We start from the raw sequence: 461,373 nt of genomic DNA on the forward strand, positions 1-461,373 counted from the left end.
CCATTGTCGCGGGAGGCGCTCCAGAAAACAGGGGAGCGATGACCCGCGTGACACCCCGGTGCGGAGAGCGGTTCGCCGACATCCCTGACTTTCTTAGCACGCGAAGAATGCTCGCAGAATTCTTCGAAAAGTGAAGGGGAGACAACCTTTCGGGTTCGTCAGGATGGCGCACATTCGAGAGGACCGGCGGCTCAGCCCTGGACTCAAATTGCTCCCGACGGGAGACGGAAGCGGAGCGATGTCAAGAAGTTGTCACGAGCGGTTCCTCCGCCCCCCGACCGAACACATCAGTGGTTGGACATTGATTGCCATTCCTGTTCCCATAGGGACCGCGCCGCTGGTCTGTGCTGTTCGGAATGGTGCTCATGAGCTTGATGAACGACGCCCCTGCGCCCACGTGGTCGGGCGCAACCCGCGTCCGGTACGGGATTGTGGCGGTGGCGACACTGGCCGCGGTTCTCCTGTATCTGGAGCGGATCTGCCTCGCGATGGCGGGGACGTATATCCGTGAAGACCTGCGGCTCTCGATGTCGCAGCTTGGCGTCGCCCTCTCGGTCTTTTTCTGGGCCTATGCGATCGGGCAGGTCCCGACCGGCTGGTTCAGCGACCGCTACGGGCCGCGGCGGATGATGGTGGTCTACCTCGTCGTGTGGTCGATCTTCGGGATCGTGATCGCCATGGCGACGAACTTCTGGATGCTGGTTGCGGCCCGGCTGGCCCTGGGACTGTTTCAGGCGGGGGCCTATCCCACCCTCGCGATTCTGGTGAAGCGATGGGTGCCGGTCGAAAGCCGGGGGACGGCGAACAGCATCGTCGCTTTCGGCGGCCGCTTCGGCGGGACCGCCGCCAACCTGCTGACGGCGTTCCTGATCGTGTGGTTCGTTCCCCTCTCGGCACCGACGGAGATCCGCGAGGCCGATGTCCTCGACCCGACAGCGCTCGTCCGTGATATCCTCAATCCGAATCCCGACGGGCCCGCCAAGGCGATCCGGCCGCTTGTCTCGGAACACCTGACCGCCGACTTCCCGCCGGGAGCCTTCGACGCGATCCGGGCGGAAGCTCCGCCGGCGGTCGCCAGCGGCCCCGTTGCCGGACAACCCGCTTCGGCATCGGCTGCTCCCTGGATCCCGAAGCCAGAGACGGTCCAGGTCGTCCTCGGGGCGATGAACCGCTTCATCGAGACGCCGTCCGATATCGAGGCGATCCCACAGGATGTCCCGCTCTCCTCGGATGCCCGGGCGATCCTCGATGTGACGCCAAGATCCCGCACGGACGAGCAGTCGCGGCGGCTGAACCGGCTGCTGCTGGAGCGGGCGTACCCCGGCGACTTCGTCCAGCTGCACGTGCAGGGCTGGCGGCCGACGCTGCTGCTGTTCGGGTTCGCCGGAATCGCCGTGGGGGCGATCTTCTGGATCTTCGTCCGCGACTGGCCGTGGGAGCACCCCGGCGTGAACGAAGAGGAGATCGAGCTGATCCGCGGGGGGAATCCCGCTGCGCAGCCCGGGGCGGCGAACAAGGCGCCGCCGGTCCCGTGGGGACTGCTGATGGCGAGTCCCAACGTCTGGTACAGCTCGGTCATGCAGTTCGGCGTGAATGTCGGCTGGACGTTCATCATCACGCTCATGCCGGAGTACCTGGCTCAGCAGTTCAACGTGCCGATCGAGCAGCGGGGGCTGATGACGTCGATGCCACTCATCGGCGGCTGCGCGGGGATGCTTCTGGGGGGCTGGCTGACCGACCGGCTGACCCGCCAGTTCGGACTCCGCTGGGGGCGAGGGGTGTTCCTCGGACCGTCGAAGCTCGTCGGGGCGGCGCTGATCTTCCTGTGCCCCTTCCTCGGGACCGCCTGGGGGGTGACCTGGGCCCTCACGGTCTTTGCCTTTACGACCGACATGGGGATCCCGGCGACCTGGGGCTTTGCTCAGGACACGGGGGGCAAGCATGTCGGGTCGGTCCTCGGCTGGGGGAACATGTGGGGGAACATCGGGGCGGGCTTGGCTCCGCTGATCGCCGTCCAGATCCGGGAAAACTGGTCCTATGGCTGGGACGCGGTGTTCTTTGTCAACGCCGGAGCGTTTGTGCTGGCCGCCGTCTTTGGGTCCTGGATCGACTGCCGGATCCCGCTAGAACCCGAGCCGACGACCGACGAGACCCTGGAGCCGGAAGCGGCCTGAGGTGCGTCCGCGGCAGATGCGGGACAGCAACCTTACGCGTCGCCGGATCCGCGGGCGAGCCGTGCCTCGTCGATGACGGCCTGCGGAACGCCGATGTCGATGACGCGGACCTGGCCGAGAAACTCCGCGGCGGCGGGACGGTCGAAGCCGGGTTTGCGGGCGACGAATGTGGCGGTTGCCTTCGCTCGGACACAGGCTTCGGACGGTTCGCCGGTGTCGGCATCGAGGCCTGACGGGAGATCGACCGCGAGGATCGGCTTGCCGGAGGCGTTCATGAGGCCGATGGTCGTGGCGTAGGGTTCACGGACGGAGCCGGTGGCCCCGGTTCCGAGGAGGGCGTCGACGATCCAGTCTGCGTTGCTCAGCCGCGCGGTCAGTGTTGCGGGGTTGGCGACCGGGTCGAGGACTTCGAGAGGGAGTTGCATCGCCTGGACGATGCGGAGGTTCACGGCGGCGTCGCCGCGGATCTTGTCTGGTGAGACGACCAGGATGATCGAGACTTTTCGTCCGCGGTTCGCGAGGTGGCGGGCGATGACGAAGCCGTCGCCGCCGTTGTTGCCGGCTCCGCAGAGGATGACGATTCGCTGGCCGCAGCCCAGTTCGAGCAGCCAGTCGGTGGCGCCGCGGCCGGCGTTTTCCATGAGGACGATGCCAGGGATACCGAAGCGGTCGATGGCGATCTGGTCGACGGCGCGGACTTGGGTGCGGGTGAGGGGTGGGTTGTTCATGGAGGTCTCCTGAGCGGGGGCGTCTCCAGCATTCCTTGCGAGGCGCCGGTTCTCAAGCGACCCGTTCTCGTGGCAGCAGGATCCCTTCGTCCACCGGGTCCAGGGGCACCCTGGTGGGGAGTGCAGAGGGGCAACGCCCCTTTGCCCGCCGGAGGCCCTCTCGTCGGACACTGTCTGAAGGAAATCGTGTCCAAGCGCGGACGACGTGCCGGATGCCCCCTCACCAAACCGCGGGGAGCGCGAAGCAAGCTGTGTGATTTGAGGGAGTCCTCAACGCCGTTTCCACAAAGCGGACGTCCGTTGTGTCCCACGGTTCCTCATGGAAGCGCCTCCGGCGGCAAGGGGTTGCCCCCTTGACCCCGGCTGCCGTCGCACGTTGGGTGCGAGGTGGCATAGTCGTGCCGGCAAGGACGCGGTTTGAGGCAGCCACTTCGCCTCAAGGAACCGCCGTGGCAGCGGGCCCCTGCAACGCCTGCTCAGTAAAGAACGCCAGCGAAATCGGGGCCCCGTAAAACCCCGTCGCCAGAACAAGCAGTGTCAGCGCCGCCGCCACCACCGTCGCCACACCCTGGTAGATCCGCGGCGGCATCTCCGGTCGCCACAGCACCGCGGCGACCATCACCGGCAACATGAAGAACATCCCCGGAAACATCCACGTGAAGTCGACGAGCTGATGAACCGCCGTCCCGGCCAACACCGCGACCCACGCCCGCTGATCCGGTGCCGTCGCCCGCCGCGTCTGAATCGCAATGACCGCCGCCGCCGCCAGAAAGACCGCCAGTCCCACGAGACCGATCTCATAGGCGATATGGAGCGCAAAGTTGTGGGCCTCGAAGTGAACGCCACCAAACTGCGCATACCGGAACGTGAAGAGCCCATGCCCCAGCCACGGACGCTCCTGAATCCGCTCCAGTGCGTACTGGTAGATCGGGAGCCGTGACACCACGCTCTCCCAGCGGGCCAGAAGACCGACCGCGCCCACCGGAACACCGACGGCCACGATGGCGATCAGCAGCCGCCGCGGCGCGAACACCAGCAGGGCCCCCAGCAGCATGACCAGCGCCCCCCGGCTCCCCGACAGGAACAGGCCTCCACAGGAGAGCACAATGCAGACCCCGTAGAACCACCGGCCCAGCGCCCCGCGGCCAAGCCAGCGCGACATCGCCAGCGTGATCGCGATGACGGTCACCACCGCGTAGTGATTGGGATGCTCGAGAAGTCCGTAGGCCCGGTCGCCGGTCATCAACCCGTGGCGAAGGCCGACCAGAACCGCCGGGAGCGCCCCGATCAGGAAGGCGTCGGCCAGCTCGGCCAGAGTGATGCGGCGGTTCGCCAGCAGGTCATGAACGAGCAGGAACAGCAGCGAGGCAAAGCCGAGGAACCACCACGCCAGCCCCGCCTCCGCGATGCGGCCCGCGTTGGCGAAGGTCGAAGCCGCCCCCGCGGCGAGCGCCGGCAGCAGCAGGGGATCGAGCGGCGTGCGACGCCACACCGATCCGGTCGCGATCCGCGTGCTCCACCAGATCGCGCTCAGCAGACCAAGAAGGCCGAGCGTGATGCTCGCGGTGATGATGTGCGTCGCCGGACCCCAGCCCGCCGCCCAGAGCTCGATGTAGAGGAACGTCCACGAGGCAACGAAGAGCGGCAAGCCCCGGCCGATCCGCGTCAGGAGCGGGCTCGCCGGGCGGGACGCGGTCCGCGACAGGTCCGCATCCGCAGGCTCCGTCGGCGGAGGGGTCTGGCGGATCTCGGAGCTCTTCACGGGATCGGCAGACGAAACAGTTCCACGCATGTCTTGCGGCCTCCTCAGGAGGCTCTCTCCGTCTCACGTTGTCTTGTGTCGGCCCTGCCTGACGTCGGCTCGCGATTAACCGGCCGCCGTGACCTGATGCGCCGGTCCGCTGACGGGGAGCGGCTCAGGCTCGAGCACGGGCCCGCTCGGGCTGGCTGGTTGCGGCGACGTCCGCGACGGACCGAGCGGCCCGTACGCTTCCCACAGCGCGCCGCAGAAGAGCCACAGGTACCCCCCGAGAAACACGGACTCCATCAGGATCAGCACGTACGCCCGGTAGGTGATCGCCACCGACAGGCCGAAGGCCAGATAACAGATGATCGGGAGATCCAGCCAGAAGTACCACGGGATCGACATTTTCGTCCGCTTGCGGGGAGCTCCCGGGGTGGCGGCCGAAAAGCCCTTGGGTGTCACGATCCACTGGTTCCGCGTCCCGAACAGCGCCTCGAAAATCGCCACCGAGCACTGACACGAGAGCCCGACCATGAGGGCCAGGAACGCGAGCGCCCTGGGGATCATGAGCAGCCCCGTCCACCACAGCGGCTTCTTGTCGAACCGCAGCCGGGCGGAGCCGTACACAAGGAACATCAGCGGGAACCAGAACAGGCCCACGACCGAGAGCGCCATCAGCGGCTCGTACTGCGGCGCGAGATGCAGGACCAGCGGGAGGATCGCGGCCGACAGGACGTTCACGAGGCTGCTGACCGGGATGAACGGCGTCAGGAGCTGCAGGCTGGCATGGATCTTCTTGTGTACGGAGACCTTCTGCCGCCAGACCGTCGACAGGAACTTGATGCCGCTCTGCATGTTCCCCTTGAACCACCGGAACATCTGCAGACGGAAGCCGATGATCGAGTTCGGCAGCTCTCCGCGGGTGACGTAGTTCTCCAGGAACCGGATCCGGAAGCCAAGGACCTGAGCGCTGAAGCTCATGTCGATGTCTTCGATGACCGAATCGGTCCGCCAGCCGCCGACCGCCCGCAGGACGGACGTCCGCCACACGCCGGCGGAGCCGTTGTAGAAGAGGTACAGGTTGCCGGCCGAGCGGCCCCGCTGCTCCACGGAGTGGTGCCCGTCCAGGTAGAACTCCTGGGTCCGGGTCAGGACCGAGTCGCTGGCATTGAGATGCCCCCACCGGGTCTGGACCGTGCCGATCTGCGGATCGGTGAAGTAGGGGACCGTCTTCTCTAGAAAGTCCGGCTGCGGGACGAAGTCGGCGTCGAGGATCGCGACGAGGTCGCCGGTCACGTGCGGAAGCGCGGCGTTGAGGTTCCCCGCCTTGAAGCCGGCCCGGTCGAGGCGGTGCCGGTAGTCGATCACGAGGGTCGGATCGGCGCGGCGGAGCTCTTCGATCTTCCGCTCGATGATCTGCGTGCAGCCGTCCGTCGAGTCGTTCAGGACCTGGATCTGGAGCCGGTCCCGCGGATACCGGATGCGGGCCGCGTGATCGAGGATCCGTTCCGCGACCGCGGACTCGTTGTACATCGGGAGCTGGATCGTGACCGACGGGAGCGTGTCGGGGAGCGGCGGAGTCGGCGCACCGTCTCCGTGGCGGCGGACATCCTGCCAGTAGATGCGGAAGAGATCGAGCTGCGCCAGCTGGAACAGAAAGTTGAACAGGATCGTGCCGATGAACAGCGCAACAATGGCCAGCAGCATGACGTCGACTCTCGTTCCGTTGGCGGAGCGCTCTTGAGGTCGCGGGCTGATCGGAATCAGGCTCGCAAGACCTCGCCCGGAGGTCCGCCTCTCTCTTCACAACTTCTCGCCGGCAAACGCCGGACCGGACGGGAATGCGGAGTCCGCCTTCGGCAGCCGGCGGACTCATTCCCCGTTCTTCGACGATCCGTTCGACGTGGCGTCCCTGCTAGAACTCCGAGAGCTTCTCTCCGCCGGAAATGCTGTTCAGGGCCCGGTGGATCGTGAAGTCGATGCTCTCGCTCACGAACCGTCCGGCGCCGTCGCCCAGCAGCAGGTGGACCCCGCCCGGATGCATGCTCCGCGGCGCGGACTGACCGTCCCCGACGTTGTAAGAGCAGCCCATGCCGGAGAAGGAGGCGTTGACGCAGTCGTCCACGTCGTCCGCGAAGTCGGCTCTCGGGTTCAGGCCCAGGCAGTCGGTCATCCCGGTCGCCGGGTCAATGTCGCAACCGCCGACAAGACTGGTTCCGTACCGTCCCAGGGCCCAGGTGCCACGGGGGTCGGTCTCGGTCACACCGACGCGGATCTCCCACACCATCGCCGAATTGCTCGTCCCGTCGGTGAACTCTGCGATCCGGGCCGCCCCGCCGAAGCCCATCGCGCCGCGGAGCTTGGGATCGACCGACATGAACTGCTGCGACTTCCAGAGCTGCTCCCGCCCCAGGTTGGCTCCGTACGTTCCGCGCGTCCACGGGGCGCCGGGGCTGACGGTCGCGCCCGTGGCGTCGATCGTGTTGTAGTTCTGGAGCGGAGTCCGGGCCTGCGAGTCCGAGGGGCAGACATACACCGGGATCTGGGCGCTGCGGACGCGGGCATTGGTCCCCTTGGCGTCCGACATCGGAGCCCTGTCGTCCACGAGTCCGTAGACCGCCCCCTGATCGACGTAGGGGAGGAGGAAGACGAGCCAGCTCGGTCCCCAGTTGCCGTTGGCATGGAGGAACGAGGCCGACCGCGACGGGAGGTCCTGGGTGCCGTCCGACTTGTTCCGGACGACGACGCCCGGGGGAAGGATGCGGTGCGTCTCCAGGTAGTTGTGGAGCGCGATCCCGATCTGCTTGATGTTGCTCTTGCACTGCGCCGCCCGGGCCGCCTCGCGGGCCTGCTGCACCGCCGGGAGGAGGATCGAGACGAGGACGCCGATGATCGCGATGACGACCAGCAGCTCAATCAGCGTGAACCCCGTCTGACGGGATCGCCGCGACGGGAGAGGCCGGCTGCCGGCCGCGGGACAGACAGACGCGGAGCTTTGGAGACTTCGCGGATCGCACGCCATGAAACATCCTTCCGGTCGAGACCGATCCGCCTGATCGGAGTCGCGCGAGTCAGTTGGCACGGAGGAAAAAGACCCGCGGTTTCGGAGAAACCGCCAGCCGACGGGGCGCTCGCCCCAGGGTCCTGCCGGACCTTCAGAGACGTAGATACCCCGCCTCCGAGACCCGGCGGCGCGATTCTACCCCCGCAAAAAAACCAAACTCAATTGGCGATCTTCACGTTTCCCCCAGTTTTTCCACATTGCCCAAATGGGAAAATCCTGGAGGTCGACGGCAGAGGTTCGCTCGGAAGTCCATGGAACATCGATGCTTACCTTGTGCCGTTTCCGCCGGCACCCGGATCGCATCGGCAAACGTCAACGGGACGCCCCCGGATCGGCGGCCAGATCGACGGAGAGCAGCTCCTTGTCATTGCGGACGAAGATCCGGCGATTCGCGAAGGCCGGCGCGCACCACACGACTTCCCGTCCGAACGCAAAGTTCGTCGGTTCCAGGAGGTGCGTCCGGGAAAGCTCGGTGAAGCCCTGCGGGGTCAGACGCCCGAGGATGAGATCACCGGTCTCAGCGAACATCCAGAACCGGTCGGTCTCCCCCTGCCGGACCAGGAAGACCGTCCCGCTCCCCTGCTTCCGGCGACCGATCGGCTGCGGCGTGGCCCACAGAATGTTGCCGCTGGGGACCTCGATGCACCGCAGTTCGCCATCGGAATCGGAGCCGTAGATCCGCCCGTCCATCACGAACGGCTGGACGTTGACCGGCGAGAGAGCGTGCTTCGCCTTGTCTTTCCAGAGGGTCTTCGCCCCCGGCTTGTCGGTCGCGAGTTCCAGCATCAGGTTCCGGTTGTTGAACCCGCCGACGAAGAGATAGTTCCCGACCTTGACGGGGGTCATGATGATCGAGCCGTTGTCGGCATCGTACGGCTGGGACCAGAGCTCCTTGCCGGTCGCCGGGTCGACGGCGTAGATCGCCGCGGGCTGCATGAGGATCATCTGCCGGACGCCCGCCTGCTCGAAGATCACCGGGGGAGAATAGCCCTGCTCCTTTGCGCTTCCGACGCGCCAGACCTCCGCGCCGGTCTCCTTGTTGAGGGCGACGCAGTGGGTCCCCGGTCCGCCGGCGAGGACGATCAGCCGCTCGCCGTCAATGAGCGGCTGGCTGGCGTAGCCCCACAGGGCGGACTTGGTCATGTAGTCCGTCTTGAGGTCGCGGGACCAGATCACGCCTCCCTTGGCGGCATCGAAGCAGATCAGTTTCCCCTCGGCCCCCTGGGTGTAGACCTTCCCCTGGTGGACCAGCGGCGTCGACCGCGGGCCGGCGGGGTAGGAGATCGCGTACTCGGTCGGATACTCGTGCTTCCAGAGTTCGCGGCCGGTCGCCTCGTCGAGGCAGAGGACCCGCTCGATGCCGGTGGAACCCTTCCGGTCGAAGTTGTCGGTCTTGACGTTGTCTTTCGTCACGTAGTCGGTGACGTAGACCTTTCCGCCGGCGACCGCCGGTCCGGAATAGCCGCCGGCGACCGGGACCCGCCAGACGACCTTCGGTCCCTCCTTGGGGAAGGTCTCGAGGAGTCCGGTTTCCCGCCAGACGTTATCCCGCTTCGGCCCCATCCACTGCGGCCAGTCGTCGGCGGGGGCCGACGGGGGAGAGGCGAGCGAGACGAGACCGGCCAGGGTCAGACAGGCGAGCAGGCGAGGCATCATCCGGATCTCCTTATGCGGAAGCCGGGGTCGCCGAGAGCCAGGACGCCGGCCGTCTCCTGAAGTTTTACAAAGAGGCGTCCCCCAACGACCAGCGTTCCGCTGTTCAACCAAGCCGGGTCCAGGGTCCCCCTGGTGGGGGATGCAAGGGGGCCTGTGTTGTTTTTCTGGCCCTCTTGCCCGCCGGAGGCCCTCTCGTCGGGAGATGTCTGAAGGAGATCGTGTCCAGACGCGGACAACGTGCCGGATGCCCCTCGCGAAACCGCGGGGATTGGAAAGCCAGCGGTGTGGGCTGAGGGAGTCCCCGACGCTGGTAGGAGGATCCGGGGTCTGCTTCCCGGAATCACCGGAGGCGCCGCGGGCAGCCCCATGCACGTGAACATTTCAACACGTTGCGATTCGCTCCCGGGGACTGCCGGGAACCCGCCCCGCCGCGAGGATTCGGGCTGCGGCTGTCCACTCTCCGATCTCCATCCGGGCGGCCAACCGCGCTCCTTGACACCGGGAATGTCCGCCTGTACAAACGAGTTTCAACTCCTTACAGGGACGGAATTTAGCGATTCTCCCCCGGGAAACCGGCATTCCGAGAAACCGCCGCAAGTTCTTTCCCGGCATTGGGTTGGAGGTCATCAGCACCCACCCGAATTGCAGTCAGGGACTTGGTCGACGGGTTGCGCCGCGGTGAGCGGAGCGGAGCGAGATGGAGCTGGCCCGGGGTGTTGTCCCCCATTCGGTGAGCACGATCCGGATTTCCTCCCATGGCGAAGAAGAACCCGGGGCCCAAGAAGGGTTCCCTGCCCCGCACCAAGACCGTGGCCAAACCCTCTTCGGCCAGTGCCGCTCCCCCCGTCAAGGTGATCCGCAAGAAGACGGCGGCCTCGACGGAAAACGAAGTCAAGGCGGTTGATAAGGAGCTCGTCCGGCTGCTGAACCGCCGGATGGAACTGACGCTCGCCCAGCTCGAAGACCTCAAGGATCGCCACGAAGTCTGGTTCGATCCGAACATGGACCAGGAGCTGTGGGACCGGCTCGACCAGCTGAACCAGAACGGGTCCGTCGCGGTCTCGGTCCTCCGATCCTGTTTCCGCGAAGTGATTTGCGCCGCCCGGAACAAGGTCAAGGTGGTCCGGGTCGCTTACCTGGGCCCTCCGTTCAGCTTTACGCATCTCGCGGCCATCGAACGGTTTGGGAAGAGCGCGGACCTGGTCCCGGTCAACACGATCGCTTCGGTCTTTGAAGAAGTGAACCGCGGCCATGCCGACTACGGCGTCGTCCCGATCGAGAACAGCACTGACGGCCGGATCGTCGACACCCTCGACATGTTCACCCGCCTGCCGCTGCAGATCTGCGGGGAAGTCCAGCTCGCCGTCCACCACAACCTGCTCTCGCGGTCGCCGCGGAGCGAGATCGTCGAGATCTACAGCAAGCCGCAAGCGCTCTCGCAGTGCCGCGACTGGCTGGCCCGCAACATGCCCCGCGCCCGGCTGATCGAGGTCACCAGCACCTCGACCGCCGCCCAGCTGGCTCGCGACAAGCCGGGAGCCGCCGCCGTGGCGAGCAAGCAGGCGGCCGTGCAGTACGACCTGCAGATCGTCGCCGAGAAGATCGAGGACAACAGCCACAACGTCACCCGCTTCGCCATCATCGGCGATGAGGAGACGAAGCCGACGGGCAAGGACCGGACCGCCCTGCTGCTCCAGATCCCGCACGCCCCGGGAGCCCTGAGCGACGCCCTGACGGCGTTCAAGAACGCCAAGATCAACCTGACGTGGATCGAGTCGTTCCCGCTCCGCGGCCAGGAGGCCGGATACCTGTTCTTCCTGGACTTCGAAGGGCACTCCAAGGAGCAGCGGATCTCCAAGACGCTCGAACAGCTTGAGAAGAAAGCGGTTCGGATCAACGTCCTCGGTTCGTATCCCCGCGGCAAGCTGGTCGAGTAGTCGGGGGAGTTCCGGCGGCCTCGCTTCCACGAGATCGCCGGGACGGAGGCGGGGCGGTTCGCCCGTCGCTTCGACCGATCATTTCCTGTCGATGAGTCCCGGTTCTGCCACGACGGCCGCCGCACCCGGTCCGTCCCGGGTTCCCAAATCTGCGAGACAGATCACGAGCGAGGGATTGCTGGTGAAATCCCGGTCGTTTCGTGTCTAATCTTCCCTCCCCTATTCCGCGTCCCGACTCCCGTACCGAAACGGGTTCGCCCGGGAACGTCTCGCAGAGGTCTTTCGTGATTATCGTTTTGAAACCGGACGCTTCCGAAGCCCAGCTCGAGCACATCTGCGAGCGGATTCGCGAAATGGGCTTCCGGCATGAGATCAGCCGGGGGGTCAAGCGGACGCTCGTGGGGGTCCTGGGAGAAGAAGACCGGCTCCGCAACGCTCCGCTGCGGGCGATCCCGGGCGTCGAAGACGTGATGTCGGTCCTCAAGCCGTACAAGCTGGCGAGCAAGGAGTTCAAGGCGGAGCCTTCGGTCTTCGACCTCGGCCACGGGGTCAAGGTCGGCGGCGGAAACCTGATGCTGATCGCCGGGCCGTGCGCGATCGAAGGGGAAGACATCCTCCGCGAGATCGGCAAGAGCGTGAAGGCGGCGGGGGCCAACGTCCTCCGCGGTGGCGCGTTCAAGCCGCGGACGAGCCCCTACAGCTTCCAGGGGATGGGCGAAGACGGCCTCAAGGCGCTCCGCGCCGTCGGCGACGAGCTCAAGATGCCGGTCGTGACCGAGGTCATGGACCCGCGGCAGGTGGAGCTGGTCAACGAATATTCCGACATGTTCCAGATCGGCGCCCGGAACATGCAGAACTTCAACCTGCTGACGGAAGTCGGCCAGACGAAGCGCCCCGTGCTGCTCAAGCGCGGGATGAGCGCGACGGTCGAAGACCTGCTGATGTCCGCCGAGTACGTCCTCTCGAACGGGAACATGCAGGTGATCCTCTGCGAGCGGGGGATCCGGAGCTTCGACAAGTCGACGCGGAACCTGCTCGACCTGGCGGCGGTCCCGAACTGCAAGGGGCTCTCGCACCTGCCGATCATCGTTGACCCGAGCCACGCCACCGGCCGGCCGGACCTGATCCCCGCCATGGCCTATGCCTCCGTCGCCGCCGGTGCGGACGGGGTCCACATCGAAGTCCACAACTGTCCCGAGAAGGCGATGAGCGACGGTCCGCAGGCTCTCCTGCCGAACCAGTACGCCGACGTCGTGGCTCAGATCCAGAAGCTGGCCGCCGTCATGGGGATGAGCATTCCCCAGGCGGGCTGAGGTCTTCCGGAAGAGAATCTCCGGAAAAGAATCAAGGGGGCCGTCGCCGGAGGCCGGCCCCTGTTCCCTTTTCCGATCGTGCCTGATCCTTCAAGCTTTCCTCCGGTTCCGGCTTGCGGCACTCCGTGCTCGCCGGCTCTCCTCACTCCCCGCACTTAAATCCCAGCCCCTCGCATGCGTCGTTATCTCGTTGCCGGCAACTGGAAGATGAACCTCAAGCAGGAATCGGCCCTCGCGCTCGCCAAGGCGCTGGCGGCCGCCTGCCCGGGTGGCGACACCCGGATCGATGTCCTGGTCGCCCCGCCGTTCCCCTACCTCCTGCCGGTGAAGCAGGCGGTCGCGGGGTCGAACGTCACCGTTGGCGCTCAGAACGCTTACTTCGAGCAGCCGGGCGCGTTCACCGGCGAAACGTCGGTGGAGATGATCGCCGACTGCGGCTGCAAGGCGGTGATCCTGGGCCACAGCGAGCGGCGGCACGTCCTGGGCGAGACCGACGCCGTCATCAACAAGAAGGTCAAGGCGGTCCTGGCCAAGGGGCTCGATGTCATCCTGTGCGTCGGTGAGCTTCTGGCCGACCGCGACGCCGGGAACACCGAGGCGGTCCTGGACGAGCAGATGAAGGGGGGCCTCGCGGGGATCTCCGAAGAGCAGATGGCGAAGATCGTCATCGCCTACGAGCCCGTCTGGGCGATCGGCACCGGGCGGACGGCGTCGCCGGAGCAGGCTGAATCGGCCCATGCCCATCTTCGCAACTGGCTCAAGACGCACTACACTGCCGGGGTGGCGGACACAACCCGCATCCTCTACGGGGGAAGCGTCAAGCCGGACAATGCGGCCGAGTTGATGGGCCAGCCCGATGTCGACGGGGCTCTGGTGGGCGGCGCGAGCCTGAAGCCGGAGCAGTTCCTTCCGATCATCCAGGCGGCCCAGGGTCTGACCCGTTAGGCCGTGAGACGTGTTGCCGTGGGAAGTGGGCGATCCGACCAGGGATGGCGGATCGAAAGTGTCGCGGCGGTGGCGCCGGAAATTTTGTCCGTGTCGGTTCAGTCAGAGGAAGACCTGTGTCCTATCTCGTCGGTCTCGGAACATTCCTGTTGTTGTTCCTGTCGTTCTTCATGATCGTCCTGATCCTCCTCCAGCGGGGCCGCGGAGGGGGGCTGGCCGGGGCCTTCGGCGGGATGGGAAGCCAGAGCGCCTTCGGTACCAAGGCGGGTGATACGTTCACCCGGATCACGATCGTCGTGGCGATCATCTGGGTCGTCCTGGCGGGCGGCGTCGGGATGGCCATGCGGAAGGTCCAGGGGGACAACAACCTGGGTGCCGGCCTGCAGAGCGGCAATGCGGAACTGAAGAGCGCCGATCCGCTGAAGGACAGCGAAGGGGGACTCGGCGAGTCCGCTCCGTTCCCGGGTGGCTCCGCCAAGCCGTCCGACGAGACGAAGGCTCCTCCGGCCTCGGCGCCGGGCGCCTCGAAGCCGGCAGCGGGCAAGGACGAAGCCACGACGGACGAGAAGACCCCGCCCGCCGCCGCTCCTGCAGCGGGCGATGCATCCAAGGCTCCGGAGGCCACTCCGCCCGCCAAGCCGGCGGATCCGGCTGCGAAGCCGGCAGAACCGGCGGCCAAGCCCGCAGAACCGGCCGCGGACGCGAAGCCGGACGAAGCGAAGGCTCCGGCGGCTCCGGCCGCCGAATCGAAGCCGGCTGCGGAAGACAAGAAGTAGCGATTGCGAGGGGCTGCGGCCGGACGCACCGAAGCGAAGCGGGTCGCCGTAAGACCGCCGCAGTTCCGATCGTTGAGTGTCCACGTCAGGCGCGGGTCGTTCCTGTCGAGACGCCCGCAATGACGTTGACGACCCATTGGGGCGGAGAAACAGCGTCTTTCGCCGTGGATCGTGAGTCCTCCCCTCGAGACGTTCCCTGTCTCGCCCGCCCCAGCTCCTCTCCTCGAACTCGCCGCCGTCCCCTAGACTTTCCGACTTCCGAATGTCGAATCGGCCGATGTCAGATCGGCCCTCAGCCCTTGCCGGATCCTTGCGTTCATGGCCCGACTGTCCCAGGCCCGTCTTCAGAATCTCAACGAGACTTTCAACGAGCGATCGCCCGAAGAACTCCTGCGCTGGGCTCGTGAAACGTTCGGCAACCGGGTCGCGGCGATCTCGGCGATGCAGATGGCGGGGAGCGTCGTCTGTCACATGCTTCATCAGCACCGGATCGATATTCCGGTCCTGTTCGTCGACACCGGGGTGATGTTCCAGGAGACGCTGGACACCCGCGACCGGCTGGCAGGCGAATACGGTCTCGACATCCGGACGTTGAAGGCGGAGCTGACGATGGAGCAGCAGACCGCCAAGCACGGCGTGCTGTATCTGTCGGTCGAAGGGCAGCAGCAGTGCTGCCACATGCGGAAGGTGGAGCCGCTGCTGGGGATCAAGGGGCAGTATGACTGCCTGATCGGGAGTCTGCGGCGGTCCGAAGGGGGTCGCCGGGGGCATTGTCCGATCGTCGGGGTGGACCCGGAGCTGAATGCGATCCGGCTCAATCCGCTGGCGAACATGGATGACCCGACGCTCGACGGTTACATCGCCGAGCACAAGGTGATCGTGAACCCGCTGCATCATCAGGGGTTTTCGACGATTGGCTGTAACCGCTGCACGACGCCGGTGTTGCCGGGCGAGCCGAAGCGGGCGGGTCGGTGGCGTCATCTGGGTCCGTGGTCGCAGTATTGCGGGATCAATCCTTCGGACGTCGATGATGCGACGTCGCAGGCGGTGGATCTGCCGCAGGACCTGGTCGATCGAATTCTGGGCCAGAAGACCGACTTCATGATCTAGCCAGCGTCCCGCTGGACCGGGTTCCGTCGCACGATGGGATTGAGGTGGCGGGAGTCCGTTCGGGCGGGGTCGGTGTTCGAGCTTTCGGTGAGAGCCGGAGAATCGCGCTATGCCTCACCGGGTCCAGGGGCACCCTGGTGGGGAGTGCAGAGGGGCAACGCCCCTTTGCCCGCCGGAGGCCCTCTCGTAGGGGCCTACCTGAAGGAGCACATGTCCAAGCGCGGACAACGTGTCGTATGGCCCCTCACCAACCCGCTGCGATTGCAAAGCCAGCGGTGTAGTGTGGAGGACTCCTCGACGCTGGTACCACAAAGGGGACATCCGTTGTGTCCCACGGTTCCTCATGGAAGTGCCTCCGGCGGCAAGGGGGTGAGACCCCCTTGACCCCAGGCTGCCGTAGCACGTTGGGTTTGAGCGAGCATAACCGTGCCGGCAAGTACGCGATCCGCCAGCGCGCGGAACCCGCCTTGACTCGCAGAATCAAACGGCACGACACTAAATCCGTCCCCCCCGTCGACCGAGCCGTGCCATGAAATCGAGATTGCTGATCCTCCTGCTGTTCGTCGGCGGGCTATGGGCCGCATCCGAGGTCCTGGCCCAAGGCCCCAATCCGCAACCCGCCCCCGCTGCCGAAGCCGGACGCGTCGCCGCCCACGAACTGCAGATCGGCTGGCGACAGGTCGGAGCCCTCTTCCGCGGACTCGCCGGCATCCCCATGTGGGGACTCGTGGTCTGCGGGGTCATGGTCCTGACCTTCGCCGTCGACCGCCTCGTCGTCCTCCAGGCCCGCCGGGTCGCCCCCCCGGTCTTCACCAAGCGGTTCCTTCAGCACCTCCGCGAAGAAGACCTCAACAGCGAACTGGCCCGCGAACTCCTCGACGTCTGCCGCGACCACCCCAGCGTCATCGCCCGCCTCTACGGCATCGTGATCGAGAACTACGGCCGCACCAGCTTCGAGATCCGGACCGCCGTCAGCGACCTCGCCGAAGTCGAGCTGTACTACCTCCGCAAACACATCCGCGCCCTCGGGAGCCTGGCCGCGATCGCCCCCCTGCTCGGCCTCTTCGGAACGGTCATCGGGATGATCGAGGCCTTCCAGGCCCTCTCCGGCCAGACCGGAGCAGGCAAGACCGAAGCCCTCGCTGGCGGGATCGGACTGGCCCTCATCGCCACCGCGACCGGACTGGGAGTCGCGATCATGGCCTCCCTCGCCTACTACTTCATGCAGGGCCGCGTCGACAAACGGATTCACGAACTCGAGATGCTGACCAATCAGGCGATCGCCCTCGTGGCCTCGGACGGACCGGTCATCAAGGAGACCCCCGCCCGCCGCACGAAGTCCGCCGGCGAAACCGCCAAGTCCAAAGCGTGAGCACCGGAACGCTCATCACCCTCCGCACCCCGCCTCCGCTCCCATGCTCCAGCGCAGCCGACAGGTCGACGAACCGCTGTTCATCAACCTGACGCCGATGATCGACGTCATCCTGACGCTGCTGGTGTTCTTCATCACCGCGACGCGGCTCTACGACTGGGAAGAGGAGAAGCTCGACGTCGCGATCCCCGAAGTCCAGTACGCCCGCCCGCTGACCCAGGCTCCCGACGACCTCGTCGTCTCCGTCGCGATGGACGGGGCCGCCTCGCTCAATGGGGAAGAGGTCGACCTTCCGCAGATCCGGGCCAAGCTCCGCGAAGCGAAGGAGCGGTTTGCCGACCAGGGAGTCATCATCCGGGCCGACGGCCGGACGACGCACCAGCGAGTCGCCGACATCATGTCCGCCTGCCACGCCTCGGGGATCTCGCGGATCCTGTTCTCCGTCCGACAGGTCGAAGACAAGTAGCGGTTACGCCCGCAGAACTGCCAGGGCCACGTAGACCTTGGGGTCGATCAGGACGTTCTCCTCGGCCGCCCGCTTGCCGATCCACTCGCGCAGCACCGCCAGCGGAACGACGTGCGGGGCAATCTGCTCGCTTCCGTCTCCACCTCCCTGACCGGTCTGCTCCGCCCCGTAGCCGAGGAAGTAGTCGACCAGCTCGTTCGAGAGTCCGGGGGACGACGGACAGCGGAAGAGCCGCGCCAGAGACGGGACCGAGAAGCCGGTTTCCTCTTCCAGCTCCCGCCGGGCGGCCTCTTCGAGTTCTTCGTCCTCGGCCCCCTCGATATCCCCCGAGAGCCCCGCCGGGAGGTCGATCACCATCGCGTCGACCGCCGCCCGGTGCTGTTCTGTGAGGACGAGCTCCTGCTGCGGCGTGACGGCGACGATCGCCACGACCCCCGACGCGTTGGCCCGCTCGGCAAACTCCCACGTCCCCTGCCGGACGAGCCGGATGAACTTGCCGCTCGCCACGACCGACTTTCGCTTGGCCACGTTTCGAATCCGGGGAGAAGGCTGAGGGAGTTGGAGCGGGAAGCCGACGAGGATCGAAGTCCGCTACCCGCGGACGCCGGCCTGCGGCTTGAAGTTGCCGCGGATCGTGACCCGCAGGATCCCGGTCGCCTTGCTGCCGGGAGGGACGTTGACCTTGAAGTAGATGGGGCCGTCCGACTTCGGGGTGAATTCGAGCGACTTGCCGACCGCGACCGGCCGGATGTCTTCCGTCCGCTGCTGCCGGTTCCCCGTCCCCTGCCCCTGCTGGCGCGGAGGAGTCATGGCCAGCATCAGGGCTCCCATCGGGATGCCGGAGACGAGGTCCTTCGCCGGGTCGTCGTTCGAGTAGCCCTCGGGGCCCAGCGTCTCGTTGACGAAGACCTTGTAGTCCCCTTCGGCCTCGATGCGGATCGGCTGGTCCTTGGTCACGAAGATCCGGGCGTCCTGCCACGGGAGGCCCGTGTCGAACTTGAACTCGTAGTCGTTCTTCTTGAAGACCGCCTCGTCCAGCTCCTTGAGCTTCCGCTTGACGACTTCGTCGTCCGGATTCACCGCCAGGATCGCTTCCAGCATGCTCCGGGACTTCTCCGACAATCCCGCGTCGTCAAAGCTCTTGGCGAGATCGTGGAGCGACTTGAGGTATTCGGTCTTCGCCTTCTCGGCCTGGTTGTCGAGGGTCCGCAGGGCGGTGGCGCTGAGCTTCTTGGGAGCCTGGGCGGCGAGCGGAGCGATGGCCGCCGCGGCCAGAACGAGAGTGCCCCCGAGCAGGAGGCGAGACGAGCGCAGCATGACAGGATCCCGGGGCAAGCGAGCGATCAGCGAAGACAGTACCGGAAGTATCGGGAGCCACTGGTGCGACCGCAAGTTCGTGGCTGCAGCGGGCTCTCCTGACGGGCTCCACGCCAGGTCTTCAGCAAGGCTTCATGCCCGGGAGTCGGCCTCCGCGGGACCTTGCTCCCGATTCCCCAAAGTTTCTCGGCGATCCCCAAATTCTCGGGTTATTAACCTCCAGAGGCCGAGATCTTAACACGGGCTTCCAAAATGACGGCGGTCGTGGGTTCCAGAGCAGACGCTCCCCGCGACCTTTTTTGTTTGGCGCAGGATCGCATCCCGTCCGGCGGTGTTCGCCGGGCCTCCCGTCCGTTTCCGCAGCCGCGGGACGAGGGAGGGTGGCGTTATCGATCGGTCCGCGTCTCCAAAATTTCTTCTCCTGGAGACAAGAACACGATGCAGGCACGTATGCGTATCCGCGGCCTCGAGCAGGCCCGGGCTGGTTTCACGTTGATTGAGCTGCTGGTCGTTATTGCCATTATCGCCGTCCTCGTTGCCATCCTGCTCCCCGCGGTCCAGCAGGCCCGCGAGGCCGCTCGCCGCAGCCAGTGCCAGAACAACCTCCGCCAGATGGGTCTGGCGGTCCACAACTTCCACGAAGCCTTCGGCCAGATCCCGAACGCCGGCCGCGATGGCGACAAGCGGACGGGCGACTTCAAGTGCTGCAACTCCCGGACGCGTGCCGGCTGGGCCTGGAGCTACTGGCTGATGCCGTATCTCGACCAGATCAACACCTTCAATCTGGCGAGTGAAGGGAATGATCCGCCGCCGGTGCTCGACGGGACGGCCGTGAACACCGACCACAACAAGGTCGCGGCCAAGGGCGTTCCGACCTACTACTGTCCGACCCGCCGGGCCCCCAAGCTCGACAGCTCGTCGTCGTACAAGAACGACTATGCCGCCAACGCCGGCAATGAGGCGACCGACGACGGAACGCAGGGGATCTTCATCAAGACCGACATCGACACCCTGACGATCGAGAAGATCCGCGACGGGGCGTCGAACACGGTCATGATCGCCGAGAAGACGCTCAACCCGAACTCGTTCGGGATCGATGGCGGCGACAATGAGAAGTACATCAACGCCGGCTGGGATGTGGACATCATCCGTTTCGGTGGTACGGGGACCAAGCCGTATCCTCCGATCTCGGACTCCAAGGCTCCGCTCTCCTACACGACCCCGACCCCCGCGGTCACGATCTGGCCGAGCACGTTCGGTTCGTCCCACGCGGCGCTGAACGCTCTCTTCTCCGATGGCGCGGTCCGGGCTGTCAGCTTCGATATCGACGGCGAGACGTTCCGTCGGCTGTGCTACTCCAAGGATCTCTTGCCCGTCACTGTTCCCGAGTAATGTCTGAGCGGCGTGTTCGGGCTCCCCGGCGGAGCCCGGACCGATCCGGTTCCAGTCACCCGACACTACGTTCCTCCAGTTCGCGGATATCCATGTTTCGTACCAGTGGTTTGTTGATCCTCCTGTCGCTCGCACTTGTCAGTGGCTGCGGCGGCGGCGGGACTGCCAGCACGGAGTTGACGCCCGAGCTCGTTGAAGCGGCGAAGGTCCATGACGAGAAGGTCGCCAACGACGAGGCGGCGCACCAGAAGGCCCAGAAAGAGGCTCAGAAGGCCGAGGCGGCCGCGGCGAAGAAGTAGCCCGGCCGGCTGAGAGCCCTCTTTGGAAAGCAACACCCTGCCGGATCGGGATCACCGATCCGGCAGGGTGTTTTCGTTGAGTGATGATCGGGTGATGGTGGGGAGGCGGATCCCCTGGTCTCGGACCACGTCCTTGCCGGCACGACGTTGGTAGCTCAAACCCATCGTGCGACGGCGGCCGGGGTCAAGGGGGTACCCCTTTAAAGGTGAGCGAGTCAGTCCTTACCCTGTCTCTGTCTGGAGGTTGCGACGGACTCCTGGAGAGGACAACAGGGATGTTGCCAGCCGAAGTGTTGGAGCGTTTTGTCGAACGCTGTCCCGCCGCGGTCATGGTGCGGGCCGAGCGGCTGGATGAGGTCTTCCAGCGGGCCGCCCAGCGGCAATACAGCCGCCAGCTCCTGTTCTCGCAGCTCGTGGCGATCATGTCGGCTGTCGCCACCCGTTCGCAGCCGTCTGTCCATGCCGCCTATCTGGCGGCTCAGGACAAACTCGACATCTCACCCCAGGCCCTGTACGACAAACTTCGACGGCTTGAACCGGCCGTCACGGCCGCCCTGGTCCGCGAGACCGCCCGCGATGCCGCACGAGCCATCGATGCTCTGCCGGGCCTGCGGCCACCCGTGCTGACCGGGGGACTGAAGACGTACGACGTCTATTGTGTCGACGGGAATCACCTGACCAGCACGGAGCACCGGCTTGCCGAGTTGCGGACGACCCGCGAAGCGGCCCTCCCCGGACAGACGCTGGCCCTGCTGGACCTTCGTCGGGGGCTGATCACGGAACTTGTTCCCGGCGAGGATGGCCATGCCCAGGAACGCTCGCTCGTCCCGGAGCTGCTGGAGCGGTTGCGGAAGGGGATGGTGCTCGTCGCCGACCGGAACTTCTGCACGAGCCGGATCCTGTTCGGAATCGTGCAGCGTTCGGCCTTCTTTGTGATCCGTCAACATGGCTCGAACCTCTCCTGGGAGCGGGAGGGGAAGCGGCGGCGGATCGGCCGGACGGCGACGGGGATGATGTTCGAGCAGACTCTGGACCTGAACGATGAGGGCCAGACGCTGCCGGTCCGGCGGCTGACGATCGAACTGGACGGACCGACGAACCAAGGGGAGAGCGAAGTCCACATCCTGACGAATCTTCCGGCTGAAACGGTCCCGCCCGGCGAGGTGGTGGAGGCGTACCGCCTGCGGTGGACGATCGAAGAGGCGTTCCAGTGCCTGACGGACGTTCTGCGGTGCGAGGTGGAAACGCTGGGCTATCCGCGGGCGGCCCTGTTCTCGTTTGCCGTGGCGGTGGTGGCCTGGAACACGTATGCGGTGGTCAAGGGGGCACTGAAGTCGGTTCACGGCTGGGAGACGATCGAGGCGACGCTGTCCGACTATCACCTGATGCATGACGTGCTGCTGACGCACTGCGGCCTGGAGATCGCTGTGGAGGCTTCGGCGTGGTGCTGGCACCAGGGGTTGTGCCCCCAGGGGCTGGCGAAGGAGCTGGTTCGTCTGGCGAAGAGGGTGAAGTTGTCCCGGTATCCCAAGCGGAAGCGAGGTCCGAAACACCCGCCTCCCGCGAAAACAGGACGCCGCAACGATCACCTCTCGACCGCCAGACTCCTTGAGAAACGCAAACGCAAACGACCTTGAAAGGGGTAGCCCCTTGACCCCAGGCTGCCGTGGCACGTTGGGTTTGAGCTATGGGAGCCATGCCGGCGAGAATGCGGGTCAGCTCCAGTCCAGCCGCAGCACCTGCCCATTCGCAAACCCGACAATCACCCACTCACCCAACGGGTCGCAAGCCAGCGAATGTATGTCCGACGGCGCGCCCGTCGCCCACAACATCTCGCCATCCGAATCCAACCAGTACAGATACCGCTCGATCGTCGAGGCAACGATCCGCTGCGGCTCAAACGTCGCCGCCACCCGGTTGATCGTCCCCTCCAGCACATACGACCCGACATCCCCCCCATCACCGTCGTACGTCTGGATCCCGTGCGTGAAGCTCGCCAGATACAGCAAGTCGCCATCGCCCGTAATCACGAACGCCCCGACGTTGGCAAAGTGCTTCTCCTGCCAGAGCTGAGCCCCCGCCAGATTGTGGCAGCACAGGATGCCATGGTCCGCCGCCCCGAACAGCACCGGCTGAGCAGCCCCGAACTGCAGAAACGAAAGCGGCCGGACCGTCTCAAAGTGAGCCAGTCGCTTCTGCCGCTCGTTGTAAATCTGCACCCCCGCATCCGCGAGGCTCACCGCCATCTGGTTCCCGTACGGCGTAATCGCCACCGCCAGGCAGGCATCCGGAACCTCGGCCTCCCAGATCTGCTTGAGGGAGCGGTCGATCCGGCGGATCACGTTGTCGTTCGTGACAACTACCCCGGCGTCCCCGTGATCGCACCAGGCCATCCTCTGGACCGGCTGCCGGGTGCGGGTCATCGACAGGATCTTCCCGGCCCGGTCGATCCGCGTAATGGCTCCGGAGGAATCGGCGACGAACGTCTCCCCGGTTTCGCGAGCCAGGGCGAGGCCGACAAGATTGCCGTCGCACATCTGCCGCCACTTGAGCTTGGGCGCGATCCCCCGCCCTTCGCGTAGCCAGACATCGTCAGAGGCGGGAGTGGGCATGAAATCACGCAGCGGCGGAACGACTCTGTGATCGTAGGGGGCGGAACCACTTTGGGAAACGCAGGGAGCGGCTGCTTCGACTTCGCCCGTTTTCAAAACTCCGGGACTTCGACTTTCCCTCACGGACGCGGCCGGTGATAGAATGACGGGCCCTCCGGAAATGTCCCGCCTTCAGGCTCTTTCGATGGTTTTCCCGCCCTCCTTGCGTTCCTGCTTCGCCGCCGCGCTGCTCGCCGGATTCGCCGTCGTCCCCGCGACTGCCCGGGCCCAGGCCCCCAAGCCGGATCCCAGCGCGCAGCTCCGCTACGACCAGCACGTCGCGCCCTTCCTGAAGAAGTACTGCGGGGACTGCCACGCCGGCGACTCGGCCGAGGCGGGGGTCGCGGTCGACAAGCTGACCGAAAAGCTGGCGAAGACCCGCGACCGGAACCTCTGGAAGAAGATCGCAGTCCAGCTCGAAGGGGCGATCATGCCCCCGTCCGACTCGCCGCAGCCCAAGGCAGAGGAGCGGGACGCCGTGGCGGCCTGGATCCGCAACGTCGCCCTGCCGGTCGACTGCGGCCGGACGGTCGACGCGTTCCCCGGTCGGGTGACGCTCCGGCGGCTCAATCGGACCGAATACAACAACACGATCCGCGACCTTGTCGGTGTCGACTTCCAGCCGGCCGACCAGTTCCCGACCGACGACGTCGGCTACGGGTTCGATAACATCGGCGACGTGCTGACGATCCCGCCGGTGCTCTTCGAGCGATATTTGGAGGCGGCGGACGAGATCGCCGTGCGGGCCATCGCGGCGGGGGACGAGGAGTCCGCGCCGACGCACAAGTTCACCGCCGGAGCGCTCGGCTCGACCGACGGGGAAAAGGGAGGCGAAGTCGACGTCTCCGACAACAACCAGAAGTTCATCCTCCGGATCAAGGCCTATGGCGATCAGGCCGGGCCCGAGCCCTGCAAGATGGGCCTGCTGCTGAACGGGAAGCAGGGAAAGGTCGTCAACGTCACCGCCAAGCGGAGCGGCCCGCAGACCATCAACGAAGAAGTCACGTTGATGAAGGGGAAGCAGAAGCTGGCGGTCAAGTTCCTCAACGACTACTACAAGCCGGAAGATCCCGACCCCAAGATGAAGGGGGACCGGAACCTGCATATCGTCGAGCTGACCCTGATCGGGCCGCTCGGCGTCCTGCCGGATGAGCTGCCGGAATCGCACAAGCGGATCATCAAGAAGACCCCGCCCCCGAAGGCGACCCGCCCGCAGATGATCGCCGCCGCGAAAGCGAACGTGGAAGCATTCGCGACGAAGGCGTTCCGCCGCCCTGTCAAGCCGGAGGAAGTCGCCCGGCTGATGAAGTTCGTCGAGTCCGCCCTGGGGGACAAGCAGAACTTCGAGCAGGCGATGCGGCTGGCCGTCACCGCCACCCTCACGTCCCCGAGCTTCCTGTTCAAGATCGAGCAGGACCCGCTGAGCCAGCCGGTCCGTCCGCTGAACGACTACGAACTGGCGACGCGGCTTTCGTACTTCATCTGGAGCAGCTGTCCCGACGATGAGCTGCTCTCCCTGGCGGCGGCGAACAAGCTGGGGACGACCGAGGGCCTCAAGCAGCAGGTCCAGCGGATGCTGAAGGACCCGCGGTCGAAGTCGCTGTCGGAGAACTTTGCCGCGCAGTGGCTGCATCTGCGGCTGCTCGACCGGGCTTCGCCGGACCCGAAGCGGTTCCCGAGTTTTGACTCGAGCCTGCGGGAGGCGATGAAGACCGAGACGACGATGTTCTTCGACACGATCGTCCGGGAAGACCGGAGCATCCAGGAGTTCCTGACCGCCGACTACACCTTCGTGAACGGCAAGCTGGCCGGGCTGTACGGGATTCAGAACATCAGTGGCGACCAGTTCCAGAAGGTCTCGCTCGACACGACGCAGCGCGGCGGGCTGATGGGGCAGGCGAGCATCCTGACCGTCACCTCGAACCCGACCCGGACGTCACCGGTGAAACGCGGCAAGTGGATCCTCGAGAACCTGCTCGCCGCTCCGCCGCCGCCGGCTCCCGCCAACGTTCCGCCGCTCGAGGAGCCGGGCCGCAAGGAGATGAACGTGAAGTCGCTGCGGGAGCAGCTCGAGATCCATCGCTCGAACCCGTCTTGCGCGGCGTGTCACAAGATCATGGATCCGCTCGGCTTTGGCCTGGAGAACTATGACGCGATCGGCGCGTGGCGGACCAAGGATCGGGAGAACGCGATCGACTCCAGCGGGGAGCTTCCCGGGGGGAAGACGTTCAAAGGGCCGGCCGAGCTGCGCAAGGTCCTGGTGTCGCAGTTCAGCGACTTCCGGCGGTGCCTCGCGGAGAAGCTCCTGACTTACGCGCTGGGTCGCGGGCTGGAGTACTTTGACGAGTGCAGCGTTTCGGAGATCGCTGCCGCGGCTGAGAAGGGGGGAGACAAGTTCTCCGTCCTCGTGACCGCGATCGTCCAGAGCGACGCGTTCCGGAAGCGGGCCCGGAGTGCCATGCCGGAGTAGCGGATCGAGCTATTCGCCGCGGGCGTTCCGGACCTGGAGCATCGCCGCGAGCATCATCCGGCCGATGTCGTCGCGGCGTTCCTCGTACTTCTGTGTTTCGACGCTGCTGCCGTCGTAGTCCTTGGGGTCGAGGAACGGCGCCGGAATCCGGACGGCCGCTCCGGTGACGATGGGGCAGGCGGCGTCAGCTTCGCTGCAGACGAGGATGGCGGCGAAGTCTTCCCGGGGATTGGCCGCGTCGGAGTATTTCTTCGAGAACTCCACCGCCTCGGCGGCGGTGCCGGTTCCCCAGCGGATGCGGTAGCGGGGGTTGGGCTCGCCCGTCGTGCCGCGGGGGGCCTCGTCACCAAGGGGCATAACCTCGACGCCGAGGGAGGTGAGGGCTTTGATGGTCCGCGGGTTGAAGGCGGAGGGGGCGGTGCCGCCGCTGTGGAAGCGGATCTCGGGCATGCCGTAGTAGTCGGCCGCGAGGTTGCCGAGGGTGGAGCCGAGGATGCTGCGGCGGGAGTTCCCGGTGCAGACGACTGTGACGTGGATCGGCTGGCCGGCGGGGCGGGTGAGGATCCAGCGGGCGAGTTCGTTGGCGGCCTGCTGGTGGCGGGGCTTGAGCTGGTCGAGGCCGGTGGCGAGTGTCGCAAGAGCGTCGGCGGCGCCGGGGAGGAGTTCCTTGCGGGTGGAGGGGGTGTCGGTGTTCAGAGCGTTCTCCAGTTCGTCGGCGGAGAGGGCGGCGTCGGTGCCGGCGAGGCGTTGGAAGCGGGCCGGGGGGAAGAGTTCTTCCGCTTCGTCGGCGGTGATGGTGCGGTCCTTCTTGACGGCGTGGGAGAGGCGGGCTTTGAGGGCTTCGTCGTTTTCGGGGAGGGTCCAGCGGGGGAGACCCCAGCGATGGACGGCGGAGAGGGCGTCGACGTAGAGGCCGGGGCGCGGGTCGGCGGCGAAGGTGGCGGCCGGGGCGAAGAGAGAGAGGGCGAAGAGAGCGATGCCGGGACGGAGCATGGTTGGTTTCCTGGGGACCGCGCGATTCTGACGGTCGTACAACGGAGAGGCCAGTCAGAAGCGCTCTTGCCGGCACGGCGATGCTCGCTCAAACCCAACGTGCGACGGCAGCCTGGGGTCAAGGGGGCCACGCCCCCTTGCCGCCGGAGGCGCTTCCATGAGGAACCGTGGTAAACAACGGGCGTCCCCTTTGTGGAATCCGCGTGGAGGACGCCCTCAATTTGCACCGCTCCCTTTGCAATCCCCGCGTGTTGGTGAGGGGGCATACGGCACGTTGTTCGCGATTGGATACGCACGCCTTCCGACGGTGTCCGACGAGCCAGGCCTCCGGCGGGCAAGAGGGCGTTGCCCCCTTGCATCCCCCACCAGGGTGCCCCTGGACCCGGTGGGTTGTGAGGTCGCGCGAATCACCGCTCGCCGGCTAACAAAAAGTCCACATCAGCACGGGTTGATAATTGCCCCGGCATCGCCCCAGAATGGAACGTTGCGGCCCACATCCGCCGTTCAACCGACATCGTCATTGACCGTGACGGCAGGCCGACAGGAGGCCGCCCGCCAACACGGACCAAACCGGAATCCGCTGCGTTCATGTCGTTCGAGTCCTCCGCCTTCGACGTCCCCTTCCAGGTCCCCTTCGTCCATCGCCTCCGGGTGACCCGCGACGTCTTCGGCCCCGACCAGCAGATCCTCGCCGAACTCCTCGAACCGAGCGCCGCCGGACCCGCCCGGATCCAGTTCTGGCTCGACGAACAGATCGCGACCGCCCAGCCCCAGCTCAAGTCCCGGATCCGCAAGTTCGTCAGCGATCACGCCGACCGGGTCGTCATGCCCGGCAACATCCAGGTCGTCCCCGGCGGCGAAGCGGTCAAGAACGACATCCACCTCCTGGAGATGATGCTCAAGTGCATCAACGCCGCCGACCTCGACCGGCGGAGCTACATGGTGGTCATCGGCGGCGGAGCAGTCCTTGACGCCGTCGGCTTCGCGGCGGCCATCGCCCACCGCGGCATCCGCCTCATCCGCCTCCCCACCACGACCCTGTCCCAGGCGGACTCGGGCGTCGGCGTCAAGAACAGCGTCAACCTGTTCCAGAAGAAGAACTGGGTCGGCACCTTCGCCGTGCCGTGGGCGGTGATCAACGACGCCGTCCTGCTCTCGACCCTTCCCGATCGGGACTTCCGCTGCGGATTCTCCGAAGCGGTCAAGGTGACATTGCTCAAGGACGCCGAGGGCTTCGAAGAGGTGAGCCGCCTCGCGACGCGCATCCGGCAGCGCGACATGACCGCGGCGGCGCCGGTCATCCTCCGCTCCGCCCGGCTCCATCTCGACCACATCACCCGCGGCGGTGACCCGTTCGAAGCGCTCGAGGCCCGGCCGCTCGACTACGGCCACTGGTCGGCCCACAAGCTGGAAGTGATGTCGAACTTCGAGCTGCGGCACGGCGAGGCGGTTGGGATCGGCGTGGCGGTCGACACCGTCTACTCGTCACTCGTCCACGGCTTCCCGGAGGCAGACGCGCAGCGGGTCCTGGAGTGCCTCACGAACCTGGGTCTGCCGGTCGACCATCCGGTCCTGCACGACACGGACGTTCTGTTCCGCGGCCTGGAAGAATTCCGGCAGCACCTGGGCGGTCGGCTGACGCTGACGATGCTGCCGCGGATCGGGCAGAAGATCGACGTCCACGAGATCGACCGGGCGAAGATGAAAGAGGCGATCCGCCGGGTGCGGGACGCTCATCGCGTCTCGGTCGGTTGATCGTCGCCGATCGGCGTCCCTCTGCGGCGACAAGGGTTCAGCCGCAGAGGAGCCCGGAGCACAGATCCGAAGCAGGCCCGGGGCGAGAAAGCCCGGAGCGGGACGAAGCTCACTTCTTTTTCTTCTTCTTGGGCGCTTCTTCCTCTTCGAAGTCGTCCATCGGCAGTTCGTCGTCGCTGAGAGCGAGTTCGTCCTGGCTGAGGGCCAGGTCGTCGTCGATCGGCTCCATGTTGTCCATCGGTTCGCTGACGCCGCTGGCGACCGAGTCGTCATCCAGCTCGCCCGAGACGTTCGAGAGGCCCGAGCCGTCTTCCGCCGCTTCAACTTCCGCGCCGGAGACGTCCGCGTCCCCGGAGGGGATGGCGGCGGTCTTGGCGACCGAGCCCTTGTCTGCCGCCGGGGCGGACTTCATCAGGACCAGCGTTCCGACCGGGAAGAGGGCCATGATCACGGAGATCACGGCGGTCCCCCAGACAACCGCCATCATCATCGTCGGCATGCTCTCCGTGTGCTGCAGCCCGGCCATGATCGTGAGATAGGCCAGGAGACCCGCGGGGAGAGCCATCACGAGGGATGTGGCGGCGACTTGAGTCTTTCCCATGTCTGGCAACCGATGCTGGATCGACGGATATGAGGGGCAACAGAAGGCCGAGGGACGGACCGGCCACCCGAACAGCCTACCCTGGGCGCGCGACGGCACTCAAGACGCTGCTTTGCGGATGCCGTCATCCCATCGTCGAAACCCTACGGAAATCTCAGGCCATTGCGGGGTCCTGGAGGGATTGTCCGTTTTTGACGGCGGGCCGCCGCACGATCGGGATAACCGGCCCGCGGCGGGGGCGGCGCATTGCGGTGGGTCAGGTCCGGCCGCGGCGGAACTCTTCGAGGGGATAGTCGGGCAGCGCCGGGCGTTCGACCGCGAGTTCCTGAAGACGCTGCCAGCCGCGCGTCAGGAGCGTTTCCCGCTGGCGGACGAAGGCGGGATCGAGCTCTGCCTTCGAGAAGATTCCTTCCACGACGACGGGGGTGAAGGCGGGGTCGACGATGAACTGGGCGTTCGTGGGGTTACAGCGGATGTGCCGCTCTGGAGTGGCCAGGAGCGCCCGGCCGTCGAGTTCTCCCGTGACGTAGCGGAGGTAGAGATCGCTTTCGGTGATGTCCTCGACTTCGTCGCCGCAGACGTCGCAGAGGTAGCCTTGATCGCATTGAGCCATGGTGACGGCGGGGTGGCGGGGTGGCGGAGTGACGTGGAACCGGCAATCCCGCAGTGTACCAACCCGGCGTTTCGCGAGGGGAGATGCGAGCCCGACATCCAAGGCATTCGCCAATGGGGGCTCATTCACCGGGTCCAGGGGCACCCTGGTGGGGAGTGCAGAGGGGCAACGCCCCTTTGCCCGCCGGAGGCCTGGCCGTCGAGGGATGTCTGAAGGAGCACGTATCCAAGCGCGCACGCCGTATCGAATGCCCTCTCACCAACCCGCGGGGATCCAGATCGAGCGAGGAGTTCCCAGCGCCGCTCTCACAAAGGGGACGCCCGTTGTGTCCCACGGTTCAGCAAGGAAGAGGCCTCCGGCGGCAAGGGGGCGAGGCCCCCTTGACCCCAACGGCCGTCGCACGTTGGGTTTGAGCTATCGAGTCGTGCCGGCAAGGACGCCCTTCGAGACAAACAAAAAACCCCCGGCATTGAACCGGGGGCTCCTGTCAGGACATTCGATGGCAGACCGGGATTACCGGTAATTGACACCGTATTCCATCGGCAGGTCAGCGGCCCGTCCGCGGAACGGAGGAACGTAGGCCGGGTTCACGTTCGGGTTGGGGTTGGTCCAGACCGGCTGCGTGGCCGTCGGGCTGTAGATCGGCTGCGTCGTGTAGTTCACCGGCTGCGTCTGCGAGGTGTAGTACGGCGAGGTCGCGGCACCGGTCGGGGCGTAGTAGTTGCCGTTCGGAGCGTAGACCGGAGCCGTCACCGGGAAGCACTGGCCGTTGACGCAGTTCATGTTGCAGTTCCCGTTCGGGCAGGCCCCCGTCGGGCACTGACCGTTGACGCACTGGCCGGTCGGGCAGATACCGTTCGGACAGCTCGGGTTCACACCAACCGCGTTCGGGTAGGCGTTCACCGGCTGGACGTAGTTCGCCTGGTTGTAGGCCGGCTGCGAATAACCCTGCTGCGGGTAGTAGTAGGTATTCGCGACCGCCGGGGCGTAGTTCGTCTGGTAGCTGACAGGGCGGACGTTCGGGCACGTCCCCGTCGGGCAGGACTGAGTCGGACGATAGGTCGGCTGGTTGAACCACGTCAGCGGGTTCAGAAGCGACGGCTGCTGGGCGTGGGTCGCGGTGGCGCCGGCGGTACCAAGGACGAGAGTGGCGAGAGCGGACTTGAGGAAGAGGCGGGCGTTCATGGAGAGGTCCTTTCTGAGGGTCACCGGGAGTCACTCGGAGACTGCGATGTGCAGGTTGTCGAGTGCCGTCCGGATTGGTTGTCCCGAGTGGCGTTTGTCCCGGTGACGTGGAATCAGAAAAGCACCACCCATGCCAGATTTGTGGGATCACTTCGATGTTAAAGTTGAACGGCAGTTGTCGCCGGACGGATCGGAAGGTGGGAGGGTGGCGAAGACCTTGCGGGCGCGGTGCGACAATGGACTGGCGAATGTTGAAATCAAAATGAGAACAGGCCGTGTCCCGCCGAATGCAACTTTTTCAAGGACGGTTCCGCAAAACGACAGTTCGCGGTTGTGCGGTGTTTGACAGAGTGTCGCGACGTTCCGTGGCCGCCGGTCGGAACGGGCCGCACGAGAGCGCGGCCTCGCGAAGGGAGCAGGACAGCCGGGGCCCAAAAGAAGAACCGCGGCGAAGAGCCAAGCTCTCCGCCGCGGTTTGGGAAAGGCGTCCAGCACAGACGGTCGCAGGCCGGGATCAGCGGCCGCGGGGCGGGGTCTCAATCCGCCGGTCCGCGTGGAACGGGTGGTCCTGAGCGACCACCGGGCTCGATTGCGTCTGGTTCTGATTAACCACTGCAATCGTCATAATCGGACTAATCCGCACAAGGCGCGCCGTCGGCACAGGCCGGAGATTCTGCAGGCCAGTCTTCGCCGGGATCTGCCCTCCAAGATCAGGTATGCATGGCAGTTGCGGCGAGACCCGCAGTGGCACGCCGCTCGACGGCCGGGATTGGCGCAGAGGCGACTGTTTCGGACTGTTATCGTTTCGCGCTGTCGCTGTTTCGTCTCGTTGGCGCGCGATCATTGCCGGAAGCGGAGGCCCCACGTGAGCCGGTTCCCCTCTGTTGTCCGTCGGTCGCTGGCGGGGGCCGTCGCGGTCGTGCTCGCCGGCGCGCTGATCGGTCCCTCGGCCCACTCCCAGGTCGGACCGCTGCTCCCCCCTCCGCCAGGAGACCGGCGTCCGGATCCCGCTCCCGCCTTCGATCCACAGCCGACCCCGGCCCTCGCGCCGCTCCCCCCGCTGCCGGCCCCAAGGCCGGGACCTGCCGTTCCGGAGCCGGGTCCGGTCCTGCCGCCGCCGATCGACCCGAACCTGGGCCGTCCTGTCGCGCCGGATGTCGAGAGTCCGTCGTACGTCGCCTGGGAGGAGATTCTCCGGGCGCTCGCCCTCTCGCTGTTTCCGCCCAACTTCGAGCGGGAGATCGACTGGGGGAAGCAGAACCGGACCTTCAATGGCATCAACGCCGACATCCGCAACGGGCAGCTGCGGCTCGCCAAGCGGACCACCATGGTCAACCACGGCTTCTGGCGGAAGTACCGCGTCACGCCCGTCGATCCCGCCCGGAACTTCGTCCTGACGATCCGCGACCTGGGAGAGCGCGATGATCGGCAGTACCTCTACATCTCCGCGCAGTTCAAGGCGGACGTCGAGGCCCGCTTCGAGTTCTGGACCCTCGGCGTCAAAGGGCTCAACGGGAGCCTGTGGGGCGTCGGGACGATGCGGATCGACGTCGCCTGCAGCTACAAGATCGAGCCCGCGGTCGACAACGGCCTCCCGGCGATCCGACTCGTCCCGCAGATCGACGGCGTGAACCTGACGCTCGTCGAGTACACGGCGCGGAAGATCGGCCCGCTCCGGGGCGAGATGGCCGATGCGATCGGCGACGGCAGCCGCGCGATCCTGCGGGAGATCGTCAACGGCCAGGAGGACAAGCTGCTCGTGAAGCTGCGGGCCGCGGTGGAGAAAGAGAAGGGGCGGCTGACCGTTTCCCCCGGCGCCTGGCTGTTTGCGAAGTAGGGACCTGGGAGCGACCGATGCGCTGGTGGAGCTGGCTGCTGGGAGGGAGTGCCGGGAAGAACGTCCCGCAGTCCGAGCAGATCTGGATGACCGGACGGGTCCGGGACGAGCAGGTCGTCGCGCGGCTGAAGGGGGCGGCCCCCGAGGCCCGCGTCATCTTGGTCGTCCACTTTCGCGAGGACTTCGACTCCCTGCAGGATCGTCTCGGGCGGGATCGCGTCGACTTGGAGGAGATCGAGCCCCGCTCCCCGGACCACTTCGAAGACCTGGTCCGCAGCCCGGGGCGGTACCTCGTCTACTCGGACGCCCTGAAGCCGCAGGGAGTGGCCTCCACCCGTCCGGTGGCCAACGCGCCGCTGGAGCTGCTGATGGTGTCGCGGCCGATGCGACATGCGGTTGACGAGCAGATCCTGGCCTTCGCTCGCGAACTCGCCTCGCCGGTTCATCTGCAGGTCTTCAGCTCGCTGGACGACCTGCTGGTCCGGGCCTTCTCCGGCGATCGTGTCCTCGAGTTGCTCAAGACGCTCGGGATGGCGGAGGAGGAGGCGATCGAGAGCGCGATGGTGACGCGGCAGATCCGGAAGGCTCAGAAGGCGTTCGAGAAGGAGTGCTCCGTCCCCGCCGACGTCCGTTCGCTCCGGGACTGGATCGATCGGAACGATCGCCTTCGGCCGTCGTGAGCCATCCCGCTGGCGCGAGATAAACGCGGAAACGATGGTCGCGAAGGAGCCGGCTCAGGCAGCGCGGCGGGTCTCGGTCGGCATCGCCGAGGCAGGCCACATCTCGACGTTCTCGCCGGCCGCCAGCCTCTGAGCGGCGGCGTTGACGCGGTCCATCTCGGCCTGGAGCGAGTCGCGGTGGACCGTCAGCTGGTCGCGGCTCAGGTTCGGCGGGACGGTGCGGGGCCAGCTTCCGACGACGTAGACGGTGCTGAAGGGACGCGGAATCGCGAGGTCGGTCCACTTGCCGGGGATCCGCCACATCTTCGACGCGGCGAACGCGTAGGGAATGATCGACCGTCCGGTCTGCGAGGCGAGAAACACGATCCCGTCCTTCACGACCCGCCGCGGGCCGCGGGGGCCGTCGGTCGCGATGCAGATGTGATGGCTCTTCGCATCGTCCATCATCTGCCGCAGGGCGGCTGCCCCGCCGTGGTGGCTCGAGCCGCGGACCGCCTTCATGCCGAGCGCTTCAACGATGTCGGACACGTAGGAGCCGTCGGCGTGGCGGCTCACGAGGGCTGCGCAGCAGGTCGTCGGTCCGCTGAAGATGGCCCCGACGATCTCGTCGTGCCAGATGCAGTAGAGGTAGTTGACACCCTTCGTGTCGGCAAACGGACTGATGTCCGGCACCGGGGTGACGAGCTTCTTGCGGGTCGTGGCGAAGATAGCCAGGAACACCAGCCGCAGGCACCAGGTCGCCATGCGGATCAGGAATCGACTGCGAATCTTCACGGCATCCCTTCCGGAAGGTTGAGGAAGTGGTCGAGGGACCAGGGTCTAGGGGCAAGAGAAAGGAGGCTGACGCGACCGGAGGTTCTTTGAAGCGACCGATCGCGATTCCTGTCCCTAGTCTCCAGTCCCTCGACCCTCGTACCCCCTAGGGCATCACCATCATCGCGCTCGACGTGCTGCCGGCGGCCGGCACATAGGTCTGCTGAACGTAGTCCATGACCATCCGGTCGGCGTTGAACCGCCAGCCGAGCGTCCGGACGGCGCGCTTCATCCGGGCGATCCATTCCAGCGGCAGGCCGTCCTGGTCGCGGCGGTAGTACATCGGGATCACGTCCTTCTGCAGGACCGTCATGAGCGACTCGGCGTCCCGCTCGTCCTGGATCTCGGAGTTGACGTGGATCAGGCCGTTGCCGATCCCGAACCCGTTGCGGCCGTCGAACGCCTCCGCCCACCAGCCGTCGAGGACCGACAGGTTGAGGCCCCCGTTGAGGACCACCTTCTGGCCGCTGGTTCCCGAGGCTTCCAGCGGACGCCGCGGGTTGTTGAGCCACACGTCGACCCCCTGGACGAGGTGCCGGGCGAGGTTGATGTCGTAGTCCTCGAGGAACACGACGCGGCCGGCAAAACGGGCGTCGTGCGCCAGGTTGTGGATCCGCTTCAGGATCTCCTTGCCGTGGTTGTCGGCCGGGTGGGCTTTCCCCGCGAAGACGAACTGCACCGGCTGCTCGGCGTCGGCGATGATCTGCGCGAGTTGCTCGAGGTCCCGCAGGATCAGGTCGGCCCGCTTGTAGGGGGCGAACCGCCGGGCGAAGCCGATCAGGAGATGCTGCGGATCGAGGATCTGCTGGAGCTTGGCGATCTCTTTGGCGGTCGCCTTGTGCCGCTCCGCCTGCCGGACGAGCCGCAGCCGGGCGTGGTTGATCAGGCGGTTCTTGAGCGCCTCGTGGGTCTCCCAGATTTCCCCGGCCGAGAGGGATTCGATCCCGGCCCAGACCTCCGGGGTCCCGCTCTTGACGTGCCAGTTCAGGGGCAGGACGCGGTCGTACAGGACCCGCATCTGCGGGGCGAGCCACGTGTTGACGTGGACGCCGTTCGTGATGTGGCCGATCGGAATCTCTTCTTCGCTCCGCCACGGCCAGAGGTTCCGCCACATCCGGCGGCTGACGACGCCGTGGAGGTTCGAGACCGCGTTCGCCCGCCGCGACGTCTTGAACGCCAGGACGGTCATGCAGAACGGCTCGCCGTGGTTGTGGGGATCGACCCGCCCCATCCCCATGATGCCGTCGTGATTGAGTCCGAGCTCATCGGCGGTCGGCCCGAGGTGTTCGCCGATCAGGCCGCCGTCGAAGCGGTCGTGTCCGGCTTCGACGGGAGTGTGGGTCGTGAAGACTCCCATCGCCGCGACTTCGCGGAGGGCGGCGGAGAAGTCGAGGCCGTCGTTCCGGACCCGCATGCGAATCAGTTCCAGCGATGCGAAGGCGGAGTGCCCTTCGTTCATGTGGAACACGCGGGGATGGATCCCGAGGGCGTCGAGCGCCTTGACCCCGCCGATCCCGAGGAGCATCTCCTGGCGGATGCGGGTCCGCTGGTCGCCGCCGTACAGGCGGGCAGTCAGGCGGCGATCCTCTTCCTTGTTCTCGGGGACGTTCGAGTCGAGGAGGTACAGCGGAATCCGTCCGACGTTGACCGTCCAGACGCGGGCGAAGATCGGTCCGCTGCGGGTCGGGACCGAGATCAGGAGTTTCGATCCGTCGGGAGCGAGGGTCTCGGAGATCGGCAGGTCCTGGGGCTGCGCGAGGTTGTAGGCCTCCTGCTGCCAGCCTTCGGGGCTGATCGTCTGGCTGAAGTAGCCTTCGTAGTAGAAGAGGCCGACGGCGACGAGCGGCACGCCGAGGTCCGAAGCGCTCTTGAGATGGTCCCCCGCCAGGAGACCGAGGCCGCCGGAGTAGATCCGCAGCGATTCGTGGAGACCGAACTCGGCCGAGAAGTAGGCGGCCGGCCGGTGCCCGAGGACGCCGGTGTGGGTCGAGGCCCACGTATCGTCCGAGGTCATGTACTCCCGCCAGCGGCGGTACGCCTCGTGGATGCGGGCGTGGAGGACTTCTTCGCGGGCGCGGATCTCGAGCTCGTCGGGACCGTACTCCTTCAGGAGCAGGATCGGGTTGTGCTGCAGCATCGACCAGCTGACGGGGTCGATTTCGCGGAAGACCGAGACGACCTCCGGTTGCCAGCTCCACCACAGATTGCGGGCGAGTTCGGAGAGCTTTTCGTGGATCGTCTTCTGCGTGCTGAGCTTCTTGATGGGCATGTTCGCCTGGTCCTTCCGTGACCCGGAGCGCAACCGCGCGACCCCATTCCGCAAATGAGCCAAGCCGCGCGATACCGGGAGCGGGAGCCGGTTCGGTCCCCCCGCGGGGCGGGATAATAGGCAGTTTGGCCGCCGGGGGTCGAGACTACCCCGATTCGCGGGAAATTCGCAATTCCCCGCGCGGGTTGATGTTCGGCGGGGACCGGGCTGCCGGCTGGTGGTCCGCCGGCGGTCAGGAAGCGGCTCCGGGGCGCGGACCGGAGTCCCGTGTCAGCGGGGGGCGGCGTCGAGGCCGGGGCAGAGAAGCATCGGAAAACTGGTCGGGGAGAGCTCCGCCTCCGCGGAGGCGCCGGCCTGTGTCAGGGCGTCGACCAGCCGGGTTGCGACCGCTTCCTCGACCCCCGCGACGAGCAGGCAGGGGACGTGCGCGGCAACGTAGTCGGCCAGTTCCCACGCGGCGGTCGGCGGACAGGTAACCATGTGCGAGAGGGCCGGGAGCCAGTCTCCGGGCTGTTCCGGAAGCGAATGAATGCGGACCTGGAAGCGTGACATGGGATCCTCCGGAGGTGAATCAGATGCTGTTTCCCGATGCGAGGGCTGACGCCGCCCCTTCAGGAGCGCGGGACGGCCGCGGTCGGACGAGTCCTCTGAGCGAATTCTACGCCGTTTCGCCGCGGCGTAAGCGTCGTGAGGCCAGGAGGATCGGCTTCGAAAAAAACTCCGGTTGACCTAATCCGCCCGGCGCAGACAATCCGGCAGTTTCTGCCGTGGGCGGGGAGTCTTCCCGTCCGGACGGCGGAATCGGCCGAATGCTCACCGGTCCCCGGTGGGTTCCGTCCCGCGGACAAGGATGTCCTGTGAATACTGCCACTCTGATTTTCACCTGGCTCATGGCGGCGACTCCGGTCGTTCCGGAGCAAGGTCATTCGTTCGCGATCGCTCCGGCTGCTTCGGTCTTTGCCGCCGCTCTCGAAACGTCGGATGAGACGATCATCCGCGGCCAGAGCCCGACGTACCCGCCGGCCGGTGCTCCGATGGGCCAGCCGGTCCCCTCGTATGGGCAGCCGATGCCGGGCTACGGTCAGCCGATGATGGGAGCGCCGGGAGCGGCCCCGTTCTCGAACGATCCCTGGCTGCAGCAGAATCCGTACGGCGGTTCCCCCGTCTATCCCTCGCCGCAGTCCGCCCCGATGTACAGCTACGGGGCCAACGGTCCCGCGCCCGTGCAGTACGGGATGCAGGAGCGGATCGACTTCACCTACATGCCGAGTGAAGGGACGAGCGGCGTGGGGACGATGGGGATCTTCGCCATCGACCTGGAGAAGGAGTTCGCTCACCAGCTCGGTGGCGGCTGGTCGTTCGGAGCGCTCCCGCACATCGGGATCCGGTCCTGGGACGGTCCGACGAACGGTGGGAACTCATCGCTGCCGGGATCGGCGTATTCGTTCGGCGTGGGGATGAAGCTGCACTCGCCGGAAGTGAACCGGTGGAGTGTGGAGTTCGGGTTCGATCCGACGATCGCGACGGACTTCAAGTCCGGTCTGGAGAGCGAGGCGTTCCTGTTCGACGGGTACGGCGTGGCGTTCTGGCGGGCGAGTCCGCAGTTCATGGTCGCCCTCGGGGTCGCTTACTGGGACCGGGTCGACAACATCATCCTGCCGTATGCCGGGGTGGTTTATACGCCGAACGACCTGTGGGAGTTCCGGCTGCTCTTCCCGAAGCCGCGGGTGAGCTACTTCCTGGGGACGCCGAACGGTGTGGCGACGTGGGCTTATGTCGGAGCCGAGTATCACGTGGAGGCGTACCAGGTGGACGCTTTTCCGGGGGCCCGGGTGGACCGTGTGCAGATTCAGGACTGGCGGGTCGTGGGTGGTTTGCGGTTCGAGGCGGGTTGGCTGACCAGCTATATCGAGGCGGGCTGGGTATTTGACCGGAATGTCGACTTTGAGAAGGTCGGCACGGACTTCAGCATCAACAATGGCTTTATTACGCGTGTCGGGCTGCGGTTCTAAAGAGCCGGGTCCAGGGGAACCCTGGTGGGGAGTGCAGAGGGGCAACGCCCCTTTGCCCGCCGGAGGCCTGACCGTCGAGGGATGTCTGAAGGAGGGCGTGTCCAAACGCGGACACCGTGTCGTATGCCCCCTCACCAACCCGCGGGGATTGCGACGCGAGCGGTGAGGATTGAGGGAGTCCTCATCGCTGGTACCACAAAGGGGACATCCGTTGTGTACCACGGTTCCTCACGGAAGTGCCTCCGGCGGCAAGGGGGCGTGGCCCCCTTGACCCCAAGCTGCCGTCGCACGTTGGGTTTGAGCGAGCAGAGCCGTGCCGGCAAGTGCGCTGGTTGAGCAACTCACTAGCGCGGCGGCGGCGGGACCTCCGGCTCCGGCTTCGAAGCCTTCTCCTCCGGCGCACCAAACGACTCAATAAACGGCAGTCCAAAACTCTTCTGCGTCCCCTTACTCGTATCACTCGTCAACCACTGCATCGCGTAAACGACCTTCCCCACCAGGATGTCCCGGCGAACCATCACCCGCCCATCCTTCAGGTTCATCATCGTCACCCGCCCCGGATGCCCGTTCCAGTTCGCCGGATCGGTGTCGACGATCTTCCCCTGGAACGAGTCCGGCAACGACCCGTCCAGCCCCTCAAAGAACCCCTTCGGATCCCCCTCGATATTGTCGTCGAACTTCAGAATGTGGACCGAGTACAGCGCCGAGGGAGTCTGAGTGTCGAGGCGGTACAGGATGTGCCCCCCCTCGTCGACCGACCGCGTCGGATCGCCGGGCATCGAGAAACGAAGGCCATCCTCCACCGATGAAACGACCTTCCAACCCTTCGCCGGGACACCGGCCGGAGCGGACGTCGTCGTCGGAGCTGCCTCGAACGGCTTCGATGACAGACCGACGAAATGCGCCTTCAGTCCGATGAACTGGAGCTTGTGCGTCACCGCCTGCGTCCCGGCCGAACCCTTCACAAGGTGCGTGACGCTCAGGAACTCCCCCTTCTTGTTCGCGTCCAGCTCCACGGCGGCCGCCTCCAGGGTGATCGCGGCGTCCCTTCCGACCCCCTGCAGCAGGTAGTCGAACACACCCTGGAACGCCTCCCGCCCGATCGACTGCTGGATCTCGGGATGGATCATGGCAAAGGCGTCGTCCCCCTGCTTCGCCAGGACGCTGCGGATCATCTGCTGGCACGGGACGGAGTAGAACTCGGCAAACCGCTTGAGAACCCCGTCGCTGTTTTCCTGAAGGTCCAGGAAGAGCCGGTCGTTGAGCTGGTCGACCTGCGGCGATTCGAACGAGAACGAGCTGATCGCTCCGCGGGTCAGACCGACCCGCAGCGTCAGTTTCCCGCGGGCGCACTGGACCGGAACACTCGCCGTCACCGTGCCGTCGACTTCCGACGACTCGATCCCCTTCCCCCGCGGCAGCGCGATCTTTCCGTGGCTGCGGGCGATGTGCTCAAGCGTGTACCGCAGCATCGGCTCGTCGACGAGCCCCCGCAGCTCCGGCAGGAACCCGGCATACATTGCCGTCGAACTCTTTCCGTTCACCGCCTCCACGACCGTCGTGACGGCGGAATCGATCGTCAGCGGCGCCGACGGCGGCGCAGGAGCGGGGGCGGGCGCCGGGACCGGAGCGGGCGGCGAGCCCTCACTCACGGCGGTTACGGTGTCGAGGACCATCGCGGTCAGGAACTCGTCGGCCGGCACGCGGCGGTCGCCGTTCAAGTCGAAGGTCGTTCCGTCCGCCAGCTCCGTCCCGCTGAGCCGGCCATCCTCGTTCTGATCGAGGGCCTTGAAACGGCGGACCGCTTCCTCGCGGAGTTCGTCGACGTTGAGCTTCTTGAGGTCCCCCCGCTGCTGCCGGAGGCCGGCGAGGAACTCCTCCAGCGGCACCCGCTTGTCGCCGTTGAGATCGGTGAACTCGTAGCCGCTCAGCTCCGTCCCGGAGAGGCGTCCATCCTCATTGCCATCGCGGACCGTGAACAGCGCCTGATCGACCCGATCCAGCCGGCGGCGATGCTCGGCCACGGCGGTGTCGAACTCCGAACGGCTGATCTCGCCATCTCCGTCGGCGTCGAGCGGTTTGACGAGGGCCGCTTCCTTGCCGCTGAGGACCTCATCCTCGTTGGCGTCGAGATGCCGGAAGAGGTCCTGGGCGGCGGCGGGGGCCGCCAGCAGCAGGAGAGCGGTCGCGGAGACCAGGGAGGAGCGACCGATCCACGCCGCACGCATCCGAAGCCGAAGGTTCATCACTCGGGTTCCAGGGGGAGGGAGGAACACGCGGCGGAAGATTCAGTCCCCGGCCGCACGGGAGTCGAGAACAGGGAGTCCAAGCCCGGCAGCCGTTGTCCCATCCGCGAGCCTCTCGCGTTGTACCCGCCGTGAATCGCATCGACAATCCGACCTTCCGGCGAACCGGGTCCAGGGGCACCCTGGTGGGGGATGCAAGGGGGCAACGCCCTCTTGCCCGCCGGAGGCCTGGCCGTCGGAAGATATCTGAAGGAGAGCGTATCCAGGCGCGGACAACGTGTCGGATGCCCCCTCACCAACCCGCGGGGATTGCAACGCGAGCGTTCTGGATTGGGGGAGTCCTCATGGCCGGTTCCACAAAGGGGACATCCGTTACTTACCACGGTTCCTCATGGAAGTGCCTCCGGCGGCAAGGGGGCGTGGCCCCCTTGACCCCAGGCTGCCGTCGCACATTGGGTGTGAGCTGACAGAGCCGCGCCGGCAAGCACGCGTTTAGACCACCATCCAGCGAATGCACCCCGGACCGACAGGCCGCTGCCGCTGAAGGCCGGAAGCAGTCTTGGGCGAAAGCCGTCCGGCGATCAGTCGGCGAGGATCGGCTCGGCAAAGACGAAGCCATCCCGCTCGGTCACCGCTCCCGTCCGGAGCGCCAGCGGGACCGGGTTGGCCTGATGCGGGCCGGACCAGCAGAACGTGTGAAACTCTCCCCGCTCGCCGCAGGGATCGACCGTCGGCGGCAGGTCGCGGAGCAGATTGGCGTCGAACGGCCGCCCGACGAACGCCGGATCGAGCTGCCGGGAGTCCACGCACGTCAGCGTCGCCCGAAGGCCGCCCTCGATCATCCGCCGCGCCAGATCCGCCGTCCCCTCCGGGCCGCACCAGATCGGAAAAAGCGGCTCCAGCCCCGTCCCGGCGAGCTGGCCGATTCGGTAGTCGCGGATTTCCTCGAGGAACAGGTCCCCGAAGGCAATGTGCGTCACGCCGTCGGCCACCGCCTCCCGGAACAGCTTCGACATCCGCGCCTCGTACTCTGCATTGGGACAGGGCCACGGGAGAAACACGGAACGCAGCGGCAATCCCGCGGCGGTCGCCTGCCGTTCGACGAGCGATCGCGGCACGCCGTGCATCGCGACCCGGTCCGTCGCCTCCGCGAACGTCGTGACCAGCCCCACGACTTCGACCTCCGGATCCTGCCGGAGGACGTGCAGCATCCACGCGCTGTCCTTGCCGCTGCTCCACGAGGCAAGCACCCGCCGGCCGGGCGAAGAACTCACGGGGCGCTCACAGTCCGGGCGTCCGCCGCTGCCGGGGCTCCGACCCGGAGCGCGGGGGTCAGGTGAGACGGGAGCGGGTGGATCTCGGGATGAAGCGTGTGGGCCAGGATCTCCAGGCTGTCGACGAGCCGCGGCCCCGGGCGGCTGAAGTAGGCCGAACCGTCGACGACATAGACCTCGCCGGACCGGACGCACCGCAGCGAGGACCAGCCGGGATAAGAGGTGAGGAGCGGAACGTCCTCGAGCGTCCGGTCGACGCCGAAGCCGCAGCAGGCAATGAACAGGACCTCCGGATCGGCCGCGACGATGTCGCTCCAGGCAGTCGTCCGCGACGGCTGCCCCTCGAGCCCCACCTGCTCGACGCCCCCCGCCAGCCGGACGAGCTCCGGACTCCAATGGCCGCAGCCGAACGGCGGATCGATCCACTCCAGCAGCACGACGCTCGGGCGCTGGGCAAGACCCTCGGACCGCCGCGCAACGGCCGCCACCCGCTCCTGGAGGCTCGCGACCTGCCGGGTGGCTTCGTCGGGACAGCCCGCCGCCTCGCCGACGAGCGTGATGCAGTCGAAGACCTCGCGGAGGCACATCGGCTCCAGGTTCACGACCCGCGGCTGGCCGGGGAGGGCGCAAGCGGCGGCCCGGACTTCTTCGTCCGCCACGGCGCAGACGTCGCACAGCGCCTGGGTCACGATCAGGTCGGGCCGGAGACGCTCCAGCACCGGCATGTCGAGCGAATAGAGCGCCTTCTGCGTCGCCAGCCGATCCCGGACGAGCGCGTCGATCTCGCCGCTCGCCGCGTCGTGCGGGATCAGGGTCCGGGTCACCTTGGGGAGCCCCGCCACGTCTACCGGGTAGTCGCACTCGTGTGTCACGCCGACGAGCTGCTCCCGCAGGCCGAGCAGGCAGACGATCTCGGTGGCGCTCGGAAGGAGAGAGACGATCCGCATGGCGAAGAGGCAACGGCTGGATTCGGACGTGCGATCGCCGGCGGTCCGCCGGACGCTGTCAGAACAACAGGGAATCAGGCGGCCGCAGGAGCGGCGGCGGCGGACGGCAGGGGACGGAGGACGGGAAAGCGTCCTTCGGCCAGCGACAACGCTCCGAAGAGCAGGCCGCTGAAGAACAGGTCCCCGGCGATCGTGTTCACGAAGTCCGGCAGACCGCGGAGATAACAGGTCGCGAGTCCGGCGGCAGTCGGCTCATAGAACGCCAGCCACGTCGCGAAGTTCGTGACGACGAAGAAGACCACCGAGCCGATCAGCGTCCCCCCGGCGATCCGGACGGGACCGGGCTTCGCTCCCAGACGCCGTCCGAGCCAGACGTTGAACAGGAAGCAGGCGTAGACCGGCAGCATCAGGAAGTGCAGGCCGACGAACAGGTCGCTGACGAACAACGCCGTCAGCGTGACCCCGAGCGCGGCGACCGGCGAAGCGAGCGTGGCGCCGCCGAAGAGCGCCACGGCTCCGATCGGCGTGACGTTCCGCGGATGCGGCAGGAGCCGGACGGCGACCGTCACGATCACGAGGACCGTCAGAAACGCGAACCGCTGCCAGTTCGGTCCCTCGGCGCGGGTCGGGGCCGAAACCGGGACAGAGGTGTCGGAACGGAGAGAGGAGACGTCGGAGCTCATGGGCGAACGGGCAGGGTGAGCCGGACCGGAACCGGTCGAAACAGGACGGACCGAACAGTACGGCATCCGGAACGGCCACGCCACCGGGATCGGAGTGGAGGGGGCACGGAAAGGGGGCGGTTGCAGGATTCGAGGCCGGGTGCGAGAGTGGCGTCCTAACCGCCCCTGTCGCACCACACTGTTGCATCAAGCTGTCACACCACACCGTCGCATCAAACTGTCGCCCCGCGCTCTCCGAGGTTGATATGCACGCCAGTCGTCGAGACTTCCTGAAGCAGTTCGGCCTGACCGCAACATCAATGGCCCTGGCCGGGATGCCCCTGCAGCTCTGGGGTGAGGAACGCGCGGTCGCCGGTCTGCTCCCCCGCTCGCAGCCCGAAGCGCAGGGGATCCAGTCGGCGGCTCTCCTGGCCTTTGTGAAGGCGATCGAAGCCGGGAAGCACAATCTCCACAGCGTCATGGTCGTGCGGCACGGACATGTCGTGGCTGAGGGGTGGTGGGCTCCCTATGCGCCGCAGCTCCGGCACACGCTGTACTCGCTGAGCAAGAGCTTCTGCTCGACGGCGGTCGGACTCGCCGCGGACGAGGGGAAGCTGCGGCTTGACGACAAGGTGACCTCCTTCTTCCCGAAGGAGCTCCCCGAGTCGGTCAGCCCGAACCTGGCGGCGATGCAGGTCAAGCACCTGCTCATGATGGGCTCCGGACACTCGGACGACTGTCTCTTCAGCGGCGGCTATTCCGTGGCGGCGAAGGACTGGGTCCGCTCGGCCCTCTCGCGGAAGGTCGATCACGAGCCGGGGACCTTCTTCCGATACAACAGCGGCGCCACGTTCCTGCTCTCGGCCATCGTCGAGACCGTGACCGGCGAACACCTCATCGACTACCTGAAGCCGCGGCTCTTCGCTCCGCTGGGGATCGAAGGGGCGGACTGGGAGACGAGCCCGACCGGGATCGCGACGGGGGGCTGGGGACTGCGGGTCCGGACGGAGGACATCGCCCGCTTCGGTCAGCTCTATCTCCAGAAGGGGATGTGGGACGGCAAGCGGCTGCTGTCGGAAGCCTGGGTCGGCGAGGCGACGAGCCGGCAGATCGACAACGCCATGGGCCAGGACGACGCCAAGAAGAACACGAGCGACTGGGCGCAGGGATACGGCTATCAGTTCTGGCGGTGCCGGAACGACGGCTACCGCGGCGACGGGGCGTTCGGCCAGTTCTGCGTCGTCCTGCCGGAGCAGGACGCGGTCGTAGCGATCACGAGCGAAACGGGGGACATGCAGGGTGTCCTCAATCTGTTCTGGGAGCACGTTCTGCCGGCCATGAAGTCCGCGCCGCTCGCCGCCGACGCTTCGTCGGCCGGGGCGCTGGCGGACAAGATGAAGTCGCTCGCTCTCCCGCTGCCCCCGGGGGAGAAGACCTCCCCGACCGCCGCGGCGGTGAGCGGCAAGTCGTTCGCGATCGCCGACAACCCGCTCGGGATCTCGAAGGTCTCGCTCAACTTTGAAGATGGCCGGTGCCGGTTCGCGATGACGGATGGCCAGGGTGAGCACAGGATCGACTGCGGCCTCGGCCAGTGGGCGCTGGGCCAGACCGACCTCCCGACGGTCCCGCTCAAGCTCGTCCCGACTGCGGTCCCGGGCGAGACGACGTCGAAGCTCGCCGCGGCCGGCGCGTGGTCGGACGAGAAGACGTTCGCGATGCAGTGGCGGTTTATCGAAACGGCCCACTACGACACGCTCACCTGCCGCTTCGACGGAGACGACGCGAAGTTCCAGTTCCGCCGCAGCCTCTCTGTGCTGAACCCGACGAGTATGGATTCGCGTCCGACGTTGTCGGGCCGCATCGCCTGAGAAGCCGCGCCGCCCGCCTCAAGGTCCTGCTCTTCCCACGCTCGAACCGGGCTCTCTCCGGCCCGTGTCGACGCGCCCGATCCCGTCGTGCAGCAGCCATGACGGGCGTCCCTTTGTGGTACCGGCGGTGACGACTCAATGCTCGCTTTGCAGTCCCCGCGGGTTGGTGAGGGGGCATCCGGCACGGGGGCCGCGCTTGGATACTCACTCCTTCAGACATCTCTCGACGGCCAGGCCTCCGGCGGGCAAGAGGGGCGTTGCCCCCCTTGCATCCCCCCACCAGGGTGCCCCTGGACCCGGTTGGGGCTTACTTCGTGGGGATTGGTTCGTTCAGCATGAGGGCCTTCACGTACTTCGCCGGCGGTGAACCGAACGAGACCACCTTGTCGTGATACGCCTTCACCCGGAACTTCTCACCCTGCGCCGCTTCAGCCGCCTTCCGCAAATCGCGGTGCTCCTGATAACCCACAAAATACGTCGACAACTGACACGACGTCAGCTGCGCCCGAACCCACTTCCCCGCCGCCTCCCGCTCCTCTTGGAACGTGTCCCGCGTCATCAGCCGCATCGCCTCCTCACGCGTGATCCCGTCCACATGCAGCCGCTGGTCCAGAATCGCATTGGCAATCGCCCGCAGATTCCACTTCAGCGTCACCAGCCGCATCAGCGGGTCCTCCTTGAGAAATCCCTCCTCCGACATCATCTGCTCGGTGTAACAGGCCCACCCTTCAACGAACGACCCCGACGACAACAGCGACCGCAGCCGCGACGGGTTCCGGTTCGACACCGCAATCTGGACAAAGTGCCCCGGCATCGCCTCGTGCACCGTCAGGTTATGAATCGACCGGATGTTGTACTCGCGCAGGAACGAGCGGCACTGCTCGTCGGTCCAGTCCTCCGGCAGCGGAGCGACGGCATAAAACGTCTTCTGCCCGACTTCGAGCGCCCCCGGCGAATCGCAGTAGGCGACCGACACCCCCCGCTGGAACTCCGGCATAATGATGATCCGCAGCGGGTCGGGCGGGATCGTCATCAGGTCACGTTCCTTCACGAACCGCGTCGTGATGTCGAGCGACGTCTCCGCCGCCTCGACCACCTTGTCCCGTGGCGGAACATCCGCCGCCGCGAGCGCGATTCCCTGCTCGATGATCCGCTGCTCGTCGTCCGGAGTCGGCGACTCGGGAAGCTGGAAACTCTTGTCGCGGGCCGCCAGCGCCTGACCGGCGAGTCGGTACATCTCCCGGCGGACCCGCTGCAGCTCAAACTCCGCCCGCTCCCGGATCTCCTGCCGGCTCAGCGACGAATCGAGCGTGCGGGCCAGCTTCTCATCGAACAGCTTCAGGCCGATCCGGGCATTCCCGCGGGCCTTCGGAACGAGCTCCTTTTCGAGCCAGGTCTGGTGCTCTTCAACACCTTCGGTGGCGGTCACGATCGCCTGCTCCAGCCGCTTGCGATCCGCTTCGGGGAGCGAGGCCATCGCGGGCCGGACCAGTTCTTTGATCGTGCTCAGGACGCCGCGGTTCTGCTTCACCGCCGTCTCGGCGTGGATCGGCGGGACCTTCTCCGGGATCAGCGTCTCGCGGACCTGCCGGTAGAGCCGCGGCAGGGCTTCCAGGCGGGCGGTCACGCCGGCCAGCCGCTCGTTGACCGGCGCATAATCGCGGGCCATGAGGCTGTAGACCGCACCCCCGGCGATCTGGGTGTAAACGGTGGGGTTCCATTCCCATTCGCGGAGCTCAGTCAGGAACCACAGGTCGTTCCGGAGCTTGCGGGTCAGGAGTGTCAGGTCGACCTGGTTGTCGCGGCTGAGCTGGGCGGGGTCGACCGCCTCGAGGGTCCGGATCCAGCGCTCGTAGAACTCCCGTTCCCGGCGGCGGGCCTCCTCGCTGACCTCGTCGAGCTGGCGGTCAAAGCGGTGGTCCCCCAGGCCGGTCGCCCCGACCGGCGAGAGGGCGGGGTATTCGTCGAGGAACTGCTTCGACAACTCGGCAAACCGCGGATCCATGGGAGCGGCCTGGGGCTGGGCGTGGAGGAGAGTAGGGGGCACGGCGGCGAGAAAGCAGACCGCCGCCAGAAGACATCGAAGACCTGAGAACATCGAGTCGCTTCCGTGTTCGAGGCGTGCGCAAGCCGGAGCGGAACTCCGGGACGGGACCGCATGTTAGTCCGTTCGCGATGCGGGCGGAGGGCTGGGGCGAGCGAAATCGCTCACTGGGCGGTTTTCGCGCCGCTTCCCGCGGTTGGAATTCGTCTTGCCCAATTCCGGCGATTGGCAGATAACGCCGGTTGTCCGCCCGGGACGGAACGGTCCGTCCTTGCGCAGCGGACGATCGGCATGGAGGCCGAGCATGCGGCGCATCGGACGCTATCTGTTTATCTTCGGCTACCTGGCGGTTCTGGGGTTCGGGCTGGCCCGGCATACCCTCGGGCACCGCGCGCACGATCACGTGGGCATGTACTTCATCGTCTGGGACATGTACTGCGGCTGGACCGCCTGGGAAACGCGGAACCACATCGTCGGCCAGGGTGAGAGCGGAGAGTGGTACGACCTCGCTCCGCCGTGGGGGGAGATGGTCCCCTTCGGATCGGCCCACCGCCGGGACTATGACGTCTTCCATCTCCACTCGGGCAAGATCGCCCGCATGACGCTGGAGAACACCGATCACGAGCCGATCCACCGGATCATGGTGGTCGAAGAGGCGTGGCCCAAGCGCTATAACCTGCCCGACGAAGTCTGGAAGCGGCGGACCCCCGATCCCAAGATCCCCCATTCTTACTACCACATCGTTGCCACCTACGGGCTGGACGGGGTGATGGAAGCGAAGCACGCCGGCTGGACGAACGTGCTGGCTCACAACGCGCTGGTCAACAACCCGCGGCTGCGGGACGAGATTGCCCGCGCCAAGCCGTTCCTGACGATCGAGAACCTGACCGGAAGCCAGCGGGCCATCCAGCAGACGTCGTTTCAGGAACCCGCGCCGTTCCGCTGAGCGTAGCGATCGGCTCGCGGCCGTCGGCAAGAGGACGAGACCGCCACGGATACTTGATACCAGATACTTGTGACTCCCCAGACTGCCATGTCCCAGCCGACCATTCTCCGCCGGTTCGACCAGTTCTTCAGCCGCGAGGAAGTTCCCTTCGGACTGGCGGTGGCGCGGATCCTGCTCCCGCTCCTCCTGCTCCTGCCGCTGGGGCCCCGGGCGTTCCACATCCGGGAGATCTACTCCAGCGACGGCGCCGCCTCGCCGATCTGGGAGAACTTCCAGCACAAGGACCTGCTCCCGATCCCCGACGGATCGATGGCGGTCGTCCTGTTTGTCCTGTACGCCGCCAGCCTCGTCACCTCATCGCTCGGCCTGTTCACGCGGCTCTCACTGATCGCGGCGACGGTCTTCAACGCCTACTTCGGTCTGCTCGACTGCCTGAGCACGATGACGAAGTACACGATCATCTCCAGCCACGTGCTGCTGCTCCTTTCACTCTCGGACTGCGGAGCGCTCTGGTCGGTCGACGAATGGCTCCGCCGCCGCAAGGGGAAGAAGGCCGGTGTGGCGATCCCCACGCTTCCCCGCTCGTCCCCGGTCTGGCCGCGGCGACTGATCCAGCTGTTCATCGGCATCGTCTATCTGGGAGCGGCGGCGACGAAGGTCCACACGACCGGCTTCTTCAGCGGCGACCAGATGGCCTACTGGATGATGACGAACACGAACTTCTCAAATCCGGTGGGCGAATACCTGTCGCTGTTTCCCGGGCTGGTCGTGGCGATGGCTTACGTCGCGATCTTCTGGGAGATGACCTTCCTGTTTGTCTGCTGGAAAGGGACCGCGCGGGCGTTCTCCCTGAGTGTCGGGGCGATCTTCCACGTGATGACTTACTTCACGCTCGGGCTGATTCTGTTCCCGATGCTTTACATCCCGTTCTATGCCACCTTCTTTGATGAAGAGGATTACCTGGCGGCGCGGGCGTGGCTCAGCCGGGTGGTCCCGAACGCTTACGGACGGCTCCGGGACGCGGCGATGTGGCCGTGGCGGACGCTCGACGCCGTTCGGCCGCAGTGGTTCGGTCTGCCGCATGCGGCCGCGGCGTTCGCCGTCGTGACGTCGACCTGTGCCGTCGTGGCGGTTGAGGTCGAGAAGCGGGCGGATGTGTTTGGTGTTGCCCGGGCGGAGGGACGGTTTGTTCTGGAGCCGATGTCGGTCCAGCAGACGGAGCGGGTGCTGCGGAATGACCAGGGGATTCGCCCGGTCGATGCCGTGGCCGGGTTTGATATCGGGTCGGAGCGGTTTGGTGAGACGTTGATTGACCGCCGCGCAACGTTCCGCGCGGGGGAAACGGCGATCGTGCAGTGCAGCCTGGAGCCGCCGCATCATGACTTGTGGGTCGAGATCGACATGCACGACGCGGACGACCACATCGTGGCCCGGGACGGAGTGATCATTGCCCGTGAGAATCTTCGCGGGAGTATCGGCTACAAGTTTGATGGCCGGTTCCCGCCGGGCGCGTACTTTTTTGTTCTCAAGATTGATGGCCGCGAGATCACTCGCCGCGAAGTGACGCTCAAGGCGGAATAGCCTCATCAGCTTAACCGGGTCCAGGGGCCCCCTGGTGGGGGATGCAAGGGGGCAACGCCCTCTTGCCCGCCGGAGGCCTGGCCGTCGAGAGATGTCTGAAGGAGTGCGTATTCAGGCGCGGACACCGTGCCGTATGCCCCTTCACCAACCCGCGGGGATTCCGGGGCGAGCTTTGAGTTCTCAACGCCGGTTCCACAAAGCGGGCGTCCGTTGTGTCCCACGGTTCCACATGGAAGTGCCTCCGGCGGCAAGGGGGCGAGGCCCCCTTGACCCCAGGCTGCCGTCGTACGTTGGGTTTGAGCTACCAGCACTGTCCCGGCAAGGACGGTGTTTGACTTGTTGACGGGACCGGAGTCGTTCCTGAGCGTATAGTTGAGGGGAATCGATCTTACTCTCCCTGCCGGCGAATCGGCGGTCCCGACCTCTTCCCGCCCCCCATGCCCTCTGACTCCTCCTCCGGCAACCCGTACGAGACCGGTTTCCGGATCGAGGGGCTTCCCCGGCCGCATCAGGGGCCCGACGGTCAGGCTGACCCCCTGGAGCCGATCCTCGAACGGTTCACAGACGAACTCCGCCGCGGACGGAATCCCTCCGTCGACATGTACTGCGCCCGCCACCCGGACCAGTCGGGCGAACTGCGGGAACTCCTTCCCGTCATCGCCTCGATGGAGCGGTGGAAGCAGTGGCGGGAACTCCCCGGCCCCAACAGCGAGCTCGAACTGGAGCAGCTCGAGGAACTGGGGGAGTGCGATCTGATCCGCGAAGTCGGACGGGGCGGGATGGGGATCGTCTTCGAAGCCCTGGAACGGCGGATCGGGCGAAAGGTCGCCGTGAAGGTCCTGCTCAAGAAGTCGTTCATCGAAGCGGACTGGCGGGAGCGCTTCCAGCGGGAGGCCCGGATCGTCGCCCGGCTGCAGCACGCCAACATCGTTCCGGTCTACCGCTACGGCGAGGAACGGGGCTACTGCTACTACATCATGCCGCTCGTCGACGGGATCAGCCTGTCGGAGGTCATCGGTACGCTCCTTCGGGAAGGCGGCGTCGAAGCCCACGCGATCCGGCGGATCCACCTTGTCGATACGCCGCTGGCGGCCCCGACTCCCTCGCGGCCCATCACGGGGGACACGCTGCCGCCGGCCGGGTCGGGAGCCCGGTGGCTGCGGAAGAACTCCTGGGCCGCGTTTGTGCGGATCCTGCTGCAGGTCACCAAGGGGCTGCGGTACGCGCATGGCGAAGGGGTGCTGCACCGCGACATCAAGCCGGCCAATATCCTGCTCGATTCGCAGGGGACGGTGCGGATCACGGACTTCGGGCTGGCGCTTCAGGCGGACCCGGTGATTGCGGAGCAGGGGGTCGCGCCGGCCGGGACGCTGCGGTTCATGGCGCCGGAGCTATTTGTGGCGGAGCCGGTGATGGATATCCGGTGTGATATCTATTCGCTGGGGATGACGCTTTATGAGCTGTGTACGCTGCGGCAGTGTTATGACGCGGACAACAAGTCGGCCCTGATCCGCCAGATCCAGAAGGGGCCGCCGCCGCATCCGCGGAGGGTGAACCGGGAGATCCCGACGGCTCTTGAGCGGATCATCCTGAAGGCGACGCGTCGCGATCCGCGGTCGCGGTATCAGTCGACGGATGGGTTTATGGTGGATCTTCGCCGGGTGTTGCCGCTGGTCGACCGGTTGCAGACGGCGACGGGTCTGCGGCGGTGGTGGCTGAAGCGTTTCGGGCGATGAGGCGGAAGCAGCGTCCTCGCCGGCACGACACCCATAGCTCAAACCCAACGTGCCACGGCAGCCTGGGGTCAAGGGGCCAAAAAAACGACACAGGCCCCCTTGCCGCCGGAGGCGCTTCCATGAGGAACCGTGGTAAGCAGCGGATGTCCCCTTTGTGGTCCCGGCTATGAGGACTCCCTCAATGCACACAGCTGGCTTTGCAAACCTCGCGGGTTAGGTGAGGGGGCATACGGCACGCTGTCCGCGCTTGGACACGTACTCCTTCAGACATCACTCGAAGGCCAGGCCTCCGGCGGGCAAAGGGCATTCTGCCCCCTGCACCCCCTGACCAGGGTGCCCCTGGACCCGGTCAGGCCAATCGCACCGGATACCCATCAACGCAGGAGCATGTCACAATCCCCTCCGGCTCGCTGAGGACTCCTTCCTGCCGGAGAAATGCAATGCCGGAATCGAATCGACGCGACTTTCTCAGGACCGCCACCATGACCGTCACAGGCTCCCTGGCCGCGGCATCGGCCTCGGCGGCCGAGACCAAGGATGGCAGTGCCACACCCGAACCGACATTCCGCGACCATCTCCTCCGATGCCTCGGCGGCCCCTGGCCAGAACCGGGACCGCTCGAAGCCCGCGTCCTCAAGACGGAACAGAAGGACGGCTACCGGCTCGAATGGGTCAACTACCTCGCCGAACCCGAAGACCGCATCCCGGCGATCCTCCTCGTCCCCGACGGCGTCAGCGACAAGTCGCCCGCACCGGGAATCTGCCTGTGGCATGAACACGCCGGCCGCTGGAACGTCGGCAAGATCGAGCCCGCCGGACTCGGCGGCGACCCGATGCATTACACCGGCGTCGCACTGGCCAAGCTCGGCTACGTCGTCCTCTGTCCCGACGCGCTCGCCTTCGGCGAACGGCGGGACGCGACCGGGAAGCTCGATGGACCGGCGTTCGAGCGGTTCGAGTTCCTGCGGTACGTCGTCGCCGGGAAATGCATGGCGTGGAAAAACATCCTCGATATGCGGCGGGCGGTCGATTACATCGTCTCCCGCCCCGAAGTCGTCGGCGAGAAGCTCGGATGCTACGGACACTCGATGGGCTCGACCCACACCTGGCTCGTCGGCCCCTGGGAGCCGCGCCTCAAGTGCCTCGTCGGAAACTGCTGCCTCCCGACCTACAAGGCGATCCACCGCACCCACCTGCTGCACTGCTTTCCGAACTTCATCCCCGGGATCTACCAGTACGGCGACACGCCCGACATCGCCGGCCTGATCGCCCCCCGGCCGCTGCATCTCAACATCGGCGAGACCGACGGCGGATCACCGATCGAGGAGGTCCGCGAAGGGATCGAGACGATCGCGAAGGCCTATGCGAAGCAGAACGCGTCCGACCGCTTCACGGCGTTCATCGAGCCCGACACCGGACACGTTCTTTCACCGGCGATGTGGGATCTGACAAAGGCCTTCTTCGCGAAGCATCTCGCGTAAGGAGGTCAAAGCACGCCCTGAAAAGCATCCCGGGGCGAGTCACCCACCGCGCAAAAAAAATGTCCAACGCCAGGAACTTGAGATGGAGGCGGGCCAGCACTCGATCCCCGCTCAACCGGCGTTGGACGGGTGAATGGTAGCGCCCTATGGAAAGAAAGCAACCCGCGCTTCGCGGAATTTTCATCACCGGGAAGGGGTCCCCTTCATGATGCCATTCGCACGGAAAATTCCTCAGTTTCGGCTCAATCTACAAGCGATGTTCACACCATCTTGAGGAGGGTCGGAGGGGACATCTGCGGGCATCGATAAAACGTCCGCTTGACCGTCGGTTCCGGGAGGGATTACGCATCGATTGCCGCCGATGGTATTGTGCATTGGAGAGGCGAAGAGGCACCTCTGCGGAAGACGGGATGAGGAGGCGTGACCGGCATGCGTGAGATGAATCGCCGCGCGATGTTGAGCCAGGTCGGGGGCGGGTTCGGCGGACTCGCGCTCGCTTCGATGCTTTTTCGCGACGGCTTGCTGCAGGCTGCCCCTTCCGGCTCTCCGACGTTCCCGCAGGATGCCCCGAAGGCAAAGCGCGTCGTCCAGATGTTCATGGCCGGCGCGGCGAGCGCGGTCGACCTCTTCGACTTCAAGCCGGAGCTCGTGAAGCGGGACGGCCAGCCCTCGGACTTCGGAGAGCCGGTCGAGACGTTCCAGAACGGTCTCGGTCCGTGGCTGCGGCCGCAGTGGGAGTTTCGTCCTTATGGTGAGTGCGGCAAGCTCCTGAGCGATGCCGTGGCGGACCTTGGGGCGTGCGTCGACGAGATGGCGTTCGTCCACAACGTCGTCGGCAAGACCGGCGTCCACAGCCAGGCGACCTACCTCCAGGCGACCGGCTTTCAAAGCCCCGGCTTCCCGGGCATGGGGACGTGGGTCAGCTACGGTCTCGGCAGCCTCAACGAGAACCTGCCGACGTTCGTCGTTCTCCCGGACCATCGCGGCTTCGCCTCCAACGGTCCCAAGAACTGGGACTCGGCCTTCCTCCCCGCGCAGCACGCCGGGACGACAATCTTCCCCGGCCGCGAGCCGCCGATCGCCGACCTCGTTCCGGGAAAGCGAGGCGGGTTCGTTTCAGCCGAGAGCGAAGCAGCCGCGCACGATGTCATGGCGGCGCTGAACCGGCGACACGCCGAGCAGCACCCGGGCGACGGACGACTCGAAGCCCGGATCCGCAGCTACGAGCTGGCGGCCCGCATGCAGCTGGCCGCCCCCGAGGCCCTCGACCTGGCCGGCGAGCCGCTCCACATCCTGCGGATGTACGGGCTCGACCACATCCCCACGGCGTTTCCGGCAGAGATCAACACCGAGGAAGAGACGATCGCCTTCGGCCGGAAGTGCCTCGTCGCCCGGAGGCTGCTGGAGCGGGGTGTCCGGTTCGTCCAGATCTGGAGCGGCAACGACAACGGCTTCCCCCGCCGCAACTGGGACTCGCACGAAGATGTCGCGCGGGACCACGGTCCGCTCGCCCGGGGAATGGCCCGCGGCGCGGCGGCCCTGATCCAGGACCTCCGGCAGCGGGGCCTCCTGGATGACACCCTGATCCTGTGGACGACCGAGTTCGGCCGGATGCCGTCAACGCAGGGGGGCAAGGGGCGGGACCACAACCCGTACTGCTTCACGAACTGGCTGTGCGGCGGCGGGATCAAAGGGGGCGTGACGGTCGGCGAGAGCGACCAGTGGGGCTACAAGCCGGCGGACCGTGAGCACCCGACCCTGGTCTACGACCTCCACGCCACGATCCTCCATCAGCTCGGCATCGACCACACCCAGCTGACCTTCCGCCACAACGGCATCGACCGCCGCCTGACGGACGTGCATGGGCATGTGATTCAGGACCTCATCGCGTAGGACGTCATCGGAAGTCTCGAACGCAGTTCGCGGGTACTCGGAAGAGCAAACATGACTTCTGTCCCCGTCAGAGATCCCTCCGCGTCGGTACCTCGCCAGGCGATCCCCGGCGACGAAGTTGGAGGGTCCCGGTCCATTCCGCTCAGTATCAGAACCGCCGTGGCCGGCGCGTTCTTCCACTTGAAGCGGTATGTCCTCGGGCTGCAGTTGCTGTTCATTCTGCTCGCCGTGGGATTGCTCTTCTGCTCCTTTCAGAATCCTCGCCCCATCCAACACTGGCTCCTTGTGATGGTGACGGTCCTGCTGATCGCGGCCAGCGAAGGAATGTTTCTTTCGCATTCTCCAGTCCGCACGCGCAGGAAATCTGGCGGTGCTGGACGCCCGGCCTCCGCGAGCCAATCTGATCATGCTGGGAATCGGGGGAGCCGCCTTTCTCTATGAGAGCGTTGAGAGGTTTCTCGCAGGGGCCCATCCTGGTGGCTCGCCGGCGCCGCCTGTTCACTCCTGTTGATGGTGACGTGCTTCCACGGCTGTCGATTCGTTTCCCTCGCCAACCGGGTGTTTCGACTTCTCGATGCGGAAGAGGACCGTCGGCAACAAACAGAAGAAAGCCAGGAGTCGGGGGCGGCGGAGGAGGATCCTCACAGCGCCGCCTCATCCGCAGTGACATGAATGACTCGCAAGCCCCGAGCAACGGAATGACTATCCGATCTTCCTCCCAGCCGGCCGAGTGGCGGACCTCTCTGAGCCGGTGGGCGGCCCGCATCGGCTACGGGCTCGCCAGCTGCCCCGTGATGTTCGTCTTGGGAGGCAGCTGGGCGCGTCTGTATCGGAACAGCGATCCCGGGATTCGAGATCTGATCCCAGTGTTCGTGTGGGTCGGAGTCGTGACGGCAGCCCTCTCACCCGACCTTCTGCGGGGATTCAATCGTCGAAACTGGTTCGTCGGAGAGTCGCCATTCGTCTTCTGGCTGGCGGTCGTCCTGCTCGTTCCGGGCTTCCTCGACACGCTCCTGATCGTGATGAACTCTGTCTGAACGGCTGACTGCGACGTGGGACGTTCAGCGACTCGGAGCGGGGGGCTCAGGTCCACGATGCGGCCCAGACCTGAAAGATCATCGCGAGGAGATTGCCGGCGGAGTGCAGCAGCAGCGGGACGGCGAGCGATCCGCTTCGGAGATACGCCCACGCCAGAAGGAATCCGCCAAGCAGGTTCTCCGGACTTGGATTCCCGTACACGACGTGCAGCGCCGCAAATGAGACCCCACTGACCGTGATGGCCAGCGCGGGGCTGTAGGCCGCCAGCGGGACGCAGAGGACGACACGGTAGAGCGTTTCTTCCAGCAAAGGGGAGAAGACGCACATGTGGAGGAATTGGACGTGGAGGCTCATCCAACGAGTCGGGACCGGAGGGAAAGGATGCCCGCTCCACTGCCAGAACGTCACGACCGCGGCCGAGACCGTTCCGACGAGCAGCCCCAGATAGACGCCAAGGCGAACCCACCGTCCCCAGCCCCCGGCGGGAGGCCGCAGTCCGATCGTCGCCAGATTCCCGCGACTCAGAGCGACAATCGCCAGCAGCCCGGACAGCGCAAGGGCCCACCGCCCGTCGCTGAACCAGATCGGCCTGGCGCGAACGACCTCCAGCTCTGCCGCCACGATCGCAACGGCGATTGCGACGCCGAGTCTCCGGTCACGCAGTCCCTCGCCAATCGTCGATGTCACAGTGGCCCCTGTTGATACGAAACTCGGTGCGAGCGTCTTCTCAGAAAACGTATCCGGAAGGTGTACAGGATTCATCTCGACGCTCGGCGCGGATCCCCCCTCCGTTGTTCGTTTTGCGCAGCGTCCTCCAGATCTCGAACGGGTGAGAAAACCGTAAGGTCGGATCGAACGCTCCGAGCGGAACCGTCCCGCCGCCGCGGAGCCCCGACCGGCCGAAAGCCGGCCCCGGGAGAAGCATCGCCGCCCCGCGGTCGCTATACTCTCGCCGCGCTCTGCGGCACCCGCCGCTTCGGCTTTCCCGGCCCTGACGTTTTTTTCCGCCCCCGTTCTCGTCACTCTCACAGGAATTGCGATGGCTCCCAGCACGGCATCCACCGCTCAGCAGTCGATCGAACAACTCGCCATCAACACCATCCGCACGCTCGCCATGGATGCCGTGCAGGCGGCGAATTCCGGCCATCCGGGATCGCCGATGGGGATGGCCCCCAACGCCTACGTCCTGTGGCAGCGGATCCTGCGGTACGACCCGGCTCACCCGGTGTGGCCGAACCGCGACCGGTTCGTCCTCTCGGCCGGCCATGCGTCGATGCTGATCTATTCCCTCCTGCACCTGACCGGCGTGAAGCGGGTCGAAGAGGAGATGACGGTCACCGGCGATCCGGCCGTCAGCATGGACGACATCAAGCGGTTCCGGCAGCTCCACAGCAAGACCCCCGGTCATCCGGAATACCGCTTCACCTCCGGCGTCGAGACGACGACCGGCCCGCTGGGCCAGGGGGTCGCCAACAGCGTCGGGATGGCGATCGCCGGCAAGTGGCTTGCCGCCCGCTACAACAAGCCGGGCTACGAGCTGTTCAACTTCAACGTCTACTCCTTCGCGGGGGACGGCTGCATGCAGGAGGGGATCTCCTCCGAAGCCGCCTCGATGGCCGGGCACCTGAAGCTCGCCAATCTGTGCTGGATGTACGACTCCAACCAGATCACGATCGAAGGGCACACCCACCTGTCGATGTCGGAAGACGTCGCCGCCCGCTTCAAGGCGTACGGCTGGCACGTTCTGCACGTCGAGGACGGCAACGATCTGGCGGCGATGGAAGCGGCCTACAAGACGTTCCTCAAGACCGACGACGCCCCGACGATGATCATCGTCAACAGCCACATCGGCTGGGGCTCGCCGAACAAGCAGGACACCCACAGCGCCCACGGCGAGCCGCTGGGTGACAAGGAAATCGAGCTGACGAAGGCGGTCTACGGCTGGCCGACCGACAAGAAGTTCTACGTGCCGGACGGCGTGTACGAGCACTGGCAGCAGGGGATCGGCGCCCGCGGCGAGAAGCTGCACGCCGAGTGGGTCGCCCTGTTCGGCAAGTACAAGGCCGAGTATCCGGAGCTCGCCAAGGAGCTCGAAGAGATCCAGACCTGGCAGCTTCCGGCCGGCTGGGACCAGGGCCTGCCGACCTATCCCGCCGACCCCAAGGGGAAGGCGAGCCGCGACGTCGGGGGGGAAGCCCAGAACGCGATCGCCAAGAACGTCCCGTGGCTGATCGGCGGTTCGGCCGACCTTGCCCCGTCGACCAAGACCCTCATCAAGGGGGCCGAGAGCTTCCAGGCCACCAGCTACGGCGGCCGGAACATGCACTACGGCATCCGCGAGCACGCGATGGCCGCGGTGGTCAACGGGATGGCGGTGACCCGCGTCCGTCCTTATGGCGCGACGTTCCTGGTCTTCAGCGACTACTGCCGCAACTCGATCCGCCTTGCGGCGATCATGGAAGTGCCGTCGATCTTCGTCTTCACGCACGATTCGCTCGGCGTCGGCGAAGACGGCCCGACGCACCAGCCGATCGAGCACCTCGCCTCGCTGCGGGCGATTCCGGGGCTGCTGGTGATCCGCCCGGGCGACGCGAACGAGACGGTCGAAGCGTGGAAGCACGCGATGCAGCAGACCAAGGAGCCGACGGCCCTGATCTTCTCCCGTCAGGCGATGCCGACGCTCGACCGGACGAAGTACGCCTCGGCCGACGGCCTGCACCGCGGGGCTTATGTCCTGGCGGACGCCCCGGGGGGCAAGCCGGACGTGATCCTGATCGGTACCGGGACCGAGCTCGGTCTGGCGGTTGAAGCCTATGAGAAGTTGACCGCGGAAGGGATCGCGGCCCGCGTCGTCAGCATGCCGTCGACCTCGGTCTTCGAGCACTACTGCAAGAAGCATCCGGAGTATCGCGAGCAGGTTCTGCCGTCGTCGGTGCGGGCACGCGTCTCGATCGAGATGGGCGCGGCCTACGGCTGGGAACGCTACGTCGGTCTTGATGGAACGGCGATCGGGATGCACTCCTTTGGGGCGTCGGCTCCGCTGAAGGACGTGATGGCGTTCTTCGGCTTCTCGTCGGCGGCCGTGATTGATGCGGCCAAGAAGCTGCTGAAGCGGTAATCCCGTTCGGCACGGTGACAGGCTTCCGAAGATCGCGGCGAAACCTTGCCGCGATCTTTTTTATTGGCCGCCCTTCAACCGGGTCCAGGGGCACCCTGGTGGGGGATGCAAGGGGGCAACGCCCCTTTGCCCGCCGGAGGCCTGGCCGTCGAGAGATGTCTGAAGGAGCGCGTGTCCGAGCGCGGACAACGTGCCGGATGCCCCTTCACCTCAAGACGCGGGGATTGCAAAGTAAGTGGTGTGTTTTGAGGGAGTCCTCAACGCCGGTACCACAAAGCGGCCGTCCGTTGTGTACCACGGTTCCTCATGGACGTGCCTCCGGCGGCAAGGGGTGACCCCCTTGACCCCGGTTGCCGTGGCACGTTGGGTTTGAGCTATGGACGCCGCGCCGGCGAGGACGCGGTCCGAGCCAGCGCTTCAGCGGGCCGCTGCAGCCGTGCGCGGCAGCCGGGAACCAGCACCCTCAAGCTCCCGCACCGCACGGAACCGCAACTCCGGATTCGGCGGAATCAGACCCCGCTGGGCCGCAAGCTGCGAGAAAAGACGCAGACCACTCCGCTCCGCCGAGCCCAGGCGGAAATGCAGGTTCTTCTCAAAGTAGTTGTACGCCGTCTCTTCCGAGATCTTGAGCAGCGGCGCCTCGCGCTCGGCGATCGAACGGAACCGGTCCAGCCCCAGGTCCCGGGCGGCTCCAAGACCCGCCTCGACTCGCCCCAGGTCGACCCCCTTCCGGGTCACCCACATGGCGAAAACGAAGGGCAGCCCCGTCCAGCGGAGCCACTCTTCGCCAAGGTCCCAGGTTGCCTGGAACGCCTCGGCGGGGGGCTCGATGGCCCGGTCGCCAATCAGGAGAATCGCATCGGCCGTCGTATCGGCAACGGTCTTCCCGAGCGGCAGACGATGCAGCTCCGGCTCCACGCCGTAACGCTCGGCCAGCATGATCTTCGTCAGCGCGGCGCTCGTCCGGGAGCCCTGGTCGAGCGCGAGAGTCTTGATCTCGCCAAGCGGGACGCGGCTGTAGAGCTTGACGCTCAGGACCTGCCCCCGCGTCGCCACACAGGCGTCGGAAACGATCTCGTAGTCCGGATCGGAAAACGCTTCGACAGACGGAATCAAAGCGACGTCGAGCGCCCCGCGGCTGAGCTGGTCGGCGAGACGGCTGGGGACGTCGAGGATCAGCCGGACGTCCGGGACAAGATCGGCCAGTCCCTCGATCAGCGGCTTGGAATTCAGGTAGCTGACAGCGCCGATCCGGATCGGCGCAGCCCCCCCTTCCGCCGCAGCGGGGAGGGCAGGCGTGGACGTGCAATCCTTTGCAGCGGATCGAGTTGTCGCAATCATCGCAGTCCTTCCTGGAGCATTGCCACAGAGTATGACGTGAGGGCGAATTCTTCGCAATTCGTTGTCACGCCGGGGGCTGGCTGTCATGCTCGCATGGTCGGCGGATGGCTCGGTCTGCGGCGCCGTCCCATACGGACGGCGGCCAACCGAAGCGGTCCGGCCCACCTCGATCCTTCCCGTCAGACTCCCGCGGACTTAACGGTCGGAATGTCGCTTTCCACGCTCCCGCTCAGCTATTGCACCAACGTCCACCCCGGCCTGACCGTGGCCGCCGTCCAAGACGGGCTCCAGACCTACACGGGGCCGGTCCGCCGGAAGCTGAACGCCCCCCTGGCGGCCGGACTGTGGCTCCCCGAACCGGTGATCCGTGAGCTGCGGAGCGAACCGGCACGGCTCGACGCCCTGCGAAAAACCCTCCGCGACGAGGGGCTCGTCTGCTACACGCTCAACGCCTTCCCGTACGGCAATTTCCACTCCGAGCGGGTCAAGGAGAACGTGTATCTGCCCGACTGGACCGACGATCGCCGGCGGCTGTACACGGAGGAGTGCGCCGTGGTCCTGGCGGAACTGATGCCCGAAGGAGTCGAGGGGAGCATCTCGACGGTCCCGCTCGGCTTCAAACCCCTCTCCGGACGTGACGGCTTTGAGGAGGCATGCATCGCGCAGCTCATCCGCCTGGCGCGGTTCCTCGACAACCTCCACGACGACACCGGCCAGGTGATCCGGCTGGCCATCGAGCCGGAGCCGTGCTGCGTCCTGGAGACGACCGCCGAGACGATCGCGTTCTTCGGGCGGCTGCGGGACGCCGCGGACAAGCAAGGGGCCGGAGAGGCAGTCCGGCGGCATCTCGGCGTCTGCTACGACGTCTGCCATCAGGCGGTCGAGTTCGAGGACGTTCCGGCGTCGATCCGGGATTTCACGCAGGCCGGGATCCGGATCAACAAGCTCCACATCACCTGCGCGATCGAGGTCGACGCGCCGCAGGAAGCGGACGTCCGGGCGGAGCTGGCGAACTTCGTCGAGCCCCGCTACCTCCACCAGACGTTCGCCCGCTCCTCGGACGGCCGCGTCGTGAACGTCGTCGACCTGACGCCGGAACTCTGCCGGAACCCGGACGGAGAGTTCGCCGCCGCGCCGCGCTGGCGGGTCCACTTCCACGTCCCGGTCAACGCCGTGAACGTCGGGCGGCTCAAGACGACCCGCCCGGACCTGGAACGGGCCCTCGGGGCGGTCGCCGCTCTCGAGTATGCGCCGCACCTGGAAGTCGAGACCTATACGTGGGGTGTTCTTCCCTCCGGTGAAAAGCCGGACCTCGTCGAAGGACTTCTCCGCGAGCTGACCGCAACCGGCGTCCTGCTGGGCAATCTGCGGCTCGGGGCATCGGGCTTGCTGGAAGTCTGAGGGTTCGCCGGCCGTTCCTCGCGTCGCCGGCGCCTGTTGATCCCGAAGCAATCGTCACGACCTGCACAACTCCAACGCGACGATGCGCGACGTTGCAATTTGACGCGAGTTGCCGAACCGCATCGTGCCGCGTGATGCCCGCAGGCTACGGTTGCGGTGATTTGCTCCATCCCGCCTCTTCGGCGCGTTTCCTCCGGGAAATGCGTGTGAAGCGGTTCTCCGTCACCGGTCCGCGCTATGAGTTCCTCTGATTCCTCCGTTTCCGATGTGGGGCTGGTCCAGAACCTCCTCCGGGAACAGACCGAAGAGATCCAGCGCCTCCACGGCGAGCTCGACGGCAAGGAGCAGCTCGTCCAGGCGATCACGGCCCGCCTTGAGGAGACCGTCGACCAGCTCGACCGTCTCCAGCGGCAGGGCAACTCCCGCGGGGGCGGGGGTGGCGCGTCTGCCGGCGGGATCAAGGAGATCCTCGATTCCCAGCAGGCGGTGGCGCAGCGGGTCGACGAGTCGCTTCAGTATTGGGAAGGGACCGCCGGCTACTTTGAACAGATCCTGGAGCGTCTCAACGAGATCGCCCGCTCCTCCACCGGCCCGGGCGTGAGTTCCAGCGCCGCTCCGGCCAGCGGCGGCTCCAGCTATGAACGGATGAAGGCCAACCTGCTGGCCCAGTCGCCCTCCAGCCCGGGCCAGTCGACCGCCGCTCCTTCACCGACACCCGCTCCTGCCGTTCCTGCGGCCGCAGCCCCGGCCCTTCCGCCGCTCCTCATGGCGGCGGCCGCCTCGCTCGAAACCAGCAGCCCGCCCCCCGTCCCCGTCGACACCGGTCTCGCGTCGCGGGAAGAGCTGGCCGAAGCGGTCCAGACCCGCGATGCCTACATCGCCTCCCTCGTCCAGGAAGCGCGGCGGCGGGACGACGCGATCTTCCACAACATCGAGTGGTCGAAGCTCTCCTCCGCTCCGGAAGACCTCCGGCCGCAGCTCGTGGAGCTGAGCAAGCGGCTCCGCGAGGCGGTCCAGCGGGAAGAACACGCCCAGTCGATGGAACGGGCGCGACTCGCCCGGGAACAGGCTCGGATCGACCTCGTCAAGCAGCAGCTCGAAGCGCAGATCCGCCGACTCGCGACTCCGGCCGGAGCGACGCCCACCCCGGCCCCCGAGCCCCCCTCCGGTAAGCCGGCCAAGGACAGCTGGCTGAACCGGCTCAAGCGGTAGGCCGAGCGGTTCAACACCAGGACACGAAGAAGGCACCAAGAGCACAAAGGTCTTGGTGCCTTCTTGCTTTCCCTGCCCCGCTCAGTGGGCCTGCCACGAGGGGGGACGGTGCTCCCGGAAGGCGGCGATTCCTTCCCGGGCTTCGTCACCTGTCCGAGCCCCTTCATGGGCCGCGAGCGCCCATCCGAGATCCCGCTTCACGTCAGCCCCCTGTGATGGTCGGAGGAGGGCTTTCGTGCTCTGAACCGCAACCGGCCCCCCCAGGAGCACCGTTGCGACCAAAGCCTGGGCCTCTTCCAGCAGCCGATCGCGCGGCACGACCCGATTGACGAGGCCGATGGCCTGCGCGCGGCGGGCGTCAACGGGCTCCGCCAGCAGAAAGAGCTCGCGCAGGTCGGAATCGCGGAGCCGGTTACGAAGGACAACAGAAATCAGCGCCGGGAGAAGCCCCCGGCGGACTTCCGGAAACGCGAAGCGGGCGTCCTCCGTCGTCACGGCAAAGTCGCAGGCGGCCATCAACCCTCCGCCGCCAGCGTAGGCCCCCCCCTGGACTGCCGCCACGGTCACCAGCGGTGAAGTCATGAGGAGCATGAAGAGAGCGGCGGTGCGGCCTGCACTTTTCCGAACGGCATCGACATCGTCCGCCTCCGCCAAGTCGAGCCCCGCGCAGAACACCGGCCCCGCGCCACGAAGAATCACGGCCCGCCGCGTCGGCTCGTCGGCCAGGGCCGCGAACGTCTGGCACAACGCTTCCAGCAACTCGACGGAGAGGGCGTTTCGACGGTCGGGGCGGTTCAGCGTGACGATCGCGAGGGCATCGCTGGGATGCTCGACGAGAAGCACAGGCTCTGTCATGACAGCGATCCTTCGAAAACGGCCGGAGCGGCCAGCGGCATCAGCAGGAGCTGCTGCCCGAGTGATTTCCCTTGGGCGTCCGTCCGGAGTGAGCTGGCGAGGATTCCGGCCACCACGAAGTTGAGGGCCTGGAGACGGGGAAGCTCGTATCGCTGGACCCGGACGGGCGGCACTCCGAAATAGTCCGCCACGCGGTCCGCCGTCAGTTCGGCCACGAGCCGCGGGTAGTGCTCGGCCGCGCGGGCGAGGACGCCGATGTTCGCTCCGGTCCCCTTGTCGCCACTCCGGGCGCAGGCGATGTCGCTGAGCCGGGGAGGCCGAGTGATGGGGGGCCGCGAAGTGGCCTTGGACTGGGAGGACACGGGATTGACCGGCGCAGGGACAGGCGCACTCGGCGGTCGATCAACCTCGATCTTCGGAGTCGCCGCGGCGAGGATCTCGATCCGGGGAACCACCCGCTCCCGCGGGATGAGGCAGGGCCAGTAGCGGAGGACGGGGTGAACCCGCGGACGTCCCTCGGCGTAGCCGGTCACGCCCGGCGGACCGGCGGTGATGAGCGGGGTCAGGCTGCGGGTGAACGCCTCGACCTTCCGCCGGTCGGGATCGGCTACCGCCATCCGCAGGACCGTCTCGATGGCGTCGCCTGACGGTTCTCCCTCTTCTGCAGTTGAACTGATTCCCCCGATACGGCAGGCCCCCGTGCCGAGGCACTCCACCAGCTGCTCCGCGAACGTGATCTTCCGGCGGCGGAGGGACTCGAATACCGCTTCGGCCGCGCGGCAGGCCTTGAGCGGGGCGGAGTCCCCCACGATCGTCAGCGTCCCCGCCGCCCGGAACCCGTCGCGGTAGGTGGCGCTGACCTTAAGCCGGTCCGGCGCGGGGCTTCCGCGGGCTCCCGTGACGAGAACACGATCGCCTCCCTGATCGGTGACGGTCAGGCCGAGAAACGACACCGTGACATCCGGCGACAGGTAGCGGCCCGGATCCCCGATCTCGTAGACGAGCTGCTCCTTGACGACCAGCTCCGTGACCCGGCCCCCGCTGCCGCGGGGCTTCGTGACGACGCAGCTTCCGTCCTCCGCGACCTCGACGATCGGGAACCCGATCGACGCGACGTCCGGAACCTCGAGCCAGTCGGTCGAGATCCCGCCGGTGGCCTGCGCGCCGCATTCAATGAGGTGTCCGGCGACCGTCCCCCCGGCGAGTCGGTCCCAGTCGTCCGCCCTCCAGCCGAAATGATGTCGGCAGGGACCGAGCGTCAGGCTGGGGTCCGCGACACGGCCGGTGATGACGATGTCGGCCCCGCGGGCCAGCGCGTCCACGATCGGCTCCGCTCCGACGTAAGCACTCGCCGTGATGAGTCGGTCCGCGACCGCGGAGATCGGTTGTTGCGTATCGAGATTGTCAGCCCAGTCGGATGCCGCGCTGGACGCGAGGTCGCTCCGCAGCATCGGCAGGACATCGTCGCCGGCGACGATCGCGATTGTTCGGTCGGTGACGCCCGCGGCTTCGAGCGCTTTCCGGCACGCTTCGGCGCAGCCCCGCGGGTTGAGTCCGCCGGCGTTCGTGACGACGCGGCAGCGGCCTCCCGCGGTCCAGTAGGGGGCGAGCGAGGCGACGACGTCCACGAAGTCCCGCGCGAACCCCGCCTCCGGGTCCCGCTCCCGCTGGACCGCCAGGATCGACATCGAGACTTCGGCGAGGAAGTCGAGCGTCAGGTAATCGAGCTCCGGCTCCCGCGCCAGCATCTCCGCCGCCGCCTCGATCCGGTCTCCCCAGAAACCGTGCGCGTTGCCGATGCGGAGGGGAGAGCGCGGGGCGGTCATCTCGTCATCTCCTGTGGATCAGACCTGAAACACACCCAGTCGAAAGTCGCGGCGGGGGCGGCTCGGGATCAGGCCGAGGGCGGTCCTCAGCCACAGCCGCGTCTCGTGCGGCGGGATTATGGCGTCGACCCAGCCGCGGGCCGCGCCGTAACGGATGTCGGTCTGCTCGATGTAGCGGCTGCGGATCTCCTCCCGCATCGCCTGCTTCTCGTCATCCGAGAGCGTCTTCCCCGAGCGTTCGGCCTCACGGACCCGCAGGCTCAGGAGCGTCTCGGCCGCCTGATCGCCCCCCATCACGGCGTACCGCGCGTTCGGCCAGGCCAGGACGAGCCACGGGTCGTAGGCCTTGCCGCACAGCGCATAGTTCCCCGCGCCGAACGAGCCCCCGACGATCACGGTCAGCTTGGGAACGACGGAGTTGCTCACCGCGCTGACGAGCTTGGCCCCCGAGCGGATGATCCCCGCCTGCTCCGACTCGCGGCCGACCATGAAGCCCTGGACGTCCTGAAAGAAGACCAGCGGAACGTCCTGCTGGTTGCACTCCATGACGAACCGGGCCGCTTTCTCGGCGCTGTCCTCGTACAGGACGCCGCCGATCTGGAGCCGATGGGCCGCCGTCTGCACCCGGATGTGCTGGTTGGCCACGATCCCGACGGGGCGGCCTCCGATCCGGGCGAAGGCGGTGACGACCGTCTTACCGTAGTCGGCGCGGAACTCTTCGAGCGTCTCCCGATCGACAACGCAGGCCAGCAGGTCGCGGGCGTCGTACTCCCCCTGAGAGGTGCCGGGGACGATGTCGTAAACGTCTTCGATGGGGCGGGCCGTCCCGACATCGCTGGCCGGTGGAGAGGCGGAGGGCATCAGGTCAACGAGCGACCGCAGCCGGCGGAGGCAGGTCGGATCGTCGGGCTCGCGGTAATCGACGGTACCGCTCACCTCGGCGTGCATCCGGGCGCCTCCCAGCTCCTCGGGATCGACGACCTGTCCGATCGCCGCCTTCACCAGCGCCGGCCCCGCGAGGCACATCTGGCTCCCTTCAGTCATCAGGACCGTGTCGCACAGGACCGGCAGATATGCCCCGCCGGCGACGCAGTTCCCCATCACGGCGGCGTACTGCGGGATCCCCATCGCGGAGATCACGGAGTTGTTCCGGAAGATCCGCCCGAAGTCGTCGTCGTCGGGGAAGATCTCATCCTGAAGCGGGAGGAACACCCCGGCGGAGTCGACGAGGTAGATCAGCGGCAGCCGGAACTCCATCGCGATCCGCTGGGCCCGCAGGACTTTTTTCACGGACTGCGGGAAGAAGGCCCCCGCCTTCACCGTGGCATCGTTGGCGACCACCAGGACCGACCGGCCCTGGACAGTCCCGATCGCGGCGACCACGCCGGCGGCCGGGACGTCGCCCCAGTCGGGGTACATCTGCCACGCCGCCCACAGGCCGAGCTCGAAGACCGGCGTCCCGGGATCGAGCAGCTCCCGGAGACGGTCGCGGGCCGTCAGCCGGCCGAGCCGGTTCTGCCGCTCACGCCCCGCCGCTCCGCCCCCTTCGCGGAGACGGTCCTCCTCCTGCCGAAAGCGGTCGACCAGCTCTCGAAGCGTCCCTGGCGAGGCGGGCGGCGATGGCTGTTGCGATCTCACGGCGGCGACCTCATGCGTACAGCGTCACGGCAGCGTGATCCCGATCAGGTCCGACACACTCAGGGCGTCGAGGCGGGCCGGGTCGTCCCACAGCGACACGAGTTGCGCGACGGCGGGCTCCGGCAGCCGCGACGCCATGTTCCGCTCGAATTTTCGGAGGAGCTCCGGCCGGGACTCCGCGCGGCGGCGGCGATGGCCGAGGGGGTACTCGACCTCGACCCGCTCGGTCGACGTGCCGTCGGTGAAGAACACCTGGACCGCATTGGCGATCGACCGCTTGCCCGGATCGAGATAGTCGCGGGAGAATGCGTGATTCTCGACAACGTCCATTCGCTCCCGTAGCCAGTCGATCCGCGGGTCGGCCGCCGCCTCGGCCTCGTAGTGCTCCGCCGTGACCGTCCCGTGCAGCAGGGCGACCGCGGCCATGTACTGCAGGCAGTGGTCCCGGTCGGCCGGGTTCCGCAGCGGGCCGCTCTTGGTGATGATCCGAACCCCCGGTTCCTGCGTCTCGATCGCGATTCGCTGAATCGCGTCGAGGCGGCCCCGGACGCCGGGCGAGAGCCGCACCGCCGCCTCGACGGCGGTCTGGGCGTGGAACTCCGCCGGGTAGGCGACTTTGAACAGGACGTGCTCCATCACGTAGCTGCCGAGCGGCTGGGCGAGTGTGATGGACTTGCCGCGGAACAGGCTGTCCTGAAAGCCCCAGGTCGGCGTCGTCAGCGGCGTGGCGTAACCGGGAGCGCCCGCCATCGTCCACAGGGCGAGCCGGACGGCGCGGCTCGTCGCGTCGCCGGCGGCCCAGCTCTTCCGCGGACCGGCATTCGGCGCGTGGCGGTAGGTCCGCAGGGCACCCCCGTCGAGCCATGCCTGACTCACCGCCGCGGCGATCTGGTCCCGCGTTCCGCCGAGCATCTTGGTGGCGACCGCCGTCGAGGCGATCCGGACCAGAAGGACGTGATCGAGGCCGACGCGGTTGAAGGCGTTGTCGAGAGCCAGGATCCCCTGGATCTCGTACGCCTGGATCATCGCCCCGAGGATGTCGCGGACGGTGATCGGCGGCTGGCCGCCGCGTTGCCGCTGGCGGCTGAGCCAGTCGGCGGTCATCAGGATCGCCCCCAGGTTGTCGGAGGGGTGGCCCCATTCGGCCGCCAGCCAGGTGTCGTTGTAGTCGAGCCAGCGGACCATCGTGCCGAAGTTCAGCGCCCCCTGAACCGGATCGAGCTCGAACTCCGTTCCGGGAACCCGGGCGCCGCCGGGCAGCGTTGCCCCGGGGACGACCGGGCCGACCATCCGCGCGCACGCTGGCGTATTCAGCGCCAGCAAGGCGCACCCCAGGCTGTCCATCAGGCACAGTCGCGCGGTGTCGTACGCCTCGCCGCTCTCGGGAGGGGCGGCGGCGGTGTAGTCCGCAATCTGCTGGATGACGCTGTCGGTCGGAAGCGAGGCCATGGTGTGACTCGAAGCCGCAGACATCAATGCTCCTATTGTACGGGTCACCCGCCAGCCGAGGCGGTCCGTTTCGCCAGCGGGACGAACGGCCGCGGGGGGGATCCGACGTAGTCGGCGTCGGGGCGGATGAGTCGGTTGTTTGCCCGTTGTTCCAGAATGTGCGCCCCCCATCCCGCGGTGCGGGCGAAAACAAAGAGGGGCGTGAACAGCGGGGCCGGGATCCCGAGGAAGTGATACGCCCCGGCCGAGTAGAAATCGAGGTTGGTGAAGATCTTCTTCTCGCGGCGCATCACCTCGTCGATCCGGACCGAGACCGGATAGAACCGCGTGTCCCCCGTCTCCCGCCCGAGCCGCTCGGCCCACCGCTGGATGATCGTCGAGCGGGGATCGGTGTGCCGGTAGACCCGGTGGCCGAACCCCATAATCTTCTCCTTCCGCCGGAGCTTTTCCATAACCCCCTGCTCGGCGGCCTCGGGGTCGGCGAACTCCTCGATCAGCGCGAAAGCGGCCTCATTCGCCCCCCCATGAAGCGGGCCACGAAGCGTCCCGATCGCGGCCGTGATCGCCGAGTAAACATCCGCCAGCGTCGAGGCGGCGATCCGGGCCGTGAAGGTCGACGCGTTGAACTCATGCTCGGCATAGAGAGTCAGCGAGACATCGAGCGCGCGGCGGGCGGTCTCCTCCGGAGGACGACCGTGCAGCAGCCGGAGAAAGTGTCCGGCGATCGTCCGGTCGTCGGTCTCGACGTCGAGTCGTTCGCCGGTCGCGTGAAACTGGTGCCAGTAGCAGAGCATCGAGGGGAACAAGCCCAGGAGCCTGTCGATGACATCGAGCGCGCTCCGGCCGTCTTCTTCGGGCTCGAGACATCCGAGAGCGGAGCATCCGGTCCGGAGGACATCCATCGGATGGGCCGTGGCGGGGAGCCGTTCCAGGATGTCCCGCAGGGGGCCCGGCAGGCCGCGCCGTTCCCGAAGCCGGGTCTGGTAGCCCTCCAGCTCCGCCGCGGTCGGCAGTTCCCCGCGGAGGAGGAGCCAGGCGACCTCTTCGAATCCGGCGTGCTCCGCGAGGTCCTCGATCGAGTACCCCCGGTAGGTCAGCCCGACCCCCTCCTTACCGACCGTGCTCAGGGCGGTCTGGCCGGCGACGATCCCTTCGAGACCGCCGGTACGTGTCGTACTCATCGTCGTCTCCTCGGATTGCGCGATCGACTGGTTCGAATACTGTGGGAGGACACTTTGGTGGCCGACCCGCCTACGGCCCGCTGTCGAGCTTCTGCTCCCAGGTGTGGTAGTCGAGTACCCGGTACAGCTCCTCGCGGGTCTGCATCCCGTCGACGACCGCTTTCTGCGTCCCGTCGCGGCGGAGCGTTTCGTAGACCCGCAGGGCGGCGGCGCTCATGGCGCGGAAGGCCGAGAGGGGATAAAGGGCCAGCCGGACCCCCGCGGCGCGGAGTTCGTCGGTCGTCAGCAGCGGCGTCTTCCCGAACTCGGTCATGTTGGCCAGGATCGGGACCGGGATCGCCGCCGCGAACTGCCGGAACTCGTCGGCGGTCCGCAGGGCCTCGGCGAAGATCATGTCCGCCCCGGCTTCGACGTACCGGCCCGCCCGGTCGATCGCTGCGGCGAGCCCTTCGCCCGCCGCGGCATCGGTCCGGGCCATGAGGACGAACGCGGGGTCAGTCTTGGCCTCGGCCGCGGATCGGACGCGGTCGATCATCTCTTCCGCCGGGACGAGCCGTTTCCCCGGGCGATGGCCGCACCGCTTGGCGTCGACCTGGTCTTCGAGATGGATCGCGGCGACTCCTGCCCGGATCATTTCGCGGACGGTCCGGCCGATCGTCAGCCGGCTTCCCCACCCGGTGTCGCAGTCGACGAGGAGCGGGAGCCGCGTCGTCGCCGTGATCCGCCGCGCGTCTTCGAGGACGTTGTCGAGCGAGGTCATTCCCAGATCGGGGAGCCCGAAGGAGGCATTCGCGACCCCCGCGCCCGAGAGGTAGAGCGCCCGGAACCCGGCCCCCTCGGCGAGCCGCGCACAGTAAGCGTTGATGACGCCGGCGACCTGCAATGGCCGCTCCTCCTCAACCGCACGGCGGAAGGCGGCCCCCGGTGACTCCCCCGCCGACGCGGACATGGCGGCTCCTGTGGTCTGGCTCAGATGGTGGATCGTCTCTTCGATCATATCGCTGCCACCGGACGTTGTCGCAGATCGGGTGTTGCGGGATCGCGGGAACTTGAGGTGCTTGCGGCCGGACAGTTGGTGCTACGTTCACCGGAACCGGGAGGGCGAAGCTCCTGCTGGGCCGCGCAGGTTCGAGACCGCGTTCAATCTGTCTCGCATGGATGCTCAAACGAGATCTCCGTGTCATGCCGAGAAGGCAATCGGTCGCTTCGCCCACCGCCGCGACTCGGCTGGAGCCTCGCCCTCCCGATCGCTGGCTTTCGGGGTGCAGACCTGAGCCGGGTGGTGCGTTCGCCGCGGTGATTGCCATGTGACAGACCAGACGGTGTACTACGGGAAGCCGGGACCGCGTCGCGCCGCCGCCAGGACCGCTGAACGTCCCCACGAAACTCCTTTCGGGAGGCCTCGACTTGCCGTCTCCTTTGCTGCTCCGCCTGGCACTGCTGGCCGCACTCTTTGCATCAAGTTCGGTTCGGGCCGATGACAAGGTCGACTACGCGAAGCAGATCAAGCCGGTCCTGCACGAGCGGTGTTACGCCTGCCACGGCGCGCTGAAGCAGGAAGGGGGCCTGCGGCTCGACACCGCGGCCCTGGCGATCCAGGGAGGAGACAGCGGTGCGGCGCTCGTGCCGGGGGACGCCGCTGAGAGCGTGCTGCTCCAGCGGGTCTCCGCCCGCGATGACTCCGAGCGGATGCCGCCGGAAGGAGAGCCGCTGACTCCCGCACAGATTGAGGTCCTCCGCCGCTGGATCGAGCAGAAAGCTCCCGCCCCCGCCGATGAGCAGCCGGAAGCCGATCCGCGCCGGCACTGGGCCTTTCAGTCCCCGGTCCGTCCACCGGTCCCCGTCGTCCGGAACGAAGCCTGGCAGCGGAACCCGATCGATGCCTTCCTGGCGGCCGAACACGAGCGGCACGGCCTCACTCCGCAGACACCGGCCGACCGGCTCGCGTGGCTGCGGCGGGTCACGCTCGACCTGACCGGGCTCCCGCCGTCGCGGGCCGAGATGGTGGCGTTCCAAGCGGACGACTCCGCCGAGGCGTACGACCGCGTTGTCGATCGGCTGCTTGCCAGTCCGCAGTATGGCGAGCGATGGGGGCGGCACTGGATGGATATCTGGCGGTACAGCGATTGGTGGGGGCTGGGGGCAGAGGTCCGGAACTCCCAGAAGCACATCTGGCACTGGCGGGACTGGATCATCGAGTCGCTGAACGCCGATGTCGGGTACGACCAGATGCTCCGTGAGATGCTGGCGGCCGACGAGCTTTACCCGGACGACCTGGACCGGCTGCGGGCGGGGGGCTTCCTGGCCCGGCAGTACTTCAAGTTCAACCGGACGACGTGGCTGGACGGCGTCGTCGAGCACACGGCGAAGGCGATGCTGGGCCTGACGGCGAACTGCGCGAAGTGCCACGACCACAAGTACGATCCGCTCTCGCAGCAGGAGTACTACCAGCTCCGGGCGTTCTTCGAGCCGTACCAGATCCGGACCGAGTTCGTTCTGGGCCAGACCACGCCGGAGAAGGACGGCATCCCGCGTCCTTTCGACTGCAATCTCGATCAGAAGACGTACCTCCACATCCGGGGGGACGAGAGCAAGCCGGACGAGGGCCGCGTCATTGTTCCGGGCGTCCCGAGTTTTCTCCCGCAGGAGACGCTGCGGATCGAATCCATCTCGCTCCCGCCTGTGGCCACCCGGCCGGGCCTCCGCGCGTTCGTTGTTGAGGCGCACCGCGCTGCCGCCGACAAGGCGATCGCGGCTGCGCGGACTGAGCTCGAGTCCGCGCGACGGCGGCTGAAGGAGTCCGAGCTCGCGGCGGCGAATGTCCCGGCGAAGGAGGAACCGCCCAGCGCCGAGCCGAAGACGTTGATCGAGGACCGCTTCACGGCGGACCGGCCTGATCTGCGGGAAGCGCGAAGCGGCGTCTGGAAGCAGGAAAGCGATCGCTTCGTCCAGACGCAGACCGGCGCGACCCGCGCGGCACTGCGGTGGAAGGTCGCGCCGCCACGGGACTTTGAAGCGCGGCTCCGCTACATCCCGCGCGGCGGGGAGACGTGGAAGTCGGTTGGAATCGCCTTCGATGTCGCGGGTCCGGAGCAGGAAGTCCTCGCGTACCTCAGTTCCTACGCCGGCGGTCCCAAGGCGCAGGTCTCCTATCGAGCCGGAGGCGGCTCGGTCTATCCGGCCGAGGGAGCGCAGGGGCGGCCGATCCCGCTCGATGAACCGCACGAGCTGGTCCTCCGGGTCCGGGATACGCTCGTCAACCTGACCGTCGATGGCCAGGAGTCGGTTGCCTACCACCTGCCGATTCCGCGGCAGGACGGGCCGCTTGAGCTCATCGCCTTCGACGCGCGGGCCGAGTTCCTCTCGTTCGAGCTGCGGACATTGCCGATGGGAGTTCCGCTCCGCGAGCCTGCTGCAAAAGGTTCCGCGAAGGGAAAGCCCACCGGGCCGCTGCCGGTCGACCAGGCGCAGCTCACCGTGGCGATCATCGAAAAAGCTCTTGTTGCTGCGGAGGCGGAACGAGCCTCGATCGATGCCCGGGCCGCAGCCGATGCCGCGCGCTTCCCGACCTCTGGGTCAGCCGATGCCGCCCCAGCGATTCGGGCGGCCGTCGAGGCCGAGCGCCGCGCCGCGATTGCCCGCGCCGATGAGGCGGTCAGCCGGGCTGAGCTCGCTCTGCTCCAGGCCCCGACGGAAGAGGCCGGAAAAGCCAAGCGGGAGGAAGCGGAGAAGGGACTCGCCAAGGCGAAGGAGGCGCTGGACGCCGCCCGCAAGGCCCTGGAGACTCCCGGAGTGGCCTACGCCGAACTGGCTGGGGCGTACAAGACGCTCGAGTCGAATGTCGAGACAGAAGAGTCCCGCTCGAAGCCGTTCCCGACGACGAGCAGCGGCCGCCGCGCCGCCCTGGCCCGGTGGATGACGGATTCGCGGCATCCGCTCACGCCGCGGGTCGCTGTCAATCACATCTGGAGCCGGCATATGGGCCGGCCGCTGGTCGCGACTGTTTTCGACTTTGGGCGTAAGGGGGCTGCGCCGACGCATCCCGAGTTGCTCGACTGGCTGGCGGTCGAGTTTGTCGAGTCGGGGTGGAGCATGAAGCATCTCCATCGGTTGATCGTCACTTCGCAGGCGTACCGGCTTTCGTCGTCGAGCGTGGGGGCCGAGGCGGCGAACCGCGTGGCGGATGCGGAGAACCGGTACTACTGGCGGGGGAATCCGGTCCGGATGGAGGCGCAGGTGGTTCGGGACAGTCTGCTTTCGCTGGCGGGTGAGTTGGACCTGACGCGGGGTGGGCCGTCGATCCCGGTGAAGGAGGAGTCGCGGCGGCGGAGTCTGTATTACGTGCATTCGCACAATGAGCATCAGACGTTCCTGTCGATCTTTGACGATGCGAATGTGCTGGACTGTTATCGGCGGGCGGAGAGCATTGTTCCGCAGCAGGCGCTGGCGCTGGAGAACAGCGAGGTCGCGCTGGCGATGGCGGAGAGGATTGCGGACCGGATTGCGAAGGAGGGGTGCGCGGAGGCTGATGACGAGTTTGTGCGGGAGGCGTTTCTGGTGACGCTGAACATTGAGCCGAGCGACGACGAGCGGACGCTGCTGCGGGCTGCGCTGGTTCAGTTGACGGCGACGTCTCGCGAGCAGAAGCGGCCAATGCCGGAGCGGCAGGCGCGCGTGAGCCTCGTCCACGCGCTACTGAACCACAACGACTTCGTGACAATCCGCTGAATCGGGTCCAGGGGCACCCTGGTGGGGGGATGCAAGGGGGGCAACGCCCCTCTTGCCCGCCGGAGGCCTGGCCGTCGAGAGATGTCTGAAGGAGAACCTGTCCAAGCGCGGACACCGTGTCGTATGCCCCCTCACCAACCCGCGGCGATTGCGAAGCAAGCGGTGTGGTGTAGAGGAGTCCTCAACGCCGGTTCCATAAAACGGACGTCCGTTGTTTACCACGGTTCCTCACCGGAATGCCTCCGGCGGCAAGGGGGCGTGGCCCCCTTGACCCCAGGCTGCCGTCGCACGTTGGGTTTGAGCTATCGCGTCCGTCCGGCAAGGACATCGTTCGAGCGACCGGACCTACGGAAAGCGTTGACGCTAGGGACCAGCCAGCCGACACTCGGTGTTTGCCGTCCCCAATTCAGGAGGCTCGCCTGTGGGAAGTCTGCGCTCGATCGTGCTCGGCTGCGTAGGAATGGGAGCCTCCCTGGCTTTCTTCAGCCCTTGTGACACTCTGGCCCAGACCCCGCCCAAAGTTCTCACAACGCTCCAGGGACACACCGGAGCCGTCAACGGCGCCGGCTTCACTCGCGACGGCAAACTCGTCGTCACCGTCAGCGCCGACGAGACCATCCGCATCTGGGACGCCACCACCGGCCAGGAAGTCCGCCGCCTCGAAGGACCCAAAGGACACCTCCTCAGCCTCGCGATCGCGCCCGACGACCGCTCCTTCATCACCGGCGGCCAGGACAACCAGATCCGCCACTGGGACCTTCCACAATCGGTCCCCCTCCGATCTCTCGCCGGCCACACCGCCGCCGCCTCCCGCTTCGCCGTCAGCCCCGACAACCAGGTCCTGGCCAGCGTCGGTGACGACCGTCAGCTTCGACTCTGGGAGACCAAGCTCGGCGCCGCCAGTGGAGCCTGGAAGGCCGACCAGAAAACTCCGACGGCCGTCGCCTACCGCTTCGACAACCAGGAACTCGCGATCGGCGACGAAGCGGGCCGCATCACCCTCTGGAACCCCGTCGAGAACCGGACCGTCGGCCTCCTCGGTGCCCACGCCGGCCCCGTCCGCGGCCTGCACTATCACCCCAACAACCAGCAGATCATCTCCGCCGGCCAGGACGGAGATGCCCGGATCTTCCAGCTCCCCCTCGTCCCCCCGCGGCTCATCCCCGGCCACTACTCAGCGGTCTCGGCCCTTGTCCTGGCACCGAACGGACAACACATCCTCGCCGGGGGCGAAGACAAGGTCGCGCGGCTCTTCCTCCTGCAGACCGGACAGCTTCAGCGGGAATTCCCGCCGCTTCCGGGACGAATTACGGCCGTCGCCGCTTCGTCCAACTCCGCTCACGCCGCGGCAGCCGACAGTGAAGGAAACATCCAGCTCTGGGGCTTCAACGACGGCAACCCGCAGCCCCTCCTACGGGGGCACGCCGGACCGGTCGAAGCCATGGCCTTCCACCCGGACAGCCAGCGGATCGCGACCGCCGGACGGGACGGGACGGTCCGCGTCTGGCGCGTCCCGCCGACACCGATTCAACTCCTGCACGGCCACCAGGCCCCGGTCCGGGCCATGGCGAGCACTCCCGATGGCCGGCAGTTCGCCTCCGCCGCGGCCGACAAGGTGGTCCACTTCTGGAACGCCAACGGTCAGTCCGCCCGACAGTACGGCGGACACCAGGCGGAAGTCCTGAGCCTCGCCTACCGCGGAGACGGCGGCCTCGTAGCGAGCGGCGACGCCGCCGGGACAGTCCACGTTCAGTCGAGCGACGGCAACCTCCAGGGGGTCCTGGGAGCCCATCCCGCTCCGGTGACTGCGATCGGCTTCCACCCGACGCTCCAGATCCTCTGCACGGCCGACGCCGAGGGGACGATCAAGCAGTGGCTCCTGCCGCTCAATCCGCCGCGGCAGCAGGCGGGACACCCGGAAGCGATCCGGGCCGTCGCGGTCACGGCCGATGGCCGGTTCACGCTCTCGACCTCCAACGACGGCGCGATCCGGGTGTGGGAGTCGTCGAGCGGCAACCACGTCCGCAACCTCGACGGACTCCCCGGCCCGATCCTCTCGGTCGCCGTCAGCCCGGACGGCAACCTCGTTGTCGCTGGCAACGAGGCGGGAACGATCCGCTTCTGGAACCTCAGCGATGGCCAGCACCGGGGCGAAGGGAAGGCTCCGGGAGGAGCGATCCCGACGATCGCGTTTCATCCGAGGGAGCTGGTCGTCGCCACCGGGAGCGCCGACGGCCACGTCCGCGTCTGGACGGTCCCGGCCCCCCCGAAGGATGGAACGCCCCCCGCCGCGCCGGAAGAGAAGACAAGCTATCGCGCCCACGAAGGGGAGATCACGTCGCTCGCGTACGCCGCCGACGGTCTGACGCTGGTTTCGGGCGGAGCGGACAAGCGGGTCCACCTTCAGACGCTCGCCAACCCGGACAGCGGCAAGTCGCTGACCGGCCCCCGCGATCGGATCCGGGCCCTCGCGATCTCCCCCGAAGGACTGGTCTATGCCACGTCGGGTGACCGGAAAATCTACGTCTGGACCACGGCGGGAGACGGAAAGCCCCTCCGGACGATGGCCGACACCGCGGTCACGACGAGCCTCGCGCTCTCGGCGGACGGTCGCCGGCTGGCCCTGGGTGGGGGAGCGGCTGGAGCGGGGGGCAACGATGACCGCATCGTCCGCGTCGTCGATCCGGCGACGCTGCTGGAACTCGAACGGTTCACCGGTCACTCCGGAGCGGTGACATCGGTCGCGATCTCGCACGACGGCAAGACCCTGGCGAGCGGCGGAGTCGACAAGCTGGTCCGGATCCAGAACGTCTCGAGCCTGCACACGATGTCGGTCGGCCAGGGACCGGTCACGGAAGTCGCCATCCTGCCGGGCTCGTTCCGGATGCTGGCGGCGGTTGGCGGCGAGCCGCAGGTCCGGCAGTGGCAGGCGGACGGCAAACCGCTCCCGCCGCTGGTCCTGTCGGCACCCATCTCGCAGTTCCGAACCCGCGATCAGGAACTCCTCACGACTGACTCCGAAGGCCGGATCCAGTTCTGGTCCCTCCCCGATCTCAAGCCGACGCGGTCGATCGAAGCCGCGGCGCCGCTCACGAGTCTGACGCTCAAAGGGGATGGCAGCCGTCTGGCGGTCGGAGACAGCCTCGGACAGGTCCGGGTCTACGCGGTCTCGGAGACCCCGGTCCTGCTGGAGCAGTTCCGGGTCGAGACGCCGGTGGCCGACCTCGTGTTCGCCGGCGACGCACAGAAGCCGACGGTCGTCGTCGGCTCGATCGCCCCGCAGCTCTCCCAGCGGGAGCTGGCGATCGAGCGGTTGATCCCGGCTCACGCGGGGGCGGCCCTGGGGGTCGCGTTCAACAACTCGGGCGAGCAGCTCCTCTCCTGCGGGGCCGACGGAAAGGTTCACGCCTGGAAGACCTCCACGGGCGAGCGGCTCCGGTCCTACGAGGGACCGACGGACGCCGTCACCTGCGTCACCTTCACCCGGGACAACGCCCGCGTCCTGGCAGGGGGGCTCGACAAAGCGGTCCGTATCTGGAGCGCGGGGGACGCCCAGCTTCAGAAGACCTTTGTTCATCCGGCCGCGGTTCGGTCTCTCAGCCCCAATCACGAGAACACTCGCGTCGCCACGACGGGGGACGACGAACGGGTCCACGTCTGGGACTTCGAGTCGGGTCGGGAGCTGGAGTTCTTTGAGGGACACGTCGGACCACCGACGGGAGTCGCCTTCGCCTCCGACAACCGGACGATCATCTCCGGCGGGGCCGACGCCGCGATCCGGATCTGGACGCTGGCAGCCCGGCGCGTCGTCGCCGCGCATCCGGGGCCGGTCGTCGACCTGCTCCAGACCAACGGCGGCGGACAGGTCGTCACGCTCGGACGGGACGGCCAGGCCCGCGCCTGGGACACGAACCTCCACCCCGGTCGGGAGTTCTCCATCGGGGAGTCGGTCCCGACCGCCACGGCGGTCCGGCAGGACAGCCAGCAGCTCGCGATCGGCGACGAAGAGGGGACGCTCCACGTCTTTCAGTACGGCTCCGGTCAGCTCCAGCAGAAGCTGGCCGCAGGAGCCCGCGTCACCGCGCTCGCCTACAGCCCCGACAACAAGCGGCTGGCTCTGGCGAGTGAAGTCCGGCAGCTCCGCGTTTACTCGACCGAGGACTGGTCGACGCTCCAGGAGACCACACTCCCCGCGGCGGCGACCGACCTCCGCTTCACCTCCGACGGTCAGCGGCTGTGGATCACCGACCGCGACGGCGGCGTCCGGGAATGGGCCGCGACGTCCTCGAAGGAAATCCGCTCCTTCGGCGGACACGGCGGCGCGATCTACGGCCTCACGTTCGCCGGCGATGGAACCACGATCGCCTCCTGCAGCGCCGACCAGACGCTCCGAACCTGGGAGCTCGCGACGGGGCGGCAGATCCATCAGCTCAACGGCCATCAGGCCCCGGTCTACAGCCTGACCCGCAGCGCGGATTCGACGCTGCTCGTCTCCGGAGCGGGAGACAAGTCGATCCGGTTGTGGAACGCCGCGAGCGGCGGCGGGCTCTCGCCGCTCCCCTGCGGCGACCAGACGGTCTACTCCGTCGCCCTCCATCCGAACGGCCGGACCCTCGCCGCCGCGGGGGCGGACAAGAAGCTCCGGCTGATCGACCTGCTCTCGGGGACCGTCCAGAAGACGCTGGAGGGGCACCCCGATTACGTCCACCGCGTCCTGTTCAATCCGGCGGGAACGAAGCTGCTCTCCTGCGGCTTCAGCGGTCGGATGTACTTCTGGAATCTCGACGGATCTCCCGCCGCGCGGCAGCGGCTGGGCGAGGCGATCCACGCCGCCGCGTTCCATCCCGACGGCACGCGGCTGGTCCTGGGGGGCTCCAGCGGAAAGTCCTATCTCGTCGAGACGCCCCCCGACGGTCGTTGACCTCCGGAACGTTCCGGTGGCCACTCAGGGAGTTGCTCACCATGAACGCCATCGAGTCCTCCGCCGCGGCGCGAATCGGCCGCGATCTGACCGCCGGGATCGTCGTCTTCCTGGTCGCCTTGCCGCTCTGCATGGGGATCGCCCTCGCCTCCGATGCGTCGGTCTTCTCGGGGCTGGTGTCCGGCGTGGTCGGCGGCATCGTGATCGGTTCGCTGAGCGGGTCGCACACGAGCGTCTCGGGGCCGGCGGCGGGCCTCACGGCGGTCGTGGCGGCGCAGATCGCGGCGCTCGGATCGTTCGAAGCGTTCCTGCTGGCGGTCGTGATCGCGGGGCTGCTCCAGATCGGACTCGGACTGCTGCAGATCGGGTCGATGCAGGCGTTCGTCCCCGGGAGCGTCATCAAGGGCCTGCTGGCGGCGATCGGGATCATCCTGATCCTGAAGCAGATCCCGCACCTCGTGGGGCACGACGACGATCTCGAAGGGGACCTGGCGTTTCTGCAGCCCGACGATGAGACGACCTTCAGCGCCCTGTGGTCCGCCCTCGGCGACTTCCACCTCGAGGCGGGACTCGTCGGTCTGGTCTCGCTGGGCTTCCTCTTCGCGTGGGACAGGATCCCCTGGTGCAAGAAGTCCGGCTGGCCGCCGCAGCTCCTCGTCGTGCTGCTCGGGATCGGACTCAGCCAGGCGCTCCGCGGCCTGGGCGAGGCGTGGGTCACGGCCCCCCAGCACCTCGTGCAGGTGCCGATTGCGGACTCGCTCGACACGTTCCGGACGTTCTTCCTGTTCCCCGCCTGGAGCCGCCTCGTCGATCCGGCGGTCGCTCTCGCGGGGGTGACGATCGCCCTCGTCGCCTCGCTGGAAACGCTCCTCAACGTCGAGGCGGCCGACAAGCTCGATCCGCGGCGGCGGAGCACGCCGGCGAATCGCGAGCTGGTTGCCCAGGGGGCCGGCAACCTCGTCTGCGGGTTGATCGGGGGGCTGCCGGTGACGTCGGTCATCGTCCGGAGCTCGGTCAACATCAACGCCGGGAGCCAGTCGCGGCTCTCGGCGATCGTTCACGGGATCCTGCTGGCTTTGTGCGTGGCGCTCGTGCCGACGTGGCTCAACCTGATCCCGCTCGCCTGCCTGGCGGCGATCCTGATCCACACCGGCTTCAAGCTCGCCAGCCCGCAGGTGATCCGGCGGCAGTGGCAGGCGGGGTTCAGTCAGTTCGTGCCGTTCCTGGTAACGGTCACGGCGATCGTCTTCACCGATCTCCTGATCGGCGTCGTCATCGGCATCCTGGTGAGCGCCGGGTTCATCCTGTACGCCGGCACGCTCCATCCGCTGAAGACGATCCGTGAGAGCCGCGAGGGGCGGGAGACCTTGCGGATCGAGCTGGCGCATCAGATGACGTTCCTGAACCGGGCGGCGCTGTCGCATGCGTTCGACAGGATCGCTCCCGGGAGCGATGTGACGATCGATGCCCGGCAGACCGACTACATCGATCCCGATGTCCTGGAGTTGATCCGGGACTTCGAATCGTCGATTGTGCCGGCCCGGAAGATTCACCTCGACCTCGTTGGCCTTCGCGACCGGTATCCTCTGGGAGGGGCGGCCGCCGCGGAGGAGGCTGAACGGGGATGGAAGGCGGAATCGCCGGCGTCCGGATCGGCTCCGGCCCCGCGCGGCGGCTGAGTGGAATTTGGTTCGCTTCCCCTTTGAGACTTGTGCCCACATCATGACGCCTCAAGAGCTCCGCACCCTTCAGGGTCCGATCAAGGCACAGTTCCGTGAGCATCCCGAGACCGCGCTCAAGCGGTTCGTGATCGAGGGGGAGTTGGACCAGTCCCGTCTTGTCTGCCGGCTGAAGACCGGACATGGCCCGGTGGTTGATGCGGGGCTGCACGAGCTGACGGGAGGGGACGGGACGTTTGCCTGCTCGGCCCAGATGCTTCTGGAGGCGATTGCCGGGTGTGCTGGGGTGACGGCCTGCGTGGTGGCGACGGCGCTGGGGGTCGAGTTCGGGATGGGGCGGATCTTTGTGGAGGCTCCACTCGACTTTCGGGGGACGCTGGGTGTGAGCCGGGATGTGCCGGTCGGTTTCACCGAGATTGCGATCCGGGTTGTGTTGCCGGTGGATGCGGCGGTGACGGAGGAGACGTTTGCGAAGATGGCGGAGTTGGTTGAGCGGTATTGTGTTGTGGCTCAGACGCTGCGGGCGTCGGTGAAGACGACGGTTGAGCGCGCGGCATAGGCCCGCGTCCTCGCCGAACGGACGCCCATAGCTCAAATCCAACGTGCGACGGCAGCCGGGGTCAAGGGGGCAACCCCTTGCCGCCGGAGGCGCTTCCATGAGGAACCGTGGGATACAACGGACGTCCGCTTTGTGGTACCGGGGTTGAGGAATCACCGCTCGCTCTGCAGTCCCCGCGGGTTGGTGAGGGGCATCCGGCATGTTGTCCGCGCTTGGACACGCACTCCTTCCGACAGTGTCCGACGAGACGGCCTCCGGCGGGCAAAGGGGCGTTGCCCCTCTGCACTCCCCACCAGGGTGCCCCTGGACCCGGTGAGGATCAGTCGCTCGATCCACCCGCCCCCGTCCGCAGCAGCGGCAACTTCCATCCGTAACGGATCCCGCCCATCCGCAACAGAAACACCAGAAGCCCCGCCACCACCGCCTGCAACGTCCGATCCAGATCCGACGACCGCATCACCACCAGCAACAACGCCCCCGCCCAGGCCGCCGTCGCATACAGCTCACTCCGAAAAACAATCGGGATCTCATTGCACAGGACGTCCCGCAGGATCCCGCCAAAAGCCCCCGTCATCACCCCCATCAGCGACGCCGCAAACCAGGGCGTCCCCACATCGAGCGCAATCCGTGTCCCGGAGACAGTGAACAGCGCCAGACCCACCGAATCGGCCAGCAGAAACAACCGCTGCGGCGGAGCCAACGTCTCCGCCAGGATCCCCGCCACCGTCGCCGAACCAATCGCCACCAGCAGGTAAGTCTGGTCGGCCAGCCAGAACACCGGCCGGTCCAGAAGCAGGTCCCGCAGCGATCCCCCGCCCACCGCCGCCGCCAACCCCACCACGATCCCGCCGAACAGATCGATGGCCGGCTTGCGCCCCGCCTCCAGCGCCCCCGAAGCCGCGGCACTCGCCACCGCCACCAGCCCGATCCAGTAAATGTACTCGCCCATAAGCTTCCAGATCGGCGCGGAACCACATCAACGGCTTGGCCCGCCGCGCTTCGACGAACCCCGGAACGAATCGGCCACGGCGGAATTGCATCGCGACCGACGTCCGATATAGTGGAAATTGCGTTCACTATAAAGCAAGTCCGTCGGAACGGGGATCGGGTGATGCGGAAGACGTTGGAACGCGCGGTGGTCGGTTGGGCAATTCTCTGGATGGGATTCGTGGTCCCCGCGGTCGAAGGAGCCAAGGCCGACAAGCCGACCCGGACCGCCAAAGCGGGCAAGGGTGAGAAGGCCACCGTCGACGTCGCCGCCCAGCGCGACGCGGACCGCGCGGCGGTGATCGACGGCGTGAAAGAGATCGTGTTCCCCGGCGTGCCGGGCGCACTCGCCCTCTTCGGCGAGACCGCGTTTCCGATCGCGGTGGCGGTCTCCGAGAAGACCCCCGCTCCCCTGATCGCCGGGGCGCGGCTCGGACAGGGACGGGTCGTCGCCTTCGGTCACGGCGGCTACTTCGGCAAGGAACTCGCCGGACAGGGAGACAGCCTCAAGCTCCTGAAGAACGCCATCGTCTGGGCCAGCGGAAAGCCGGAGTCCGAAGTCCGGGCCGCCGTCCATGAGAACCGCGAACTGGCCGAGACTCTCCGCGGGACGGGGCTCGCGATCGCCGAATACAAAGGCCACCGCATCGGCGGGCCGAAACAGACCAACGTGGCGCTCGTGAACCTCGACCGCGCGAGCGACTCCGAGATCAAGGCCCTGACGAAGTTCGTCGAAGACGGCGGCGGCCTCCTGACCGTCAGCGCCGGCTGGGTGTACACCGGCTACATCGCCAAGGCGGGCGAACCGCTCCGCGACGCCCCGCAGAACCGCCTCTTCAGCCGGGCCGGAATCGCCTGGGCGGCCGACACGGTCGACAACCCGGCCAGCGGCTCGCCGCTGCCGGTGGCGCAGGAGGTCTCCGCGTATCTCAACGCGTCGGTCGCCCTCGACGTAATCGAAAAGGCTCTCGAGAAGGAACGGCCGACGGGGACGAAAGACGCCCGCCCCGAAGATGACCGGATCGCGCTGCGGGCCCTGGAGCTCGCCGCCTCCTCCTGCCCGGCGGACGACACGCTCTTCATGCCCCGCGTGGAGACGATCGTCACGAAGCACGCGGCCGCGATCCCCAAGCTCGGGGAATCGAAGTCGATCCAGGCCCGGGACATCCTCCCGTGGTCGCTCATGACGCTCCAGACCGCGTACTACAACAACGTCCCGATCGACCGCCTCAAAGCCCCCGCGACCGCCGCAGCCTTTCCCGGCGCGGTCACCAGATCCCAGAAGCGCGAGACGGGCGAGCTCCAGATCGACCCTTCGATCCCCGGCTGGCACAGCACCGGCTTCTACGCGCCCCCCGGGGAGCCCGTGGAGGTACGGGTCACCGGCAAGACCGACGCGCAGCTTTCGGTCCGGATCGGGTGCCACAAGGACAGCCTGTGGGGGAAGGACAAGTGGTCCCGCCCACCGTCGATCGACCGGGTCTTCCCGATGACGGCAGCGCGGCTGACGGTCGGCAACGCCTACGGCGGCCTGATCTACATCGATGTCAAGCCGGCCAAGGAGAGTTCCGGCTCTAAGGCGACGCCGCTCAAGGTCGAGATCACCGGCGCGGCCCCGGCCCCCTACTTCGTCCTCGGCAAGACCACCGATCAGGAGTGGCGGGAGTCGATCCGCAACCGCCCCGCCCCCTGGGCCGAGCTGGCGACCGACCGCGTGATCATCACCGTCCCGTCAGAGACGATCCGCAAGCTCGACCTCCCGACCCAGCTCATGACGCAGTGGAACAGAATCCTCGACGGGGTCGCTGATCTCGCCGCCATCCCGCATGAGCGGACGCGTCCCGAACGCTACGTGGCGGACGTCCAGATCTCCGCCGGCTACATGCACTCCGGCTACCCGATCATGACGCACCTCGACGCCGCGCCGCGGATGGTCGATTACGGCCGTCTCTCGACGGTCGGTGAGTGGGGCCTCTACCACGAGGTGGGCCACAACCACCAGGACCCGATGTGGACCTTCGAAGGGACCGGGGAAGTCACCTGCAACCTGTTCGCCCTCTATCTCCTCGACACCCTGACTCCCGGCGCCCCGTATCACGACGCGATGGCGGCCGAGAAGCAGAAGGCGAACGAGGCCAAGTACATCGCGGGCGGCCGGAAGTTCGAAGACTGGAAGTCCGACCCGTTCCTGGCCCTCATCATGTACGGGCAGCTCGCCAAAGGCTTCGGATGGGAGCCCTACAAGAAGGTCTTCGCCGAGTACCAGACGATCCCGGCGTCGGAGCGACCGAAGACGGAAGAGCAGAAGCACGACCAGTGGATGGTCCGCTTCTCAAAAGCGGTGGGCAAGAACCTCGGCCCGTTCTTCCAGCACTGGGGAATCCCGACGTCACAAGCCGCGCGGGATGCGATCAAGGACCTCCCGGAGTGGATGCCGTAAGGGACTTCACGATGAACGGAGTCGTCGCGCGAGCCAACGCCCCCTGCTCGGGCCGAGCAGGGGACGACCGACTCGCGTGATGGCCTGGAGACCGTTCGCCCAAGCCCCATCTGGAACTGACGGGCGCGACGCGACTACTTGCCGGGGCTCGCGGCGATCTCGTTCATCTTGTTCTGGAGCTTGCCGAGCATCCCTTCCAGCTCCAGCTTGTTCTTAGCGTTCTTGACCTCCGGGACCATCGCCTTGGCCATGTCGCGGAGTTCGATGAAGCCTCCCCCGTACTCCTTGGCATACGCGTCCAGGGATTCGAGCAGGATGGTCAGCTGGTCGCCGGCCTGCTTGGGGTTCTTCAGTGCGGCTTCGACGAAACCGTCGAGACGCTCCTTAGCAGTCGTCGCCACCTGGCTGACGCTCGGAGGAGGGGACGACTCTCGGCCGCACCCAGCGAGCAGGATCAGGAGGAGCCCAGGAGCGATCCATCGCAAGGAGAGAAGTGACATCGCAAATCCTATTCAGAGCAGGCACCAGAGGGGACTTCTGGCAGTCCCGGCCCCGCACCAGATGAAGAAAGAGAATTGAAACAGAGAGGCCGCCTCCGCCCCAACGGTCCGGGAAGTCGACGACCTCCAGGACCGCGGGCGGTATCGGGACCAGGCACAGCGGGAAGCGGTGAAACCGCCAGGAAGAGTCGGCAGCTTCCCTGGGGACCGAGGCGTTCCAGGAGGCGCTCATAGGCCGCCGCCATCCGCCAACAGTCCTAGAACTCGCCGACGGATGCTCCGTCAGAGATGGCCAGGATCTTCAGCCAGGTCTGACCATCGACGCTGTCGCCGATGAAACGAACCGCTCCGTCACCCATGACGATGTTCGTTCCGCCAGCATGGAAACTCCGCGACCCAACCCCGCCGTCGTTCCCGGTCCGGTCCGGATCGTTGCGGTAGTTGAAGACGACATTGGTCGTGTCATTCGACGCGTACGGCGAGGAGTCCGTGTACTGCTTGGTGTTCGGAGTGAGAATCCAGTTCGAACCGGACACCACTCCCGAAAACGTCGGGCCGGTGGACCAGCCCCAGGCGCCGCGGTCGTCCGCCGTGTTGGCGGACTTGACGATCTCGCTGGCGAGGACGATGTTCGACGCGCCGTCCGTCATGTCCCCGAATGTAGCGCCCCACTGGCCGATGACGCTCAGGGGGCCCTTCTTGGCGTTGTTGGTGAAAGCGGCCCGCTCAAGCATCCGGCCTGCCCCCATGTTGGCGGCGTAGTTGGCCTTGGCGAATCCGTCGTAGTCCTGGTTGAGGAACGCCGTGACTTCCGGGTGCGAGGGGCAGTTCAGCGAGGGAACGATCTTCCGCGTGACCGCGTTGTTGCCGGTGCCGGTGGCAGTCGCCCCGTGCCGCGCCAGCTGAGAGAAATCGTACCGGTTGTAAAGTCCCTGCTGCTCCATGTACGGGAGGATCAGCAGGACCCAGGTCGCGCCCCACCCCGCATCGCGGCCGTTTTCCGGCGCGACGCCACCGACCATGTTGTTCCCTTGCCAGACCGCTCCGGGAGGAAACCGACCGACCGTCTCGCTGTAGTTGTGGAGGGCCAATCCGATCTGCTTGAGATTGTTCTTGCACTGACTTGCACGGGCGGCCTCGCGGGCCTGCTGGACGGCCGGCAGGAGGATGGCCACGAGGACGGCGATGATCGCAATCACCACCAGGAGCTCAATCAACGTAAATCCACGCGGCGCGCGGGACCAAGACTTCATCGACAACTTCAAACTCCTTCGAGACGCAGAAGACGAGTAAGCACCGTAGCCCATGCGACAGAACGCCGCCGCAAGTGAATCGACACGGAACCTTGAAGGCTACAAGGGGCGGCAATTTTCGTTCAAGTCCATTGACCGAAAACCGGTGAAGACCCACAGCGGTTCCGGCGACGCCAAGCCCGTTCATTCCCGATGCGCCGCGTTCTGCAGCGCCTCAAAGCGATCGATTCGCGGCAACCCTCTCCCCGCGTCTCATTGTCTTTACGCATTTGCGACGCGGCGATTCACCGCAGCCGAGTGGGCCCGTTCGGAATGCGATCTCGTTCCCGAGCCTTGCCGAGAAGCATTGCCGCTTCGACAGAAACCGTGCGACGTCAAAGCCAACCGCTTCGCACTCATGCCCACGCCGCGAATGCCAAGCGGGTCCGGCCGGCATCAGTCTTGTGACATCGTCTTCAGCTCTTCGATCTTGTCCTTGACCATCGAGAGAGCGGCTTCGAGGTCCCGGCCGTTCCGGGATCTCTTGACCTTCGGCGTCGCTTCCATGGCGAGGTAGTGGAGCTGCACGAACGGCCCGCCGTTCTGCTTGGCCTGCTCCTCGATCTCCTTGACGATCGCGTCCCACTCCTTGACCGCTTTCCGCGGATCCTTTTTGGCGGTCTCCACGAAGGCGTTGAATCGCGACTCCGCGGCGGCGGCCGATGGTCTCTGAATCTTCGGCAGCTTCGGCTCGCCGCAGCTGCTGGCGGAGAGGACCAGCGCCAAAACGGTCAGACGTCCAAGAGCGTGTCGCGACATACGAATCTTTCAGGCAGGCACGGAGACGGTCGTCCGCCCGCAACGACCACCGTCCCGCGCGGTCGACCGCGTCGAGAGAACCCCGGTCAGGCGACCCTCAACAAGCCTAGGAAAGTCGTTCGACCACTGACAAGAGCGGCGTCCTCCCCCCGTCGCCCCCTCCGACTCTCTGGAATTGCTCACGCCCGGTCCGCCGCGTACGCTGCACATAATGGAGAACGCCGATGGGTCTCCCGGCCGATCCGGATCGGAACCCCATCGCGCCCCCGATTCCGTTCCCTCCCCGCCCGCCGCTCAGCCTCCCTCCCGGGCCGCCGCCCGCCTCCTCGTACGGTCCAGCCCCCGACTCGCCCCCCCTGATTGGAGTCCTCCGATGCTGCGTGTCCTCGGCTCTCCGCTGCTGGGCGGTTCGTTTTCGCCGCGACACCAGCTCGGCCGTCGCGATCTGTTGCGGGCGGGAATGATGCTCCCCTTTGCCGGAGGGCTGGCGGCGGCAGCGGAATCGGCCCCGGCGGGCGACCTCGTTCCGCGGGCCAAGCGGATCCTGTTTCTCTATCTCTACGGCGCGGCGGCCCAGCACGAGACCTGGGACCCCAAGCCCGACGCGCCGGCCGAGATCCGGGGGGACTTCGCGCCGATCGCGACCGCCCTTCCGGGAGTCCGGATCTGCGAACACCTTCCGAAGATGGCGGAGCTCCTGGACCGGGTCACCGTGATCCGGTCGATGACGCACCCCTACAACATCCATTCCGCCGGCTATACGATGAGCGGGATCGACCATGTCGACATCCCGATGGAGACGAACGCGTTCGACAGCCGGCACTGGCCCTCGTTCCAGAGCGTCCTGAGCTATCTCAACCACCGGCGGAATCCGTCCGCGGCTCTTCCGCCCGTCCCCTACAGCGTCGGCCTTCCCTTTCCGCTGACGAACCGGCTCCCCGGCGGGCGCCGCGCGGGGCCGTACGGCGGGTTCCTGGGGCAGAACCACAACCCGATCTGGACCGACTTCGAAGGGACGGCGACGCGGACGATCCACCGCTGGCTGGGGGGAGATGGTCGGGATGTCGCCGACCCGTATGCCGGGATCACGCCCGACTCGCGGCTGACCGTCTCGTCCGCCGCGGTCCTGCCGCCGGAGGTGACGCTCGACCGGCTCGACCGTCGGCGGAGCCTGCTGACGCAGTTCGAGTCCGAGCTGCGGCAGCTCGACGAAGCTCCCTCGGGGCGGAGTCTGAGCCGTTATCAGCAGATGGCGTATTCGCTCCTGACGTCGACGCCGATGCGGGAGGCGCTCGACATCAGCCGCGAGCCGATGGAGTTGCGGCAGCGGTACGGGATGACGTTGTTCGGCCAGTCGACGCTCGCCGCGCGGCGGCTGCTGGAAGCGGGAGCGAAGGTCGTGACGGTCACGTGGGACGAGTTCGCCACGGTGAACTCATCCTGGGACACGCACTTCCACCACTACGACCGGCTGCGGACGGAACTGTTGCCGGGGCTCGACAGTGCCCTCAGTTCCGTGCTGGTCGACCTGGAGGAGCGGGGGATGCTGGATGACACGCTCGTCCTGTGTCTGACGGAGCATGGGCGGACGCCGAAACTCACGGCGAACGCGCCGGGTGTCGGCCGCGAGCACTGGTCGAACGTGTACAGCAACGTCCTGGCGGGGGCGGGGATCGCGAAGGGGCGGGTGATCGGGGCCTCGGACGAGCAGGGGGCGTTCGTTCATGAGAACCCGGTGAGCCCGAAGGACATTCTCTGCACGCTGTATCACCTGCTGGGTCTCGACCCGCACACGACGGTTCCGGACCGGTTCGGCCGTCCGTATCCTCTAGTGGCCCAGGGGAGAGTGCTGGCAGAAGTCCTCGCATGATCAACTCAAACCGCGTCCTTGCCGGCACGGCTCCCATAGCTCGAACCCAACGTGCCACGGCAGCCTGGGGTCAAGGGGGGCTGTGTTGTTTCTTGGCCCCCTTGCCGCCGGAGGCATTTCCATGAGGAACCGTGGTAAGCGACGGACATCCCCTTTGTGGTACCAGCTATGAGGACTCCCTCAGACTACACGGCTTGCTTTGCAATCCCCGCGGGTTGGTGAGGGGGCATCCGATACGTCGCCCGCGTCTGGACACGTGCTCCTTCAGACACTTCACGACGGCCAGGCCTCCGGCGGGCAAGAGGGCGTTGCCCCCTTGCATCCCCCACCAGGGTGCCCCTGGACCCGGTTCAGTTCACGATATTGGGTTGCCCACGTTCAACCTGCCCTGTGGGATGCCAACCGCAGCGATTGACAACAACCTCTCCTTCATCTGCGATCGCTCCACTCCCAAATCCTCATCAAACCGACACCCATGACCGCTCCCCTGCTGACCGTTCGACCGGCGACCGAAGCCGACGCGCCGACGATCCTGGCGCTGATCCGCGACCTGGCGGAGTACGAGAAGCTGTCTCACGAAGTCGTCGTCACGGAAGAGAACCTGCGCCGCGATCTCTTTGGTCCGCGGCCCTGGGCAGAGGCGCTGATCGGCGAGGTGAACGGAGAGGCGGCCGGCTTCGCTCTCTTCTTTCCGACCTATTCGACGTTCGCCGGAAGTCCGTGTCTGTATCTCGAAGACCTGTTTGTTCGGCCGGCGTTTCGAAAGCTCGGGCTCGGTCGTCGGTTGCTCCAGGCGGTGGCTCAGGTGGCGGTCGAGCGGGGGTGCGCCCGGTACGAGTGGTCGGTGCTGGACTGGAATGCTCCCGCGATCGCGTTCTATGAAAGCGTCGGGGCGCGGATGTCGCCGGACTGGCGGCGGATGCGTATGGAGGGGGCCTCGCTGGAGCGGTTCGGAGCCGGTCCCGCCGGGGCGTGATCGCGGGCAGCGGTGTTACCGCTCGCCGAATGCGAGGGCTTCGGCGGAGATGACGTCGATGTGGGTCAACAGGACCTTCTGTCCTTTATAGCCCGCCAGGCTCAGCGGCTTCTCGTCGAAGCAGATCTTGGCGACGGCCCGTTGCCATCCGGTTCCCCGGCAGAGGATCGAGTCGGTCATTTGAAGTGCCGCGTCGAAGGTGACGATCCCGAAGAACAGGATCAGAACCAGGAGCACTTCCGCGAGGGGAACGAAAGACTTCATTGGGAGCCCATTTCCGATGAGAGTGCGCCGAACTTAACACGTTCTACTCCCGCGACAAAGAAGATTTCTTGCGGTTCCAATGCTCATCGGAATGACGGAGAGACCCGAAAAGATCCGGGTCCAGGGGCACCCTGGTGGGGAGTGCAGAGGGGCAACGCCCCTTTGCCCGCCGGAGGCCTGGCCGTCGAGAGATGTCTGAAGGAGCGCGTGTCCAGGCGCGGACAACGTGCCGTATGCCCCCTCACCAACCCACGGGGATTACGACACGAGAGGTGAGTCCTCAACGCCGATACCACAAAGCGGTCGCCCGTTGCTGACCACGGTTCCTCATGGAAGCGCCTCCGGCGGCAAGGGGTGACCCCCTTGACCCCAGGCTGCCGTGGCACGTTGGGTTTGAGCTATGGGAGTCCGTTTGGCAAGGACACGGTTCACCGAGCCGCAGCCGACTTCGCGACGCTCTCCTGCACCACCCGCTCTCCCTCAACAACCTCGGTGCGGCCCACCTCGCGCCCCACATCACCCCGAGGCAGCGTCAGCTCCACGGTCGTTCCCCGACCCACCTCGCTCTCGATCCGGATCGCCCCGGCATGGGCATCCACGACCCCCTTGACGATCGACAGCCCCAGACCGCTCCCGCCATCCTGCCGCGACCGGGCGGGATCGACACGATAGAACCGGTCGAACAGCTTCGGGATCGACTCGGCCGGAATCCCTTCCCCCGTATCCTTCACCGCGAGCACGACCTCGTCCGGACTGGTCCGGAGCGACACGGACACCAGACCGTCTTCCCGGTTGTAACGGATCGCGTTCGACAACAGGTTCGTCACGAGCTGATCGAGCCGCTCCCGGTCCCCGCGGACCGTCCCCGGCTCAAGGGCCAGCTCGATCCGGATCCGCCGCTCCTCCGCCTTGGGAGCGAGCAGCGACGCGACGTCGCGGACCAGATCGTCGAGCGGCACCGGCCGCGGCGGGGGGGGATCTGCGGCGTCGAGCCGGGCCAGCGCCAGCAGCCCGTCAATAAGCCCCTTCATCCGCAGCGCCGACCGGCGGCACGCCTGCAGCGCCTCCCGGTACTCCTCAGGGCTCCGCGGCTTCAGGAGACTCGACTGCGTCTGAGCCAGGATCACCGAGACCGGCGTCCGAAGCTCATGGGAGGCGTCGGCCGTGAACTGCGTCTGCCGGGTGAACGCCGCCTGCAGCCGGTCGAACGTGTCGTTAAGGACCGCCGCCAGCTGACCCAGCTCCGAATCGGCCTCCTCCGTGCTGATCCGCCGCGAAAGGTTGCTGCCGGAGATCGAGGCGGCGGTCTCCGACATCTCCTGGATCGGCCGCAGCACGCGGGAGGCAAAGCCCCATCCGCCAAGCAGCCCCACCACCAGCACCGCACCGGCGGCGCCGATCAGGACCAGCCCGTGCCGCCGATGCGCGACGATATCGGTCTCGATCGACCGGCCGACGAGGACATTGATGTCGAAGTTCCGGACGAGGATCACTTCGCGGAGCAGCCCGCGCATCCGGACCGTGCGGATCAGGAACCCGTCGTCCGGGTTGCGGAGATTCGGAAAGGGGACGTCCGGTGCGGAAGCGGACTTCTCCAGGAGCCGCCCGTCCCGGTCCCAGATGAGGAAGTACATGGGAGAGCGGGACTCGTTGGAGTTCAGCACGTCCTCGGAAATCCCGACGGTCCCGAGCTGCCAAGGCCACGGCCACGGGGGCATGCCGCGGCGCTCGTTGTCCCGCCCGGCATTGTCGCGACCGTTACCGTCCCGCGCCGCGCTCTCCCGTCCCCCACCCTCGCGCCGCTCGCCATCCCGCCGGTTGCCCCCTTCGCCGGAGCGGTCGCGCCCGCGGCGCTCCCCCTCGGTCCGGGGCGGCTGGTCGACGGTCTGGGCCAGAGGGGGCGGAGGAGGCTGCGTCGGCTCGCGACGCGCGGATTCGCCGTTGCTGGAGGAGCCGTTCCGCTGCGGCGGCTGCGGCCCGCCGGGACCGCCGGGCCCGGGTGGCGGGGGAGGAATGAACAGCCGGCGGAGCCGGATCGAGATGATGTCCGCCGTGCGGTTGAGCTCCGCGTCGGTCTCCTGAAGGCGCGTCTGCCACTGCAGGTGATAGACGTAGGTCCCGAAGAGAACAAGGATCGCCACCAGCACGAGGGCGTGCCAGATCTGCAGCCGCCACCGCAGGGAGCGCGGCGCCAGACTCCAGGCGGGTCGAACCGCGGAGGGTGACGGGACAGACATGAGATGGGGACCGGACGCGAAGACGAGGTCGAAAGACGGGATGCAACGGCCGAGCCCGGCTCCGAACGATCAGCCTTCCGCCTTCTGCGAGGCCGGCTCGTCTTCGATCAGGTAGCCGAGACCGCGGCGGGTGGTGATGAAATCCTTGCCGAGCTTCCGTCGCACGTTGGAGACATGCACGTCGAGCAGGTTCGACATGCTGTCTTCGTACTCGTCAAACAGATGATTGTACAGCATCGGACGGGTGACGAGCTGCCCGCGGTGCAGGACAAGGAACTCGACGAGCGAATATTCCGTCGCCGTCAGGTTCGCGGACTCCCCCCCCTTGAGAACCTGCTTGGCCGCCAGGTCGATCCGCACATCGCCGATCTCGACCGTCGGCTTGGGGGTGTTGGCCGCCCGCCGGATGAGCGCCCGCAGCCGGGCCGAGAGCTCATCCATCTCGAACGGCTTGAGGACGTAGTCGTCCGCCCCGGCGTCGAGCCCCCGGACGCGATCCTGGAGCGCGTCGCGGGCGGTGAGCATCAGGACGGGGGTCTTCTTCTTCTGCCGCAGCTGGGCCAGCACGCTCCAGCCGTCGAGACGGGGGAGCATCACGTCGAGGACGATGGCGTCATAGTCCCAGGCCAGGGCCTTGGTCAGCCCCTCCTGCCCCTCCGTCGCCATGTCGACGGCGTAGCCATCATCGGTCAGGTACGACCAGATGGCTCGGAGCAGATCGGGTTCATCCTCGACAATCAGCAACCGCATGAAGGTCTCCAACGTTCATCAGGAATTGTGACGCCTCAAGGCGCCCGGGACACGCCCGGACCCTCAAGTCCTCCGCCGAACTCCTTGACTCCCAACAGTATGAATGAATTTCCCTACCTTCGACGACACCGCCGGCCCCGGGTTCATCCAGAATTGAAACACCGTCCGGGAGTGCTCCGGACCAACTTCATTCAGGTTAAAGGCTCCCTTGGGCCAACCGCAGAAAACAAGGAGAGCGGCCCACGGCAAATGACCGCTTCTCCCTGGAAACGGAAGGCGGGACGGATGTTTTTCCCTCCACGCGGCCCGCTCGAGGGCACGAGGCGATTCGTGCCCGGCAACACGGCGTGATCGGTGCTGTCGCCCCAGTTCGCCGGGACGAGTGGGCGACTTTCCCCCCAACCTCCGGTGCGGTCGATCATGCGTCCGCGCCGGGTGCGAGGGGACCGTAGGTGTTTCTCCTCCCTCCGGTTCTCGGCCCACACGTCTTCGACCACAGATTCCGACATGTTCGAGGGCCGGATCGAGAACGTGCGGGCGACGCTCGAGGAGTGCCGCTCCCCGATCACATGAGAGGCGTCACGCCACACCGGTCCGTCGATGCCGGCGCATGAGAAAAGATTGCCACCTTTCACATTCGTCACCGAAAAATGGCCCGTTGGGACGTCCACGGCAGCGGCATTTTCAATCCTGAGAACGCCTTCGTTGCCTGATCCTGACGTGGGCTGAACTTCCAGTGAATTGGTTCTTCTCGAACGCGTTGACACGCTGGAATCGCCCCGTAGGATGCCCGCCCCAGTTCGTCGGGTTCCGTCCGGTTCACGGACTTCTTCTCTTTCCCAATCTCACGTCCATGTCGTTCAAGTGCGAGACAGCTCTCGTGGCTCGTTGGCGGCTGCGCTCCCTTTGGATGTTGTGCTTTACCGTCGCATTGACGGCCCCGGGATGCGGCGGCAGCTCCGGCAAGAAGATTGACCGCCAGTCCATTTCAGGGAGCGTGACGCTCGACGGCGCACCGCTGGATCAGGGGACGATCCGCTTCGAGCCGATGAGCGACGTGAAGGAAAAGACCGCGGCGGGCAGTCTCATTCAGGCGGGACGCTATGCGATTTCCGCCGCCGAAGGACTCCCCCCCGGCAAGTACATCGTCTCGATCTCGGCCGTTGAGGGGGCCGCTTCGACGCCGGCCGCCGATCCCCAGGACGCGATGAACGCGGCGGCGAAGGAAACCCCCAAAGCGGATCGCATTCCCGCGAAGTACAACAAGAACTCGGAACTCGTCGTCGAGATCAAGAGCGGATCGAATCAACACGACTTTCCGCTGACATTGATGCAGCCCAAGTAGTCCGGAGCGCTCGCCGGATCATCTCGTCATCTCACTTCTTCTTTCGTCACTGCAAGGCGTCTGTCATGGCCACTCTCCGACGGCACGGGTTTACGCTGATTGAGCTTCTTGTCGTGATCGCCATCATCGCGGTCCTCGTGGCGATCCTCCTCCCCGCCGTTCAGCAGGCGCGAGAGGCGGCGCGGCGGAGCCAGTGCACCAACAACATGAAGCAGTTGGGCATCGCGATGCACAACTACCACGAGACGATGGGATCGCTCCCTATCGGCGCCGGGGGCGGCTTGGTTGCGCTGCCCGCCTCAGGGACTGTCGACGCGAGCCAGAGCGGTTATGTCTGGCTGCGGGCGATCCTTCCCTATATCGACCAGACCGCCAGTTACAACATGTGGGACGAGCGGTATCAGTACGCCGTCGGAAACAACAACAAGGTGATCCAGTCGCCGATTCCCGGGATGCGATGTCCCAGCGATACGGCCACGCAGCCTTGGAACAACACGCCGAACTACAACTACGCCGTCAACCTCGGGAACACGACCTACAACCGGACGAACCCGTTCAATGGCGTCGCTTTCGGGCAGTCGCCGTTTGACGCCACCACGGCGGCGGCGGTCCGATCCTACAAGTTTTCCGACATGGGGGACGGCGTTTCCAATGTCCTGCTGCTCGGGGAGATCCGCCAGGGACAGAACGGAACAGACCTTCGCGGCCTGATCTGGTATGTCCCTCACGTCGGCTTCACGGCCCACAATCCTCCCAATACGTCCGTCCCTGACCGGCTCAACGCGGGCTTCTGCGTCGCCGCCAACTCGGCCATTCAGCTCCCCTGTGCGGGCACGGATACGAACAACCCCACGATGTTCTCCGCCCGCAGCCGGCACGTCGGCGGGGTCAATGTTGTCCTCGGCGACGGCTCGGTTCGATTCGTTTCCGATGCCGTGAACCTCCAGACCTGGCGCGATCTGAGCACGATGTTCGACGGACGGGCCCTCGGCGAGTTCTAAGGTGCCGGGACGGGCAAACGAGGCTGGCCGCATGGAGCCGGCCTTGTTCCCGGAAGTCCCGGAGCCTCTGGCCCAGGTGATCGAGCGGGACTCGCGTTGCAGGCATCTCTGATGTGCTCTCGCTCTCGAAACCGCGGTGCGCTCCTGTGCATCGCGGTTTGCGTTTTGTCGCTGAGCCATTGCGGTCGCCCCTCCCGCCCGATGTCGCTCGACGAGATCCGGGCCGCCGTGGCTCGTGGCGACACGCGCGCTGCCGACGATGGCCTCGAACAGCTCCTGGCCCGGACCCCGGCTGATGCAGACGCCCGCCTCCTGGCCGCCAGGATGGCCGCCGCCCGCGGGTCGGCGGAGCGGTGCCGCGAACATCTGCAGCGCCTGCCGGATCGTCCCCCCGCGGAACAGGCCCCGCTGCTGACGGCGCTGGCGGCCGACCTGATTCCGCAGGGAGCCCTGACGGCCGCCGAAGCGGCGCTGACACGTGCGGTCGCGGCCGATCCCGCCTCCCTCCAGGCTCACGCCGATCTGGCGTACATCCTGGGGGTCGAAGGCCGCTGTTTCGAGGCGGCTCCGCACCTGCTCGCGGCGGTGCGCGGGGGAACCTACACGCCGCATCACCTCGTCCTGCTGGGAGCCAGCGATCCGGTCATTGACGATCCGGCACTCGTCGAGCGTTGCCTGAAGGCCTTCCCCCAGGATCCTCTCCCGCGGCTCGGGCAGGCGCGAACCGATCTCCGGCGCGAGCGGCTCGAAGCCGCCCGGGACACTCTCCAGCAGATCGTGGCGGTCTCACCCGACTGCGGCGAAGCCCAGGGACAGCTCGGCCGGGCGCTCTTCGCGATGGGCGCCCCGGACTTCCCGTCCTGGAGCGTCCGTGTCCCGACCGCGGCGGAGTTTCATCCCGAAGTCTGGGTCGCCCGGGGTCTCTGGCTCCAGCAGCACGACACCTCCGAGGCGGCCGCCCGCTGCTTCTGGGAAGCGGTTCGTCGCGATTCCGAACATCGACTGGCGCTCGCTCATCTGGCGCAGACTCTCTCGGCCCTCGGCCGGGACCAGGACGCAGCGACGTTTCGCCTGCGATCGGAGCGATTGAGGGAGCTGGCCCAGGTCGTCGATGACCTGTACGAAAAGCCCGACACCTCAGACCTCCTGCGCTCGGCGATGCGGCTGACGGAAGAACTGGGGCGCGACTGGGAGGCGAAGGGGTGGGCCGAACTGGCCGCCCGTTCCGGAGCCGACTGGGCGGCTCCAGCCGTTCAAAGAATTTCGGCCCGGATCGCGCCTCACATGGGACGCGTTGCGGAGGCGATGCTCCCCGCGGCTGCGGTCGACCTGTCTGGGTATCCCCTTCACGACTGGACCGCCGCGCCGTCCCGTGCTGTCGCCGAGGAGACCGGGGCGCCTCCGGACATCCGTTTCGTCGATCAGGCGACGAAGGCCGGGCTCATGATGGTCTACCGGTCGCGGGGCCCTCAGGACTCGGGCGAGATGCGGATGTACGAGACAACGGGCGGCGGCGTCGCCGTCCTCGACTACGACCGGGATGGACGCCCCGACCTGTACTTCACGCAAGGGGGAAGCCTGATCGCTTCGGACCAGCCTCCGGAGATGACGGATCGCCTGTTTCGGCTGTCGGACCGTTCGGCGTTTGCCGACGTCACATCGAAGGCCGGCGTTCACGAGACGTCCTACGGCCAGGGGGCCTCGGCCGGCGACGTCAACAACGACGGTTTTCCGGACCTGTATGTCGGCAACCTGGGAGGCAATCGACTGCTCGTCAGCAACGGAGACGGAACGTTCGACGATGTCACGGCGGCTGCCGGATTGAGCGGTGCCCACTGGACAACGAGCTGCCTGATGGCGGACCTGAACGGTGACGGAAACCCTGACCTCTACGACGTCAACTACGTCACGCCGGAGGATGCCGTGCGGGCCACGTGCCGGCATGGCGAGGAACTGCGGTGGTGCAGTCCCAGCTCCTTCACGGGCGATCCGGACGTTCTCTGGCTGAGCGACGGCGCCGGCGGATTCCGCGACGTCTCCAAAGAGGCGGGCATCGAAGTCCCCAACGGAAAGGGGCTCGGCATCGTGGCGGCCGATCTCGACCGATCGGGCCGCCTGAGCCTCTTCGTCGCCAACGACGCGGTGCCAAACTTCTTCTTCCAGAACGCGACCGCCTCTTCGGGCGACACGCCGCGGTTCGTTGAAGCAGCCATGGAGACCGGACTCGCGCTGGACGCGGACGGCATGCCCCAGGCCTGCATGGGGATCGCGTCCGGCGACCTGAACGAAGACCAGCTCCTCGATTTCTATGTGACCAACTTCTACGACGAGTCCAACACGGCGTACCTGCAGCAGTCCGGGGGCCTCTTCTCCGACGACACGCGGTCCACCGGGTTGCGGGAGCCCAGCCTGAAGATGCTGGGATTCGGAACGCAAGCGCTCGACGCCGACCTCGATGGCCGGCTGGACCTCGTCGTGACCAATGGACACGTTCTGGATCTGTCGGCTTCGGGGACGCCGTTCGAGATGCCGTCGCAGCTGTTCTGGAACCGGGGCCGCGGCCGGTTCCTGGAACTCAGCCGGTCGGCCGGGGAAGACTTTGCCCGGCCGGTCCTTGGACGAGGCCTGGCCCGGGTCGACTGGAACGGCGACGGCGCGGACGACTTCGTTGTCTCCCACATTCACTCGCCGGCAGCTCTGATGACGAATGCGAACGCCACCGGAAACGGAAGTGTGGGGTTCCGGTTTGTCAGCACCGGCGGCGCGCGAGACGCCATCGGCGCGACGATCCAGCTGAAGGTCGGAGGACGCGTTCTCACGCGGCAGCTCACCGGGGGGGATGGTTACCAGTGCACGAATGAGCGGCAGATTCTCGTTGGTCTCGGCAAGCAGAACCGGGCGGAGGAGGTCACGGTCCGCTGGATGTCCGGCGCGACGCAGCACCTGGGAGAGGTGCGGAGCGGCCAGACTCTTCTGATCGTCGAGAACCAGGGGGCGTGGCCGATTCCACGCTGAGATCCGAGCCCGCGCCTCGATGGGCGCTTCTGTCCAGAGGCTCGTGAAACACAGAGACACGAAGGACACAGCGACGCAGGCTCGGATGAGTCCGCGCGAGCGTCTCCGAGAGGCGACGGGCCTTCGCCGGGCGCGTCACCGCGTCGGGACCTCCAGCCACGTCCGCCAGGCGGGATCGATCGGGAGAGGGAGCCCGGGTGGCGGGAGCGCGGGGACCAGTCGATCACGAAGTCGAGCCAGAAGGTTCGGCACGCCCTCTCCCGTTCGGGCCGAGATCCTCTCGACTTCATTGAGCCGATCCGCCGGCCAGCGGATTTCGAGGTCCGACTTGTTGCCGATCCGCAGGGCGGATCGAGGGAGTTCACGCCAGAGCTGTTCGTCTTCGGGGGTCGGCGGCTCGCTCAGATCGAACAGGCCGATCACGAGGTCGGCCGCGGCGATCGCCGAATGCGTCCGCTGGACTCCTTGGCACTCCAGCGGATCGGCGGTCTCGCGGAGGCCGGCGGTGTCGGAGAACCGGACCGGCCAGCCGTCGATAGCCGTCTCGTAGGTCACGACGTCTCGCGTTGTCCCCGCGACGGCGTGGACGATGGACCTCGCGAAGCCGGCGATGACGTTCATCAGGCTCGACTTCCCGGCGTTGGGCCGCCCGCAGAGGACGACATTCCAGGGCTCGGTCAGATGGCGGGCGAACGACTCCCAGGCTGCGATCTCGGCGAGTCGCGACTGCCGGCGGTTGGGATCGGCTTGCTGCCGGAACCGCTCGATCTCGCGGGCCCACAGCTCCGCCTGGTCCACCAGAAGCAGAGCTGTCCGCTGTGTAGCGGCTCTCTGGAGGAGGGACTGACAGGCCGCGTCGACGGGCGAGTTCCAGAGCCATTCGGCCTGTGACGCGGGAACGACCTCGACCCCGATTGCGGCGAGGCTTTCGAGGATCCGGTCCACCGCGACGTTTCCGCCGTGGCAGTGGATCTCGAGCGAGTCCGGGCTCGTGCGGCAGACGACGACGTCCTCGCTCAAGAGAACCGCTTCGCTCGGCGAAGGGGTCTGCCAGTCTCCGTAGACGATCGCGTCGAGTGTCTGTTCCGTGAGCGGTCGTCCGTTTCGGGGGCGGAAGAAGCCGGCGGCGTCGAGCCGGGCCAGGTCTCCGTCGTAGCGGATCGATGCGACCGCCCCGCGTCCCGGAGCGGTGAGGCAGCAGGCACGGGAGGCGTTGGGAGTCGAGTGTGGAACGTTGAGCGACAGACGCGGGCCGAATGCTGAGGGCGGATGGAGCGGGGGTTCCGGGTCTTTGAACGCTAAACGCTCGACGGTCGGCCCTCAACGCTTCTTGAACTTGATGTCGCGGACTTTGAGGTGTGGGAAGTCGGTTTTGAGTTTGGCGAGGAGTTCGGTGCGGTGGAAGCCGACGAGTTCGCTGAGGAGGGCGGCGTTGGAGACGCCGACGTGGAGGACGCCGTTCTTGATGGCGGTGGCGCGGGTTCCGCGGCTGAGTTCGGGGCCGGCGACGGTTTGCCAGGCTTCCTGGAGTTGGCGGTCGCCCTGGATGCGGCCGTAGCCGCGGAGGGCGAAGAGGCGGGTGAGGATCGCCCCGATGTCCTGCGGTGGCGGGGACGGAGGGGGGGCGGGTCGTTCGGCGGCGGGGGTGGTTGGCGGGGCATGCCGGTTCCGGGGAGGGACATGGTCATTGGACGCCGGTGAAGTCGAGTCCGCAACCCCAACGTCCTGGCCGGACGGACTCCCATAGCTCAAACCCAACGTGCTACGGCCGCTGGGGTCAAGGGGGCCACGCCCCCTTGCCGCCGGAGGCACTTTCGATGAGGAACCGTCGTAAACAACGGATGTCCCCTTTGTGGAGCCGGGGTAGAGAACTCACCGCTCGCCCTGGAATCCCCGCGGGTTGGTGATGGGGCATCCGGCATGTGGTCCGCGCTTGGACACGCCTTCCTTCAGGCATCTCTCGACGGCCAGGCCTCCGGCGGGCAAAGGGCCAGAAACACAACACAGGCCCCTTGCATCCCCCACCAGGGGTACCCCCTGGACCCCGGTTGGGCTTTCATCTCGCGAGAAAACGCCGCCGCAGGTCCCGCCGCTACCACGGCTTACAGCGTCCTGATGCTTTCCTTACGCACCCCATCGCAGTCCTGACAGCATCCTTGCGCGGTCAGTCTTAGCATTCCGCCGATGACTTTGACCGACCCCGTTCTCCACCCCCAAGAATCCCTCAATGGACCTCCTCTATCTGGCGCTGACCTGCGGCTTCTTCCTCCTCACCGGCGGCCTCGTCATAGCCCTCGGGAAGCTCTGAAGCCCCCCTCTCCTCCCGTTTCCACGGAGCCGCTGTGATGTCCCCCCTCTATCTGATCAGTGTCGTGCTGGCGGTCGGCCTGATGGCCTACCTGCTCTTTGCGCTGCTCTTCCCGGAGCGTTTCTCGTGAATACCACCTCGTGGATGGAAATCGTCGCCTTCGTCGCCGCCCTCGTCCTACTGACGAAGCCGCTCGGCCACTTCATGGCCCTCGTCTATCAGGGAAGGCCCTGCGGCCTCGACAAGGTCCTGGGCCCCATCGAACGGCTCCTGTACCGCCTGTGCGGAATCGACCCGAAAGAAGAAATGGGCTGGAAGCCGTACGCCTTCGCGGCCCTCACGTTCAGCTTCGTCAGCACGCTGGCGGTCTACTTCCTCCAGCGGTTCCAGGCCTTCCTGCCGCTGAACCCGCAGGGGCTCGCGGCCCCGACGCCGGACCTGGCCTTCAACACCGCGACCAGCTTCGCAACGAACACGAACTGGCAGGCCTACAGCGGTGAATCGACGCTCAGCTACCTCACGCAGATGCTGGGGCTCAACGTCCAGAACTTCGTCTCGGCCGCGGCCGGGATGGCGGTCCTGGTCGCACTGATCCGCGGACTGACCCGCCGCAACGCGGAGACGATCGGCAACTTCTGGGTCGACCTGACTCGCAGCACGCTCTACATCCTCGTCCCGCTGTCGTTCGTCCTCGCGGTGGCGCTCGTCTCACAGGGCGTGGTCCAGTCCTTCTCGCCGGTCCGCGAGGTCGCGCTCGTCGAGAGCGTGCAGGATGCCGAAGGCAAGGAGGTCACGACCCAGAGCCTCCCGCTCGGACCGGCCGCGTCGCAAATCGCGATCAAGCAGCTCGGCACCAACGGCGGCGGGTTCTTCGGCGTCAACTCGGCCCACCCGTTTGAGAACTCGACCCCGCTCAGCAACTTCCTGCAGGTCCTGGCGATCCTGATCCTCCCCGCCGCTCTGTGCTACACGTTCGGCGAGATGGTCGGCGACACGCGGCAGGGCTGGGCTCTCTTCTCGGCGATGCTGCTGATCTTCGTTCCGTTCCTCCTCGTGTGCGTCTTCTCCGAAGCAGCCGGCAATCCCCGGATCGCCGCGCTCGGCGTCGACCAGACCTCTTCTGCCCTCCAGTGCGGAGGGAACATGGAAGGGAAGGAAGCCCGCTTCGGGATCGGCCCGTCAGCCCTGTGGGCGACGGTCACCACAGCCGCCTCGAACGGGAGCGTCAACGCGATGCACGACTCGTTTACGCCGCTCGGGGGACTCGTCCCGATGCTCCTGATGCAGCTCGGCGAAGTCGTGTACGGCGGAGCGGGAAGCGGACTGTACGGGATGCTGATGTTCGCCCTCGTGGCGGTCTTCGTCGCCGGCCTGATGGTCGGCCGAACGCCGGAGTACCTCGGTAAGAAGATCGAGGCCTACGAGATGAAGATGGCCTCGCTCGTGATCCTGTTCCCCTGCCTCGTGGTCCTGGTCGGGACCGCCGTCGCGGTCGTCCTGCCGGCGGGGACAGCAACGATCGCCAACCCCGGCCCGCACGGCTTCAGCGAAGTCCTGTACGCCTTCTCGTCCGCCGGAAACAACAACGGCAGCGCGTTCGGCGGCCTGGGGGTCAACAACCCCTTCTACAACGTCATGCTTGCCTTCGCGATGCTCATCTCCCGCTTCTGGCTGATGGTCCCGGCCCTGGCGATCGCCGGATCGCTCGCCCGCAAGAAACTCACCCCCGCCGGCTCCGGAACGCTCCCGACCCACACGCCGCTGTTCGTCGTGATGCTGGCGGGGATCGTCCTCCTCGTCGGCGCCCTGACCTTCGTTCCAGCCCTCGCCCTGGGCCCCGTCGTGGAGCATCTCCAGATGGTGCAGGGAGCGGGAGTCTAGGGACGAGCGTCTAGGGACTAGGGACCAGAGCGCTTCTCGGAATCGCGCGACAGGCAGTACCCCGAGGGTGCGGCCTCCCTCTGACTGAAAACTGATCACTGACGACTGAAAACTCACTCCTTCCAATCATGTCCACTCGAAAGAATCGTCCGCTGTTCGACCCGCCGATTGTCCGGCGGGCGCTTTGGGAATCGCTGCTGAAGCTCAACCCCCGGCATCAGCTCCGCAACCCGGTGATGTTCACCGTCCTCGTGGGGAGCGTCCTGACGACCGGCCTGTACGTGCAGGCCGTGGTCACACCCTCTTCCGCCGGCAACGACTCCCCCGGGTTCATCCTGGGTGTGTCGCTCTGGCTGTGGTTCACGGTCCTCTTCGCCAACTTCGCCGAGGCGATGGCCGAAGGCCGCGGCAAGGCCCAGGCGGACAACCTCCGCTCAGCCCGCCGGGACGTCATGGCCAAGAAGCTGAAGGAGCCGCGGCGCGATGCCCCGCACTCCGCCACCAGCGCTCCGGACCTCCGCAAGGGGGATGTGGTCCTGGTCGAGGCAGGGGACTTCATCCCCGCCGACGGCGAGGTTCTCGAAGGGATCGCCTCGGTCAACGAGAGCGCCATCACGGGCGAGAGCGCCCCGGTGATCCGCGAGAGCGGCGGCGACCGGAGCAGCGTGACCGGAGGGACGCAGGTCCTCTCCGATTGGCTGATCGTCCGCATCTCCGCCAACCCGGGCGAGACCTTCCTCGACCGGATGATCTCGCTCGTCGAAGGGGCCAAGCGGCAGAAGACCCCCAACGAGATCGCCCTCGACATCCTGCTGGCCGCGATGACGATCGTCTTCCTGCTGGCGTGTGCCACGCTCGTCCCGTTCTCGATCTACAGCGTCGCCGCCGCCGGCCAGGGACTGCCGATCAGCATCACGGTCGTGGTCGCTCTCCTGGTCTGCCTCATCCCGACGACCATTGGCGGCCTCCTCTCGGCGATCGGGATCGCCGGGATGGACCGGATGATCCAGGCAAACGTCATCGCCATGTCGGGCCGCGCCGTCGAGGCGGCGGGTGACGTCGACGTCCTGCTCCTCGACAAGACCGGGACGATCACGCTCGGCAACCGCCAGGCGGTCGAGTTCATCGCCACCGACGGCATGACGGTCGCGCAGCTGGCCGACGCCGCGCAACTCTCGTCGCTGGCGGACGAGACTCCCGAAGGCCGGAGCATCGTGGTCCTGGCGAAAGAGAAGTACGGCCTCCGCGGCCGCGAGCTCAACGACCACAACGCGATCTTCATTCCGTTCATGGCGCAGACCCGCATGAGTGGGGTGGACTTCGATGGCCGGCAGATCCGCAAAGGGTCCGCCGACGCCATCGAAGCCCATGTCACGCAGCGGGGCGGGACCTATCCCAAGATTCTGCGGGACCACGTGGAAGCGATCTCCAGGAAGGGAGGAACTCCCCTCGTCGTCGCCGAAGGGAACCGCCCGCTGGGAGTCATCTACCTCAAGGACATCGTGAAGGGAGGCATGAAGGAGCGGTTCGGTCAGCTCCGGACGATGGGGATTAAGACCGTGATGATCACGGGGGACAATCCCCTCACCGCCGCGGCGATCGCCGCCGAGGCGGGAGTCGACGACTACCTCGCCCAGGCGACCCCCGAGGCAAAGCTGAAGCTGATCCGCGAGTACCAGACTGGCGGCCGGCTCGTCGCCATGACCGGCGACGGAACCAACGACTCCCCGGCGCTCGCCCAGGCCGACGTCGCGGTCGCGATGAACAGCGGGACGCAGGCGGCCAAGGAGGCGGGGAACATGGTCGACCTCGACTCGAACCCGACGAAGCTGATCGAGATCGTCGAGATCGGCAAGCAGCTCCTGATGACCCGCGGGGCGCTGACGACGTTCAGCATCGCCAACGACGTCGCGAAGTACTTCGCGATCATCCCGGCGGCGTTCGCCACGACCTACCCGGTCCTGACGACGCTGAACGTGATGGGCCTCGCCACGCCCGCGAGCGCGATCCTCTCGGCGGTGATTTTCAACGCCCTGGTCATCATCTGCCTGATTCCGCTGGCCCTCCGCGGCGTGAAGTACCGCAGCGTCGGGGCGGCGACGCTGCTCCGCGACAACCTCCTGATCTACGGCGTCGGCGGCCTGATCGTGCCGTTCCTCGGCATCAAGCTGATCGACCTGGCGCTCGTCGCCGTCGGACTGGCCTGACGTCTGAGCTGGCAGCGTTCAGCTGTCAGCCGTCAGCGAGTTGACCTCCCCCGCGCTCAATCCTCGGCCGCCGCGGGAACGCGGCCCCCGAGACAGACCAAGAAAGCCTGATCATGCTCAAGACTCTTTGGAATGCCACCGCGATCCTGATCGGCCTGACGGTCGTGACCGGTTTCGTGTACCCCCTCTCCGTAACGGCGGTCGCCGCTGTCGTCTTCCCTCGCCAGGCGCAGGGGAGCGTGATCGAAGTCGACGGGAAGCCGGTCGGATCGGAGCTGATTGGCCAGCCGTTCGAGGATCCGAAGTACTTCTGGGGCCGCCCCTCCGCGACCGGACCGTTCCCGAACAACCCGATGGCGGGGAGCGGGACCAACCAGGGACCGACCAACCCCGTCCTCGTCGAGGCGGTCCAGGGACGGATCACCCGTCTCAAGGAGGCCGATCCGGGCAATGACAAGCCGGTCCCGGTCGATCTCGTGACCGCGTCGGGGAGCGGACTGGACCCGCACATCAGCCCGGCGGCCGCGGAGTATCAGGTATCGCGCGTCGCCCGCGTGCGGGGGATCGCTCCCGAAAAGGTCAAGGAGCTCGTCGCCGCCCACACCGAAGCTCCACAACTCGGCTTCCTGGGCCAGGCGCGGGTCCATGTGCTGAAGCTGAACCTGGCCCTGGACCGCCAGTAGCCCTCTCGCTCCGCGAGATGAGCTTCCGGGCGGCGTGTCCAAGTCACACCCGCGCTGCAATCTCCCCGCGAACTGAGGTCGCCGGAGCCGCATCGATAGCGCGGGCCGCGGGCTCATCTCGCGGAGCGAGATGGCTACCGACTTCACCTGTCACTCCCCAGCACCGCTTGGCTCCCGCAGCCGATGCCGAACCGCTCCGACCGCCTCACCATCCCGACCGCCAGCACCAACATCTCGCCCCCTCCTGTCGATCACTACGCCGCCTGGCGACGACCGTCAGGCCTCTGCCGCAGCCTCTTCGTCGGCCTCGCCCTGACCCTCCCCGGCGGACTGTTCGGCGCTCTGCTTGGCCTCGTCACCGGCACGTTCACTCTCGGCATCCTCGCCGGGGGATTGCTCGCCGCCGTCGCCGGGGCGACATTGGAAGCCCGATCGTCGGTCCCGCCGCTTTCACCGTCGCGCCGGTCCGACTCGAACACGAACACCCGATGACCCTCTCCTCTTCTCCCGCCGGCCGACCCGATCCCGACGCGCTGCTGGCCCGCGTCGCGGCCGAAGAGGCGAAGCAGGCCCGCGGCCGCCTCAAGATCTTCTTCGGCATGGCCCCCGGCGTCGGCAAGACGTATGCCATGCTCGAGGCCGCCCGAAAGGTCGCCAAGGAGGGAGTCGATGTCATCGTCGGCTACGTCGAACCCCACGCCCGGCCTGAGACTCAGGCCCTCGTCATGGGACTCGATCTCCTGCAGCGGCGGGAGATCACCCGCGGCGGCTCGACACTCTATGAGTTCGACCTCGAAGCCGCCCTGACCCGACACCCGCAGCTGATCCTCGTCGACGAACTCGCTCACACAAACGCCGAAGGCTCGACCCACGCCAAGCGCTGGCAGGACATCGAAGACCTCCTGGCCGCCGGGATCGACGTCTACACGACCGTCAACGTCCAGCACCTCGAAAGCCTCAACGACGTCGTGGCCCAGGTCACTTCGATCCCGGTCCGCGAGACCGTCCCCGATCACGTCTTCGAACAGGCCGACGAAGTCGAGCTGGTCGACCTCGCGCCGGACGACCTTATCGAGCGTTTGCGGGAGGGGAAGGTCTACGTCCCCGCCCAGGCGCGGCGGGCCATCGAAAACTTCTTCCGCAAGGGGAACCTGATCGCCCTGCGGGAGCTGTCGCTCCGCAAGACTGCCGACCGGGTCAACGCCCAGGCCCTCGACTACCGCAGCGAGAACGCCATCCAGCGGATCTGGCCGACTTCGGAACGGCTCCTCGTCTGCGTCAGCCCCAGCCCCTTCTCGGCCAAGCTCGTCCGCGGCGCGCGGCGGCTGGCCGGAAGCCTCCAGGCTCCGCTGACGGCGCTGCACGTCGTCTCCATCCGGAGTCCGCGGCTTTCCTCTGAAGACCGGCAGCGGCTCGACCAGAACCTTCGTCTCGCCGAAGAACTCGGGGCGAAGGTCGACACCATCACGGCCGACCGCTTCGCCGAAGGGGTCGTGGCCTACGCCCGCGAGCACAACGTCACCAAGATCGTCGTCGGCAAGCCGCAGGGGCGGAGCTTGCGGGACTGGTTCCGGGAATCGGCCATCGACGAGCTGATCCGCATCTCGGATGACATCGACATCTACGTCATCCGCGGCGAAGGAACCAGCCCGGCCCCGCCAGTGCGGAACCCCGTTTCGCGGCCGATCAACCACCGGGCCTATGCCCTGGCCCTCACGGCCGTGGCGGTCTGCACGGCGGTCGGCTGGCAACTGCGGACCATCCTCGCCCCGACCAATCTGGCGATGCTGTATCTGGCGACAGTCGTCGCCGTCTCGCTCGTTGGCGGCCGGGGACCGTCGATCGTCGCCACGATCGTCGGCGTGGCGGTCTTCGACATCGTTCTCGTCCCGCCCTACTGGACCTTCGCGGTCACGGACACCGAGTATCTCCTGACGTTCCTCGTCATGCTGACGACGGGCCTTGTCGTGAGCGAACTCAATGCCCGGATCCGTTCGCAGAACGTGCTTGTCCGGCAGCGCGAGCGACACACGGCGGCGCTCTACTCGCTGAGCCGCGAGCTGGCGAATCTCCCCACCGCGGACTCCGTCGCCGAAGCCGCCCGCCGCCGGATCCGGGAGGCTCTCGACATCGATGTGTGGATCGCCATCTCGGACGACGGCAAGACGCTCAAGGCTCCCGATCTCTCGCCCAGCCCGCTCCCCGCTCAGGACGAAGGGGTGGCGCGGTGGGTCCTCGAACATCGCCGTCCCGCCGGCCGCGGCACCGACACGCTGCCCGGGAATGCCGCGACCTATTTTCCCCTGCTCGTGACAGAGGGGATCGTCGGCGTCCTGGGGGTCCACTCCCGCCAGCCTGAGGGGCCGCTGCTGTCCGAGCCAATGCAGCTCCTGCAGGCGTTTGTCGGCCAGGTGGCGGGAGCGATCGAGCGATGCGGGCTCGCGCTCCAGGCGGAGAAAATCCGGCTCCAGATGGAAACCGAACGGATGCGGAACGCCCTCCTCAGCGCCGTCTCGCACGATCTGCGAACCCCGCTCGCCACGATCACGGGAGCGACGAGCCTCCTGGCCCAGTCCGATCCGCCGCTCCCACCCGAGACCCAGCGCGATCTGGCCCGGTCGGTCGTCGACGAAGCGGAGCGGCTGCACCGGCTCGTCACGAACCTCCTCGACCTGACGCGGCTCGAATCGGGGGCGATCCAGCTCAGCCGCGAACTGCAGCCGATCGAAGAGGTGATCGAAACCTCGCTGGCCCGGACCGAACGGCACTTTCCCGGACGGCCCGTCACGACCGAGATCGCGAGAAATCTCCCGCCCGTCTCGATCGACGCCATCCTGATCGAGCAGGTCCTCGTCAACCTGCTGGACAACGCCGACAAGTTCAGCCCGCCGGAGCTGCCGATTGTCCTGCGGGCCTTCGCCGAAGGGGACCGGCTTGTCGTCGAAGTCGAAGACCGCGGACCGGGCCTGCCGTCGGGCGAGGAGCAGCGAATCTTCGAGAAGTTCTACCGCGTCAGCCCGCAGGCCCACCGCGGCAGCGGGATCGGCCTCACGATCTGCCGCGGCATCGTCGAACTGCACGGAGGGACGATCGCCGCCCGGAATCGCGACGCCGGGACGGGAGCCGTCTTTCGTTTCACGATTCCGTTTGCGAAGCTGCCGGAGCCTCGGTACGCGGCCGAGTGAGTCGAGAGCCCCATGTCCCAGGACGCCCCCCGCATTCTCGTCGTCGAAGACGAACAGCCGATCCGGCGGTTCCTCAGCATCTCCCTGGAGTCGCAGAACTTTCGGGTGACCGAGGTCACGACCGCCGCGAAAGGACTCCAGAACGTCCTGGCCGAGCCGCCCGACGCGATCCTCCTCGATCTCGGCCTCCCTGACGGCGACGGCCTCGATCTCCTCCGCAAGATCCGCGAGTGGTCGCGGGTCCCGGTGATCGTCCTCTCGGCTCGCGGACACGAAGCGGACAAAGTGACGGCCCTCGACGCGGGTGCGGACGATTACCTGACGAAGCCCTTCGGAATCGGTGAGCTGACGGCCCGGATCCGGGTCGCCCTCCGGCACGCCGCCTCGCATGGCTCAACCGAGCCAGCCCCGGTCTTCCAGGTCGGCGGACTCAAGATCGACCTCACCCGCCGGCAGGTCCTCGTCGACGACGCCGAAGTCCATCTCACGCCGACGGAGTACCGGCTGCTCGTTGTCCTCTCGAAGAACGCCGGCAAAGTCGTGACGCACCGCCAGCTCCTCAAGGAGGTCTGGGGTCCCGACAGCGTCTACGAGCACCAGTACCTGCGGGTCTTCGTCGGCCAGCTCCGCCAGAAGATCGAAGCGGACCCCGCCCGGCCGCGGTACCTCAAGACGGAAACCGGGGTCGGGTACCGGCTGCTGGATACCTGACGGACTAAAAAGGATTAAACACCAAGACACCAAGGAGGCACAAAGAGCACGAAGAAGAGACGAGGCCATTCCCCTGCTTCTCCTCTTGGTGTCCTTGGTGCCTCCTTTGTGCATTGGTGTTTAACTCTTTCCGAGCAGGCCGACGACCCAGTAGCTGATCGCCGCCAGGAGCGCCCCGCAGGGGACGGTCGTGATCCAGGCCAGAAGGATCTCGCCGACTTTTCGCCAGTGGGCCTGGCGGGTCGTGATCCCGATGCCGAGGAGCGAGCCGACGCTGACGTGCGTCGTGCTGACCGGGAGGCTGTGGAAGCTGGCGGTCGTCACGAGACAGGCGGTCGAGAGGGAGGCGGCAAAGCCCTGGCCGGGGTTCATCGCCGTGACCTTCTTTCCCAGGGTCTCGGCCACCTTGTCGGCGTCGAGGAGTCCCCCGAGGGCGATCATGACCGCAACCGCCACGAAGCCCCATCGGACGTCGATCCCCGGCGCGACGAGCAGCAGGGCCACCATTTTCGGGGTGTCGTTGAGGCCGCGGGCGAAGCTGGCCGCGCCGGCGCTGAGAAAGTGGAGCGCGTCGAGCGTCGGAGTCCGGTGGTCGGGAGCGAGGCGGATCGCCCGCAGGATGAGGTAGATCAGACCGCCGAGGATCACGGCCACGACCGGACTGAAGAACAGCGGATAGAGGAAGAGTTTGCCCAGGGCCTCCAGATGGACTTCGCTCCCGCTGCCGGCGAAGCCTGCACCGGCGAGAGCTCCCGTCAGGGCGTGTGTGGTCGAGACCGGGAAGCCGAAGCGGGTCGCCAGGAAACTCGTCAGCGCCGCCCCGAGAGCCACGGCGCTGACGAACGACGGCGATTGCACGAGCGAGTCCGGGACGATCCCCCGGCCGCTGAAGGTCTTGAGCAGTCCGTGTCCCAGGAACGCCGCCGCGATCGAGCCGGCGAAGGTCATCGCCGTTCCCCAGTAGAGGGCCTGCCGCAGCGATGTCGTTCCGCTGCCGTAGAGCGACGCCACCCCTTTGAAGTTGGCGTTCGCCCCGTTCGTGAAGGCGACGAAGCAGACGGTCAGGATCAGGAACGCGGTGAACACGGCGACTCCGGCACGTGGGGACAATCACACCAGCCCGAAGCGCCAGCGAGGGAATCCGCCTTCGCCCCTCGCTTGCGCTTCTAGTATTGGACGGCCGTTCAAGACGGGCCTTCGCAGCCTACTGCGGCTTGTTCTCCTTCGTCTCGGCCGGGTGCTGCTTCATTGAGGCGTACTCCTTCCACGAGCCCTCGTAGAGCCGGACGTTCGGGTACTTGGCGACATGCCGCAGGTAGAACCGCAGCAGGCTCCCTTCGCGGGAGGTGCCGCAGTACACGAGAATCTCCTTGTCCGGCGTCAGACCGGCAGAGGCGAGTTCCGCCTTGACCTTCTCGAAGGGGAGGAACTTGTGGGTGTTGTCCTTCTCCATCAGGCGGGCCCAGTGGAAGCTGATCGCGCCCGGGATGTGCCCCTTACGGACCCAGATCTCATCATCGCCCAGATATTCGTTGTGCGGCCGGGCATCGACGAGGACGACGCCGGGCTTCCCTTTCCGCGACAGGACGTCTTCGACGTCGAGCGCGATCTCCGGCAGCATCTTCTCCGGAAGCGTTCCCGGAGCGTTGCCGAAGTACTCCTGCGTCACCGGCAGCTTTTCCTTCTTCCACTCGGGGAGGCCGCCGTCGACGATCCGGATGTCCTGCACGCCGAACTTCTCAAGGACATAGGCGACCATGCTGGCGCTGAGGATCTCGTCATTGGGGAGCTGCTCCCCGGTGGCGTAGATCAGATGCGTGCGGCTGCGGTCGACTCCCGCACGGATCAGCAGGGCCTTCGTGATGTCGTCCGGCAGATACTGGACCGGAACCCCGTGATCGGTTCCGCGGAGCGTGTCGAAGTTGATGTGATGGGCGGTCGGGAGATGGCCGCGGAAGTAGTCCTTGTAGCCGCCGCGGGTGTCGAGGACGATCGGCCGTTTGGCGGCGTCCGAGGCGTCGATGAGCTTCTTGGCCTCGACCGGGGAGATGATGTTGATCTCGGCGAAGGCGCTGTTCGCCAGCAGAAGGAAACCGATCGCGTAGACAAGCTGTTTCATGGGAAATCGATCGCAAACCGGGAGAATGAGAGCGACGCCGCGCCGACGCGCGACCAATCCGCGAAAGGACGCACCCCGAGGATGCGGTCCTCTCCAACAAATCGTGATTTGATGATAGTGACCCAGCCCCGCAGGGCAACGCGGGGAGGAAGAGGGAAACACCAAGACACCAAGGAGGCACAAAGGTTTGATTCCGGGGACGCGTGCCCCTTTGTGAACTTGGTGCGATCTTTGTGCCTTGGTGTTTCACCCCGGCCCCGCTGACGGACGTGGACGAAATGATGGAATCGACGATCAATCTCCTGCTGACCGGCTTCGGCCCGTTTCGGGACATTGCTGTCAATCCGTCGCAGCTCATGGCGGAACGGCTCGACGGTGCCCGGATCGGTGCTGTCCGGATCACGAGCCTGATTCTGCCGGTCGTCTTCGGGCAAGACCGCGATCTCGTCGGCGCGGCGATCGAGCGGCATCGACCCGCGATCGTCCTGTCCCTGGGAGTCGCGGCCCGCGAGCCGGGACTGCGGTGGGAGTCGATGGGCCGAAACCGGCGGCAGTCCGAAGAGGGGTTTCGGCCGATCCTCGCCGACGGGCCGGACGCCTATGCGTCCACGATCCCTCACGGTCCCGTCCTGGCCGCAGTGGAAGCAGCCGACGTCGCGATCCGGCTCAGTGACGACGCCGGAACGTACCTGTGCAACCACCTCCTCTACACAACACTGCATCTCGCGTCTCACGGGACGCATCGCTTTCGAGCCGCCTTCCTGCACATCCCCAGGGCGACCGAACACGCCCGGCCCGACGAGTCCTCGATGCCGCTCGACACGATCGAGCGCGGCATCCGGGCGGCGATCCAGGGACTCCAGCTGTCGCACCGGACAGCATGACTCGCACTCAGCAGCCGGGGGGATCGAGTCGCTTCCGCAGCCGGCGCCACCCGTGGACGCACTGTTCCAGATCTTCGGCCGGCGGCTCCAGTGCCTCGCCGTCGGTTGTGCTGTCCAGGCTATGCCGCGCCAGGATCTGCTGGTCGTTGAAGTCTCCGAGTGTCTGCAGGAGAGGACGGAGGGGCTTGGTCTTCTCGCCCATCCACTCCAGGGCGAAGCGGTAATCCCTCAGCTTCCGCCGCAGCCGGTGAGCCGACTCCGGGCTCGGACTGTTTCGAAGCTTCTTGCCGGCGGAGCGAACCTTGCGGAACAGACCGCACGCCGCGGCGCGGGCAGACTCGAAGTTGAGTGGCGGGACCTCTTCCAGATCCCGGACGAGGCGCTCCACGGCGGGGGACTGTAGCCGGCGAACGAGAAGAGTTCGTTGTCTCTCGATCTCCGCAACGAGTCCGACGGGGGTGGCCGATCCGAGTTGTTCGTGGACGACGTCCAGATCGCGAACCGCTCCGACTTCGCGGCGAAGGTCACGGAGGCGGGTTCGGAATCCGGTGTGGTCGGCGAGGCGGAGCCAGACCATGAGTCGACCGAGGGCACCGCGGAGTTCGTGGAGGCGCTCGGGCGAGGCGTCGTCGGGAATCGTCTTGAGCCACTGAGCGAAGCGGATCCGCCAGAAGTCATTCCGCAGCAGCAACGGATGAGGAGCGCGAGGCGGGATCATCCCGGAATCTTCGCAGATCGTGCCGGCCCCTGTCACGTCGTTGCCGGCGCGGCGTCCATTGCTCAAACCCGACGTGCCACGGCAGCCGGGGTCAAGGGGGTCTCACCCCCTTGCCGCCGGAGGCACTTCCATGAGGAACCGTGGTACGCAACGGACGACCGCTTTGTGGAACCGGCGTTGAGGAATCCCCCCTCGCTCTGGAATCCCCGCGGGTTGGTGAGGGGGCATCCGGCACCGCGTCCGCGTTTGGACACGACCTCCTTCAGAAATCTCTCGACGGCCAGGCCTCCGGCGGGCAAGAGGGCGTTGCCCCCTTGCATCCCCCACCAGGGTGCCCCTGGACCCGGTGATGACTCGCGGTGAGGGCCGGTTCCCCTTACCCTAATCAAGCGCTCGCTTCCCGGAGATCGGCCATGCGGATTCTTATGATCGTGGCGGCGCTCTGCGCCGCAGTGTCAGGGCTACATGCAGGCGAAACCTCCGCCTGGTCCACCAAAGCCCCCCGCGACGAAATCGCCCCCAAGTTCGAGCGGACAACCGCTCCGGACGGCGGCGACATCCTCGTCATCCAGTCCCTCGACTCCCCCGGGACCCACGGCTGGTGGACCCGGACCGAACCAGTCACCGGCGGCCAGTACTACCGCATCCAGGCGTTCTACCGCGGCCTCGAAGGGGACGCCGCCCGCCGCTCCGTCTCGGTCAAACTCCACTGGCGAAACGACGCCGGCCAGAAAGTCCGCCAGGACGCCGACGTCGTCACCTCCGAACTCAAGAACTACACCCCCAGCGCCGAAGCCGAACACCCCCCCACCCTGGGAACCGTCGACGGCTGGACTGAGATCAGCGCCGTCTACCGCGCCCCCGCCCAGGCGACCCAGGCCATCATCGAGCTCCACACCCTCTGGTCGCCCAAGGCCCGCGTCGAGTGGAGCCGCATCTCGCTCGTGAAGAGCGACCCGCCAGCCTCTCGGAAAGTCCGGCTGGCCGCGGTCCACTTCATCCCCAGCGGCAAGACCGCCAAGGCGAACTGCGAACAGTTCGCCCCCCTGATCGCCGACGCCGCCCGGCAGAAGGCGGACCTCGTCGTCCTCGGTGAAGTCGTCAACGGCGTCGGAACCGGCCCTGCGGATCAGACCGCCGAACCGATCCCCGGACCGAGCACAGACTACTTCGGTGAACTCGCCCGCCAGCACAAGACCCACATCGTCGTCGGCCTCTTCGAGAAGGCCGGAACGATCGTCTACAACTCGGCGGTCCTGATCGGGCCCGAGGGAAAGATCCTCGGCACCTATCGCAAGGTGACGCTCCCGCGGGAGGAGATCGAGCAGGGTGTCACGCCGGGGACGGAGTATCCGGTCTTCGACACCGCGCTCGGCAAGGTCGGGATGATGGTCTGCTACGACGGCTTCTATCCGGAGCCCGCGCGGGAGCTCTCGGCCAACGGCGCGGAGATCATCGCCTGGCCGGTCTGGGGCTGTAACCCGCTCCTCGCCGCCGCCCGGGCCTGTGAGAACCACGTCTACGTCGTCAGCAGCACCTACACCGACCGCAAGAGTGACTGGATGGTCTCCGCCGTCTTCGACCACACCGGCCACCAGCTCGCGACTGCCGAGACCTTCGGGACCGTCGCCGTCGCGGAAGTCGACCTCAGCCGCCCGACGCGGTGGCCGAGCCTCGGCGAATTCCGCGCCATGATCCCCCGCCACCGGCCGCTGCCCGTCGCAACCGGAAAGTGAACCGTAAGCAGCAAAGCCTCTTATCTGTGTGCATCTGCGTTCATCTGTGGCCCTTTCTCTTCCTTCGATTCGACGATCGCGACACAAGAGCGACTCAAGGAGCCTCCTTCGTTAGCCGGAGCTGAAACCGAGATCCGGGTCCGGACTTGGGCCGGCAATCGAGTTGTCCCCCCATCGCCTCCGCCATCCGGCGGGCGATCGGCAGCCCCAGTCCGGTTCCCGCTGCTCCCGTACGGCGGGCCTCCTCGGTGCGGACGAACGGCCGGAAGATCTCCTGCCGCTCGTCGTCCCGGACGCCGATCCCCTGGTCCTCGACGTCGATCGTGACCGAGGCGTCCTCGCCGGCGGCGCGAACAGTGACCGGCGTCCCCGGCTCGCTGTACTTGAAGGCGTTGCCGATCAGGTTGTCGACGATCTGCCGCACGTAGTCCGGCACCGCCCGGCAACGAAGCCCGCCGGCCGGCGGAATGATCGTGAGGTCGGCCGAGCGGGGAGAGGACTGCCAGCGCGCTCCAGCGGCCGCGAGCTGTTCTCCCAGGTCGACCTCCTGAAGATCGGCTTCGGCATCGCCAGTCGGCCGCGCCAGGAACAGCATCGACTCAATGATCTTCGACAGGTCGGCCGCCTGATTCCGGACCGTCTCGAGCGTCTCCGCGTACTCTTCGGCCGACCGCGGGCGGCGGAGGGCGACATCCGCGTGTCCCCGGAGGACGGTCACCGGTGTGCGGAGCTGATGAGCCGCCTCCCCCGCGAACCGCCGCTGCCGCTCGTAGGCGTCATAGAGCTGATCGAGGACGCCGTTGAACGTCTCTGCCAGGTCCGCCAGCTCATCCCGTGACGGGCCGACCGGCAGCCGCAGGTCGGTCGCCAGGGCATTGGTCTTCATCGTTCTCGCCGCGGAGGCCATCAGGCCGACCGGCGCCAGGGCCTTCCGGGTGAACCAGCGCCCCGCCAGCGCGGCGCCGGTCCAGCAGAGGACCGGCGCGGTGACGAGCAGCATCGCCAGCCAGGCCAGCGAGCGATGCAGATCATCCGTTGCGCGGGCGACGGTCACGATCAGCTCCGAACGTTCGAGGGGATCACGCAGCTCGCGGGCCTTGGGATGCGGCGCGGCGAGTCGGTACTGCAGGAACCGCCAGCGGCCATCGGGCGAGAGCCGCTCGGTCCCACGCCAGTCCCGGGCGAACTTCAGGATCGACTCGCTGTCGGCGGGGACGACCGTCGTCGGCGCGGCGGGGACCAGATTCCGCGAGGCATCCATCCGATCGCCCGCTTCGTCGACGACGACCCACCGGACATCCTCGACGCCCGTCTCGACACCGAGCGTCACCGTATGGTCGGACGGCTCCCACTTCACGTCGTCGTCCTCGACCTCGACCGCGGCCACGAGCGTGTTGAGCGAGGCCCGAAGCTGCTCATCGAACTGTCGGTCCAGGTAGGACTTCGCGGTGAGAAACAGCAGGACCGAATAGGTGGCCAACAGGACCGCCAGCGCGCCGAGGAAGAACGCCGAGACCCGCGAGACGAGCGTCACGATTCCCCGCCCTCCGCCTCGTCGGTTGCGGCCGCATCCAGGAGATAGCCCCGGCCCCGGCGGGTCTGGATCAGCCGCGGGCCCCAGGCTTCGAGCTTGCGGCGGATCTCCTTGATGTGGACTTCGAGGGTGTTCGAGAGCCCGTCGTAGTTCTCGTCCCACACGCTCTCGTAGATCCGGGTCCGCGACACGATCTTCCCGGCGTTCCGCATCAGGTACACGAGAAGTGAGAATTCCTTCGCGGTCAGGTCGATCGGATGCCCCGCGCGGGTCACCTTCTGCGTCGCGAGGTCGATCCGGATGTCCTGGAAGGTCAGCGCCGCCTCTTCCATCTTGGCGGGCCGGCGGAGCAGGGCCCGGACGCGGGCGAGGAGTTCTTCAAACGAGAAGGGCTTGCAGAGGTAGTCGTCCGCGCCGGCGTCGAGGCCGGTGACGCGGTCATGGATGCTGTCGCGGGCGGTCAGGAACAGAACGGGGGTGGCGCGGTCCTCTTCGCGGAATCGCCGCAGAACCTGGATGCCGTCTTCGCCGGGGAGCCACCAGTCGAGGAGGATGAGGTCCCACGGGCGGGACCGCAGCATCGCCGAGGCGGTCCGGCCGTCGGCGACGTGATCGACCGTGTAGCCCTCTTCCCGAAGGCCGCGGAGCAGGAAGTCGGCGATCCGCTGTTCATCCTCGACGACAAGCAGGTGGTGGCTCACTCAGGTCTCCTGTGACTCATGTCTCATTCTTCGAGGCGAAGCGGCGGGGCACAAGCGGTTGGCCGGTTCGTCTTCGGTCGATGGGGGACGACAGCCGGGCTCACGCGAACGTCCGGATGGCGAGGTCGGGCGTCCCGACCGTGCTGACGCACCACCGGACGATGACGACGACGAACGGGGCGAGCAGGATGGCGACGGCCGGCAGCCACAGGGCTCGTTCTTTCATGATGAGGCTCTTCAGGGCGGTCCGCGTTTCCAGGTCGCCAGTCAGTATCGAGGGGGGGCCTGAGACCTGACTGAAGCGAACCTGAAATCGGCTTTATCTTCGGCACGATGCCCGAAGCGTGTCCCCGCCGGCACGACTCCCATAGCTCAAACCCAATGTGCTACGGCCACTTGGGGTCAAGGGCCCAAAAAACAACACAGACCCCCTTGCCGCCGGAGGCGCTTCGATGAGGAACCGTGGTAAGCAACGGACGTCCCCTTTGTGAAACCCGCGGGTTGATGAGGGGGGCACCCGGCACGGTGTCCGCGCTTGGACACGTACTCCTTCAGACATCTCTCGACGGCCAGGCCTCCGGCGGGCAAAGGGCCAGAAAAACAACACAGGCCCCTCTGCACTCCCCACCAGGGGATCCCTGGACCCGGTGAAACAGCAACAACGGGTCGTGTACGAGACGCTCCGAACCCTTTCGATCGCACGTTTGTGAAGACTATGCTCCCCACGGCTTCAATCTCGTGAAATTCATCGAGAGGAAACGCAATGCGTTTGGTCGTGTTGGCAGCGGCACTCGCCGGACTCCTGGCCCCGGCTTCGAGTCCCGCTCAGGCCCCCACAGGAGACCTCCTCCCCGGAACGCAGAAACTCGAACTCGTCGAACCGCTCGACGTCGTCATGGTCCGCGGCATCGGCGTCTATGCCGAACGCGAGATCGCCGCCGCCCGCACCCGCCGCCCCACCCTCTGGAAACGGGACTACAGCTCCCAGGCCGCCTACGAACAGAGCGTGAATCCCAACCGGCTCAGGTTCCGGGAGATCATCGGCGCCGTCGACGAACGGGTCGCCGGCGAACTCCAGATCTCCTTCAACCCTGCCCTCGGTACAAACAAGACCGACCCCATTGCCCTCCGCCGCGAAGTCCTCGAAGGAGTCGCGCTCGAAGGACTCGTCAGCGGGCAGGGACCCTCCCACGTGATCCTGGTCCCCGATGCCGACTGGGTTCCCGAGCAGATGTACAGCGTCGCCCCGGGCATCCCGCAGGGGCTGCAGCTCGCCCACCGCTTCCCCGGCGAGACCCACACGGTCTTCACGATGTCGGTCGTCGACCGCAAGGACACCTGGTCCGGGAACCCGGACATCCGCTACACGAACGAACCGCACCGCGAATACCTGTACCGCTCCGCCTTCGAGATGGGCCGGCACATCATCGGCTACGAGGTCCAGAAGATCCGCGGCCTCGTCGACGACCTCGACGCCGAGCGGCGGATGTCCAAGGAGCCCCTGCCCATCACGGTCTGGGGGATCGGCGAGGGAGGACTCCTGGCCCTCTATGCCGCCGCCCTCGATCCGCGGATCGACACCTGCGTCGTCTCCGGCTACTTCCAGGAGCGGGACGCGGTCTGGAAAGAGCCGATCTACCGCAACGTCTGGCGGCTCCTGACGGAGTTCTCCGATGCCGACGTCGCCAGCCTGATCGCCCCCCGGCGGCTGATCATCGAAGCGTGCGCCGTCCCGCAGGTCGCCGGTCCCCCGGCCCCGCACGACGGCCGCGGGAAACAGGCGGCCCCCGGCGTCATCGTCAACGCACCGCTCGCCAGCGTCGAGCGGGAATTCGCCCGGGCCAGGGAGCACTACGACAAGCTCGGCGTTCCGGACAATATCGTCCTCGTCCGAACGGCCGACGGGGCCGAAGCCCCCGGTTCGCCCGAGCTCCGCGAACTGCTGGGAGCGACCGCCGACGTGCCACAGAAGGGGGCTGTCGATCCGGCCGGCGAAGAGCAGCGGATCCGGCCGCTGATCGAAGCCCGTCAGAAGCGGCAGATCGCGGAGATCGACCGCTTCACCCAGCGGCTCCTCAATCACAGCGACAAGGAGCGGGCCAAGCTGTGGGACAAGGTCGACCGCTCCTCACCCGAGGCATGGGCCAGGACCGTTGAGCCGTACCGGACGCTCGTCTATGAGGAAGTCATCGGCCGGATCCCGGACGCGCCTCTCGCGGCGAACCCGCGGAGCCGGAAGGTGATCGACGAGCCGACGCACGTCGGCTACGAGGTGGTCCTGGACCTCTTCCCGGACGTGATCGCCGGCGGCATTCTCCTCCTGCCGAAGGATCTCAAGGAAGGGGAGAAGCGGCCCGTCGTCGTCTGCCAGCACGGCCTCGAAGGGGTGCCGATGGACACGATCGCGACCGACCCCAAACATCCCGGCTACGGACCGTACAAGGGGTTCGCCACGCAGCTCGTGCGGCGCGGATTTGTCGTCTATGCCCCGCAGAATCCCTATCGCGGTCATGACGATTTCCGCGTCCTGCAGCGGAAGTCGAACGTCCTCGGCCGGAGCCTGTTCAGCTACATCATCCCGCAGCACCAGCAGACCCTGACCTGGCTGGCGACGCTGCCCTATGTCGACAAGGACCGGATCGGCTTCTACGGCCTCTCCTACGGCGGGAAGACGGCGGTCCGCGTTCCGCCGATGCTGCCGCCGTCCAAGGACCGGGTCGGCTACGCCCTCTCGATCTGCTCGGCGGACTTCAACGAATGGGTCCGGAAGAACACGTCGACGGACGACCGGTACAGCTATGTCTTCACGCCGGAGTACGAGATCTTCGAGTGGAACATGGGGCACCTCGCCAACTACGCCGAGCTGTCGAACCTCATGATCCCACGGCCGTTCATGGTCGAGCGGGGCCACAACGACGGCGTCGCCCCGGACGAATGGGTTGCCTGGGAGTTTTCGAAAGTCTTCCGGACGTACGACCAGATGGGGCTCGGCGACCGGGCGGAGATCGAAGTCTTCAACGGCCCCCACACGATCAACGGAAAGGGAACGTTCGAGTTCCTCGCCCGCCATCTGAAGTGGAAGCCCTGACCCACGTCTCCCTCGGGCGGGTCGCCATCGCGGGCCGGAAAAGAAAAACAGACCGGTCCCGGCGGGAACGGTCTGCGGGTGAATATCGATCGTGGGAGGGGGCGGTTCCGCCGGTCCTCCCGTCTGTTTACAGCGATGTCCGGAGCGTCGAGCAGTCGAGAAGCCGCCACTCCATCTGCTCTTCTTCTTCCTCCTCGGACGCGACCGGGATCGCGACATTGCGATCGTCGAGTTCGTAAATGTCGTCTTCGACAAAGCGGAAGAACTGCTTGAACCACAGCATCTTCATGACCCGTTCCTGCGGGCCGACGAGCCGGATTCCGACCCCCGCTTCGTACCAGTCGTAGAGCATCCCGAAGAAGCCGCTCGGGACGTACTTGACGGTCCGCATGTCGATCCCGATGGCCGGGTGTTTCTCCCGTTTGATCAGGACAACCAGCGAGTCCCGGAGCAGAGACAGGTCGGCCCCGTCCCAGATCTCCATGTCCCCGATGTCGATGATCTGCCATTCGCCCGCAGTCGAGACCCGCAGCCCATGGGTGTGTTTACGTTCGGCCATCTCGTCAACAACTCCGCGTTTACGTCGATTCCGCCAGTGAACGATTCAAAAAGGCAAACCCCGCGCCGCGTTGCATTACGGCAACAGGCGCGGCGTCATATCCTCTGACCGCTTAGAAACTTCCGGCAGAAAGCCTCGATGCCTCGCGCACCCCGATGTTGCCGAATGGCGACGCCGGTGAGGCGATCACGAAACAGGTCTGTCGAAGACTAGGTCAGGCGTCCGGCGGGGACTTGAGGAAATGTCGAAAGGTCCGGTTGCGGAGTCGGGGCGGACTCTGACCTCTCTGAGAAATCCGACTGGCGCTATTGGCCGGTCCGAAGGAGGACGCACGACTCGCAGGGGTTAACGACTGCGCCAACTGCACGGGATGCGATTGCGATTCTCTTTACGGAGTCGTAAGTCCTTCGGTTCCCTGCAATTTCCCGGGAGTTTCCGCGCCGATCAGAACAGAGGCTTTTCGTAATGCGAGTGAACCGCCTCTCCCCGCGTGGTGCTCCAACGAATCCCTCCGGATCGCCTATGTCCTCATCGTCCTGTCCGGCATCGACGACACCGACCACCTCGCGGGTGTGGATCGGCTTGGCGTGCGCGGCGGCCCTCGTGGCCGGAGGCGGACTCACGTGGTGGATGGAAGGGCGGGGGGACCGGCAGTTCGCCGGCTACCTGGAAGTCCGCAGCACCCAGATCTGCGCTACCCGCTCGGGACTCGTGACGCGACGGCTCGCTGCTGAGGGGATGGAAGTCACTCTCCGCAAGCCGATCGTCGAACTCTCCGACCCGATCCTCGAAGAGAAGATCGAAGACCAGACCGAGATCGTCGCCAGCCTGGAAGAGACCCTCAAGCAGGCGGTCGCCCAGGCTGAGGTCGAGTTCGACTGGCGGGAGAAGGAACTCCACGCCCAGATCTGCGACGCCCGGCTCAAGTCGGCGGACTTCCTCAAGGAGAAGTTCAACCACGAGCTCCGCAAGAACATGCTGGCGGACGTCCTCGCGACGAACGAGACGGCCCTCTGGGACGACAACGATCCGTTCTACCGGTCGATCATCCTCGAGCCCCGCATGCCCGAGATGGAGCGGATCAACACCGCCCTCCGGCTGGAGACCGCCTCGAACGCCGCCGACGTCTCGGCCGCCCAGGTCGAGATCTGCGACCGCCAGATCCAGCAGCTCCAGAAAGTGACGAACGACCTCCCTGCGCGGATCCGCCGCAAGGTCGGCGTCGACGCCTCGGAAGCGAACCTGGCCCGCGCCAAGGAGACGCTCACCCGCCTCACCGCCCGCCGCGAGCAGCTCACGATCGTCTCCCCGGCAATCGGCCGCGTCGGCGTCTATCGCGTCAGCGAAGGGGACCGGGTCGAGCCCGGGATGCCGATCGTCGAGCTCCTCGACAGCGCGAAGCGGTTCCTCAAGGTGGAAGTCCCTTCGACTTCGATCGCCGACTTCACGATCCAGCGGAACGTCCGCCTGACGTTCCCGGGCAACGTCGCCTGCGAGGGCCGGATCTACAGCATCGCTCCCCAGGCCTCGCCTCGGGCGGACGGCTCGATGAGCGATCCGGTGATCATCGCCTACGTCGAACCCGCCGGCCTCCCCTGGCCCGAGCTGCCGGTCGGAGCTCGCGTCGGCGTCCAGCTGTCCCGGTAGGTCCTCTGGCGGGCATCTCTTCTCTGCGGCCTCCGCGTCTCCGCACGAGTTTTCCCTCTTCTCGATCAGAAGAGGGGAGCCACAGATGAACGCCGATAAACACAGATCGGAAAGGGCCGTTCTGGCTCTCGTTCTGTTGTGATTCTGTTCAGGTGTCCCGGGCCTCTTCGGCTTGTTCGGGGTGTCGCGGTCTCTCCATCACGGGCTATCATGGTCCTGGAGATTTCCAGTTCTGCCCCGTGGCGCAAGGCGATGACGAATCTGGCCCACAAGCGAATGTCAGCCGCCGAGTATCTCGCCTTCGAGCGGGCTTCGGAGACGAAGCACCAGTTCTTCGACGGCGAAGTCTTCGCGATGGCGGGGGGAAGTTATGTGCACGCCCTGGTCTCCAACAACGTCGCCGCTGAGATCCGCTCTTGCTTGAAGGGGACGCCTTGCCAAGCCGTCGGGAGTGACCTTCGAGTGGCGACTCCCGGAGGCCTCTATACCTATCCCGATGTCACCGTGCACTGCGGTCCGCCGACGTTCGTTGATGAGCAGTCCGATACGCTGACAAACCCGCGGCTGCTCGTCGAAGTCCTCTCGCCGTCGACGGAGCGTTACGACCGCGGGCGAAAGTTTGAGCAGTATCGAGGGATTCGTTCGCTGACCGACTACCTGATCGTGTCGCAGGGACACGCGTCCGTCGACCACTTCTTCCGTCGCGAAGCTGACGGCGCCTGGCTCCTCATGGGTTATTCCGGAATGGAGGCCCAAGTGTCAGTCGACAACCTGGGGATCGTGCTCCCTCTGTCCGAGATCTACGCCGGAGTGGACTTCTCCGCCGCCGAGCCCGATCCGCTCCCACCGCTCCGGCCCGGCGCGACCTTCTGATCGATGCGAGTTCCTGCCACGGGCTCGCGCGGGCTTCCTAAGGACGAGAGACGTCTACATCTCATCGCAAATGTGGCCGCATCTCACGACGCCGGCATCTGCCACGCCTTGATCGCTTCGATCGGCCAGATCAGCATCAGGATGTTCAGGATCAATCCATCGCGGATCCAGAGAGCCAGGACGATCTCGGTCACCGCGAAGAGCGCGATTGACCACCGCCAGCCGATCCGCTGCGCGATCCAGAAACCGGCGAGGCAGGAGAGCAGGTCGCCGATCGAATTCAGGACTGTGTCCCCCAGGTAGCCTTGCGCCGCGGTCTCCTGCCGATATCGCTCGATGATGAACGGGGAGTTCTCCCACACTTCCCAGAGCGCTTCCAGCACCGCGGTGGCCAGGGACTGGCGCCAGACCGACCACCGCGCGGCGACGAGCCGGAGGATCCACCAGAACCCGACTCCGTGCAGGAGGTGCGTGAAGGCGTAAGGATCCACAAAGTGCTGCGAGTTGTGGGCGCCCCACACGTCGCTCGACCACAGGTTCCACCGTGCGCAGGCGCACCACCACAACCGGTCCTCCAGCCGCAGCGCCGCCACCATCGCGATGGCCACGGCGGCGTGGAGCCACAGGGACCAGGATCCGCGAACGGTCGACTGTCCTTCGCTGCTGGCAGGCAAGGCTCGCTCCTGGATTGGCCGGGGATGGCATCCGCAGCCAGTGAGTGTACTCCAGAACGGCCGGGAGTCCGGAGACCGTCGCTTCGCCGCCGCAAAGGTGCCTCCTCTCCGTCCGTGCTCTACAATCGGGCTCGCCTCGCGGGAAACAGCTTGTTGGAGTCTGTGGAATGCTGCTGCGCTGGTGTCTCGTCTTCTCCCTCTGCGCCTTCGCTTCGGGACGCCAGTCCCTCCGGGCGGCCGAACCGGTGAAAGGGCCGATCGAACCGGAAGCCTCGCTCCAGTACCTGGAAGTCGACCCCGGCCTGACGGTCGAACTCGTCGCCGCGGAGCCCGATGTCGTCGACCCGGTGGCCGCCGCCTTCGATGAACATGGCCAGCTCTGGGTCGTCGAAATGACCGACTACCCGAACGGCCCGCCCGAAGGGGGACCGCCTCTCTCGCGGATCCGCGTCCTGTCACCGCTCAAAGACCAGCCGGGTCGGTTCGGCAACGCCCGGACCTTTGCGGACAAGCTTCTGTTCGCCAATGGCCTCCTGCACTGGCAGGGGGGGGTGATCGTCACGATGGATGCCGGCATCCACTACCTCAAGGACGAAGACGGCGACGGCATTGCGGACCGGAAGGAGGCCTGGTTCACCGGCTTCGTGAAAGGGAACCCGCAGCTCCGCTGCAACCACCCGACACTGGGGCTCGACGGCAGGATTTACGTCGCCAACGGCCTGCGAGGGGGCTCGATCGCGGCCAACAAGGAGAAGTGGGGCAAGGAGTCCGCACCGATCTCGATCAGCGGTATGGATTTCTGCTTCGATCCCTACACCGGTGAAGGGGAAGCGGTTTCGGGGCTCGGCCAGTTCGGTCTCGCCTTCGACGACTACGGCAACCGCTTCGTCTGCAGCAACCGGAACCCCTGCCGGCACATCGTCCTGGAAGACCGGGACATCAAGCGGAATCCCAATCTCGTCGTGACGTCGGTCATGGAAGAGGTCTCCGCTCCCGCCGAGAAGTCTCACATCTACGCCATCAGCCGGCCCTGGACCACTTCGACGCAGCACGCCGGCCAGTTCACCGCGGCCTGCGGCCTGTCGATCTTCCGCGGCGACGCTCTCCCGGCCGCCTACTACGGCAACTCGTTCACCTGCGAGCCGACCGCCAACGTTGTCCACCGCGACATCCTCGAGCCCTGCGGAGCGACGTTCCGGGCGATCGAGTCGACCGAACAGCGGGAGTTCCTGGCCTCGCGGGACGAATGGTTCCGCCCCGTCTACACGTTCTCGGGGCCGGACGGCGCCCTGTATGTGTGCGACATGTACCGGGCGGTCATCGAGCATCCGGAGTACATGCCCGAGGAACTCAAGACCCGGCCTGACCTGACGCTGGGGAACGACCGCGGCCGGATCTACCGCGTCGTCGACACACGGGTCGTGAAGGCCCGCAAGCCGGGCAGCCGCGAGCCGGTCCTCAATCATCCCAGCGCCTGGCAGCGGGAGACCGCGCATCGGCAGATCGTGGAGAAGAGCCAGTCGATCGACCCCGCCTCGCTGCGGCTGATCGCCCTCGTCGACGATGTCATCCCCGCACGGCTCCCCGCCCTCGCGCTCCTGGCCGCTTCGGGATCGCTGCAGAAGAGCGACCTGCGTTCGGTGTTCCGGCTGAACAAGCCCGCAGTCCAGGCCTACGCGGCCAGGATTGCCGCGAAGTCTTTTGCCGATGACCCGGAGATCCACTCTCTGCTGATCGCGACCCCTCCGGCCGACTTGGACGGCGCCACGCGGATGAGCGTCGCGCTCGCTCTCGGGGCCTACCCGATCGATGACGCCTCCCTCGACTGGATGGCCGCGGCGCTGGCCGCCGTTCCGGACGACGCCTGGCTGACGACCGCCATTGCCACCTCGGTCCCGAAGGACGGTGCGAAGCTGGCCCTTCGCTACTGGAAGCACGCCTCCGAAAGCGGCGCAGACGTATCAGCTGACGAGAAACGGCAGATCCGCGAGCTCTTCTCGCTGGCGGCGACGCAGGCGGATCGGGAAGCGCTCAAGGCGCTCGTACAGCAGGTCGCCTCGTCCGCCGCGCGCCAGGACAAATCTGAGCGGCCTCCGGTCGCGCTCGAGGGAGTCGCCCGCGGTCTCAAGACTCGCGGCGAACGGATCGCGCCGCTTCTCGGCGAACTGTCGCCTGAGAGCGCGAAGGTCATTCGGAGCCTGTTCGAGGCGGCGGGCACGGTCGCTCAGTCTGACGCAGCGCCGCTGGCCCGCCGGATCGACGCGCTGAAGCTCGTGGGCTTCGCCCCGCCGGAGATGATCGCCCCGGCCGTCAGTCCGCTGCTCGTCGCGTCCGAGAACAGTCTCGTCGCTGCGGCGATTGAAGCCCTCGGGGCGAGTGACGACGCCAAGGTGCCTGAACTGCTCCTGACCGACTATGGCCGTCGCTCGCCTGCACTGCGGTCCGTGATTCTCGGCCAGCTCCTGACGTCCGAGCCGCGGGTCACCGCGCTCGTCACGGCGATGGAAGCGGGAACCGTCTCGCTTCGTGAACTCGACAGCGGCCGGCTCACGGTCCTGCAGCGGCAGAAGGCTCCGGCGCTCAAGGAGCGGATTGCGAAGCTGGTTCAAGCGGCCGCGCCGGCGGACCGATCGCAGGTGCTGGCGGAGTATCAACCGGTCCTCAAGATGAAGGGGGACCCGCTTGTGGGGCGGGAGGTGTTTGCCAAGAACTGTGTTACCTGCCACAAGATCGGTGATCTGGGCGTCAACGTGGCTCCGGACATTGCCGATTCCCGGGTGAAGACGCCGGTGCAGTTGTTGACCGACATCCTCGATCCCAACAAGGCGATCGACAACAACTACTTCAGTTACACGGTCATTGACCAGTCGGGGCAGATCTATACGGGGATCCTCTCGGCCGAGACGGCGTCGTCGGTGACTCTGAAGCAGCCGGAGAACAAGACGGTTTCGATTCTTCGTTCTGACATCGACGAGATCCGTTCGAACGGTGTGTCGTTGATGCCGGTGGGGTTGGAGAAGTCGATTCCGCCGGAGCGGATGGCCGATTTGATTTCGTTCATCAAGAACTGGCGTTATCTGGACGGTCAGGTCCCGAAAGACGTCATCCGATGACGAGCGGCGCGCCGTCAACCGGGTCCAGGGGGTACCCCTGGTGGGGGATGCAAGGGGGTCACACCCCCTTGCCCGCCGGAGGCCTGGCCGTCGAGAGATGTCTGAAGGAGAGCGTGTCCAAACGCGGACAGCGTGCCGGATGTCCCCTCACCAGCCAGCGGGGATTGCAAAGCGAGCTGTGTGGTTGGTGTAAGTCCTCAGCACTGGCACCACAAAGCGGACATCCGTTGTGTCCCACGGTTCCGCGACGAAAATGCCTCCGGCGGCAAGGGGGCGTGGCCCCCTTGACCCCAGGCTGCCGTGGCACGTTGGGTTTGAAGTGACATAGCCGTGCCGGCAAGGACGCGGTTCGAGCCAGGTCCGGAGCGGATGCTCCGGTGGCTTCCTGATAGAGTGAGGTCTGGAATCGAGGCCACAGGAAAAGTCCCATGAAACCAGACCGCGCCGGTCGCATCGCATCCTCAGGCCTGCCGCGCGGAGCCCGCTCGCTCCTCAGCGCAATCCTCCTCCTCGGCCTCCTCGCCCCCGCACGGGCAGACGACCCGTCACCTCTCAAACTCTTCGAGAAAGAACTCGTCGACGTCATCGCCCGGACCGAACGCTCAGTCGTCAGCATCGCCCGCGTCTCCACCAAAGCGGACGCCGGCGGAGAACGGAACTCCGACCAGCTCGACCCCTTCGGACCACGCCGCGACAACGATCCCACCAGCCCCGCCTACATCCCGGCCGACTTCGGCTCCGGCGTCATCCTGGCGCGGGAAAAGGACAAATCAGCCCGCTTCGTCCTCACCAATCGCCACGTCGTCGTCGGAACCCGCCGCGGCGAAGCCAAGGTCGACGAACGCACGCGGTTCTTCGTCCGGCTCGCGTCGCAGCGAGTCCTGGAAGCCCGCGTCATCGCCGCCGATCCCCGCAGCGACCTCGCCATGCTCCGCCTCGACTTCGACGGGACCGAGGTCAAACCCGACGAAGCCCCCCCGCTCGCGCTCGCGGAGCAGGAGGCCAAGAAGGGCCAGATGGTCATCGCGCTCGGCAACCCCTACGCCATCGCCCGCGACGGCAGCGCGAGCGCCAGCCTCGGGATCATCAGCAACATCTCCCGCCGTCCCGCGCCACGAACCACGGAAGCGTTCAACAAGGACGAGAACGCCACGATCCACGAGTACGGCACCCTCCTCCACGTCGACACCCGGCTCAGCCTGGGGACAAGCGGAGGAGCCCTCGTCGATCTCGACGGCAAACTGATCGGACTCACGACGTCGCTGGCGGCCCTCGAGGGCTACGAGAAGTCGGTCGGCTTCGCGATCCCGATGGACGCCGGGATGCGGCGGATCATCGAGTCGCTCCTCGACGGCTACGAGGTGGAATACGGCTTCCTGGGAGTCGCGCCGCACGACGCCCGCTTCGTCGACCTGGCGAACGTCCGCGGCCAGGCCCCCCAGCCCTCCGCCGCCATGGTCCGCTGGATCGCCCGGAACTCCCCCGCCCAGGCGGCCAACATCCACCCCGGCGACTGCATCCTGCGGGTCAACGACCGCCCGGTCTTCAGCAGCGCGGACCTGATGCGGGAAGTCGGCCTACTGGGCCCGGACACGATCGCCACGCTCACCCTGCTGCGGCCGGTGACCGAGGAAGTCTCGACCGTGCGGCTCCGGCTGGGAAAGTGGCCCGTCTACGACGACTCACAGATCATCGCCACGGCGCGGCGGTATCCCCCCTGGCGCGGCCTGAGCGTCGACTACCCCACGGGCCGCCGCCGCTTCATGCCGGGGGACCAGCCGGGAGCGTGGTTCACGCAGTCGGTGGCGGCGGTCGTGATCTCGGAGGTCGAACCGCAGGGGGAAGCGGCCCGGGCGGGACTCCAGGCGGGGCAGTTCATCACCCACGTCGACGGCGAGGCGGTAACCACCCCGGCCGAGTTCCACCGGCGGATCGGCAGCGGCACCTCTCCCGTCACTCTCGCGCTGAGCAACGGCCGCCGCATCGAGCTGGCCGCGAAGGCGCCGTAGCTCCGGATATCCGTGTTCCGGTCGGCTTCGGGTGCATTCGACGATGGGTGGTCGCCCAATACGGGCCGAATCGGGTCCAGGGGCACCCTGGTGGGGGATGCAAGGGGGCAACGCCCTCTTGCCCGCCGGAGGCTGTCTCGTCGGACACCATCGAAAGGAGCACGTGTCCAAGCGCGGACACCGTGCCGTATGCCCCCTCACCAACCCGCGGGGATTGCAAAGCCAGCGGTGTATTTTTAGGGAGTTCTCAACGCCGGTATCACACAGGGGACATCCGTCGTGTACCACGGTTCCTCATAGAAGCGCCTCCGGCGGCAAGGGGGCGTGGCCCCCTTGACCCCAGGCTGCCGTGGCACATTGGGTTTGACGTGGCATAGCCGCACCGGCAAGGACGCCGTTTGAGCGAGCGGAACAAGGCGTCTCGTTCTTCGTTGACCGACCGCCATCCACCGAATGCACCTGTCAGCTTCGAGCATCAGGACGCGGTACCCGTCGGTTGGCCCGCCGAGTACGATGGAGCCGTGATCGAAGCTGGCACTCAGACGAGGACGTTGTGATGGATCAACAGGAACTGCGGCAGACGCTGGACCGGCTCCGTGCCGAACTCGCGGCGCAGCCGGACCTGGACGAAGCCTCGCTCTCCGCGCTGCGGGCGTTCGTGACGGACCTGGAGCAGATCTCGCTGCAGCACGAGAAGAAGATCGAGGCCACCGAGCCTCGCGAGCCCTCCTCGCTCGGCGACCAGCTCCGCGACGCGATCTCGGAATTCGAAGCCCGCCACCCCACGCTGACCGGGGCCCTCTCGGGCTTCATCGACCGCCTCGTCGACATGGGGATCTGACGCCGGAGCCGCGCCGTCTCCGGCGCGGCGGCTCATCCCTCACTTGCCGCTGCCGACGAGCCTGGCGATGTCGGCAAAGTCCCCCTTCAGCGACCGATAGAGCCGGCCATAGAGCGGATAAGCGGCGTTGTAGGCCGCGACGGCGGTCGAGTTCGCATCGACGCTGTCGACGACCTTGATCGTCGCATCGCACGCTTCTTCGACCGACTTGTAGGCCCCGGTTCCGGTCGCGGCCAGCAGGGCGACGCCGAAGGCCGGGCCTTCGCTGGCGTTGATCGTGCAGACCTTCTGGCCGTAGATGTCGGCCTGAAGCTGCCGCCAGAACTTGCCCCGCGCTCCGCCGCCGGAGAGGCGGATCTCGTTCACCGGAATCTGCATCCCCTTGATGATCTCCAGGCAGTCCCGCATGGCGTAAGTCGCCCCCTCCATGACGGAGCGGACCAGATGTCCGCGGCCGTGCCGGAGGCTGAGACCGATCCACGCCCCGCGGGCGTGCGGATCGGCATGCGGCGTCCGCTCGCCGCTGAGGTACGGCAGGAAGTAGAGCCCCTCGCTCCCAGCCGGAGCCTGCCCCGCCTGGGCCGAGAGAACCTCGTAAGCGTCCTGCCCGATCGACTTGGCGACGGACGACTCCATCTGGCCCAGCTGGTTGCGGTACCACTGCAGGCTGCCGCCGGCCGAGAGAACCACTCCCATGACATGCCACTTGCCGCGAACCGCGTGGCAGAACGTATGCACTCGGCCGGCCGGGTCGACCTGAACCTCGTCGCTGTGGGCAAAGACGACGCCGCTCGTCCCCATCGTGGCCGAGATCGCCCCGCGGCGTACGATCCCGTTCCCGACCGCGCCCGCCGCCTGATCCCCGCCGCCGCCAACAACCGGAACTCCTTCGGGAAGTCCGAGCTGCGCGGCGACATCCTTCGTCAGCTTGCCGCTGACCTCTTCCGACTCATAGACCTTCGGCAGCAGCGCCGCGTCGAGCGACAGCTTCTCGAGGAGCGCCGTCGACCAGTTGCGCTTCCGCACATCGAGGAGCAGCGTCCCCGAGGCATCGCTGACTTCCGTGGCGAACTCGCCGGTGAGCCGGAACCGGACGTAGTCTTTGGGAAGGAGAACCTGCGTCAGCCGCTCGAAGTTCCGGGGCTCGTGATTGCGGAGCCACAGGATCTTCGGCGCGGTGAACCCGGTCAGGGCGGGGTTGGCGACCATCCCGATGAGCGCCTCGCGGCCCCCGGCGCGGGACTCAATCTCCGCGCACTCGGCGGTCGTCCGCTGGTCGTTCCAGAGGAGGGCGGGGCGGATGACCTTCTTGTCCCGGTCGAGGAACACACTGCCGTGCATCTGTCCGCTGAGGCCGATCCCCTTCACGTCGGCCGGCGCGATCTTCCCCGCGGCCAGGACCTCGCGGATGCTCTGGACGGTCGCCTGCCACCAGTGTTCGGGGTTCTGTTCCGACCAGCCGGGCTGGGGGGTGTCGAGCGGGTATTCGACGGTCGTCGAGGCGAGGATCGTTCCGTCCTGCCGGATGGCGAGGGTCTTGGTGCCGGAGGTCCCGATATCGATGCCGAGGTAGACGCTCATGAGGCGGAGATTTCCAGACGCGGGCGCAAAGAGGAAAAGAGCGCCGGGAATATAGTGGTGCGGCTCTCCGAGCCGCAAAGGCGAGACTCCCTCGTCGGGTCTACTCGTCCACCGAGCGAAGGATCGCGAGATCGGTCCTGCGCAAGAGAACGTCCGTCGCGTCGCCGCGGACACGAGCCCGGCGAAGGTCCAGCGTCCGGATGCTCGGCAGAGCGATGAACGGTTCCAGTTCGCTCGCGTCGATGTCACCGCTGATCTCGACGGCCTCGACCGGAGCCCCCTCGACCATCTCCTGAAACGACTTTCGCCACTCACCAATCTCCTGTCTCCAGACCGACTCGTCCGCTTTGAGATTGCCGAGGTCGACGATCAGCCGTGTCCGGTCTGGCGACAATGAGAACTGAGCCAAAGACCGCTGGTGCCCGCGGACCTGATAGAAATAGGTCCAACCAGGTGACGCGGGAATGTGGTACGGAACCTCACGTTGTGCGGTCAGGTCGAGCGCAGGCTCAGGAACTCCTGCCCCTGCCAGTTTACGATGGCGCTCTGCGTCGGCCGTGTTGGCCAGGAAATCGACCGAGCCATCCGCGAACAGAACATGGGTTCCGTCTCGCCGCTCCGGGGCGTTGTGGCCAAATCCTCTCGATGAGGTTCGAAAGGGAAGGGTCGCGTCCCGCCAGTTGATCGGATCGCCGAAGGCAGGCAAGTCTCCGTAGGCGTCGCTCACCATCAAGGTCTGACCCGGATGAGGAATGTCCTTCAGCCGTGATGAGCTGTTGCGATGGAACAGTCGCTGGTTGGGAGCGTAATGGACCGCCGGGAATCCCGCGGCAGTTCGGGACGGCCGCAGGCTGGGATCGTCCAGATCAGAGTGGCCGGTGCGAAACCGGTCGCGATTGACGGGGTCGTCCCAGGGATGGTTCTTGTCAATGAGATTGTAAAACGGGCTGGCGGCCATGTAGGGCTGGATGAAAAGAGTCCAGCTGTGGTGGGGCGTTCCATCCGCCGCGAATGTTCCGCCCGGCGGGAAGCAGTTGAATGCCTCGTGGTAGTTATGGAAGGCGACTCCGACCTGCTTCAGGTTATTCCTGGACTGACTGCGACGGGCCGACGCGCGCGACTCCTCGATGGCCGGAAGCAAATAGGCTGCCAGCAGCACCAGAACGAGGACTGCGACGCCGACCTCAAGGAGGGACAAGCGCCAACCGGAGCCGGTTTCAGACATCGATGCAGCCGTGAGGAGGACGAGACAACCCTTCGGGTCATCTACGCCGATCCTGTCCACAGCGTGAGCGGATTCCGGGCCGCATTCGGCAACATCCGAGGTTCAGCAGTGATCGTCCCCTGTTCGTGCCCGGAAACTATGGCTTGCCCGCTTTCACGAACTCCTCTTCGGACAGCACTCCGTCGCCGTTCGTGTCGAACCTGGGAAACCGGGCCGGGGCCTGGTCCGGGTCGGGCTGGTTGGCGAGGAACTCCTCCCGCGTCAGCTTGCCGTCGCCGTTCTTGTCCCGGCCGCGGAACATCGCGGCACGGTCCTGCTTGGGCTTGGCGGGGGTGGCCCCTGCGCCCATTGGCAGGACCTTGAGCCCCGCCGGGTGCGGCATCGCGAGCTGGTCGGCGATGAGCTTCGAGTGCCGGGCCACGACGTCCGCCTGTTCGGGCTTGTCGGCGATGTTCACCGTCTCGTCCGGATCGGACTCCATGTCGTACAGCTCGCGGGCCACGATCGCGCCCCCCTCCCGCTTCTGCCACTCGACGTACCGCCAGCGGTCGGTCCGGACCGCCTGACCGAGCATCGGGCCGTGGTCTTTGTCCGAACGGGGATAGACCTGGAACGCGACCTCGTGGGCCGGGGTCGTGGTCGTACCGCCCAGGAGCGGAACGAGGCTATCTCCCTGAAGATGCGCGGGCTTCTCGAGCCCGGTCAGATCGCACAGGGTCGGATAGACGTCGACGAACTCGGCGATCGCCTTGGTGCTGGAGCGGACCCCCTCCTTGTGCTGGGGGGCGACGACGATCAGCGGAGCCCGCGTTGCCTGCTCATAGTTCGTGTGTTTGCACCAGATCCCGTGATCGCCGAGGTGCCAGCCGTGGTCCCCCCAGAAGACGATGATCGTGTTCTTTGCGAGACCCGTCTCGTCGAGGGCATCCAGCACCTTGCCGAGCTGGGCATCCATGTAGCTCGCGGCGGCGTAGTAGCCGTGGATCAGCCGCCGCGTCGTCGCTTCGTCGATCGGGCCGGTCTTCGGCATGTTGGCGTAGTTCCGCAGCTCGCCGCCGGATTGCGGAGCGAACGCCGGCGCTCCCTCTGGAGGCGTCAGCCGCGTCGGCTGCGACAGCTTCGCCGGATCGTGCAGGTCCCAGTACTTCTGCGGAGCGCAGAACGGGAGATGCGGCTTGAGGAAGCCGACCGCGATGAAGAACGGCTGATCGGGGGTCTTGGCCGCCACCTTCAGACGCGTGACCGCTTCGTTCGCCAGCTTGCCGTCGCCGTACGCGTCGTCGGGAACGTCGGCGGCCTCGACTGCTGCGCCGCGGGGGAGCTGTTCGGGACGGAGGTTCTTGTTTTCGAACAGGGCTTCTTCGCGGGTCACTTCCGCCTTGTTCTCAGGAAGCGCGTAGCCGATCGACTTGGCCTGCCAGTGCGGGACGCTCCAGGACGCGGGGTCCTCGTGGTTCCCGTGGCCGACATGGAACAGTTTTCCCATCGCCTCCGTTTTGTAGCCGTGGTTCTTGAAGTGCTGCGGCAGGGTGACGACGTCGGGGACGCTCTTGCGGAAGTTGGTGCCGAGGTCGTAGATGCGGAGCGTCTGCGGGCGGAGGCCGGTCAGGATGGCGTTGCGGCTGGGGCTGCAGACTGCCTGCATGCAGTAGGCCCGGGTGAAGACCATGCCGCGGGCGGCGAGGCGGTCGATGTTGGGTGTTTTGGCGAGGGGGTCGCCGTAGCAGCCGATCCTCGGTTTGAGGTCATCGACGGCGATGAAGAGCACGTTCGGCCGGGCCGGTGTATCGGCGGCGGGGGCGAGCTGCGGGAGAGTGAGGCCGAGGAGGGCCACGATCGACAGCGGGAACCAGTGCGGGCGCATCGCAATCCTCTCCGGAGAGCCGTGGGGCAATTGAGGGAGAGGATATCGCGCCGTGGTGAGACTGTCGCTCAGAACCGTCCTTTCCGGCGCGACGTTGATAGCTCAAACCCAACGTGCGACGGCAGCCGGGGTCAAGGGGGCAACCCCAGTGCTGTGACGATGATTGGGTTTACGTAAGCGATTCTCGACAGGAGACTTAGGCCGTAAGGGGTGTTCGGAAACACGCTCGTTTTGAACAAGGAGGGAAGCATGGAGGGGTTTTGTCGCGAGGTCGCTGCGCGTCTTCCTCTAGCTCAGGCCGTCATGAGACTCTTCCGGTGGATCTGTGAGGAGGAGTTCCTGGCCGAGGTCTTTCGGCAGCACCGCGGCCGATCCTACGAGAAGCTCCTGACGTTTCCCCAGATGGTCCAGCTGGTCTGTGACGCGCTCCTGCAGCACCATGGAAGCGTGCGGCAGAGCTTTGCCCGAGCCAAGGAAGAAGGCGAGATCGATTGCGGGATCCACTCCGTCTATCGCAAGCTCGCCGACCTGCCGCTGTCACTCTCGATGGGCTTCTTCCATGAGACCACCAAGCGTCTCCAGCAGGTGTTCCCACAGGAGGTGAACTACTGCCCCATCCCCCCGTCCCTGGGAGAGTTCGAGATCCTGTGCCACGACGGCAAGACCATCAAGCACGTCCAGAAACGGCTGAAGGTGTTGCAGGGGATCTCCGGGAGTCTTCTCGGGGGCCGATTGGTCGTCAGTCAGTCCTATCGGACCGGCATGGCGGTGGCGCTCTCGGCCAGTGAAGACGGCGAGAGCGGAGAGACTCGCCTCTTGCCAGAAGCCTTGCGGCAAACCCGGGAAGTGATCGCCAGAACGCGGCTGCATGTGTGCGATCGGGGCTACTGCGGGTCGCCCCAGATGAACGCCTGCCAGGAACACGGGGACCATTTTTTCCTGCGATTTCACAAGCAGCGGCTGGCTTTTCACGAGAATGGCGACTGGGAACCCGCAGAGGGAATGGACCGTTATGGACGGTCCTACACGGAGGACTGGGGCTGGCTGGGCGGCCCCGATCATCCCGAGCGACGTCCCGTTCGGCGGATTCAGTTGCACCGCCCCGGGATCAAGGACGAACTGATCCTGCTGACGGATCTGGAAGATCCTGATCAGTACCCGGCCGACGACCTGCTGGAGGCCTATCTCAAGAGGTGGAACATCGAGCGGATGTTCCAGCAGGTGACGGAAGTCTTCTCCCTGGAGTCGCTGATCGGGAGCAGCCCGAAGGCGACGGTGTTCCAGGCCTCCTTCTGCTTCCTGCTCTACAACCTGATCCAGGTGCTGCGGGCGTATATTGCGGAGGGGCAGGAGATCGAGTCTGTGGAGACGATCTCATCGGAGTTGCTGTTCGTGGATGTGCACCGTCAGTTGAACGGGTGGACGGAGCTGCTGGACGTCTCTCAGACGGTGGATCAGCTCCCTCCACTGATGAGCGTATCGGATGTGATCGACCACCTGAGGGAGCTGCTGGGGACGCGGTGGACGGATCGCTGGTGGAAGTCACCGTCGAACACGCACCGGAGCGCCAAGGTCAAAGCCAAGAAGCCTGTTCGAGGAGGCCACGCCGCCGTGTTCCGCATCCTGCAGACCCAAAAGGTCAGGAGGAAAACATAGTCACAGCACTGGGGGCAACCCCTTGACCCCAGGCTGCCGTCGCACGTTGGGTTTGAGCTATCAAGCCGTGCCGGCAAGGACGAGGTTCGAGCCCAGCGGATACCAGCGCCCGGTGGCCTATGCCTTTCGCGGACGAGACTGCGCCGCGTCGCGCAAATGCGATTCGAACTCCCGCCAGCTGTAGAGCGACCGGCCGACGTTCCAGGTCGTATCAGTCACCTGCGTATCGATGTCAGCGAAGAAGAAATCCTCGGCATGCCGCCGGCTCCGGACCAGGATCTCGCCCTGAGGATCGACGATGTAGCTGTCGCCGTATCCGACACCGGTCGTGTTCTCGATGCACTCCTCGGGACCGATCGAGACGTTGTTGCCCCGGAGGAAGTAGACCCGGTTCTCGACCGCCCGCGCGACGTGATCCGCCCGGACGTGCATAAAGTGCCCGATCAACCCCTCCGCGCGGATGTAGTTGAAGTGCGGTGAGAAGATCACCTTCGCCCCCTTCATCGCCAGGATCCGCGTCGGTTCGATGAACCCTCCGTCCGAGCAGATCACGACGCCGAACGTCAGCCCGTTGTGCTCGAAGACCGGGAACGCCCGCCCCTGCCGGTGGAACTTCATGTAGGCGGTGCACTTGCTGTAGGTGCCGAGCAGGTGCCCCTTATGAACCACGGCGGCCGTGTTGTAGAGGTCCGCGCCGCGGGTCTCGTTGAACCCGACGATGAAGCAGGAGGGGAAGCGGCTCGTGGCGTCCAGGAGCCGCATCATCTGCGGCGAATCGACGGCGAACGCCCCTTCGCGGGCCCGGGCTTCGGTGTCGGGGTACCCCGTCAGAAAGCACTCGGGGAAGCAGAGGATCTCCACATGATCCCGCTCCGCCCGCTCCAGTCCTTCGACAACGCGAGCGAGGTTCCCCTCGAAGTCGGACAGCCGGGAATCGACCTGAAAGTGACCGATCCGCATCTCTACGCCCTCCCGAAGCCGCGTCTTGGGGAATGGAAACCGTGCTGGTCCCGTCTTAAGCAATTTTCATCGTTTCCGTGACGCGCCGAAAGTCCGGCGTCGCCCGCTCCCCAGGGAAAACCCTGGAGAATCGGGCTCGCGGGCCTTTCGGGAGTCCGCGAGCCCCACCGTTGGTTCGTCTTGTCGCAAATTCTGTGTATCGATACTTTTCCGCTGCTGGGCGCGTGGAGTCTTGTCTCTGGAGATGGGGCTTGGGCGCTGAGCGTGGAGGAGTGAGTTCACCGTCAACGCTGTCGCGGATCTGAGACAAGGAGGTCTCATGGGCCGGCCCGAGAATCAGTTCCCGCCTTCGGCGGGCCGCTCGGGCATCGTCCGTGATGGTGAGATCATTGTTTCCGTCACACCCGCTTCCGAGGACGGAACTCAAGCCAGTGCCTGGAGCCGGTTCTGGGCCAGCGTGGCACCGATTCCCGCCAACGTCGCTCCGCTGACCGGCATCACCGCGTTTCTGTACGGACTGCTCCCCGGCATCGGCGGAAGCGCCGTCACGGTCCTGAGCGTCTTCTCGGCCAGCTGGTGCCTGCTGTACCTCATCGTCAATCGCGGCGTCCCGCGCCCGGCTCTCTCCCGGCAGCACCGGCTGCTGATGGCCGGCTTCGCGAGCTTCGCCCTCATCACGCTCGTCTCGGGCCTGGTCCGCCGCAATCCGTGGGGCGGCTTCCTGCGGGCGGTCAACGACTTCCAGTTCCTCTACTCGCTGATTCCGCTGGCGGTCCTGGCGCGGATCGGGCCGGTCGATGTCCGGAGGCCCCTCGGCCGCGGAGCCGCGATCGGAGCGATGCTGAGCGTTCTCGTGGGACTGCTCCAGTTCACCGTCTTCGACGACCCGATGTTCCGCCCCTCCGGCGGCACGGGGAACTCGGCCCTGTTCGGACAGGCGTGCTTCGTCCAGGCGTTCTTCAGCATGCTCTGCTTCCCCCGCGAGACCGCCCGGTGGCGCGGAATCTGTCTCACGGGATGCGTCTGCGGGCTGGTCGCGATCGTCCTCTCGGGCTCGCGGGCCTCGGCCCTGGCGGCCTCTGTCTGTCTGATGGTCCTGGTCGGTTACTTCCTCGCGGCCGGGGAACGGGCGATCCTGCGGCGCGGGCTGGCGTTTGTGCTGGCGGGCCTCATCGGACTGACTGTGAGCTACCCGCTGTGGAAGAACTCCGAGCCGGCGGCCCGGTTCGGGAACCTCGTCCAGCGGCTCAACGTCAGCCGCCGGAGCGAGAAGGCGGTCGAGAGCATCGACACGCGGTTCATCCAGATCCGGGCGGCGACGCTCGCGGTCTGGCGGCGTCCGTGGCTCGGCTACGGGATGCAGCACCGGATGGAGGCGGCCCGCAAGCTGGAGCCCCCCGAGAACGCCTCGGTGTTCCAGTACACTCACATTCACTTCCTGTACCTCGACTACGCCACCGGTAACGGTGTGATCGGGCTGGCGGCGCTGTTCGTCGTTCTCGGCCTGCCGACCCTCGTGGCGTTCCCTCGCCGCAGCCCGGGCTCTACGGAGCGGATCTACGGCGGCCTCATCCTCTCGTGCGGGTTCGCGACCCTCGGCCTTGCCGGGGCCTGTATCGGCATGGACATCGGGAACACGATGTTCGCCTGCTTTACGACCTTCCTGGCGATGCCGGGCGATGCCGCGGCCCTGGCAGCCGCGCGGCCGGTCGACACGCCTGAGCTCGCTGCGCCGCAAGTTGAGATCCGCCGCGCCGCTTGAGTGCCGCTCGGACCTCGTCATCGGCTCCATCGTCATCTTTGAGATCGGACCGCTGCCGCGAAGGCGCGTGTCACTACGGCAGCATTCTTCCGCGAACCTCGGAGGGGCCGCGGTGTCCTGCGGTCTTGGGCATCGCGAGGGGAGTCGATGCGGTCATCGGAGGAGGCGGGAATGACGGGACCGATCGAGCTGACGGATGACCCGGTACCGACGATTCCGGTCGATGACGAGTTCTCCCTGACTCCGGCGCGGTGGGAGGATCGGGCGGCCCATCTGGAGCATCTCAACGTCAGTCCGCTGATTCACCACTATTTGGCGTCGATTCCCTATCCCTACACCGAGGCGGACGCGGACGAGTGGATGCGGGAGATCCTGACTCGCCCGTACACCGGATGTGACGAGGCGGACTGGACGATCCGGCTGGCGTCCGGCGAAGCCGTGGGAGAGTGCTGGCTGCTCAGCATCCTTCGCGGCAACCGGGCCGAGGTGGGTTACTGGATGGCGCCGGCGTACTGGGGCCGTGGGATTCCTGGGCGGGCGGTGCGGGCGCTGTCGCTGTTTGCGATGCGGGAGTTCGACTGCCGGAAGATCGTGGCCACGATTCGCGATGGCAACGGGCGGTCGCGGCGCGTGCTGGAGAAGGCGGGGTTTGCGTTTGAGGCGACGCTGCGGTCGCACACGGTCCATGAAGGGCGGTCGTACGACGTTCACTACTTCGGCTTGTGGCGAGAAAGCTGATCGCCGGAAGCTCAAACGTGCGATCGCCGGCACGGTGATGCCACGTCAAACCCAATGTGCCACGGCCGCTGGGGTCAAGGGGGCCACGCCCCCTTGCCGCCGGAGGCATTTTCGTCGCGGAACCGTGGGACACAACGGATGTCCCCTTTGTGGGACCGGCGTTGAGGACTCCCTCAGACTACACCGCTCGCTTTGCAATCCCCGCGGTTTGCTGAGGGGGGCATCCGACACGGCGTCCGCGCTTGGACACCCGCTCCTTCAGAGAGATCGACACCGGACGGGCCTCCGGCGGGCAAGAGGGCGTTGCCCCCTTGCATCCCCCACCAGGGTGCCCCTGGACCCGGTATTGGGTTGATGTCCTACTTCTTCCGCTTGGCGATTGCCCGCTGCATCGCTGCACCCATGTCGGCCGGGCCGTTGGCGATCTCCACGCCCACCGCCTTCAAAGCCTCCATCTTCTCCGCAGCCGTCCCCTTGCCCCCCGAAATGATCGCCCCCGCATGACCCATCCGCTTCCCCGGAGGAGCCGTCGCCCCGGCAATGAACGCCGCAACCGGCTTCTTCACATGACTCTTGATGTACTCCGCCGCCTGGATCTCCGCGTTCCCCCCGATCTCACCGATCATCAGGATCGCTTCCGTCCCCGGATCCTTCTCGAACATCTCCAGCAGATCGATATACATCGAGCCGATAATCGGGTCCCCGCCGATCCCGACCGCCGTCGACTGACCCAGCCCGAGATTCCCCAGCTGCCAGGTCGCCTCATAGGTCAGCGTCCCGCTCTTGCTGATCAGACCGACCGGACCGGGCTTCGAAATGTAACCCGGCATGATCCCGATCTTGGCGACGCCCGGCGTAATGACCCCGGGACAGTTCGGACCGATCAGCCGCGTCTTCGGATAGTCCTGCAGGAACCGCTTCGTCTTCGCCATGTCGATCACCGGGACACCCTCGGTGATGGCGACGATCAGCTCGATCCCCGCGTCCGCCGCTTCCATGATGGCGTCGGCACAGAACGGAGGCGGCACAAAGACCAGCGAGCAGTTCGCGCCGGTCTTCGCCATCGCGTCGGCCACCGAATCGAAGACCGGGAAGCCGTCGACTTCGGTCCCGCCCTTACCCGGCGTCACCCCCCCGACCATGACCGCCTCGCCAGGGCGATGCTCCTGGGCGTAGGCCCGGCACTGCTGGCTGTGGAACAGCCCCGCCTTGCCGGTGATCCCCTGGGTGATGATCTTCGTGTTGCGGTCGACAAGAATGCTCATGGTTTCCGAAGCTCGACCGGAGAGGGGTTAAACACCAAGACACCAAGGAGGCACGAAGAGCACCAAGTTGGAATCGAGAATGTCCAGCGGAAGCGGGGCAGGCGTCGAGTGCGGACTCCAGCCGGCCTTCCTTCCTCTCCTTTGTGTCCTTGGTGAGAAACTTAGTGTCTTGGTGTTTAAAGAACGCCTACTTCTTCAGCGTCCCGACGACCTTCTTGGCGGCGTCGGTCAGGTCGTTGGCCGAGATGATGTTCCGGCCGCTCTCGGCGAGCATTTTGCGGGCCTTCTCGACGTTCGTCCCTTCGAGACGAACCACGAGCGGCACATGGAAGCCGACGCTGTCGTAGGCGGCGAGCAGCGCCTCGACGATGATGTCGCACTTCATGATCCCGCCGAAGATGTTGACCAGGACCGCCTTGACGTTCTTGTCCGCCAGGATGATCCGGAACGCTTCTTTGACCTGCTCGACGTTCGCCCCGCCGCCGACGTCGAGGAAGTTCGCCGGCTCGCCGCCATGGATCTTGATGAGGTCCATCGTGCTCATCGCGAGCCCGGCCCCGTTGACGAGGCAGCCGATGTTCCCGTCGAGCTTCACGTAGCTGAGGCCCGCCGTCTGGGCCTGGACTTCCGTCGGCTCCTCTTCATTGAGGTCGCGGTAGCTGAGGAGGTCCTTGTGGCGGAACAGGGCGTTCTCGTCGAACGTCACCTTGGCATCGAGGGCCAGCATCTGACCCTCTTCGGTCACGATCAGCGGATTGATCTCCGCCATGCTGCAGTCGGAGTCGACGAAGAACTTGGCGACCTTTGGCAGGAAGCTCTGGGCCGAGTTGACCGCGTTGGCGTCGAGGCCCAGGGCGTAGGCGATCTTGCGGGCCTGGAACGGCATCAGCCCCAGACACGGGTCGTAGTGTTCGCGGAAGATCTTCTCCGGGGTGTGCTCGGCGACCTCTTCGATCTCCGTCCCCCCCTCGGAGGAGGCGATGATGACCGGCGTGCCGGTTTCGCGGTCGATCACGATCCCCAGGTAGAGTTCCTTGGCGATCTTGAGCCCCTGCTCGACGAACAGGGTGCTGACCTTCTTGCCCTCTTCGCCGGTCTGCTTGGTGACCAGGGTCGAGCCGAGCATCCGGGCGGCGTTTTCGCGGGCCTCGTCGGCCGACTTCACCAGGACGACCCCCCGCTGCTGCGGGTGTTCCTTGAAGGTCCCCTTGCCGCGTCCGCCGGCGTGGATCTGCGACTTGACGACCGTCACCGGCGTCCCGAGGGTCGTGACGGCGGCCGCCGCCTCTTCGGGGGTGCGGGCGACGATTCCCCGGGGAATCGGCACACCGGCCTTGGCGAAGAGTTCCTTGCCCTGGTATTCGTGAATCTTCATGGATGATCGGCAACGAAAGAGCACGTGGGACGACGCGAGCACACCGTCCGAGCCCGATGATAGCGGGTCGGACCGGGAGGGGTAGTCAAGCTCCTCACCCGCCGGAGCCCCTCGACCGCGCTGGGAATGAGGTTTTCCTGCTAAGCTGCAGAGCATGATCCCAGATGAAATTCTCGAAACGCTCCGCCAGCTCCGGCTGCGGATTCAGCGGTACGTCCTGGTCGAAGGGATCGCGGTCGTCCTCGTCGCCGCCTGCCTCTTCTTCTGGCTGACGCTCGGAGCCGACGCGATCCACTTTGAGCTCCGCAAACTGGAGCTCCCGAGCTGGTTCCGCCGCGGGGCGCTCCTGCTGGCGGCCTGCACGCTCGTGTTCCTCGTCGCCACCTGGATCCTCGGCCGGTACTTCCGCGGCTTCGGCCAGCGGGCCCTGGCGCTCGTCCTCGAACGCCGCTTCCCCCAGCTCGACGAGCGGCTCATCACCGCGATCGATCTCGCCGCCGCGCCGCAGATCCAGCGGACCCCGGTCAGCGCCGTCCTGATGCAGCGGACCGTCGCCGATGCCGTAACGTCGCTCCGGAACCTCGATCTCGGCCAGGTCTTCGACCCCCGCCCGCTGCGGCACATGCTCACCGCCGCTGGGGTCCTGATCGCGTCGGTGATCGGCTTCGGCGTGATCAACTCGGCCGGGTTTCAGCGGTGGTACAGCGCGTTCATCGTGGGCCGGGAGGACTACTGGCAGCCGTACCGCCAGAGCCTGATGGAGGTCTATGTCGTCGCCCAGCCGGGGGACCGCGTCCGCCAGTTCGACAAGGACCTCGTCTACAAACACCCCAAGGGAGCGGACCTGACGCTCGTCGCGCAGTCCCCCGAAGGCAAGACCGTCCCGGAGCGAGCGACCCTCAGCTACCGCGCCTTCGCGACCGGCGGGACCTCCCGCGGATCGGTCACCATGACCCGCACCGGGGACCGGGAGTTCCGGCAGTCGCTGAGCCGCGTCATCGAGAATCACGACCTGTGGGTCAGCGGCGGGGACTTCATCAACCCGGAGCCGTACCGGATCCAGATCGTCGAGCTGCCGAAGATCGACCAGCTTCAGCTCGTCTGCGACTACCCGAGCTACACCGGGATGGACTCGCTGGAAGACCAGCCGGTCCCGGTCGTCGGGACGCAGGCCTCGCTGCCGATGGAGACGAAGTTCTGGCTGGAGGCGACCCTCAACAAGCCGATCCGCCGCGCCTGGATCCGGACGAAGGCGTTCGAGCTGAACTGCCAGGCCGACTCAGGAGCCGACGGAGCCGCGACCGTCACCTTCCCCGCCAACGCGGCCGAAGGGCAGAGCGGAGCGACGGCGGTCGTCTCCAAGGACTCCTGGATCTCGCCGGACGGTCTCAAGCTCCGCGTCCCGCTGCACGTCACCGCCACCGCGACGGAGCGGCTCGCCGCCCTTCGCAAAGGGGAAGAGCCTCCGAAAGACGCTGCGCCGTACGTTCCGCTTCCGCCGGACTCACTGCTCCAGATCAGCTTCGAGGATCTCGACGACGTCGTCAGCCTGGAGCCGATCCCGCTGACGATCGCCGGGATCGTCGACCGCGAGCCGGTCGTGGAAGTCCGGCTGAGCGGCGTCGGATCGGCCGTGACCCGCACCGCCAGCATCCCGGTTACCGGGCGGATCGTTGACGACTACGGCGTCCGCAAGGCGGAGTTTGGAACCCGCGTCGACGAGGCGACGGAATTCACCCCCGCGCCCGTCACCCAGCCGGCCCGCGGCGAAAAGGAGTTCCTCCTCAAGGGGAACGAGGACGGCCGGTCCGAACGGTTCAACGTCCTGAAGCTGGAGCTGAACGAGGGACAGAAGCTCGCGCTGACGGTCTTCGGCGAGGACGGCGACACGATCAACGGTCCGCACCGGGCCCACGGCGAGGTCTACAGCTTCACGATCGTCTCCTCCGACGAGCTCCTGGCCCGTCTGTACGACAAGGAGCTGAACCTACGACTGCGGTTCGAGCAGATCATCGAGGAGACGCAGCGGCTGCGGGACGACCTCGAGAAGCACCGGACCAAGGCGGATCAGCGGCAGACGCTCCGCGGCCAGACCGGCCTCGACACCGCCGCCCGCGACACCCTCGCTCAGCTCGAGATCGACGTCCGGGCCTGTGCGGAGCGGATGCTGCTCCTGGAGCGGAAGAACCACACCGAGTGCCGGTCGATCGCGGCCTCCTTCCGCGACATCCGGGATGAGATGGTCAACAACCGCGTCGACACCTCGTCGCTCCTGGAGCGGATCGACCAGGGGATTCTCGCCCCCTTCGAGACGCTCACCGAGACCGACTATCCGGGGCTCGACGAGCACCTGGGGGTCTTCCGGCTGTTCGAGGAGCGGCGGCAGGACCCGCGGCCGGAGATGGACCTTTCGCTCCAGACGCTCGATGGAATGCTGGCCCGCATGCAGCAGATCCTGTCGGTCATGCAGCGGCGGGAGACGGTCAACGAGCTCATCAAAGTCCTGCAGGACATTTACGACCGCCAGAAGAAGATCAACGACGAGACGCAGAAGCAGCAGCAGCGCGAGGCCTTTGACAAGCTGGGGCTGTAGCGGGCGGCGAATCCGGACTGGCTGCGTCGACCTTGCCGGTTGGTGGTTCGGAATCGGACCGGGCCCTGCGACTTCCTCGATGCCGCGCCGCCGGACGCATCGGAGGTTGCCCCTCTGGGAAGGCGCTCGTAGACTTCAGAATCGACCCGTGGAGACTCTTCATGACGCGGCTTCTGACGTTGGCAATTGTGTGCGCAGTGGGCTGGACGGCCGGCCCTAGCCCGGCGTTCGCGCAGAACACCTCCCGGGTGGAGACCGTCAAGAGTGAAGACGGGATGGGGATCCGCTTCACGTACTATCCCGCGATGAAGGAAAAGGGGACTCCCCAGGACGCGCCGGTCGCGATCCTGCTCCACGGAGCCGGCGGAAGCCGGATCGTCTGGGACAAGGGCTCGGCACCGACCGGCGGCAAGTCGTTTCCGGAGACGCTTCAGGACGCCGGTTTCGCCGTCCTGACGGTCGACCTCCGCAAGCACGGCGAGAGCGTCCCGACCGGCGGCGACGCCAAGATCTTCCCGACCGACTACCAGGCGATGGCGCTCGGCGACCTCGTGGCAATCAAGGCCTTCCTGAAGGACGAGCACCAGAAGAAGGCGCTCAACATGGGGAAGATCGGGATTGTCGCGGCCGACATGTCGTGCCCGGTCGCCGCCGCGTTTGCCGAGTACGACTGGAAGGCGACCCCCTATGACGACGCGCCGGTCCTGGCCAACCGGACGCCGCGGGGTCAGGACGTGCGGGCGCTCGTCTTTCTCTCTCCGGACTCGACGGCCGGCCGCCTGAAGACGACCGCCTCGGTCAACTTCCTCCGCGCCAAGGAATTCAACATTGCCTTCTTCGGGATTGCCGGGGCGACCGACGCCCAGGACAAGGGGCAGACCAAGAAGCTCTACGAGCTCTTCAAGAGCGGGAGCAAGGGAGAAGAAGGGGCGGCGGCCGACCGGTTCTTCATCAGCGAGCCGAAGCTCAAGGACCGCGGCACCGATCTCCTGCGGAAGGCTCCGGCGGCGGTCGAAACCCCGATGTTCAACTTCCTCGTGAAGTACGTGAAAGAGGTCGTGCTCCCGTGGCAGGACCGCCGCAGCAAGCTGGAGCGGTAGGGGAAGTGCGGGAGGACTAGGGACTAGGGACTAGGGACTAGGGACTAGGCGATGAGGTCGGATTACTTCCCTGGACCCTAGACTCTCGTCCCTCGACCCTTTCCATGCCGTCCCTTCTCGTCACGCTCTGCACCTACAACGAGCGTGAGAACATCGAGCGTCTGCTCCCCGAGATCTTTGCCGCGGCGCCGCAGGCGCACGTTCTCGTCATCGACGACAGTTCTCCGGACGGGACGGGGCAGTACGCCCAGGGGATCTCCGAGCAGGATCCGCGGGTGCATGTTCTCCACCGGCCCGTGAAGGAGGGGCTGGGCGCTGCGACGGCCGCCGGGATGCAGTGGGGGATTGATCACGGGTACGAGCTGCTGCTCAACATGGATGCCGACTTTTCGCATCCGCCGCGGTACATCCCGGACCTCGTGGCCGCGATGGACCGGGCGGATGTCGCGATCGCCTCCCGCTACGTTCCCGGGGGAAAGATCGTGAACTGGGGGCTGAAGCGGCATGTGATGAGCCGCACGATCAACTTCTACGCCCGGGTGATCCTGGGGCTGTCGACGCGGGACAACAGCGGAAGTTTTCGCTGTTACCGGGCGTCCAAGCTGGCGGAGATTCAGCCGAGCCGGCTGCGGGCGAAGGGCTACGCGATTCAGGAAGAGTTGCTCTATCGTTGCCGCAAGGTGGGCTGCCGTTTCGTCGAGGTCCCGTTCACGTTCGAGGAGCGGCGGTTCGGCACGACGAAGATCAGTCTCAAGGAGGCGATCGACGCTCCGCTGGCGCTGCTGAAGATCCGTCTGCAGGGATATCCGCGCCTGCCGGTACGACGTTAATAGCTCAAACCCAACGTGCTGCGGCCGCTGGGGTCAAGGGGGCCACGCCCCCTTGCCGCCGGAGGCACTTTCGTAGCGGAACCGTGGGACATAACGGGCGTTCCCTTTGTGGTACCGGCGTTGAGAACTCACCGCTCGCTTTACAATCCTCGCCGGTTGGTGAGGGGGGCATCCGGTACGGTGCCCGCGCTTGGACACGCCTTCCTTCAGACATCTCTCGACGGCCAGGCCTCCGGCGGGCAAGAGGGCGTTGCCCCCTTGCATCCCCCACCAGGGTGCCCCTGGACCCGGCTTAGAAGGGTCGTCGTCTGGAATCGAACTCCTCCGACAACCTCCCTATCCTTTGGGGACTTTCTTTACCTCCATCAACCCAACATCGCCCATGCCCGCGGAAACTGCCCTCATCACCGGAGCCTCGTCAGGCATTGGCTGGGAACTGGCCGAACTCTTCGCCCGCGACAAATCCAACCTCGTCCTCGTCGCCCGCCGCGTCGACCGGCTCGAAGAACTCGCCACCCGTCTCCGACAACAGCACGGCATCACAGTCGAAGTCTTCGCCCAGGACCTGAGCATCCCGGGAGCCTCCGACCGCGTCCTCGAGTTCACTCGGACCAAAGGCCTCGAGATCGATGTCCTCGTCAACAATGCCGGCTTCGGCACGCACGGGTACTTCGACGAAATCCCCGTCGAGCGGCAAGTGGCGATGCTCCAGGTCAACGTCGTCGCCTTGACGCACCTCTCCCGGCTCTACGCCCCAGGAATGATCGCGCGCCGCCGCGGCCACATCCTCAACATCGGCTCGACCGCCAGCTTTCAGCCCGGCCCAAACCTCAGCACCTACTACGCCAGCAAGGCCTACGTCCTCTCGTTCACGCACGGACTGGCCGAGGAACTCAGCGGAACCGGCGTGACCGCCACCTGCCTCTGTCCCGGCCCGACCGAGACCGGCTTCGGCGAAGACTCCGGAATGAAGAACACGCTGATCTTCCGCATGAACCTCATGGGAGTGAAGGCGGTCGCCGCCACCGGCTACCGCGCCATGCGGACGGGCCGCGGACAGGTCGTCCCCGGCCTCATGAACAAGGTCGGGGCGTACTTCGGCTCGATCACTCCCCGCTGGATCGTGCGGAAGGTGACCCGCCAGCTCCAGACGCTCCCGCCGCGGAGCGGCCGCTGAGAGATCCCCTCGTCACGGTCCGGCCATGTTCCGATTTCGATTGCCGCTCGCGCTCGTCGCCCTGCTCCTGCTCGCTGCCGGGTGCCCGTCGACGAATTTCACCGAGTACCCGATCGATCCCCAGGAAGCCCGGACACTGATGACCCTTGTCCTGAAGAGCTGGAAAGAGGGAAAACCGCCGGACTTCCTGCGGATGCGGCAGCCGGAGATCGTCGTCCAGGACTTCGACTGGTCGACCGGCCGGCGGCTCGTGTCGTATGAGGTCGTCGGCCGCGAGCGGATCGTCCACTCGCAGCTCGAAGTCCAGGTCGAGCTGGTCCTGGAGCACGCGGGGACGCGGACGAACGTCGCCGCCCGCTACCTCATCGGCAATGATCCGGTCATCACCGTCTTTCGGCAGTGAGCACGGCCGGCCGCGGGACTCTCACTTCGCCTTCGTCCCCCGCACCACCATGTATTCCCGCGCCGGGACCGCTTCGACGCCCTGGAACAGTTGCGACATCCGGGCCAGGAACCAGTCCGCCTGCTTCGAGACCATGTAGACCCGCCCGCCCGGCTTGAGTGCCGCGTGGGCCGCCATGACGAACAGATTGGCGATCTTGTACTGCGAATAGTACGGCGGGTTCCCGACCGCCACGTCGAAGCTCGCGGGGCTGTCGATCTTTCCCGCCGCCTCCAGCCGCGCGGTGACTGTCGTCAGGCCGTTGAGTTCCGCCCCCTTGCGAAGGGCCGCGATCGCCCGGCAGTTCGAGTCGATCCCTTCGACCTCGACGCCTGGCTGCCGCAGGGCGGCCGCCAGCCCGACTGCGCCGGAGCCGCAGCCGATGTCGAGGAACCGGTCCCCTTCGCGGACTTCCATGACTTCCAGGAGCGCCCGCGCTCCCAGGTCGAGCTTGCGGTGGCTGAAGACACCGGGGCGGCTGATCGCTTTGACGAGGCGTCCCTGGTCGCGGAAGGCGAAGTCGGACTCGAAGTCCCGTTCCCGCTTGAGCTGGGCGGTCTTGCGGGCCTCGTAGACGACTCCGCCGCGGCGGGAATGCCGTTCGACGTGCTTGAAGAGGAGTTGCAGCTGGTCGCGCAGCCATGTGTCCTTGTAGTTGTCGCTGCTGGCGAGGAGCGTCCCGCCGACCTTGAGCCGCATGTGGGCCTGCTGGAGCCACTCGCGGTTCAGTTCCGCCTCGCCGTTACGGGTGATGGGAACGGCGGTCAGGTCGAACTCTCCGGCCGGAAGGTCCGTTTCGCAGGTGACCTCAAGGTTCGGGGCCGAGGCCCGGTGGTAGTCGCGGGACTCTTCGGCGGCATAGAGGTCGAGGACGTTGCAGACGACGCGGGATTCCGGGTTGGCTTGGGCGAGGTGGGCCGCGAACTGGGCGCGACCGACGGTGCAGCAGAGGGCGGAGGCGAGGGGCTGCGGCTTCCAGAAGTCGATCAGGTGCTGCTCGGAGCGGGGTGTCCGGAGCACACCCAGGCTGTAGAGGTCTTCTTCGCGGACCTCGAAGTCGTCGAAGTCCTCATCCGCGTCGTCGGCCGGTCCGTAGGACCGTTCCGCCGATGGAGCGGGGGTGGGCGGCGGAGAGCGGCGAGGCTTGCCCGGACGAGACGCTCCGGGGCGTGGATTGGCGGATTTGGCAGGTCGGCGGGGCTTCATTCGGGGGAGTGTGCCGCATCCTGTCGCACGGGGCCAGCGTGAACCCCGTCGTTGCCGGCACAGCTATGCCACCTCAAGCCCAATGTGCGACGGCAGCCGGGGTCAAGGGGGTGACCCCTTGCCGCCGGAGGCGCTTCCATGAGGAACCGTGGTCGGCGACGGACGTCCGCTTTGTGGAGCCGGCGTTGAGGACTCGCCGTTCGCTCTGGACTCTCCGTGGGTTGATGTGGGGGCATTCGACACGTTGTCCGCGTTTGGACACACACTCCTTCCGACGGTGCCCGACGAGACAGGCCTCCGGCGGGCAAGGGGATTCTCCCCCCTGCACCCCCTGACCAGGGTGCCCCTGGACCCGGTTAGGGCTATGCCTTGGAGAAAAACTCACCTACCGCGCGTCACGCTGCACCAGCAGAATCGACGTGTCGTCGTGACGGCCAATCCCCTTCGTGAAAGCATTGGAGTCGTGGAACAGGCACTCCAGGCACTCGTCGAGCGGCCGGGAGCGCGTGCGCGTCATCGAGCCCGAGACGCCATGGTTGCCGAACTGATTCGTCGCACTGTCACCAAAGGCTTCGATCAGGCCGTCCGAGAACAGAGCCAGCCGGCAATGCGACGGCAAGGTGAGCGTCCGGGTCTCGTACTCGACCTCGTCCATGATCCCCAGCGGCAGTCCGGGATCTTCCTCGGTCCCGACCGCCGTGACCGCGCCCGTCTCCAGGTCCTGCAGAAGCGGGACCGGGTGACCCGCCGAACACCACTTGAACGTGTGGGTCGCAATGTCCAGCACGCCGTACAGCAGCGTGATGAACCCGCCGTCCTCGTTGACGATCCGCTGGTTGAAGATCTGGCGGTTGACGAGCGTCACGAACCGGGCCGGATCGCGGAAGTCGTTCTCGCGGATCATCCGGATCAGGGTGTGCATCGTCATGATCGACATGCACGCCTTCATCCCGTGGCCCGATGCGTCCCCCACCAGAACGACGATGTTGTCCCCGGTGAGCGAGAACGCGTCGTAGTAGTCCCCCCCGGCCAGCGTCACCGGCTGCCCGCCGAAGACGCGAATCTGGGACGACTCGTACCGCGCGGTGATCTGATAGCCGTCCGGACTGCTGATCGACTGCGGGATGATCGATTCCTGGAGCTTGCGGACCGATTCGATTTCCCGCCGGAGCTGCTGCGAGATCTGCTTCTCCCGCTCGGCTGAGACCTGTCGGACCGCCCCTTCCAGCATGGCGTGGAGCAGGAACAGGTAGTCCCCCTGGACATCGCGGATGACGTAGGACCGCAGCCCCGCCGTCAGGAACTGAGCGATGCGGTAGACCCCCTCGGAGTGGCAGGCCCCGACGATCGGCGTCCCCGGCCGCTGCTCTTCGACCTCCTGGAACAGCCGGAAGGCGTGGTCGGGATCGGGATGCGTGGTCGTCATCAGGATGACGTCCCACGGATCTTCGGAACGGACGGCGGCGAGGAAGGCCTCCGGATCGAGCGTCGTCGAGACGACTCCCTCATCGACGTTCAGGTACATCTGGAGCAGTTCGATCTGCTCCGCGTCATCCCACAACACCAGGGTTCGCATCAAATGTCCTTGTCGCCGCCCCCCGCGTGGCGCAGGGGACCGGCCTTCCGATTACTTCCACGAGAAAAGTGCCGCGGTCGTCGGCAAGCGGCCGGGCGAAAGAGGTTGGTTCGTTCGCGACTGCCTGGAGTGCTCGTTCCGTCGAAAGGGGCTACCGGTGGTCGGCCGGTTTGACGCCCTTGACGAAGCCACCGAAGCCGAACTTCGTCGGCTTGAACTCGCCGACGAGGTCGATGTTGAGGCGGTCCGTGATCTGGTCCTCCATTCCGAGGGCCCAGTAGGTCGCGTTGACCAGCATCCGGCGGACACCGGTGTTCTCGAAGTCGGTCGCAGCTCCCATGGTGGTCGTGAAGATCCGCGAGGCCTTGCCGGACTTGCCGGTGTAGGACTTAGTCCAGGCGACCGGCATCATCGGATCGTTCTTAGCCCCTTCGAGCGGAGCGTCGTCCGCCTTCATGCCGACGAGGACCTGTCCCAGGACGATCGGCTTCGAGTCTCCCGGCAGGGGGAGCTTGACGGTGTAGACGTCGGTCGGCCCCCAGATCTCTCCCGCCTTGATGCCGCGGACGATGGGATGGTTTTCTTCTCCCGGAGCCGCGATACCCCGAGTGCTTTCCTTGCCGTGGACGCCGTGGTGGGCGACCCAAGTTTCACCGAGGACGCGGCGGCCGAACCCGCCGTCGGGCTTGTTCCAGCTGTAGTCCTGATAGCTCGACTGGCCGTCGAGGTTGAAGGCGTGCGTGGAGGTCCGCAGGGCGACGATCGGCTTGCCGGACTCAACGTAGTCGACGAAGTGTTTCATCTGCGCGTCGGGCAGGTTGCGGAACCGCGTGCAGAGGATCATCAGGTCGGCGGTGTCGAGCGCCTCGAGTCCCGGAATGTTCTTCTGGTAGTCCGGTTTGATCTCGCCGGTCGCGGGGTCGACCGGGAACAGCACCGTGCACTTGAAGCCGTGGTGCGTCGCCAGCATTTTGCCGAGCTGGGGGAGGGTTTCCTCCGAGCGGTATTCGTCGTCGCCGCTGACGAGGACGATGTGTTTTCCTTTTCCGGGGCCTTCTTTCCCTTCGTAGACGACCCATTCCTGGTCGGCCTGGGCGAGACCGGCGCTCAGGACGGTCCATCCCAGCAGACTCAACAACCACGCGCGACGACCCGGCATAAGACGCTCCCCGGGCGGAAGGCGGCACGAGGGCCTTCCGCGATCCCTGTTTCGTGACGGCGAATCACAGTGACTGTTGTCGGGTGTGCCCGGACGATTCGCAACAGTGTGCACGCGAAGAATGCGGCGGGCGTTCGAGGGACGGTGATCGGGCCGGGGTGGTTATGCGGTGGGCCAGATTTCGAAGCCGTTCAGTTCACCGACGGCGACTCCGTCGGTGACGTCGACGGACTGGATGTTTCGCTGGAGGCGGTGGGCGATGTCATCGAGGAGGGTTTCGACGTCTTCTTCGCAGCCTTGGGCGACGAGTTCGACGCGGCCGTCGTGGAGGTTGCGGACGTAGCCAGCGACGCCGGGGATGTGGCGGGCGAGGCCTTGGACGGTGGCTCGGAAGCCGACGCCTTGGACGCGGCCGGAGTAGAAGATGCGGCGGGTGAGGCGGGGGGAGGTGGGCATGGGGGACGTGGAGTCAGGGAGGTAGGCGGGAGGTTCCACGATCATCGCGACCGGGTTGAAGCGAGGAAAGTTCACCCCTCACCGGGTCCAGGGGCACCCTGGTGGGGGATGCAAGGGGGCAACGCCCTCTTGCCCGCCGGAGGCCTGGCCGTCGAGAGATGCCTGAAGGAGTCCGTGTCCGAGCGCGGACACCGTGCCGGATGCCCCTCACCAACACGTCCTCGAATACACAGCGAGCGTGGAGTCCTCAACGCCGGTACCACAAAGCGGTCGTCCGTTGCTTACCGCGGGTCCTCACAGAAGTGCCTCCGGCGGCAAGGGGGTGAGACCCCCTTGACCCCAGCGGCCGTGGCACATTGGGTTTGAGCTATGGAGTCGTGCCGGCAAGCGTGGTTCTCAGATCAGCGGCCCTACGCCATCGTCCACGACCACCCGGCAATCCGGCAAACTCTCCCGAAAAATCCGCCCGTAATACTTCGTCCGCATCCGCGGATCCAGAATCGCCACCACTCCCGTATCCGTCCGACTCCGAATCAACCGCCCGAACCCCTGCCGCAACTTGATCGCCGCCTCCGGCACCTGATACTCCATGAACGGGTTCCCCCCCCGCTCGCGAATCCGCTCCACCCGGGCCTCCAGCAGCGGATGATCCGGCACACTGAACGGCAGCTTCGTGATAATCACGTTCTGCAGCGCATCCCCGGGAACATCCACTCCCTGCCAGAACGTATCCGTGCCGAACAAGACCGCCCGGCCATCCTGCCGAAACCGGTCCAGCATCAGCGAACGGTTCTGTCCCTGCCCCTGCGTCAGCAGCAGATAGTTGTGCTCGGCGCACCACCCCGTCAGCCGGTCGGCACACCCCTTGAGCATCTTGTAGCTCGTGAACAGCACGAACGCCCGGCCGTCGGTGTGGAGGATGTATCGCTTGATCCGCTCGATACACGCCTCTTCAAAGGCCCGCGCCTGCTCCGTCGGATCCGGCATCCGGTCCGCCAGGATCAGCGTCGCCTGCTTCTTGTAGTCGAACGGACTGCCGAGCTTCACCTCGTCGGTCTTCGTCAGCCCCACGCGGGTCCGGAAGAACGAAAAGTCCTCGCGCCCCACCGAGAGCGTCGCACTCGCCAGGATCACCGACGGAATCTTCCCGAACAGCTCGTCCCGCAGCGTCGGCCCGACCTCAATCGGCGAGCAGTACAGTGAAACCGAAGGAATCCGCCCGTGCGTCTCCTCGACCCAGTAGGCGGAATCGTCAAACCGCTGCGCCATCCAGCCGGCCAGCGATAGCGCCAAACCGTCGATCCGGTCCGCGGCGGCGACGAGCTCGATCTTCTGCTCTTCTTGGGAGACCTGGTTCTCCGCGTAGGTCCGGATCATCGACGAGAGCGTGTACATCTCGGGCGAGATGATGTCCGGAATCGGACATGGTTTCCGGAGCCGTCCGTTCGCCGCGGCGTTCTCCTGCTTCCACTCCGTGAGGTCGTGGAAGAACTCCGTGAACAGGGCCCGCAGCCGCATCACCAGCTTCTGGGCGTCCCCCAGGTTGTGGGCCAGCAGGAGCCCCTTCTGCGTCCGGTCGTTGTAGAGCTTGTTGAACAGGTAGTTCGCCTGCCCGCTCGTCACCGAGACCCCCAGGTGATCCCCCGCCACCCCTTCGAGGGTGTGGGCCTCGTCCAGGATCGCGACGTCGTACTCCGGCAGGACGCTCGCCCCCTCGCGACGGAGGGCGAGGTCCGAGAAGAACAGGGCGTGGTTCACGACGAGAAGGTCGGCGTTCCAGACCCGCCGCCGGGCCTTGTAGTAGAAGCAGTCGTCGTAGGTCGGACACCGCCGCCCCAGGCAGTTGCCGTGCTCGCTCCGGACCTCGTCCCACACGGTCCCGAGCGGGCGGAAGTCGAGATCGGCGAGACTCCCGTCGGTCGTCTGCCGGCTCCAGGCGCGGAGCTCCCGCGTCTGGATGAGTTCCTCTTCCTTCTCGAAGAGGACGCTCGACCGCTCCGTCGCCCCCTGCATCCGCCGCAGGCTGACGTAGTTGCTCCGCCCCTTCACCAGCACCGCGGAGAACTCGATCGGCAGGACCGCGTTCAGGAACGGGATGTCCCGCGCGATGAGCTGCTCCTGCAGGCTGATCGTGTGCGTGCTGACGACGATCTTCTTCCGCTTCCGGTCGGGAGGCTGCTGGCCCGCCGCCAGGATCGCTGGGACGAGATAGGCGAAGCTCTTGCCGACGCCGGTCCCCGCCTCGACGACGAGATGCCGCTGCTCCGCGATCGCGGCCGCCACGGCATCCGCCATTTCGATCTGCTCGGGCCGGCTCTCGTAGTTCGTCAGCCGCCGCGCAATGAAACCCTTCGGCCCGAGAACGTCGGCCGGGGTCAGGATCGAGGTTTCTCCGTCCGCCATCAACTCGACCTGCCGAATCCGACGAGACAGATGTCGTCCCGCGAGTTGCCCTGCGGATCAAACTCCTCGACATCCGTGACGATCCGCTTGATGACGTCGTCGATGCGGGACAGCGGCTCCTTGAGAACTGCCTCCAGCCGCTGGCGGCCGTAGATCTTCCCGGCGTCGTTCATCGCCTCGGTGATCCCGTCGGTGAAGGTCACCATCACGTCCCCCGCTTCGATCGGGACCGTGAGCTCGTTGTAGACGGTGTCCCCCAGGATCCCCAGCGGGAGACCGGATTGCTCCTTGCCGATCGCCCGCACTTCGCCGCTGGCCTTCCGCAGCAGCGGCGTCAGGTGCCCGGCGTTCACGATCGTCAGGGTGTGCTGTGTGAGGTCGATCACCACCGTCAGGAAGGTGATGAACCGGTGCCCGAGTCCGCTGGAGGCGATGTCGGCATTGAGGTTCGACACCGCCTGCCCAGGACGGGGGCAGGACAGGAGCTGGTAGCGGGTCGCGGAATAGAGCCGGGCCATCAGGAGGGCGGCCGGCATCCCCTTCCCGGCGACATCGCCGATCGTGACCGCCAGCCGGCCGTCCGGAAGCAGGATGTAGTCGAAGTAGTCCCCGCCGACCCCCTGGGCCGCCTCGTAGTAGTCGCAGAACGTGTACGGCGCGAGCTTGGGGCGGCTCTTCGGCAGAAAGCCCATCTGGACCTGCGTGGCGAACTCGAGGTCCCGCTCCAGGGCCCGCCGCTCGACCGCCTCCTCGTGCAGCCGCGCGTTCTGGAGCGTCAGCGACGCCTGCGAGGCGAGGCTCTCCAGGAGGTCCAGGTCGTCGCCGTTGAACTCCCGCTCGGCATCCTGGGTCACGATCTGGATGACGCCGATCGCCTTGTCATCCTCGTCCACGAGGGGGACGCACATCATCGATTTGATCTGCATCCGGCTGAACGCCACGCTCCGGTTGAACCGGGAGTCGGCGGTCACGTTCTCGCTCAGGATCGACTCCCCGGTCTTCATGACGTGCCGGACGACCGTCATGCTCACCGCGACCGCCTCCGAGACGTTCGGCCCGCGGGAGAGCGACGCCTTGACCTTGAGCCGCTCCGAGTCCTGGTCCTGCAGGAGCACGAACCCCTGGTCGGCATGGGGAAAGATGTTGAACAGCGTCGTCAGGACTTTGGGGAGGACCTGCTCGACGGCGAGCTCCCGCCCGAGGGCCCGGGTGATCTCGAGGATCGCCTTCAGCTTGACGTCCGGGTTCACGATCGACCGCTGCGCGTCGCCGCGGCCGGGGGCGATCTTGCGGCGGACCGACGAGGAGTCGAACAGCGGCTCCGCCGGCTCCGGCAGGAAGTAGATCCGGCTCTCGTCCAGGGTCGCCAGGTGCGAGATCTCGGACTCAATCGCCTTGGTCTCGACCGTGGGGGCCGCCTGGGTGTCGTCGTGGAACTCGTCGAACTTGAGGATCGTGTCGCAGATCCGGAGCTGGTCGCCATGCCGGAGCTGCACGCGGCCGTCCACCTCGACGCCGTTGACGAAGGTCCGGTTCCGGCTGCGGAGGTCCTCGACGTAGTAGTTGCCGTGTCCTTCCAGGATCTGGGCGTGCTGGCGGCTCACCGCCACGTTGTCGAGAACGACGTCGCACTGCGGGTGCCGGCCCAGCACGGTCCGCTCACCGAAGACGGGATGCACCGTCCCCGAGGCAGAACCTTTGACGACCAGCAGTTGAGCCACGCCCCACCTCTCGCGACAGATCGTCCGCAGGAATGCCCGGGCATTCTACGGCACGGACCGGCAATACGAAATGAGAGTTCCCCCGTGACCGGCTCCGGCGCAACGCGCCGTCCGTCAGCATTGCCTGGCGGGCCGCACGCCCCGCAGAAATCCGCCGGTTTTCGACATCACCGGCTACACCGCCGGCTGACCGGTGAAATAGGCGGGCTCGGAACCCACCCGCCACTTGATGTTGCAGCCGATGCTCGGCATCTGCGGCTCGACGATCGGCTTTCCGGCCAGGAGAGCGTCGCAGGCGGCCCGCAGATCGCGGCCGGTCGGCGTCTGGTTCGCCTTCGGCCGGGTCTCGTCGAACTGCCCGCGGTAAACGAGCTTGCGCCCCTTGTCGAACAGGAAGAAATCGGGCGTGCAGGCGGCCTGGAACGCCTTGGCGATCTCCTGCGTCTCGTCGTAGAGGTACGGGAAGACGTAGCCGGCCGTCTTGTGCTCGGTCTTCATCGCCTCCGGACCGTCCTGGGGGTAGGCGGCGGTGTCGTTCGAGCTGATCCCGACGATTGCCAGCCCCTTCCCGGAATACTCCCGGGCAAACTTCGCCAGTTCTTCCCGGAGATGAATCACGAACGGGCAGTGGTTGCACATGAAGACCACGAGCAGCCCGGGCGCCTCCGGAGAATCCTCCGAGGTGACAATCCGTCCGTCGACGTTCGGGAGTGCGAACTTGGGAAGGGAGCTCCCCAGGGCCAGCATGGTGGAGGCGGTCTTGACCATGACGAATACTCACACAATCCACGGGGGGGGACGGAATCAGCGCGATCCGGCGGCGCCTCTCGCGGCAGTGTCCTCGCTGAAACCCCGCCGGGCAAGCGGAGGGGCGGCCTGCCGTGTCCCGATTTGATACCGCGACCTCCGGGATCGACCTGATACGATTCCGCGGCGGTGCGGGCGCGGGGGCCGACATCGAAGACAGCGAAAACTTGGGGGGATGATGCCCAGCGGGTGGCAACGCGGCTTGCTCTGGATTCCGACGCTTTACCTCGCGTTCATTGCGATCTTCGCCTACAGCCAGTCTCTCTCCGCCGAAGTCGAGGTGTGGAAGCGAGACTTCGATCTCGTCTTCAAGGAGCAGGAGGAGGCGATCGACCGCAAAGACGCCGCCGCAGCCCAGCGGCTGGATGACGAGATCGAGCGGATTCGCGACCAGGCCGCGTCGCTCCAGACCCGATCGCTGGCCCTGGCGGGGGGCACGTTCGTCGCGATCCTGATCTTCGCATGGGCCACCTGGCAGGTAACGCAGGTCCCGTGGAGCGGCTGGGAAACGGCGGCCCGCTGGGCGATCCTCCTGGCTCCGGTCCAGACGCTCCTGGTGATGGCCGGCCTGAAGAGTCCCCAGCTCGCCTTCGTGTCCAAGGTCGCCCAGTTCGCGATCTCCCTCGGTCACGAGAGGGCGCTGGAGAAGATCTGCCGCTGGTCTGGAAACGACGACCTTGGCGAGCGGATCGGCAAGCTCTACGGCTGGTTCTATCGCTTCGTTCTGCTCATCGTGATCCTGGCGGCGACCGGGGGCCTGCGGCCGTTGCCCCCGGCGATGCGGGATCACCTGGTCACAATCGTCTTCGCGGTCGGCGGACTGTTCGTGCTCGCGCTCTCGATGACGCTCTGGACCTTGAGGACGCGGCTGATCAGGGACACGGCTGAATCGGATACGGAAGAGTCAGACGACCGTTACGACGATGAGTGATACGACGGACGCCGTCTCCGATCCGTGTGGATCTGTGTTCATCTGTGGCTCTTTACCCCTCCGAGCCGGTCCACGACCGGGCGAGCGCCGTGAACTGGTCCCCCCGGTCGGCGAAGTTCCGGAACCAGTCGAAGCTGGCGCACGCCGGTGAGAGCAGGATCACGTCGCCCGGGGCCGATTGCCGGACTGCCCAGGCGAACGCGTTCGCGAGATCCGTGGCCACATGTCGCGGAACAGTCGCCCCGCGCTGCCGCAGGTGCTGCTCCAGCGTCGCCGCCGTCTGCCCCATCAAGGCGACCGCTTTCGCTCGCCGGGCCAGCCCGTCGGCGAACGCCTCGAGGTCGACCTTCTTGTCGTACCCGCCCGCCAGCAGAATCACTGGCGCGTCGAACGCCTCCAGCGCGCACAGGGCCGACTCGGGCGTCGTCGCCAGCGAGTCGTTGTAGAAGCTCCGCCCGGCGACGACCGCCACCTTCTGGAGACGGTGTGGCAGCCCGACGAACGTCGGCAGGGCACCGCGGATGACCTCGTCGGCCACCCCCAGCGCCCGGACCGCCGCGATCGCCGCCGCCGCGTTCCAGCGGTTGTGCCGGCCTGGGAGCGGGAATAGTTCGTTCAGGTCGAACTCCGCCGCGCGACCCTCCTCGACGGCCATCGCGGCCCGATCGACAACCCGGGCTCCCTCGCCCGATAGCGGGGACTCGCCGAACCACCGGATCTGGCCGTGGGTCGGCCAGGACCGGACGTCCGGATCGTCCGCGTTCAGGACCGCGATGTCCGCCGGCCCCTGCCAGCGGAGGATCGTCTGCTTGGCGCGGCGGTAGTCGTCGAGGTCCGGATGCCAGTCGAGATGATTCGGGGCGAAGCTGGTGACGACCGAGAGGTGCGGACTCACGCGGAGCCGGTCGAGATCCGCCAGCATGAAGCTGCTCAGCTCCAGGACCACGTCGTCTCCCGGCCGGATCTCGTCCACGACGGGAAGCAGGCTCCGGCCGAGGTTCCCCCCCAGCCACGTCCTCCGGCCGGCCGCCGTCAGCAGATGATGGATGAGCGCGGTCGTGGTCGATTTCCCGTTGCTCCCGGTGACGCCGACGACCCGCCCCCGCTGGTGCTGCCAGAACAGGTTCATCTCGCTCGTCAACTCGACGCCCCGGCTCTCGGCGAGCCGGAGGAGGGGATGGTCCCGCCGGACCGCCGGGTTGACGACGATCAGGTCCGCCTCGGTGAAAAGCGACTCTGGATGCGCCCCAAGGACGAGCTGTTCCAATCGCGACTCATCGAACTGCGCCAGCGACTCCCGCAGGACCTCCCTCGATCGGAGATCGGTGACGCTGACCCGCGCCCCCCGCGTCAGGAGGAACTGAACCGCGCCGACGCCCCCGCCGAAGCCCCCCAGGCCCATCAGGGTGACGCGGCGGTTGGTGAGGGAGGGGGGCATGGAAGTCACAAGTATCAGGGATCAGTCAGAGGGGCGTTGCCGCGTCTCAGGTTGGTGTGCCACGTTCATGGCTTCCCCGGCCTCCGCCTCGCCACTCCCTCCTTGGGATCCTCCGGCCACTGGTGCTTCGGATAGCGGCGGCGGAGCTCCTTGCGGACCTCGGCGTAGGCGTTCTCCCAGAAGCTCTTGAGGTCGTCCGTCACCTGCTGCGGCCGCATGTTGGGGGCCAGGAGGTGCATCAGGACCCGGACGCGGCCCCCCGCGATCCGCGGCGTCTCGGTCATGCCGAACACCTCCTGGATGCGGACCGCCAGGACCGGAGGGCGGGCCGCTTCGTACTGCAGCCGGATCTGGCTCCCGCTGGGGACCTCGATCTTCTCCGGGGCTTCGCGATCGATCGTCTGCCGCTGCGGGTAGCTGTACTGACCCTGCATCGTCGCCAGCCACGGCGCGGACCGCAGTTCCGCAAAGCTCCGCCGGCCGTCGCACAGGTCGCGGAGGACTTTCTCCAGGCCCTCCCGATCAAGCCGCGGGAGGTCAAGCTCCGGCATCCACTCCGCCAGCGAGCGGACCCGCAGGAGAAAGTTCTCCGTCTCGGAGTCGTTCTTCGGGAAGACCTCGTCGAGGGCGGTCCGGGCGTTCTCGAACAGCTGCTCCGCTGCCGCGTCTCCCGTGGGAAGCGGCGCGGGGGCTTCGGAGAGGACCAAGTCGTCCCACAGCGTCCGGCGGCGGGCGACGACCTGTTTCTGGCTGGGATGAAAGAACAGCTCGTCCCGCGTCACGAGCGACGGGCCGGTGAGCCACTCCCGCTCGACCGCTGAGGCCTGCCGGACGAGTGCGTCCGTCGAGCCGCCGTCGACGTCGATGCACAGAAAGAATTCCGCGCCCGAGACATTTGACTGCGGCCCGAGCTTGACCCCCTTGCCGCCGACCATCAGCCCCCGCGGTCCGCTCGTGTCCCGCCGCCGGGCCAGCCGGTCGGGGAACCCCGCCAGCAGCGCCCGCAGAAGTTCCCCGGTGCCGTCAGAAGAGACCGGAGTCTCCGCGCCGGATCGGGCGGGAAGGCTCCGCCGGATCTGGTCGGCCGCCTGCGTCAGGAAATGAATCGCGACGCCGTGGATCAGGCCGAACGAAAATTCGCGGCGGCCGGTTCGCAGGAACTCTTCGATGGCGAACAACCGGTCGAGGACGTCGGACTGCGAGCGGTGGCTGGCGGCGGTCACCGGTCCCCCCCGTCCCGAGAACGGGTCGCGCTCCGAGAGCATCGCCGCCAGGAGCGCGACGCGCGAGCCCACGCCGAGCCGCTGGCCTTCGAGGACCATCCGGGCCAGCCGCGGGTGGAGCGGCAGCCGGGCCATGCCGCGGCCGAGGGGCGTCACCTGTCCTGCGTCGTCGAGAGCGTCGAGCTTGCGAAGGAGGCTTTCGGCCTGCAGGACCGCCGCCTCGCGCGGCGGCTCGTACCACGGAAAGCCGAGGACGTTCGACTCCCCCCAGCAGTGCAGCTCCAGCACCGGTCCCGCGAGGTCGACCCGGCGGATCTCGGCATCTTCGGCATCCGGCCGGGCGCGGTGGGCGGACTCATCCCACATCCGCAGGCAGACTCCCGCCTGGGTACGTCCCGCGCGGCCGGCCCGCTGGTCGGCGGAGGCCTTCGAGATCGGCGACAGCTCCAAGCGGTCGAGGCCGATCTGCGGATCGAACCGCATCACCTTGGCCAGCCCGGTGTCGACAACCGCCGTGATCCCCTCGATCGTCAGCGAGGTCTCGGCCACGTTCGTCGCCAGCACGACCTTTCGCCGCTCGCACGGCAGCAGCACCCGGTCCTGTTCCTCGGGCGGGAGGTCGCCGAAGAGCGGCATCACCGCCAGGTCGTGCTGCCGGGCCAGCGGTTCCAGTTCCCGGGCGGCGCGGCGGATCTCCGGGGCTCCCGGCAGGAAGACCAGGAGGTCGCCGGGAGTCTTCGGCAGGATCTCGGTGACGCCGGTGAGGACGATCTGTTCCGGCGGCACGCGGTCGAAGCGGCGGGCGTAGCGGATCTCGACCGGATAGGTCCGCCCCTCGCTCTCGATCACGGGGCAGTTGTTGAGGTACGCCGCGACCGGATGGGCGGCGATCGTGGCGGACATGACGACGATCCGCAGGTCGGGCCGGACTTCCTGCTGGACGCGGCGGACCATCGCCAGCGCCAGGTCGCTGTTGAGGCTCCGCTCGTGGAACTCGTCGAACAGAACCGCATCGATCCCTTCCAGAAACGGATCGTCCTGCAGACGGCGGAGCAGGACCCCTTCGGTCACGACGAGGATTTTCGTATCCCGGCTGGCTTGTTCGTCGAACCGGACCTGATAGCCGACCTCGCCGCCGAGGCGGACGCCGCGCTCCTGGGCGATCCGGCGGGCGGTCGCCCGGGCCGCGATCCGCCGCGGTTCCAGCATGACGATCCGCCCTTTCGGAGCCAGTCCGGCGTCGAGCAGGGCGGGAGGGACGCGGGTACTCTTCCCCGCGCCGGTCGGGGCGCGGAGGACGATCGCGTTCGTCTCCTTGAGCGTGGAAACGATCTGCGGCAGGACGTCATCGATGGGGAGGCGGGCGAGAGCCGGCGACATGGGGGGAAGAGTAGCGGACCGGTTCTTGCGAGATGAGGGCTGTCGAGCGGATGGAGATCTCCAAGGGGAACTTTCCAGTCGTTTTCCGGTCGCGGGCCGCGTCATGTTGGCTACTGCGTCCCCCGACCTAACCGGCCCAAGAACCGGGTCCAGGGGCACCCCTGGTGGCGTGCAGGGGCCACCCCCTGCCCGCCGGAGGCCGTCTCGTCGGACACCGTTGGAAACCTTGTGTGTCCAAGCGCGGACACCGTGCCGTATGCCCCCTCACCAACCCGCTGGGAGTGCGAAGCCAGCGGTGTGGGTTGATGGAGCCAATGCAAAATGGGAAATGCAAGTTGAAAAGTGCAAATTGCCGCGGAGGAAGAAGATCTGGCGATCTCCCGGAACGGGCCCCACGGCAGTTGATCTTGCTCTCGTTTAGCCATTTTCCCTATAGACCGACGCAATTCCGGGGGGCCGGATGGTCTTCCCCCGATGGAAACGCGGGTTTTCGAAGGCGTCGCTGTCTTCGGGGGCCTGTCTTTAACGCCAGGGATGGTGTTCCGTGTTATCACTCCTGACCCGCCTCCGGCGGTTCGTGGCCCGTTCGTCCGACATCGCATTCGGCGCCCTGCTGGCGCTGTTCCTCTGCGGCTGGAGCTGGGGTTTTGCGGCCCAGTTCGGGACCTCCTGGGAAAGCCGCTTCGCCGGCCTCGCCTGCGGCCTGCTGGGGCTGGGAACGGGACTGCTGCTCCGGCGGCGGTTCGTCGAGCCGAAACAGGAGTGGATGCCGCGGGCCTGGCTCGCCGGCCTCAGCGTCATCGCCCCGTTCTGGATTCCGTTCGTCGCCCACCGCCTCGCCGGCGTTCCGCTGGAGACCTGGGCTTCGACCACGAAGTCGCTCGGACTTCTGACGGGAGCCGGACTGGCGACCCTCTTCCTCCCCGCGGTCCTCGGCGGACTTTCGCTGCCGCACGATGCCCGACGGACCTCGCAGATGCTCCTGGGCTGCGGCCTGGGCCTGTTCGTTTTCCCCTCGACGCTCGTCGCCTTCCTCGGCCTCGACGTGGCGGTCCTGACGGCTGCCGTCCTGTGCGGCGTCGGCATCGCCCTGCGGCGGATCGAGGAAACGGAATCCGTTCAGGAATCGACGGACGCTCCCGTTTCCGTGAACCCGCTCTGGCTCGGCGGCCTGCTGGCGGCGGGCGGTGCGGTCCTGATGGCGGTCTCCGGGCGGTGGTCGTTCCAGATGTTCCTCGACGCCCCCTGCTGGGTCCTGGCCCGCTGGGCGGGGCTCTGCTGCGGCGCCGCGGCTGGCCTGACGCTCGTCCGGTGGACGCCGCGTTCGGCCCTCCGGCTGGCGGCCCTCATCCTGGGCAGCGCTGCCGCGCTGGCGGTCGTCGCCTTCCCGCAGTTCCTGGAAGCGACGCTCTCGATCAACGCCACGATTTCGTGGCTCTGGTCCGCCCTCATTCTGCGGGGGCTCGTCGCCGCGCTCCTGCCGTTCGTCTCGGGTCTCGCGATCGCGGCCGGGTGTGCAGCCGTCGCCCCCCGTCGAACGAGCGTTCCCGCGGCCGTGGCCTTCGCCGCCTTCCTGATCGGCATGACGCTGTCGGCTCCCGCCGCCGGTCTCGTCCTGGCCGCACTGTGCGGCACCGCCGCGGCCCTCGTGGCCACCTATCGCACTCCCGCTCCGACGGAGCACGAGTTCCCCGCCGCGGCGCTGCTCCGCCAGGGACTCGCCTGGGGACCGATGGCGGCCGTCTGCGTCCTCGCGGTCTGGTCGGCGGCGGCAACCGACCGGTACGCCCCGGCGGTGGCGGCCCGCGTCCTGTTCAACGCTCCGTTCATCACCGCCTGGCTCAACGGCCAGCCGATCGACAACCTCCTCCACGCCGATTCGACGCGGCTCCTGTCGACGATTGAAAGCCGCGACAGCACCTGGACCGTCTGGAAGCAGCGGGACGCGTATGTCCAGCTCCGCGAAAACGGGCTCCCCCGGAGCATGGTCTGTCTCGACACGAACATCGCTCCGCAGTCCGCCCCGGAAGTCGTCGCGACCGTCCTGCCGCTCGTCGTCCACCGCGACCCGCAGTCGATCCTGTTCCTGGGGATGAACTCCCCGGCAAGCCTCGCCACGACCCTGCAGTTCCCGATCTTCTCCATCCGCTGCATCGAGCGGGATCCGGCAATCCGCCAGATCATCGAGACGCAGCTCGAACCGAACTGCCAGACCTCGATCTTCCGCGATGAACGAGTCCAGTGGGAATCGGCCGACCCGTTCCTCGCCGCCCGGGCGACGCACGACCGGACCTACGACGTCATCGTCGCCCAGGACGGGCAGTCGATGCCGTGGCGGTCCGCCCCCCGCTGGACCCGCGATCACTTTCGCTCGGTCGCGGCCCTTCTGGGCGAGACGGGGCTGTTCTGCCAGCGGATGAACTACGGCGATGTGACGGACCGGCCGGTCCGCGAAGTCGCCGCGACGCTGCGGAACGCCTTCGCCCACGTCACGATCGTCGAACCGCTCCCCGGCGAGCTCCTGTTCCTGTGCTCGAACGCCGAGCCAGTGGTCCTCAACGAGCACCTCATGAGCCGGCTCGACAAGGGGCACGTCCGCCACACCCTCGGCCGGATGGGCTGGGACTGGTCGGTCGTCATGGGACTCTCGTACATCCCGTCCGACGTGGTCGACGAGTTCATCGACGACGCCCCGGTCAATTCGGCGACCAACGCCCGCTTCGTGACGACGCTTCCGCAGGAGGTTTACTGCTGGGGCGCGAAGTGGAACGCGGTCAAGATGGCCCTCGCCAGCTGCAGCACGACCGCCATCCGCCGCTTCGAGAAAGAGAGCGCCGAGCTGTTCGACGTCAGCAAGCGGTTCGAGGACATCCAGCTCGCCAGCAAGATCGTCGGCGCGCACCCGGATGAGTTCTGGGAGTATCGCAAGTCGCTGCGGGACCGCCTCAAGGACCGGCCGCGGACCGCGATCGTCCAGGTTCAGCACGAAGGACTGCAGTATGGACTGCACGCGGAGGACGCGCGGCGGAAGGAGTACCTGATCGCCCTCGGAAAGGCCGCGTCCGCCGAGCAACCGACGATTGCCCTCGTCTCCGAGATGGCCGCCTTCGCGGAGCCGTTCGATCCGCTGCTCTCGCCGTTCGTCCACGAAGAGGCGGCTCGCCTGTACGGCAAGTGCGCCGAGCCGGCCCACGAGGCGGCCTTTAACCACTGGCGGCACGCCGTCTACTACGGCACCGGCCAGGACCGCTCGGTCCGCAACGTCGTCTCGGCGGTCCAGACGCTTCACGATCATCCGGAAAGCGTTCCCGATCCGCTCCAGCGGTGGGACGCCCTGCAGTCGCTCCTCGAGGTCATGCGGGAGCGGTGGATCATCCGGGCTCAACTCGCCCGGACCAACAAGTCGAAGTTCGAAGCGGTCGACCTGAGCCGGAGCATCGCCGCCGCCGAAGCGGCCATCGACGACCTGGACGCCCTCGCGCGGGAAGTCGGTCCGGCCGCGGAAGGCTGGGAGATGCGGAAGAAGATCATCGAGCGGGACCTGATCCGCGATCTGGAAGGGTACCGGTCGATCCAGACCGCGCGGGCCGATGCCGAGAAGCGGTCGGCCAACACGCCGCCGCCAGGGACCGTGCGGTAGTCCGCCGGCCGGATGGCCGAAGTCGGCGGCCCGACGGCTGAAGACTCGACGGCCGGTCCCGGGATAGAATCTGGAGTTCCCGTTCCCCTGACGTGCAAGCGAACCGAATGGCCGCGTCCTCCCTCCGCAGCCTGCTGCTCCTCCTGATGCTGCTGTCCGCCGCCGCGCCGGCGCCGGCCCAGGGGATTCCGCGCAAGACCGACGAGCAGATCTGCCTGGAGGAGTACACCCAGCTCCACCAGGGCTTCGAGAAGTCGATGGAGGACCTGGCCGCCGAGTGCGACCAGCAGGGACTCAAGACTGCGGCCGCCGTCCTGCGGGCCCGGGCGGCGCGGATCGACCGGCAGACGCTCGACCTTGACGACCTTCCCGAGGAGATCGGCGCCAGCGTCCCTGACCCGGGGGACACGCTCCAGCAGCGGCAGCACGAGCTCGAATCGCAGTACGCCGCACGCGTCTTCGGGATCTCGCAGAAGGCGATGAAGGCCGGGAGCATCAACCTGGCGTTCCACCTCGTGCGGGAAGTCGCCTTCCACGACCCCGACCACCTCAATGCCCGGCGGATGCTGGGCTTCGTCAAGAGCGAAGGCAAGTGGTCCACGCCGTTCGCGCTGGCCCAGGAGCGGCGGGGACTGGTGTGGCACGAGGAGTTCGGCTGGCTCCCCGAGGACCACGTCACCAAGTACGAGCAGGGGCTGCGGTTCTACCGGAACCGCTGGATGACGAAGGAGCAGGAAGAGGAGCTCCGAAAGGACTTCGACGAGGGGGCCTGGGAGATCGAGACCGAGCACTTCCGTGTGAAGACAAACCACAGCCTGGAGCGGGGAGTCGAGCTCAGCCGGTCGCTGGAGGGCTTTCACCGGTACTTCGTCCGCGAGTTCTCGACGCTGTTCAGTTCGCCCCAGCAGATGCGGCAGCTCTTTGACGGCAAGGCGGTCGCCTCGGGGACCGTCGAGAAGCACGACGTCCACTACTACGCGGACCGGACCGAATTCGTCACGCGGCTGCGGAGCGAGCCCTATATCGAAGCCTGCAACGGAATCTATCTCCCCCGGAAGCGGACCGCCTACTTCTTCTTCAATCCCCGCAGCGACGAAGAGCACCTCGAGACGCTGTTCCACGAGGTGACGCATCAACTCCTCAGCGAGAGCACGAAGCAGACGTACGCCATCGCCCAGGAACGGGACTTCTGGGTCGTCGAGGGACTGGCGTGCTACATGGAGTCGTTCCGGTTGAAATCGGACGGCCAGTACACGGTCGGGTTCCCGCTCCATCGCCGGATCGTCGCCGCCCAGCGGCACGCCCGGAATCCCCAGGAATTTGTCCCGATCGGCCGCTTCGTCAGCTTCGGCCAGCAGGCGTTTCAGACGGCGGGGGGGAAGCCGGTCGTCATGCAGAGCGACCTCCAGGTGTACTACGCACAGGCGACGGCGCTCTCGCACTTCTTCCTGCACTACCGGGACGGCATCTACCGCGACGCGTTCATCAAGTACCTGGGGGAGATCTACAGCCCGGACCGCAGGATCCGCGAGAAGGTGACCCCGCTTAACGTCCGCACCGGCCAGAGCTATTCGTCGCTGGACCAGCAGTTCAAAGAGTACCTGCAGTCGCTCGAGTGAGGCCGGCTCGGAGGTCGCACGGTCGTCTTAAGGCGACGGGCGAAAGCCCCTGCCTCAGCGCGGCGGCTTCCGCTTTGCCGGAGCTTCGAAGAGCGAGGTCAGGAGGCGGAGGTTGACCGCGTCCATCTCTTCGCCGTCGCGCTGCTCCTTTTTCGTTTCAAGGAACATCGGCAGGCCGGCGAAACGGGGGTCGTTGAGGAGCCAGCGGAACGGTTCCAGGCCGATCTCTCCTTCGCCGATGTGCTCGTGCCGGTCGACGCGGCTTCCGAGACCCTTCTTGCTGTCGTTGAGATGGAAGGCCCTTATGCGGTCAATCCCGACGCGGTCGTCGAACTCCTGGAACGTCGCGTCGTATTCGCCGCGGGTCTTGAGCGGATAGCCGGCAGCAAAGATGTGGCAGGTGTCGAGACAGATGCCGAGGCGGTCCGAGTCCTGAACTTCCTTGAGGATCGTGCCGAGGTGCTCGAAGCGGTGCCCGAGGTTGGAGCCCTGGCCTGCCGTCGCTTCGACGAGAATCTTGACCGTCGCTCCTTTGGTACGGCGGTGGACCTCATCGAGACCCTCGACCACCTTCTGGAGTCCGACCTCCTCGCCGCTGTCGAGATGGCTGCCGGGGTGCATCACGAGGCCCACGAGCCCCAGGGCTTCGGCCCGCTCGACTTCGACCGTCATCGCATCGACCGATTTGTCCCACAGCTCGCTGCTGGGGCTGGCGATGTTGATGAGGTAGCTGTTGTGGGCGCACGGCAGGTGCAGGTCCCCCGTCTTGAGCGCGGCCCGGAACTGGCGGCACTCCTCGTCGGTCAGCGGCTTTCCTTTCCACTGGTTGTTGTTCTTGGTGAAGATCTGGACCGTCCCCATCCCATAGGCAGACGCCGCCGCCGCGGCCCGGTGGTAGCCGCCGGAGATCGAGAGATGCGAGCCGAGGAGAGGACGAATGGCTTTCAAGAGGAACCTGCAAGCGGAAGAAGGTGGGACGCCCCATACGCCGCGCGGCCGCGTTCCGGCCAGCCAGACAACGGCTCAGCCGTCAACGCCTCGCCGGGCGCTGACGGCTGTTGGCCAACGGCCAAACGCTATCGGCCAACCGTCTCAGCCGATCAGTTCACGGAGCTGCTTGAGGTACTTCGGGATCTCGACCCGCGGGTCTTCCTTCTCCTCGTATTCGAGGACGAGGTAGCCGCGGTAGCCCGCCTTCTTGAGGATCTCGACGATCCGGCCCATGTCGGCCTTTTCCGGCTTGCCATTCGGGGCGATCGAGACCTTCACCTGGGCGTTCACGGCAAAGGGAGCGATCTTCTCCAAGTCGCCGTAGGGGTCGGCGGTCCGGAAGTTTCCGCTGTCGAAGTTCACGCCGAACCATGGGGAGGACTTCACCCGCCCGACAATCTTGAGGAGCTGCTCCGGAGTCGCCGTGATGCCGCCGTGATTTTCGAGGGCCAGGATCACGCCCTTGGTCGCCGCGTAGGCGACGGCGTCGTCGATCCCCGCCACGCAGCGGTCGAGGGCTGCTTCCTCGGTGTCCCCCTTCGGAACGTTGCCGGCGAAGATCCGGATGACCGGCGCGCCGACGAGGGCGGCGTAGTCGATCCACTTCCGCGTCATGGCGACTTCGAATTCGCGGTCGGGGCCGTCCGGCTTGCAGAAGTCATTGCCGATGGCCGTGCCGGAGACGTCGAGTCCCAGCCGGAAGCACCGCTCCTTGACCTCGTTGAGGTACTCCGGTGTCACTTCGGCCGGGAAGTAGTAGCTCGTCAGCTCGGCGGCATCGAGGTCCTGCTCGGCGCAGTAGTCGATGAAATCGAGGAGCGTCATCTTAGGGACGGTCTTCCCCGGCTTCGGCCAGTTCTTCGGGAGCTGGGAGTTGAACGAGTAGGCGGCGAGCGAGAGCTTGAAGAACGGTTTTCCGGTCCGCTTGGGCATTTCAGCCGCTCGCAGGCCGGGGGCGATCAGGGTGGCCGCGGAAGCGGTCAGGGCCGCGAGTGCGGTGCGGCGGGAGACGGGGGGGGATTCGAATGGGGAGGGTGAGGCGGGCATGGGTGTTTGGCGGGTGACGAGGATGGACGTTGCGGATGGCGACGTGGCCGTCATGTCACTGTACCGGTCTCGGGCTGTGGGATGAACCGCTGGCGAAGGGTGGGAGCTCGGTGAGTGTGCGAGCGGACGATCAAAACCGGGGTCCAGGGGGTACCCCTGGTGGGGGATGCAAGGGGGCAACGCCCTCTTGCCCGCCGGAGGCCTGGCCGTCGAGAGATGTCTGAAGGAGTGAGTGTCTAAGCGCGGACACCGTGTCGTATGCCCCCTCACCAACCCGCGGGAATCACGAAGCCAGCGGTGTGGTGTGAAGGAGTGCTCGTAGCGGGTACCACAAAGGGGATGCCCGTTGTTTACCACGGTTCCGCGACGAAAATGCCTCCGGCGGCAAGGGGGTGAGACCCCCTTGACCCCAACTGCCGTCGCACGATGGGTTTGAGCGAGCAGAGCCGTGCCGGCAAGAACGCCAAGTCGAGACTGCGCGATTCGACACCCCATCTTCACCGAAGCGGCGGGACGGCCTACTTTTTCCGCTTCGACTTGAGGTCCTTGGCCTGGATCGGCCGGTCCTTGCTGATCGTCTGCGGCCCCTTGCCCGCCGCCTTCTCGTACACGCCGTCCCCCGCCTTCACGTACTTCGTGAAGCCAAGCTCGCCCAGCCGCTTGTTGTCGTTGGCGCTCTTCTTCATCGCGCTGTCGGACCAGCTCCCACCGATGAACGCCGGCTGGATCACCCGCCGCACCGGCTGGCCGGTCTCCGGATGCTTCGTCAGCGCAGGGGCCTTGATCGACTGCATAAGCTCGAACTGCTCCCCGTCGGAGCCGTCCTCGTTGATGACTTCGTAAACGTAGATCGGCATGGACCTGACACCCTGGGCGGGAGCGGCCTTCGCACGCCGCTCGCTCGACCTCCATTCTATCCCCGGCGGAACGCCAAACAATCGGGGGCCGGTTTTCCGAGAGGACTGCCGCGGGCGGACGACGCGCGGCAGGCCCCCCTTTGCAAAATCGGGGCGAGGCGATCACTCTTTCTGATCCGTTCGATCACCGGTTGACGTTGAGTTCACGCCCCTTTTTCCCTTGCGATTCGGAGAATCGCACCACTATGGCATCCCTTTCGGAATACGCCGAGCGGACCCGCCGCCTGCACAACGCCGTGCGCGGCGTGGAGCGGCGGAGCGCCGTGGCCCAGGTTCCCCCGCTCCCCGGACGGGAGTGGTTCGAACTCCTCGAACGCAAACTGCTGCCGCAACTGACGGACGACTCCTACCTCGTCGTCGCCGTGGTCGGCGGGACGAACATCGGGAAGAGCTGCGTCTTCAACCACGTCGCCGGGTTCCGGGCCAGCGCCGTCAGCCCGCTCGCTTCGGGAACCAAACACCCCACCTGCCTCGTCCCGGCCGGATTTCTCCAGCGGCACGACCTCTCGAAAGTCTTTCCCGGCTTCACCCTCAAGCCCTGGGAAGGGGCCGAGGCTCCCCTGGTCGAAGAAGGGGTCGACTGGCTCTTCTGGCGGGAGTGCCCCGAACTCCCCCCGAATCTGCTGGTGCTCGACACCCCCGACGTCGACAGCGACGCCAGGATCAACTGGGTCCGCGCGGACAACATCCGCCGCGCCGCGGATGTCCTGCTCGCCGTCCTGACGCAGCAGAAATACAACGACGCCGCCGTGAAGGAGTTCTTCCGCAACGCGGCGGCCGAAGACAAGGCGTGCCTGATCGTTCTCAATCAGGTGCTGCTCCCCGAGGACGAGCCGTGGTGGCCGAAGTGGCTGGCGACGTTCTGTCAGGAGACGCAGGTCAAGCCGGAGATCGTCTACATCGCCCCCAACGACCGCCGGGCGGCGGAACAGAACCGGCTCCCCTTCTATGAGCGCCCCTGGCCACTCCCCGAAGGGGCGTCCGCCTCCGGGCTGGCCGATCCGGACCAGTACAACCCCGGTCCGCCGCGTAACCTCCTCGAGGACCTGACAAACCTGCGGTTCGCCGAGATCAAGGTCCGGACCCTCCGGGGGTCGCTGAACCATCTCCTCGACGAGTCGGCCGGAGCGCCGGGATATCTCCGCGAGGTCCGGCAGCGGGCGGGGCAGTTCCGCGGGGCGGCGGAGCTGCTGACCGCACACCAGCTCGCGGCGACCGACCACTGGCCGGCGATCCCGGCCAGCATCCTGATCGGCGAGCTGCGGAAGTGGTGGGCCGCACAGCGGACCGGGTGGTCCGCCAAGGTCCACGGCTTCTACAACACCGTCGGCACCGGCCTGGCGTGGCCCTTCAAGAAGGTGGCCGAGCGGATCCAGGGCGAGAGCCGGCCGCCGCTGGAGCTCTATCGCGACCGGGAGTGGTCGGCGATTCTCGACGTCGTCCAGAAGGTGTTCGACAAGCTGACGTTCATCAGCGAGCTGGGGAATGACCTGCTGAAGCCGCGACTCAACGCTCTGCTCTCCGGGACGTCGCGGGCGGGGCTGATCGACCTGATCCGCCGACAGCACGCGGCGGTCGACTTCGACCAGATCCTCGAGCACCTCGTGACGGAGCAGATGAGCGGCTTCCGTGAGGAGAGTCCCGAGTACTACCAGCTCTTCAAGCGGCTCGACGTCCTGGCGGCCGCCGCGCGTCCGGCGACGAGCGTGGCGCTGTTTGTCACCGGGTTCGGGCCGGTGGGGCATGCCATCGCGCCGGTCGTGACCGACACTGCTCTCCAGGGGGCGCTCCATCTCGCGGGAGACGTCGCGGGGGGAACGGTCGCGGCGGCGGTGGGGGAGACGGTCATCAGCGGCGGGGCGTCGACCGGCGTCGGGTTTCTGGAGATGCGGTTCCGCCGGCTCCACACCGCGTTCACGGAACGCCGGGCGCAGTGGCTGGCGGATCTGCTGCGGCAGAACCTGCTCGGGTCCCTTAACGAAGAATTGATGGCCGCCGCGACAATCGATCAGTCGCCCGAGTTTCGCGCCGCCGAGGAGGCGCTCGTCGCCCTGCGGAGGAACTCGGATGGATGAGGCCCCGCCTCTTCCGACGCCGTCGCCCTCCTCCGCAGGCGGTCCGCTGCCCGCGCTGTCTTCCTTCGTGACGAACGTGGCCTGGGTTTTCATCGTTCTGGGAGGACTGCTGACGGCCATCACCTTCATGCAGAACATCCTGATCCAGACGCTCCCCTTTCACCGGCCTCAGGCGTCCGCTCCGGATGCCGAGGTCCGGTCGGTGTTCTTCGCCTTCTTCGAGAACTCGATCCGGATCTACTTTTTCGCAGTGTTCCTCGTCAGCGCGGGCCTGCTCGGCTCGGCCATCGGCCTGCTCCGCCGCCGGAACTGGGGACGGATCGGGATCCTGTTCGTGCTGTGGGGCGGGATCGTCTGGATCGTCCTGTCGTGCGGGCTGATGCTGGAGATGATCAGCAGTCCGAACACGAAAGTTCCCCCGGAGATGCGGGGTTCGATGCTGGCGACCTTCGTGATGATGGGATTGTTTGGCGTCGGCGTGGCAGTCGTCTTTGGTTGGTTGATCCGCTGCCTGACGTCGGAGGCGGTGCGTCGCGAGTTCTTGTCCGTTGGTGCGTTCGGCACAAAGAGTTGAGGTTCGTATGGTTCGCTGGTTCGGTCTCGTGGTTCTCTTCGTTTCTCTGTCGGTGTCGGCTGCGGAGCGGTCGGCGGTCGAGATCATTGCTCATCGCGGCGCGTCGCACGACGCTCCTGAGAACACCGTGGCCTCGTTCAAGGCGGCGTGGGCGCAGAACGCCGATGGGGCGGAGCTGGATCTGTACCTGACGTCCGACGGCAAGATCGTGGCCTGTCATGACAAGGACATGAAGCGGACCGCCGGGAGCGAGATGCTGGTGGCCAAGTCGACGTTCGAGCAGCTGCGGGCGCTCGATGTGGGCAAGTGGAAGGGGCCGCAGTTTGCGGGAGAGCGGATCCCGACCTTTCAGGAGATGCTGGCGACGCTGCCTGAGGGGAAGAAGGTCTATGTGGAGGTGAAGTGCGGGCCGGAGATTGTTCCGGAGATGATCCGGCAGCTGGAGGCGAGCGGGCGGCCGGCGGCGTTGACTCCGATCATCTGTTTCAACGCCGAGGTGGTGGCGGCGGTGAAGCGGGCCCGGCCGGATCTGCCGGCGTACTGGCTGAGCGACCTCAAGGAGGGGAAGACCGCCGAGGTGTTGATTGCGCGGGCCAGGGAGATCCATGCCGACGGACTCGATCTCAAGGCGGGACCGGAGCTTGATCAGGCGTTTGCGGACAAGGTCCGGGGGGCGGCGTTGCGGCTGGATGTCTGGACGGTCAACGACGCCGCGCTGGCGAAGCGGATGGTGAGTATCGGGGTGCAGGGAATCACGACGGACCGGCCCGAGTGGCTGCGGGAGCAACTCGCAAAGTAGACCGCTCTTGCCGGCACAGCTCCCATAGCTCAAACCCAACGTGCGACGGCAGCCGGGGTCAAGGGGGCCTCGCCCCCTTGCCGCCGGAGGCGCTTCCATGAGGAACCGTGGAAAGCAACGGATGCCCCCTTTGTGGAACCAGCGTCGAGAACTCACCGCTCGCTCTGCAATCCCCGTGGGTTGGTGACGGGGCATACGACACGACGTCCGCGCTTGGACACGATCTCCTTCAGACATCTCTCGACGGCCAGGCCTCCGGCGGGCAAAGGGGATTCTCCCCTCTGCACTCCCTGACCAGGGTGCCCCTGGACCCGGTGATTGGCAGAGGTGAGAGTTTTGGGATGACGCGGTAGGCTGGTTCCTTCGCCATCCGAATCAACCAGGGATTCCTTCGATGCGCTCACTCTCTTCCGCGGCCAGCCTCGCTCTCTCCCTCATCTCCGCCTCCGCCCTCGCCGCCCCACCCGCCTTCAAAACCGTCGAGATCGAGAAAGACTTCTGCAAAGTCGCCTGCTACGCCGTCGCACTCGCCGACGTCGACGGAGACAACAAACAGGACATCGTCGCCGTCACCGAGAACCGCGTCCTCTGGTACCAGGCCCCCGACTGGAAACCACACCTCGTCATCGAAGACCAGACCGAACGCGACAACGTCTGCATCGCCCCCTACGACATCGACGGCGACGGCCAGGTCGACTTCGCCCTCGGAGCCGGCTGGACCAAGATCGGCACCATCCAGTGGCTCTCCCGCGGCAAAACCCTCGACGAGAAATGGTCCGTCCACCCCATCGGCCGCGAAGGCTGGACCCACCGCATGCGGTTCGCCAACGTCCTCGGCAAGGACAAGGCCCAGCTCGTCGTCTCCCCCCTCAACGCCACCACCATCCCGACCGGCGTCCGTCTGACTGCCTTCGAGATCCCCGCCAACCCCAAGACCGATCCGTGGCCGCACGTCGTCCTCGACGACACGCTCAACCGGATGCACAACCACTGGCACCTCGATCGCAACGGAGACAAGATCGACGCCACCCTCACCGCCAGCCAGGAAGGACTGCACCTGCTGCGGAAGACCGACACCGGCTTCTCGAAGCGGAAGGTCGGCAGCGGAGCCGAGGGAGCGAAACCCGAGGAACGCGGGTCGGGCGAAGTGAAGATCGGTCAGCTCAAGGGGGGCCGGCCCTTCATGGCGACGATCGAGCCGATGCACGGCAACCAGGTCGTGATCTACACCGCCCCGCCGGAGCTTCCCGAAGGCCAGCTCGCCACGCGGATCGTCCTCGACGACACCTTCAAGCAGGGACACGGCGTCTTTGCGGCCGACCTCGACGGGGACGGAGACGATGAAGTGATCGCCGGCTACCGCGAGCCGGGGACCGGAACGATCAAGGGGCCGGGCGTCTTCATCTATGAGGCGGACGACGAAGCCGGGACGAAGTGGACGAAGCACGTTCTCGACGACGGCGGGATGGCGGTCGAAGACCTGATGTGCGCGGACGTCACCGGCGACGGCAAGATCGACATCATCGCCGGAGGGCGGGCGACGAAGAACCTGAAGCTGTATGTGAATCAGGGAGTTCGTTGATTCACATCCGGCCCGACCGCATACTCAGAGTCTCATGGGAGACGGTCTATGCGTTCGCTCGTCGGTGCCGCTGTTGTCGTTCTGGGATTCGGTGCGTCGCTGTGGGGTGCGGATGACCCTGCGCCCGACTACGAGAAGCAGGTCGCGCCGCTCCTGAAGAAGTACTGTGCGGGCTGCCACAACGGCTCCGACCTTGAGGGAAAACTCTCGCTGGAGACGTTCGCCGATCTCCAGAAGGGGGGCGAGCATGGGGTGGCCGTTCTGGCGGGCGATCCCGCGTCGAGCCGGCTGATCCGCGTCCTCACGGGCTCCGAGCCGAAGATGCCCCCGGAAGGGGAGCCGCAGCCGACGGCGGCCGAGATCGACGTCCTCAAGCGATGGGTCGAAGAGGGGGCCAAGGGGCCCGCGGGAGCCGAGCCCGACCGGTCGGTCCTGATCGTCCCCAAGATCGAATCGCACGCCAAGGAGCGTCCGATCGCCGCCCTCGACTGGTCGGCCGACGGAACCCGGCTGGCGGTGGCCCGATACGGACAGGTCGAACTCCTGCGGAAGACCGGCGAGAAGTTTGAGGCGGAGAAACCGATCACCGGCCTTCCGGGCAAGGTGACGGCGGTCCACTTCACGCCGGACGGAACGAAGCTCATCACGGCCTCCGGCATCGCCGGCCTCATCGGCAAGGCGACCGTGTGGGATCTGGCGACGGGGCAGCCGCTCCGCGAGATCACGGGGCACCGGGATATCCTTTACGACGCGGAGCTCTCGCCGGACGGCAAACTGCTGGCGACCTGCAGCTACGACCGGAAGATCATCGTCTGGAACGTCGAGACGGGCGAAGTCGTCCGGACTTTCGAGGGGCACAACGGCGCGGTCTATGACATCGCCTTCCACCCGAATGGGCAGGTCCTGGCGAGCGCGTCGGCCGACGATACCTGCAAGCTGTGGCACATCGGGACCGGCGAACGGCTCGACACGCTCGGCCAGCCGCTCAAAGAGCAGTACGCGATTGCCTTTACCAAGGACGGCAAGCATGTCGTGGCGGCCGGGGCGGACAACCGCATCCGGGTCTGGAAGCTGATCTCGCTCGACAAGCCGGCGATCAATCCGCTCGTCCACGCCCGGTTCGCTCACGAAGGGGCGATCGCGCGGCTCGGCTTCACGCCCGACGGCAAGCAGCTCGTGACCGTCGCGGAGGACCGGACGGTCAAGCTGTGGGAGACCGAAGGCTACACCGAGCGCAAGCTCTTTCCGCGGCAGCCGGAAGTCGCCGAGGCTCTCGCGATCGCCGGAACCGGGGACCGGTTTGTCATCGGGCGGATGGATGGCTCGGTCGAGATGTTTCCGATCGACCCGCTGAAGGGAGGGCCAGCAGCCGATACCGCGCAGCCGATAACGGTCGCGACCGCGTCGCCGATGCCCGACATGCCGATGACGACCGTGGCGGAACAGGAACCGAACAATCTGCCGAGCCAGGCGACGGCCCTGGCGATCCCAGCGACCGTGACCGGCGCGATCCACGGCTCGGACGCCGCCCAGCCGGATGCCGACCTGTACCGGATCACAGCCAGGGCGGGGCAGGAGTGGGTCATCGAGATCAACGCCGCCCGCAGCAAGTCTCCGCTCGATTCCTTTGTCGAAGTCCTGACGCCGGAGGGACAGCGGATCCCGCAGGTGACGCTGCAGGCGGTGCGGGACTCGTACTTCACTTTCCGCGGCAAGAACGCCGACCAGAGCGACGACTTCCGGATCTTCAACTGGGAAGAGATGGAGCTGAACGAATATCTCTATGCCGGCGGCGAGGTCACGAAGCTGTGGCTCGCTCCCCGCGGTCCGGACTCCGGGTTCAAGGTCTACCCGGGTGCCGGCAACCGGTACGGTTACTTCGACACCACGCCGGTCGTCCATGCCCTCGGTGAACCGTGCTACATCGTCCAGGCATATCCGCCCGGGACCGACCTGATTCCGAATGGCCTGCCGGTCTTCAATCTCTACTTTCAGAACGACGACGACGGCCGACGGGAGTTGGGGGCGGATTCGCGGCTGACCTTCACCGCCCCGCACGACGGCGACTACCTGATCCGGATCCGCGATGTCCGCGGGTTCCAGAGCCCGGAGCACAAGTACACCCTCACGGTCCGGCCGCGGCGGCCGGACTTCCAGGTCATCGTCCATGGCGGGAAGCCGACGGTCTCGGCCGGCAGTGCCCGGGAGTTCCGCGTCGAGGCGAAGCGGATGGACGGCTTTGAAGGGCCGATCCGGGTTGAGCTCACCGGACTGCCGGCGGGCTTCACGGCGACTTCGCCGATCACGATCGAGGCGGGACAGAACAATGCTCTCGGAGTCCTGATGGCGGCGGCTGATGCGGTGGCTCCGACGGACGATGCGGCCAAGGGGTCGAAGGCGACCGCCTCGGCGGAGATCGGCGGCGGGACGGTTACGCACGATGCTGGCTCGCTCGGGGAGATCAAGCTCGGTCCGAAGCCGAAGATCCTACTGACGATCGTCCCCACCGAGGGGGGCGCGAAGCCGCTTGCTTCGGAGCTGGGGAAGCCGCTTGAGTTCGAGATCCAGCCGGGGCAGACGATCATGCTGAAGGCGATTGCGCAGCGGGACGGCTACACGGGCAACATCCCGTTCGGGAATGAGGACAGCGGTCGGAACTTGCCGCACGGGGTGATCGTCGACAACATCGGGTTGAACGGTCTCCTGATGGTCGAGAACACGAGCGAGCGGGATTTCTTCCTGACCGCTGCCGGATGGGTTCCCGATCAGTCGCGGCTGGTGCATTTGCGGACGACGGTTGAAGGGGAACAGGCGACCGCTCCTATCCTGTTGCATGTTCGGCGGCCCAAGACGGTTGCCGGGAAGTAAGCCCGATTAACGGTCCCCAAACAGGCCCAACCGGGTCCAGGGGCCCCCTGGTGGGGAGTGCAGAGGGGCAACGCCCCTTTGCCCGCCGGAGGCCCGTCTCGTAGGGATCTTTCTGAAGGAGCACTTGTCCAAGCGCGGACACCGTGCCGTATGCCCCCTCACCAACCCGCGGCGATTGCAAAGCCAGCTGTGTGGTGTAGAGGAGTCCTCAACGCTGGTCCCACAAAGGGAACGTCCGTTGCTGACCACGGTTCCTCATGGAAGCGCCTCCGGCGGCAAGGGGTTGCCCCCTTGACCCCGGCCGCCGTCGCACGTTGGGTTTGAGCAAGCCGAGTTATGCCGGCAAGGACGCGGTTCAAGCCAGCGAGCAGGCCCGTCGACGTCGCATCGGCCCCGGCTGATTTGCGGCGAAAGTCCGCATGAACTCCCCGCACGCTTCCGGGCGAAACGCCACACCCGCAATCCGCCCTCCGACGCAGCGTGCGGCAGCCCCCGCGGGAAGGACCGCTGTTTGACGCTGTGACGCAGGCAACCGCATACTATGGGTTGATCCGCACGGATGTTGCATGCGTAGAAACACAGGGTCTTCAGGGTTGGGTGTCGTCATGCGTGCCGCGTTGCTGGGTCTTGTGCTGCTGTTCTCGTCCTCCGCGCTCTTCGCGCAGGAAAGGGCCCTTCCACCCGGAAGCAAGTCGCCGCTCCTGCGGTTGGAGACCGGCGGACCGCGGAGCTACATCAGCGGCGTCCTGTTCAGCCCCGACGGCCAGCGGCTCTATGCCGGCGGATGGGACAAGGCGGTCCTGGTCTGGGAACGGAACGCCAAGGGGACATTCGAGTACCGTCCCGAGGCGACGTTCCGCGTCCCGACCGGGTCGGGAACCTACGGCGGGCTCAACGCGATCGCCCTCACGGAGGACGGCCAGTGGCTCGCCGCCGCGGGACAGTCGCACGCCCGCGATATGTCGGACGAACGCTCGACCGGCTTCATCCTGCCCGCCGGTCTCCTCAGCGAGGAGTCGATCCTCGACGAGGGGATGATCTATGTCTTCAACACCACGACCCGCGCCGTGACGCTCCTCCGGGGGCATCGCGGTCCGGTCCAGTCGATGACCTTCGCCAAGGGGCCCGGCGCTCCGGTCCTCGTTTCGGTGGCCGAAGAACGGGTTTCGGGGAACTCCGAACTGGTGCCGCGCGGACGGGCCTGGGATGTCGCCAAAGCGACGACGATTGCGGAATTGAAGCAGGTTCCCAGCGGCAAACCCGGTCAGCCGGTTCCCCTCCCGCTGCTCCAGGGCTTCCGCCCGGGACTGGCCGCGTGGCGGACCGGGACGAAGACGGAGCAGGTCCGGGTCGCTCTCGGGCTGGGTGACAACCAGCTCCGCCTGTGGGATCCGGCCGAAGGGCTGATCGTCGCCGGGCCGACCAGTCCCAACCTGCTGACGATCCTTGGACTTCCGGGGAACGACGTCCAGCTGCTGACCGGCGGCCACGCCGATGTCGGCGTCTGGTCGCTTCCGGGGGCCGCCCGGGGCCGCTCCCCGCGCTCGTGGGTGATCTCTATCGCAAGCTCCAGGTCGCGAGTGTCAACGGGCAGCAGAACAACCTCGTCAGCGCAGCGGCCCTGGTCCCCGCTGCTAACGGGCGGCCGGCCCGGATCGCGCTGATCGTCACGAAGTATCTTCCGGACGGACTTGGGGAGTATCGCCTCGTCCTGACCGAGGCCAGCAGTCCCTACACGACGGTCCGCGAGGTCCCCCTCCCGTGGACAGGACCGATCCGCCAACCCTCGATGGCGGTCTCGGCGGACGGACGGCTGGCGGCCTTCTTCGGCGGGTCCGGGAACGAGATTGCGGTCTACGAGGTCGCGCAGCTCGCCGCAGGAAACCTTGCTCAGCCGCAGATCCTGCGAAGCGCGGGGATCCCGTTGAAGGGAGCGGAGTTCGTCCGCCGTGGGGACGAGTGGGGACTGCGGCTCACCCCTGAGACCGAAGGCGCGGCGCCGCTCATCCTCGATTTCGCGAACCGCGGTGTCGGTACGGCCGGGGAGGGGTGGCAGGCGGCCACAGCGGATGCGACCGGCTGGTCGGTCACTCCGGAACAGGGGAACCAGCTGGCCGTGAAGGGGCCGGAAGGAATCGCATTCCGTTTCCCGATTCCGGCCGGCTCGGTCGTCAGCGCGGCGGCGGTCTGTCCGGAATCTCCGGCCTGCTCCGTTCCGCTCGTGGCGGTTGCGACCCACCAGAACGGACAGCCGCGGCTGCAGATCCTCCGGGGCGACACGGGCGAAGAGACCCGGTGGTGCGTGGGGCACACGGAGCGGATCCGCTCCCTCTCGTTCTCCGCCGACGGCCGGATGCTCGTCTCCGCCGCCGCCGACCGGAGTGTGGCGGTCTGGACGGTCGCCAACCTTGAGAAGAAGGTCCTCGGCCTCTACGGACGGATTGCCGGCCTCGAGGTCCACAACGACGCCGGAAAGGTCGTGGTCGGCGCCGCGCCCGCCTCCCTGCCGCTCAAGAAGGGTGACGTGATCGTCTCGGTCCGCACCGGCATGGGAGATTTTCCCGCGGTGTCGGCGAAGGAGTTTTACGGGAACGTGCAGGAGCAGAAGCCCGGCTCGAACGTGGAAGTGACGCTGACGCGGGGCAATCAGCAGCAGACGGTCCGCTGCCCGGTCAGCCAGGCGATCGACGAATCCAAGCCCCTGTTCACGCTGTTCGTCGCTCCCGGCAACCGGGCCGACCGCTGGCAGTGGATCGGCTGGCATCCGCTCGGAAACTTCGACGCGATCGGAGCCGATGTGGACCGCTGGCTGGGGTGGCATTTCAATACCGGCGAGAAGGCCGAGCCGGCCCGCTTTGCCGCGATCGGCGAGTACCGCGAGGCCTTCTTCCGCCGCAACCTCCTCAAGTCGCTCATCGATGCGCAGGACCTCGTCGCTCCCGCCGTCCAGGAGAACCCCAAGGTCTCGATCCGGCTCCGGCGGCGGGATGGGCAGGCGGTGGAGGTCGACGTCGAAGGGGCGTCGCAGCTCAAGAATGGGGATGTCGATCTCGTCGCCACGGTCAGCGGCGTGACGGTCCGGCGGATCCGCCGGATGGAAGGGATCCTCGACGATGGGGCCGCCGTCCCGCTCGTCCAGGAGGCGGCCGACACGTGGTCCGCGGATCTCTCGAAGGGGAAGTGGGGCCGCGGCCGGCATGTCGTTTCGGTCCGGCTGGCGACCCCCGATCGGGAAGTGGTTCAGACGCACCCGGCGGAGTTCATCCCGACTCCGCCGTCTCTGGAGCTGGCGCTCCCCGGTGACGGGGAGATCGATTCGGAGACCTACGCCCTGAAGGCCAAGGCGCTCCCCTCCACGGAGCCGCTTCGCGTCGAACTCCTCGTCCGGCAGGCCGGGGCGGGCGCCAAGAAGGAGTCGGTCAAGACCTGGGATTCCCGTGAGACGCTCAACGTCGAGCAGGCGATCGCCCTCCTGCCGGGTGAGAACCTGGTCGAGCTGGTCGCCTGGAATGCCTCGGCGCCGGACAGTGTCCGGGAGCGGGAGACGGTCCGGCGGACCTTCTTCGTCCGCCGCGCGATCCCGCCGATGGCTCCGCGGATCGAAGTGACCGAAGTCGAGACGGTCCCGTATGACGGCGCTCCCGCGCCCCTGACGCTCCATGAGACGGCCTACGACACCGCCCAGCGGCGCGTCCGCATCAAGGGAACCGTTCGGGGGATGATGCCGATCGATTCCGCGACGCTGGTCGTGGGGAACAATGCTCGACAGCTTCCGAACCTCAAGCCTGGCATGACCAAAGACTTCACCTTCGATGAGGTCGTCGAGCTGGATCCGGGGTCTCAGAGCGTTGTTCTCCGGGCTGCGGTGAAGAACGAGGTCGACGAGAAGCGGTTGACTCTCCGCTACGCCCTTCCGCCGCCGCGGGTGGAAACCTTCACGACGACCGTGAGGTCTCTCCAGGATCTTCCCGACGGCATGACCGCCAGCGAGGACGTGCTGATCGCCGACTATGACGATCAGGTCGTCCTGGCGACGGCTGTGCTGCAGGGACCGATGGAGCACCCCTACCGGATCACGTTCCGGCTCAACGACAAGGAGCTTCCGGCGGACCAGGTCACGTTCGACCGGGCCGAGCCGGGCGAACACCGGGTCTCGATTCCGATGACACTGGATGGGGGGCGGAACACGCTCTCGGTCCGCGTCGAGAACGAGTGGAGTGCCGAGGCCCAGGGAGCCTCGCTGATGCGGGAGTACCGCCGCCCGCCGCGGGTGCTCTCCCTTGAGGGTCCCGAAGAACTGGTCGGAGAGCCGCTCGCGGTCAGTGCGAAGATCCGGTCCGAAGGCCAGCTCCGTGAGGCATGGCTCGTGATCGACGGCACGAACGAAGTCCGGCAGTTGCCGATCGCTCAAGATGCCGGCGACTCCCGGATCTGGGAGCTCAAGAGCGGACCGATCGGGATCATGGAAGGGGAACACATCGTCCGCGTCCATGCCCGGAACGACGAAGGGGTCGCGCTCGTCCCGGTCGAGCACCGGTTCGTCTCGAAGAAGCCCCCCGAGCCTCCCCCGCCGCTGCCGGTCCTGGCAATCGTCAATCCGATCGAACGGGTCGACACGGCCCGGCTCGCGCTTCAGTACACCGTGAAGTCCAAGGTTCCGGCCGAGCTCCGCTACGAGCTGCGGGCCAACGGCAACCGCGGCCAGTTCGAAGAGGGGGTACTGACCGCCGATCAGCTTGCGATCGACGGGTCGGTCCAGACCCTTCCGCTGGAGCTCTTCGAGGGCTCGAACGAGATTGTCCTGACGACCCGCAACAGCAGCGGATTCGGCGAGAAGCGGCGGATGGTCGTCTCCTACACGCCGCCGCCGGTGTCGTTCGAGCTTGCCAGCATCGGCGGCGTCCCCCTCAAGGGAGCGCGGGCCGTCAAGGGGATCCCGCAGTCCCGCGCCGAGCTGGTCGGCTCGGTCCGGGTGCGGAATTTCGACGCCGCCAAGGAGCAGCTCTTCGCCCGCGTGTGGGTCAACAGCTATCTGTTCCCGACGGTGCCGATCCGCATTGATGCCGCGGCGGGGAAGCCCAAGGCGGACGAAGGGGGAGGGGGAGCGGCAGCCGAAGGACTCAAGTTCCGGACCAGCATCCTCCTCAGCGATCCGCGGAACCGGATCCGGATCGAGTTCTTCCGGATGAACGGCCCGCTCGCCACCGAGGTGAGCTCTTCGCTCGACTACGTGGCGGAGACCGAGCGGTTCGAGACGGAACAGAACCTGTATCTGGTCCTGCTTGGCTCCAGCAACCCGGCCGAGCTCAAGAGCCGGGCCCGGGCGGCGCTGCAGGTGGTCTCCGGCTCGCAGGGGGACCAGACCGAGGAGCTGTGGGAGTCGAAGGCGTTCCGGAAGATCTTCGTCTTCACGGCTCCCAACAATTCTCCGAAGGCGATGCAGAACACGATCGTGAGCGCGGTCTGGCAGATGCCCAAGGGGGAGAACGCCCGGTCGAACGCGGTCCTGATGATCTACTACCACGGGGAGATCCACTCGATCGAGAACGAAGGAGATTTCGTCCTCGGGGGGATCGACCCCAAGCGGTCGCTGTCGAGCCATCTCACCGGCCAGATCCTGCAGACATTGCTCCTGCAGGGCTATGGGGCGCACGTGATCTTCCTGGATCTCGACCGCGGCGGGTTGCCGCGGACGCCGGACATCTGGCCGCGGGCACCGCACCTGGGGATTGCGGTTTCGAAGTGGGACGGTCCTGGGAAGCAGCCTCCGGAGTCGCAGTTCCTGTCGGCCCTCGAACACTCGCTCCCCAAGACGCAGCGGATGGGTGAGCTGGCGCGGCAGATTGATCTGCGGGAGCTGGTGACGCAAAAGACGTATCCGACGCAGATTGAGATGCTGCAGTTTCTGGACAGTGTGAGCGACCTGCGGATCGGGGCTCAGTAGCCGTCCGATGCCGTCTGCCGAGTCACTTCAACCGGGGTCCAGGGGGTCACCCCTGGTGGGGAGTGCAGAGGGGCCTGTGTTGTTTTTCTGGCCCTTTGCCCGCCGGAGGCCTGGCCGTCGAGAGATGTCTGAAGGAGTGGATGTCCAAACGCGGACGCCGTGTCGTATGCCCCTCTCACCAACACGCGGGGATTCCAGGGCTGGCTGTGTGGTGTAGAGGAGTCCTCAACGCTGGCACCACAAAGGGGACATCCGTTGTTTACCACGGTTCCTCATGGAAGTGCCTCCGGCGGCAAGGGGGCGGGGCCCCCTTGACCCCAGGCTGCCGTCGCACGTTGGGTTTGAGCAATCGAGTCGTGCCGGCAAGGACGTGGTTCGAGCCAGCAAGATCAGGCCCCCTTCTGACCGACCACTCTTCAGCGAAGTCTCTCGCGGCGTTGTCGAGGTTCTGCCGGACGTCCTATCCTCGCGGCATTTCTGCGGACGACGGGGGTCGGTTTCCCGTGCCGATCACTCCGTCTCCACCTGCTCCTCTCGCAGAAGCGAGATGCGACCGAGGTTGCCCATGTCCTGGTTTCAGTACCGTTTTGCCCTGCCCGCTTTCTCACGCGGCGTTCATCTCGTGACGCATCACGTCCTGCGTGCGGCTGTCGATCTGCCGAAGATCGAGACCGGGCTGATGCACGTCTTCATTCTGCATACCTCAGCGTCACTGACGATCAATGAGAATGCCGATCCGGATGTCCGGACGGACATGGAGATGTCGCTGAACCGGCTGGCCCCCGAGAGCGCTCCCTACGTGCATACGCTGGAGGGACCGGACGACATGCCGGCCCACGTGAAGGCGTCGCTGATGGGGTCGAGCGTTTCGATTCCGATCTCGCGGGGGAAGCTGCTGCTGGGGACGTGGCAGGGGATCTATCTCTGCGAGCATCGCGATCGGGGCGGGCCTCGGTCGCTTGTCGTCACGCTGCAAGGGGAGTGAGCACCGATCGGCTCTCCGGGAGCTTGGGAGCGAAGAGCCGGGAGAAGAGAAACGGCCCCAACCACCGCAGGCACCCGATGTGCTGAAAGGCCCGCCGTCCGGAGGTGCGTTTCTCAAGCGACCCGAACTCGGTAGCCTGACGCGATTCCGTTCCGCAGGAGATGTTCCGATGGCCGCTCGACCGCTCGAAAACCAGCGAATCCTCTGTTTTGTCGGCGACATCTATGAGGACCTGGAGCTCTGGTACCCGAAGCTCCGGATGGAAGAGGCGGGAGCCAAGGTGACTCTGGCGGGGCAGGAAGCGGGGACCAAGTACGAGGGGAAGAACGGTTACCCGTGCGTCTCCGACGCGGCGATCGCCGATATGAAGGCGGAGGACTTCGCCGGGGTGCTCTGCCCTGGCGGCTTCATGCCGGACAAGCTCCGTCGCGACCCGAAGGTTCTGGAGCTGATCCGCGAGTTCGACCGTCAGAAGAAGTTGATCGCCGCCATCTGTCACGGCGGCTGGATGCCGATCTCGGCCAAGGTGTACCGGGGTGTGCGGGTGACCGGATCGCCGGGGATCAAGGACGACCTGGAGAATGCCGGCGCGATCTGGGAGGACAAGTCGGTGGTCGTCGACCGCCACTTCGTCTCCAGCCGCAAGCCGGACGACCTGCCGGATTTTGCCGTCGGAATGCTTCAGGTCCTGACGGCGAAGTAGAAGCTCCACGGACGCTCCTCCCGCGTCCGGAAAAGACCGGTTCTGAAGGATTGATCCGCTGCTGACGGTTCTCCGTTCTGCCTGCACCAGGACCGCACTGGGGCGGGCCGCGGTCTTGTGATGCACGGGAGCGTCAGCGGTGGGGGACTCGACGGCGCGCGCCGCGCGGATTGGGGACCGTATGGCCCTCGCGGCGGTGGTCGCCGCCGTCGTCATCCTGCTCTCGTGGGCGGCGGTCGACGCCAGTTACGCCAACAGCCTCTTTCGAACGCCGATCTTCCTGCGTCTGCCCGTCGGATTCTGGGTCTCCGATACCTGGCTCGCCGAAGATATCGGGATCCTGGAGCATCTTCGGCCCGTATCCTGGAACCCCATTGGAATTCGCGTCCTCGGAATGTCGTCTGTCTTTGTCATCGGAGGCGCGGCCAGTCTCTGGATCGTCATCCGGGCTCTCGTTCGGCACGACATCCGGTCCGGATTCGCTCTGGGTCTCGTCTTGGCCGCGTGGGGGATGTTCCTTGGCATTCATCGCCGAGTGGACGATTGGAAGGTCGAGCGGCAAGTCCGGAGTCTGCTGCCGCGCATCGAAGCGATCGGAAGTGAAGTCGATGCGAACTGGCCGAAAGCTCCGGTGGTCCTCAAGTCCGGGGGATCCTATTTTGTCGATCCGGAGCAGTGGCCGCGGGTCCTGTTGAAACGAGGGCCGCATGACTCTGACCCCTTCCAAGAGGATCTGGGCCGCCTGATCTACCGGACGCGCGAGGGAGCGCTCCAGTTTGATCTGGCGGCGTGCCACGACCGTATGGTCGAGTTTCACCCCCACGGCACCGTTCCCAAGGAGTGCCGTGGAATCACCGAACGACACCGCGCACCCGCCAGGTCCTGGGTCCGTTTGAAAGAGAACTGGTATCTCGTCCGGTACTGACCGGACCGAGTCGTGTCACTCCTTCCAGACTCCTGCTGCACGAGGTCTGGCGTTGGCATTCCCGCTCAAGTCGATCGGATACCTCTGGGCATTCCCCGTGACGACGGTGGGGCTGCTTCTTGCCGCGGCGGCCCGGCTGACGGGTGGGTCAGTGGGGCTTCATCACGGAGTGATCGAGGCCCACGGCGGTCTCGTGGCGTGGCTGTTGCGTGGAGGCCGGCTTCGCCAGGGCGGCACCGCGATGACGCTGGGGCATGTCATCCTGGCCCGCGACGCGCTCTGTCTGGAAGCAAGCCGCGAGCATGAGCGGCATCACGTTCGGCAGTTTGAGTGCTGGGGACCGCTGCTGCCGCCTCTCTATTGGGGAATCGCACTCTGGCTTCGGATGCGCGGAAGAGATCCTTACCTCGATCATCCGCTGGAGCCACCTCCGCGAACCTAGGGGTTCTCCCGAGCGCAAGGAAACGTCAGGAGGCCTTCTTCCGAACCCGCTTCAGGAACCGCAAGACGGCGGACTCCTGTGAGGAGAGCTTGGTCGTAACGCGGGACCGGACCGAGCGGCGGATGCGGATTGTCAGCGTCGCGCCCGTGAAGGCCTCGATAATCGCCGGATGGATGTAGCACTTGCGGCAGACGGCGCGGGTGTTGCCGAGATGGGTCGCCACCTCGGAGATCGCCTCGGCGACCTGCTTCTTGATCGCGGTCTCGGAACTCGCTCGCTCGAGTCCGGCAAATGTCTCGGCCGCGAGGACCGTTCCCGCCCAAGTCCGGAAATCCTTGGCCGTGAAGTCCTGGCCGCTGATTTCCTTGAGGTACTCGTTCACGTCCGTGGACCGGACGTCGCGCGGCTCGTCGTCATCATCGACGTAGCCGAAGAGTTCCTGCCCCGGGAGGTCCTGGCACTGGCGGACGATGCGGGCCAGACGATCATCCCGCAGGTCGATCTCGTGCTCGACGCCGCTTTTACCGCGGAACTCGAAGACGATCCGAGTGCCGGTGACGTCGACGTGGCGGTTGCGGAGCGTTGTCAGGCCGAACGACTTGTTGCTGTCCGCGTACTCCTCGTTCCCGACGCGGATAAGCGTTGTCTCCAGAAGGCGGACGACGGCGGCCAGGACCCGCTCGCGGGGGAGGCCCTGTCGGGCGAGGTCTTTGTTGACCTGTTCGCGGATCCGCGGGAGGGCCTCGGCGAAGTCGATCATCCGTTCGTACTTGGCGGCGTCGCGGACCTGTCGCCAGCGGGGGTGGTAGCGGTACTGCTTGCGGTGGCGGGCGTCGAGGCCGGTGGCCTGGATGTGGCCATTGGGATCGACGCAGATCCAGACGTCGGTCCAGGCGGGGGGGATGACGAGGGCAGCGATCCGTTTGAGGACTTTCTTGTCGCGGACGGGGCGGCGGGTGGGAGAAAGATATTGGAAGCCGGTTCCGCGGCGGCGGCGGGAGAGGCCGGGGTTGTTGTCGGAGACGTAGTGGAGGCGTGCCGCGCTGATCGACTCCTTTGACTGGGCGACGACCGTGGTGAATGTTTCGGTTTCAACGATGGCGCGGTGGACGACGCGGGTTTGGAGGCGTGTCCGATGTCGGCGGGAGGGTTTCGTGGGCATGTAGGACAGAGTTGCAACCACTGTTCCAAATCACCGGGTCCAGGGGCACCCTGGTGGGGGATGCAAGGGGGCAACGCCCTCTTGCCCGCCGGAGGCCTGGCCGTCGAGAGATGTCTGAAGGAGCACGTGTCCAAGCGCGGACAAAGTGTCGTATGCCCCCTCACCAACCCGCGGGGATTGCAAAGCCAGCGGTGTGATGTGAGGGAGTCCTCAACGTGGGTACCACAAAGGGGACATCCGTTGTGTCCCACGGTTCCTCATGGAAGTGCCTCCGGCGGCAAGGGGGTGAGACCCCCTTGACCCCAGCGGCCGTCGTACGTTGGGTTTGAGCTATCGAGCCGTGTCGGCAAGCACGCAGAAGAAACTGCCTTCAGATTGAACTGGGAAACCAGCGACGGACCACGAGGCGCTACTCGGAGCGCTCCTTAATCATCGTGATCCGGTTCCCTCTGTCGTTATAGCCCACACTCGTCATGTAGTGATGAATCAGCATCACTCCCCGGCCGCTCGATCGCTCCAGGTTCTCTTCCAGCGTCGGATCGGGAAGCGTGCTGGGATCGAATCCCCTCCCCTGATCCTCAATCGACACCCGGACAGTCGAGTCGGTCACTTCCCAACTGATCTCGACCGACTTGTTGGGGTCCATCTGGTTGCCATGCTTGATGGCATTGATCAGCGCTTCCTCCAGCGCCAGACGGACGCTGAAGACGTCCTTCATTGGATAGCCGCGCTCCTCCAACAGACCGACGATCCGTTCCTGGACCTCAAGTCCAGCGGAGGTGTCGTTGGGAATCGTTACAGCAGATTGAGCGGCTGCGGACATCTCTCCTCAACCCGGTTGGTCACAGCCCGCGACGGAAAACGCTCGGAACGGACTCCGGAACTTCACGTCGCACGGCTTACAGCCCGGCCAGGGCCTGGTCCTGATCCGGCTTGATATCCAGCACCTTGTTCAGCTTGGTGATGGTGAAGACCTCAAGGATCTCCGGGCGGATGTTGCACAGGCGAAGCTTTCCTTTGGCCGCTTTCACCTTATTGTTCATCGTGATCAGCTTGCCGAGGGCCGCGCTCGAGAGATACTCGACGTTGGCAAAGTCCAGCACGATCTTCTTGCGGCCGTCTTCGTCGACGAGGCCGAAGAGCTGGTTCCCGATCATCTGGATGTTGTTCTCGTCCAGAATTTTCTTGTCGAGGAACCGGGCGACCGTGACGTCACCCACTTCTTCAATGTCGAGCCGACGTTGCCCCGCAGCCATAACCTCTGCCTGTCTCTGCTGTGCCGGCGGACAATTGCATGCGGCGTCCACCGGCCTGTCACGATGGGGGAGGAACGGGACCGCCCCTCCAGAGTTGCTCGGCTGAGTTTCATTCTGCCCTATGCCAATGTCAAGCGTGTTCCAATGGTTGCGTCGAATCGGGCCTCTTGGGGCGGCACCGGCGCACCCCTGTGCCGACAAGGCAAAAGAGACCGGCCGCCGTCTCCTTCCCGTCTGCCGCCTCGCGTCCCGGGATCGGTCAATCGCTTTCGATCCGTATCGGTTCCGCGCGGTCCGGCGGAAACCGATATCGGAGTTTCCGCGCGTGGAAAACCTGTCAGGGAAATGTTCGCCGCTGGTGCAACGGGGGACGCGATAACGAGCGGATTCGGAACGCTGTCAACGGAGGCGGCCTTTGCGGACATCTCTCGAACACGAACGAACAGAGGATTCACCGGTTTTCCACACGGCCTTTTCGCTCTGAACTGGCCGTAACCATTGTCTTCGATGGAGGTTTTGAGGCCCGAGTCCCGCGTGCCCGGACTCAAGAGGGGGCGACCATACGGAGTACGGATAGAAATTCATTCTTAGAGAGAGGAGAGGAACGTCGGCGTTGCCTCCTTGAGGAAGGACGTATCGGAATCTTTTGGCAGGGATCTCACGTCAGTCCCAGACGCTGCCGCCAGAGCCATTCCGTTCCCAGGACGAGCAGGAGCAGCGTGAACAGCTCCCAGCGATTCCAGAGCGGGATCCGCTCAGCCGCGGCGAGCGCGATCGGCTGACCGCGGGGGATCTCCTGGACCAGCCGATCGAACTGTTCCAGCTCGTACATCTTGCCGCGGGTCTGCTGCGCGGTCCGCGCCAGGTCCGCCCGGTCGACCCCTCGCTGCTGGAGTTCGCGGTTCGGGAGCTCCACCTGAAACTCGGCGGCAGGCGGAGACTCGGGGTTTGTCGGATCGGCCAGCCAGACCCGGTATGTCCCCGCGCCGAGGCCGGCCGCGGTTCCCTCGTAGAGCTGGGGCGTATCGGGACGGGGGGCGAGCTCGATTGTCTCCCTCCGTGGGGTCCCGCCGCTGCCGTCGCCCCCTCGCCCGCCGCCGGGGCGGGCTTCAACGATGACCTGGGCCGGCTTTCCCGTTGCGCCGCCCGCGGTTCCGCCCCCCAGCGAACGGCCGTCGAGGACCTGAACCCGGATCCGGACCGGATCGCCGACGTGATAGGCCGTTCGATCGGTCGTGAGCTGGACTCCGCGACTCGCCCCCAGCAGCTTGGCCCGGCTGAGGGCCCGCATCGCCTGGCTCCAGTACCGGGGATAGAACGAATCCCCCGGCTGTCGCCGCCACTGCCACAGCTCGTCCGTGGCATGAAACAGGACCTGCCCCGCCCCGAAACGCTGCCAGACGATGAGCGGGAGCTTTCCGTCCTCTCCGCGGGCCTGTGGATGCACTGTGAGGGCCTGGGCGCCCGCTTTCCGCCGGCGGCACTCCAGGAACCAGTACATCGGCGGAAGCTCGGCCCAGGCGGCGTCGGCCGAGGTCCCGCTGTCGGTGAGCCGCAGGAGCGGATGCGCCCGCCCCTCGATCGTCCGCTCCATCCGGAATCCGTTCAGCAGGGAAGTCGGCTCCGGCGCCCGGACGGCATCGAGCTCGACGGGCGAGAGTGTTTCCAACGGAGTTCGGGCGAAGGCGGCCGGGTTGAAGCGGGGCCCGGCGACCATCAGGAGACCGCCCCCCCGCTCCCGGACGAACTCCCGCAGGTGCTCGAGCGACTGCGGATTGAAATACTCCGGATCGACGTCCCCCAGGATCACGACGTCGTACTGGAACAGCTCCTCCGTCGTCGTCGGGAATCGCGGCAGGGCGGTCCGGTCTTCCTGGACGTATTCCGGGTCGGACTCCTGGAGAACCGTTCTGAGCTCGATCGAGTCGTCCCGTTCCAGGACCGGCTTGAGATGTCGGAACTCCCAGCGGGGGAGCCGCTCCACCAGCAGCACGCGGATCTTCTCCCGCCGGACCTGGATCCGCTTGCGGAGGACGTTGTTTTCCGTCTCCTGCTCCTCGGTCCACGGTTTGACTTTGACAAGCAGCTCCAGCTCCCCTTCGGCGGGCGGGACGTAGCTCAGCTCCATGTTGACCGGCTGTCCCTCCTGGCTGGCGACCTCCTGTGTCCGGGCGAGCGGACCCGTGCCGTCCGCGGACCACAGTTCCGCTTCGATCGGGCGGCCGGACCCGCCGTGCGGCCGGACCCGGAACGAGAGCGCCGCCGGGTCGCCGAGGAGGATCACGTCCTCGGCCAGCAGGTCGTACGCCTGAAGGTCGAGGACCGGCCGGTCGCTGCCGACCGGGACGGTCAGGACCGGGACCGACATCTGCCGGGCCAGGTCGACGGCCGCCGAGGCCCGGTCCGCTTCGCTGGTGCTCGCCACGCCGTCGGAGAGGAGGACGATCGCGGTCGGGGGGACGCCGCGGAACTCTTCGAGGACCTCTTTGAGCGCGGCTCCGGGGCGGGTCGAGAGGCCGAGCGGTTTCAGGCCCCGGACCGCTTCGGCGAGGGCCTGAGGGGAGTCGAGCTCGGCGTTGATCGGGTTGGCGGACTCGGAGAACTCGTAGAGCCGCAGGCGGTGCCGCTGTCCCAGCTCGCGGAGACGCTCCCCTTCTCGATCGAGGAGGACCGCCTGAGCGGACTGGAGCCGTGTGGTCGAGGTCCCGGAGTTCGCCGCGGGACTGGCGGTCGTGGGGGCTCGATCGGGAAGGCCCATGCTGCCTGAGGTGTCGATCAGGACGGCGATGAACGGGAGACCGGTGCGGGTCACCTGGAGCGCCGCTTCGGTCAGGGCCAAGCCGATCAGAGCCAGGGCTGCGAAACGGAGGGCGATCAGGCCGATTCTTTGAAGGAGCGAGAGATGCCGCGTCTGCCGCAGATAGGCGGCGACGACGAGTCCGGCCAGGGCGATTCCCCCGGTCCAGAGAACGGCGGGGCGAGAGAACCAGGAGGAGCGGAGAACCAGATCCCAAGCGGTCCCCTGGCCGGGCGCGGCCGGGTCCAGCCGGAAGTACCACTCGAACCACGATCGCAGCCAGTCCATGCGATCAGAATAGAGGGGGAGCGGAGCGGGACGGTAGCCATGTCGCTCCCGCGAAATCAGCTATGGGGCGGGACTGGTTCAGTTCTCTCGAACCGCGTCCTTGCCGGCACGACTCTGCTCGCTCAAACCCAACGTGCGACGGCCGCTGGGGTCAAGGGGGCCTCGCCCCCTTGCCGCCGGAGGCACTTCCATGAGGAACCGTTGTGAACAACGGATGTCCCTTTGTGGGACCGGCGATGAGGATTCACCGCTCGCTTCGGAATCCCCGCGGGTTGGTGAGGGGGCATCCGGCACGGTGTCCGCGCTTGGACACTCGCTCCTTCAGAGAGATCGAGACAGGCCAGGCCTCCGGCGGGCAGAAGGGCGTTGCCCCTCTGCACTCCCCACCAGGGGTTACCCCCTGGACCCCGGTGCGGTTGCGCGATGGATCGTCCGTCTGCCACACCGCCGGAGCGGGCGGGCTACATGGTCGGCAGCTTGCAGCTCTTGCCCGGCTCGGAGATCAACTTGAGCCGCCGCAAGACGCGGTAGCCGTTGTACATCAACGTGTCACGAAGCGGACGCTGACCGATCGGCAACGGATTCTTGAACCAGCGGCGGAGCCGGTCATTCACCTGATAGAGCGTCCGGCGACGGTCCAGGTCCGGCGTGCGGAAGGTGATGCTGAACGAGATCGAGACCTCGCCGCCATTCTGGACCCAGTGCGGATACGTCACCGGGAAGTGGAGTCCGGACCCCGGCTGCAGATCGAACGTCCAGGACTTCGCCTCGAAAGACGGGTCGTACTCCATATTCCGGCCGCGGTCGCAGTAGAAGTGCTCCAGCTGCTTCTCCGGGAGAAGCTGCCGGTCCCGGCCGTCGTACATGTGGATGATCTTCGAGCCGCGGACCTGCAGCAGGAAATTGTGTTCGGGATCAATGTGGATCGGCGTGACCGAACCGGGAGACGTGACGAACAGGAACGCCTGAGCGTTCGTCATCCCCGGGGCGATCGCTTCAGAGTGCTCGACGATCTGCGCCATGCACTCGTCGAGGAGTTCACGGTAGGCAGGATCGCGCTCGACGTGCTTGAGGACGAGCCACGACTTGCACTCGGCGATCCGGCGGATTGTCTCTTCGGCGGAGAGGCCGTTCTGCGGCGTCTTGTCGTGCTCGATGCTGACGGGGATCTGTCCCGCGTTGTATTCGATGCAGCAGGGGGGAAGTTCCTGGGCGAGCTTCAGGATCCGCTCAATCTGGAACAGCGGATGTTCCGCGAGCGAATGCCCGATCAGGAACGGCTGCCGCGTGAAGTGGCTGGCGAACTGGTCCGCGCTGATCCGCAGGAGCGATTCTTGAGCAGGGGCGGCGGCCGAGGTCCGGGCTTCGCGCGTGAGAACGGCAGAGGCAGTCATCGGGAGAACCCTTCGGGAGAGCCGAGGTGGATTGGGAGTCGGGCGGTCGTCTGCTTCGTTTCGGTCGGGCCGGGCCGGGCCGAGCGACTCAGGGCGCGGTTGGGATCGGTCGGATGGTTCGCTTGATCGCTCGCAGGAGGGGAAGCAGTCCCACCAGGAGATTGCCGCGGCGGCGGCCCGTCGACGCAAGCAGGTGCTGGATCGTCCTCTGGTCCTTCCAGAGACGGTTGATCATGAAATGGTTCGGGACCGCACAGGAGTCCATCCACTGCCGCTTCGGGTCGTTGTGCAGGGCCTGGATGTTCTCCAGCTCCAGCTGCACGCCGGGGGAGTAGCGGGCGAGGTCTTCGCGGTAGGCGATCTTGAAAGCGTAGCTCCCGTTTCCGGAGAGGAAGTTCACCTTCATCGCCACGGCGGAGCCGTTGAGGAACAGACCCAGGATCTCGAGCTGGCCCCGTTTCCAGGCCCGTTCGCAGACATCGCGGAAGAAGGCCCGGCTTTCCTCGGACGCGTTGAGCGACGTTCCCGCTTCCCCCTTCCATCCCGAGTCTTCGAGACGGAAGAAGTCAGTGAGCCAGGTGTCGAGCAGGATCTCGTTGTCGAGTTTGCGGAGTTCCACCGTTCCGAGTTCAGCGAGCCGCCGGGACTGGCGGCGGACTTCCTGGCGCTGATGGCTGGAGACGGAGGTGTGGATGTATTCGTCGCCGCTGGAGCTGCGGACCAGGAGAGCCCGGTTGTACGAAGCGACCCAGTGGACGAGCCGCTTCCGCTCGTAGAACACCTGGGTGAGGGCCTTGGCGAAGGGGCCTTCGCCGTGGATCTGAGGCAGTTCCAGGACGCTGGCGGGGAAGCCTTTTGATTCGGTCCAGGCGAAGAAGGCGTTGAGAGTATCGACGAGGTGTCCCTCACGGATCAGCGGGGTCCGGAGGAAGCAGTAGTCGTGGCCCCACAGCTCGTAGGTGGTGACGAGTCCGAGGTGCGAGGTCCGGACGATGAGCGGGAAGAAGCCGACGAGGGCGGGGGGGACGTCCTGCCGTTTGCCTTTGCGGTAGACGAAGACCAAGCGGAAGCGTTCGGAGCGGGCGAGGGCCTGGAGGGCGGGCTCGAACATCCAGCGTTCGTAGTAGACGTTGGGTTCGGCGGCGTGGCGTCCTAGGTCGTCCCAGGCGGCGGCGTGCTTGTCGAGTTCGAAGGCGGTGTCGGCGACTTCGAGCCAGAGGTCTCCGTTGAGCAGGTGGGGAGGCGCGGTCGGCACCGTCGCCGGCGGCAGCAGTTCTGCCGGGACGGGCGAGCTGAAGATGTCGGAGACCGTGGAACGCATCAGCGGTTTGAAGGAGTGTCAGGAAGTGGCCCAGCGTGCGGACAGACAACCTTAGCCCGCAAAGTTCCCTCGACTCTTACGGCCTCGAAAGCTTTGATGATCCGCCACGTGCTGCGGCGCGGCATCGCGGATTAATCGATACAACCCGACCTGGGTGATGCGGATTCTCCTCATTGCGATGGTTTGTTCGGCGACGTCTCTGTTGCGGGGTCGCCGTTCAGTGGTCTTCAGCCGGGTCCAGGGGAACCCTGGTGGGGGATGCAAGGGGGCAACGCCCTCTTGCCCGCCGGAGGCCTGGCCGTCGAGAGATATCTGAAGGAGTGTGTGTGCCCGAACGCGGATACCGTGCCGGATGCCCCCTCACCAACCCGCGGAGAGTCAAAAGCGGACGGTGAGTCCTCAACGCCGGTACCACAAAGGGAACGGCCGTTGTGTCCCACGGTTCCGCTACGAAAGTGCCTCCGGCGGCAAGGGGGTGAGACCCCCTTGACCCCAGCTGCCGTGGCACGTTGGGTTTGAGCTAACGAGTCGCGCCGCCCAGAACGTTGTTCGAGCCAGCGGGATGGGACTTCACTGACCAGGAGACGACGAGTTCGTCGCTGTCAGCCACTCGCGAACGCGCGGGAGCAGCCGCTCGTGCGCATCCTCAAAGACGTAGTGGCCCGCGTCAGCAAGGCGGAACGTTTCCGCGTCCGGGAAGCGCTCGATCCATTCGTCGAGGAAATCCGTCGTGAAGCACCAGTCCTGCTCCCCCCACGGCAGCAGCATCGGGCGACCCCGGAACTGAGCCAGCCCCTGCTCGACTTCAACGAGCCGCTGATAGCTTCGGTGCGTCGGCTGGAGCGGGATGTCTTTCACGAACTCATGGACGGCGACGCGGTGTTCCCAGGAGTCGTAGGGGGCAACGTATCCCGCCTTGATCGCCGGGGTCATGCGCTCGTGGTGGCTGACCGCCATGGTCAGGGCGGCGACGCTGAAGAGGTTCATCCCTTTGACGCCGATGGCTCCCAGTCCCGGCACGCGGCAGATCGAGATCCGCAGCGGGATCCGCTTGGAGCGGAAGGCGGCGGTGTTCATGAGGCAGAAGCGGCGGAAGCGATCCGGCCGGCGAACGGCGGCTCCCATGCCGATGCAGCCCCCCCAGTCGTGGCCGAAGAGGGTGATGTCCTTGAGGCCGAGCCGGTCGATGAGCGTGACCAGGTTGTCGATGTGCTGGCCGAGGGTGTAGGAGTAGTCGAGGGGCTTGTCGGAGCGGCCGCAGCCGACGTGGTCGACGGCGATGCAGCGGTGGTCGCGGGAGAGGTCTTTGACGAAGTTCCGCCAGGCGAAGCTCCAGGTCGGATTGCCGTGGACGAAGAGGAGGGTGGGGCCTTGTCCCTCGTCGACATAGCGGTACTGCACGCCGTCCAGGTCGAGGGCATGGGGTGCGAAAGGGTATTCGTTCGCGAAGGGGGCGGTCGAGAACGGGAGTCGCGCGTCGGAGTCGGGTGTGGCGGCAGCGGCGGCGGGATCGGTCACGACGGTCTCGGAAGTCGGCGGAGGGAAAGTTAGAGACTTTCGCGAATTGTGGTCGTGAGAGCAAATCACGGTTCCGGGCGGCCCAAACCGTCATCTTTTCTCTGCTCCAACACCGTCCTGGCCGGCACAGCGCTGATAGCTCAAACCCATCGTTCCACGGCAGCTGGGGTCAAGGGGCCAAGGAAACAACACAGGCCCCCTTGCCGCCGGAGGCATTTTCGTAGCGGAACCGTGGGACACAACGGATGTTCGCCTTGTGGGACCGGCGTTGAGGATTCCACGCTCGCCCTGGAATCCCTGCGGGTTGGTGAGGGGGCATCCGGCACGGCGTCCGCGCTTGGACACGTAGTCTTTCAGACATCTCTCGACGGCCAGGCCTCCGGCGGGCAAGAGGGCGTTGCCCCCTTGCATCCCCCACCAGGGTCGCCCCTGGACCCGGTTAGGGGTCGATCGATGTTTCTCGCAGAGACTTGGCCGCTTCTTCCGGCGGAACGGCATTGATGTAGAACCCGCTCCCCCACTCAAAACCCGCCACACCCGACAACCGCGGAAAGATCTCAATGTGCCACGCATAATGCGGCAACTCGGGCCCGAACGGTGCCGTGTGCAACACAAAGTTGTACGGCGGATCATCCAGACACGCCTCCATCTTCATCAGCGTCTGCTTCAGCACGACCCCCAACTCCTCAATGGCGTGCTTCGTCACATTCTCATAATGGCTGGACTGCGCCTTCGGCACGATCCACGTCTCAAACGGGAACCGGCTCGCAAACGGACAGAAGACCAGGAAGTCCGGCGTATCAATCACGACCCGCTTGTCGGTCGCCAGCTCCTGCTGAATCATGTCGGAGTAAATGCACCGGCCCCGATACCGGAAATACGCCTCCGACCCGTCGAGCTCTTCTTGAACGGCGATCGGAACGATCGGATTCACGATCAGCTGCGAGTGCGAATGCGGCAACGTCGCCCCCGCCCTGGCACCCTTGTTCTTGAAGATCAGCCCGTGAACGAGCCGCTGATCCCGCTTCAGGTCGACGAGCCGGTCCCGATAGATCCACAGGATCTCCCGGATGTTCTCCACCGACAGCCGCGCCATGTTGGTCTCGAAGTGCGGGCACTCCACGATCACCTCGTGAGCCCCCACCCCGGTCATCTTGTCGTACATCCCGTCGCCGCGACGCTCGAGCGGATGGTTCACGCCCAGGGCCGGAAACCGGTTCGGGATCACGCGGACCCGCCAGCCCGGCCCGTTCGGGTTGGTCCCGTGATGCCGGTAGGCAATGATCTCCGGCGTCGTGGCGTCTTCGTTCCCTTCCAGGAACGGGTCGTACGCGCCGGGGGGAACTTCATCCACGGCGCGAAGGTTCTGCGGCCGGCTGATCCGTTCCGGGGCGATGATGACCCAGCGGCCGACGATCGGGTCTTTCCGAAGTTCCGACATGACATGCTCTCTCTTTCGATGCGCCTCAGGCGTTGCAGTTTTCTAGTGCGTCGACGCCGTGCGCGAAAGATGGCCTGATTGAAAACCACGCCATCAGCCTACAATTCAGGAACGCGAGTCACTATCGGCCGGTCCGCCGCAGGGCCGCCGGCCGCGACACGGAAAGCGAGCGTCATGCGACAGGATCTGTTGAGCCCCGAACGCCTGGAACAGGGCTACGTCATTGTCCTCCCCGGAATCGAGGGACACAGCTTCTGGAACAAGAGCATCGTCAACGGGCTCGTCGATGCCGGCCTCCCTTACGGAATCGAGATCCACGACTGGACCTTTACCCGGCACATCCCGCTCATCAACCTCCGCTTCGGCCGCCACCACCGCTCCCAGTCAGACATCATCGCCGGCAAGATCGTCCGCTACCGCGAACAGCATCCCGACGCCCCGCTCTATCTCATCGGCCACTCCGGCGGCGGGGCGATGACCCTCTACTCCCTGGCGAAGCTTCCCGAGGGGGTGAACGTCACCGGCGGACTGCTGCTGGGCCCGGCGATCAGTCCCGTCTATGACCTGCAGCCCGCTCTGCAGCACACGACGCGCGGCCTCTGGAATTTCCCCTCGGTGTTCGACGTCCTCTTCCTGGCGCTGGGGACGACGATCTTCGGCACGATCGACGGCCACCACTGGGCCGCGGCCGGGTGTCTCGGCTTCCGGGGAACCGAGTGTCCAACCGGCGAGGCCTGCCTCGATCCGCACTACCGCGAGATCCCGTTCCGCTTCGAGATGTCGCGGCACTGGAACTTCGGGGGCCATTTCGGCTACGTGAACCGCCGGTTCGTGGCGCACTGGCTCGCTCCGATCCTCCGCGGGGGCGACGTCCCCCGGCACGCGCTGGGACGGATCGCCCGCAGAGTGGTCGAGGACCTGGGGACGAGGGTCTAGGGACCGAAGAGGAGTGGACCTTCCAACCGGATTGAGACTGGCCACTTCTAAGGACACCATCAATGCGAAGCCTCTTCTCCCTGGACTCTCGTCCCTAGATCCTCGTCCCCCCTCCTCCTCTCGACTCTCAAGAACAATGGACTACCGGGACGACGCCGACTCCAGCCGGACGATCTTCGATGAAGAACCCGCGCCGCCGCCTCCCCCACCGCCGCCGAGCGGCTGCTGGAAGTGGTTCCGCCGGTTCCTGCTGTTCTGCTTCGTGATGTTCCTGCTCGTCGCGGCGGGGATCGGCTGGCTCTACTGGACCACCCACCAGGTCCCGGAGTTCTACCAGGAGGCTCTGGCGGTCGAGACCCCCGAGCGGGCCGAGCAGCGGAAGGTCGAGGCGGTCCAGCTTCAACAGGAGGTCGAACAGCTCGGCGAGACGATCCAGGCGGGACAGGCCTGGGACTACGAGATCACACAGGACCAGATCAACGCCTGGCTGGCCGAGGAGCTTCCGAAGCACCCCGGCGAGTGGCCCAGGGAACTCCAGAACCCGCGGATCGCGATCGAAGAGGGGCGGATCCAGCTCGGGGCGACGGTCGACACGCCGATCTGGAAAGGGGTCGGCACCCTCGCCCTCCGCCCGCGGTTCGAGCCGCCGCAGACCTTCGTGTTCGACATCGACGCCGTCCGCGTGGGCCAGCTCGCGATCCCCATCGAACAGATCCGGGCCGAACTGCCGCAACTGGAAGAGGGCTCGGGCATCGAGCGCGACCCGCGGACGGGAGGGTATCGGTTGCGGTACCGGCTCAAGGACAAGGAACTCAAGACGCTCCGTCTGACCGCGATGGAGGTCGCCAAGGGGCGGCTCCGGTTCAAGGGGGAAGCGCTTCCGGTGCCGGATCAGCCGGCCGAACCGGGAGAGGATCCCTCGGCCGAAAACATGCCCGAAGGAAAGCGGCCGCGCGAGACGCCGCCGGACGATTCGTCCGACAAGCCGACGGAGAAGACGCCGGCTCCCACTCCTGACCGGTAAGCCCGGGCCGTCTGCGAACGCGCGGAATTCATTCGGTTCCTCTGATCCGAGGGGAGCGCGGCTGCGTATTGGCGGGATGCCCTTCTTCGAGCGCATTCGGTCGATCTCCCGCGGCCACCGGGTTGGAGCGGGCGCGATCCTGCTTGGCGTCCTGGCGACCTACTATGGTCTGGCGATCGTGAGTTCCCCGACGGGGCCCGCGATCGCGGCGCACTCCTGGACTGTCGCCGCTCGGGGGCTCGTTGGTCTCAAGACGCCGACGGTCGAGGAGATGGAGCCGGTGGATCAGGCTCGATTTTGGCTGGGGAAGATCAAGTCGCTGGATTCACAAGACCCTGAGGTGCTATGCGGCGCCGCGTGGATCCTGAGCGAGCCGAATCCAAGGCACATCCACCGTAAGCTCAAGCGGCCTTCTTTTCCGTTTGATCAGACGTCTGCTGGTCTCGTTCCTCCCGTAATCTTTGACGAAGAGGCGATCCGCCGCGCGGAGAAGGAATTCGAGACGCTTTGTCAGGGAACACGTCTGGATCTGGTCGTGCGGGCTACGTCGCTTCAACCAGAGAATCGGGAACTCTGGCGGGCGCGTGCGAGGTTGCTGTCTCGAAGCGGGATCTTCGCCGGAAAAGAATCCTCACGCAGCGATCATTGGTTCGCGGCCTTGAGCGAGGGGGCTCGTCACGATCCAGAGAACTCGCTCTACGATCTGATGGTGGCCGTGCAGCGTTTTCGCGAAGGGGCTCGGCTGGACTTCGCTCAGGAACGCGTTGAGCTCCAGATTCATGACGACGCGAAGTTCCAGGACGGACTTCGGCATCTGGAAGCGGCTCTGGCCCGAACGCATCTGCAGTTCGGATGCGATCGTTTCCTTTGGTGCTGGAAGTTCGTCTCCCAGGCCGATGACGTGCGTGCAGACCCGGTCAAATCGCTGGCGGGTCTGACTATGAGTGTCCAGGAGCCCTTTCTGCTGCGGGAGATTACCCAGTGGCAGGCGGCCCGCGCCCACCTCGTGGCGGAACAGAAGGACCTGAAGCAGGCGGCGAAAATCCTGTCGGAGACTCGCCAGATCGTTGACCAGTGCGCGGTGCGGGAGGGGAATGACGTCATCCTGGCCACAATCCGTCCCGTGGTACTACGCACCGTGCTCGGAACACAGGTCTTCTTTGGAGAACGGTATCCCGGGATCTTCACACCGGCGGAACTGGAAGCAATTCGTCGGGAACAACAGTCGGTCATGGATGTCGAGAAGCTCCTCCTGAAGCGAACCGATCTGCCGGCGCAGACACCCGAGGGCCTGGAGAAAGGAGTTGGGACTTCACTGGGTGTCTTGGCGTCTCACGTTCCTGCCTCGCTGGCGCCGCTCCTTGTCCTGTGCGGTGCGGCGTGGGGGATTGGAAAGGCATTCGGCCGGAGGGCTTCTCCGAATCCGGTTGCCTCGATCGCATGGTGGCAGATCGCGCTCCTGTGGGGAGTGGCGTTGGCGTCGACGGTTGCCACAGCGTTCGCGATGACTTTCTTCTCACGTAGCGGAGGGACGGCGGGGCACTTGGGAGTGCTGCGGGACGTTCCTCTGGAGCGGTTGCGCCGAGTGGCGGTGGCGTTAGTCACGTGGGCGAACTTTCCCCTGGAGTGGCTTCTTCCAGTGGGGGTGCTGGCAGGATTGGCGCTCTGGCGGTGGGGCTCGTCCCGCCTTTCACGCAGACAACAGGACCTGGCGGAGCCGCGGCCGACGCTGCGACACCGGATCGTCGGTTTCGCGCGGGGCGGGGTGCGATGTCTGTGGCCTGTCGCTGTTTTGGGGCTGGCCTTTCATCTGCTGTTCCTGCCGACGCTGATTCGGAAGATCGATGCCCGCGATCGAGACTATCCGCTTCAACTGGAACCGCAGACGCGATGGAACGAGGTCGATCAGCGTCTCAAGTCGCCCTGACCGGCTCCTCGACGGACGGCGCAACCTGGGATCGCTGGACGCGCACGACCTCGCTCTCGACCATAAACCGATTCTCATCGGGAACTGGCGGAGAGGGTCGGAATGGTGCTCGTTCGACTTCTTGCGGTGCTTGTGTGTCTCGTGAACTGCGGCGCGGCGCTTGCGGCTGGGCCGGTACGGAAGATTGTGCTCATCGCCGGGCCGAAGAGTCATGGGCCGATCGGGAACGGGATTCACGACTACCCGTGGTCCGTGAAGCTTCTCAAGGTGATGCTCGACAACTCGAACGTCGCCGGGCAGGTGAAGGTGGAGTATCACCTCGACGGCTGGCCGAAGGAGGCCGCGACCCTCGACGACGCCGACACGATCATGGTCGTCAGCGACGGCCGAGACGGGGACAAGTACGAGGAGATGCCGCCGCTCCAGGGTCCGGAGCGGGTCGCGCAGGTTCAGAAGCAGATCGACCGGGGTTGCGGGTTCCTGACGTTCCACTTCTCGACCTTTGCGCCGGACCAGTACGCCGCGCAGGTCCTCGACTGGACGGGGGGCTATTTCGACTGGGAGGAGAACGGCGAGCGGAAGTGGTACTCGGCGATCAATACCCAGGACGCGAAGGTCGAGTTGCCGCATCCGGACCATCCGGTCTGCCGCGGAGTCGGCCCGTTCCAGATGAAGGAAGAGTTCTACTTCAACATCCGCTTCAGCCAGGTGACGCCGCTCCTGGCGGTTCCTTCGCTGCCGGGACGGGAGAACGATGGGAAGGTGGTGGCCTGGGCTCGCGAGCGGGCCAGCGGCGGCCGCGGGTTCGGGACGACCTGCGGGCACTTCTATGACAACTGGCGGAACGAGGCGTTCCGGAAGCTGATCCTCAATGCCATCTGCTGGACCGCGCGGGTGGACGTTCCGGAAGGGGGAGTGGTCGGCAAGTTCTACACGCACGCCGAGATCACGGCGGCGCTGGCTGGCATCCGGGGGACCGAGCGGGCGGTTGTCGACGACAAGCCGATCCGGGTCCTGATCCTGGCGGGCAACGACGCCCACAAGTGGCACAACTGGGAGAAGACGACGCCGGTCATCCAGGCCCAGCTTGAGAAGGATCCGCGGGTACGTGTCGAGATAACGCACGATCCCGAGGGCGCGTTCCCGTCGCTGAAGGAGAAGTGCGACGTCTTGGTCCAGAACTCGTACGCGAACTGGCACGACAAGACGCCACTCTCCGAGAAGGCCCGGTCGGGCTTGGTGTCGTTTCTCGAAGGAGGGGGCGGACTCGTTCTCGTGCACTTCGGCAACGGGGCCTGGAATTTTTCCCTGCCGATGGGGGGGGAGTCCGACTGGCCGGAGTATCGGAAGATCGCCCGGCGGGTCTGGAACCATCACGGCGAAGGGGAAGCGAAGAGCGGCCATGATGCCTTCGGCCGGTTCAGCGTGGCGCCGACATCGACCTCGCATGAGCTGACCCGGGGGCTGAAGCCGTTCGAGGTCGATGACGAGCTCTACTTCCGCCAGGACGGGGCCGAGCCGATCGAGCCGCTGATCACCGCTCTCTCCAAGGTGACGAAGCGGGCTGAGCCGCTCGCTTGGACCTACACCTACGGACAGGGGCGCATCTTCCAGACGCTGCTCGGCCACAGCGAGAAGACTTACGCCGCCTTCGAGCCGTGCGAGATGCTCCGCCGGGGCGTCGCCTGGGCTGCCCGTCGGAAGGTCGTCGAGCTGGACCCGCAGTCCGCTCCGCCGGAAGCGGCGGCTCCGATGGCCGCTGCCGCGCCGGCGGTCCCTCCGGGTCGGGCGGTGCTTGGCGAGGGACGGTTCGGCCGGGCGCTCGATGCCCGGACCGGGGGACTGTTCCTGCCGGCGACCGATCCGATGCGGAACGCACCGGTCAGCGTGAGTTGCTGGACGAAGCTCGACGGCAAGACCGGGTTCAACATCCTGATCGCCAGCGAGGAGAAATCGTCGGCGAGCCATTGGGAGATGTACTCCTATGCGGGCTCGGGAGTCTTCAGCGTCTACATGCCGGGCCGCGGCGGGGAGTACAAGACGACGGCCGACATTGCCGACGGCCAGTGGCATCACGTCGGGATGGTCTTCGAAGCGAAGCGGCTGCGGCTGTACGTCGATGGCCACATGGCTCTCGACAAGGCGGTTCCGGAACCGGTGAAGACTTCGACGGGGGGCCCCATCGCGGTGGGGCGGCTAGTCGAAGCGGGGATCGGCTGTGCCGGGCTGGTCGATGATCTGACGATCCGCGGGGGTGTCCATCCGTTCGAGACGCTGCCGACCGAACCGGCCAAGGCCGATGACACGACGCTGGGAGTTTGGCCGTTCGACGAACTGAGCGAGAACGGGACGAGTCCCGATCGATCGTCCGGGAAGCGGGACGCAGCCTCGAAGCCGGTCCTTTCGGCGCTTGAGGAGGCGAAGCGGAAGGCGGCCGCCGCCCCTCTTCCAGCGAAGCCGAACCACTGGGGGAAGGAGGCGGTCGGGTTCGACTGGACGGAGCAGGACTCGGTCGACAACCGCTGGCAGCAGACCGACATCGGCCCGTTCCTGGCCTATACGGTCCCGCTTCCGGAGGGGCCGGTCCGCAAGGGGCTGGCGATCAAGGTCGGGCCGGGGTGGGCGGCGTCCGGTGAGACGCCCGCGGCACCGCGGGCGGTCGCTCTCTACGACACGCAGCACATGCAGCTTCGAGGGGTCTGGACCGGTGGGTTTCTCCGGTTTGATCCGGCCCGGTACGGGATCATCGGGATGCCGAAGATCGACGGGGTGCTGCAGTTCTCGTCCCGCGAGAGTCCGGCCTGGTCGATCGCCGGGGCCAAACCGCCGGCGAAGGGCCCGGTGGTCGTGCAGTACCTCGGCATGAGCGACCAGGCCGACGGACCGCGGCTGCGGTTTCGCGTCGGGGCGACGCCGGTCACGGAACGGATCGCGGTGGCGGGTACCCGCGAGAATCCGGTCCTCGTGCGGACGATCACGCTCGATCCGCACGAGGCGCCGTTCGAGCTGACGCTTTTCGACGCGCCCGCCGCGAAGCTTGAGATGGCGCAACAGGGATCGATCACCCGGCTCCAGCTTGAGCAGCGGGATCGCCGCGTGTCGCTGGTGATCCGGGCCGAGGTGGCGCTGGATCCGATCACCCAGGAAGGGGGGAAGACGATTCGATTGGGTGTCCGGATTCCCCCTTCGACGACGCGGCAGACGATTGTGATCGGCTGTCGGTCGGCCTTGGCGACTGCCGCTTCCGATGAGGCCTCGCTCGCCAAGGCCGTGGAAACGACCTCGTCCGGGGCTACGACGGCCGCGCCGCGGCGGTGGGGCGACGGGCTCGTGACCGCGGGGCAGCTCGGAGCCGATCAGCAGGGGTTCGCGCTCGACACGTTGGCTCTTCCGTTTGACAACCCCTGGAAGGCCCTGCTCTTTACGACCGGCGTCGGGTTCTTTGACCGGACGGCCCGCGCGGCCGCGACGCCTGCTTCACTGCACGGGCGTCCCGACCTTGCGGTCTGCACGGTTCATGGCGACGTCTGGACCGTGAGCGGTCTCGATGCGGAGCTGAAATCGCTCCGCTGGCGGCGGTTCGCCACGGGGCTCTATCAGCCGCTGGGACTCGTGGTGGTTGGCGACGACGTCTACGTCCTCGGCCGGGATCAGATCACCCGGCTTCGCGACACCGACGGGAACGGCGAAGCGGACGAGTACGACTGCGTCAACAACCTCTACGAGACCTCGGCCGGGGGGCACGACTACGTCGCCTGCCTGGAACGTGACCCCGGCGGCGACTTCTATCTGGTCCACGCGACCCAGGGTGTCCTGCGGGCCTCGGGAGATGGCCGCGCGCTCGATGTCGTGGCTTCCGGTCTGCGGAACCCGAACGGGATGGGGTTCGCGATGGTCGACGGGAAGCCGGTCGTCACCGCTGCTCCGCAGGAGGGGGAGTGGACGCCGGGGTCGGCGATCTACAGGGTCCGTCCCGGCGAGCACTACGGTTATCCCGGGCCGCGCGGCGCGAAGGGGACGATCACTCCGACGCTGGCCCTGGAAGAGCCGCTCGCGAAGCTCGGCGTCGGGGCTCCCTACTGCTGGATTCCGCGGCGGACCGACAACTCCTGCGGCGGTCAGACCTGGATCGACCCCGAGCTGTGGGGGAACCTTGGCCGGCACTGGCTGCATCACTCCTTCGGCCAGTGTACGACGATGCTGGTCGTTCCGGACGGGAGTTTTCCCGATCTCCAGGGGGCGACGGTCCCGCTGCCGCTGACGTTCGACTCGGGGATCTGCCGCGGCCGGTTCCGGAAGGAGGATGGCCACCTGTATGCCGTCGGACTGCGGGGGTGGGTCACGTCCGCCACGCAGGACGGTTGCCTCCAGCGGGTCCGCCGGACCGAGACGCCGACGGGCCTGCCGGTCGCCTGGAAGGGGTTCCGCAACGGCCTCGAGATCCAGTTTGCCGAGCCGCTCGACCGGGGGACCGCGCAGGACCCGGGGAGCTATCACGTCGAAGCCTGGAACTACCGGTACTCGGTCGCCTACGGCTCACCCGACTGGAAGGTTTCCCGAGAAGCGGAAGAGGGGCATGACGAGCTTGTCGTGAAGTCGGCGACATTGCTCCGGCCCGATACGGTCTTCCTGGAGATCGATCCGCTCCCGGTCGCCTGTCAGGCGACGGTCCAGTACGCGTTGGCCCACGCTTCCGGAGCGCCGATCCGCAACACGCTCGCGGCGACGCTGCACAGAGTCCCGGACGCGACCGTAGACCCCGCGCTCCTCAATCGCGAGCGGGCCCCGGGACAGCTTGCCGAGGCGGAACAGGCCCGCTTGCGGCCGGGGATTCTCGTTCGCTGGCAGCAGGGGGACCGCCGGGATGTCGAGCGGCGGCGGATGGCGGCGATCGTCTCGACCGCTGGAGAGCCGGCGACGCCGTTCCTGGAACCGGGGCCGGTCTCGGCCGTACTCGAGGGGTATCTGAAGGTCCCGCTCCGCGGGCACTACGACTTCCGTGTCGAGGGTGCGGCCAAGGGAACCGCCTTCGAGATCAATGGCCAGCCGGTCTCTCTCGTGAGCCGTTCCGACGGACGTTCGGCGGCGACGGAATCTCCGGTAGCACTCCACGCCGGCTACAACCGGGTCCGGCTGAGTCTTGCGGAAGGGGATCATCCGGCGCTTCGCCTGTTCTGGTCCGCGCCCGAGTTCGCGGAGGAGCCGGTCCCGCCGACCGTCTTATGGTGCAACGGTGAGGAGGCCGAGCTGGTCCGCGCGGAGCAGCTTCGCCGCGGCCGGGACCTGTATCTCGACCGTCTCTGTGCCCGGTGTCATGGCGGGGAGACGAGTCCCGCGGCTCCCCTCGAAATGGGGGCCGTGGCGTCGACGCTGAAGGGTCGCCGACAGCAACTTCGCCCGGCGTGGCTGCGGAGGTTCCTGCGTGGCGACGGGAGCTCCGTGGAATCCCATTCGCGGATGCCTCAGCTTTACGACAAGACGAAGCCTGACGACGAGGTGGAGGTCATGATCGTGGCCGCGATGCTGGGAGCTCGGGCGAGTGGCGGCGAGCCTGAGCCGCGTCCGGCGCTCGGCTCTGCCGAGCAGGGACGGGTCCTCTACGAAGACCTCGGCTGCATCGCCTGCCATCGTCTCGGGGGTGACGACTCGGCGGATTCCCGTCGGTCGTTGGCGGAGGTCGGCGAAAAATTCCATCCGGCGGGACTGATCGCCTATCTTCAGAACCCGCACTCCGACGACCCTTGGAGCGGAATGCCGGCCTTTGGGCTGAGTGCCGCGGAGGCGGCTGACCTGGCGGCCCTGCTGCTGCCGGAGGGGTATGACTGGCACGAGAAGCCCCGGCCAACCGATGGTCCGGCGAGCGTCAGCGTTTCGAAGGAAAAGGACCTGTCGTTCGGGACATTGTGGCGCGGCCGCGGCTGCAACCGTTGTCATGAGCTGGAACGGCCGGCGGAGGAGCCGGCGGACCAATGGGTGCCCGATCGGAGGCAGCCCGTCGCCATCCGGGACGTGACGAAGGGGTGTCTGGCGGGGCTACCGACCCGCGCGTCCCGATGGGGACAGATTCCCGACTACGGGTTCTCCGCGGAGGACCGGGGAGCACTGTCCACGTTCCTCTCGGCGGAGGGAGCGAAGACGCTGACCCGCGACACGGCGGTCGACGCCAGCCGCCGACTGGTCGAACGACTCAACTGCCAGGCGTGTCATTCGCGCGACTCGGCGGTCAGTCCTCGCGGTGGGCTCGTCGCGGAGGAGAGCGACCGCGGTCTCGCGCCGGAGACGTTACCCACACTGACTTGGGCCGGCGAGAAACTTCACACCGACTGGATCGCCGGACTCCTGGAGGGAAAGCATCCGCAGCGGCCTCGACCGTGGCTCAAGGCCCGGATGCCGGCGTTCCCGGCCTATGCCGGGGTGCTCGCCCGGGGGCTGGCGGCGGAGCATGGGCTGGCGCCGAGTTCGGGGCGCGATTCGAAGCCGCAGGATCCGGGCCTGGCCGAGCAGGGGCTGCGGCTCGTCGACAAGTCGGCTCTCGACTGCCGGCAGTGCCACGGTCTGGGGGACCAGCCGCCGACGGGGGATGCCAAGACGCTCCTGGCGCCGGGGATCAATTTTGCCCTCGTGCCGGCGCGGATCCAGCCGGAGTACTACGGCCGGTTCACGCTCGATCCCCCCCGCTTCGACGTGACGACCCGGATGCCGAAGCTGGCGATCGACGGCCGGACGACGAAGGTGAAAGAGATCCTGGACGGCGACGCGCGGAAGCAGTTCCAGGCGATCTGGCAGTTCCTGGTCGAGAACTCGGGTCGGTAGGGAGAGAGGACGAAAGTCTCTCTGTTGGGCTCGGTGCCTCGCGGGTGCGTTCGCTGGATGGCAGCAGGTGATCTCTCGCTCAGTCCCACCGGGTCCAGGGGGCACCCTGGTCAGGGGGGTCAGGGGGTGCAGGGGGCAGAATGCCCCTTGCCCGCCGGAGGCCTGGCCGTCGAGAGATGTCTGAAGGAGAGCGTGTCCAATCGCGGACACCGTGTCGTACGCCCTCTCACCAACCCGCGGGGATTGCGACGCGAGCGATGTGTTTTGATGGAGTCCTCAACGCCGGTGCCACAAAGGGGACATCCGTTGTGTCCCACGGGTCCTCATAGAAATGCCTCCGGCGGCAAGGGGGCCTGTGTTGTTTCTCTGGCCCCTTGACCCCGGCTGCCGTGGCACGTTGGGTTTGAGCAAGCACAGTCGTGCCGGCAGGCACGCGGTTCGACCCCCATGCAGCAAATGCACCCATGCCTCTCCGTGGTTCCCGATCCAGTGTCTTAAAGGCTGGAAAAACGGAGTTCACAGAGAAACACAGAGAGGATCCCGAGAGATCACGTACCCGCAGTCAGTCGATAGTGCTTGAGAGCGTTGCCGGACCAGAGCTTTCGCTGCTGGTCGGCGGGACGTTCGCGGATGATCTGGGTCAGGGCGTCGACCCAGCCGCGGAGGCTGCCGCCGAGGAGGCAGACGGGCCAGTCGCCGCCGAAGACGACCCGGTCGGGGCCGAAGGCGTCCAGGCAGTGGTTGATGATCGGCGCGAGGGTTTCGGCGGCCGGCTTTCCTTTGGGGAGGAAGGCGATCACGCCGGAGATCTTGCAGATCACGTTCGGTCGGGCAGCGAACCCGTCGATGCCCCGCTTCCATTCGTCGGCGGTGTGGGAGGCGGGTTTATCGGGGTCGAGGTTCTTGTGGAAGGCGCGGGGGTCGCCGTTGCCGCAGTGGTCGAGGATGAAGCGGTTACTTGGACACTGCTCAGTCAGTTTTACCCCGTCGAGCAGTTCCGTAGGGCGCATGCAGAGGTCGAAGCTGTGGTCCTGCGGGGCGAGTAAGCGGATATTGTCGATGAACGTCTTCGTCAGGCATGTTCCCTTAGGCGTGGCGTCCGAGTGGAGGACTCGGCGGACTCCCCGGACGTATGGCGAATTGAGAGCGGATCCGATCAGCCCTGGGAACGCGTCGCTTTCCGGGCTTCCTCCGATCACCGCGGCGGCCATGGTGGACTGTCCGCCCTTGGCGATGTCGATCACGTGCCGCGCCTCAATGGCCAGTTCGTCGCGGGCTACGTCCACCTCCATGTAGACCGACTTGACCCTCAGCCCGGTGGTCGCCTCGGCGTATTCCTTGAGGTGGTAGGTGCGGTTCAGGATCTCGGGTGCTCCCGAGAGCCACGGAAGGTGGAGGGTTTTGAGGTCCCAGAGGTGCTGGTGGGTGTCGACGATGAGGGCCCGGGGGTCCTGTTCGGCGGCGAGTGTGGAGCCGGCGGCGAGGGCCGCGGTGGAGAGGACGGAGGACTGGAGAAAGTCGCGTCGAGAGAGCATTTGGCCGACTCCGGTGGTGCCATCGGGGGATGGGGGAGTCTACCGTGGGCGGCAGGTGCGCCCCAGCGTGGCGCTTTCCAAGTGCGACAGCAGAGCCGGGGTCAAGGGGGCCTCGCCCCCTTGCCGCCGGAGGCACTTCCACGAGGAACCGTGGTCAACAACGGGCGATCATTTTAGGGAACCGGCGTTGAGGACTCACCGCTCGGTCCGCAATCGCCGCGGGTTGATGTGGGGGCATCCGGCACGGTGTCCGCGTTTGGACACGATCTCCTTCAGACGTCTCTCGACGGCCAGGCCTCCGGCGGGCAAGAGGGCGTTGCCCCCTTGCATCCCCCACCAGGGGTTTCCCCCTGGACCCCGGTTAGGTTTTGCTGCCTACAGAGCGCCGCTGCCCTTCAGGACGACACTGATCGTTCGCAACAGAATCCGCAGGTCATTCATCGCACTGCAGTTCCTGAGATACACCAGGTCGTATGCGACCTTCCGCCGGAATCCCTCAATATCGTTGTCATACCCGTTCTCAATCTGGGCCACTCCCGTCAGCCCCGGCTGCAAACCCAACCGGTCCAGATAGCGAGGCACCTCATCCGACAACTTCTTGATGAACTCCGGTCGCTCCGGCCGCGGACCAACCAGCGACATCTCCCCTTTCAGCACATTCCACAACTGCGGCAGCTCATCGAGACGCGTCTTGCGGAGAAACCGCCCGATCGGCGTCACCCGCTTGTCACCGGCCACCGCAAACTGGGCCCCATTCTTCTCAGCATCAGTCCGCATCGTGCGGAACTTGTACAACGTGAAGTGCCGGCCATACGCCTGGGCCTGCCGGCGGTCACTGCCGGGAACCCGCCGCTCACCAGTCTCGGCCGGCGGGGCATCGCTTCGCGTCCGGCGGTCCGGCCCCACCGTCCGCAGGTTCAGGCCGACCCGCGTCTGACGGAAGATCACCGGGCCGCGTGAGGTCAGCCGCACCGCGATTGCCACCAGCAGCATCAGCGGAGACAGGACAATCAGCATGACCGTCGCCAGGACAACGTCCATCGCCCGCTTCAGGAACCGCGTCGTGGCCCCGAGGTCGTGAATGTTCTGACGTCCATCCCCGCCAGGGACCTTCGCCAGCCACAGGACCGGCTTGATTTCGGCGGCGGCCGGCGCGGCGTAGGAGGCCAGGTCCGGCGAGCCGTTCGGCGCGTCCGCGTTTGCCGCGGCGGATGAGGATGTCGAAAAAGTCGTCTGGGCGGTCATCGTGTCGTCTCCGAACGGATCGGTCGCCACAAACTTAGGTTACGCGCCGCCGATTCCCGCTCAGGCAAGCAGTTCTTCGCCCAAATGGGGGACTTCGTGCCGCAACACGTCCGTCCAATCCGCGCTTCCGGACTTTCCGGTTGAAACGAAGGAAGCGGTCGCAGCGGATTGTGGCCCCGCACAACACGCAAATCCGGACCTTGTCGCAGACTCCCCGCCTCCTTCCCCCGTTTTCCACTCCAGTTGCCCGACAAACTCCGCCCCCCGGGAAAACTCGACGCATAGTTAGGGCGAAGGAGTCTACCCCGAGAGACCCCGGAGGACGGCCCAGGGAACAGAGCCGTCGCCGAGGGGCGTCTCCCTTTTCCCCAAAAGGTTATGTCATGCACAAAGTGAAGGAGGCGGATCCCGAGCTCGTCGTCAGCCGACGAGACCGGAACGACCGCCGGATTCGGCTGGATCGCCGCCGACCCAAAGACCCCGAGTACAAGGCGCCCGAGCGCCGCAACGACGATCGCCGCACTGTCGAGCGGCGGCGGCAGATCGACCCCACCACCTGCGAACGCGACTATCAGCCGGATGAAGTCGAGTTCATGAAGGCGATGGACGACTACAAGCGCCGCAGCGGACGGATGTTCCCGACGTGGAGCGAAGTCCTTGAAGTCATCCGCGACCTGGGATACCGCAAGGTGGCGGAACGGTCCCAGACATACGACGCGGTTCCGGTCACGGCGGAAGCCGACTGATCGCCGGGGAGCGGTCCGCCGTCGGCAATCCGCTGTCGGCGACACCGGGATGACCCTGCTCCCGGAATGGATTCCTTCCTGCAGAGAGCTGACGGCGGACGCCGACAGCTCGATATCAGACGTCCTCCGGCGGTGGCGTGGGAGCGTGAGTTTCCGCGCCACCGTCTTTTCTTGTTGAGAACCGTCGACGCTCAGCCCTCGAGACTCCACAGCGCCACGGGCTGTCCCGCCGGTTCGGCCGGCTTCGCAGGCGGACTCTCGACGAGGTGATCGCACAGCGACACCAGGGCCGAAACCGACAGGCCGAACGGGGTCTCGCCCAGTTCGCTCCCCGTCTCTTCGAACAGTTCCCGGGCCCGGGTCGCGTGTCTCCGGACTCCTTCGGGAAGTCCCTCGTAGACCTTCACTCCTGCGGCCGCGAGCTTGATCAGCCCTTTCAGGAAATCGGCGACCGCTCCACGTCGTCCGGCCGCGTTCCAGACCGCTTCCCATGCCTCATGGGCCTCCCAGTAATACCCGGCCCGAAACAGGTCGAGCCCCTCCCGGAACGCCGGGCAGGCGCCGGGATTGAGCGGGTCGGGAGCCACGCAGGACCGTTCCGGACTGCCGTACGAGTGTCCTGCCGGATCGCGTGTCGGATGCGGCTTCTTGCCGGGGACATACGTATAGGGAGGACGCACGAAGGCTCCGGCGGTTGGCCAGGGGAAGGCGAGAAATGGCGGACTCAGGAGATGCCCGAAACGGCGGGCCGGAGGGCGGATTCGCCGATTCCTGCCGCGGCCGCGATGTAGGCTTGCGGCACACTCTTGCGAGCCAGCGAATGTCGCCACATTGCCACACCTGCGGAGCCCCGGTCAACACACTCGTCTCGGCGGGAAGGCTCTCCTGCGACTACTGCGGGACCGTCCACAACCTGCGTCCCGAAGCGCTTTCGAGCGATCGGGTCTCGTGGATCAACGAGGAGGCGGATCACGCCTGCCCGAACTGCCGGATCCCTCTCTCGCGGGCGCTCGTCGACGCGGAGAAGGTCGAGGCCTGCCGCCAGTGCCTCGGGATCCTGATGGTCCGCGAGGGGTTCTCGACGGTCATCGAGTCCCGCCGGTCGCTGTTCCGCGGCACCGAAGTGGCCCCCGTCCTCTATGACCCCCGGGCGCTCGAGCACTCGCTGGACTGTCCTGCCTGCCAGAAGCGGATGGAGACGCATCCGTACTACGGGCCGGGCAACGTGGTCATCGACTCCTGCCACGCCTGCGCCCTGATCTGGGTCGATACCGGCGAACTGACGCAGATCGAGAAGGCCCCCGGTCGTCGCGGCTGGGAGCCCGAGGCCGCCGCGGTTCCGGCGGATTACTCCTTCGGCGCGGAAGCGGGCTTCTCCGGCTTGTCCCGTCCGGCCGGGTCGGGATTGGGCAACACGCTGCTTTCGGTTCTGGTCCGCTCGATCCTGCCCCACATGTGACCGCCGACTTTGCCGTGGCTCCATGTCCCGGCGTAGCGCTCGCCGTCGAAAAGGATGCAGGCGCCGAACTCCTTCCCGAGGAGCGGAATCGAAAGGTCCCGCACCGACAGGACCGGCGTCTCTCCGGCGAAGTCGACCTTCACCGGGACAGGGACAACGACATCCACGTCGCCGTACTTCACGCGGGAGTGGATCATCCACTTGCCGTCCTTGACCTTCTCCGCCTTGGAGATCGTGTACCGGTCTTCCTTGGGCGTCCCTTTCCGGCCGTCCACGGAGAAGGAGCCGACGAGGTCCGCGCCGGTCATCAGCTCGGCGAAGGCCTTCTCGGCGTCGTTCATCTCGACGGCGGGCTTCTTCGGCTTCGCCGGCTCCTTGTCGTCGGCGATGAGCTCCGGAGAGGCGGTCAGGATCGCCGTCAGCAGCAGGGCCAGAGACGAGACGAGTCGCATGATGTTCTCCCGCGTCGATCGCGTTCCCGGTTCGGGAGACGCGGGCGGGCCGCATGTTCCATTGGATGCGGCGCGCCAAAGGACCGGATCGGAACGGTATCCCGGGACGAGCGGCCCGGACGGTCTCGCGGGGCGGAGTGAGGAACCGACCCGCGGCTGGAGACGATCACGTCTTCGGAGTGACTTCTTCGCCGTCACTTCTTCTCGTCGGGCTTCTTTTCCTCAGCCGGCTTCTTGTCCTCGGCCTTCTTCTCTTCAGCGGGCTTCTTCTCCTCCGCTTTCTTTTCTTCGGCCTTCTTTTCCTCAGGCTTCTTCTCGTCCGGCTTCTTCGCTTCGTCCTTCTTGGGCTCTTCCTTCTTCGGTTCTTCGACCTTCACCGGGACGAGGGTGACTTCGCCGATCACCTTGCACTCGGGCAGGGCGGTCTTGAGCGCGGCCATTCCTTCGGGCGTGACCTTGGACTGCCAGACGTAGACCCGCTGCAGTTTCTTGCAGTTGGCCAGGCTCTTGAGGCCGGCGTCCGTCACCTGCGTGTTGTAGACGTTCAGGTACTGCAGGTTTTCGAGACCCGCCAGATGGGCCAGCCCTGCGTCGCCGACGGCGGTCTTCTCGAGGTGCAGCTTTTCGATCGTCTTGAGGCCTGCCAGATGGGCCAGCCCTGCGTCGGTGATCTTGGTGTTTGCCAGATTGACCCAGACCACATTGGGCAGCTTGGCGATCAGGGCGAGGTGCTCGTCCTTGACCTCCTTGTCGGCGAGGTGCAGCGAGACCTCCAGCCGGGGATCGTTCTGGGCGATCTCCATCACGTTGCCGCCGAGCGCCTTGATGGCCGCCACGACCGCCGGATCGGGCTTGGGGGCGTCCGCCTTGGGCGCGTCGGCCTTCACGGCCTGGGCCTTCGCCGCGTCGTCGGCCGCCGCAGTCGATGTCAGGGCCAATCCCAGAATCAGCGTCCAGATCGAGCGACTCATGCCGTTTCTCCCTCGTCAAACTTCGCAAGAACGCCCTGCCGGGCGGTTCGTATCAGAATAGGCCACTGTGTTGTCCGTCGCCAGCCAGCGTCGCAGCCCGTCCAACCGCCGCGTTCGCGTGCCTAGGGGACACAAGACGGAAGAAGAACCGCTCGGGAGGGCGAGGCTCCGGCCGAGCCGCGCCGGTGGGAAGATGGCACCATTGTCTCCGCGGCGCCGGTCCAGGGAGCCGATGGGATGCGTTCGAGAACCTTCGCGGCTCAGCAGGAGCTTCGCCCTCCCGGGACCGTGGCGAGCTCGCGGCGGATTCGCAAGAACAGTCAGGAACGCCCTGCTCCCTGCCCGCTAGAGTGCCCGCCATGAGCCCGACTCGCGCCGCGTATGCCGACCGAATCCTGCGGGTGCAGATCCATATCCAGCAGCATCTGGATGACGATCTCTCGCTGGACCGGCTCGCGGGAATTGCCGGCTACTCGCCGTATCACTTCCACCGGATCTTCCGGGGGCTGGTGGGCGAGAGCACGGACGACTATGTGCGGCGGCTGCGGATGGAGAAAGCCGCGCAGTCGCTGCGGTACCGCGAGCGGTCGGTGCTCGAGATTGCCCTGGACTCCGGGTACGGGTCGCCCGAGGCCTTTTCGCGTGCCTTTCAGCGGAACTTCGGCATTCTCCCGTCGGAGTACCAGGCGATGGAGTTTCCACCCACTTCGCTCAAGGAGCAGATTATGGCCACTGTTGCGTATACGAAGGCGGATGTCCGGATCGAGCAGCTGCCGCCGCTGCGGATCGCCTATATCCGGGTTGTGGGGCGCTACTGCACGGAGACGCTCGGTCCCGCCTTTGGCCGGATCGGGAAGCTGGCTCACGAGATGAACCTGTTCCGGCCGGATACGAAGTGCCTGGGGGTGTATTACGATGATCCTCAGGTGACGCCGCCCGAGAAGCAGCGGGCGGATGTCGGGATCACGGTGGATGAGTCGTTCCGGCCGACTGGTGATGTGCAGGTCCAGACGATTCCGGGAGGGCCGCACGCGGTCCTGACTCATAAGGGGCCGTACGACACGCTGTCTGAGGCGTATCGCTGGATTTATGCGGTGTGGTTGCCCGAGAGCGGACGCGAGCCGGGGGAGGCCGCGTGTTATGAGTATTACCTCAACGATGCCCGGACGACTCCGCCGGAGGAGTTGCTGACGAATATCTGCGTTCCGCTCGCGCCATAGTCCACCGGGGTCCAGGGGGCCCCCCTGGTGGGGGATGCAAGGGGGCAACGCCCTCTTGCCCGCCGGAGGCCTGGCCGTCGAGAGGTACCTGAAGGAAAGCGTGTCCAACTTTGGACAACGTGCCGGATGCCCCCTCACTAACCCGCGTGGATTGCGAAGCGAGCGTGGAGTCCTCAACGCCGGTTCCACAAGGCGGTCGCCCGTTGTTTGCCAAGGTTCCTCATAGAAGCGCCTCCGGCGGCAAGGGGGCGTAGCCCCCTTGACTTACCCCTTTAAAGGTGAGCGAGTCAGTCCTTACCCTGTCTCTGTCTGGAGGTTGCGACGGACTCCTGGAGAGGACAACAGGGATGTTGCCAGCCGAAGTGTTGGAGCGTTTTGTCGAACGCTGTCCCGCCGCGGTCATGGTGCGGGCCGTTCTGGAGAACCTGCTGCGGCCCGAGCGGCTGGATGAGGTCTTCCAGCGGGCCGCCCAGCGGCAGTACAGCCGCCAGCTCCTGTTCTCGCAGCTCGTGGCGATCATGTCGGCTGTCGCCACCCGTTCGCAGCCGTCTGTCCATGCCGCCTATCTGGCGGCTCAGGACAAACTCGACATCTCACCCCAGGCCCTGTACGACAAACTTCGACGGCTTGAACCGGCCGTCACGGCCGCCCTGGTCCGCGAGACCGCCCGCGATGCCGCACGAGCCATCGATGCTCTGCCGGGCCTGCGGCCACCCGTGCTGACCGGGGGACTGAAGACGTACGACGTCTATTGTGTCGACGGGAATCACCTGACCAGCACGGAGCACCGGCTTGCCGAGTTGCGGACGACCCGCGAAGCGGCCCTCCCCGGACAGACGCTGGCCCTGCTGGACCTTCGTCGGGGGCTGATCACGGAACTTGTTCCCGGTGAGGATGGCCATGCCCAGGAACGCTCGCTCGTCCCGGAGCTGCTGGAGCGGTTGCGGAAGGGGATGGTGCTCGTCGCCGACCGGAACTTCTGCACGAGCCGGATCCTGTTCGGAATCGTGGAACACGCGGCCAGCTTTGTGATCCGCCAGCATCGCTCGACGCTCTCCTGGGAGCGGGAGGGGAAGCGGCGGCGGATCGGCCGGACGGCGACGGGGATGATGTTCGAGCAGACCCTGGACCTGAACTATGAGGGCCAGACGCTGCCGGTCCGGCGGCTGACGATCGAACTGGACGGACCGACGAACCAGGGGGAGAGCGAAGTCCACATCCTGACGAATCTTCCGGCTGAAACGGTCCCGCCCGGCGAGGTGGTGGAGGCGTACCGCCTGCGGTGGACGATCGAAGAGGCGTTCCAGTGTCTGACGGAGGTTCTGCGGTGCGAGGTGGAAACGCTGGGCTATCCGCGGGCGGCCCTGTTCTCGTTTGCCGTGGCGGTGGTGGCCTGGAACACGTATGCGGTGGTCAAGGGGGCGCTGAAGTCGGTTCACGGCTGGGAGACGATCGAGGCGACGCTGTCCGACTATCACCTGATGCATGACGTGCTGCTGACGCACTGCGGTCTGGAGATCGCTGTGGAGGCTTCGGCGTGGTTCTGGCACCAGGGGTTGTGCCCCAGTGCTGTGACGATGATTGGGTTTACGTAAGCGATTCTCGACAGGAGACTTAGGCCGTAAGGGGTGTTCGGAAACACGCTCGTTTTGAACAAGGAGGGAAGCATGGAGGGGTTTTGTCGCGAGGTCGCTGCGCGTCTTCCTCTAGCTCAGGCCGTCATGAGACTCTTCCGGTGGATCTGTGAGGAGGAGTTCCTGGCCGAGGTCTTTCGGCAGCACCGCGGCCGATCCTACGAGAAGCTCCTGACGTTTCCCCAGATGGTCCAGCTGGTCTGTGACGCGCTCCTGCAGCACCATGGAAGCGTGCGGCAGAGCTTTGCCCGAGCCAAGGAAGAAGGCGAGATCGATTGCGGGATCCACTCCGTCTATCGCAAGCTCGCCGACCTGCCGCTGTCACTCTCGATGGGCTTCTTCCATGAGACCACCAAGCGTCTCCAGCAGGTGTTCCCACAGGAGGTGAACTACTGCCCCATCCCCCCGTCCCTGGGAGAGTTCGAGATCCTGTGCCACGACGGCAAGACCATCAAGCACGTCCAGAAACGGCTGAAGGTGTTGCAGGGGATCTCCGGGAGTCTTCTCGGGGGCCGATTGGTCGTCAGTCAGTCCTATCGGACCGGCATGGCGGTGGCGCTCTCGGCCAGTGAAGACGGCGAGAGCGGAGAGACTCGCCTCTTGCCAGAAGCCTTGCGGCAAACCCGGGAAGTGATCGCCAGAACGCGGCTGCATGTGTGCGATCGGGGCTACTGCGGGTCGCCCCAGATGAACGCCTGCCAGGAACACGGGGACCATTTTTTCCTGCGATTTCACAAGCAGCGGCTGGCTTTTCACGAGAATGGCGACTGGGAACCCGCAGAGGGAATGGACCGTTATGGACGGTCCTACACGGAGGACTGGGGCTGGCTGGGCGGCCCCGATCATCCCGAGCGACGTCCCGTTCGGCGGATTCAGTTGCACCGCCCCGGGATCAAGGACGAACTGATCCTGCTGACGGATCTGGAAGATCCTGATCAGTACCCGGCCGACGACCTGCTGGAGGCCTATCTCAAGAGGTGGAACATCGAGCGGATGTTCCAGCAGGTGACGGAAGTCTTCTCCCTGGAGTCGCTGATCGGGAGCAGCCCGAAGGCGACGGTGTTCCAGGCCTCCTTCTGCTTCCTGCTCTACAACCTGATCCAGGTGCTGCGGGCGTATATTGCGGAGGGGCAGGAGATCGAGTCTGTGGAGACGATCTCATCGGAGTTGCTGTTCGTGGATGTGCACCGTCAGTTGAACGGGTGGACGGAGCTGCTGGACGTCTCTCAGACGGTGGATCAGCTCCCTCCACTGATGAGCGTATCGGATGTGATCGACCACCTGAGGGAGCTGCTGGGGACGCGGTGGACGGATCGCTGGTGGAAGTCACCGTCGAACACGCACCGGAGCGCCAAGGTCAAAGCCAAGAAGCCTGTTCGAGGAGGCCACGCCGCCGTGTTCCGCATCCTGCAGACCCAAAAGGTCAGGAGGAAAACATAGTCACAGCACTGGGGGCAACCCCTTGCCGCCGTAAGCGCTTCCGTGAGGAACCGTGGTACACAACGGAAACTCGCTTTGTGTCACCGGCGTTGCGGACTCAACGCTCGCTCTGGAATCCCCGCGGGTTGATGTGGGGGCATTCGGCACGTTGTCCGCGCTTGGACACGGACTCCTTCAGACATCTTCCGACGAGAAGGCCTCCGGCGGGCAAAGGGGCGTTGCCCCTCTGCACTCCCCACCAGGGTGCCCCTGGACCCGGTGAGGGGCTCGGTGCGCTACTTACGCTTGGGACGGAACACGTGCGTCGCCTGAGCAAACGCCGATTCCGCCGCCTCCATGATCGTCTCCGACAGCGTCGGGTGCGCATGGATCGTCTCCGCGAGATCGCGGGCGACCGCCGCCGTCTCGACGGCCAGGACCCCTTCGGCGATCAGCTCACCCGCACCGGGACCGACAATGCCGACTCCCAGGATCCGCTCCGTCTTCGGCTCAATAATGAGCTTCGTCAACCCCTCCGTCCGACCAATCGTCTGAGCCCGCCCCGAAGCCGCCCAAGGGAACTTCGTAACAATCACTTCCTTCCCCGCCGCCTTCGCTTCCGCTTCTGTGATCCCGCACCACGCGAGTTCGGGATCGGTGAAGACGACGGCGGGAATCGCGATGTTGTCAAACTGCGCCGGCTCACCCAGCAGCGTCTCGACAGCGACCTTGGCTTCCCGTGTCGCCTTATGAGCCAGCATCGGCTCTCCGGCGACGTCCCCGATAGCGAGGATGTTCGGCTCTGCCGTCCGCATGTTCCGGTCGACCTGAATGTAGCCGCGGTCGTTCACGACAACCTTCGTCGACTCCAGGCCGATCCCCTTCCCGTTCGGCGCCCGGCCGACCGAGACGAGGACGCGATTGAACGTCTGCGGCGAGGTGATCCCTTCCCCTTCCAGCTCAGCCACGATCCCTTCCGGCGAGGCCTTGAGGCTCTTGACCTTCGTGTTGACGTGGATGGCGGCGAACTGGCCGGCGAGCCGCTTCTGGAGCGGCGCGACGAGGTCGCGGTCGGCGGCGGCGAGGATCGTCGGGAGGGCTTCGACGACGGTGATCTTGGTCCCGAGGGCGGCGTAGACCGAGCCCATTTCGAGGCCGATGTAGCCCCCGCCGATGACGAGCATCGTCCCCGGGATCTCGGGGAGGTTCAGGGCGCCGGTCGAGTCCATGACCCGTTCGTCTCCGATGTCGAAGATCTTCGGCATGGCGGGGCGGGAGCCGACGGCGACGATGCACTTGTCGAAGGTGAGCTGACTGGTGGTGCCGTCGGCATGGGCGAGTTCGAGGGTCTTGTTGTTGACGAACTTGCCGCGGGCCTGGACGAGTTTGACGCCGCGGGCGCCGGAGAGTTGGCGGATGCCGCCGGTGAGCTTGGTGACGACGTCAGACTTGAAGCTGCGGAGCTTGTCGAGGTCGATCTTGGGGGGCTGGAACGTGACGCCCCAGGCTTCGGATTCGTGCGCCTCGTGGATGAGTTTGGCGACGTGGAGGAGGGCTTTGGAGGGGATGCAGCCGCGGTTGAGGCAGACGCCGCCGGGTTGGGCGTCCTGGTCGACCATGACGACGTCCATGCCGTGGTCGGCGGCTTCGAAGGCTGCCGGATAGCCGCCGGGGCCCCCGCCGAGAACGACGAGTTGGGCGTGGGTGGGAGCGGCTGGCATGGAAACCTCGGCGGTGGCGGGAAGTGGTCGGGGCACGGGTTATGGCGGGGGTAAGCCGCCGCGGCGCGAAGCCGAATGATAGGGACGCTTTCGGTGAAAGTGGAGTTGTGCCGCAGGGCAGGCAGATGCAGGACAGGGAACGTGTGGGCAACTGTTGATCTTTATTCAAACACGCTGCCCAACTCACCGGGTCCAGGGTCCCCCTGGTGGGGAGTGCAGAGGGGCCTGTGTTGTTTTTTGGGCCCTTTGCCCGCCGGAGGCCCTCTCGTCGGGAGATGTCAGAAGCTCGCCGTGTCCAAGCGCGGACGACGTGCCGTATGCCCCCTCACCAACCCGCGGGGATTGCAGGGCGAGTGGTGAGTCCGCAGCGCCGGTCCCACAAACCGGACGTCCGTTGTGTTCCACGGTTCCTCATGGAAGAGGCCTCCGGCGGCAAGGGGGCGAGGCCCCCTTGACCCCAGCGGCCGTGGCACGTTGGGTTTGAGCTATGAAAGCCGTGCCGGCGAGGACGGTGTCTAACTCGGCTTACGAACCCCGATCGTCAGCAGCAAATTCGCCCACAACGCCTGCTCGCCCGTCTGAATCGTCAGCACATGATCACGGCTCGCCACCGCATCATAAAAATCCCACTTCTGAATCGGCTGAAGCTCAATCGGCAGACCGCACTCCTTCAGGATCCCGCGGTAGTCATTCCAGATCGGCGGATCCCCCTGCGAGGCGTATGGATCATCGGCCGGAATCCCCATCGTGTTTGCCGCCTCAATCGGGATCGCACTCGCCAGAGCCCGCAGCACCTGCGTGCACGAAACGAGCCCCGGCGAGAGATTGAGACAGACCAGCTCCGCGTTCGGCCCCAGCGTGTTGTAAGCGGGATAATTGCCGTCGGCGATCAGCACCTTCGAATGGTGCCCCGCGCGGCCGAGGATCATGTTGATCTCGGGATGAATCAGGTCGTGCTTGAGCATGGAGGCGCGCCGTGGAAAGCCGGGAACAGAATGGCCGGGAGCTTACCGGAGAACCGAACCCGTTGCGAAGCCGCGCCGCCTGCCCAGATCAGAGGATGTCGGCCTCCATAATCCGCGACGACACCGAGCCCCCGAGCGTCTGGAACATCCACCGCAGCGGAGCCCCGTCCTTCCCCTCCGTGCAGCCATCGATGACATTGAACGCCAGGAACAGCGTCCAGTCCCCGATCGCCTCCCGCAGGGCCTGCAGCCGCGTCTCGTTAACCGCGCCATCGCGATGCCGCGCCTGCCGCCACAGGGCGTAGGGCTCGTCGTGATACTGGACCATCGCCAGGATGTCCTGATCGGTCACGAACTCCGCCAGGAACGCCCGGGCCAGCGACGCGTGGCTCCGCGGGTGAGTGATCGCCACGCCGTGAGCGGCTTCCCCCTTGAAGGTGTCATGCGTGTGGATCAGCAGTCGCAGCTTGCCGCACTCCTCCTCCGTCAGCCGCGGCCGCAGCTTCTCGAGGTTCTGTTCCAGCTCCGCGATGTGAGCCCGGACCGTCCCTTCGGGATGCCCGGGACGCGGCTCGCCCCAGTCGAGGTTCCGCTGGTAGCGCGGATCGGTCTGAATGGCCCGAAGTATTTCGTCGGCGTTCACGACAGCCGATCCCCCGGCCGCCGCATCGGCAGCCCTTTGCCCATGATCTTGCATACCGGCGGGACACCCGGACAGCAATGAAGGTTCGATCCGCCGGGTTCACACCGCAGCGGACCGCCGCTCATGTCGCTCGGCTCACGGCGTCGCCGGCTTCTTGCGGAGGAGCCGCTTCTTGTACGCCTCAGCCGACTCGGCGTACTCGGTCGGGGGCGTGGACCGCCGCGTACCGAAGCCGCCCGACGCCTCCCGCGGACCGGTTCCGCCGGAGCGGGTTTCGCCGGTCGAGTTCGCGTTGAGTCCCCGCAGGAGCTCCTCGAACTGCCGCTGCCGCGCCTGTCCTTCCGGTGTCGTGACGTCGACCTTGTTGAGCTGATCGTCAAGCCGCTTCAGGAACTGCTGGAGGTCGTTCTCGGTGAAGCCGAGCTCCTTGAGGAGCTGCGGATCGGTCTCACCCCGGCGGATCTCCTCCTGCAGACGGTTGAGCATCAGGTTGACCGACTTCTTGCGGTTGTTGAGGTCGGTCCCCTCGTCCGGACCATTCGGCGTGCTCGCCGCGCCGCGGGCTCCCTCGGGCGGGGGAGCTCCACCCCGTCCGCCGCCCGGACCGCTCTGGGTTCCCCCCATGCCGCCAGCGGCCCCCTGTTCGGCTCCGCCCCCCCCTTCACCAGGTGTGTCCCCTCCCATTCCCTTGCCCGGCTGGTTTCCTGCCTGGCCGGGCTGAGTTCCGGCATTACCCGGGCCCATGCCGGAGTTCTCGGGCTGGTCGCCACCGGCATTGCCGGGCTTCTTGCCGCCGGGCTGCTGCCCCGCCATCGGCGGCTCGGATCCCTTCTCCTCTCCACCGCCTCCGGGCTGATTGTTCGGCTTCGGCGTGCCCCCCTGCTTCGGGCCACTCGCCTTGCCCCCCATCGGCGGGGTGCTTGGATCACCCTCGCCGCCGTCGTTCATGCCGGCGTCGCCCGGTTCGCGGCCGGCGCCGGGCATCGGCTTCCCACCGGTACCCGGTTTACCGGAGTCGGCGCCGGAACCGTTCTCCATCGGCATCCCCGAGTCCCCCGGCATTCCGGAATCGCCGGGCTTCCCCGACTCCCGTCCCGGTTTGCCACCCTGCTGCGGCGGTCCGGAGGGATTGTCCGACTGCCCCGGCTTTTCACCGGAGGGCGTTCCCTCCTGCCCCGGCTGGGACGATGTGTCTCCCATCCCGCGCTGCTTGCCGCCGGGCTGTCCCTCGGCCGAATCCTGTCCGCGTCCCGTCCCCCCCTGCATCGGGTTGGGCGAGCGCTGGGCGTTCTGATCCTTCGAGTTCGCCGAAGGCTGCTCGGGGGCCCCCATCGGGTTGGCCTGAGGATCGCCGCCGGCCGGGCGGCCCTTGTCATCCTGCATCGGCTTCTCGCCCGCTCCGGGCTGCCCCTTCGGCTCGCCCATCCCGCCTTGGGACGGAGCCTTCTGACCAGTTCCTTCGCCCGGCTGGGGACGCTTCTCCCCGGTATTGCCACCCGGTCCCGGTTTCTTCTCACCGGTCCCCGGCATCGGCCCCTCTTTCCCTGGCTCCGTCGCGTTGGGTTTGGCACCGGCGTCGTTGGCGTTCGGCTCCGTCTCACCCGGCTTTCCGTCGGGCGCGTTCTTCTCCATGGCCATCGGCTTGCCGGTCCCGTCCGGCTTCCCCGTGCCATCGGGCTTTCCAGTTCCGTCCGGCTTACGGCCGTTCGTCTGGGGATTCCGTCCGGGGGCATTGTCCGCCCCCTCGCCCGGCATGGGGTTCTCGCCGGGGCCCATCGGAGCTTCACCGGGCCCCATGGGCTTCTCTCCCGTATCGCCAGCCTCACCGGGCATGTTCGACTTCATCGGGGTACCGGTGTTCCCCGGCCCCTTCTGCCCCGTCTGCTTGCCGCCGGGCGGCATCTCTCCGGCCGGTTTCTCCCCGGTTCCTGCGTCGGAGGGCATCGGGCGCTCACCCGTTCCGGGCATCGGAGCGTCCTGACCCATCGTCGAGGGATCCCGCCCCTCAGGCTTTGCGCCGTTATTGGGCTTCGGAGTACCCGGTCCTTTCTCCTGACCCGCGGCGGGAGGAGGATTCGTCCCCTTGGTTCCCGCGCTGGGTTCGCCGGTCATCCCGTTGTTGCCGTCCGACGACCGCTCCGGCGGTGCGGAGGGATCGGAGCCGGTTCGCGGCTTCGGTTCCCGTGGCCCGTTCTTCTCCATGTCGGAAGGGGTCTGTGCCGGACGCTCGGTTTCACGACCGGGCGGGTTCGTCCCCTTGGGAGACATCTCGCCCCCGCCGGGCTCCTTCATCGGGCTCTTGCCCGGCTCGTTCTCCCCGTTGCCGCGGTCGGGAGCGGACGGCATCGGTCCGCCGCCGTTGCGGCTCCCCGGCCCCTTCTCCTGGTTCGGTCCCTTCTCGGGGTTCGCCTTGGGGTCGGAGCCGTTCATCGGCTCCTGACCGCGGCCCGCGTCGTTCGAGCGCGATCCCGACGAATCGGACCCGCGGGACGCTCCGGGCGAGCTCTCCTGCGAACCCTGGTTCATGTTGGATTCCGGCTGCGGCGGCTTCGGATCCGCTTCCGGTCCCTTCTTATCGCTGTAGTTCAGCAGCCGCTCGAGCGCGACGTCATCCGGCGCCCGATCCATCGGCGTCTGCGGCCCGTTGTTCCCGCCGCCCGGTTCGCGCTGCGGCTGGCTCTTCCCGCCCCCCGGCTGCGAATTCCGCTCGCCCTGGCCGGCTCCCGACGACGGATCATTCCCGGTCCGATCGCGCTGGGGTTGCGGCTGGCCTTCCCCCTGATTCCCTTCCCGCTGCGGCTGGCCCCCGGTTCCCGGTCCGCCGCGCTGTCCCGTGGTTCCATTCTGCTGGGTGCGGTCAGCGTCGCTGTTCTTCGGATCGTCCGTCATCTTGGGATCGCGCGGCCCATTGTCCCGCTTCTCACCCATTCCGGGATCCTGCGGCGTCCCCCCCTGACCGGCCCCCTTCTGTCCCTGGCCGTCGTCCTTCCGCGGTTCGTCCTTCGGCTGGCCTTCGCCGCCGTTGGGCTCCCCGGGCTTGTTGTCCATCCCCTCGTCGCCGGGCATCGGACGGTTGTCGTCGTTCCGGCCGGGATCGGCGTTCGGGTTCTCGCCGGGATCGGCTTCCCCGCCGCCGGGACGCTGCTCGTCCGGCTTCTTCTCGCCCATACCGTCTTGCGGCATCCCGTCCTCGGACATTCCCTCCTCAGGCCGCTGCTCGTCCGGACGCTGTTCCTGCGGATTGCCCCGGTCCTCCTGCGGCGGCGGAGGGGCCTGATCGAGTTCGTCCTTGGCCCGCTGCTTCTCTTCTTCCGCCTTCTGCTGCGCCTGCTTCGGATCAACGGCGTCGGTGATGTTGATGTTCAGCCGCGCCGACTTCGACACGTTCTCCTTGCGGTTGCCGAACGGCTCGAGGTTGTCCTTCGCCTCCAGCCAGAACGTCAGCTTGTCGCCGGGGGCGACGGAAAACCGGTTCAGGTCGATCGTCGCCACGCCGCGGACCGACGGTTTGAGCGGCGGAGCCTCAAACACATAGTCCGCTTCCGGAAGCTCCTGGCCCCGCTTCTCGTAGCGGAGGACCGTGTTCTTCAGCAGGAAGTCCGGATCGGACGCTTGGTAGGCGACCTGAACCGAACCATTCGCCGGAGCCGACACGTCCGACTGCGGATGGATGATCTCGACCTTCGGAGCGAGGTCCTGGCGGATCCGGATCGGGTACAGAACGGGCGCGGGGTCTTCGCTGCCGTCCTCGGTCTTGACGAAGATCCGGTAGAAGTGCGGATACGTCCCGTCGCTGCGGAACTGGAGCATCCAGGTCGCCGAGAGATTCGTTCCGCCGTCGACCTTCATCGGCAGCTCTTCCGCCTTGAGGCTCGTGTCCTCCGTGTCGGAGAACAGGACGCGAGCGATCTGGACGGGGCGGTTCGTGGTCGCCCGCAGCGTGACGCGGGTCCCTTCCCAGCCATCGATCGTCGGGTTCGCCTGAGTCCGGTCCTGCAACCCCATGTAGGTGGGGTAGTCATAGGCAACGTCCGCCACGGTGGCCGACGGCGGCTGCGTGACGGTGATCGTGTAGGTCGGCGAGATCGCGTCCCCCGCCTCGACCCGGTAGGTGACCGACTGCATCAGCCCCTTGGCCCGCTCGCCGGAGAGAACGCCGCGGAAGCGGTTCAGCCCCTCGTCGGTGTCGGCCAGGATCAGCGGCTCGTCGACGAACCGCCGATCTTCCGTCGAGTACAGGACCTTCACCTGCTCCGGAATCTTCCCGGTGAGCTGGGCGATGATCTCGACGCTCGAGCGGCTGAGGACGTTGGCGTTCTCGGGGATCACCTTCTCGATCCGGGTCTGCGTGCCGACCGAGACGTTCGTGATCGGGATCAGGGCTCGGACGAGCGACGGGCCGAGCCGCTTGGGAGTCAGCATCGTGTAGACGCAGATCCCGGCGACGATCGCCAGCAGGACGTACGACCACCGCATGAGCGTCCGGCGGTCGATCGCGTGATCGATGTCCATCTCCGAGAGCCGGACGGCGGCCCGCTTCTCGATCGCCTGCAGGATCTGGGGCGACACTTCGCGCCCCGCCTGCCGCAGGTCGATCAGCGTCAGGAGGTTGCTCTTGAGCTCCGGATGGGCCGCCTCGATCTCCTTGGCGGCAAACAGCGAGGTCACGCGCCGCAGGAACGGGCCGGCGACTTTCCAGGCGATCCAGGCCACCACGACGGTCGCCATCCCCAGCCACATCGCGACCCGCAGCGCGGTCCCGACTCCCTGCGCAAAGACCCACTGGTCGAGGATCAGGAAGACGAAGAGATACGAGGCGACGAACACCCCCAGCCCGACCGCCCCCATCAGAAGGTCGTTCGCCCGGATGCCGGACCGCGCCTTCTCCAGCTGAAAAGCGACGAACTCGTCGAAATCGACGTATTTCTTGGACGATGAGCCCGGAAGCGATCCCGAACGGGACCCGGCGGTCGAAGACATCGGGACCTCTCTCCCCTCTCCCAACGGCCAGAAACGGCATTCCCCCAATCATAGTCGACGTCCGGAGACGGGAGAATGTTCCAAAAATCCTGATTGGGGAATACGTTCGGACGATTCCGGTTGTGGGCGCCGCCGGTGAGATTTCGAGCGCACGGCGTAAGCCCCGTGGAAACCGCGAGATCCGTGCCCCGCCCGGCCCCTCTGGACCGGACTTGAGGGCTCTTCGCGACCGCTCATTCTCCGTCTTCCCTGATTGGCCGCTGCAGCCGACAATCGCTCCGACTCCAGGCCGCCCGTGGTCTGGGCGAACCGTCCGACTTGAGAGTCGTATGCCCACACCGATCGTCATCGCCCATCGCGGGGCCAGCGGATATCTCCCCGAGCACACCCTCCCCGCCAAGGCGTTGGCGGCGGGAATGGGGGCGGACTACCTGGAGCAGGACGTTGTCCTGACGCGGGATGGCGTCCCGATCGTCCTCCACGACATCCATCTCGACACCGTGACCGATGTTGCCGAGCGGTTCCCCGGTCGCGCGCGGCCGGACGGCCGCTATTACGCGATCGACTTCACATTGGAGGAGATCCGGACGCTGCTGGTTCGGGAGCGGTTCAGTCACAAGACCGGTCAGCCGGTCTTTTCGAAGCGGTTTCCGCATGTTGCCAGCCGGTTCACGCTGCACACGCTGGCGGAGGAGATCGCCTTCGTGCAGGGGCTGAATCGTTCGATGAGCCGGACCTTCGGGATCTACCCCGAGATCAAGCAGCCCGCCTTCCATCGCCGGGAGGGTCAGGACATTTCGGCGATCGTCCTGCGGGTGCTGGAGGAGTCGGGTTACCGGTCGAAGGAGGAGGCGTGCTACCTGCAGTGCTTTGACGAACCGGAGACGGAGCGCTGCCGCCGGGAGCTCAAGTGTCCATTGAAGATCATTCAGCTGCTGGAGGAGAAGGACTGGAAGCTGCTGCTGGCGGCACCGCGGCGGGGGGATCTCGACGCCGCGCTGGCGAAGGTCGCCGGCTATGCGGATGGCATCGGGCCTCCGGTCAGTCTTCTGGTGTCGGAGTTCCGTGCCGATGGAACGTTCGCCGCGACGGAACTGGCGGCTGCTGCGCACCACCACGGTCTAGTGATCCATCCCTGGACTCTCCGCCGTGATGAACTGCCGAAGTCGGTTCCGTCGTTCGATCGTCAGATGGAGATTCTCTTTGGAGAACTTCGCGTCGACGGGGCGTTCAGCGACTTCCCCGACCTGACGCGGCAGTGGATCGATCGGCGGATGGCGTGATCCGTCCCGTCGCTGGCCGACGCCTCATTGCGGGGACTCGATCTGGACCGGTACGCTGACGGAGGCCATTGAGAACTGCCATGCCGATTTCGCTGGAAACATTGTTGAGCCGACTCTCGACCGCTGAGCGGCTGGAGTTGATCGATCGGCTCTGGGCCGAGATCGAAGAGGAGTCGCTCCCGTCTCTGCTGTCGGCCCAGCAACAGGCTGACCTGCTGGCCCGTCGCGCCGATCATGAGGCGCACCCCGACCAGGTTCTCTCCTGGGAGACTGTGAAGGCGGAGATGGAGGCCCGCCTGCCGTGACCTTTCGCATCGAGCTCATTCCCGCCGCGAGGGACGACCTGCTTGCGGCTCAGGAGTGGTACGAGTCCTGTCAGGAGAACCTGGGACGGACCTTTCGTGCCCGAGTCGATGAGGTCCTTGGCAGGCTGAGCCGGAATCCGAAGCTTTGTCCCCTCTGCGTCGAGGACGTTCGGATCGCCAAAGTCGGTCGATTTCCCTACGGCGTGGTCTATCGAATTCTTGAAGACGCCGTTGTCGTTCTGGCGGTCTATCACCTTCGTCAGGATCCGGGAAAGCTCCGCCGGCGGCTGAATTGAAGTAGGGTGCCTTCGCCCGCAGGAGGTCACCGTGCGCAGGACAGTCCACCGGGTCCAGGGGCACCCTGGTGGGGGGATGCAAGGGGGGCAACGCCCCCTTGCCCGCCGGAGGCCTGGCCGTCGAGAACTGTCTGAAGGAGCGCGTGTCCAAGCGCGGACACCGTGCCGGATGCCCCCTCACCAACCCACAGGGAGTGCAGAGCGAGCGGTGAGTCCTCAGCGCCGGTCCCACAAAGCGGACGCCCGTTGTGTCCCACGGTTCCTCATGGAAGTGCCTCCGGCGGCAAGGGGTTGCCCCCTTGACCCCGACTGCCGTCGCACGTTGGGTTTGAGCAGACGACGCTGTGCCGGCGAGGACGGTGTTCGGCATGCCCAGTTCAGCTGGGCTTGTACAGCTCCATCGCCGACAGGATCTGCCGGATCGCTCCCAGGTGGTAGGCCGTATGAGCGACGCTGCTGATGCTGCCGGCGGCGGAGATGTGATCCCAGGCGGTCCGTTCGGCGACCCCCTTCTTCCACCGCGCCGCTTCGTCGCGAAAGCGCGTCCGAAGGCTCGCCCACTGCTCCGGCGTGACCGTCCCCCGCTTCCAGCTCTCCTTCCAGTCCGCCGTCGCCCAGGGATTGGCCTCCCCCGCGATCCAGCGGTTCAGGAGCGAAAGGCCGTAACAGACGTGATCGACATGCGCGGCGACGGTTGTCGACCCTGGCATCGGCCGGCTCGAAGCAGCCTTCGCGTCAATGGTGTCGAGCTGCCGCAGCAGTCCCGGATCGCCGGGGTTCAGGATGTACGCCTCGTCCCCCGGGGGACCGTCGAAGACTTCCGTCAGGAGCGTGCTCATGGCACCTTGAAAAATACCGTCATTCGAAGGCATCAGACCGTTCTCTCGTCGAGCGCGAAAGGTTTCGGAACGGGGCCGGCGTCCCCGACGGGTTTCCACGCTACCTCGTCCGGTTTGCACGTCCAGACCATTTCCGGTCAGATGCCGGTCTCGAGCACCGCCGCCCGCCCCGTCGCGGCCGCAACCTGTTGGCCGGGCGGAGGATCGCGGTTTGTGAAAATCGACCCTTCGCCGGGAGCCGTCCGATGTCCTTCCTTCGCCCGATGACCCGCCGGCTCTCTCTGTTTGCGGCATCCCTTCTTCTGCTGTGCCCGCTGGGAACAGAACGGTCAGCCGCAGGGGCCGAGCTGCCGCCGAAGGAGAAGTTCCACCTGTTCCTGCTCGTCGGCCAGTCCAACATGGCGGGCCGTGGGAAGGTTGAGGCCGACGACCGCAAGCCCCACCCGCGCGTGCTGACGTTCTCGAAGGACAAGGAGTGGGTGCCGGCGGTCGATCCGCTCCACTTCGACAAGCCGTCGGTGGTCGGCGTCGGACTGGGACGGACCTTCGCCCTGACCCTCGCCGAGGCCGATCCGACGATCACGATCGGCCTGATTCCGTGTGCCGTCGGGGGCTCGCCGATCGAGACCTGGGAGCCGGGGGCCTTCGACGCGCCGACCAAGACCCATCCGTGGGACGATGCGATGGCGCGGGCCGAAGGCGCGCTGCCGGCCGGCACGTTGAAAGGGATCCTCTGGCACCAGGGAGAATCGGACTGCAATCCGGAACGGGCGCCGCGCTACGAGAAGCGGCTGCACGACCTCATCGACCGCTTCCGCGTGACGCTCAAGGCGCCCGACGTCCCGTTCATCGCCGGCCAGATGGGCCAGTTTGCGGAGAAGCCGTGGGACGCGGACAAGCGGCAGGTCGACGCGGTCCACCGGGCTCTCCCGACGAAGGTCCGGCGGACGGCGTTCGTCTCTTCCGACGATCTGCACCACAAAGGGGACTCGGTCCACTTTGACGCGGCCGCTTACCGCGAGCTCGGGCGACGGTACGCCGCCGCCTACCGGACGCTGACCGACAAGAAGGCCGACTGAGCGGCCCCGGAGCGCCGGGTCTCTCACGTCGCGTCGCGGTTCGAATCGCGGAATAACGAACAAGTCATCAGACGGCCCGTTCTCGCCACCGGACGGTCGCGCCTAGGATCTTTCAGACCAGGCTCGCGGTCCTCTGATCTCAACAACGCCATCCTGCCGCCTCGGAGCGGTCCGGAAGATGGGCGCGAGCGGGTCGTTTTCGTCGTCCTCTGACGGACTCTCGCGCCGAGGGAAGTTCTTTCTCGGCCCGCGCGAGGGTTTGCGTCTCCTTCGTGCCGCCCGGTCCGCCCGGCGGACACAAGTCCCACCTGCCGGGCGGACGGGAGAGTCGCCATGTTTCGTCGCACCATCCTGGGAACGCTCGCGGTGGCCGCCGGCCTGTTCGTCTTCGCTGGAACGGCGTCGGCCCGAGGCCATCACGTCGAACACTATCCGGCCTACTTCGGGGCCGCCAAGGGGGCCTATTCGCTGCCCCAGCACCACACCGTGCAGCACATCCGGCGATAGCGTGCATGCGGCGTGAACTTTGGTGCCGCGGCGGGTTATCCGGCCGAGCGCGAGCTTACTTCGCGCTCACGGTCGCTGGCGTGAGGAGCTGAACGTCTTCGAAAGTCAGTTCGCGGACGGAGCGGTTGCCCTTCGCTGCCACCTCGACGGTGAAGGTCCGCCGCGGCAGGTCGAACCGGCCGAGCCGCTTCCATTCGAAGGTGTTCGTCAGGTTGGAGGTGATGTCACCGGTGGCCGGATCCCGGAAGACGACCGAGCTGATCCGCGGCAGTTCGTGTCCTTCCGCCGTCTTGAACATCTCGACGTTCGTGATTTCGAGCCACTGCTTTTCCCCCTTGCGGAGGACTTCGGCGATCACGCCGTCCTTGATCCGGAAGACTCCGGAGCCGTCGAGCTGCGCGATGAGCCGGCCGGATTCGGCCGTGTGGGGACCGGGGACGAAGCCGAACTCGCTCTCGGTGAAGTCGTCGGGCCGGCGGTGGGAGATGACCGACTGGAGCTTGGACTTCAGCCAGGGTTTTTGTGCCTCCTGGGGAAGGTCGAGGGTCCACTGGAAGTCGGGCGTGACGCGGATGGTGCCGCGGTGGACGGCATCGTCGGTGCGGACGGTCAGCTTGGCGGTGAATCCGGGGAAGTCGTTCCAGACGGCACGGGCGTTGTGGGCGTGGTGCATCAGTTCGCGGGCCGCTTTATCGGCGACGGGCGGTGTCTCGGCTCTCAGGTGGGGCGAGCCGGCGATGATCGAAACGGCGACGGCCGCGGCGGCCAGGATCGCGGTGCGGGCGGGGCGTCGAGTGGAGGAAGTGAAGTTCATTGGAACGTGGGGTAAGGCGATTTGGGGCGGGGGTCATCCGAGCGGATACTCCGCGGATTCAGGAAGTCTGCGCGATGCTATGCCTCTGGTCCATGCTGTGAACGAGCGAGTGGCTTCCCTAAGAGCCGGGTCCAGGGGCGACCCTGGTGGGGGATGCAAGGGGGCAACGCCCTCTTGCCCGCCGGAGGCCTGGCCGTCGAGAGACATCTGAAGGAGTGAGTGTCCAAACACGGACACGGTGCGGTATGCCCCCTCACCGAACCCGCGGGGATTGCAAAGCCAGCGGTGTGGTTTGGGTGAGTCCTCAGCGCTGGTACGACAAAGGGGACGTCCGTTGTGTCCCACGGTTCCTCACAGAAGTGCCTCCGGCGGCAAGGGGGCGAGGCCCCCTTGACCCCAGCGGCCGTAGCACGTTGGGTTTGAGGTGGCACAGCCGCGCCGGCAAGGACGCTATTCGACTTCCCTTCAAATCGCCGCCTACGGGGCGAGCGCGGCCTTCAGCACCGTTCCCTCAGCCGTCGGCAGCTTCACCTTGAGCAGCTCCGCCATCGTCGGCGCAACATCGATGTTCCGGATCGGGCCCAGATCCTTCGCCGGCGCCACCCCATAACCGGAGATCACGAACGTCCCATACAGATCCGGATGGTTCGGCAGATACCCATGCGTCCCCCCGGGCGCAGGACGAGGAACCACCAGGTCCTCCCCTTCAGCCGAGTCCGTGAAGCAATACCCCGATTCCGCCGAGAGCCAGACGTCCGGCGCATGCGGATCCTGCTCCGGCGCCGCGACGCCAAACTTCTCGAAGTCCTTGGGCTCCACGACCGCCGTCACCCCTTCCACCTTCGCCAGCACATCGCGGAGCTTGGGCAGCAGCTCCGCCTGCTTGGCGGGATCGAGGATGTAGACCATGCACCCACCCCCCTGGGCCACGCTTTTCACCACCGGCCGGGCGTCCGGCGCGGCGTCCGCCAGCTTCTGCGTCCTGAACAGGACGTTCGGGCGGATGTCCTTCGCGATCGGCCGGAAGCCGTGGTCGCTCGTGACGATGATCGTCGTCTTGTCGGCGTGCTTCGACTTCCGGACCGATTCGACGATGTCCCGGACCCGCGTGTCCGCCTGATTGACCGCCCAGTAGGCCTCCGGCGTCTTGGGGCCGAAGGTGTGCTGCGTATGGTCGAGCTCGATCAGGTGGACGAGCAGCAGGTTGGGAGCATGGACCATCAGCACGTGGTCCGCCATGCGGCTGTAGAGCCAGTCCCGCATGACGCCGCAGACCTTGTCCTTGCACCACGCGGCGTGCGAATCGACCGGAATGCCCGCCTGCCGGAGCTCTTCCAGCCAGGAGGGAGTGCCGTACCTGGCCCAGTTGTCCTCGCCCATATCCGGCACGCTCCAGTCGAACGACTTCGCGTTCCGCGTCGCCGGCCAGAGAACCCCTGCGGTCGCCAGTCCCGCCTGATGGGCCGCATCGTAGATCGTCGGTACGCGGACGATCTCGTCCTTGTCGAACACCGGATCGACGATCAGTCCGACCGGCTTGGCGGTCTCGCGGTCGAGGAAGTTGTTCCCCAGGACGCCGTGGCGGGCCGGGTGGGCCCCGGTCACGAGCGTCGTGTGATTGGGCCAGGTGACGGTCGGGAATGAGCAGGTCATCTCATCGGACCAGGCGCCGTTCTTCGCCAGCTCGCGGATCGTCGGCATCTGGGCCCGCGGATCGTCGAAGTAGTAGCCCGCCAGTCCGTCGACGCTGATGAGCACGACGCACCGATCCCGATCCGGCTCGGTCGCGAGGAGCGTCGCGGAGGCGAGCCAGGCCAGAGAGGCGACGACAGACAGAACCAACCGTGAAAGCGGGATCGGACGAAGCATCAACGGATCTCCAGGGGAGAGGAGAGAGGCCGGCGGAGGGGGTGGGCGGAATATCCGGCGGGGACACGAGGACGGGGCCATGCTACCGGCGGCGGGACCCATCCACCAACGGCCCCGCTGTGAAGTTCCGATCAAGACCCGGTGCGGAATCGGCTTGTCTGGAGCCCCTCGTCGCCGCCGCCGCGGGAGGGAAATTGCGGGATCCGAACGGACTGCGGGCGATCCGACGGAATTCCTGTTCCGCGGCGAAATTCGGTTCACGGAGCCCGTGGGAGGCGTCCGATCAGTCCGTCGCCCATGGAGGATGGCTCAACCCGTCAAGGGGGCGCTTGACAACGCCAAAACCATCCTATAACCAACGCGGCACCTGTTTGTTTTTGAAATGAGGCGGCAAAGGGCCGTTTCGAAGCGTGCCAGTCGAGGTTCACACGATGCTGACCAAGAGCAAGACGACTTGGGATTCTCTCACCGCGGACGAAACGGAGTTCCGCCTGGCGGGTGAGACCTCGCTGGACGTCGTTATGGCGGACGCGGAGGAAGAGTTCGCGGAAGACGAAGAATTTGGCGACGAAGAAGACGACGACTTCGAGGACGAAGAAGACGACTTCGAGGATGAGGAAGAGGACTTCGAGGAAGAAGAACTCGAAGAGGAAGAGTTCGACGACGAGGAAGAATTCGAGGACGAAGAGTTCGACGACGAAGACGATGACTTCGACGACGACGATGATGAAGAGTTCGACGACGAAGGGGACGAAGGCTTCGAAGGGGGCGGCGACGACATGTGATCCCGCGTCCCGCGCGGACGGGAATCACTCGCGTATACGAAGAGAGGCACCGAACGACGCCGTTCGGTGCCTCTCTCTTTTTTGCGACAGGGATCGACGCGGCGTGCTCAAGCGGCGTCGACCCGCAGTTCGGATGGAGCGTGCCTAAGCTGCCGACGGATCGCGGCGGCTGTCCCACCCCCGCGTCAGGAGCGAGACGACGATCAGCGTCAGGAAGCCGAGCGGGATCGTGACGATCCCCGGCTGGCTGAACGGGACCGGGGCGTCGGCGGGATTGAGCTTGTAGATCTCCTTGTAGGTGTCGGCACTGAGCAGGATCCAGGCGAGCGAACTCGTCATCCCGACCGTCACCGCGGCGATCACTCCCTGCCGCGTCACTCCCTTCCAGAACAGCAACATCACGAGCGACGGCAGGTTCGCCGAGGCCGCCACGCTGAACGCCCAGCCGACGAGGTAGGTGACGTTCATCTTCATGAAGACGATCCCCAGGACGATCGCCACCGCGCCGACGACCACGGACGCCAGCTTCGCCAGGCGGACCTTCTCCGAATCGTCGAGCTCGATGCGGAAGACGTGCCCCACCAGGTCGTGCGTGACGGCCCCCGCCGCCGCCAGGATCAGGCCGCTCACGGTCCCCAGGACCGTTGTGAAGGCGATGCCGGAGATCGTCGCGAACAGCCACTGGCTCATGCTGCGGGCCAGGAGCGGCGCCGCCATGTTCGAGTTCGTCACGTCGAGCGCGCCGCTGGTCATCGCCCCCAGCCCCAGATAGAGCGTCAGGACGTAGAACGCTCCGATGCTGGCGATCCCGACAATCGTGCTCTTGCGGGCCGCGGCGGCATCCTTGACCGTGTAGTAGCGGATCAGGATGTGCGGCAGCGATGCGGTGCCGCAGAACAGGGCCAGCATGAGCGACAGGAAGTTGATCTTGTCCTTCAGGTACGGACTGCGGATCCCCTTGAACGCCGCCGTCTCGCCGGGGCGAAGAATTTCGTTCCCCGGCGTCGGTTTCTGGGTGAAGACCGTCACGGCGCTGCCGTCCGCCTGCTTGATGGCGACCGGATCCTCCCGCCACAGGACAACCTCGCTCTGCTGCAGCGTCGCCAGGTAGCCCGTCGGAGAGAGAGGCCCGGTCTTCGTCGCCCCCTCCGGCAGGCGGCTGATATGCCCGACCGGATGCAGCTCCGGCTCTCCGGCCTTGGTCCCCTTCGGCTGTCCGTTGACCAGCGTCTTCCCGTCCGCCGTCTTGGTCACGGTCTGCGCCTCGCGGAGCGTGACCGCCCCCTCCGGATTCTCGCTGATCGACCAGACGATGGTCTCGCCCTTGTCATCCCGCGTCCGGACATAGGGCCGGTCCTTCCACCCGTCCCCCTCCGGCGGAACCACGACCGGCATGAGGACCTGCGGCTCCGTGCCGCCCGCGTCCGGCGACGGCGGGTTCCGGAGGAGTCGGCCGGGTGCCGTCGGCCGGTCCTCGGCCCGCGATCCGGGATCGTTCGTCCCGTTCGAGCGCCATCCCGGCAGGACCCGGTCGAGCCGGTCCTTCGCGATCGGCCCGTAGGAGAGGAACTCGTGGCCGTCGTTCCCGCCGGACCGCGTCTCGAGTCCGCCGTTCAGGATCATCACGGTCAGGATCAGGCTGAAGAAGACGAGCAGCGACCCCTTGAGGAACTGGACCCACGTCGTCGAGACCATCCCGGCGGTGACGACGATCAGGATCACGACCGTCCCGACGAGCACGACGCCGACCCACGGAGCGAACCCGAACAGCGGCTGGATCAGGACCCCCGCGCCGACCATCTGGGGGATGAGGTAAAACAGACTCACGACCAGCGTGCTGATGCCGGCCGCCAGCTTGATTCCCCGCGAATGGAACTTCGCGTCGAGGGCGTCGGCGAACGTGAACTTTCCGAGGGCCTTCATCGGCTCGGCGATCACAAACAGGGCCACGATCCATCCGGCGAGATAGCCGATCGAGTACAGGAACCCGTCGTAACCGTAGAAGGCGATCATCCCGCAGATCCCGAGGAACGACGCCGCCGAGAGATAGTCTCCGGCGAACGCGATTCCGTTCACGAACCACGGGATCTGCCCGTGGGCGGCGAAGTATCCCTGGGCCGACTTTGCCTTCCCCCCCAGGTAGAAGCTGAGTCCCAGCGTGAAGGCCACGAAGAGGCCGAAGATGGCGACGGCGACGAAGCTCGGTTCGTAGATCATAGAGAAGGACCAGGGTCCAGGGACGAGGGCCTGGAGGAGAGAGGCGAAGGGCGATGCCGAAGGAGAACGCGGCGTCAGGTCGTGGGGCCGGTCCGGGGGGGCTCATCGGCGGCGAGCGCGCCGTAGAGCAGCGACATGACGAGCGCGGCGATGATGAGGCCGAAGCCGTAGAGGATCGCCAGGTTGATCCCGCCGACGGGGGTCCACTCCATCGTTTTCGGCGAGAAGGCGTTCAGGAACACGAAGCCGCCGTACAGGGCGAGATAGATGACGAACAGCACCAGACCCAGCCGCGCATTCCGGGACATGGAGACCTCGAGGAGCCAAGAAGAGAAAGGACGGCGGGCATTCTGAGGGAGCGAAGGACGCCACGCCACGCCGCCGGAGCAAAGTTTTCGACCGGGTACGGCTTCGAACCCGGTCGTGCGGTTCGCCCCCGGGAGGGCGAGGCTCCCGCCGAGCCGCAACCCGCCGACCGCGTCCCCTTCGGACCACCCCAGGCGAACTCCCCGCGCGGCAACTCTTCCGCCGCCTCAGCCGTTCTGCTTCGGGGGCTCGGCAGCCGGAGGCTCAGCCGCCGGAGCCTTGAGCGCCCCCTCCTGGCCCCGAATCATTCGAACGATATTGGAGCGATGGCGGAGGATGATGAGGGCTGGGATGGCGAGGCTGAAGACGCCGAGGCTCCAGTGCTCGGAGGAGAACATGTTCGAGCCGGTGCGGATCCACTCGACGGTCGGAAACGTGAGGGCGGCGACGAGCGAGCCCATCGAGGAGACGCGCGTCACGGCGAACATCAGGAGATACGCGGCCAGGGCGAAGAGGCTGCTGATCGGTGACAGCACGAGCGCCACCCCCAGACCGGTCGCCACTCCCTTTCCGCCGCGGAACCCGAGCCAGACCGGAAACATGTGCCCCAGGATGGCGAAGATGCCGGTCACCACCTGGACGTGGATCGAGTTCGGCGAGTCGCGGGTCAGGACGCGGGCGGCGAGGACGGGAAGGAGCCCCTTCAGCGCATCGAGAACGAGAGCGACAATCCCCCACTTCCAGCCGAGAACGCGGGCGGCGTTCGTGGCGCCGATGTTTCCGCTGCCGTGCTGACGGATATCGACCCCTTTGGCGAAGCCGAGCAGGAGTCCCACCGGGATCGCCCCCAGGAAGTGACCGAGAATGGGACACAGCCACATCGCGATGGTGGTCGTGGCGCCGGCGGGGAGGGAATCGGCGAGGAGCGGGGGGACAGTCATGCGGCGCAGGCGATTCGCTGGCAAGAAGGGAGGGGGCTCGCCGGGACAATACCCAAACCGGTCACTCCCAGCCACCGGCGTCCCGGGACCCGCACGTCGATCCGGGCGGGCGAGGCTCCGGCGAGTCGCAACCGGCAGCTCTCGTGGCCGATCAATCCTCGCTACCGCGCAGGGAACGGCTGTGCCGGGTCCCTCTCTCCTCTTCTCTGCGTCCTCCGCGCCCTCTGTGTTTCAAAACTCTTCCGGAGGAAGGAAACACAGAGGCACAGAGATCACAGAGGAGGGCAGGCGATCCCGCGCACCGATTGGGGGTTGCGCAAACGCGTTCCCTATCCGCCACCTCGACCTTCCGCCTTAAGCCTTCCCTGGAATTCTTCCCACGATCACCGCCGGCAATCCGTACGCTTTCGCGGCAGGAATCCCCACGGGTATCCTCACCGGCGAGTCCTGGTCCCACTCGCCGCTTCGGGCAGCCTGTTCAGGTGACGAACGTCGGAACGCGACCGGTTCCGGTGTCGACGCCGCACGCGAGACAGCTCATGCGCTCTCTTTCGGTCCGCTCCGCCGCACTGGCCTGCGCGCTCGTCCTGATCGGCTGCGATCAGACCGCTCCCAACGCCCCACCGGCTCCCGCGGCTCCTCCTGCCCCCCCGGCCACGGTCACGGCCGCGCCCGTTCCGATGCCGACCCCTCCGGTGACCGGCACCCCCTCTGCGGTCCCCATGCCGAGCCCGCCGGGCGAAGCGTCGCCCCCTGCGGTCCCGCTGCCGGACCCGAAGCCGATGTCGGATGCGAAACCGGCGGCGGAGCCCAAGTCCGCCGCGACCGCGTCACCCGCCAGAGAACCGGCGGCCTTGCCCGCCTCTCCCCCGGTCGCCACGACGCCAGTCAAAGCGGTCGCCGCTCCCGGCGCGACGCAGGTCGTCGCCCAGGCCGATCCACCTGCCCCGCGGCGTGAACTCCCCGTCCCGGATCTGGCGGCCCTTCCTGAAGTCCGGCTGATCGGCAACGACGCCGTCCTCGTCTCGGTCCTGCACATCGATCGCATCCGCAAGTGGCCGGTCATCGACGTTATGCGGAAGGCGGGCGCCTTGAAAGAACCCGAGCGGGAGATGCAGCAGTTCGGCCTGACCCTGGACGACTTCGTGCGGGCCACGGTTGTCGTCGATCAGGAACTGGTGAACCTGATCGCCAAGCAGGCGGGGCTGGCGGTCCGGCTCGAGGAAGGAGCGGCCGCCGTCCAGCAGGTCGGAGAACTCCGCAATAACCTCAAGCAGATCGGACTGAGCTTTCACAACTACCACGATGTCTTCGGAAAGCTGCCGCGATCCGATGGAGACGGCGAAGGGCAGAAGACGGGACTGAGCTGGAGGGTTCACATCCTCCCCTTCCTGGACCAGGCGGCGCTCTACAACCAGTTTCACCTGGACGAAGCCTGGGACAGCGAGCACAACAAGGCGCTGATCGAGAGGATGCCGAAGGTCTACCAGTCCCCCGGCGTGGACGAGCCGGGCAAGACCTCCGTGCACGTCTTCACGGGGAAGGGAACGCCGTTCGACGGCGACACGGGAAAGGGCTTCCGGGACTTCACCGACGGACTATCCAACACCCTGTTCGCGGTCCTGGCCGGCCCGGACACGGCCGAGATCTGGACGAAGCCCGGTGGACTCCCTTTCGACTCCGACAAGGCGGAGAAGAACAAGGGGGCGCTGGGCAAGCTCCCCGCGGGGGAGATCCAGGCCCTGTTTGCCGACGGCGCCTGCCGGCCGCTCCCGGTCGGGATCGATCCCCAGACCCTGACCAACATGATCCAGATGAACGACGGGAATGTCGTGGATCTCCCCGAGGCTGGGATGGGAAGCTTGCGGCATGAGCCGATGCCGACCCTGGTCGTGAGCTTCGGGAAGAACCTGGACCGGGCCCTGATCGCCAAGGCGGCGCCGAGCCAGGTCGATGTCGACGGGGAGACGCTCTACGTCGGCCCCGGAGTTTCGGTGTGGATTGCCGACGACAGGACCGCCGTGGCAGGGATGCAGAAGACCGTCGAGCGGCTGATCCGCAACCGGAAGGCCAGACCGGAGGCTCCGCCGATCGCGGTCCGGCTGGTCGATCTCGGGGCGGACGCCTCGCTGGCGGTCGATATCCGCTCCCAGTCGGCCCTCCTGGAGCAGGTCGCGGCGACGAACCCGCTGCTGGGGATCGTGACGCAGATCGAGTCCCTCCTGCTCAACGCGAATGTCACGAAGCCGGCAGGGGAGACCTTGCTGGAACTGGTGGCGACGACCTCCGACGACGAGTCCGCCAAGACGCTGTCGCAGATCGTGACCCCCGCGCTGAAGGCGGCCAAGCAGCAATACCGTCAGCTTCCCATTCCCCCCCAGACGACCCCCGAGGCCCAGTCGGGGAAAGCGCTGGCGGACAAGGTCGTGAGTTCGGCCGCGGTGACGCAGGAGAAGACGCAGGTGGCGCTCCGGATCCCGGTCCCCGAAGGCTTCGAGACCCTGCCGGATCTGCTGAAGCCGGCCGTGGCGGAGGCGCAGGCCGCGGCGGAACGGTCCCAGCGGCGGAACAATATCAAGATGCTGGGGATCGCCTTCCACAGCTTCCACGAAGTCCACAACATGTTTCCGGGGGCCGGCCGCGGGGCGGAGAAGGGCGGGGCGCTCAGCTGGCGGGTCCACCTGCTGCCGTACATCGACGAGGCGGCCCTGTACAACCAGTTCCACCTCGACGAGCCGTGGGACAGCCCGCACAACAAGACGCTGATCGAGAAGATGCCGGCGCTCTTCCAGGTCAAGGGGATCGACAAGCCGGGGATGACGTCGCTGCACGTCTTCACCGGCAAGGGAGCGCCCTTTGCGGACGATCGCACTCCGGCGATTCGCGACTACACGGACGGGACGTCGAACACCGCTCTGGTGGTTGAAGCGGCTCCCGACACCGCCCAGATCTGGACGAAACCGGGCGGGCTCGACTTCGATCCCAAGAAGCCGCTGGAAGCGCTCGGCAAGCTGCCCGAGGACTTTTTCCTGATGCTCCTCACGGACGGGTCGGTGCGGACGGTCTCCAGGAACATCGATCAGCAGACCCTGCGACGGCTCATCGAGTTCCAGGACGGCGAACCGCTCAGCGACTTCTGACCCCGGCTCGCTGCACGAGAACCCCGCGCGGCGAGTGTCGTAGGGAGAACGAACGCCCCGACCGGATCGGAAACGGTCCCTGGAAGGGATCGGCGACGCGGCCGGGGCCTCCACTCCGGCACGCTGTCGCGACGGGAATCGATGCGGTTATTCTAACGGACGAGTCCTGGTCCCACTCGCCGCTTCGGCCAGCCTGTTCAGGTGACGAACGTCTGGAACGTGACCGGTTCCGACGTCGACGCCGTACGCGAGACAGCTCATGCGCTCTCTTTCGGTCCGCTCCACGGCCCTGGCCTGTGCGCTCTTCCTGATCGGCTGCGACAAGCCGGCCGGCAACGCGCCCGCTCCTCCCGCTCCCCCGTCGACGCCGGCACCACCCGTCCCGCCGACCGTCCCCGCCGCCCCGGTTCCACCCCCCTCTCCGCCGGCCTCTCCGCCGGCGGCGACGACTCTCGCTGTCCCGATGCCGACCCCGCCGGGATCAACCGCGCCGGCGGTCCCCATGCCCACTCCACCGGCCGGCGCTCCCGCTGCCGGCGCCAATCCGCTGCCGGAGCCGAAGTCGACCTCCGAAACAAAGCCGGCCTCAGAGCCCAAACTGACCGCGGTCGCCGCACCGGCCAAAGAGCCGGCCAGCGGACCACCGGCCGAGGCGGCTCCCCTCAAGGCCGCCTCGACTCCTCCCGCGGCTCAGGTCGTCGCTCAGGCCAATCCTCCCGCGGCCCCGCGAGACGTTCCTGTTCCGGACCTCTCGGCCCTCCCCGAAGTCCGGCTCCTCGGCGATGACGCGGTCGCCGTGGCGGTCATCCGTCTCGACCGCCTCCGCCAGTGGCCGGTGTTCGACGTCCTGCGGAAGGCCGGCGCCTTTCGCGAACCCGAACGCATGATGCAGCCGGTCGGCCTGACCGTCGACGACTTCGTGCGGGCCGCGGTGGTCGTGGACCAGGACCTCGTCAACCTGGTGGCTCAGCAGGCCGGGCTGACCGTCCAGCTGGACGAAGGGGTGAAAGCTCTTCAAGAGCGCGAGGAGATCCGCAATACCCTCAAGATGATCGCGATCAGCTTTCACAACTACCACGAGACGTTCGGCAAGTTCCCGCGGGCCAACGGAGGCGCCGACGGCAAGCAAACGGGGCTCAGCTGGCGCGTCTACATGCTCCCTTACCTGGGGCACGCGGCGCTCTACAACCAGTTCCATACCGACGAGCCCTGGGACAGCGAACACAACAAGACGCTGATCGAGAAGATGCCGGCGATGTTCCGCTCGCCGGGCGTCGACGCCCCTGACAAGACGTCCTACCACGTCTTCACCGGGAAGGGGTCGCTCTTCGACGGCGAGACCGGAATCGGGTTGCGGGACATCACCGACGGGACATCGAACACCCTCCTGGCGGTCGTTTCCGGTCCGGACACCGCCGAGATCTGGACCAAGCCGGGCGGGCTTCCGTTCGATGCCGCGAAGCCGAAGGAGAACAAGGCGGCTCTCGGCGAGCTCCCCGAGGGAGTCATCCAGGCGGTCTTCGCCGACGGCGCCGTGCGGCCCCTCCCGGTCGAGATCGAGCCCCAGACCTTGACCAACCTCATCCAGAGAAACGACGGCAACGTGGTCGACGTTCCCGACGTCGGGCCGGGAATGGGACGCTCGCGGCATGAGCCGATGCCGACCTTCGTTGTCACCTTCGGCAAGGATCTCGACCGGGGTCAGATGGACAAGGTCTCGCGCGGCGGTATCGACGTCGATGGCGAGAAGCTCTACGTCGGCCCTGGCATCGCCGTCTGGATTGCCGGGGACCGCACGGCCGTGATGGGAATGCAGTCCAGCGTCGAGAAGATGATCCGCGATCGCAAGACGAAGCGCGCCGCCCCGCCGGTCGCCGCGCGGCTGCTCAACCTGGGGGCCGACGCTTCGCTCGCGGTCGATCTTCGTTCGCAGTCGGAACTGCTGGAGCAGGTCGCGGCCCGGAACCCGCTGCTCGGGATCATCCAGCAGGTCGAATCGCTCCTCCTGGAAGCGAACGTCACGAAGCCGGTCGGTCAGACGCTCCTCGAGCTGGTTGTGATGACCGCGGATGAGGAGTCGGCCAAGGCCCTCTCGCAGATCGTGACTCCCGCCCTCAAGGCGGCCAAGCAGCAGTACCAGCAGCTGCGGATTCCGACCCCCGCTCCAGAGATGAAGTCCGGCAAGGACCTGGCGGACAAGACGGTCGCCTCGGCGGAGATCACGCAGAAGGAATCCCGCGTCGCGCTGCGGATTCCGGTTCCCGAAGGCTTCGCGACCCTGCCGGACCTCCTGAAGCCGGCCGTGGAGGCGGCCGGGGCCGCGGCCGAGCGGTCCCAGCGGATGAACAATCTCAAGATGGTCGGTCTGGCCTTCCATAACTTCCACGATGTCTACGGAAAGTTCCCGGGGGCCGGCCGGGCACCGGAGAAGAACGCGGCCCTCAGCTGGCGGGTGCACCTCCTCCCGTTCCTGGACCAGGCGCCCCTTTATGAGCAGTTCCATCTCGACGAGGCGTGGGACAGCGAACACAACAAGACGCTGATTGAGAAGATGCCGGCCCTCTTTAAGGTGAAGGGAGTCGACAAGCCCGGCATGACGACGCTGCACGTCTTCACCGGCAAGGGCGCTCCCTTCGCGGAGGACCGCACGCCCGAGATCCGCGAGTTCACCGACGGAACGTCGAACACCATCCTCGTGGTCCAGGCGGCTCCCGACACGGCCCAGATCTGGACGAAACCGGGCGGGCTCGACTTCGATCCCAAGAAGCCGCTGGAATCGCTGGGCAAATTGCCGGAAGAGTTCTTTCTCACGCTCTTTGCCGACGGCGCCGTCCGCACGGTCGCCAAGAGCATCGATCTGGAGACGCTGCGGCGGCTCATCGAGTTTCAGGACGGCGAACCGCTGGACAACTTCTAGCCGCCGGCCCAGACGCGGTTTTTGACGACCGATAGCACACCAGCCCGAAGCGCCAGCGAGGGAACCACCCCAGGTCCTTCGCCCGCACTTCGGCTGGTGCCGTATTCCAACCAAGATCCGGAGCGGTTGTCACGTCCTCGACGGCGATGAGCCACGGCGTTGAAGACTCCCTCACATCACACTGCTGGCTTTGCAATCCCCGCGGGTTGGTGAGGGGGCATGCGACACGTCGTCCGCGTTTGGACACGTGCTCCTTCCGATGGTGTCCGGCGAGACAGCCTCCGGCGGGCAAGGGGTGTGACCCCCTTGCATCCCCCACCAGGGTGCCCCTGGACCCGGTGAAATGTCTGTCGCTTGCGATGAGCTTGCTTCCTACTTCGCCACCGCGTCCGGATGCAGCAGGTAGTCAATCACATCCGCCAATTCCTGCGCCGTCAGCTTCTGCTCCAGCCCCTCCGGCATCAGCGACTTTCCGGTACTGACCAGCTCCTCCAGATCCGCCCGCGGCACCTCCTCCCGCAGCCCCTGCGGCCGCAGAAGCACGATCTGCGTCTCGGTCTCGCTCACGAGCAGTCCCGTCAACGACCGGCCGTCCTTGAGCACGGCAACATGGTCGACAAAGTTCGGCCCCACCTCGCGGTTCGGGTCGAGGATGTGAACGAGCAGCTCCTGCGGCGAGCGGTTCCGGACCGAAGCGAGAGGCGGACCAACGTCATAGCCGACGTCGCGCGACTTGTGGCACTGCGCGCACTCCCGGCGAACCACGGCAAGCCCGCGGTCCGGATCGCTCGGCAGATCGAGCGTCCGTGCATGGCTGTCAAGAACCGACTGCCGACCGCTCACCGCCGCCGAGCCGAACAGCGCCTCCGCCCGAGTCTTCAGCGCCGGATCCGTCGCTCTCAGCAGCAAAGCCCGGCGGGCCGGCGGAACATCGGTCGCCCGGATGGTTCCGGCGTCGATGGACTCAAAGAGAAGCGGCTGCCAAGCCGGACGGGAGGCGAGTTGATCGACGACCTCCATCCGCACCACCGGTGACAGCGTCCGGTAGCGATCGACGAGAATCCGCCCCGCCTCCGGTGTTCCATACGCCGCGATGGCGCGGCCCGCCGCCAGTTGCAGCTCCCGCGGGGCCCGGGGGGAGAGCAGTTCGACGAAGAGCCCCGCGACCGAGTCGAGAGGATTCTGCTGGAGCAGCGGAACCGCCTGAAGCCGCGACGCAAGCAGGGCGGCCGGGTCTTCGAGGACCCGTCGCGCCCGCGCCTCGAGCGACTTCCAGTTCGGGCTCGCCCGCAGTCCGGTCCAGTCGAACGACTTGGCCCGGTTGCGGTTCTTCTGGAGCCCCTCCATCCAGCCGGACCAGAGGGCGAACTCGAACTCCAGCGGCAGCAGCGTGGAGGGAATCAGGTCGAGCGGAGACGCGGCCGAATCCGATTGACCGACGATCCGGCTCAGATCGCGGAGGAGCGTCGCCCCGCCCGCAGGATCGGCGAACGTGGGCGTAGCGGCGTACGCTCTCACCAGCGGCTCAGCCCGGCCGGGAGGCGTGCTGGCCAGTGCCAGCCGCATCCACGGATCGCCACTGTCGCGGCGGGCCAGTTCCGCCAGCGCCGCCGTGGCCTCGGGTGTCTCGGCATTCCCCAGTGCGAACGCGGCCTGCAGCCGGACCCGCGGCGCCTCGTCGCGGCTCAGCGCGATGGCGACCTCGGTCGTCCGGGGATCCTCGGGAAACAGCCGATCCAGAACAACGAGGGCGTTCTCCCGCACGCCGCCATGCGAATCGCGAGTGGCGATCGCAACATCGTCCCACGTTGCCTGCCGCAGTCCGACGAGCGTCCACAGGACGTGGAGCCGGGCGAGCGGTTCATCGCTCCCGTCTCGCAGCGCGCGAAGCGCGGGGGCGATCGAAGTGTCCTGCCGCTCGTGGAGCAGCCGATGGGCGGTCTCCCGCCGCCAGCTGTTCCGGCTGGCGAGTTCCGCCACCAGGGCCGCGGAGTCGAAGTCTCCGAGCCGCGGCGTCGGGGCCCGTTGGTAGCCGGGAGGGACCAGCCGCCACAGGCGGCCGCGGTCGTCGCCGGCGGTGAGGTCCATCCTGGCCCGGATGTCGTCGGGGATCGACCAGGGGTGTTCGATGTTGAGCCGGTACATGTCGACGACGTGCAGCGTTCCGTCAGGCGCGTTGACGAAGTTAACCGGGCGGAACCAGTTGTCGGTCGACGCCAGGAACTCCGCTTCGGCCTCGGTCCGGACCGCCCGGAACGTGACGCCGTCGGGAATCAGCCGCTCGCGGTGGACGATGTTCGCCGCCACGTCGGCGACGAAAACGTTGCCGTAGAGATCCTCGGGATACTGGTCGCCGCGGTAGACCGTCACGCCGCTCGACGACGTGAAGAACCCGGCCCCGACGAGCTCGCTCCGGGGGTAATTGACCCGCTCCTGGACCCATCGTCGCGCCCGGTACTCCCGCCACGCCTCGACGGGGCTGATCCGGAAGACGGGGAGCGTCTCGCCCGACTCGGCGGCGTCGTGGAGCAGGCTTGGGATCGGCAGCAGGGGATTGCGGAGGAGCGGCGCGAGCGGCAGCGGGACGTGCTGGATCGGGTTGCGGATGTTGCAGAGGAAGCGGTTCCCCCAGTCGTCGAACGAGGCCCCGAACCGGGCTCCCCCGGAGGCGGCCTCGACCGTGCCGGCGACCGGATCGAAGATGAAGTCGCGACGGGTCACCGAGACTGCAGCCTGCTTCGGGTTGTCCGGGATGGTCAGCGTCCCACCGTTCCCTGAGGCCGCGCCGTGGATGCGGTGGTCGAGTCCCCACTTGAGGCTGTTGGCGAGCGCCTGGACGTTCTCCTTCTTGAACCCGGTCAGGACTTTTCGCCGCTCATCGGCGACGCCGTCGCCGTCGGTGTCGCGGGCGTACCAGACGTCCGGGGCGTCGAGGATGAAGACGCCCCCTTTCCAGCAGCAGACCGAGGTGGGCCAGTCGAGCTTGTCGACGAAGACGGTGCTGCGGTCGAAGCGGCCGTCGTTGTCGTCGTCGACGAGGAGCCGCACCTGGCTGATCGGGTCGGGCCGGGTCTGGTCCGGCTTCTCCGGGAGCGGATAGCCGCGCATTTCGACGACGTAGGCCCGTCCGGACTCGTCGTAGGCGACGTCGACGGGATCGACTGTCAGCGGCTCGGCGGCGACGAGTTCCATGGAGAAGCCCCCCTGCAGGCGGAAGGCCTTCAGGGCCTCGGCGGGCTCGAGTGGCGGAGGGTTCGAGAACTCCTCGACGATCGGCGCGGTCGGCTGGGCGGCGAGGGGCGAGCTGACCAGCAGGCCGCTGACGACGAGGACGGAGAGAAGAGGGAGCGCGGGACGCATCATCGAGATCACAGTTCCGAGTCGGACCGGCGTGAGCGCGTCGGGGGTGGGTCATCCTGTCAGAATCGTTGTGGGACGTGAAGCGACTCGTCGATTGGCACGCAGGAACATCGCTCCCCCAAGATCCGGGTCCAGGGGCACCCTGGTGGGGAGTGCAGAGGGGCAAGGCCCCTTTGCCCGCCGGAGGCCCTCTCGTCGAGAGATGTCTGAAGGAGAGCGTGTCCAAGCGCGGACACCGTACCGAATGCCCCCTCACCAACCCGCAGGGATTATGGAGCGAGTGGTGAGTTCTCAACGCCGGTTCCACAAAGGGGACGTCCGTTGTGTCCCACGGTTCCTCATGGAAGTGCCTCCGGCGGCAAGGGGGCGTGGCCCCCTTGACCCCAGGCTGCCGTCGCACGTTGGGTTTGAGCTATGGAAGTCGTGCCGGCGAGGACGCGGCTCTAATCAGCCCTGTGCTGTCCCGCCAATGAATTCCCTCAAAATCAGGCGTATTGCTCGATGGCTGCTCGCTTTGCGCTCTCTCCGGAGAGTGTCAGCGGCAGTCACGAGTAATCAGGAATAGTCATCCAGTTTGGCACACTGTGCCATCGCGGTCGGCTTCCGAAAGGAATCGAAAGCCGATGCGAAGAAACAATCATCAATCGCCGTCCTGGAAGCACTCAGATCGAGTGTGGGTGATCATCGTCGCCCGAATCTCGACCGAGAAACAGGACGAGAGGAGTCTGGATGACCAGATCGCCTACTGCCGTAAGCGTCTGGAGGAATTGACTGACAGGCCGGTCAAAATCCATGTCATCAAGAGTCAGGACAGCGGCGAGTATCTGGACCGCGTCGAGCTGCGTCAGCTGGAAGATCTGATCGAAAGCGGCGACTGGGACTTCGTGATTACGGAGGACCTGGGCCGCATTTGTCGGCGCTCCCATGCCCTGACGATCTGCGAAATGTGTGAGGACGCCGAGACACGCCTCATCGCCATCAACGATCACATCGACATGGCTGAAGAAGGCTGGCGGTTGTGCTCGTACTTCGCGGCCTTCCGCCACGAGCAGTACAACCGGGACACGGCCCTCCGGATCCAGCGGAGCCAGAAGAACCGCTTCTTGAACGGAGGCGCCTTGCCCCGGCCATTCTGGGGGTACTTGGGCTGGGATAAAGCCAAGACCGACTCCGAGTTGCGGAAGGATCCGGAGGCCGAGGAACTCATCAGAGAGACCTTCCGCCGGTTGGACGATGGAGCGTCGTTCGCCGAAATCGCCGATTGGTTTAACGATTTGGGGATCCCGACCGGACCGAGCTGCCGCCGCAAGAAGTGGACGACGATGTCGATCCAGCGGCTCGTGCGCAACCCGATCTTGAAAGGAATCCGGATCCGGAACCGGCTCGTCAGCAAGCGGATCAACAAGACCGGTCGGCGGCGCGCGGAATTGGCTCCTCAAGACGAGTGGCTGGTTCGGGAAGTTCCTCACCTGGCCTACTTTGAGTCGGCCTATTACGACCATGTCATCCACGTGGTTAGCGAGCGGAACAAGAATATCGGCCGCCCCGCTAATCGCGACCGCCTCAGCCGGCTTGGCGTTCCACGCAAGCGGACGACCTGGCCCCTCCAGCATGCCCGTTGTGGAATCTGTGGTCATACGATCTGGAAGGCGGGGACTCATGGTGAGCGACTGGCCTGCTGCTCTGGTGCGTTACAGTACCGCTGCTGGAACGGCATGATGATCCAAGTCGACAACACCCAGAAATGGATTCTGGGGGCGGTCCTCGATCGGATCCGGCAGTGCACAGACTTCGCAAAGGTGGTACGGGAGCGAATCGAGCAGGCTCGGAAGGAGAACGACCTGTCCGAGCAGCGCCGCCTCTATGAGCGACAGATCACCCGCCACCAGAACGAAGTCACGAACCTGACGGACGCCATTGTGGTGGGGGGCGATATTCCGGAACTGGTCAGGCAGCTTCAGAAGGCGCGGTCCGCGCTGAATGAGGCAACTTACCAGCTCGACAGGATCAAGTCCCAGGAGCGCGAGGCGCCGAGAGCGTTGCCTGACGCCGAGTGTCTTTACCAGCTTGTCGAGGAGACGATGCGGCTCGTCGTCAATGAGGACGACCAGGCCTCGCGTCTGCTCTGCCGGATTCTGCCCCGGATGACCCTTTACCCAGTCATCCTCTGTGATGGGCGAGCGGTCGAGGTCCAGGCGGAGGTCGAGTTCGATCTTTCCGCCGCCGCCTCCGCGCTGGTAGGGATGTCGGTTGACATGCCGTCGGAAGTCGTGACAGTCGACCTCTTCGATCGTCCTCCTTACGTCGAGCACGCCGAGAGACTCGGAACCGTCGAACAGCGGGGGGAGACCGTCGTCGCGACGGCCAAGGCCCTCGGCATGTCGCTCACCATGGCAGCCTGGGCGCGTCGGCTGTACCGTCGCATGCAGGAACTGGGGATCCAAGAACCGTACATGCGGGTTGATATGCCGCCCGCGCGCGGCTGGCGCTGTCGGCGGCACAAACATCCGCGGTACCACTTCGAACCCCAGAAGAATGACGTGCCGCCCGAAGCGGCATAGCAAAGTGCTTCTTCAACTCCAACGGCGCTCAAGGCTCCGTCGATCATCGACGGAGCCTCTTTTCATTTCTGGAGAAGTCATGAACACCGAACCAACCTCGTCCGAATCGAGCAGCTTCCAGTTGTGGCGTCGGTTCTGGGCCCTTGTTTTTGAGCGAGTGGCGAAAGCACCGATGCCGCAGCGCCGTTGTCCTCATCTCGCCCGAACCGATTCCGAGGAAGTCACGCCTTGTCCGTCTTCCGACGCGGATACGCCCGTCTGACCGAAGTCGCCGACGAAGCGGTCCCTTACTCCACATCTCCATCGCGAGTTTCCCATGTCGATGGCTCTCAGCCTCGTCTCCTTTGTCCTGTTGCTGGCCTGTCTCGTCATTCTGCGAGAACGCCGCCTCCGCCGCGGTTGGCAGCGTCTCCTGCAACGCATCCTCACCGAAAGAAATCACCATGCATCGGATTCTGATCGTGATCCTCATCGGCCTCGTGACAGCGTGCGGATGTCATTCCGAACCGTCGGAAGCCCAGTCGACCCGGGAGTTCGTGGCCATTCAGGCCGAACAGAATCGGCGTCTGGCGGATCTGCAATCCCAGCTGCAGTCGCAGCAGACGACGCTCAACCAGCAGCGGGATGCCCTGGAAACCGAACGCCGCGAGCTGGCAGCCAAGCGTCTCCGTGATCCTGTGATCGCTGAAGCGATCACAGCCATCGGCACGCTGCTGGCCTGTCTGGCACCGATCCTTCTGACGTGGGTCGTGTTGGGCCGCGGCAATCAGGAGCTCGACGCAGAGCTGATTGCCGACGCGTTGATCGCCGATCTGGCCTCAGGCGGCAAGTCTGTCCTCTTACCCGCTCTGCAGCCCCAGCCGGCTGCATCGCGGCTTCAGGTCAATCCCCATCTTCCTTCGTTAAAGGAGTCTCACTGAAGTATGTCCCACATCGTCCATATCCAAACGGAAGTCCGCGATCCAGTCGCAATCTCCAGTGCTTGCACTCGGCTCTCGCTCCCTCAGCCAGTTCAAGGCGAGCATCAGCTTTTCACGAAGCGGGTCACGGGGTTGGGCGTTCGGCTCCCGCAATGGCAGTTTCCAGTCGTGTGTCAGATCGAGACAGGCCAAGTCCAGTACGACAACTACGAGGGTCGATGGGGAGATCCCACCCAACTCGATCGCTTCCTGCAGGGGTACGCCGTCGAAGCGGCCAAGCAGGAGGCCCGCCGGCAGGGGTACAGCGTCACCGAGCAGCCCCTCGCAGACGGCTCGGTTCGGCTCACCGTCCAGGTCGGAGGCTGAGCCACTCTATGAAGACGATCGAAATCACTGTCACTCCCAACGGTCAGACCAAGGTCGAGACCAAAGGCTTCGAAGGAACCTCCTGCCGCCAGGCGAGCGCGTTCCTGGAGCAAGCCCTCGGCCCAAGAACGCATGAGCAGCTGAAGTCGGACTTCTATGCCGCGCAGCCTGAGGAACAGCAGACCGCGACCTCGGTCTGAGGTCCCATTCCGCATCCTTCTCTCCGCTCTCTGCCTTCTCGTGGTGGCTCACGTCGCGAGCCTCTCTCTAACACTCTTACTTTCCAATTTAAAGGAGCTTTGCCATGACGCTCACCGAGCGTTTACGGGAGTCGGTCCGCGCCTGCTTCACCGGGCTGTGGATCGAATCCCACGAACATCACGACGCGCTGCTGGAGATCCAGCAGCTCTGCAGCCAGGAAGGCTGGCAACTTGCCACCTGGGACATCGATCAGGGGCTTGTCGGTCCTGGCGCCGTAGCGGATTCGGCGACGGATCCGCTCTCGGCGATCCGGGCTCTCAGCCCCCTCGCCCAACCGGAGGGCACGACGCTCCTCGTTCTGCAGAACTTCCACCGGTTCCTGCAGTCGGCGGAGGTCGTCCAGACGCTTTCCCGGCAGATCCTGGCCGGGAAACAGAACCGGACGTTCGTCGTCGTCTTGGCGCCGGTCGTCACGATCCCTGTCGAACTTGAAAAGCTGTTCCTCGTCCTGGAGCACGAGCTCCCGGGACGGGATCAGCTGGCCGAGATTGCTCGCGGGATCGGAACGGAGGAGGGCGATCTTCCGTCGGGCGGCGAGTTGGACACTCTCCTCGACGCCGCTTCGGGCCTCACCCGGTACGAAGCGGAAGGGGCCTTCAGCCTCTCCCTCGTCCGGCAGGGCCGGATTACCCCCGACACGGTCTGGGAGCTGAAGACGCAGGCTCTCCGAAAGAGCGGCCTGATGTCCCTCTACCGCGGCGAAGAGTCCTTCGACAGCCTGGGTGGGCTCGCCGCCCTCAAGGCCTTTTGTCGGCGATCCCTGCTCCATCCCCGCGCACAAACGAAGCCGAAAGGTGTGCTCCTGCTGGGAGTGCCGGGGACCGGCAAGAGTGCATTTGCCAAAGCCCTGGGGAAGGAGACAGGACGTCCGACCCTCTGTCTCGACATCGGGGCCCTGATGGGCTCCCTCGTCGGGCAGACCGAGCAGAACATCCGGCAGGCGCTCCGCATCGCCGATGCGATGACGCCCTGTGTCCTGTTCATTGACGAAGTGGAGAAGGCCCTCAGCGGTGTCTCGGGAACAGGTGACTCGGGAGTCTCCTCCCGGCTCTTCGGATCTCTCCTGACCTGGATGAACGACCACACGTCCGACGTTTACCTCGTCGCCACCTGCAATGACATCTCCCGCCTTCCCCCGGAGTTCTCTCGGGCAGAACGGTTCGACGGGATCTTCTTCTTGAACCTGCCCGGCCGGGGCGAGCGGGAAGCGATCTGGCGGCTCTACATCGAGCAGTTCGGGCTCGATCCCGATCAGAGGCCGGCAGACGAGCAATGGACGGGAGCAGAGATCCGGGCCTGCTGCCGCTTGGCGGCGCTCCTCGATCTGCCGCTCGTTCAGGCGGCTCAGAACGTCGTGCCGGTCGCCGTGACCGCCGCCGACTCGGTCGATCGGCTGCGGAACTGGGCCAGCGGACGGTGTCTTTCGGCAGACCAGCCGGGAATCTACACCGCTGGTGCCAGTCCCAAGACGTCCCGGCGGAAGATCGCCCCCTCGACCAACTGAGGAGGGGGCTCGCACTCGTGACTCTCAGCCGAGGATCTCGACCAACGTCAGAAAGGCTTCCCGGATCCGCTGGGAGGGGACTTCGGCCCCTTGTGCGGCCTTATACAGCAGGAGCGCTGCATCGAGGCCGTGGGAGCTTTGCAGATCGGATGACGCGGAAGCCGACTTCGATTTGGCGGACACCTTGGCCCGCGTCCGGGCGGACTTTACCTTCGACTTGGCCTTGATCACCGACACCATCTGCGGGGAAACGGTAATTCCCTGCACGCGAAGCGCCGCCACGATCTCCTTCGGCTTGGCCTCCGGGTTCTTCTCCAGGTATTCGCGAATCGCGGCGGACTTGTTGACGGACGTGCCTTCTGCCGTGGTGGCTTTCTTGGCCATTAATGCTGCTTTCGTTGAGTGAGGAAGTCTTAGCCCTAAGACACCTTATAAGACGACCTCACCCTGTCAATACGCTCGCATCAGCGTTCTGTTGCTTTGATGAGCTTTTCCGCGATTGGAGCAGCGGTCTCGGAATGATCGCTCTCCAGCGAACGGAGACCGCAGTCTCTCGTGCATTTTTCCCGGGAGCGGCTTGGCCGCTCCTTTCTCATTTCCCATAGGAGTTCCTTACGCATGTCCACGACGACTCTCGAGGAGCCGGAGACGGCGACTCTTCAGGCGATCCAGGCCGCTCAGCGGCTTCGGACGACGATGGCCGCCACCCGAGTCAGTTTCACCTGGTTGGGAGTCCACAAGACCCTCAGTCCGGAACAGAAGGCTCAGGCCGCGGACCGCTTCGATGCCGAGGCGAAGTTCATCTCCGCCAGCAAGAAGCTGCTCGATACTCAGCATCCCCGGTTCCGGGCCGTTACGGCGGTCCGGGGCAAGATCCTCCAGCACTGGAAGGATCAGACACTTCCCTACCCCGAGCCAGGAGTGCGGCTCATCCAGCAGAAGGAGATTGACCGCTTCGACCGGACGCTGCAGGCGTACCAGCGGGAGCTGGCTCGGGCGGTTTCTGACCTCGACTCCACCTATGCCGAGCTGAGGGACGTGGCGCGGGAGCGGTTGGGACGGCTGTTCAATCCATCCGACTATCCCATTTCGCTCCGGGATGAGTTTGCGGTGACGTGGGACTTCCCGGGTGTGGAACCGCCGAACTACCTCCAGCAGCTCAATCCGGCCCTCTACGAGCAGCAGTGCCAGCGGGTCCAGGCCCGCTTCGACGAAGCCGTTCAGCTGGCCGAGCAAGCGTTCCTGGAGGAACTGTCGAAGCTGGTCGAGCATCTCGCCGAGCGGCTCTCCGGGGCCGACGATGGAAAGCCCAAAGTCTTCCGGGACTCGGCCGTCGACAACCTCGGGGAGTTCTTCGATCGCTTCCGGCGGCTCAACGTCCGCTCGAACGAGCAGCTGGACGGGGTCGTCGAGCGGGCGCGGAACCTCGTCCAGGGCGTTCAGCCCCAGGAGCTGCGGGACAACGCCCAGCTGCGGGGCCGAATGGCCACCCAGCTCTCGAACGTCCAGGCCTCGCTCGATGGCCTGATGGTCGACCGGCCGCGGCGGTCGATCCTCCGGAGCCCCAGGTCGGAGACACCGTGATGGAGCTGGTCATCAGTCCTTCCGGCAAGATCACAACGATCTACAGCGAAGTCCTGAATCTGGCGGCCCTCGGCGCCCAGCGGATCGAACGGGCCAGCCATGTCGAACCGGATGCTTTTGGCCGCTGGTTCGCCCAGATCATCGATGGGCCGGTCTTCGGCCCGTTTGAGCGGCGATCCGAGGCGATCGCCGCCGAGCTCGCCTGGCTGACGGTCGCTCTGCGCCAGCCGACGACGCATGCCGGCGTCCACTGATCGCCGTAGTCGCTCAACAGTCCTTTTGTGGCCGTCCCATGTGGGGCGGCTTTTTTTATGCCTTACGGAGAACACTGAATGTCATTGCGCCTTAAGAGTGCCTTTGACGGTTTCGCCAGTCCCGCGAAGCAGGGGGGCCTCGCTCCCCTCTCACAAGCCGAGCTGTACCGGCAGGTCTCTCGGGCCACCGGGGACCCGGTCGCCGAGATTGAGCGGCGGGGGTTTGTCCCGCTGACGCCATTCCCGGTCGAGCGTGATCATGATGGAGTCGAGGTGGACTTGGACGGCTTCGAGTTGCAGTGGAGCCTGATGGCTTAGCCGGGTGTCCTCCTACGAGTTTCTTGGTCGCGCCGCTCGGTGGGCTCGCTGACGCGCCCGTTTGTTGCACGTAACAACCGCGGCTCAAAGTCCAAAGCGGTTGTGGCCGGGCCTTCTGCGGGCCATCCCGAAGCCGCTGCCTCAAGCGGCTTTGATCCAGGGGCTGGGGCGATGCTCTCGGGCCTCCCACTCAGGTTTGAGTTCGTTTTCCAATCCATTTCTCAAGAAAGGCTGGCTCCAATGAATGAGCCCGTTTCCGCGTCTGCCCCCCATCCTTCTCGTGCTCGTGGCCTCGAAGGGGGGGTGATTCTGTTCGTGTTGCTCATGGTGGCTCTGTCTAACTGGGCGCTGAGGTCGTCGATCAACCAATTGGCTCCCAAGCCGGTGCTCGAATTCGGCGGGGCCACGTGGACCCAGACCGGTGACGTGGAGGAGATCGTGTTCGCGGCGCGGGTTAAGAACAACGGCGGAACGGGAGCCGTTACGGTGTATGCGAATCTTGAGACCGACAGCGGCAAGTGGGAACAGCGGGAGACCGTTGTGATCCCCAAGTTCTACGGCGAAGACTTCCGGTTCGTGTTCCGGAGCTGGACGGGGACAAACCCGACCTACAGCCTGAGCCTGTCGGAGGACCATTGGTCGCATCACGGCCGTCGCGTCGCGGTCCCGCCGTATTCGGAGGGGTTTCTGCTGAGGTAGATCCCCGGCCGCGCCGGGAGTTGAGAGGGACCTTTCATCAGCGAGTTTGGGAAGGCTCCCGGGAGCGGTGACCTGCCGCTCCCGGGACATTCCTCGTTGTTATCTATCAGGAATCCGGCTGCGGAATCCCATAAGGGAGCCGCGTCCGACGCAGGCCAGGATTGTTAGGCCACTGTTCCAAGCCGAGGCACGATCGAGAGTCCGTCCCTGTTGGTGCGAGCGGCCGAACGGGCACGATGATCGACGGCTCATGGCTTCACGATGGATGGCCGTCCTCAGGACGGGTAACATTTCGGGGAGCCTTCATCGAAGGTGAACTCGTTTCGTGTTTGCTCTGGAGCTTTTGACTGACTTCCGAGGTGGCCAAGCGTACCACCTCGTCAACTCGAAGACGCGCGAGCGTCAAGAACTGCATCCCGCAAATACCGCCAACTGAGCCGCAAGGCTCTTTGCACATGACGCAGTACTTGGACCGCGCCCCCGCAAGGGGGCGTCGGCCATGTGCTGTTCATGTGCCCCTTGGCGGGGGTTGCGGGAGCGGCCGCGGTTCGGCGCTCCTGATTTTTTTCCCGCGGGGTCAATAATCGTGTCACAGTTCGGAAAGAGACCGGACCGCTTGTCCGGCAGCAGGGCCTTCCCCACGCCTCGTCCTGTGCGAGGCGCCGATGTCTGATATCCCCACTCAACTATATCTGCGGCTGCGCGGCGAGGTCATCGGCCCACTCTCGTCCACCGAGTTCGACGAGCTTCGGGCTTCTGGCGCGCTGCAGTATGCAGCCGAGGTCTCGAACGATCAGGCCACTTGGCGGCCTGTCAGCGGATCGAAGCCCCGGGCCCCCATTCATGACGTGCAGAAAGCCCCAGATGCGGGGTGTCCCCTGTGGTTTCATGCTCTGCTCGCCTTCTCAGGCTTCTTCCTGGGGACAATCTTCACATTGGCGTTTGCCACGGCACTAGGTGCAATGACCGGGGCCGGGGAAGCGACAGGTGCCCCCGCCTCCACGAATGCGACCAGCGAGGCGACCTGGAACTACTGGAACCGGGCTGCCGAAGCGGTGGCGGCCGTCAACGCGAGTGGTCCCCTCGACGGCGGACTGGCGGAGGCGATGGCCGTTCAACTCGAAGGAATGTCGCAGACCAACGTCGATCCCGACGTGGTGCAGTGCGTCCAGAGCCTAATCACAGTGACCCGCCAAGTCATCGACCACACCCGTCAGAATTCCGTGGCCATCGACGGGACGCTAAGCCCGGGACGCACCAGTCAGCTCACTCCGACCTCCGGCGGACTGCCCGTGCAAGAAAACGTCAAAGCTCTCACGAATCAGATCGAGCTGACTCGATCCACGCTGGCTCAACGCTACCGCCGCGTGTTTCCGTCAATCGCCTTTTGATCATTTTCTCAGGGCCCTCCCATGAATCCCGATGAACTCCACCCGCAATGGTGGCTCGCCGTCGATGGCCGGCCGACCGGTCCTTACAGCAAAGCCTATGTACTTGCTTCACTGGTCGGAGGCACGGTCCGCACCGACCAGCGCGTCGCTTCCACGGCGGGCGGTGACTGGCGGCCCCTCGGCGCCTGGCCTGCGTTTCAGGACGCGGCCCGGAAGTACCCACCGCCCTTCTTGCCGGTGTCCATCTCACCGACGAAGCTCGACAGGATCCTCCAGTCGACCGTGGCCTGGTTCTTCCTGGTCGGAGACCCGCTTCTGCTGATCTGGAAGGGGGTCGTAGGCATGATGTATCCCTGGGCGTACCTCGAAGCGGCCCCGCAGCGAAGCTTCGAGATGACGGTCACGACGCTAATCGTATTCGCACATGTCGGTCTTTGTGCCGCCGGCTGGCTGGGAGGTCTCCGGCTCCTCCAGGGGTCTCGCGATGCTGTGTATTGGCTCTCGGCAGTCATCGGCCTGAGTTGGTTCCTCGCTATAAGCACCACGTTGGTCGGGGAATTCTTAGCGGCGCTCTCAGACACCGCCATGAGGAATCCCGGTCAGGCGACATTCGAGGCCTCGGGATTGGGAATGACCGTACTGGGCATCACTCTCTTGCTGGGACTGATCACAGTGACGGTGCACGTTGTCGGAGGGATCTGGCTCTGGACACGATGGACGCGGATCGCCGTTTCCCGTCGGGGATTCCAAGAGGAGGCGAGATAAGCGATGCGGTACGAAGTCCTGATCGATGACAGCGTCAAGGGGCCCTACACATTGGACGAGTTGCAAGCCCAACTGACGAACGGGGTAATCTGGCCCAGCACTCCTGCTCGAGGCGTAGGCCAAAATGACTGGAGAGCGACTGCGGACGTTGTGGAACAACAGCGGAGGCTTCCGCTTCCTGGGGCCACCAGGGGGCATCGTTTTCCGCCACCGGTCCCGAACCATGACAGCCGGCCAACACAACTTGATTCGCGAGTCGCCCCTACGATCGCCGTGGAGTCCGTCATCGACAAGGTTTTCCGAGTCTGGGGATGGATCCTGGGGAGCTCGTTGCTTGTCGGATTGATCGCCGCAGGGGTCTACGTCTGGTATTCTGCGAAAGATCCGGATGAGCAGCGTTTGCTGCAACGCCTGGGACGAAGCGTGCTGATCACACTGAACGCCGGCGTCTGGAAGCCCCTGGTCTTGATTCCATTTGTGCTGATCGCCTTTTGGAAGTCTGTCGTGAAGCGAGCGAAGAAGATCTTAGGAACCGACCTCGACCGGTAAAGACGCCGAAATCGGGCCCGCCAGTCGAAGGTTCGTTTCATAAGGCACCGTCGCGGCAGCAGCATGAAGCCCTTTTTCGCATTAGTGTGTTTTCACAACTTCCATTTCGATCCCCAGAGCGCGGGCCGCCTCAGCCGGGGCGTCTCCCGCCCACAGCCCTGGCGCGGACGATCAACGCGGAGGCTGACGAGCCGGAAGAGTGAGAAAACTAGTAGGTGTCACTTTCCTTCAAGGTTCTACAGCACCGTTTCAACGCAGAAGAGTTCCGCACGGATGGAGCTAGAAGTACGGAATGGGTAGCGGGGGAGTATTCACGAATACCTCAACCGGTTCGTGCCTGTCCTACTCGGCCACTTCTGTCACTGGATCTGGTAGGAAAGCTGATCGGACAGGGCCTTGAGGAAGAGGCCATCGGGAGCCCTGCCATCCGGGCCACTCGTGTTGAGTAGATGGGGGTGATACTGAGGTCCCTGCACCGCTGGGGCGGCCCACTTGTCGCCACTTCTGCTCTGCCGACCACGACGAAAGCGGAGAGCGAATGTCGCCCCTGATTCGACCATCGCCGCCTAGCTGTCCGGGACTCGGACCATGGGGCCGCCCTCCTGCACGGCGAGCATTGCAGCCCGGCGCCCGAGCGTCGACAGGTGAACGACGTTCCGCCCTTTTATCGCGAAACCCCTTTCACACAGGTACTCGACCACTGCCCGCTCAACGAGACAGTCGGACAGCACCAGCATTCCCCCGCTGCTGTCCAAGCGTTTCAGGTAGGCAGTCTCATCTTGCCATAGAACAACTTCACTCATAAGTCATCTCTTATCCATTCCTTGGCCGCAGCGAGGGTCTCTCGAACACACGACGATACGGACACCGCCTGCGAGGAGCAGTCCTCTGTAGCCTGCGCGATTGTCTGCCCCGCACGCTGTCGACCGCTTCGACCCGTCACCACGTCAAAGTTCCATTTCAGCGGTCGTGGGCAGCGGCACCGCCACAAGAGTCTGGGCCTATCCTTGTAAGTCTCCGACCTCGAACCGGTAGAAGACGCTTGTCTGATAAGTGGGTGATGCAGCGAGGAGCCGCCGTCCCCGCGCAGTGACGGCGTACGTGTTCTCGTCCCGCGATATCAGGCCGAAACACTCCAGCAACTCCAAGTCATCGGGTGCCGGCGGTGCGACGGCCGGTGTGCCGCCGTCGTCGGTCGCGACCTCTTGAAGTGTTTGAAACTCGGAAATCAGCAGCAGCAGGCCGCCGCGCGGCGGGGCTCCTGAAGACACATGGGCATTCTCAGCGGCCATTGAAGAATCGATCGGCTATGAGTGTCTGCTGCTTTCCACGGGAGCTGCACAAGTCATCCCGGAGGTGTGGCCTGGAAACCAGGGAATCTTCCCCTTACGCCAACAGCGTGCCGCAAATCGCGGTCCGCGACCGAGGTAGCCGCCACTCACTTCGTCATTCGATCCGTGGTGGGCCGTTTCTCCAAGGCGGCGTTCAACTTCCCCATGGGCTGCGACCTGCACCATTGAGGGCAGCCCATCGTTTTGACAGCTCCGTAGTCCACAGGGCACCTGCCCTGACCCGGACGCCGGCCCCACCCGCCGACTGCTCGGTCTCAGCGAGACACACGACACGCCCCCGGGTAGTCGCCACCAAATGGCCGTCCTCTTGCGTTACAAGTTGGAGCTGCGCCAGGCGGCACGCTATCGAGGCAGCCGACAGACTCAACTGCCTGAGCGGCAAGCCATCCCCCGTCGCTGACGCCTGCAGGAGTTCATAGCTCATGTTTGAGAACAACAAATCTTCCGCTACCACGCTCTCTCCATCCAAACAAGGCGGCGTTGCGGGACGCGGGTTCGGGCGATAGTCCGTCCCGATCACCGCCGAGCCAGGTACATCATCCCGCAACGCGCTACCTTGGGATGTCGACACGAAGCCGATTTCAGTTCGCTCGAAGCACGTCGAGCTGTGACTCCAGCAACCAGACCGCCCCGACCGAGCCGTCACGAATCAGCTTTCGAGCTATGCAATCGCCCCACGGCGTTAGACGGAAGTCTTCGCCCTGTCGCTCGCCGAGACCCTGCTGACAACAGAAGTCACATGCCCCGTCCTGCGACAGCGTTCCCCCGGTCCCGCTGACCACGCTCTGAGTGGAAGTCAATTTCAGCAACGCCACTTCATCCCGCAACAACACCAGATCCATCTTCATTTCGTCCCTTTGTGAGTCACTCTGCCGAAGGCGGAACCGGCAGGCCACTCCATGTGCCCTCTATTCTCACTCGCCCCGCTGCGTAGGACACCGTGTAGGTGGCATCCGACCGCGCATTGTTCACGGACTAGGCTTTACCGGGGGAGCGCTGGACTCCCGGCGAGGGGGACTCGAACTGAACCGGTACTGCACCCACGCCTGGTAAAGCTGCCGCCCCGCCTCGGTAGCGCGATACTGGTGCTCCTCATACACACCATGCCGTGCTTGCAGAGACTCTAAGGCTTCGAGCACCTCGCCGAAGGGCTCCTTCCTCGCCATCGGCCTCCGCTCCACATTGACCATCATCTGCACGTGCAGAGGCGTCAGTTGGACATCCCAGCCGGGAATTTAGTCCCACGGGGGTTTCCTGGTTGACGCCCGCACCCGTTCAATCGAATTGACGGTAAAGACAGAATGGCTCGAGTAGTAGAGCTCGCAGGACGGTCGTCGGCTCGCTCCTGGCGGCATATGCCGCAGGCTGTCGTCTGATCGCGTTGTCGCCGACACTCTGAACGCCGGCGGCATGGGAAGCCGTTTTCCGGCCCTCAAGGTGTGGAGAGGGTGCCCTCTCACTCGAAATCGAAGTCATGATTGAATCTCGTGAGCTGGCCGAGGATGCGGACTGTGTAGAACTCGTTTCAGGCTGTCTGTCGCTGACTCTGACGGAATCAGTCCCGTCGCTTGTCGCGGTAGACGCTCCATCGCCAATTCGGAAGCAGAGGTGGGTAAAGCCTCGGCGAGCTCCCGGCGTGCCGCCGGAGCTGGCCGACCACCTCGTGATCATGGAGGACGTGTGTGCTCGCCTGAACTAATCGAAGTGGACCGTTTACCGTCTCATTGAGCGAGGAGAACTTGCACGGTCCAAGAAGAGGATTTGCAACTGCCTCGCGATCACCAAGAAGTCTCTGGACGCTTACACCCGCCGAATCGCAAGAGAGACCTGATCAAAAGCCCGGGGACAGGAACGGTCGCGATGCAATCCGATTTCGAGACTGCTCAACCGTCCCCAGGCGGAACACGAATTAAGTGCCCGAGGTCTGGGCTCGGATAGGAAGCCTTGCTTTACCGCTATCGAGCTTCATCAGTATCCGCCGGCTGGAGGAATCCGCAAGAAAGGAACACGGGAACATTCAGTCCCCGCTCGGGAAAGACCGGGCCCAAGTTGAAGCTCGAAGAGCACCGCGCTGCGATCCTCCAGGCGATTCGAGCAGCTCCGGGAACGACCCTGGAGGAACTCCGAACTCAGCTCAAGCTGCCGGGTTGCCTGGCGACGTTGTGGACGGCTCTCCAGCGGTGGGGAATCACCCTCAAAAAAAGTCCTGTACGCCGCTGAGCAATTGCGGCCGGATGTTCGGCAGCGTCGTCGTTGGTGGGACATTCTGTTGCGGAAGCAGACTCCGGCCGAGCGGCTGGTGTTCCTGGACGAGACGGCCATCCAGACAGGCCTGTCGCGGATGTATGGGTGGGGCGAGACTTCGCAGCGTGTCGTCGACCATCAGCCGCTCAGTCACTGGAAGACGTTCACGTTTCTGTGCGCCCTCCGGACCACTGGACTCTCTGCTCCGCTCGTCTTGGAGGGAGCGATGACGGGAGATGCCTTTGCCGCGTGGGTCGAGCAGTCCTTGGCTCCGACGCTCAAGCGGGGGGAATGCGTCATCCAGGACAATGTCGCTCCTCACAAGGATGAGCGGATCGAGAGACTGGTCCATCGGACGGGAGCGAAGCTGCTGTATCTCCTGCCGTACTCACCGGACCTGAATCCCATCGAGAACGCGTACTGGAAGCTCAAGACGCTGCTCCGCAAAGCGGCGTCCAAGACGTTCGAGACGCTGTGGGCGACGTTGGCAGATGCCCTCGACCGCTTCTCCCCGTCCAAATGCCAGAACTACATCCGGCACTGCGGCTACTGAATACGAATTGTGAAAGCGCTCTAGCGTCGAGTCAGCAATGTACTACACGCCGGGATTGCGGCGTCCTGAAGCGATTCGAGTCGCTTGGTGAGCGACACGGCTTCCGGCGATTGACGCTCGTGATCTGGACGGGCTGTCGATGAACCCGCCACGCCGCCACCAGGACTCGAGCTTGAAGCACTCTGCCCCGGGAGTACACTCGGCCGAACTTCAGGGTTTCAGTAACAAGGGCAAAGGGAGTCTCTCCAATGATCCGAGTTGCGCGCTCGATCGCCCTGTTCCTCGCCATTCCGGTGGCGACGGCTCAGGCGGCCAATGTCACGGTGAACTTTCAGGGGACCATTCGATCGGTCGTCGACGCCAGCACCGTCGAGATGGCGCCGATCGACTTTCATCCCGCCCCCGTCGGAAGCTCGTTTTCCGGAACTATGACGTATGACGACAGTTCGCCTGTTACCGACAGCGGGCCGGGTTATGCCCGCTTCATCGACATGCCGTCGTCGAGCGGCTCCCTGACCCTCAACGGACACACGATCGTGACCGATGGGCCGGTTAGCGCGCTTCCCGTCTCCGCGGAGAGTGGCTTCGGGCTGTCGGGGATCAGCTTTGTCAACCAGCCGGTGACGCTGCCGGCCGGCTGGAGCGTCCCCTACAGCCAGCTCCCGTATTTCACGGTTCAGCTCCGGGACGTGCCGCCGAAAGTCCGGCCGCTGACGCTGCCCTCCCTCGAAAGCGAGTTTGCGACCGACGAGATGAATCTTGTGCTTGATTTCCAGCGGAGCGTGACGGTGGCGGGCCAGACGTACGAAGGCCGGGTCTACGTCAGCGGAACGATTACCTCGCTCACGGTCATCAGTCCCCCGCCCCCGCCGCGGCAGGTGGCGATCGACGTCATCCCCACGAGCCGGGACAACGAAATCAACCTGAAACCCAAGAAGCCGAAGCCGCTCGACGTCGCCGTCCTGGGTGCGGCCGATTTCGACGTCCGGACGATCGTTCCGGAAACGGTTGTCCTGGGGGATCCGCAGTTGACGGACCCCAACGGCTCCGGTCAGAAGGTGGCTGCCACGGCGGTCTACCAGGCGGACGTCAATTCCGATGGTCGACTGGACCTTCTGTTGAGGTTCGACATTCCGGACCTCAAGGACTTCGGAGCCATCGATTCCTCGTCGACCTCACTGGCGCTAGAGGCCTACCTGGACAACCAGGGGCTGGTGTTCGGAAGCGACGCGGTGTCGATCGCCGGCGGCGGAGGGAAGAAGAAGTAGCCATTCTGCGCCTGCACGATGCCGCCGCTTTGGACAGCCGGGGGCCGGCATGCGCTCTCCCGAACCAAGGGGCTCGGGCTAGAGCCAGTTATGCACTTTTGTCTTGATCTGCTCGCGCCGGGAAGGGTGCGGTCGGTCGCGGGCATTCGTTTGTTTCTTCGCGTGCAAATCGTTCGGAGGAAGTCACTATGCGTGCGTTTTGCGGGCTGATTCTCGGTGGCCTGATGTTCGTCTGCATGGTTGCGGGCTGCGCGCCGAAGCAGCTGTCGCCGGCGGAACTCGAATCGGCGTTGGTCGGCACGTGGAAGGATCAGAAGGGGATGCCGATCGAATTTCGCGCGGACAAGACCCTGACAACGCCGATCGATAAGCAAGATCGGAACGGCACATGGTCCTTGAATGCTCAGTCGGGCGAGGTCGCGATCGAGATCTCAGAAGGGCAGCCGCGGGACGGCCGCACTTACCCCGCCGCGACTTGGACCGCTTACGTCAGCAAGGACGGTCGGGCTCTGCGGTTATATACACTGGCTCCGAGCGCGATCGAATACGCGAAAAAGCAGTTGGGCAAGGATCCCGTCGCCGTCCTGCGCAAAGATTGATGAAGCCCGCGTTCGCAAGTCGCGTCTGACCAGCCGTGTGGCACTCCCACTTCGCCAACGGGCCTAAGGATTGCGCCCGCAGTTCGGTATTGCGGCGGATCCTCGGCGCGAGAATGAGGCTATCTTAGAAGGTGACAGATGAATGCGCTGCAAAAGGAGCAACCTGCCTTCGACCGTGCCGTCTGCGATGCGATGGTTGCAAGCACTCCGGACGACTGGAGCGTGATCGTGCTGACAATCGAGCGACCCGACGGATCAACTGCTATCGGCGAACTTTCCCACGAGCTCAGCACGCCGGATCGAAACGGGTCGGCAACGCCGGACGATTCGCTGTACGAGGCGACGTACCGGCTGGACGAATTGTTCCAACGGCATGGTGCAGTGTTTCGACGCGCCGTCTATCGTGTTGAGCTCCTTCCTGAGTCGTGGCGGTATACGGTCGACTTCGAATACGTCGCTTCGAAATCCAAAAAGCGTTTCAGATAAGGCACGCCCTGCGGACACGTGTCCTGACAAACGACTGCGAACTCGAAAGCGGTCGTCAGGGACCATACTGCGATGCACTGACGAAGGGGCCGTGGCTGGGAGGGTCCCCGCCCGACCACAGGGAGCGGGGGGACCCCGCGCAGGCCTCGGAGTCGTCGGGGGTCCGCCGTCTGTCCCAGTTCGAACTAGGGAAACCCTCGGGCAAAGTTGGGGCAATGGAGTATTCTGAACGGTCGTCCACCCAGCATGATTCCCAACCGTGAGTATGAGCCCCCATGGAGACGCCAGATTCTGACAGCGAGCCTCGATACCGAATCGTCGTCGTTGATGATCACGCGTTGACGCGGCTTGGCGTCGCTCATGTGGTTAGGAGTCGACCGGACTGGGAGCTCTGTGGGGAAGCCGGTGAGTGCGTACAGGCGATTCAGTTGGTTCGCGACGTTCGGCCGGATCTGGCGATCGTGGACCTGCGCCTTCCCGGTGGCGACAGCATGAAGCTCATTGAGCAAATCCGGCGTGACGTACCGTCTTGTCGCGTTCTCGCTCTCTCGGCGCAAGATGAGGAATTGTTTGCTCAAAGGGTCTTGCGAGCCGGCGGACAGGGCTTCATCAGCAAGATGGAGCCGCTGCCAGCGCTTGTTGAGGCCATCGAGAAGGTACTGGCGGGCCGGATCGCCCTGAGCCCGCGGATGACCGATCGTCTCCTGGCTGCCAGCAGCGGACACGACTTTGAAAACAGGTCTCCCCTGGAATGCCTCAGCAATCGGGAGATGGAGGTCTTTGATCGCCTCGGCCGGGGAAGTGCGCCGAAGGAGATCGCACGAGACCTGCACCTGAGCATCAAGACGGTGGAGTATCATCGCCAGAACATCGTTCAGAAGCTGCAGTTGTCGGGGAGCAAGGACCTGCTTCGTCACGCAACGTTGCATGTGACAGGCCAGTTGAACGGTCAGGCTCCCGCGATGACTTGAAACGTGGTGCGCCGGCACTCTGCGTGTAGGGACACAGGCATCGGAGGATGCCATGGCACGAAAAGCAGCTGCGAAACGCGAACTGATCGACACGGGGACTGACAAGCGGTACGTCCGCCGCGATGAGAATGGGCAGTTCAAGGAGAGCGACGACGTCGGGCGGTCACTGAGCCAAGATCGTCTGCGGCATGCCAAGACGGTTGCCAAGAAAGGGCAGGGGGACAAAGGGGATCACGGCTGATTGCATTCGAGAGGATGGTGTGCAGCGACTGCACGCATCCCGTGCCCCTTGTTCGATCCGGCGACTCTTAATTCCCACGCTTCCGCAGGATGATGGCGATGTCAGCCACGCGGTACAGAAGTGCGGCCGTGTAGGTCTCGGACGGCTCCATCCCCGCAACGGCGTGTCCAAGTTCGGTGCATGTGTAGCCGGCTGCCGTTGATGCGACGAGCCGCTGCTGCACGAGCGCGTCCATGTGAAGGAAGTCAACGATCCCGGTTGGCGTTGCCATGGGCGTATCTCGGGTGCAGATCTGTTGCAACAAATGCAGTTCGGACTTTGCGACAACAATGTCGTCAGCCGGCCGTGCCGTGACCATCTTGGCCCCTGAGTTCCTGGGTCCCTCCGGCAGGAAATAACCTAGTCGTCCACGGCTTCTGCATCCTGCGCGCCTGTCGCAGCAAAACGGAACAGTCTCTGCGGCGTGGTACTGTCGAGGTGCCACTATGACCGACGACAAACGGGGCCGGATGCCCGCGGCGCAAAGCTGCAACTCGGTAGTTCAACGCAACATTCGGGATGTAATTCAAGCTCGAAAGAGAATCGAACGGAGGGAGTCGGGTAGCGAACGAATCGCTCGGAAGATCACAGAGCTGGCCGGCAATATGGGATTCGCCTACTTCCACTGTGCGTGGTTTGGGGTGTGGATCGCCTTCAATCTGTGGACGGGGGAGCGGGCGTTTGATCCTTTCCCATTCGTGCTTCTGATCACCGTCGTCTCGCTTGAGGCCATCTTTCTGACTTTGATGGTCCTGGTCAGTCAAAACCGCGAGGCGAAGTTGGAAGAGCAGCGAGCCGATCTCGATCTGCAGATCGATCTCCTGGCGGAATACGAAGTGACGCGGCTCCTCTGTCTCGTCTCCGCCATCGCCAAGAAGCTGGAAATCGACGACACTGACGACGAGGACATGAAGGAACTGCTGAAGACCGTCCGGCCAAAAGATCTCCTCGACGAGTTGGAGACTCTTGAGGAACGCAAAGCCGTTCCCTGACAGGGCAGGGCTTGGCACGGCAACCTCCACGGTGCTTGTCGTGCCGTCGCCGAGACTGGGGCCGGCACCTGCTCGTAGGCGGCTCGTATCAGTAGGCGGTCGCCGAGGCGAAGTGGCCTCGAAAATGGGCGGCTCAAAGTTTGCTGATCGGCGAAGTGAATCCGTTTGTTGGGATTCCCAGGGCGGGGTCGTTGTGCGGCGACCTCGCCCGTTTCATTTCCCTTGAGGTCGGGCGATAATCGCGGGAGGATGGACACTCCTCCTCAGTCCTCGGGCGAAAATGGCGTGTTCGTACTCTCCAGATCTTTGGGGCAGAGTCTTGTCGTCGACGAGGCATTCATCCTTGTTGTCGCATCGATCGGCGAACTCGAAGCGACGCTGATTCGCACCGACGAGTCAGGTCTGCATGGCGTCGAGCTCACGATCCGCCCAGGTTCCATGACAGAGATCGCGCCGGGAGTGGGAGCGACGCTGATCCCGTTCGAGAGACGAAAGGTTCGGATCGGATTTGTCACGGGCGATGGGCATATCGTACGTGCCCGTTCTTCGGCGTTGCGTTCATCATCGAAGCGCAAGAGTGCCGACGGCTCCACTGGCAGTAGCTGACCATTCGACGGCGCAACCGCTGACGGACGCTTGAGCGCGGAGCAGCCACTCCGTGCTCGCGTCCGATCAGCGTCTTTGAGGAACTCAGCCGTATGCCTTGGCCATGGAGAAAGAGCCGATAGAAAAGTCCCGGCAACATCGCTCTTCCAGGCTGCCGGACCTGGGGCGACGCTGCCGGGACATGATCCACCGATCGCAAAAAAGACGCCCGGACGAGTGCTACGTCCGGGCATCCCCCTCCTCACAGCCTGGGTCAAAAATAGGCTCTGTTTTCTGAGAGTGCGACCCAGGTTTTTCCCGGTCTTCGCTGTCTTCATGTGAAGCGTTTTTTCGTACGTGTTTCCATAGCCGATAGCATTCGTACGGCTGAGAGCGAAGGGACGGTGGGCAGGTCGGCCCCGGCCTGCCGTCCCTTCTTGGCTGCATCGTTTCGTGCGCTACATTCCGACATCTGAAAGCTTGCTGCCGAGTGCCGACAGCTCCGGGCTGCGGCCGAATTGCTGAGAGAGCGAACTCACTTTGCGGACCCTTATCCCGAGCAGCTAAAGGCCCGCGCGACGGCTTGGATCCAGTTGCAACAAGTTCTTGTTCCGAGCTACGTGTGACCGTGGCCTCCACTCTTCGTAAGGCGACATACGGGCAAGGGGCATGCATCTGGCATGGACGGCTCGCACAGCCCCCTGGTAGAGTGAAGGTCGGGTTAAAAGCGGCACTGCGTGCGAGGCGCAGTGCCATCAGATGCTGAAGCGGTGACCGGCCTGCCAAGGGGCGACGGACGATGAAGGACCTGTTCGGAGAGGGAGCTCCCCCCGGGAATGAGGTTACTTCAAGTGGCCAGGCCGACGGGCTGGTTCCGCGAGGCCTGCTGCGGATGTTGATGGGCGAGTACTCGTTGCTCCGCGATATTTCGGCAGCACCCATGGCGGCAGGGCCATTGGCACCAAGCGTCGCGGACGCGGTGGACTTCCTTCGGTCGCACGAGCTTGTGCTTGTTGACGAACAACAGGTCTCTGTCACCGATCGAGGTCGCCAGCTTCTCGAGGCGACTCCTATCAGCAGCACCAAGTACACGTTGGCATTCGATCGAAAACGTCTGGGCTGGTAGAGGCGAGTACCGGCCCCACGATGGGAGGTCGAGAGCATGAACAATCCTGCAGAAAGGCACGACGTCGACAGGCGATGCAAGGTCGTGCTGAAAGGGGGCCTGCTCTCAATCCCTCTGGAAGCGTTCGCCACGTTGCGAACCGTCGCGAGGGATTTAGAGCTGACTGCCGGCGAGTTACCGCCATCTCTCCGTCACGGGGCGCGGGAGCTGGCGGCGGTCGGTCTGCTGGCGGATGGGGACGGCGCGTTCCACATCACAGACCTAGGGCGTCGGGTGGCGGACGCGGTCCCGATGGGGCAGAGCGAGGACGTCGTGATGTTTGACGTCCGCCAGTTCGGCCTCTAGCGCGGACGAAGAGACCCGCCCCGCGGAAATCGACGCGCGTCGATTATCTTCCCAGGCGGCTCGGCCCGTGCGCCGTCCACATGGCGGAGTGCCCGGAGAATCTCTGGTCTTGATGGAAGTCGCCGGGGCTTGGAACTTGGCGAGTAGCCTAAGGTCGCATCATGCCCAAGGATTGACCTAACGCGACGCGGCCTGCCGGGTGCTGCCGTCGCGACAAGCAAGGGAGTCGACAGATGCAAGACCTGGTACTTTTGCCTGATGAAGTGGCGTTGCTGAAACGAAGCGCGTTGCAGGGAGGGCTGTGCGGAACGCACGAGGATCTCTCCCAGGAGGCAGCGTTCGAATTCTTTTGCGAGCAGGGGCTGGCGGAGCTCCGGGCGAATGGCCTTCGTCTGACTTCTTGGGGCAACCAGGTTGCACGAGAGCTGGTCGAGGATGGCAATGTCGGCGTTGTCCGGCTTCGCCCGTCAGTGCTCGCAGCCTTGCACCGCGCGTAACGCGCGTTGGCTGAGCAGACTTTCCCAGCGGGACGTTGGGGGAAAGCCTGATCTCGTCGAGCGTCTGCCGGGCTTGCCCATCGCTCGTCGATCTTTCCCCTAACGCCCGTGGCGGATGGCAAGAGGAAAAATGTGATTGCGGAAGACTTGGTGTTCTCAGACATCAGCTACGAACTCCTGCAGGGGGCCGCGTCCGGTGAAGGGGTTCCGGTTCAGCGGTTGACCGTTACAGATGCGGCCGCGGCGTGGTGGCTGGCGCACCTCTGCCTCGTTGCCCTGGAGAATGGTCGGGTGGTCGCGACGACCCGAGCGCACGTCGTCTCGCTCGCCGAGACGGAGAAGGCCCCCGGTGATTCGCACGTTCGTGTCAGGGCGGGATCCCTGTGGTCGACGGGGCTCTCTCATCGGTGGGCTGCTCTGGATCCCCGGAGTCGCATCCCGTGGGGCGGGTGAGTCGTTTAAAGGAGGAGGCGACATGCGACGGATCACGATGAGTGAGGGCGAGTGGCGGTTGCTCGTCGACCTGGTCGACGGGTTCCGGAGGTCCGACTACGACCCCGACGACCTGGAGCTGGCGACACACGAGCTCGTCCGCGTCGGGTTGCTGGAGCGGACTGAGAGGGGAGTCGAGGTGTCCGAGCTGGGGCGCCGGGTCAGGGCAGATGCCCCGGCGTTCAGTCGCGGCGCCCCGCGAGTCTGGGTCGGCGAGGACAAGCCGACGAAGCGACCTGTCGGGTCAGAGTCCGTGAACGACCTCGGCCCCTCGGCCTGACCCATCTAACAGGCCATGTTATACGCGCGATCCCGGTCAGTTTGGCCCCGGTTTCGCGCGCTCCAGGACGTCGTTACGGAATCCGCTGCTATCCACTTTCTAATGATTTGGGCGCACCTTCCGGGCTAGTTCCTCATCCGCCGGTCTTCGTAGTTCTGCCGTGCCGAGGACCATTCCGCACCATGCCTTCCCTGCCCAGTGGTCCCTCCACCGTCCGTCCATTGGAACTCCGCAGCACCCGCGTCAGCTTTGAGAACACCAGCTCGATGGGTTCAGGTCCGGACTGTACGGCGGGAAGTAGGCCAGTGCCAAAGTTGTTTCCAGATCCAAAGTGTTTCCCCTGATCATTCTGAGAGGTCTGGGGATCCGAGTCCTTGTGATCTTGTCACCCTATTGCGATCGGAAACCAGTCCGACGCCCGGTCGCCTTCCTCTCCTTCGGAGTAACGATCCGATGGCTAGCTGTCGAGGAAGCATCAGAGGTCGCAGGCCTGAAGTTTGCACAGACGGGCTGAAAACAGGAGCACACAGGCAATGGCGTCGGCTCAATCACAGCTCAAGGAATACAAGCGGAAACGGGACTTCCACAAAACCAGCGAACCGGCGGGGAAGTCCTCCCGACACCGTTCGACGCAGAAGGAACTCGCCTTCGTCGTCCAGAAGCACGACGCGAGTCATCTCCACTACGATTTCCGTCTGGAATGGGAAGGCGTTCTGAAAAGTTGGGCCGTCCCGCAGGGCCCGTGCCTCGACCCCTCGCTGAAACGCCTCGCCGTCCAGGTCGAAGACCACCCGCTCGAATACGGCACCTTCGAAGGGATCATCCCGCCGGGCCAGTACGGGGGCGGCACCGTCATCGTCTGGGACAACGGCACCTGGGAGCCGCTGGGGGACGCGGCGGAAGGTCTGAGGAGCGGCAAGCTCAAGTTCCATCTCCATGGCGAGAAGCTGACGGGCGGCTGGACCCTCGTCCGGATGCGTCGCAAGCCGGGGGAGAAGAAGGACAACTGGCTCCTCATCAAGGAGCGGGACGACGCGGCCCGGCCGCTGAAGGAACGGGACATCGTGAAGGACGAGCCGGCCAGTGTCATCAGCGGTGTCACGATCGGCGAGATGGCTGAGGAACCTCCCGCCGAGTGGAACTCCGAAGGCCCGAAGACCGGCCGCAAGTCCCGCCCGACTTCGAAGACAACCCGATCCAAGCCCGCGGCGAAGCCCAAGACTGTGGCGAAGCCCAGGACGTCGGGCGACAAGTTCCCGAAGTCGATCCAGGCCGAACTGGCGACGCTCGTCGAAGCCCCGCCGATGGGGGACGACTGGCTGCACGAGATCAAGCTCGACGGCTACCGCGTCGTCGCCTTCGTTCACAAGGACAAGGTCCAGCTCAAGACGCGGAACGACCTCGACTGGTCGCACCGCTTCCCGGAGATCGCCCAGGACCTCCAGCGGCGGTTCCACGGCGAGGACCTGGTCTTTGACGGTGAAGTGTGCGCGGTCGATGACGAAGGGGTGACGCGGTTTGGGATGCTCCAGGAGGCACTCAGCGACAGCCAGACCGACGGGCTCGTCTACTACGTCTTCGACCTCTTGTGGCGGGACGGAACGGACCTCCGCGGAAAGTCGCTGGAGGTCCGCAAGGATCAGCTCGCGGAGCTCCTCGGCAACCGTCCCCACGGCCGGATTCTCTATTCGGACCACCAGGTCGGGCACGGCGAAAAGCTGTTCCGGAAGGCCTCCGATATGGGGCTGGAGGGGATCGTCTCCAAGCGCCGCGACCAGCCGTACATCTCCGGGCGCGGCGGCAACTGGGTGAAGTCCAAGACGAGCCAGCAGGACGAGTTCGTCATTGGCGGCTTCACGGATTCCACCTCCGCAACGCGGCGTCTCGGGGCGCTCCTCATCGGCTACCACGACAACGGCCAGTTCAAGTACGCCGGCAAAGTCGGGACCGGCTTCACCGAGGCCATGACGGCGGATCTCCGGGAACGCCTCGTGACCCGGGAGAGCAATGAGTCCCCGTTCGCGGACCGCGTCACCGGAGCGGGGCGGGGCGTCCACTGGGTCGAGCCGAACCTCGTCGCCCAGATCGGCTTCACGCAGTGGACCCGCGACGGCCGCCTGCGGCACCCGGTCTTCCAGGGCCTGCGGGAAGACAAGCCGGCCCGCTCGGTGAAACGCGACATTCCGAAGGAGGCCCCGGCGATGGAGGAAGCACCGCACAAGACAAAGTCGTCCCCGGGTGGCAAACGAAGGCCCGCAAGCGCGACCGCCAGGAAAGCTCCAGCCAGGCGACGCCCCACCCAGCACCACAGCGGCCCCGAACTCTCAGCAGCGGACCAGAAGCAGCTCGAACAGCTCCACCTCACGCATCCCGAGAAGGTCCTCTATCCCGCGGAAGGGATCACCAAGCTCGACCTCGTCGAGTTCTACGCCGCGGTCGCGGAGTGGATGCTCCCGCACATCGAGAACCGGCCGCTGAGCCTCGTCCGCTGCCCGGACGGCGTCGGCGGTCCGCGGTTCTTCCAGAAGCACGCCGCCGGCGGCACCCCCGACGCGCTCAAGCGGATCCCCATCCGGGAGAAGGACGAAACCGAGGACTACCTCTACATCGACAGCCTCGCGGGGCTCCTCTCGACGTGCCAGATGGGAACGCTCGAGATCCACCCCTGGGGCTCCCGCTGTGACGACATCGAGAAGCCCGACCGCCTGATCTTCGACATCGATCCCGACGAAGGTCTCGCCTGGTCCAAGGTCGTCGGAGCCGCCCGCGAGGTGCGGGACCGCCTCCAGGATCTGGGCCTCGAAAGCTTTCTGAAGGTGACGGGAGGGAAGGGGCTCCACGTCGTCGCCCCGATCGTCCGCCGCGCCGAATGGCCGGAGATCAAAGCCTTCACGCGCGGCTTCGTCCGACAGATGGCGGCCGACGATCCCCGCTCCTACACGACGAACATGAGCAAGAGCGAACGCCGCGGAAAGATCTTCCTCGACTACCTGCGGAACGACCGCGGCGCCACCGCCGTCGCCCCCTACTCCACCCGGGCCAGGGACGAAGCCTCCGTCGCGGTCCCGATCGCCTGGACACAGCTCACCCCGCAGATGCGTTCGGACCACTTCACCATGAAGAACCTCACCGCCACCCTCGCGCGGCGGAAGCGCGACCCCTGGGAAGAAATGCTCACCCTCCGGCAATCCCTCACCGCCGCCATGCGGAAGACCGTCGAAGACGCCTGACGCCCGGCTGTGACTGACTACGAAAACTTCCACCATGGCCCGCAAGAAAAGCTCCCGCACGACCAAGAAGACGACAAAGAAAAAACCCTCCGGCCCACGGGCCAGCTGGCGGGGGACGGTCCAGCTCGGCCTTGTGACGTTTGAGGTCAACGCCATCAACGCCCACGCCCCGCAGGAGGACCGCGTCTCCTTCCACCAGCTCCACAAGGAGTGCCACAGCCGCATCCGCTATCAGAAGGTCTGCCCCGTCCACGGCCCCGTCGAGCAGGATGAGATCGTGAGCGGCTACGAGTACAGCAAGGGGAAGTACGTCGAGATCGACGCCGACGAGCTCGAAGCCCTCAGCTCCCGCGAGGATCGCTCGCTCACCATCGACGCCTTCATCTCCCCGGACGAAATCGACCCGATCCACTTCGACGGCCGGATGTACTACCTCTCTCCGTCGACCGACGCCGCCCGCGAGCCGTACCGCATCTTTCTCAAGGCGATGAAAAAGAAGGACCGCTGGGGTGTCGGCCAGGTGATCTGGTCCGGCCGCGAACAGCTCGTCGTCCTCCGCCCCTACGAGGACGCCCTCCATATGGCGATGCTGAACTACGAGGCCGAGATCCGCGACCCCGCGGACACGATCACGCCCCTCCCCACCACGGCGCCGCCCGCCCGCAGCGTCCGCCTGGCGGAGCAGCTCATCGACTCCTGGAGCGACGACAAGTTCAACCTCGCCGCGTACCACAACGAGTACTACGAGAAGGTGAGCGGCATCATCGACGACAAGGTCAAAGGGCGGGAGACGGTCGAGCCCGAGGTCGAAGAGAAGCCCGAGGTCATCAACCTCATGGACGCCCTTAAGAAGAGCATGGAGCACACCGTCCATCGCCGCCGCCCGGCGACTTCCACCCCCCGTCGTACCACGCATCCCCGGTCGAATCGCTATCGTTCGAGTGGTCGCTGACGCGTGAGACACGGACCTTCTCTAAATCCCCGGGTGAGTTGTTCGATTGATGGCTAAGCTAGGATTTGCCCGATGCACATTTCCTCGCTAACGATCCACGACGCGTCTGGTACCGGAGAATACGGTGTAGGAGCATTTGACCGGCTTTTCGAGAACGCCGCCTGCCCCTCGCCGGTAGTGGCTGTTGCCCTATCTGGCTAGCCTGAGCACATGGTCGACGTCTCGACCGGAGAGGTGCGGCTGGAGCAGGCGTTCGCCGACTTTCCACTCGCACTGCGTTGTTCGAGACCGGCAGAGTCCGTCCTAAGATGTGACACCTCTCTCGACCGCTAAACCAACCAGCAGGAACATCTGGATCATGCACCTGTTCGAGATCTTCCTCCCAACAGCAGACAAAGCTGGTCATCCGTGGCCCAGGAGCTTGTTCGAGGAGGTGCGGGGAGAGCTGACCGACCGTTTCGGAGGGGTCACTGCATTTCTGCGTGCACCGGGACAGGGGCTTTGGCGCTCCACGAGTGGGGACGTTCAAGAAGATGACATCGCCGTAATCGAGGTTATGTGCGATCACGTCGACAGGGAATGGTGGAGCGTCTACCGGAGACGTTTGGAGAATCAATTCGATCAAGACGTTGTCCTGATACGAGTCTCGTCAGCAGAAACGATTTAGTCGGCGGCCAATTGTTGATGGCAATACCAATGGAAGGAATCCGATTGACTGAACGGACCGAGGAACGAGATGACACCAAGTCGTAATCCCGATCTGCATGGGAGCGCACCGGACAAGTCCGATGTCGTGCTATTGTTGATCGACGTCATCAATGACTTTAATTTTCCTGAGGGAGACCAGCTGCTTTTGCATGCGATGTCCATGGCTCCCCACCTGTCAGCACTGAAGGCGGAGGCTAAGCAACTGCGGATTCCGGTTGTGTACGTGAACGACAACTTCGGCCGCTGGCGGTCCGACTTTCGCCACATCGTTGAACATTGTACCCGTCCTGAGGCGGCAGGTCGGAGGTTCGTGGAGCAGCTGCGTCCTGCCGATGATGACTATTTCATTCTGAAGCCAAAGCACTCCGGATTCTTTGCAACGGGGCTTGAGATGCTCCTTGCCTATTTGGGAACGCAGCGCGTCATCCTCACGGGTATTGCCGGGAACATCTGTGTCCTTTTCACTGCCAACGACGCCTACATGCGTGACCTGGGGCTTGTAGTTCCACGGAACTGCGTTGCGTCAAATACGCAAGCAGAGAACGATTTCGCCCTTTGTCAGATGGGAGGAATCCTGAAAGCGAACACGTCCGAGTCAACGGCCTTGGATTTAGCAGCCACTGGTTCGCGCGCGAGTGGGAATGAGAGCTAACCCAGTGTGGCCTGTCGCAGCACTTGTAACTACGCATCCTAGATCCGGAGCAAGGTGATGGAAGGCCCTTCATTGGTCATCCTTCGCGAAGAAATGGTGAGGTTCGTCGGCAAGCGTGCCGTCGAGCGCTCGACATCGATCGCTCAGATTTCGCCCGACGTTTTCAAGAAGCGATTGGTCACCATCGAAACTTGGGGAAAGCACCTGCTGATGCAGTTCGGGGATCAGACGATCAAGGTCCATTTCTTGATGTTCGGCAGTTATCGGATCAATGAGGAGCGAGACGGAAAGATCCCACGACTTCATCTGGGATTTCGCAATGGCCAGATCAACTTCTACTCATGTTCCATCACTCATCTCAGTGGGTGCGTCGAGGACTTGTATGATTGGCGGGTCGACCTTATGTCACCGCGGTGGGACCCCAAGTACGTCACCCAACTCCTGACGAAGCATTCCTCCGCAATGCTCTGCGATCTCCTTCTAGACCAGGATCTCTTCGCCGGCGCGGGAAACATCATCAAGAACGAGGTTCTCTTCAACCTTCGCCTCCATCCGGAGTGCCGACTTGAAGACTGCCAGTCGGCGATCCGTCGTCGGATGGTCAAGGAGATGCACAGTTACTCCCAAAAGTTCTATGAATGGAAGAAGGCCTTCGTTCTCAAGCGGAATTGGCAGGTCTACCGTAAGCAGCAATGTCCCCATTGCGGAGAAGATGTCACCGTGCAAAAGACCGGGGATTTGAGACGGGTGAGTTTTTACTGCCCGTCCTGTCAGCCAATGCCTGCGAAGTGACGTAGGCTGCTCCCTGGCGACGCTCGCGTCGCGCGGGCAGGATCGCCCTCAGAATACAATCGGTTGTGACATCGGCGACAGCCATCGGGAACCGACAGCCGCTCGTAACACTTCTCGGCCACGCCCAAACCCCATGAATGCAGTCAATTCGCCGGGTCTCGGACACGAGGCGGATCGACTAGGATGAGATTGTCGAGCTCCCGATCGCCGATGATTGGGAGGAGTGCGTGGGTGGCAAGTTGCTTGACGTAGTATGTCGGGCTATTGCCTCGCACCGTCACACGTCCGCCGCAGATTTCGACGCAACAGTTCTTGACCTGGCTTCCGACCTTTGAATCGACTGCCTTTCGAAGATCCGAGACGAGGTCTGTCGCCTGAAGCGCGTCTGTGCAGTCCATCTGAAGTTCTCGTTCTGTACCGCGATTCTGCCCGAAACTCAGCCCCCCGTCTTCGTGTCTCCCGGCTCGAGCGGGCAGGGACGACGGGCGCGTTCAACATGGTCTGGCGCATTGGGCGTGAGGAGCTTTTTCCGCTCTTCACGCTGGCGTCCGACCAACAGTTCGTCGGCACGTCGTTCCACATCTTTGGCTTCGGCGTCGTCCAAGATCCGCGATGTCATGTGAACCGCCGCGGTCGGCTGGCCGATTGCCTTGACGAGACGACCGAGCACCCCTTTCCACATCTGATTCTGGAGCACCCAGGCGAAGGTCTGCTCCGCCAGCCAGTCGGGAAGACTTCCGGCCCTGGCGAAGACCTCGATCTGGAACCGTGTGCGCGAGGCTGCGTCCGGCTGGCTCCCTGGCCCTCCGGCGGGGCGAGGGCCCGCGGAGAATCGAACGAGCCCCGCCAGCGGATGCCCTTCCACGGTCATGAAGACAATCTCCGTCGGCTCATTGACCTCCACCCGGATCTGGATGTGACCGCGGACCGGCAGGTGGGCGGTAAAGGTCTGCCCTGGCGCGACTTCGTCGGAGGCGCCGGGCTCTGCGCAGAAGTCGATCGGCATGATTTCCATGACGTTCCTACGAAACAGCTCGACTGCCTCTTCCGGGCCAACACTGTCCAGGTCGGCCCAGAAGACCTTGTTCTGCAGCGCGCCGACGCCGCGGGAAGGGGGAAGCTCCGGCAGCTCGTCGACGAGTCGCCGCAGCCCTTCCTGGACCGGAGTCGGAGGCCGATCGAGCAGGTCGGCGAGCCGCGGGCCCTCCGGCCTCCGGACGAGGTTCTCCTCGAGGAGCATCGTCAGCTGCGACTCGTTGATCGGCGGAGCGACGGAGGTTCGCAGGCCGGTCCATCGCAGGACCGCCTGCAGCGCGTCGAGCAAACGCTGCCCGAGCCGGATGAAGAACGCGGGGAGGCAGATCGCGGGGACAGGCCGCCGCGTCAGGTTCTGGAAGTGCTCGAGGAGCTTGTGCGGAGTCAGGATCTCGTCCCCCGCCAGCTCCAGCGTCTTTCCCGCCACCGTCCCGTCTGGGACGCATCGGGTCAGCGCCACACCAAGATCTTCAAACCAGATCGGCTGGAACCGCTGGTTCCCCCGTCCGACCTGCGGCACCGCGGGATAGGCCCGGACCATCCGCAGGAAGCGGCAGAAGACATCGTCTCCGGGACCGTAGACGTTCCCGGGGCGGACGATGACCCACTCGCGCGAGAACCGGCGGACCTCCTCTTCGGCCTGCCGCTTGGAAACGTGGTAGGGAGAACGGCCTCGGTCCGCCCCCAGGGACGAGACGGCGATCAGCCGCCGGACGCCGGCGCGCTCGGCCTCTTCAACGAGGTTCCGCGTCCCCTCCACGTGGATCCGCTGGTAGGTTCGCCCGGGGGGCTCCTCGGCGATGATGCCCGCCACATGGACCACGCAGTCGATCCCCTCCAGCGTCCCGCGGAGCGAGTCCCGATCGGCGATGTCCGCGTCCAGACCGCGGATCGGAGCGGGCCACTCGGCGCACTCCCGGGAGGCGTGGCGCGACAGCAGGCTCACGTCGTGTCCCGCCTTCAGCAACGCGGGAATCAGCCCGCGGCCAATCACGCCCGTTCCGCCGGTGACCAGGACCTTCACGACTGCCTTCCTTGGAAATCAGGCCGTATGCGGCGGCCGCAGGAACGGATCCGGTGCGGACGCCTGGCGAGAGTCACGTCTCGGAATTCCGGCCTGGGCCCTGGCTTCCTCTGTGACCGGGACGGCGTTATCCGAGGGGAGGATGCGACTGCCGTACTGGTTGGCGTAGACCTGCGTCAGTTCCGCACCGAAAAAGAGAATCTGGGCAGAGTAGTAGACCCACACCAGAAGGACGACGAGTGACCCCGCAACACCGTAGGAGGACGACAGGGCGCTGTGTCCCAAGTACATCCCAATAGCCCCCTTACCGAGACTGAACAGGATCGCCGTCACGATCGCCCCAAGCCAGACGTCTTTCCACGCCATTTTGACATCAGGGAGCAGCTTGAACATGAGCGCGAACAGAACAGATATGACCACCGTAGAGATAATTGCGTTCAGCGCTCCACCCAGAAACTGACTTTCTCCAAGGAAGTGCTGCAGGTAGCTGGTGGCGAATGTGAGACCGGCACTGACGACGAGGGAGACCAGCAGCAGGAACGCGACTCCCAGCACCATAGCGAAGGACAGAAAGCGGTCACGAACGAAGCCCCACACGCCTCGTCCCGGCTTGGGCTCGACCTCCCAGATTGTGTTGAGACTCACCTGAAGCTGCCCGAAGACCCCGGAGGCCCCGAAGAGGAGCGTTACGAGACTCAGGATCGTCGCCACCAATCCACCTTGGGAGTCGTCCGCGTTGTCGATCATCGCTTGGATCGCTTCTGCTCCCTCCTCCCCCATCAACGACTGAGTCTGATGTTCGATCTCCAACCGCGCAGCTTGGTCGTCTCCGAAGATAGCCGCCGCGATGCGGAGCAGCAGCACCAGCAGCGGAGCGAGCGAGAGAGCAGTGTAAAACGCCAGTGCTGCCCCAAGCTGAGGCGCTCGATCCTCGTTCCACTCGGCCGCCGTCTGCTTGAGGAGCGGCCAAGTGAATGAAAGATTCTTGCACATACCGACCACCTTGGTTCCACGGTCGATTTCGCCGCGAGGCAACGGCGGCGCTTCCGCCATCCCGTGGAAGGCGGGAGCACGTCCTGTTCCCAACAGGTTTGCGGCCTAAGTCGAACCGAGCTGACCGCAAGGCAGAGGGAACGAAGGAACCGTCTGCCGGCGGCCGTATGGTTAGCCGCTTCCCGAACAAGTTATGCAGAGGTTTTATCCTTCTTTACCGCGACGGCCTCAACTTGCGCCTACGATTCCGCCGGAGATCCGTCCGAGTGCCCAGCGCCTTCCGTAATCACTTTCCAGGCTACGCGTCGGACTTCCAGGTCCATGGCGAGCCGTCGGCTTGGCTGCTCATCCCGTTGCGATCGCTCCCACTCCTTCGCGTGCTCGCTGACGAAGTGTCCGCCGCGGCATTCGCAGTCGCGAGGTATTCGGGCCTGTCGGTCGCGTCCGTGGACGATCCGGTGGCCCTCCGGGACGGATTGATATCCCTCTGCAATGGAGCGCGCGATGGTAGCTAGCGTCCAGTTCCATCGGGGGCCTGGGTTGCAGCCAGCGCCGATCGGTTACATAGAGGCGATTCGGCCGCGAGAGGATCGCGGTCTGGCCGCTTCGTGGAAGGGGCCTGCGATGGTCCAGCTAGTGAAACTTTTAGTACCCGGCCGGATGATCACCACGAAGCCGGGCAATCCACCCCACTCCGCCCAGACGGCCACGCTGCCAATTATCTGCCGAGATGACAGGGAGTACTCAACGCTACGCGGTGCGATTTTCCCCAAAGTCTTGGCGAATTTCCTCTTCGAGCGACGCAATCTCACTGGCGCGCGGCTTGCTCGCGGTGTCGCCCCATGCCGGAGGTGACTTCCCTCTCCGGCCATCGCCCTAACTGAAGGGGCACGGCCACAACCCCGAAAGGAGATGAAAGATGATGCCCCCGCTGAATGAACGCTGGAACGCCTTGTTTTCCGATCCGTTCGAGGCCGTTCGCCGCGAGATCGCCAACCGCCCGCGGGCGATCGCAAACGGTTTCGGCGCCTTGGCCTCATGGGAAGATGAAAGGAATTACTACGTCGAGATGGATGTCCCGGGAGTCGCCCTCGACGATCTGAGCATCACGTTCGAGAAGGAACACCTGCTAATCGAGGTCACCCGAAAGGCGCCCGCGAACGCCCGTGATGGCTGGTACGACGAACGCGCGTACGGCACGCTCCGACGATCGCTGCGGCTGACCGATGAGGTCGACGCCGAGTCCGTCGAGGCGATCCTGTCGGATGGTGTGGTCCAGATCAAGATCGCCAAGAAGCCGGAACACCAGCCACGGCGGATCCCCGTACGGGCCGACGGGCAGAAACGGCTCGCCACCTCGTAGGTTCTCGTTCCGCATCATGCGATGAGTGAGTGCCCGACGATGGTCGAGCGGAGTGTAGAGCTGGCCCGCCTCACTGTGCTCCCGTCGTCGGGACTCTTTCTTCTGGCGGCCTCGTTCCATGAAGATCACGCTTCACACCCCAGAGACGATCTACTCGCCACGACACGTGCCGAGCTGGCTGCTTCTGGCTTGTGCGGCCGGGATGGTCAACGGCTTCGCCTTTCTGATGTGCGAGCAGTTCGTGACACATGTCACGGGAACCGTAACACGGATGGGGCTCGAGTGGCCGGTCGTCGGGGTGGCAATCGAATATGCCGTTGTGCTCGCCAGCTTTGTCCTGGGAGCGGCTGTTGCGGTCATCGTCATTCAGTCCCGGGCAAGGCAGGGAAAGCAGCCACGCTGGGCGGCGCCGCTCCTTCTGGTCGTCGCGCTCTTGGCGAGCGTTGCCATTGCCGGACGCGGCGGCGCTTTCGGCCAGCTGGCACGGACGGCCGTCACGGAGGCCCCTCCGGTCGCGTTTCTCTCCCTGCTGGCCTTCACGATGGGCCTCCAGAACTCGGCGGTTGCGTCGACGACGGGGCTGGCCGTCCGAACGACTCACTTGAGCGGTCCGGCAACTGACACCGGAATGCACCTGGGAACCGCCATCCTGGCCGACGGGGAAGAGCGTCGGGCGGCCCTGCGTGGGGCCGCTCTTCGAGGAGGGAAGATTTTGGCGTTCATGCTCGGGGCTGGCGTAGCCGTCCCGTTGACCCTTTCTTTCGACTATCTCACCTTGCTGGCACCGGCATTCTTGGTCAGCGTGGCCACGGCTCTCAGCTTTACCAGCGCATGGAGTCCCAGCGATATTGGCATCGGCTAGGCTCACTTGCTGTAACCGGCTCCTGTGGGCGGGACATGTGGCATTCGTCGCGACGTCCAATGCGGCCGATGACGCTTGGTTCATGACAGCGGTGTCGGTTGCTCCTCCAACGCCCGATGTGCGACGATTTGCTGACAGTGCGTCTGCCGTTGGGGCACTTTCTGCATGAGGCTGGACATGGAGCAGAACTCGCTCGGACCGAGAACGCCAGGTCGCCTCTTTCGCATGCTGATCTCGGAGTACATCACCCTTCGAAAGATCGGCGTGAAGCCGATCGTCGTGACACTCGTTGCTCCTTCGGTTGCCGGGGATGTCGAGTTCTTGGTGGGAGCCGAACTGGCGTCTCGCGAAGGGGACACGGTGACGATCAATCCGCGGGGCGCGGAGCTCCTAAAGGTGCAGCCGTACAGTTGGAGCCCCGTCGTGGTCAGTTTCGACATTCAGAAGCTTGGATGGTGACCGCTGCGGCGCCCATCCGTCATACTTCCGTTTACGGCGAGGATTGAAGGCGAAGGTGGCGCGACATGTGCGAGGGCTCATTCCAACTCTTTGAACGCCTGACGTTTCTCGTGCAGGGCCATCGATGTAACTCCCACCGGAGATTTCGATGGAAATTCCCACGACTGGCGCCTCTCTCTCTCAATTGGAAAGCGCCCTGAGCCCCACCGCCCGGGGCGAAAGTTCGCCTCCGGAGCCCGGGGTATCAGACGGCCGCCGACGATTATTCCTCGTCGAAGATCATGCCTTGATGCGGATGGGAATCGCGCATCTGATCGGCAAGCGACCGGAGTGGGAGCTGTGCGGCGAAGCGGATGACTGTGTGCAAGCGTACCAACTGATCCGGGAATCGAGTCCGGACCTTGCAATCATTGACTTGCGGCTGTGCAACGGCGATGGACTCGAATTGATCAAGCGGATCCGCGACAGCGTTTCAACATGCCGAATGCTCGTGTTCTCGGCACACGAAGAGGAACTGTTCGCTGAGCGAGTGCTGCGGGCTGGAGCCCACGGGTTCGTTAACAAGCAGGAGCCGATCGCGACGGTTATCGCGGCGATCGAAAAGGTTCTCGAAGGAAGGATCGCTCTGAGTTCGAGAATGACCGATCGCCTCTTGGCAAGTCGCTTGGCGCCTGCTTCAGAGAATGTTTCATCGCTCGCAATTCTCTCTGACCGGGAGATGGAGGTCTTCGAACGCTTGGGCCGAGGGATGACCGCCAAGGAGATAGCGCGGGATCTGCACCTGAGTATCAAGACGATCGAATACCATCGTCAGAACATCAAGGAGAAACTGCAGCTCTCCGGCAGCAGCGCGGTCGTGCGATACGCTACCGTCCACGTGCTGGGGCGCTCCAATGACCAACAAGCGGCGATGAGCTGAGGCCGCGATGAGGGACCGCGCAGCGGGCTTAGCGGACGACTCTGCGGCAGGGCTGCGAAACCAGCACGCGAATTGCTCGGCAGCGTTTCCGTAATCCGTTGAGGTATCTGTTGGCACTAGGAAAAAGACGGGGGATCTCCCGGGCCAAGTCCGGCAGTGAAGCACCCGGCGACAGAGTAGAGTTGGCATGGGCCGTGCGCCGCGAACCGGCAGTCGATGGGTGGTCGCGGCGTTTGTATGAAAGGCGGCGAGAGTGTCCTGATGTTTCGAGTCATGGTCGATCAGGCTGAGTGGGGCTGGCTGACGCGGCTGGCCCGAGGGCCAGTCGAAGCCGGCCTCCTGACGTCGCCTGAGGCGAACATCATCAATGGCATGCGGGTTCAAAAGCTTGTAGCAGAGGCTGGAGGGTTGCTGTTTTTGACGGTGTTGGGATTAGGGCTGGTGACAGCCGCCCCCCGGCCGTCGGCAGGCGGAGTCAGAATCTGGGCCGAGGCAGGCTGGCCTTCGTGACGGGAGACTGCGGCCAATGTCCGAGCCGGATCCGGCGGCGAGTGAGATGCCGAAGCGGGCGTTCCGACTAATGGTCCGGGAGTACGCACTAGTCCGTGACTTGGCCGTGACACCGGTCAATCTGGATTGGGCGGCACCCAGCGTTCAAGAGGCCGTCAACTTTCTCTTGAGCCAGAAGCTCGTTACTCAGGAAGGGAAGATCGTCTCGATTTCCGATCGTGGGCGGGCACTTCTCGAATTGCCGATCCTTAGCCAGACCGCGTACACGGTGGCGTTCGACCCCACCAAACTTGACGGATAACGGAATGCCAGGCGGGATGCCCAGCGGAGTCAGCCCTGACGGCGATCTCATCGCCCCATGACCCTACCGTCGTAGCTTCGGCCCTCGGTGTCCTTTGCGTTGATCGAGCCATCACGTTCGACGCGGCCGTGGGCAAATGCGGAGCCGCTCTCGTACAGGACGAACCCACCGTCGATTCCGACCGTGCCGATGAGATGAAGACCAGTCGGGCCCCAAAGGGACAGGACGCCTCCGGTCAAGCTGCCGTGAAGCTTCGCGTCGTCGACTCTGCTCAGGTCAACCGAACCTTCCATACGGGCTCCATCATTGCGGCGAAGCTCTCTCCTCCGCAGTCAGACTTTGATCTTCGTCTCGATCTCCTCCGGCCTGAGGTAATCCACCGTGGTCTCGTTGCATCGCCAGACGTTACCGAGGCACGGCTCGAGCCCCCATGCCCTGAGGTAAAGCTTGGCCGACTCGGGCGTAAGGGGTTCCCCCTCACGACGAGCGTTTTCGACGAATCGGCGAAGGTTCACTTTCACGAAATAGGTTGGTTTTTCCATGGTCCCGACCTCCGTAGGTCCGCCCGCAAGTTGTCATTTTGGTCGGCGCGTGTCGCCTGTCAAGAATCTCGCCCTCCTCTCGCGTCGTGGGGCGAGTGTGAGCCAGACGCGCCGCCGTGTCACCCAGGATTCTCCCGGTGGTCACCAGGAAGCTCCTGCTCTTAGACTGATCGCAAATTGAGTCGTGGGGCCGGGTGAAGTGATGAGCAGCGTGGCGCTCTTGGACGACGAATGGAACTTGCTGGTCGAGATTGCTGACGGCGCACAGAAACGTTGGCCGGACCATGGGCAACTTCAACTGGCTCTCGACGCACTGCTGCGTCTTAAGCTGGTCCGCCATGAAAAGGGACGGATGGTGCCAACGCTCCGGGGCCAGAGGATGCGAGCTGACAACCCTCCTCCGGACAGCGGCGGCATCCGATCCAGCACCCCTCTGAGCGACAACAGAGTTGGTGATTCTGCGAGCGTTGAAGGATGCTTTACGTTCCCCCGCCGGCAGGGCAGACTGAGTGGACGCAGGCCAGGAAGGTCGATTGCGAGCTCCGCAAGGTTCGCGGGGCGTTTCTTACTCGGAGGGGCCCGTGGCACTGAACTTCATTCCCGAGGACGAGCTCATCCCCGGGAAGTGGTACGCAGTCAGATACGAGCCATCGCGGGTTCCATCTAGGCTGCGCGGCGACACCTCGGTCTCGACGCTGCTCCGATTCGCGATCGCGGGACCGTTTGACTCCGAAGCCGCCGCGGCGGAATGGTTCGATCAGCACCAAGAGTTCGGCGGCGAGCACGCTCACGTGCGGCAGGTGCCGGTGGCATGATCCGAGACGAAGATTGCCCGGTGACGCGAACCAGCAAGGGGTATTGCCGAACTGCCTAGAGTCGACCGCACACGGGCCAGGCGAGTGTGAAGAACATGACCGACCGCTTCAAGCCGAAGCAATCCCGGGGGCGGGATCAGAGCAGGCGATCACTGGTCCGCTCACCGTCCCCCGGGGGCTGGTGCGACAAACACTCGACCGGGCATCAGCCCTGACCGAGCGAGAGTGTCGGCGGCTGCCGGACCAAATCCGACACTCCAGCGTGTCATCCGAGCAGAGAACATGCCTCGCCGCCCTAGGAAGATCCTAGGAACACCCCACAACTTCGGAGGGATTGAAAGAACTCCACAAGGCGAAAAGAGGTGCCTCATCGCGCCGCAGCGCGATCGCCATTCGTGCCACGGCTCGGTTAGTCGGATTACTTTCCACCCAGAAGAACGAAGAGCCACCCCACGATGTCATTTGCCAGCGGGACGTTCTGGATGGCCCAGCGAGGAGGGGCGAACACGATGGTGAACGGCACTGACAGTCCTTCGGGAACGTACCCCTTCTGGTAGAGCACGGCGATGACGACGAAGCTGCCGATGTAGACGATGCTGAGCAAGGCGGACCATGCGACCCATCGTGCGACTTTTCGTCCAGCCTGCATGCTGTTCCCCCGTTCGGGCCCCGTCGCAGGATCGTCAGCTCCGTGACGCATCCAACGACGTCTCAGGGTCACCGGATAGCCGGATGACCTTCTCGATCTCGTCCGGACGAAGGTAGCTCAGCGTGACTTCGTTGCAGCGCCACACATTTCCGATGCATGGCTTGATGCCCCATGCTTGAAGGTAGAGTTTTGCAGTCGTTGGGGTCAGCGGCTCCCCCTCACTGCGAGCGTTCTCGACGAAACGTTTCAGGTTCACTTTCACAAAAATCGGCGTTTCCATCTTGCGACCTCGAGAGTGCAGTCGTGGTCCCAAGACGCCATTTTGTCCGGAAATCTGCTTTGCTCGCAAGCGAAAACGCTCGAAGACGGAAGCAGGCTCGGCTGCCCGGTCCAACCCGTCTTCCGCTCCCGAGCGGCTGGAAAAAAAGACTCGGTTGGGGGAGGAATCCGACCGAGCTAGGGCGTAGCGACTGAGAGCCGCCTCCGACCTTGTGCAGCAGCGTTCGTAGCTACTGATCCATGGGCGTTTTCCCGGACTCATACGCGAGTCTGTGTGGGCATGCACTTTGCCGGCGGAAATGGCATCACTGCCTACCAAGGAGCAAAACATGGCCACGCGCGAAGTCGCAGAGCACAAGATCAACCGAGGGTTCGCAATTCATTTTGCCGTATACGCGATCGTCGTAGGTGCGTTGGCGTACATGAACCACACCCGCAACCCTGATAATTTGTGGGTGATGTGGGTAGCCGGAGGTTGGGGCCTAGGCGTGGTTCTTCATGCAATCCTGGCATTCACCCCGGCGACGCGTGAGAAGGGCGTCCATAACGTGATGGAACGGCAGAACGAGCGCGAAGCACGCGGCAGTAACATGACCGACAAGATGAGTCAGCCTGCTCGGTAAGCAATCAATGTTCGCGACCACTGAGTCGCGTTCTGGGTTCACAGCCGGAGCTTCAACTGTCCTGATTCGACGATCGCACTGGAAACCTCGTATCCAGCCAGGCACGTTGATCAGCCAGTTGAGGCTCTGGCTTGTTTTCTTGACGATGACAGCTTGGTCAAAAAGAACACCCGGGCAGGTCGGACGCCTAACCCGGGTGAGACGTGCGAGTGGCTGCCGGACCACTAGCACTCTGCTCGACTTATAAGCAGATCGTGTGCCCCGCGACCCAGGAACAATCGGGGCGAATGTACTTCGCCCACCTGGGAGTGGAGCTGCAGGACTTTGGCCCTGCGAGTCTGCCGCCCGTCTCCTCGGCATCGCCACCTTTGGATGTGAAAATCGATCGGGGCGGAAGCGGACATGAAGCCGGGCAAGCGCGACGCTGCCCCGACTCGACCATCCCCGAGCGATAACCAGTATTGGCAGGAACCGATCCGGAAAGTTCCTGATGGACACCCGCGTTGCTCAACCGACTTGAAGGCAAGTTAGAAAGGGCCAAGAAGAAGAACGCCCGGAGACGCCAGTAGGAGCGCGCCGGCATTCGTCTCATCCTCCTCGCCGTTATCCCCGGGCTACGCCAGTCTATCAGGATGGCCACCACAAGCGTTCCCCGTGGCGCTTGAAAGTTCGCTCATCCGAGAGTTCGGAGTGGCACCTCGACCTCGACAATTGGAGGTTCGTTGGATCAAGATGCGGCCCGACGCAGCTGAGTGCGTCTTCCGCAACCTGGTACCGTGGGGCCGTGACGATGCGTGCTGTTCTGTCGATGGCGGTCGCTCTTTTCCTTGCTTGTGAGATCACCACATCCGCTGCCGAAGAGGTCAAGGATCAGTTTGCCGCCGGATCCGTCTGGAACGGAGAGCTCCGTGTGGCTGGCAAGGAGGAGGCGGGGAAGGCGATCCTTACCGTCAGTGAGCGAATGGGCGAGTCATTCAAAGGTGAGTTCCTAGCCAAGAGTCCCGCAGGCAAGGTCGTTACGTTCCAGGTCAGCGGGACAGCGACGAACAAGGCTTCCGGCGCCGTGATCTTCGAGACGGAGAAGCAGGGTGTCTCTCAGTTGAAGATGCGCGGGAAGCTCACGAACAACGCGGTCAATCTCGTGTTCGTCGGCACGAGTCCGTTCGGCGGCAAGGGCGGTGGGGCGATCGTGCTGACTCCCAAACTGTAGCTGGAAGTCGTTCTGCAGAAGATCAATGACCGGGGACGGGAACAGAGGCGGTCCTTCAACCTCGCCCCGTTTAGTTATCCCAGGGCCATTCGTCCAAAGCACTCGGCAGAGTGGTCCCTGCCCAAGCGTGAGAGCCAGCGGTACCGGACCGAATCTGGCTCTCAGTGTCCGAGCTAAGTATCCAGAATCCCGCAGTTCTGCGGGTCAAAAGTAAATTACAGCTTCGATCTCGTCCGGCCGGAGATAGGCCAAAGAGTGATCGGTGCACTGCCAGAGATCGTCTGGCAGCGGGACGAACTTCCACGCAAGCAGATACATCCGAGCTTGTTCGAGTGGCAGAGGCTCCCCGTCACGACCCGCGTTCTCGGCCAACCGCTTCAGGTTCACCCGCACGTAATACGTCGCCCGTTTCAATTCCAGCATTTTCACCACAACACCTTCGATCGTCCGCGGTGAAGGAACACTGAGGTAGGGTCGCAATCGAAATGCCCGGGGACAGGAGCGGCCGCGAGGCAATCGAATCCCGTAGCTGCTCGACCGTCCCCAGGTGGAACACCAAAAGTGCCCGAGGAGGGAACTTGGGCTCGGCTAGGAAGCCACGCTCTACCGCTCCCGGGCTTCACAAGTATCCGCTGGCCGGCGAAGTCCGCAAGAAAATAACGACGCCCGGGGACAGGAACAGGGCGTGTAGGGCCAGCCACAGCTCCGCTCACCATCCCCGGGCAACAGAGTGATAGCAGGACGAGATCCCCGCGGATATCGTTCCCCCCATGAGTGATCCGTCGCGGGCCCTGCAGAATCTCAACGGTGCCGCACGTCTCGTCGCTGAGGCTGCGGCCAACCTTCGCACGATCGCCGACAAGGCTACGCTAAGGCGGTTGCGTTTGATCCAAGTCGAACTGAAGCTGATCGAGGAACAGCAGCAGGCGAAACTCAGCCGGGCGACAGTAGCTGACAATCCCCCCTCGTCCGCCGCTGGAAAGGCGACCGACAACGCGAGCGAGTAACAACGCTCGAGAACGGAAACGGTCGCGATGCAACACGATCTCGTGACTGCCCAACCGTCCCCAAGCGGAAAGAGACTGCGAAGCCCGGGGAGAGCCACCAGAGCGCTGCCGGGACAGTGCTCCCTCCTCCTCAGTGACATCCACCGGGCGAGGACAGCATACCGCCGACAGCTCACTCCGTCCCGATTCCCGCGGCCGTCAGGTCTTGGACGAATTCCGCGATCATACGGAGGCAGTCCTCCTCTTGTTCAACGCCTTCGATCGTGGTGCGAATCTTGTCGGTGTGCCCGACAGCGTCCGACTGGACGACGAAGGGATAAGGGCCAATTTCGCGGTCCTTAAAGCTCTGAAGCGCCAGTCGTTGAGGCGGAGATCTCATACGGGGTCGCAGTCATGCCGGGAGGCGTCCCTTCCCGCGAGCGCCTAGATTCGCCCCCACCGAGCCGTGCAGATCGCCGCATACTCGGGCTGCGGTCAAAGAGCTGGTAACCGCTCTCAGACCACAAAGGATTACTGACCCCCGATCCTCTCGACGCCGACACGGCGATTTCGCGCGTGGCACCCAGATCACGTCTGGTGCGCGGTCAACCGCTTGGGAAGATGGGCGTTGGAAGCTGAGTCCTGCCGGTCCTTCCTTCCCGACCAATTGAGGGTCTGTGGGGTGGCCGATGAAAGGGCTTGTTCTGCTGTCCGACGAGGTCGCGCTGCTGAAGTTCGCTGCAACGCAGGGGGCCCTCCGTCGAACGGGTGAGACGCTCGGCCACGAGATCGCTTGTGATTACTTCTGCGAGTCCGGTCTCGCCGATCTTGAAGGCGATCAGGTGCGACTCACAGCCTTCGGTCAACGCTTGGCACGCCGGCTCATCTCAACTTCGGCGGCTGGCACCGTATCCATTCCCCCGGCCCTTCTCGATGCACTGGGGCCGCAAGTTATATTCACGCGTTCGCCGTGCGTGTAATGGTCACGTGGGGGAATCGCTCTTCCTGGCTTGCCGTAGCGTGTCTGGGAACGGCGGCGAATCATGTGCTCCTTGGCTCGGCCATCTTCTCTCCGGCTGAGCCAACCGACGTTGAGACGCGGTTGCGAACAGGGCGCCGACGACGTCGTATTCGAGTAACGAGGCCGAGCAGGATCGGACGGCCGTTGACAGCGTCATCGCGGCAAACAATTGGACGCGAGTTGAACACCAATCCGAGCCTCGCATCCGCCCTGATTTCTCAGCGACCCCGTTCCCGGGGAATTCCTGGTCTTCATGGAACTCCTGGACTGAGGTTGATTCGCAAGTAGTCGATGGTCGGCGGTTTTCGAAGGATTGAGCCAACTCGATACGGCCTGCCGGGTGCTGCGATCGAAATCGCGATCAGCGAGGGAGTAGTTCGATGCAGGACCTGGTGCTCTTGCCTGATGAAGTTGCGTTACTGAAACGGAGTGCGTTGCAGGGGGGGCTCTGCGGGACGCACGGAGGTCTGTCCGAAGAGGCAGCTTTCGAATTCTTTTGTGAGCAGGGACTGGCGGAACTTCGGGCGAATGGCCTTCGTCTGACTTCCTGGGGCCGCCAGGTCGCCCGTGAGCTGACCGAAGACGGCAATGTCGGCGTAGTGCGACTTCGACCGTCAACGCTGGCTGCTTTCAGGGGCGGTTGACTCGCAGTGGCTGAACGGACTTTCCCAGCGACATTGGGGGAACACCTGATTCTGCCATGCGCCGTTCGGTAGTGCCCATCGCTCGACGTCTTTCCCGCAGCGCCCGTGTCAGATGACGAGAGTAAAAACGTGATCGCCGAAGACTTGGTGTTCTCAGAAATCACATACGACTTAGAGCCTATCCGAGATCCCCGGCCGTCCTCCAAGCGGTGATGGCGAACTGCAGGTGGAGAAGTGCGAGGTAGTTGACGGCGGTCTTTTCCCACCGGGTTAGCAGGCGTCGGGCTCGGTTCGTCCACGAGTGCAGCCGTTCCACCACCCACCGTCGCGCCCGGCCTCGTCGCCGCACAGGACGCGGAGGCTCGGTCCCCTTCCGAGGGATATGGACGACGTATCCTCGACGGGCCGCCGTCTGGCGGATTGTCTGCGCGTCGTAGCCCTTGTCCGCGCACAGATGCTGACGACGACGTCGTCCCGGGGGACGGCGGACGGGAAGGCTTTGGAACGTCTCGACCACCAACTTCTGATCGTGCACGTTGGCGCCGGCCACGGCCACTCCCACCGGCACACCCCGGCCATCAGTCAGCACCGAGCGTTTGACCCCCAGTTTCCCGCGATCTGTGGGGTTCTTCCCCGTCTTTTTCCCCCCCGAGCGGCGCTTTGGTCATGGCCCCATCCAGACTCTGCCACTCCCAGTCGATCCCTTTCAGGTCATCGTATTCCTCAAGCGCGGTCCGCCACAGTTTGCGGAACAAGCCGCGTCTGACCCACTCCTGGAAGTAGGCGTGAATGGCGCTGCCGGAGCCGAACTCCTGGGGCATCGCCTTCCATTGGCAACCCGTCCGCAGCACGTACAGGATGCCTGTCACGACACGGCGTAGAGGCAGACGTGGACGTCCCCCTCGACAATTCGGTCTGTAAACCGGGAGCGCGGGCTCGATCCGTTCCCAGAGCGAATCGGAGATCTGGTGAAACTTTGACGCGTCGCTGACAGCCACGGGCACACCTCCATGCAACTTTCGAGAGCAGACACTTCTCGAAATGCACAGAGCGGGCCAATTCACGAGACGGTTCTCGGATAGGCTCTTAGAACCGACAGTGTTTAGGCCGCGAAAGACGTTCCTCAAAGATGGTCGGAGGCCCGCCCATCGGGGCGAGGGGCATGACGAAATAAAAGTCGGGGTGACAGGATTTGAACCTGCGACCTCCTGGTCCCGAACTCCGGCCGACAGACGCCACACTCTCCGCGAATACATTGACCTTTCAGCGAACGGCACGATTCTACCGGGTTCCGTGGATTCCAGCAATTTCCGAGGATTTCAAACGCGGTGCTGCAAGGGTGTTTCTCACGTGGCAGTGAGTGGCGGGATCAGGTCTCGGCAGACCTCGAGATCCTCCAAGACTTGTGGAAGACGCTATCGACATTCGAGATTAACCCATCGGCCGTGTGCCCATGGCATTCGCAGTCGCCCAGCATGGGGGGCTAGCGGCGCTGGGAGTGAGCGTTAGAACCGCCGAGTGCCATCGGCAGAACATCGCTGAGAAGCTGCAGTTGTCCAGAAGGGCCGCTCTCGTTCGACTGGCCACCGCGTACGTGGTGGGCAACGCTGACACGACAGGAATGTCACCGCTCTGATCGGCTGGCAAGAGATTCCTAGGCATGGGACATTGGGAATACACTAGCCCTCTCTTGGGCGTTGCCTATTCGGCGGCGCTCGCCTCTCACTCGGCGGGATACTGTGAGCCTGAGGATCAACTCTTTTCAGCCACGAGGAGGCCGAGTCGTTTCATGGCCAGAGCCAGAGCGTCCGCCAGGGTCGACTTCGTAATCACGCCTTCGAGGTCAATACCGAGATGAACGATCGTTTGAGCGATCTGCGGCCGGACGCCAGAGATGATGCAATCCGCTCCCATCAGCCGGATAGCGGTAACGGTCTTCAGCAGATGCTGAGCAACGAGGGTGTCGACGGTCGGCACACCAGTGATGTCGATGATCGCAATCTCCGATCCGGTCTCGACGATCCGCTGAAGGAGCGACTCCATAACAAACTGAGTCCGCTCACTGTCCAGTGTGCCAATCATGGGCAGGGCGAGGATGCCGTCCCACAACTTCACGACGGGCGTAGAAAGTTCGAGCAGTTCCTGCTGCTGTCGGCGGATCACATCTTCCCGGGTCCTCTGGAAGGCTCGGATGGTCAGCATTCCCATGGCGTCGAGCAGTTCCGTAGCGCGCCAGATTTGCTCGGCGAGCGTGTCTGGATCATTCCCAAAGTCGGCCTTCAGTCTCACAAAAAAAGGCTCCTTAAACGAAAAGACGAAGCGAGCGGTTTCGTCAGCAGAAAACCCCTGGTGAACCTGAGTGCGCGAGACCTCAGCCAGAAAATCCTCTATCGCTTTCCACTCGGGGCCTTTCGAACTGGCGGTGTCGCCGCATTGCGCCACCCTCTGCAGCAATGCGACAAACTCTCCTGCCCGTGATCTGAGCGAGTTTTCGTCGATCCGGTTGTCCCGCCCGGCCCCCCTCTCGCGCAGTCGACTCATCCAATCAGAGACCAATCGGGCCTCATGGTTCCTAAGCGTTTCGGCGATCGAACTTGAGGCTTTCGCCATTACGGTTCAACTGGAGATTGGGTTCAGGGCAAAAGCGATCGAATGCAGCGAGCGATCGTAGGACAAGTTGCCCCTGCACAACACGATCGCAGGCAAAGCATTCCGGGAACGTGCAGACATTTCCGTTTCGCGGCGGTTCAGTCGGGCACGACTGAGCGTGGCCTCCCCCTTCAATTGGCGCTGGGAAGCCGCGCGAACTCCCCCGTTCTGAACTGATCCAGCCGATTCTGTGGACCAATCCACACGTCCCAGGAGAGCGGCCGGAACCCCCAGACGTCGAGCATCAGCTGTATGTCATCCTCGGTGACCTGTATTCCAAGCGCTGTGCAGTTGGCGAATAATAGCCGAGTATCGACGCGGATCATCACTTCCTGAGCTCTCTCAGCGGGCATTCAAAGTTCTCATTCAGCCGCTGCCTTTCAGGGGAAACGCGGGAGCCGCCAGTGATCGAGCGACATTCGGCGGCGGAGTTCCAATTTGATCGGGACAGTCTACGTTGTGGCGACGATGGTACCTGTCGTTTCGAACAACAGACGAATCAATGTCGAGGCATCAATCGGACGGGGCAAGCAGAGTTCGCGCGGCCACTGCCATTGATCGGCCAGCTTTGCGCTGGAGGCGTCGCCCGTGAGAAACACCCGCGCGCGGTCACTTTCTCCATCGGCGCGCGCCATCCATCTCATCGTTCGGTCGAGAGGAGCAGGCTGCGTACCCGAAGCGACAATCAGGAAGTCCGGACGATACGCCTGAACCGCCCCGTAGCACTCGCTCGCGTGGTTCAGGTAGCCAACATCCATGCCTCGCAGAGAGAGCGCCGCGATGAGCCCCCGGCCGAGTTTCAACGGCGGGTCGCAGATCAGCAGGAGCTGGGGCACAGATCTCTTTTCTGTCTCAGGCGAGCTTCCGAACTCTGAGACGGTCAGCCGGTGTCTCGTTCCGAAGAGAGCGAGGTCTGACTGTATCCGGTGGGCGCCGCGATTGGGGAAGATTCGGTTGGTCCGGACGATTTGGTCAGGAATCGCAGGCCATGGAGCGCTTCGCCACCGATATCGAACATTCGGTCGGAGACACTCGCAATTCCTGAGGCGGGAGGGAGGGATGTGCGACAATGAGCGCGCCGCCGGTCGCTCAACGCCGGCGCCATCGGCTGCCGCCACCTTCTGACGGACCGGATTTGCTGAGCTGAACAAGGACGGTGCGCCATGCCTCCGCTTCTGCTGATTTGTGATCCCACTTACGACTACCCGCGCTCCTTCCGCGAGCATCTCAACCGCCGCGAGATCGTGACTCGCCATAGCCGGACCGGGAGGGAATGCCTCCAGGCGGTCCAGATCCATCTGCCGGACTTTGTCCTGATCTCCTCCGAGACGGATGGTGGACAGCTTGGCGAGGTGGTGCGGGGACTCCACAACATGACCAACCGCACGCCGCGGGTGTTCTATGCCAGCTTCAAACCGGCGTGGCGCTTCTCGGAAGAGCAGGGGCTTCCAGCCGGGCAGTGCGTTCAGCGGCCGTTTGACGAGGCGGCCTTTGCCGAACGTCTGGTCTCGCTCTGGAACGAAGACGGGGCAGCGGCGGACTCCCCGGCGGAGGGGACGCAGCCCGCGGGGCCCGGTCTCCGGAATCTGCCTTTGTGAGGCGTAGAGGGACCTGTCGCGCGCAACAGAACTTCAGAAAGAAGAACTCATGAATCGTGTCCTGTTGGTTTCGGACTCCGAGATCGAGTATTCCCAACCGTTCGTCGAACGGCTACGGGAGATGGGAATCGAGGTCTGCTACGCGAGAGATGAGGCGGCCTGCCTGCGAGGGCTGAAGCAACTGGCGCCCGACTTTCTGCTTGTCGATCCCGCGGAGCATCTGACGACCCTGGAGAGCCTGCTGGATCAGCTGGAGCGGGGCCGGGGACGAGAGAGCCACCCGGAGGTGCTGGTGACCGGACAGGGATCGGATCAGGATCTGGCGGACTCCTGGGGATGGCCCCGTGCCCAGTGCTTTACGCGGCCCCTCGATGAAGCGCGATTGGGAAGGATGCTGGGAATGGACGATGTCCCGGCGGCGGTCGAGGTCTGAAGTCCGCTCCCTTCCCGGTCAGCGAAGACGCTGTTCCCGAACGCCCCGGCCTCCCGGGCCCGATCAGGCGGCCCGCGTTCCCCGTCTGAGAATGAGAAGATGAGCTCGTCCGTCGCCGCAGTGACCTTTCGTCCGCTGGAGATGACTATGGACGTCGTAGTCCGGCCGAACGAGCGGGCCGGTGTCGACGGCTCCTCCATGTCGACCCTGGTGAAGTGGCTCGAACTGGGACGGATGGAGCTGTTCCGGAAGCAGGGAATCAGTCCGCGTCAGTTGGAAGACCTGGGCTACTTCCTCGTGCTGATCCACGTGGAATGTGACGTGATCGAGCCCCTCGCGATCGCTGAACGGTTTACGCTGCGCACATGGGAATCGCGTCTCACTCCCGCCAAGGTGGAGCATTCGTACGAGTTCCGGTCGCGGGGGGGCCGTGGCTGTGGGGAAAACCGTCGTGGCATGCATCGATCGCGATCGAGTCGTGCAGAAACTGGAAGAGACTCTTCTGCGGGTGTTCGCCGGATGACGGGCTGCAAAGGATGCGTGCGGACAGTAGTCCCGCCTCTCACCCGGTCCCGATGAACGGGACGGAACGTTCTCTGGATGTCGTCTCCGGCCCGCGAAAGGAACCGCTTTCAAACCGAGCGCCGCGCGATTTGCTGTATTCCGAGGGACTCGCGTGTTTCCCTCGCCGTTCGCCGATCGCGTTCTGCTAAGATCGCTTCATCTCATTCCACTTTGTTGCTGGATGAACGACCCGTCTGCTTTGGCCGGGTCCCCATCGCTTCTCGTCCAGCGAAACCGTTCCTTCGGATGCGGCCCCGCGCGCGACGATCGAAAGGAACGTCATGGCTACGAAACTCTATGTAGGCAACCTGACCTACGATACGACAAGTCAGACCCTGCAGGATTTGTTCGGCGCGCACGGAGAAGTCCGGTCCGCTGAGGTCATCATGGACCGGGACACCGGTCGCTCGAAGGGCTTCGGCTTCGTCGAGATGTCGAACGACAACGGAGCGAAGGCCGCCATCAACGCCCTGAACGGCCACGATGTCGGTGGACGTTCGCTGACCGTCAACGAGGCGCGGCCTCGCGAGTCCCGCAGCGGCGGCGGGGGCGGGGGCGGCGGTTTCCGGGGCGGTCGATACTAGGACGGGTTCAGAAGCGTTCTTCCGTCGTCGGTTGTGAGTTGGCGGTCGCGTGTTCGCGGCACCATCGGGTGATGGCTGAACAGCGAAGCTGAAGCGACTCCAGCCGGCGGCCGGGAAACGGCGGAGCCTTGCTCGCGAGACGCGCGGCGGGGCTTCGCGTTCTCTTCGGTCAAGACCATGTGGCAGCATTCTTAGGACGCTGGGAGCGGATCATCTCGAAGAATCGGAACACGCTCGTCAAGAGGCAGCGAGAGCAGGACAAGCGCCGTCGCGCGGAGGACAAGCGGGTCCGTAAGGACCTCAAGAAGGCGGATCGAGGGACGGCGGCCGTGGATGGCCCCAAGCCACCGCTGGGCCCCTAATAGACCACCCGGTGATCAATGTCGCATTCGGAAGAGGCGAATTCTAAGAGAACACTGGCCCAGATGTGCGACATCGATCGATTGGTCGACCACTAGGTGGCTCAGGCGGGCGGGCTTTGTCGGAGACTCGGACGCCTCGTGGCGTTCTTTGTGGGAATGAATGTGATGGCGACCGCAGAGCGAATGAACTACGACGACTTTGACCTCATCTGCTGTGCCGCGGATGCCTCGAAGCCGCTCTCCGCCGCGGAACTGTCGGCGTCGCTGCGGGGGGTCAACCTCGAGCCACGGGGATTGATCGCGCTGCAACGGCTCATCCGTCAGGGCTATATCGAATCCGTCGCAGAGGATCAGTACCGCATCACCGGAGAGGGGCGGAAGGCTCTGGCGTGACGTTGAGCTCGGGGCCGCGTCGACTGCGGATTCTGTCGTCGATGTCCCGGCATTTCCGGCGGCCAAAAGGAGACCAGCGTGCTTGATCGAGATTCAAAGACGTTGGTTCACGACCCGGCGGCCGAGCAGGAAGCCATTGACGAGTTTGCGGAACGGCGATTGAACGCCCGCGGGGCCAGAACGTACCGGGACACGTACGAGCGTGCGGCATCGATGTATAACAAGCATGCGTCGATCATCGAGATCCGGGACGAGTTGCTTCGCGAGCCATTACCGCCGGCCCCCGTCAAACAAGGGATCGCCCCTCTTCAGAAGCGGAAGGAGTTCGCGGCGGAGCAAGGCATGGTTGCCGTTCGACTCAAGGCCATCGAGGACGCAGTTCACAAGCGACCCGCCTTATACAGATGAAGCCCGCGGGATACTGGCCGGCATGCTTCTTCTATTCAGATCAGTCTGGCCCGAACATCGGCAGATCATTGGCGGCGAGATCGAGGCGACGATCCGTCGCGATGAAGGGTTCTCGTGGTTGTCCTAGGGAGTGAGGTCGAGGCTTGGTTAGACGCCCATGAAGCTGGCCTCGCATAAGGCTCGCGGTGTGCAGCCGCCCCCAGTTCCCCGGACCGTCCCCGCCTTTGGAGAGCTAAAATGAGATATTCCCTTGCCTCAGAAGAACGACCGTCGCGACTTGGCCGTTTGCTCCTCTTCGTCGCCTGTCTGGGTTGCGGCTTCGCGGTTCTGATCTTGGCACAGCGGTCTGTCTCGCGAGAGCGTGACGCGAACGCTCGTGAGATGCGAGAGCATGTCGAGGACGTCCGACACGACCTCAACGGCGTCACCAAGGAGACGCGAACTGCCGAGACGACGTCGTCGCAGAGTCCCTGAAGCTGCCAACGGGAGTCGCGGCAGGGCGGCAGACGATGCTGGAGTCTCCCTGTGGAATGACAGACGAGAATACTGCAGCCGAGGCGACAGATGCGGTGGCGCAGTTGTTGCGATAGTCGAGCAGCCTTCGGACAGAATGCATGATCGCTGGAAAGATCATCGGTCTCAGTTCGTATCAGTCGGACAGCAGCACCGCTTCCACGGAATAAAATCATGACCAGGACCATCGAGTTTACCGGGCAGCGAGAGTACCTCTTCGAACGAGACGCTGTGCGATTCGCGGCATTTGTGAACGGGCGACCAACATGGTGCGTTGTCTCAACCGCGATGATCACCGATGGCGGCCTTCCATGCTCCAGGCCTGTAGACCTGCTGCACGTCTTCGATACCCGTTTCCGAGAGTTCGAGACCGCGGCCAAGAGAAAGCTCGACGCAGCCGAGGCGGGAGAAGAAATTGTGATCGGTCAAGTGGACCTTGAACATGATTAGGTGTCCTGCCTTTAGCTCGCTTACTAGTCGAACTCCGCGGATGCCGACAGGCCCCTGCGGTGTTCAGGTCGGAGCGAGGTTGACTTGAGAGCATCGCCGCCGTCCCGATCCGCCCTCGGCGTAGTCATTTAGCGGTGACACCTGTGCCGGAATTCCGAATGCGGCAGAGCAGTTGCGGGCCGCTCCCGGTCCTCCAAGGCCTAGCGACTGCCCATTTGCTCACCGGCACAGAAAGGGCAATGCGGCTCGCCGCTGTCATCGGGAGGTTCGCCGCCCCGCATGACCTGAGACAAGTTGCCCCGAGAAACCCCAGAACATTGCCTGTTAGATGGGGCAGGCCGGGGGGCTACGGTCGTTTTCCGCAATCAACTCCGCGGGCAGCGCCGGGAGTTCAGCCAGGCCTGTCCAGACCCGCGGGCCGCCATGACCGAACGCCGGCATCTCCGCCCTCACCCGCCGGCCAAGTTCAGTGACGCGGTAACCGTTCGGCACCTCTTCGATCAAGCCCGCGCGCTCCAGTCCATCCATCGCCAACGGAGCCCATCCGGTTCGTAGCGCCTGTGATTGAACCCGTCCTCCAAGTCGACCAGCAACCGCCACTCCTCCTCGGAGATCTTCAGATGTCGCACCGGTTCCATGCCTATGAGCCTTCGCGTCCCCACGGGCTTCGAGCCAGGTCGTCCAGTGCAGCCCACTCCTCGGCGAGCTCAGTTGCCCAGAGGGCGCCTGCCCTGACCCGGATACCGACCCAAGCCGCCGATGTCTCCGCCTCGGCGCGACACACCATGTGCCCGCGAGGTGTCGCCATCAAGCGGCCCCCCTCCTGGGTCACCAAGCGGAGCTGGGCCAACCGGCAAGCAGCTGCCGTCGTCGACATCGTCAGCCGCTCAAGGGCAACCCCGTCCCTCGCAGCCGTCGACTGTAGGAGCTCGTAACTCATGTCTGAAAACATCAGGTCTTCCGCTACCACGTTTTCTCTCCATTCAAGCAAAGTGGCGTTGCGGAAAAGCTGCGTCGGCGACCGTTCTTCACGATCGCTGCCGACTCAGACACGTCTTTTCCGCGACGGGCGGCCTTGGGATCTCTACGCAACGGCAATTCTCAGCTTCTTCGAAGCACGTCGAGCTGCGACTCCAGCAGCCAGACCGTGCCGATAGAGCCGTCACGAATTAACTTACGTGCGACGCAATCGCCCCACGGCGTTAGGCGGAAGTCGTCTCCCTGCCGTTCGCCGAGACCATGCTCGCAGCAGAAGTCACACGCACCATCTTGCGACAGCGTTCCGCCCGTCCCGCTGATCACTCGCTGCATGGAGGTCATTTTAAGTAACGCCACCTCGTCCCGTAACAAAACCAGATCTGTCTTCATTTCATTCCCTTGTGAGTCACTCTGCCGAAGGTGGCGACCGGCAGGTCACTCCATCCTGCCTCCATTCTCCCCCACTCTCCGTCAGGGGACACCCCGCACCTGGCGTCCCTCCCGGCATTGTCCACGGACTAGGCTTTTCCGGGGACGGACGGCCACATCAGCCCGAAGCGCGTCTAGCCGACGGCGACAACGCTTTGGATGTGGCTATGGCGGATGCAATCTGGTGTGAACGACGTTGGATGTTCGTGCTGATTTGCTGCGGTCTTCATCCGTCGCGGTTGGGGCTCGTTCTGGGGGGCCCGGACCCCGATGGAGGAAGACTGCACGAGCGAAGGAAAATGCCCCCCGTCCTGGATCAGAATGGGGAACTCGGGGGGCGACGAGAACTTGACTCGCGTCAAGTCCTCGCGTGAGAGCGGAATGCCGCATCGTTTCCTTCGAGCGGGGTGGTATCGGGCTTGCGTGGCCAAGCCAGGACTTGGCGTCATTGATCATGCCTGGGAAAGTGGACGGTCGTGAGGTGGACTTGTAAGGAGTACAAGCCAGCACTTCCTTTCTCACAGCCGAAGAGCGGGGGGGCGAGGTCGGATTCCTGATGAACCAATCGACTGCGGCGGAGCTTGATGGCAGCTGAAACACCGATTGACGTGACTTATCGACACTCGTAGAGTTTTCCCCACTCACCAACTTCACCCGGCTCTCGCTGGGAACTGTCTGCGACAGCATAAATCAACAAAGCATCCACTCGATTGCGGCCCATGATGGCTGCACGAGTTCACTCCACTAACCCGCTTCTTTGCGGGTGACACGGTGCCCAGAATCCGGGTCGTGTCGAACCTTGCCATCGCGGATTCGCCCTCGTCGATTCTTTCATCGGCGAGTCTCTTCTCGCGATGGAGTGAACGGATGAGTCCGTTGGAAGATGGCCAGAACTGGTCCGCGCAGCAGGGATGTCACGGGGACGGCAGCGGGGATGTACTGCACGAACGCGAACGATCAAATGGTGCGGAACACGGTACGGAACAGCCCTCGCCGCTGTCGGCAGATAGCGGTCCCGCCGGTGGTGAGGAGCGACGAGCGGCCACGCTCGGAGCGATCGAACTGTCCGGCGGGGATTGCTGGGAGTCACTTCTGGAGGAGGAGGAAGACGCCGTTGAGACCGGATCACCTATAACATCCGGTCTCAACATTTCAGTGCCAGGGGAGTGCAGCTACCTCGCGCACGGAATCGACTCGCTCGACATCGGGATCTACGGGCAGTTTGGGCCGATGCGATGGCAGCAGCTGGAAGGCGAGCTGACCAAGCTCAAGGAGTCGGCCAAGAACACGAGGGGTGTACTGCACCCATCGATTCCCGGATGTCTCGTTCTGGCGCATGGAAAGCGATTTTATGAATGGCAGCTGACTCTTCCGGAATTCCACATCTTCATCCGGAGAAGCGAGTCCGCGAACGGCCAGGCTCCGAAGGTGATGGCCGCACTCGACTCCAGCCTCCTCTGGAAACACGGAGTCCACGGGGCTGTCGGCCTCGTCTTGGAGCAGGTAACGCAGCTCGGCATGTCGATAGACCGAGTGCAGGTTAGCCGATGCGATGTCTGCGCCGACTTCCACATCCCCGGCGGGCTCGACGACCAAGCGCTCCGGACACTGTTGGTGCCGAGGAACCTGAAGTATCGCGTCTTCGGCAAGAAGCGAATGGAGACGTTCCATGTCGGAGCCGGCACGTCATCGATTCAGTGCCGGATCTACGACAAGACGAAGGAGATCATCAAGAGCAAGAAGGAGTGGTTCTACGACATCTGGAAGCTGGAACGGGCGGAAGACGTGTGGCGAGTCGAGTTCCAACTGCGCCGTGAGGCGCTGAAGTCCTTTCAGATCGACTCTCTCGACGATCTGGACAAGAAGCTGGGTGGGCTGTGGAAAGCCCTCACAACGCTGTGCATCTCCTTCCGACACCGTGACAACAAGAACGTCTCGCGTCGGACCGTCATTCCGATGTGGGCCAAGGTTCAGGACGTGGCGAGTCGGTTTGGCGAGGTCTCCGAGCTTCGCAGGATCAACCCGCAACCGAGGGCTGATCTCAAGGGAGCGCTCGCGCAGCTCTGGGGACGGTTCGTCTCCGTTTGTGCCTTCTTCGGGATCACGGATCTCAAGGAAGGGCTCGCCGTCGTGCTGATGCTACTGGAGAACTATTCCAAAGCCGAGAGGTTTGGCGAGCTCGTGGCCATCCGAATGGTTCTGTTCGGCGTCTCAGAGGACACGGAGGGGGACGAGTGATGTTCCTCACTGTTCAGGAAGTCGCCAATCGTCTCAGCATCAGTCGCGCGGCCGCGTATCAGCTGGTCGAGTCCGGGAAGCTGGCCCATCATCGAATCGGAGTGGGGCGCGGCGTGATTCGGGTTTCGGAAGAGGATCTCTCCCTCTACCTCGAATCCTGTCGCCGCGCTCCCGCTGAGAAGGCTCCGCAGTTACCCGTTGTTCCTCCCGTCCGTCTCAAGCACGTTCGGCTGTGACGTGATCGCCTGCTGGGCCGCCTTCTGAAGGTACTCCGGCTTCTTCGCCAAGTGCTGGTAGGTCCTGGCGAGCGTTGTGGCGTCGGAGTGGCCCATCAGGACGCTGACGGTGATGGGGTCGAGGTTCTGAAGTGCATTCGTCGCGAAGGAGTGTCGGAAGTGGTACGCGCAAACGGAGATTCCTGTCTTCTGCTTGATCCTGCGGAAGCGGCAATTGAGCGAGTCCTTGTTCCAGGGCCTACGCATCACGTTCTTGAAGATCGCTCCCTCCACCGGGTGGCCCTTTCGGGTGACCATGTGTTGGCTGACGATCTCAAACGCGGGATCACTCAGGTAGATGACCCGTGGAGCCTTTTTGCCCTTCGCCTCGGACGGCGGAAATACGATTCGCCGGAGGTTCGGGTCGACGTGGCGGCGTTCGATCTTGGCTGCCTCTTGGGGGCGGACGCCGGTGTGCCACAAGAACAACAGCAAATCCTTAAAACACTGGTCGCGGCTGACGGACAGAATCAGCTGGAACTGCTCCGGAGTGATGATTGTCTCTCGCCGAAGCTTCGGCGGGGCCTTCATGTGGGCGATCGGGGACGTCTCGATGTATCCCTCCTCCATTGCCCACTTGAGAGCCCGCTTTACGGCTCGCACGCCGTTGTGCTTCGTGCTGGTGTTCCAGCCTGTTTTCTTTGCCAGCCATGCTGTGACGTGGAACGGCTTGAGGGCGGGAATCTGCATCCGGCGGTCGATTGTCCGGCAGAAAGAGCTGAGAAACAGCTCGTAGTAATCGAACGTCGCGGGAGAGAGTTCTCGTTTGACGTAGTCCAGAAAAACGTCAACCAGCCCGATCAGCGACATCGCGCGGGCAGCATCCGCGATCGACTGCGGAGAATCTCCGGTCAGCATCAGCTGATGCCAACGGCGGACTGCTTCCGCCTCGTTCTCCTGCCCTTTGACCAGCTTGACCTGGCGGCGTGCCCCGTCTGTTCGGACCTGAACATACCACCAGCCATCGTGGGCGCGAAACCAAGGTTTGGGATCCATGACGAACCTCTCAACTGAGTGAAACCACTCGCTGAGCTGAAAGGCTCGCGGGGCCTCATCGAGTTGCAGCTCGATGAGGCCTTTTTTCATGGGGTTGCTGCAAAAGCTGCTGCAAGTCCCTTTTCGCGTCGTCGTAAGTAAAGTCGGGGTGACAGGATTTGAACTCGCCGAGGGTAAGGCCAAGCTGCGGACTTGGAAATCATCGTCATTCGCACCCGCGAACGATGGCCATTTCCATGTCACCAACACATGTCGTAACCGATTCTGTCTCCAAAGGTTATGTCCGCCCATGGAATGGGCCAATCGGTCGCAAAGCGACCGAGAGACCTGCTTCTCGCGATCGACGAAGAGCACAAGGGTCGGCGACCTCGAACCCTTACTGATGGCCGGAAGCATGCGTTCTGACCTGCTCTGCTCCCATTGCGGCCGGATTACTGCCTGCGACGTTTCATGGGCCAAAGCCGAACACCGAGCCAGGCCAGGGACAAGGGCGGCGGATGCTACCCGAACGAGGCGTCGGGCTCCGACGGAATTTGACGGAGAATCACCCACCCGACGATCGCCGCGCATCTGAATGTAGGCCTCGCGTGCCACCTACCGCGTCGACCGGAGTTCGGTGGGGCCGCACGAATCGTTCAAAGAAGCCGCCCGTCCATGCTGATCTTCGACGAAGTCGAGCGTCTTCTGACAGGCCCTGGCAGCGTCTTTCTTCGCTTTGTCCCCGCCTGTCTGCGCGCGGCAGATCGATACTTCCACGTGACAACCGACAGTCACATTGAGCCAGTGGTTCTTGGGCGTGCGCGGTTTCAGAGCTCAGATGTCAGGCGGCCGCAACGAGTGATCCTGAACCAGTCCACGAGTCGACGGGAGTCTCATCCTTCCGCTCCTCAACCGATGCATGTGGAGTGAACCGTGACTGAGGCGCTTCGTTGCTACTGCACTCCCAAATACCCCCCCCCCGAAAAGCTTGGCCTGTTTTTCAAGCGAGAACTCGATCACGCATGTGAAGGTGTGTACACTACACTGGTCGTGCGAACCACTAGGCAAGGAAGCGCCGCAGGAGAGAACTTGATTTTGCTGCATTCGTGACAGGTACTTTTCATGCGACTCGGCAAGCTCCTCGTCTACTTCGAGACCTCGCCGGCATTGCATTTACTCCGCGCCCGAAACGCTCCATTCATCATCGATTTCTTGGACCGTCAGTTTAAGCAGAGTCGACAGATCGCAGTTCCGCACTCAGATCTGCTCGCAAGCCTGACCGCCTATCAGGAAGAGCTGCAGGAAAGTCATCCCGAAGCGCTTATAGGGAAGCCCGAGGTCTACATCAGCGACTGGTGCTCGCGCGAGACGCGATGGCTCCAGCGATTTCTGGAGGCGGGGCGCGAAGAACCGGTGTACCAACTCACGCCCCACACTGAGGACGTGTTCGCCTTCCTCGATCGTGTTCTGGATCAGGATCTTGGGTTCGTTGGGACAGAGTCCCGCCTCAAATTGGTGATCGAAACGTTGTCAGACCTGGTGATCGGGGCGTCCGATGATCCCCAAACCCGGCTCCACCATCTCCGCGAAGAGCGAGACAAGCTGCAAACGGAGATCGAACAGATCGAGAACGATGGCCGGATCTCGAAGTACCGACCGGCACAGATCCGGGAACGATTTGCGACGGCGGTGTCCTTGCTTCGCCAGCTCCAAGGCGACTTCCGAGCGGTGGAAGAGTCATTCCGCGACATCACGACGCAGGTCCAGCAGCGGCAAGTCGGTGGGGAGCAGACGCGCGGTAAGATCCTTGAGTTCGCGTTGGATGCCGAAGACCTTCTGATGCAGGAAGACCAGGGGGTCAGCTTCTACGAGTTTGTTCGGCTGATTCTTTCCCCAACGCAGACGGAACGACTCGAAAAGATCATTCGCGAAATCCGCCAGATTCCAGAACTGGTCCAGCAGCAGGACGGTCTGGAAACGGTTCGCAATATGGTCACGTTGCTTCAGAGCGAGGCCGAGAAGGTCAAACGCACGAATCAGCGACTTTCCGCCAGCTTACGGCGCCTTCTGGATGTGCGAGCCCATGCCGAGCGGCAACGGATTGCAAAGCTCCTTCAAGAGATTCAAGTTTTGGCGGCCGACTTCGCCGAGTCTCCAGACTCGACGGAGGTGGGGATCCAGCTCGACCTTGATCTCGCTATCGAATCTCCCTTTCGCCGGACCTTCTGGGTCGATCCCCCTCGCTTTGAGGACATCGATCTATCCAACTTCGAACCCGACGCCGCTGAGAGAAACGCCGCATTTGCGCAACTTGCCGCTTTGAAACGGCTCGACTGGCACGGGATGCGGGACTGCATTCGTCACATGTTGGCGATTCACCATTCGCCAACGCTCAAGCAACTGCTGGAGCTCCATCCCGCGGATGCGGGAGTGGTGGAAGTGATCGGTTACATCCAGATCGCTGCAGATGACGGGCATTCAATCGATTCCGCTCTCATGGAGACGGTCGTCGTCTCGTCCGGGCCGCCGGGGAACCATTTCTTTCGCGTCACGATTCCCCGTGTCACCTTCCATCCCGCGAGGAATCATCATGCGAAATGAGTATCCGGAGTTTCGCGACTGGAGCGTGGCCGCAGTGAAGCTGCTGCAGGGAGTCGTCGAGTTCGAGGACGGCCGCGCCTGGAATCTTGTCCTCGCGAACAGCTCGCAACTCGAGCAGTATTTCGCTCGGCTGGGACTGCAACTGGTCGTCGACGAATCCGAAGGCTTGGCCTACTTGCGGCAGTTCGCGGCAGAGACTCTTCCGGCCGGGTACGAGGCAATCCCCAAGCTCTTCAAGGCGACCCGGCTTAGCTTCGGACAGACGCTTCTGTGCGTACTGCTCCGAGACGCACTTCGTCGCTTCGAGGATGAGGACACCCGCGACGACCGATGCGTTGTCGATGAGTCCGAACTCCTTGATCAGTGGAAGGGCTACTTTGCAGCCCACGGCGATGAGGTTCGGCAGCAGCGAGAGCTGCAGTCCAACCTGAAGAGACTCGAAGATCTCGGCTTCGTTCGGCGATTCGGTGAAGAGCCTTCCCGCTGGGAAGTGCGTCGTATTCTCAAAGCTCGCCTCACCGCCGAAGAACTTGAGCATTTGCAACGACAGTTACGGACGGCCATCGAGCGACGAGGCCAGAATAGTCTGTCAACGGCGTCCTGAGAGGAAGAACGCAGGTACTGAGCAAGTGGAAACGGAGCTATGATCACGCAGCATCGGAGTCTATCCTCGTTCGTCGAATCGAGGTCCAAGGGATATCGACTTCGCAAAGTCGAACTCTGGAACTGGGGTACGTTCGACGAGCATATTTTCACTGTTGCTCCGAAGGGCGAATCGACCCTTCTGATTGGCCAGAACGGTTCAGGCAAATCGACCTTGGTCGATGCCATTCTGACATTGCTCGTTCGTCCAGGCGTTAGGAACTTCAATGTCGCCGCGGGAGCCAAGAAGCGCGAACGGGACGAGCGTTCGTATCTGCTCGGTGCCTACGACCGTGGGAGTGACGACGATGGAGGAGTTCGCGTCAAGTATCTCCGGCCGAAGGGGGAAAAGTACTCGGTGATCCTGGCTTGTTTCCGCAATCAGGGCATCGACAAGGTCTTTACGATCGCTCAGGTTCTCTATCTGGCCGGAGACCAGAGCGTCGAGAAGGTGTATTGCTGCGCCGAGGGCGAACGGTCCATTCGCGAGGACTTTGGACATCTGGAGTCCACGGAGAACATTGTCAAAGTCCTGAAGGGCCGCGGCATTCGCGCGACCCGGACCTTCCAAGAGTTTGAGGCGTGGTTCAGCAAGGCGACGCACGTCAAACCGAAGGCGATGGAGGTCTTCAATCAGACTGTCGCAGTGAAGGACATCCAGCGGCTAAACGATTTCATTCGCGACCACATGCTGGAACCTCACAACTGGGAAGAAAAGTTTGATCGTCTCCTGGGGCACTTCACACAGCTGAGTGAAGCGCACGACAGCCTCGTCCGCGTCCGCCAACAGCGAGATCTTTTGGAACCTGTCGCCCGCATCGGCGAAGAATACCGGCATGCAAAGACCCGACTGGACCACGCCGAAAGGCTTGTGAATGCCTCCGCCGCCTATTTCGCTCAGAGAACAGTCGACCTTTTCGTGCCGGCCATCGCCGAGGAGGAACGTCAGCGGAAGGAAACTGCCGAACAACGAGAAACGGTGAAGGAGCAGATTCGCGTTCTTCAGGAGCGCGCTCGGCTTCTTCGAAACGAGATCGAGAACGTCGGTGGGGATCGGCTCAAACTGATCCCCGGACTGATCGCTTTCGAAGGCGCCCATGCCGGTCAAAAACGAAAGGCGCACGGAAGGTTCCAGGAAGCGCTGGACCGTTTGTCTCTCTCTGTCGAAGTTCACGACGAAGCCTCACTCGTGTTAGTGCGGAGGTGCGTTGCAGAACTCCAGGCTGAGTTCACGGCAGAAGCGGCGAGGCTCACCAGTGAACGAGACGCATCGCTCCTTGTTCGTGGCGAAGCCCGCCGAGACCTCGTCACGTGCCGCGAAGAACTGGATGGACTGAACCGTCGCAAAGAGAATATCCCTGAATGGTCGGTTCAGCTCCGCGACGCCCTCTGCCGCGAGCTGGGATTGCCGCTACGCGAGTTCCCCTTTGCTGCGGAGTTGATGCAAGTCAGTGCAACGGCCCGGGACTGGGAGTCCTCGATCGAGAAAGTGCTCCGGGGGCTCGCATTGAGCCTGCTGGTGCCCGACAGGTACTACCGAACGGTTTCTCAGTACATCGACAGGACTCGGCTGACCGCCCAAGGGCGAGGACAGCGACTTGTGTACCTTCATGTGGCAGCGCGTCCCACTGGGCCTGGAACGAAGCCAGATCGCAATTCGCTGGTTGGCAAACTGGACTTTCGTGAAGGCCACTCGCTGCTTCCGTGGCTGAAAGGAGAACTGCTCGATCGCTTCGACTATCGATGCTGCGAGACGATTGAGGAGTTCCATGAGCAGCGGGGAATGGCGATCACCCGGAATCGACATGTGAAGGCTGGACGCCAGCGGCATGAAAAGGACGACCGCGAGCAGGCGGTCGACCCTCGCAACTTCGTCTTGGGATGGGACAACCGTGAGAAGAAGCAGCGGATCGCAGCCGCGATCAAACGCCTTGAGGAGATCGATGCCGTCGAGTCGTCCAAAATCCAGACCGTCGATGACGCGACGGCCCAGCTGCAGTTCCAGCATAGTGCGATTCTGGAGATCCAGCGGGTAACACGCTTTGCTGAGATCGACTTCGCCACGCACGATCGAGAGGTTCGCCGACTCGAAGAAGAGCGGGATGCCATCGAGGCCGGATCAAGTACCCTCCGGTCGTTGAAGACGAGGCTGAGCGACACCGAAGCGGAAGAGGCCGATCTGAGACAGCGGGATGAGGGACTGGTTGGTGACGAACGAGAGCACCAACTCCGGATTCGCGAGGCGAACACGCTTGTTGTCAATGCCCGGTCTGAGCTGGGGCGTCGCGAAGCCGGTGGTCGATTGGAAGCCGATCGGAAAGTCTTCAGCGAACTCGACTCGGAGTTGGCCAGTCCGCCACTGACGACGGACAATTTCTTCGACCGTCGAGAGCGATTCCGCAGGGAACAGGATCGACGAATTGCAGACCTGAAGGAAGAGGTCGCGCCGAAACAGAATCATCTGACGGAGGCGATGTCACGTTTCTTGCGATCGGCTCCCGAAGAGTCGGCCGACTTGAGCGCGTCAGTGGACTACCTCGGCAGTTTCTTGGGGCTTCGACAACGGATTCTGGAGGATGACCTTCCTCGACATGAGCAGCGGTTCAAGGAACGGCTCAATCGGAACGTCATCGAAGACATCGGGTTCTTTCGCAGCGCTCTGGAACAGGAGCGGCGCAAGATCGAGGAGAAGATCGAACTGCTCAATGCCTCGCTGCAAAAACTCGAGTACCGGCTGGGGACGCACATCCAGCTGGAGCCACGGCCGATCCGGGACGTCGACATCACAGATTTTCAAACCCGACTCCGCGAGTGCGTGGAGGGGAGTTTTGAAGACACGGCCGAAGCCAACGAGGCGCGCTTCATTCGGATTAAAGAGTTGATTCTGCGTCTGCAGGACGAGGAGAATCGCACTTGGCGGAACAAGGTCACCGACGTCCGTCGCTGGTTCGATTTTCTCGCGGTCGTCATCGACCGTGAGACAGGCAAGTCGGTCTCGGTCTACCAGGACAGCAGTGGGCAGTCCGGAGGCGAGAAAGCGAAGCTGGCTTTCACGATTCTGGTGGCCGCCATCGCCTACCAGTATGACCTCGACCCGGAGAGTTCCGTCAGCGACCGCTTTCACTTTGTCGTCGTCGACGAGATGTTCTCCAAGGTCGACGACCAACACGCCGAGTATGCCTTGGAACTGTTCAAGCAGTTCGGACTCCAAGTGCTGATTGTGGCCCCATTGGATGCCAAGGCGCGAGTCACTCAACCGTACGTGGGTTCTTACCTCCACGCGGTGAAGAAGAACAATCGGTCGGCGATCTATGAGATGACAGCGGAAGCGTTCGAGGAGTGCGCCGGGCATCATGAGACTTCCGAACCGACGGCAGCACATCACCATGATTCGGCCTGAAGACATCCAGCGAAAGGCGACGAGCCTCTATCGGCCATTCCAATGGGCTTGGCTCGATGACCAGCCGTTCTTTCCGAGAGTGATTCCCTGCGACAAGACCTTGGACTCTAACCTAGCCGTTGCAAGTGAATCCGTCCAACAGCTCAGAAATGGCTCCAAGGAAAGGATCGGCTTTGGATACACCGTGGAATGGGAGGATCGCAATTCACGAACACATGGTCGCAATCGCTTTCCGCGGCAGATTCTGTTCGAGACCCAGGACGATTTCTTAGGTCTCATTGGAAAAGAACGCGAGTTTGCTCAGTTCGCCCGCTCCGTCTCGGAGCTGCGCAAGAGATATCCGCAGTTGGCACCGTGGGTACGCGCTCATCCCGCTGAGGTCGTCGATTCCGCCGCGGAGCTCGACGGGCTGTTGCAGGTGCTCGATTTCTTGTTGGCCCATCCGTGGCCGCAGCTCTTCGCTCGGGAATTGCCTTTGCCGCTCGACACCAAGTTCGTAGAGCGCAATCGTGGCATTTTGAGGTCTTGGCTCGACCTTGTTCTTCCTCCCCACGCGATCCGTGCGGACGAGGAGCACTTCGATCGACGGTTCGGGCTCCGTTACGTCGAACCGTTGATCTCCGTGCGATTTCTGGATGAGGCTGTCAGGCAGAGGGCGAACCTGCCCTGGAGCGAATGCGCGATTCCGTTGCATTCACTGGCATCCCATCCGATCGCGGCGGAGTCGGTGTTGATCGTCGAGAACAAGATCAATCTGCTGACACTACCTCCGATCGCGGGGGCTATTGCGCTGGGAGGCCTTGGTAACAGCGTCAGCGATCTTCGATACGTTACATGGCTGTCTCAGCTAGCTGTCTGGTACTGGGGAGATATCGACGTCGACGGATTCGAGATTCTCTCGCGCCTCCGAACCGTCTTTCCGAATGTCAGAAGCCTGTTCATGGACCAGAAGTCGCTGTTTGCCCTGCGCCCCACCGTCAGGGGTGTCGGAAATGGACGATTAGGAAGACTGGGAATGAACCTTCTTCCTGAAGAAGCAGCCGCGTTCCAGGTCTGCTCAGCCTCGAATCTCCGCATCGAACAGGAGCGGATTCCTCAGGACTTCGTGGTCTCACACATCCAGGCGGCTTTTGTCGCTAGATGATCGCTTTGCCGACCTTGCGAAGTCGGATCGTCAATGCGGCGTGCAGTGTGCCCGTTGACCAGAACAGGGCATTGCGTAAAGGTATGGCCATTCATGGTGGCGCCTGCAGTTCAAGGCGTTGGCGGTTCCTATGTTGGAAGGGGCTCCGCCGCCCGTCTACACGACGCCTCAATGCCAGCCGCATACTTCCGGAACGTGGCGTACCAGATCCACAATCTGACGAACCAGAATTCCAACACGCGATTCTGCAAGAACTTACGACTTCTTCGGACTCCGGATGCACCACTGGATGCACCAGCTTCGAGCTGGTCTCGTTCATTCTAAGCTGGCCATCCCTCTCAGTTTCACTGAGGGCCGCCCTCACGAAAATCGCCTCCACACCATTACCTAACGAGGTGGAGGCGATTTTCGTTGCGATGGCGCAGACGCTGGAGGGACGACAACGGAGCGGAACCGAACGACTCACGCCCTACGAATGACACCCCGGTCAGATGATCGGGGTGTTTTCGTTTAACTCGCCCCAAAGCTGCAATCATCGGACACAGAGCGAGGTCTTCGACTACAGAACTGGACACATGGTCATTCGTGGCATTTGATCACCACTTTTTGTTTTCTGAAAAATCATCACAAGATGATGCGATCGAGGTGGTTGCGTAGACGTCGCCTACGCTGTCGGCGCTGAAAAACATTTTTTTTCGGCGATGGGAAGCCACAGTCACGCGTAAAATACGGGTTATGAGAGTCGAAGCGGAGCTTCCGATTCTGCATTGCGGCCGTGATGGAAGTTGAGGATGCGGACCAGGGGCTACAGGGGCTTACAAGGCCTTTGTGCAAAACGGTTTGCGTGTACGGGATCAATCTACTGCCGGATTTGCGGTGCGCATGGTGCCTCCCGAATCCAAGTGACCATTGGTTTGGGAGTTTCAAATGCACAAGATGACGTTCTATCCCCTGGGCAACGCGGATTCATGCCTAATTGATCTGGAGAACGGGAAGAAGATCCTGTTCGACTTCGGCGATGAAGGGAACCCGGACGACCAGGATGACAAGCGGATCGACCTCTGCACGACGCTGCGGGAGGACATGGAAGCCGCAGACAAAACCAGTTACGAGATCGTTGCGATCACGCACCTCGACAACGACCACACCTGCAAGGCGGAAACATTCTTCTGGCTCGATCACGCCAAGAAGTACCAGGGTGATGGCCGGTTCAAGATCGACACGTTGTGGGTGCCGGCCGGCGCGATCACTGAGTGTCGCAACGATCTTGGTGATGGTGCAAAGGCCCTCCAGGCAGAGGCTCGACACCGGCTCAAGAAGGGATACGGCATCTGCGTCTTCTCACGCCCCGAAGCCCTGAAGGACTGGCTCGAAGAACAGGGTCTCACGTTGGAGGATCGCGACCAGTTCTTCAAGGATGCCGGTGAGCTTGCGCCCGGGTTGAGTCTTGCCGCCGACAACGTCGAGTTCTTCGTCCACAGTCCGTTTGCCTCTCGGCAAGATGGGGTGCTCTTCGACCGCAATCGCGACTCGCTTGTCATGCAGGCGACGTTCAATGTTCTCGGCACCACTACACGTGCCATCCTCGGCTCGGATGCGGACCACGAAGATTGGACCGAGATCGTCAACATCACTAAGTACCACAAGCGAGAAGAGCGGCTGGAGTGGGACATTTTCAAACTGCCTCACCACTGCTCATATCTGACGCTCGGCCCCAAGGAGAACAAGGGCGTTGACAAGACAACGCCTGTCGCTGCCACCAAGTGGCTGTTTGAAGAAAAGTCTAACCGCGGGTGCATCATCATCTCGCCGAGTTGGCCTATTCCGGCGAAGGGCACTCAGGAAGACAAAGACATTCAACCGCCTCACCGGCAGGCGAAGAACTACTATGTGGAAGACGTGGTCAATCCGAAAGACGGCGAATGGAAGGTAACGATGGAACATCCCAAGGTCGCCAGTCCTGAACCGATCACGATTGAGATCACAAGACGGGGGGCGATGCTTCAGAAGCGGATTGCCGTCGGTGCCGCTGCCGTTACGACTGTCAGTGCTCCTCGGGCCGGGAAACGCAAGTGAACTACCTGGAACCAAGTGGCATCATCGCAGACCGGGCTGCACTCCAAATCCCGCGAGCAATCGCGCTTGCGGCGGCTGTGGCCGATTATGGGCTGCCCTATGTTGAGTTCGTCGAATGTCGACAGCACGTGGACGGCGATGACCTCGCCGAAACCGTCGTGTTCGACGTCGAGGTAGAACGGCCGCAGCAGACTGCGAACGATATCCGGAAGAAGGAGCGGATCTCAGTCACGTTCCTTCCTTCCGACAATTGGTACCCCGAGGTGCTCGCACTTCGCGATAACTTCCCACGAGTCTCACACACGAACGTGCGGGAGAAGGAGTTTCCCCGCAGCCTGTGTCTCTACGATCAGCCTTGGGAACAGATTGCAATCCGTTGGACGGCAGCCAGCGTCGTCGAGCGAATCAGGTTTTGGCTGGCGGAGACCGCCAAGGGAACCCTTCACCAGGATGATCAGCCACTCGAACCGATGTTGCTCGGAAACGGCTATCGGATTGTCCTTCCGTTCGACTTCTTTGACGGCGAGAGCAACGAAACGTTCGAGGAACTGAAGGTCTCCTTCGCGACGAACGAGAAGGACTGCCGGCTCCTTCGCGCCGAGAAGGGACAAGGAGCCGGGGGGCTTCCGTTCCTTGCACTCTCCTTCGTGGCAGAGGCACAGATGCATGGTGCGATTCGCCATGCTCCGAAGAACCTCAAGGAACTGGATGAGTTCCTGAAGCCGGCCGGTGTCCCCATTGTCGAACTCCTCTACAAGAAGCTGGAGGACTGGAACAAGAAAGAATTGCTGGACAAGAAAATCCTGCTGGTCGTCGCGTTCCCACTGACACGGAACGGTGAGGAAACGATCGAAAGCAGTGATTTGTGGGTCTTCTTGACCACCCGCAGTGTTGGTGATGTCGGCGTCGCAATCGGCCTTTGGGACAAGCTCGCCGAGCACTCGTACGGCCGACCAATCCTTCGAGATCCGAAATCCGATGGACAAGCCATTGGCTTGAGTATCTTGTCTCCTCTGTTCCACCTTTCAGCAGAGACGGCGGCAATATCCAGCGGACTCACTTCCGATCTCCGTCCGAGCATTGCGATCGGGGCGGGGGCTCTCGGGTCCCAAGTTCTGCGTCTGCTGGCTCAGTCGGGATTTGGGGCCTGGTGCGTAGTCGACAAGGATGTTCTCCTACCTCATAACGTCGCCCGCCACGCCCTGGACAACCGCTGGATCGGTTTCCCCAAAGCTCTGCCAGTTGCCATCGAGTTGCGGAGCTTCTATGACCGGGACGGTGATCTGAAATGGATCGATGCTGATCTGCTCCGCCCTGACGACAAAAAGCAGCAGCTCGACAAGGAGTTGGCCGAAGCAGAGCTGGTGCTTGATCTCGCCGCGTCTATTCCGGTTTCTCGCCATCTCACGTATGACGTCCAGAGCAACGGGAGGCGGATTGCAGCGTTCTTAAATCCCCGGGGGACGGACCTCGTGCTGCTCGTGGAGGACACAGCGCGAACGATTGGGCTGGATTTCCTGGAGATGCAGTATTACCGAGCGATCTGCCAGACCGCTGAGCTGGAGAATCACCTGTCACCGCCAGACGGTCGCCTTCGATATGCTAGGTCATGCCGAGACGTCAGCTCGACGATCCCGAATTACGCAGTCGCAATGCATGCGGCCATCGCCGCGAAAGCGATTCGTGATGCTGTCCAAGGTGCGAACGCGGAAATTCGGATCTGGACTTCTGATCCGGAGAGCCTCGAAGTCCGTCACCTTCGGGTAGCGGTGTCGTCATCGAAGCGAAGCCGTCTCGGAGAATGGACGCTGGTCGTGGATGACCAATTGACGGCCCGAATCGCGAAACTTCGGCTCGCAAAACTTCCACACGAAACCGGCGGTGTGCTGATCGGCTCCTACGATCTGGCTCGAAAGATTGTCTACGTAGTCGATACGATCCCTTCGCCCCCCGACAGCGAAGAATGGCCGACGTTGTACATTCGTGGGATGAAGGGACTGAAGTTCCAGGTGGACAAGGTCCAGGAGATGACGGGTGGCCAAATCGAATATGTCGGGGAGTGGCACTCTCATCCAGCCGGCTGCCCCTGCCTGCCGAGTGACGACGATCTTAAGGTCTTCAGTTGGCTGACTGAGAACATGGACGTGGCTGGCCTTCCGGCGTTGATGGGTATCGCTGGGGATCACGGCTACACAGAGTGGTACCTTGGCCAGATGCTACGAAGCGGTGGGTGGAGGGCCGGAACTTAGACAATGCACAACTCGGACGAGCATCAGAGTGAGGACAGCGTGAAGATCCCTTTTTCTGTCTACGACTTCTTCGCCTTCCTCGCGACGGGCTTCATCGTGCTCTGCGCTGCAGACTACGCGTTCGATCTCGGCTGGCTCCAGAAGGATAAGCTACCTCCAGGAATGATCGTGTTCCTGACCCTTGGGGCCTATGTGCTCGGCCACATAGTTGCGAACCTGTCGAGTTACTTCTTGGAGCACAAGTTCCTTCGAGGCGTCCTGAAGTCCCCAGAGGAGACGCTGTTCATCGAGACCGTTGGGGGATGGTCTTATCTTTTTCCGATTTTCTACAAGCCGTTCCCTGTCGAGACGCAGAAGAAGATCCTGGATCGTGCCAAGGCGGCGGGATTAGATTGCCCCGGTCGTGGCCTGTTTTTTCATTGCCACACCATCGTAAAACGCGATAAGGGTACGGCGGATCGACTGAGCAATTTCTTGAACGTCTATGGGTTCTGCCGGAACGCCTGCATGGCATCGTTGATCGCCGCCGCGATGTTGTTCGTCGCAGCCGTTCGACATTTGAAGCTGAAATCTGGCGCTGTCCTTGACGGCGATAAACTGGTTTGGGCCGGCGTTGCTGTGCTCGTCGCCGTCGGCCTGTTCTATCGGTATCTCAAGTTCTTCAAGCACTACACGGAAGAGGTCTTCCGGGATTACGCCGAGCCGGCAACTAAGTCGTAACGACTTCGATGCTCATGCCAGAGAAAAGTCGTCCTGAGGCTTTCCTGGTTGCGGCCATCGAGGGGGAGGCTACCCACAGCGACCCGCGTGAGATTCATCGACACCAGCGTTGCGGCGATCATACGGCCCGGCAGCGGACGTCCTGCGGCTCGCAGGAGGGCATTTCGACTTACGGTAAGATTGACCGCGTCGGACCTTCCCGCAAATCTGCCCGAATCGCGAATACTGCTGCGGCGATTGGCCGTGTCCCGGCCCCGCCGTCCACCGCCGAAAAGACCCTCCCACCCCTACCCGAGGACTCGCATGACCTGCACCTGATTCCAGGGCAGTCCGCGGCGGGTAGTGTGACCGTCCTCGTTCAGACGGTCGGCGATCCCTCGCAGGGAGAGTCCCTGATCCCGAAGCTCTCGCATGATCGGGGCGAGATCAGCGTACGCTGCGACAGCGTTGGCCCGGTTCACCTCGGCAGCCCGCTTGGCTCCTCGTCTCCGGCCCGCTGCGGTCAGATCCCGACACTCGGGCCGGCTGCCGCCCCGAAGCCCGCCACGACGCTTGTAGGCCTTTCAGAGCGGCCGTGGTCCTCTCGCTGATCCGGCGAGCTTCGTCTTCGGCCACGGCGCTCATGATGTGCAGGGTCAGGCGGTTCGCGAAAGGCATGTCCGCCGCGGAGAACTCGACTCCGCTTTCCATAAGAGTCGATACGAAGCGAACCGAGCGGGCGAGGCGGTCCAACTTGGCGACGATCAGCGTGGCCCGTTGGCGCTTGGCGTAGGCGATCGCCTTCGCAAGCTCCGGCCGCTCATCGTCACGGCCGCTCTCGACCTCTGTGAAGCTGCCGACGATCTTTGCGTCATGCTGGGCCGCGAACTCGCGGACAGCGTTCTCTTGAGCCGACAGGCCAAGTCCCGATCGGCCCTGGCGTTGCGTGCTGACACGGATGTAGGTCACGAGCTTCATGGCTGCCCCTCGCTGTGGTTGGACAGGCAAGTGTTACACATCCTTCAACGAACGACCAACTGTGTGTAACTCTTACGATGTCAGACGGCCCTGTCGGCCATCTGCGGCGCACAGTACCTTCATCTTGGATGGTGTCCACCGCGTCGACTCTTACTCGGAATGTGCCGTGCCCTGCGGATTCACTGACGTCGTGTCGCAAGTGCGAGAGCGCCATCAGCCGCTGTCCAACGGTGCGTCATGTCTGCGAGGCGGCGACTCAGCTCATCGTGTTGTGACCAGCATCCTTGAAGTTCGGTGTTCACGCGCTGACAGCATCTTTCGGCCTCAGAGGTCAGAACAGCCGCCTGATTGAACACTTGGTTTCGCTGCTGGGTTTGCCGCTGAAGCAAACGGTTGAGCTCTCCTTGGGGTAAGGCCGTTGACGGGTTAAATCGAAACTGACTTGCCAGAGCGGAACGCCAGGCAAGTAGCGTCGAAGCCAGAACTGGGCCGAAACCCGGGACGAGCGAGAGTGCGTAATCCTCGATGTCCGCCGCGGTCTCGATGCCGAAGCTCTCGAGCGTCGCCACTCGCCCAAGGCCAATTTTCGGGAGCTGCGCATCCGAGATGAAGAATTGTCGCAGGAATGCATCAAGCTGTAGTTCCCTCTTCTTCATCTCAAGCTGAGAGCGCTGCGCAGCAAACTCGCCATCCAGCCTTTGGTACTGAGTGAACGCCGCTTTGGCACGCTGAACGACTTCACCCAGCCCCGTCTTGCCTCTCTCAACACGGCTCAAGATGTCCTTCTTCACCTCGGCTCGCTCCCATTCGGCGACCTCAATTGCCCTTCGCATCTCCTGAGTAGACCGTCTGAGGCGAGCAAGAAGCTCGTTGCGCATCGAGTTGGCGCCTCGATAGCGATCGCGAGCGTCGAGCTCCATAACGGCCCACCAAATGGCCATCCCAAAGACAATCGGGAGTCCGATCGGAATCAAAGTGGTGAAACAGAGGAGGATTCCAATCACGGCGACACACACGGCAATAGTCTGAGTGATGGGACGCTGCAGCGGGATCTCCGGCGGAATGACGATCTCAGGAGGGGCGGTATTGGAAACTCCCGAGGAGGCTGTCAGAAAGGATCGCTCCAAAATCTTTAGCCCGTTGATCCTAAGTTGAAACGACGCAATGGTTCGGGGACCAGAGTGCAGGGTCGCTTGGACCGAGACGGTTACGAAGAAATTTGGGGACCCGCGCGTCACAAGGTCGCACCAGGGACAGGAGGAGAGATGCCTTCCGTATCGGTGGCCTCGGTCGGTCTTGCAGACGTTCAGCTCCCCGCTGATGCGCGACAGACCGTCAAGCCACTGCTGTGCGCTCGGACGGCGCGAGGAAGCTGCAGCCGGAACCGCAAAGGCCTGTTCAAACAGCTCGGCCACTGGTCGGGGAACCAGCGTCAGTTGCGGCGCATGGGGCGGCGGCTGCATCTGAAGCCTTGCGGCGTTAACGCTAAATGCGAAGCGCCCTTCGCTGATCGCTTGCTCGATGGTAGGTCCATCTCCTGAGCCGGTGGATCGTCCCGAAAAGGGGTGACGTCCCATGAAAAGCAAATGAAAGATCAACACCGCCAGGCCAAAAAGATCGTGCGATTCCGCGCGGTCGACGTCCCGGAAATTCTTGCCCTGCAATTCGGGAGGGGTGAAAAGAGGGACACCCACTTCACAGGGGAACGAGCGACCATTGAAGCTCACTCGAAACGAATCGGTGTCGATCAGCTTCACCAGGGCGTCCGAGGCCACCAGCACATTGCTCTGATTCACATCACCAATAACCTGACCGTTCCGGTGTAGCACCGAAAACGCCCTCGCTAAGTTTTCAGCAGTTCGAAGCAAGAAGCCCCAATCCGCCTTCGGGAACGCGCTGTTCCGATGAGCCGGGCTGTAGAGCGTGTGAATTTCACGGTACCCGCTAACGCGGTCCATGATGATTCCACGAATCGCTCGGTTTGTTTCCGAATGAACAGTCGCCTTCGGCCACGCTGAAACCTTGAAGAGTTGGTCGTTCGATGCCTCGACCATCACCTTGAGCTTTGCGGCCTTAATGTCCGGTACTGTCTTCGAGTGGTAGAGCTTTGCAACGGCACCAACTTGGCCCACGACCTCGTAGACCGTTCCTTCTCCTCCTTTACCGATGACATTCCCAAGCTCGATCCGTCGACCTCGATGATCAACGAATCGCTCACTCATTCGTTTTCCTCCGCGTTACTAAGACGAGAGTCTTGTCGTCGTCCGTCCGATCGATGACTGGTTTCGACTCCAGAAATCGAGACAGCGGTTCCTGAAGACTTTCAGCGCAATCCACTCTGTGAAGATGCTCGAACATCGAATGAAAGAAGGGGGCGTATGCTTCACGCTTCGCTACGTCGAGGGCCAGGAGCTGCAGCCCATCCGTAAAGACGGCAAGGCGATCGATACGGCCGCAGCTGTGGAACACGAGCGACTGTTCGAGATCACAGTGAGAGACGAAAGTCGTGATGTTTGCGTACTCGCCAGTCTGCGGCCAACAACCAATGTGGTACGTTCCGTCGACGACATAGACCGAAGCGCCATCCCCGATCTGAGCGAAAACTGTTTGCGACTCTCCGGCAATTGCCAGGATTAGAGTCGTCGCCAAATCTCTCAGAGGCTTCTGGTGGAACGCAGCCGCGTCAGCAATCGCTTGCTGAGCCGCTCGAAACACAGCAATCAGATCTGCTCGCGCGAGTAATTCCGCTGGTCGCTCGTCGAGAAGCGCCTTGCTCGCCTCACAGGCCCGTTCGCAGGCGACCCGAGCTCCAATTTCCGAAAAGCTCGCGCTGCCGGCGCCGTCCGCGCACGTAACGATCAGATAGTCTCCCGCATGAGTATGAGTCTGCTCGATGCGGAAGAAGTCCTGGCAAGCCGTCTCCGTCCGGATATGGGACGTTCCGCGAACGCTCGCACCAACGAACTTCCACATTCTGTTCCCCTGGTCTTAGATCGATGCCCAGCCTTCAGGCCCGGTCGGATTCTCGAGCGGAACAGCATCGCCCGGGGAAGAGCGAGACACGGACTGCTGGGAGTGCGAGAGCCACTGAAAGAGGTCCCTGAAACGAAGCCCCTTCAACCGCAGTGCCTGCCGGTTCGAAAGCTGATTCAGAACCTCAAAGTTCGCACCTTCGACCCCCACAGCGAAGAAGGCAAATGACTTACTTTGTTCGCCTCGCTTGATCTCCTCGGCTGCTGTTTTCCAAAGATTACCGTCAGTAGGGCCTCCGTCGGTGATCAAGAAGATCCAAGGGCGATAGTGGGAGATCCCATTTGCCTTGTACTCAGCCTTCCGGTCGCGAAGCAGATCAATTGCGCTCATGATCGCCTGCCCCATCGGCGTGTCTCCATCCGCGTGGAGGGGCGATGGGACAAAGTTTTCCGACGTCGTAAAGGGACAATCGACTGAGACTTTGCCGCCGAAGGTGACAACTGCCACTTCGACCCGTTTAGATGCCAATGCGTCGGCAGCCAACTCATCTCGATAGACAGTGAGGCCATCATTCAGTTCAGAGATCGGCTGGCCTGCCATCGATCCGGAAACATCGAGCAACAGGATACAAGGAACCCGCGGCTCCGGGTTTAGGGCAAAGTCATTTGTACCAAAGGGAATCTGATCATCCACGGGCAGTCTCCTCCTCCGTCTTCTGCACTATCGATTGAGTTGTTGAACGGAACATCAAGGGCGGCGGCGCGTTTCTACAGGCATCCTCTGCGAGAGCGTTGCCAAGCTTCGGGCGAGATCAGGTCCCGCTCCCAAGCCGGAGCACTGCAGGTGTTGCTGGAGTCCCGTTCTGCTCATGAACACGAGTTCCTCGTAGAGACAGACCGGCAACTCACGGTTGTCCTTGAATCTTCTGTCAGGACCCCCAGATTTGTTGACGTACTGCCAAGTTCGGTCGACGACTTTGGCATCCCGGGGGACTGACTCGCTCTCAATGAATCGATTCTGGCTCGCCTGAAGCGAAAGGTCCGAGTAGGCGACGGCTCCGAGTTCGCCGCCAGAGAAGATGAGAATACGATCCGGAAAGAAGTACAGGGTCTGCCGTCCGAAGGGAATCGCAAACACATCGATGTTCGATTTCACGAATGGCGGCGTCCCTAGCGCAATGCGATTTGCACGGCGGCTCACCAGTTGGCTGGCCCCTGCATGATATTTGCGATCGTGCACAGGTCCGGAAGCCTCAATATGCCACGTTCTCGAGCAAGATCGCAGCTTCTCCATTGCCGCGGCAAACGACTCGTAGAGAGCCTGCATCTGCGGATCGAATTCGTAGAAGAGGACCGTCGTCTTCCGGAATGCATCCCATTGCGCAGCTAGGACTGCCGCTCCGATTCCCATCACACCGAGTGACGTTGTCATCCAAGTCGGTCGGCCAGACATGACCGCCATCACAACGGCGGCAACTGCGACAAGCACGACTAAGGGGCAAATCGCCAACTTGGCGTGCTTGGTCTTGAGTTCGTCGAGCAATTGGTCGGAAGAGCCATCGATCAACTGCGTGACATCTGCGGATACGAGCGGCGTCAGCGGGGCGTGCGTCGTTGCAGCAGGAGGAGTCGTGGCGTTCAAGAAGCGTCGGGGCGACGACGCCGGACTCCGAGGGGAGGACGCACGTGGGATCAACGTTCGATAGGAAAGGCCCCCGCATCCCATGTGAACGTAGTTGCCGCGTGGGCCCATCCCCACTCGAAATCCTGGAATTCCGGTGGACACACCGAGTCCTGACCGAGAGAGATTGAACCGAAAGGGCCCGACACGGACTGATCGTCTCAGAAGTAGTCCCATGAGGCGCGCTCAATGCACGAGGAGATCGGACTTGGCACTGTTTTGCCCTCAAGGTCGGCAGAGCGACCTGCGTAGCGCTAGGCTACCCCACTGCGTCACGCAGTAAAAGTGACGGCTGCCCGACTTTTTCGAGTCCTCCATCCGCTCTGAGTGAGGCCCCGGCGTCCGGGAATCGAACAATGCCAGGTGGGGCGGTCGGGTTGGTGGGGTCGAGCTAGAGCGGTTCTCTTCAGTCTCTAGCGCCATCCGCGGGAATTGAGTAAGACAGGTAACCTCAAGGAGGCTGCCGATGAAGGCTTACTCGATGGATCTCAGGAACCGGGTGCTGGCCGACTGCGACGCTGGGATGGAGGCCCGACAGGTTGCCGTGAAGTACAACGCAGTGAGTCTTGGATCAGACGCCTCCGCCAGAGACGGCGGGAGAGCGGTGAAACGGCTCCCCGGCGACCGAAGACGTCTCCTCCCAAATGGCAACCTTATGCTGACTCGATTGAGCAGTTCGTGACGGACCAGCCGGATGCCACGCTCGCGGAGCTCAAAGAGCATCTGGAAATTCCCCTCAGCATCCCGACTCTCTCCCGGGCGCTGATCGCCCTCCGGTTCACCTTGAAAAAAAGTCTTCCGCGCCGCGGAACAGGACCGGCCAGACGTCGCCAGCCAACGCACGGATTGGCGGAAGTGGCAAAGCGCGCTGAGTCCAGAGGACATGAGCCGGTTCGTCTTTATCGACGAGACCTGGGCCTCGACGAACATGAGCCGCCGATATGGCCGCAGCCGCAAGGGCCAGCGGCTGATCGGTGCCGTCCCCCATGGGCACTGGAAGACCACGACGTTCGTGGCGGCACTCCGGCTAGAGGGACTCACCGCGCCGGTGGTGATCGACGGCGCCATCAATGGGCGGATCTTCCTGGCCTACGTGCGCCAACAGCTGGTGCCAACCTTGCGGACTGGCAACATCGTGGTGATGGACAACCTGGCCTCGCACAAGGTGCTGGGTGTGCGGGAAGCCATTGAGGGGGCCGGAGCGCGGGTGGCCTACCTACCGCCGTACAGTCCAGACCTGAACCCCATCGAACTGGTGTTCTCGAAGCTGAAGCGGCTGCTGCGGAGTGCCAAGGAACGGACGGTGGAGGGGCTGTGGGAACTGCTGGGGAAGATTCTTGACCGCTTCTCCGCGGACGAATGTGGCCGCTACATCACCCATTGCGGGTACCACCCCAGTTCCAAGCCCGCCGTTACACCGCCGTGAAAACGAGACTAAATTCGCCGCCAAAACGCGTCAAGTCTCTTTGCTGGGCTGCTTAGCCTCTGGCGGACCGCATTTCCGCCTCAGGGCTTGGCAAAACGGGCTTCGTCGACGTAGCGTCACGCCCTCAGGCATGAAGCCGTCACCTTCCCGCTTGTTGACGAAGAGACATGCCATGGACTCAGCCGACCAAACTCCTGTGTTCGCTTGCCTCACGACTCCGAAGGCGACGGCGTACGAATTCGTCGATCTCTTCGCCTCTCATCCGGAGCTGAAGTACTCATACTACTACATCTTGCCGGAGCGGCTCTGCGATCTGCTGAGACGTCATGGACGACCGGATTGGAAACCCTGGATCGAGAACGAGCGGGCCATCACGCAGTTGGCCCTCCGAAACACCGTCGGATTTCAGGCTGGCGCTCCCATCCAAGACGTATGCCTCGAGGCTCCGCAAATCTCGCCCGCGTTCAAAAAGATGTTCGAGGAGTCTCGCGCCGAGTGGGGGCACTCGGTTTCATTTCGAGAGTATCAGGCTGCGCAGAAGCCGGCGGACTCGATTGTTGGTTACCTCGGTTGGCTCTGGACGAATCCCGTGTTTCGTGGCGAACTCCAAGCCCTGGACAAGGAATTCGGCACCTTCACCGACGCCCGGCCGCTTCCGACGCCTCTCCCCCCTCAACGGGAACCCATCGCCCCCGAGAATCCCCTTCTGAAACCGGAGTCGTCTCCCGATCGGCACTCTCTTGCCGTGGGTGAGTTCTGCCGACGGTGGCGACTGCAGGCAATCAACGGACTGATGACGGTGTTTCCGGTGGCCGCATCGGTCCCGTCGTTGATGCCCGAGTGGGATGCGGCGTTGGTCGAAGACAGGGGCATCGTTGTTTCCCATCCCGATACGACCCCAATTCCAGATCGTGATGTCCTGAGGCGTCAGCGTCGCGAATCGTCGATGCAGTCGCAGGCAGAATCGCCACACCTTGCGGACTGGTTTCGGCTTTGTGGCGGCGACAAGCGAGGGACAAACCAAATCACGCAGTATTCCCGGGTCTACCGGCTGCATCACTACATGCGTGTTCTGTTCGAGCGGCATCCAGAAGCCGTGAAGCGATCCGGCGAGTTTTTGGGGGCGGTGTTCGGCGAGTATCTCGCGATCAGCGATCGGACGATCAAACGCGACCTCGCACTGATCGGTCGCCGTCTAGGCCCTCAATGGCAGTCCCGCGGTATCTGAACCGGGCAGAAGTATGACACTCCTCGGCGAAACCGTGTCCTAGTACAGAATCAATTCCGGGCCATCCTACGTGCGTCGTTGAGCTCACCAATCGAGCTCCAACGCAACGGATGAGGATGACCACGATGGGGACGGACTCCCAACCGGAGTACTTGACTCCGGCCCAGTTTGCTCAGCGAGCCGGACTCTCTCTGGCCACTGTACGCCGAAGGATCCGCGACGGTTCTCTGCCGACTTACCAGCCCGGCGGGCCGCGGACGGCAATTCGCGTTCCCGCATCGGCTCTTCGATCTGGGCCGTCCAACTTCGGACCGCCGGAACAGACTCGGCCCAAACAGCTGCGGCACGCACGCACCACGCCGCACTGGACACGCCACCTCAAATAATCTGAAAGGACAACGACATGTCAAAGCGGAAAGGCGGACCGGAGAAAGTCCATGCCGAGTTCTTTGTCTGGCTGCTGTATAAGCGGGGGGCTGTCTACTACGCGGATGGCCGAGGTTCTTTGCCAACCCTTGGACGTCGCTCCCTCGGAACGGGCAGCCGTGAGGAAGCTCGACATGCTCTCGATGCGTTAGATCGCCAGATGGCAGTCAAGGAAGGATTGCTGTCCGTCAGCGAGTTCGTGGCTAGGAATTCGGGCGACAACCGCCTGCCCCTCGCGGAGGGCCGGCGGCTGTATGAGGAGTACGTTGCTCGACCGTCGATTGCACATGGCGTCCGGCCGAAGACCCGGCAGCGGTACAAAGCGGTCTTCGACAAATTCTTGCCCTTCGCAGAGACCGTCTCGGTTGGTTATTGGAACCAGGTCAACAAGGACATTTTGTCTAAGTACGCTCGCTGGCTTGAGGGAGAGGGATACGCCCATGCAACTCAGTGTCTGGAGCTCTCCACAGTCAAACAGACTCACAAATGGCTCATCGATGAGAAGTACCTGCCCGAGTCCTGTAGCTTCAAGTATCCGCTGAGGAAAAATCATGACTCGACGCGGTATTGCTGGACGGTCGAGCAGTTCACGGCGATCATTGAGCACTGCCGCCAGTCTGCAGAACTCACCTGGCTTGGAGACCTCTGCTTCACGCTGGGCCACACGGGAATGCGGATTTCCGAGGCGGCCAATCTGAGGTGGTCGGACATCGATCTCGTGGAGGGGAGAATTACCCTGGTCGATGAGAGTCGACAGGCCAAGACCGGTGGAGAGAAGCGAACGTTAAAGAACCATCGCAGCCGGTCCTTCCCGATTCATGCGGACCTTCTCCCCGTGCTTCATCGTCTCCCGCGTACCGGCAAGCATGTCTTCGCCGGTCCCCGGGGCGGGCGTCTCAAGCCGGACACGGTTAGAAGAATTCTCATCCGCGATGTGCTCGAACCTATCAAGGGGCGCTTCCCCAGCGCACCCGGCGAGGAAGGATTCATTGATGGTCGCGTACACTCCTTTCGTCACTATTTTTGCTCCCGCTGCGCCAACAGCAATACGGCGGAGCGAATGGTGATGACGTGGCTCGGGCACGCCGATGCGGCGATGGTCCGCCGCTACTACCATCTCGATCACGACGAGGCCCGTCGCCAGATGGCGCGAGTCTCGATGACCGTGTCGCCGGAGACCAACGTCGGTCCCGGCCAGTCCCCCCCGTCAGGAGGCCCGACCGCGGCTGTGTGACTGTGACCAACGCCTGCAGCGAGGTATTGATGGCACACTCTTGGCACAACGTCGAATCGGAGCGAAACGCCAACGCCACAAGTGGTGAATTGGCCGGTTCTTCCGGAGGCGAGGCAAGATGCAATGGAGAGGACGCGGTTCGACACCGTGGTATAGGGCTACCTCTCACAGACCACTATCCCGCGCCGTCGCCTGCATCAGCCCACGGATGTAGCCGTACGCAAACAGCCGCCCCAGCATCGTGTATCCCGGCTCCCCCTCCTCGCCGACATACACCGGCACATGGTCCGGCCGGAGCGGACCATCGAACCCGATCGCCCGGTACGCCCGCATCGCCTCCGCCATATCGGTCGGCCCGTCGTCATGAAACGTCTCGACGAACGACTCCGGTGTCCCCGCCACATCGCGAAAGTGCACGTACCGGATGTGCGACCCGAGCCGGCGGATCGTCGCCGGGATATCGACCCCCATCGTGGCGAACGTCCCCTGGCAGAAACAGATCGCATTGCGGGAGCTCGGAGCCAGAGCCATCAGCCGCTCGAAGCTTTCGACCGTGTTCATGATCCGCGCCCGACCCAGAAACATCGGCAGCGGCGGATCATCCGGATGCATCGCCAGCGTCACCCCCGCCGCCTCGGCAACGGGAAGCAGCTCCTGCAGGAACCGCTCGACGTTCACCCACAGCTCTTCGGCCGTGACCAACGGTTTGACGGGCGTCGGATTGGCATTCAGCGAAATCGCCCGCTCGACATCCTGGAGCCGGAACTCCGTCACCGTCGCGCCGCCGCGGGCCGGCGCGTGAAGCTTCGTCCGCACCCAGTCGGTCCCGGACATGAAGTTGTAACAGAGGAGCGGGACCCCCGCGTCCCCCATCTGGCGAAGGAGCCGCTTCATCGCCGCCAGCTCGGTCCCGTCGTCGGTCCCCAGCTTGAGCCGTTCGATCGGCAGATAACCCTCCACAACGGACACCCGCAGGCCATGCCGCTCGGCCAACCGCTGGGTTGCCTCCAGCGAGGCAATTTCCGGCCCGAAATAGCGCGAAACGAGGTCCGTCACGCCGCATTGGGCGGCCAGTTGCAGGTTGGCCTCATTGATCGGTGTCAGGACTGTTGCAAGACGCATCAGATCCCCGAGTTAGGAACAGGCTGTCCGAGAAATCCGCGTGAAGGCCGCCGCTCAATGCGCATGACATTTGCAGTTCCAGGAGGCCACGACAACTGAGTTCGCCCCTTTCGATGCCACACCATGATCTTTCTCTGCTCGGCAACGCTGGAGTACGCGGTCAAGTTCCCCTCGACCCTGATCCTGAACCTCCACGCGCAGCGGAACGCCTCCCAGACGATTCTCGAGGAGCAATTCACCATCGACCCCCACGTGAGGGTGGAGGAGTTTCATCTCCGCGGGAGCGACAACCGCTTTCTCCGGCTGGAGACCGGCCGCCGCAAACGGCTCACCATCCAGTATCAGGCCAAGGTCGAGTGCGACTACCAGCTCCTCGCGGCAGGCAAGATTGACGACGAGACGGTGGCGGAGATGGACCGCAACGCCATCCCGTTCCTGTTCCCCAGCCGCTACTGCCAGTCGGACCGCCTGGGACGCCTTGCGTGGGACCTCTTCGGCAAGATCGCCAACCCGTACGAGCGGGTCGTCGCCATCGTCGACTGGATTCACGACAACGTCGAATACGTCCGCGGCTCGACGAACTCGGAGACCTCCGCCTACGACACCGTCACCCAGCGGGCCGGTGTCTGCCGCGACTTCGCCCACCTGGGGATCGCGCTCTGCCGCGCGCTCAACATCCCCGCGCGGTATTTCTCCGGCTACGCCTACCAGCTCGATCCCCCGGACTTCCACGCCTGCTTCGAGGCGTACGTCGGGGGACGCTGGATGATCTTCGACGCCACGCGGCTCGCGCATCTCAACGGCCTGGTCCGGATCGGGACGGGTCGCGATGCGGCCGAAGCCGCGGTCGCCAGCATCTTCGGTTCGGTCCGGTGCGAGCGGATGGTCGTCGACTGTCAGCTCGGGCCGGGGCAGAAGTATGCTCCCCTCGGCAGGAAGCAACTCGCCCGCAAGGGCATCTCGCTGGACGCGGCGTCCCCCCGTTAGATCGGGAGAAGAGATGACCACGCTCCGAATCGATCACCGCACGATCTACCGCTATTCCGGCCCGGTCACTTTCGGGCGGCACCGGCTGGTCCTCCGTCCGCGGGAAGGGCACGAGCAGCAGATCCTCCGGATGACGCTGGAGATCTTTCCTCGGAACCACGTCACCTGGACCCGCGACGTCTTCGGGAACTCCGTCGCCTTCGTCCACTTCCTCGAGCCGGCCGACCGGCTCGAGATCCACAGCGAGGTCGTACTCCATCGCGAGGTCCCGTTTCCCGCGGAGGAGCCGCATGAGCCCTGGACGGTCCCGATGCCGGTCCTCTACGACCGGCTCGAATCGGTGGTGACGGACGCCTACCTGCTTCCCTCCTACCCGGACGACGCGGCCGCGGTCCGGCAGTGGATGGATCGCGAGATGCCGGCGCCGGACCAGACCAATGCCGAGGCGGTCCTGTTGGCGCTCGGTTCGATCGTCCATCAGCGGATCAAGTACAACCGCCGGCCCGAGAAGGGGGTGCAGACTCCGGCCGAGACGCTGAAGCTTCAAAGCGGCTCGTGCCGCGACATGGCGACGCTGATGATGGACGCGGCCCGGCAGCTGGGGATCGCGTCGCGGTTTGTCAGCGGATATCTCGACTGTCCGGCGTCGCTGGCGGGGCGGGCCTCGACGCACGCGTGGATCGAGTACTACCTGCCGCTCCTGGGCTGGCGCGGGTTCGATCCGACGATCGGGGAGCCGACGTCGCTGAAGCATGTGGTTGTCGGCGTCAGCAATCATCCGCGAGGAGTGATGCCGATCTCGGGGGTCTTCGGGGGGACCTCGGCCGACTTCCTCGGCCTCACGGTCACGGTCCAGACGAGCATCCCGTTGGACCGGGTGGCTGAATAAGGGGCGAAGGAATCCCGTGTCCAGGCTGGAAACTAGACGCAACGGACATTTTGTCGCCGGCGATGGCGAAGAAATGTCCGTTGCGCCGCGACGGCTCAAGCGGCGGTGTGTCGCCGCCTAACGTTTTCTCAAGCCGAAGCCTGTCGGAATCGTAATTTCTCAGCGCGATGCCATTTGCTGTGGGCGAAAAGTTTCCACACGCTGTCGCTCCGGGCAAACAATGAAGAAGAAATCGGGTTTCACGCTGATCGAGTTGTTGGTCGTCATTGCCATTATCGCCGTCCTGGTGGCGATTCTGCTGCCGGCCGTGCAGCAGGCCCGGGAAGCCGCGCGGCGGTCGCAGTGCCAGAACAATCTCAAGCAGATCGGCCTGGCCTCTCACAACTACCTGTCGACCTTCTCTCTCTTCCCGCCCAGCGCCTGCGTCAATAACACGCTGTCGAACAACAGCACCTGGTCGATCCATGGACGGCTGATGCCCTACATGGAGCAGACGAACCTCTACAACAAGATCGACCTCGCTGTCGGCTGGAGTGCCTTCCCGGTCATCAGCAACTTCCGCGTCCCGAACTACGCCTGCCAGAGCGACGCCAAGGCCGGAACCGCCCGCGATGCCGGCGGCGGCATCTTCCTGCTGCCGACGAGCTACGGCTTCAACTTCGGCACCTGGTTCGTCTATGACCCGGCGACGAATCGCGGCGGCGACGGATTCACCTATCCGAACTCGAACCTCAACGCCGGCAGCTTTACCGACGGGACGAGCAACACGCTCCTGGCGTCGGAGGTCCACACCTGGCAGGCCTACACCCGCAACGGCGGTCCCCCCAGCACGACCGTCCCGAACACCCCGGCGGAAGTCGCGGTCATCGCGGATTCGGGGGTCAAGGACCGGCTCCAGCCGGCGACCGCGGACGGCACCGGCCACACGGAGTGGGCGAACGGCCACTGCCATCACAGCGGCTTCACGACGACGCTGACGCCGAACACGCGGGTGAACTACTCCTATATGGGCGTCACTTACAACTCGGACTTCAACTCACGGCAGGAGGGGAGCAGCACGACGTCGGCGAGCTATGCCGTGCTGACCTCCCGCAGCTTCCACAACGGCCTCGTCAACTCGGTGCTGGTGGACGGTTCGGTGAAGTCGTTCAGCGACAACATCGCCTTTGACGTGTGGCGCGGTCTCGGCACGCGGGCTGGTGGGGAGAAGCTGTCCGAGTTCTAGGGGAGCCGGTCCGCGGCAAAGATATGCGAGGGGTAGGCCGGTCCGCATTTGGGGACCGGCCTACCCCTCAGTTTTTTTGACACCGTTCTTGCCGGCACGGCGCTGGTAGCTCAAACCCAACGTGCGACGGCCGCTGGGGTCAAGGGGGTCTCACCCCCTTGCCGCCGGAGGCACTCCTGTGAGGAACCGTGGGACAGAGCGGATGTCCCCTTTGTGGAACCGGCGTTGAGGACTCACTGCTCGCTTTGCACTCCTCGCGGGTTGGTGAGGGGGGCATCCGGCACGTTTTCCGCGATTGGACACTCGCTCCTTCAGATTGGTCGAGACGAGACGGGCCTCCGGCGGGCAAAGGGGCGTTGCCCCTCTGCACTCCCCACCAGGGGTACCCCCTGGACCCGGTCGGCATAGCGCGATGTTCCAGCTTTCACCGAAAGCTCGAACACCGCCCCCGCCTGAACGGACTCTGCCACCTCAAACCCATCGTGCGACGGCCACCCAGTACAGCGGGACGCTGGTCACTTCCGAACTCGACGCTCCCCGTCCATAGTATCGGGTTCCTCCCAGATTCCCGACCTGGACACGAGCCCTCCATGCGTCCACTGATCGCCGCCACCCTCGGCCTGCTCCTCAGCACCACGCCGCTCTACGCCCAGCGGGACCTCAAAGACATCCCCCTCCCCGATCCGGAACTGGAACGAAAGACCTTCGTCCTCCCCGAAGGTTTCGAGGTCAACCTCTTCGCCGCCGACCCCCAGATCGCCAAACCGATCCAGATGAACTTCGACCCGCAAGGGCGGCTCTGGATCGTCTCCAGCGAGGTCTACCCCCAGATCGAACCGGGACAGGTCGCCAACGACAAGGTCCTGATCGTCGAAGACAAGAACCACGACGGCGTCGCCGACTCGACCTCCGTCTTCGCTGACGGCCTCCTGATCCCGACCGGCATCGCCCCCGGCGACGGCGGAGCCTACGTCGGCGCCAGCACGGAACTGCTGTTCCTCAAGGACACCGACGGCGACGGCAAGGCCGACCACCGCCGCGTCGTTCTCTCCGGCTTCGGCACCGAAGACACCCACCACATCATCCACACCTTCCGCTGGGGCCCGGAACAGCTCCTGTACTTCAGCCAGTCGATCTACATCCACAGCCACATCGAAACGCCGTGGGGCGTCAAACGGCTCAACGCCGGCGGCATCTGGCAGATGCGGCCCGAAAACCTCGAGCTCGACATCATCCTCCGCGGCCTGGTCAACACCTGGGGAACCGCCTGGGACCAGTGGGGAGCGACGTTCGCCACCGACGGAGCCGGCGGCGAAGGGATCAACTACGTCGTCCCCGGCGCGTCCTACACCACCGCCTACGGTGCCCCGCGAATCCTGCGGGGACTCAATCCCGGAAGCCCCAAGGACTGCGGCCTGGAGATCGTTTCCGGCGCCCACCTGCCGGACGACTGGCAGGGGAGCCTGATCACAAACGACTTCCGCGGCCACCGGGTCTGCCGGTACGTGCTGAAGGAACAGGGCTCGGGCTACCTCTCGCAGGAGCAGCAGGAAGTCATCAAGTCGGACCATGTCGCCTTCCGGCCGATCGACGTGAAGCAGGGACCGGACGGCGCGATCTACATCGCCGACTGGTACAACCCGATCATCCAGCACGGGGAAGTCGACTTCCGCGATCCGCGGCGGGACAAGGTCCACGGCCGGATCTGGCGCGTCAGCTACAAGGGAAAACCGGCCGTCGCGCCGACGAAGCTCGTCGGAACCACGACCGAACAACTCCTCGAACAGCTGAAGTCTCCCGAAGGCTTCGTCCGGCAGCAGGCCAAGCGGGTCCTGCGGGAGCGGGCGAGTCTCGAAGGGAAGCAGGACGAGATCGTCGCGGCGCTGCGGACCTGGTCGCAGAGCATGGACAACACCGCCCCCGGCTATCACCGAGCGCGGCTCGAAGCCCTGTGGATGTACGTTGGCCTCGACGTCGTCGAACCGGAACTGCTGGGCTGGCTGCTGCGGTGCTCGGACCACCACGTCCGCGCCGCGGCGACGCGGGTCGTCGGACAGTGGCTCAATCGGCTTCCGGACGCCCTCGCGCTCCTGCAGAAGCAGGTGACGGATGCCCATCCGCAGGTCCGGCTGGAAGCGGTCCGGGTCCTCGGCCGCGTGCAGGACCCGCGGGCGATCGAGATCGCCGCCCTGGCGCTCGATAAGGAAATGGACGAGTGGCTCGACTACTCGCTGTGGCTCACGTCGCGTGAGCTCCAACCGGTCTGGCAGCCGGCGCTGACGAAAGGTGAGATCACGTTCGGGAACAACGCCCGGCACCTCGCCTTCGTCCTCAAGTCGGCCGGCTCGCCCGAAGCGGTCCCGGCCCTCGTCAAGATGCTTCAGAACAAGCAAGTCCAGGACGCCGACCGCCCGCAGGTCCTCGATGTCATCGGAGAGTTCGGCCGCGGCGAAGATCTGAAGTCGGTCTTCGATCTGGCGATCGCGAATCAGGACCCGGGGCTGCTCGCCTCGCTGCTGACCGCGCATGCCAAGCGGAACGTGAGCCCGGCCGGCGACCTGGCGGCGATCGCGCCGCTGCTGAAGTCGGAGAACGCGGCGCTGCGGACCCAGGCGGCCCGCGGCGTCGGAGCATGGCACGTTGAATCCCAGTGGGAGGCGCTGCGAGGGCTGATCGAAGACAAAGACCCGGCGGTCGTCGACGCCGCGATTCTGGGAATCGCGGACTTTGGCGGGAAGGACGCCGTCGCGCTGCTCGAGAAGCTCAGCGGTGACGCGAAGACGTTCCGTCCGGCGATCACCGGACTCCTGAAGCATCGGCCGGAGGAGGCCGCCAAGGCCTTCGTGACGTACCTCCAGGACGGCGCCCGCACGAGCGGCGGGACGCAGGATGCGGATCTGGCGGCCCTGTTTGCCGCGTTCCTGCAGCGGAAGGACGGCGCGGGCCTGCTGGCGGCGGCCCTCAAGGACCAGAAGATCAAGGCGGACGCGGCAGTCATCGGCCAGCGGGCGATCGGTGCCAGCGGACAGGCGCATGAAGCCCTCACCAAGGCCCTCGCGACGGCGGCCAACATCGCCACCGGCCCGCGCGTCCTGACGCCGGAGCAGATGACGAAGGAGATCGAGTTCGTCCAGGCGCACGGCAACGCGGCCCGCGGCGAGGCGATCTTCCGCCGGGCCGAGCTGAACTGCTTCAAGTGCCACGCCGTCGGCGATGCCGGCGGACAGGTCGGCCCGAACCTCGTGAGCCTCGGGGCGACCGCGCAGCTCGACTACGTCATCAACTCGCTTCTCGACCCGAACAAGAACGTCAAGGAAGGGTTCACGACGGTCGTGGTCGTGACCGACGAGGGGAAAGTGCTCTCGGGAGTGAAGCTCCGCGAGTCCGATACGGACCTCATCATCCGGGACGCCGACGACCGGGAGATCTCGATCCCGAAGAGCCAGATCGACGAGCAGAAGGCGGGGGCTTCAATCATGCCGGTGGGCTTGGCCGACCGGCTGACGGAGTCCGAACTCGCCGACCTTGTGGCGTTCCTCGCGGCGCTTGGCAAACAGCCGGACTTCACGATCAAGCCGGAGCTTGTCGTCCGCCGCTGGCTGGCCCTGCAGGCGAGCGAGCCGGCCGCTAACGCGATTCGTCGGACCAGTTACGCGACGGCCGCGACGGATGATCCGGCCTTCCAGTTTGCTCCCGTCTACAGCACGGTCGGGGGAGCTTTGCCGCTGGGTGAGCTGCCGACCCTCCGGGCGACTTATGCCCTGAAGCCCGGTGAGCGGGGGGCGAGCTATGTGCGGACGGAGATGGAAGTCGTGCAGGCTGGGAAGGGGCGGATCGTTGTTTCTCCGGCCAAGGGGGTGGCGGGGTGGCTGAACGATAAGCCGTTCGATCCGGCGAGTGATGCTCTGCTCGACCTTCCGGTTGGGAAGCACCGGATTACGCTGGCGATCAATCGCGACGTGGCGGGAGATGGTCCGCTGAACGTTCGGATTCAGACTCCGGAGCAAGGTGGAGCGCTCGTGAAGCTTGTTGGCGGCAAGTAGGCCCGAACCGCGCCCTTGCCGGCGCAGCGATGCCACCTCAAACCCAACGTGCGACGGCAGCCGGGGTCAAGGGGGCAACCCCTTGCCGCCGGAGGCGCTTCCATGAGGAACCGTGGTACACAACGGGCGTGCCTTTTGTGGAACCGGCGTTGAGGACTCCGCCGCTCGCTTTGCAATCCCCCGCGGGTTGTTGAGGGGGGCATCCGGCACGTTTTCCGCGTTTGGACACTCGCTCCTGCAGACATCTCTCGACGGCCAGGCCTCCGGCGGGCAAGGAGGCGTTGCCCCCTTGCATCCCCCACCAGGGTGCCCCTGGACCCGGATGGGTGGCGCGACAAAGGAGCCATCACGAGTTGTGAAGCATCGCTTCCCGCCGCTCCCGGCGACGAGAGTGGATCTTAGCCGGCTGCAGCCGCCCCCACGTCACCAGTCCGGAAAGGACTCCCAGCACCAGAGGAAGCGGCACGGCGCTGAACTCCTTCCGGGTGAGATGGAACAGCACCGCCAGCGTCATCACCACCGTCAGGCTCAGCGAAGCAAACGGCGTCAGGATCGGCGAGATCCGCGTTGCAGCGGGAAGGATCAGCCCCACCGCTCCAATCAGCTCCGCGATCCCGATGAACCGCACCATCAGCTCCGGCGCATCATGAACCCAGGGAAGCATCTTCCCCAGTTCCTCAATGGGGGCCGAGAGCTTCAAAATCCCCGAGGCTCCGAAGACGACCGCGAGCAGAATCTGAAGAACCCAGAACGTGGTTCGCAACCCGCCATTGGCTGGCGGCGAGGAAGCCATGGGGACGGACATGACTCAACTCCATCAGGGGTCAGGTGTGCCGGGCTCCTCTCTGCAATTATCGCTCCACTTTCTCCGTGAGGAAGCTGAATCCTGAAAGTCCCCGTGCGGGCCGGCTTAGGGAGACTTCGGAATCGCGATCATGTCCCACGTGATCGTCCGCCCCGGTTGTCCCACCCCTTTGACCTGAGCTTTCGAGGCCGCTGGCGGACGCGCCGGATCGTAGTACTCAGGACGGAGCCGATTGTGCTGCTGGCTGCTTCCGGGGGCGCTGACGTAGTACGTCGCCTTCACCAAGTGCCGCAGATCGCTTACTCCGGCTTCGGCGAGGCTCCTGGTCTTGTCGAAGAGCTCGCGGAGTTCCGCTTCGCCGTTTGGATCCTCCTGGGTTCCGTAGAGGCCGGAGAGGAAGATCGTGGCGGGATGCTGGACCCGGGCGACGCGGCAGTAGACGGTCGGCGTCGTCATCCCCGGCGGGGTGAGGAACTCAAGTGCCGGACGGTCCGATGGGACGGGCGCGGTCGAAGCGGCGACGAGTTCGATCTCGACCGGATACGCCGCCGACTCCCACTCCACAAGGGAAACGGGGGGACAGGCCTCGGGGCTGAAGACCGCCGCGATCTCCTTCACCACCGCGTCGGCATCCGACATCGGCATCACGAAGGCTTTCACCTGGACCACGTCCGCCGTCTGCAGTTCGAGGAACTGCAGCGTCTTCACGAGGCTGGCCATGGTCTGCCGCGTTCCCTCGGCGGCCGTCAGGGCTTTCTCGGCCTGTCCCGAGACGTAGGAGCGGGAGGTGGCCTTCGCCGGCAGGACCGAGTAGCGGACTCCATCGACCGTTGCGACCTTGGCCCGATCCGCCTTGGCGGGAGCCGCGGCGATGATGTCCATCGCGACTGCCTCGCGGTTCGGAAGCGAGGTCATGACCCAGCTCACCGCGGGGGGTGAATCGGGATCGACGCGCTCGGCAAGGACACTCCGCACCGCGGCGGCGTGCTGGTCGTCCGCCACATAGACGTGGATCCGGACGGCCTGCCGGAGGCTGGAGCCGAGTCCCTTGAGCAGGGCGTCGATCTGGGTGCAGACGTCGCGAGCCTGGTCGGCGACGGATGTTCCGGATGGTGTCCGCGGCAGGACCTGGTCGGTCTGGACGAGATCGAAGCCCTGGACGAGGACGGCCCCGGAGGCTCCGACGGCGGCGTTGGGTGAGAGGGCTTTTCGAAGGGGGGATCCTTCGTCAGCGGCGAGGCTTCGGTTCAAGAGGAGCCACGTCATCATTGCCAGGCACAGACAGCGCATCATCGACACATCCCGGGGATTTCGAAACGGCGGCGAGCGCCCGACACCGTAGCGGTCGGGCGCTCGCGGACCAAGTGTTGAAGCACCGGGTCCAGGGGCACCCTGGTCAGGGGGTGCAGGGGGCAGAATGCCCCTTGCCCGCCGGAGGCCTGGCCGTCGAGAGATGTCTGAAGGAGGTCGTGTCCAAACGCGGACATCGTGCCGTATGCCCCCTTACCAACCCGCGGAGATTCTAGAGCGAGCGGTGAGTTCCCGACGCCGGTTCCACAAAGCGGACATCCGTTCTGTCCCACGGTTCCTCACAGGAGTGCCTCCGGCGGCAAGGGGGTGAGACCCCCTTGACCCCAGCTGCCGTAGCACGTTGGGTTTGAGCTAACAACGCTCTTCCGGCAAAGACGTTGTTCCATGCCCAATCGCATGTCGCCTCCGTATCATGCGGGTCTCAACACCACACCGGCGCTCAACGGAGATCAACATGACGATTCGATTTGGCAGCCTCGGATGCGGACGGATCGTCGGACGAGGACTTCTCCCCGGAATCCAAGCCTGCAAGAAGGCCACCCTCCACGCCATCGCCAGCGAACGACCCGGCGTCGCTCGCGAAACCGCCGACAAGAACGGCATCCCCAAAGCCTACGACTCCTACGAAGCCCTCCTCGCCGACCCCGAGATCCAGGCGGTCTACGTCCCCTGCACGGGCGACCAGCACAAACAATGGACCATCGCCGCCGCCAAGGCCGGCAAACACGTCCTCTGCGAAAAACCCCTCGCCCTGACGGTCGCCGAAGCGGACGAGATGGCCACGGCTTGTCTCCGCGCCGGAGTCATCCTCCAGGAAGCCTTCATGTGGCGGCACCACCCGCGGACGAAGCTCGCCAAGAAGATGGTCGAGAACGGCGACATCGGCGAACTGCGGCTCATCAACGCCAGCTTCAGCTTCGACATCGACCGCACCGACTGGCGGCTGAAACCCGAACGCGGCGGCGGAGCGATGTGGGACGTTGGCTGCTACGGCGTGAACTGCGCCCGCCACTTCACCGGCGCCGAGCCGACCCACGTCTACGCCCGCGCCCACTGGTGGCCGACCGGGGTCGATATGACGATGCAGATCGCCCTCGCCTTCCCCGGCGACGTCCTGGCCAACATCGACTGCAGCTTCGAGACCCCCTACCGCTGCCGCGCCGAGCTCGTCGGGACCAAGGGACGGATCGTCCTCGAAGAAGCCTTCCTCCCTCCCGCCGGCACCCCGCTCCTCTACACGACCGCGACCGAGTGGGCTGGCAAGCTCGACTCGATCGACATCCCGCCGGCCAACGAGTTCGGTGAGGAGATCGACGACTTCTGTCGCTCGATCGAAGCGGGCAAGCTCGTCGGCCCCGGAGAGGACGGCGTCGCCAACATGCGGGCGCTCGAGTGGATCCTCGAAACGGCCAAGATGCAGCCGAAATAGAGACAGAGAATTGAGCCACAGATCAACACGGATGAACACAGATCAGACTTCGATCCTCACGAGGATCGCGTTTCTGCCTTTATCTGTGTCGATCTGTGTTCATCTGTGGCTCCATCCAGCGCCGGGAAGCTGTTGAACGGCTTTGAGACAAAAAGAAAGCCCGGCGATGAAGCCGGGCTTTCTGCGTTTCCGCGGTGATGTCGGCGATCAGGCCGCCTTCTTCTCGGGCTCCGCCGGAGCCTTCGCAATCTCCTCGCGGAGATATTCGATCGCCTTGTCGAGCTGGGTGTCGTCGAACTCGATCTTCTCGAAGCCCTCCGCGCGGGCGTCCCGCTTCTGGCGGGAGATCTGGTACTGGATCAGCTGCTCGTTGTTGAACTTCACCTCATAGCCGTCGTTCGGCTTGACCCCCCACTCCGCCTTCTCGTCGTCGCCGGGAGAACGGTGGATGTTCTTGCCGCTCGGCCGATGGTACGTCGCGATCGTCAGCTTGAGCTTGCTCTTGCCGTCCTCGACATCCATCACGTTCTGCACGCTCCCCTTGCCCCACGACCGCTCGCCGATGACGACCGCCCGGTTGTGGTCCTGCAGGCACGCGCTCACGATCTCGCTTGCTGAAGCACTGAACCGGTTCACCAGGACCACCATCGGGAAGCCGCTGTAGGTCCCGAACTTCTTGGCGGTCCAGACCCGTTCCGGGCTGTTCCGCCCTTCGGTGCTGACGATCTTTCCATCGTCGATGAACAGGTCCGAGATCTGAATCGCCGACTGCAGGTAACCACCGGGGTTGAACCGCAGGTCCAGAATCAGCCCCTTCATTCCTTCGCCCTTGAGCTTTTTGAGGGCGTCTCGCATCTCGGTTGCGCTGCGGCTGGTGAAGTGCGTCAGCCGCAGGTAGGCGATCTTCTTGTCGGCATCGACCATGTAGTCCCAGGTCCCGTCGGCGTTGTGGTTGTCCCCCAGCACCGTGTCGAGCTGGATGATCTCCCGCTTCATCGAGACCTTCTTGACGTCGTCGCTCGTGCCGCGCTTGTAGCCGAAGCTGACCGTGACGCCGGGCTCACCCTTGAGCATCTTGATCGCGGTCTGCATCTCCTTGCCGGCTCCGAAGTCCGCGACCGGCTTCCCTTCAATCTCGACGACCCGGTCACCCGACTGGATTCCCGCCTTGTATGCCGGGCTTCCCGGGAGCGGGGTGGTGACGACGATTTCACGGGCGGCGTCATCGAAGCGGACCTGGATCCCGACGCCGCCAAACTCCTGGTCGACCGCCTCGCTGAACTCCGTGACCTCTTCGGGGTTGATGTAGTTGGAGTATGGGTCCTTGAGCTCGGTCAGCATCCCGCGGACCGCCGCTTCCACAAGCTTCCGGCGGTCGACGCCGGTGACGTAGTTGCGGTCGATCTCCTCGAAGGAGTCGGCGAAGATCCGCATCAGCTCGTAGTACTCGTCTTCCTTGGAGAGCTTGGGGGGAGTGGTGTTCCCCTCTTCCTTGGCGGCGACCTCTTTGGAGTCCTTGGCCGGGGACGAGGGCGTGTCTTCCGCCGTGAGGAGATTCAGCGAACCGGCGACGAACAGCCCGAGAACCGCGCCAACGCACCAGGGGCGAAGCAAACCGCGCATGCACAGACTCCACATTCCCGTCGGCCTTGGTGGGCCGCGTTGTCCTGGATCGCGCCCGTGGCTTCCGCACGGGCGAACCGTTCGATTCTAGTCGTGACCGGGAAAGTGAGGGAAGGAAGAATTCCCAGCGTCCCGCTGGACCGGGTTCCGTCGCACGATGGGATTGAGGTGACAGAGTCCGTTCGGGCGGGGGCGGTGTTCGGGCTTTCGGTGAAACGAACGGTCCGTGAAGCGATCGCTGCTCGTCCACCGGGTCCAGGGGCACCCTGGTGGGGAGTGCAGAGGGGCAACGCCCCTTTGCCCGCCGGAGGCCCGTCTCGTAGGGGCCTCTCTGAAGGAGCACATGTCCAATCGCGGAAAACGTGCCGGATGCCCCCTCACCAACCCGCGGGGATTGCAACGCGAGCGGTGTATGTGGAGGGAGTCCTCAACGCAGCTTCTACAAAGGGGACATCCATTGTGTCCCACGGTTCCGCTACGAAAATGCCTCCGGCGGCAAGGGGGTGAGACCCCCTTGACCCCAGCTGCCGTCGCACGTCGGGTTTGAGCTATGGAAGCCGTGCCGGCAAGGACGCGATCTTGCCCCTCGCCTTACTTTTTCCGCTTCGCCTCGTGAGCCAGAACCCCCGTGACCAGCGACGTCAGCTTCGGCTCCGCGGCGTTCGCAATGGCAATGATCTCCGCCACGTTGGCCGCATGGAGATTGTCCGGCAGGCACATGTCAGTCACGACCGACAAGCCCAGCGTCCGCAGGCCGGCATGAACCGCCACGATCACCTCGGGAACGGTCGACATACCGACCACGTCCGCCCCGATCTGGCGGAGGAACCGGTATTCGGCCCGCGTCTCGAGATTCGGCCCGGCCACGGCCACCAGCACCCCGCGATGGCAGGGGAAATTCTCCTTCCGGGCGATTTCCAGGGCGGCGTCGCCAAGCTCCCGGTCAAACGGCGCGCTCATGTCCGGGAAACGGGGTCCCAGGCGGTCGTCGTTGATCCCGATGAGAGGGTTCATCCCCATCAGGTTGATATGGTCGTCAATGACCATGATGTCGCCGCAGGCATAGTTGGGATTCATCCCCCCCACGGCGTTGGTCACGATCATCAGCTCCGCCCCCAGGGCGCGGAAAATCCGCACCGGAAGCGTGATGTCCTGCAGGGAATAGCCCTCGTAAGCATGAAAGCGGCCTTCCATGGCCAGGACCGGCAAGCCGGTCAGTTCCCCGCAGTAGAGTCGCCCTTTGTGGCTGGTGGCGGTCGGTTTCAGGAAGTTCGGGATCTCGGCGTAATCGATGACCGTATCGACCTGGATCCGTTCGACCAGGGGACCGAGCCCCGTACCGAGAATGATACCCGCGTGCGGCGTTTTTCCCCACCGACTGCGGAGGAAGGCGCACGTTTCCTGAATCTTGTCGAACAGATGGAGCATGGAACCGTTCCGAGGGACGAACCGCCGAGGCGAGGGGCGATTGTGGAAACGCGAGCCCCTGCGGTCAAACGGCCGGGCGAGGACTCGCACCGAATTCATCCGCCTCGGCTTCGATACCTCCCCAGTCGTCGAGCGGCGCCGAGGGGGCGATGTCCACGACCACGGACAAGGCCTCCCACGGATCCGCGTTCCCGTCGATGCGGCAGACCGTGCAGGCCGCCGGACAGCCTTGCCTGAGAAGAGACGAGAGCGTCCGGTTCTGACCGCGGGGAACGTATCCGAGCAGACACCCTTCAAACTCGATTCGAACCGCGTTCTCGTCGTGAGCGTTGAGCGGTTCGGGAACAAGCCGGAGCCGGTCTCCCGGCCGGAGTCGCGCCAGCACTCTGGGTCCATCGTGATATCGGAACCCGGCCACGGCAAAATCCGCGAGACGGAACGCCGAGGCGGGCCGCCTGGTCCGACCCGGCAGGAGGGTCAACGGCGAGACCGTGAGCCCCGCGAGAAACCGGCGTCGCGACGTCGAGTGACCCGGGAGACGGAGGAGCTGCCGCAGGAAGGTGAAAATGGTCACGCCGACCTCCGGAACGCCGGACAAACGGACCCCCTGAAGGCTCGGTGAATCCCGGATTTCTGAATCCAGGTCCGCTCGATTCAGGTATCGTGATCGAACAGTTTGGTATGGTAGCAGCGTTCGATTCGGGGAGGTTGGGAATGCGGCGCTGGTCTCTTGTGGTGGTCCTGGTTCTGGGGCTTGTGAGCCCGCTGCTCGTTTGTCCTGTGGCTTACGGCCAGCAGGCGGACGAGCCCGCGACGAAGCTCCCCCCCGTCAACCCGGTTGCGATCGTGACGTGCGCCAGCATCGAACGGTTCCTGGTCGACATCGACTGGACCTTCGAGACCGCCGGACGGCCGGAACTGACCGACTTCATCGCCGGGCAGCTCGGGAACGTCAACGACCTGAAGGGGATCGACCGGAACAAGCCGTTCGGCATCCTGCTCTTCCTGGCCCCCGGACTTCCGCCGCGGCCGGTCCCGGTCGCCTTCGTCCCCGTGACCGATGTCGAGGACCTCATCAAGACCGTCGGCTTGGGGCCGATGAAGATGACTCCCGTCGAAGGCCGGACCGATCGGTATGAGCTCAAGGGGCCCCGCCGCTCCGGCAGCATCATGGTCCAGGACGGGTTCGCCTTCCTGACGAACGAGAAGGACTTCTTCGAGGATCAGGAGATCGCCAACCCGATCCCCCTCGTGGCCCCCCTGGCCGCCCGGTACGACTTCTCGGTCAACCTCCGCATTCGCGAGATCCCCTCCACGATCCGCGACGTCGTGGTCGGGATGCTGCGGACCACCTTCGCCGCCGAGATGCAGCAGCGGGACGAGGAGCCCGACTCCATCTACAAGATGCGCAAGGCGAACGGAACGAGCCTGCTGGAGTTTCTGACAAACGTTCTCGACCAGGGGGACCAGTTCCTCCTGGGCTGGGACGCCTCCAAGGAGAACAAGTCGGCGGTCCTGGAATGGCAGATCGACGCCGTCCCGGGGAGCGGCTTCGGCAAGTACCTCAAGGAGGTTGCCGGGAAGCCGACGACGTTCCACGCCATGCTGAACGACGCCCACCCCCTGACGATCGCGGGCTCCTGGTCGATGGACAAGCGGGAGAAGAAGGCGGCCGCCGAGGGGATGGAGGGGCTGACCGTCGAGCTCAACAAGGCGCTCAACGACAACATGTACACGGACGTCATTCATCCGGGACTCAGGAAGATTCACGACGTCGTCCAGGCCTCAATCGAGGACGGCCACATCGACCTCTGCATCCAGATGATCGCCCTCGAAAAGGGGAAGTTCGGACTCGTCGGCGGCGCCCGGGTCGCCGGGGCCGAGACCCTGGCCGTCGGGATCCGGGAGATCCTCGACGAGCTCCGCACGCGGCACGACGTGAAGGGGATCGAGCTCGACACCGACACGCATCTCAACATCAGTTTCCACCACCTGACCCCTCCCGGCGTCAGCGACGGCGAGAAGCGGATGTACGGCGGTCAGCCGAGCGGATGGATCGGCGCCGGGGGGCGGAACTTCTGGTTCTGCTTCGGCACCCCCGAGGTCTTCACGACCCTGACCCAGACGATCGACCTCGTCCAGACCTCCGGCCCGCCGACGGCGACGACTCCTTCAGCCCCTTTTCAGGTTGTCTTCCGGATGGCCCCCTGGCTGCAGATTCCGCCGGACGAGGACGAGGATTCGGCGGAACGGGAAATGGCGCAGGAGTCGTTCTCGGCACAGGACGACGCGGCGCGGCTCACGGTTCGCCCCACCGACACCGGGATACGAACGCGAATCCAGTTGGATGAGGGTTTTGTCCGATGGGTAGGAAGATCCCTGGCCCAGCAGATCGACGGACTCGAAGTTCCGTAAATTCCGGATGAGATTCGTTCGGCGGTCTGTAGACTGATTTGTTGCCCGGAAGGGGCGATTCCCGCCCGGGCTCCCCGGAATTGGGATCCCCGGACGGGATCAGGTCGGAACGGTGACTTCGGCGCGAGACGCAGACATGAAGCGGACCCTCGTTTTCGGTGTGTTGGCGCTCGGTGTCTCGTTCTTCGGGGCAGGCTGGGACAACGCCGCGCAGGCTCAGCAGAGTTCCCTCTTCGGAAGCGGGAGCAGCGGGCGTGGCGGCGGCTCCGGCTCGTCCGGCGGCGTCACGACGATCGGTGGTTCGTCGGGAAGCGGCGGCGGCGGCACGTCCGGAATGGGGGGAAGCTCCATGGGTGGCTCGACCGGCGGTCGAGGCGCGACCGGCGGCAGCAACACCAGCAGCTTCGGTTCGGCGAACGGGCGGGGCGGAGCGGGACAGAACGGGGCCGGCGGGATGAACCAGCCCCAGTTCAACGAGTTCGGCTCGGTCGGGAACCAGATCGGCCAGGGAGGCTTTGTCGGCCGCAGCGACAACTCGGGCCGCTTCGTCGGGCAGACGCAGGCGGGCCAGCAGCAGTCGATGTCCCGGTCGAACTTCGGCGGACTGGGAGGCCGCGGGGGCCAGAACGGCAACAACAACCAGAATTTCAACCAGGGCAATCAGGCGCAGAACGCGCGAAGGGTGCGGCCGCAGCTGAAGCTCGGCTTCGCCATCCCTCCGATGGCGACCCCGGCTGTCAGCAACACGCTGGCGGTGCGGCTCACCGCTGCACAGCCGTCGCTCGGCTCGATCGACAACGTGAACCTCAAGCTGGATGACGCGGGGGTCGTGACCCTGACGGGCCGTGTCGAGTCTCAGGATGCCAAGTCGTTGGCGGCGGCGATTCTCCGGCTCGAGCCGGGGGTTCGTAAGGTCGTGAACGAGCTGGAAGTCGCTCCCTGAATTGCGGGTCGTGATGGGTGCCGAGCGCGCCTCCGACATTGCTGACCGAAGAACCGGGTCCAGGGTCCCCCTGGTGGGGAGTGCAGAGGGGCAACGCCCCTTTGCCCGCCGGAGGCCTGGCCGTCGAGAGATGTCTGAAGGAGCGAGTGTCCAAGCGCGGAAAACGTGCCGGATGCCCCCTCACCAACCCGCGGGGATCGCAGTCCGAGCGTTGAGTCTTCGACGCGGGTTCCCCAAAGTGGTCATCCGTTGCTGACCACGGTTCCTCATGGAAGCGCCTCCGGGGTCAAGGGGGCGTGGCCCCCTTGACCCCGGCTGCCGTTGCACGTTGGGTTTGAGCTATGGGAGTCGTGCCGGCAAGGACGTCGTTTATTCGGGATCTGACGTACGGCGGCGAGGTCTCCCGTCGGCCACCTCGCCCGCTATGTGGTCACTCCGCCACCCCTTCAGCGACATAAGTCCTTTTGAGGCGACGAACCGTCCCGGTTTAGGCCGTCTGGCACGTCGCCTGCTTTTTCTCTCCTCCCCGGGGCACTGCCGGTTTGGATCGGTTTCTGAGCCGAAACCGCCCCGCCGTTTTTGATGAAGGAGAGAATCATGAGAAATCGCATCCTGACCGCCATGGCGGTCGCGATTGTCTGTCTGGGGGGCTTGGCGGCGACGGCGGACGCCCATCCGCGGGTCAACGTCCGCGTGAAGCCCAATGCAAACTGGAACAAAGCCGCGCGGAACTACAACCGCGCATTCAATCAGGGATATCGCTACGGCCGGAGCGTGGATCGAGGCTGGGCTGGACCGCGGTCCGGCTGGTACGGTCCTCCCCGGACGGGCATCTACGGCCGCGGCTTCGGCGTCTACTTCTAGTCGATCGCCGATCTCGTGCCCGCGAGTGCGCGTCACGAGCCCTTCGCTTCCTCGGGAGGCGGAGGGCTTTTTCGTTCCTGCTCCGCGGGGTCCGCTGCCCCGTCTCGGCTCAACTCGACCGCCCGTCGTCCGCGCTCCCGACGCCTCTCCCGTTCCGCCTTCAGCGAGCGCGGGATGTCGCCGGCCGGACCGGGGACCTTTGGCGCCGTGATCCGCTGGGAGAGATAGATCCCCGTATGACCGCTGGCGACATAGGCCAGGCAGCAGGCCACCGCGAGCGGGACGGCCAGCCCGCTCCCGAACAGTTCGATCCCCATCAGCGTGCAGGCGAGAGGCGTATTGGTCGCCCCGGCGAAGACCGCGGCGAAACCCAGCGCCGCGAGCACGTCCACCGGCAGCCCGAGCGCCGTCGCGAGGACGTTGCCGAGCGCGGCTCCGATGAAGAACAGCGGAGTCACCTCCCCCCCTTTGAAACCGCTGGCGAGGGTGACCGCCGTGAAGAGGAGTTTCCAGAGCCAGCTCCAGAGATGAGCACCGCCGGGCTCGAAGCAGCGGACGATCGTGACGGCGGCGGGGTCCGGTGATGAGACTCCCAGCCCCAGCGAATCGCGGTTTCCCACGAGGAACGTCAGGCCGATGACGATCAGCCCCCCCAGGAACGGTCGGACCAGCGGGCTCCCGGAGAGTCTGCGGAAGGCCGCGTGAAGTCCGTGGGTCAGCTCGGAGAAGAGGGCGCTCGCCAGTCCCGAGAGGGCTCCGATGAGCGCCGCCGCGGCCAGGATGCTTCCTCCCAGCGGGTGGGCGGCGCCGGACACCGGATCGACCAGGCTGTTGATCGGATAGTGCGTGTGGCCGATCCCCCAGGCGAGGCAGGTCCGATCGCTGACGAGGCTGGCGATCAGGCAGGGGACGAGCGCGGCGTGGCTGATCCGGCCGATCGAGAGGACTTCGAGGGCGAACACGGTCCCGGCGATCGGCGTCCCGAAGACGCCACTGAACCCGGCTGCGATCCCGGTCATGAGCAGGATCCGGACCTCCTCGGCCGAGAGTCCCGGGACCAGCCGGGCGAACCCCTGGGCCAGGCTTCCCCCCATCTGGACCGCGGTTCCTTCGCGGCCCGCCGAGCCGCCGAAGAGGTGGGTCGCGAGCGTTCCGAACAGGACCAGGGGGGCCATGCGGAGCGGAACGCCGCCGCCCGGCTCATGGATCTCGTCCATGATGAGGTTGTTGCCCCGTTCGGCGGACTCTCCCCAGCGGGAGTAGACCCACCCGATCGCGATCCCGGCGATCGGCAGGGCGTAGAGGAGGGAAGGATTCTGGAAGCGGTGATTGGTGACCCGGTCGAGGGACCAGAGGAAGAGGGCGCAGGCGGAGCCGGTCGCCAGGCCGACGGGGAGCGTCAGAAGTCCCCAGCGCGCGACCCAGCGGAGGCTTTGGAACAGATCGGAGAAGAAGGCCGACGGCACTGGGCACCTCGCGGAGTCGATGTCATCGATCGCGGGAGCCGGCGGCTCGAAGGAGGCGCACCCCTACCGCAATCGGTAGGAGTCATCAGCGCGGGAGGCAGACCTTGCGGCATTCTCCCGGCGGTTATGGCGGAACCCCATCGCCAAGGTATTCAGGATAGGTTGGTGGGCGGGGCTGTCAATCGGCGGCTGCGGCGCCCCACCGTGAAGAAGTGTGTTTTGTAGATGGTGATCGAGGTGTCGTGGCGTCCCAACCTGACGGGGTCCAGGGGCACCCTGGTGGGGGATGCAAGGGGGCAACGCACCCTTGCCCGCCGGAGGCCTGGCCGTCGGATGCTGTCTGAAGGAGCACGTGTCCAAACGCGGACGACGTGCCGTATGCCCTTTTACCTATGAGGCGGGGAGTGCAAAGCGAGCGGTGTCGGTTGTGGGAGTCCTCAGCGCCGGTCCCACAAAGGAGACGTCCGTTGTTCACAACGGTTTCTCACCGGAATGCCGCCGGCGGCAAGGGGTGACCCCCTTGACTTACCCCTTTCAAGGTCGTTTGCGTTTGCGTTTCTCAAGGAGTCTGGCGGTCGAAAGGTGATCGTTGCGGCGTCCTGTTTTCGCGGGAGGCGGGTGTTTCGGACCTCGCTTCCGCTTGGGATACCGGGACAACTTCACCCTCTTCGCCAGACGAACCAGCTCCTTCGCCAGCCCCTGGGGGCACAACCCAGTGCTGTGACTATGTTTTCCTCCTGACCTTTTGGGTCTGTAGGATGCGGAACACGGCGGCGTGGCCTCCTCGAACAGGCTTCTTGGCTTTGACCTTGGCGCTCCGGTGCGTGTTCGACGGTGACTTCCACCAGCGATCCGTCCACCGCGTCCCCAGCAGCTCCCTCAGGTGGTCGATCACATCCGATACGCTCATCAGTGGAGGGAGCTGATCCACCGTCTGAGAGACGTCCAGCAGCTCCGTCCACCCGTTCAACTGACGGTGCACATCCACGAACAGCAACTCCGATGAGATCGTCTCCACAGACTCGATCTCCTGCCCCTCCGCAATATACGCCCGCAGCACCTGGATCAGGTTGTAGAGCAGGAAGCAGAAGGAGGCCTGGAACACCGTCGCCTTCGGGCTGCTCCCGATCAGCGACTCCAGGGAGAAGACTTCCGTCACCTGCTGGAACATCCGCTCGATGTTCCACCTCTTGAGATAGGCCTCCAGCAGGTCGTCGGCCGGGTACTGATCAGGATCTTCCAGATCCGTCAGCAGGATCAGTTCGTCCTTGATCCCGGGGCGGTGCAACTGAATCCGCCGAACGGGACGTCGCTCGGGATGATCGGGGCCGCCCAGCCAGCCCCAGTCCTCCGTGTAGGACCGTCCATAACGGTCCATTCCCTCTGCGGGTTCCCAGTCGCCATTCTCGTGAAAAGCCAGCCGCTGCTTGTGAAATCGCAGGAAAAAATGGTCCCCGTGTTCCTGGCAGGCGTTCATCTGGGGCGACCCGCAGTAGCCCCGATCGCACACATGCAGCCGCGTTCTGGCGATCACTTCCCGGGTTTGCCGCAAGGCTTCTGGCAAGAGGCGAGTCTCTCCGCTCTCGCCGTCTTCACTGGCCGAGAGCGCCACCGCCATGCCGGTCCGATAGGACTGACTGACGACCAATCGGCCCCCGAGAAGACTCCCGGAGATCCCCTGCAACACCTTCAGCCGTTTCTGGACGTGCTTGATGGTCTTGCCGTCGTGGCACAGGATCTCGAACTCTCCCAGGGACGGGGGGATGGGGCAGTAGTTCACCTCCTGTGGGAACACCTGCTGGAGACGCTTGGTGGTCTCATGGAAGAAGCCCATCGAGAGTGACAGCGGCAGGTCGGCGAGCTTGCGATAGACGGAGTGGATCCCGCAATCGATCTCGCCTTCTTCCTTGGCTCGGGCAAAGCTCTGCCGCACGCTTCCATGGTGCTGCAGGAGCGCGTCACAGACCAGCTGGACCATCTGGGGAAACGTCAGGAGCTTCTCGTAGGATCGGCCGCGGTGCTGCCGAAAGACCTCGGCCAGGAACTCCTCCTCACAGATCCACCGGAAGAGTCTCATGACGGCCTGAGCTAGAGGAAGACGCGCAGCGACCTCGCGACAAAACCCCTCCATGCTTCCCTCCTTGTTCAAAACGAGCGTGTTTCCGAACACCCCTTACGGCCTAAGTCTCCTGTCGAGAATCGCTTACGTAAACCCAATCATCGTCACAGCACTGGGGGCAACCCCTTGCCGCCGGAGGCACTCCTGTGAGGAACCGTGGTAAGCAACGGATGTCCCCTTTGTGGTACGGCTATGAGGACTCCCTCAGCCTGCGCCGCCGGCTTTGCAATCCCCGCGTGTTGGTGATGGGGGCATACGGCACGTTGTCCGAGCTTGGATATTCACTCCTTCAGACATCTCTCGACGGCCAGGCCTCCGGCGGGCAAAGGGGCGTTGCCCCTCTGCACTCCCCACCAGGGTGCCCCTGGACCCGGCGAGGGCGAGACGGTTACGGGAGCGGAACACGAAGTCGCCGGGCCCACAAATGACAGAACTTGTCGACGAGCCGCTTGGCGAACTTCACATCGTTGATGTGCTCGGGGTACCGCTTGACCGTCACATGGCTGTTGCCGCGGGTCGCCCGCTCCAGTTCGGAAAACAGGGCCTCATCCGCCTCGGGATCGTGGAAGGCCTCGCCCGGCGCATCGATCGCAGAGACCCCCCCTTCGGGAACCACCACGACCACGGGGGCCCGGGCATGCTGCAGCTTGGCCGCGATCCACCGCGCAAACTCCCGGTTCTCCTCCGGCTTCGTCCGCATCAGCGTGACCTGCGGATTGTGGATGTAGAAGTTCCGGCGGGCAAAGTTCGCCGGGACCGTGTTGCGGGCCCCGAAGTTCACCATGTCGAGGGCGCCGAGGCTCAGGACGTACGGCACCCCCTGGTGCAGGATCGCGTCGAGCCGCTCCGGCCCGGCCGAGAGGATCCCGCCCACGACCTCGTCGGCGATCTCGGTCGTCGTGACGTCGATCACCCCCTCGATCATCCCGGAGGCGACCAGCTTCTCCATTGCCCGCCCGCCCGAGCCGGTGGCGTGGAACACGAGGCAGTCGAACCCGTCCTCCTCGAGAAGCCGGCGGACCTCGGTCACGCAGGGAGTCGTGACCCCGAACATCGTCATCCCGAGTGCCGGCTTCACCGGGGCCCGCGGCGCCTTGTGAAGGACCATGCCGGCCATGGCGTGCGCGGCGTTCGCCAGGACGCGGGTCGAGACCGCGTTGAGCCCGGCGATGTCGACGACGGAGTAGAGGAGCGCGATGTCGCTCGTCCCGATGTAGGGGGCCACGTTGCCGCTGGCCATCGTCGAGACCATCAGCTTCGGAAGACCGATCGGGAGGCCACGCATCGCCTGCGTGATGAGGGCGGTCCCGCCCCCCCCTCCGAGCCCCAGGACGCCCGCCAGCCGCCCGGCATAGGACTCCTGGAGCAGAAAGCCCTGGAGTGCGTCTCCCATCGCCGCGACCGCCTCGCCGCGGTCCTTGAGATCGAGGACGTACTGCGCCCCCCGAGGATGGCAGCCCGCCACCTTCTCACGGGGGATATCGGCCGCGACGGCAGGAGTCGCGCCGGTTCCGATGTCGACCGTCAGGACCCGGACCCCCGCGCTCCGGCAGAGGCCGGCGGCGTAAGCGAGCTCAGCCCCCTTCGTATCGAGCGTGGCGACGGCGTACACCGAAGCCGACATCCGAGCCTCCCGTCAGCCGCTGGGGGATGGGGATGGAAACGCGTTCCGAGGGACCGCCGCTCCGGCACGATGCCGGAGAATGCCCGATGCGACGCCCACTTCACTCCGGCCGTCAGGGCGTCGGCCTGTCGCCCTCCTGCGATGCTCCCTGGCGAGGAAGGCGATCGCAGATCAACAGGCCGCGGCCGGAGCGCCGGGCGCAAACAAACGAAGCAGCCGGACAGGACTCCGACTGCTTCGTAAGAGTGTAAACCGAAATCGACGAACGGACGAGGAATCCGAACGGAAACTACTTCTTGGCGGGAGCGGCCTTCGGAGCGGCGGCCTTGGCGGGAGCAGCAGCCTTCGCGGCCCCCTTGGCTCCCTTCTTCCCCTTGGCGTCCCCTTCTTCGCCTTCTTCCTTCTTTTTCTTCTTCTTGCCGATCGCCAGCTTCTGGATGCGGGTCTTCGGAATGCCGAAGGCGGGGCGGCCTTCCGGCCACTTCTCGTCTTCCTTCATCTTCGCGATGCGTTCATCGCGCTTGAGCACGTTGCGGGTGCGGGCCAGTCCGCCCTTGCGCTTGAGACTCTTATCGATCGTCACGTTACCAGTCCTCGTTCGACTTTCGGAGAAGTCCGGAAGTGTATCGGCAGGCGGAATACGGAACAACCGTGAGTTTTTGGCGGCGGACCGAAGGAAAGGCGGCCTGAAACGGATCGTTTGTTCACTGCTGCCCGCGGCGCCTCTGGATCGCGGCCCGTCATGAGAGGCTCCTTGTTCTCTCGACGAACGATTGGGCATAGATCGGCGCCGGCGCCCGCGGATGCGAGCCATCGCTCGGAAATCCGTTCACGCCTCCTCCGACGCCGAGCGTAGGAATGGCTGTCCGGCCATCCTCGCCCGTCTTCCGGCTCTCGCCCCGTCCTGTCGACTTTCTTTCCTCCGACCGCCGCGCCCTTCGCGGGCCGCTGGCGGCCAGTCCCGTCTTGCGCGGAGGTTTTTCCATGTCTGGTGACACGACTCCCGATCCTCGCCCCAACCCCGTTCCCTCCCCCTTCGATCCACCGTCTCCCTCGCCGCCGGGGTTCTGGCGGTGGGTCTACAACCACAACCCGTTCTACGTCATCAGCACGCTCCTGATGCTCTACGCCGTCCGGGCGGCTTACGGCGTGATGTCGATCGGCGAGATTGATTCGTGGGCGCTCCTTGGCGTGATGGGGGCCTACACGCTCGTGCTGGCGACGATCGGCGTGCTGATCGTCCGCTGGGGAAAGGTGTGGGAGGACGCGCGGTCGATCGTGCTTCTGCTGCTCCTCCTGTTCCTGGCGGTCTCGGTCAGCGCCGATGACCTGTTCACGCGGGAAGCCTCGAAGGCCGCCGGCATCCGGATGCTGGCCGCGGGATACCTGTTTTCCGCGCTCGTCACCGAGGCGGTGCTGATCGGAACGCGGCTGCGGTTGAGCTGGCTGTATCGCGTTCCGCTCCACCTGTTCCTGCTGTTTTTCTACGCCGCCCCCTACGTCGCGTCGCCGGAGATCCAGGGATGGCTGGCGGAGGACCTCAACTGGGTGGTGTTCCTGTTCCCGAACGTCGCGGCGCTGCTGTTCCTGACACTCCTGCCGGCGGTCCGCCGCGGGCCGGACCTCGTGGCCCGGAACGGGACGCCGTGGCGGTGGCCGCTCTATCCGTGGAGCGCCTTCGTCATGATCGCCTTCGCGGTGCTGTTCCGGTCCTATGTCTTTGCCCTCACGTTCTCCCAGACCGGCAAGATCTGGATCGAGCTTCCCAGTCGAGGGATGGACCGGAGCGTCCACGCCATTGCGCTCGACACGATCTGGGGGCCGTACTTCCTCGTCCCGATGCTGCTGGCCCTGCTGCTCCTGATGTTCGAGGCGTCGCTCGTGACGGGGAACCTGTCGCTGACGCGGCGGACGCTGTGGCTTGCCCCGCTGCTGATTCTGTTGGCGATGATTCCCGCCGGCGGACGGGTCTACTCTGACTTCTACCACGTTGTCGAGCAGCGGATCGGCCCGCCGGTCTGGCTGACGGGGTTGTTCGTTGCGCTCTTTTATGGATTCGCGTGGCTGCGGGGGATCGCCGGGGCCCGATTCGGAGTACTGGCTCTGCTGGCCCTGTACGTGTTCGCCGGTCCGCCAGCATCGATCGCCCGCTTCTATGAGTTGAGCCGCCCCGTCGCCATCGGGCTCGCGACTCTTCAGCTCACATGGGAGGCGTGGCGGTTACGGTCGTCGGGACTCGGTTTTCTGGCGGCGGTGGTCGGGTCGATCCTGCTGGTCTCCTTCCTGCCGGATCCGCTCCGGGCGCGCTATGGCGCGATCCTGGCGTTTCACCTGATCTGGATGTCGATGGTTGTTCTGGGGCTGGTTGGACGAGATCCGTTTGCCGAGACACTGCGAGTGTTCGGAGCCGGGCTCTTTCCGCTGGCGGCGCTGCTGGCGATCCAGTCGACGCGGGCGGACTTCGTTCCCTGGTTCCTGCGTGGGGGGTATGTGCTGCTGATCGCGGCGGTCTGTCTTGAGATTGCCCGCCGGACCGGGAGTCGGAGCTACGCCTGGGGGACGGGAGGGATTGGGCTGGTCGGGATCTACGCGATCCTGGCCCGCGGGTATTGGATGATGGTTGCCGCGATCGGGGCTCCTGCGGCCACGGCGACTGTCTGGAGTCTGGGGACGTTGTTGGCGGGGACGCTCATCAGCACGCATAAGGCGGGATGGCTGACGCGGGGGAGGGGTTTGAGGCCGAAGGTGGAAGGCTGAGCGGGGAACGGACATGCGTCCTTCAACCGGGTCCAGGGTCCCCCTGGTGGGGGATGCAAGGGGGCAACGCCCTCTTGCCCGCCGGAGGCCCTCTCGTCGAGAGATGTCTGAAGGAGGGCGTGTCGAAGCGCGGACACCGTGCCGGATGCCCCATCACCAACCTGCGGCGTCTTCAGGGCGAGCGGTGATCCTCAGCGCCGGTAGCACAAAGGGGACTTCCGTCGTGTCCCACGGTTCCGCGACGAAAATGCCTCCGGCGGCAAGGGGGCGTGGCCCCCTTGACCCCAGGCTGCCGTGGCACGGTGGGTTTGAGCGGGCAGCGTCGTGCCGGCAAGGACATTGTCCGAGCCAGCGGAACCGTCCTTCTTGCGGTTCGGAGAACCGCTCCACTATCGCTTCAACACCGCAGCGACCGGAGCCAGCGAGGACCGGTGCGTCGGAACAAGCGGAGTCGCCTCCAAAAGCGAATCGACAATCCGGTCCGTCGTCACCCGATCCGCCTCAGCATGGAAATTCGTCATGATCCGGTGCCGCAACACCGGCTTGGCAACCGCTCGGACATGCTCGGGCGTCACGTGGTTCTCACCAAGCATCGCCGCCCGAGCCTTCGCGGCCAGAACGAGATACTGGCTCGCCCGCGGCCCCGCCCCCCAGCGGACATACTTCCGCACGATCTCGGGCGCCTCCGGAGCCTCCTTGCGGGTCGAGCGGGAGAGCGCCAGGGCGTACCGCGTAACGTGCTCGGCGATCGGCAGCTGCCGCACAATCGACTGCATCGCGATCAGTTCCTCCCCCGTTACCACCTTGTCGATCCGGACACTCTCGGTCGCCGTCGTCTGGCAGACGATGCGGTACTCCTCCTCTTCGGACGGGTAATCGACAAAGACCTGCAGCATGAACCGGTCGAGCTGCGCTTCAGGAAGCGGGTACGTCCCCTCCTGCTCGATCGGGTTCTGCGTCGCCAGGACGAAAAACGGATCCGGAAGCCCGTGCCGCTGCCCGCTGATCGTCACCTGCCGCTCCTGCATCGCCTCCAGCAGGGCCGCCTGGGTCTTAGGAGGTGTCCGATTGATTTCGTCCGCCAAAATGACGTTCGCGAAAACTGGCCCACGCATAAACGTCAGTTGGCGCGTTCCCGCCATCCGGTCTTCCTGGATGACGTCGGTCCCGGTGATGTCCGCCGGCATCAGGTCGGGGGTGAACTGGATCCGCTGGAACGTCAGGCCGAGCGTTTCCGCCATCGACCGGACCATGAGCGTCTTGGCGAGCCCGGGGACGCCGACGAGCAGGCAGTGCCCCCCGGCAAGCAGCGCAGTGAGGAGGTCATCGATAACGCTCGATTGTCCGACAATGGCCTGCTGCAACTGGTTACGGATACGGGCAATCGCCGCCTGGACCCGCGCCAGGTCGGCAGGAGTGGCCGGGGAATGAGCCGCGGAGGAGGGCGAACCGGCAGCAGAGGGATCCGTGCTCATAGGCGTTTCGAGAGGGACGAACCATCCTGGCCGGGAGAAGACTGAGGGTGTGTCGAGTATTCGGAACTCGCGGAACGGTCACAAGTCATCCACCCGTCCGCGGCGACTGTTCGTCGCGAAATGCCGAAAATCGATGCAATTCTCTGCAATTAGAATGCTTCGGTTTGCCACAGAACCGAAGGTTGCCTCTTGCTCCGGCGCGACAAAGCGGCTTAACATTTCCCAAATAGGTGGGTTTCATTGTCCTGAAGGGGCCAGGAGCGTCGTGTGCTCGAATACGATTTTGACAAGAGCGTAGGCTTTTGGGTGTGTCTGACGAGCCAGGCGATGCGTCGGCGGCTGAACGAGCGTCTCGAAGAGGGGAATATCACTCTTCGGCAGTGGGAAGTTCTGGCCGCGTTGGCGGTCAATCCGGAACTCTCGCAGTGCCAGCTCGCGGACGTCATGGGGATCGAACCCCCAACGCTGGCTGGCGTCATTAACCGGATGGAGCGGGACGGCTGGCTCGTGCGCCAGCCCCACGCGGATGACCGTCGCCGGCGCCGGCTCGTTCCGACGCCGCAGGCGGAAGCGATCTGGCAGACGACTTCCCGGTGGTGCCAGGAGATCCGCGAACAGGCGGTCCGCGGCATCAGCGAGGAAGAGCTCGCCAAGTTCAAGCGGACCTGCGAAATGATCCGCGAGAATCTGGGCGGCACCGATCCCCGCGCCTGCGAAGACGTTCCCTGCGAAGGGACCTTCGACATCGTCGCCGGATCGCGGGTCGACACGGTTCCGGAAATGGACGCCGCGACGGACGTCGAGATGCATACGGCCAAGGGTTGAACGCCGCGGTGTCGCGCTCGGGAGACGCCGCCTGAGGCTGGCGGCGATTTCCGGCTGCGGTTCTCCGTGACTTCCGGTACGCTCCCTTTGCGCCCCGATTCGCATTTCCGCGTCGGTCGATCCCGTCCCGCCACCGAGTCAGTGTCCCTTCATGGCCGACCATTCCGTTCACCAGTTCACCTTTCCCAACGGACTGGTCCTGCTGGTCGAAGAGATGCCGGACGTGCAGTCGGCGGCCATGAACGTCCTGGTTCCCGCCGGCTCGCTGTATGAGGACGACGGGACGAACGGGACCGCCGCCGCCCTGTGCGACCTCCTGACCCGCGGCGCCGGAACGCGGAACAGCCGCGAGCTGGCCGGGGCCCTCGACTACCTGGGGGTCCAGCGGGACGAGCAGGTCGGCTGGAATTTTCTGTCTTTCTCCGCCGCCACGCTCGCGGAGCTGATGGTTCCGACCCTCGAGGTCTACGCCGATATCCTCCTCCGTCCGCACCTCGACGAAGCGGATTTCGAGCCGGTCCTGGCAGGGATCGAGCAGGGGCTGATCGCCGTCGAGGACGATCCCCAGCGCAAAGTCCTGATCGAGCTGCGGAAGCGGTGCTACGACGCCCCCTGGAACCGCCCGACCGACGGGACCCTCGAGGATCTGCCGCAGATCACCCCCGAGAAAGTCCGGCAGCTCTATCACCGCTCATTCCGTCCGAACGGGACGATCATCGGCGTGGCCGGGAACGTGAAAGCGACCGAAATCCGGGACGCCGTCGCGAAATGCCTCGGCGGGTGGGAACGCCTCCCGGAGCCGTCCGTCGTCCGCACGCCGGTCCTGGCCAAAAACCACCACATCCCGCACGAGTCGACGCAGACCCATATCGGCGTGGCGACCCGCGGGGTCGCCTACGGCCACCCCGACTACTACGCCGCCTGGGCGGTCGTCAGCGTCCTGAGCGGCGGGAGCAGCTCCCGGCTGTTCACTGAAGTCCGCGAGAATCGCGGGCTGTGCTACTCGATCTACGCGACGCTGCACTCCCTCCTCGTCGAAGGCCGGATCCTGGCCTATGCGGGGACGACCGCCGAGCGGGCCCAGGAGACCCTGGACGTCTCGCTCCAGGTCATTCGGGAGCTCACGAACGGGATCGATCCGGCGGAGCTCGACCGCTGCCGGACGCGGGCCAAAAGCTCGCTGATCATGCAGCAGGAATCGACGATGTCCCGCTCCTCCTCGCTCAGCCGGGACTGGTTCTACCTGAACCGGGTCAACACGCTGAACGAGATCCGGCGGCAGATCGATGCCCTGACGGTCGAGCGGCTCCTGGACTACCTGGCCCGCTTCCCTCTCGACGAATTCACTGTCTTGACTGTCGGACCCGAGCCGCTGGAGATTAAATTGACGGCGTGACCGGCCGCATCGGGCCTCGAGGTGCGACCGGTCGGCGGAGGTCGCGTCCGCGAGGAAATGCACGACGAAGGAACGTCAGCGACACCGTCCCAGCAACACCGCCCGGCCACGGAGATTTCTCAATATGACGCCTCTTGAATCGCTCATTTCCAGCGGCACGAAGCTCTGGCTCGACAGCATCGACCCGGACCTCGTCGAGGAAAACCGGAAGTTCGGCGCGACGGGAGCGACGTCGAACCCGATCATCGTGGCGGACCTCGTCAAGACGGGCCGCTTCGATGGCGAGATCACCCGGTTGATCAACGCGAACCTCAACGATGAAGAGATCGCCTGGAAGCTGACGGACAAGTTCGTCCGGGACGCCCAGTCGGTCTTCGCGGAAGTCCACCGCGTCACGAACGGCAACGACGGCTACGTCAGCTTCGAACTCGATCCGCTGCTGGAAGACGTCGACTGCCCGCTCACGACGGAGCAGCGGGCGGAGCAGTACATCGAGCTCGGCAAGAAGTGGGCGGCGGGGCACACGAACCGGATGATCAAGGTTCCGGCGACCCCCGCCGGGCTGGCGGCCCTGGAAGGGCTCTCGGCGGCTGGGATCACGCTGAACGTGACGCTGATCTTCAGCTCGCGGCAGTACCACGCGGCCCGCGAGGCGGTGTGGCGCGGAGCCCAGAAGCGGGCGAACCCCAAGACGCTCAAGTCCGTCTACAGCATCTTCGTCAGCCGGATCGACGTCTACACGGCCAAGCACGCCCCGACGCTGAGTGCCGAGGCCCAGGGACTGGTCGGCATCGTCAACGCCCAGCGGATCTGGCAGGACAACCAGCAGTGGTGGAAGGACAAGAGCCTCCCGCTGCAGCAGGAGATGATCTTCGCCAGCACCGGGACGAAGGACCCCAAGCTCCCGCCGGACAAGTACGTCGCGGCTCTCGCCGGCTCCGACATCCAGACCAATCCCCCGGCGACGAACGCCGCCGTCCAGAAGCTGGAAGGGAAGCGGTACACGAAGCAGGTCGACAAGCTCCCGCCGGCGAGCGTCCTCAAGGACATCGACGCCAAGGTGGACTTCGAGCATCTGGAAAAGACCCTCATGGAAGAGGGGCTGCAGAAGTTCTCGGATCCGCAGAAGGCGCTGATCAAGCTGATTCAGGGGAAGCGGTCGACGACGGAGACGAAGGTCTTCACCAGTCCGATCCTGGACGCCTGAGCCCTTTCGCCCGGTTTGCCGGTTGTGTCACGAGGAACCCGCGACCCTGTCGCGGGTTTCCCTTTTTTGGAGTGGAGCGGTGACGGACGAAGGCGCAGCATCGGGAGAGCCGCTTCGGCTCGATCAGTTCCTCAAGCTGTCCGGGGTGGTCGACAGCGGCGGCCACGCGAAGGTGCTGATCCAGAGCGGCGAGGTGAAGGTCAACGGAGAGACCGAGACCCGCCGGCGGCGAAAGTTGGCGGGAGGGGAGACGGTGGAGCTCGGTGGCAAGCGGATGACGGTCCCGCCGCAGCCGTTGTGAACTGGGGAAATCGATTCCGCTGGCTCGAACCTCGTCCTTGCCGGCACGACCTCCATAGCTCTAACCCAACGTGCGACGGCAGCCGGGGTCAAGGGGGCAACCCCTTGCCGCCGGAGGCGCTCCAATGAGGAACCGTGGGACATAACGGACGTCCGCATTGTGGAACCGGCGTTGAGGACTCACCGCTCGCCTCACATCCCCGCGGGTTGGTGAAGGGGCATCCGGCACGTTGTCCGCGCTTGGCACGCGTTCCTTCAGACAATTCTCGACGAGACAGCCTCCGGCGGGCAGGGGGTGGCCCCTGCACGCCACCAGGGTGCCCCTGGACCCGGTGGAGGGATTTCAGCGCCGCGTGAAAACAAAAGAGGCCGAAACGGTTTCCCGCTTCGGCCTCAGGCTCGAATTCAAACGGCTTGCGGACTCACTCACGCGTACTCGCGGTTCTTGATGATCCCCGGCAGCGGAATCGGATACTTGCCGTTCGGGTCGGCCATCAGCGGCGAGTCCGAGGTCAGCGTCAGCTTGTCGATCTCCGGGGCGAACTCATGGTCGCCGTGCAGGAAGTCGTCGAGCGAGATCTCCTGGCCGGTGTGGGCGGCCATGCGGCCCAGCGACGTCACCGCGCTCGCCATCACGCCCCGCTCGACTTCGTTGTAGGGCTTGTCGTTCTTGATCGCTTCGACGAGGTCGTCCCACTCGAGCTGGTACGGGTTCGTCTCCGGCTGCGGGTAAGCCCACTTGAGCTTGTCCTTCGACAGGTTGTGGCCGTCGTAGATCCGGCAGCGGCCCGGCACGTGGCCGGAGGTCGAGATCACGCCGACACCCTTGGAGCCGTGGGCGTAGCTGGCGAACTCGTTGTAGCAGCCCGGGACGGTCCGGCCTTCCATGTAGAACTTCGTCCCGTCCTTGAACGTGTACTCGATGGCGTAGGAGTCGAAGTTCTGGTCGACCATGTCCTCGCGGTAGTGCCGGCCGCCGACCGCCTGGGCCTTCACCGGCCACTCGTTCTTCATCCAGCAGACTTCGTCGATCGTGTGGATCAGGAAGTCGCTCACCGCGCCGCCGCTCAGCCACAGGAAGCCGTGGAAGTTGGCGATCTGCCACAGGAGCTCGCTCTTGTCCCCCTGCGGACGGGGCGGCACCGCGGCGGTGGCGGTCGGGCCGGCCATGCGGTAACCGCGGAGCAGGACCAGGTCGCCGATCTCGCCGTCCTGGATCCGCTTGTGCAGTTCCTGGCGGGCGCGGCAGTGGCGGACCATCAGGCCGACGGCGACCTTGAGGTTCTTCTCCTTGGCCTTCTTGTTCAGCTCCAGCATCCGGGCGCTCGTCGGAGCGTCGACGGTCACCGGCTTCTCCATGAAGACGTTGAGTCCCTTTTCGATGGCGTAGGTGTACTGGACCCAGCGGAAGCCCGGCGGGGTGGCGAGGATCACGATGTCCCCCGGCTTGAGGGCGTCCATCGCCTGCTTGTAGCCGTCAAAGCCGATGAACTTCCGTTCGGCCGGGACGTCGATATTGTCCTTCCCCTCGAAGGTCTTCTGGAGGTTGTCGTAGCTGTACTTCAGCTTGTCGGGATTGACGTCCGCCATCGCGACGAGCTTGAGGCCCCCCTCCTTGACCGAGAGGGCGTTGGTCGCCGCCCCGGTGCCGCGTCCGCCGCAGCCGACGAGGGCGACCCGGATGTTGCTGTTCTCGGCCGCGAACAGCCGGGCTCCGCCGGCGCCGAGCAGCGTGCTGGCGGCGGCGATCGACGTGGATTGCTTGAGGAACGTGCGACGCGAAGTGGTCATCAAGGGCTCCTGGCGGGAGGCTGAGGTCTAGGGACTTGTGAGGTCAAGGGTCTAGTGGACGAGGGTCTAGGGATCAGAGGGAGGAGAGCAATGGCCGGAGGTGAGAGGTCGGCCACTCTGGCGAGAGTCGCCTTTCTGCTCCCTAGACCCTCGTCCCCAGTCCCTGGACCACTACTCCGGCGGATCCTTCTGTTCCGGCTCGGTCTTCTCCCACTTGGCCGCCTTCTCCTCTTCGGAAGGCTCGACCAGCGGGCGGACGACGCGGAAGCCGACACTCAGGGCGTCGGTGTGGTACCAGATGCTGCGGGGGTTCTGCGGATCCTGATCGCTCCACTCCTCAGCCGAGGCCATGCGGGCGGCGCTGCGGAGATCGGCCGGCTCATGGTCCCAGCCGCCGCCGCGGACGACGCGGGGATAGACGGTCTTGGGAATCGCCAGTGGATTCTGGACGACCGTGCCGGACTGCGGCGCGGCGGCATAGAACTCGGGGATGTACTGGTCGAGGACCCATTCGGCGACGTTGCCGTGCATGTCGTAGAGGCCCCACGGGTTCGGCTTTTTGAGGCCGACCTTGGCGTACTGGCCGCCGCTGTTGCTGTTCTGCCAGGCGTAGTCGTCGAGCTTGTCCGGGTCGTTGCCGAAGCTGTAGGCGGTCGTCGTCCCGGCACGGCAGGCGTATTCCCATTCTGCCTCGGTCGGCAGGCGGTAGTAGCGGCCGGTCTTGGCGGAGAGCCACTTGCAGTAGGTCCGGGCGGCGTGCTGCGTCATGCAGATCGCCGGATGCTTTCCCTTCCCCATGCTGAAGCTCATGTCGGTATAGGGCTCCGTGGGACGGGTGACCGCATCGGCCACGGCGTCGCGCGGGGACGGCTGGAGCTTCGTGAACTTGCGGCGGAGGATGTCGATCTCCTCGCCCCACACGTCATAGGCTTCCCAGGTCAGCTCGTACTTCCCCATCCAGAACGGGGCGATCTCGACGTCGTGCTGCGGGCCTTCGTCGTCCTTGCGCTCTTCTTCGGTCTTCGAGCTCCCCATCAGGAACTTGCCCCCCTTGATGGGGACCATCTCGATGTTGACGCCGGCGTGCTCCAGGACCTCCTTGTACTCCTTCATCTCGTCCTGAGTCTGGGCGTCCACGTTCGGAAGCTTGAGCGGAATGGGCCGGGCCGGGCCGTCGGCGGAGGCCGAGGCGACCAGACCGGCGAAGCTCAGAACGAAGAACGCCGGCCAGCGAAGCGGGTGCCGGCCGGAAGCGGGAGCGAGCGGGGTGGGGAGCGCGACCATTGTGGAGCGGAGACCTGTCGGGGACAGGAGTTGTGGAGGAAGAAACGGGCCGTCGATGCTACAGCGGCGCGTGGAAAATGTCTCGCGAAGGATCAGGGAACTTGGATGGAGATCACGTAACCTTGGGGGGGAAGCACGCCGCCGGCCGCCCTCTACTGCGGGCTTGCGAGCGGAGAGAGTGGGGATGCAGGGGGACTCTCCTGATTGGTGACCGTCCCTCGCTGGAGACGCCTCCACGAGGAAACGGTCCAGGCCACCAGACGTTTCCGGTCCCCACCAGCCACCGGACGAAATCCGCACACACGCTCACGTTTGGTTCACAATCCTTGTTAAGATGAGGCTTTCGAAATTCCGGGGAGTCGGCGGCGGATGAGATTCGAGGCAGTAGGCTGTCGGCAGGCTGCCGGAGAACGGACCAGTCCGTTGCGGATCGGAACATGGCTGCAGGCCGTCGCCGTCGCGATCCTGGGGCTGGTGCTGTCCGGCTGCGGCGGGTCATCCGCTGACCGGGACTTCGGCGGCGCGCTGACGATCAAGCTGGGTGACGAAGGGCGGGTCCAGGTCGGCGAGTGGAATCCGATCTCGATCCAGGCGGCCAAGCCCCCGGCGAAGGCGGTCCACCCGGAGGTGATCGCGGCCGATCCCGACGGTCTGCCGGTCCGCTTCCTGTTGCCGGACTTCAAGGATGGCGTCTCGCGGGGACGGTTCCTGATCGGCCAGATCAGCAGTCCGATCCGCGTCGAATTCGTGCCGTCCGAAACGCCGGATGCGGCACCGATCCATACGGTGACTCTGTCGGAACGCAATTCCGACCTGCGGTTCCTGAAGCCCGACGTCCGGCTGTGGGGGATCTTTGAGCCCGACACGGGCCTCCGGTCGGCCATCGATAAGTTCGTCGAGGAACTCCGAGACGCCAAGGGGGCCGATGCGAGCTCTCCCGTGGAAGTCCGTTCGGTCTCGCCGACGCAGCCGGGGGACTTCGACGGACTCGACGCCCTGTTCGTCGGTGCCGACACGTTGCGGAATCTCGCGTACGGCGCGGGGCAGACCGGGGACGCTCTCAAGTCGTGGCTGGCCCGCGGCGGCCAGCTTGAGGTCATCGCCCGCGGGGCGCCGGCCGATTACGACGCCCCCGCGGTCAAGGACTGGTTTCCGATTCAGGTCGACGCGCAATCGGCCCCGATCCGCTTTCGCGACCTCGTGATCCTCAGCCAGGGGGTCAACCGCGGCCTCCTGAGAACGCCCCGCGAGGGAACCCCCGGCGTGCGGATGACCGCATCCACGGGACGGGTCCTGGCGACGAGCCTGGATGGCGACCTCCTGATGCGGGCCCCCTACGGACAGGGGAGCGTCACGATGCTGGCGATCAACTCCGACGAGCCTCCGCTGCGGGACTGGGACGGACTCCCGGCTCTGCTCGCCGGGCAGGTCGACTACGACGTGAAGCGCGAAACCGCCCGGCAGCGGACGAACCTCAACCCGACCGGCATCTCCGATCTCCAGACCCAGGTCCTCCGGACCACGAACCAGTTCCCCGAAGTCAGCCGCCCCTCCTACTGGAGTTCGCTGGGGCTGATCGTGGTGGCATTCCTGGTGATCGGCCCGGTCGACTACTTCCTCGTCCATCACCTGCTGCGGCGGCCGCACTGGACCTGGTTCACCCTGACCGCCTGGGTCGCGCTGCTGACCTTCGTCGGCGTTTCGTACGCCAACCGGACGAGCGGCACCGTTCCGCTGGCCAACCAGGTCGAGATCGTCGACATCGACGAGACGCTCCATCGCGTTCACGCCCGGAGCTGGTTCACGCTCTACAGTCCCGAGAGCCAGCGGGTCGACATCACGGTCGATCCGGACAAGACGTGGCCGGTCCGCGATATCCGGGACCGGGAAGTTCGCTGGTCCGGCCGGCCGGAGGCGGGCTTTCGGGGGATGCACCGTCCCGGCGGACTGAGCAGCGGCGAGGCGGGCTACACGCTCCGCGAAGGATCGGACGGCGCGTCGATGATCGAGGCGTTCCCGCTGCGGGCGGGGTCGACCTGCGACATCGAGTCCTCCTGGAGCGGCACCCTGGACGAAGCCCAGGTCGCCGGTGAGCTGGAAGGGGACCTCAAGAGCCGCTTCCAGGGGCAGTTCAAGGTCAACCTCCCGGGGCCGCTGACGGACTGGTTCATCGCCTACGGGCGGTTCGCCTACCACGCCCCGCTCGAGCGGCGGGCGTTCGGGATCATGACCCTCAAGCCGGGGACCTGCGTCGACATCAAGGACCTGCAGGCCAAGATGCTCGGCGACTACCTGACCGGCGTGATCTCGACCTCGCAGTTCCGCAAGAACCGGGTCGACAGCGACTACGTCTTCACCCGCGAGACCTACGACCCGACCGGCATCGAGCCGTACGACATCTTCAAGATGATCTCCTTCTACCGGGCCGCCGGCGGGAAGAACTTCGTCACGCTCACCAACGGGCCAGTCATGGGCCTGGACCGTTCCGGCGTCGTGTCGAACGGGCATGCGGTCCTTTTCGGGCGGTTGGAGATCCCGGCCTCGCAACTGACCGTCAAGGACGCCTCCCCCAAGCTCACGGCGGAGACGTTCGTCCGTGTCGTCCTCCCGGTCCGCCAGATCGAGACCGACTTTTCGTTCCCCGCCCCCCCCAAGTAGTCATCCGCGGCGCGCACCCGCGCCGTGCCGAGGCGTTCCGTGATCGAGACCCGAAAACTGACGAAGCGTTACGGCAACCTGATTGCCGCCAACGAGATCAACCTGAGCCTCAAGGAAGGGGACGTCTTCGGCTTCATCGGCCCCAACGGGTCGGGGAAGACGACGACGATGCGGATGATCGCCACGCTCCTCCAGCCGGACTATGGCGAGTGCTACGTCTGCGGGGAGTCGATCTACTCCGACCCCGCCAAGATCCGCCGGCTCGTCGGCTACATGCCCGACCTGTTCGGCGTGTACGACGATATGACGGTCATCGAGTACCTGGAGTTCTTTGCCGCCACCTACCGGATCAACGGACCGTCGCGGCGGAAGGTGTGCGAGGAGAAACTGGAGCTGGTCGACCTGTCGTTCAAGCGGGACGCCATGGTGAACCAGCTCTCCCGCGGACAGACGCAGCGGGCGGGGCTGGCCCGGACGCTGCTCCACGATCCGCAGGTGCTGCTGCTCGACGAACCGGCGAGCGGTCTCGACCCGCGGGCCCGGATCGAGATCCGTCAGCTGCTGAAGCGGCTGGGGGAGATGAAGAAGACCGTCATCGTTTCCAGCCACATTCTTCCCGAGCTGGCGGACGTCTGTACCCGCGTCGGGATGATCGAGAAGGGGATCATGGTCGCGGACGGCTATGTCCATGAGATCATGGCCCAGGCCCGCCGGGCGATCTGTCTCGACATCGAAGTGACCGAGCGGCCGGAAGCGGCGGCGAAGCTGATTGAGCAGCACGGCGAGATCGAGTCCGTGACGATGAAGGGGCAGCGGATTGTCGTGGCGCTCAAGAAGGACGTCCTTGACTACAGCTTCCTTCCGACGCTCCTTCTGGAAGCGGGCTTCCGCCTGAAGATGTTCCGCGAGGAAGAAGTGAACCTCGAAACCGCGTTCATGGAACTGACGAAGGGGAAGCAGCAGTAGTGCGGGAGGGAGGATCCGGGGTGCTCCCCTGCGGATCGACGCTTCCTTCCCTGAGGCATCTTCCTATCCTGAGTCCTGACTCCTGACTCCTCGATCCTTCCTTCGTGCTCCTCCCCATGTCCGCCGTCACTCCCACCAACATTCGCGCCCTCAAAGACCAGCGGATCCTTGAGGTGACCTGGCCGGACAAGACTGTCGACCGGTTCCCCTTCAAGTTTCTGCGGTGCGAGTGCCCGTGTGCCGGCTGCGTGGATGAGATTACCGGCGAGCGGTTTCTGGATCCGGAGACGATTCCCAACAGTATCGTCCCCGATGAGATCGGGTTCGTGGGCAACTACGCCCTCAAGATCAAGTGGAGCGACGGCCATTCGACGGGTCTTTACTCCTGGGCGATGCTGGGCAAGCTCCGCGGCCAGGGTGAGTCGCAGGGCTGATTCGTCCTTGCCGGCACGACGTGATAGCTCAAACCCAACGTGCCACGGCAGTCTGGGGTCAAGGGGGCCACGCCCCCTTGCCGCCGGAGGCATTCCGGTGAGGAACCGTGGGACATAACGGGCGTCCCCTTTGTGGTACCGGCGTTGAGGACTCACCCCTCGCTCCGGAATCCGCGCGGGTTGATGTCGGGGCATGCGGCACGTTGTCCGCGCTTGGACAAGCACTCCTTCAGACATCTCTCGACGGCCAGGCCTCCGGCGGGCAAGAGGGCGTTGCCCCCTTGCATCCCCCACCAGGGGTGACCCCCTGGACCCCGGATGGGGCGCGCGATCAATACGCGACTCCGCTACCATGCCCCCTTTCCACCACGAGATCCAAACACAATGGTTGACTGGCTCCAGGAAGTCTGGAAAGGACTCGCCAACGACTTTCGCCTCCCCAGCGGAACCGAAACCGGACAAGTCCTCGGACGCACCCTCGTCGCCGCACTCCTCGGCGGCGTCATCGGCAGCGAACGGATGCACCAGGGCAAAGAAGCCGGACTCCGGACCCACGCCCTCGTCTCCCTCTCCGCAGCCTTCTTCGTCATCGCCCCCCAACAGGCCGGAGTCACCAGCGAAAACCTCAGCCGCGTCATCCAGGGAGTCGCCGCCGGCGTCGGCTTCCTCGGGGCCGGAACAATCCTCAAACGGGAAGACGAGAACCGCGTCCGCGGCCTCACGACCGCCGCCAGCCTCTACTTCGCCACCGCCATCGGCATCGCCGCGGGACTCGGCCGGGAACTGGTCGCCGCCCTCGGAACGGCCGCCGCCCTGATCGTCCTCCGACTCCTTCCGACGAGCGACGACCACACTCCGGAAAAACCCGGACAGTGAGGCGGTTCGCGGCAGTTCTGCTCTCGACTCCGAGTCGATCGAGCGGCTAAGGGGAGCGAGTCCCCCGCGGGAGGCGGAGTTGCCTCAATTCGGGCCGGTCAGGGTCCGATGCAACTTCCGTGTCACACCGCGCAATCGGGCCAAGGTTCGGCAGGATCCGCAGGAGAGCGGAGAGCGGTGGATGCATCAGGGAGGAGTTCGGCGATGCGGGGAGCGCAGTTCTTTCGTCGTTTCGTAGGACGGGGACCGTCGATTCCCGCGGACCGTAACCCCGCGGTCGGAAGCGGCCACCCGTTCACTCCGTCCGCCTTGCGGGGGCTGCGGCGCTCCCGGACATGGAAGCGATGCCTCTACACCGCATCGTTCTGGGCGGCGGGAATTGCCGGAACCGCCTCGGCGGGAACGTTCTTCGTCACAAACAACAACGACAGCGGCATCGGGTCGTTCCGCCAGGCGATCCTGGACGCGGAAGGGAACGCCGGAGCGGATGACATCGTCTTCGACGACAACGTCGGAACGGTCACCCTGGGCTCCCCCCTGCCGACGATCACGCAGGACCTGACGGTCAGCGGCGGGACCGGGAATGCCATCGACGCAGGGGGCGTGCGGTCGGTCTTCGTGCAGTCGGGCGTCTTCAGCGCGACCAACCTCGCCTACTCGGACGGCACCACGATCAACGGCGGGACGGTGGCCATCGTCGATGACGCCAACCTCGGTGACGCCGCCGGCGGCGTCACCTTCGACGCCGGCACGCTGCGGACCGACGCGGGAGTCACCTCCGCGCGCGACATCGTCATCGACGCGGGCGGCGGGACGATCAACACCAACGGATTCAACTCGACCTTCTCAGGAAACATTTCCGGGAACGGCGACCTGACAAAGTCCGGCGACGGGACCCTGATCCTGTCCGGCACCAATTCCGATGAGATCACCCCGACATGGTTCGGAGGGACCACGGTCACCGGGGGTACCCTGCAGATCACAAACCAGGTCAACCTGGGGACCGGGACGCTGACCCTCGACGGCGGGACCCTCCGTCAGACAACGAGCGACCTCTTCGACCGGAATATCGAACTCGGCTCGGCCGGTGGGACGATCGACTTCCAGAACGGCTCGGCCACCGTCAGCAGCACAATCAGCGGCTCGGGCGCCCTGACGATCGACGCCGGCGGGGGCCTGTTCCTCTACGGCAACAACACCTACAGCGGCGGGACGATCATCGAGTCGGGACTCGTCCTGGTTCAGGACGGAGCCAACTTCGGCACCGGAGACGTCGAGTACAACGGCGGGACCATCATCGTCGGCGGGACCGACGTCGTCTTCAATCAGAACTTCGACGTCACCGGCGCCCGGCAGTTCCGGGCCACAAGCCTGAGCACGACCTTCGCGGGCGATCTCACCGGCACCGGATCCATCAACTTCAACGCCGCCGGCGGTCCCTCGGTGTTCCTCCTGGAAGGGACCAACACCTACACCGGCGGGACCAGCATCACGGGCCTCGGCTCGGTCCTTCGCCTCAACGGCGGGACGCTCGCCAGTACCGGCTCGCTCAGTATCAGCGGCGGGGCCACGTTCGATCTCAACGGACAGACCCAGACGATCGGCACGCTTTCGGGAGCGGGGGACATCCTCCTCGGCTCGGGGGCGCTGACGACCGACACGTCTGACGATTCGGCCTTCTCCGGGGTCATCAGCGGGACCGGATCGCTGACCAAGGCGGGGATCGGCGAACTGACTCTCCTGGGGACGAACACGTATTCGGGCGGGACAACATTCCGTGGCGGCACGATCGTCGTTTCGGACAACGCCAACCTCGGAGATGCGGGAGGGGAGCTGACCTTCGATGGCGGAGCGCTCCGCATCACCGGCAACTTAACGGCGGTCAATCGCAACACGACCCTTGAGGCCGGAGGTGGAACGCTCGACGCCGTCTTCGGGGAGGCGGTGATCTTCAGCGGACCGATCACCGGAGCGGGAGGACTGACCAAGACCGGCGGCGGCTATCTGTTCCTGGATGGGGCTAACAGCTATCTCGGCGAAACGTCGATCAACGGCGGCGCGCTGGTCATCGGCTCCGACGCGAACCTGGGAGCGGGCGCTCTCGTCTTCAACGACGGGATCCTGCAGACGAATAACAGCATGACGATCGACAACGAGGTCGTCTTCAACTCGGGAGACGCCAACTTCCTGACCAACAGCAACGACGTCACTCTGTCGGGGAACATTTCCGGTGACGGAAGGCTGGTCAAACTCGACCTGGGAACTCTCACCCTGACGGGGACCAACTCGTTTACCGGCGGAATCGACGTCCAGCTCGGAGCCGTCCGCGGCAACACCGACAGCCTGCTGGGGGACATCGCTCTCTCCTCCGCGGCAAGTTCCGTGATCTTCGACCAGGCGACCGACGGCACCTATACCGGCACCCTGAGCGGGGACGGCGCCGTCACGAAACTGGGCACGGGGCGGCTGACCCTCACCGGAACGAACACCTATCTCGGCGGAACGACGATCAACGGCGGCGCGCTCGTCATCAGCGACGATGCCAACCTCGGCGACGCGTCCGGAACGCTCTCCCTCGACGGCGGAACCCTGAGCGCCGTCGGATATTTCGAGATGAACCGGCTCACCACCCTCGGAGCCGGCGGGGGAACATTCGAGACGCAGGACATCGATGATGACCTGACACTGCATGGTGTCATTCAAGGCTCCGGCGGACTGACGAAGACCGGCGACGGCTTCCTGGAACTGGCCGGAACGAACACCTACCTCGGCGGCACGACGATCAACGGCGGCTACCTCGGCATCAGCGACGACACCAACCTGGGGGACGCGTCCGGAGCCCTCCGCCTCGACGGCGGAACGCTGACCACGTTCAACAGCTTCGAAATCGCGCGAAACATCACGCTCGGCGCCGGGGGCGGAGCGTTCGAAGTCTACGATGACTTCGACGAGGTGACGCTCAGCGGGACCATCGACGGCGTCGGCGGCCTGACGAAGATCGGCTTCGGTCTCCTGGAACTGACCGGCACCAACACCTATCTCGGGGACACGACGATCCACGAGGGAGGACTGGCGATCGACTCGGACGCCAGCCTGGGGGACCTGTCGGGAGACATCCACATCGGCCCGGGAGCGGCTCTCGGGCTCAACAACGACATCACCACGGCCCGCGACGTGACGCTCGATCTCCTCGGCGGCATCGCGACGCTCGGCGGCACGAGCACCTTCACGGGGGTCATCAGCGGCAACGGGATCCTCAGCAAGCTCACGGAAGGGACCCTGATCCTCGACGGCGCGAACACCTACGACGGCGGCACGATCGTCGACGAAGGGACGCTCCGGCTGGGGACGAACGGATCGCTCGCCAGCACCGGCAATCTCCTGATCCTTCCGGACGCGACGTTCGACCTCAACGGCCGGACGCAGACGGTGGGAGCGCTGTTCGGCGAAGGTTTCCTCCTGCTCGGTTCCGGAGCCTTCACGACCGACAGCGACGACGACGGCCTCTATGGAGGTGTCATCAGCGGAACGGGCTCGTTCACCAAGGCCGGTGATTCGGTCCTCGAACTCTACGGGATCAACACCCACACCGGCGGAACGAACATCAACGGCGGCGGCCTGATCATCACCGACGACGCCAACCTGGGCGACACCGCCAGCGTCCTCTCGTTCAACGGCGGCTTCCTCCACACCTACGACGCCATCACGTCCCAGCGGAACGTGATCCTCAACACCCTCGGCGGCACCATCGATACCGAGGGATACGACTCCAGCTTCTCGGGCAACTTCTCGGGACTGGGGGGCCTCACCAAGGAAGGGGATGGACGGCTCGAACTGCTCGGCACGAACGACTACGCCGGATCGACCGTCATCAACGGCGGCAACCTGGCGGTCAACGGCTCGCTCACCAGCGACGTGTTCGTGAACCACGACGGGATCCTCTCGGGGAACGGCCAGGTCGGCAGCGTTGTCAACGACGGCACGGTCGGTCCCGGGAACTCGATCGATACCCTGCAGATCGCCGGCAACTACTCCCAGACCGCCAACGGGATCCTGGAGATCGAGATCGAGCCGGGCAGCGGCAAGACTGACGTCCTGGAGATCACCGGCACCGCCACGCTCGCCGGCACGCTCAACATCACCGGCGGCGGGAGCACCGGCTTCTCCGTCAACCAGACCTATACGTTCCTCACGGCCACGGGGGGCGTCAGCGGCACGTTCAACCCGGTCACCGAGGACCTCGCGTTCCTCGGTGTCGTGCTCGACTACACCGACCCCAACGCCGTTTCGTTCACCCTGGCGCTCGACGGAACGACGTTCGCGAACGTCGCCGACACGCCGAACGAGAGCAGCGTCGCGGGGACGCTCGACGCCATCAGTCCCGGTGCGACGGGCGATACCGCGCTCCTCATTCAGGACATCCTGAGCATGACCGCTCCGGAGGCCCGCGCGGCGTACAATCAGCTCAGCGGCGAGATCTTCGCCAGCAGCTCGGCCGCCTCGATCGAACAGGCCCAGTCCACGCTCCGCAACGTGGCCGAGCGCCTCCGCCGGATGGGGGCCGACGAAACGACCGGCATCGCGATGCGGATGCCCTCGCCCGATCAGGCCTTCTCCCTCGTTTCCAGCGGCGACTCCTCCGCCCACCAGGACGTGATCCGGCTGGCCAGCGGGACCGGAAGCGCCACCCATGTGGCTCGCGGGGCGACATTCGAACAGACCCTCGTCCAGTACCTCGAAGAAGACGTCTACTCCGCCGCCCGGACCTGGGATGGCTGGATCGAGGGCTCGGGCCAGACCGGCAACTTCGCGAGCAACGGCAACGCCGCGGCAACCCGCTACGGATTCGGCGGCACGAACTTCGGCGCCGGCTACTACCTCGACAACAACACCATCGTCGGCGTGCTGGGAGGCTACTACAACAGCAACGTCCGCGGCGGCGGCTCCGGGGCGGACCGGGCGGAGGTCGACACGACGCAGGTCGGCCTCTACGCCCGCACCAGCTTCGGCCAGAACTACGTTCTCGGGATCGTCAACTACGGCAACCAGGACTACGGCACCAACCGCGTCGTGAACATCGGTGGCGTCGACCGCAGCACGGCGGCCAGCTACGGAGCCGACCAGTTCGGAACGCTCGTCGAGTACGGCCAGAACCGGTCGCTGGGGAACTTCGTGCTCCAGCCGCTGGTCTCGATGCAGTACATCAACCAGCAGACCGACGGCTACACCGAACAGGCGACCGGCGGGGGCGGAGCGACGCTCGATGTCGCGGGCCGGACGGACGATTCACTCCGCGGCGCCCTGGGAGCCCGGCTGCTGCTGCCGTTCCTGCACGAGAGCGGCCGGAGCTTCGTTCCGGAGATCCATGCCCGCTACATGTACGAGTTCCTCGACAGCAGCCAGAACATCGGGGCGACCTTCACCAGCTCTCCCGGAACGCCGTTCACCGCTCAGGGGGTCAGTGCCGGGGAGAACTTCTTCGTCTACGGCGCGGGAGCGTCGTACATGCTGACGCAGTACGTCAGCCTCTACGGCCACTACATTGGCCAGGCGACGAGCCAGCTCACGTCGCACACCGGAACCGGCGGTCTCCAGGTCACCTGGTAGCCGCTGGGTGAGAAGGCTCCTGAGTCGGAACGCATCCGAGGGAGCCTGTCATCGATTGCCGAACGAGTCTCCTCGCTCGGTGACTCGTTCCAGTTTCGACGGCAGATACGTGGGACGGTTGGAGCCGTCGCTCCCGGGGTTTCCGAGCGCCGTCACCTGAAACGGTTCCGCGTTCGACGACACAACCTCGCGCCCGTTGGCCACGTCGTCGTCGATCTGCTGAAAGGCTTTCCGCAGCGCCGCGACGCACCGTTCCGGTGGGACGATCTGAATCGTCGAGTCGGCAGGGTGAGGCTGGAAAACGACCTCGTCCGGATTCAGCGTCGCCGCCGGGATCAGGAGCGTTCGCTGGGGCCGGGGATCGTTCTGCAGGTCCACGAGGCTTTCCTTCACATAGAACTCCACGCCGTCCGCCGGGTGGTAGTCCTTTCCGGGAATCCGAACCCCCTTGATCTCCCCGCCCGGACCGAGGTCCAGCACGGATGAGAACATGCGGCTGGGGCGGTCCGGCGTGTGGAGCGTGCCGTCCGTGCTGAAGATCAGGTTGGGGCTGCTGGAGAAACTCCCTCGAGAGCCACCCTGGCCGACGGGACCCTGCGTCGACCAGCGGACGCCCGCGAACTCGCGAGAGACGTTGATCAGATTGACGCGGAACCAGAGCGGGCGGGTCTTCAGATCGCCCGGAAGCTGCAGACGCAGCCGGCCCTGGAGCGGCTCCGGCGCCGCCGGAGGACAGGCGAAGGTCGCGGTGTAGGATTCGCCGGGCTGAATCCGAACGGTCGACAAAGTCGCCTCCTTCCACGGAGCCACAATCCTCAGCACATACACTCCGTAGCGAACCCGCTCGAACCGGACTTTTCCGTCCTCGCCCGACGTCCCCGCCATCGGGGGAATGTCCGACTGCGTCCCCTGGAGCGACAGCCGGACCTGAAACCCCGCGGCGGGGGGGCCGTCCATCGCGGATTGCCGCAGCGTGATCTCGGCGGGATTCCAGTCGGACGGCTGATCGAGCTTCCCTTCCAGGGTCGTGACCCGTTTGGCCATCAGTTCCCGCGAGGCCCGCGCCTCCTCCAGGGCCGCCTGGGCGGACGCCGTCTCGGCCCTGGCCGATTCGATCAGCCGCGCGCTCGCCTCCCGGGACTCGCGGCGGATCGCGTCGAGCTGTTCCGCGTGGCGCCGCGCCTGCTCGGCGGCATCGGCGGCCATCCGCTGCTGGAAGTCGGCCATCATCGCCTGCTGGCGAAGGAGCTGCTGGAACAGCACCCCGGCGACCGTCCCGCCGAGGACCATCATCGCCAGCGCCAGACCGAACACGAGTCGACGAGTCATGATCTTCTCCCGCATGGCGTCCCACCACAGCCGCAGCGCGAGCTGGGCCGGATTGCCGAACCGCTCCAGGGCCCGTTGTTCGGGAGTCGCGGCGACTCCCGACGAAACGGCCGCCTGTCTCTGCCGCTCCCGGTCCAGAGCGCACCGCAGATGGTCCCCCAGCTCGTCGAGGATGTCTTGGCGGAGCGACGCCGGCTCATCGTCGCGCGGCGGCGGGAGGTCGGCGGCGATGTCGTCGGGACGGTGAACCATGTTCGGGAACGACGCCCTCGCTGGGTGCTCTGAAACGAAGTCACTCCGATCCGGCCGCCGCGGCAGGGGTCATGGGAGTCGGCGAGGAAGTGCCGCGGCGCAGAAGGGGCAGCTCCCCTCGCACCAGCACGTCGGCGATCTTGTTCGGGACTGTGATCTCGTAGTCGGACTTCTCTTTGAACGCCTGGAGCACATCCCGCAACAGCCGTCCCCCCTCTTCGGTCAGCTCAATCCGCAGCGGCTGGCCATCCCCTTCCGCGACGACGGAGATGTGCGGCCCGACCGAGAACGGCTGCTTGAGATGGAAGATGACCTTCGTCGGGTGTGGGCCGTCGTTCGATTCCCCCGCCACCAAGGTCAGAGGGAAAGCGTAGGCGCCTCGGGCGTCGACCGTCCGCTCCACACAGAGAGAGACCATGTCACCGGGAACCAGCTCCTCGCCCGGCCAGCGGACTCCGAGATCGTCCCCCGCCTTGTCCCGGACTTGAAAGGGCTCAAGCTCGTCAATCTTGTCCGACGAGCCGATGGCACCGTCGGTCCCGACCAGGGCCATCGTGGCGTTCCCCATGAACTTGCCGCGGTTCTCCAAGGTTCTCCAGCGGTGGCCGGCGACCTGTCGCTCGCCCTGACCGAGACGGAACTGGACAAAGAGTTTGAACTGTTGAAACTCCGGGGGGACCACGAGCCGCGGCTTGACCACCAGCGGCCGCGGCGCCTGGAAGGGGCAATCGATCGTCATGCTGACCGCCGCGCCGGGATTGATGTTGATCTCCCGCGTCAGGAACTCGCCCCAGGGGGCCTCGACTTTGAGCGTGTACCGGCCGTACCGCACGAGAGGAAATTTCACGAAGGGCGTGTCGTCGGTCCTGGCCTCCCAGGGGGGCATGCCGGTCGTGTCCTGCTGCCGCGCGAGATAGACGAGGTAGCCGGGCCGGAGCGAGGTTCCGCTCTCCGCTGAACGAAGCTGGACTTCGACCGGAACCCACTCGACCGACGTCTCGGTCCGGGGGGCCGCGGCGCCGCGGGCCTGTTCGTTGACCCGGCGGAGGGTCTCGGCCATCTCCCGCTGCTGCGCCAGGATCGCCTGATTCTGCGACGAGAGCGTCCGGACGATGAAGAACATGCCGAAGCATGTGGCCCCCATGACGAAGATGGCGGCGAGGAGCACGAGTCGCTGCATGAAGAGGCTCTCCTGCATTGCCTGACGCCACAGCTGGAGCGCGATGGCGGGGGGACTTCCGAATCGATCGAGGACACGTTGCCAGGGAGACGTTCCGGCCGCGGACGGCGTTATCTCTTCCCGTTGTCGCTCCCGCTCCAGCGCGCAGGCCAGGTGGTCCGCCAGTTCGTCCATGATGTCCCTCCGCAGCGACGCCGGCTCGTCGTCCCGCGGGGGAGGCCACTCGGCGGCGATGTCGTCAGGACTGCGCATCAGGTCGTTCCGCTCCAGGCCCTCACGAAACGTCAGGCGGCTCCGAACTCCATCCCCAGGACCCCGTTGACGCCGCTGGCGAACGCCTGCCACTCGGTCCGCTTGTCCTTGAGGGCCTTCCGGCCGACAGGGGTGATGCGGTAGTACTTGCGGCGGCGGCCCTCCTGCTCGGTCCAGTAGGACTCAAGCCACGCCTGCCGCTCCAGGCGGTGCAGCGCGGGGTAGAGGCTTCCCTCTTTGAGATCGAAGTAGCCCCGCGAGCGGTCGAGGACGGTCTGGGTGATCTCGTAGCCGTAGGACGGCCCTTCGGCGAGGAGATCGAGGATCATCAGGTCGAGCGTCCCCGCCAGCAGTTTGGGATCCATCTCAGCACTCCATACATCGGCCAGCTAGGTATGTAGCCTAGACGGGCTAGGTATGGACTTCAAGAGGAATCTCACGCTCGAGTTTCATTTCGCAGCCGCCACAAACGCCCGGCTCTCCTCCTATCTGTGTGCATCTGTGTTTATCTGTGGCTCAATTCTCTTTGGTCTTTGGCCACAGATGAACACAGATAAACACAGATCAGAAGAAACCGTTCTGCGAACGGACGCGACCGGTGGCCTAGCGGACGGGCAGAGCGCGATACAGACGCAGCAGCCCGAGCAGAATCAGCGTGCCCCCAATCACGGCCCCAAACAGCCCCAGCAGGATGATCGGATCGCCGAAAATCCGGCGGACCGCGAACGTCGAGAAGCGGTCATCGCGGGCCTGCGTCGGCGCGAGGACCACTTCGAACATCCAGATCGCCTTCCAGAAGAACATCACGACGAGCGCTCCCCCGGCCAGGAACGGCCCGTAGGGAAGGAACCTCGCCCCGCCGCGAAGCTGGGTCACCATCGCCCCGGCGACGGCCAGAATCGGCGCGATCAGGAACGCGATCACCACCGGCTGCCAGCCGACGAAGGCCCCGATCATCGCCATCAGGCCGATGTCTCCCGAGCCCATCGCCGACTCGCCGAGCACCCACGACGACAGCGCCCGGACGAGCCAGATCAGTCCACCGCCGACGACATACCCCGCAATGCTCCAGGCGAGGCCATGCAGGTGCTGGTGCGTCTTGAGCCACTCCGGCAGATACGGCCCGCGGATCTGCTCGACCGCCTGGTTCCAGTCGACCCAGACATGGGCCATCTGGAGGTCGCCCGAGATCGCCGCGAGAACGATTGCCGCCGCCGTCCCCCAGCGGAGGACGAACGTCGAGATCATGTAGTTCGAGAGATCCGTCGCCGTGATGACGACGAGCGTCGCGATCAGGATCCCCTGATAGAGTGCCCGCCCCGCGCCCCACAGCTCCGTCGGCCGGACCTCCGGCGTGGTCTGGCACTGGCCGACCAGGATCTGCCAGCCGAGAGCGGCCGCGAGCAGCCCCGCGGCGATCGCCAGCACCATCGGCCAGCGGCGGATCGGGAGTTCACAGTCTCCGAACGCCCGCCGCGTGAGAAAGCCGGCGAGCACCGCCGCCAGAAGGCCGGCGCTCGCCGCAATCACAGGTGGTCCGGGAACGGTCACTCACTTCTCCCGCTGCCCACAGCGAACCACCTCCACCCACCAGAGCTAGATCCCCACCTTCGGAATCGACTCGTTCAGACCCGGCAGCTTCACGAGCTGGACGCCGGTGACGTCCGGGTGCTTCGAGACTTCTTCGAGAGCGGCCGCGCTCGGCTCGTTGTCGAGGTTCAGGATCGCCACGGCGTTGCCGCCCGGCTGGTTCTTCTCGCGGCCGAGGGCCATCGAGGAGATATTCACTTTGTGCTTGCCCAGGACCGTGCCGATCGAGCCGATGAGGCCCGGGACGTCCTTGTGCCGGTAGATCAGCAGGAGGCCGTCGAGGTAGGCGTCCATCGGGAAGCTGTTCAGCCGGACGAGCCGGAGGAACTCGTTGCCGAAGGTCGTGCCAGCCGCGCACTGCTCGCCCTTGTCGGTGACGACGGTGGCCGAGACGAGGGTGCTGAACGGACCGGACTCGGAGATGCTCGACGTCGTGACGTTGAGGCCTTTGTCGCGGGCGATCAGCTCGGCGTTGACGATGTTGACCTCATCGACCGCCTGCCCCATGAGGCCGGTGACGAACGCGCTCGTGATCATCTTCGTCGGGCGGCTGGCGGCGTCCCCCTTGTACTGGAGGTTCACACCCTGGACGTTGCTGCCGCGGGTGAGCTGCGCGAGGAGCGTCCCGAGGCGGTAGCCGAGATCGAGGTACGGCCGGAGTCCTTCCATCTCCTGGGCGGAGATGGAGACCATGTTGACCGCACAGCGGACTTCGTTCTTCGTCAGGAAGGCGGCGACCAGTTCGGCCGCTTCGATCGCGACCTGCTCCTGGGCTTCGTCGGTCGAGGCTCCAAGGTGCGGGGTCGCGAGGACCTGCGGGAGCTTGGGGAGGCGGTTTTCCGGCTCCGGCGGTTCCTTCACGAAGACGTCGAGGGCGGCGCCGGCGACGTGGCCGCTCTCGATGGCGTCCGCGAGGGCCGCTTCATCGACGATCCCGCCGCGGGCGCAGTTGACGATCCGGACCCCCTTCTTCATCTTCGCCAGCCGCGGGGCGTTGATGAGCCCCTTCGTCTCTTCCGTGAACGGCGTGTGGACGGTGAGGTAGTCGCACTTGGTGATGAGCTCATCGATGTCGCGATAGAGCTCGATGCCGTTTTCGGCCGCCTTCTCATGGGAGAGGAACGGGTCGTAGCCGAGGACCTTCATCTCGAGGGCGTTGGCCCGGCGGGCCACGGACAGCCCGATGCGGCCGAGGCCGACGACGGCGATCGTCTTGCCGGCGAGCTGCACGCCGGTGAAGCTCTTGCGATCCCACTTTCCTTCCTTCATCGAGGCATGCGCCGGCCCGATGAAGCGGGAGAGGGCCATCAGCATGGCGATGGTGTGTTCGGCGGTGCTGGTGGTGTTTCCCGCCGGGGTGTTCATGACGATGATCCCCTGCCGGGTGGCGGCGGGGAGATCGATGTTGTCGACGCCGACGCCGGCCCGGACGATGAGCTTGAGGCGGGTCTGGCCTTCGAGGAGGGCGGGGGTGAGTTTGGTGGCGCTGCGGACGATGATCGCGTCGGACGACTTGAGGGCTTCCTTGACCTGATCGGGCGTCGGCTTGTTGAGGCTGACGACCTCGATCCCCGGCGTTTCGGACAGCAGCTTGATGCCCGCCTTGGAGAGGTCGTCGGTGATGAGAACGCGATACATAGGTCAATCCAGTGCCGCGAGGCGGCGTGAGAATGGAGCTCCCATGCTCCGCATGATGAGCCGATCGGCCGGAAGTGCTTTATTGAAAGCGACTTCGGGAAACGTGCCTTCGTCGGGTCTTGCGAGGCGAAACGAGTAGGATAAACCTTAGGTGGCGATCATCAAGCCAGGGCCAGCGTCCCGCTGGAGCGGGGTGGCCGTGGAGGGATGGGATTGAGGTGGCGGGAGTCGTGTCGGCGGGTGCGTGTTCGAACATCGTCCCCGGCCGACGGGTCTCCGATGTTCAGACCCAGTGTCGCTGGCCCGCTGGGGTCAATGGGCCAAAGAAACAACACAGGCCCCCTTGCCGCCGGAGGCACTTCCATGAGGAACCGTGGTAAGTAACGGACGTCCGCTTTGTGGAACCGGCGTTGATGACTCCACGCTCGCCCTGGAGTCCCCGCGGGTTGGTGAGGGGGCATCCCACACGTCGTCCGCGTTTCGACACACAAGGTTTCCGATGGTGTTCGACGAGACGGCCTCCGGCGGGCAAAGGGGATTCTCCCCTCTGCACTCCCTGACCAGGGTGCCCCTGGACCCGACCAGGACCAAATGATCTTGAGCTGCGCCGCTCTACCTTCCGCCTTCAGCCTGAACCCCTTCCGCCTCCCCCACCGGCCCCCTTGCATCCCCCACCAGGGGTACCCCCTGGCCCCCGGTTGGCCCATAACAAACCATTCGCTACGCACGGCAGATGTAGCACTTCAGATATGCATTCTCCGGGCAATGCAGAGCCAGCGGATGATCGGCCGCCGGACCACGCGCTTCCAGCACCTGAATCCGCCGATTCGTATCGAGTGCCACCCCGGCCAGCATCTCCTCAAACATCGTCCGGTCCACCAGCCCCGAACAACTGCACGTCACCAGAATTCCCCCCGGCCGCAGCACCGACAAACCCAGCTTGTTGAGACTTTGATACCCCCGCATCGCCCGCTCCAGCGCCCCCCTGGTCCGGGTCATCTTCGGGGGATCCAGGATCACCAGGTCAAACTGCTCCCCCGCATCACGCAGCACTTCCAGCTGCTTGTACACGTCCTCGTGAACAAACCGCATCCGGTCCGCCAGCCCGTTCAACTCCGCATTCCGCCGAGCCAGCTCCAGGGCCGCAGCCGACGTATCGACCGCCACGACCTCCTTCGCCCCCCCATGCTTCAGCGCCGCGAGCCCAAACCCGCCGGAATAACAGAAGGTGTCCAGCACCCGCCCACCACGAACATACCCTGCCGCCGCCCGGCGGTTATCCCGCTGGTCGTAATAGAACCCCGTCTTCTGCCCCTCCACGACATCGACCGCAAACTGCAGTTCGTTCTCGGTAATCACGATCGGCCGCGGCGGCTGCTCGCCGGTCGCCAGACCGTCCCGGATCTCCAGCCCCTCGGCCTCCGCCATCCCCTTCTCAGTCCGCCGCCAGATCCCTCGCGGCTTCAATTCTTCGTTGAGAATCCGCAGCAGCATCTCCTCGCGCTGGGCCAGCGCCAGACTCGTCCACTGCACGAGCAACCAGTCGCCATAACGGTCGACCGTCATCCCCGAGAGTCCGTCCGCCTCACTGAAGATCACCCGGCAGGCCCGCTCCGGATCCCCCCCGGCAAAGACCTCCCGCCGCATCGCCACGGCGGCCTGGATCTGCCGCCGCCAGAACGCCTCATCAAGCGGCTGCCCCTCGTCCCAGGAGTACAGCCGCACACAGATCCGGCTCGTCGGATTCCACAGCCCCCAGGCAATGAACTTCCGTTCGTGCGAGACAACGCGGACCATCTGTCCGGGCGTCGCTTCCCCCTCGCCATGCGCAATCGCCCCCTCGAAAACCCACGGATGACGGCTGAAGAACGGAAGCGCCTTGCGGGGCTTGAGAACGATGGTGGGAGCGGCGGAGGACATCGGAACCAGTCGGACGGCGGGCGGCGGCGGGAAAACAGATCAGTGTAGCAGAGCCACCGTGGCGATCGGCCTCCGTGATCGAAAGGAATCCGTTACGCGATCGGACAACGTGAATTCGTTCTTCGCCGGCCGGCACGGCCGCGTGTCGGCGGAACGGATTCGATATTCTCCCTCGATGGACACGCCCCCCGTTTCGTCGATCGTCCCCGGCACCCCGCCCGCTTCCGAGCCGCTGCGGGACTCCTTTCAGCAACTCTGCGACGTCATTGCCCGGCTCCGCTCTCCGACCGGGTGCCCCTGGGACCGGGTTCAGACGCTCGCCACGATCAAGCCCTTCACGCTCGAAGAGACCTACGAACTCCTCGAAGCGATTGACTCGAACGACAACGACGCCATTTGCGAAGAGCTCGGCGACGTCCTGCTCCAGGTGGTCCTCGACGCTCAAATCGCGGCGGACGAGGGGCGGTTCACGATCATCGACGTCATCGCCCGGCTGACCCGGAAGATGGTCGAGCGGCATCCGCACGTCTTCGGCGATGCCCAGGCCAATACGCCCGAAGAGGTGAAACAGAACTGGGAGCGGATCAAGGCCCAGGAGAAGGAGAAGCGGCATCGGACGTCGATCCTCGACGGCATCCCGATCGACCTGCCAGCCCTTGCCCGGGCGGCCCGGCTGAGCAAGAAGGCGGCCCGCGTCGGATACGACTTCCCGCATCGGAACATGCTCTTCGACAAGCTCAACGAAGAGGTCCGGGAGCTGACCGATGAGCTGTTCCCCGGGCAGCCGGTGGAGATCATTCCGGCTGGTGTCGAGGGGGATCCCGTCCCCGACGAGCCGATCGACGATCCCGAGCGGTTCAAGCGGGTCGAGGCGGAGATCGGCGACGTCCTGTTCGTCATCGCGAACCTCGCCCGCCGGTGGAACGTGAACCCGGAGGAGGCGCTCCGGAATTCGAACGCGAAGTTCGTCCGCCGGTTCCGGGCGATCGAAGCGGCAGTCCAGGCGGCCGGCAAGACGCTGGACGAGGTCTCTCTCCTGGAGATGGAGGAGTACTACCAGGCGGCGAAGAAACGGGAGTAACGCCGTACGATTGGACCATGCACGAGCGAAGGAATGATTCGTTGCTCGAAGACCGCGACCGGGTGTCTATTACCGAAGCTCAATTTGCTAGCCCGCCGGAGGCACTTTCCTCGGGGAGCGTTGGCAGGTCTCGGCGTCAAATGTGAACTTGTGTTCACCATTTTGGTTTTGATATCAAAAAAACCGACTACCCTTTCGAGTAGCCGGTTCTCACGGTTTTGGCCGTGGCGTTAGACGTGTGAAGTATATGCTCGACTCGCTCTGCGATACAATTTCGAAGTGCAGAAATCTGTGTTTTTCAAATACCCAGGCGGTTGAATTTGATCGTGGGGGGTAGAATGAAAACTTTCGATCGGGTATTTGAAAATAGTTGCCTAATAAGAGACATTGAGCATAAACAGTTTGATGTAGAGCAGGAGGAGAAGCAGGGGACCCACGAAAATTTTCCGTTCGGAGGCCTTCCCCTCCTCCGGCCGACCGCCTAAGCTTGACGCAACCGGCAGGTGTCCAGACGGCTCTGGTCGTGGCGTTAGACACCATTAGGGCGCTTCGGCGCCGGGGTTCGACTCCCCCGCCTGCCGTTTCCTTATCCCGCTTCATCGAACCGAGATGGCCAAGAAAGCCGTACAGGTCGCTCGGCAGGTGGCGAATCGCTGGACACCCCGGCTTGGGGTGAGTTTCACTCCGGTTTCAGATTTCTTCCTGAACAACTACCACCGCCTTGAGATGAGTCACACCGAGGCGATGGTGGTCATTCATTTGGTGTCGTTCAAGTGGGACGACAATGCCCCGTTTCCGGCATTGAAGACGATCGGTCGACGAATGGGGATCACGTCCACGTCCGTCCGTTCCCACGTTCGACGACTCGAAGAGAAAGGGCTCCTTGCTCGGGAGATGCAAGTCGGGACAACCAATCGCTTTCACCTTCAACCGCTGTTCGCCCGTCTAGAGCAACTGCTGGCGCTCGACGAACAGCGTGAGGCCGAGCGACTGGCAGAGGAACGGGAGCGAATGATTCGACTCGGGTATCCTCCCCCGCCCGTTTAAGTGCCGTCGCGATCAACAAGTGTGAGATCCGGGTCATTCCGCAGGGCCGGCGCCGCGGAGTGCGAGTCACAGCGGGATTCTCCGTTTCCACATGTCGCAGGAGTCGAACGGTACAGTGTGGGGGCGATTGGAATCAGCTTCCGCTCCAGTCACAAGTCGCTGAAAAGTGTACGGGTCGTTTGGCTGAGGAATCTCAGCTTTCTTCTTCTGTGGGGCTCGCGGGCGGCGCGATGCCTTTCACGGGATTCGGGGATCTCACCGCTGGGCCGTCACCGTGACCAGAACGTCCGGTCCAGCGTCCGGTAGTTGATCGCCTCGCTCAGGTGATGACTCTGGATCCGGTCGCTTCCGTCCAGGTCGGCAATCGTCCGGCTCACCCGCAGAATCTTGTCGTGGGCTCGGGCCGAGAGACCGGTTTCCTCCATCGCCGCCTTGAGCAGCGACTCCGCTTCCGACTCCAGCTTGCAGTGCTTCCGGATCTGCTGCGGCGACATGTTCCCGTTCAGCGTCGTCGCCTGCCCCGCAAACCGCTTCCGCTGAATCCCCCGCGCCCGCAGCACGCTTTCGCGGATCGTCGTGCTGTCCGTCCCGGGACGGTCGTCGGACAGCTCGCGGAACGGAACCGGCGGCACCTCGACATGAATGTCGATCCGGTCCAGCAGCGGACCGCTGATCTTCGAGATGTACCGCTCGATCTGCGGCGGCGAACAGTTGCACTGCCGCTTGGGGTCCCCCCGGAACCCGCAGGGACAGGGATTCATCGCGGCGACGAGCATCAGGTTCGCCGGAAACGTCACGCTCCCGGTCGCCCGTGAGATCGTCACCCGGTTGTCCTCCAGCGGCTGCCGCAGGACTTCCAGCGTCCGACGGTTGAACTCCGGAAGCTCATCGAGAAACAGGACGCCGTTGTGCGCGAGGCTGATCTCCCCGGGCTGCGGCGTGCTGCCACCTCCGACGAGCCCCGCCTCGCTGATCGTATGGTGCGGCGGACGGAACGGCCGTGTCAGCATCAGCGGCTGCCCCGCCGGCAACTTGCCGACCACGCTGTAGACCCGGGTCGTTTCGAGACTCTCCTCCGGCGACAGATCGGGCATGATCGTCCCCAGCCGCTGGGCCAGGAGAGTCTTCCCGGTCCCCGGCGAACCGATCATCAGCAGGTGATGCCGTCCCGCCGCGGCGACCGCCACCGCCCGCTTGGCTGCCTCCTGCCCTTTCACGTCGGCATAGTCGACCGGATAGGCCCCGAACTGCTGCACCGCCTCCGCCCAGCTGAACGGGACGGGATCAATGTCGAGCTGGCCGGCGAAGAAACCGACCGCCTCGGTCAGCGACGCCACCGGAATGACGTCGAGGTCCTCGACCACGGCTGCTTCGCGGGCATTCTCGACCGGCAGTACGAGTCCCTTTCGCCCCTCGGCCTTGGCCTGGAGCGCCATCGACAGCACCCCCTTGATCGGCCGGACCGCGCCGTCGAGCGCCAGTTCTCCGACGACCGCGTACTTCTCGAACCGGTCGGTCTCCAGCTGCGAGCTCGAAGCCAGCGTGCCGAGGGCAATCGGCAGGTCGAACGAGGACGCTTCCTTCGGGAAATCGGCGGGTGAGAGGTTGATCACGACTCGGTCGACCGGTCGGTGATAGCCGCTGTTCACCATCGCCCGCTCAATCCGGGGCGTGCTCTCCTTCACCGCCGCCTCGGCCAGCCCCACGAGGATTGTCTTGGGGACCGCCGCCGGAGAGATGTCCACCTCGACTTCGACCGGCCGGGCGTCGATTCCAAACAGGGCGTAGGTGCAGAGTTTGGACAGCATTGAAGGGCGCGGCCGGAGAAGAGGTTCGAGACGGAGAGCAAGCCCGCCGGGCCCACACTCGCAGCGACTCAGGTCCGGTATTGAACCTTTGAACAGCAGTGCCGTCTAGGGAGCGTTCTACTGAAGAGAGGCCCGGCGTCGCGGTGCACCACAGTCGGTACTAGCCTCGGACCGTTCCCGTTCCAGCTGCAAGTCCCGGAGGAAGCGGTGGAGCAGGCCACCGGCGGAGAGATCGCCGGTCTCTTCCCCGTGGGCCCAGAGGTCCACGAGCGGGATCGCGTGCTCGGCGGCGATTCCGCGGGTTGCCTCCACATAGACCAAGCGGTCGATCTCGTCTTCGGCGGAGGTCGCGGCGCGGAACGTCGGCGTCATGAGGATCACCTCGCAGCCGCGGCGATGGCAGTAGCGGGTGAGCTGAATCAGCCGCCGCTCGAACCGCGGCAGCCCCTTGAGGGCCCGGACCTCCTCGCGGGTCGTCGTGCCGACGACCAGGATGTCCGGCCGGAAGCGGGCCACGCGGCGGTCGAAGTCCTGGAGGAGTTCCGTCAGCCGCAGCCCCGGCGAAGAGGTATCGACGAAGGCGTCGGTCTGCCGCCGCAGATTCTCCCGGATCGCCACCCCCGCCAGCCCGGAGAGCGGAACGGACGGGCCGTCATCAGGGGCGCCGCACGCCGGTTCGCCGGTGAAGACCCAGGCCAGGGGCGTCGCCCGGTCGGCGATCGCGGTCTCGAACGACCGCCGCTTCCGTTTCCACGTCGGGACGGGTGCGGATCCGGCCCCAGAAACCGTCGCCGTCTCCTCGGGGCCTGGCTCCGAAACTGCTGATCTTGCCTGAAGTTGCGCCAGAAGAAACAGCCGGCGACGTCGGTCCGCTTGCTCCGCAGAGAATCCGGTCATGTGACAGCCCTGGAAGGACGGCGTCGACGAGTCCGAGGATTGTATCGTGAAAACCCGTGGAAAGGGAAAAGAACAGGAATTCACGACGTATGCAGTGGTTAAGGACGGTTCCTTCCGGTCCCACCTCTGGGTAGAGTGTGAAGGCTCGGACGGACGGAGGCCCGGTTTTCCGCGTTGTTTTTCACGGCCCTCCGCGTCCGGACGTAGCGTTCGTCGCCTTTCATTCATCTTCGTCGTTCTTCCTGACCATGCACACGTTGTCCTTGTCGCTTCTGGCTCAGCAGGCGGTTCAGGCTCCGCAGACGCCGACCGGCCTCGTCCTCGGCTTCCTGCTGGCGATCGTCGCGCTGTTCATCGGGGTCAACTACTTCACCCGGACCGGCTCGATCGCCCGGGCGACCCTCAAGGAAGCGATCCGCCAGCCGGTGTTCATCCTCCTGGCGGTCGTCGGCGTCGTGGTCGGGGTGGTGAACTACTACCTCCCGTTCTTCTCGCTCGGCGAAGACACCAAGATGTTCGTCGACTGCGGGCTGGCGACGACTCTCATCTGCTCGCTGATCCTCGCCGTCTGGACTGCCTCCCTCAGCGTGGCGGAAGAAATCGAAGGTAAGACCGCAATCACCCTGCTCTCGAAGCCGGTCACGCGGCGGGAGTTCATCCTCGGGAAGTACTTCGGGATCCTGCAGGCCTCGTTCTGGATGATCGTGATCGTCGGGACGGTGCTCGTCTGTCTGACCTACTTCAAGTTCGGCTTCGACCAGAAGGAGTCGGGCAAGGAACTCCTCGACTACGTCGAGTGGCGCGGGAACATTCCCTCGCTGCAGAAGGACCGCTACGAGGCGGCCGTGACGCTGCTCCCGGGCCTCGTCCTGATCTTCTTCGAGTCGGCTGTCATGGCGGCGGTGAGCGTGGCGATTTCGACCCGCATGCCGATGATCGTGAACATGACCGCGTGCTTTTCGATCTTCATCGTCGGGCACCTGATGCCGGTGCTCGTCCGGTCCGCCCTGCAGGACATTCCGTTCGTCCCGTTCGTGGCCCAGTTCTTTGCCACCGTCCTGCCGGCGCTGGAGAACTTCAACATGTCCGCGGCCGTCTCGACGGGTAAAATTATCCCGTCTGCCTATCTCCTCTCGACAGGCGCGTACGCGGTGGCGTACTCGGCAGCGATCGTGCTGCTGGCCTTCATCCTGTTCGAGGACCGGGATCTGGCGTAGCAGGCCGACTGAGTTGAAGGTCGAGTGCCCCGTGGCGAATGGACCAGGAACGGCTGTCCGTTCGGCCCTCCCCCCGGGGTGCCAGGCCCTCGACCAACAAGTAAGGGAGTGAGATCCCGGTTACGGATTGCCAGTCGTAGAGGATGGTCCGCCCCGCTCGCGACGTTCAGGAATCCGACATGTCCGCCCCGACCGGTTTCGATCGTCTCCTCCCCCGCCGCATCTGGACGCAGAGCATCGGGCTCCGCATCCTGCTCTGGAGCTCTCTGGCGGCGATCTCGATCGTTGTCGTGCTCTGTATCTTCGCTCTGCTGGTGGACTTGCTGGTTCACCATGGACACTTGGTGATCGCTCCGGACGACGCTCCCCGGGCCGTCGCTTTCTTCGGTTTCGACGAAGGGACCACGCTCCCCACCGGTAACACCGGACTGATGCCGACCGCATGGGCCTTGCGGAACATCAATCCCGTGGGGCAGCTGCTGGCCTGGGGGATGCGGAACGAATTCCTCCGCACGAACCGCGGCTCGCTCTTCTGGCTGATCTTCGCGTGGGCCTCGTTCGCCGCTCTCTGGACGATCTGCCGCTCCCGAATTCGGACTCTCTCATCGCGGCTCGCCGCCGAGGTCGCCTCCCGAGTCCGAAGCGACCTGCACCGGCAGTCGCTCCGCGTCGGCCTGAGCGGGCTCGACAACACCCCCAACGAGACGGTCGTCTCGCTGTTTCTCCGGGAGACCGGCCAGATCTGGGACGGGGTCTTCGCCTTCGCCCGGACGTGGTGGCGGGAGATCCTGACCTCGGTGCTGGTCCTGCTGCTGCTGCTCCGGCTCGACTGGCGGCTGACGCTGCAGGCGGTCGTTCCGCTGGCGGCCGCGGTGTGGCTCTACTGGTATGAGCGCCGGGCCGGAGCCGATCAGCGTCGGCTGGCGATCGACCGGGCCTCGGGCGCGGTTCGGGCTCTCTCGGAAGGGCTCGGAAAGCCGCGGCTGGTCCGGGGATACTCGATGGAGCACTTCGAGCACGAGCAGTTCCAGACGTATCTCGACCGCCTGACGCGCGATGTCTTGCTGGGGCAGAACCTGGAAGGCTCCACGATCTGGACCGCCCGGGCGGGGATCGCGCTCCTCTCGGCCATCGTCCTGTTCCTGATCGGGGCCCGTGTCCTGTCGGAGACGAATCCGATCTCGCTTGCCGTGGCGGCGACGTTCCTCGTCGGCTTCGGCCTTCTGATCCGAAGCGTCAACGCCCTCAAGCATCAGGTCGACGCGCGGTTGAAGCTCGACATCGCCAGCAATGCGGTGCAGCGTTATCTCCTGACGATTCCCGAAGTGAGTCAGGCGGTCGGGGCCAAGTTCATCGAGCCGGTCTCCAAATCGATCATCTTCGAGAACGTCACGTACGCGGTCGGCAGCAGCAAGCCGCTCCTGGAGCGGTTCGACCTGCGGATTCCGGCGCGGAGCTCCGTGGCTGTCGTCTCGTTTGACCGCCGCGTCTCCCGCGCGATCGCCTACATGCTCCCGCGGTTCATCGAGCCGCAGGCGGGCCGCGTGCTCTTTGACAGCGAGGATGTCGCCTGGGGGACTCTGGAGTCGATCCGGGCGGAGATGCTCTACGTCGGCGGGGACGATCCGCTGTTCACCGGCACCGTGCTGCAGAACATCACTTGTGGTGATGCCAAGTACACGACGATGGCCGCGACCGATGCCGCCAAGATGGTTCACGCCCACCAGTTCATCCAGAAGCTGCCGCAAGGTTATGAGACGCTGCTGGGGGAACATGGGGACCGGCTTGATGCCGGCCAGTCGTTCCGGATCGGACTGGCGCGGGCCGCGCTGCGGAACCCGGCCTGTCTGGTTGTCGAAGAGCCGGAGATCACCTTCGATTCTGTCACGAAGGATGCGATCGACGATGCCTACTCCCGTCTGATGAACAATCGGACGGTGATCTTCCTTCCGACGCGGCTGTCGACGGTCCGTCGTGTGGATCAGGTGGTGCTGGTGAATGAGGGGCGGGTCGAGGCGATTGGTCCGTATGCGGATCTGGTGACGAAGTCGGACCTGTTCCGGCATTGGGAGTACACGACGTACAACGTGTACAAGAAGGGCTGAGCGAGTTGGTGTCTTGAACCGGGTCCAGGGGCACCCCTGGTGGGGAGTGCAGAGGGGCAACGCCTCTTTGCCCGCCGGAGGCCCTCTCGTCGAGAGATGTCTGAAGGAGCGAGTGTCCAAGTGCGGACAACGTGCCGTATGCCCCCTCACCAATCCGCGGGGATGGCAAAGCGAGCGGTGAGTCCTCAACGCCGGGGCCACAAAGCGAACATCCGTTGTGTACCACGGTTCCTCATAGAAGTGCCTCCGGCGGCAAGGGGGCGGGGCCCCCTTGACCCCAGGCTGCCGGAGCACGTTGGGTTTGACGTGACACAGCCGTGCCGGCGAGGGGACGGAATTGGCCTGCCCCCCTTACTAGGAAGACGGTAGCCTCCCGCAACGTCGTCTTCGCGAAGGATCGCCATGCACGCCCAGGAGTGGATTGCCCGGTTCGGACGCCGGCAACGGATCATCGGAGCAGCACAGCTCCGGCGCGTGCTCGGCCGGCAATCCAAGGAGTGCACTTGGTGCGGCGCGGCGGTCCCGCCCCGCCGGAGCCGATGGTGCGGCCAGCCCTGCGTCGACGCCTTCCTGTCACTCCAGCCCGCGGCGATCTTCCAGGCCGTTTCAAAACGTGACCGAGGGGTCTGCTCACTCTGCGGCTGCGACACCGAGCGGATCCGCCGGATCGTCAACGCCCTCCGCCGTCGCCGGGAGTTCGGCGGCGCCCGCATCTATCTCATCGCACTCAAGAAGGAGGGATTCCGGACGGGACTCTTCTCCGTCCGGCGGCTGTGGGAGGCGGACCACATCGTCCCGGTCTGCGAAGGGGGCGGCCTGTGCCGGGCCGATGGATATCGGACACTGTGTCAGCCATGCCACAAGCGGGTCACCGCCGACCTGGCCCGCCGGCGGCGAAAAGCGGCATGAGAGAAGCGGACGGGATCCGGCAGAAGAAGAAAGGAACAGCTTACTGCCGTCGCCTCTCGTGTGGACCAGAACCGTTCGGGCCCCCCGAACCTTTCGGACTCTCGGATGCTCTTGCTCTCATTCCGGCCCTTCGCCATAAGCCTCCAGCCCTGTTCAAACTTGGGCAATTTCCACCGTCCATTTGGAGTTTCTGGAGAATCTGGCCTGTCACGGTCGAAAGCATTCGATATACTTAATCCATCACACCCGAGTCTGACGTGTGATGGCCTGCGGGTTCAGGCGTGCTGTCTGGCTCGTTGTTTCTGTCTGGATTGCGGTGTTTCTGCCGCGAAGTGCCTTGGTTGAGTCTCCGGCTCATTTGTGTGTGGCCGGTGTCGATCGAGAGCATTGACGGTGTGGTGAAATCCGTCGAGCGTCCGTCGTTGCGATGGTTTCGCCGATGTTTCCGGAGAGTGGCGAACTCTCCATCCGCCGGGTGAATGTCGTTCATTCCGGCTGCTGAGTCGGGTTCTGCCCGCCGGCGGCTGAAGAGCGTGGTCACCGCGGTCATCCCTTTGACCCAGGGCACACGTGGGTTGTGGGGATTCGGTTCTGGACCGATCCGATTGATCCTGTGGACCAGTCGGAAGGACGTGATTTCAGGGATGTTTTCACGGCGACTGGCCGGCTGTTTTTTGCGAACGGCACGATGGTCGCATCGGGAACGTCCTTGTCTCGTCCCTCTCGGTTCAGCAGGGGTGCTGCGCACCCGAGTGGTCCTGCACGGGGTCGTCCTGTCCTTCTGACTGTGTTGCTGGTCTGGGACAGGTCAGCCGGCCCCTCCAGAGCGCGGAAAAGAGTCCGCGTGTGAAAACGGTGCCGATCGGCACCCGGAGAGTTTGATCAGATGACAAGCATTTTCATTGGCAATCTGCCCTTCGAAGCGTCGGAACGGGAAGTCCGCACCGCCTTCGAACGCTACGGGCGGGTGTCGTCGGTCCGCATGGTGACCGATCGCGGAACCGGCCGTTCCAAGGGCTGTGCGTTCGTCTCGATGTCCCGTCTGGACGACGCCGACGAGGCGATCCGGCGGCTGAATGGCTCGACGATCGGCGGACGCCGCGTCACCGTGAACGAAGCCCGCTCGTCTTCGCCCCCGCCGCCGCATGTGGCGAGCGGCCGGTCCGAGTCGGCCCGACCCATCGCGCCGATCAAGGATCCGATTCCCTGGGATCGCTTCTAAACGAGGCGGCCCCCAGAACGGACGGGCCAGAGCGGACGTGCCGGAACGGACGTCACAAAAAGCAAAAGTACGAGAATCCAAGGCCAGCCCGCAACCCGCGGATGCTGGCCTTTTGTCTGTCGGGACCTCTCCTGTCTCGAACCCCACTGTAGGGAAGCCCTGCCCTCGGCGTTCCCGTCTCTGAAGCCCGTTGACGCTGGCCGATCGGCAGGCGTAGGATGGATTTGCGACCGTGCCACCTCGCGGCACCGGCACCCTTGGCACAACCCGCACAGGTTGCCTCCGCGGATTGATTCGAGTGTCTCTCACGCGGATGGCCCGCCCGGTCGATGACCGAGAGGAGATAGAGTCAGCGGTCCGTGTCGGTCTCGTGGAGCGTCCGCCTGCCAGGATGAGGTGGCCGCGACACCGGTTCCTCCCACACCCGCGTCAGGGGCGGTGAGCATGAATCTGTTCGGTAAGATCTGCGCCTTCTTCCTCGTGCCGGTCAGCGCCGCCTGTGCGCTGTATTTGGCGGGCCGGCTGTTCGACGTCCGGTCGAAGTACCAGGCCAAGTACGACACCCTGGTCCAGACCCGCGACAAGAATCAGGCCCAGCTCAAGACGCTGGAGCCGGAAGTCGCCGCGCTGGATCGGCAGATCTCCCTGGTGCAGAACTCCTGGGGACAGGAGTGGACCGCTCCCAACTCCAGCGTTCAGGGGGGAGCCGAGCCGATCATCGATCTCGGCGTCGGAATGAGCGCCGGGCTGGCAACCCAGCCGATGGGGGCCAACAAGCCGCTTCCGACGGTCTTCGTGTTCGCCACGACTCCCGACGGACAGTCCCGCTATCTCGGCGACTTCGACGTCGTCGACCCGCGGGCCGACCGGACGGGGGTCAAGCTCACGCATCCGCCGCTCGCCGGCGAGTCCGAGACGTGGCAGGCGGGTCTGTTCCGGGTCCGCGACCTGATTCCGATCGCCCACCGCAGCAACTTCTACGAGCTCCGGTCGCAGCAGATCCAGATGGACCAGAAGCTCCAGACGGAGCAGGATCTGGTCCGCCTGAAGGACATCGAGATCGCCGGCTCGAAGAAGCAGCTCGATAGCCGCATGGCGGAGCTCAACGGCAATCCGAACGCTCTGCCGGAAGCGAGCGAAGACGTGAAGGAAGGGCTCGTCAAGAGCCTCGCCAAGGAAGAAGGAGTCCGCGATGTCGAGCAGGCCCAGGTCGAAAAGCTCCGCCGCGAGCTGAGCGACAAGTTCGCCGAGCTCCAGACCCTCCTGGCAAAGAACGCCCAGATCGTCGAGCAGATGGAGAAGGAGCGGGGAGTCGCGGGGGACCGGCAGACGGTCGATGCCAAGCCGCTCACCACCAGCCTTCCCCTGCCGGTTTCGCGGTAAGTCCTTCCGCCTGAGAACTCGGCCTGTCGCTCCGATCGCGTCTTCGAAGGGCGCCCTGGAGTCTGGGCAGCCGAGGCGGGCGGCCGGAAGGAATCTCCCAGCGTGTCTGAGCCGTCCCGTTTCGAAGCCGAAATCCGCGCGGGACAGCGGTTCGAGTTCGGCCGGAACTGGGCCAGCTTCCTCGAGCATCTGAACGAAGACCGGATCCAGCGGGCAGTCGGCTCGCTGAGGTCGATGCTCCAGGTCGATCGTCTGGACGGCCGGCGATTCCTGGACATCGGATGCGGCAGCGGTCTCTTCTCGCTCGCCGCGCGGCGCCTCGGAGCCCGGGTCGTCTCCTTTGATTTCGATCCGCAGAGCGTGGCCTGTGCTGAGGAGCTCCGCCGTCGCGAGTTCTCCGATGACCCGGAATGGATCATCCACCGGGGTTCCGCGCTCGATGAAGCGTTCCTCACCTCGCTCGGAGAGTTTGACATCGTCTACTCCTGGGGAGTCCTGCACCACACCGGCCGGATGTGGACCGGCGTGGACCTGGCGTGCCGCCGCGTGGCGGGCCAGGGGACGCTCTTCATCGCCCTCTACAACGACCAGGGCTGGCTCTCGCGGTTCTGGCTGCGGGTCAAGCAGGCGTACTGCGCCCATCCGGTCCTCCGGGGACTGGTTCTGGCGACTTTCGTCCCTTACTTCGCGCTGCGGACGACGCTGAAATCCCTCCTTCGCGGCCGGAACGAGTTTGCGGCGTACTTTGAGGAGCGGGGGATGTCGATCACGCACGACTGGGTCGACTGGCTGGGGGGGCTCCCTTTCGAAGTCGCCGGCTTCGATGAAACGGTGCGGTTCTGCGAGTCCCGCGGCTTCGCGCTCGTCAACTCCCGATCGACGAAGCGGCTCGGCTGCAACGAGTTCGTGTTCCGGCGGGGCCCGGCCGCCGGCTGACGGGCAACCGCCGTATCCCCGGTTTCGCTCCGGGTGTTACACTCCCCTTCGCAAGGAGGAGTGGATGTCGGCCGGTGCGGAGTCGTCGTTTTCCGTGGGATATCGTGTGACCCTGGACCTGTTCCAGGGCCCTCTCGACCTGCTCCTGTACCTCGTGCGGCGGAACGAGCTCGATATCCGCCATCTTCCGATCGCGCCGATCACATCGCAATTCGAAGACTTCCTCTCGATCCTGAAGGCGATCGACCTCGATCTCGTCGGCGATTTTCTGCTGATGGCCAGCACGCTGATGGAGATCAAGAGCCGGGACGTGCTGCCCAACCCGGACGAGACCCCTGACGTCGTCGACGCGGAAGGGCCGCTCGACAACGGGGATCCCAAGGCGGACCTGATCCGCAAGCTGCTCGAGTACAAGCGGTTCAAGGACGCGGCCAATGCCCTTGAGTCGCGGGCACAGGAGTGGCAGGAGCGGTATCCGCGGCTGGCGGACGAGCGGCCCCGTGTGGGCAAGGACCCGGCGGCGGACCGGATCAAGGAGGTCGAGCTGTGGGACCTTGTGAGTGCCCTCGGCCGGATCCTGAAGCGGAAGGATGTCGAGGACGAGCGGACGGTCCAGTACGACGAGACGCCGATCCATGTTTACGTGGCCCAGATCGGCGGGGTCGTGCGGGAGCGGGGGGAGGTCAAGTTCTCGTCGCTCTTTGACGAGGAGACGATTCGGAGCCGGATTGTCGGGATGTTTCTGGCGGTGCTCGAGCTTTTGCGGCACCACGGCTTCCGGGCGCTGCAGGAGGGGGATTATGGCGAGATCACGATCTGGCCGCCTGATCCGAATCTGGAGGGTCACCATGCGGATGTCGTGGCCCGGGAGGAGGAAGTGCCCCCGGCTCCGGTAGCGGAAGTTCCGGAGTCGGATGAAGGTTCCCGACGCAAGAAGCGATTCCGGCGCGATGCTGTGGACGGCGCTTCATAGCCCAACCCAATGTCACAGGCCCGATCCGGGTCCAGGGGGGCACCCTGGTGGGGGATGCAAGGGGGCCGGTGGGGGAGGCGGAAGGGGTTCAGGCTGAAGGCGGAAGGTAGAGCGGCGCAGCTCAAGATCATTTGGTCCTGGTCGGGTCCAGGGGCACCCTGGTCAGGGAGTGCAGAGGGGAGAATCCCCTTTGCCCGCCGGAGGCCGTCTCGTCGAACACCATCGGAAACCTTGTGTGTCCAAACGCGGACGACGTGTGGGATGCCCCCTCACCAACCCGCGGGAACTCCAGGGCGAGCGTGGAGTCCTCAACGCCGGTTCCACAAAACGGACGTCCGTTGTGTCCCACGGTTCCTCATGGAAGGGCCTCCGGCGGCAAGGGGGTGAGACCCCCTTGACCCCAGGCTGCCGTGGCACGTTGGGTTTGAGCTATGGGAGCCGTGCCGGCAAGGACGCGGTTCGGGCCGTCTTTGACTCAGGAGTGTTGCTGGGGCTTGGTCGCCACAACATGAAACGTCGCCCCGCGACGACAGACCGCCGCCAACATCTCCAGCAACGTCGCCGGAGGCATCCCCAACCCAAACGCCAGCGAGTACCACGCGCGCGTCCCGAGCGGAATCCCCTCCGGCGAGGCCGAGCCCCGCAGCAGCCAGGAGTAAAGACCGTTCCGCACCCGCGGGTTGAGCTTGTTCAAAACGCTCTGCACCCACCCATACGGGTTCTGCCGCAGCGAAAAATGATGCCAGCTCCGGACTTGGAACCCGCTGTCGGTCAGCAGCCGCGACATCGCCTGCGTCGAGAAGTGAAACAGATGCCGCGGCGCATCGAGATGAAACCACGCCGCCCCGCTCCAGCGGGCCTGCCAGCTCGAATAGTTCGGGACCGCGATGATCACGTTCCCCCCCGGCTTCAGGATCCGATAGACCTCGGCCAGCGTCTCCCGCGGATTCGACAGGTGCTCAAAGACGTGCCAGATGATGATCTGGTCGAACAGGTTGGCGTCGAACTTCACGTCCGCCAGGGTGTCGCCAAAACGGATCTCCGCCCGAGGATCGGCTCCGCGGGCCGCCTCGGGAGCCCGCTCGGTCCCAAAGACCCGGTACCCTCGATCCGCCAGATCACGGAGCAGGACCCCCCGCCCGCAGCCGACATCAAGGACCGCCGCCCCCCGCGGCAACCGCGACGTAATGAACCGCAACCGCCGCGCGCCGACGAGCCGGACCGCCCCCTCGATCAACCCGCGGAACTTCTCGCCGTTCGAGCCGTAATACTGCGGCGGATAGAAGGTCGCAATCTCCTCCGGGGACGGCATCGGGTCCATCCACGCGAGTCCGCAGTCGGGACACTCGATCAGGCGATTCGCCAACCCCTCGATCCGGAACCGCGGGGCGGCGCGCGTTCCGCCGCACACCGGACAGGTCCGCGTTCCCCCGTCGGTCTCCGAGATCGCAACGGGAGCGCCGGAGGAAATCTCCTCGACACCCCGGTCGTACAGCGCGACAGGAGCGGAAGGAGAGGCGGGCGATGGGGACGATGGCATATCGGAAGCAGAACGCCGTGAGGCGGGCGGGCCGGGAGTGAACGGAGTTGGAAGAAGGACGGGGACGGCGGGACGATCTCCGACCGGGGGCACGCGACGGCGGACCCGCGACACGAGGATGGAGGTTCCCTTGCGTCCGTCTTCCGCTTCAATCTATAGACTACTCGTCAAGATTCCGCCATCGCTCTCTGGCGCCAGCAGGCCATGACCCTCGATCGCACGGGTGTCCGCTCGGACCCACCCTCGGACGGAAACCCCCTCCGAAGGATCGCATGGGGTCTGTTTGCCCTGGGGGTGCTGTTCCTCCTGTGGCGGTTCCCCACGATGTGGTGCCAGCCCGGCGGCCAGGACGAAGAGTGCTACGCGGTCCCCGGCCTGACGATCCTGACGAGCGGCCGGCCGCAGATGCCGCAGCTCCCGGTCCGCGACACGCGGTCGGTCTTCTACCGCTCGGATGACGCGGTCTATCTGGAACCCCCCTTCTTCTTCTACTTCCAGTCGCTGTTCTATGCCGTCCTCCCCGACACCTACGGGACGGCCCGGCTCGCGTCCGCCACCGCGGGGGTCATGCTGATCGCCCTGACGGGAGTCCTCGCCCTGCGGGCCGGGCTCGGCCCCGCCGCGGCCCTGTGGGGGGCGGGGCTGTTCATGATGTCCCGCTGGCTCTTCTTCAACGCCACGATGGCCCGGCCCGACACCCTCTGCTCCGTCTTCGGCCTGCTGACGATCCTGGCGGTCCACGCGTGGGACCGGAGCCGCAAACGGCGATGGCTGCTGGCCGCGGGGGTCGCGATCGGACTCGGCGGACTGACGCACCCGTTCGCCCTCGCCTACGCGGTGCAGGCGGCCGGCTGGATCGCGCTCCGGTCGCGTGGGGCCGGACGGCTCGGAAACCCGGCGCTCGTCGCCGCGGTCTCGCTGGCGGTCGCGGGCCTGTGGATCCCGCTCATCGTCCAGTACCCCGAGACATTCCGGATCCAGTTCCGCAATCAGTTCGTCCACGACGCGGGGGGCTCGCTCCTCGGGCGGATCGCGTTGCCGTGGGAGTCGCTGGCCTATCACGTCGAAAAGACCTGGCCCCACATCGGTCCCTGGCAGTTCCTCCTGCCGTTCGTCGGAACGGCCTGGGCGCTCCTCGCTCGCCACGACTCAGGGGAAGACCCGCGGTGGATCGGCTGGCTCGCATTGTCGGGAGCGTTCCTGATCGCCGTGCTGGTGGGAGCGCATCACCCGGTCTTCGGGTACTTCAGCTATCCCGCGGCGCTCGCCTTCGTCGGCGTCGGGGGGGCGGTCGACCGGCTGAGCCGCGGTCTGGCGCGTGTCCCCGGACTGGCACGTGTCCCCGGACTGGCGTTCCTGTTCGGTGCGGTGATGGTCCTCTCGATGCTCCCCGGCTCGGGGGCCCGGGCGACCCTCGCGCTGACGCGGCATTTTCAGGACGTCAACCACAACGCCCCGCGTTTCAGCCAAGCCCTCCTCAAGGAGCTTCCGGCCGACGCGACATACGTCGTCGCCCCCGAGTTCGTCCTCGACTTCCTGGCGGCGGGCCGGCGGACCCTCATGGTCCAGGCCCTCCCCAAAGACCCGCGCGAGAACGCTCCGCTGTACGACTACCGGATCGCCAGCCGCTCGATCGCGTACGTCGAGCCGGAGCGGACCTGGAACGACGAACGGCTCTGGTCCCGAGGGGACGCCTCCGACCCGTTCGCCTGCTACGCTGAGGTCTTCGCCACCCGTCGGTCCGTCCCCAAGACACCCGATGCGACCGAGTGATCGGCGTTGGCAACGTTCTTCTTCCCACGCCGCCGCATTTCCCGTTCTGAATACCGACCCTGATCGTGGCATCGCTCTCTCGACCCGACGCCGCCGATGTCCCTTCCACGGCAGACAATTCTTCCCGCGCCGCGCGGACGACGCGGTGGGGGCTGATCCTCATCGCCCTCCTGTTCCTCGCCTGGCGGGGACCGATGATGTACCGCTCCGCCGGCGGACAGGACGAGGAGTGCTACGCGGTCCCGGGCCTGACGATCCTTGAGACCGGCCTGCCGAAACTCCCGCACCTTCCCTCGCGGAACCCGGAGTCCCCTTACTACCGATCGGATGAGGCGGTCTATCTCGAGCCCCCGCTCTCGTTCTACGTTCAGGCCCTCTTCTATGCGGTCCTGCCCGATCTCTACGGCACGGCCCGCCTCGTCTCCGCCTTTGCCGGGATCGCGATCCTGTTCGCGATGGCCCGCTTTGCCCGACTCAGCGGCGGAACGCCGCGCGCCGCGCTCTGGGGAGCGGGGCTGTTCATGATGTCCCGCTGGTTCTACTTCAATACGATCGCGGCCCGGCCGGATGCCCTCTGCACGCTCTTCGGGTTCCTGGCGATTCTCTCAACCGAAGCCTGGACGCGGCACCGGACGTGGCGGTGGCTGGTCCTGGCGGGCCTGTGGATTGGCCTGGGAGGAATGACGCACCCGTTAGCGCTCGTCTACGCGATCCAGCTTGCGGTCTGGGTCTTCCTCGTCGAGCGGGGCTGGAAGCGGCTCCTTGGCCCGCTCGCGATGGCCGCAGTCGCTGTGGCGGTCGCGACGCTCTGGATTCCGCTGATCCTGCAGTTCCCGGAGACATTCCAGATCCAGTTCCGGAACCAGTTCCTTCACGACCGCGGCGGCTCGCTCCTGCTGCGAAGCCTGTGGCCCTGGGAGTCGATCGCCTTCCATATCGGCTTCCTCTGGCCGCACATCAACCCCTGGCAGTTCCTTCTGGCGATCGGCGGAGCGATCGCGTGCCTCGTGTTCGGCCGCCGCGAAGGACGTCCGCTCCTGTCGACGATCGGCTGGCTGTCGATCTCCGGCGCCTGGCTCCTATGTGGCCTTGTCGGAGCGCACCATCCGGTCTTCGGCTACTTCAGCTACCCGTCGGCCCTGGCGTTCATCGGCGTCGGCTGGACGGTCGATCGTCTCTCCCGCTGGCTGTCGGAGCGCGGCCGCGTGGGACGCGCCGCCGGTCTCGGATTCGCGATGCTGCTCGTGGTCGCCATGCTCCTCGGCTCCGGAATCCGGGTCACGTGGGCCTACTTCCGGAACTGGAACCGGATCGACTTCGATGCCCCGCGGTTCGTCGAGCAACTCCTCGCCCGCCTCCCGCGGGACGCGACGTACCTCGTCGACGAGGAGTTCGCCCTCGACTTCATCCGCGACGGCCGCCGGACCCTCGCCTTCCGGGCGATCGTGGAAGGGGCCGTCCCGCCGTCGACCCCCTACGACTACCGGATCGAGGGCCGCTCGACCGACCGGTATTTCGCCCATCTCCGCTGGGACGACAACCTCCTGTGGACCGAAGGGGACCCGCGCGACCCCTACGGCATTTACGTCAAGGTGCATCGACGGAAGACCGCTGAGACTTCGCCGTTGCGCTGAAGCGGTACCACGCAGGGTTCGATTTGGGGCAACCGAGGCCCGTTTCGGCGAAAGCTGCCGCTGGCCCAAATCGCAGCACCTGCGGATGGGGGATCGGCGTTGGCGCACTTTCCCGGATCGGCCTATGCTCGCCGAACGATGTATGACGCGGCTGCCCTCAATATCGACTTCTGGCGCGATCGCCCGGTCTTTGTGACCGGGGGGACGGGGTTCCTGGGGGGCTGGCTCGTCAAACGGCTTGTCCAGGCGGGAGCCGAGGTCGTGTGCCTCGTCCGCAACTGGACTCCGCAGAGCGAATTCGTCAGCTCGCGGCTGATCGAACAGGTCAACGTCGTCCGCGGCGATCTCAGCGACCAGGCTCTCATCGAAAAGACACTCGGCGAGTTCGAGATCCGGACCGTCATTCACCTTGGGGCCCAGTCGGTCTCCTCGGTCGCGCTCAAGAATCCCGGGGCCACGTTCGACACGAACGTCGGCGGCACGTGGAAGGTCCTCGAAGCGTGCCGTCGGACGCCGGCGGTGGGGCAGATCCTGATCGCTTCATCGGAGAAGGTTTACGGCGGCGGTCTCGATGAGCCCCGCACGGAAGATTCCCCGCTCTTGGCCCGCAGCCCGTTCGATGTCAGCAAGGCGTGCGGCGACCTGATCGCCCAGTCCTACGCGCAGAACTACGGGATGCCGATCGTCGTCACCCGCAACGGCAACCTGTTCGGCGGGGGCGATCTGAACTGGCAGCGGATCGTTCCTTCCAGCATCCGTTCGATCCTTCGCAAGCAGCGGCCGGTGATCCGCTCGGACGGCTCGCGGATCCGCGACTTCCTGTACGTCGAGGACTGTGCCGCGGCGCATATGTTCCTGGCGGAGGAGCTGGCCCAGCGCGAGGAGCTGGCGGGCGAGGCGTTCAACCTCTCATCGCAGACGCGGCTCTCGGCGCGGGAGATCGTGCAGAAGATTATCGAGGCGACTGGTTCGCGGTTGCGTCCGGAGCTCTTGGGCGAAACGTTGCCGGAGCCGACGCAGAACATTCTCTCGCTGAGCAAGACGCACAGTGTTCTCGGCTGGCGGGCGACGACGGATTTTGACGAGGCGCTGCGTCGGACGATCAGCTGGTACGAGAGTTTTCTCGCGCCGCCGTCGGTCCGCCGCGACATTCTTCCGCTGCCAAACGTCGCCTGATCAAACAGCCCACTTGCCGGCTCGGCTTCGCTGGCTCAAACCCAATGTGCGACGGCAGCTGGGGTCAAGGGGGTCTCACCCCCTTGCCGCCGGAGGCACTTCCATGAGGAACCGTGGGACACAACGGGCGTCCGCTTTGTGGGACCGGCGCTGAGGACTCACCGCTCGCTTCGTAATCCCCGGGGTTGGTGAGGTGGCATCCGGCACGTTGTCCGCGCCTGGACACTCACTCCTTCAGACATCTCTCGACGGCTAGGCCTCCGGCGGGCAAAGGGGCGTTGCCCCTCTGCACTCCCCACCAGGGTCCCCCTGGACCCGGTTTTAAGGGACGATCTGGACTTCCGCGCCTTCATTGAGCGGGGCGGCGATGCTCACCTCGTAATCGCTCCCGAGCTGCCTCCCGATCTCCACCGCCTCACGCTCGGCCACCACCTCACTCTCACAACACAGCGAAACCGTCGGCCCCCAACTCGTCTGCACCAGTCCCGTCTTCCCCGCCTGACGCCGCGCCTCGGAATACCCCCACGCCCGACCATCACTGAACGGAAACTCCTGCACCGGCGCAAAGTACGTCCCGACCAGCCTCCCGTACTCCGACAACCCCCCGGCAAACACCCGGCAGTCCCCCGCCCGGAGCGCCGGAAGCAACTCCGCCAGAACGATCCGCGCCAGACGATTCGACAGCGCCTCCGCCATCGGCGGCAACCGCGCAAACGCCGCCCGCTCGCTCTCCCCGCTCAAGCCCACTGTCGTCCGCCGACACGCCAGCACGAACCGCCACTCCGCCGGAACCGCCGCCCGACAAGCCAGCGTCCCAATCGCCTCCTCCGGCGTCTTCCCGGCATCGACCAGAAAGCCCCCCTCGTCAAATCCGTGGAGCCCGATCGCCGACCGCTCGCCCCGATGCCCCAGCCGAGCCCGCCCCGCCGCCGAATCCGGCCGGGCGTCGAACAGCGTCGCCACCGCCTCCGCCACCGCCAGCGACAATTGCGTTCCTGAGCCAAGGCCCCGATGCGGCGGAATCGCCGCCAACACGTCGATCCGGACCCCCGCTTTCTGTCCTAACTGCGACCGGACCCGATCCAGAATCTCCCGGACGCGGCCTGTGTCTCCTGCTTCGGCCTGAATCTCGTCGGCTTCGGCCCGCGTCGCCCGGACGCGGCACGCCGGCTCGGCCAGCATCACGCCGATCCCGCCAAAACGCCGCCCTTCGCCGCCGCCGCAGGCCAGCGGCCCAAAATGAAGACGGGAACCGGTGGTCACTTCAACGGAGCGGGACATTCCGGGGAGCTGACGCGGGGACAGGGGCAGGCGGGGAAGGGGACGCACGATCAGGTGGGACGAGCGGACAGAACCGCCACGAAGGACCGAACCCCCGCCCGGAGTCTGGATTCCGCCCGGGGTTCCGACAAGCGTCGGAAGTCGCCAGTCAAAAGAGTCCGGTTTCGCCGAGGGTTCCCGATCTGACGATTCTGCCGATCCGGGGAGATGGTTGCCCCCGGGCACGGTGCGATTTGGCAACAGGGCGAACCTTTCGCCGACCGGCCCCGACCGCTTTGACCCATATTTGCTCGACGCCGGAGCCGGCGTTGTCAGGCCGCGCTGAACGTGCGCGGCCGGTCCCCGCCCCCGCCCCCCTTGGCACAATGGAGCGCGAGCAGGATGGCCTACATCCTCTTCCTGATGGCGAACGCCGCGCTCTTCCTGCGCCCAGCGGAGCTGTTCCCCGCCATGGGGGACTTTCCGCTGTACATGTACCTGATCACGGCGGCGATCTTCGCCTCCGCCCATCAGATCCTCGATCAGCTCCGGCCGCGGAACCTCTTCTTCCAGCCGGTCAGCCTGTGCGTGATCCTCGTCACGATCGCGACGGCGATTTCGCACCTCTCGCTCGGCGATGTCGGCTCCGCGATCAAGAGCATCAACGCCATGGCGAAGGTGATGCTCTACTACCTGACCCTCCTCTCGGTCATCAACACGCCGCAGCGGCTGCGGACCTTCCTGGTCACGACCGCCCTCTCGGCGACCGTCATGATCACCCTCAGCATCGTGGACTACCGGGACTTCGTCGCCGAATGGTCGGGACGGGACGACCTGGAAATCGTCCGCGAGGAAGAGAAAGACCTCTTCGAAACCAACGAGCCCCGGCGGCTGCGGCACGTCGTCGACTGGGGGAACGTCAGCGAAGACGGCCAGCAGCAGTGGATCTTCCGGATCACCGGTCTGGGGATGTTCCGCGACCCCAACGACTTTGCTCTGGTCCTCAACCTGACGATCATCATCTCCTGCTACTTCCTCGCGGACCGCCAGCTCAGCTCCGCGCGGTACCTGTGGGCCATTCCGATCGCCCTCTCGTTCTACGGCCTCTACCTCACGCACTCCCGCGGGGGACTGCTCGGCACCGGCGTCGCCCTCATGGCCTGGATGTCGACGAAGTACGGCGGACGGGTCGCGCTCATGATCGGTCTCATGGGGGCCGCGGCAGTCCCCGTGGCGCTTGGACGACAGGGGAATATCGACGTCTCCGGCGGCACCGGGCAGCAGCGGATCCAGCTCTGGGCCGACGGCCTGAACCAGATGAAGACCTCCCGCGCGGTGTTCGGCATCGGCGAAGGGAAGTATCCGGACGTCGCGGGCCTCGTCGCCCACAACTCGTTCATCCACGCCTACGTGGAGCTCGGCTTCGTCGGGGGGACGTTCTTCTTCGGGTGCTTCTTCCTCCCGGCGTGGGCGTTCTACCTCATGAAGCGGTACCGCTTCCGGATCGAGGATCACGACCTGGAGCGGATGTTCCCCTATATGGCCGCCATCGTCGGCGGTTGGTGCATGGGGATGGCCTCCCTCTCCCGCTGCTACGTCCCACCCACCTACATGATCTGCGGCACGGCCGCCGCCTTCCTGAACCTTGTCGGCTACTACCGCGCCCGGCCCGTTCCCGTCCTGGTCTTCAACCACGGACTGGCCCGGCACCTCGCGGTCTGCAGCTTCGGATTCCTTCTCTGTTGTTTCGTCTTCGTCCGGCTGTTCGTCCGTTACTGAGCCGCCGCGACCGGCGATCCCGACCGACTATGCCCAACACCATCCCGATCAGCGTCGTCATCCCCGCGTACAACTCGCAGGACTGCCTCCGCGCGTCGATCCAGAGCGTTCAGGAACAGACCTACCCCGTCCGCGAGATCATCGTCGTCGACGACGGCTCCAAGGACGCCACCGCCTCCGTCGCCTTCGAGTGCGGCGCGAAGGTCATCCGCCAGCCGAACGGCGGTCCCGCCGCGGCCCGCAACAACGGCATCCGCCACGCGAAGTCCCCCTGGATCGCGCTGCTCGACGCCGACGACTCCTGGCTCCCGAACAAGCTCGAGCGGCAGGTCCTGGGGATCACGGACGACGTCTCGTTCCTCCACACCTACTGCGTCATCGACGAGACCGGCCCCACGACCGAGGACGTCGTCACCTTCGAAACGCTCTGGAAGCGGAACACCCTCGGCACGTCGACGATCCTGATGCGGAAGTCCGCCTGGGAAGACGTCGGCGGGTTCGAAGAGGACCGCGGGATCATGGGGGTCGAGGACTACAACCTCTGGCTCCGGCTGGTCCATAAGGGGCACAAGGTCCACACGATCCGCGAGCGGCTCGTCCACTACACGCCGGCTGACGGGAACCTCTCGGGCCAGCTCGAGCGGATGATGCGGAGCGAGCTCAACAACGTCGAGAAGATCGACAAGGCGTGCGGCCTGACCCCGGATCAGAAGCGCCGCAAGCTCGTCCAGATCTACGAGGAGTGGGGCCGGGCGATGTTCCACGCCCGGGACATGAAGAAGGCCCGCCGCTGCTATGGCGAGATCCTCAGCATCCAACCGCGGGTCCACGCCCTCGTCCGCTGGATGGCGACCTACATGCCGGTCTCGCTCCTCAACCTCCGCCGCACCGCCGTCCACGCCTGACCGACGACTCCGGACTGAACACCGACAACTGAAGACTGACACCTTTTCCGAATGACTCTTCGCAAGAACATCCTGACGAGCTGGGTCGGCCATGTGGTCATCATGGTCCTCGGCTTCTTCATGCTGCCGTTCGTCCTCGGGGCGCTCGGCAAGAGCACCTACGGGGTGTGGCTGTTCATCAACGCCCTCGCCGGGTACTCGTCGCTCCTCTACATGGGCTTCGGGGCCACGGTCTGCCGTTACGTCGCCAAGCACGCCCACCGGGAAGAGTGGACCGATCTCAACAACGTCGTCAGCGCCGTATTCGGCGTGTACTGCGCCATGGCGGGCGTCGTGCTGCTCGCCTCGGCCGGGCTGGCGGCGGTCGCGCCGTGGCTCGACCGCTGGGGGACGCAGTCGCTCGGGGAAGTCCAGCTCGCGATCCTCCTGAACGGCGTCTCGACCGCTTTCGGCATGGTGACGAGCGTCTACGGCGGCGTCCTGATCGGGACGCAGCGGATCGACCTCAAGCAGTCGATCGAGACCGGCGCGGCGCTGATCCGCTTCGCCCTCGTCTTCGCCCTGCTGCTGTGGCGGCCGAGCCTGACGACTCTCTCGCTGATTTTCCTGGCGGTCACGATCGCCGAGAACGCTCTGCTGGTTTACTTCGCGTACCGTCAGCTCCCGACCCTCTCGGTCCGGCTGTCGAACGTCCGCCGGTCGGTCCTCCGGGACTGCTTCGGGTTCACAGTGTTCAGCGCCCTGGCGTTGATCGCCGAGCACCTGATGTACATGACCGACACCGTCGTGATCGGCCTCTGCCTGGGGGTCGAGGCGGTCGTGCCGTACGCCATCGCCCTTCGGATCTGCCAAATGGCCCAGACGCCGCTGAGCAAGATCGGCGAGGCGATGCTCCCCAAGGCCGGCGAGTTGCACGCCACCGGCAAGCGGCAGGAACTCGTCGAAACGACCGAGCGGATGCTCGGCCTGGCCTTCGTGCTCATCACGGCGGCTTTTATCGGCTGCTGGTTCTTCGCTCCGATGCTGGTCGACATCTGGGTCGCCCGGAAGGACCCCTCCTGGACCCCGGCCGACACGCAGACCTGCCTTGCCGTCCTGTCGATCCTGCTCGGGGCCCAGATCGTGGCCCAGCCCGCCACCGTCCTCCGCAAGACTTTGCTCGGGATCGGAAACGTCCGCTACCCGGCCTTCATCGACTTGGGGGCGGCGCTCGTGAACCTGGGGTTGTCGCTGGCCTTCGTCTTCTCGGTCGGCGTCGTCGGGGTCGCCTGGGGTACGTTTATTCCGCTTGTGCTGTTTGAGCTGTTTCTGCTGGCGCCGTACGCCAACCGCGAAGTCGGGACGAGCTGGTCCCGGCTGTTTCGCCACGGGCTCCTCCCACAACTCCCCGCACTGGCCGCACTCCTGACCTATTGTTGCGTTGTCGCCTCATTCCAACCCTCCCACGGCTGGCCTCAACTCCTGTCGATCGCGGCCGGAGGGGGAGCGGTCCTGGGAGCGACCTGGTGGCTCACCCGATCCCGCCTCCGCCGACCGGCTCGGTGGGGCAGCGCCTCAAATCCCTCCTCTTCCGTCGCCAAGGTTCCGTCTGTCGGACCGCTGACGACCGGGAGTGTCTCCCCATGACGGTCTCGACCGCATCGCCGAACCTGATCCTCCGCCGGCCCCCGCCGGAAGAGGCGGTCGTGTCGCGCCTCGTCGTCGAGACCGACGCGATCCGCGCCCTCGACCAGTGGCGGCGGCTGGAAACCCGCCTCACACCCGCGGCGGCCCGCACCAGCTTCCGCAACGACCACGGCTACGGCTGTTCGGCCGACTGGACCGAGCTCTGGCTCCGCCACTACGGCCCGCTCGTCCCGCACCGCTTCCTGCTCCACGTCACGACCGAGGGCTTCGGTCCCGACCGCCGCGAGACCGTCACGGGGATCGCCCTCGTGACGCAGTCCCGCATCCGCAAGGGGCCGCTCGTTCTGCGGCAGTGGCATCTCGGGACCGCCGGCGAGCCGGGGGCCCACAGCGTCTGCGTCGAATACAACCGGGTCCTCGCCGAGTCCGCCTTTCGGACCGACTTCCACGAGAAGATCGCCGAGTGGTTCCTCGACGCCGGCCAGGACGGCATCGAGCTCGACGGTCTCGCTCCCGAGGAGTGGGAAAGCCTTCGCCCCTTCCTGCCGCCGATGGAGCTGCGGACGCAGGCCTCGAAGTTCTTCCGGCTGACGCGAGCCCGCGCGGCCGGGACCGACGTCCTGAGCCAGCTCGGCCGCAGCACCCGCCAGGGACTCCGCCGGAAGCTCCGCGACTACGGACCGATCGAAACCACCTGGGCGACCGAGGCCGACACCGCTCACGCGATCGTCGACGAGCTGATCGAGCTGCACCAAGCCCGCTGGAACGCCCTCGGCAAGCCCGGCTCGTTCTCCAGCCCGCTCTTCACCGCCTTCCAGCGGGACCTCCTGACCCACTGGGCCGAGTCGCAGCGGGTCGTCGCCTTCCGGGCCCGGCACCAGGGGGAGACGGTCGGCTGCCTGGTCCTGCTCGTCGAAGGCCGGCGGATCCTCGACTACTTCTCCGGGTTCTGCGCCTTCGACCGCAAGGCGAGCCCCGGGATGGTGACCCACGCGCTCTGCATGCAGGAAGCGCTCGAGCGCGGCTTTGACGACTACGACTTTCTCGTCGGCGACAAGCAGCACAAGGACAACCTCTCGACCGACGAGGCGACGCTCGTCTGGGGGACCTGGCTCCCGGACACCTGGAAGATCCGCACCTACAGCCTGCTCCGCCAGGGCCGGCGGAAGGCCCTGGACTGGTTCAAGCGTCCTGCGGCGGAGCCCGCCGTCCCCGCGAACAAAGAGAACGAACACGAGGGTCAGCAGCCGACCTGAAGCCGCGGGTCGCAGGAGCCGCTTCCGCGTCCCACGGCCTCGCCGGCCCCTCCCTCTTCCCGATCACCCACCACCGACATGTCTCTCCTCATGCCCACCGCACTCCTGACTCATCCGACGTCGACGACCCGTACCGAGGCCGGCGGCGCCACGCATCGCCGCCTCAATGTCTGCCACGTCAGCATGTCGCTGCTGACCGGGGGGCTGGAGCGGCTCCTCGTCGAGTTCGGCAAGTTCCACGACTCGGCCCGCTACAACCTGCGGTTCGTGGCCCTCACGGAACTCGGGCCGCCGGCCGAAGACCTGCGGAAGCTCGGCTTCCAGGTCGACGCGATGTGCCTGGCCCGGAACGGCAAGCGGGCCGCCTATCGCCGGCTGAAGGAGATCCTGGTCGACGAGCAGATCGACATCATCCACACGCACAACACCTGCCCGCAGTTCTACGGGGCCTTTGCGGCGTGGCAGACCAAGATCCCCTGCATCCTGAATACGCAGCACGGCCGCGGCAGCGGACCGCGGCTGAAGGACCAGACTATGTTCATGATCGCCAACCGCTTCACGCGGCGGGTGGTCGGCGTCTCGAACGACTCGGCTCGCCTGTGCCAGGAGCAGGACCGCGGCTCGGCCCACAAGATCATCGCCATCCAGAACGGGATCGACTCGACCCGCTTCGCCTACACTGGCCCGACCGACGCGAACGTCGCGATCTCGGTCGCCCGTCTCTCGCCCGAGAAGGACTTCCCGACGCTGCTGCGGGCCACGAAGCTCACGGCCCAGTCGGTGCCGGATTTCCGCCTGCGGCTCGTCGGCGACGGCGCGGAGCGGAAGGGTCTCGAAACACTGAGCCGTGAACTGGGGATCGCCGATCGGGTCGAATTCCTCGGCGAACGGTCCGACATCCCGAGCCTTCTGGCGCAGGCGGGATTCTATGTCTCCTCATCGAAGACGGAAGGGATCTCGCTGACGGTCCTCGAAGCAATGGCGGTCGGCCTGCCGGTCGTCACGACGGCGGTTGGCGGCAACCCCGAGATCGTCGCCGAAGGGACGACCGGCCACCTCGTCCCGCCGCAGAACCCGGAAGCCCTCGCCCAGGCGATCGTCGAGATGTGCGGCAAGCGGTCCACCTGGAACGGCATGGGCCGCGCGGCCCGCGAGCGGATCGAACAGCAGTTCGAGATCCGCACGATGATCCGCCAGTACGAGCGGCTGTATGAGGAACTGCTCGGTGTCCGGAGCTAGGTCTCCGGTCTCAGCGGGAAGGCCCCTGCTGACCCGCCGGCCTTATGTACCCGCACCAGCCTGATCCCCGACACCCGATACCTGAGACCCAGTACCCCTCCCATGTCCTCCCCTCTTCGGATCGCTCTCCTCGGCTGCGGGCAGATTGCCGACGCGCACCTGCAGGAGATCCGTAAGCTGCCGAGCGCCAGGCTCGTCGCGGTGTGCGATGTCCATCAGGACCTCGCGGACCAGGCGGCGGCCCGGTTCGAGGTCCCGGCGCGGTTCACCGACCTGCAGGCGATGATCGAGAGCGCGCGGCCCGACGTCGTTCACGTCACGACCCCTGCCCACACGCACGCCGGTCTCGCGGCCCGGATTCTGGAAGCCGGCTGCCACGTCTACGTCGAGAAGCCGTTCACGCTGGACGCCGTCGAGGCAGCACGTGTGGTCCACGTGGCCGAGCAGCACGGACGGCACCTCTGCCTGGGGCACGACCAGCTCTTCGACCCGATGTGGGGCGAAGTCCGCGGTCGCGTGGACCGCGGCGAGATCGGTCCGGTCCGGCATGTCGAATCGACCCTTGGGTATCCGATCTCGGGACAGTTCGGCACGCAGGTGACCGGCGATCCGAACCACTGGGTCCGCAAGCTCCCAGGGGGGTTGTTCCAGAACACGATCTCCCATCCGCTGTACCGCATCACCGACTTCCTGCTCGACGAGCATCCGCAGATCCAGGCCCACTGGACCCGCACGGGCCGGTTCCCGTTCCCGACCGAGCTAAGCGTCTTCCTCCGCGGCGAGAGCGTCACGGGCTCGCTGACATTCCTGAGCACGATCACCGCCCAGCGGATCACGAAGGTCCACGGAGCCAAGGGAGCCCTGGAAGTCGATTTCGACGCCCAGACGATCCGGCATCTCGCGCCGCCGCGGCTGCCGGGAGCGTTCGGCAAGCTCGATGCCCCGTTCCGCCAGTGGCGGGAAGCGGCCCGCAACTTCCGCCGCAACCTGTGGCGGTTCGCGAAGGGGGACATCCATTACTTCGCCGGAATGAAGACTCTCTTCGAGCGGTTCTACGGCGCGATCCAGAACAACACGCCGCTCCCGATTCCTCCGGCCGAAATGGTCCGGGTCACGCGGCTCATGGACGAGATCTTCGACCAGTGCCGCGACCGCGAGACGGTTCCCCAGGACCCGCGGACAACAAAGAAGCCCGCGGTCAGACCCCAGGAAACCCACCACCCCGCGGTCCTGACCTGAATCCTCACCCCTGACACCTGATACTTGGCACTTCCCCATGTACCCCTTCCTCACCGGCGGCACCGGCTTCCTCGGTCGACGACTGGTCAAGGCCCTTCGCGAAGACGGCCTGCCAGTCCGCTGCCTCGTCCGCGGATCGAGCGACATCGCCCCGCTGCGGACGTTCGTCGGTCCTGAGCTGTGGGAAGGGGTCGACGTCGTCCAGGGGGACCTCAACGACGTTGCCGGGATCCGCCGCCTGATGGACGGGTGCGATACCGTCTACCACGTCGCCGCCGCCCTGGCCGGCAGCACGGCGGTCATGTTCCTCAACACGGTCATTCCGACCCGCCGGCTGATCGACGCCGCGGTTGAGGAAAACGTCCGCCGCTTCGTGACCGTCAGCTCGCTCGGCGTCTACGGCGTCGCCGGACTCCGCACGGGAAGCACGCTCGATGAGACGACCGCGGTCGACGCGGCGCCGCACCTCCGCGATCCCTACACGTACAGCAAGGTCGTCCAGGAGCAGGTCGCCTGGCAGGCGCACCGGGAACGGGGACTGCCGCTCGTCGTCATTCGCCCGGGAGTGATCTTCGGCGAGGGGCGGAGCATCCTCAGCAACCGCGTCGGCCTCAAGCTCGGCCCGCTCCTCCTCCGCATGGGGGGGAGCCAGACAATGCCCTACACGTACGTTGAGAACTGCGCCGCCGCCCTGCGGAACGCCGGGATCGTGCCGGGGATCGAAGGGGAAGTGTTCAACGTCCTCGACGACGGCCTGCCGAGCGGTTCGCAGCTCCTGCGGATGTACCGGAAGGCGGGCCAGCGGGTCCGCGCGGTCTGGCTGCCGCGGCCGCTGATCGGTCCCGCCTCGAGCGTCTACGAGTGGTACTCCCGGTGGTCCGGCGGCCAGTTGCCGGCGGTCATCACGCGGTACAAGAGCGACAGCATGTGGAAGCGGGTCCGGTACACGAACCAGAAGGCGAAGGAGCGGCTGCAGTGGACCCCGCCCGTCTCCTTTGACGAGGCGTTCCGGAGAACGGTCTCGCACCCCTGCGGCGCCTCCTGACGGACCAGACGCTGCCGGTTTCCGCCCAACAGTCACCTGTCCCGTTCCTCCCTGGCCCGACCTCCTCTCCGCAATTCCGGCGGACTCCCCTCAGGCGAAGTGCGGTCTCCCCTCATGAACATCCTCTTCATCAGCGAGACGTTTCCGGACGCCGCGCACCCGGCGCAGGGGACGTACAACGAGGCGCTCTGCCGGGCGCTGGCGGTCCGCCACCGGGTCCGTGTCGTCTCCCCCCGGCCGTGGATCGAGGCCCTCCCGCACCGGCTCCGCGGCCGTCGCTACGAGACTCCCGAGAAGGTCCGGGCGAGCGGGATCGAAGCCCTCTATCCGACGCACTACTACCTCCCCCGCGTCCGCGAGTGGAACTACGGCCAGCGGATGTGGCAATCGGTCCGCCGCTCGGTCGCCCGCCACGCCGCCGAAGGGGCCTTCGACGCGGTCCTGAGCTACTGGGCCCATCCAGACGGCGAGGCCGGGCTCATGGCGGCCCAGTCGCTCGGCATTCCGTCGGCGGTCATCGTCGGCGGGTCGGACGTCCTGATGCTGCCGAAGCGGAAGAATCGCGGCGCCTGCGTGACGCGGGTCCTCACCGAATCGAGCGCCGTCTTCACCGTCAGCGAGGGGCTGCGGCAGGCGGTCATCGGCCTGGGGATCGATCCCGCCAAGGTCCACACGACCTACCAGGGGGTCGATGGCGAAGTCTTCTGTTCCGGCGACCAGAGCGAAGCCCGGAAGCGGGTCGGCCTCCGCGAAACGGGAGCCCGCCGCCTCGTCTGGGTCGGCCGGATGGTCCCGGTGAAGCGGGTCGACCTCCTGGTCGAAGCGGCCCATCTCCTGTGGCAGGAGGGCCTGCGGTTCTCGCTCCATCTCGTCGGCGACGGTCCCCTCCGGCGGCAGCTGCAGACCAGGGTGTCCGACCTCGGACTGCGGGAATGCGTCTTCTTCGAAGGGGCGGTGTCGCACGCCCGGCTCCCGGACTGGTACCGCGCGGCGGACCTCGTGGTCCTGAGCAGCGCCTCGGAAGGGCTCCCGAACGTCCTCCGCGAAGCGGCCGCCTGCGGAACGCCGTTCGTCTCGACCGACATCGGAAGCATCCGGGAGATCGCCGATCCCGGCTTCTCCCGCCTCGTCCCACCCGGCTCGGCCCCCCACCTGGCGAAAGGAATTCGCGAGGCCCTGGCGCCGGAACTCCGGGACGCGGCGCAGCGGTACTGGCCGCGTTCCTGGGCGAATTGTGCCCGCGACATCGAAGAACACTTCGAACGACTCATCGGAAAGCGCGGAACGTCCGATCCATCCCCCAAGGATGGCCCGGAGGACACCGGGTCCTCCGGCGAGCTCGCGCTGGAGCATGCGGACATCATCCGCTGACCGGCTCACCCAAATCACCTCGTCTTTCGTCCGACATTCGTCCCTGTCACCTCAGTCCATCACCATGCGTCGCGTCCTCTTCGTTTCGTACCTCTTCCCGCCGGTCGGCGGAGTCGGGGTGCATCGCGTCACGAAGTTCGTGAAGTACCTGCCGCAGTTCGGCTGGGAGTCGACCGTCCTGACGGTCGAGAACCCCTCCGTCCCGCTGCTGGACGACAGCCTCCTGAAGGACATCCCCGCCGGGACCGCGATCCGCAAGGCGCGGACCTGGGAGCCGGGCTACGGGCTCAAGAAGTCGGTCTCCGGCGGACAGTCGACCGGACGCCGCAGCCTGCTGGGGCATGTCGCCGCCGGACTCAAGGCCGCCGCCCGCCAGATCGGGAACACGATCCTGCAGCCGGACGCCCAGATCCTGTGGCGGTGGAACGCCATCCGGGAAGGGATGCGGGCTCTCCGCGAGACCCCCCACGACGCCATCATCGCCACCGGTCCGCCGTTCTCGTCGTTCCTCGTCGGCCAGGCGCTGGCGAAGAAGTCGGGACTCCCGCTGGTCCTCGATTACCGCGACGAGTGGGACATCAGCAACGCCTACTGGGAGAACAAGCGGCAGGGGGATTTCTCGAACTGGGTCCAGCAGAAGATGCAGCGGTCGGTGCTCCGGACCGCGCGGGCCATCGTCGCCACGACGCCGGCGAGCACGGAAGCGGTCAAGACGATCACGCGGCACTCGACCTACAGTCCCCGCGCCGCCTGCATCTACAACGGCTTCGATCCCGAGGATTTTCCCCCCGCCAGCGCCCCGGCGGTGAAGAAGGACTACGGGAACGGGACGCACCGCTTCCGGCTCTCGTTCATCGGGACGCTGTGGAACCTGAACTCGATCGAGCCGCTCGTCCGAGCGGTCCAGTACCTCGCCTCCTCGCAGAAGATCCTCCTCGAGCATCTCGAGATCGTCCTCGCGGGACGCCGGACTCCGGACCAGGAAGCGATCGTCGACCGGCTCAGCGCCTTCCCCTGTGCGGTCTCGCGGCTGCCGTTCGTCTCGCACGCCGAGGCGGTCGAGATGATGCGCTCCTCGGACGCCCTGCTGATGCTGAACGCGGACGTCCCGCACGCGCATCGGATCATCAACGCCAAGACGTTCGAGTACATGGCGGCCCGCCGTCCGGTGTTCGTCATCGCCCCTCCCGGCGATGTGTGGGACATCCTCTGTAACCTCCCGGGGACCGTCCTGTGCGAGCCCGCGCGGTTCCACGCCACGGCGGAGAAGCTGGCGATCGCCATCGAGCAGCACCGCTGCGGCGTCCATTTCGACGACGCCCACTGGGACATCTCCCGCTTCGAGCGAAAGAACCTCGCGGGCGAACTGGCGGACCTCCTCGACGACATCCTGGAGGAAGACCGCTCCCGCGTCGGCCGGACCTCCAAGCGCCATCCCGAGACCACCGCAGCCTACTGACCCTTCCGGATTCCCTCCGGCAATCCAGTTCTCCAACTGATCCAGTTCTCCAACTAATCCTCGAGACTTGCGACCTGATCCTTCCCGCCGAAGACGCCCCATGTTCCTCTCGCTGATGTACCACAACGTGGTGGAGGACGGATTCTTCGAGAGTCCGCGAGGGACCTACGCGCGGCTCAGTCCGTCGATCACCTCGTACTTCCTCGAGGAGTCGGCGTTCCGGCAGCACGTCGCCTGGCTGCAGCGGGAGACGACCCCCCTGACGCTGAGCGACGTGCGGAACGAGCTTCTGCCACGGGTCGCCGACGCGCCATTCCGTCCGGACGTTATCGCGGCCCCGACCCGCTCCTGGCCGGAACGCAGGCCACGGGTCCAGGTCACGTTCGACGACGGCTGGAAGGAGTCGGTCGACCGCGCGGGGCCGATCCTGGCCGAGGCGGGGATGGAAGCCCTCGTGTTCGTGACGACGGATCTCATCGGCAAACCGATGTTCCTCTCCCGGGGAGAGCTCCAGCGGCTCCCGTCCCACTACCGAATCGGCTCACACGCCCGGACGCACGACTTCCTCAATGAGCTGTCGGAGACGGCGATCCGCGAGGAACTGGTGACGTCCCGCAAGGTCCTGGAGGACATCACGGGCAAGCCGGTCGACACGATCTCGATCCCGAACGGGGCGATCGACGCCCGGGTGCGGCGGATCGCGGTCGAAGCGGACTACCGGCTGATCTACACCTCGGATGTCCACGCGAACGGACCGCAGACGGGCCCGCTGGCGATCGGCCGGATCGCGATCCGCGACACGACGACCGCGGCCCATCTGGAAAATACCATCAGCGGAACCGGCCTCTCGAGCCAGTCGCTGCGGCGGGGCCTGCTCAACATCCCCAAGACGATCCTCGGCCCCCGCCGCTACCGCCGTCTCCGCGGCTGGCTGATCGGCGAGCGTTCGGACCAGCTGGAGATGACCGACCTGTCGCGGGCCTGACGGCCGCCCGGTTCGACCGACGATTGTTCGAAGCGACGAGGCTGTGCCGCCCCTCAGCCTTCGGGCGAAAGCTCGCCGTTCTCGTCGTCCCGGTTCCCCGCCTTCCCGATCTCCTTTAGAAACCGGGCGGCGGTGTCGGTGTCGCAGAAGTCTTCGACCTGGCAGATCTGGTCGCCGCGGAAGGTGAAGATGAGGTGGATCCAGACCGGCGGCGCGACAATGTCGCCGTGGCGGACCACTTCCGAGTAACGGGCCACCACGTGATCGCCGCTGACGCTGAAGACCGGCGCGATCGGCTCCGGGTTGCAGCGGACAAACATCCCGAAGAACAGGTCGAGGTACGCCTGAAGTCCCTCGAAGCCGGGCCAGGTCCCGGAGAGCGGATTGACGCTCGGATCGGCGTGGAAGATGAACCGGACATCCTCCGTGAGCAGGTCCCGCATGTGGGCCAGCATCCGGATCTCGTACCGGTCGTAGATCTCGAAGAACCGCCGGACGGCCGCGACCGGGTCGAAGGCCAGCATCGGGACCGACACCGCCTCATCCTCGGTGCTCAGGGTCTGGGCAAGCGTGCTGAGAACGTCGTGGCGGACCGTCTCGCCCGCTTCGGCCTTGCGGATCACCCGTTCCGAGTAACCGGCGCGGGTCGCCAGTTCCAGCTGCGACCAGCCCCGCGACTTACGGAGGGCCCGCAGCCGCGGACCGTTGGCGCGATTGAATCGTGACGATTCCCCTCTCTCCGGCATCGTCTCTCTCCGTTCCCTGTCCCGCTTACCGGCCCGTGCCTCAGGGAGAGCCCTCCCCCCGCCGCACTCGACCCGGAAAACACCGGGTGCACCAAGGAAAATCCTAGCGACTTCTCCGCCGTGCCGGTTAGTTGCCGGTCAGGCGAACGCTCCGAAGCTTAGCATCCCCGGGTAACGAACCGGGACTTCGCGGGCCAATCTCCCGGTGCGCACTGTGGTTCGCAGCGATGCGAGCCGCGGGGAAGGTTGCGGGCTAAGGGCCGATTCTCATCGGCCCGACCTTCTTTTTTGGCCCGTTCCCCGACTTTCACGCAGGGACCCAGCGCCGATCGGAGTCGAAAGCGGATTCCGTTCGATCAATCAACGATCGTTGAAGTATTCTTCCGTGCCGGCCGAGTCTTGGGTTACAGTGGTTCCCCTGGCTCGCCGCTCCTCGAGCCATTACGGAAGGAATGGACGATGTTGCCACGCTATCAGTTCACCCGCCGGGGATGCCTGCAGGTCTCGGCCGCCGGTGTCCTGGGGACCGCTCTCGGACGACCAGCCGCGGCGTCGACGGACCGGCCGCAGCGGGCCAAGTCGGTGATCCTGGTCCTGTGCAGCGGCGGACCGAGCCAGCTCGACACGGTCGATCCGAAGCCTGAGGCCCCCGCGGAAATCCGGGGCGAGTTCTCGACGATCGACACCACCCTCCCGGGTGTCCAGGTCTGCGAGCACCTCCCGCGGCTGGCCCAGACGCTCGACCGCTGGACGATCCTCCGGACCCTCGTCCACAAGGAATACAACCACCTCCTGGCGACGCATGTCGCCCTGACCGGCCGGCCGACCCCGATCCCCCGCGGCGGCAGCGATCTCGACCGGGTCCAGTCGCGGTTCGACTTCCCGAACGTCGCCTCGTGCCTCGACTACGTCCGTCCGCGGAACGACGGCATTCCGTCGGGGGTGTCGCTCCCGAACTACTTCATTGAAGGCCCGCTCACGTGGCCCGGCCAGTACGCCGGGTTCATCGGGGCCAAGCACGACCCCTGGCAGATCAACCAGGATCCGAACGATCCGAATTTCCGCGTCGAGGCCCTCTCGCTCCCGTCGGAAGTGACGGGCTCGCGGCTTGTCTCGCGGCGGCAACTCGTCGACACGCTGACGAGCCTCGACGACCGGGATCTGGGAACCCGTCCGAAGCAGTACAAAGACCAGCAGGAGGTCGCGTTCTCGCTCCTGACCTCGGCCAAGGTGACGAAGGCGTTCGACATCGGCAGCGAGCCGGCGGAGGTCCGCGACCGCTATGGCCGGAACAAGTTCGGCCAGTCGCTCCTTCTCTCGCGGCGGCTCGTCGAGGCGGGTGTCCCGGTCATTCAGGCCGCGATGGGGATCGTCCAGACGTGGGACACCCACGTCGACAACTGGGGGCGCCTCAAGAACACGCTCCTGCCGCAGCTCGATCAGGGGCTGCAGGCGTTGATGGACGACCTCCACGCCACGGGCCGCATCGACGACACGATGGTCATCGTGATGGGCGAGTTCGGCCGGACCCCGAAGATCTCGACGCTGCCGGGGTCGACGATCGCCGGGCGGGACCACTGGCCCAACGTCTACTCGGGCCTCTTTGCAGGGGCGGGGATCCGCGGCGGGCAGGTGATCGGCACGAGCGACAGCATCGCCGCGTATCCGATCACGCGCGAATGGACCCCGGCGGACGTCCTGACGACGGTCTTCGACGCTCTCGGCGTCGATCATGACGCGCACATCTCGGATCCGCTCGGGCGGCCGAACCGCTTGTGCAACGGCGAAGTGATTCGGCCGTTGTACGATGGGAGAGGCTGAAGGCTGAAGGCGGAAGGTAGAGGGGAACAGAGTCCCTTCGGAACGGATGAGGCAAGGCATCGCAGGACACAGGCCCGCATCAAAGACGGAAGGGCGAGCCATAAGGCTCTTCTCTACCTTCCGTCTTCAGCCTTAAGCCTTCCGCCTCTCCTCTCACGCTGCCTTCTGGTGCTGCTTGAGCACGTGATCGATGATCCGGCAGCCGGAGGTGAGGAGGATCCGCTTGACGTGCGGGTCTTCGGTCTTGGCGGCCTGCTTCTCGATCGAGTCCACCAGCTTGACGGCGGCGGAGAGGTGGATGGTGGACGATTCGGCAGACATCGGATTCCTCCCTGTTTTTGCAGCGGGCCAACGGAACATCCTGTCCGTGTTGCGCGGCCGGTAGGGAGGGAATCGTCTGGACAATCGTCCCCTCCGGACGATTTGGTCTCTCTCCCTCAGAGCCAGCCTCACCGCTCCAGTTTGCCTCGCTGGTGATTGCCTGTGTCTGCAGAATTCGCCGATTGTCTGTCGGAATCGCAGTCCATCCGGGTCCAGGGGCACCCTGGTGGGGAGTGCAGAGGGGCAACGCCCCTTTGCCCGCCGGAGGCCCTCTCGTCGAGAGATGTCTGAAGGAGAGCGTGTCCAGGCGGGGACGACGTGTCGGATGCCCCCTCACCTAAGACGCGGGGATCGCAAAGCGAGCGTGGAGTCCTCAACGCCGGTTCCACAAAGCGATCGCCCGTTGTGTCCCACGGTTCCTCATGGAAGCGCCTCCGGCGGCAAGGGGTGACCCCCAACGCCGTTAACCCCGGTTGAGGAGCTTGAGTCTCCTGGCCTGGTCGATCTGCTGGGACGTGGCGTTGGTGATCTTTGGCGATCCCGCCGGCCGCTCCTTCTTCCTCCGTGTGTAGTCCCGGCTGGCCTTGTTCTTCCGCTCATACGGGTCGGTGACGGATTCACGCAGCATCGCGCACAGCGTCTGACCTCGAACAACGGGATGCCGGTAGTCCCGTATCAGTCGACGGAACGACCGCAAGACTCCCGCCATGCTGATTCGAGACAGCGGAACCTGGGCCTTCGCCAGTTCCACTGCAACCGACAGTCCCATGCCCCACAGGCCGACCAGCGACCATTCGAGCTCGACCGCGGCATTCAGGGAGGACAGGCTGCGGAGTTTTCGTCGACCGAACGTCTGCTTCAGGGTTCGATAGAACAGTTCCACTCCCCAGCGTTTGCGGTACAGGTCCAGGACCGCCCGGTCGCTCAAGATCTTCGGGTCCCGGACGCTCGTGAGCAGAGAGATCGGAGATCTCGGTCCCTGGGCCACGATCAGCCGGAACACCAGAGGCGGATCGAGCCGTTTGGCGGCCTCGTCAGGCCAGACGTAGACGGTTCCTTGCGATTCCCGCACGAACCCCAGCTTCCGCAGAAGCTTGACGTTCGCTCCCACCCGAACCAGCAGATGCCGGCCGCTTCCCAGGACTTTCCGGGCGAAGTCATAGCCCACGAAGCCGGCGTCCGCCGTCATCAAGCTTCCCTCGGGCAGGTCCTGGAGCATCTGAAGGGCGTGTTCCCGCTCACTGCTGTCGGCGGGGCCGATCCGCCAGTCCCACGGAAGCCCCGTCCCGACATGGAACAAGGTCGTCAGCCACATCTGGGGAACGCGGGCCGCCTTGGCCCCGGCGGCTGTTCTCGTCCGTTGGCGGCGGTGGCGCCTCTTCCGGATCGATCTCTTGAACGACGGGGCATAGGCCGTCTCGTGGGACTGGGTGCGAGGGAGCTCCACTCGGCTGCCATCGACCCCGTAGACCACCAGACCGCAGGATTCCCACTGCCGGGGGAGCGTCTGGCGAATCCGCTTTCGGAGAGCCGTCGTGAGAAGATAGACCAGGGGAACGGTCCAGCGTCGGAGGAGCTTCATGAAGGCCTGGGACGACCCGGCCAGAGGGCCGTGATGGGGGAACAGATGCGCCATCAGCCTGTGGGTCGTGACAAACCGTTCCTGCAGTGTCTGCTCATCGGACCAGGCCCACAGAAGGGCGGCTCGAACCAACAGTGGTGGCGTCCACGTGCAGTCGTGCCGGAAGAGGATGGTCTTCCAGTCCGTCCCAGCCAGAAGCCATTGCAGAGCTTTCTCGAGATGCCGAGAATTGAGCGCAACATCCGGAGACAGGTCTTGATGCGGCATCCCCGAATCCTTTCGGGAGGGCGAAGTGGGTGGGTTTCAGTGTGAGAACCGAAGCGTCTCCACAACGCCATGTCGCATCAAGACTTTCTTTTTGAACACGAACCAGGGTTAACGGCGTTGGGTGACCCCCTTGACCCCGGCTGCCGTCGCACGTTGGGTTTGAGGTGGCACAGCCGTGCCGGCAAGGACGTGCCACTCGGCCACTGTACGAAGCACAACGGCCCGATTATGGTCATACCACACACTGCTTGGCCCTCCCCCCGCCCCGCTCGCCCACCACCCTCGCATCCATGCCGCGACTCCCCTCGCTCCTGGTGTCGTTCGCCCTCGCCACCCTCGTCCCGGCAGCCCTGCTGGTCGGAACCACCCGCCCAGCCGCAGCGGCCGAACCGCTCGACCCGACCCGCTTCGAAATCACGGTCCTCTCCACCGGCCTCAAGCAGCCCATGGAGATGGCGGTCGGGCCCGACCGGACCGTCTACTACATCGAGCTCGACGGCAAACTCCGCGCCCTCCGCCCCGGCCGGTCCGAAGCGGAACTGATCGGCGAAGTCACCGTCACAACGGCCCAGGAGAACGGCCTCATCGGCCTCGCCCTCGATCCGGAATTCGCCCGCAACAGCTGGATCTATCTCCAGTACTCTCCGCCCGACTTCCCCGGCCAGCACATCAGCCGCTTCACGCTGAAGGACGGCAAGCTCGACCTCGCCTCGGAAAAGCTCCTGCTCAAGTACGAGGAGCAGCGAAAGGAGTGCTGCCACCACGCCGGCTCCCTCGCCTTCGGTCCGCGAGGCGAATTGTTCATCGCCGCCGGAGACAACACCCACCCCCACGGCGACTCCCAGGGATACGCCCCGATCGACGAGCGGGCCGACAAAGCCCCGTGGGACGCGCAGAAGTCCTCCTCGAACACGAACAGCTACAACGGCAAGGTCCTGCGGATTCGCCCGCTCCCGGACGGCACTGTCGAGATCCCCGACGGCAACCTCTTTCCGAAAGACGGCTCGCAGGGACGCCCCGAGATCTACGTCATGGGCTGCCGCAACCCGTGGCGGATCAGCGTCGACTCCGCGAGCGGCAACCTCTACTGGGGCGACGTCGGTCCCGACGCCGGCGGCGACGGCGACCGCGGTCCCCGCGGCTACGACGAGATCAACCAGGCCCGCCGCACCGGGAACTTCGGCTGGCCCTACTTCATCGGCAACAATTTTCCCTATGCGGACGTCGACTTCGCGACGGGCCAGATCGGGCCCAAGTTCGATCCCCTCGCGCCGCTGAACGAGTCCCCGAACAACACCGGGATCAAGACGCTTCCACCCGCCCAGCCCGCGCTCCTCTACTACCCCTACGGCGACTCGACCGAGTTCCCCGAGCTCGGCAAAGGGGGCCGCACCGCCTGCGCCGGCCCGGTCTATCACTACTCCGAGGGGCTGGCGTCGGCCACGAAGTTCCCCCCCGCCTATGACAAGGCCCTGTTCATCTACGAGTGGACCCGCCACTGGATCAAGGTGGTCCACCTCGACGATGCTTTTCACGTGAAGTCGATCGAGCCCTTCATGCCCGATCAGCCCTTCGTCCGGCCGATCGACATGGAGTTCGGTCCCGAAGGCGCGCTCTACCTCATCGAGTACGGCGAGACCTGGGGCGTGAACAAGGACTCGCGGCTCATCCGCATCGACTACGTCCGCGGCAACCGGGCCCCGCTCGCCGTCGCCACCGCGGAAAACAACATCGGCAAGCAGCCGCTCGCCGTCGCCCTCTCGAGCAAGGGCTCCTTCGACAAGGACCAGGACGATGCCCTGACCTACGAATGGCGGGTCATCCCCGGCACCCCGGCTGGAACCCCCGCGGAACCGAAGGTCGTCTCCCGCGAGCCGAACCCGACCGTCACCTTTAGCGACCCCGGCGTCTTCAACGTCGAGCTCGTCGTCTCCGACCGCCAGGGAGCCCAGCGGGCGGCCTCGATCCCGGTCGTCGTGGGGAACGCCCGCCCGACCGTGAAGTTCCTCCATCCGCAGGAGGGGGACTTCTACGACGCCGACCAGCCGATCCCCTACCGTCTTTATGTAAATGACCCGGAAGACGGCACCAGCGACTTCGACGAAGCCGACGCGAAGCAGCTCCCCGAGATCGATCCCGAAGCGGGCATCCGTCTCGCGTTGAACGCCGCCTTCGTCAACGGGCCGATCCCAACCGCCGCTTCGGCCGGACAGCCGGAGCAGGGCCCGCCCGGTCTCCTGATGATGAAGCGAAGCGACTGCTTCAACTGCCACGCCGTCGACCAGAAGCGGGTCGGCCCGCCGCTCCTCGATGTCGCCTCAAAGTACCGCGGTCAGACGGGCACGATCGACGCCTCGATCCAGCGGGTCCTCAAAGGCTCGACCGGCGTGTGGGGCAAGATCCCGATGATCCCCCACTCCCAGCACACCCCCGAACAGGTCCGCGAGATGGTCACGTGGATCTACTCTCTCGAACCGGCCGGTCTCGTCCGGGTCTTCCAGGGTTTCACCGGAGAGGTCCCGGTCGACAAGGCCGAGACGGCCAAGCCCGGCCACTATTCGCTCCAGGCGAACTACACCGACCGCGGCTTCGGCGAGATCCCGGCCCTCAACGCCTCCGCGACACTCCATCTCCGCCAGCGGCTCGTCGAAGCGGAAGCGGCCGATGAAGTCCACGGCGCGCAGATCCTCGGAGGAACCGCGAGCGGCGGCCGGTTCATCGGCGCCATCAACCACGAGAACTATCTCCGGTTCGACAAGATCGACTTCGACCGGGTCAAGCGGCTCTCGTTCCAGGTCACCTCGGCCGGTTCCGGAGGAAAGATCGAAGTCCACCTCGACCGCCCCGATGGCCCCGCGGTCGCGACCGCGGACGTGGAGGTCAACGGCTCGTGGGACAAGTGGTACGAGCGGACGGTCGACCTTGGAATGGTCTCCGGCCGCCACGACCTCTACCTCGTCTTCGTGAACCCTGAGCGCCGCGGCGGGCTCATGAACCTCGACTCGGTCTACTTTCATCCTTGAGGTGCCGCTGCCCACAGCTCGCAACCGCAGTCAGCGAAGAGGTGAGCGGGAGTCCTACACGCCGATCCGCGCTCGGGCACCGGAATGTAGCCCTCTCGCTCCGCGAGAGGAGCGCGCGACCGGCGCTCTGTCGCCCAATCCGAGACCACACTCCCGCTCCGTCCTTACAGGCTTATTCTCGCGTGATGAATTCGTCCGTGTTGAGGAGCGTCCGCGCCACGGCACACCACGCAGCCGAAGTCGGCTGATCCACCTCCGGCCCCAACAGAACCGGCGCCACCTCCTTCGCCGCATCCAGACTTCCGGCAAACCGCGTCCGCTGCTGATCGAGATAGGAGAGAAGGATCGTCATCTCCTGAGCCGTCGCCTCACGGGCATAACAGATCCGGAACGCCCGCTCGATCCGGTCCCGGTCGCCCGACGACGTGCCGTCGGCAATCTCGGTCCACAGTCGCTTCGCCAGCCCCCGCGCCAGCTCGATGAACACCTCATCGTTGGCGGTCATCAGCGCCTGCAGCGGCGTATTCGAACGGGGCCGACGCGTGCAAACGCTCGACAGACTCGGCGCGTCGAAGGTCGTGAACAGCGGGTAGGGAGCACTGCGGATGAACTGCGTGTACAGCGCCCGGCGGTACCGCTCTCCCCCCTGGCTCGTCTCCCACTTCTTCTTCGTCTGCGTGAAGGCGTACACCCCCTCCGGCTGCGGCGGCCGGACTGTCGGACCGCCGATCGCGGGGTTCAACAGCCCGCTCGCCGTGAGAGCCGCATCGCGAACGGTCTCCGCCTCGAACCGGACCCGGTTCTGATGCGCGAGCCACTGATTGCCCGGATCGCGGGCCTTGATCTCCGACCGATACCGCGATGCCTGCCGGTATGTGGCCGAAGTGACGATCGTCCGGTGCAGTTCCTTCATCGACCAGCCGCCGTCGACAAACAGCCGGGCCAGCCAGTCGAGGAGCTCCGGATGGGTCGGCGGCGTCCCCTGCATCCCGAAGTCGTTCTCGGTCTCGACGAGACCGGTCCCGAAGTACCGCATCCAGACCCGGTTGACCGTCACCCGCGGCGTGAGCGGGTTGTCGGCGCGGACCAGCCACCGCGCGAGATCGAGCCGGCTCGGCGTCCCCGTCGCGCCCAGGGGCGGCAAGGCCGCGGGGGTCCCCGGTTCGAGCTTGCCGGTCGCCTTGTCGGGATTAAGGAAGTCGCCGCGGAGGTGGATGTAGGTGTCGCGGGGCTTGGGCGTCTCCCGCATCACCATCACGGCGGTCACATTGGCGGGCTTCCGTGTCAGCCGGTCCGCTTCCCGGGTGGCGATCTGCTGCGGGTAGTCCATCTCCGCGAACGTCTGGTCGAGGAGCTTTCCCTCGTCCGCCGTCCGTTCCGCGGGCGCCTTGGCGGCAATCTCCCGGGCCTGCTTCGACCGCTCCGGATTCGGATGGAACGCCGGCACCTGGTCGGTCACGGTCAACTGGAACCGCCCGATCAGGTAGTTCTTGTTGACGTCGTGCCGCAGCTTGATCGTCATCTTCGAGGGAGGCATGGCGATCGGCTCGGCGAAGATGAACCATGCCTCCTGCCGCCCCTTTCCCCCCTGTCCGATCTCGAGCGCCCAGCCGGTCTTGCGGTCCTCGTCGATCGCCGCCGTCACTGGATACTTGTCCTTCTCGTGCGACGCGACCGCATAGGCGATCGGGATCCGCTTGCCGTCGCCAATCACCTCGAACTCGGAGAGCACGAAGTTCCCGTTCCCGGCCGTCCCCGATCCGCCGTTGGCGAGGGTCTCGTGCGGAAACACTTCCAGCCGGATCGCCGCCATTCGCTCGAGCTTCGTCGTCGCCAAGAGCTCATAGTTGTCGTTCGGGGCTCCTTCGGCCGGGACGAGGTACGTCTGATCGGGAAGCTGAGCGATCTTCCGGCCCGCCTCGCTCGTCGTCCGCTCGATCTCGAAGTACGACCACTCCGGCGCGGCAGGAGCCGGTTCCGTCAGCGCCTTCTCCCAGGCCGCGCGGCGGGCAGGGGTTTCTTCCGCGAGCGTGTCGCGGCGGTCCATCGCCACCTTGGCCTGCGGACTGATCAGCATGTCGGGCGTCGTCGTGCCGAAGACTTCCCCCGGCAGGACGTCGATCGTCTCGCCGCGGTTGTTGACGTCGGTCCCGTGATTGAAGAAGGCGAAGAGCTGGAAATACTCCTTGTGCGTGAGCGGGTCGAACTTGTGCGTGTGGCACTGAGCACACCCCAGCGTCAGCCCCAGCCAGACCGCCCCGGTCGTGTTGACCCGGTCGACGACGATCTCGTTGCGGAACTGCTCGGCGTCGGTTCCCCCCTCCTCGTTGATCATCGTGTTGCGATGGAACGCCGACGCGATGAGCTGCAGCCGGGTCGGGTCGGGGAGGAGGTCCCCGGCGAGCTGCTCGACGGTGAACTGGTCGAACGGCATGTCCCGGTTGAGGGCCTGGATGACCCAGTCGCGGTAGGGCCACAGGTGCCGCTCGTTGTCGATCGTGTACCCGTTCGAGTCGGCGTAGCGGGCCTGGTCGAGCCAGTACCTCCCCCATCGCTCGCCGTAGTGCGGGCTGTCGAGCAGCCGGTCGACGAGTCGCTCGTAGGCCCCCGGCGCGGTGTCAGCCTCGAACGCCGTGACCTCTTCGGGGGTCGGCAGGAGGCCGATCAGATCGAGCGTCAGCCGGCGGATGAGAGTCTCGCGGTCGGCCTCCGGCGAGGGGGCGATCCCCTCCCGCTCCAGCTTCGCCAGGATGAAGGCGTCGATCTCATTCCGGATCCAGGACGGATTCTTGACGGCGGGCGGGTTTGGCGAGCCGACCGGAAGGAACGCCCAGTGTCCCTCGTACTCCGCCCCTTCGGTGATCCACCGCTCGAGGATCGCTTTCTGCGCCTCGGTCAGCTTGCGGTGCGAATGTGGCGGGGGCATCAGGACATCCGGATCCGCGGCGCGAATCCGGGCCACAAGCTCGCTCTCGGCGGTCCGGCCGGCGACGACCGCCGGGTGGTCTCCGCCGACGGCCCCGTCGCGGGTATCGAGCCGCAGGTCCGCCTCGCGGGTCTTGGGATCAGGCCCGTGACAGAAGAAGCAGTTGTTCGAGAGGATCGGCCGGACGTCCCGGTTGTAAGAGAGTTTGTCCTCGGCCCGCGCGGTCGCGATCGCCGCTCCCGTCACCGCGATAAGACAGAACAGACGGAGGATCGATCGGGAATCGGGCCGCATCAAACGCACACCTTCCGTCCATCAGACCGCAGCGGCCGCGCGAGTCCCGCGGACCGGACGCTCCATTCTGCCCCGGAGAACGGCCCGACGCCATCGTCCCCGGGTTCTCCGGTCGACGGGAAGTGCAAACAGGACGCAGGCGGGTTTGGACCCGGAGGACGATTTCAGTCCGGAATCAACACCGCCCGAATCTGCGGAGCCCCGTCAGCCATCGACTCCCAGACCGCGATCGTCCGGTCCCCCGCCGGGCTCGAAACCACGACCGGATCGCGGGCCTGCGCAGCCAGCTTGCGCGGGGCTCCGTCACCGATTTGAACCATCAGGTCTCCCAGCCGCCCCTGGGTCCAGAGCACCACGACTCCCTTTCCGTGGCGGGCCACGGTCGGCTGTTCTCCCCGACCGAGAAGCGTTTCCCGCCCGTCGACCGCCAGGAAGACCTGATCCTGGCGGCGATACGCCGACCAGACCCGATCGTCGCCGCCGACCGCCAGCATGCCGCCGTCCATGGGGCACGCCTTGAGAGTCCAGGTCTTTTCCGAAAGAGCCTGGGCCGGCGAGAACGTCATGGCGTCCTTTGAACTGGCCACGAACATGTCCCGCTGTCCGTCGAGCTGATTGCGGAACAGGATGTGGACGCCGTCCTGGCTATCGACCGCAACCGAGGGGTGGCAGCACTCGCAGACGCTTCCATCCGGGGAGCGATACACGACCTGATTCGGACTCCAGGTCTTTCCGCCATCCCGGGAGAACGCGGCGGCCAGCTCGGTCCCCTTGCGGCGGAGGTCGAGCCAAGTGCACCAGAGCGTTCCGTCCGGTCCGGCCGCCATGTTGTGGAGTCCTTCGCGGGCAGACGACTCGACGTCGTTGACATGGGCCGTTTCGGACCAGTCTCCCGCTGCCGACCGGCGCCAGGTCCGGATGTCGCCATCCTTCCCCTTGCCGAGGAGGCCGCCGATGGCGGTCACGACGACCTCGCCCTTCACGACGGCGAGCCGCGGGCCGCGCCGCATCCCGAGGGACATGTTGGGGCAGCGAAAGGCGAGCGCGGGTGGCGAGAAGGTCTGTCCGCCGTCGTTCGACTGGGTGTGGTAGACGGCGTCGGCGACTCCGTAGACGAGATGGACCGTGCCGTCCGCGGCGATGGCAACCTGGGGTTGGCGGGGACGCTCTTCGGGGGTGCCGGTGGCGACGACGACTTCGGCCGCGATCGCCGGGCGTTGTCCGGGGATCAGCGCGAGGACGAATGCTGCCAGGAACACGAAGCGGATTCTCAGTTGTCCCGACCGCTGTTGCTGTCTGCTATTCATGCCTGCGATCTCCCGATGGTTCAGTTCCGTCGTTATTACGAATCGCCTCCTCGGCTGTGTCAACAACGGGCCCCTCGAGTGCTCGAAGACCATCCTGCCGGCACGACTTCGATAGCTCAAACCCAACGTGCGACGGCCGCTGGGGTCAAGGGGGTCTCACCCCTTTGCCGCCGGAGGCACTTCCGTGAGGAACCGTGGTAAGCAACGGATGTCCCCTTTGTGGGACCGGCGCTGAGGACTCACCGCTCGCTCTGCAATCCCCGTGGGTTGGTGAGGGGGCATACGACATGGTGTCCGCGTTTTGGACACGTGCTCCTTCAGATACCTCTCGACGGCCAGGCCTCCGGCGGGCAAGGGGGTGTGACCCCCTTGCATCCCCCACCAGGGCGAGCCCCTGGACCCCGGTATGGCTGTGAGACTATTCACGCCTTGACCCTGTAGTAAGGTCCAGAGTGTATACTGGTACGGTAATCGGAGGTTCCCATGCCAACATTGACGATCGGAAAACTCGCCCAGGCCGCAGACGTCGGAATCGAAACCATCCGCTTCTACGAACGCGAAGGCCTCCTCACCCCCCAATCCCGCAGCCGATCCGGATACCGCCACTACTCCGACGAAGCCGTTGCCCGCCTCCGCTTCATCCGCATGGCCAAACGCCTCGGCTTCACCCTCAGAGAAATCCAGTCCCTCCTCGCCCTCCGCGTCGATCCCCGCGCCAAACGATCCAGCCTCAAGGCCAAAGCCCTCGCCAAAATCGCCGACATCGAAACCCGGATCGAAGAACTCACCCAGATGAAACGAGCCCTCACCCCGCTGGTCGAAGCCTGCGACGGCCTCGGCCCCCTCGAAGGCTGCCCCATTCTGGACGCCCTCGAACACCCGACCGCCCCCTGCCACGCCAAGGCCGCCGGCACCACAAAGTGACCGCACTCTGTTGCGCCGCTGCCGACCGGCCTACTTGTGCGGCACAGCCGGGGCCGGCGCGTGGTAGTAGTTCCCCGTCATCCAGTTCACCAGCAGCTCCAGCTCATGCTCCTGGAGCTGGTCGATGAAGCTCGGCATGGCGTTGTTGTCGCCGTAAAACGCCTTCGGATCGCGGATGAAGTCGGTCAGCCACTTGTGGCCGCCGTAATTCGTCAAGTTCGGCGCGTCGGTCCCCTCGCCTAGCAGATTCTTTCCGTACTGCAGAGCGTGGCACCCGGCGCAGGCGTCGATCTCCCCTTCAGTCAGCTTCCCCTCGGAGAAGATCGCCAGGCCGCGGTCGAGGACCGCCTGGTCATGGCTGACATCCGCCCGCCCGCTCTGGGCATAGAGGAACTCGACGAGAGCGTCGAAGTCCGCTTTGTTGGACGGATTCTTGAGCGTCGGACCGTGCGTCGCCGACCAGTCCTTCATGCTCCCGGCAAGAATCCCCTTCGCCGCCTCAGCCCGGGGACCGGTGATATTCTTCGTCGGGTCCATCTGCTGCGCGAAGTCGGTCAGCATGGCGACGATCCACTCCCGGCTGCCGAAGCGGATCTTGGCGCGATCGACGACGTCCGCCAGTTCCGGTCCTTCGGCCGGCTTCGCGAACGCTCCCGCCAGACTGGCGGGCTGATGGCAGTCGGCACAGTAGGTCCGGAAGAGCTTCGGGCCCTGCGTGAGGGGGTCGGTCTTCATCAGCTCGATCGCCCCCGCGGGGGGAATGCCGCTGGGGGACTGCGCCAGCGCGACCGCCCGTTCGCCTTCTTCGTGGGCTTCCTTCAAGGCGAGCCGGAACTCCTGTCCAGGCTTGTCGTCCTTGTAGAAGTCCTCATAGACCGTCAGCGCCGTCAGGCTGCTCGCACCGAGCATGACGATGAACAGGAACATCAGGTTGAAGACGTGCCCGATCCGCTTCCGGCCGAGGATCGGCGCGAGCACCAGAATCCCCATCAGCGCGCCGGGAACCACGATCGCGCCGAAGGCCTCGCCGAGACCGGTCTTCTCGCCAACCTGAGAGACCCACTCAAACTTCAGGAACCGGAACAGGAACAGGTAGTACCACTCGGGACGCGCGGCCGAGAACGCCTCCGCGGGATTCGCCGGAGCAGTCAGTTCGGCTCCCTTCCACAGGGCGAGGCCCATCACCGCCGCCAGGACGGCGAAGCAGGCGATGGCGTCCTTGAGGACCTGGTCGGGCCAGAAGGTCGTCTCCGGAGCCCGCTGCGGGTCGGGAACGGTAATCCCGTGGCGGCGGAAGGCCCAGATGTGCAGGCCGAGGAACGCCACCAGCAGCGCCGGCAGCGCCACGACATGCATCGCAAAGAAGCGGGTCAGCGTGTGGTGGCCGTACTGCGTTCCCCCCTGGGCGACCTGCTGGATCTGCTGGCCGATGATCGGCGTCGACCCCATGATGTTCGTCGCGACCTGGGTCGAGTAGTACCCCTTCTGGTCCCACGGCAGGAGGTAGCCGGTCAGGCCCAGTCCCATAACGATCTGCATGAGGATCAGACCCAGCCAGAAGTTGACTTCGCGAGGGGCCTTGTAGGCGCCGTCGATGATGACCTGCACGAGGTGGAACACCATCAGGACGACCATCGTCTGGGCGGCAAAGTGGTGGATCGCGCGGATCAGCCAGCCCAGGGTCATCTCGTGCTGGATGTAGTAGACGCTCTCCCACGCGCCGCGGGCGTTGGCACTGTAGGCGGTCATGAGCATGAAGCCCGTGATGAGCTGCAGCACGAAGACAAAGACGAGCGTGCTTCCCCACACATACCGCCACCGCGCCCCGCCCGGAATCCGCTCATAGAGCGCTTCGTGCATGAGGGCCTTGTATCCGGTGCGGCTGTCGAGCCACGTCAGCAAACTCGTAACCATAGTGTCGAAGTCCTGTCGACGGCGCTGTCAAGGGGGGGCGTCGAGGTGTGCGGGAGGCGGCAGTCGGAGCGGCGCGGTTTGGGCGGCCCAGGAATCGGGACCGCGGGCCGGCGATGTCAGAGCGGCTTCTTCTCGTGCTTGCCGGTGACGAAGTTCTGGAACTTGACCCACAGGACGCCGTCCTTGCTCTTCACTTCGAGGGAGTCGAGGTTCCGCGGCGGGATCTCGTTGGACCGGGTGCCGTCGAGGCTGAAGGCGCTGTCGTGGCAGGGGCAGATGTACTTCTTCTCATCCGCCTTGTAGTTCACGGTGCAGCCCAGGTGGGGGCAGCGGGAGTTGAAGCAGCTCACCGAGCCGTTCTCTTCCTTCCGCAGGAAGACTGATCCGATTTCGGTGTTCGGGAACTTGTTCCAGGCGTCCTGGAGGTCGGCGACGACCTTGAAGAGCTGGGGTGTTCCGTCTTCAGGGAGTTTCGCCTCGATGGCGGTCGGCATGATGATGAAGCCGTCCGCGTCGATCTTGCTGTCGCCGCCGCTGCCGCCCTTCTTCTTCCGTAGCAGGGGGTCGAGGAAGAAGGCTCCTCCGATGCCGGCGGGGAGGATGGTGACCAGTCCGCCGAACAGAACGGCCAGCAAGCCGGCGATGACGCCGCGGCGCGGGACTTCGTGTGTGGAGGCAGCGGAGTGAGGGGGTGGCGAAGGATGAGACGGAGCGGGTGCCGAGGGTTTCGACATGGCGAACGTCCAGGTGGGATGTCAGCAGCCCGGTCAGACACAGGGCCGGTGGGAGGGCGCGAGCGGATCGCAACAACGCCTGCTGATCAGTGTCCTGAAGCGGCGAACGGGAGTCAACTTCGCGGTCGCTGTGTCGAACCACGTCCTCGCCGGCGGAGGCTCTTTCATGAGGAACCGTGGGACACAACGGACGACCGCTTTGTGAAACCGGCGTCGAGAACTCCCCGCTCGCTCTGGAATCCCCACAGGTTGGTGAGGGGGCATACGGCACGTTGTCCGCGCTTGGACACGATCTCCTTCAGACATCTCTCGACGGCCAAGCCTCCGGCGGGCAAAGGGGCGTTGCCCCTCTGCACTCCCCACCAGGGTGCCCCTGGACCCGGTTCAGGTCAGCACTACTTTCTCGGTCCCAACCCCACCTGCGTCAGCGTCTTCAACGGAAACCGCTCCATCAGCTCCTGAATGTCCCGAGCCGTCACACCACGCAGCTGAGCCAGATCCTCCGCCACCGACCGATACTCATGCCGATACAACCAGTCGTTCCCCAGCACCGAAAGCCGACCCATCGGCCGCTCACTCCTGAGCACCGTCCGCGACGAAACCTTGTTCCGCGCCTGCTCCAACTCCTCCTCCGTCACCCCCTCCCGCATGACCTTGTTGAGAACCCGCTCAATCAGCTCCAGGTTCTCATCCACGTCATCCGGCTCGCAACAGAGATACGTCATCCAAGACCCATGCCCGTCGAACTCGCTGTAGCCCAGGTCGGCCGTCTCGGCCCGCCCGCTCTCGACCAGCTCCCAGTACAGCCGTCCGCTCCCCTCTTCACCGACGATCATGCTCAGCATCTCGGCGGCAAACCGCAGCGGATCCGTCGCCTCCGGCGCGGGCGACATGGCAATGACATGCTCCTGATGAATCGTCCCCTTCTCGACCCACTTCGTGATCTCGGTCGGCCGCGGAGCAATCAGCTTCCGCTCCGCCCCGCCGCGAAGCCAACTGCCGCACCGCTTCTCGGCGAGCGACTTCAGGTTCTCAAAATCAAAGTTTCCGGCGGCAACCAGCGTCAGGTTTTCCGTGCCATACTGCCGGGCGTGGTACTGAAGCATCTGCTCCGCCGTCAGGGCGGTGATGCTCTCTTTGGTCCCGAGGACGCTGTAGCCGAGCGGATGGCTGCCGAAGTACGCCTGCATCGCCTGCTCGTAGACGGCGTACGACGGCTGGTCATCGTACATCCCGATCTCTTCGATGATGACCTGCTTCTCCATGTCGAAGTCGGCGGTCCGCAGCGACGGGCGGATCAGGGCTGACAGGAGATCGAGCGTCGGCTCAAGCGACTCCGGCAGAACGGCGGCGTAGTAGAGCGTCGTCTCTTCGCTCGTCGAGGCGTTGTAGTTCGCCCCCAACTCGTCGAAGACCCGGTTGACGTCGGCCGCGGAATACCGCTCGTCCCCCTTGAACGCCATGTGCTCCAGGAAGTGGCTCACCCCGGCGACCTCGGGAGTCTCATCCCGCGAGCCGGTGCGGACGAAGAACCCCAGGGCGACGCTATGGGCGCGGGGATTCACCTCTCCGAGAACGTGAAGACCGTTGGGCAGTTCGGCGTGCGAGAATTCCATGCGGAAATGATAGCGGGAGGGCGACGGCAAAATAGCCCGCCCGGCGCACTCGCCGAGCGGGTTTGCGAACCGTCAATCTGTTCGTGACCAGTGCGATTCGACACCAGCCTGCATCAGACCTCTCAAGGGGCTTTCTTTTCCCGAAGAGCACCGATCGCATCACTGATCTTGTCGTGGTTGGCCTGCGTCTGCCGGATGACGAGGGATGCGGTCTTCTCATGGACGCTAATCCCAGCCTCGGCCCACGACTTGGGATCGACCGACGACCGGATGAAGTCGACGAGGAGTGTGGCGTCGAATTCCGGGGACTTGAGGTCCTTCCCGATGCGGTACACCGGGAGGTCCGCCACCTGATAGACACAGACGTACAACGTCGGCTCCGGCGGTTGCGGCTTCTCATCCGCCGCCGTGACGAAGGTCCGCAGACCGATGAACAACACAATGGCCAGCACGGCCCCGGAAGATCGCAGCATGCCCCGATTCCTTTCGATCAAGAGACTCGTCTCGTCCTGAAGACGAACAACAGGGTAAAACAGGACCGGCCGTCGTGGACAGACGAGTTGCTCGGCGGCGACGTTAGGGATGGCTGAATCAGTGAGATTCTTTGGATGACGACATCGGCCGGGGTGACGAGCGAATTTTCACCGGACTACGTCACTGCGCGTGCCAACTTTCGCAAGATGGCTGAGCGTCTCCAATGGCAGCACGAAACTCACTCCATTGGCCAGACCGGTCCCGATGGCCAGAACCTGACGATCGACGTCGTCCTCTCCCCCGGTGACGACGCCCGTCCCACGCTGGTTCTCTCTTCCGGACTGCACGGCGTCGAAGGACCGTTCGGCTCCGCCGTCCAGTGCGACGCCCTCCTGAGCTGGGAACGGTCCGCGCCGCCGGTGCGCGTCGTCCTGATCCATGCTCTGAATCCCTACGGCTTCGCCTGGCGGCGGCGGGCCAACGAAAACAACGTCGACCTGAACCGGAACTTCCTCCTGCCGGACGAGCGGTATGAAGGATCGCCGCCGGGCTATACCGACCTCGACGGCTTCCTGAATCCGAAGTCCGCTCCTTCGCCGTGGGAGCCGTTCACGCTCAAGGCTCTGTGGCTGATCGCCCGGGAAGGGCTGCCGAAGCTGCGGCAGGCGATCGCCGGCGGGCAGTACGACTTTCCACAGGGGGTGTTCTTCGGCGGGATCGGGCCGGAGCGTGTCCCCCAGATCCTGGGCGAGCACCTCCCCCGCTGGCTCGGCGCGAGCCGCGCCGTCGTCCATCTCGACTTCCACACGGGCCTCGGCGCCGGCGGCACCGGGAAGCTGCTGATTGACTACCCGCTGAGCGAGAGTGACCGCCGCCGGCTGATCGACTGGTACGGTCCGCAGGGCTTTGAAGCGAGCGACTCGCGGACGATCGCCTACGACAGCTGGGGAAGCCTGGGCCGCTGGTGTCGGGCTACGAACCCGGAGCGAGACTACCTCTATGCCTGCGCGGAGTTCGGTACCTTCGGTCCCGTCGCGGTCCTCGGCGGCCTGCGGGCGGAGAACCGGGCGCATCATTGGAGCAAGTCGAGCTCCGCGACCGTCGAACGGACGAAGCAGCGGCTGGCGGAACTGTTCTGCCCGAGCTCACCCCGCTGGCGGCAACAGGTCCTCGAAGGAGCCCGGATGCTGATTGCGCAGTCGATCGCCGGACTCCGGAGCGTTGCACCGGCGCGTTGATTCCAATGCTGCGACGCCGTTATCACCGCCACGGCTCTCGCGACTCCAATCCGCGTTGAGAGCGCGCCCCGCGCGATCGGGAGGGCGAAGCTCCTGCTGAGCCGCGCAGGGTCCTTGCGGCGTCTCGCCTGCAAAGACTCTTGATGCCCGCCGGGACCGCTTCGGTCACCTCTTCCACCGGCGCGGCTCGGCCGGAGCCTCGCCCTCCCGAGAGTCCCCGAGGCAGACGACCGGACGCCGGTCGTCTACGGTATAGACCGGTTCTTCATGCTTCTGGAGACTCCTTCATGCGCGCTCTGCTCTCTTTCGTGCTCCTTCTCGGAACAGCTCCGGCCGTCGCCCACGCCGCGGAGCCGCGGTTCGACCAGCACGATCTGTTCACGGCCGGCAGCGCCGGATACCAGCTCTACCGGATTCCCGGCGTTGTCGTGACGAACAAGGGAACCGTGCTCGCCTACTGCGAAGCCCGCAAGAGCGACAAGGGGGACTGGGGGACGATCAACGTCCAGCTTCGGCGGAGCACCGACGGCGGCACTACCTGGTCCGAGCCGAAGACGATTTCCGACGTCCCCGGCCCCAAGGTCAAGAACCCGGTCGCGGTCGCGAAGAAGCTCGGCGGCGACGGCGAAGTGACCTACAACAACCCGGTCCTGATCGTCGACCGGAAGACCGGCGCGGTCCACTTCCTGTTCTGCCTGGAGTACATGCGGTGCTTCTACGCCCGCAGCGAGGATGACGGCCAGACGTTCTCGCCCCCCGTTGAGATCACGCAGTCCTTCGAGGCCTTTCGCCCGCACTACGACTGGAAGGTCCTGGCGACCGGTCCCGCCCACGGCATCCAGCTCACCTCGGGGCGGCTCGTCGTGCCGGTCTGGCTATCGCTCGGAACCGGGGGGCACGCTCATCGCCCCTCCGTGACGTCGACGATCTACAGCGACGACCACGGCGCCACCTGGAAAGCCGGGGAGATCGCAGTCCCGAATACCGAGGAATGGGTCAACCCGAACGAAACCGTCGTGGCCCAACTGGTCGATGGCCGCGTGATGCTCAACGTCCGGAGCGAGTCGAAGCCGCACCGCCGCCTCGTGACGACGAGCCCGGACGGAATCGGGGGGTGGACCCCCGCGAAGTTCGACGACACGCTCCTGGAACCGATCTGCATGGCGAGCCTCGTCCGGCTGACGGGGAAGGAGTCCGACAAGACGCGGCTGCTCTTCACCAACCCGGCGACGGTCGACGCCCGGAAGAAGATCACCGTCCGGATGAGCTACGACGAAGGGACGACGTGGCCGGTCTCCCGGATGGTCGAGGAGGGGTTCAGCGGCTACTCCGACATGGCGATCCTGCCGGACCACACGGTCGTGATGGTTTATGAGCGGGGGAGCGTCGACAACCAGTCTCCGTACAAGAGCGGCTCGCTGACGGTGGCCCGGTTCAACGTCGAGTGGCTGTCGGAGGGGAAGGATCGGATCGCGGCGGCCGGCGCCTTACGGTAGGCCGGATGTCGGACTACAGTGAGGCATCGTCCCCGCACCTGATGCCTCCATGCCCCTCCTCTCCCTGTCCGGTCTCGAAGTCGCCTACGGAGCCATTCACGCGCTCCGCGGGATCTCGCTGGAGGTCGAAGCGGGGGAGATCGTGACCCTCATCGGGGCCAACGGGGCGGGCAAGACGACGACGCTGCGGACCATCTCCGGGCTGCTGACGCCGCGGGCGGGGACGATTGAGTTTGACGGCCAGTCGATCGCGGGACTCGCCCCGCACCGGATCGTCGGTCGGGGGCTGGTGCAGGTCCCCGAGGGGCGGGGGATCTTCTCGAACCTCACGGTCGATGAGAACCTGCAGCTTGGCGCCTACGGGAGCGACGATCCGAAGCAGGTCGAGGCGGACCGCCGACGGGCGTTCGAGCTCTTTCCGCGCGTGCAGGAGCGGCTCCGCCAGAATGCCGGGACGCTCTCCGGGGGGGAGCAGCAGATGGTCGCCATCGCCCGGGCGCTGATCGCGCGGCCGAAGCTGCTGTTGCTGGACGAGCCGTCTCTGGGGCTTGCGCCGCAGATTGTCGAGACGATTTTCCGGGTGATCCGCGAGATCAACCAGCAGGGGACGACGATCCTTCTCGTCGAGCAGAACGCCCGGATGTCGCTGCAGGTCGCTCACCGGGCTTATGTTATGGAAGTTGGTGAGATCACGATGTCGGGCCCGGCGAAGGAGCTGGCTGCGAGCGATGAGGTCCGCAAGGCTTATCTCGGCGTCCACGACTGACCAGGGGGGAGGGCGTGGACTTGGTCGGTGGTGGTCGGGTGGTGGCGGGCAGATGATTCATCGCGCGAGTGAACCGGGGTCCAGGGGGACCCCTGGTGGGGAGTGCAGAGGGGCAACGCCCCTTTGCCCGCCGGAGGCCGTCTCGCCGGAAGATGTCTGAAGGAGCCCGTGTCCAAGCGCGGACAAGGTGCCGTATGCCCCCTCACCAACCCGCTCGGACTCCAGAGCGAGCGAGGAGTCCTCAACGCCGGTTCCACAAAGCGGACGTCCGTTGCTTACCACGGTTCCTCATGGAAGCGCCTCCGGCGGCAAGGGGTCGAAACCCCTTGACCCCAGGCTGCCGTCGCACGTTGGGTTTGAGCTATCAACGCTGCGCCGGCAAGAACGCGGTTCGAGCCAACGTGCTCCGCAATCGGAATGGACAGCAGCCTTCGAGGCATGGTCGAACGGAGTGCTCTTGACGTGCAACCAAATGGTTGCATAATCGGGCCGGGAGTGCGGGACATGGATGACGTTTTCAAGGCGCTGGCCGATCCGACGCGGCGGTTGCTGCTCGACCGGCTGTTCGTCGAGAACGGCCAGACGCTCGGAGCCCTGTGCACCCAACTCGGCATGACCCGCCAGGCGGTCACAAAGCACCTGCGGATCCTCGAGGCCGCGAACCTCGTGGCCACGGTCCGCCAGGGGCGGGAGAAGCTGCATTACCTGAATCCGGTTCCGATCCACGAGATCGCCCAGCGATGGATCGGCAAGTACGAGCGCGGACGCCTCCGCCTGCTCGACGACCTCAAGACCCGTCTCGAAGGAGACCACGATGGCTGAGTCCCGATTCGTCTACGTCACCTACATCCGCACAACGCCTGAGAAGCTCTGGCAGGCCCTCCTCGAACCGGAGTTCACCCGCCAATACTGGGCGGAGTGCTGGCACGACTGCGCGTGGAAACCTGGCTCCCCCTGGAAGCTGATGATCCCCGACGGCCGCGTCGGCGACAGCGGCGAGGTCCTGGAGATCGACCCGCCCCGCAAGCTGGTCCTCTCCTGGCAGAACGAGTTCAAGGAGGAGCTGAAGCCGGAAGGACATTCGCGGCTGACCTACCAGCTCGATCCGGAAGGGGAGTCGGTCAAGCTGACGGTGATCCACGAAATGGACCAGCCGAAGTCCAAACTGATCGACGCCGTGTCACAGGGCTGGCCGCACATCCTGTCGAGCCTCAAGACCCTGCTCGAAACCGGCGAGTCGCTCGTCGAAACCCGCCGGTGGCCCGAGGGGCTGTGAGGCGAAGCGCGGAAGGCGCCAATTGGTAGTGGCGGAAGTTTCAGGCCATCGCCGTAGAGAGCGGGCGGGCGTTTTCCGAACGCTGAAGGCGTTGAACAACATAGCCTGGGGCAACGCCCCAGGTTTGTGGCACGTACGAATCGACCAGCCCTGAAGGGGCGACACAACGCCTATCGTTGTTGCGCCCCTTCAGGGCTCAGGATCGAGCGCCGTCACCGTTCCTGGGGCGTTGCCCCAGGCTATGTTGTTTCACGCCGTTGGCGTGGGCTGCCTCGAAGATCTCCGTCCTTGGGAGCTTCGTGATTCCTCTCCGGCCGGCGCGTCCGAACGCCTCCACTCGGACGCGCCTGTCCCATCCGCTCTGATCCGAGCGAGACGTATCTCAGTCCTCGTTCTTCTGCTGCTTCTTGCCCTTCCCCTTGGCCTTGCCGTTTCCTGATCCTTCGCCCGGTTCCGGGGCGCCCGGGAGGTTGGCGGCGTCGGTCTTCGGCAGCCACTTGGCGAGTTCCTCCTTGCGGGAGGCGTACTCCGGCTTGCCGGCGAGGTTGGCGTACTCCAGCGGGTCGGCCGCCTCGTCGTAGAGTTCTTCCTCGCCATTGGCGTAGCGGATGTACCGCCAGCCTTCGGTCCGGACGGTGTGGTTCTTCCGGCCGTGGGTCGTGATCGCCGGGAGGTCCCAGGCCGCCTTCGGGTCCTTCAGCAGCGGGACGAGGCTCCGGCTGTCGAGGTGGTCGGGCTTCGGGAGGTTCGCCAGGTCGCAAACGGTCGGATAGATCGTGACGTAGTCGACGGTCCGCTCGCAGACGCCGCCGGGCTGCGTCATGCCGGGGACTTTCCAGACAAAGACGGTCCGCGTCGGCTCTTCCCAGAGGGCAAACTTCCGCCAGTGCGACTTCTCGCCAAGGCTCCAGCCGTGGTCGCTCCACAGGCAGACGATCGTGTTGTCGCGGTGCGGCGACTTCTCGAGGGCGTCGAGCAGGCGGCCGACCTGGGAGTCGCAGAAGGCGATCGTCGCCAAGTAGGCCTGGACCGCTTCCTTCCAGCGGCCGGAGGCGACGATCTTGGCGTGGTCGCCGTTCGGTCCGGCCATCTTGACGCCGGCCGGGGGGACGTCGGCAAGGTCGTCTTCGCGGTGCGGCGGGAGCTGGATCGACTCCAGCGGGAACATGTCGAACCACTTCTTCGGGACGCTGAAGGGCATGTGGGGCTTCACCAGACCGACGGCCAGGAAGAACGGCTTGTCGCTCTTTTCGTTCAGCTTCTCGATGCCGTAGCTGACGACGCCGTAGTCCGGCATTTCCTCGTCGGTGTTGGCGAGGGGATAGAACTGGATGCCGCCGACGCCGTCATCCTTCGCGTCGGGATGTCGCCGCGTCTGGCCTTTGCCGGGGAAGTAGTCGGCCCAGTCGCCGCCGCGGTCGCCGGGGCCGTGGTAGATCTTTCCGGCGCCGTAGACGCGGTAGTCCGCCTTGGCGAACTGGGAGTTGAGGAGTTTGTCTTCGCTGATGCCGGGGCGCCAGTTCTGGCTGTTGAGGTAGCAGCCGGTGGTGCTGGGCCGCATTCCGGACATGAGGGAGGCCCGCGAGGGGTTGCAGGCGGGGGCGGTGCAGTAGGCCCGTTTGAAGGTGACCCCCTGGGCGGCGAGGCGGTCGATGTTGGGGGTCTTGGTCTGTGGGTGTCGGCCGAGGTGTCCGACCCAGTGGTTCAGGTCATCGATGGCGATGAAGAGGACGTTGGGGCGGTCGGCGGCGGTCGCCGCAGTGGCCCAGAGCCCGAGGAGGAGGGCGAGGAGGGTGTGCCAGGAGGCAGGTCGGATCATCAATCTAGTCCAAGCGAAGTCTGGCAGGATTTGGGGGGACCGTGGGCGGCGGTCAGAGGAATTCTGTTCGAAACCGCCCCCCCGTCGCCAGCCACCCGCTCTTCAGCCGGGTCCAGGGGTTACCCTGGTGGGGGATGCAAGGGGGCAACGCCCCTTTGCCCGCCGGAGGCCGTCTCGTCGCACAGCGCCGGAACGAGTGTGTGTCCAAGCGCGGACAACGTGCCGTATGCCCCCACACCACCCCGCGGGGATTGCAAACCGAGCGAGGAGTCCTCGACGCCGGTTCCCTAAAGCGAACGTCCGTTGTTTACCACGGTTCCTCACAGGACTGCCTCCGGCGGCAAGGGGGTGGCCTCCCTTGACCCCCAATGGCCGTGGCACATTGGGTTTGAGCTAACGGAGTCGCGCCGGCAAGGACGACCCTCCCGGAATGTCATCCATTGCTATAGACTCGCGCCTCCTCCATTGCTGCCCCACTGAGTTCCTCCCCGACGATGCTGAACGCCGCTGCCGTTGCCGAGGGACACGCCCGGATCGAGCTTCTCCGCCGCAACCTCGCCTCGGTTATTCGCGGCAAAGTCGAGATCATCGACCTCCTGATCACCGCCCTCCTGGCCGGCGGCTCCGTCCTCCTCGAAGACGTCCCCGGAGTCGGCAAAACAACACTCGCCAAAGCCTTGGCGAAATCGCTCGACACTCAATTCCGCCGCGTCCAGTTCACCCCCGACCTGCTCCCGACCGACATCCTCGGGGCCTCGATCTACAACCCCCGCGACGGCTCGTTCACGTTTCATCCGGGCCCCATCTTCAGCCACATCCTCCTGGCCGACGAGATCAACCGCGCGTCGCCGCGAACCCAGTCGGCGCTCTTGGAAGCGATGAGCGAAGGGCAGGCGACCATCGAAGGGCACCGCCACCCCCTCCCCCACCCCTTCCTCGTCCTGGCGACCCAGAACCCGGTCGACTTCCACGGCACCTACCCGCTCCCCGAGGCGCAGCTCGACCGGTTCCTGCTGCACCTCAACATGGGCTACCCGGACCAGAAGACCGAAGTCGACATCCTCTTCGCCCAGGCCCTCGAACCGCCGATCGATCACGTCGAGCCGGTCCTCTCGATCGCCGACGTCAGCCAGATGCAGGCCCAGGTCCGCGAGGTCCAGGTCGAACGGACCGTCGCGAACTACATCGTCGAGATCGTCCGGGAAACGCGGAAGCACCCCATGCTGAAGCTCGGCGTCAGCCCTCGCGGCTCGCTGATGCTCTTCCGCGCCGCCCAGGCGGCCGCCTTCACGGCGGAGCGGACGTTCGTCATGCCCGACGACGTCCAGCGGGTCGCCGTCCAGGTCCTCGCTCACCGGACGATGCTCTCGTCCAAAGCCAAGTACAGCGGCCTGACGGGCGACCAGGTGATGCGAGAGGTCATCTCGACGATCAAGGTGCCTGTGTAGGGAGAGGCGGAAGGTAGAGACCGCGCCGGTGCTGAGAGCGCTTGCCCGGTTGGTGCCGTTGTTGGTGATCTGGATCGTCGGGTTGAGCACTGCGGAGCAAGCCAGCGGTTGCCCGGGCATTGTTTTCACGCAACAAGGTTTCTCTGGACATCAGGCCAGATGTCCTTGCTGACCACAATGGTCATATTCGTGCCCTCAACTTCCAACGCGACGCCGTGCCTCCAAAGGCGAAGGTAGTATAAAGGAATCGTCACTTCCTTGGGGTTCGATAATGAAGCCCAAGGAATGAGAATCGTGCGCGGCCTTGGGAACCCAAACGGGGAAGGGCCTTCGCGCACAAGAAGGCCATCCGTTGCCACGGCGATATTCCGGCCCATGAGTTCGTGCCCGGGTGAATCGCGGTAGTAGCACCACTTCCAGTGCGGACTAGCTTGACTTGTGGTGGGTGCGCCGAACCTGCGCGTTGCCATGAACCAGTTGGGGAATCTCCGATGCCGTGTTGCTGTGTCGAGCACAGCACACACTCCCATAACGAGAGCAGCTATTGCGAGCAAGAACGCCCAAACAACCCCTGTTCCAGAAAGGCCATCCATTGTGCCCACGTTCTCCTTGGGGACAGGGGCAAATACTATCGCGGGGAGCGTAAAGGAACGAGATTATCTTCGCGGCCAACGCGCCCAGCAGTCCGTGTAAGGCATGGCGATTTCGCACGCCTTCGGCGATACGGCCATCAATGCGAAACCGCCACCCCAGTTCGAGCGAACGTGGCGCGGCGTTTCCGATTCACGTCCGCGGAGGTCGGATCAAGTTCCCGTCCCCGCCTCCTTCCTGAGCACCAGCCGCGCGACCGGAATCCCGGCCGCCAGCGTCGCCAGGCTGAGGAGGCTGGGAATCCGGCGGTCTCGGTCGAGAAGCGCGACGGCGATCGTCCCGAGGCTCAGGAGCAGGAAGACGAGCGGCGGCAGCGGATAGAGCGGGACCGAGTAAGGGCGGACGAGATCCGTGCGCCTCCGGAGCGGGAAGACGCACACGACCACGAGGGCCGCGATCGCCGCCAGACCGATCGAGGCGTAGTCGAGGATCTGGGCGAAGGATCCGGACCACACGATCCCGACCGCCGCGGCGGCCTGCGCCAGCGTGGCGATTACCGGAGTGCCGCGCGTCGGGTGGAGTCGGCTGGCGATCTGGGGAAAGGCCCGGTCGCGGGCCATCGCCACGGCGACCCGCGGGCCGGCCAACAGGTACGCGCTGACCGAGGCGATCAGTCCCAGTCCCAGGACGGCCGAGACCAGGGCCGCCGCCCGCGGGCCGAAGAGCGCGGTCGTTGCCAGCTCCGCCACGCGCTCCACCTCCGCGGGGGACTTCCGCATCATGACCGCGGGATCCAGGGCATAGACGTAGACGACATTGATCACGACGTAAAGCGCGACGACCGACAGACAGCCCCAGATCGTGGCCCGCGGCAGGAGTTGCGCCGGATCGCGGATCTCCCCCGCGATGTAGGCCGCCCCGTTCCATCCCGAGTACGCATAGCCCACATAGACGAGTCCCGTCGCCAGGGCGGACCACTGGGGCGCCGTCGGCCAGCCCCCTTGGGCAAAGTGGCTCCAGTCCCCCCGCCCCCAGAGCAGCGCCGCCGCCGCCATCGCCACGAAGACGAGCGTCTTGAGGAGGGTGCTCGATCCCTGAAGCCAGGCACTCTGTCGATGCCCCAGGCCGTGCCCGAACGAGACCGCCACGATCAGGAGCGACGCCAGCGCGCGGCTGAGCGTCGCGAGTTGGTCAGGGGGCCAATGGGAGAACGAGGAGCCGGCCGGCACGAGGAGGTAATCGATCGCCAGCCGGGCGATGACGGCGGTCGGGGCGGCGAAGCCGAGGACGAACGTCGCCCAGCCGGCGACGATCCCGGCGTGCCGCCCGTAGGCTTCGCGGACAAAGACGTAGTCGCCGCCAACGTGCGGAAGGGTCGTCGCGAGCTCGACCACCGTCAGCGCCCCGCAAAGGGCCATCCCGCCGCCGACGATCCACAGCGCGATCAGGGCCGCCGGATTGCCGGTGTCGCGGAGCGTGTAGCCGGAGGTCGCGAGGATGCCCGCCCCGACCATGCTGGCCACGACCAGGGCATAGCCGGTCCCGAGACCGAACTGCCGCGCCGAGTCGGCAGAACCGTCGCGCGATCCCTCCGGCGGGGCAATCGAGGCGTTCGCGTGAGATTCGGACACCGGGACCTCGGGGCCTCAGCAGCAGTGCCCCGGCGGCCGCTCACGTGCGTCCTGAACCGGGGTCTCGACGACCCCGGTTCTCCTCCGGCACTCCCTGCTGCCGGTGTTTAACCCGTCCAATCGGCGGCGGAAAGGCTCACGGCGTCGGAAGCGGCTGCTCGGCGATCGGGAACTCGCGAATCCGGGCTTCGATCGTCTTCACATCCGGCTTGAACGAGCCGACGACCGCCGCCAGCGCGCTCCGCAGATTGGCGTCCTGCTCCGCTTCATAGATGTCGTACACGGCGCGGACTTCGTCGTTCGAGAGCGTCAGGCCGTGCTTCTGGATATGGTACGCCAGGTTGCGGGCGGCCAGGGTCCGGAGCTCCACGGGGTTCGAGGCGGTCCGGGCAACTTCAGCCAGTTCCCGCTGGACCGACGGCCGGCCGATGCTCGCCAGGGCGAGCAGGACATCGCCGCCGATCTCCGGCTTCGTGATCGAGGCGGTCAGCGCCTCCTCGGCGGGACCGAGGTCGAAGATCTTCTCGCGGCGGCCTTCCGCGATGTGCCGCAGCCAGTAGGCGGCCGCCTTGACCCGCTCTTCCCGCTGCTCCGCCGTCAGCGGCGGCGGAGTGAGCTCGGCCAGGAACGGCGTGAGCTGAACCTGCAGCTCGCCGGGGGTCGAGGCTTCCTGGAGGTAGGCGACGTGGTCGTACTCGCGAATCAGCCTGTCGGCGGCGGACCGCATGGCGGCCGGTCCGTAGATCACGATCGGGATCGACGCGGTCCGGGCGTCGGCCCGGAACTGGGCGATCGTCGGCGTGAGATCGGGACGGATCGTATTGAGGTGCAGGACGGCGACCGCCATGTCGCCCCGCGCGGCGGCGGCATTGAACCCTTCAGCCCCCGTCCGGACGGCGGCGGCGTCATATCCGAGCGCCTGGAGCAGGCTGCGGAACTCGTCGCCGCGGGGATAGTTCGGGTCGACGATCACCATGTTCGGCTTCTCGTCGCTGTTGAGCTCCCGGGCCAGGATCTCGACCACGCGGCGGGCGCCGGGGAACGGCTCGACCGGATCCCAGCTCAGGATCGTCGTCGCGGCGCTGAACTGGACGCGGGGATCGGCATCGTCGAGAGCGGCGACGACGGCGGATTTCTGCTGGTTCGTCGGGCGGAGGAGGGCGACCGATCCGTTCTGGGACATGACCCGCAGGGCGCCGACCGCGGCGGCGATGTTCCGCTGCTCGAGGGCGACCTTCAGGACGTCCGCGGCGAATTCCGGTCCCGACGTCAGGAGGAGGTTGTGCGCCGTTCCCGGACCTTCGGGGAGGGGAGCGGCCCAGCCCGCCTGCTCGACGTCGCGGAGGAGCAGGATCGAGAGGAGTTGTGTCTGGATCGCCCGGTCGGCGGGGCTGAAGTCGAGCGCCTGCCGGGTGAGCTGCTCCGCCTTGAAGAGGGCGGCCGATTTCGCCGAAACCCGATTCTCCTGCGGCAACCCTTCGGTCTTGTTCCAGGTCCAGAGAGTGACGAGCCCGTTGTCTCCCACGGGCATCCGGATGCGGCCGGTCAGGTAGTCCGCGGCGGTCCGCCGGATCCGCTCCGCCAGGCCGTCCGGATTGAGCCGCCCCGTCTTGAGGACATCCTTATAGAGGATGCGGGCGAGCGCCTGCCGGGCGCTGAGCTGGACCCGGTCGTCCTTGGCCGGGGAGAAGGCGGCGATCAAGAGCGGCAGTTCTTCGTTCTTATCGCCCACGGAGCCCAGCACTTCGGCCGCCAGGGCCTGGCGGGTGGGGTTGTCGGCGTCGAGCATCGCCACGAGCGGCGGGACGGTGGCGGGACCCAGCCGGGTCATCACGTAGGCCAGCATCCCCTGCTTGTCGGTGTTCTGCGGGTCGGAGAGCGCTTTGACGAGCGGTCCGACGGCATGCGGTCCCAGGTGCTGCAGCTCGAGGATCGCCAGTTCCCGCTGCCGGTCGGTGCCGGAGAGCTGGCCGATGAGCTGGTCCATCCGCGCGGCGGAGGGGCCCCGGCGGTTCCCGGCCTCGGTCATCCGGTCGAGGAGTTGTCCGGCGGCGGGTTTGAGGTCGCTGTTGCGCGAGAACTCAATAAAGAGCGCGGTCCCGAACTTGTCCCGGAGCTGGAGGAGCGTGTCGTCGTCCGGCTCCATCTTGACGAGGGCGTCCATATACCGGCGGGCCAGCTCGGGCCGGGCCAGCTTCAGCGTGAGCGAGACCGCCCGCACGAGTTCCTCGGGGGTCTTGGGCTCTTCCGGGAGGACCAGATCGAGCTTTTCCGCCTCCGCTCCGGCAGCATCGGCCGGCGGTTCGTTCTGCGCGAAGGAGGGGACGGCGCTCAGTCCCAGCGAAAGCCCCACGGCGGAGACGGCGAACCAGCGGCTTCGGAGCATCGCTTACCTCATCCTGTTCGGGCGCAAGAGGAACACCGCGGCGCGGTTCGCCCCTGCTCGTCTTATCGAGTTCCGTCGGAAGAGCGCTTGAGGTCCGGCGGCTTTGAACGGATCGTCTCGGGCGAACAAACCCCTTCAGCCATCCTGCCTTCTCCAGTGTGACGCCGCAACAACCGTTGCATCCGGGAGACGCGTCAAAACCGGAATATTCTCACAAGTCGTCGCCGTCATCCGTTCGATAACTGATCCTGTGGATTCGAGGCTTTCGTGAATGCGGAACCCGCAGTCCAAGTCACCGATGCACCTGGAGGCGACTGGGATGACCAAGCGATACTGGCTCAAACGCCTGTGCCTGGCATTGATGCTGGCACTGACCGTTGTGCCGAGCAGCGGATGTAAGCTGTTCTTCTATGCCGTCAAAGATCTGTTCATTGCCGGCAACTTTTTCTGGACGACGCCGTTCATCCCGGTTTCGCCCTACTTCAGTCAGCAGATTGAAGACACGTACTGGGAAGAAGAGCGTTACAAGCGGGTCATTGTGATGGACCCGATCGAGGGCGAGAACGCCCCGCTCTTCTGTCTCGACCCGCCGTCCCCGGACGAAGTCTACCGGGCGCTTCCCGACATGACCTCGGGTGGCGTGGCGTTCCTGGCTGAGACGAGCTGGAACAACGTCCGGATGGTCGTGGAGCCGATCGTCGACCGACTCGACGACTGCCGCTTCTACCCGATGGTCGGACCGGCCCGGCTGCACCACTGTCACTACAAGTGCACGGTGTACTACGAAGAAACCAAGCGGTCTTACTGGCCCGTGCCGTTCACTCATAAGGACCAGGTGCAGCAGGTGGTCTATGTCGACCATGACTACCTGATCCGTTGTGCCGGCCCGGACATGGACCAGGAACCGTAGGAATACGCGATTCAGGTGCACGAGAGCCCGGCGGAGGAGCAATCCTCCGCCGGGTTTTCTCGTTTTGGGAGGGCGTGATCAGACGGCGTCCTTGCCGGCACGGCTGTGCTCGCTCAAACCCAACGTGCTACGGCAGTTGGGGTCAAGGGGCCAGAAAAACAACACAGGCCCCCTTGCCGCCGGAGGCCGTTCCTATGAGGAACCTTTGTAAGCAACGGACGCCCCCTTTGTGGGACCCGCGTTGAGGACTCTTTCAAAGTCCACCGCTGGCGATGCACTCCCCGCGTGTTGGTGAGGGGGCATCCGGCACGCTGTCCGCGCCTGGACACACCCTCCTTCAGACATCTCTCGACGAGAGGGCCTCCGGCGGGCAAAGGGGCGTTGCCCCCTTGCATCCCCCACCAGGGTGCCCCTGGACCCGGTGGATCAGCGGCGCCGTGCATATCAGCGGCGAACCTTGCCGGTTTGCCCCGTGTCCCCACCCCACCCGTCGCGGGAGGGACTCAACCATGGGACGCAAACTGGAGATCGAGAACGAAATCGAGCCGGTTCCGGCAACGGAACTCGCCACGACCGTCGCCGGCGAAGACCTCAAGATCGGCGACGATGTCGCCATCCTCAACGAGACCTTCGAAACCCCCGGCTGGATCTGGGACTGCGACATCAACACCCACTCCCCCCAGGAACCGGTCCGCACCCGCTACGCCTCCCGCGACCCCGGCGTCCCATTCCGCGTCCAGGCGATCTGCCTCCCGTTCGTGTTCCTCAAATCCCCCAGGAAAGAACACCGGACCATCGACCTGCGAATGGTCCAGCTCGTCCGAGTCAGCGCCGCCTACGCCAAGTGCGTCCGCAAGGCGCTCCGACCCCGGACCCTCTGAACGGCCCCGCGACCACAAGCACCCCCAAACCCCACCCCAGAAACCAGAACACCCGGCCGGGACCACTGTCCCCACCGGGTGTCACTGTTTGAGCAGCACGCTTGAGCAACTCGGCGCCCGCAAAGCGGGCCACCAGATTCCGACCTTCAGCCTTCCGCCTTCAGTCTGAACCCCTCTCCCTCTACGCCTACTTCTTCGCTTCGCGGAAGTCATACGTCGCCAGCGCCGTCAGCTCGCGCGGCGGAACACCGTTGCGGCGGTTCGAATACCCGAACCCATACACCGCCACCTTGCCGGTCGTCAGCTCGGCAATGAACACCCCTTCGAGCCCCGGGGGATCTCCGCCCGAACGGCCGGTCAGGAGCAGGTTCCCGGGACACATCACGAACGTTCCCGCTTCCGTCAGGCCAAAGTCCTGGGCAATGCTTCGGCCATAGGCCTGTGTGAACGCCCCGGCCTGGGCGTTGTAGGCGGCGCCGGTCAGCCGCCCGGTCACGTGATCGAGCACGAACACCGCGTCCGTGAATCCCGCCTGCGTCGCACACGTCGCAATCGAGAGCTTCTGATTGCTGTCCGCCGAGCCGGCGTAGGCTCGTTCTGCCGGCCAGTAGACGGAGATCATGGACCCCAACACCACACCGACCGCCACCCAACTGAGCTTCTGATTCGTGTTCACCGGCTGACTCCTGATGTGTCCTGACGACGGGTTCTCCCGCATCTGCATCCTATCGCTCCGTTTTCTGACTCGATAGGGAATTCGTTGGCAGGGATCCCTGGGGTCAGCTCGCGATTCCGCGCCGGCCGTAAACTGGGCGGTTCAGGGAAAGGTGCCTGCCTGCCGGTGTGCCGCCGGGCCCGCGACAAGGCTCCTGGACCAAGTCCGTGGGGGAGGATGGAGCGGGCGAGAGCCCTGCCGATGAGAGCCCATCGGATCACAGCACAGACCTTGGCCCTGGCAGCGGTCGTACGAGGGGTTTGAACGAGCCGGGACATGCCTGTGAGCGAGCCCTTCGAGACAGGTCCGGGCTCGCCGGTGGAACGCAACCAACGTTCCCGTGAAACCCCAATTTCGACATTCCACGCGATGTCGGCGAATTGCGAAAAATGGCGAAATCCGGGGTGGCGGGATCTGCCGATCCGGCTAGGATCCCACCCCTTCCGGCACCGCCCGGGATGGCGTTGCTGTTGTTGGCTTGCCTGTTTTCAGGCAGTGATTTTTCTGTCTGTTTCAGCCGTATGTTTCAGACAGTCCTTTTCGCTCTGACGGATCGCGCTCGCTCATCCGTCTGAGACCCGCACGGATCGTCCTCTGACGGACACCGCCCTTTGAAGTAAGGAGACTTCAATGGCCGCCGCCGCTGCACTTCCGCGCTGCGAATGCGTTCCGCTCCCCGGGCATCAGGTGTCCCTCCGGATCGATGGTCGCGAGCGCTGCCGCTGGCACCACGGAGCCGAATACCCGCGCCCGTTCTTCTGGCCCCTCGTCGCCCCGCGCTCCGATGAATCGCTCACGCGCATCGGACACCCCGGCGCCCCCAATCACGATCACCATCGTTCCGTCTGGTTCGCGCACGCCAAGGTCCAGGGGGTCGACTTCTGGAGCGAGAACACCAAGGCCCGCATCGAGCAGAAGGAATGGCTCCTCTACGAGGACGCCGATGACGAAGCCGCCATGGCTGTCCGGCTCGAATGGCGCGATGGCCATGATGCCGCGCCGCTCCTTACGCAGGACCTCATCGCCACCCTCCGTCCGCAAGAGGACGACGAATACGTTCTCGACCTGGAAACGGTCTTCACCCCTCGTTCACCGGACCTAGAATTCCAGCAGTCCAACTTTGGCGTGCTGGCGGTGCGAGTCGCCCGCAGCCTGTCGGCTCACTTCGGTAGCGGAACGCTCTCGAGCAGTGAGGGGAAGACGGGGGAGCCGGAGATCTTTGGTCAGCCTGCGCGCTGGGTCGACTACTCCGGTCCGATTCGCCAACGAGACACCCGCGATGCGATCGAAGCGGGGGTCACTTACTTTTCGCACCCCTCGAACGGAGCGAGCTTTCCGCAGTGGCATGTCCGCGCGGACGGCTGGATGGGATGCTCGCTGACGTACGAGGCCCCGCGGACGATCCGCCGGGAGTCTCCGCTGCACCTGCGGTATCTGCTGTACGTGCATGGCGGGAAAGGCGATCCCGACCGGGCCGCCCGCGTGTGGGACGAGTGGACCAGGCGTCCGGCCCGCCGGGTGGTGAAGTCCATGCAGCCGCACCGGATGTTCGAGCTCCAACCGGTCCCAACGGCGTAACCCGCCGGATTCGCGGCAGATTTCCAATTCGGGTTTGACCGGAGTGGACAAATCTGCAAAGTTTGATGCGTTGGTGCCGATGGCTCTCCATCGGTGGCTTGCGATCGACAGTCCTTCGAACGCCCGAGTGAGCGGCTCCGGTGTTCGCCGATCACGGTTCCTGCAGTTGGCTGGCTGCGGGCCGTCCTTTTTGAAACCTCCCTGCCTCAGGAGGCCCCTGCCAATGTTGAATATTTTTGGCCGTCGTGTCGGCATGTGTGACGGACTTTCCCGCCGCGCGTTCCTGAAGATCGGCGGACTGGCGATGGGCGGAATGGCCCTGCCCGACATGCTCCGCGCAGAAGAAGCGGCCGGGACCAATGGTGCCGGCAAGGGGATCATCATGGTCTTCCTGCCCGGGGGACCGCCGCACCAGGACATGTGGGACATCAAGGTCGATGCCCCGGTCGACATCAAGGGGCCGTTCAACCCGATCCACACCAAGGTCCCCGGGGTCGAGATCTGCGAACTCTTCCCCCGCATGGCCTCCTGCTCGGACAAGGTCGCCTACATCCGCTCGGTCGTCGGCGCGACCGGGAACCACTACGCCCACCAGTGCCTGACCGGTCATGACGACCGCAACCAGCCGCCTGGTGGCTGGCCGGCGCTCGGCTCGGTCCTCTCGAAGGTGTACGGCCCCAAGAACGCTTCGCTGCCGTCGTACGTTGGCCTGTCCCCGAAGATGGGGCACATGCCCTGGGCGGACAACGGCAGCCCAGGCTTCCTCGGCGTGTCGCATGCTCCCTTCTCTCCGCATGGCGAAGGGAAGGACGACATGACCCTGCAGGGGCTGACGCTGGACCGGCTCGGCGACCGGCGGCAGGTGCTGGCGTCGCTGGACCGTTTCCGCCGCGATGCGGACAACAGCGGGATGATGGAGGGGGTGGACGCGTTCCATCAGCAGGCCTTCGGGATCCTGACCTCCAGCAAGCTGGCCGATGCCCTGGACATCGAGAAGGAAGACAAGAGCCTGCGCGATCGGTACGGCCGTGGGTTCAATCAGCTCAAGGATGACGGCGGGCCGCGGCTGCTCGACAACTTCCTGACGGCCCGGCGGCTGATCGAAGCCGGCGTGCGGTGCGTGTCGCTGTCGTTCAGCCGGTGGGACTGGCACAACGACAACTTCAAGCAGGCGAGCGAGGAGATGCCGATGCTCGACCAGGCGCTGAGCGCCCTGCTCGAGGATCTGGAGTATCGCGGTCTGTTCAAGGACGTGACGGTCATTGTCTGGGGTGAGTTCGGCCGGACGCCGAAGATCAACGCTCAGGGTGGCCGCGATCACTGGCCGCAGGTTTCCTGCGCCCTGATGGCAGGCGGTGGGATTCGTGGCGGTCAGGTGGTGGGGGCGACGAACCGGCTGGGTGAGTTTGCCTCGGAGCGTCCGGTCCACTTCCAGGAGATTTTTGCGACGCTCTACAAGACGCAGGGGATCGACATTGACCGGGTGACGCTGCCGGATCTGCAGGGTCGTCCGCGGTTCCTGGTGGAGCATGAGAAGTATGCTCCGATCAAAGAGTTGCTGTAGGAAGCGGTTCTGCTGATCCGCGTTCTTGCCGGCACGACTCGATAGCTCAAACCCAACGTGCTACGGCAGCCGGGGTCAAGGGGGTCACCCCTTGCCGCCGGAGGCGCTTCTATGAGGAACCGTGGGACACGACGGACGTCCCCTTTTTGGGACCCGCGTTGAGGACTCCCTCGAAAAACACCGCTCGCTTTGCAATCCCCGCAGGCTGGTGAGAGGGCATCCGGCACGGTGTCCGCGCTTGGACATGTGCTCCTTCAAAGAAGCCCCGCCGAGACGGGCCTCCGGCGGGCAAAGGGGCGTTGCCCCTCTGCACTCCCCACCAGGGGACCCCTGGACCCGGTTTGGTCGGCGACGTTGAGTGCGCGCTGTTGGAGTCTTCACAAAGCCTCCTCCGACCCTTCAAAGACGCTGGCGACTTCGCGCTGGCCATGCCGCTTCGTACCATAAGAGTCTTCCCCCAACCGCCGCGCCCCGCGCGGACTCAACCCCCTAACGACGGAAGCCCACGCCTTCCGTCCCCCTCGCGCGCGGGTCCACCGGCCGCCGCGACGACAGCCCCGGTGACGGCCAAATCATGTTCGAAGGCATAACCTCAAGCCTCTCCGATGTTTTCGGCAATATCGTCCGCGGCAAGCTGACCGAAGGAAACATCCGCGAGGGGATGCAGAAGGTCCGCCAGGCCCTCCTCGAAGCCGACGTCAACTACGACGTCGCCAAAGACTTCTGCGACAAAGTCACCGAACAGGCCGTCGGCGAACGCGTCCTCAAGTCCTTCAACCCGACCGAACAGATCGTCTCGATCGTCTATCAGGAACTCTGCAACCTGATGGGCCCCGTCGATCACTCGATCGAGATGCGCCGCGGCGAAGTCACCGTCCTCATGATGTGCGGCCTTCAGGGGGCCGGTAAGACCACCACCTGCGGCAAGCTGGCCCAGATGCTCCGCCAGCACGGCGCCAAGCCAATGCTCGTCGCGGCCGACCTCCAGCGCCCCGCCGCCATCGAGCAGCTCAAGGTCATCGGCCAGCAGCTCAATATCCCGGTCTACGCCGAAGAACCCGGAAAATCGAACCCGGTCCAGGTCTGCGTCAACGGCCGGAAAGAAGCCCAGAAACAGGGCTGCAGCGTCCTGATCCTCGACACCGCCGGCCGCCTCCACGTCGACGACGCGCTCATGAAAGAGCTCGTCGAGATCGACAACAAGCTGATGCCGCACCAGGTGCTGCTCGTCTGCGACGCCATGACCGGCCAGGACGCGGTCAAGAGCGCCAAGGCCTTCAACGATGCCCTCGAGCTCGACGGCGTCATCCTCACCAAGCTCGACGGCGACACCCGCGGCGGGGCCGCCCTCTCGGTCAAGTCGGTCACCGGCGTCCCGATCAAGTTCGTCGGGGTCGGTGAACAGTTGGACAAGATCCAGCCGTTCCACCCGGAACGAATGGCGCAGCGGATCCTCGGCCAGGGGGATGTCGCGACCCTGCTGGAGATCGCGCAGGAGAAACTTGATCAGACGGAAATCGAACGCCAGCAACAGCAAATGGCGTCGGGCAAGTTCACGCTCGACGATTTCCTGTCGGCGATGAGGCAGATCAAGCGGATGGGGAGCATGAAGGGGCTCCTGAAACTGATCCCGGGGATGGGCCAGATCGCGGCGGCCCTCGATCAGGCCGATGGGATGGACCCGGACAAGGATCTGCGGCGGATCGAAGCCGTGATCTCCTCCATGACGCTTGACGAACGGCGAAATCCTGACAAAATCGATCGTTCCCGCCGAAATCGAATCGCGGCGGGGAGCGGATCCGATCCGGTGGTCGTGCACGAGCTGCTCAAGCAGTTCGACGGCATGCGGTCAATGATGACCAAGATGGCCGGCATGAGCGCCCTCGATCGGATGAAGGCCATGAATTCCCTGCCGCAGCTGATGCAGCCGGGCGTTCAATTGGGGAATCCCAAGGAACGTTCCGCCAGGGGCCCGCAGGAGCGGGACAAGGTTCGCGATTTGAAGAAGAAGCAGCGTCTGCAGGCCAAAGAGGCTCGCAAACGCAACAAGAAGCGGTGAGATGGGTTGAGCGTCGAGGGTTGAGCGTCGTGCGTTTGGAAACGAACGCCCCGCATCGCCTGCCATTCGAACGAAGATGCCCGCCGGAAAAGTCTTGAGGCCCTTGGCCGAAGTTTCCTACGCTCAGCGTTTCCCTATTTCACGCTCAACGCCCGTCGGAGTTCGCAGTGGTTGTTCGTATTCGGATGAAGCGCCTGGGTCGGACGCACCGCCCGTTCTACCGTATTTGCGTCATGGACAAGCTCCAGGCCCGCGACGCCGAGGCGATCGAGGAAGTCGGCACCTATGACCCGATGGTCAAGGACAAGTCGAAGCGCGTCACGATGAACCTTGAGCGGATCAAGTACTGGGTTTCGGTCGGCGCGCAGCCGAGCGACAAGGTCGCGGTTCTGATCAAGAAGTTCGAAACGAACTCCTGGGGTGCTGAGAAGCCCCCGGCGCCGCTGACCCCGCCGAAGGAGAAGAAGGCTCCGGAAGCGGCCGCCGCTGAAGGTGAAGCCCCCGCGGAAGCACCGGCCGAAGGCTGAGCGATCGCGTTGTGAACATGATTTCCACACGGTTCCGGTCTCCCGGAACCGTGTTTGTTTTTGCGCAGCGCGAATCTCCCGTCCGCTCTATGGAGACGGGAGGCAGACGAACCCGTCCTTGCCGGCACGGCGCTGTTAGCTCAAACTCAACGTGCGACGGCAGCCGGGGTCAAGGGGGGCACCCAACGCCGTTAACCCCGGTTGAGGAGCTTGAGTCTCCTGGCCTGGTCGATCTGCTGGGACGTGGCGTTGGTGATCTTTGGCGATCCCGCCGGCCGCTCCTTCTTCCTCCGTGTGTAGTCCCGGCTGGCCTTGTTCTTCCGCTCATACGGGTCGGTGACGGATTCACGCAGCATCGCGCACAGCGTCTGACCTCGAACAACGGGATGCCGGTAGTCCCGTATCAGTCGACGGAACGACCGCAAGACTCCCGCCATGCTGATTCGAGACAGCGGAACCTGGGCCTTCGCCAGTTCCACTGCAACCGACAGTCCCATGCCCCACAGGCCGACCAGCGACCATTCGAGCTCGACCGCGGCATTCAGGGAGGACAGGCTGCGGAGTTTTCGTCGACCGAACGTCTGCTTCAGGGTTCGATAGAACAGTTCCACTCCCCAGCGTTTGCGGTACAGGTCCAGGACCGCCCGGTCGCTCAAGATCTTCGGGTCCCGGACGCTCGTGAGCAGAGAGATCGGAGATCTCGGTCCCTGGGCCACGATCAGCCGGAACACCAGAGGCGGATCGAGCCGTTTGGCGGCCTCGTCAGGCCAGACGTAGACGGTTCCTTGCGATTCCCGCACGAACCCCAGCTTCCGCAGAAGCTTGACGTTCGCTCCCACCCGAACCAGCAGATGCCGGCCGCTTCCCAGGACTTTCCGGGCGAAGTCATAGCCCACGAAGCCGGCGTCCGCCGTCATCAAGCTTCCCTCGGGCAGGTCCTGGAGCATCTGAAGGGCGTGTTCCCGCTCACTGCTGTCGGCGGGGCCGATCCGCCAGTCCCACGGAAGCCCCGTCCCGACATGGAACAAGGTCGTCAGCCACATCTGGGGAACGCGGGCCGCCTTGGCCCCGGCGGCTGTTCTCGTCCGTTGGCGGCGGTGGCGCCTCTTCCGGATCGATCTCTTGAACGACGGGGCATAGGCCGTCTCGTGGGACTGGGTGCGAGGGAGCTCCACTCGGCTGCCATCGACCCCGTAGACCACCAGACCGCAGGATTCCCACTGCCGGGGGAGCGTCTGGCGAATCCGCTTTCGGAGAGCCGTCGTGAGAAGATAGACCAGGGGAACGGTCCAGCGTCGGAGGAGCTTCATGAAGGCCTGGGACGACCCGGCCAGAGGGCCGTGATGGGGGAACAGATGCGCCATCAGCCTGTGGGTCGTGACAAACCGTTCCTGCAGTGTCTGCTCATCGGACCAGGCCCACAGAAGGGCGGCTCGAACCAACAGTGGTGGCGTCCACGTGCAGTCGTGCCGGAAGAGGATGGTCTTCCAGTCCGTCCCAGCCAGAAGCCATTGCAGAGCTTTCTCGAGATGCCGAGAATTGAGCGCAACATCCGGAGACAGGTCTTGATGCGGCATCCCCGAATCCTTTCGGGAGGGCGAAGTGGGTGGGTTTCAGTGTGAGAACCGAAGCGTCTCCACAACGCCATGTCGCATCAAGACTTTCTTTTTGAACACGAACCAGGGTTAACGGCGTTGGGGGGCACCCCTTGCCGCCGGAGGCGCTTCCATGAGGAACCGTGGGACACAACGCGCGTCTCCTTTGTGGACCGGCATTGAGGACTCCCTCCAACTAGACCGCTGGCTTTGCAGTCCCCACGTGTTGGTGAGGGGGCATACGACACGTCATCCGCGCTTGGACACTCACTCCTTCAGACATCCCTCGACGGCCAGGCCTCCGGCGGGCAAGAGGGCCAAAGAAATAACACAGGCCCCCTTGCATCCCCCACCAGGGGTGACCCCCTGGACCCCGGTATGAGGCACGATGGATCGTCCGTCGCCGCTGCGGACCATCGCCGCATTCGCATCACGGCCGCCTCCGGAATACAACAGCATCTCGTGCTCCCCGAATCTCCGGAGACCGACCGATGCGCTCGCTGCTCCTGCTGACGCTGTGCTTCCTGTGGCCCTCCTTACTGCTCGCGGCCCCGCGGCCGAACATCATCCTCATCATCACCGATGACCAGGGTTACGGCGACCTCGCCTGCCACGGCAACCCGCACGTCCATACGCCAAACATCGACCGACTCGCCTCAGAGAGCGTCCGGCTCACGAACTTTCACGTCAGCCCCACCTGCGCCCCGACCCGCTGCGCCCTCATGACCGGCCGGCACGAGTTCCGCTCCGGGGTCACGCACACGATCAATGAGCGGGAGCGGATGAGCCTCAAGGCCACCCCCTATCCCCAACTCCTCCAGAAGGCGGGCTACCGGGCCGGGATCTTCGGCAAGTGGCACCTCGGAGACCAGCCGGAGTACCAACCGGGGAAGCGGGGTTTCGACGAGGTCTTCATCCACGGCGCGGGAGGGATCGGCCAGACCTATCCCGGCAGCTGCGGAGACGCCCCCGGCAACTCCTACTTCAGCCCGGCCATCCTCCACAACGGCACGTTCGAGAAGACCAAGGGCTACTGCACCGACGTCTTCTTCAGCGAAGCCCTGAACTGGATCGACCGGCAGCGGTCGCAGGGCCCGTTCTACTGCCACATCGCCACGAATGCGCCGCATGGCCCGCTCGACTGCCCCGAGGAGTACCAGAAGCGCTATCCGGATCTCGCTCCGGACCTGGCCAAGTTCTACGGGATGATTACGAACATCGACGACAACGTCGGCCGGCTGATGGCGAAGCTCACCGAGTGGAAGATGGACGAGAACACCCTCGTGATCTTCATGACCGACAACGGCGGGACCGTCGGCGTCAAGGACTTCAACGCCGGCATGCGGGGGCAGAAGGTGACGCCGTGGGAAGGGGGGATCCGGGTCCCTTCTTTCTGGCGGTGGAAGGGGACGTGGGGGCCGAAGGAGGTCCCCGAGCTGACCGCGCACCTCGACTACTTCCGGACCTTCTGCGATCTCGCGGGCGCCTCGATCCCGGAAGACGTGGCGGGACGGCTCGACGGCCGCAGCCTGATCCCTCTGCTCTCGCAGCCGAAGGCCGACTGGCCCGACCGGACGCTCGTGGCCCACATGGGGCGGTGGGAGCGGGGCAAGGTCGAGGAGGCGAAGTATGCGAACTGCAGCATCCGCAACGCGCGGTACTCGCTCGTCAGTGTTCCGGCCAAGCCCCGCCAGCCGGCGACGACTCCGATGTGGCAGTTGTTCGACCTCCAGGCCGACCCGGGGCAGAAGACCAACATTGCCGAGAGCGAGCCGAAGGTCGTGGAGTCACTCAGCGGTGCCTATGACGCGTGGTGGACTTCGATTCTTCCGGAGCTTTCGAACGAGGACGCGCCGGTGACGGGGACGAACACGTTTCATGACCTGTATTGGAAGCAGTTTCCAGACGAGCGCCCCCGAGACGCGAAGTAATGATGTCAGCCAACCGGGGGTCCAGGGGGTAACCCCTGGTGGGGAGTGCAGAGGGGCAACGCCCCTTTGCCCGCCGGAGGCCTGGCCGTCGAGAGATGTCTGAAAGAGTACGTGTCCAAACGCGGACACGGTGCCGTATGCCCCCTCACCAACCCGCGAGGATTGCAAAGCGAGCGGGGAGTCCTCAACGCTGGTACCACAAAGGGGACATCCGTTGCTTACCACGGTTCCTCACAGGAGTGCCTCCGGCGGCAAGGGGGTGAGACCCCCTTGACCCCAGGCTGCCGTAGCATGCTGGGTTTGAGCTATGGGAGTCGTGCCGGCAAGGACGAGGTTTGAGCAGCGAATCCATCCCGGGTCAGCAGACCATCTCGCAGACTTCCGCGTCGAGCGCCTTCTTCTCCGGGCAGCCGCAGTCGGTCCACCACAGGTCCGCCTTGTCCCGCGACCATTGCCCCGCGTCGCCGCACAGCGCCAAGGCATCCCGCAGTTCGGAGGCCGACTGCAGCCGATCGTCCGGCCGCTTCTCAAGACACTTGAGAACCACTGCCTCCAGATCCGCCGGGACTTCCAGGTCTGGAACCGAGAGGGGCGGGACCGGCTGCTGGGCGTGAGCCAGGATCACCTTGATCGGCGTGTCGGCATCGAACGGCACCCGCCCGGAGAGCAGGTAGTACGCCGCGATCCCCAGTGAGTAAATGTCGCTGCGGGCATCCGGTGTATCGCCCGAAGCCTGCTCCGGCGACATGAAGAGCGGCGAACCCGTGATCAGCCCCTCCTGCGTCAGCCCCAGGTCGGTCGCCTTGGAGAACTGATCGCGGACGAGACCGAAGTCCAGGAGCTTGGCCACATCGTGCACGCCGCCGCGGTACGCGGAGAAAATGTTGGCGGGCTTGATGTCGCGATGAACCATCCCGTGCTGATGCGCCTCCTGCAGCGCGTCGCACACCTGCGTCAGCAGATGAATCACGCGGGCCGGCTCAAGCGGTCCATGCCGCTCGACAATCTGCTGCAGGTTCATCCCCGGCAGGTATTCCATGACGTAGTAGAAGATCCCATCCGCCGTCCGGCCGTAGTCGTAGATCTCGATCGTGTTCCAGTGCGTGAGCCGCGCGGTCGCCTGGACCTCCCGCTCGAAGCGGGCCAGCGCCTGCGGATCTCCCGCCTTCGAGGCGGCGATGAGCTTGATGGCGCACGGCCGGCGGAGGAGGACATGCTCCGCCAGATGGACCTCTCCCATCCCTCCTTTGCCGAGCAGCTTCTTCAGCCGGTACTGCCCGATCTGGCGGGCCTCGTAGGCTTCCCGCCGCAGCAGGCCGATCGTCCGCACTCCCCACACCGCGACCCCGGCGCTGAACACGATCGCCAGCGACTGGTTGGCGAGGACGGAGACGAAGATCGGCTGCTCGGTGAGGACGCGGGCGACTTCGGGACGGAGCAGCGAAGGGAGCCATGTCGCCAGGACCGCGAGCCCGGTGATCGGCCCGAGGATCTGG

348 protein-coding genes, 2 pseudogenes and 1 riboswitch (1 of these 351 only partly in view) are annotated in these 461,373 nt (G+C 65.2%); of the genes and pseudogenes, 204 read left to right on the plus strand and 146 right to left on the minus strand.

Translation table 11 applies throughout. From position 1 onward, the window contains the following. The first annotated feature begins 365 nt into the window (after positions 1–365). Positions 366–2,174 (plus strand): MFS transporter, encoded by a 1,809-nt coding sequence (locus tag VT03_RS15715; protein WP_075093847.1) that lies wholly within the window; start codon positions 366–368, stop codon positions 2,172–2,174. 32 nt (positions 2,175–2,206) lie between these two features. Here the strand turns inward: VT03_RS15715 and VT03_RS15720 are convergent, their stop codons facing one another. The 5 genes from VT03_RS15720 to VT03_RS15740 all read right to left on the minus strand — a co-directional run bounded on the left by VT03_RS15720 (position 2,207) and on the right by VT03_RS15740 (position 9,366). Further along, positions 2,207–2,902 (minus strand): NAD(P)H-hydrate epimerase, encoded by a 696-nt coding sequence (locus VT03_RS15720; RefSeq protein WP_075093848.1) that lies wholly within the window; start codon positions 2,900–2,902, stop codon positions 2,207–2,209. Positions 2,903–3,338: 436 nt separating this feature from the next. Beyond that, complete coding sequence (locus VT03_RS15725) at positions 3,339–4,694, minus strand: O-antigen ligase family protein (RefSeq protein ID WP_082846250.1); 1,356 nt, start codon at positions 4,692–4,694, stop codon at positions 3,339–3,341. A gap of 75 nt (positions 4,695–4,769) precedes the next feature. Beyond that, entirely contained in the window at positions 4,770–6,353 is a 1,584-nt protein-coding gene (locus VT03_RS15730) for a glycosyltransferase (protein ID WP_075093850.1), read from the minus strand. Between the two features lie 208 nt (positions 6,354–6,561). Beyond that, on the minus strand, positions 6,562–7,668 hold the full coding sequence (locus tag VT03_RS15735) for a DUF1559 domain-containing protein (RefSeq protein ID WP_082846251.1): 1,107 nt from the start codon (positions 7,666–7,668) through the stop codon (positions 6,562–6,564). A 354-nt stretch (positions 7,669–8,022) separates the two neighbouring features. Next, the gene (locus VT03_RS15740; RefSeq protein ID WP_075093851.1) at positions 8,023–9,366 is read right to left on the minus strand and encodes a PQQ-binding-like beta-propeller repeat protein; all 1,344 of its coding nucleotides are present in this window, start codon (positions 9,364–9,366) and stop codon (positions 8,023–8,025) included. A gap of 755 nt (positions 9,367–10,121) precedes the next feature. Between VT03_RS15740 and pheA the strand changes: the two genes are divergently transcribed. From pheA to VT03_RS15775, 7 genes are all read left to right on the plus strand, one after another. After that, entirely contained in the window at positions 10,122–11,303 is a 1,182-nt protein-coding gene (pheA, locus tag VT03_RS15745; RefSeq protein ID WP_075093852.1) for a prephenate dehydratase, read from the plus strand. A 284-nt stretch (positions 11,304–11,587) separates the two neighbouring features. Beyond that, positions 11,588–12,616, plus strand: a complete 1,029-nt coding sequence (gene aroF / locus VT03_RS15750; RefSeq protein WP_075093853.1) for a 3-deoxy-7-phosphoheptulonate synthase — start codon at positions 11,588–11,590, stop codon at positions 12,614–12,616. A gap of 174 nt (positions 12,617–12,790) precedes the next feature. Beyond that, positions 12,791–13,561, plus strand: coding sequence for a triose-phosphate isomerase (gene tpiA, locus VT03_RS15755; protein WP_075093854.1), 771 nt, complete (start codon positions 12,791–12,793; stop codon positions 13,559–13,561). Positions 13,562–13,677: 116 nt separating this feature from the next. Then, positions 13,678–14,337 (plus strand): preprotein translocase subunit SecG, encoded by a 660-nt coding sequence (secG, locus tag VT03_RS34230; protein WP_075093855.1) that lies wholly within the window; start codon positions 13,678–13,680, stop codon positions 14,335–14,337. 318 nt (positions 14,338–14,655) lie between these two features. Next, on the plus strand, positions 14,656–15,447 hold the full coding sequence (locus VT03_RS15765) for a phosphoadenylyl-sulfate reductase (RefSeq protein WP_075093856.1): 792 nt from the start codon (positions 14,656–14,658) through the stop codon (positions 15,445–15,447). A gap of 529 nt (positions 15,448–15,976) precedes the next feature. Then, positions 15,977–16,819 carry a MotA/TolQ/ExbB proton channel family protein gene (locus VT03_RS15770; RefSeq protein WP_082846252.1) on the plus strand — a complete coding sequence of 281 codons (843 nt, stop codon included), beginning with the start codon at positions 15,977–15,979 and terminating at the stop codon, positions 16,817–16,819. Positions 16,820–16,862: 43 nt separating this feature from the next. Further along, positions 16,863–17,285 (plus strand): ExbD/TolR family protein, encoded by a 423-nt coding sequence (locus tag VT03_RS15775; protein WP_075093858.1) that lies wholly within the window; start codon positions 16,863–16,865, stop codon positions 17,283–17,285. A 3-nt stretch (positions 17,286–17,288) separates the two neighbouring features. Here the strand turns inward: VT03_RS15775 and VT03_RS15780 are convergent, their stop codons facing one another. Both VT03_RS15780 and VT03_RS15785 read right to left on the minus strand, forming a co-directional pair. Next, the gene (locus VT03_RS15780) at positions 17,289–17,813 is read right to left on the minus strand and encodes an NUDIX hydrolase (RefSeq protein ID WP_082846253.1); all 525 of its coding nucleotides are present in this window, start codon (positions 17,811–17,813) and stop codon (positions 17,289–17,291) included. A gap of 63 nt (positions 17,814–17,876) precedes the next feature. After that, complete coding sequence (locus tag VT03_RS15785; protein ID WP_075093860.1) at positions 17,877–18,602, minus strand: hypothetical protein; 726 nt, start codon at positions 18,600–18,602, stop codon at positions 17,877–17,879. Positions 18,603–19,040: 438 nt separating this feature from the next. On the opposite strand from VT03_RS15785, the gene VT03_RS15790 reads away from it, so the two are divergent. The 3 genes from VT03_RS15790 (at position 19,041) to VT03_RS15800 (ending at position 21,930) form a co-directional block, all read left to right on the plus strand. Then, the gene (locus VT03_RS15790; protein WP_082846254.1) at positions 19,041–19,994 is read left to right on the plus strand and encodes a DUF1559 domain-containing protein; all 954 of its coding nucleotides are present in this window, start codon (positions 19,041–19,043) and stop codon (positions 19,992–19,994) included. A 92-nt stretch (positions 19,995–20,086) separates the two neighbouring features. Next, complete coding sequence (locus VT03_RS15795) at positions 20,087–20,293, plus strand: hypothetical protein (protein WP_156514535.1); 207 nt, start codon at positions 20,087–20,089, stop codon at positions 20,291–20,293. Between the two features lie 275 nt (positions 20,294–20,568). Further along, a complete protein-coding gene (locus tag VT03_RS15800; protein ID WP_075093863.1) occupies positions 20,569–21,930 on the plus strand; it encodes a transposase in 1,362 nt (453 codons plus the stop codon). 78 nt (positions 21,931–22,008) lie between these two features. On the opposite strand, the gene VT03_RS15805 is transcribed toward VT03_RS15800, so the two are convergent. Continuing rightward, the gene (locus VT03_RS15805) at positions 22,009–22,905 is read right to left on the minus strand and encodes a hypothetical protein (RefSeq protein WP_075093864.1); all 897 of its coding nucleotides are present in this window, start codon (positions 22,903–22,905) and stop codon (positions 22,009–22,011) included. Positions 22,906–23,107: 202 nt separating this feature from the next. On the opposite strand from VT03_RS15805, the gene VT03_RS15810 reads away from it, so the two are divergent. Further along, positions 23,108–25,414 carry a DUF1592 domain-containing protein gene (locus VT03_RS15810; protein WP_156514536.1) on the plus strand — a complete coding sequence of 769 codons (2,307 nt, stop codon included), beginning with the start codon at positions 23,108–23,110 and terminating at the stop codon, positions 25,412–25,414. A gap of 9 nt (positions 25,415–25,423) precedes the next feature. Here the strand turns inward: VT03_RS15810 and VT03_RS15815 are convergent, their stop codons facing one another. Further along, positions 25,424–26,407: a hypothetical protein gene (locus tag VT03_RS15815; protein WP_075093866.1), complete on the minus strand. Its 984-nt coding sequence runs from the start codon at positions 26,405–26,407 to the stop codon at positions 25,424–25,426. Between the two features lie 588 nt (positions 26,408–26,995). On the opposite strand from VT03_RS15815, the gene VT03_RS15820 reads away from it, so the two are divergent. Further along, complete coding sequence (locus tag VT03_RS15820) at positions 26,996–28,162, plus strand: 3-dehydroquinate synthase (RefSeq protein WP_075093867.1); 1,167 nt, start codon at positions 26,996–26,998, stop codon at positions 28,160–28,162. A gap of 109 nt (positions 28,163–28,271) precedes the next feature. On the opposite strand, the gene VT03_RS15825 is transcribed toward VT03_RS15820, so the two are convergent. The 3 genes from VT03_RS15825 to VT03_RS15835 all read right to left on the minus strand — a co-directional run bounded on the left by VT03_RS15825 (position 28,272) and on the right by VT03_RS15835 (position 30,561). Continuing rightward, complete coding sequence (locus VT03_RS15825) at positions 28,272–28,763, minus strand: hypothetical protein (RefSeq protein WP_156514537.1); 492 nt, start codon at positions 28,761–28,763, stop codon at positions 28,272–28,274. Between the two features lie 256 nt (positions 28,764–29,019). Further along, positions 29,020–29,376 carry a hypothetical protein gene (locus tag VT03_RS15830; protein WP_075093869.1) on the minus strand — a complete coding sequence of 119 codons (357 nt, stop codon included), beginning with the start codon at positions 29,374–29,376 and terminating at the stop codon, positions 29,020–29,022. Between the two features lie 513 nt (positions 29,377–29,889). Further along, complete coding sequence (locus tag VT03_RS15835; RefSeq protein WP_075093870.1) at positions 29,890–30,561, minus strand: hypothetical protein; 672 nt, start codon at positions 30,559–30,561, stop codon at positions 29,890–29,892. A gap of 865 nt (positions 30,562–31,426) precedes the next feature. Here VT03_RS15835 and VT03_RS15840 point away from each other — a divergent pair. Together VT03_RS15840 and VT03_RS15845 are read left to right on the plus strand one after the other, a co-directional pair. Next, positions 31,427–32,398, plus strand: coding sequence for a hypothetical protein (locus tag VT03_RS15840; protein ID WP_075093871.1), 972 nt, complete (start codon positions 31,427–31,429; stop codon positions 32,396–32,398). Positions 32,399–32,415: 17 nt separating this feature from the next. Next, positions 32,416–33,078, plus strand: coding sequence for a preprotein translocase subunit SecA (locus VT03_RS15845; RefSeq protein WP_075093872.1), 663 nt, complete (start codon positions 32,416–32,418; stop codon positions 33,076–33,078). Positions 33,079–33,132: 54 nt separating this feature from the next. Here VT03_RS15845 and VT03_RS15850 read toward each other — a convergent pair whose 3' ends face one another. The 3 genes from VT03_RS15850 to VT03_RS15860 form a co-directional block, all read right to left on the minus strand. Then, positions 33,133–33,852: a lysophospholipid acyltransferase family protein gene (locus VT03_RS15850; RefSeq protein ID WP_075093873.1), complete on the minus strand. Its 720-nt coding sequence runs from the start codon at positions 33,850–33,852 to the stop codon at positions 33,133–33,135. Between the two features lie 145 nt (positions 33,853–33,997). Beyond that, positions 33,998–36,160, minus strand: a complete 2,163-nt coding sequence (gene glgP / locus VT03_RS15855; RefSeq protein WP_075093874.1) for an alpha-glucan family phosphorylase — start codon at positions 36,158–36,160, stop codon at positions 33,998–34,000. 270 nt (positions 36,161–36,430) lie between these two features. Further along, positions 36,431–36,712: a hypothetical protein gene (locus tag VT03_RS15860; RefSeq protein ID WP_075093875.1), complete on the minus strand. Its 282-nt coding sequence runs from the start codon at positions 36,710–36,712 to the stop codon at positions 36,431–36,433. 305 nt (positions 36,713–37,017) lie between these two features. Between VT03_RS15860 and VT03_RS15865 the strand changes: the two genes are divergently transcribed. Then, a complete protein-coding gene (locus tag VT03_RS15865; protein WP_156514538.1) occupies positions 37,018–38,172 on the plus strand; it encodes a hypothetical protein in 1,155 nt (384 codons plus the stop codon). A 344-nt stretch (positions 38,173–38,516) separates the two neighbouring features. Here the strand turns inward: VT03_RS15865 and VT03_RS15870 are convergent, their stop codons facing one another. The 4 genes from VT03_RS15870 to VT03_RS15885 form a co-directional block, all read right to left on the minus strand. Next, positions 38,517–40,418: a hypothetical protein gene (locus VT03_RS15870; RefSeq protein WP_075093877.1), complete on the minus strand. Its 1,902-nt coding sequence runs from the start codon at positions 40,416–40,418 to the stop codon at positions 38,517–38,519. Between the two features lie 581 nt (positions 40,419–40,999). Beyond that, a complete protein-coding gene (locus tag VT03_RS15875; RefSeq protein WP_075093878.1) occupies positions 41,000–41,692 on the minus strand; it encodes an ATP-binding protein in 693 nt (230 codons plus the stop codon). Beyond that, complete coding sequence (locus VT03_RS15880; protein WP_075093879.1) at positions 41,689–42,639, minus strand: cobalamin-binding protein; 951 nt, start codon at positions 42,637–42,639, stop codon at positions 41,689–41,691. The genes VT03_RS15875 and VT03_RS15880 overlap by 4 nt, the downstream gene beginning before the upstream one ends. A gap of 74 nt (positions 42,640–42,713) precedes the next feature. Then, positions 42,714–43,322, minus strand: a complete 609-nt coding sequence (locus tag VT03_RS15885; RefSeq protein WP_156514539.1) for a DUF6580 family putative transport protein — start codon at positions 43,320–43,322, stop codon at positions 42,714–42,716. Between the two features lie 245 nt (positions 43,323–43,567). On the opposite strand from VT03_RS15885, the gene VT03_RS15890 reads away from it, so the two are divergent. Then, positions 43,568–45,169: a serine hydrolase domain-containing protein gene (locus VT03_RS15890; RefSeq protein ID WP_075093880.1), complete on the plus strand. Its 1,602-nt coding sequence runs from the start codon at positions 43,568–43,570 to the stop codon at positions 45,167–45,169. A 307-nt stretch (positions 45,170–45,476) separates the two neighbouring features. Here VT03_RS15890 and VT03_RS15895 read toward each other — a convergent pair whose 3' ends face one another. Next, a complete protein-coding gene (locus VT03_RS15895; protein ID WP_075093881.1) occupies positions 45,477–47,267 on the minus strand; it encodes a DUF885 domain-containing protein in 1,791 nt (596 codons plus the stop codon). A 250-nt stretch (positions 47,268–47,517) separates the two neighbouring features. Between VT03_RS15895 and VT03_RS15900 the strand changes: the two genes are divergently transcribed. The 6 genes from VT03_RS15900 (at position 47,518) to VT03_RS15930 (ending at position 55,887) form a co-directional block, all read left to right on the plus strand. Then, on the plus strand, positions 47,518–48,159 hold the full coding sequence (locus VT03_RS15900) for a hypothetical protein (protein ID WP_075093882.1): 642 nt from the start codon (positions 47,518–47,520) through the stop codon (positions 48,157–48,159). 87 nt (positions 48,160–48,246) lie between these two features. After that, positions 48,247–49,740 carry an HTTM domain-containing protein gene (locus VT03_RS15905; protein ID WP_075093883.1) on the plus strand — a complete coding sequence of 498 codons (1,494 nt, stop codon included), beginning with the start codon at positions 48,247–48,249 and terminating at the stop codon, positions 49,738–49,740. A 437-nt stretch (positions 49,741–50,177) separates the two neighbouring features. Further along, positions 50,178–51,476 (plus strand): serine/threonine-protein kinase, encoded by a 1,299-nt coding sequence (locus VT03_RS15910; RefSeq protein ID WP_075093884.1) that lies wholly within the window; start codon positions 50,178–50,180, stop codon positions 51,474–51,476. 440 nt (positions 51,477–51,916) lie between these two features. Further along, positions 51,917–52,957: a dienelactone hydrolase family protein gene (locus tag VT03_RS15915; protein WP_075093885.1), complete on the plus strand. Its 1,041-nt coding sequence runs from the start codon at positions 51,917–51,919 to the stop codon at positions 52,955–52,957. Positions 52,958–53,395: 438 nt separating this feature from the next. Next, complete coding sequence (locus VT03_RS15920) at positions 53,396–54,850, plus strand: DUF1501 domain-containing protein (RefSeq protein WP_197489372.1); 1,455 nt, start codon at positions 53,396–53,398, stop codon at positions 54,848–54,850. A gap of 698 nt (positions 54,851–55,548) precedes the next feature. Further along, the gene (locus tag VT03_RS15930; RefSeq protein ID WP_156514540.1) at positions 55,549–55,887 is read left to right on the plus strand and encodes a hypothetical protein; all 339 of its coding nucleotides are present in this window, start codon (positions 55,549–55,551) and stop codon (positions 55,885–55,887) included. A gap of 46 nt (positions 55,888–55,933) precedes the next feature. Here the strand turns inward: VT03_RS15930 and VT03_RS15935 are convergent, their stop codons facing one another. After that, on the minus strand, positions 55,934–56,575 hold the full coding sequence (locus VT03_RS15935; RefSeq protein WP_075093889.1) for a CPBP family intramembrane glutamic endopeptidase: 642 nt from the start codon (positions 56,573–56,575) through the stop codon (positions 55,934–55,936). A gap of 352 nt (positions 56,576–56,927) precedes the next feature. On the opposite strand from VT03_RS15935, the gene tkt reads away from it, so the two are divergent. Beyond that, the gene (gene tkt, locus VT03_RS15940; protein WP_075093890.1) at positions 56,928–59,006 is read left to right on the plus strand and encodes a transketolase; all 2,079 of its coding nucleotides are present in this window, start codon (positions 56,928–56,930) and stop codon (positions 59,004–59,006) included. A 417-nt stretch (positions 59,007–59,423) separates the two neighbouring features. On the opposite strand, the gene VT03_RS15945 is transcribed toward tkt, so the two are convergent. Next, positions 59,424–60,347, minus strand: coding sequence for a menaquinone biosynthetic enzyme MqnA/MqnD family protein (locus VT03_RS15945; protein ID WP_075093891.1), 924 nt, complete (start codon positions 60,345–60,347; stop codon positions 59,424–59,426). Between the two features lie 207 nt (positions 60,348–60,554). On the opposite strand from VT03_RS15945, the gene eboE reads away from it, so the two are divergent. Both eboE and VT03_RS15955 read left to right on the plus strand, forming a co-directional pair. Further along, complete coding sequence (eboE, locus tag VT03_RS15950) at positions 60,555–61,748, plus strand: metabolite traffic protein EboE (protein WP_075093892.1); 1,194 nt, start codon at positions 60,555–60,557, stop codon at positions 61,746–61,748. Between the two features lie 237 nt (positions 61,749–61,985). After that, positions 61,986–62,960 (plus strand): hypothetical protein, encoded by a 975-nt coding sequence (locus tag VT03_RS15955; RefSeq protein WP_075093893.1) that lies wholly within the window; start codon positions 61,986–61,988, stop codon positions 62,958–62,960. A gap of 81 nt (positions 62,961–63,041) precedes the next feature. Here the strand turns inward: VT03_RS15955 and VT03_RS15960 are convergent, their stop codons facing one another. The 6 genes from VT03_RS15960 to prpB all read right to left on the minus strand — a co-directional run bounded on the left by VT03_RS15960 (position 63,042) and on the right by prpB (position 70,858). Continuing rightward, positions 63,042–63,815, minus strand: a complete 774-nt coding sequence (locus tag VT03_RS15960; RefSeq protein ID WP_075093894.1) for an enoyl-CoA hydratase/isomerase family protein — start codon at positions 63,813–63,815, stop codon at positions 63,042–63,044. Further along, positions 63,812–65,641, minus strand: coding sequence for an acyclic terpene utilization AtuA family protein (locus VT03_RS15965; protein WP_075093895.1), 1,830 nt, complete (start codon positions 65,639–65,641; stop codon positions 63,812–63,814). Before VT03_RS15965 ends, VT03_RS15960 begins: the two co-directional genes overlap by 4 nt. An 18-nt stretch (positions 65,642–65,659) precedes the next feature. Further along, positions 65,660–67,279 carry an acyl-CoA carboxylase subunit beta gene (locus tag VT03_RS15970; RefSeq protein WP_075093896.1) on the minus strand — a complete coding sequence of 540 codons (1,620 nt, stop codon included), beginning with the start codon at positions 67,277–67,279 and terminating at the stop codon, positions 65,660–65,662. Between the two features lie 24 nt (positions 67,280–67,303). Next, positions 67,304–68,728, minus strand: coding sequence for a bifunctional 2-methylcitrate dehydratase/aconitate hydratase (locus VT03_RS15975; protein ID WP_231870665.1), 1,425 nt, complete (start codon positions 68,726–68,728; stop codon positions 67,304–67,306). A gap of 44 nt (positions 68,729–68,772) precedes the next feature. Beyond that, positions 68,773–69,909 carry a 2-methylcitrate synthase gene (prpC, locus tag VT03_RS15980; RefSeq protein WP_075093898.1) on the minus strand — a complete coding sequence of 379 codons (1,137 nt, stop codon included), beginning with the start codon at positions 69,907–69,909 and terminating at the stop codon, positions 68,773–68,775. A gap of 70 nt (positions 69,910–69,979) precedes the next feature. Beyond that, positions 69,980–70,858: a methylisocitrate lyase gene (gene prpB / locus VT03_RS15985; protein ID WP_075097146.1), complete on the minus strand. Its 879-nt coding sequence runs from the start codon at positions 70,856–70,858 to the stop codon at positions 69,980–69,982. A gap of 458 nt (positions 70,859–71,316) precedes the next feature. Here prpB and VT03_RS15990 point away from each other — a divergent pair, with 458 nt between their 5' ends. The 4 genes from VT03_RS15990 (at position 71,317) to VT03_RS16005 (ending at position 81,796) form a co-directional block, all read left to right on the plus strand. Further along, positions 71,317–74,637, plus strand: a complete 3,321-nt coding sequence (locus tag VT03_RS15990; protein ID WP_231870667.1) for a PSD1 and planctomycete cytochrome C domain-containing protein — start codon at positions 71,317–71,319, stop codon at positions 74,635–74,637. A 421-nt stretch (positions 74,638–75,058) separates the two neighbouring features. After that, on the plus strand, positions 75,059–79,558 hold the full coding sequence (locus VT03_RS15995; RefSeq protein ID WP_156514541.1) for a WD40 repeat domain-containing protein: 4,500 nt from the start codon (positions 75,059–75,061) through the stop codon (positions 79,556–79,558). Between the two features lie 41 nt (positions 79,559–79,599). Further along, positions 79,600–81,237 carry a SulP family inorganic anion transporter gene (locus VT03_RS16000; RefSeq protein WP_075093901.1) on the plus strand — a complete coding sequence of 546 codons (1,638 nt, stop codon included), beginning with the start codon at positions 79,600–79,602 and terminating at the stop codon, positions 81,235–81,237. Positions 81,238–81,280: 43 nt separating this feature from the next. Next, the gene (locus VT03_RS16005) at positions 81,281–81,796 is read left to right on the plus strand and encodes an OsmC family protein (RefSeq protein ID WP_075093902.1); all 516 of its coding nucleotides are present in this window, start codon (positions 81,281–81,283) and stop codon (positions 81,794–81,796) included. 319 nt (positions 81,797–82,115) lie between these two features. Here VT03_RS16005 and VT03_RS16010 read toward each other — a convergent pair whose 3' ends face one another. Continuing rightward, on the minus strand, positions 82,116–82,745 hold the full coding sequence (locus tag VT03_RS16010) for a trimeric intracellular cation channel family protein (RefSeq protein ID WP_075093903.1): 630 nt from the start codon (positions 82,743–82,745) through the stop codon (positions 82,116–82,118). A 162-nt stretch (positions 82,746–82,907) separates the two neighbouring features. Here VT03_RS16010 and VT03_RS16015 point away from each other — a divergent pair, with 162 nt between their 5' ends. Further along, complete coding sequence (locus tag VT03_RS16015; RefSeq protein WP_075093904.1) at positions 82,908–85,223, plus strand: M60 family metallopeptidase; 2,316 nt, start codon at positions 82,908–82,910, stop codon at positions 85,221–85,223. A 134-nt stretch (positions 85,224–85,357) separates the two neighbouring features. Here VT03_RS16015 and VT03_RS16020 read toward each other — a convergent pair whose 3' ends face one another. From VT03_RS16020 to VT03_RS16030, 3 genes are all read right to left on the minus strand, one after another. After that, positions 85,358–85,723 (minus strand): hypothetical protein, encoded by a 366-nt coding sequence (locus VT03_RS16020; RefSeq protein WP_075093905.1) that lies wholly within the window; start codon positions 85,721–85,723, stop codon positions 85,358–85,360. Positions 85,724–85,980: 257 nt separating this feature from the next. Continuing rightward, on the minus strand, positions 85,981–86,976 hold the full coding sequence (locus VT03_RS16025; protein WP_075093906.1) for a DUF1559 domain-containing protein: 996 nt from the start codon (positions 86,974–86,976) through the stop codon (positions 85,981–85,983). A 435-nt stretch (positions 86,977–87,411) separates the two neighbouring features. Then, the gene (locus VT03_RS16030; RefSeq protein WP_075093907.1) at positions 87,412–87,774 is read right to left on the minus strand and encodes a hypothetical protein; all 363 of its coding nucleotides are present in this window, start codon (positions 87,772–87,774) and stop codon (positions 87,412–87,414) included. A 373-nt stretch (positions 87,775–88,147) separates the two neighbouring features. On the opposite strand from VT03_RS16030, the gene VT03_RS16035 reads away from it, so the two are divergent. Both VT03_RS16035 and VT03_RS16040 read left to right on the plus strand, forming a co-directional pair. Continuing rightward, positions 88,148–89,644, plus strand: a complete 1,497-nt coding sequence (locus VT03_RS16035; protein WP_075093908.1) for a DUF1501 domain-containing protein — start codon at positions 88,148–88,150, stop codon at positions 89,642–89,644. Positions 89,645–90,119: 475 nt separating this feature from the next. Beyond that, complete coding sequence (locus tag VT03_RS16040) at positions 90,120–90,620, plus strand: GNAT family N-acetyltransferase (protein ID WP_075093909.1); 501 nt, start codon at positions 90,120–90,122, stop codon at positions 90,618–90,620. 15 nt (positions 90,621–90,635) lie between these two features. On the opposite strand, the gene VT03_RS16045 is transcribed toward VT03_RS16040, so the two are convergent. The 3 genes from VT03_RS16045 to VT03_RS16055 form a co-directional block, all read right to left on the minus strand. After that, positions 90,636–90,884, minus strand: coding sequence for a hypothetical protein (locus tag VT03_RS16045; protein WP_075093910.1), 249 nt, complete (start codon positions 90,882–90,884; stop codon positions 90,636–90,638). Positions 90,885–91,312: 428 nt separating this feature from the next. Further along, positions 91,313–93,121, minus strand: coding sequence for a sensor histidine kinase (locus VT03_RS16050; protein ID WP_075093911.1), 1,809 nt, complete (start codon positions 93,119–93,121; stop codon positions 91,313–91,315). A 69-nt stretch (positions 93,122–93,190) separates the two neighbouring features. Beyond that, the gene (locus VT03_RS16055; RefSeq protein ID WP_075093912.1) at positions 93,191–93,871 is read right to left on the minus strand and encodes a response regulator transcription factor; all 681 of its coding nucleotides are present in this window, start codon (positions 93,869–93,871) and stop codon (positions 93,191–93,193) included. Positions 93,872–94,781: 910 nt separating this feature from the next. On the opposite strand from VT03_RS16055, the gene VT03_RS16060 reads away from it, so the two are divergent. The 3 genes from VT03_RS16060 (at position 94,782) to VT03_RS16070 (ending at position 99,232) form a co-directional block, all read left to right on the plus strand. Further along, a complete protein-coding gene (locus tag VT03_RS16060) occupies positions 94,782–95,216 on the plus strand; it encodes a carboxypeptidase-like regulatory domain-containing protein (protein WP_075097147.1) in 435 nt (144 codons plus the stop codon). A 65-nt stretch (positions 95,217–95,281) separates the two neighbouring features. Beyond that, positions 95,282–96,217 carry a DUF1559 domain-containing protein gene (locus tag VT03_RS16065; RefSeq protein WP_075093913.1) on the plus strand — a complete coding sequence of 312 codons (936 nt, stop codon included), beginning with the start codon at positions 95,282–95,284 and terminating at the stop codon, positions 96,215–96,217. A 111-nt stretch (positions 96,218–96,328) separates the two neighbouring features. Next, on the plus strand, positions 96,329–99,232 hold the full coding sequence (locus VT03_RS16070) for an FG-GAP-like repeat-containing protein (RefSeq protein WP_082846258.1): 2,904 nt from the start codon (positions 96,329–96,331) through the stop codon (positions 99,230–99,232). Positions 99,233–99,367: 135 nt separating this feature from the next. On the opposite strand, the gene VT03_RS35105 is transcribed toward VT03_RS16070, so the two are convergent. After that, the gene (locus tag VT03_RS35105) at positions 99,368–100,477 is read right to left on the minus strand and encodes a GTP-binding protein (RefSeq protein ID WP_315850214.1); all 1,110 of its coding nucleotides are present in this window, start codon (positions 100,475–100,477) and stop codon (positions 99,368–99,370) included. Positions 100,478–100,552: 75 nt separating this feature from the next. Next, entirely contained in the window at positions 100,553–100,984 is a 432-nt protein-coding gene (locus VT03_RS32760) for a DUF721 domain-containing protein (protein WP_197489354.1), read from the minus strand. 593 nt (positions 100,985–101,577) lie between these two features. Here VT03_RS32760 and kdpF point away from each other — a divergent pair. The 7 genes from kdpF to VT03_RS16115 all read left to right on the plus strand — a co-directional run bounded on the left by kdpF (position 101,578) and on the right by VT03_RS16115 (position 110,207). Beyond that, the gene (gene kdpF / locus VT03_RS16085; protein ID WP_075093916.1) at positions 101,578–101,670 is read left to right on the plus strand and encodes a K(+)-transporting ATPase subunit F; all 93 of its coding nucleotides are present in this window, start codon (positions 101,578–101,580) and stop codon (positions 101,668–101,670) included. Next, positions 101,667–103,421, plus strand: a complete 1,755-nt coding sequence (gene kdpA / locus VT03_RS16090) for a potassium-transporting ATPase subunit KdpA (protein ID WP_231870668.1) — start codon at positions 101,667–101,669, stop codon at positions 103,419–103,421. Before kdpF ends, kdpA begins: the two co-directional genes overlap by 4 nt. A gap of 128 nt (positions 103,422–103,549) precedes the next feature. Next, entirely contained in the window at positions 103,550–105,628 is a 2,079-nt protein-coding gene (kdpB, locus tag VT03_RS16095) for a potassium-transporting ATPase subunit KdpB (protein WP_075093918.1), read from the plus strand. Positions 105,629–105,741: 113 nt separating this feature from the next. Continuing rightward, positions 105,742–106,311 (plus strand): potassium-transporting ATPase subunit KdpC, encoded by a 570-nt coding sequence (gene kdpC, locus VT03_RS16100; protein ID WP_075093919.1) that lies wholly within the window; start codon positions 105,742–105,744, stop codon positions 106,309–106,311. Positions 106,312–106,494: 183 nt separating this feature from the next. Continuing rightward, a complete protein-coding gene (locus VT03_RS16105; protein ID WP_075093920.1) occupies positions 106,495–106,803 on the plus strand; it encodes a hypothetical protein in 309 nt (102 codons plus the stop codon). Then, the gene (locus VT03_RS16110) at positions 106,800–109,496 is read left to right on the plus strand and encodes a sensor histidine kinase (RefSeq protein WP_075093921.1); all 2,697 of its coding nucleotides are present in this window, start codon (positions 106,800–106,802) and stop codon (positions 109,494–109,496) included. Before VT03_RS16105 ends, VT03_RS16110 begins: the two co-directional genes overlap by 4 nt. A 12-nt stretch (positions 109,497–109,508) precedes the next feature. After that, on the plus strand, positions 109,509–110,207 hold the full coding sequence (locus VT03_RS16115; protein WP_075093922.1) for a response regulator: 699 nt from the start codon (positions 109,509–109,511) through the stop codon (positions 110,205–110,207). A 120-nt stretch (positions 110,208–110,327) separates the two neighbouring features. On the opposite strand, the gene VT03_RS16120 is transcribed toward VT03_RS16115, so the two are convergent. Then, positions 110,328–111,293 (minus strand): inorganic phosphate transporter, encoded by a 966-nt coding sequence (locus VT03_RS16120; protein ID WP_075093923.1) that lies wholly within the window; start codon positions 111,291–111,293, stop codon positions 110,328–110,330. A gap of 118 nt (positions 111,294–111,411) precedes the next feature. After that, complete coding sequence (locus VT03_RS16125; RefSeq protein ID WP_075093924.1) at positions 111,412–112,326, minus strand: sulfurtransferase; 915 nt, start codon at positions 112,324–112,326, stop codon at positions 111,412–111,414. A gap of 278 nt (positions 112,327–112,604) precedes the next feature. Between VT03_RS16125 and VT03_RS16130 the strand changes: the two genes are divergently transcribed. Continuing rightward, positions 112,605–113,210 (plus strand): pyroglutamyl-peptidase I, encoded by a 606-nt coding sequence (locus tag VT03_RS16130; protein WP_082846260.1) that lies wholly within the window; start codon positions 112,605–112,607, stop codon positions 113,208–113,210. Positions 113,211–113,217: 7 nt separating this feature from the next. Here the strand turns inward: VT03_RS16130 and VT03_RS16135 are convergent, their stop codons facing one another. After that, a complete protein-coding gene (locus tag VT03_RS16135) occupies positions 113,218–113,928 on the minus strand; it encodes a CHAD domain-containing protein (RefSeq protein WP_156514543.1) in 711 nt (236 codons plus the stop codon). Between the two features lie 413 nt (positions 113,929–114,341). Here VT03_RS16135 and VT03_RS16140 point away from each other — a divergent pair, with 413 nt between their 5' ends. Further along, positions 114,342–115,664 (plus strand): carbon-nitrogen hydrolase family protein, encoded by a 1,323-nt coding sequence (locus VT03_RS16140; protein WP_075093927.1) that lies wholly within the window; start codon positions 114,342–114,344, stop codon positions 115,662–115,664. A gap of 94 nt (positions 115,665–115,758) precedes the next feature. Here VT03_RS16140 and VT03_RS16145 read toward each other — a convergent pair whose 3' ends face one another. The 3 genes from VT03_RS16145 to VT03_RS34985 all read right to left on the minus strand — a co-directional run bounded on the left by VT03_RS16145 (position 115,759) and on the right by VT03_RS34985 (position 118,125). Further along, positions 115,759–117,198 carry a sensor histidine kinase gene (locus tag VT03_RS16145; RefSeq protein ID WP_075093928.1) on the minus strand — a complete coding sequence of 480 codons (1,440 nt, stop codon included), beginning with the start codon at positions 117,196–117,198 and terminating at the stop codon, positions 115,759–115,761. Beyond that, positions 117,195–117,899 (minus strand): response regulator transcription factor, encoded by a 705-nt coding sequence (locus VT03_RS16150; protein ID WP_075093929.1) that lies wholly within the window; start codon positions 117,897–117,899, stop codon positions 117,195–117,197. The genes VT03_RS16145 and VT03_RS16150 overlap by 4 nt, the downstream gene beginning before the upstream one ends. A 100-nt stretch (positions 117,900–117,999) precedes the next feature. Further along, positions 118,000–118,125, minus strand: coding sequence for a hypothetical protein (locus tag VT03_RS34985; RefSeq protein ID WP_255378607.1), 126 nt, complete (start codon positions 118,123–118,125; stop codon positions 118,000–118,002). 537 nt (positions 118,126–118,662) lie between these two features. On the opposite strand from VT03_RS34985, the gene VT03_RS16155 reads away from it, so the two are divergent. Beyond that, on the plus strand, positions 118,663–120,987 hold the full coding sequence (locus VT03_RS16155; RefSeq protein ID WP_075093930.1) for an alpha/beta hydrolase family protein: 2,325 nt from the start codon (positions 118,663–118,665) through the stop codon (positions 120,985–120,987). Positions 120,988–121,114: 127 nt separating this feature from the next. Here VT03_RS16155 and VT03_RS16160 read toward each other — a convergent pair whose 3' ends face one another. Beyond that, a complete protein-coding gene (locus VT03_RS16160) occupies positions 121,115–121,546 on the minus strand; it encodes a hypothetical protein (protein ID WP_075093931.1) in 432 nt (143 codons plus the stop codon). Between the two features lie 522 nt (positions 121,547–122,068). Between VT03_RS16160 and VT03_RS16165 the strand changes: the two genes are divergently transcribed. Next, positions 122,069–123,193, plus strand: a complete 1,125-nt coding sequence (locus tag VT03_RS16165) for an HlyD family secretion protein (RefSeq protein ID WP_075093932.1) — start codon at positions 122,069–122,071, stop codon at positions 123,191–123,193. A gap of 252 nt (positions 123,194–123,445) precedes the next feature. Then, a complete protein-coding gene (locus VT03_RS16170; protein ID WP_075093933.1) occupies positions 123,446–124,066 on the plus strand; it encodes a Uma2 family endonuclease in 621 nt (206 codons plus the stop codon). A gap of 83 nt (positions 124,067–124,149) precedes the next feature. Here the strand turns inward: VT03_RS16170 and VT03_RS16175 are convergent, their stop codons facing one another. Beyond that, a complete protein-coding gene (locus VT03_RS16175) occupies positions 124,150–124,740 on the minus strand; it encodes a DUF2585 family protein (protein ID WP_156514545.1) in 591 nt (196 codons plus the stop codon). A 167-nt stretch (positions 124,741–124,907) separates the two neighbouring features. Between VT03_RS16175 and VT03_RS16180 the strand changes: the two genes are divergently transcribed. The 3 genes from VT03_RS16180 to VT03_RS16190 all read left to right on the plus strand — a co-directional run bounded on the left by VT03_RS16180 (position 124,908) and on the right by VT03_RS16190 (position 130,703). After that, the gene (locus VT03_RS16180) at positions 124,908–127,853 is read left to right on the plus strand and encodes a PVC-type heme-binding CxxCH protein (protein WP_075093934.1); all 2,946 of its coding nucleotides are present in this window, start codon (positions 124,908–124,910) and stop codon (positions 127,851–127,853) included. Positions 127,854–128,281: 428 nt separating this feature from the next. Then, the gene (locus tag VT03_RS16185; protein ID WP_075093935.1) at positions 128,282–129,862 is read left to right on the plus strand and encodes a trypsin-like peptidase domain-containing protein; all 1,581 of its coding nucleotides are present in this window, start codon (positions 128,282–128,284) and stop codon (positions 129,860–129,862) included. 556 nt (positions 129,863–130,418) lie between these two features. After that, positions 130,419–130,703, plus strand: coding sequence for a DUF4404 family protein (locus VT03_RS16190; RefSeq protein WP_075093936.1), 285 nt, complete (start codon positions 130,419–130,421; stop codon positions 130,701–130,703). A gap of 39 nt (positions 130,704–130,742) precedes the next feature. On the opposite strand, the gene xylB is transcribed toward VT03_RS16190, so the two are convergent. From xylB to VT03_RS16205, 3 genes are all read right to left on the minus strand, one after another. Next, positions 130,743–132,284, minus strand: coding sequence for a xylulokinase (xylB, locus tag VT03_RS16195; RefSeq protein WP_075093937.1), 1,542 nt, complete (start codon positions 132,282–132,284; stop codon positions 130,743–130,745). A 100-nt stretch (positions 132,285–132,384) separates the two neighbouring features. Then, a complete protein-coding gene (locus tag VT03_RS16200; RefSeq protein WP_075093938.1) occupies positions 132,385–133,482 on the minus strand; it encodes a DUF1559 domain-containing protein in 1,098 nt (365 codons plus the stop codon). A gap of 163 nt (positions 133,483–133,645) precedes the next feature. Continuing rightward, positions 133,646–135,373 (minus strand): sulfatase-like hydrolase/transferase, encoded by a 1,728-nt coding sequence (locus VT03_RS16205; protein WP_075093939.1) that lies wholly within the window; start codon positions 135,371–135,373, stop codon positions 133,646–133,648. Between the two features lie 303 nt (positions 135,374–135,676). On the opposite strand from VT03_RS16205, the gene VT03_RS16210 reads away from it, so the two are divergent. Continuing rightward, entirely contained in the window at positions 135,677–137,029 is a 1,353-nt protein-coding gene (locus VT03_RS16210) for a transposase (protein WP_075093940.1), read from the plus strand. A gap of 117 nt (positions 137,030–137,146) precedes the next feature. Here VT03_RS16210 and VT03_RS16215 read toward each other — a convergent pair whose 3' ends face one another. After that, positions 137,147–137,989, minus strand: a complete 843-nt coding sequence (locus VT03_RS16215; RefSeq protein ID WP_075093941.1) for a carbon-nitrogen hydrolase family protein — start codon at positions 137,987–137,989, stop codon at positions 137,147–137,149. Positions 137,990–138,308: 319 nt separating this feature from the next. Here VT03_RS16215 and VT03_RS16220 point away from each other — a divergent pair, with 319 nt between their 5' ends. Together VT03_RS16220 and VT03_RS16225 are read left to right on the plus strand one after the other, a co-directional pair. Then, entirely contained in the window at positions 138,309–139,751 is a 1,443-nt protein-coding gene (locus VT03_RS16220; protein ID WP_075093942.1) for an O-antigen ligase family protein, read from the plus strand. Between the two features lie 171 nt (positions 139,752–139,922). Further along, positions 139,923–140,489: a GNAT family N-acetyltransferase gene (locus VT03_RS16225; protein WP_075093943.1), complete on the plus strand. Its 567-nt coding sequence runs from the start codon at positions 139,923–139,925 to the stop codon at positions 140,487–140,489. A 359-nt stretch (positions 140,490–140,848) separates the two neighbouring features. On the opposite strand, the gene sucD is transcribed toward VT03_RS16225, so the two are convergent. Next, positions 140,849–141,754 carry a succinate--CoA ligase subunit alpha gene (sucD, locus tag VT03_RS16230; RefSeq protein WP_075093944.1) on the minus strand — a complete coding sequence of 302 codons (906 nt, stop codon included), beginning with the start codon at positions 141,752–141,754 and terminating at the stop codon, positions 140,849–140,851. A gap of 187 nt (positions 141,755–141,941) precedes the next feature. Next, positions 141,942–143,129 (minus strand): ADP-forming succinate--CoA ligase subunit beta, encoded by a 1,188-nt coding sequence (sucC, locus tag VT03_RS16235; protein ID WP_075093945.1) that lies wholly within the window; start codon positions 143,127–143,129, stop codon positions 141,942–141,944. A gap of 154 nt (positions 143,130–143,283) precedes the next feature. Between sucC and VT03_RS16240 the strand changes: the two genes are divergently transcribed. The 5 genes from VT03_RS16240 (at position 143,284) to VT03_RS16260 (ending at position 149,232) form a co-directional block, all read left to right on the plus strand. After that, positions 143,284–145,722: a hypothetical protein gene (locus VT03_RS16240; protein WP_075093946.1), complete on the plus strand. Its 2,439-nt coding sequence runs from the start codon at positions 143,284–143,286 to the stop codon at positions 145,720–145,722. 161 nt (positions 145,723–145,883) lie between these two features. Continuing rightward, a complete protein-coding gene (locus VT03_RS16245; protein ID WP_075093947.1) occupies positions 145,884–146,822 on the plus strand; it encodes an alpha/beta hydrolase in 939 nt (312 codons plus the stop codon). Positions 146,823–146,926: 104 nt separating this feature from the next. Continuing rightward, a complete protein-coding gene (locus VT03_RS16250) occupies positions 146,927–147,652 on the plus strand; it encodes a polyprenol monophosphomannose synthase (RefSeq protein WP_075093948.1) in 726 nt (241 codons plus the stop codon). 382 nt (positions 147,653–148,034) lie between these two features. Beyond that, complete coding sequence (locus VT03_RS16255) at positions 148,035–148,829, plus strand: SDR family NAD(P)-dependent oxidoreductase (protein ID WP_075093949.1); 795 nt, start codon at positions 148,035–148,037, stop codon at positions 148,827–148,829. Between the two features lie 25 nt (positions 148,830–148,854). Beyond that, positions 148,855–149,232: a hypothetical protein gene (locus VT03_RS16260; protein WP_075093950.1), complete on the plus strand. Its 378-nt coding sequence runs from the start codon at positions 148,855–148,857 to the stop codon at positions 149,230–149,232. A 21-nt stretch (positions 149,233–149,253) separates the two neighbouring features. On the opposite strand, the gene VT03_RS16265 is transcribed toward VT03_RS16260, so the two are convergent. The 7 genes from VT03_RS16265 to VT03_RS16295 form a co-directional block, all read right to left on the minus strand. After that, on the minus strand, positions 149,254–150,477 hold the full coding sequence (locus VT03_RS16265) for a methyltransferase (protein WP_075093951.1): 1,224 nt from the start codon (positions 150,475–150,477) through the stop codon (positions 149,254–149,256). 385 nt (positions 150,478–150,862) lie between these two features. Next, positions 150,863–152,053, minus strand: a complete 1,191-nt coding sequence (locus tag VT03_RS16270; RefSeq protein WP_075093952.1) for a PP2C family protein-serine/threonine phosphatase — start codon at positions 152,051–152,053, stop codon at positions 150,863–150,865. A gap of 151 nt (positions 152,054–152,204) precedes the next feature. After that, entirely contained in the window at positions 152,205–153,212 is a 1,008-nt protein-coding gene (locus VT03_RS16275) for a ThuA domain-containing protein (protein ID WP_082846265.1), read from the minus strand. Positions 153,213–153,374: 162 nt separating this feature from the next. Next, complete coding sequence (locus VT03_RS16280) at positions 153,375–153,743, minus strand: acylphosphatase (RefSeq protein WP_197488972.1); 369 nt, start codon at positions 153,741–153,743, stop codon at positions 153,375–153,377. Positions 153,744–154,064: 321 nt separating this feature from the next. After that, positions 154,065–156,071 carry an ATP-dependent DNA helicase gene (locus VT03_RS16285; protein WP_075093954.1) on the minus strand — a complete coding sequence of 669 codons (2,007 nt, stop codon included), beginning with the start codon at positions 156,069–156,071 and terminating at the stop codon, positions 154,065–154,067. Then, positions 156,071–157,792, minus strand: a complete 1,722-nt coding sequence (locus VT03_RS16290) for a SpoIIE family protein phosphatase (RefSeq protein ID WP_075093955.1) — start codon at positions 157,790–157,792, stop codon at positions 156,071–156,073. The genes VT03_RS16285 and VT03_RS16290 overlap by 1 nt, the downstream gene beginning before the upstream one ends. A 174-nt stretch (positions 157,793–157,966) precedes the next feature. Next, complete coding sequence (locus tag VT03_RS16295; protein ID WP_075093956.1) at positions 157,967–158,560, minus strand: thioredoxin family protein; 594 nt, start codon at positions 158,558–158,560, stop codon at positions 157,967–157,969. A gap of 241 nt (positions 158,561–158,801) precedes the next feature. Between VT03_RS16295 and VT03_RS16300 the strand changes: the two genes are divergently transcribed. Further along, positions 158,802–159,530, plus strand: coding sequence for a hypothetical protein (locus VT03_RS16300; protein WP_156514547.1), 729 nt, complete (start codon positions 158,802–158,804; stop codon positions 159,528–159,530). A 52-nt stretch (positions 159,531–159,582) separates the two neighbouring features. Here VT03_RS16300 and murD read toward each other — a convergent pair whose 3' ends face one another. After that, complete coding sequence (gene murD / locus VT03_RS16305) at positions 159,583–160,968, minus strand: UDP-N-acetylmuramoyl-L-alanine--D-glutamate ligase (protein ID WP_075093958.1); 1,386 nt, start codon at positions 160,966–160,968, stop codon at positions 159,583–159,585. A gap of 65 nt (positions 160,969–161,033) precedes the next feature. Continuing rightward, positions 161,034–163,571 carry an ATP-dependent helicase HrpB gene (hrpB, locus tag VT03_RS16310; RefSeq protein WP_075093959.1) on the minus strand — a complete coding sequence of 846 codons (2,538 nt, stop codon included), beginning with the start codon at positions 163,569–163,571 and terminating at the stop codon, positions 161,034–161,036. 544 nt (positions 163,572–164,115) lie between these two features. Between hrpB and VT03_RS16315 the strand changes: the two genes are divergently transcribed. After that, positions 164,116–167,211: a hypothetical protein gene (locus VT03_RS16315; protein ID WP_075093960.1), complete on the plus strand. Its 3,096-nt coding sequence runs from the start codon at positions 164,116–164,118 to the stop codon at positions 167,209–167,211. Between the two features lie 107 nt (positions 167,212–167,318). Next, the gene (locus VT03_RS16320; RefSeq protein WP_075093961.1) at positions 167,319–168,830 is read left to right on the plus strand and encodes a hypothetical protein; all 1,512 of its coding nucleotides are present in this window, start codon (positions 167,319–167,321) and stop codon (positions 168,828–168,830) included. 54 nt (positions 168,831–168,884) lie between these two features. Here the strand turns inward: VT03_RS16320 and VT03_RS16325 are convergent, their stop codons facing one another. The 3 genes from VT03_RS16325 to VT03_RS16335 all read right to left on the minus strand — a co-directional run bounded on the left by VT03_RS16325 (position 168,885) and on the right by VT03_RS16335 (position 171,724). Then, on the minus strand, positions 168,885–169,778 hold the full coding sequence (locus VT03_RS16325) for a deoxyribonuclease IV (protein WP_231870458.1): 894 nt from the start codon (positions 169,776–169,778) through the stop codon (positions 168,885–168,887). 144 nt (positions 169,779–169,922) lie between these two features. Continuing rightward, entirely contained in the window at positions 169,923–170,867 is a 945-nt protein-coding gene (locus tag VT03_RS16330; protein ID WP_075093962.1) for a sugar phosphate isomerase/epimerase family protein, read from the minus strand. A gap of 518 nt (positions 170,868–171,385) precedes the next feature. Beyond that, positions 171,386–171,724 carry an FmdB family zinc ribbon protein gene (locus tag VT03_RS16335; RefSeq protein ID WP_075093963.1) on the minus strand — a complete coding sequence of 113 codons (339 nt, stop codon included), beginning with the start codon at positions 171,722–171,724 and terminating at the stop codon, positions 171,386–171,388. Positions 171,725–171,969: 245 nt separating this feature from the next. On the opposite strand from VT03_RS16335, the gene VT03_RS16340 reads away from it, so the two are divergent. The 11 genes from VT03_RS16340 (at position 171,970) to VT03_RS33560 (ending at position 188,681) form a co-directional block, all read left to right on the plus strand. After that, a complete protein-coding gene (locus VT03_RS16340; RefSeq protein ID WP_075093964.1) occupies positions 171,970–173,859 on the plus strand; it encodes a GTPase in 1,890 nt (629 codons plus the stop codon). Next, positions 173,852–174,433 (plus strand): hypothetical protein, encoded by a 582-nt coding sequence (locus tag VT03_RS16345; RefSeq protein ID WP_075093965.1) that lies wholly within the window; start codon positions 173,852–173,854, stop codon positions 174,431–174,433. The genes VT03_RS16340 and VT03_RS16345 overlap by 8 nt, the downstream gene beginning before the upstream one ends. 7 nt (positions 174,434–174,440) lie before the next feature. After that, on the plus strand, positions 174,441–175,232 hold the full coding sequence (locus VT03_RS16350; RefSeq protein WP_075093966.1) for a glycerophosphodiester phosphodiesterase: 792 nt from the start codon (positions 174,441–174,443) through the stop codon (positions 175,230–175,232). Positions 175,233–175,626: 394 nt separating this feature from the next. Next, positions 175,627–176,814 (plus strand): FG-GAP repeat domain-containing protein, encoded by a 1,188-nt coding sequence (locus VT03_RS16355; protein ID WP_075093967.1) that lies wholly within the window; start codon positions 175,627–175,629, stop codon positions 176,812–176,814. Positions 176,815–176,862: 48 nt separating this feature from the next. Further along, positions 176,863–179,682 carry a c-type cytochrome domain-containing protein gene (locus tag VT03_RS16360; RefSeq protein WP_075093968.1) on the plus strand — a complete coding sequence of 940 codons (2,820 nt, stop codon included), beginning with the start codon at positions 176,863–176,865 and terminating at the stop codon, positions 179,680–179,682. Between the two features lie 605 nt (positions 179,683–180,287). Next, positions 180,288–181,346, plus strand: coding sequence for a WD40 repeat domain-containing protein (locus VT03_RS16365; RefSeq protein WP_075093969.1), 1,059 nt, complete (start codon positions 180,288–180,290; stop codon positions 181,344–181,346). Further along, positions 181,229–185,626 (plus strand): hypothetical protein, encoded by a 4,398-nt coding sequence (locus VT03_RS33555; protein WP_156514548.1) that lies wholly within the window; start codon positions 181,229–181,231, stop codon positions 185,624–185,626. The genes VT03_RS16365 and VT03_RS33555 overlap by 118 nt, the downstream gene beginning before the upstream one ends. 565 nt (positions 185,627–186,191) lie before the next feature. Then, on the plus strand, positions 186,192–186,611 hold the full coding sequence (locus tag VT03_RS16370) for a secondary thiamine-phosphate synthase enzyme YjbQ (RefSeq protein ID WP_075093970.1): 420 nt from the start codon (positions 186,192–186,194) through the stop codon (positions 186,609–186,611). Between the two features lie 169 nt (positions 186,612–186,780). Beyond that, positions 186,781–187,314: a type 1 glutamine amidotransferase domain-containing protein gene (locus VT03_RS16375; RefSeq protein WP_082846267.1), complete on the plus strand. Its 534-nt coding sequence runs from the start codon at positions 186,781–186,783 to the stop codon at positions 187,312–187,314. 181 nt (positions 187,315–187,495) lie between these two features. Then, positions 187,496–188,239 carry a hypothetical protein gene (locus VT03_RS16380; protein ID WP_075093971.1) on the plus strand — a complete coding sequence of 248 codons (744 nt, stop codon included), beginning with the start codon at positions 187,496–187,498 and terminating at the stop codon, positions 188,237–188,239. A 52-nt stretch (positions 188,240–188,291) separates the two neighbouring features. Beyond that, positions 188,292–188,681: a hypothetical protein gene (locus VT03_RS33560; RefSeq protein WP_075093972.1), complete on the plus strand. Its 390-nt coding sequence runs from the start codon at positions 188,292–188,294 to the stop codon at positions 188,679–188,681. Between the two features lie 25 nt (positions 188,682–188,706). Here VT03_RS33560 and VT03_RS16390 read toward each other — a convergent pair whose 3' ends face one another. The 8 genes from VT03_RS16390 to galT all read right to left on the minus strand — a co-directional run bounded on the left by VT03_RS16390 (position 188,707) and on the right by galT (position 199,858). Then, on the minus strand, positions 188,707–189,843 hold the full coding sequence (locus tag VT03_RS16390; protein ID WP_082846269.1) for a DNA topoisomerase IB: 1,137 nt from the start codon (positions 189,841–189,843) through the stop codon (positions 188,707–188,709). A gap of 409 nt (positions 189,844–190,252) precedes the next feature. Next, positions 190,253–190,666: an ATP-binding protein gene (locus VT03_RS16395; protein WP_075093973.1), complete on the minus strand. Its 414-nt coding sequence runs from the start codon at positions 190,664–190,666 to the stop codon at positions 190,253–190,255. A gap of 76 nt (positions 190,667–190,742) precedes the next feature. After that, positions 190,743–191,099: an STAS domain-containing protein gene (locus tag VT03_RS16400; RefSeq protein WP_075093974.1), complete on the minus strand. Its 357-nt coding sequence runs from the start codon at positions 191,097–191,099 to the stop codon at positions 190,743–190,745. A 658-nt stretch (positions 191,100–191,757) separates the two neighbouring features. Then, on the minus strand, positions 191,758–194,184 hold the full coding sequence (locus VT03_RS16405; protein WP_075093975.1) for a VWA domain-containing protein: 2,427 nt from the start codon (positions 194,182–194,184) through the stop codon (positions 191,758–191,760). A 461-nt stretch (positions 194,185–194,645) separates the two neighbouring features. Continuing rightward, positions 194,646–195,578, minus strand: a complete 933-nt coding sequence (locus VT03_RS16410) for a cupin-like domain-containing protein (protein ID WP_075093976.1) — start codon at positions 195,576–195,578, stop codon at positions 194,646–194,648. 88 nt (positions 195,579–195,666) lie between these two features. Then, on the minus strand, positions 195,667–196,899 hold the full coding sequence (locus tag VT03_RS16415; RefSeq protein WP_075093977.1) for a GNAT family N-acetyltransferase: 1,233 nt from the start codon (positions 196,897–196,899) through the stop codon (positions 195,667–195,669). Positions 196,900–197,469: 570 nt separating this feature from the next. Then, positions 197,470–198,417, minus strand: a complete 948-nt coding sequence (locus tag VT03_RS16420; RefSeq protein WP_082846270.1) for an alpha/beta fold hydrolase — start codon at positions 198,415–198,417, stop codon at positions 197,470–197,472. Positions 198,418–198,856: 439 nt separating this feature from the next. Next, positions 198,857–199,858 carry a galactose-1-phosphate uridylyltransferase gene (gene galT, locus VT03_RS16425; protein ID WP_075093978.1) on the minus strand — a complete coding sequence of 334 codons (1,002 nt, stop codon included), beginning with the start codon at positions 199,856–199,858 and terminating at the stop codon, positions 198,857–198,859. 174 nt (positions 199,859–200,032) lie between these two features. Between galT and VT03_RS16430 the strand changes: the two genes are divergently transcribed. The 4 genes from VT03_RS16430 to VT03_RS16445 all read left to right on the plus strand — a co-directional run bounded on the left by VT03_RS16430 (position 200,033) and on the right by VT03_RS16445 (position 210,558). After that, positions 200,033–200,794: a hypothetical protein gene (locus VT03_RS16430; RefSeq protein ID WP_075093979.1), complete on the plus strand. Its 762-nt coding sequence runs from the start codon at positions 200,033–200,035 to the stop codon at positions 200,792–200,794. 136 nt (positions 200,795–200,930) lie between these two features. Continuing rightward, complete coding sequence (locus VT03_RS16435; RefSeq protein WP_075093980.1) at positions 200,931–201,818, plus strand: hypothetical protein; 888 nt, start codon at positions 200,931–200,933, stop codon at positions 201,816–201,818. 76 nt (positions 201,819–201,894) lie between these two features. Then, entirely contained in the window at positions 201,895–203,745 is a 1,851-nt protein-coding gene (locus tag VT03_RS16440) for a hypothetical protein (protein ID WP_075093981.1), read from the plus strand. Positions 203,746–203,847: 102 nt separating this feature from the next. After that, positions 203,848–210,558 carry a ThuA domain-containing protein gene (locus VT03_RS16445; RefSeq protein WP_075093982.1) on the plus strand — a complete coding sequence of 2,237 codons (6,711 nt, stop codon included), beginning with the start codon at positions 203,848–203,850 and terminating at the stop codon, positions 210,556–210,558. 548 nt (positions 210,559–211,106) lie between these two features. Here VT03_RS16445 and VT03_RS16450 read toward each other — a convergent pair. Further along, positions 211,107–212,093 (minus strand): amidohydrolase family protein, encoded by a 987-nt coding sequence (locus tag VT03_RS16450; RefSeq protein ID WP_075093983.1) that lies wholly within the window; start codon positions 212,091–212,093, stop codon positions 211,107–211,109. A gap of 375 nt (positions 212,094–212,468) precedes the next feature. Beyond that, the gene (locus VT03_RS16455; RefSeq protein WP_075097155.1) at positions 212,469–213,338 is read right to left on the minus strand and encodes a sugar transferase; all 870 of its coding nucleotides are present in this window, start codon (positions 213,336–213,338) and stop codon (positions 212,469–212,471) included. 383 nt (positions 213,339–213,721) lie between these two features. Here VT03_RS16455 and VT03_RS16460 point away from each other — a divergent pair, with 383 nt between their 5' ends. After that, a complete protein-coding gene (locus tag VT03_RS16460; protein ID WP_075093984.1) occupies positions 213,722–214,084 on the plus strand; it encodes a hypothetical protein in 363 nt (120 codons plus the stop codon). A 191-nt stretch (positions 214,085–214,275) separates the two neighbouring features. On the opposite strand, the gene VT03_RS16465 is transcribed toward VT03_RS16460, so the two are convergent. Further along, positions 214,276–214,764: a DUF309 domain-containing protein gene (locus tag VT03_RS16465; RefSeq protein WP_075093985.1), complete on the minus strand. Its 489-nt coding sequence runs from the start codon at positions 214,762–214,764 to the stop codon at positions 214,276–214,278. Positions 214,765–214,904: 140 nt separating this feature from the next. On the opposite strand from VT03_RS16465, the gene VT03_RS16470 reads away from it, so the two are divergent. After that, entirely contained in the window at positions 214,905–215,543 is a 639-nt protein-coding gene (locus VT03_RS16470) for a zf-TFIIB domain-containing protein (RefSeq protein ID WP_075093986.1), read from the plus strand. Here VT03_RS16470 and VT03_RS33565 read toward each other — a convergent pair. Continuing rightward, a complete protein-coding gene (locus VT03_RS33565; RefSeq protein WP_156514549.1) occupies positions 215,432–215,995 on the minus strand; it encodes a hypothetical protein in 564 nt (187 codons plus the stop codon). The two genes, VT03_RS16470 and VT03_RS33565, sit on opposite strands and share 112 nt — an antisense overlap. A gap of 194 nt (positions 215,996–216,189) precedes the next feature. Next, a complete protein-coding gene (locus VT03_RS16480; protein ID WP_075093988.1) occupies positions 216,190–216,966 on the minus strand; it encodes a hypothetical protein in 777 nt (258 codons plus the stop codon). Between the two features lie 359 nt (positions 216,967–217,325). On the opposite strand from VT03_RS16480, the gene VT03_RS16485 reads away from it, so the two are divergent. The 3 genes from VT03_RS16485 (at position 217,326) to VT03_RS16495 (ending at position 221,260) form a co-directional block, all read left to right on the plus strand. Then, a complete protein-coding gene (locus VT03_RS16485; protein ID WP_075093989.1) occupies positions 217,326–218,186 on the plus strand; it encodes a GyrI-like domain-containing protein in 861 nt (286 codons plus the stop codon). A gap of 347 nt (positions 218,187–218,533) precedes the next feature. Continuing rightward, positions 218,534–219,781 carry an IS4 family transposase gene (locus VT03_RS16490; protein ID WP_075093990.1) on the plus strand — a complete coding sequence of 416 codons (1,248 nt, stop codon included), beginning with the start codon at positions 218,534–218,536 and terminating at the stop codon, positions 219,779–219,781. 126 nt (positions 219,782–219,907) lie between these two features. Beyond that, positions 219,908–221,260, plus strand: a complete 1,353-nt coding sequence (locus VT03_RS16495; protein ID WP_075093940.1) for a transposase — start codon at positions 219,908–219,910, stop codon at positions 221,258–221,260. A gap of 275 nt (positions 221,261–221,535) precedes the next feature. Here the strand turns inward: VT03_RS16495 and lpdA are convergent, their stop codons facing one another. The 4 genes from lpdA to VT03_RS16515 all read right to left on the minus strand — a co-directional run bounded on the left by lpdA (position 221,536) and on the right by VT03_RS16515 (position 229,548). Beyond that, positions 221,536–222,960 (minus strand): dihydrolipoyl dehydrogenase, encoded by a 1,425-nt coding sequence (gene lpdA / locus VT03_RS16500; protein WP_075093991.1) that lies wholly within the window; start codon positions 222,958–222,960, stop codon positions 221,536–221,538. A 515-nt stretch (positions 222,961–223,475) separates the two neighbouring features. Continuing rightward, positions 223,476–223,925: an RbsD/FucU family protein gene (locus VT03_RS16505; RefSeq protein ID WP_075093992.1), complete on the minus strand. Its 450-nt coding sequence runs from the start codon at positions 223,923–223,925 to the stop codon at positions 223,476–223,478. A gap of 88 nt (positions 223,926–224,013) precedes the next feature. Then, the gene (locus VT03_RS16510) at positions 224,014–224,568 is read right to left on the minus strand and encodes a hypothetical protein (protein ID WP_075093993.1); all 555 of its coding nucleotides are present in this window, start codon (positions 224,566–224,568) and stop codon (positions 224,014–224,016) included. A 135-nt stretch (positions 224,569–224,703) separates the two neighbouring features. Next, entirely contained in the window at positions 224,704–229,548 is a 4,845-nt protein-coding gene (locus tag VT03_RS16515) for a hypothetical protein (RefSeq protein ID WP_075093994.1), read from the minus strand. Between the two features lie 329 nt (positions 229,549–229,877). Here VT03_RS16515 and glpQ point away from each other — a divergent pair, with 329 nt between their 5' ends. From glpQ to VT03_RS16530, 3 genes are all read left to right on the plus strand, one after another. Beyond that, on the plus strand, positions 229,878–230,831 hold the full coding sequence (glpQ, locus tag VT03_RS16520; RefSeq protein WP_075093995.1) for a glycerophosphodiester phosphodiesterase: 954 nt from the start codon (positions 229,878–229,880) through the stop codon (positions 230,829–230,831). An 80-nt stretch (positions 230,832–230,911) separates the two neighbouring features. Further along, positions 230,912–231,136, plus strand: a complete 225-nt coding sequence (locus VT03_RS16525; RefSeq protein WP_075093996.1) for an addiction module protein — start codon at positions 230,912–230,914, stop codon at positions 231,134–231,136. Beyond that, a complete protein-coding gene (locus tag VT03_RS16530) occupies positions 231,133–231,432 on the plus strand; it encodes a type II toxin-antitoxin system RelE/ParE family toxin (RefSeq protein ID WP_075093997.1) in 300 nt (99 codons plus the stop codon). The genes VT03_RS16525 and VT03_RS16530 overlap by 4 nt, the downstream gene beginning before the upstream one ends. Before the next feature lie 377 nt (positions 231,433–231,809). Here the strand turns inward: VT03_RS16530 and VT03_RS16535 are convergent, their stop codons facing one another. Further along, complete coding sequence (locus tag VT03_RS16535; RefSeq protein WP_075093998.1) at positions 231,810–232,271, minus strand: hypothetical protein; 462 nt, start codon at positions 232,269–232,271, stop codon at positions 231,810–231,812. Positions 232,272–232,516: 245 nt separating this feature from the next. On the opposite strand from VT03_RS16535, the gene VT03_RS16540 reads away from it, so the two are divergent. Together VT03_RS16540 and VT03_RS33570 are read left to right on the plus strand one after the other, a co-directional pair. Then, positions 232,517–233,350 (plus strand): sialate O-acetylesterase, encoded by an 834-nt coding sequence (locus tag VT03_RS16540; RefSeq protein ID WP_075093999.1) that lies wholly within the window; start codon positions 232,517–232,519, stop codon positions 233,348–233,350. Between the two features lie 333 nt (positions 233,351–233,683). After that, the gene (locus VT03_RS33570; protein WP_156514550.1) at positions 233,684–233,857 is read left to right on the plus strand and encodes a hypothetical protein; all 174 of its coding nucleotides are present in this window, start codon (positions 233,684–233,686) and stop codon (positions 233,855–233,857) included. 55 nt (positions 233,858–233,912) lie between these two features. Here the strand turns inward: VT03_RS33570 and VT03_RS16545 are convergent, their stop codons facing one another. Beyond that, a complete protein-coding gene (locus tag VT03_RS16545) occupies positions 233,913–234,671 on the minus strand; it encodes a DUF3386 family protein (RefSeq protein WP_075094000.1) in 759 nt (252 codons plus the stop codon). Between the two features lie 477 nt (positions 234,672–235,148). Next, entirely contained in the window at positions 235,149–236,540 is a 1,392-nt protein-coding gene (locus tag VT03_RS16550; RefSeq protein WP_075094001.1) for an alkaline phosphatase family protein, read from the minus strand. Between the two features lie 431 nt (positions 236,541–236,971). Between VT03_RS16550 and VT03_RS33575 the strand changes: the two genes are divergently transcribed. Next, positions 236,972–237,325: a hypothetical protein gene (locus VT03_RS33575; RefSeq protein WP_156514551.1), complete on the plus strand. Its 354-nt coding sequence runs from the start codon at positions 236,972–236,974 to the stop codon at positions 237,323–237,325. A 144-nt stretch (positions 237,326–237,469) separates the two neighbouring features. Here the strand turns inward: VT03_RS33575 and VT03_RS16560 are convergent, their stop codons facing one another. The 3 genes from VT03_RS16560 to plsY all read right to left on the minus strand — a co-directional run bounded on the left by VT03_RS16560 (position 237,470) and on the right by plsY (position 240,789). After that, complete coding sequence (locus tag VT03_RS16560; protein ID WP_075094002.1) at positions 237,470–239,542, minus strand: cation acetate symporter; 2,073 nt, start codon at positions 239,540–239,542, stop codon at positions 237,470–237,472. 74 nt (positions 239,543–239,616) lie between these two features. Continuing rightward, positions 239,617–239,850: a DUF485 domain-containing protein gene (locus VT03_RS16565; protein ID WP_075094003.1), complete on the minus strand. Its 234-nt coding sequence runs from the start codon at positions 239,848–239,850 to the stop codon at positions 239,617–239,619. A gap of 225 nt (positions 239,851–240,075) precedes the next feature. Next, the gene (plsY, locus tag VT03_RS16570; RefSeq protein WP_082846277.1) at positions 240,076–240,789 is read right to left on the minus strand and encodes a glycerol-3-phosphate 1-O-acyltransferase PlsY; all 714 of its coding nucleotides are present in this window, start codon (positions 240,787–240,789) and stop codon (positions 240,076–240,078) included. A gap of 539 nt (positions 240,790–241,328) precedes the next feature. Here plsY and VT03_RS16575 point away from each other — a divergent pair. After that, a complete protein-coding gene (locus VT03_RS16575) occupies positions 241,329–243,929 on the plus strand; it encodes a DUF1559 domain-containing protein (RefSeq protein ID WP_075094004.1) in 2,601 nt (866 codons plus the stop codon). Positions 243,930–244,188: 259 nt separating this feature from the next. After that, the gene (locus VT03_RS16585; protein ID WP_082846278.1) at positions 244,189–246,846 is read left to right on the plus strand and encodes a DUF1559 domain-containing protein; all 2,658 of its coding nucleotides are present in this window, start codon (positions 244,189–244,191) and stop codon (positions 246,844–246,846) included. Positions 246,847–247,218: 372 nt separating this feature from the next. Here VT03_RS16585 and VT03_RS16590 read toward each other — a convergent pair whose 3' ends face one another. Continuing rightward, a complete protein-coding gene (locus VT03_RS16590; protein ID WP_075094007.1) occupies positions 247,219–250,209 on the minus strand; it encodes a PVC-type heme-binding CxxCH protein in 2,991 nt (996 codons plus the stop codon). A gap of 674 nt (positions 250,210–250,883) precedes the next feature. Between VT03_RS16590 and VT03_RS16595 the strand changes: the two genes are divergently transcribed. The 5 genes from VT03_RS16595 (at position 250,884) to VT03_RS16615 (ending at position 255,818) form a co-directional block, all read left to right on the plus strand. Continuing rightward, on the plus strand, positions 250,884–252,767 hold the full coding sequence (locus VT03_RS16595; RefSeq protein WP_197488973.1) for a recombinase family protein: 1,884 nt from the start codon (positions 250,884–250,886) through the stop codon (positions 252,765–252,767). A gap of 461 nt (positions 252,768–253,228) precedes the next feature. After that, positions 253,229–253,687: a hypothetical protein gene (locus VT03_RS16600; protein ID WP_156514552.1), complete on the plus strand. Its 459-nt coding sequence runs from the start codon at positions 253,229–253,231 to the stop codon at positions 253,685–253,687. Positions 253,688–253,855: 168 nt separating this feature from the next. Beyond that, on the plus strand, positions 253,856–254,053 hold the full coding sequence (locus VT03_RS34715) for a DUF1257 domain-containing protein (RefSeq protein WP_231870459.1): 198 nt from the start codon (positions 253,856–253,858) through the stop codon (positions 254,051–254,053). Positions 254,054–254,061: 8 nt separating this feature from the next. Then, positions 254,062–254,253, plus strand: coding sequence for a DUF2997 domain-containing protein (locus tag VT03_RS16610; protein ID WP_075094011.1), 192 nt, complete (start codon positions 254,062–254,064; stop codon positions 254,251–254,253). A 104-nt stretch (positions 254,254–254,357) separates the two neighbouring features. Next, complete coding sequence (locus VT03_RS16615) at positions 254,358–255,818, plus strand: AAA family ATPase (protein ID WP_075094012.1); 1,461 nt, start codon at positions 254,358–254,360, stop codon at positions 255,816–255,818. A 24-nt stretch (positions 255,819–255,842) separates the two neighbouring features. On the opposite strand, the gene VT03_RS16620 is transcribed toward VT03_RS16615, so the two are convergent. Further along, positions 255,843–256,202 carry a hypothetical protein gene (locus tag VT03_RS16620; RefSeq protein WP_075094013.1) on the minus strand — a complete coding sequence of 120 codons (360 nt, stop codon included), beginning with the start codon at positions 256,200–256,202 and terminating at the stop codon, positions 255,843–255,845. A gap of 234 nt (positions 256,203–256,436) precedes the next feature. On the opposite strand from VT03_RS16620, the gene VT03_RS16625 reads away from it, so the two are divergent. The 8 genes and pseudogenes from VT03_RS16625 to VT03_RS34720 all read left to right on the plus strand — a co-directional run bounded on the left by VT03_RS16625 (position 256,437) and on the right by VT03_RS34720 (position 261,378). Beyond that, entirely contained in the window at positions 256,437–257,402 is a 966-nt protein-coding gene (locus tag VT03_RS16625) for a hypothetical protein (RefSeq protein ID WP_075094014.1), read from the plus strand. Next, positions 257,402–257,656 carry a hypothetical protein gene (locus VT03_RS16630; RefSeq protein WP_075094015.1) on the plus strand — a complete coding sequence of 85 codons (255 nt, stop codon included), beginning with the start codon at positions 257,402–257,404 and terminating at the stop codon, positions 257,654–257,656. The genes VT03_RS16625 and VT03_RS16630 overlap by 1 nt, the downstream gene beginning before the upstream one ends. A gap of 78 nt (positions 257,657–257,734) precedes the next feature. Next, positions 257,735–257,974 carry a hypothetical protein gene (locus VT03_RS16635; RefSeq protein WP_075094016.1) on the plus strand — a complete coding sequence of 80 codons (240 nt, stop codon included), beginning with the start codon at positions 257,735–257,737 and terminating at the stop codon, positions 257,972–257,974. A gap of 324 nt (positions 257,975–258,298) precedes the next feature. Continuing rightward, positions 258,299–258,673, plus strand: a complete 375-nt coding sequence (locus VT03_RS16640) for a hypothetical protein (RefSeq protein ID WP_156514553.1) — start codon at positions 258,299–258,301, stop codon at positions 258,671–258,673. A 665-nt stretch (positions 258,674–259,338) separates the two neighbouring features. Beyond that, positions 259,339–260,064 (plus strand): hypothetical protein, encoded by a 726-nt coding sequence (locus VT03_RS16645; RefSeq protein ID WP_075094018.1) that lies wholly within the window; start codon positions 259,339–259,341, stop codon positions 260,062–260,064. Positions 260,065–260,085: 21 nt separating this feature from the next. Beyond that, positions 260,086–260,829 (plus strand): hypothetical protein, encoded by a 744-nt coding sequence (locus tag VT03_RS16650; RefSeq protein WP_075094019.1) that lies wholly within the window; start codon positions 260,086–260,088, stop codon positions 260,827–260,829. Positions 260,830–260,832: 3 nt separating this feature from the next. After that, positions 260,833–260,967, plus strand: a pseudogene (locus VT03_RS35250) (GYF domain-containing protein); the annotation flags it as partial. Between the two features lie 135 nt (positions 260,968–261,102). Next, positions 261,103–261,378 (plus strand): hypothetical protein, encoded by a 276-nt coding sequence (locus VT03_RS34720; protein WP_075094020.1) that lies wholly within the window; start codon positions 261,103–261,105, stop codon positions 261,376–261,378. Positions 261,379–262,379: 1,001 nt separating this feature from the next. On the opposite strand, the gene VT03_RS16665 is transcribed toward VT03_RS34720, so the two are convergent. Both VT03_RS16665 and VT03_RS16670 read right to left on the minus strand, forming a co-directional pair. Continuing rightward, entirely contained in the window at positions 262,380–262,670 is a 291-nt protein-coding gene (locus VT03_RS16665) for a hypothetical protein (RefSeq protein WP_075094022.1), read from the minus strand. A gap of 641 nt (positions 262,671–263,311) precedes the next feature. Then, entirely contained in the window at positions 263,312–263,578 is a 267-nt protein-coding gene (locus VT03_RS16670) for a hypothetical protein (protein ID WP_197488975.1), read from the minus strand. Positions 263,579–264,936: 1,358 nt separating this feature from the next. Between VT03_RS16670 and VT03_RS16680 the strand changes: the two genes are divergently transcribed. The 6 genes from VT03_RS16680 to VT03_RS16705 all read left to right on the plus strand — a co-directional run bounded on the left by VT03_RS16680 (position 264,937) and on the right by VT03_RS16705 (position 269,092). After that, positions 264,937–265,527, plus strand: a complete 591-nt coding sequence (locus VT03_RS16680) for an IS630 family transposase (RefSeq protein ID WP_255378624.1) — start codon at positions 264,937–264,939, stop codon at positions 265,525–265,527. A 248-nt stretch (positions 265,528–265,775) separates the two neighbouring features. Beyond that, positions 265,776–266,795, plus strand: a complete 1,020-nt coding sequence (locus tag VT03_RS16685) for a hypothetical protein (RefSeq protein ID WP_075094025.1) — start codon at positions 265,776–265,778, stop codon at positions 266,793–266,795. Positions 266,796–266,983: 188 nt separating this feature from the next. After that, positions 266,984–267,394 (plus strand): hypothetical protein, encoded by a 411-nt coding sequence (locus tag VT03_RS16690; RefSeq protein ID WP_075094026.1) that lies wholly within the window; start codon positions 266,984–266,986, stop codon positions 267,392–267,394. Positions 267,395–267,532: 138 nt separating this feature from the next. After that, complete coding sequence (locus tag VT03_RS16695; RefSeq protein WP_075094027.1) at positions 267,533–267,880, plus strand: hypothetical protein; 348 nt, start codon at positions 267,533–267,535, stop codon at positions 267,878–267,880. Between the two features lie 275 nt (positions 267,881–268,155). After that, entirely contained in the window at positions 268,156–268,851 is a 696-nt protein-coding gene (locus tag VT03_RS16700; protein ID WP_075094028.1) for a response regulator transcription factor, read from the plus strand. 52 nt (positions 268,852–268,903) lie between these two features. Next, on the plus strand, positions 268,904–269,092 hold the full coding sequence (locus VT03_RS16705; protein WP_075094029.1) for a hypothetical protein: 189 nt from the start codon (positions 268,904–268,906) through the stop codon (positions 269,090–269,092). 67 nt (positions 269,093–269,159) lie between these two features. Here the strand turns inward: VT03_RS16705 and VT03_RS16710 are convergent, their stop codons facing one another. Then, positions 269,160–269,363, minus strand: coding sequence for a hypothetical protein (locus tag VT03_RS16710; protein ID WP_156514554.1), 204 nt, complete (start codon positions 269,361–269,363; stop codon positions 269,160–269,162). A gap of 214 nt (positions 269,364–269,577) precedes the next feature. Between VT03_RS16710 and VT03_RS16715 the strand changes: the two genes are divergently transcribed. From VT03_RS16715 to VT03_RS16770, 10 genes are all read left to right on the plus strand, one after another. Next, a complete protein-coding gene (locus tag VT03_RS16715; protein WP_075094031.1) occupies positions 269,578–270,123 on the plus strand; it encodes a DUF1003 domain-containing protein in 546 nt (181 codons plus the stop codon). A gap of 285 nt (positions 270,124–270,408) precedes the next feature. Next, a complete protein-coding gene (locus tag VT03_RS16720) occupies positions 270,409–270,729 on the plus strand; it encodes a hypothetical protein (protein WP_075094032.1) in 321 nt (106 codons plus the stop codon). Between the two features lie 778 nt (positions 270,730–271,507). Beyond that, positions 271,508–271,834 (plus strand): hypothetical protein, encoded by a 327-nt coding sequence (locus VT03_RS16725; protein ID WP_075094033.1) that lies wholly within the window; start codon positions 271,508–271,510, stop codon positions 271,832–271,834. Positions 271,835–271,870: 36 nt separating this feature from the next. Next, entirely contained in the window at positions 271,871–272,179 is a 309-nt protein-coding gene (locus VT03_RS16730; protein ID WP_075094034.1) for a hypothetical protein, read from the plus strand. 233 nt (positions 272,180–272,412) lie between these two features. Continuing rightward, the gene (locus VT03_RS16735; protein WP_075094035.1) at positions 272,413–272,676 is read left to right on the plus strand and encodes a hypothetical protein; all 264 of its coding nucleotides are present in this window, start codon (positions 272,413–272,415) and stop codon (positions 272,674–272,676) included. A gap of 475 nt (positions 272,677–273,151) precedes the next feature. Continuing rightward, positions 273,152–273,448, plus strand: coding sequence for a hypothetical protein (locus VT03_RS16745; RefSeq protein ID WP_075094037.1), 297 nt, complete (start codon positions 273,152–273,154; stop codon positions 273,446–273,448). Positions 273,449–273,981: 533 nt separating this feature from the next. Continuing rightward, positions 273,982–276,678: a DNA ligase D gene (ligD, locus tag VT03_RS16750; RefSeq protein ID WP_075094038.1), complete on the plus strand. Its 2,697-nt coding sequence runs from the start codon at positions 273,982–273,984 to the stop codon at positions 276,676–276,678. A 34-nt stretch (positions 276,679–276,712) separates the two neighbouring features. After that, entirely contained in the window at positions 276,713–277,630 is a 918-nt protein-coding gene (locus VT03_RS16755; protein WP_075094039.1) for a Ku protein, read from the plus strand. Between the two features lie 736 nt (positions 277,631–278,366). Beyond that, positions 278,367–278,990 (plus strand): cysteine hydrolase family protein, encoded by a 624-nt coding sequence (locus VT03_RS16765; protein WP_075094041.1) that lies wholly within the window; start codon positions 278,367–278,369, stop codon positions 278,988–278,990. 57 nt (positions 278,991–279,047) lie between these two features. Beyond that, positions 279,048–279,782: a DNA-formamidopyrimidine glycosylase family protein gene (locus VT03_RS16770; protein ID WP_082846281.1), complete on the plus strand. Its 735-nt coding sequence runs from the start codon at positions 279,048–279,050 to the stop codon at positions 279,780–279,782. A gap of 436 nt (positions 279,783–280,218) precedes the next feature. Here VT03_RS16770 and VT03_RS16780 read toward each other — a convergent pair whose 3' ends face one another. Together VT03_RS16780 and VT03_RS16785 are read right to left on the minus strand one after the other, a co-directional pair. After that, positions 280,219–281,841 carry an NAD-dependent epimerase/dehydratase family protein gene (locus VT03_RS16780; protein ID WP_075094044.1) on the minus strand — a complete coding sequence of 541 codons (1,623 nt, stop codon included), beginning with the start codon at positions 281,839–281,841 and terminating at the stop codon, positions 280,219–280,221. Between the two features lie 18 nt (positions 281,842–281,859). Then, a complete protein-coding gene (locus tag VT03_RS16785) occupies positions 281,860–282,876 on the minus strand; it encodes a YihY/virulence factor BrkB family protein (RefSeq protein ID WP_197488977.1) in 1,017 nt (338 codons plus the stop codon). Between the two features lie 877 nt (positions 282,877–283,753). Between VT03_RS16785 and VT03_RS16795 the strand changes: the two genes are divergently transcribed. The 5 genes from VT03_RS16795 to VT03_RS16820 all read left to right on the plus strand — a co-directional run bounded on the left by VT03_RS16795 (position 283,754) and on the right by VT03_RS16820 (position 287,248). Then, the gene (locus VT03_RS16795; RefSeq protein ID WP_075094046.1) at positions 283,754–284,197 is read left to right on the plus strand and encodes an Hsp20/alpha crystallin family protein; all 444 of its coding nucleotides are present in this window, start codon (positions 283,754–283,756) and stop codon (positions 284,195–284,197) included. A 118-nt stretch (positions 284,198–284,315) separates the two neighbouring features. Continuing rightward, positions 284,316–285,059, plus strand: coding sequence for a YoaK family protein (locus tag VT03_RS16800; RefSeq protein ID WP_075094047.1), 744 nt, complete (start codon positions 284,316–284,318; stop codon positions 285,057–285,059). A gap of 177 nt (positions 285,060–285,236) precedes the next feature. After that, positions 285,237–285,518: a hypothetical protein gene (locus tag VT03_RS16805; RefSeq protein WP_156514555.1), complete on the plus strand. Its 282-nt coding sequence runs from the start codon at positions 285,237–285,239 to the stop codon at positions 285,516–285,518. A 148-nt stretch (positions 285,519–285,666) separates the two neighbouring features. Then, complete coding sequence (locus tag VT03_RS16810; protein WP_082846282.1) at positions 285,667–286,437, plus strand: response regulator; 771 nt, start codon at positions 285,667–285,669, stop codon at positions 286,435–286,437. A 526-nt stretch (positions 286,438–286,963) separates the two neighbouring features. Continuing rightward, positions 286,964–287,248 carry a hypothetical protein gene (locus VT03_RS16820; RefSeq protein WP_075094050.1) on the plus strand — a complete coding sequence of 95 codons (285 nt, stop codon included), beginning with the start codon at positions 286,964–286,966 and terminating at the stop codon, positions 287,246–287,248. Between the two features lie 332 nt (positions 287,249–287,580). Here VT03_RS16820 and VT03_RS16830 read toward each other — a convergent pair whose 3' ends face one another. Beyond that, positions 287,581–287,790 carry a hypothetical protein gene (locus VT03_RS16830; protein WP_075094052.1) on the minus strand — a complete coding sequence of 70 codons (210 nt, stop codon included), beginning with the start codon at positions 287,788–287,790 and terminating at the stop codon, positions 287,581–287,583. 581 nt (positions 287,791–288,371) lie between these two features. Between VT03_RS16830 and VT03_RS16835 the strand changes: the two genes are divergently transcribed. Further along, complete coding sequence (locus VT03_RS16835) at positions 288,372–288,605, plus strand: hypothetical protein (RefSeq protein ID WP_075094053.1); 234 nt, start codon at positions 288,372–288,374, stop codon at positions 288,603–288,605. Between the two features lie 418 nt (positions 288,606–289,023). Here the strand turns inward: VT03_RS16835 and VT03_RS16840 are convergent, their stop codons facing one another. Both VT03_RS16840 and VT03_RS16845 read right to left on the minus strand, forming a co-directional pair. After that, positions 289,024–289,305: a hypothetical protein gene (locus tag VT03_RS16840; RefSeq protein ID WP_156514556.1), complete on the minus strand. Its 282-nt coding sequence runs from the start codon at positions 289,303–289,305 to the stop codon at positions 289,024–289,026. Continuing rightward, positions 289,289–289,534, minus strand: a complete 246-nt coding sequence (locus VT03_RS16845; RefSeq protein WP_075094055.1) for a hypothetical protein — start codon at positions 289,532–289,534, stop codon at positions 289,289–289,291. The genes VT03_RS16840 and VT03_RS16845 overlap by 17 nt, the downstream gene beginning before the upstream one ends. Before the next feature lie 328 nt (positions 289,535–289,862). On the opposite strand from VT03_RS16845, the gene VT03_RS16850 reads away from it, so the two are divergent. Then, positions 289,863–290,156: a 2TM domain-containing protein gene (locus VT03_RS16850; RefSeq protein ID WP_075094056.1), complete on the plus strand. Its 294-nt coding sequence runs from the start codon at positions 289,863–289,865 to the stop codon at positions 290,154–290,156. Positions 290,157–290,946: 790 nt separating this feature from the next. After that, positions 290,947–291,366: a hypothetical protein gene (locus VT03_RS16855; protein ID WP_156514557.1), complete on the plus strand. Its 420-nt coding sequence runs from the start codon at positions 290,947–290,949 to the stop codon at positions 291,364–291,366. A gap of 204 nt (positions 291,367–291,570) precedes the next feature. On the opposite strand, the gene VT03_RS16860 is transcribed toward VT03_RS16855, so the two are convergent. Continuing rightward, entirely contained in the window at positions 291,571–291,795 is a 225-nt protein-coding gene (locus VT03_RS16860) for a hypothetical protein (protein ID WP_156514558.1), read from the minus strand. A gap of 341 nt (positions 291,796–292,136) precedes the next feature. Here VT03_RS16860 and VT03_RS16865 point away from each other — a divergent pair, with 341 nt between their 5' ends. Together VT03_RS16865 and VT03_RS16875 are read left to right on the plus strand one after the other, a co-directional pair. After that, positions 292,137–292,373: a hypothetical protein gene (locus VT03_RS16865; protein ID WP_075094059.1), complete on the plus strand. Its 237-nt coding sequence runs from the start codon at positions 292,137–292,139 to the stop codon at positions 292,371–292,373. 668 nt (positions 292,374–293,041) lie between these two features. Further along, a complete protein-coding gene (locus tag VT03_RS16875) occupies positions 293,042–293,332 on the plus strand; it encodes a hypothetical protein (RefSeq protein ID WP_075094061.1) in 291 nt (96 codons plus the stop codon). An 863-nt stretch (positions 293,333–294,195) separates the two neighbouring features. Here VT03_RS16875 and VT03_RS16880 read toward each other — a convergent pair. The 3 genes from VT03_RS16880 to VT03_RS16900 form a co-directional block, all read right to left on the minus strand. After that, a protein-coding gene (locus VT03_RS16880; protein ID WP_410000422.1) for an IS5 family transposase occupies positions 294,196–294,982 on the minus strand; the annotation gives its coding sequence in 2 pieces (ribosomal slippage) (positions 294,196–294,666 and positions 294,668–294,982; 786 coding nt in all). A gap of 787 nt (positions 294,983–295,769) precedes the next feature. Then, entirely contained in the window at positions 295,770–296,627 is an 858-nt protein-coding gene (locus tag VT03_RS16890) for an STAS domain-containing protein (RefSeq protein WP_075094063.1), read from the minus strand. A 491-nt stretch (positions 296,628–297,118) separates the two neighbouring features. Continuing rightward, on the minus strand, positions 297,119–297,502 hold the full coding sequence (locus tag VT03_RS16900; protein ID WP_075094065.1) for a hypothetical protein: 384 nt from the start codon (positions 297,500–297,502) through the stop codon (positions 297,119–297,121). Positions 297,503–297,829: 327 nt separating this feature from the next. On the opposite strand from VT03_RS16900, the gene VT03_RS16905 reads away from it, so the two are divergent. The 7 genes from VT03_RS16905 to VT03_RS35255 all read left to right on the plus strand — a co-directional run bounded on the left by VT03_RS16905 (position 297,830) and on the right by VT03_RS35255 (position 301,971). Further along, positions 297,830–298,264, plus strand: coding sequence for a hypothetical protein (locus VT03_RS16905; protein WP_075094066.1), 435 nt, complete (start codon positions 297,830–297,832; stop codon positions 298,262–298,264). 49 nt (positions 298,265–298,313) lie between these two features. Next, complete coding sequence (locus VT03_RS16910) at positions 298,314–298,697, plus strand: hypothetical protein (RefSeq protein WP_075091750.1); 384 nt, start codon at positions 298,314–298,316, stop codon at positions 298,695–298,697. 845 nt (positions 298,698–299,542) lie between these two features. Beyond that, positions 299,543–299,845: an RNA recognition motif domain-containing protein gene (locus tag VT03_RS16920; protein ID WP_075094069.1), complete on the plus strand. Its 303-nt coding sequence runs from the start codon at positions 299,543–299,545 to the stop codon at positions 299,843–299,845. A 128-nt stretch (positions 299,846–299,973) separates the two neighbouring features. Beyond that, positions 299,974–300,207, plus strand: coding sequence for a hypothetical protein (locus tag VT03_RS16925; RefSeq protein ID WP_075094070.1), 234 nt, complete (start codon positions 299,974–299,976; stop codon positions 300,205–300,207). Positions 300,208–300,372: 165 nt separating this feature from the next. Beyond that, entirely contained in the window at positions 300,373–300,600 is a 228-nt protein-coding gene (locus VT03_RS16930; RefSeq protein WP_156514559.1) for a hypothetical protein, read from the plus strand. Positions 300,601–300,678: 78 nt separating this feature from the next. After that, positions 300,679–301,008 (plus strand): hypothetical protein, encoded by a 330-nt coding sequence (locus tag VT03_RS16935; RefSeq protein WP_075094072.1) that lies wholly within the window; start codon positions 300,679–300,681, stop codon positions 301,006–301,008. Positions 301,009–301,695: 687 nt separating this feature from the next. Further along, positions 301,696–301,971 (plus strand): DUF1488 family protein, encoded by a 276-nt coding sequence (locus tag VT03_RS35255; protein ID WP_075094073.1) that lies wholly within the window; start codon positions 301,696–301,698, stop codon positions 301,969–301,971. Positions 301,972–303,072: 1,101 nt separating this feature from the next. On the opposite strand, the gene VT03_RS16950 is transcribed toward VT03_RS35255, so the two are convergent. Continuing rightward, complete coding sequence (locus tag VT03_RS16950) at positions 303,073–303,339, minus strand: hypothetical protein (RefSeq protein ID WP_075094075.1); 267 nt, start codon at positions 303,337–303,339, stop codon at positions 303,073–303,075. Positions 303,340–304,245: 906 nt separating this feature from the next. Here VT03_RS16950 and VT03_RS16955 point away from each other — a divergent pair. Further along, positions 304,246–305,616, plus strand: coding sequence for a hypothetical protein (locus VT03_RS16955; RefSeq protein WP_156514560.1), 1,371 nt, complete (start codon positions 304,246–304,248; stop codon positions 305,614–305,616). After that, on the plus strand, positions 305,616–305,852 hold the full coding sequence (locus VT03_RS16960) for a helix-turn-helix domain-containing protein (protein WP_075094077.1): 237 nt from the start codon (positions 305,616–305,618) through the stop codon (positions 305,850–305,852). Before VT03_RS16955 ends, VT03_RS16960 begins: the two co-directional genes overlap by 1 nt. Here VT03_RS16960 and VT03_RS34245 read toward each other — a convergent pair. Further along, a complete protein-coding gene (locus VT03_RS34245; RefSeq protein ID WP_197488978.1) occupies positions 305,808–306,887 on the minus strand; it encodes a tyrosine-type recombinase/integrase in 1,080 nt (359 codons plus the stop codon). The genes VT03_RS16960 and VT03_RS34245 overlap by 45 nt on opposite strands. Before the next feature lie 1,101 nt (positions 306,888–307,988). Here VT03_RS34245 and VT03_RS16970 point away from each other — a divergent pair. The 7 genes from VT03_RS16970 (at position 307,989) to VT03_RS17000 (ending at position 319,698) form a co-directional block, all read left to right on the plus strand. Further along, positions 307,989–309,467 carry a DUF3375 domain-containing protein gene (locus tag VT03_RS16970; protein ID WP_075094079.1) on the plus strand — a complete coding sequence of 493 codons (1,479 nt, stop codon included), beginning with the start codon at positions 307,989–307,991 and terminating at the stop codon, positions 309,465–309,467. Next, complete coding sequence (locus VT03_RS35260) at positions 309,457–310,071, plus strand: DUF4194 domain-containing protein (RefSeq protein WP_075094080.1); 615 nt, start codon at positions 309,457–309,459, stop codon at positions 310,069–310,071. The genes VT03_RS16970 and VT03_RS35260 overlap by 11 nt, the downstream gene beginning before the upstream one ends. A gap of 39 nt (positions 310,072–310,110) precedes the next feature. Next, positions 310,111–313,509, plus strand: a complete 3,399-nt coding sequence (locus VT03_RS16980; protein WP_075094081.1) for an ATP-binding protein — start codon at positions 310,111–310,113, stop codon at positions 313,507–313,509. Further along, complete coding sequence (locus VT03_RS16985; protein ID WP_082846286.1) at positions 313,463–314,653, plus strand: DUF3322 domain-containing protein; 1,191 nt, start codon at positions 313,463–313,465, stop codon at positions 314,651–314,653. The genes VT03_RS16980 and VT03_RS16985 overlap by 47 nt, the downstream gene beginning before the upstream one ends. Before the next feature lie 927 nt (positions 314,654–315,580). Then, a complete protein-coding gene (locus VT03_RS16990; RefSeq protein ID WP_075094083.1) occupies positions 315,581–316,729 on the plus strand; it encodes a hypothetical protein in 1,149 nt (382 codons plus the stop codon). Then, positions 316,726–318,978 carry a Mov34/MPN/PAD-1 family protein gene (locus VT03_RS16995; protein ID WP_075094084.1) on the plus strand — a complete coding sequence of 751 codons (2,253 nt, stop codon included), beginning with the start codon at positions 316,726–316,728 and terminating at the stop codon, positions 318,976–318,978. Before VT03_RS16990 ends, VT03_RS16995 begins: the two co-directional genes overlap by 4 nt. A gap of 3 nt (positions 318,979–318,981) precedes the next feature. Beyond that, positions 318,982–319,698, plus strand: a complete 717-nt coding sequence (locus VT03_RS17000) for a hypothetical protein (RefSeq protein WP_075094085.1) — start codon at positions 318,982–318,984, stop codon at positions 319,696–319,698. A 287-nt stretch (positions 319,699–319,985) separates the two neighbouring features. On the opposite strand, the gene VT03_RS35265 is transcribed toward VT03_RS17000, so the two are convergent. The 6 genes from VT03_RS35265 to VT03_RS17025 form a co-directional block, all read right to left on the minus strand. Beyond that, positions 319,986–320,111, minus strand: coding sequence for a recombinase family protein (locus VT03_RS35265; protein WP_410000375.1), 126 nt, complete (start codon positions 320,109–320,111; stop codon positions 319,986–319,988). Positions 320,112–320,124: 13 nt separating this feature from the next. Next, positions 320,125–320,655 carry a recombinase family protein gene (locus VT03_RS17005; RefSeq protein WP_197488979.1) on the minus strand — a complete coding sequence of 177 codons (531 nt, stop codon included), beginning with the start codon at positions 320,653–320,655 and terminating at the stop codon, positions 320,125–320,127. Between the two features lie 179 nt (positions 320,656–320,834). Continuing rightward, a complete protein-coding gene (locus tag VT03_RS17010) occupies positions 320,835–322,877 on the minus strand; it encodes a helix-hairpin-helix domain-containing protein (protein WP_075094086.1) in 2,043 nt (680 codons plus the stop codon). Next, positions 322,870–323,628, minus strand: coding sequence for a PP2C family serine/threonine-protein phosphatase (locus VT03_RS17015; RefSeq protein WP_075094087.1), 759 nt, complete (start codon positions 323,626–323,628; stop codon positions 322,870–322,872). Before VT03_RS17015 ends, VT03_RS17010 begins: the two co-directional genes overlap by 8 nt. 15 nt (positions 323,629–323,643) lie before the next feature. After that, positions 323,644–324,321, minus strand: coding sequence for a vWA domain-containing protein (locus VT03_RS17020; RefSeq protein ID WP_075094088.1), 678 nt, complete (start codon positions 324,319–324,321; stop codon positions 323,644–323,646). A 54-nt stretch (positions 324,322–324,375) separates the two neighbouring features. Continuing rightward, a complete protein-coding gene (locus VT03_RS17025; RefSeq protein WP_075094089.1) occupies positions 324,376–325,485 on the minus strand; it encodes a DUF4236 domain-containing protein in 1,110 nt (369 codons plus the stop codon). A gap of 289 nt (positions 325,486–325,774) precedes the next feature. Here VT03_RS17025 and VT03_RS34740 point away from each other — a divergent pair. The 3 genes and pseudogenes from VT03_RS34740 (at position 325,775) to VT03_RS17040 (ending at position 329,622) form a co-directional block, all read left to right on the plus strand. Beyond that, a pseudogene (locus tag VT03_RS34740) lies at positions 325,775–326,734 on the plus strand (IS630 family transposase). A gap of 172 nt (positions 326,735–326,906) precedes the next feature. Further along, positions 326,907–327,962 (plus strand): hypothetical protein, encoded by a 1,056-nt coding sequence (locus tag VT03_RS17035; protein WP_075094091.1) that lies wholly within the window; start codon positions 326,907–326,909, stop codon positions 327,960–327,962. Between the two features lie 403 nt (positions 327,963–328,365). Beyond that, positions 328,366–329,622: a tyrosine-type recombinase/integrase gene (locus tag VT03_RS17040; protein ID WP_082846287.1), complete on the plus strand. Its 1,257-nt coding sequence runs from the start codon at positions 328,366–328,368 to the stop codon at positions 329,620–329,622. Positions 329,623–329,787: 165 nt separating this feature from the next. Here the strand turns inward: VT03_RS17040 and VT03_RS17045 are convergent, their stop codons facing one another. After that, the gene (locus tag VT03_RS17045) at positions 329,788–330,744 is read right to left on the minus strand and encodes a mannonate dehydratase (protein ID WP_082846288.1); all 957 of its coding nucleotides are present in this window, start codon (positions 330,742–330,744) and stop codon (positions 329,788–329,790) included. Between the two features lie 123 nt (positions 330,745–330,867). On the opposite strand from VT03_RS17045, the gene VT03_RS17050 reads away from it, so the two are divergent. From VT03_RS17050 to VT03_RS17065, 4 genes are all read left to right on the plus strand, one after another. Beyond that, positions 330,868–331,731 (plus strand): transglutaminase-like domain-containing protein, encoded by an 864-nt coding sequence (locus VT03_RS17050; protein WP_075094094.1) that lies wholly within the window; start codon positions 330,868–330,870, stop codon positions 331,729–331,731. A 13-nt stretch (positions 331,732–331,744) separates the two neighbouring features. Continuing rightward, entirely contained in the window at positions 331,745–332,620 is an 876-nt protein-coding gene (locus tag VT03_RS17055; RefSeq protein WP_075094095.1) for a transglutaminase N-terminal domain-containing protein, read from the plus strand. 220 nt (positions 332,621–332,840) lie between these two features. After that, positions 332,841–333,845: a DUF1559 domain-containing protein gene (locus VT03_RS17060; RefSeq protein ID WP_075094096.1), complete on the plus strand. Its 1,005-nt coding sequence runs from the start codon at positions 332,841–332,843 to the stop codon at positions 333,843–333,845. 590 nt (positions 333,846–334,435) lie between these two features. Beyond that, positions 334,436–337,888, plus strand: coding sequence for a PVC-type heme-binding CxxCH protein (locus tag VT03_RS17065; RefSeq protein ID WP_075094097.1), 3,453 nt, complete (start codon positions 334,436–334,438; stop codon positions 337,886–337,888). A gap of 346 nt (positions 337,889–338,234) precedes the next feature. Here VT03_RS17065 and VT03_RS17070 read toward each other — a convergent pair whose 3' ends face one another. Then, the gene (locus tag VT03_RS17070) at positions 338,235–338,693 is read right to left on the minus strand and encodes a DoxX family protein (protein WP_075094098.1); all 459 of its coding nucleotides are present in this window, start codon (positions 338,691–338,693) and stop codon (positions 338,235–338,237) included. A 105-nt stretch (positions 338,694–338,798) separates the two neighbouring features. Next, positions 338,799–339,986, minus strand: coding sequence for a RidA family protein (locus VT03_RS17075; RefSeq protein ID WP_156514561.1), 1,188 nt, complete (start codon positions 339,984–339,986; stop codon positions 338,799–338,801). Positions 339,987–340,458: 472 nt separating this feature from the next. On the opposite strand from VT03_RS17075, the gene VT03_RS17080 reads away from it, so the two are divergent. Then, positions 340,459–341,433, plus strand: coding sequence for a Gfo/Idh/MocA family protein (locus VT03_RS17080; protein WP_075094100.1), 975 nt, complete (start codon positions 340,459–340,461; stop codon positions 341,431–341,433). A 207-nt stretch (positions 341,434–341,640) separates the two neighbouring features. Here the strand turns inward: VT03_RS17080 and VT03_RS17085 are convergent, their stop codons facing one another. From VT03_RS17085 to VT03_RS17095, 3 genes are all read right to left on the minus strand, one after another. Further along, positions 341,641–343,056, minus strand: a complete 1,416-nt coding sequence (locus VT03_RS17085; protein ID WP_075094101.1) for a S41 family peptidase — start codon at positions 343,054–343,056, stop codon at positions 341,641–341,643. A gap of 591 nt (positions 343,057–343,647) precedes the next feature. Further along, entirely contained in the window at positions 343,648–344,484 is an 837-nt protein-coding gene (locus tag VT03_RS17090) for a purine-nucleoside phosphorylase (RefSeq protein WP_075094102.1), read from the minus strand. A 64-nt stretch (positions 344,485–344,548) separates the two neighbouring features. Further along, positions 344,549–345,058, minus strand: coding sequence for an HIRAN domain-containing protein (locus VT03_RS17095; RefSeq protein WP_197488980.1), 510 nt, complete (start codon positions 345,056–345,058; stop codon positions 344,549–344,551). Between the two features lie 140 nt (positions 345,059–345,198). On the opposite strand from VT03_RS17095, the gene VT03_RS17100 reads away from it, so the two are divergent. The 3 genes from VT03_RS17100 to VT03_RS17110 all read left to right on the plus strand — a co-directional run bounded on the left by VT03_RS17100 (position 345,199) and on the right by VT03_RS17110 (position 348,706). Then, the gene (locus VT03_RS17100) at positions 345,199–346,899 is read left to right on the plus strand and encodes a hypothetical protein (protein ID WP_075094104.1); all 1,701 of its coding nucleotides are present in this window, start codon (positions 345,199–345,201) and stop codon (positions 346,897–346,899) included. A 136-nt stretch (positions 346,900–347,035) separates the two neighbouring features. Then, positions 347,036–347,842: a BON domain-containing protein gene (locus tag VT03_RS17105; RefSeq protein ID WP_075094105.1), complete on the plus strand. Its 807-nt coding sequence runs from the start codon at positions 347,036–347,038 to the stop codon at positions 347,840–347,842. 597 nt (positions 347,843–348,439) lie between these two features. Continuing rightward, on the plus strand, positions 348,440–348,706 hold the full coding sequence (locus VT03_RS17110; protein ID WP_156514562.1) for a hypothetical protein: 267 nt from the start codon (positions 348,440–348,442) through the stop codon (positions 348,704–348,706). 32 nt (positions 348,707–348,738) lie between these two features. On the opposite strand, the gene VT03_RS17115 is transcribed toward VT03_RS17110, so the two are convergent. The 4 genes from VT03_RS17115 to VT03_RS17130 all read right to left on the minus strand — a co-directional run bounded on the left by VT03_RS17115 (position 348,739) and on the right by VT03_RS17130 (position 354,498). Then, positions 348,739–350,172 carry a voltage-gated chloride channel family protein gene (locus VT03_RS17115; protein WP_075094107.1) on the minus strand — a complete coding sequence of 478 codons (1,434 nt, stop codon included), beginning with the start codon at positions 350,170–350,172 and terminating at the stop codon, positions 348,739–348,741. A gap of 69 nt (positions 350,173–350,241) precedes the next feature. Beyond that, a riboswitch (Fluoride riboswitch) is annotated at positions 350,242–350,326 on the minus strand. Between the two features lie 570 nt (positions 350,327–350,896). After that, entirely contained in the window at positions 350,897–352,249 is a 1,353-nt protein-coding gene (locus VT03_RS17120) for a transposase (protein WP_075093940.1), read from the minus strand. A 430-nt stretch (positions 352,250–352,679) separates the two neighbouring features. Then, positions 352,680–353,915: a Tm-1-like ATP-binding domain-containing protein gene (locus tag VT03_RS17125; RefSeq protein WP_075094108.1), complete on the minus strand. Its 1,236-nt coding sequence runs from the start codon at positions 353,913–353,915 to the stop codon at positions 352,680–352,682. Positions 353,916–354,204: 289 nt separating this feature from the next. Next, the gene (locus VT03_RS17130; protein WP_075094109.1) at positions 354,205–354,498 is read right to left on the minus strand and encodes a small basic protein; all 294 of its coding nucleotides are present in this window, start codon (positions 354,496–354,498) and stop codon (positions 354,205–354,207) included. 401 nt (positions 354,499–354,899) lie between these two features. On the opposite strand from VT03_RS17130, the gene VT03_RS17135 reads away from it, so the two are divergent. After that, the gene (locus tag VT03_RS17135) at positions 354,900–356,672 is read left to right on the plus strand and encodes a hypothetical protein (protein ID WP_156514563.1); all 1,773 of its coding nucleotides are present in this window, start codon (positions 354,900–354,902) and stop codon (positions 356,670–356,672) included. Between the two features lie 389 nt (positions 356,673–357,061). On the opposite strand, the gene VT03_RS17140 is transcribed toward VT03_RS17135, so the two are convergent. Continuing rightward, positions 357,062–358,147, minus strand: a complete 1,086-nt coding sequence (locus tag VT03_RS17140) for an AAA family ATPase (RefSeq protein ID WP_082846293.1) — start codon at positions 358,145–358,147, stop codon at positions 357,062–357,064. Between the two features lie 327 nt (positions 358,148–358,474). On the opposite strand from VT03_RS17140, the gene VT03_RS17145 reads away from it, so the two are divergent. From VT03_RS17145 to VT03_RS17160, 4 genes are all read left to right on the plus strand, one after another. After that, entirely contained in the window at positions 358,475–358,972 is a 498-nt protein-coding gene (locus VT03_RS17145) for a MarR family winged helix-turn-helix transcriptional regulator (protein ID WP_156514564.1), read from the plus strand. 151 nt (positions 358,973–359,123) lie between these two features. Beyond that, positions 359,124–360,368, plus strand: coding sequence for a M16 family metallopeptidase (locus tag VT03_RS17150; protein WP_075094112.1), 1,245 nt, complete (start codon positions 359,124–359,126; stop codon positions 360,366–360,368). 124 nt (positions 360,369–360,492) lie between these two features. Then, a complete protein-coding gene (locus VT03_RS17155) occupies positions 360,493–361,575 on the plus strand; it encodes a transaldolase family protein (protein WP_075094113.1) in 1,083 nt (360 codons plus the stop codon). Between the two features lie 79 nt (positions 361,576–361,654). After that, positions 361,655–361,876, plus strand: coding sequence for an RNA-binding S4 domain-containing protein (locus VT03_RS17160; RefSeq protein ID WP_075094114.1), 222 nt, complete (start codon positions 361,655–361,657; stop codon positions 361,874–361,876). Between the two features lie 425 nt (positions 361,877–362,301). On the opposite strand, the gene VT03_RS17165 is transcribed toward VT03_RS17160, so the two are convergent. Beyond that, the gene (locus VT03_RS17165) at positions 362,302–363,666 is read right to left on the minus strand and encodes a Gfo/Idh/MocA family protein (RefSeq protein ID WP_075094115.1); all 1,365 of its coding nucleotides are present in this window, start codon (positions 363,664–363,666) and stop codon (positions 362,302–362,304) included. Positions 363,667–363,837: 171 nt separating this feature from the next. Then, positions 363,838–364,950 carry a formylglycine-generating enzyme family protein gene (locus tag VT03_RS17170; RefSeq protein ID WP_075094116.1) on the minus strand — a complete coding sequence of 371 codons (1,113 nt, stop codon included), beginning with the start codon at positions 364,948–364,950 and terminating at the stop codon, positions 363,838–363,840. Between the two features lie 423 nt (positions 364,951–365,373). Between VT03_RS17170 and VT03_RS17175 the strand changes: the two genes are divergently transcribed. The 5 genes from VT03_RS17175 (at position 365,374) to VT03_RS17195 (ending at position 375,491) form a co-directional block, all read left to right on the plus strand. Then, positions 365,374–367,608 carry a hypothetical protein gene (locus tag VT03_RS17175; protein ID WP_075094117.1) on the plus strand — a complete coding sequence of 745 codons (2,235 nt, stop codon included), beginning with the start codon at positions 365,374–365,376 and terminating at the stop codon, positions 367,606–367,608. A gap of 39 nt (positions 367,609–367,647) precedes the next feature. Then, a complete protein-coding gene (locus VT03_RS17180) occupies positions 367,648–368,574 on the plus strand; it encodes an ABC transporter ATP-binding protein (protein WP_075094118.1) in 927 nt (308 codons plus the stop codon). Between the two features lie 116 nt (positions 368,575–368,690). Beyond that, entirely contained in the window at positions 368,691–369,008 is a 318-nt protein-coding gene (locus tag VT03_RS17185) for a DUF971 domain-containing protein (protein ID WP_075094119.1), read from the plus strand. A 384-nt stretch (positions 369,009–369,392) separates the two neighbouring features. After that, entirely contained in the window at positions 369,393–369,884 is a 492-nt protein-coding gene (locus VT03_RS17190) for an MgtC/SapB family protein (protein ID WP_075094120.1), read from the plus strand. A 204-nt stretch (positions 369,885–370,088) separates the two neighbouring features. Further along, on the plus strand, positions 370,089–375,491 hold the full coding sequence (locus VT03_RS17195) for an autotransporter-associated beta strand repeat-containing protein (RefSeq protein ID WP_197488981.1): 5,403 nt from the start codon (positions 370,089–370,091) through the stop codon (positions 375,489–375,491). Positions 375,492–375,539: 48 nt separating this feature from the next. On the opposite strand, the gene VT03_RS17200 is transcribed toward VT03_RS17195, so the two are convergent. The 6 genes from VT03_RS17200 to VT03_RS17225 all read right to left on the minus strand — a co-directional run bounded on the left by VT03_RS17200 (position 375,540) and on the right by VT03_RS17225 (position 383,652). After that, positions 375,540–377,072, minus strand: coding sequence for a hypothetical protein (locus tag VT03_RS17200; RefSeq protein WP_075094122.1), 1,533 nt, complete (start codon positions 377,070–377,072; stop codon positions 375,540–375,542). A 40-nt stretch (positions 377,073–377,112) separates the two neighbouring features. Then, positions 377,113–378,504 (minus strand): hypothetical protein, encoded by a 1,392-nt coding sequence (locus VT03_RS17205; RefSeq protein ID WP_075094123.1) that lies wholly within the window; start codon positions 378,502–378,504, stop codon positions 377,113–377,115. 32 nt (positions 378,505–378,536) lie between these two features. Further along, positions 378,537–378,869 (minus strand): PadR family transcriptional regulator, encoded by a 333-nt coding sequence (locus tag VT03_RS17210; protein WP_075094124.1) that lies wholly within the window; start codon positions 378,867–378,869, stop codon positions 378,537–378,539. 238 nt (positions 378,870–379,107) lie between these two features. Beyond that, a complete protein-coding gene (locus VT03_RS17215) occupies positions 379,108–380,055 on the minus strand; it encodes a prepilin peptidase (protein WP_156514565.1) in 948 nt (315 codons plus the stop codon). 45 nt (positions 380,056–380,100) lie between these two features. Further along, positions 380,101–381,732 carry a phosphoglycerate dehydrogenase gene (gene serA, locus VT03_RS17220; protein ID WP_075094126.1) on the minus strand — a complete coding sequence of 544 codons (1,632 nt, stop codon included), beginning with the start codon at positions 381,730–381,732 and terminating at the stop codon, positions 380,101–380,103. A 720-nt stretch (positions 381,733–382,452) separates the two neighbouring features. Further along, positions 382,453–383,652 (minus strand): class I SAM-dependent rRNA methyltransferase, encoded by a 1,200-nt coding sequence (locus VT03_RS17225; protein WP_075094127.1) that lies wholly within the window; start codon positions 383,650–383,652, stop codon positions 382,453–382,455. Between the two features lie 175 nt (positions 383,653–383,827). On the opposite strand from VT03_RS17225, the gene mazG reads away from it, so the two are divergent. Further along, positions 383,828–384,733 (plus strand): nucleoside triphosphate pyrophosphohydrolase, encoded by a 906-nt coding sequence (gene mazG, locus VT03_RS17230; RefSeq protein WP_075097161.1) that lies wholly within the window; start codon positions 383,828–383,830, stop codon positions 384,731–384,733. 609 nt (positions 384,734–385,342) lie between these two features. After that, complete coding sequence (locus VT03_RS17235) at positions 385,343–385,780, plus strand: helix-turn-helix domain-containing protein (protein WP_075094128.1); 438 nt, start codon at positions 385,343–385,345, stop codon at positions 385,778–385,780. 269 nt (positions 385,781–386,049) lie between these two features. Here VT03_RS17235 and VT03_RS17240 read toward each other — a convergent pair whose 3' ends face one another. Next, a complete protein-coding gene (locus VT03_RS17240) occupies positions 386,050–387,588 on the minus strand; it encodes a YifB family Mg chelatase-like AAA ATPase (protein ID WP_075094129.1) in 1,539 nt (512 codons plus the stop codon). Positions 387,589–387,705: 117 nt separating this feature from the next. After that, positions 387,706–388,485 carry an SGNH/GDSL hydrolase family protein gene (locus tag VT03_RS17245; RefSeq protein ID WP_075094130.1) on the minus strand — a complete coding sequence of 260 codons (780 nt, stop codon included), beginning with the start codon at positions 388,483–388,485 and terminating at the stop codon, positions 387,706–387,708. 248 nt (positions 388,486–388,733) lie between these two features. On the opposite strand from VT03_RS17245, the gene VT03_RS17250 reads away from it, so the two are divergent. The 7 genes from VT03_RS17250 (at position 388,734) to VT03_RS17280 (ending at position 397,230) form a co-directional block, all read left to right on the plus strand. Further along, entirely contained in the window at positions 388,734–389,702 is a 969-nt protein-coding gene (locus VT03_RS17250) for an ABC transporter permease subunit (RefSeq protein ID WP_082846790.1), read from the plus strand. Between the two features lie 179 nt (positions 389,703–389,881). Then, positions 389,882–391,807, plus strand: coding sequence for an ABC transporter transmembrane domain-containing protein (locus tag VT03_RS17255; protein WP_197488982.1), 1,926 nt, complete (start codon positions 389,882–389,884; stop codon positions 391,805–391,807). 402 nt (positions 391,808–392,209) lie between these two features. After that, complete coding sequence (locus tag VT03_RS17260; RefSeq protein ID WP_082846295.1) at positions 392,210–392,716, plus strand: HNH endonuclease; 507 nt, start codon at positions 392,210–392,212, stop codon at positions 392,714–392,716. Positions 392,717–393,602: 886 nt separating this feature from the next. Next, complete coding sequence (locus VT03_RS17265) at positions 393,603–393,938, plus strand: RNA recognition motif domain-containing protein (protein ID WP_075094132.1); 336 nt, start codon at positions 393,603–393,605, stop codon at positions 393,936–393,938. A 444-nt stretch (positions 393,939–394,382) separates the two neighbouring features. Beyond that, entirely contained in the window at positions 394,383–395,321 is a 939-nt protein-coding gene (locus tag VT03_RS17270) for a hypothetical protein (RefSeq protein ID WP_156514567.1), read from the plus strand. A 102-nt stretch (positions 395,322–395,423) separates the two neighbouring features. Beyond that, positions 395,424–396,257, plus strand: coding sequence for a class I SAM-dependent methyltransferase (locus tag VT03_RS17275; protein ID WP_156514568.1), 834 nt, complete (start codon positions 395,424–395,426; stop codon positions 396,255–396,257). Positions 396,258–396,321: 64 nt separating this feature from the next. Further along, entirely contained in the window at positions 396,322–397,230 is a 909-nt protein-coding gene (locus VT03_RS17280; RefSeq protein WP_075094134.1) for a segregation and condensation protein A, read from the plus strand. A gap of 475 nt (positions 397,231–397,705) precedes the next feature. Here VT03_RS17280 and VT03_RS17285 read toward each other — a convergent pair whose 3' ends face one another. Then, a complete protein-coding gene (locus VT03_RS17285) occupies positions 397,706–398,770 on the minus strand; it encodes a methyltransferase domain-containing protein (protein WP_082846296.1) in 1,065 nt (354 codons plus the stop codon). A gap of 204 nt (positions 398,771–398,974) precedes the next feature. Between VT03_RS17285 and VT03_RS17290 the strand changes: the two genes are divergently transcribed. The 3 genes from VT03_RS17290 (at position 398,975) to VT03_RS17300 (ending at position 403,353) form a co-directional block, all read left to right on the plus strand. After that, positions 398,975–400,543, plus strand: a complete 1,569-nt coding sequence (locus VT03_RS17290) for an ArnT family glycosyltransferase (protein WP_082846297.1) — start codon at positions 398,975–398,977, stop codon at positions 400,541–400,543. A 65-nt stretch (positions 400,544–400,608) separates the two neighbouring features. Next, positions 400,609–402,177, plus strand: coding sequence for a glycosyltransferase family 39 protein (locus VT03_RS17295; RefSeq protein WP_075094137.1), 1,569 nt, complete (start codon positions 400,609–400,611; stop codon positions 402,175–402,177). 138 nt (positions 402,178–402,315) lie between these two features. Beyond that, a complete protein-coding gene (locus VT03_RS17300) occupies positions 402,316–403,353 on the plus strand; it encodes an NAD-dependent epimerase/dehydratase family protein (RefSeq protein WP_075097164.1) in 1,038 nt (345 codons plus the stop codon). 321 nt (positions 403,354–403,674) lie between these two features. Here the strand turns inward: VT03_RS17300 and VT03_RS32775 are convergent, their stop codons facing one another. After that, positions 403,675–404,634, minus strand: a complete 960-nt coding sequence (locus VT03_RS32775) for a hypothetical protein (RefSeq protein ID WP_156514569.1) — start codon at positions 404,632–404,634, stop codon at positions 403,675–403,677. A 381-nt stretch (positions 404,635–405,015) separates the two neighbouring features. Between VT03_RS32775 and VT03_RS33580 the strand changes: the two genes are divergently transcribed. From VT03_RS33580 to VT03_RS17355, 10 genes are all read left to right on the plus strand, one after another. Continuing rightward, the gene (locus VT03_RS33580) at positions 405,016–406,392 is read left to right on the plus strand and encodes an O-antigen ligase family protein (protein ID WP_075094139.1); all 1,377 of its coding nucleotides are present in this window, start codon (positions 405,016–405,018) and stop codon (positions 406,390–406,392) included. A 29-nt stretch (positions 406,393–406,421) separates the two neighbouring features. Next, positions 406,422–407,297 (plus strand): glycosyltransferase family 2 protein, encoded by an 876-nt coding sequence (locus tag VT03_RS33585; RefSeq protein WP_075094140.1) that lies wholly within the window; start codon positions 406,422–406,424, stop codon positions 407,295–407,297. A 51-nt stretch (positions 407,298–407,348) separates the two neighbouring features. Then, on the plus strand, positions 407,349–408,923 hold the full coding sequence (locus VT03_RS17320) for an MATE family efflux transporter (RefSeq protein WP_075094141.1): 1,575 nt from the start codon (positions 407,349–407,351) through the stop codon (positions 408,921–408,923). Continuing rightward, positions 408,920–410,179, plus strand: a complete 1,260-nt coding sequence (locus tag VT03_RS17325) for a GNAT family N-acetyltransferase (protein ID WP_075094142.1) — start codon at positions 408,920–408,922, stop codon at positions 410,177–410,179. The genes VT03_RS17320 and VT03_RS17325 overlap by 4 nt, the downstream gene beginning before the upstream one ends. A gap of 90 nt (positions 410,180–410,269) precedes the next feature. Continuing rightward, entirely contained in the window at positions 410,270–411,418 is a 1,149-nt protein-coding gene (locus VT03_RS17330) for a glycosyltransferase (RefSeq protein WP_156514570.1), read from the plus strand. A 102-nt stretch (positions 411,419–411,520) separates the two neighbouring features. Beyond that, positions 411,521–412,657 carry a Gfo/Idh/MocA family protein gene (locus VT03_RS17335; RefSeq protein ID WP_075094144.1) on the plus strand — a complete coding sequence of 379 codons (1,137 nt, stop codon included), beginning with the start codon at positions 411,521–411,523 and terminating at the stop codon, positions 412,655–412,657. 37 nt (positions 412,658–412,694) lie between these two features. After that, positions 412,695–413,702: an NAD-dependent epimerase/dehydratase family protein gene (locus tag VT03_RS17340; RefSeq protein WP_075094145.1), complete on the plus strand. Its 1,008-nt coding sequence runs from the start codon at positions 412,695–412,697 to the stop codon at positions 413,700–413,702. Between the two features lie 114 nt (positions 413,703–413,816). Beyond that, positions 413,817–415,073: a glycosyltransferase gene (locus VT03_RS17345; protein WP_075094146.1), complete on the plus strand. Its 1,257-nt coding sequence runs from the start codon at positions 413,817–413,819 to the stop codon at positions 415,071–415,073. A gap of 64 nt (positions 415,074–415,137) precedes the next feature. Next, the gene (locus tag VT03_RS17350) at positions 415,138–416,532 is read left to right on the plus strand and encodes a glycosyltransferase (RefSeq protein WP_075094147.1); all 1,395 of its coding nucleotides are present in this window, start codon (positions 415,138–415,140) and stop codon (positions 416,530–416,532) included. Positions 416,533–416,632: 100 nt separating this feature from the next. Then, positions 416,633–417,517 carry a polysaccharide deacetylase family protein gene (locus tag VT03_RS17355; RefSeq protein ID WP_075094148.1) on the plus strand — a complete coding sequence of 295 codons (885 nt, stop codon included), beginning with the start codon at positions 416,633–416,635 and terminating at the stop codon, positions 417,515–417,517. Positions 417,518–417,570: 53 nt separating this feature from the next. Here the strand turns inward: VT03_RS17355 and VT03_RS17360 are convergent, their stop codons facing one another. After that, positions 417,571–418,263 (minus strand): helix-turn-helix domain-containing protein, encoded by a 693-nt coding sequence (locus VT03_RS17360; protein WP_075094149.1) that lies wholly within the window; start codon positions 418,261–418,263, stop codon positions 417,571–417,573. A gap of 459 nt (positions 418,264–418,722) precedes the next feature. Here VT03_RS17360 and VT03_RS17365 point away from each other — a divergent pair, with 459 nt between their 5' ends. Beyond that, entirely contained in the window at positions 418,723–420,084 is a 1,362-nt protein-coding gene (locus VT03_RS17365; protein ID WP_075094150.1) for a DUF1501 domain-containing protein, read from the plus strand. Positions 420,085–420,237: 153 nt separating this feature from the next. Here the strand turns inward: VT03_RS17365 and VT03_RS33590 are convergent, their stop codons facing one another. Both VT03_RS33590 and VT03_RS17370 read right to left on the minus strand, forming a co-directional pair. After that, complete coding sequence (locus VT03_RS33590) at positions 420,238–420,405, minus strand: hypothetical protein (protein ID WP_156514571.1); 168 nt, start codon at positions 420,403–420,405, stop codon at positions 420,238–420,240. A 463-nt stretch (positions 420,406–420,868) separates the two neighbouring features. Next, complete coding sequence (locus VT03_RS17370) at positions 420,869–422,254, minus strand: transposase (protein WP_075091179.1); 1,386 nt, start codon at positions 422,252–422,254, stop codon at positions 420,869–420,871. Positions 422,255–422,544: 290 nt separating this feature from the next. On the opposite strand from VT03_RS17370, the gene VT03_RS17375 reads away from it, so the two are divergent. Beyond that, complete coding sequence (locus VT03_RS17375; protein WP_075094151.1) at positions 422,545–425,277, plus strand: PQQ-dependent sugar dehydrogenase; 2,733 nt, start codon at positions 422,545–422,547, stop codon at positions 425,275–425,277. A gap of 172 nt (positions 425,278–425,449) precedes the next feature. On the opposite strand, the gene VT03_RS17380 is transcribed toward VT03_RS17375, so the two are convergent. Further along, positions 425,450–428,497 carry a PSD1 and planctomycete cytochrome C domain-containing protein gene (locus VT03_RS17380; protein WP_075094152.1) on the minus strand — a complete coding sequence of 1,016 codons (3,048 nt, stop codon included), beginning with the start codon at positions 428,495–428,497 and terminating at the stop codon, positions 425,450–425,452. Positions 428,498–428,661: 164 nt separating this feature from the next. Next, positions 428,662–429,804, minus strand: a complete 1,143-nt coding sequence (locus VT03_RS17385) for an exo-alpha-sialidase (protein WP_197488983.1) — start codon at positions 429,802–429,804, stop codon at positions 428,662–428,664. 483 nt (positions 429,805–430,287) lie between these two features. Between VT03_RS17385 and VT03_RS17390 the strand changes: the two genes are divergently transcribed. After that, positions 430,288–430,728 carry a heavy metal-responsive transcriptional regulator gene (locus VT03_RS17390; RefSeq protein ID WP_075094154.1) on the plus strand — a complete coding sequence of 147 codons (441 nt, stop codon included), beginning with the start codon at positions 430,288–430,290 and terminating at the stop codon, positions 430,726–430,728. 30 nt (positions 430,729–430,758) lie between these two features. Here VT03_RS17390 and VT03_RS17395 read toward each other — a convergent pair whose 3' ends face one another. The 4 genes from VT03_RS17395 to VT03_RS17410 form a co-directional block, all read right to left on the minus strand. Next, a complete protein-coding gene (locus VT03_RS17395) occupies positions 430,759–432,642 on the minus strand; it encodes a cytochrome b N-terminal domain-containing protein (protein ID WP_075094155.1) in 1,884 nt (627 codons plus the stop codon). 116 nt (positions 432,643–432,758) lie between these two features. Then, positions 432,759–433,376 (minus strand): ubiquinol-cytochrome c reductase iron-sulfur subunit, encoded by a 618-nt coding sequence (locus VT03_RS17400; RefSeq protein WP_082846301.1) that lies wholly within the window; start codon positions 433,374–433,376, stop codon positions 432,759–432,761. Positions 433,377–433,771: 395 nt separating this feature from the next. Further along, entirely contained in the window at positions 433,772–434,992 is a 1,221-nt protein-coding gene (locus VT03_RS17405) for a M16 family metallopeptidase (protein WP_075094156.1), read from the minus strand. 122 nt (positions 434,993–435,114) lie between these two features. After that, on the minus strand, positions 435,115–435,465 hold the full coding sequence (locus tag VT03_RS17410; protein WP_075094157.1) for a hypothetical protein: 351 nt from the start codon (positions 435,463–435,465) through the stop codon (positions 435,115–435,117). 135 nt (positions 435,466–435,600) lie between these two features. On the opposite strand from VT03_RS17410, the gene VT03_RS17415 reads away from it, so the two are divergent. From VT03_RS17415 to VT03_RS17435, 5 genes are all read left to right on the plus strand, one after another. Continuing rightward, complete coding sequence (locus VT03_RS17415) at positions 435,601–436,704, plus strand: DUF2817 domain-containing protein (protein ID WP_075094158.1); 1,104 nt, start codon at positions 435,601–435,603, stop codon at positions 436,702–436,704. Positions 436,705–436,991: 287 nt separating this feature from the next. Further along, positions 436,992–438,200 (plus strand): sialidase family protein, encoded by a 1,209-nt coding sequence (locus tag VT03_RS17420; protein WP_075094159.1) that lies wholly within the window; start codon positions 436,992–436,994, stop codon positions 438,198–438,200. Positions 438,201–438,249: 49 nt separating this feature from the next. Further along, the gene (locus VT03_RS17425; RefSeq protein ID WP_075094160.1) at positions 438,250–438,966 is read left to right on the plus strand and encodes an ABC transporter ATP-binding protein; all 717 of its coding nucleotides are present in this window, start codon (positions 438,250–438,252) and stop codon (positions 438,964–438,966) included. Positions 438,967–439,470: 504 nt separating this feature from the next. After that, the gene (locus VT03_RS17430; RefSeq protein ID WP_075094161.1) at positions 439,471–439,788 is read left to right on the plus strand and encodes an ArsR/SmtB family transcription factor; all 318 of its coding nucleotides are present in this window, start codon (positions 439,471–439,473) and stop codon (positions 439,786–439,788) included. Further along, the gene (locus VT03_RS17435) at positions 439,781–440,242 is read left to right on the plus strand and encodes an SRPBCC family protein (RefSeq protein WP_075094162.1); all 462 of its coding nucleotides are present in this window, start codon (positions 439,781–439,783) and stop codon (positions 440,240–440,242) included. Before VT03_RS17430 ends, VT03_RS17435 begins: the two co-directional genes overlap by 8 nt. Positions 440,243–440,624: 382 nt before the next feature. On the opposite strand, the gene VT03_RS17440 is transcribed toward VT03_RS17435, so the two are convergent. Beyond that, positions 440,625–442,061 carry a sulfatase gene (locus VT03_RS17440; RefSeq protein WP_075094163.1) on the minus strand — a complete coding sequence of 479 codons (1,437 nt, stop codon included), beginning with the start codon at positions 442,059–442,061 and terminating at the stop codon, positions 440,625–440,627. A gap of 494 nt (positions 442,062–442,555) precedes the next feature. Between VT03_RS17440 and VT03_RS17445 the strand changes: the two genes are divergently transcribed. Beyond that, entirely contained in the window at positions 442,556–443,509 is a 954-nt protein-coding gene (locus VT03_RS17445) for an AAA family ATPase (protein WP_075094164.1), read from the plus strand. Between the two features lie 803 nt (positions 443,510–444,312). Here VT03_RS17445 and VT03_RS17450 read toward each other — a convergent pair. Further along, entirely contained in the window at positions 444,313–445,731 is a 1,419-nt protein-coding gene (locus VT03_RS17450) for an APC family permease (RefSeq protein WP_075094165.1), read from the minus strand. A gap of 136 nt (positions 445,732–445,867) precedes the next feature. Next, entirely contained in the window at positions 445,868–448,117 is a 2,250-nt protein-coding gene (locus VT03_RS17455) for a HEAT repeat domain-containing protein (protein WP_075094166.1), read from the minus strand. A 319-nt stretch (positions 448,118–448,436) separates the two neighbouring features. On the opposite strand from VT03_RS17455, the gene VT03_RS17460 reads away from it, so the two are divergent. Further along, entirely contained in the window at positions 448,437–449,027 is a 591-nt protein-coding gene (locus VT03_RS17460; protein ID WP_075097166.1) for a hypothetical protein, read from the plus strand. A 509-nt stretch (positions 449,028–449,536) separates the two neighbouring features. Further along, positions 449,537–449,908 carry a hypothetical protein gene (locus VT03_RS17465; protein WP_082846302.1) on the plus strand — a complete coding sequence of 124 codons (372 nt, stop codon included), beginning with the start codon at positions 449,537–449,539 and terminating at the stop codon, positions 449,906–449,908. A gap of 187 nt (positions 449,909–450,095) precedes the next feature. On the opposite strand, the gene VT03_RS17470 is transcribed toward VT03_RS17465, so the two are convergent. Then, entirely contained in the window at positions 450,096–450,584 is a 489-nt protein-coding gene (locus VT03_RS17470; RefSeq protein WP_156514572.1) for a hypothetical protein, read from the minus strand. 669 nt (positions 450,585–451,253) lie between these two features. On the opposite strand from VT03_RS17470, the gene VT03_RS17475 reads away from it, so the two are divergent. The 4 genes from VT03_RS17475 to rpsP all read left to right on the plus strand — a co-directional run bounded on the left by VT03_RS17475 (position 451,254) and on the right by rpsP (position 456,351). Beyond that, a complete protein-coding gene (locus VT03_RS17475) occupies positions 451,254–452,201 on the plus strand; it encodes a PmoA family protein (protein WP_075094168.1) in 948 nt (315 codons plus the stop codon). A 223-nt stretch (positions 452,202–452,424) separates the two neighbouring features. Next, the gene (locus tag VT03_RS17480; protein ID WP_075094169.1) at positions 452,425–453,765 is read left to right on the plus strand and encodes a DUF1501 domain-containing protein; all 1,341 of its coding nucleotides are present in this window, start codon (positions 452,425–452,427) and stop codon (positions 453,763–453,765) included. Between the two features lie 574 nt (positions 453,766–454,339). Next, positions 454,340–455,824, plus strand: coding sequence for a signal recognition particle protein (gene ffh / locus VT03_RS17485; RefSeq protein ID WP_075094170.1), 1,485 nt, complete (start codon positions 454,340–454,342; stop codon positions 455,822–455,824). A 167-nt stretch (positions 455,825–455,991) separates the two neighbouring features. Continuing rightward, complete coding sequence (gene rpsP / locus VT03_RS17490; RefSeq protein ID WP_075094171.1) at positions 455,992–456,351, plus strand: 30S ribosomal protein S16; 360 nt, start codon at positions 455,992–455,994, stop codon at positions 456,349–456,351. Positions 456,352–456,542: 191 nt separating this feature from the next. On the opposite strand, the gene VT03_RS17495 is transcribed toward rpsP, so the two are convergent. After that, complete coding sequence (locus VT03_RS17495; protein WP_075091179.1) at positions 456,543–457,928, minus strand: transposase; 1,386 nt, start codon at positions 457,926–457,928, stop codon at positions 456,543–456,545. Between the two features lie 509 nt (positions 457,929–458,437). On the opposite strand from VT03_RS17495, the gene VT03_RS17500 reads away from it, so the two are divergent. Next, the gene (locus tag VT03_RS17500; RefSeq protein WP_075094172.1) at positions 458,438–459,877 is read left to right on the plus strand and encodes an arylsulfatase; all 1,440 of its coding nucleotides are present in this window, start codon (positions 458,438–458,440) and stop codon (positions 459,875–459,877) included. Between the two features lie 358 nt (positions 459,878–460,235). Here the strand turns inward: VT03_RS17500 and VT03_RS17505 are convergent, their stop codons facing one another. Further along, on the minus strand, positions 460,236–461,373 hold the 3' portion of the coding sequence (locus tag VT03_RS17505) for a serine/threonine-protein kinase (RefSeq protein WP_075094173.1). It continues 512 nt past the right edge of the window; only the last 1,138 of its 1,650 coding nucleotides appear in the window; its start codon lies off the right edge, out of view; the stop codon is at positions 460,236–460,238.

The organism is Planctomyces sp. SH-PL14, assembly GCF_001610835.1.
In the GTDB taxonomy this organism is placed as follows: domain Bacteria; phylum Planctomycetota; class Planctomycetia; order Planctomycetales; family Planctomycetaceae; genus Planctomyces_A.

What these genes read in the sequence shown, in the direction of transcription:
- murD (WP_075093958.1), bottom strand. Translation starts at nt 160,968, where the DNA reads ATGCCCCCCTCCCTCACCAACCGCCGCGTCACCCTGATGGGCCTGGGG.
- VT03_RS17075 (WP_156514561.1), bottom strand. Translation starts at nt 339,986, where the DNA reads ATGATGCGCTGTCTGTGCCTGGCAATGATGACGTGGCTCCTCTTGAAC.
- VT03_RS16060 (WP_075097147.1), top strand. Translation starts at nt 94,782, where the DNA reads ATGTTGTGCTTTACCGTCGCATTGACGGCCCCGGGATGCGGCGGCAGC.
- VT03_RS17455 (WP_075094166.1), bottom strand. Translation starts at nt 448,117, where the DNA reads ATGCTCCGAAGCCGCTGGTTCGCCGTCTCCGCCGTGGGGCTTTCGCTG.
- VT03_RS17460 (WP_075097166.1), top strand. Translation starts at nt 448,437, where the DNA reads ATGACCAAGCGATACTGGCTCAAACGCCTGTGCCTGGCATTGATGCTG.
- kdpF (WP_075093916.1), top strand. Translation starts at nt 101,578, where the DNA reads ATGTCCCCCCTCTATCTGATCAGTGTCGTGCTGGCGGTCGGCCTGATG.
- VT03_RS17055 (WP_075094095.1), top strand. Translation starts at nt 331,745, where the DNA reads ATGACCACGCTCCGAATCGATCACCGCACGATCTACCGCTATTCCGGC.
- VT03_RS16135 (WP_156514543.1), bottom strand. Translation starts at nt 113,928, where the DNA reads ATGATCCCGCCTCGCGCTCCTCATCCGTTGCTGCTGCGGAATGACTTC.
- VT03_RS35255 (WP_075094073.1), top strand. Translation starts at nt 301,696, where the DNA reads ATGACCAGGACCATCGAGTTTACCGGGCAGCGAGAGTACCTCTTCGAA.
- VT03_RS16270 (WP_075093952.1), bottom strand. Translation starts at nt 152,053, where the DNA reads ATGCGAACCCTGGTGTTGTGGGATGACGCGGAGCAGATCGAACTGCTC.
- VT03_RS16210 (WP_075093940.1), top strand. Translation starts at nt 135,677, where the DNA reads ATGAGACTCTTCCGGTGGATCTGTGAGGAGGAGTTCCTGGCCGAGGTC.
- VT03_RS16130 (WP_082846260.1), top strand. Translation starts at nt 112,605, where the DNA reads ATGATGGAATCGACGATCAATCTCCTGCTGACCGGCTTCGGCCCGTTT.
- VT03_RS17250 (WP_082846790.1), top strand. Translation starts at nt 388,734, where the DNA reads ATGCACACGTTGTCCTTGTCGCTTCTGGCTCAGCAGGCGGTTCAGGCT.
- VT03_RS17435 (WP_075094162.1), top strand. Translation starts at nt 439,781, where the DNA reads ATGGCTGAGTCCCGATTCGTCTACGTCACCTACATCCGCACAACGCCT.
- VT03_RS16735 (WP_075094035.1), top strand. Translation starts at nt 272,413, where the DNA reads ATGCAAGACCTGGTACTTTTGCCTGATGAAGTGGCGTTGCTGAAACGA.
- VT03_RS17375 (WP_075094151.1), top strand. Translation starts at nt 422,545, where the DNA reads ATGCCGCGACTCCCCTCGCTCCTGGTGTCGTTCGCCCTCGCCACCCTC.
- VT03_RS16695 (WP_075094027.1), top strand. Translation starts at nt 267,533, where the DNA reads ATGAATGCGCTGCAAAAGGAGCAACCTGCCTTCGACCGTGCCGTCTGC.
- VT03_RS17240 (WP_075094129.1), bottom strand. Translation starts at nt 387,588, where the DNA reads ATGCTGTCCAAACTCTGCACCTACGCCCTGTTTGGAATCGACGCCCGG.
- VT03_RS17325 (WP_075094142.1), top strand. Translation starts at nt 408,920, where the DNA reads ATGACGGTCTCGACCGCATCGCCGAACCTGATCCTCCGCCGGCCCCCG.
- VT03_RS16920 (WP_075094069.1), top strand. Translation starts at nt 299,543, where the DNA reads ATGGCTACGAAACTCTATGTAGGCAACCTGACCTACGATACGACAAGT.
- VT03_RS16955 (WP_156514560.1), top strand. Translation starts at nt 304,246, where the DNA reads ATGAGTCCGTTGGAAGATGGCCAGAACTGGTCCGCGCAGCAGGGATGT.
- VT03_RS15960 (WP_075093894.1), bottom strand. Translation starts at nt 63,815, where the DNA reads ATGACAGAGCCTGTGCTTCTCGTCGAGCATCCCAGCGATGCCCTCGCG.
- VT03_RS16490 (WP_075093990.1), top strand. Translation starts at nt 218,534, where the DNA reads ATGTTGCCAGCCGAAGTGTTGGAGCGTTTTGTCGAACGCTGTCCCGCC.
- VT03_RS16240 (WP_075093946.1), top strand. Translation starts at nt 143,284, where the DNA reads ATGATCCCAGATGAAATTCTCGAAACGCTCCGCCAGCTCCGGCTGCGG.
- VT03_RS16170 (WP_075093933.1), top strand. Translation starts at nt 123,446, where the DNA reads ATGACGAATCTGGCCCACAAGCGAATGTCAGCCGCCGAGTATCTCGCC.
- VT03_RS16360 (WP_075093968.1), top strand. Translation starts at nt 176,863, where the DNA reads ATGCGTTCGCTCGTCGGTGCCGCTGTTGTCGTTCTGGGATTCGGTGCG.
- VT03_RS17350 (WP_075094147.1), top strand. Translation starts at nt 415,138, where the DNA reads ATGCGTCGCGTCCTCTTCGTTTCGTACCTCTTCCCGCCGGTCGGCGGA.
- VT03_RS16970 (WP_075094079.1), top strand. Translation starts at nt 307,989, where the DNA reads ATGCGACTCGGCAAGCTCCTCGTCTACTTCGAGACCTCGCCGGCATTG.
- VT03_RS16070 (WP_082846258.1), top strand. Translation starts at nt 96,329, where the DNA reads ATGTGCTCTCGCTCTCGAAACCGCGGTGCGCTCCTGTGCATCGCGGTT.
- VT03_RS15900 (WP_075093882.1), top strand. Translation starts at nt 47,518, where the DNA reads ATGCGGCGCATCGGACGCTATCTGTTTATCTTCGGCTACCTGGCGGTT.
- VT03_RS16155 (WP_075093930.1), top strand. Translation starts at nt 118,663, where the DNA reads ATGCGTTTGGTCGTGTTGGCAGCGGCACTCGCCGGACTCCTGGCCCCG.
- VT03_RS16245 (WP_075093947.1), top strand. Translation starts at nt 145,884, where the DNA reads ATGACGCGGCTTCTGACGTTGGCAATTGTGTGCGCAGTGGGCTGGACG.
- VT03_RS15890 (WP_075093880.1), top strand. Translation starts at nt 43,568, where the DNA reads ATGCACGCCAGTCGTCGAGACTTCCTGAAGCAGTTCGGCCTGACCGCA.
- VT03_RS16415 (WP_075093977.1), bottom strand. Translation starts at nt 196,899, where the DNA reads ATGCGTTCCACGGTCTCCGACATCTTCAGCTCGCCCGTCCCGGCAGAA.
- VT03_RS17200 (WP_075094122.1), bottom strand. Translation starts at nt 377,072, where the DNA reads ATGGTTCACCGTCCCGACGACATCGCCGCCGACCTCCCGCCGCCGCGC.
- VT03_RS15725 (WP_082846250.1), bottom strand. Translation starts at nt 4,694, where the DNA reads ATGCGTGGAACTGTTTCGTCTGCCGATCCCGTGAAGAGCTCCGAGATC.
- VT03_RS16275 (WP_082846265.1), bottom strand. Translation starts at nt 153,212, where the DNA reads ATGCCGGGTCGTCGCGCGTGGTTGTTGAGTCTGCTGGGATGGACCGTC.
- VT03_RS34245 (WP_197488978.1), bottom strand. Translation starts at nt 306,887, where the DNA reads ATGGATCCCAAACCTTGGTTTCGCGCCCACGATGGCTGGTGGTATGTT.
- VT03_RS16035 (WP_075093908.1), top strand. Translation starts at nt 88,148, where the DNA reads ATGCTGCGTGTCCTCGGCTCTCCGCTGCTGGGCGGTTCGTTTTCGCCG.
- VT03_RS15975 (WP_231870665.1), bottom strand. Translation starts at nt 68,728, where the DNA reads ATGGCCTCGCTTCCGACCGACAGCGTCATCCAGCAGATTGCGGACTAC.
- VT03_RS17380 (WP_075094152.1), bottom strand. Translation starts at nt 428,497, where the DNA reads ATGCGGCCCGATTCCCGATCGATCCTCCGTCTGTTCTGTCTTATCGCG.
- VT03_RS16725 (WP_075094033.1), top strand. Translation starts at nt 271,508, where the DNA reads ATGAAGGACCTGTTCGGAGAGGGAGCTCCCCCCGGGAATGAGGTTACT.
- VT03_RS17210 (WP_075094124.1), bottom strand. Translation starts at nt 378,869, where the DNA reads ATGGATCCCAAACTGCTGGCGGGGACGCTCGACCTGATGATCCTCGAT.
- VT03_RS15720 (WP_075093848.1), bottom strand. Translation starts at nt 2,902, where the DNA reads ATGAACAACCCACCCCTCACCCGCACCCAAGTCCGCGCCGTCGACCAG.
- VT03_RS16260 (WP_075093950.1), top strand. Translation starts at nt 148,855, where the DNA reads ATGTTCCGATTTCGATTGCCGCTCGCGCTCGTCGCCCTGCTCCTGCTC.
- VT03_RS16625 (WP_075094014.1), top strand. Translation starts at nt 256,437, where the DNA reads ATGTCCACGACGACTCTCGAGGAGCCGGAGACGGCGACTCTTCAGGCG.
- VT03_RS16040 (WP_075093909.1), top strand. Translation starts at nt 90,120, where the DNA reads ATGACCGCTCCCCTGCTGACCGTTCGACCGGCGACCGAAGCCGACGCG.
- VT03_RS17465 (WP_082846302.1), top strand. Translation starts at nt 449,537, where the DNA reads ATGGGACGCAAACTGGAGATCGAGAACGAAATCGAGCCGGTTCCGGCA.
- VT03_RS16355 (WP_075093967.1), top strand. Translation starts at nt 175,627, where the DNA reads ATGCGCTCACTCTCTTCCGCGGCCAGCCTCGCTCTCTCCCTCATCTCC.
- VT03_RS16455 (WP_075097155.1), bottom strand. Translation starts at nt 213,338, where the DNA reads ATGACCGCCCAGACGACTTTTTCGACATCCTCATCCGCCGCGGCAAAC.
- VT03_RS15815 (WP_075093866.1), bottom strand. Translation starts at nt 26,407, where the DNA reads ATGCTCCGTCCCGGCATCGCTCTCTTCGCCCTCTCTCTCTTCGCCCCG.
- VT03_RS17145 (WP_156514564.1), top strand. Translation starts at nt 358,475, where the DNA reads ATGCGTCGGCGGCTGAACGAGCGTCTCGAAGAGGGGAATATCACTCTT.
- VT03_RS16050 (WP_075093911.1), bottom strand. Translation starts at nt 93,121, where the DNA reads ATGTCTGTCCCGTCACCCTCCGCGGTTCGACCCGCCTGGAGTCTGGCG.
- VT03_RS16540 (WP_075093999.1), top strand. Translation starts at nt 232,517, where the DNA reads ATGTCCTTCCTTCGCCCGATGACCCGCCGGCTCTCTCTGTTTGCGGCA.
- VT03_RS17410 (WP_075094157.1), bottom strand. Translation starts at nt 435,465, where the DNA reads ATGCTGCGATCTTCCGGGGCCGTGCTGGCCATTGTGTTGTTCATCGGT.
- VT03_RS17440 (WP_075094163.1), bottom strand. Translation starts at nt 442,061, where the DNA reads ATGATCCGACCTGCCTCCTGGCACACCCTCCTCGCCCTCCTCCTCGGG.
- VT03_RS17255 (WP_197488982.1), top strand. Translation starts at nt 389,882, where the DNA reads ATGTCCGCCCCGACCGGTTTCGATCGTCTCCTCCCCCGCCGCATCTGG.
- VT03_RS16635 (WP_075094016.1), top strand. Translation starts at nt 257,735, where the DNA reads ATGTCATTGCGCCTTAAGAGTGCCTTTGACGGTTTCGCCAGTCCCGCG.
- VT03_RS17480 (WP_075094169.1), top strand. Translation starts at nt 452,425, where the DNA reads ATGTTGAATATTTTTGGCCGTCGTGTCGGCATGTGTGACGGACTTTCC.
- VT03_RS17005 (WP_197488979.1), bottom strand. Translation starts at nt 320,655, where the DNA reads ATGAAGCTCGTGACCTACATCCGTGTCAGCACGCAACGCCAGGGCCGA.
- sucC (WP_075093945.1), bottom strand. Translation starts at nt 143,129, where the DNA reads ATGAAGATTCACGAATACCAGGGCAAGGAACTCTTCGCCAAGGCCGGT.
- VT03_RS16005 (WP_075093902.1), top strand. Translation starts at nt 81,281, where the DNA reads ATGACGCCTCAAGAGCTCCGCACCCTTCAGGGTCCGATCAAGGCACAG.
- VT03_RS16565 (WP_075094003.1), bottom strand. Translation starts at nt 239,850, where the DNA reads ATGTCCCGGAATGCGCGGCTGGGTCTGGTGCTGTTCGTCATCTATCTC.
- galT (WP_075093978.1), bottom strand. Translation starts at nt 199,858, where the DNA reads ATGTCGGAACTTCGGAAAGACCCGATCGTCGGCCGCTGGGTCATCATC.
- VT03_RS17365 (WP_075094150.1), top strand. Translation starts at nt 418,723, where the DNA reads ATGTTGCCACGCTATCAGTTCACCCGCCGGGGATGCCTGCAGGTCTCG.
- VT03_RS16255 (WP_075093949.1), top strand. Translation starts at nt 148,035, where the DNA reads ATGCCCGCGGAAACTGCCCTCATCACCGGAGCCTCGTCAGGCATTGGC.
- VT03_RS17135 (WP_156514563.1), top strand. Translation starts at nt 354,900, where the DNA reads ATGTCTGGTGACACGACTCCCGATCCTCGCCCCAACCCCGTTCCCTCC.
- VT03_RS17245 (WP_075094130.1), bottom strand. Translation starts at nt 388,485, where the DNA reads ATGACCGGATTCTCTGCGGAGCAAGCGGACCGACGTCGCCGGCTGTTT.
- VT03_RS17060 (WP_075094096.1), top strand. Translation starts at nt 332,841, where the DNA reads ATGAAGAAGAAATCGGGTTTCACGCTGATCGAGTTGTTGGTCGTCATT.
- VT03_RS17340 (WP_075094145.1), top strand. Translation starts at nt 412,695, where the DNA reads ATGTACCCCTTCCTCACCGGCGGCACCGGCTTCCTCGGTCGACGACTG.
- VT03_RS16865 (WP_075094059.1), top strand. Translation starts at nt 292,137, where the DNA reads ATGAGTGATCCGTCGCGGGCCCTGCAGAATCTCAACGGTGCCGCACGT.
- VT03_RS16365 (WP_075093969.1), top strand. Translation starts at nt 180,288, where the DNA reads ATGCGTGCCGCGTTGCTGGGTCTTGTGCTGCTGTTCTCGTCCTCCGCG.
- pheA (WP_075093852.1), top strand. Translation starts at nt 10,122, where the DNA reads ATGGCGAAGAAGAACCCGGGGCCCAAGAAGGGTTCCCTGCCCCGCACC.
- VT03_RS15880 (WP_075093879.1), bottom strand. Translation starts at nt 42,639, where the DNA reads ATGCGGATCGTCTCTCTCCTTCCGAGCGCCACCGAGATCGTCTGCCTG.
- VT03_RS16850 (WP_075094056.1), top strand. Translation starts at nt 289,863, where the DNA reads ATGGCCACGCGCGAAGTCGCAGAGCACAAGATCAACCGAGGGTTCGCA.
- VT03_RS15965 (WP_075093895.1), bottom strand. Translation starts at nt 65,641, where the DNA reads ATGACCGCCCCGCGCTCTCCCCTCCGCATCGGCAACGCGCACGGTTTC.
- VT03_RS15790 (WP_082846254.1), top strand. Translation starts at nt 19,041, where the DNA reads ATGCAGGCACGTATGCGTATCCGCGGCCTCGAGCAGGCCCGGGCTGGT.
- VT03_RS16285 (WP_075093954.1), bottom strand. Translation starts at nt 156,071, where the DNA reads ATGGCGGACGGAGAAACCTCGATCCTGACCCCGGCCGACGTTCTCGGG.
- VT03_RS34985 (WP_255378607.1), bottom strand. Translation starts at nt 118,125, where the DNA reads ATGAAAGAACGAGCCCTGTGGCTGCCGGCCGTCGCCATCCTGCTCGCC.
- VT03_RS16265 (WP_075093951.1), bottom strand. Translation starts at nt 150,477, where the DNA reads ATGAAGCCCCGCCGACCTGCCAAATCCGCCAATCCACGCCCCGGAGCG.
- VT03_RS33575 (WP_156514551.1), top strand. Translation starts at nt 236,972, where the DNA reads ATGCTGACCAAGAGCAAGACGACTTGGGATTCTCTCACCGCGGACGAA.
- VT03_RS16340 (WP_075093964.1), top strand. Translation starts at nt 171,970, where the DNA reads ATGGCATCCCTTTCGGAATACGCCGAGCGGACCCGCCGCCTGCACAAC.
- VT03_RS16525 (WP_075093996.1), top strand. Translation starts at nt 230,912, where the DNA reads ATGCCGATTTCGCTGGAAACATTGTTGAGCCGACTCTCGACCGCTGAG.
- VT03_RS16550 (WP_075094001.1), bottom strand. Translation starts at nt 236,540, where the DNA reads ATGCTTCGTCCGATCCCGCTTTCACGGTTGGTTCTGTCTGTCGTCGCC.
- VT03_RS16990 (WP_075094083.1), top strand. Translation starts at nt 315,581, where the DNA reads ATGCACAAGATGACGTTCTATCCCCTGGGCAACGCGGATTCATGCCTA.
- VT03_RS17370 (WP_075091179.1), bottom strand. Translation starts at nt 422,254, where the DNA reads ATGCCGCATCAAGACCTGTCTCCGGATGTTGCGCTCAATTCTCGGCAT.
- VT03_RS16495 (WP_075093940.1), top strand. Translation starts at nt 219,908, where the DNA reads ATGAGACTCTTCCGGTGGATCTGTGAGGAGGAGTTCCTGGCCGAGGTC.
- VT03_RS17265 (WP_075094132.1), top strand. Translation starts at nt 393,603, where the DNA reads ATGACAAGCATTTTCATTGGCAATCTGCCCTTCGAAGCGTCGGAACGG.
- VT03_RS16350 (WP_075093966.1), top strand. Translation starts at nt 174,441, where the DNA reads ATGGTTCGCTGGTTCGGTCTCGTGGTTCTCTTCGTTTCTCTGTCGGTG.
- VT03_RS33580 (WP_075094139.1), top strand. Translation starts at nt 405,016, where the DNA reads ATGGCCTACATCCTCTTCCTGATGGCGAACGCCGCGCTCTTCCTGCGC.
- VT03_RS16575 (WP_075094004.1), top strand. Translation starts at nt 241,329, where the DNA reads ATGCGCTCTCTTTCGGTCCGCTCCGCCGCACTGGCCTGCGCGCTCGTC.
- VT03_RS15735 (WP_082846251.1), bottom strand. Translation starts at nt 7,668, where the DNA reads ATGGCGTGCGATCCGCGAAGTCTCCAAAGCTCCGCGTCTGTCTGTCCC.
- VT03_RS15845 (WP_075093872.1), top strand. Translation starts at nt 32,416, where the DNA reads ATGCGCTGGTGGAGCTGGCTGCTGGGAGGGAGTGCCGGGAAGAACGTC.
- eboE (WP_075093892.1), top strand. Translation starts at nt 60,555, where the DNA reads ATGTCGCTTTCCACGCTCCCGCTCAGCTATTGCACCAACGTCCACCCC.
- glpQ (WP_075093995.1), top strand. Translation starts at nt 229,878, where the DNA reads ATGCCCACACCGATCGTCATCGCCCATCGCGGGGCCAGCGGATATCTC.
- VT03_RS15825 (WP_156514537.1), bottom strand. Translation starts at nt 28,763, where the DNA reads ATGGGAAAGACTCAAGTCGCCGCCACATCCCTCGTGATGGCTCTCCCC.
- VT03_RS15765 (WP_075093856.1), top strand. Translation starts at nt 14,656, where the DNA reads ATGGCCCGACTGTCCCAGGCCCGTCTTCAGAATCTCAACGAGACTTTC.
- VT03_RS16480 (WP_075093988.1), bottom strand. Translation starts at nt 216,966, where the DNA reads ATGAGTCGCTCGATCTGGACGCTGATTCTGGGATTGGCCCTGACATCG.
- tkt (WP_075093890.1), top strand. Translation starts at nt 56,928, where the DNA reads ATGGCTCCCAGCACGGCATCCACCGCTCAGCAGTCGATCGAACAACTC.
- VT03_RS17065 (WP_075094097.1), top strand. Translation starts at nt 334,436, where the DNA reads ATGCGTCCACTGATCGCCGCCACCCTCGGCCTGCTCCTCAGCACCACG.
- VT03_RS16180 (WP_075093934.1), top strand. Translation starts at nt 124,908, where the DNA reads ATGCTGCTGCGCTGGTGTCTCGTCTTCTCCCTCTGCGCCTTCGCTTCG.
- sucD (WP_075093944.1), bottom strand. Translation starts at nt 141,754, where the DNA reads ATGAGCATTCTTGTCGACCGCAACACGAAGATCATCACCCAGGGGATC.
- VT03_RS17125 (WP_075094108.1), bottom strand. Translation starts at nt 353,915, where the DNA reads ATGTCGGCTTCGGTGTACGCCGTCGCCACGCTCGATACGAAGGGGGCT.
- VT03_RS16335 (WP_075093963.1), bottom strand. Translation starts at nt 171,724, where the DNA reads ATGCCGATCTACGTTTACGAAGTCATCAACGAGGACGGCTCCGACGGG.
- VT03_RS15920 (WP_197489372.1), top strand. Translation starts at nt 53,396, where the DNA reads ATGAATCGCCGCGCGATGTTGAGCCAGGTCGGGGGCGGGTTCGGCGGA.
- VT03_RS17235 (WP_075094128.1), top strand. Translation starts at nt 385,343, where the DNA reads ATGGCCAAGAAAGCCGTACAGGTCGCTCGGCAGGTGGCGAATCGCTGG.
- VT03_RS17290 (WP_082846297.1), top strand. Translation starts at nt 398,975, where the DNA reads ATGACCCTCGATCGCACGGGTGTCCGCTCGGACCCACCCTCGGACGGA.
- VT03_RS16745 (WP_075094037.1), top strand. Translation starts at nt 273,152, where the DNA reads ATGCGACGGATCACGATGAGTGAGGGCGAGTGGCGGTTGCTCGTCGAC.
- VT03_RS16875 (WP_075094061.1), top strand. Translation starts at nt 293,042, where the DNA reads ATGAAAGGGCTTGTTCTGCTGTCCGACGAGGTCGCGCTGCTGAAGTTC.
- plsY (WP_082846277.1), bottom strand. Translation starts at nt 240,789, where the DNA reads ATGACTGTCCCCCCGCTCCTCGCCGATTCCCTCCCCGCCGGCGCCACG.
- VT03_RS33570 (WP_156514550.1), top strand. Translation starts at nt 233,684, where the DNA reads ATGTTTCGTCGCACCATCCTGGGAACGCTCGCGGTGGCCGCCGGCCTG.
- VT03_RS17335 (WP_075094144.1), top strand. Translation starts at nt 411,521, where the DNA reads ATGTCCTCCCCTCTTCGGATCGCTCTCCTCGGCTGCGGGCAGATTGCC.
- VT03_RS16700 (WP_075094028.1), top strand. Translation starts at nt 268,156, where the DNA reads ATGGAGACGCCAGATTCTGACAGCGAGCCTCGATACCGAATCGTCGTC.
- VT03_RS16545 (WP_075094000.1), bottom strand. Translation starts at nt 234,671, where the DNA reads ATGAACTTCACTTCCTCCACTCGACGCCCCGCCCGCACCGCGATCCTG.
- VT03_RS16140 (WP_075093927.1), top strand. Translation starts at nt 114,342, where the DNA reads ATGCGGATTCTTATGATCGTGGCGGCGCTCTGCGCCGCAGTGTCAGGG.
- VT03_RS16445 (WP_075093982.1), top strand. Translation starts at nt 203,848, where the DNA reads ATGGTGCTCGTTCGACTTCTTGCGGTGCTTGTGTGTCTCGTGAACTGC.
- VT03_RS16485 (WP_075093989.1), top strand. Translation starts at nt 217,326, where the DNA reads ATGAGCCCGACTCGCGCCGCGTATGCCGACCGAATCCTGCGGGTGCAG.
- VT03_RS16105 (WP_075093920.1), top strand. Translation starts at nt 106,495, where the DNA reads ATGCCGAACCGCTCCGACCGCCTCACCATCCCGACCGCCAGCACCAAC.
- VT03_RS15805 (WP_075093864.1), bottom strand. Translation starts at nt 22,905, where the DNA reads ATGCCCACTCCCGCCTCTGACGATGTCTGGCTACGCGAAGGGCGGGGG.
- VT03_RS17330 (WP_156514570.1), top strand. Translation starts at nt 410,270, where the DNA reads ATGCCCACCGCACTCCTGACTCATCCGACGTCGACGACCCGTACCGAG.
- VT03_RS16400 (WP_075093974.1), bottom strand. Translation starts at nt 191,099, where the DNA reads ATGGCTGCGGGGCAACGTCGGCTCGACATTGAAGAAGTGGGTGACGTC.
- VT03_RS16460 (WP_075093984.1), top strand. Translation starts at nt 213,722, where the DNA reads ATGCACAAAGTGAAGGAGGCGGATCCCGAGCTCGTCGTCAGCCGACGA.
- VT03_RS16890 (WP_075094063.1), bottom strand. Translation starts at nt 296,627, where the DNA reads ATGGCGAAAGCCTCAAGTTCGATCGCCGAAACGCTTAGGAACCATGAG.
- VT03_RS16160 (WP_075093931.1), bottom strand. Translation starts at nt 121,546, where the DNA reads ATGGCCGAACGTAAACACACCCATGGGCTGCGGGTCTCGACTGCGGGC.
- VT03_RS17100 (WP_075094104.1), top strand. Translation starts at nt 345,199, where the DNA reads ATGCGGCGCTGGTCTCTTGTGGTGGTCCTGGTTCTGGGGCTTGTGAGC.
- VT03_RS16125 (WP_075093924.1), bottom strand. Translation starts at nt 112,326, where the DNA reads ATGAAACAGCTTGTCTACGCGATCGGTTTCCTTCTGCTGGCGAACAGC.
- VT03_RS16320 (WP_075093961.1), top strand. Translation starts at nt 167,319, where the DNA reads ATGGCCGCGTCCTCCCTCCGCAGCCTGCTGCTCCTCCTGATGCTGCTG.
- VT03_RS15915 (WP_075093885.1), top strand. Translation starts at nt 51,917, where the DNA reads ATGCCGGAATCGAATCGACGCGACTTTCTCAGGACCGCCACCATGACC.
- VT03_RS17010 (WP_075094086.1), bottom strand. Translation starts at nt 322,877, where the DNA reads ATGAGTGAGCGATTCGTTGATCATCGAGGTCGACGGATCGAGCTTGGG.
- VT03_RS16585 (WP_082846278.1), top strand. Translation starts at nt 244,189, where the DNA reads ATGCGCTCTCTTTCGGTCCGCTCCACGGCCCTGGCCTGTGCGCTCTTC.
- VT03_RS16185 (WP_075093935.1), top strand. Translation starts at nt 128,282, where the DNA reads ATGAAACCAGACCGCGCCGGTCGCATCGCATCCTCAGGCCTGCCGCGC.
- VT03_RS16435 (WP_075093980.1), top strand. Translation starts at nt 200,931, where the DNA reads ATGGACTACCGGGACGACGCCGACTCCAGCCGGACGATCTTCGATGAA.
- VT03_RS16000 (WP_075093901.1), top strand. Translation starts at nt 79,600, where the DNA reads ATGAACGCCATCGAGTCCTCCGCCGCGGCGCGAATCGGCCGCGATCTG.
- VT03_RS16020 (WP_075093905.1), bottom strand. Translation starts at nt 85,723, where the DNA reads ATGTCACTTCTCTCCTTGCGATGGATCGCTCCTGGGCTCCTCCTGATC.
- VT03_RS15770 (WP_082846252.1), top strand. Translation starts at nt 15,977, where the DNA reads ATGAAATCGAGATTGCTGATCCTCCTGCTGTTCGTCGGCGGGCTATGG.
- VT03_RS16805 (WP_156514555.1), top strand. Translation starts at nt 285,237, where the DNA reads ATGGAGCAGAACTCGCTCGGACCGAGAACGCCAGGTCGCCTCTTTCGC.
- ffh (WP_075094170.1), top strand. Translation starts at nt 454,340, where the DNA reads ATGTTCGAAGGCATAACCTCAAGCCTCTCCGATGTTTTCGGCAATATC.
- VT03_RS35265 (WP_410000375.1), bottom strand. Translation starts at nt 320,111, where the DNA reads ATGCGAGAGCTTCGGGATCAGGGACTCTCCCTGCGAGGGATCGCCGAC.
- VT03_RS16830 (WP_075094052.1), bottom strand. Translation starts at nt 287,790, where the DNA reads ATGGAAAAACCAACCTATTTCGTGAAAGTGAACCTTCGCCGATTCGTC.
- VT03_RS17155 (WP_075094113.1), top strand. Translation starts at nt 360,493, where the DNA reads ATGACGCCTCTTGAATCGCTCATTTCCAGCGGCACGAAGCTCTGGCTC.
- prpB (WP_075097146.1), bottom strand. Translation starts at nt 70,858, where the DNA reads ATGTCCGCGTCGGCGGGGGAGTCACCGGGGGCCGCCTTCCGCCGTGCG.
- VT03_RS16115 (WP_075093922.1), top strand. Translation starts at nt 109,509, where the DNA reads ATGTCCCAGGACGCCCCCCGCATTCTCGTCGTCGAAGACGAACAGCCG.
- VT03_RS17045 (WP_082846288.1), bottom strand. Translation starts at nt 330,744, where the DNA reads ATGCGTCTTGCAACAGTCCTGACACCGATCAATGAGGCCAACCTGCAA.
- VT03_RS16640 (WP_156514553.1), top strand. Translation starts at nt 258,299, where the DNA reads ATGGTGGCTCTGTCTAACTGGGCGCTGAGGTCGTCGATCAACCAATTG.
- VT03_RS16215 (WP_075093941.1), bottom strand. Translation starts at nt 137,989, where the DNA reads ATGCGGATCGGTCACTTTCAGGTCGATTCCCGGCTGTCCGACTTCGAG.
- VT03_RS16820 (WP_075094050.1), top strand. Translation starts at nt 286,964, where the DNA reads ATGTCCGAGCCGGATCCGGCGGCGAGTGAGATGCCGAAGCGGGCGTTC.
- VT03_RS16620 (WP_075094013.1), bottom strand. Translation starts at nt 256,202, where the DNA reads ATGGCCAAGAAAGCCACCACGGCAGAAGGCACGTCCGTCAACAAGTCC.
- VT03_RS16685 (WP_075094025.1), top strand. Translation starts at nt 265,776, where the DNA reads ATGATCCGAGTTGCGCGCTCGATCGCCCTGTTCCTCGCCATTCCGGTG.
- VT03_RS16015 (WP_075093904.1), top strand. Translation starts at nt 82,908, where the DNA reads ATGCGGAAGACGTTGGAACGCGCGGTGGTCGGTTGGGCAATTCTCTGG.
- serA (WP_075094126.1), bottom strand. Translation starts at nt 381,732, where the DNA reads ATGTATCGCGTTCTCATCACCGACGACCTCTCCAAGGCGGGCATCAAG.
- VT03_RS16560 (WP_075094002.1), bottom strand. Translation starts at nt 239,542, where the DNA reads ATGATCTACGAACCGAGCTTCGTCGCCGTCGCCATCTTCGGCCTCTTC.
- VT03_RS16800 (WP_075094047.1), top strand. Translation starts at nt 284,316, where the DNA reads ATGAAGATCACGCTTCACACCCCAGAGACGATCTACTCGCCACGACAC.
- VT03_RS17050 (WP_075094094.1), top strand. Translation starts at nt 330,868, where the DNA reads ATGATCTTTCTCTGCTCGGCAACGCTGGAGTACGCGGTCAAGTTCCCC.
- VT03_RS33565 (WP_156514549.1), bottom strand. Translation starts at nt 215,995, where the DNA reads ATGCGACTCGTCTCGTCTCTGGCCCTGCTGCTGACGGCGATCCTGACC.
- VT03_RS17165 (WP_075094115.1), bottom strand. Translation starts at nt 363,666, where the DNA reads ATGACCACTTCGCGTCGCACGTTCCTCAAGCAATCCACGTCGATCGCC.
- lpdA (WP_075093991.1), bottom strand. Translation starts at nt 222,960, where the DNA reads ATGCCAGCCGCTCCCACCCACGCCCAACTCGTCGTTCTCGGCGGGGGC.
- tpiA (WP_075093854.1), top strand. Translation starts at nt 12,791, where the DNA reads ATGCGTCGTTATCTCGTTGCCGGCAACTGGAAGATGAACCTCAAGCAG.
- VT03_RS15905 (WP_075093883.1), top strand. Translation starts at nt 48,247, where the DNA reads ATGTCCCAGCCGACCATTCTCCGCCGGTTCGACCAGTTCTTCAGCCGC.
- VT03_RS17425 (WP_075094160.1), top strand. Translation starts at nt 438,250, where the DNA reads ATGCCCCTCCTCTCCCTGTCCGGTCTCGAAGTCGCCTACGGAGCCATT.
- VT03_RS16985 (WP_082846286.1), top strand. Translation starts at nt 313,463, where the DNA reads ATGAGACTTCCGAACCGACGGCAGCACATCACCATGATTCGGCCTGAA.
- VT03_RS17040 (WP_082846287.1), top strand. Translation starts at nt 328,366, where the DNA reads ATGTCAAAGCGGAAAGGCGGACCGGAGAAAGTCCATGCCGAGTTCTTT.
- VT03_RS17000 (WP_075094085.1), top strand. Translation starts at nt 318,982, where the DNA reads ATGCACAACTCGGACGAGCATCAGAGTGAGGACAGCGTGAAGATCCCT.
- VT03_RS17390 (WP_075094154.1), top strand. Translation starts at nt 430,288, where the DNA reads ATGCCAACATTGACGATCGGAAAACTCGCCCAGGCCGCAGACGTCGGA.
- VT03_RS16045 (WP_075093910.1), bottom strand. Translation starts at nt 90,884, where the DNA reads ATGAAGTCTTTCGTTCCCCTCGCGGAAGTGCTCCTGGTTCTGATCCTG.
- VT03_RS16770 (WP_082846281.1), top strand. Translation starts at nt 279,048, where the DNA reads ATGGAAGGCCCTTCATTGGTCATCCTTCGCGAAGAAATGGTGAGGTTC.
- VT03_RS15800 (WP_075093863.1), top strand. Translation starts at nt 20,569, where the DNA reads ATGTTGCCAGCCGAAGTGTTGGAGCGTTTTGTCGAACGCTGTCCCGCC.
- VT03_RS16025 (WP_075093906.1), bottom strand. Translation starts at nt 86,976, where the DNA reads ATGAAGTCTTGGTCCCGCGCGCCGCGTGGATTTACGTTGATTGAGCTC.
- VT03_RS16960 (WP_075094077.1), top strand. Translation starts at nt 305,616, where the DNA reads ATGTTCCTCACTGTTCAGGAAGTCGCCAATCGTCTCAGCATCAGTCGC.
- VT03_RS16765 (WP_075094041.1), top strand. Translation starts at nt 278,367, where the DNA reads ATGACACCAAGTCGTAATCCCGATCTGCATGGGAGCGCACCGGACAAG.
- VT03_RS16430 (WP_075093979.1), top strand. Translation starts at nt 200,033, where the DNA reads ATGCGACAGGATCTGTTGAGCCCCGAACGCCTGGAACAGGGCTACGTC.
- VT03_RS16205 (WP_075093939.1), bottom strand. Translation starts at nt 135,373, where the DNA reads ATGCGCCCGCACTGGTTCCCGCTGTCGATCGTGGCCCTCCTCGGCCTC.
- VT03_RS17150 (WP_075094112.1), top strand. Translation starts at nt 359,124, where the DNA reads ATGGCCGACCATTCCGTTCACCAGTTCACCTTTCCCAACGGACTGGTC.
- VT03_RS17120 (WP_075093940.1), bottom strand. Translation starts at nt 352,249, where the DNA reads ATGAGACTCTTCCGGTGGATCTGTGAGGAGGAGTTCCTGGCCGAGGTC.
- VT03_RS15730 (WP_075093850.1), bottom strand. Translation starts at nt 6,353, where the DNA reads ATGCTGCTGGCCATTGTTGCGCTGTTCATCGGCACGATCCTGTTCAAC.
- VT03_RS16450 (WP_075093983.1), bottom strand. Translation starts at nt 212,093, where the DNA reads ATGCTCTCTCGACGCGACTTTCTCCAGTCCTCCGTCCTCTCCACCGCG.
- VT03_RS17025 (WP_075094089.1), bottom strand. Translation starts at nt 325,485, where the DNA reads ATGGGACTACTTCTGAGACGATCAGTCCGTGTCGGGCCCTTTCGGTTC.
- VT03_RS16295 (WP_075093956.1), bottom strand. Translation starts at nt 158,560, where the DNA reads ATGGTCAAGACCGCCTCCACCATGCTGGCCCTGGGGAGCTCCCTTCCC.
- VT03_RS16165 (WP_075093932.1), top strand. Translation starts at nt 122,069, where the DNA reads ATGTCCTCATCGTCCTGTCCGGCATCGACGACACCGACCACCTCGCGG.
- VT03_RS17190 (WP_075094120.1), top strand. Translation starts at nt 369,393, where the DNA reads ATGGTTGACTGGCTCCAGGAAGTCTGGAAAGGACTCGCCAACGACTTT.
- VT03_RS16330 (WP_075093962.1), bottom strand. Translation starts at nt 170,867, where the DNA reads ATGCCCGCCTCACCCTCCCCATTCGAATCCCCCCCCGTCTCCCGCCGC.
- VT03_RS16055 (WP_075093912.1), bottom strand. Translation starts at nt 93,871, where the DNA reads ATGCGGTTGCTGATTGTCGAGGATGAACCCGATCTGCTCCGAGCCATC.
- VT03_RS17420 (WP_075094159.1), top strand. Translation starts at nt 436,992, where the DNA reads ATGCGCGCTCTGCTCTCTTTCGTGCTCCTTCTCGGAACAGCTCCGGCC.
- VT03_RS15785 (WP_075093860.1), bottom strand. Translation starts at nt 18,602, where the DNA reads ATGCTGCGCTCGTCTCGCCTCCTGCTCGGGGGCACTCTCGTTCTGGCC.
- VT03_RS17170 (WP_075094116.1), bottom strand. Translation starts at nt 364,950, where the DNA reads ATGGTCGCGCTCCCCACCCCGCTCGCTCCCGCTTCCGGCCGGCACCCG.
- VT03_RS15740 (WP_075093851.1), bottom strand. Translation starts at nt 9,366, where the DNA reads ATGATGCCTCGCCTGCTCGCCTGTCTGACCCTGGCCGGTCTCGTCTCG.
- VT03_RS16795 (WP_075094046.1), top strand. Translation starts at nt 283,754, where the DNA reads ATGATGCCCCCGCTGAATGAACGCTGGAACGCCTTGTTTTCCGATCCG.
- VT03_RS17035 (WP_075094091.1), top strand. Translation starts at nt 326,907, where the DNA reads ATGGACTCAGCCGACCAAACTCCTGTGTTCGCTTGCCTCACGACTCCG.
- VT03_RS16930 (WP_156514559.1), top strand. Translation starts at nt 300,373, where the DNA reads ATGGCGACCGCAGAGCGAATGAACTACGACGACTTTGACCTCATCTGC.
- VT03_RS16220 (WP_075093942.1), top strand. Translation starts at nt 138,309, where the DNA reads ATGGGCCGGCCCGAGAATCAGTTCCCGCCTTCGGCGGGCCGCTCGGGC.
- VT03_RS17385 (WP_197488983.1), bottom strand. Translation starts at nt 429,804, where the DNA reads ATGAATAGCAGACAGCAACAGCGGTCGGGACAACTGAGAATCCGCTTC.
- VT03_RS16065 (WP_075093913.1), top strand. Translation starts at nt 95,282, where the DNA reads ATGGCCACTCTCCGACGGCACGGGTTTACGCTGATTGAGCTTCTTGTC.
- VT03_RS16855 (WP_156514557.1), top strand. Translation starts at nt 290,947, where the DNA reads ATGCGTGCTGTTCTGTCGATGGCGGTCGCTCTTTTCCTTGCTTGTGAG.
- VT03_RS17285 (WP_082846296.1), bottom strand. Translation starts at nt 398,770, where the DNA reads ATGCCATCGTCCCCATCGCCCGCCTCTCCTTCCGCTCCTGTCGCGCTG.
- VT03_RS15895 (WP_075093881.1), bottom strand. Translation starts at nt 47,267, where the DNA reads ATGTTCTCAGGTCTTCGATGTCTTCTGGCGGCGGTCTGCTTTCTCGCC.
- VT03_RS16010 (WP_075093903.1), bottom strand. Translation starts at nt 82,745, where the DNA reads ATGGGCGAGTACATTTACTGGATCGGGCTGGTGGCGGTGGCGAGTGCC.
- VT03_RS17300 (WP_075097164.1), top strand. Translation starts at nt 402,316, where the DNA reads ATGTATGACGCGGCTGCCCTCAATATCGACTTCTGGCGCGATCGCCCG.
- VT03_RS16030 (WP_075093907.1), bottom strand. Translation starts at nt 87,774, where the DNA reads ATGTCGCGACACGCTCTTGGACGTCTGACCGTTTTGGCGCTGGTCCTC.
- VT03_RS16345 (WP_075093965.1), top strand. Translation starts at nt 173,852, where the DNA reads ATGGATGAGGCCCCGCCTCTTCCGACGCCGTCGCCCTCCTCCGCAGGC.
- VT03_RS33590 (WP_156514571.1), bottom strand. Translation starts at nt 420,405, where the DNA reads ATGTCTGCCGAATCGTCCACCATCCACCTCTCCGCCGCCGTCAAGCTG.
- VT03_RS16980 (WP_075094081.1), top strand. Translation starts at nt 310,111, where the DNA reads ATGATCACGCAGCATCGGAGTCTATCCTCGTTCGTCGAATCGAGGTCC.
- VT03_RS32775 (WP_156514569.1), bottom strand. Translation starts at nt 404,634, where the DNA reads ATGTCCCGCTCCGTTGAAGTGACCACCGGTTCCCGTCTTCATTTTGGG.
- VT03_RS16590 (WP_075094007.1), bottom strand. Translation starts at nt 250,209, where the DNA reads ATGATGCGTCCCGCGCTCCCTCTTCTCTCCGTCCTCGTCGTCAGCGGC.
- VT03_RS17355 (WP_075094148.1), top strand. Translation starts at nt 416,633, where the DNA reads ATGTTCCTCTCGCTGATGTACCACAACGTGGTGGAGGACGGATTCTTC.
- VT03_RS17495 (WP_075091179.1), bottom strand. Translation starts at nt 457,928, where the DNA reads ATGCCGCATCAAGACCTGTCTCCGGATGTTGCGCTCAATTCTCGGCAT.
- VT03_RS16375 (WP_082846267.1), top strand. Translation starts at nt 186,781, where the DNA reads ATGGCCGCTCGACCGCTCGAAAACCAGCGAATCCTCTGTTTTGTCGGC.
- VT03_RS16630 (WP_075094015.1), top strand. Translation starts at nt 257,402, where the DNA reads ATGGAGCTGGTCATCAGTCCTTCCGGCAAGATCACAACGATCTACAGC.
- VT03_RS15820 (WP_075093867.1), top strand. Translation starts at nt 26,996, where the DNA reads ATGTCGTTCGAGTCCTCCGCCTTCGACGTCCCCTTCCAGGTCCCCTTC.
- prpC (WP_075093898.1), bottom strand. Translation starts at nt 69,909, where the DNA reads ATGAGTACGACACGTACCGGCGGTCTCGAAGGGATCGTCGCCGGCCAG.
- VT03_RS16650 (WP_075094019.1), top strand. Translation starts at nt 260,086, where the DNA reads ATGAATCCCGATGAACTCCACCCGCAATGGTGGCTCGCCGTCGATGGC.
- VT03_RS16670 (WP_197488975.1), bottom strand. Translation starts at nt 263,578, where the DNA reads ATGAAGATGGATCTGGTGTTGTTGCGGGATGAAGTGGCGTTGCTGAAA.
- VT03_RS15945 (WP_075093891.1), bottom strand. Translation starts at nt 60,347, where the DNA reads ATGATTGCGACAACTCGATCCGCTGCAAAGGATTGCACGTCCACGCCT.
- VT03_RS16645 (WP_075094018.1), top strand. Translation starts at nt 259,339, where the DNA reads ATGTCTGATATCCCCACTCAACTATATCTGCGGCTGCGCGGCGAGGTC.
- VT03_RS16810 (WP_082846282.1), top strand. Translation starts at nt 285,667, where the DNA reads ATGGAAATTCCCACGACTGGCGCCTCTCTCTCTCAATTGGAAAGCGCC.
- VT03_RS16515 (WP_075093994.1), bottom strand. Translation starts at nt 229,548, where the DNA reads ATGTCTTCGACCGCCGGGTCCCGTTCGGGATCGCTTCCGGGCTCATCG.
- VT03_RS17195 (WP_197488981.1), top strand. Translation starts at nt 370,089, where the DNA reads ATGCGGGGAGCGCAGTTCTTTCGTCGTTTCGTAGGACGGGGACCGTCG.
- VT03_RS17090 (WP_075094102.1), bottom strand. Translation starts at nt 344,484, where the DNA reads ATGCTCCATCTGTTCGACAAGATTCAGGAAACGTGCGCCTTCCTCCGC.
- VT03_RS17140 (WP_082846293.1), bottom strand. Translation starts at nt 358,147, where the DNA reads ATGAGCACGGATCCCTCTGCTGCCGGTTCGCCCTCCTCCGCGGCTCAT.
- VT03_RS17080 (WP_075094100.1), top strand. Translation starts at nt 340,459, where the DNA reads ATGACGATTCGATTTGGCAGCCTCGGATGCGGACGGATCGTCGGACGA.
- VT03_RS16910 (WP_075091750.1), top strand. Translation starts at nt 298,314, where the DNA reads ATGAATCGTGTCCTGTTGGTTTCGGACTCCGAGATCGAGTATTCCCAA.
- VT03_RS35260 (WP_075094080.1), top strand. Translation starts at nt 309,457, where the DNA reads ATGCGAAATGAGTATCCGGAGTTTCGCGACTGGAGCGTGGCCGCAGTG.
- glgP (WP_075093874.1), bottom strand. Translation starts at nt 36,160, where the DNA reads ATGCCCATCAAGAAGCTCAGCACGCAGAAGACGATCCACGAAAAGCTC.
- VT03_RS16730 (WP_075094034.1), top strand. Translation starts at nt 271,871, where the DNA reads ATGAACAATCCTGCAGAAAGGCACGACGTCGACAGGCGATGCAAGGTC.
- VT03_RS17360 (WP_075094149.1), bottom strand. Translation starts at nt 418,263, where the DNA reads ATGCCGGAGAGAGGGGAATCGTCACGATTCAATCGCGCCAACGGTCCG.
- VT03_RS15775 (WP_075093858.1), top strand. Translation starts at nt 16,863, where the DNA reads ATGCTCCAGCGCAGCCGACAGGTCGACGAACCGCTGTTCATCAACCTG.
- VT03_RS17280 (WP_075094134.1), top strand. Translation starts at nt 396,322, where the DNA reads ATGTCGGCCGGTGCGGAGTCGTCGTTTTCCGTGGGATATCGTGTGACC.
- VT03_RS16505 (WP_075093992.1), bottom strand. Translation starts at nt 223,925, where the DNA reads ATGCTCAAGCACGACCTGATTCATCCCGAGATCAACATGATCCTCGGC.
- VT03_RS17415 (WP_075094158.1), top strand. Translation starts at nt 435,601, where the DNA reads ATGACGACATCGGCCGGGGTGACGAGCGAATTTTCACCGGACTACGTC.
- VT03_RS16410 (WP_075093976.1), bottom strand. Translation starts at nt 195,578, where the DNA reads ATGACTGCCTCTGCCGTTCTCACGCGCGAAGCCCGGACCTCGGCCGCC.
- VT03_RS16905 (WP_075094066.1), top strand. Translation starts at nt 297,830, where the DNA reads ATGCCTCCGCTTCTGCTGATTTGTGATCCCACTTACGACTACCCGCGC.
- VT03_RS16535 (WP_075093998.1), bottom strand. Translation starts at nt 232,271, where the DNA reads ATGAGCACGCTCCTGACGGAAGTCTTCGACGGTCCCCCGGGGGACGAG.
- VT03_RS17430 (WP_075094161.1), top strand. Translation starts at nt 439,471, where the DNA reads ATGGATGACGTTTTCAAGGCGCTGGCCGATCCGACGCGGCGGTTGCTG.
- VT03_RS16665 (WP_075094022.1), bottom strand. Translation starts at nt 262,670, where the DNA reads ATGGCCGCTGAGAATGCCCATGTGTCTTCAGGAGCCCCGCCGCGCGGC.
- VT03_RS16380 (WP_075093971.1), top strand. Translation starts at nt 187,496, where the DNA reads ATGGCCCTCGCGGCGGTGGTCGCCGCCGTCGTCATCCTGCTCTCGTGG.
- VT03_RS17400 (WP_082846301.1), bottom strand. Translation starts at nt 433,376, where the DNA reads ATGTCGAAACCCTCGGCACCCGCTCCGTCTCATCCTTCGCCACCCCCT.
- VT03_RS17500 (WP_075094172.1), top strand. Translation starts at nt 458,438, where the DNA reads ATGCGCTCGCTGCTCCTGCTGACGCTGTGCTTCCTGTGGCCCTCCTTA.
- VT03_RS16615 (WP_075094012.1), top strand. Translation starts at nt 254,358, where the DNA reads ATGACGCTCACCGAGCGTTTACGGGAGTCGGTCCGCGCCTGCTTCACC.
- hrpB (WP_075093959.1), bottom strand. Translation starts at nt 163,571, where the DNA reads ATGTCGCCGGCTCTCGCCCGCCTCCCCATCGATGACGTCCTGCCGCAG.
- VT03_RS16840 (WP_156514556.1), bottom strand. Translation starts at nt 289,305, where the DNA reads ATGCGTCACGGAGCTGACGATCCTGCGACGGGGCCCGAACGGGGGAAC.
- VT03_RS16755 (WP_075094039.1), top strand. Translation starts at nt 276,713, where the DNA reads ATGGCCCGCAAGAAAAGCTCCCGCACGACCAAGAAGACGACAAAGAAA.
- VT03_RS16110 (WP_075093921.1), top strand. Translation starts at nt 106,800, where the DNA reads ATGACCCTCTCCTCTTCTCCCGCCGGCCGACCCGATCCCGACGCGCTG.
- VT03_RS17445 (WP_075094164.1), top strand. Translation starts at nt 442,556, where the DNA reads ATGCTGAACGCCGCTGCCGTTGCCGAGGGACACGCCCGGATCGAGCTT.
- VT03_RS15870 (WP_075093877.1), bottom strand. Translation starts at nt 40,418, where the DNA reads ATGAACCTTCGGCTTCGGATGCGTGCGGCGTGGATCGGTCGCTCCTCC.
- VT03_RS33585 (WP_075094140.1), top strand. Translation starts at nt 406,422, where the DNA reads ATGCCCAACACCATCCCGATCAGCGTCGTCATCCCCGCGTACAACTCG.
- VT03_RS16470 (WP_075093986.1), top strand. Translation starts at nt 214,905, where the DNA reads ATGTCGCCACATTGCCACACCTGCGGAGCCCCGGTCAACACACTCGTC.
- VT03_RS15715 (WP_075093847.1), top strand. Translation starts at nt 366, where the DNA reads ATGAGCTTGATGAACGACGCCCCTGCGCCCACGTGGTCGGGCGCAACC.
- VT03_RS17270 (WP_156514567.1), top strand. Translation starts at nt 394,383, where the DNA reads ATGAATCTGTTCGGTAAGATCTGCGCCTTCTTCCTCGTGCCGGTCAGC.
- VT03_RS17070 (WP_075094098.1), bottom strand. Translation starts at nt 338,693, where the DNA reads ATGTCCGTCCCCATGGCTTCCTCGCCGCCAGCCAATGGCGGGTTGCGA.
- VT03_RS15795 (WP_156514535.1), top strand. Translation starts at nt 20,087, where the DNA reads ATGTTTCGTACCAGTGGTTTGTTGATCCTCCTGTCGCTCGCACTTGTC.
- VT03_RS15955 (WP_075093893.1), top strand. Translation starts at nt 61,986, where the DNA reads ATGAGTTCCTCTGATTCCTCCGTTTCCGATGTGGGGCTGGTCCAGAAC.
- VT03_RS17260 (WP_082846295.1), top strand. Translation starts at nt 392,210, where the DNA reads ATGCACGCCCAGGAGTGGATTGCCCGGTTCGGACGCCGGCAACGGATC.
- VT03_RS16370 (WP_075093970.1), top strand. Translation starts at nt 186,192, where the DNA reads ATGTCCTGGTTTCAGTACCGTTTTGCCCTGCCCGCTTTCTCACGCGGC.
- VT03_RS16710 (WP_156514554.1), bottom strand. Translation starts at nt 269,363, where the DNA reads ATGGCAACGCCAACCGGGATCGTTGACTTCCTTCACATGGACGCGCTC.
- VT03_RS15885 (WP_156514539.1), bottom strand. Translation starts at nt 43,322, where the DNA reads ATGAGCTCCGACGTCTCCTCTCTCCGTTCCGACACCTCTGTCCCGGTT.
- VT03_RS16610 (WP_075094011.1), top strand. Translation starts at nt 254,062, where the DNA reads ATGAAGACGATCGAAATCACTGTCACTCCCAACGGTCAGACCAAGGTC.
- VT03_RS16715 (WP_075094031.1), top strand. Translation starts at nt 269,578, where the DNA reads ATGACCGACGACAAACGGGGCCGGATGCCCGCGGCGCAAAGCTGCAAC.
- VT03_RS16225 (WP_075093943.1), top strand. Translation starts at nt 139,923, where the DNA reads ATGACGGGACCGATCGAGCTGACGGATGACCCGGTACCGACGATTCCG.
- kdpB (WP_075093918.1), top strand. Translation starts at nt 103,550, where the DNA reads ATGTCCACTCGAAAGAATCGTCCGCTGTTCGACCCGCCGATTGTCCGG.
- ligD (WP_075094038.1), top strand. Translation starts at nt 273,982, where the DNA reads ATGGCGTCGGCTCAATCACAGCTCAAGGAATACAAGCGGAAACGGGAC.
- VT03_RS17205 (WP_075094123.1), bottom strand. Translation starts at nt 378,504, where the DNA reads ATGCGCAGTCCTGACGACATCGCCGCCGAGTGGCCTCCCCCGCGGGAC.
- VT03_RS17085 (WP_075094101.1), bottom strand. Translation starts at nt 343,056, where the DNA reads ATGCGCGGTTTGCTTCGCCCCTGGTGCGTTGGCGCGGTTCTCGGGCTG.
- VT03_RS17320 (WP_075094141.1), top strand. Translation starts at nt 407,349, where the DNA reads ATGACTCTTCGCAAGAACATCCTGACGAGCTGGGTCGGCCATGTGGTC.
- VT03_RS17185 (WP_075094119.1), top strand. Translation starts at nt 368,691, where the DNA reads ATGTCCGCCGTCACTCCCACCAACATTCGCGCCCTCAAAGACCAGCGG.
- VT03_RS15830 (WP_075093869.1), bottom strand. Translation starts at nt 29,376, where the DNA reads ATGGCTCAATGCGATCAAGGCTACCTCTGCGACGTCTGCGGCGACGAA.
- VT03_RS16950 (WP_075094075.1), bottom strand. Translation starts at nt 303,339, where the DNA reads ATGAAGACAGATCTGGTTTTGTTACGGGACGAGGTGGCGTTACTTAAA.
- VT03_RS16405 (WP_075093975.1), bottom strand. Translation starts at nt 194,184, where the DNA reads ATGGACTGGCTGCGATCGTGGTTCGAGTGGTACTTCCGGCTGGACCCG.
- VT03_RS17110 (WP_156514562.1), top strand. Translation starts at nt 348,440, where the DNA reads ATGAGAAATCGCATCCTGACCGCCATGGCGGTCGCGATTGTCTGTCTG.
- VT03_RS17475 (WP_075094168.1), top strand. Translation starts at nt 451,254, where the DNA reads ATGGCCGCCGCCGCTGCACTTCCGCGCTGCGAATGCGTTCCGCTCCCC.
- xylB (WP_075093937.1), bottom strand. Translation starts at nt 132,284, where the DNA reads ATGAGCGTCTACCTCGGCATCGATATCGGGACCTCCGGCACCAAGACC.
- VT03_RS16250 (WP_075093948.1), top strand. Translation starts at nt 146,927, where the DNA reads ATGCCGTCCCTTCTCGTCACGCTCTGCACCTACAACGAGCGTGAGAAC.
- VT03_RS15910 (WP_075093884.1), top strand. Translation starts at nt 50,178, where the DNA reads ATGCCCTCTGACTCCTCCTCCGGCAACCCGTACGAGACCGGTTTCCGG.
- VT03_RS15860 (WP_075093875.1), bottom strand. Translation starts at nt 36,712, where the DNA reads ATGTCACGCTTCCAGGTCCGCATTCATTCGCTTCCGGAACAGCCCGGA.
- VT03_RS17225 (WP_075094127.1), bottom strand. Translation starts at nt 383,652, where the DNA reads ATGTCCTCCGCCGCTCCCACCATCGTTCTCAAGCCCCGCAAGGCGCTT.
- kdpC (WP_075093919.1), top strand. Translation starts at nt 105,742, where the DNA reads ATGCTCAAGACTCTTTGGAATGCCACCGCGATCCTGATCGGCCTGACG.
- mazG (WP_075097161.1), top strand. Translation starts at nt 383,828, where the DNA reads ATGGACACGCCCCCCGTTTCGTCGATCGTCCCCGGCACCCCGCCCGCT.
- VT03_RS16690 (WP_075094026.1), top strand. Translation starts at nt 266,984, where the DNA reads ATGCGTGCGTTTTGCGGGCTGATTCTCGGTGGCCTGATGTTCGTCTGC.
- VT03_RS16705 (WP_075094029.1), top strand. Translation starts at nt 268,904, where the DNA reads ATGGCACGAAAAGCAGCTGCGAAACGCGAACTGATCGACACGGGGACT.
- VT03_RS15930 (WP_156514540.1), top strand. Translation starts at nt 55,549, where the DNA reads ATGACTATCCGATCTTCCTCCCAGCCGGCCGAGTGGCGGACCTCTCTG.
- VT03_RS16440 (WP_075093981.1), top strand. Translation starts at nt 201,895, where the DNA reads ATGCCCTTCTTCGAGCGCATTCGGTCGATCTCCCGCGGCCACCGGGTT.
- VT03_RS17405 (WP_075094156.1), bottom strand. Translation starts at nt 434,992, where the DNA reads ATGGAATTCTCGCACGCCGAACTGCCCAACGGTCTTCACGTTCTCGGA.
- VT03_RS17105 (WP_075094105.1), top strand. Translation starts at nt 347,036, where the DNA reads ATGAAGCGGACCCTCGTTTTCGGTGTGTTGGCGCTCGGTGTCTCGTTC.
- VT03_RS17015 (WP_075094087.1), bottom strand. Translation starts at nt 323,628, where the DNA reads ATGTGGAAGTTCGTTGGTGCGAGCGTTCGCGGAACGTCCCATATCCGG.
- VT03_RS17345 (WP_075094146.1), top strand. Translation starts at nt 413,817, where the DNA reads ATGAACATCCTCTTCATCAGCGAGACGTTTCCGGACGCCGCGCACCCG.
- VT03_RS16395 (WP_075093973.1), bottom strand. Translation starts at nt 190,666, where the DNA reads ATGTCCGCAGCCGCTCAATCTGCTGTAACGATTCCCAACGACACCTCC.
- VT03_RS17395 (WP_075094155.1), bottom strand. Translation starts at nt 432,642, where the DNA reads ATGGTTACGAGTTTGCTGACGTGGCTCGACAGCCGCACCGGATACAAG.
- VT03_RS16190 (WP_075093936.1), top strand. Translation starts at nt 130,419, where the DNA reads ATGGATCAACAGGAACTGCGGCAGACGCTGGACCGGCTCCGTGCCGAA.
- VT03_RS16845 (WP_075094055.1), bottom strand. Translation starts at nt 289,534, where the DNA reads ATGGAAACGCCGATTTTTGTGAAAGTGAACCTGAAACGTTTCGTCGAG.
- VT03_RS16390 (WP_082846269.1), bottom strand. Translation starts at nt 189,843, where the DNA reads ATGCCCACGAAACCCTCCCGCCGACATCGGACACGCCTCCAAACCCGC.
- VT03_RS15835 (WP_075093870.1), bottom strand. Translation starts at nt 30,561, where the DNA reads ATGAACGCCCGCCTCTTCCTCAAGTCCGCTCTCGCCACTCTCGTCCTT.